Origin of the sequence: Paenibacillus vandeheii (assembly GCF_030433635.1) — a bacterium.
Lineage (GTDB): Bacteria > Bacillota > Bacilli > Paenibacillales > Paenibacillaceae > Paenibacillus > Paenibacillus vandeheii.
In genome coordinates this window covers 1-383,421 of record NZ_JAROCD010000008.1, presented here as the reverse complement: position 1 = coordinate 383,421, position 383,421 = coordinate 1, and the positions used below count along the sequence as shown (strand labels likewise).

The following is a 383,421-nucleotide window of genomic DNA, read 5'->3' as shown; positions in this document are numbered from 1 at the left end:
CTGACGCCGGTAGAGTACCGACGCCAGTTTGCAGCCTAGGGTCTTTTTATAATGTCTACAAAATGGGGTCTTGACCACTCTAGCGCTGAGGTTTTTTTTTTTTTTTTTTTTTGTGGGGGAGGATATTAAAAAAAGCCAGGTAGAATTTAGTCTACCTAGCTTTATATCTGTAGGATCTCAGTCCTTAATTTCTGATAAATAGTACTCGTATAACTCATCAATAGAAGAACTAGAAAGTAAGTGAGTGGCTGCTGCAATCAATTCTTTCTTCCAATCAAACCAACAAGTATCTTTTGGTGGTGGTTGCATTAATGACACGTTGGCTCATATGACTTCACATTATCTTCCGTTTGGCGGCGTAGGAGAAAGTGGAATGGGTTCCTACCATGGTCAACAGAGTTTTGATGTGTTTTCTCATCATAAGAGCATTCTTAAACGCAGTGAATAGTCGGCTAACGTTGAACAATATAAGCGACATGCAGAAAAAGAGGTTGTCCCGTTTATCGGGACAACCTCTTTAAGTATCTTATTGTGAAACATCTGAACAACATCAATACATATTAATGAATATCACGGAAAAGGCCAATGACTTTGCCCAGAATGCTAACGTGTTTCAAACGCAAAGGTTCAAAAGTCGAATTTTCCGGTTGAAGACGAATATGATCTTTCTCTTTGTAGAACGTTTTTACCGTTGCTTCATCGTCTTCAGTCATGGCTACTACGATATCGCCGTTATCTGCAGTTTGCTGCTGACGTACGATAACATAATCTCCGTTAACAATGCCTGCTTCAACCATACTGTCTCCCACGACCGAAAGCATAAATACTTTCTGTTCGCCCACATAATGCGTAGGAAGAGGGAAATAATCTTCGATATTTTCTGTTGCTGTGATTGGAACCCCTGCAGTAACTTTACCCACGACAGGAATGCGAGCAACGCTGTGAGCAAACTGATGTGAATGCTCTGACTCTTCCTGGCTGAGAAGCTCAATGGCTCTTGGTTTGGTTGGGTCACGTCTAATTAGACCTTTCTTCTCCAACCGATCCAGATGTCCATGAACTGTAGAGCTGGAAGCCAATCCAACGGCTTCACCAATTTCGCGTACGGAAGGAGGATACCCCTTCAACCGGACTTCATTGCGTATAAACTCCAGAATAGCCTGTTGCCTGCTGGATATCTTCGACATACCGTATCAACCCCATTTTAGTAACGTTTGGGAAAATTATAACATAGAACCTCCGTTCGTACAAACATAAGTTCTAAATAAAATGCCATAAAATCAATGTTTTTTTGCAAATTTATATGAAAATTAATTTTCATATAAGTAAATACTGCAAATGATAATGCCTACTATAGAAGAAAGATAGTAGAAGAAAGATGAGTGATAGAACTCAATAAAAAAAAGCGAACAATTGTTCTAAAAAGTTATTGTACAAAACAAGTGTTCGTGTTATATTAATTTTAACAGATAGGAACAAACGTTTGGAGGTCGATATTTAATGAGATATTCTACTTATCAAAGCATTTACGAACCGGTGCATTCAGAAGTGGTTGAAACTAACATAAGAAATTTTAAGAAGGTTTTTGCAAAAGGTAATATCCCAACCTGGGTGTTGAAATTTATAATTGTATCATTAATTATATTGGTTGGTTGCAGTACAGTGCTAACCGTATTTGCAGGCAATGAGAACGATTTGTTGCCTGGAGGAAAGATGGCAGTTTCACAAGGAGATACGCTGTGGAGTATATCATTGGATCATAAACCGGAAACGATGGATACACGTGTATATATAGAAGCAATTAAGAAAGTGAATCAACTTCAGTCAACTTCAATAAAGGTGGGGCAAGTTTTAATACTGCCACAATTCACAGAATAAAACTGAGTATCCACACGCTCTAATGCGTGTCAGCTTGACAAGCTGCCTTTATCATGTCAAAGTTAATATGACTTTGTATTTTTGGAGGGGACAAGCTTGGATATAGATAGTCTGGTAGCACGTATTAATGAATTGGCCCGTAAGCAAAAATCCACTGGATTGACAGAGGAAGAGCTCACAGAACGTGCCAAGCTTAGAGAAATCTATTTGAATAACATTCGAAGCAATTTCAGACAACAACTGGATACGATTGAAATTGTAGATGATGAGAACGATCAAGGCCACCAAGGCAAACTCAAACATTAAGGAAACCTAATGATATCATTAATGATATTTAGGTTTCTTCCTGTTATCTGGAGGTTGCAAACTATAGGGGGAAATGTTGGTCTGCAGTTATGTAAGCCGATACAAAGAACATCTAAGGGGGATTCTCATGTCGCGTTCGTTCGAGAGAACGGTTCGGAAAAATTCTAAGCAGTTGAATCAGCAACGTAAAAAAAGCGGTCAACCGGTTTCCGGTACACCAGGTGAGGACGTATTCAAAGGACGCAGCCTTCTGTTTCCTATTTTTCTGATCGGACTAGCATTCCTGTACCTCTTTATGAGTACGTTTCTTGTTAAAGCTCCGATGACCACCTGGGACTGGGTGACCATGTTGCTGTATGTATTTTTGGCAGTCATCTTCATGCTCCGTCGTCCTTATGTCAAAATAGGAACTAACCGGATTTTGACGACAAAGGGCAATCGCGAGCGTTCAATTGGAGTTGACGATATCGTGAAATTCAGAATTGAGCCAGGCACAGTTGTGATTGAGCATAATGCACGAGGTAAGAGATGGGTGTTTACCAAACTACTCAATCGTTATGATACCGATGCAATTACTGAACGTCTTCTAAAATTCGCCAAAGCACATCAGATCACCGTGGAAACTTACGAGAAAAAGTAATTATTGCATAAAGGGGAAGATGACCGAAATGGCGTTAAAAGCGATTTTGTTCGACCTGGATGATACTTTGCTGTGGGATGAGCGCAGTGTTCGAGAGGCCTTTCATGAGACTTGCCTGATCGCAGCGCAAGAGACTGGAGTTAAACCGGAAGACCTTGAAGAAGCTGTTCGTAATGAGGCACGTAATTTATATGAGTCCTATGAAACTTTTTCGTTTACCAAAATGATTGGGATCAACCCGTTCGAAGGTCTTTGGGCTAACTTCACGGGTGGGGATCAGCCGGAGTTTCGCCAGCTGGAGCAGCTTGCACCTGCATATCGTAAAGAGTCATGGCGTCGTGGCTTGTTAAAGCTTGGTGTTGATCGTGAAGATCTGGCGGAAAGACTTGCCTCACAATTTGGAGCAGAGCGGAGATCGAGACCCCATGTCTATGAAGAAACGCTGGAAACATTAAGTCATCTACAAGGGAAGTTCAAGCTTTTGCTTCTAACCAACGGCTGTCCTGCGTTGCAACAAGAGAAACTTGATGGTGTTCCTGAATTAGCTCCTTTTTTTGACGAAATTATTATTTCGGGTTCGTTCGGTAAAGGGAAACCTGACCCTTCGATTTTCGAGCACGCATTGAGTAAGCTGGGAGTACAGCCTGAGGAGAGCATGATGGTTGGAGATAAGCTTACGACTGATATTCGTGGAGCATTGTCTGCAGGCATTCAGTCTGTATGGATTAACCGTGAGAATAAAGTGAATACCGAATCGTATGTGCCTGACCATGAAATCAAGCATTTATCCGAATTGGAACGCATTATTGCTGAATTCTCTATTAGTGCATCATAAATCGGATCTTTTTGTGTTCTGTCCAAACATTGTAAGGTTTCATGAGATGTAACTTCATCCATGAAACCTTACAATGTTTTTTTGTTTTGCGACAGTTAAAACTATACCGTATTAACGTAATTTAAAATTTTTTACTAAAAGTTATTGAAATTATAGAACTGCTGATTTAGAATGTAACTAACATACTAGTATGACTAGTATGCGAATGAAAGCAGCGAATATCTGTTGACTTACTTGAATGAAGGGAAGCGGGGGTTATTCGCTATTATTTTCATATTCGTTGTAAGCGCTTTACATAGTTGAGGGAAACCTATTAAATCTGGAAATAAAACGGACAACATGAAGTACCAAATGACAGTAAGCATCTTAAACAATGGATACCTCTAGGGATTCCCAAAATTGATATCGCTTACATTATCTCTTTAATTTATTCTGCTTTGGGGGTGAAGAAGTTCATCTGATTACTTGTCTTCTACGAAAAGAAGAGATGATGTGAAATGATCGAAAACGCTTTTAGTTTATCAAGCTAAGGATCGGAGTGAAATAACATATGGAGTCGGAAACCGCTAAAACCACACTAACGATGACTTCTTTACGTAAAGAAAGCAGGTTAAGAACGGCTGCAGCTCTGCTTCGTAAAGATTGGCAATTATACTCACTGTTAATTCTTCCAATTATCTATCTTATCATTTTCAAATATGGGCCAATGCTCGGAAATGTAATCGCCTTTAGACGATTTGTACCGGGAGGCAGTATTTTTGGAGAGACGTGGGTTGGATTCAGGTATTTTCAAATGTTTATCCAAGACCCAACGTTTTGGAAGGTATTTGGAAATACACTCATGCTCGGTGGACTCGCGCTACTGTTCACCTTCCCAGTTCCGATCATTTTTGCATTGCTGCTGAATGAGGTAAAAAGCAAACGTTTCAAAAAGTTTGTGCAGACCGCTTCTTATCTTCCGCACTTCCTGTCCATCGTTATCGTTGCCGGAATGATTCTGCAATTAACGGCAGTCAATGGCTCGATTAACGGAATGGTTTCTTTTTTCACCGGAGACAGTATTCCTTTCATGCAGCGAGCGGAATGGTTTAGAACGATTTATATCACCTCTGAGGTTTGGCAAGGTATGGGGTGGGGAGCGATTCTTTATTTGGCTGCATTGACGACAATTGATGATTCTTTGTATGAGGCAGCACGGATCGATGGGGCGAACCGATGGAAGCAAACCATCCACATAACCATACCGGGCATTTTGCCAACGATCGTTACATTGCTGATTTTGAACATGGGAAATTTCCTTGCGGTTGGATTTGAGAAAATTTTGCTCCTTTACAATCCGCTGATCTACGAGACATCTGACGTGATTTCCACTTATTTGTACCGGGTAGGTTTGCAGTCCAGCAATTTCAGTTATGCTACCGCCATTGGTTTGTTCGAATCCATTATTGGACTGATCCTGGTATTCTCGGTTAATGCAATTTCACGCAGACTGACACAACGAAGCTTGTGGTAAAGGAGGAGCAATATGCTGGAATCAAAATCATACAAAGTATTCAAAGTATTCAACGCCATCTTTTTGCTGCTTGTGGTGTTCATCACGCTCTATCCGTTTTTGAATGTCGTGGCCCAATCCTTCAGTAGCGAGGCTTATATCAATTCAGGCAAGGTAAGCATTATCCCAAGAGGGTTTAATGTAGAAACCTACAAGACCATATCTCGAGACAGCATGTTCTGGACCAACTATAAAAATACAATTATATATACCGTTGTAGGTACGTTAATTTCCATGTTCATGACGACCATTTTCGCTTATGCCTTATCCAAAAAGAGATTAATGGGACGAAAGTTTTTGACCATGTTCGCGGTCTTCACGATGTTTTTCAGTGGCGGCCTGATTCCTAACTACGTCCTGATTAACTCCCTAGGCTTCAATAATACGATGTGGGCATTGGTTGTGCCTGGCGCAATCAGCATTTATAACATGTTAATTATGAAATCATTTTTCGAAAATATGCCTGAGGAGCTTGAAGAAGCGGCAGCTATCGACGGTCTGAATACGTATGGCATTTTGTTACGGATCATTCTACCGTTGAGTAAAGCTGTCATGGCTACGATGGTTCTGTTCTACGCTGTGGGACACTGGAACTCCTGGTTTCCAGCCTTCTTGTATCTCGACAAAAAGGAACTGTTCCCGGTTACGATCTACTTGCGCAACATGATTGCAGGTGCAACCGGTGGGGCTTCGGCTGGTGCTTCAGCGGATAATCTGACTCAAATTTCTGCAAATATCAAATCGGTCACCATGGTACTCACCATTTTGCCTATCTTAACGATTTATCCATTTGTTCAACGGTACTTTGTAACCGGTATCATGTTGGGATCTGTTAAGCAGTAATCCTGACCTAATATAGTTCAACATCTTGATTGCAAGGCCAATCTAAACCACATTCAGGGGGAGAATTGAATGAAACAGAGACCACGTAAAATGGTAGGCAAGTTGGTATGGGCAACAATGATGAGTGTCGTTCTGGCTGCATGTAGCAGCGGAGCTGGTGGTGAAAAAGTTGAACCAGAATCCAAGGGGGCCATGGAATCCTATGGTGTAGGAGAAACCTTTAAAGCCACTGAACCATTTAATCTGTCTATTCTTTACAGTGACCAGCCTGCATACCCGTACAAGAAGGATTGGCTTCTCTTCCAAAAAATCACGGAAAAAACCGGAGTCACGCTGGAGCCTACCATCGTTCCAATGAGTGACTATTCCCAGAAAAGATCCCTTTTGATTAGCTCAGGAGATGCCCCGCTGGTTATTCCGAAAACCTATCCGGGTGAAGAATCTGCTTTTGTATCCTCGGGTGCGATTTTACCAGTCAGTGACTATGTTGATTTGATGCCCAATTTCAAGGACAAAGTAGAGAAATGGGGACTTCAGGATGAGCTTGAGGGCCTTCGACAAGAAGATGGGAAATATTACGTCCTTCCAGGTCTGCATGAAGAGGTATGGCCTGATTACTCACTCGTCGTGAGAACGGATATTTTCGAGAAAAACAACATTGCCATTCCGAAGACATGGGATGAATTGTATGATGCAGCCAAGAAGCTGAAAGAAATCTATCCAGATTCCATCCCATTCTCGGATCGATTCAAGTTCAATAGTACATTGAATATTGCTGCTACGGGATTTGGAACGAAAGCTGGATGGGGATTTGGCAATGGTTTAACGTATAAAGAAGATCTGGATGAATTTGTATACACATCGACCACCCCGGAATACAAGGAAATGTTAACTTACTTTAATAAGCTTGTATCAGAGGGGTTGCTTGATAAGGAAAGTTTCACTCAGGATGATGATCAGGCTACACAAAAATTCGTTTCTGGTAAATCCTTTATTATTAATGGTAACTCCCAAACGGTTGTTCTTCACCGCAATGACATGAACAAAACATTAGGTGAAGGGAATTTCTCCATCGCTAAAATTACTGTTCCTGGTGGTCCAAAAGGACAGTTAATGTCTGGCTCCAGACTTGAAAACGGTGTCATGATTTCCGGGAAAGTTAAGGATAACGAAAATTTTAAAGCAATCCTGCAATTTATCGACTGGCTGTACTACAGTGATGAAGGTCAGGAATTTGCCAAGTGGGGGGTAGAAGGAGAAACCTTCACGAAACAGGATGGCGTCCGTAAACTGGCGGAAGATGTGAACTTTAACGGATTGAACCCAAAAGGTACGAAGGATTTACGTATTGATTACGGTTTCTCCGGTGGTGTATTTGCCTATGGCGGAACGACTGATTTATTGCAATCCATGTTTAGCGAGGAAGAACTGAAATTCCAGCAGGATATGAAAGATACCAAAGAAGTGGTTCCTGCTGAGCCGCCCATTCCTTACTCGGATATCGATCGGGAACAAGTGACGCTGCTTAGCACACCACTTAAGGATTTCTCAGATCAAAATACGCTTAAATTTATTTTAGGTGAACGTAAACTTACCGAGTTTGATGCGTTCGTAAAGGAATTAGAAAGCCAAGGCTTGTCTCAGTACATGCAGATTTCGAATGACACGTACAAGAAGTACAAAGAAAACAAGCAACAATAGTTGTAAACTGAAGTCCGCCCCAATTGCCGTTTCACTAAGGGAATTTTAGTGGGGCGGCAAGTTGTGCTAAGATGGATGAATACGGCTGAGAGGAAGAGGTTAAGGAATGTCACTTAATCAAAAGATTAGAGGTTCAACCCGGGCTTATTCATACAATCTGATAAAGGAACGAATTCTGCACCTTGAACTTGAGCCTGGTACCAAGATTTCCGAGAAGGAAATTGCAGATGAATTGCAAGTAAGCAGAACGCCAGTACGTGAAGCATTCATGAAGCTTGCCGAAGAGGAATTACTGGATATCATTCCACAGAGCGGGACCATTGTGTCCCATATTAATCTGGAGCACGTTGAAGAAGGCCGATTTATGAGAGAGAAGATGGAGAAGGAAATTGTCACACTGGCGTGTACAGCTTTTCCTGAAGAATTCAGATTCCGACTTGAAACCAATATCGCCATGCAGGAAGTATGCATAGGAAAGAATAATTTCTATCGGCTTTTTGAACTGGATGAAGAGTTTCATCAGATATTGTTTCAGGGCACAGGAAAAATGAGAACATGGAAAATGCTGCAGCAGCTCAATATTCCTTTTAATCGTCTTCGTTTATTACGCTTGTCTGAAGATTCCGATGCAGAGGTTATTATTTCACAACACAAAGAAATATACCGGCTTATCACGGAACGTGAGACCGATCGAGCTGTTAAGGTTATGGAAGCTCATCTCAGACTTGTTGTTGTGGAACAAGAGAAGATGAAAGCAAAATATCCGCATTATTTTATATAGAGCTCGGATGTTGTATACTATCTCCATATGCAGAAACCCCTGTTCGAAATGAACAGGGGTTTGTTGAGCAAAGGATAGAATTCGCTTTATTATGCTTGTTTGATAAACGTTGGATCCGGGTAAGGATCTGCAATCCAGCCATCTTTTTCAATGAACAGACGCACGGCAATGATTTGTTTGTTCTCCATTAATGTGAAGAAGTGTGGTGTGTTCTCAGGAACCGAGATTACGTCTCCAGGAGACAATTCTACATTAAAGTAGCCTATATCATCTGTAGCTTTGATGACAAAAATTCCTTTGCCAGCTACAATGGCACGGATTTCATCTTCCGCATGAGTGTGAATTTCTTCGAACTTGGCAAGCTTTTCTTCAATATCTGGTGTTTGTTCAGACAACGTAATTACGTCCCAGATTTGGTAGCCGCGACGTGCAGCCAAATCTCTGATTTCATAGTCATATGTTTTGAGTACTTCTTCTTTTTGTTCATCCGTGAGTCCAAAGTTGTTTTGCAGATCCGTATTTAATTTGGAAGCGTCCCAGTTTTCATATAATACATCATATTTGTTTAAGAAATTTCGAACATTTTCGTCTCCAGTGATACGTTCGTTCGTATTTCGGATTACAATCTCAGCCATGTTCTTTCCCTCTTTTCCACTTGGTTTAATTGCTATTATATCGGATTCCTCTGTTTTTGTCGATTTGCAAATTCGTCCCGCCTTCACTTAAACCCGCTATGGGACTGATCAATCCCGATCTTTCACATTAAGTTAGTTTCTGTTAAACTAGGATTTAACGTTTTGCGGGGGTGACGATATGGATAAGCTTAGCTTACATGATGCATTAAAACAACGAATATTAATCCTCGACGGTGCAATGGGGACCATGATTCAACAAGTTGATCTCACAGGCGCAGATTTTGGCGGAGAAGACCTGGACGGATGTAATGAAATGCTTGTACTTACACGTCCAGAGCTGATCCAGCGCATTCATGAGGAATATCTTGAAGCCGGTGCTGATTTAATTGAAACGAATACGTTTGGTGCAACGTCTGTTGTACTTGCTGAATACGACATTCAGGACCGTGCACGTGAAATCAACCTCGAAGCAGCAAGGATTGCAAGAGCTGCTGTGGATCGATTCTCAACACCGGAGTCTCCGCGTTATGTGGTAGGTGCCATGGGACCTACAACCAAAACACTGTCTGTAACAGGTGGGGTAACGTTTCAGGAGCTCATCGACAGTTATTTCGAGCAAGCGCTTGCTTTAATTGAGGGAGGCGTTGATGCGCTGCTGCTTGAAACCTCACAAGATACGCTTAATGTAAAAGCAGGCAGCATTGGGATTCAGCAAGCATTCGAGCAAAGTGGTATCAAGCTTCCTTTGATGATTTCAGGAACGATTGAACCGATGGGTACTACCCTCGCTGGTCAAAATATTGAGTCTTTTTATATATCCTTAGAACACCTTAACCCAATTTCAGTGGGACTAAACTGTGCTACAGGTCCGGAATTTATGCGTGACCATATTCGCTCGCTTTCCGGGATGGCTTCAGTTGCGGTAAGTTGTTATCCCAACGCAGGTCTTCCAGATGAGAACGGTAATTATCATGAATCTCCTGATTCGCTAGCACAGAAGATCGGTGCTTTTGCCGAGCAGGGCTGGTTGAACATCGCGGGTGGTTGTTGTGGAACAACACCTGCACATATTCGAGCCATGCGTGATACGCTTGCCAAGTACCCTCCAAGAGAAATGAACGGAACACATCCACCAGCATTGTCCGGTATCGATCCAGTCTATGTTGAACAGGACAATCGTCCCTACATGGTTGGTGAGCGAACGAATGTTCTTGGATCGCGGAAATTCAAGCGCCTTATTGTTGAAGGTAAATATGAAGAAGCGTCGGAAATTGCCCGGGCTCAGGTGAAAAATGGGGCACATGTTGTCGACGTTTGTGTTCAGGATCCCGACCGTGAAGAAGCTGAAGACATGGAGAAGTTCCTTGAGCTTGTTGTCAAAAAAGTAAAAGTGCCGCTCATGATCGATACGACAGATGCAGCCGTCATTGATCTTGCACTTCAATACTCTCAAGGTAAAGCAATAATTAACTCCATTAACCTTGAGGATGGCGAGGAAAAGTTCGAGCTGGTCACTCCGTTGTTGCATAAATATGGCGGTGCTGTCGTTGTCGGAACGATTGATGAACGCGGTCAGGCCATTAGTCGTGAGGACAAGCTGGAGGTAGCGAAGCGATCTTACAATCTGCTGGTGAACAAATATGGATTAAAAGCCGAAGACCTGATTTTTGACACCCTGGTGTTTCCGGTAGGTACGGGTGATGAACAATATATAGGTTCGGCTAAAGAAACCATTGAAGGTATTCGTGTCATTAAAGAAGCGATGCCTGAATGTCATACGATACTAGGGATCAGTAACATTTCATTTGGATTGCCTGAAGCAGGACGTGAAGTGCTAAACTCTGTATTTTTGTATGAGTGTACCAAAGCAGGTCTCGATTATGCCATCGTTAACACAGAGAAGCTGGAGCGTTATGCGTCCATTCCGGAGGAAGAGCGCAGACTTTCGGAAGAGCTGTTATATAATACGAATGACGAAACACTGGCTGCTTTTGTAGCCGCGTTCCGTAACAAAAAGGTTGAGAAAAAAGAAAAAATTTCGAACCTGTCGTTGGAAGAACGCCTCGCATCGTATGTTGTTGAAGGTAGCAAAGAAGGCTTGCTGCCCGATCTGGAGCAGGCACTTACCAAATATACAGCCCTTGAAGTAATCAATGGCCCGCTGATGCGGGGAATGGAAGAAGTAGGGCGACTGTTTAACAACAATGAGCTGATCGTAGCAGAGGTGCTGCAGAGCGCGGAAGTCATGAAGGCTTCGGTAGCTTATTTGGAACAGTTCATGGAGAAGAACGAGACGTCAGTTAAAGGAAAGATTATTCTAGCCACGGTCAAGGGCGATGTACACGACATCGGCAAAAACCTGGTGGAGATCATCCTTTCCAATAACGGTTACCGGATCATTAATTTGGGTATAAAAGTACCACCAGAGCGAATTATCGAGGCGTACAGAGAAGAAAAAGTCGATGCGATCGGTCTGTCCGGTCTGTTGGTAAAATCGGCGCAACAGATGATTCTTACAGCTCAGGACTTGCGCACAGCAGGTATTGATGTACCTATTATGGTTGGTGGAGCGGCATTGACACGCAAATTCACCAAAAACCGTATACGCCCGGAATATAACGGAATGGTTGTATATGCAAAAGATGCGATGGATGGCCTGGATTTGGCCAACAAGCTGATGAACCCTAGCACGCGTCAAGTGATGCAGCTGGAGATGGACGCTGAAAAAGAGGCGGACGCAGCTGGTACAGAAACCGTCACATCACTTCCCGAGCTTACTCGGGTAGAGCGTTCGGATATTGCAATAGACAATCCGGTTCTCGTTCCACCGGATCTGGAACGACATGTCATGCGAAACTACCCATTGTCACACATATTACCCTATGTGAACATGCAGATGATGCTCGGACACCATCTGGGTTTGCGTGGCTCGGTTGAGCAGCTGCTGGCTTCAGGTGATCAGAAAGCTACTGACCTGAAAGCAGTCGTGGATGATATTATGCAGGAGGCTGTGCGTGACGGGATTATTCAGGCGCATGCGATGTATCGTTTCTTTCCGGCTCAGTCCAGTGGTAACAGTGTCATCATCTATGACCCTGAGAATACCAATAATATCTTGCACACATTCACGTTCCCGCGTCAAAAAGTCGAACCTTTCCTGTGCCTGTCCGACTTCTTGAAGCCGGTGGAATCCGGACAAATGGATTACGTGGGTTTCATGGTCGTAACTGCCGGGCATGGTGTACGAGAATTATCGACGGCCTGGAAGGAGAAGGGTGATTATCTCCGTTCACATGCTCTACAATCCGTAGCGCTTGAAGTAGCAGAGGGATTAGCGGAGCGGGTCCATCATATGATGAGAGATATCTGGGGATTCCCGGACCCAGCACAGATGACTATGAAGCAACGTCATGGAGCACGATATCAGGGAATAAGGGTATCATTTGGATATCCGGCATGTCCCGATTTGGAAGACCAAGGGCCACTGTTTAAACTATTACAGCCTGAGGATATTGGTGTGGAACTGACTGAAGGTTTCATGATGGAACCGGAAGCTTCCGTATCGGCGATGGTGTTCAGCCATCCGCAAGCGAAGTATTTTAACGTGGATAAGGCATAAAAGTAAAAGGTCAGGCAAAGCCCTCCGCATTGTCGGAGGCTTTTTGCTGGCAGCAGAAAGAGGTGCGATCCAGAGTGGAACTATATTTCCTGGGAACTAACGCTGGTGTACCTACGCTTCAGCGGAATGTAACTTCCATAGGACTGCGCATGTTGGATGAGCGCAGAGCATTGTGGTTGTTTGACTGCGGGGAAGGAACCCAGCATCAGATTTTAAGTTCTCCGCTTAAATTGAGCAAACTGGAGAAAATATTTATAACCCATTTACATGGAGATCATGTATTCGGACTTCCAGGTCTGCTCTCCAGCAGAGCATATCAAGGCGGCACTACGCCGTTAACGGTGTATGGTCCACCAGGAACTGAACGAATGATTATGACAACCATGGAGCTAAGCCAGTCACGTCTCAACTATGATCTAAGCATTGTGGAACATACAGGCGGAGTGCTTTTTGAAGATGAGAGCTTTATTGTGGAATCGGCATTGCTGGAGCACCGTATTGACAGTTATGGGTATCGGATTACCGAGAAAGATCGTCCAGGCAGTCTGGACCCAGCGAAAATGGCTGAGTACGGTTTGAAGCCAGGTCCGCTATTTGGTCGCTTGAAGAGGGGAGAAACCATTACCCTCGACAACGGGGACTCGCTTCGGCCAGAAGATGTGCTGGGAGCACCAAAGCGTGGGATGGTCATTACCATTTTGGGAGATACACGTCCGTGTGAGAATGTACAGCCCCTTGCCCTCAATGCCGATGTGCTTGTACACGAAGCTACGTTTTTGCATGATTTGGCTGATACGGCTCATGAGTACTATCATAGTACTTCGAAGCAAGCGGCTGAGGCGGCGAGAGCGGCACATGCAGGACAGCTGATCATGACCCACTTTAGCTCTCGCTACAAAGATGAAGATCAGTTGCAGCCCCTGCTGGAGGAGGCACAGTCGATATTCCCGAATACGAAACTTGCGATCGAACATGAACTGATTCCAGTAGTTCACTGCAAGGATGAGTCTCATTAGTGGATGTGCGAAGCAAAACAGCAAAACACGACCGGAGAAGAAGCTCTTAATTGCACGGGACTGAGGGGAAGTTATTCCCGAGGTCCCTTTTGCAATCTGGCCGGAAAGCGTGTAGGATGGGCAATATAAACAGGGAAATGATTCATATTATTTTCCGGGAAAGCGCAGGAAATGACAAGCTTGTACAGAAGGCGCGCGAGGCCAGACGTCCGTATTCGATTTGGTTCGACGTGTTGCGTGCATGTGCGAGCATTCCATCTTTGCACTACTGTATACATAGGTTAGCATTGAAGTTCGAGACAAATAGTTAAGGGCATGAAATGTTAATGGAATAAAGAAAGGAAGTGCTGTATATGATCAAGGCCTATCTGATTGACCTGGATGGTACGCTCTATCATGGCAGACATCGTATTGAAGGAGCCGATAAGCTTATTCGGACATTGAATGAACAAGGCATGCCTTATTTGTTTGTGACTAATAATTCTTCACGTACACCGCAAGGCGTGGCAGATCATCTCAACGGGATGGGTATCCCCGCCGATGCGTCGCAAGTATGTACTTCTGCGGTGGCGGCTGCGGAATACGTGGCTAAAGAGACTCCAGGTGCGAAAGTGGCTTGTATCGGAGAAGAAGGGCTGCTGCAAGCGATTGAAGCTGCAGGGCTTAAACGAACGGATGATGAACCTGAATACGTTATCCAAGGAATTGATCGTGAATTTTCCTATCAGAAATTGACCAATGCGCTTCGCTGGATCAACGGCGGCTCTAAATTTGTCATGACCAATCCGGATTTGCAGTTACCTTCTGATGATGGACTTACACCGGGAGCAGGAACGATCGGGGCAGCGATAGAAGCTGCAACCGGAGTTCATCCTACTGTCATTGGCAAACCGTCAAGTATTATTATGAAGTCGGCCATTAGCCGATTGAACTTAAAGTCTGATGAAGTTGCTGTAATCGGAGACAATATGCGTACAGATATTGCGGCAGGAGCAGCAGCAGGATGCGAGACCTTACTGGTTCTTACCGGAATAACGACACGGGACAATATGGATAGCCACATCCAGGCGACCAAGGTTCGTCCTGATCATGTGTTTGAAGATTTGCATAAACTGATTGAGTGGCTGTCGCAGACGACAGGCCAAGCATCCAAGAAGGGGTAGATGTACGATGCCGGAATTACCGGAAATGGAAAACTACCGGACCTTGCTGTCCGAGAAAATACTTGATTTGCCCATTACAGGTGTGGTGGTTAACCGTGAAAAGTCGATTAATACTGATCCTGATGTGTTCACCCGTGAACTGACAGGGAATCGTATCATCTTTGTAGAGCGCCGGGCCAAACATCTGATCTTTCATCTGGCTAATGGTAAGCGGCTTGTCCTGCACCTGATGCTGGGCGGAATGATTTTCTGGGGCACGGAAGCTGAACGTCCTGATCGTTCCACTCAAGTGGAGATTCAGTTTGGGGAATATACGTTGTTCTTTATTGGGCTTCGTTTAGGCTATCTGCACCTGCTTACTTCCAAAGAGACGGAAGAGGCCATGTCTGACCTTGGACCTGAACCGCTTGATCGGCGCATGAATGCAGAACGTTTTGCTGCCCTGTTGAAAGGACGCCGGGGTACACTCAAAACTACGCTGGTCAACCAGCACATTATTGCAGGCATCGGAAATTGTTATTCGGATGAGATTGCATTTGCAGCAGGTTTGAGACCAAGCTCCAAAACGCAAAATATTGCTGCTTCACCTGAGCTCACAGCACGTTTGTTCCATTCTGTACAATCCGTGTTGCGGGAAGCTGCATCGGAAGGCGGTTATATGGAAATGCCGTTGATGCAGGGAGATACCAAGACAGGAAGTTTTGATGAGCAGTGCCGGGTATATGATCGTGAAGGGGAAACTTGCCCTCGCTGTGGGGGAACGATAGCGCGTGTGGAAATTACGGGCAAGAAGGCTTTCTTCTGTCCGGATTGCCAGCATGAGGCCTAACAGCGGAATCGGGGCACATGTCAGCACCAAAGGCGGATTTCTTCAGGCAGCCAAGCGGGCATATGATATCGGGGCTACGGCATTTCAGTATTTTCCGAAGAACCCGCGAAGCCTTGGTCTAAAAGATCTGGATCTCAAGGATGCTGAACAGTGCAGGGATTGGTGTGAGAAGCAGGGGATGGCTTCCATTGCCCACTCACCCTATCCCACGAATCCGGCTTTGGGCAAAACCCGGGGAGAGGCGGGTTTTCATGCAACCATTGCATCAATACAAAATGATCTGCATATTGCGGATGCCTGCGGTTCAGTAGGAACTGTAGTTCACTTTGGTCATATCAAGAGCAATGAACCACTTGAAGGATATCAGAATCTCATAACCTGTCTGGATACCGCATTAGCAGATTGGGATGGACAGGCTAAGGTTCTGCTTGAAAATCAGGCTGGAGATCATGGCCCGATGGGAACGACGATGGAAGAATTGATACAGATTCGCAAGTTAAGCCGGTTTCCCGAGCATATTGCTTTTTGCTTTGACACGTGTCATGCTTTTGCTTCAGGCATGTGGACGACTGGCAATGAGGCATCGATGCTGGAGAAAGGCAGACTGCTGGGATACTGGGATGCTCTTGCAGCTGTTCACTTTAATGATTCGAAATATCCTTCCGGTTCATGCAAGGACAGACATGCACGGATTGGACAGGCTTATATAGGAACAAAAGCGATGCAGGAACTGTTATGTGCGCCTGAATTTCAGCAAGCTGTAGTTGTGCTGGAGACCGAATCAGGCGAAGATGGAACACACCGTGGTGACATTGAGCTCATGCGTTCCTGGCTTTAATTGGGGAGAGGAGCGATTGTAATGCATGTTTTTTTGGATGATTACCGGGCATGTCCGAAAGGGTTTGTTCTGGCTACCAATGCAGAAGAATGCCTGATGCTGCTTAGAGAAGGTGACGTGGATATTTTATCCTTGGATTATGAACTGGGTCCGGATTCGCCGAATGGCGGTGAAGTTGCTGCTTCAATCGTTCGGGAAGGTTTATTTCCGCGCCAGATCTATTTGCACACGTCCAGCATGTATGGCAAACGTCAAATGTACGAATTGTTGTACAGTAATAAACCAGACTCTGTCACCATTCATAATGGTCCGATGTCGGGTGAGGTTATGCTTCGTGTTGCTGAGGGAGAACAAAGCTGATGAAGCCGATTACGACCAAAATGTTGATGCGCGGCGTATGGGAAGGCATGCCTCAGGCTGTATTTATCTATACCCCGTTATGCGGAACTTGCGCGGCGGCACGTCGAATGCTTGAAATCGCCGAACATTTGCTGCCCGAAGGGATTTTGACCGAGATGAATATTCACGATATCCCGGAACTAGTGCAGCAATTTCAGATTTCGAGCGTCCCTGCGGTTATGCTGTTTAATGGAGAACATGATGTGCCAAAAATGGTCTATCGGATGAACTCTGTCGAGCATCTGTTAGGAGAAATCCGGAAGGCGGTGCTAAAATGAGTGTAATCTCAATGGAGCATGTCTCTCTTAGACGAGAAGACAATCAGATTCTGGATGACGTCCATCTGCATGTTAAAGAAGGCGAGCATTGGGTGATTCTCGGGCGCAATGGTTCAGGTAAAACCACGCTGCTGGAAATGATGAATGGGTATATGTTTCCGAGTCAGGGGCGCATTGAGGTACTGGGCAACCTGTATGGACAATGTGATGTTCGGGAGGTTCGGAAAGAAATTGGTTATATCAGCCAAACATTGATTGAGAAACTTACACTTCGGGATCCGGTGTGGGAAGTTGTTGCAACAGGCGCTTATGCCTTTTTGCGTTTCTATCAAACGATTCCGGATGATGTGAAGGCCAAAGCGATGAACCTGCTTGATGAAATGGGCTTTGCCAAGCTGGCTAATCATCCACTCGGCTGCCTTTCTCAAGGAGAGCGCAAAAAAGTAATGCTGGCTCGTTCACTGATGGCAGATCCCAAATTGCTGATTATGGACGAGCCTTGTGCCGGACTTGATTTATACGAACGCGAGAAAATGTTGGCCGAAATTGATCGACTACGTAAGCGTAATATTACTGTCGTTTATGTGACGCATCACGTCGAGGAGATCGTACCATTATTCACACATGTGGCCTTGATCCGTGATGGACGTATTGCTGCGGCAGGTCTCAAGCATGAAGTTTTAACACAAGATACAATTAAGTATACGTACGATGTTCCGGTTGATATCCAGTGGCATGATGGACGTCCCTGGATCCGCGTACGTTCTGGAGGGTAACACATTTTGAGTACACAGTCATCTTGGGGTGAAGGAGACTTTTCCCGTTTTATTTGCACAGCTAACCATGGTTTTGCGCCATATGCTCAAGAGGAATTGCGCCGCACGTTTGGTGCAGTCAAGAGCACGGTACTCGTACCGGGTGAAATTCTGCTGGCCGGTCTTCCGATCGCGGAAGAAGAGGTAGCAATTAAGCTGTTGCAAGAGAACCCGACGTTTTTACGTCATATTCAACCTGTTCAATTTCAGGAAAATACCGAAGATTCAGCGCAAGCGATGGAAAAATTGATTTCATTTGTACTGAATCATACCGAGTTAACAGGTACTAAAGTTACATTACAAGTTCGTAAAACCGAAGGGTCCTTCTGGCAGGAGAACGCTGTTTCTTTGAAACAACTGTTGACCGAGAAGCTGGATGACCTTGGCTGTGAGTGGGTTGTCCGTGATGCGGATCATGTTATATCTGTCTTCGTTGCAAATGACATGTTATATGCCGGCGTCTCCAGACCTGATCAAAATCTGTCGGACTGGAGTGGTGGAGCCGTTCGTTTTCAGAAGGAAGAGGGGCAAATTTCGCGGGCCAAATTCAAATTGCTTGAAGCGGAGCAGACGTTTGGTATCGACTTTACTTCTTTCCACAAAGCACTGGATATTGGTGCTGCACCTGGTGGTTGGACCTCTTTCCTGCTTGAGCGCGGGCTCGAAGTTACAGCTGTTGATCCGGCCAAGATGGATGCGACTCTGTTGGAATCGCCCAAGCTGACCTTTTTGAAAAAAAATGCAGGTGATGTACGCTTCCGCGAAGGGGAATTTGATCTGCTCGTATGTGACATGAGCTGGAGTCCCAAGCTAATGAGCCGTCTGATATCGGACCTGTTATACAGCCTCCAGTCGGGAGGAACAGCGGTTGTGACAGTGAAGTTACTGCATAAAAAGCCGCTTGCGTTGATTAAAGAAGTCATCGACACATTTGAGCGCTCACGGATGCAGATTCAACGCTCCAAACAGTTGTTTCACAACCGTGAAGAAATCACGTTATATATGATTAAGTATTAAGTCATTAATGGCATTAAATTTTATGCTTTACAATACCTAATTGCCTATACTATAATGATACCAATATTAACCATAACAAGTTGAGGGAAAGCATCCCGAAGTGAACGAGTCCGGATATCCGGTCTGTTCCGCTTCGGTGAAGCTTTCCCTTTTTTGTTATGCATAACAAGGAGGAGTCTATATGAGACATCCGGCCAGGCTCGAGCGTGGAAGCCTGCTGGGAGCAAGATACCGTATCGTGTCCATTCTCGGTTCGGGTGGAATGAGCCATGTATATGAAGCAGAGGATTTGAAGTTGCCAGGCAAAACCTGGGCGATCAAAGAAAGCGTGACGGCATTGCCATACGAGGGCAGTATGGAGTCGGAAGCTGCTCTCCTGACCTCTCTGCGGCATCCCAGATTGCCGCAAATTGTAGATTTTTTTGTCCCGGATGAGCACGGGTATACGTATCTTGTGATGGAATACATTGAGGGATTGACTCTCAGTGACTATTTCAAGCAATGTCGCGGGAAGATTCCGCTTGAACATATGACGGAGTTTGTGCTTCAGCTGCTGGATGTACTAAGTTATTTGCACAGTCTGGACCCACCCGTCATCTATCGGGATTTAAAACCATCCAACATTATGATTACACCGGAACATGAGGTCAGACTGATTGATTTTGGGATAGCACGGAGTTATAAAGCACAAAGCGTCGATGATACGGTTAAATTGGGGACGGCCGGCTTCGCTGCACCGGAGCAATATGGTTCGGGACAGACGGACGCGCGTTCTGATCTGTATGGGCTTGGAGCATTGTTGCTCTATCTCATGACATGTGGAGCTTATACGGAATGGATTCAGGGAGTAGAAAGTTCCATTCGCAGTGATGTTCCACGTACCTATATTCCTGTTGCGAGAAGGTTGCTGCGACTGAATCCGAATGAGCGCTTTCAATCTGCTGATGAAGTTCGTAAAGAACTGCTGCGCAGACCGGGAATAGCGGCTGGTGGTTCAGAAACGACGGTGACGATAAGCGGAGGGACAAGAGTAATTGCTTTGACGGGCGCATCATCCGGAGTTGGGGTTACGCATACGGCCATAGCCATCAGTCACTATCTGGAGCGGCAGAACTTCAAAGTGGCCATAATCGAGATGTCGCCACGTTCTCAATCGTTTGCACGAATTCAACAAGTGGCGCATGCCGGTAAACCCGTGCCAGCAGGCAGACAGTTTGCAGTGGATGGTGTGCACTACTGGAAACAATCAGGACGCGCAGACATCCTGTCTTTGCTAGGTGGTAGCTATCAGTTCATTATAATGGATTTGGGCAGTGGTCAGGACCAGAACCGTCTCGAAGAGTTTCTCAGAGCCGATCTGCCCATTGTTATAGGTTCCGGTGCTGAATGGAGACAGGCTGAGATTGGATCTTTTGTCCGTACTCACAACCGGTACCCAAGAGACAAATGGATCTACTGCCTGCCGCTTGCATCTACTGATGCCGTTCAGCGCATACGCAAAACATTGGACACTTCCAGTGTCTACGGTCTGCCCTTACATATTGATCCCTTTGATCGCGAACCGCAGATGGATAAGGTTTTTGCTCATATTCTGACTCATATGATGGGGCAGCTTCCCAAGAAACGTTCATTTTTTGCAAGAAAAAGAGTACATGATTAGAAGAGATTGCGAAAGGAGAGCCTCTTTTGTCTAAAATAAGAAAACAAAGCCGTCAACTGATCTATGCTGGACTGACGGGAGCGGGAGCGATTGGTCTATTGTTTGGGGCATATGTCATTTACAATGTCAAAACCATGAGTGATACGAGGTCTGAAGTGGAGGCCCGTTACTCGTCAGCTTATGAACAAAAAGAAGCTGAATTGATGCAACAGTGGAACTCAGGGGCACAGGGATGGGTGACCGTACGGGATGTTGAAGCAGGGGAGCCGATATTGCCTGAGGATATCAAACTCATTGCAGTTCCGGATGCACAGGCACCAAGGAATTTGTGGTCCAGCTCCAAGCAGATGGAAGGTCAAGTGGCAAAAATAGAATTAAAAAAAGGAACAGCCATTACGACTGAAATGGTGTACGAGGATAGCCCGGCACCGCCGGATTTAAGAAACCGTGAACTACAGGTCGTTTTATTGCCATCTTCACTCGTCAAAGGAGATAACATTGATATTCGTATTCAGTTTCCAACGGGTCAAGACTACATTCTCCTGTCCAAAAAGAAAGTCGAAAGATTAAATGCAGCTACCCTATGGATTACGATGACAGAGGAGGAAATCCTGTCCCTTTCAAGTGCAATTGTAGATGCCTATTTACATAAAGCTTCAATCTATGCCTTAACCTATGTAGAACCACAGTTCCAGACTCCAGCAATCCCGACATACCCTGCCAACAATGAAGTGTTAAAACTGTTGGAGAGTGATCCTAATCTTGTGCGTCGGGCTGAAGTGGAGTTAGCTCGGCAAGTAAGGAGTTCGCTAGAAAGCTCACTCGCCGCATCCATGTCAGCGCCATCCCAAGGCGTGGAGCAGGATGTTGCACAATCCTCTGTCTCTTACAATAACCGTCCTGGAGCGAATAACTCTTCGTCTGCGGATGGTGTCATCTGGAATGATGGTTCGGGCAACGCAGGAACGACAGGCAATGGGAGCGAAAATGGTTCAGCGTCAGCTTCGAGTGCGGATGAGCAGAAGAGCTTGCTGACGGGCGGGGAGTAAAATGTGCAGGGAAATCGATTAATAATTCATATAACAGTGAGTATTGGAACTTTAAGGAGGCTTTGATAGCTATGCAAACATGGATTTTTGCCGGGCTATGTGAGAAGAATGATCTGATGCTGTACCTTTGCAAAATACTGGCAGCCTCCGGTAAACGTGTCTTGCTCGTTGACGGAACATTACAGCAGAAATATGGATACGGCGTTGGGGAAAGCCAGCAATCTCTGCGCATTACAGAGTTTGAAGGTTTTGATATCGCCTGTCAATTCGTAACTTCAACAGCGGTTGAGAGCCATCTTGAAGCGAGTGGCGAGAAATTGGAGACCTATGATTACGTCCTTTACGACATGGAAACATCCCATTTTGCATCACGTGATCTATGGCTCACGGCAGATATCCGTGTCTGGGTCAGCGATTATGAACGCTACAATCTGGAACGGGGCAAAGGCTGGCTTAAGCGGTTACTTGAAGAACAGTCTCTGCCAGCAGAACTTCCGTTTCAGCGCATCTTGATTAATGCTGTTGATTGCAAACTGGAAGCTCGATATTTGTGGGCATATCTGGAAGGTAGTCCGTTTGTATGGACAGGTGAATCGCTAATGTTGCCTTGGGATGAACTGACTGCGGCAGTCAAACTGGAAAACGAGCACCATCGTCGAATTCGCCTGGGGCCATTGTCACGGAACTATAAAAAATCGCTATGCAGATTAGTGGAGCAGTTGACCGGATGGGAAAATGTCCAGAGTCGCCGGGCCATGAAAGAAGCAGAGAGGATGAGAGCATGAGCACCATTACGTTTTGGAGTCCTTATGCAGGAACAGGCAGCACCTCAAGTACGTTAATCGGCGCCTATGCAATGGCACTTCAATATAGGACAAGAATTCTGCTTGTAAATACTGGTCCTGTCGGGAGCAGCACAGAAGCCGCCCTTCCACCCCAAGAAATAGAGGACATGGGTTCAGTATTCACATTTGAGGAGGGGGGATGGGATGCTGTGGAACGGCTGCATATAAGCGGGAGCCTGAACAAGCATAATTTGAGGGATTATACGAAGCCACTCCTTAAAGACCGTCTGGATTTGTTGACTGGCAGAATTAACAGGATGGAGCGTACCTCACAAGAGCATGTGGAGACATTAAAAAGGCTGCTGGATGTAGCCAATGAATACTATGATCTCGTTCTGCTGGATGCAGACCGCGCAGGCACAAGTGCCCATATTCTGCTGGATCAAGCTGACTATGTTGTGGTAAACCTGAATCAAAATATGAGGGACCTGGAGCACTTTTTTGAAAAAATCAGACCTGAGAGTATGAGTGATCAGAAGCTGCATGTCGTACTGAATAAGTATGATCCACATTCACGCGCAACCATTACCAATATTCGTCGGCGTTTTCGATACAAGGGTTCGATATCGGTGTTGCCGTATACCACCGGATTTCTGGATGCCTTCAATCGTCGTGATGCGGCCGCGTACTTGCAATTGGAAGGTCTTAGCAACCATAAAGACATTCGTAAAGGGAGCTTTGCCGCAAGTATGGCTGAACTCGCTCGCCTCATTATGGACGGCGCAGGAATGCGTACCGTACTAAAGAGGTTGGAAAGGGGAGCCTGAACCTCCGATGCTCTGGAATTCCCTATGGTTAATATTAATTTTGCTGTTATGTCTTGCATATGTTTGGTTCAAATATAGTGCTTCCCATCGTGAAAAGAATAACCGTGCTCCTGAGCGAGAATCCTTCACGATTGAAGTGCTGACAGAGAAAGTAAAGAACTCGCTTCATGAGCTTAGTCATAGTCAACTTGCAGATGCAGGGTTGCATGAAGAAGAATATCGCCGAAGAATCAATCAGCGTGCCGAGATGCGCAAGGCTCTTAAAGGTTGTGTATCAGGAAGCATCAGTGACAAAACGTATGTCAAAAATTTGATCGGTGATCTGCTTACTCGCAGCATCGGACTGAATAAGTCAAATATTGATGAGGTCATTTATTTTGGAGACACGGAGTTGCTGACGATTCAGGATCAATTCGAAATCGTGTTTTATCTATACCGGCAGCAATTCGGTGTCGATGCCTTGTCGCGCATGATTGATACATATGACCTTGGCAGACTGAGGCTGGATGAAAATGCAGATGACGGAGGGAGTTATTATATCTCCGAAGAGGACATCCGATATGTGTTTGAGTGTGAGTATAGAGAGCTTGGATTCAGAGAAAAAACGGATATCATCGTTCAGCGCATCTACCAGCACTACAAAGGCTTCTCGGTTGTTGATGAAATAAGGGATCAACGGATTGACGGCGTTAGTGGTGGTGTTAGCGGCATGCTGGATGCGGTTCAGGATATGGGGCTACGACAGCCAGCTTCGTGGAACGATCTGTTGGAGGATGGACTTGAAGACGCTCCCCTCCAAGAACCACTTAGCGGAATGGAAAGTGTCTGGATCTTCTATAAAGGTAAGTCTATTCATCTGTCCTTCCTGTCATTTGGCAGTATCCGTGAACTGAAGAGGGTATGTCAAAATATTTATAAATACAACTATCCGGGACAGCTTTCGGAAGCGAATGGGTACAAAGTGAACGAGATGAAGGACGGATCACGTGTCGTTGTTGTCCGGCCTCCCTTTGCCGAATCATGGGCATTCTTTGTCCGGAAATTCGATATTCCCAATGCTTCACTGGAGCAGCTGATTACCGGAAACAACGCAGATCTGCCAATTACTTTGCTGCAATATTTGATGAAAGGCAGTCGAATAACAGCTGTAACTGGAGCGCAAGGGTCGGGTAAAACGACGCTGCTTATGGCAATGGTGAAGCATATTTATGCTTCCTATACGCTGCGTGTACAGGAGATGGCTTTCGAGCTGCAGCTACGGCGTATCTACAGTCGGCGTAACATTCTAAGCTTCCGAGAGACGGAGCACATTTCAGGTCAACAGGGACTGGATTTACAGAAAAAGACGGATGGTACTGTTAACATTCTAGGTGAGGTTGCAAGTGACGAAGTAGCCGCCTGGATGATTCAGATGTCCCAGGTTGCCAGTCTGTTCACCCTGTTTACCCATCATGCCAAAACGTTTCGTGATCTGGTCTTCTCCCTCCGCAATTCACTGCTCAAAACAGGTATGTTCCAGCATGAACATATTGCTGAGGAGCAAGTAGTTAGTGTCATTAATTTCGATGTACATATGAAGAAGGATGCTGAGGGACGAAGATATATAGAACGAATCACAGAATGTCTGCCACGTGCGAATAAAGGAGACAGTGTGGAAGAACGGGCGGGTTTTACGTTTCGCAATGTAGTCGAGTACAGGGATGGCAATTACGTAGTCACAGCTCCAATCTCAATGGGCAGTATCACAGATATGCGGGATCAGATGACACTACAGGACGCTGCGCTGTTCGAACAGTTCATCAAGCAACATTGGGGTGATATCTATGACCGTTAAGTTAGTTCTTCTTTTGGTGCTGGCGATATGTGCAGGTGGTCTGGTAATCACGCTACTTGTACTGAAACTGTTACGTCATAGAGGAGGTGATACTGCTAGTAAATCCATAGGGATCGCTACACTGAACGGAAATCGTACGCTGCGGTGGGGATCGTTCCTGCTACAGTCTTATCGCTGGGGTATGAAAGTGCCGCTGCTCTCTGCTTATATTTTACTAGTACAGAAACGAATCTCATTCCGCCACGTTGGCGACGAACCATCATTAAGACGAATAACCATGAGTGTGGTTCTAATCATTTTCGGAGGATACGGGAGCATCAGTGTAATCCTGTTCCTTATGCAGCCGGGTATCGCTTTTGTCATATTGTCTGTACTCTGCGCTGTAGTTCTGAACAGTCTTGTACTGGATATGTGTCTGAATCGTATGGAGAAACGACTGTTGGTACAGATGCTGGATCTGTTTGCCGACGTGAGGCATCGGTATCATCAGCATGGAATGGTAGAGGAAGCACTGTATGAAGCAGCGGAAGCAGGTAAAGGAGAGGCTGCGGAGCAAGTGCTGTTGATCTATGAAGCATTGACTTCGCCGGACCCGAACGAAGCTTTGGAACGTTACTATGAGATTGCACCTAATCGTTTTCTTAAAGGTTTTGCCGGTATTTCATATATGGTGATGGAGTTCGGGGATAAAGACAGAGCACAGGGTTCGATTTACTTGAAAGGTCTGGGGAATCTGACGCAGGAAATTCATCTGGAGATTTTACGGCGGGACAAATTGGACTATCTGTTAAAAGGGTTAAATATCATTGCCCTCGCCCCCGTTCTATTCACCGCTCCAATCGAACGCTGGGCCAGAGGAAGTTTTCCAACTATGGATGAATTCTATCGCAGCAAAATCGGGTTTGTAACCAAAATTTCAATCTATGTTATTATTATCCTTTCCTACCTTCTTTTGCAAAGACTGCAGCAATATGATGAAACCCGATATCGGACTGGGCGCAAACACTCCAGGATCGATCAGTTCTTATACAAGCAGACATTCATCCGTAAAGTCGCGATGTTGTTCGCGGCCAAACCTGGTAGTACCAACTACAGTCAAACCGTAAGACTAATGCGGGAAAGCAGTTCGGAACTGAAATATGAATGGCTTGCAATACGAAGGCTGATGTTATTTGCAAGCTGTTTTGTCCTGACCATTGGCTGCGTCTTTCTGCTGCATCAGGTTGAACGAAATCATATCTTACATGATCCTGTGAGAGATGACCGGATGTTTGGCGCGATGGGAGAGGCGGAATTGAAGCAGGCTACGGAAAAGACAAACTTGGATCAAGCGGTACTTGAAAAAATCGAAATGAAGCGTGGAGCAACTTTTGATGAAGTCTCCATTGCATTGCAGTCTATGAATCCCGTGCAACTGGAACATGATGCTCAGACGGAAACCGTTGCGCGCATCCTGCAGAAGCTGGAGGTATACAACAAGCAGTACCTCCACTGGTGGGAGCTAATTATTGCGATGATGATAGGTATAGCGGGTTATCACATGCCGATCTGGCTCATGCTGTTCCAGCGCAAGATGCGCAGTATGGACATGAAACATGAAATCTATCAATTTCAGACGGTGATCTCGATCTTGCGGGAAATGGACCGTATGTCTGTCGAGGAGATGTTGGAATGGCTCAATCGCTTTGCAGTCATTTTCAAAAGGCCACTGCAAAAATGTTTGTTGCATTTTGAACATGGGCCCGAGCATGCACTTGAACAATTAAAAGAGGATGCAGGTTTGCCTGAATTTCAGCGTCTGGTGGAGAAACTGCAACTTGCACTTGGGAAAATTTCAATTCGGGAAGCTTTTGACGATTTGGATAGCATGATGGCCTTTTATTTTGAACAACGCAAGCAGGAATATACCAAGATGATTGATGTCAAAGCATCCTGGGGAAGAATGATCGGATTTACACCGATGTATGCCCTGATCTTCCTCTATCTGGTCATTCCGTTGGTAGGTATGAGTTTCCTGCAAATGAACATTTATTATGAACAGATTCAGAAACTGTAACGATCATGTACGTCACAGTCTGAAATAAATTAAAAACAATATATTTAGGAGGATTTATCATGAACAATGCATCAAGCGCTTTAAAGGTGGCAGCAGGCATCTTTTTGACCATCGCCCTGATTACGATTGTGGTTCTGTTGTTTATTTCGGCTCAGGAGGCGACCAAAACGGCACAAAACAATTTTGCGGATATTCAGACCGAGTTATCCCAAGCTGCATTTACGGTTTATGACGGAACTACCATTAGCGGATCACAGGTTACGAACGCGTTGCGTAAATATGCGGACAAGGATCAGTTCGGTATTCAAGTTATTACAGGTAAAAATAAAGGAGGACAATGGTACGGTAATCAGTTAAACATTTCCCAGGATCTCAATAATGCGGATTATGGTTCAGTGATTTCTCCAGATGATAAAGTCGGCATTATTAATCAAACCATGAGTGAAAAAGATAATCAGTATGTCAATCCAAGCGGTAAATTCAAAGCAATTATTGTAAAAGATAGATCCAATGTGGTAAGAGGGCTTATTTTCCAGCAATCCTGACAGGAGTTGGTCTAAGATGTCCCAGAATACACAGCAGCTCATGTTGTTCTGTACGGCGGTTGTCCTTTTTGTGACAGCCTGCCTGTACGGGCAGCAAAATGTTAGGGTTCTATCAGACGCTCTGAGTCACATGGTGCAGGCGACAACAGAGATGGAAGGGCGGCTGACTACTACTTTACGCATCAGTGAACCAACCCGTTATAGTGGTGCTGAGGTCTTACACACTGTGAGGCAAATGACAGGGACAACGGTCAGCGTAGAGGTAGATGGGAATGCATACGTCATTGATCCCCTTGTAAACAGAAAAGCAACCATACCTGTCCTGATTAGTGCTTCGTATAGACCTGAGTTCATAAGAAGTGAGGCTGGTGAACTGCTGAAGATTGCATTTTGGAAGGAGGCCAGTACACCTTGATTAATGCCGCATCCAAGCTGCTAGCAGTTTTGCTGGCAGTGATTTTGCTTTATGTATACCCGGCAGCAGAGACTGCGGATCGACAGGATGACATGGCACGAATGACCGTTGTTCAGACGGTTACACGTTTTGTTGATGCGGTCAGAACAAAGGGATATATTTCGCCCGGCATGTATGCAGAGTTCGAAGAGCAGATGGCTCGAACGGGTAACGCCTATGAAATTGCCATGGAGCACTTGCATAAAAAGTATGTACCTCATTACTCAGATCCGATGGATCAGAGCACATTCTCAGGAACCTATGAAACTGTGCAGGATGGCTATTATTCAGCTCAGATTAAAGCAAAGCTGTTTCCTTCTTCTGATTTGCTGGCTTCAGACGATCCAGGGCGTAGATATACACTGGCAATGGGGGATTTCTTCACAGTAACCGTCAAAAATACCAATCGTACACCTGCCATGCTGATTCGTGAGTGGTTGAACAGGTCTGCGCAGGCTGCAGCGGTGTTTACCACATATGGAGGTATGGTGCTCAATGAAGATTACTGATCTTTCCATTGTGTTTGTGCTTATCTTTTTACCTATATTTTGGGTTATATCTCACAATACAAACAATGCCCAAGAGGCTCAATATTTAAGCAATCGATATAAGATGGCACTTCAGACTGCTGTACTGGATGCAGGGGCGGTGATGCATCAAAATGAGAAGCAAAACGATGAAGCAGGGTATGATTCAACCAAATTTGTTAAAGCGGACAAAGAGCTTGCTTTGACTACATTTACCCAAACCATGGCACTAAATATGGGGATTCAGGATGACCCTGCTGCTATACGAACCATGTTTAATTACATTCCTGCATTGGTCGTGCTGGATTATGATGGTTACTATATTTTGGCGAACGAAACAGAAATGACCGGTAACCTTGAAGATACATTCCGACAGGTTTGGAGTCCCAAAAAGCCCTATACATATTCGGATTCAGATGGTAGCAGTATTAACTTCACACTCGATGGGTATGTCTATGCCTATGATGCAGGCTTGGGCAAGTGGGTGGAGGGTTTCCAGAAAGAATTGGCCTCCAGCACGCAAATCCCTCTGCTTCAGAATTCCGAGACGTTTGAGCAGGTCAGACGAAGCCGGATCGTGACAAGTGTGCAGGAAGATTTGGCAGATGTTATTAACAGGCATAATGAGTTTGCAAGAAGGAATGGTGTTTCCTACACCTTTACCATGCCTTTGATTTCTCAGGAAGATTGGTACAACTCGATTAATGACACGGGGCTTATGGCTTTTATCCAAGGAATACCTGTAGGTAACCAAAAGATTAACAATTATGCCATTGGTGGTGGCAGACTGGTGAAGAAAACAGCGATTGTTGGCGGAGTTGATCCGTTGAGTGGAATCAAATATTATTACCCTTCCACATGTAGCAATGGTTACAGAGCCGAAGAAGTATTTATAAATGCCAAACAAGCGGCAGCGCAAGGTTATTTTGAGTATAACTGTTCCACAAATTAAAGGCAGTTTGTTTAGAATATAAAAGCGAGGTTGCATGCGATGTTTACATTACTTTCAGAAAAGGCAACACCTGTGCTAAAATAGGGTTTCGGAACGATAGTAATGTCTAATAGATAGGAGCAACCTCATCTTATGAGTTTATTGTCAGTAGAGAACGTGAGTCACAATTTTGGAGACCGCACGTTATTTAAAAATGTATCTTTTCGTTTACTTGCCGGAGAGCGTGTAGGCCTTGTTGGTGCAAATGGTGTGGGCAAGTCCACACTGATGAACATCCTTACCGGGAAATTGTTAAAGGACGAAGGGAAGGTCGAATGGACCCCCAAAGTTCGTTATGGATATCTGGATCAGCATACCAAGCTCACGCCTGGAAAAACGATTCGTGACGTGTTAAAGGATGCGTTCCTGCCCTTGCTTGAGTTAGAGAAAGAAATGATGTCCATCACGGATCAGATGGCAGACGCCGATCCGGACAAGCTCGAATTGTTGCTGGAAGAAATGGGTGACATTCAGGAGCAATTGGAGCAAGGTGATTTTTATCTGATTGATGTGAAAGTGGAAGAGATGGCGAATGGACTTGGCTTGTCCGCCATCGGTCTGGATCGTGACGTGGCTGCGCTTAGTGGTGGTCAGCGTACAAAGGTATTGCTTGCCAAGCTTTTACTCGAGAAACCCACTGCTCTTCTTCTGGATGAGCCGACGAACTATCTCGATGTGGAACACATTGAATGGCTGACGCGCTACCTGAAGGATTACCCGTACGCGTTTATTCTGATCTCTCATGATACGGAGTTTATGAATGAGGTCGTTAACGTTATTTATCATTTGGAATTTGCCAAGTTGACGCGTTATGCAGCCAACTATAACAAATTCCTTGAAATGGCTGACATGAATAAGGCCCAACATATTGATGCTTATGAGAAACAGCAGGAGTATATCAAGAAGCAGGAAGATTTCATTCAGCGGAACAAAGCCCGCGCTTCCACTTCCGGTCGTGCCAAGAGCCGTGAGAAGCAGCTCGGCAAGATTGAACGGATTGATCGTCCAGACGAAGCAGCCAAACCCACGTTTAATTTCAAGGATGCCCGAGCGAGCAGTAAAACGGTCTTTGAGGGTATTGATTTTGAGATTGGATATTCGTATGCATTATTGCCCAAAATGACGATGACGATTGAGCGTGGCGAGAAAATTGCCATTGTTGGATGTAACGGTGTAGGTAAATCAACACTGCTCAAGACTATTTTGGGGAAAATTCCACCCCTCAGTGGTAAGACTTTCTTGGGTGATTATCTGGAAACCGCTTATTTTGAACAGGAAGTACGTGCAGGTAATATTACCCCGATCGAAGATGTTTGGAATGAATTCTCTCATCTGACACAGAATGAAGTCCGGGGCCATCTTGCACGTTGTGGATTGAAAAATGAGCATATCACCCGTCCGCTTAACGCGCTTAGTGGTGGAGAGCAAGCGAAGGTTCGTTTGTGTAAGCTTCTGATGCGTGAAAGCAACTGGATTTTGTTCGATGAGCCTACGAACCATTTGGATGTGACGGCCAAAGCAGAGTTGAAACGTGCCCTGCAAGAATTCAAGGGTACCGTGCTGCTTGTATCCCATGAACCTGAATTTTATGAAGGCTGGGTAACCAAAACGTGGGATGTTGAGGCGTGGTCCGAGAAACAATAGTTTCTTCATACCAGATAAGCTATTTCGTACATTGTCTTCAGCAATGGATAAAGAACGTAATAAATGGAAAATGTACGGTGACAAAAAAAGATGTCTATGGTAACATAGGCTACAGCTTCATATGAACACTAGGGGGGCCGCACGATGCGGCTGAGATGGAAGAATGCGATTCCGGACCCTTTGCACCTGATCTGGATCATACCAGCGTAGGGAAGTGGCGCGTTTCAGCTAATGACAAAGGGCGTTATCTTTGACTTTGCGATATTGCCTGCAAGATGAATCATGCGGTTTCTAGGTATACTACGTTGCGACTATGGATGGTTTTTATAGTTGGCTATGCGTTATGTATAGAGTAATTGCATGCGACAGTCATTCAGTTGATCATGAATTCTAAATTCGTGGCCACTCCCCTACGGGAGTGGCTTTTTTGTTGTTTTATATCAGCCTAAAGCACGTAAGAGGAGGGCGAACAGGACGTCAATTTTCCATGAACATGTAGCAGCACGATCATTTGAACTGCATGTTATTTCGCCAGGTAAGGGAGACATTTACTCTTTTCTAGATACGGCTAAGAAAGTATGGCGATGGATCGATTTTATCCATATTCGGGAAAAAAAGCTGACCCTAGAGCAGCAGATGTATTGGGCGCAAAGTCTAAAAACACAAGGTGTTCCATCTAAACGAATCGTTATGAACGGCTTAGATCAGCTGGCTCAACATGCGTGGTTGGGTGGTGTGCATTGGGGTCAAGCAGCTATTCAAGGCTATGATCTGGCTGAGTTAAATCGACTGAACCGGCTTCGTGTAGGCATGTCGGTTCATTCTCTGAAAGAAGCGAAAGTTGCAGAAGAACGTGGAGCGGATTATCTCTTTTACGGGCATGTATACGAATCCAATTGTAAACCGAATTGCGAACCTAGAGGACTTATTGCGTTGGCTGAAGTATGCTCCAATGTTTCGATTCCAGTGATTGCGATTGGCGGGATTAGACCGGAGAATATCGGGGCTATTCGTACTGCAGGTGCCAAAGGCGCTGCGGTAATCTCAACCATTTGGATGAACAGTAAGCCAGAGCTGGCTGCCGCTTCATTGCGGCAGGCAATCAAGGATTCAGAGAACGCCGAACCAAGGAGATGAGAACATGAGAGAGGAAGCAAGAAGCCGGAGCAGGAATCGTTCAGGTTATCATCCAGGAACAGTATTCAGGAGTAAAGGTGGAACAGAGATTCGAGGCAAGCTTCATGCGGAAACGATTATTGTTGGTGGAGGAGTTATCGGTAGTGCCATTGCATGTGAACTCGCCACCCGCGGTCACGACGTTTTTCTGGTTGAGCGTGCAAGAATAGGCGGGGGAACTTCCTGTGCAGCTGCCGGGATGCTTGCTGCGGAGAGTGAGGAATTCACGCATGCTGTGATGGCGAAGCTTGCGCGGCAGAGCAGAGCATTACTTCACGAGCAGAAGGAGCGAATCCGTTCGCTTAGCGGAGTGGAAATGGGTTTGCAACAGCATGGATTTATTACTCCTTTTCGTTCATACAGTGAGGTCAGCAGTTACAAGTATAACCGATCGTCTTCCTTACCTACAGAACATATCTGGTGGGATCGAGTGGCTGTCCAACAAGAAGCATCATGGTTAAACAGGGATACGTATGGCGCATATTACAGACCTTCCGAGAGCGAGGTTCTTCCTGTCAATCTAACGCAGGCTTATGTCAGATCGGCTCAGGCCCTGGGTGCCAGAGTGATGGAAGGTGTACAGAATGTCTGTTTGCATACGGACATGAATGGAGTGCAAGGTATTGAGACTTCAATTGGAACAATGACATCGAGAAATGTCATTATCGCTACAGGGTTACAAGGCGAAGAATTGATGAGACAAGTGGGCCTTGGTTCACCTGTTTTGCCTGTGAAGGGTGAAATTGCAGCGGTGCAGTTCTCTCCCCACCATGTCGGTTACAGACCTGACAAAACGGTGTATGCAGAGGATATATATATTGTTCCCAAAGCAAATGGGGAAGTGTGGATTGGTGCGACAAGTCTTCCTGGAAGAACAGATATGAAGGTCTCCGTTCAAGGCATTCAGAAGCTGCTTTCAGCCGCGACAAATTGGGTGCCTGGTATGAAGGAAGCGCATTTTATCCGAGCGTGGGCGGGAGTACGTCCTTCGACTCCGGATGGGTTGCCTTATGTGGGTGCTTGTGAAAGTGTTCCGGGTTTATTCGCTGCTTTTGGACACTATCGTAATGGCATACTGCTTAGTGCGATCACGGGCAGCTTAATAGCTGACTTAATTAATGGTAAAACCTCGGAAGAGCTGGGAATTCAGGACTTAAGTCCTGAACGGTTAAACCGAAAGGAGATATTGCAGTGAATATCATTGTCAACGGACAAAGCATGCATATAGAAGATCGTTTAAATCGTGTGGACAAATTACTCCATTCGTTTAATCTGCAAGTGAAAACTGTGGTGGTTGAATTGAATCGGCAAATTTTAACACGTGAATATCATGAAACGACAACGTTAAGGGACGGAGATCGAATTGAAATTGTACATTTTGTGGGAGGCGGTTGAACCATGTTGAGGATTGGAAATTATACGTTTGAGTCCAGGTTACTTCTGGGTACAGGCAAATTTTCGGATTTGGAAGTGCAGAGCCAGGCAGTTGAAGCCTCGGGTACGGAAGTATTAACGTTTGCAGTTCGGCGTTTGAATCTGGAAGATCGCAAAAAACAGCATTTTCTGGATACACTGGATTTGATAAAGTATACCCTGCTTCCTAATACAGCGGGTGCTTCAACGGCAGAGGAGGCGGTGCGAATCGCTGAATTAGCTCGGGCTTCAGGACTTTGTGATATGATAAAAGTGGAAGTCATCGGCGATGGAATCACATTGCTTCCTGACCCGATTGAAACCTATAAAGCTTGCGAGATCTTGCTTGAAAAGGGCTTTACGGTACTGCCTTATATCTCGGATGATGTTATTCTGGCCAAACGATTGCAACTACTCGGCGTACATGCCGTTATGCCTGGGGCTTCGCCCATAGGGGCGGGGAGAGGAATTATTAATCCCTATAATCTGGAGATTATTATTGAACAAGCCGTCGTTCCTGTCATTGTGGATGCAGGACTTCGTGCACCAAAAGACGCTGCTCATGCGATGGAGCTGGGAGCTGACGGTGTATTGTTGAATACGGCAGTCTCCGGATCTGGGGACCCGGTAAAGATGGCAAAAGCAATGCGAATGGGGGTTGAAGCAGGCAGACTGGCTTATGAGGCAGGCATGATTCCCGTCAAGCGCTATGCAGCGGCGAGTAGTCCGGCGGAAGGAATGGTTCATACATGACTAATCAGACACAATCCTCTGAGCAGGGTGACCGCTATTCCAGACAGGAACGGTACACACCTATCGGTAAGGAAGGTCAGCATCGATTGAGTAACAGCAGAGTATTGATTGTTGGAGCTGGTGCGCTTGGCACGGGGATTGCAGAAACACTGGTGCGTTCGGGAATTGGCCATATTACCATCGCAGATCGTGATTATGTGGAGTGGAGCAACCTGCAGCGACAACAGTTATATACAGAGCAAGACGCCACTGAGCGAATGCCTAAAGCGATGGCAGCGAAGAAGCGCCTATCGGAGATTAACTCTACTGTTGATGTTGTAGGTAGAGTGATGGACGTTAGAGTGGATGAACTGGAAGAATTGGTTCAGAATGCAGACTTAATCATGGATGCAACAGATAATTTTGATACCAGGCTTTTAATAAATGACATGTCTCAGAAGTATCGCATTCCCTGGATTTATGGCGGATGTGTGGGCAGTTATGGAATCACTTACACATTTCTTCCTGGAGAAACCCCTTGTCTAAACTGTTTGTTGGGTGAGGTTCCGTTAGGTGGGGACACCTGTGATACGTCAGGCATTATCCCTCAGGCGGTGCAGATGGTTACGGCGAACCAGACTGCTGAAGCGATGAAGTTTCTTAGTGGGAATTCAGATGCGCTTAGACGAAAATTGCTATCTTTCGATGTGTGGAGAAATGAATATATATCCATTAACGTTGACGGTGCCAGAAAAGAAGATTGTCCTTCCTGCGGAGTAAAGGCAAATTATCCGTACCTCTCAGCCTCAAACCTGGAGAAAACAGATGTATTATGTGGCAGGGATACAGTACAGATTCGTCCTTCCCGGCGAATGAAACTGGATTTGAAGCATACGGCTGATCGCCTCGGCAAGCTGGATGAGGGCAAAGTGGAGGCCAATCCATTTTTGGTTTCTTTCACAACTGGAGCGTACAGGATGGTCATTTTTCAGGATGGGCGCGTCCTTGTTCATGGAACAAAAGACACGGCAGAGGCGCGTACGCTGGTTCACCGGTACTTTGGTTAAAGATAAAAACAAATGAATTCTTCGAGTCCGTTCCTTCTGGGAATGGACTTTTTCATTTTACGGCATGATAAACATACAAGAATGCTGCGATGCACAGTGGTCACAAGTATGTGGAGACCAGGTTAGTTGAAACTAACCAAGGTAGCAGCGTATAAGACAGGCCGGGTGAAAACATGAAAACATCCATATTACTGGTTGGCAGGGGCGATCTGGTTTCTTTTATTCAAGGCATATTGGGTGCTGAAGGATACCAAGTCGAGCAAATGGAATGGACAGAACTGCACGATCTATCTGAACTGACACTAACGAATCTCAATATGATCATATTAATAAATGAAGGCTGTCATGAAGATAACCTGAAGAGTGGACTGGAATCTTTGGTACACATGGGTGTCACCTCTCCATTACTTGTGATTACTCCCAAGATATCGCCTGAATTAATTGTGGAATTACTCGATTACGGCGCTAATGATGTGATCGAAGCACCTATTCATGGTAATGTGATGATGGCCAGAATACGAAATCTTTTACGTGTGTTCTCACATGCTGCACAGGAAGATGAAGAAGTCATCGTTGTCCATGATCTCAAGATCAATCTGCGTTCACGTCGTGTAAGTCGTGCAGGTGAATATCTGGTATTGACTCCGAAAGAATACGAATTGCTGGAGTTTCTGGCCCGTCATGTGAACGAGGCATGTGCCCGGAGCGTTATTTTAAGGGAAGTGTGGGGGTATGATTTTGCAATGGATACCAATGTGGTGGATGTGTATATCAAACATTTGCGGGTGAAAGTCGATAAGGGGAGGAGCGTCAAATTAATTCATACCGTTCGAGGGATCGGCTATATGCTTCATTCTCATTAAAAAAGGGTCGTAGCGGCGAACTCAATTTCTGTTTTCCACATTACTCCTGTTTGAACAGAGAACTTTATCGGGTAAATATAAAAGGACCGGATCATCAGATCCGGCTCCAATCGCTCGTTTTTTCTGAAATGTGAACTACAGTACGCGGCGAGCTTTAATATATGTTTTTTTCCAGTTTCCCGAGTTTAAGTCGGAAAGAGTAACACCTGGCGATCCGTACGTGTGCAGAACTTTTCCGTCTCCTGCATATACACCTACGTGAGTAATATTGGACCCTGTGGAACGACTGCCGCTGGAGAAGAAGACCAGATCTCCCACTTGCAGATTAGCTTTGGATACAGCTACGCCTTCTTGGGATTGCTTAACGGATGTACGCGGCAAATCAACACCATACTTTTTAAAGATGTATTTCATAAAAGAAGAGCAGTCAAAATTTTTGGTTGTAGAAGTTGACGCCCCAAATTTATATGGAGTTCCTGTAAAGGTTTTACCATAGTTCACGATTTGTTGTCCTGTAGATACAGAAGCGCTTGCTGCTTGTGCAACAGGTGCATTAGTCATTAATACAGCTCCAAAACCTAGTGTAGCGCACAACCCGACGGTTACGGCCTTTTGGACAAAGATGTTTGTTTTCATGTGAGTACCTCCAAAATTCGTTTTCGTTTAGTTGCTAGAGCGAGTATAACAGCTTTGTAACAGCCTAGAAATTGGATGGAACCTGTTCGTCCTTAGAGCCGCAACGGTTTGGGTTTGTTTATTAAAATACCATTAAAAATGTCAAAAAATTAATCATTGACGAATCTTGAACGTTATAAACATAGAAAATACCCTTGATATATCAAGGGTATTTGTTGTTTTATGCGATTATTTTTGATCTAAATCACAGGTTACAAAAACGTAATAAGTCTGCGCTAAAGCTTAATCTTTGCTCTGAATAATGAGTAACAACCCACTATCGATCGAGACGGTGCCAGATTTTCCGAGCAGTTTGTTGCTAATCCCCAAAGATTGCCCCATACGTATGGTGGCTTGCTCCAGCGGGTACATGAAACCTTCCAGCGTAATACCTGTAACTTCATTGGTGAGAGGGAGCAGGGAGACGTACTCATATCCACGGTCCTCCACGAAAGCTTCGGAGGTCGTTAGCATCATATAATTGTGTTCATCCTGCAGAGTACAGGAAATATGATGCTGCATAGCGCGGACCATAATATGTACGTTAGCCAGTGTATGATCCATGCGTGTACCCGTTGCGCCCAACAAGAGAATGTCAGTAGGCTCAAAATCCAGTGCTGTTTCGAATGCCATCTCGGTATCCGTCAAATCCTTATGCACAGGATCACAGGTGATTATCCGTTCGCTGTTATCTCGTACACTCTCCCGTTCCTGTTCGGTAATGGAATCAAAATCTCCTACAGAAATATGCGGCTGAATCCCATGTTCTATTAAAAATAAAGCTCCACGGTCGGCCGCAATAATGATGTCATCCTTACCGATTTCTTTCAGAAATTGAGGAGATAGGGTTCCACCCGTAAAAATAACAACTCGTTTCTTAGTCATTCTATTTCATCCTTCCTGATCAATGAAGAAACTAAATCACTTCTAATAATGTGATGAATTGATGTAAATATGATTCACAAAACCAGTATAATCCACAAAATGTGGTTGCACAATTTCAGCCTGCGCGGATACAATGGGTAGAGCAACATGGAGATGACTTGAAAAGTGAGGTTTGGACGGGTTGGACTTGCATATTTTTGAAGTATTCAGCATTATAGGTACCATTGCATTTGCAATGTCTGGTGCTTTCGTGGCAATGGAAGAGGAATATGATATTTTGGGCGTTCTGGTGTTGGGACTCGTGACTGCATTTGGAGGCGGAGTTATTCGTAATGTTCTCATTGGCGTACCTGTAACCATGCTGTGGAGCCAGGGAGCGCTGATTATGCTTGCCTTAGTATCTGTAGCGATCGCGTTTGTATTACCTCTTAAGTGGATTGGTCACTGGAAGCGAACAGAAGCGCTGTTCGATGCGATCGGACTTGCAGCATTTGCGATTCAAGGGGCGTTATATGCGGCAAATATGGGACATCCCATTAGTGCGGTGATTGTTGCCGCAATGATGACTGGTATAGGCGGAGGGATCATTCGTGATTTGTTGGCAGGCAGGAAGCCACTGGTACTGCGGGATGAAATCTATGCCGTTTGGGCAATAATCGCTGGTTTTGCCGTAGGCATGGGCTGGTTCACAACGAACGTTGGACTGTTAATATGTTTCGCTGCAGTTGTGTTTTTCCGGATGTGCTCTGTTCATTATAAATGGAAGCTGCCCCGTCGTTCTCTGGTACAAACGGAGAGTGTGAAACCTAAGACAGCAACAGCGCCACTTAACCGCACCTTGAGTAAGGGGGAATAACATGATTAACGTTTTGTTTGTATGTTTGGGCAATATTTGCCGATCTCCGATGGCTGAGGCTGTCCTCCGCCACAAAGTGAATGAAAGAGGACTGGCTCAGCAGATTCGAGTGGACTCGGCAGGTACAGGCGACTGGCATGTCGGTAAACCTCCGCATGAAGGGACTCGGAAATTGCTTGATTCACGTCAAATTTCTTATGCTGATATGGCTGCAAGACAATTTGAGAGTGAAGATTTCGTACAGTTTAATTACATTATATGCATGGACGATTCCAACGCTGCTAACGTAAGAAGTGTTACCGGTGGTGAAGAAGCAGAAATTATCAAGATGATGGATATGCTGCCGGACGAGACACTTCGTGAAGTTCCAGACCCGTATTATACGGGGAATTTTGAAGAAGTGTACAGGCTGCTTGATGCGGGCTGCGACGTGTTGCTGGATCGGATTGCGAAAGAGCATTCACTGGTATAACCAATGTGATATTTGCTGAACATTGACACATGTAATACAGAAGAAGAGGCTGGACGAACAAGCAGGAGAGCCTGCTTCTTTTTTGAATATTTATGTAAGCGATATCATTTGGTTGCAAAACAAAAGCGGCATTTCAGCCGCCTGTTAAGTGATCGAGTTAGTTTTCCTGAAGAAAGTAAAGCAAAGCTTCCGGCAGTTCATTTTGCCAGAATCCCCATTGGTGATGCCCGTCTTTCTCCTGATAGGAGACGAGTGCACCTCGTTTTTCCAGCAAATCCCGGGTATCCCGGTTTAATTGAACAAAGTTATACGTGCCGGTGTCGGCTTCAAAGGCCGTCTCCTGCAAACCAACAATCATCCAGATTGATAACCAGGACAAGTCTTCAGCTGCAGCATAAATTTCCTGAGAAGCAGAGTAGTAGGCTCCAGACATGCTGATGACACGTGTGAACAGGTCTGGATAGAGTAGAGCAAGATGAAGTGAAACGCTGCCACCTAATGAATCACCGGCAAGAACGCGTTCCTGCGGAGAGCGGCGCACAGGATATTTCTCTTCTACATAGGGAATAATCTCTTCAGCGAAGCATGAGGTATATGCCTTGAACCGATCGCCAAAAGGGGCATATTCCTGAGTTCTTACAGACACGTCGACCTGAACACCTACTATAATGAAAGGTTCGGCCCCCTCGTCGAGAATAATCCGGTTGGCAGTGGTGGCGATACGTCCAAAGTTGAAAAATTCTTCACCGTCCTGACAATATACGACAGGGTAGCTTAGCAGCTCGTTATAGCCAGGGGGAAGATAAATTCGAAGTGTGCGCTTCTCTCCGAGATAGCGGCTCTCGATCTCTTCCTTTACAATCGTGCGTTTCAAATAGCGGGAATCCGTCATAAAACGTCACCTTTCTCGGTTTATTTTTGCATTCGACCGCGCAATACGGTAAGATTAACCTTGTGCGGGGATGGGTCAAACACGCAAACATGTATTATGCTGTTATACCAATATTAAGCCCCTGTTATACATACAATCCGGAAGGAAACATAAAAAAATTACGGATATCTTTGACGTATGCAGTGAAACAGGTGTATAATAATATTATAACAGCGGAACTTGATATTCAAATTTTTTGTTGAGGTGAAGAAAAAAATGAGCAAGGTTCCTTATGAAGTATATACAGAGGATGTAGAAGCTCTGTCCGTGCTGTCTCCTGACGGTGAAATCGTTAACAAAGACATGATGCCTACACTTTCCGATGATCAATTAAAAGAAATTATGTACCGTATGGTCTTTACCCGTACTTGGGATGACCGTGCAGTAAACCTGGGCCGTCAAGGTCGTCTTGGTTTCTATGCTCCAGTATCTGGTCAAGAAGCTACAATGGTTGGTAGTGAATTTGCAATTGAAAAAGAAGACTTTGTATGTCCTGGCTATCGTGACATTCCGCAACTCGTATGGCATGGACTTCCTCTTTATCAAGCATTCCTGTACTCCCGTGGACACCAACATGGTGGACAAATTCCGGATGGCGTTAATGTATTGATGCCGCAAATCATCATTGGTGCACAAATTCTGCACGCAATGGGTATTGCTATGGGTTACAAATTGAAGAAACAAAAACAAGTAGTTATTACGTACACAGGTGATGGCGGTTCTTCTGAAGGTGACTTCTATGAAGGTCTGAACTATGCTGGTGTTTACAAACTGCCTGTTATTTTCTTCGTACAAAACAATGGTTATGCCATCACAACTCCTTTTGCCAAACAAACGGCAGCTCTGTCCATCGCTCACAAAGCGGTAGCAGCAGGTATCAAAGGTGTTAAAGTTGACGGTATGGACATCTTCGCAGTTATCAAAGCGGTTCAGGAAGCTGCTGAACGCGGTCGCAACGGCGAAGGCGCAACATTGATCGAGGCTGTAACTTACCGTTTCCGTCCTCACTCCCTTTCTGATGATGCTTCCAAGTATCGTACAAAAGAAGAAGAGGCAGAATGGAACACTAAAGATCCAATCGCACGTTTCGCTAAATATCTGGAGAAAAAAGGTCTTTGGACTGAAGAAGATACAGCACGTGTGAAAGAAGAAGCAAAAGCTAAAGTAAACGAAGAGATCAAAAAAGCGGAAAAAACCGAGAAAATGACGATTTCAGGCTTGATCGACAGCATGTTCGAACAAACGCCTAAGCACTTGGAAGAGCAAAAAGCTGATTTCCAATAAGTTTTTTCCGATAAAGCATAAACATCCGGGACGGGTTCCGGTGTCCCGGTATACATGTATGAATTCAAATGTGAACTGTCAATGTTTAAGGAGGAAATGAAGCAAATGGCACAAATGAACATGAAAGAAGCAATCCGTGATGCGCTTCGCGTGGAGTTGAAACGTGATCCTAACGTTCTGCTTTTCGGTGAAGACGTTGGTAATGTAGGCGGCGTTTTCCGTGTAACGGAAGGTCTGCAAAAAGAGTTTGGCGAAGAGCGTGTATTTGATACTCCACTAGCTGAGTCCGCTATTGGCGGTCTGGCTGTAGGTTTGGGTGTTCAAGGTTTCCGTCCGGTTGCCGAGATCCAGTTCGTTGGTTTTATCTTCGAAGCACTTGACCAAATGGTAGTTCAAGCAGCGCGTATGCGTTTCCGCTCTGGCGGTAAATACAATTCTCCAATCGTATTCCGTACACCATTCGGTGGCGGTGTAAAAGCGGCAGAATTGCACACAGATTCCCTGGAAGGTCTGCTTACGCAAACTCCGGGTATCAAAGTGGTTGTTCCTTCTAACCCTTACGATGCAAAAGGTCTAATGATCGCTTCCATTCGCGATAACGACCCTGTATTCTTCATGGAGCACTTGAACTTGTACCATGCATTCCGTGCAGAAGTACCTGAAGAAGATTACATTGTTGAGTTGGGCAAAGCGAACGTTGTTCGTGAAGGTTCTGATGTAACTATCATTACTTACGGTATGATGGTTCACACTTCTGTGAAAGCAGCAGATGAGCTCGAAAAACAAGGGATCAAAGTTGAAGTTATCGACCTTCGTACGGTTAGCCCGATTGATATCGATACGATCGTTGCTTCCATTAAGAAAACAAACCGTGCAATTGTTGTACAGGAAGCTCAAAAGAGCGCAGGTGTTGCAGCTGAAGTCATTGCCCAAATCAATGAAAAAGCAATCCTGCACCTGGAAGCACCGGTTCTGCGTGTAGCTGGTCCGGATACTGTATATCCATTTGCGCAAATCGAAGATACATGGCTTCCTAACCCAGCACGTATCGTTGCTGCGGTTAATAAAGTCGTAAATTTCTAATTTAATCATCTGACATGCCGCAAGGCGCAGTATGGTGATCCACACCGCAGCGCAAGCTGCACTGTAAACAGCCATTAGCCCCTTGAGTAACAGTTTATTGCATTAGCAGTAACGGTTGTTTCTTGGAGTTAAGGGTTGTTTTCAGGATTGAGACATAATCAAGGAGGTTTTTCAGTTGGCTAAATTTGAATATAAATTCCCTGAACTGGGCGAAGGCCTTCACGAAGGCGAAATCATCAAGATGCACATCAAAGTCGGTGACAAAGTAACTGACGACGACATCATCATGGAAGTACAGAATGACAAAGCGGTTGTTGAAGTACCTTGTCCGGTTAACGGCACAGTAACAGAAGTGTTCGCTAAAGATGGTCAAGTTTGCCACGTAGGCGAAGTTGTTGCTATTATCGATGCTGAAGGCGAGATTCCTGAGCAAGACGATGCTCCTGCAGGCGAGCAAGAAAAAGATGCAGCTCAAGGCGGAGCTGACACAAGCGGTTCTTCCGCAGCAGCATCCAGTTCTGATGCAGCTAAAGAAGGCGGCAACAACAGCGTTCCGGCAGTACCTGCCAAAGACGTTCTGGCAACACCAAGCGTGCGTAAATTTGCTCGCGAACAAGGCGTAGACATCGCTCAGGTTAACGGTACTGGCAACAACGGTAAAGTTACCAAAGAAGATGTTGAATCCTTCAAAAATGGTGGCGGTTCTTCCGCAGCGGCATCTTCCGAAGCTCCGGCTCAAGAAGAGAAAAAATCCGCAGCACCAGCAGCTGCAGCAGCTGATCAACGCCTTGAAGAAGAGCGCGTACCATTCAAAGGTATCCGTAAAGCGATCTCTAACGCAATGGTTAAATCGGCTTACACAGCACCTCACGTTACCATCATGGACGAAGTGGACGTAACTGAACTGGTTGCTTTCCGTACTCGCATGAAACCTATCGCTGAGAAAAAAGGTACAAAAGTTACTTATCTGCCATTCATCGTTAAAGCATTGGTTGCGGCTTCCCGCCAATTCCCGGCTCTGAACGCGATGATTGATGAAGAAGCTAACGAAATTGTTTACAAAAAATACTACAACATCGGTATCGCTACAGATACAGACAACGGTCTGATCGTTCCTGTTATCAAAGATGCTGATCGTAAATCCATCTGGATGATTGCTGATTCTATCCGTGATCTGGCAGCTCGTGGCCGCGACGGCAAATTGAGCGCGAATGAAATGAGAGGAAGCACAATCTCCATCAGTAACATTGGTTCTGCTGGCGGTATGTTCTTCACACCAATCATCAACTTCCCTGAAGTTGCTATTCTGGGAACAGGACGCATCAGCGAAAAAGCAGTTATCAAAAACGGCGAAGTAGTTGCTGCACCTGTAATGGCTCTTTCCCTGAGCTTCGACCACCGTATCATCGATGGCGCAACAGCACAAAACTTTATGAATTACATTAAACAGCTGCTCGCTAACCCTGAGCTGCTTGTTATGGAGGTGTAAGATATGGTAGTAGGCGACGCTTCTCTCAATATCGACACATTAGTAATTGGTGCAGGACCTGGCGGCTATGTAGCTGCCATCCGTGCTGCTCAATTGGGCCAAAGCGTATTGATCGTAGACAAATCGGAACTGGGCGGCGTTTGTTTGAACCGCGGATGTATTCCATCCAAAGCTTTGATCTCTGCTGCACACCAATACGAGTCTGCACTTCACGGTGAAGCATTTGGTATCTCTGCTGAGAACGTAAAAGTGGACTTCAGCAAAACTCAAGAATTCAAAAACGGCGTTGTTAAGAAAATGACTGGCGGCGTAGCTGGTTTGCTCAAAGGCAACAAAGTTGAAGTTTTCAACGGTGAATGCATGTTCATCAACGAAAACGAAGCTCGTGTATTTAACGATCACGAGTCACCGCGTTACAAATTCAAAAATGCAATCATTGCAACAGGTTCCCGTCCAATCGAACTGAAACCTTTCCCGTTTGGCGGACGCATTCTGTCTTCGACAGAAGCTCTGAACTTGCCTGAAGTACCAAAAAGCATGATCGTTATCGGTGGCGGTTATATCGGTGCTGAGCTTGGTCAAATGTACTCCAAATTCGGTGCAAAAGTAACAATCATCGAAGGTTTGGATACAGTACTGCCAGGTTTCGATAAAGACATGACTAGCCTCGTAGCTAAAAACATGAAGAAAACAGGCATCGAAATCGTAACGGGTGCAAAAGCTGAAAGTGCTGAGCAAACGGATAAAGATGTAACTGTTAAATATTCCGTAAATGGTGAGTCCAAAGAAGTAACTGCAGATTACCTGCTCGTTACGGTCGGACGTCGTCCAAATACAGACGGAGAGCTTGGTCTTGACCTGATTGGCGTAGACGTTGACGAGCGTGGATTCGTTAAAGTTGATCACCAAGGCCGTACCAGCATTCCTCACATCTTTGCAATCGGTGATATCGTATCTGGTCTGGCACTTGCCCACAAAGCTTCTTATGAAGGTAAAGTGGCAGCTGAAGCAATCGCAGGACAACCATCTGTAGTTGACTACAAATGTATGCCAGCAGTTGTGTTCACAGATCCTGAGTGCTCCAGCGTAGGTTACACGGAGAAAGAAGCTAAAGAAAAAGGCTACAAAGTAAAAGCTGGCAAATTCCCTTATGCGGGTAATGGCCGTGCAGTATCTTTGAACCATGCTGAAGGTTTCGTGAAAATCGTAGCTGACGAAGAAAGCGGCCTCGTATTGGGTTGCCAAATCGTTGGTCTGGAAGCTTCCAACCTGATTGCAGAGCTTGGCCTTGCAATCGAAATGGGCGCTACTCTGGAAGATTTGGCGCTGACTATTCATGCTCACCCTACTTTGGGCGAAATCGTGATGGAAGCTGCGGAATTGGTTATGGGTCACCCGATCCACATCATTTCCCGCTAATATCGTCTAAGCTTCGGATTCGTCCGGCATTATACGTAAATCAAGAAGGGATGGATAACGTGTTACAGCGTTGTCTGTCCCTTTTTTTATATAAATACCTAAAGTGAATGAGTCTGTTAAGACTCAAAATTACCGGTTTTACGTATAGCTTGTTATCGATGAAGCATCATGCAATCTGATTCTTAATGTGGTACACTGAAACAACGAATATGACGGCATCGACCTTAGCTCTGTGCTGTTTTCAATAAGGCAAATTGGGGCAAACACAACCTCTGTGAATGTTCTCGTTTGTTTTTATTGCTGTGAAATAAGAAGTGCGAGGGGATTATAATTTGAAGAACTATCTTGATTTATTACAGGATATCCTGGATAACGGCGTGCACAAGGGTGACCGCACCGGAACTGGAACCCAATCCGTTTTTGGCAGACAGCTCCGATATGATCTATCCGAAGGGTTCCCGCTTGTAACAACCAAGCGAATCCATCTGAAGTCAGTCATTCATGAGTTGTTATGGTTTTTGAGCGGGGATACGAATATATCCTATCTGAAGGAAAACGGTGTGAAGATCTGGGATGACTGGGCTGACGAAAATGGTGATTTGGGTCCGGTATACGGATCACAATGGCGCACTTGGGAAGCACCCAATGGAGAGAAGATTGATCAGATTGCAGCTGTTATTGATTCAATTAAAAACAATCCGGATTCACGACGTCACCTCGTTAGTGCCTGGAATGTGGCGGAGATTAACAACATGAAATTGCCGCCTTGCCACTTCGCGTTTCAGTTTTACGTGGCGGAGGGTAAACTATCGTGTATGCTCACAATGCGTTCCGTGGATACGTTCCTCGGGTTGCCATTTAACATTGCCAGCTATGCATTGCTGACACATATGATTGCCCAGCAGTGTGATCTTGAAGTGGGAGAGTTCATCTGGTCTGGTGGCGATGTACACATCTACTCGAACCATGTGGAACAAGTGAAAACCCAGTTGGAGCGTGAGCCTTACGCGTTGCCTAAACTGGTCATCAAGCGTAAACCGGATTCCATTTTTGATTATACGTTTGAAGATTTTGAGTTTGAGAACTATCAGCACCATCCGGGTATTAAAGCCCCGATTGCAGTATAAGTACATGTTTAAATAGTCTGGTTTTCAGTGCATCATTCGTAATCAAAAGTGGAGTTTTTGAACAACCTCTAAATAGACGGAAGGAGTGGGTAGTCTTTGAGCATTGAACTGGTATGGGCGATGGGCGAGAACGGCGTCATTGGATTGAATAATTCCATTCCGTGGCGTTTGCCTAAAGATATGGCTTTTTTCAAGCAGCGTACGTTGAACAAAACGATTATTATGGGACGCAATACATGGGAATCCTTTGGGGCCAAGCCACTTCCACAACGTCGGAATATTGTAATAACAAGAGATTTGAACTACAAAGCGGATCAGGCTGAAGTGGTGCATACGATTGAAGAAGGTCTGGAAGTGACAAAAGGCGAAGAGGAGCTTTGCGTCATTGGTGGTTCCCAGGTTTATCGTGAGTTTTTGCCGCTTGCAGATCGTCTGGTAGTGACCAAAATCCATGAGGATTTTGAGGGGGATACCTTTTTCCCGGAAGTGAATTGGTCGGAATGGGAGCTAAAGGAACAGATTGAAGGCGAGCAAGACGAAAAAAATGTTTATGCGTATACGTTTGAGTTCTATGAACGAAAACGGTAACAGGGGCATAAGATGAAGTAGAAGAGCCCAAACATATGCTGTAAACGAAATATAAGGGCGCTGATTTACGAAATATTCGTGAACAGCGTCTTTTTTTGAAAATAAAATAAAATATATGTAGAATAACATATAAATAACACAAATATGACGTTGAAATAACGAACAATATAAATTTAATACATAACAATAATCACGAAGTGGTAAAAAAGTATAAAAGTTATAGGGTTTCACCGTTGTAAAGCCCTAAAATGGAATGATATTCGGAATTGATAACGCAAATCAACAAAATTTGTGTATTATATGACAAATTACCTCACATTTAAATGACATTTTGTCGGTTTCTCCATTAATTAAAGACTTAATTTTGTGTATCCATACCTGATAAATAACCAATTTAAGGGTATTGACCATGGGTAGACTTGGACGATATGATGTATAAAATACAAATAATTATGCGGATAATCCATTTAATATTCAGCAAGCAAAGTGCTACTATAATTGAAATATCTTCGAGAAGCTTTTGTGATACAATATACAAAAAAACTCAAACATGAGTAATCCATTTCATATAGAACCATGCAGATGAAGGGATTAAGACAAGAACGGATGGGGGAAAACGTAAGATGTCTACACCTACTGGATTTATGGAATACAAACGGCAGCTGCCTGCGGACCGTGAGCCGGCGGAGCGGGTCAAGGATTGGGAAGAGTTTCATAAACATATGGCTGAAGAAGAGCTCAGAACACAAGGTGCACGATGCATGGATTGTGGTACCCCGTATTGCCATACTGGTATAGATATGACTGGCGGAACGTCGGGCTGTCCTGTGCACAACCTGATTCCAGAATGGAATAATCTGGTGTATCGGGGTTTGTGGAGAGAAGCGCTTGATCGTCTGCATAAAACGAATAATTTCCCTGAGTTTACAGGTCGTGTCTGTCCTGCTCCTTGTGAAGGATCATGTACAGTGGGTCTTATCGGTGAACCTGTAACCATCAAAACGATTGAAGAAGCGATTATTGAGAAGGGTTTTGAAGAAGGCTGGGTTGTTCCCCAACCTCCGGAGAAACGTACGGGTAAACGTGTAGCAGTTGTAGGTTCAGGTCCTGCGGGACTGGCTACGGCAGCTCAATTGAATAAAGCAGGTCATTCAGTAACGGTATACGAGCGCTCCGATCGTGTAGGCGGTTTGCTGATGTACGGTATTCCTACGATGAAATTGGATAAAAACGTCGTTCAGCGTCGTGTTGATTTGCTTGAAGCAGAAGGCATTCAATTTGTAACCAACACGGAGATCGGTAAAGATATTGCTGCGCAGCAGCTGGTAGATGATTATGATGCGGTTGTCCTGTGCGGCGGTGCAACCAAACCACGTGAGTTCAATATTGAAGGCAGTGATCTGAAAGGCGTACACTACGCCATGGATTTCCTGAATGGCAGCATCAAAAGTTACCTGGACTCCAACCTGGAGGATGGTAACTACCTGTCAGCACAGGACAAGGATGTTATCGTAATTGGTGGCGGGGATACAGGTTCCGACTGTGTAGCTACATCGCTTCGTCACGGTTGTCGGAGCATTACACAATTTGGCACACATACTCAAGCTCCTATGGAACGTGATCGCATTAACAACCCTTGGCCGCAATTCCCGAACGTATATACTCTTGATTATGCACAAGAAGAGGCAAAAGCGCTGTTCGGTGATGATCCACGTGAGTTCTCCATCATGACGACCAAATTCGTGGGTGACGATGAGGGTAATCTCAAAGAACTTCACACCGTTCAAATCGAGCGTATTGTAGATGAGACAGGTCGTAAAATCTATCAGCCGATTCCGGGTACAGAGCGTGTGTTCCCAGCCCAAATGGCAATGATTGCAATTGGCTTCGACGGACCGGAACAGACTCTGGTGGAGCAACTTGGACTTGCAACAGACCGTCGTACCAACGTTAAGGCACGTTATGGCAAATACAATACCAATGTGGATAAAGTATTTGCAGCAGGTGACATGCGCCGTGGTCAAAGTTTGGTGGTATGGGCCATTAATGAAGGCCGTGAAGCTGCCCGCGAAGTGGACAAATACTTGATGGGTGCTACAGTTCTCGTATAACGAGTTGATAAGCCGCAAATGAAAATGAATTTGCAATATTTTATCTAAAATATATAATCCATAAAGTGAAAGTCCTCGCAGTTTGCGGGGGCTTTTTTGTTATTGGTATGAGATTCAGAAGCGGATCATCTAACATTTATTTTAGGCAAGTGTGCGGTATAGCATTGCTTTTTAGCTCATAAAGATTTATTATTAGATTATAATTATTATAAATAAGAAACGCCATGACACTTAATGAAAACTACACGAATTGTGAAATTATAATATCCGGAGGTGCAATCCTTATGGAAAGAAACCGGGGCAAATCTATTTCAGAACAGATTATTGACATTAAAAAACAGTTGGTTGCAAAAGGTTATAAGCTGACACAGCAGCGAGAAGTTACGGTACGTGTATTGCTTGAACATGAAAAGGATCATTTTAGTGCAGAGGAAGTATTTCTGCTCGTCAAGGAACAATTTCCCGAAATTGGTTTGGCTACGGTATATCGTACGCTTGAACTGCTTAGTGACCTCCAGGTCGTAGAAAAGATTAACTTTGGGGACGGTGCTGCGCGCTTCGATCTGAGAAGTACGGATGGCTCACATCACCATCATCATCTGATTTGCACGGAGTGCGGCACTGTGGAAGAGATTATGGAGGATGGCTTGCTTCGTCTGGAACAACAAATCGAGCGTCAATACGGCTTTGCCGTTACAGACCACCGGCTTGATTTTCAGGGCGTATGCAAGGAGTGCAGAGCGAAGCAAGCTTTGAATGAACAGGCAGCTGGGTAAATCCAAAGGGGAGGATGCTCCCGCAACCAAAATCTGATATAATAAGTTTCAGAAGCAAGGGGCTTCCGTGGGCGGAAGGCCCCTTTTTGCCGTCATACGGGCGGTGAAGGAGGAGAGATGGACGGATGAAGACACTGGTTATAGCGGAAAAGCCCGACATGGGCCGAACCATTGCCGCCGTCATAGAACCAAGAGCCAAGAACAATCGCAATTATTTGGAAGGTGAGCATTACATTATCACCTGGGCGATTGGTCATCTATTGGGACTTGCTGAACCGGATGCCTATGATTCAAAGTATAAGCGCTGGAATATCGGCGATCTGCCGATCATTCCGGATCAGTTCAAGATTGTGCCCAACCCCAGAACGAAAGATCAACTGAAAATGATCGGAGAACTTGCAAAAAGGGCATCGGCCATCGTTAACGCTTGTGATGCAGGGCGAGAGGGACAGTATATTTTCGCCTTAATTCAACAACAGTTGAAGCTGCGTCAGCCTGTAAAGCGTCTATGGATATCGGATCTGACCGCAGAGAGTATTAAACGTGGTTTTGACGGTTTGAAAGATGCCTCAGAATTTGAAAATTTGACTCAGGCTGCCCGGGCGCGTAGTGAAGCGGATTGGCTGATTGGCATGAATGCATCCCGGGCTTTTACGACTCGACATAATGCCTTGCTCTCTGTAGGCCGAGTGCAGACTCCCGTGCTGGCTTTGATCTATGATCGGGAAATTGAGATTGAAGCGTTCCAGTCCCAGACCTTTTATGAAGTGGCCGCATGGTTTCGTCAAGAAGGAGTGGAGTACAGGGGATTACGTCAAGGGGACAAGCTGACCGACCCCGCCGTTGCTGAATCGATTGCTACCAGTGTGAAGGGGAAGACGGGACAGATTACCAAGTACGAAGCAAAACAGACCAAGGAGTATCCATTCCGATTATATGATCTGACCCTTTTGCAGCGTGAAGCTAATGCCAAGTATGGTTACGGGGCGAAGAAAACGCTGGATATTGCGCAGGCGCTTTATGAGAAACATAAGGTGATCTCTTATCCGCGGACCAATTCCAACTATGTTACAGAACAGAATATTGAAGGTATGCACAAAACGCTGAATTTACTTAAAAATGGATCTTACAGTGAATTGGCGCTAGGAGCAAAACCTGAACTCGTTCATAAAAATAACAAGGGTGTATGTAACCCGTCCAGAGTTGAAGATCACCATGCGATATTGCCTACTTTGAAACGACCAGGTACGTTATCCAAGGATGAACAAAATATCTATGACCTGATCGTAAGGCGTTTCTTATCCCATTTTTATCCACCAGCAGAGTATAAGCAGCATACCGTGCTCACGGAAGTGGAGAAGCACCAGTTCAAGACATCTGTGAAAGAACTGCTCTCGCTGGGTTGGAAAGTAGTACTGGGATCTGCGGATCAGGAGCAGACAGGCAAGAAAAAGACGAAGAAAAACAGCAACGAAGAAGAGGAAGCAGAAGAATGGACGGACAAGGCGTTTGCCGTTCAACCTGAATTGCCTGTTCACTGTACCAAAAGTGAATTCAAGGAGAAGGCGACACAGCCTCCCAAGAGTTACACCGAGGGAACATTGCTGAAAGCGATGGAAAGTGCAGGTAAGCAGATCGAAAATGAAGAACTGCGTGATGCGATGAAAGACAGTGGACTGGGTACACCAGCGACTCGTGCGGCAACGATTGAAAGACTTAAAAACGTGGGTTACATTACGATGCAGGGTAAAAAGATGCAACTGACGCTGAAGGGCCGGACGGCCATTGAATTGATCCGCAAGGCAGGCGTAGATTTGTTAACTTCGCCTGAGATGACGGGCCAATGGGAAAGAAGATTGTACCAAATTTCCAAAGGTGAAGCAGGCCAGGATAAGTTCATGGAGAACGTCAAGAAATTTACCATGTCCATCATTGATAAAGTACGTGTGCAGGCACCGGCACCAGCGGATGCTTTTGGGGAAGATACGCGTGGGGGGCGGGGTAAAGGCAAAGGACCCGGAGCCCAGAGAACCAGCACCAGAACATCTTCCAAGACATCAGGTACCGGGGCGGGCACAAGTGTAGGTGCGAAGACTACACGTCAAACGTCGAAAGCATCATCCAAGACTGACAGTGTCGCGAACTCGACAGCACAAACACGTTCTTCGACTTCTAGCCAACCGGGTGTTCGTGAAACGTTGGCATCCTGTCCATCACCGGGTTGCACCGGTCAGATTATTGAGGGCAAGAAAGGTTATGGCTGTACACGTTTCAAGGAAGGCTGCGGGTTTGTTATTTGGAAAGAGTACGTCGGCAAGAAAATCACCAGTACGATGTTGAAAGCGTTGATTGAAAAGGGGAGTACTCAGGTACTGGCTTTTAAACGAAAAGACGGAAGTACTGTGAAGGCGCGTATTATTTTGCAAGATAAGGTAACAGGCAAACTATCCGCGGAGAAGCAAGATGCATAAGTTTTTAGATTCAAAGGCAGAAGCAGATCATGGAGCCTGATGTACCTGCGCCAAAATCTTATTAAAGTATAGCAGCACAAAAAAAGGACCTTTATCCAAGGGTCCTTTTTTGTTGCTGCTGTTGTATATTTTCATGGATGACCTTCGGTACCTCTTCCAGAGCAGTGATGGTATACATCGATGTCTCGGGATTAGGTTGAAGCTCGACCATGTTGTATTGCCACTCGTTCGGCTGTTTAATATAGATGCTATGGATGCCGGCAGTCACGGCTGGCATAATATCCGTACGCAGTGAATTCCCAATCATCCACGTTGCACGACGCTCAAACGGGCCAGTAGAGAGAATACCTTCAAGTGCCTCAATGTTCTTATGTTGCCGAATGTAGATTCGGTCATCAAAGTAAGCCGATAGCTTCATCTGATCAATCTTCCGCTGCTGAATGACAGTTTCTCCCCCCGTGTACAGGTAGAGGGCATGTCCAGCTGATTTAAGATTCTCTAGTGTTTCCACCATATGAGGATAAGGCTCAACCTCTTGGTCATATACACTCATTCCTAATTTGGTGAGGTAAGATTCCTCTTGGGGAGAGGTGGGTTTTCCGAACTTCTGGGAGAAGTAACGGTAGGTATCAATAAGGGATTGCGGGAAATGGTGACTTGCAAATCCCAATTTATTGACCCCGGTTACATCGATCTCAAGCTGTTTCTCCCTAATTTGTTGAACCGTCAGTGCATGTCCGTCAAACCACTCTTGCATGTTCTCGAAGAATTCACCAAGCACCAGATTGAAATATTTATTGCAGTACACGAGTGTATCATCGAGATCAAACAAAATATGTTGTTTTATTATTTTCATATCCAATTCACTCCTTGCAGCCAGCAGCACAGTTGTTCATATTTTATATGCGAATATAAGATTCCAGGAACATATTCAATTCAGATACGCCATCTGGTCGAATACTGTATTTCTCTTTGCGATTACTGCCGAGCAAATGGGTTCGCAGCAGTCCGGCGATACGAAGTGCCATAACCTGATCTTTAACCGTATCCTCGTCCTTGCCCAGCTCTTCACACATCTCAGCGAGCGACTTCGGTTCACCTGACACGTAACGGAGCAGACGAAGTCTTTCCGGATCGGCCAGGGCATGTGTGAAACGAAGCAAACAGGTTGGTGGTTGGTCTTCATCCTCTTCAGGTGCATCCACAGGATACTGCATAATCATCATGCCCTCATAGAAGCAATACATATTAATGGGACGGTTGTGAACGGTTGGAAACAGGATTACTTCATCCAGTCCAGGCATCGGTTCAACCAGAACACCCGCAGTAGCGTATTCAATAAGTAATTCAGGTCCCATTTTATCCAGCAGTATGCGTTTCTCTTCAGCATCTTCCTCCAGCCAGATACGATAATCCTCACTCATATGCTGGCAGTAATGCTGATCCCAGAGTCGCAAAAGTGGCACATAGCTGTCCCGAATACGTGTAGATTCTTCTATTGTAAGATGGGGTAGCAGAGCAGAAACACGTGCGAACAGCTCTTCTGCTGTCTGTCCAGCAAGCATATCCAGAAAATCAATGTTTTCATTGGAATCGTTCCGATAGGCCGCCCATGCAAACAAAACGTCAAAGTCATCAAAGGGCCAGGTGGCAGCCGGTGCGAGCGCAGCTCGGACATTGGAACTTAGTTTGCCTTCCACCTCAATGATCCATTCAGGGCCAACATCCAGATGTTGAATCCACTTCTTCGTTACATATACCAAAAAGCTGTTGAGCATTTCATATATCGGTGAAACATCGATTTTAACATGATAAGCCATATGATGCAGAATCCTCCCGTCACATCTAAATGTACGCAGCGACTTAAGTACTATTATGGCTTGTTTTGCAGGGCGTTGTCCACTATAATGTTCAAGTCCAGGGCAAAACCCCTGGCGTAACCATGCATGATCATCAGAATAGTTATAACATGCGAAAGGTCGTCAGAGATGGCGATTTTTCTTTGTATGCTTGCAGGAGGAATGATTCTTGTGTCATTGATAACCACCCCAAAATTGTCACATTCAACATCTAACTATCTTATCCTGATAACCGTTATAGTTGTTGCGGGAATCAGCCAGGGGCTTTTATTGCCTGTGCTATCCATATTTTTGGAGCAAAAAGGAGTCTCACCGGGTTTAAACGGATTGAATGCTGCCGCATTGTATGTTGGGTCCTTTGCGATGACCTTGGTGGCCGAACGACTGCTGGGAGCTATCGGTTTCAAAAAGCTGATTATTGGCGGACTGTTATTTGTCATGATTCCCCTAATCCTGTTTCCTTATTTTCCGGATATCAAAATTTGGTTCATTTTGCGTCTCGTGGTCGGGATTGGTGATAGTGCACTCCATTATTCTGCCCAGTTGTGGGTACTTCTGGTGACCGCACCCGAAAAACGAGGACGATACATTTCTTTATATGGCATGTCCTATGGTTTGGGATTCAGTATCGGGCCGCTGGGAATCAAGCTGCTCGGGTTTGGTGATGCTGTTCCATTCTGGGTATTGTTTGTTTGTATGGCTGCAGTGCTGGTCCTTGTATTATTGAAGCTTCCCGATACGAAGCCGGAGAAGGCAGAACATGGACAACTGCCTGAACGCCGTTTCCGTCGCAGTCTGGCCTGGGCATGGTATGCACTGTTGCCTGCATTATTGTACGGGTACATGGAAGCCGGAATGAACAGTAACTTTCCGGTATACGGATTGCGTATTGGATTAGATGCGAATCAGATATCGTCTTTGCTGCCGTTTGTCGGAATCGGTGGTCTGTTCCTGCAATTACCTCTAGGCATGTTGAGTGACCGTTATGGTCGAAAGCAAACGTTGATGTTTGCCGGTATTACTGGAGGTATCATCTTCATGCTCGTTCCTGTGGCTGGCACACATTTCTGGTGGACGCTTGTGCTGTTGACCATAGCCGGAGGCCTGGTAGGTTCATTTTTCTCGCTTGGTCTGGCCTATGCCGCAGATATTTTGCCCAAAGCGCTGCTGCCCGCAGCGAACGTAGTGGCCTCATTTCATTTTACAATTGGAAGCATGATTGGACCGAATCTGGGTGGGCAAGTGATCAACTGGATTTCACCCGGAAGCATGTTTATGTTGCTTGGATTCATGTATCTTCTTTTTGGTGCAGCAGGTGTATTATTTCGTCGTAAACCTATGCTTGAATCTGTGTTAAAATAGAAGCTGGTGTTCGCATGGAAATTGATGTCCATTTCCGAGTACACTAGTAATAGGGAAAAACATGGACAAGAGGAGACATCGCGATGATCAGAGTTGAGGGTTTAAGCAAATCCGTTGGAGCGGACCGGGTTCCAGTTCTGCGGGATATACGATTCGATATGCAACAGGGAGAAATGATCGGTGTAGTAGGCTCAAGTGGGAGCGGAAAAAGCATGCTGCTTAAATGCCTTGCTATGATGGAAAAATGGGACAGTGGTCGATTTACGGTGGATGGAGCCGAGATTATAAAAGAAGGTTGGTCCGGAAAACGGAAAATTAAACGGGAATGGGCATACTTGGAGCAGAATCCGCAATTGTATCCGAGACGTACAGCTTTGAAAAATGTATTGATCGGTCGGTCTGGTCAAACCCCTTTATGGAGAATGGTAACAGGTATGGTTCGTTCCGATGATTATATGGGCGCGATGGATTATCTGGAAGGGCTGGGGTTGCTGGATAAAGCCCATCAGACGGCTGAGAAGCTCAGTGGTGGCGAGAAGCAGCGTGTTGCGATTGCCAGAGCGCTTGCACATGGTGCAAAAGTTGTTTTGGCGGATGAACCTGTCATTGGGCTTGATCCTCATACAGCAGATACGGTCCTTGAAACGCTGCGCAAATTGTGCGAAGAGGAACGTGCTACCGTGATTGCGGTATTGCCAATTGAAATGGCAGAGAAACATGCAACCCGCATCTGGGGTCTTGCGGAAGGCAAGATTGCTTTTGATATACGGGGACGTCGGTTGACACAGCAAGAAAAAAATATGATTTAAACTATTGAAAAGAGTGATGAATTTGCTTAATTCACGGTGGGGGCGCCTGTTAGCAGGGGGGGCATTAACGATCCTGCTCGGTTCAGTCCTTAGCGGATGTACTGTCATAAGCGATCCTAAAGGTTTGATGAGAAAACCAATGATGTCTACAGACAAGGAAAAATTATTAAATGTGGTTCAGCGAGAACAGCCACCAGAAAGCAAATTAATTCGTCCCAAAGACATGAATAATACCAGTATGATTCGTGTTGAAGATCTAAACGGGGATGGTACTCGGGAAGCCATCGTTTTCTATGAAACCCCGAATGAGAATGTGCGAATCCATGGCATGTTATTGGAAGAGCAGAGGGATTCTTGGGTAAAGAAGTTGACATTTGATGTTCCGGGCAATGAACTGCAATCGTTCAAAGTTTTGGACATTACCAATGATGGGAATCCAGATATTATCCTCGGTGTAAGTTTACAAGAACAGAAAGCGTTAACTGCTTATTCTTATAAAGCTGGGGCACTTGAACAAGTATTGGGTGGTGTTCCGTACAATCAATATATTATAGATGATGTTCAAGGGAATACCCTAGATCTAAATGGAGACAAGAAAAATGATTTCGCAATCGTATCTCTGAATAATAGCGGATTTGCATCTATTGCGTTGTATCAGTACGACGAAGGCAGCTTCAAGGAAGTTGACAGAATGCAGACGGACTACACTGTGAAAGAGATATATAATGCTCTCGGTGGTCAGATTGCCAAAGATAAAGTGGGTATCGTACTGGATTCTGAGCTGGATGACCGAAGTACATTCTCACAGATCATATACGTTAAAGATAACAAGTTAGTGAATGCTTTTAAATCGCCCGATCAAACCTACAGAGATGACAAAATTTTAAGCGGTGATGTCGACAATGATGGTATTATTGAGTTTGGATTGAAGGAAACGCCTAAAGGGTGGGAGCATTACGTATTTGATTCCCGGATGTGGTTTTATACCTTTTATCAATGGGACGGCAAGGAAGATAAGAAATTTGTCTCATTCCAATACCGGGATGATGCTGACTTATTCCACTTAAATCTGAAGCCGGAGTGGTATGGGAAGATAACCATTGATACCAAATCGGAAAAAGATAAATACATCCGTTTTAAAATGATTGATACCGATGAAACCGTAGGTGAAATTAAATATTTCACACTTTCCCAGTGGGAACAGGAAAAAGGCAAAGGTTGGAAGGAAATTACTCGGACAAATGATCGGGTTATTGCTTCGCGCGGTGCACAACTGGATGCCAACGATGGATTGCTTGACAATATACCGCAACTGAATAGAAAGGAAGAACTTAATGAGTAAAGTACTTATTCTTGAGGATGAAGAATCCATCCGCAGTTTTATTGTTATTAATTTGAAGAGAAACGGGTTTGAAGTGCTCGAAGCAGGAGACGGACACGAAGCACTTCGTATTCTGCAAACCGTTCCAGATATTGATTTAGCCTTGCTGGATGTGATGGTTCCTGGCATTGACGGATTTGAAGTGTGTCGTCGTATTCGTGAAACGAATGAGCGTCTGGGAATTATTTTTTTGACAGCCAAAGTGCAGGAGCAGGACAAGGTATACGCACTCTCGGTTGGAGCGGACGATCATGTAAGTAAGCCGTTTAGTCCAACAGAGCTAATTGCACGCATCCAGTCCTTGTTGCGCAGGGTGAATGTTCACCGGGAGACGGCTGCCAAGGTTACATTCCAATCTGGCCCATTTTCTCTGGATCTAATCTCCAAGCAATTCAAGAAACAGAATGAATTAATCGAGTTAACACCAACCGAATTTTCCTTGATTCAATTCTTCCTGGAAAAAGAAAACACACCGCTTAGTCGAGATGTACTGCTGGATCATGTATGGGGCAAAGAGTATATGGGTGATCCCAAAATCGTGGACGTAAACATTCGCCGCTTGCGCCAGAAAATTGAAAACAATCCTTCCGAACCTGAATACCTGCAGACTGTATGGGGCCACGGTTATAAATGGAAGGGCCGGGATCAATGATCAAAAAAGGCATCACACGGCAGATCGTACTACATTACTTTATTGTAGTTTTTCTAGCTCTGCTGTTGGTCGAATTCGTATTTATGCTGGCGGTGCAAAGATATTATTATGAAAGTATTTACAATACAATCAGTACACATATCTCCAATTCAAAGGATTTTTTTGAGCCTCTAGCCCGTGAGAGTAATTCGGAAGATGGGAATAATCTGTCCAGACTACTCGTTAATTTGGAATTATCTAACACAGAACTTGAGATTCTGGATCTGAACGGTCATGTGTTAGCGAGTTCAACTGCTTTTGAATCTGACCGTGCCGTTCTGCAAACGAGTGATATTCAACAAGCTTTAAATGGCGGTATGGGACGTTGGGTAGGCAGACAACCAGCCACAGGAGAACAGGTCATGGCGGTTTCCCACAAGTTCGATCTTGGCGGCGAAAATACGTACGTTGTTCGATACCTAACATCGCTTGAAAATGTGAATTCCAAGTTATGGGTTATGGGAATGCTTGCGATTGCAGTAGGTGTTGGTGTACTCGCAATTGTTTTGATCATTAGTATTGGTATGGCAAATTCTATTGTACGTCCGATCAACAACATTACGGCGGTGTCCGCTCAAATGGCTCGAGGTCGTCTGGATGTCAGAGTTAAGGGCAACTACAAACATGAATTAGGCGAACTGGCATCCACTCTGAATTTTATGGCACATGAAATTGTGCGCAGTAATCAGATCAAGGATGATTTTATCTCTTCCATCTCTCATGAATTGCGGACACCTCTAACCAGCATTAAAGGATGGAGTGAGACGCTCGATTCTGGCGGATACGATCCGGATGAGACGAGAATCGGGATGAGTATTATTTCTAAAGAAACGGAGCGTCTGATTGGTCTCGTAGAAGAGATGCTCGACTTCTCCAAATTGCAGCAAAATCAGATGAAGTTGGTGAAAGGGACAGTCAGCATTCGTGAAATTGTTCAGGAAACGATGTTGAATGTTTGGGCCAAAGCTGAACAAAAACAGATACACCTCAAGTTGGAAAGTGATGAAAATCGTGCTTTCAATGTTTTTGGGGATGGCAACAGGTTGAAACAAGTATTCCTAAATTTGGTGGATAATGCAATCAAGTTTTCACATGAAAATTCCTGGATATTCTTAACCGTCAAAGAAGAAGATGGACAAATTATAGCTTCTGTTCAAGATACGGGGATCGGGATCAGTGAAGAGCATCTAATTAAAGTGCGTGATCGTTTCTTTCAGGTAAACCACCAAAATGGGGGGACTGGATTGGGACTTGCGATTACGCAGGAACTGGTCGAATTGCATGAGGGAACCATCACAATGCAAAGTGAACTCGGGACGGGTACAACTGTCACGGTATCGTTACCAGCTTTACCGGAGTATGAGACAGTGCAGGATTCCATTTTGCAGAAGGATGAAGCCGAAGTGACTCTCGATCCGAAGTTAACTCAAGCAGAGTCTGGTCAGAAAAAGCTTTGATTTCTTCATAAAGATTGTTTTTGAACCAAAAAGGCGAGCCATTATGGCTCGCCTTTTCTTTATGTTATGAAGAAAGTTCACCTGTGCGCAGGCGTCCGCTTTTTTCATAAACATCTTTTAGCATACGTACCGGTTGTGTGCGTACAGCCGGTTTGGCGGAAACAATCTCATTAGGTCCGACAACCATAATTTCATCCGCTGTACCTTTGACAATGGCGCCGTCTTTGATAATGGCACCTTCACCAATGATGGCGCGTTCGATATGAACACCGCGACCTACCCGTGCATTTGGCATGATCACACTGTCTTTCACCTCAGAACCTTTACCAACTTCGGCTCCGCAGAAAATAACAGAGCGTTCAGCACGGCCATCCATGGCGCAGGATTCATGTATCATGGATTGCAAAAGCTCAGCACGTGTATGACGCGCTTTATATGCACTCGGTTTGGTTCTCCAGTCACGAGTATACATCGGCCAGTCTTCTTTTTGCAGGCTCCAGCCTTCATCATTGTGAAGCAGATCCATGTGCGCATCCCATAAACTTTTCACGGTACCCACGTCTTTCCAATAACCATTGAAGTTATATACGAAGAGAGGGGTGTTTTCATTCAGCATTTGAGGAATTACATCTTTACCGAAGTCATGGCTGGATTCCGGATTAGCGGCATCTTCGAGCAGGTGTCGCTTCAGGTATTCCCATTTGAACATGTAAATTCCCATAGATGCCAGGTTGCTTTTCGGTTCGGCCGGTTTCTCGGCAAACTCCGTTACTCTCAGATTTTCATCAGCTGCCATAATGCCGAAGCGGTGAGCTTCTTCCCAAGGAACTTCCATAACGGAAATGGTTGCTACCGCTTCATTAGCTGTATGAGCTTCCAGCATTTCACGATAATTCATATGATAAATATGGTCACCCGACAAAATTAGAACATTTTCGGGGTTTTGTTGGTCTATATAGTCGATATTTTTATAAATAGCATCCGCGGTTCCCAAGTATTCGTCATTTCCTGTATGATAAGATGGAAGTAAGGAAATTCCTGCCTCACTTGAAGTCCCATGTCCCCAAGGTTCTCCGCCACCAATGTGATCATGCAATGAATCAGCTTGGTACTGCGTCAAAACACCTACAGTATCGATGCCTGAGTTTACGCAGTTACTGAGGGGAAAATCGATAATTCGGTAGTGCCCGCCAAACGGTACAGCGGGTTTTGCGATACTTGAGGTTAAAGGATTTAATCTTTTCCCTTCTCCTCCCGCCAACAGCATAGCGATGCAATCTTTCTTAAACATAATCGTTTCCCTCCCAAAATATTTGTGCAGTGTAGTACATACTTAACGCAATGCGGGGCTATTGAAACGATGTATATTGTAAAAAACCTGAAAAATTACAACATTTTTTTACACACCGCATTTTTCTTTTCAACTTGGCTAGAATGGGGTAATGGTTACTGTTATATCTATTTTCTGGAGAAGAAGGTGATCTCTTGGCCATTCAACCGTTAGCAAATCCGGAAATTTCGCCGGAGCACATTTATTTATTTCATGAAGGAAACCTTCATCACAGTTATCGAATAATGGGCGCACAGCCTGCGTTCGAAGATGATCGTCAGGGGTACCGTTTTACTGTGTGGGCTCCGAATGCCACAGAAGTAGGCCTGGCTTTAGATCGAAATGGATGGAAAGGTGAACAGGAACCTTTATATAAGATACCCGATTCTGGCTTTTGGAGTCGTTTTATTCCGGAAATCGGTGAAGGAACTTTATACAAATTCCGTATATTAACGGAAGATGGTACAGAATTGCTGAAAGCTGATCCTTATGCTTTTCAGGCAGAAGTTCGCCCACGTACGGCATCTGTCACCAGTTCCATTGAGGGTTACAAATGGAATGATGGAGCATGGAGACGCAAACAACGAGGCGTGTATAACAAACCTCTACATATTTATGAAATGCATGCTGGAACCTGGAAAAGGAAAGAAGACGGTTCTCTTTATAGCTATCGTGAAATTGCGGACTTGCTTGTTCCTTATTTATTGGAGATGAAATATACCCATGTTGAGATGATGCCCCTGAGTGAACATCCTTACGACCTTTCGTGGGGATATCAGAACACAGGTTTTTATGCACCAACAAGCCGTTACGGGCAGCCTAAAGATCTGATGTATCTGGTGGATACTCTACATCAGGCGGGAATAGGCGTATTGCTCGATTGGGTCCCTGCACATTTTGCCAAGGATGCTCATGGCTTGCGTCTGTTTGATGGAACCCCTTTGTATGAATATGCTGATCCACTGTTAGCAGAGAGACCAGGCTGGGGCACCCTCAGCTTTGACTACTCTAAACCCGAGATACGTTCGTTCTTAATTTCCAATGCGCTATACTGGATGGAAATGTACCATTTCGACGGACTCCGGGTCGATGCAGTAACCAGTATGCTCAAATTGGATTTCGAAAAGCAGCCAGGACAATACCGGACGAATAACGAAGGTGGCCTGGAAAACAAGGAAGCTGTTGCTTTTTTGCAGCAGTTGAATGAAACAGTCTTCAAGTACTTTCCATATGCACTGATGATGGCAGAAGAATCCAGTGCATGGCCGATGGTTACGTCGCCAGTAGATCAGGGCGGGCTGGGTTTCAACTACAAATGGAACATGGGTTGGATGAATGACACGCTCGATTACATGGAATCGGATTTTCACGAGCGTCCCTCCAAACATCATTTGCTGACATTCCCGGTCGTATACTCCTTTGCTGAAAATTACGTGCTTCCTCTGTCTCATGACGAGGTCGTTCATGGCAAAAAGTCACTCCTAGACAAGATGCCAGGAACATACGAGCAGAAATTTGCCGGCATGCGTGCCTTTATGGGGTACTTTATGACATTCCCAGGCAAAAAACTGCTGTTTATGGGTGGAGAATTCGGCCAGTTTATCGAATGGAAAGATGAAGATCAACTGGACTGGTTTTTGCTGAACTATGACAGTCACCGTAAACTCCACAAGTTTGAACGGGATCTGTCTGAGCTATACTTGGGCGAAAAAGCTTTGTGGGAGCTTGATCATTCCTTTGACGGTTATGAATGGATCACTCCGGATGATCAGGACCAAAGTGTCATTTCATATGTGCGCAAAGGAAAAAAACCTGCGGATACACTCCTTGTGCTCATTAACTTTCAGCCGGTCAAGCGGGAGCGTTACCGGATTGGTGTCATGCGTCCCGGTATGTATACCGAAGTTCTGAACAGTGATCATTCCGATTACGGTGGATCAGGCATTATCAATGATATGCAGCTCACTACAGAAAAGATTCCTTTTCATGGGCAACCAAATAGTCTGGAAGTTGTTTTGCCACCGCTAAGCGTAGTTATTTTAAAAAAGAACACACGTCGGAAAACGGATGCATTACCCCTTGAAGTTCAATCCGTCAGATCAAAATCCAGTACAACTAAAACCAGTGAAACAAAGGATAGCACTGCAGTTAAACCCAAAAGGAGGACGAAGGCATGAATATTCTATTTGCTGCTGCTGAAGTACATCCATTTATTAAAACCGGAGGTCTTGCTGACGTCATTGGTGCGTTGCCACAGGCACTAAAGAAGAGTGGAGCAGATGTTCGTGTCATTTTACCCAAGTACAAGAGCATTCCAGAGGAATACAAAGAAGCCATGGAGCCTGTCATTACAACGGATGTGCCGCTTGGCTGGCGCAGACCTTATTGTGGAATAGAGATGCTGGTCCATGACGGCATTCCTGTTTATTTTGTGGACAATGAATACTATTTTGGACGGGATGGCGTGTACGGATATATGGATGATGGCGAGCGTTTCGCCTTCTTTAATCGTGCTGTACTGGACGTGTTGCCGCAAATCGAATTCAAGCCGGATGTGCTGCACAGTCACGATTGGCACGCAGGAATGATTCCTTTACTGCTGAAGGCTCACTATGCACATGATCCGTTTTACAGTGAGATGAGAACCGTTTATACGATACATAACCTGTTATATCAAGGTGTGTTTCCACATGATTTATTCAGTGATCTGCTTGAGCTGGACGATCGCTATTTCACGGCAGATGGCGCAGAATATTACGGTAACGTCAATTTTCTGAAAGCTGGAGTCGTTTTCGCGGACCATGTAACGACCGTCAGCCCTACCTACGCCAAGGAAGTACAAACCTCCTATTATGGCTATGGTCTGGATGGATTGCTCAGTTCTCTTGGGGATCGTTTCACTGGGATTGTCAACGGTATTGATACCAAGAGTTACAACCCGGCAGCGGATAACAAAATTGCAGTTAAATACAGAACGAGCCTGTCCAAGAAAATCGAGAACAAGATCGAACTGCAGAAGGAGTTAGGTCTGCCTGTACGTCCGGATGCTCCACTTATGGTGATGGTTACAAGGCTGGTCGATTCCAAAGGACTGGATCTGGTCTGTCGTGTATTGGATGAGTTATTATATTATGATGACATTCAATTCGCAGTATTGGGTACGGGAGATCCGGCTTATGAGCACTGGTTCCTTGAAGCAGCTAATCGTTATCCACTGAAAATGTCTGCCCAGATCACATTTAACGATGGGTTATCCCGCCGTTTCTACGCAGGCAGTGATCTCTTCCTGATGCCATCAAGATTCGAGCCATGCGGTATCAGTCAGTTGCTTGCACTCCGTTATGGCAGCGTACCACTTGTCCGGGAAACAGGGGGTCTGAACGATACAGTGCAGGCATACAATGAATTCAGCGGTGAGGGGAATGGATTCTCTTTCACCAGCTTTAACGCCCATGACATGATGAACACCATTCGCCGTGCCGAGGCATTTTACCGTCAGCCGGAGCATTGGAAAAAGATCGTGAAAAACGCAATGAGCGGAGACTATAGCTGGAACGTCTCAGCTGAAGAGTATATGGATATTTATCGCCGCATAACGCTTGAATCTGTGAAATAGTTTGGGACAAATGAGCCGCAGTATATTCGTACTGCGGCTTTTTTGTACGATCATAAGAGGAGGCGAAAAATGAACAATTACATTAATTTTACCTCTACTTACAATCCTAATTTGCAGGCTTTAAGCAGTGCCGACGGATATGATGCCGTCAAAATGAATAATATGTTTAGTCAGATCATGGGCAATATCGCCGCTGTACAATCCACGCTGACAGGCAGCCTTATTGATGTCAGGAATTTTGCTCCAGGAGATGGAAGTGATCAGACAGCCCAGATCAAGGCTTTTTTTGATTCGGCCCAGGAGGGTGATGTTTTATTATTTACGCCAGGGCACTACAAAGTCGTCAAGACGGGATGGTTTTATACGTTTAGTGGGCGATCCGTCATCATTAAGGCACTGCCAGGCGCAATATTGGAGGTCTCGGATCAGGGAATCCGAATTGAAGGTAGCAATCATGTAGAGATAAACGGTTTAACCTTGGTACGTACGACTCAAGCAGCTTGGAGTAAAAACAAGACAGGACTACACCTCGAAAATTCGAGCAATGTACTATTGCAACATAATGATATTAGCAAGTTTACAGATGGAATCGGAGTCAATGGTTCAAGCAGTCAAGACAATCCCGCACGAAATGTCGTTATACGAAACAACAAGCTGCATCACTTGGGAGAAGAGCCGATCGCTGTTCGAAGTCATTTGGTTTTTGTGGTAATCCGTGAAAATGATTGTTACAGATATCTTGGGGATGGCATATTGGTCAAGGGAACATGGCATGTTTCGATTACTGACAACTTTCTGCACACTCCTGTATTATCCAGTGATCCAGATTATGCTGCTTTTGCAGGCGGACAACAGGCGAATAATATGCCTACAGTCGGAGGTGGGATTACCTGTAACAATGAGGGAGAAGAGACGGGAGCCAAAAACCTGCATATACATGGCAATAGCCTGATTGGAACAGCATTTGGTGTGGGTCTTATCGGATTCGAAGGCGCGTTTGTGACGTCCAATTATTTCTATGATATCAAAATAACCTCTGTCATCTCCGTGTCTTTCTCCTCATCGATATACAATCCAAATAACGTAAGCAACCATCTGTTTGTAATCCAGGGCAACCTGATTGATACCATCTCCAGACCAAATGCTACTGCTGCCATTGAAGCAAAAACGAGTACAGGTGCAGAAGGTATGGACATCGGAATGATATCAGATAACATCATCATTCCGAGAGGGAAACACTGGGGAATTGTCGCGGATGGACATATTATCGTAAAAGGCAATTATATTGCCGAAGCGGGCATAGCCATGGATATTGCCAATGGAGTGATTGCATCGAGCAACATCATTGAGCCTGGTTTTGAAACGACCAATCCTGACCGAATGGTGAGTTTGCATAATGATTGTACATTTTCTCATAATTCAATAACAGGAAAAGGTACGTGTCTTCAATTACGAGGCTCCAACAATATCATTATTGGAAATCGCTTGAAATATGAAGGGACATGGTGGGCGGTGCATCTGGACATTGCGAATAACACGGTGGAAGGCAACCTCATTAGAGACAACATACTGATGGTGACCGCAAGTGCGGCGGGACGTTATCTCTTTGGCGCAACTTCTTCGAATAATGGGAGAAACGTAGTGGTTGATCTAGTTACGGATACTAACGGGACGTTTTATCAGCTCGTCAATGAAATTGTTATGATGGGTGCGAATTCTACGCGATGGAGAATAACCGTGGATGCAAAAGGTGATTTGAAAACGACAAAGTTCTAGCTAAGTTCAGTTCTTTGCCAGAAAACTCCTGAAGTATCCGAAGATCATTGAAGGTTGTTTTCAATATTTCAGGAGTTTTAGACATATGATCAGCTCGGTTCCAATTGTCTATACAAAATGCGGTATCCGTACGGATCAAGTTTAATATTCATGATTCCATTGGTCGGAACAACAGCCTCTTCAGTTAATGCATCCTTCCAGTCCTTGGTTTCCATCGGATGTGACAGGGTACGCTCTTGCGGAGTATTGTTCATCCACACCGTAAAGTGGAGAGTGTCATCCATACGTTCGTAAATGATGCATGGATCATTGTGATCGGCCTTCAGGAAACGAAAGCGACCTTTGCGCAACGCTTCATTACTTTTCCGTAAATCAATCATCAGGCGGTAGAAGTCATAAAGCTCCTGATCTTGCTTGGCAGGGTCCCACTGCATACATTTGCGGCAATCCGGATCACCTTCTCCACGTAGACCCACCTCATCCCCATAGAATATACAGGGCGTACCAATATAGGTGAAAAGAAACACAACCGACAATTTCAATCTACGTTTGTCTTCTCCAGCCCGAGTTAGTAGACGTGGGGTGTCATGACTGCACAGCATGTTAAAGATGACTTCATTCGTTTGTTGCGGGTAACGCATAATGAGTGATCCCATCTCGTTCGCGAAGTTATAACCATCCATAGAACCGCAGAAGAATTCCAGTACTTTGTCGGCAAAAGGGTAGTTCATCACGGAATCAAATTGATCCCCCATGAGCCAGGTCAGGGAATCACTCCATACTTCGCCTACAATGTAGGCTTCCGGATTAGCGGTTTTGACCACTTTGCGGAAATCGCGCCAGAAGTGATTATCCACTTCATTGGCTACATCCAGACGCCAGCCGTCGAGTTTAATTTCTTTGATCCAGTATTCAGCGACATCGAGCAGGTACGCTTTGACCTCGGGGTTGGCGGTGTTAAACTTGGGCATATTGCCATAAAATCCAAATGTATCGTAGGTAGGAATACCATCTTTAATCTGCACTGGATATTCATTGATATGAAACCAGTCTGCATATTTGGAGTTTTTTCCGTTCTTCAGTACATCCTGAAAAGGAGGGAAGTCTTCGCTGCAGTGGTTAAAAACCGCGTCCAGCATGACACGGATTCCACGGCGATGACATTGTTCCGCTACTTTTTTGAGCATATCATTGTCCCCGAAATGCGGGTCTACTTTTTTATAATCAATGGTATCGTATTTGTGGTAGGAGTTTGCTTGAAATAGCGGGGTGAAGTAAATCGCATTGACACCTAGTTTAGTCAGATCGTCCAAGTGATTGAGCACACCTTGCAGGTCTCCGCCGAAGTAGTTATCCAGTTCAGGTCGGCCACCCCATTCCTGGGTTCCTTCCGGGTTCAGATCGGGATTGCCATTGGCAAACCTTTCCGTCATGATCTGATAGAACACGGCTCCCTTGGCCCATTCGGGCACTTTAAATACATCAATTTCATGAATGTAGGAAAATTCATAATATCCTCCGGTAGCATATGGGAGAGCATAATGAATTCCGTTGTCAGCGAGATAAATATTCTCGGTACCGGCGGTAATGCGGAAGATGTAAGTCAGACGTTTGAATTTGGGCTTAACTGCAGTTTCCCAGTAATCAAACATACTGTCGGAAGCAGCTTTCTCCAATTGAATTTCCTTATAGGTTCCATTCCAATCGTATTTATCACCAGTCAGTGCAGTCACATATTGTACATCGTCTCTCTTCGTTCGTACACGCAGGTGGATTGTCGAGGGATTATAAGCATAAGCCCATTTATCGCGGGGAACGTGATACATCGCTTCGAGCAGCATGACAACACCTCCTGATTTTAAGATAAAGTTATAGCTATAAATAACCAAGTTAGACAGCATTTGAACCATATAAACAGCGTGGAATGCAAAAATTTCAACATTTTTCAACGCTTTCTTTTCACAGCATTTCCAGCTGGTGTCCGTATATACGTGTTTATTATAAACAAAAAGGGTGCTCCTTAAGACCTGAAATGCAGGTCCTTCGAACACCCTAGGTTAATATACAGCAGTTTGCGAAAAACTTAGCGACTTGCTTGTTTAAACTCTGTTTGAATGGTTTGCAGCAGCTCAGGCTGTGTAAGAACATCATAAGCAGTTGCAGCAATTGCCTTGGCTCCAAGAATCATGCCATCCAAGGCCCGTTCCTGTAGTGCCAAATCACGGAATTCAATGGAATGGAGGGTATGAACTTCGTCCACAACACGTATATAAGGGTGAATTGCAGGACAGCGCAAGGATACGTTGCCGATATCCATGGAACCATGATCGTTACCCGTTACGATTTCCTCTTGAGAAATACCGAGCTCTAGCAGATTAGTACTGAAAGCGGCAGATAACGTTTCATTTGTAACCATTTCATCATAGGAAGTCTCGTAATTGGATGTAACCAGCCGGCACCCGGTTTGGAGAGCAGAGCCTTCGGCAATCTGAATCACACGTTGGGTCAGGATATTTAATTCTTTTCTGGTCGAAGCACGTACATAGAACTGGGCCGAAGCATAATCAGGAATGATGTTGGCTGCCTGTCCTCCGCTATTAATAACCCCGTGGATTCGAACCGTACTCTTCACTTGTTGGCGGAATGCATTAATCCCATTAAACGTCTGGATGACCGCATCCAGTGCATTGATGCCTTCATGTGGACTTGCAGCAGCATGTGAAGATTTCCCATGGAATTCAAATTGTACGGCATCAATAGCCAGGGAACTGCCCGATTTCTCATAGGCATAATAAGGATGAGCCATAAGCGCAACATCACAGTCATCAAATAACCCTGCCTCAGCCATAGGCACTTTGGCGCCCCGGGTTTCTTCCGCTGGTGTACCGAATACTTTCAATGTTCCGCCTACTTCATCGAGTATGGACTTCAGACCAACCGCAGCTCCGAGGCTCATCATGCAGATTAGATGATGGCCACAGGCATGACCGATTTCAGGCAGTGCATCATACTCACAGAGAAGGGCAATTGTCGGACCTGGCTTGGATGCAGCATACGTACCAATAAATGCAGTGTGCAAGCCAAGAACAGGAGCTTCTACGGAAAAACCATGGAAGGCAAGTTCTTCCTTTAACCGAGCAGAGGCGAGATATTCTTCATTACCAAGTTCGGGATTGGCACCAATATATGATGAAATCTCCTTAAAACGGGAAGCATATTGATCAATTACAGTTAGAATTTGAGTTTTGGTATGTGTCATGGTGGACTCCTTAAGCAAAAATGAAAATAATTTAATAATTATATCATAGATGCAGTTATTTTTCAGAAACTAGTCAAGATTTATAATGTCGAAATGCATTGCATAATCATGCATTCTACTTTATAATGACTCAGGCATCAACAACAGAAAGCATACAAAGTATTATAAGGGGAGAACAGGGTTGAAATTGATTAGTCGTTACACCATGATGCTGATAGCTCTTGTGGTTTTGCTCACTACGGTTACACCGGTTGCGTCGGCAACGGGAACTACAGGCGATTCAGGCAGTAAAAAGCTGGTGCTCGGTACAAGCGCCGATTTTGCACCATATGAATTCCATAAAGTCATTGATGGTAAAGATCAAATTGTCGGCTTTGATATTTCGATTGCCAAAGAAATTGCTGCCGATCTTGGGGCAGAACTTGTAATAGAGGATATGGGTTTTGACGGACTTCTTCCTGCATTGCAGAGTGGTCGTGTAGATATGGTCATCTCGGGAATGACGCCAACGGATGAGCGTAAAAAAAGCATCGACTTCTCCGATACCTATTATAAATCGAAACAAGTTATCATGATTCGCAATGAGGATAAAGACAAATATTCAACCATGGCCGATCTGGAAAATGAAAAAATTGGAGTCCAAAAAGGTTCCATTCAGGAAACGATTGGTCAGGGAATCCCAGGCGCCAAATTGACAGCACTTGATAAAATATCTGATATCGTACTGCAATTACAGACCAATCGTGTGAATGCTGCGATCGTCGAAGATACAGTAGCTGCCGGCTATCTGGATGATGTTATTGGACTATCTGCTGCGATCCCGGATGAAGAGCAGGTCGAAGCGGCGATCGGGATTCGCAAGGGCAATACGGAATTGCTGAATGCAGTCAACGGAACGCTCGAACGTCTGAAAAGCGAAAATAAAATTGATCAGATGGTTACAGAAGCAAGCCAGTTGATGGCAGACAAGGTGAATAAAAGCCAAAATATTTTTGAAGTGTTCTGGCAGTACAAAAGCTTCTATGCGACAGGTGTGGGCTATACGCTCTTACTGTCTGCTCTCGGTGTAATATTCGGGGTCATTATTGGTTTGATCATCTGTCTGTTCCGTCTGCATGACGTCGCAATTCTGCGCTGGCTCGGAACAGCTTACGTTGAGGTTATTCGTGGTACGCCTATGCTGGTTCAGTTAATGATTATCTATTATGGACTTGCTTTGACCCTTGGAATTAATTTTACGCCGCTTCAGGCGGGTATTATCACCCTTTCCATTAATAGTGGTGCCTATCTTGCCGAGATTTTCCGTGCAGGTATCCAGGGGGTGGATCGCGGTCAACTGGAAGCAGCTCGTTCCCTGGGGATGGGAAGAGGTGCCGCAATGCGCTTCATCATCCTTCCCCAAGCGTTCAAAGCAGTGCTGCCGGCGATTGGTAATGAGTTCGTGACAATTATCAAGGAATCCTCCATTATCTCGGTTATCGGTATGGTGGACATTATGTACCAGGCAAGTGTGGTCAAAAACATTACGTACCAAGGAATGAACCCATTCCTGATTGCAGCAGCCATTTACTTTGTGCTGACGTTCATTTTGTCCAAGCTGCTGGGTCGACTGGAAAGGAAGTTGAGTGCAAGTGATAGACGTTAGACAATTACACAAATCATATGGAAGCAACGATGTGCTTAAGGGCATCAACGTAACAATAGGCAAAGGTGAGGTTGTCGTGGTCATCGGTCCGTCCGGATCGGGGAAAAGTACCTTCTTACGTTGTCTGAACCTACTGGAGCAGCCAACTTCCGGGGAGATTGATTTTGAGGGAGTATCGATCACGGATCCCAAACATAACATTAATGCGACTCGTGAAAAAATGGGGATGGTATTCCAGCATTTCAATCTGTTCCCGCACAAAACGGTCCAGCAGAACATTACGATTGCTCCCATCAAAGTGAAAAAACAGTCTGCACACGAAGCGGAACAAATTTGCGCAGATTTGCTCAAGACGGTCGGCCTGTCCGACAAAAAAGACGCCTATCCAAACCAGCTGTCCGGTGGACAGAAACAACGGATAGCCATTGCAAGAGCTCTCGCAATGCAGCCGCATGTCATGCTGTTTGACGAGCCAACTTCTGCACTAGACCCTGAAATGGTCGGTGAGGTGCTGGATGTCATGAAGCGCCTTGCTGAAGGTGGTATGACCATGGTCATTGTAACGCATGAGATGGGCTTTGCTCGCGAAGTGGGTGACCGCATTCTGTTTATGGATGGCGGGGTTATTGTAGAAGAAGGAACGCCGGATGAAGTGTTTGGTCAACCCAAGCATGCACGTACACGTGACTTCCTCGCTAAAGTGCTCTAATACATCCAAATCCTTAAGTTCTTAAGGATGATGAGCAAGATGCAAAACAAAAATTTATCCAGTGGGTGAAAGTTTCATCCGCTCCATACATCCCTGTCGACGCCCAGTCGGCAGGGATGTTTTGTTATGTGAGGATACGAACAGATTTACATAAAAAGTAACGTTTCTGTCATCAATGATTGAAGTCCAAATAGACAATTTATTGAAAAAAGTCGCTTGAATTCAGCATAGAAGTTGAAGTGGTTTAGCCAGATGGTAACATTTACTACGACTCTTGGTTACAAAATTGTGATATATTTGTTCCTGCCGAAACTTCCGGAGGTGGGAGTGTGGGGGATGTAACGATGCAGAGTGTGCTTGGGGAAGAATCATTTGCACACGGCTTGGGGTGAATTAGGGCTACATAAATTATTCATGTAATTGAACCTATAGGGTGGTTTCCTCCATCCGAATCCGACAACTAACTTCGCAGGCATAATGAGGGAGGAAGACCATGATTAACAAGAAACGTATAGCCAAAACAGCAACAGCTTTGCTGACAGCAGCAATGCTCATTCAAGCCGTTCCGGCTCATGCTGATTCAGTTCATGTGGCCAAAGAGGGGGATACCTTCTACACCTTATCCAAACAATATGGAGTTGGACTTAACGCACTTATTAAAGCTAACAATGACATTTCAGCCTACAACATTTATGGGGGATTGAAAATTACGATCCCTGGTAACACAACGAACACAGCTTCTGCTGCAGCAGCAAAAACAGAGGCCAAAACGGTGACTGCCGCAAGTCTTGACGTAAATTCGGATAGCAAGGTGGTACAGGCCTGGGGGAAAACGTTTGATTACAGCAAAACTGTTGACGTAAAAGCAACAGCATACTCCGCGGATGCTTCCGAAAATGGAGGATGGGGTGCAGTAGATTACTTCGGTAATCCGCTCGAACTGGGCACGATCGCAGTAGACCCTAGTATCATTCCACTGGGTACAAAAGTACTGGTAACGGGTCATACACATCCAGGACTACCTAAACAGGCATTTGTTGCTACAGCCCGTGATGTGGGTGGTGCCATCAAAGGCCATAAAATTGATATCTTTATTCCTGGCAGCAAGCAATCCGTGAACACATTTGGTATTCAGGATGTTGAACTTTACATTTTGAAATAAAATCAAAAGAGTAGCTGCACATGAGCATGTGAGACTACAACTGAACCTACATTAAACCGAAAAGGGTGTCCTTCAATCAAAATATTGTGATTGAAGGACACCCTTTTGCATATCCGATTCCGGTGATCATGACCCTACTTGCCCTTGGGCAGTTCCAACAGTTCATCCAAAGTTACCAGCTCATACCCGCGGTTTCGCAGCTCCTCGATGACTTCAGGCAGTGCCTCAATAGTACCATTTAATATCGATCCGACCCCGCCTCCTGCATGCTGCAGAACAATGGAACCAGGTTTGACGGCAGACAGGATATTTTGTTTGACTTCCTTTTTGGAGAGGCCCTTCCAGTCCAGGGAATCGACGTTCCAGTTCACAATGCTGTAATGTTGTTTGGCCGCCCATTGCAGCTGCTGCTCGTTAATGTCGCCATAGGGTGGACGAATCATTTTGGGTGTGTAACCTACCAGATTTCGAATAATATCCCCGGTATGTAAGATTTGTTTGCGAAATGCATTCATGGATAGCTTACTGAACTGGGGGTGATTGTAGCTGTGATTGCCAACAATATGCCCTTCCTTCACCATGCGTTTCACCAAATCCGGATGTTTCTCAGCGCGATGTCCCACGATGAAAAAGGTAGCCCGTACCTTGTATTTTTTTAAAATATCCAGCACTTGAGGGGTGAACCGCGGATCAGGTACATCATCAAAAGTCAGTGCGACCTTTTTTGTTGAAGGGCCGTTGGTTTTGAACGTATCCGCATATTTCTGTCTGAGCTGTCCCAGTGTCAGCTGTTCCTCTTCGGAAGAATCAGACTTCGAAGCAGGTTCGGTTTGCGGGCTTGTAGATGCCCATATCTGAGCAGGGGCGTAACTTCCTCCCAGAAGAATGACCATGATGGATAACATGATGAGGCGTATGCGCATGTTAGTGCCTCCTTTTCCCAAATTGCGTTCTCTTTGGTATGCCCGGGGGATCCGTATTTATGCATGATGTGAGATGTTTCATTGTTGATTCATTAAATTGTAGCCATAATTCCACCATATATATTACATATAGAAAAGGACAGGTGGAGCAGGATGAATACATACGATTTAAATTCCGTTCGTTTACAGGTGATTGAGGCAGGGGAAGACAAAGTGTTTATGGTAACTGGAGGAAGATCACATATTGGGGCGGTAGCAACATTTTATCCGGACCGGGAACGGGTGAACGGGGCTACGGTGCATATCCCTGGGCATAAAGAACAAGAGCTGTGCGAGAGACTTGCACGTAGAGCTTCTCTGCATTTAAAGGTAACCGTGACTGTGATTATGGGCATTCACTTTGATGCTATTACGCGAATGCAGATTGATGAGATTGTGCAGACTGCAGAGAAGCTGCTGGATGAAGAGCTGTTGAGCCAAACCGGTCCACTGATCCAATAGCTACAGGTAGGCTAAGTAGCTAAAATCGTTTTTTAAGATTTTTTTTGTTAAAATTGAAACGAGTAGAACATTGCCACGTATGTATGATTATATACAAGGATGAACTATCGACTAGGAGGAATACCATAATGTCCATTTTCAAACGATTGCGCGATTTAACGATGTCTAACATTAATTCCATTATTGACAAGGCAGAAGATCCAATCAAGATGACAGATCAATATATCCGGGATATGCAGGAAGATCTGGAAGATGCGGAGAAAGCTGTTGCCGCACAGATTGCCATTGAGAAGAAATTCAAGCAACTGTTCGAAGAACAGGAAGCTCTCGTGAAGAAACGTGAAGAGCAAGCACATACAGCTGCGCGTGCACAGAATATGGATCTGGCCCGTCGGGCACTGGAAGAGAAAAAAGTCGCTGAAGAAAAGATGGCTGAATACAAAACAAGCTATGATCAAAATAAAGCGTCTGCCGATAACCTTCGTGGCAAGCTGGACGAAATGCGCAAACAATTGACACAGATGAAAAATAAACGCGAAACATTGGTTGCGCGCTACAATGCAGCAAAAGCTCAAACCGAAATCAACAAGGCACTGAACGGATTTGGTTCAGATACTGCTAGTGCCGGCATGAAGCGTATGGAAGAAAAAATGATGCAGATGGAAGCTCAGGCTGAAGCCAGCAATGAAATGTCGTCCAAAGGAAAATCGCTGGATGATGAGTTTGAGAAGCTGGGCAAGGATCAGGCTGTTGAGGATGAACTGGCAGCGTTGATGAAGCAATACGAAAATAAGAACTAAACCTTGTATGTAAGCAGGGCACCAGCGAAGGAGAGACCAGCGTTTCTCCTTCGCTTTTAATTGCGGTTCATGTTGATATGTGGGGGCTATGGTAATGGATTTGAACATTTTGGCAATGCTGGTCTGGACGTTATCGGGTTCGGTTTTGCTGTTTGTCTTGATGTATGTGGATTCGTTGTTCACGAAGTATAAGGATTTTGCCGAAGTAAAGGCGGGCAATATGGCTGTTACGACACGTATGGTAATGAAGCTGTTTGCTCAGGGTTATGTACTTGCTACCTCCATTTCGACAGCGGGTCACCTTGGAGAAGCGTTGTTGGTATCCGTAGTTTCATTTATTATTTTGCTTATTCTGGAGAGTGTGGTTCACTATATGATTCGGAAATGGGCGAACCTGGATCTGGATACGGGAATACAGCAGGGCAAGACAGGTTATGGCTTGTTCTCGGGTGCACTTCATATCGTGGGCGCATTAATTATTGCAGCTTGTTTATAAGATAAAGAACAGGAGTAATGGGCATGAGTGTGTGGAAACGGATTAAAGGAATACTAGCCAAACCTGAACCGCCCCAGGCAGAGAAAACAATGCTTCAGCTGGCACCTGGTGATATCTGTGAGGTTTCGCTGGTTACTTATGAAGTGGTTGGGCGGGTACATCATCGAGCACGGAATGCGGCAGTCCTCACGTTGCAGGATGGTACGTCTATCCGACATTTGCATATAGAAGAACGGGAAATGACCCGATATGCCCTCTATACACCAATTGATGGTCGTCTTGATGCACCGGATGAGGTGCCTACGTTGCTGGATCTGGATGGACGTGCGTATCATCTGGAGGAAGAATACGGAGGAATGGTAACCACTACTGGCAGGACACCCTATGGTCAGGCTGGCGAACAATTAGTATGGCAATATCAGTCTGATGATAACATGCTTTTGCGTGTGGAGTGGCAAGACAGAAGATTTACGCTGTATGAGGGTGAGTCCATTCTTCCTGCGGATATCAAAGTGATTCGTTCGAGCTAGGAGAGGTTCCAATGAAAAAGCGCTTGGCACATGGATTAAAATTAATGCTGGTCCTCAGCCTTGTGATGTCGCTGCTGTCCGCGTGCGGAGCACCTTCCGTTCAGGACACATACCCGCTGGAGTCGGTCAGCGGCAGTGGTAACACGACATCCTATGTGTACCGAGCTGCCGATCGTACCGTTCCAGAGGTCGCGCAGGAATTATCTGAACAGCGGAAGCCGGATCAGATCTCGGCGGAAAATACAGAGCGGATGTTCCTGGTATATCAGGACCAGTATTATCATTTGCAGCAAGACCCGAATAAAGCGGAAGACACCTTGGTTGAGGTGGATTCCAAGGAATATGTTCGGCAGAATTATGATTCGTTCTTTTTGCAAGGGTACTTAACCGCAACATTAATCGGTAGCTTGTTTGATTCTTTTGGGGGCAGCGGGTCCGGTAAGTATCGCGGATATACGAATAAGGACACGTACAAACCGAGTGCAGGTTCCTATCGAACACCGACGAGCAGCGATAAAAAGGTTGCCCCACCAATTACAGTTGACCGTAAAGGGTCGATTACCCGGCGAGGCAGTGACAAGGATTCGAGCGTAGGCTCCGGTGGTGGATTATTCAGCCGAAATAAGGAGCAGAGCAAAGGCACAATTGATCGCAATAAAAGCAGTGGTGGCCTTGGCGGATTGTTTGATTCACCGAAGAGCTCTTATAAAAAGCCCAAAACGAGGGTTGGGGGCGGCCGAATTATGAGGCGTAGGTAGTACTACTCATAAGTGGCGGTCCGCAATATTAATTATTCGCAGAAGAACAGTGAACAGGTAAAGTGGAGCGAGCTCTGCCACTGCAATATTACCTTGGCAGCTGTTCTTTTTGTTTTACGATTTGCGGACATGATGGGACTTTCGCACACGAGGTATGGTTGTAGCCGGTTGTTTGCGAATCCAGCGGATATAAGGAGCGATGCGCTCATCTTGCCTCAGTGCCTGCACGTCAGTTAACCCGTAGGTTATTATATCGCGATTGGTATAAAGAGAATGAATTTGTTTATGGCAAGGGATACAAAGATTAGCCGTAGGCATGTGCGTTCCGCCCATTTCTTTGGGTGTCAGGTGATGGATTGTTGTCTCGACAGGTTCCCTGCCACATAATTCGCATCGTTGGTTCATAAAGGGTCAGCTCCTTTTCTCGTACATATTATGGGCTGTCGATTTGTCTTTCATGTGGAACGTAATGGGAGAGTACTTGTCACAACCTGGCTTTCGGGCTACACTTTCTAAAACGATCAAATGTCCCAGGGGGTTCGAACACCATTGAAAATAAATTCTCATTCAACGGATATGACAAATGCGAAATTTAACCGCACAGCTATACAAGTCCCGGATGCGCAGGCTAAAGTTGCTGCTCATGTCAGTTCAGGTTCAATAGAAAAGGTAACACTTGAGCAAGCTCATGGTCGAACGCTTGCGGAGTCGATTTATGCTCCCCATCCTTATCCATTCTTTCGTCGTTCCGGAATGGATGGCTTCGCAATTCTAAGCTCGGATACGATTGGAGCATCCAGCGAGCAGCAGATTTGGCTTCGTATCATTGATGAAATTCCATGCGGGTATACATCGGATCAACGGATTACATCCGGTACAGCTGCCCGGATTATGACAGGAGCTCAGGTACCGGAAGGTGCAGATGCTGTTGTTATGATGGAAATGACTGAAAGTAAAGAAGAGCACGGGGAACAATGGATTTCCCTAAAACGTCATATTCAGCCGGATGCCAATATTACACCAATAGGATTGGAAGTTGTTGAGGGACAGTTGCTGCTTGAAGCAGGAGTGATCATTCAGGCAGGTGAACAATCCGTGCTGGCAACATTCGGTGTAGGTCAAGTGCCTGTATACAAACGACCGAAGGTAGCCATTTTTGCAACAGGTACAGAATTGTTGGAAGTGGACGAGCCCTTGCAGCCAGGACGTATTCGGAACAGTAACAGTTATATGCTTCGTTCTCTGGTGGTTGAAGCGGGGGGTGAACCAGTTATGTATGGTTCAATCGCTGATGATGTGCATACTGCACGTACGAAGCTTGCGGAAGCACTTGAACATAATGATATGGTGGTCACAACAGGCGGAGTATCCGTAGGAGATTATGATATTATGGGAGACCTGGTTCGGGAAGGGAACATGGAGATGTTGTTTAACAAAGTAACCATGCGTCCCGGCAGTGTTACAACGGCTGCTGTGGTCAATGACAAGCTGCTCTTTGCGCTTTCGGGCAATCCTGGTGCTTGTTTTGTGGGCTTTGAGTTGTTTGTTCGGCCATCGATTCGTACGATGCAGGCCGATGCTCATCCATATTTGGAGGAATGGATAGCCATATTGGATGATGACTACACCAAGGTCAACAATTTCACACGATTTGTCCGGGGACGGACAGAGATACGTAACGGCATGGTGTATGCTAAACCTTCTGCCTCGCGTGTGGACGAATCCAGTGTCATGATTACCATTAAAGATAGTGATTGCCTGATCGTTGTTCCGCCCGAGAAAAAAGGGATTCCTGCTGGTGAACAGGTTCGAATTCTCAGACTTCCCACAGGCCATGTCAGGTAGGCATACATGATTGAAATAAGCAGCAAGCCGTATATCATGCAGATTGTTGGATATAAGAACACAGGCAAAAGCACTTTAATTGCTGCACTTACCCGGGACCTTACCTCTACTGGACGAAGTGTAGCTGTAATTAAACATGATGGTCATGATCATTTTGAGATGGACCACGAAGGAACCGATTCCTATAGCTTTGCTCAGGCAGGGGCCGATGCTGTCGTTGTCATGTCGGAGAAACGCACAGCACTGATTGAACGACGAGCGACTCCGCTGGAAGATATGCTGAATTATCTGTCAGCGTACGACTGGATTCTTATTGAGGGATACAAGCAAGCCCCTTACCCCAAATTGGTCATGGTCCGTGAAGAGAAAGACCTCTCTCTGGTCGAAACGTTACAGGGTGTAATCGGGATCATCTCATGGCTAACGCATGACAAGATAGAATATACGGGGCCAAAGGAGAACTGCGTTTGGCATTCTGTTCATGAGACAGAACATGTAGCAAGATGGCTGATCTCACTTGAACATGATGAAGAGAAAAGGAAATTGTGACGAATGAAATATTATGTAAACTAAAATCAAAAGAGTTGGAATGTAACGAAACAAAACGACAGTATTTACTTTTATTTTGCGAATGAATGAAAATAAAGAAGCGATCCTTGCCAGGACATTTTCCTGGAAGAATCGCTTTTTTAAGTTACCTTGGAAGGAATCCAATCCATGCTTGAGCTGTTAAAGTAAATTAGGTTACATGCCCTCATCAGTGCGACGTTCAATTGCTTCAGACATCGTTTTATCCGTGAGATGCGCGTAAATTTCAGTCGTTTCCGTAGAGGCGTGTCCAAGCTGTTCTTTCGTTTTATAAATATCATTTTGCAAATAATAGTCAGTCGCAAAAGAATGGCGCAATTTATGCACAGTCAGGTACGGCTTGCCGAATTGCTTGGCATACTTCATGATCATAGCCTGTATTGCCCGTTTGGTCATTCGACTTCCCTCGGATTCTCCATTGCGAAGAGCGATAAACAACCCTTTTTCCCGTTTGGGTGTACGGTAACGTGACTGGCGCAGATGGATATAGGTTGCAAGCTCATCCTTGGCTTGTTCTCTAAAATACACGGGCGTTTTAAATGTCTCATCATTATTACCTTTACGATATACATACAGCAGCTTATTATTCAGATCCAGATCATCTACGTTCAGGTTCACCACTTCAGACACGCGCAGCCCCGAATTCAGAATAAGGCTGGCAATGCAGGCATCCCGTTCTTTGTTTAGCTCATGCGAGTAAAGAGCCTGTTTATTCTTTTCCATATCTACGGCATATCCCTCAAGAATATATCCAATAAACTCCAATAGCTCTTCTTCTTCCAGAAGCTTACCCTTTAATTTGGCTGCTGTATCTTTGGGTTTATGAGTACGTTTGATCTCAATCTTCGCCATAATGTTTCGTTTCAGCAGTGGGTAGAAATCTTCATCTTCCGCAATCTGACTTAAATAATGAAAGAGGGAACGAAGGGAAGAAAGCTTACGGGAAACCGTAATTCTGGAGTTCGCTCCTTCACGCTTGGTGGTCAGAAACAAACGATAAGACGTCACTGATTCCATTCGAAGTACTTCCAGCTCAGTCAATGTTACTTCCTTGTTGGAGCTGGCCACGGATAATCCTTCTGCGCGTAACCAGCCAAAGAAGGCTTCATAATCTCTTAAATATTCAAGCAGAGTAGAAGGAGATAAATCGGGTAATTTATAGTCAATGAATTGCTGAACGAACCAGGGCATGGAAGGTAGTTTGTCATCCAGCTTTCGTCGGTCAATCTCTTTTTGCACATTGGTCAAGTTCGGCACCCCCATGTTAAAATATTTTCTAAAATATGCTATATCTCAGTGTACCATATTTATATCGTAACAGCCTGTTCACGGAACAGGCATAATGCAGATTCATGCTTCCTTGCCCTTGTGGCTGTAAAGCTTTAAAGTATGAATTATAAGTAGAGCAGAGGAGGTGAACCGGATGAATATAAAAATAGAGCTGGTTCCCCGGGAACGCAGTCAGGTGATTCGGCATTTAATGCAATTTTATTTGTATGATTTTACCAAATATTTGAATATTGACGTGGATAGCAATGGTATTTTTCCGGAATATCCTGGATTGGACGCGTTCTGGTCAGAGGAAGACCGCAAGTTTCCTTTTTTGATTACAAGTGATGATGCGCCAGCTGGGTTTGCATTGGTAGAGCGTTGTGAACCAGGCAGCAAAGATAATGACTACTATTTGACGGAGTTTTTTGTAATGCAGAAATACCGACGTAGTGGAGTGGGTACCCGGGCAGCGTATGAGCTGTTTGAACGGTTTCCGGGAAGGTGGAAAGTAACTCAAGTTCGCAACAATGTCATTGCACAGGCATTCTGGCGAAAAATCATAGGGGAATATACGGGAGGCCGTTTTCGCGAGAAATTTCATCCGGAACTGGGGAACCCGAGTCAGTTTTTCGTAACCTGATTCAACAGATCAATCCCGCGTTCGAGGAAATAAGTAAGTTGAAAGAGTGGGTGTAATATCCAGCATAAGGGTAATACATACCGAAGGGGATTTGTACTATATATACTTTCATTATCTGTACCCAATTCACGAAGCTCGGAGGAGATTATCCATGGAACTGCGTAATTACGGAAACACTGGCATGAAAGTAAGTACACTTGGGTTTGGTGGAGCTGAGATCGGCAAGAACGTATCCAAAGCAGATGTAGAAACATTGCTTAACAGTGCGTTGGATGCAGGGTTAAACGTCATTGATACGGCTGAATGTTATGGGGATAGCGAAGAGTTAATCGGAGATGTGCTCTCCCATCGCAGAGACGATTATTATTTATTTACCAAATGTGGACACGCCGCTGGGGTAGAAGGCCCCGATTGGGATGCCAAAGTATTAGAGCAAACGATTGACCGTAGTCTTAGAAGACTAAAAACGGAATACGTTGATGTGATTCACCTTCATAGTTGCTCCGAAGAAGTACTTCGGCAAGGAGCGGTCATTGAAGTGCTGCAGAAAGCCAAGGAGGCTGGGAAAACAAGGTTTATTGGATATAGCGGCGATACGACGGATGCTCTTTATGCGATACAGACAGGCGTGTTTGACAGCTTGGAAACATCGCTGAACATTGCCGATCAGGAAGCCATTGATCTGACGTTGCCTGAGGCGAGAAAGAGAAATATGGGTGTCATTGCCAAACGCCCTATTGCCAATGCGGCATGGACGTATGACTCGCTTCCCGAAGAAGCATATGCATTTGTATACTGGAAACGCTTAAACGAACTTGGCTATAATTTTCTGAGCGAAGATGCACAAGCAGCAGTTGAAACGGCATTACGTTTTACGCTCAGTACAGACGGTGTAGACACGGCTATTGTGGGTACAGCCAAGCCCAACCGCTGGCAGCAAAATGCCGATCTTGTCGCCAAAGGTGCGCTGACTAAGGAGTTATATGATGAGATCAGGGAACGCTGGAAAGAAATTGCGGGAGCGGATTGGACTGGACGAACTTAATCCATTTGGTTGGGAAATAGCTTGAGTTTTTGTCAAAGTCGCCACGGAGGCGGCTTTTTTCTTTGCAACAACCTTATATTTTCATTATATGAAAAATTCACAACAACAAAATGCACTGGTTATGTCCACTTGGAGCGTATTCTTCCTTCAGATTTTGCCGCACGAATGAAGGGGAATTTACTTATGCAGCTTCAAATGTCAACTCGTTGTCTTTAAACACTATATTATTATTTCATTATATGAAAAATTCATAATAGAAAATCAATTTACTCTCCCTAGATCATACCTACAATTCCACTACGTCATCTCACCAACACGTTACAACGAACTGCCTTATCCTCGGCTTCATGTCAACACTGATTTTTAATTTATCAATTTGTCTTGATCGAATCAAAGGGGAAAAATTGTACAAAACGAAGGAGAGGACCTGATCCGAGAAAGTTGCCAGAAAATCGCTTGAAATCCGCCCTAAATGGCGGTTTATCAGTTGCTAAAAGCCTTGTTGTAAGTGTAATATCACAGGTTTTTATCCCTTGACATAAAATGTCATTATAAAGATAATAATTGTAACTTTGGAAGAGGGAGGAGAAAAAAGCCGAAATCAGGTTTGATTTGAATGGCATCTGTAAGCGTAATAATTTCGGTTGTACCCTCACACAATTATCACTTTAAAGGAGTGTAGTCATGTACGATCAAATTGTAGATATTTTGTGCGCTATTAAAGAAGACCAACCGGAACTACGCCAATCCCTGTCCCCAGCAACGGAACTGAATAACGATATTGGTCTCGATTCTCTGCAAATGATCCAGTTTATGCTCAAAGTTGAGGATCAATTAAACGTAATTATTGACTATGACGAATTTGATTATGAACACCTCCAGTCGATCGACACATTTATGACATTTCTGAAAAGCTGCCAGCCTCAAGAGCAATCATTGTACGAAGATGTCCAGAAGTGAAGCCGGGGTGACTCCAACGATTGTTATGGGGACATTTGATCCGGAAACGCGATGGAGGGATCCGAATTTAGCAAAGTTACCCGCTATGCCTGATAAGGATCGGGAATGCATTGTTTTATGTATGGACGAGCTGTTATTTCCATTTTGCGGACCAGACGATATTCTCTACAGCCGCTGCAAAATCGATCCAGGACTGTATGAATATCTGAACGGGTTAGGTTTTTATTTTCGTAGCCGTCATCACTTTGATTTGAGCGATGAGGAGAGGTCCCTACCCGAACCGGACCTTTTCAAGCAGTGTATGTTCAGTCTTGCATTAGACGGTCAACAGCGTGAAGAGATATTATTTCACAACGTAAAACATCTCTCACCTTATGCGATTACGGCTGATACGGAGGAGTACCTGCATGCAGCCGGATCGTTGGGTTCTTTGCCGGATCATGAGACGGTTAAACGTGTAAACTCCAAATTCTATTCCAACCGACTCCTCTCCAGGATCGGAGAGAAGTGCTATGGCACGGAAGTGAACAGCGCACTAGAAGTGCAGGCTGTCGGAAATACGCTGCTGAAGCGAGGTGCATATTTACTTAAAGATCCATTCGGTGTTTCCGGCAAGGGCAACATGCTCATTGAAAATGAAGCTATGCAACGAAGGATAGCAGAGCACCTGGAAAAGCAGGAGAGAAGAGGATTGCGCTCGCAATTCCTGCTGGAACCTCTTCTGAGGAAAGAGACTGATTTCAGCTCACACTGGTTCATTCGAGAGAGTGGTGAGACCGATTTCATATCCGTTCAGCGCATGCTGAACCAACAGCAGAATTACGGCGGGTCTATCAGAGCGGATGAGGCTATGATCCTTTTACTGAGGAACGCGGGTTATTTTGACACGATGGAAAAGGCACTTCGGATATTGTCCAAGGACGGATATCACGGTTTCGTTTGCTTTGACTCCATGATTTTGGAGGGCGGGGATGTCGTACCCATTGTTGAGATTAACGCCCGCAAGTCGATGGGGCTCATTAATGCTTATCTCGATAAAGGCTGGGAGACGTACGACCATACCGGCCTGCTTACCTTCTTGTCTCTTGGTCTACCTGAAGGCTTTGCGTTCGAAAGGCTGCTGGACGCTCTGCATATATCCGGTCTTCTATTCACAGGTCAAGGTGCGTACGGAATTGTTCCTATTTCATCTAACACCGTAATGGTGAACGAAATCCTGACCTCTAGACGTATAACCGAAGGAGTTCAGAGTAAGCGGGGCATGCCAAAGGGACGTCTGTATTTCTCGGTGGTGGGCCGTAATGACGAACATCGCAGTGAGCTGATTGTGAGCCTGAGGCAGGTACTCGCCGACTTGTCTATTAAAGTGTACAACTAAATCTGGAATGCGGAGGCTGCGCATGAATCCATCTTCGGTTACCCTGCTTGCGTCGGGCAATTCGCTTGGCGCATACATTCCGGCTATGCATCTGCACACGTACCTGCAAGGTAGAGGTGTCAGGACAGACGTTCACGTTCTGGAGAACCTGTATCATGAAGAAGTCAGGCGCAAGATTCATGCCACCAAAAAAGCATTTCATGCCGATTTTTCTGTTGCCCTTATGGGTCATAAATTGGCTAAGCCTGTTGACGCCTCATTGAACCAGGCGGAAGTCCAGCTACTGTTGAACACCTGGATACGCGACGGTGTATGCCGCTTTGCTGTGTTTACCGGTTTTTGGTTGCCGATCCTGGAGCGTTACAAAACCATGGCGCAGACGCCTCTGGATATTCAACTGATCCGCTTGGATGCGTGCGATACACCATCGTTTAAGGTACACAAGTCCTTGTATCCTGACTACAATAACGTCTGGCTTTACGAAGCTTCGAAGCTATCTCCAGACGGCTATATTGCTTCAGATGATATGGAACTCCTGCCTTATGCACAGCGAGCGGGACGTATTTTAATCCATGGCGGCGGCTGGGGGATCGGGACGTACACAGCAACGATCTCAGAGCTTCGTCAACTCGGTTACCCATTGGATGTGATCGTGTATGAACCTTCTGAGGTGGAAGAGGACGATGGGAGCACACGCTACTTCGGAACAGATGTTTCATGGAACCCGTGGAGCAGAGATGCTCAGGGAAAGCATTCGTTTCCGCCAATGAACCGATATGTGCGTGAAGATGGCATTCTCCGGGCCATTCCACTCCGAGATTACTCTGTTTACACGGACCTACTGCGCAATTGCGCTGCAATAATCAGCAAGCCGGGAGGAGCGTCACTGAACGACTCGCTGTCTTACGGAATCCCTTTTGTCATGTTGGAGCCGTTTGGCGAGCATGAGCTTCAGAATTCAAACTATTGGGAGTCCTGCGGTTTTGGTATCCGATTTGCAGAATGGAAAGCCCGAGATTACTCGGGACAACATCTGGAGGAAATGTACAGACGTTTGTTGGAACAGCGATCAAAAATCATCCATTTGGGGAGGAAAACGCATGCAGCCGAAAACAGCAGTTACGTTTGACCAGCAGACATTCCAAAATATGAAAAGAACCCTCGTTCCCTTAGCAGAAACGGGAAGGAAGCGCCGGGAAGACCCGACGTATGCCGCACCTGTGCCTTATGAGATCGGAATCAAGCTTAATAACGGTTGTAACCTGCGCTGCAAGCATTGTTTTGAATGGAACCCGGATGGTTTCCATCACGGCTTTGCCAGTGAAGTGAAGAGAGACGAGATTGAAATTCCCGTCGTGGAGAAACTATTGGCCGAAACGAGAGAACGCAAATCACGTGTATTCCTGTGGGGCGGAGAACCGCTATTCTACTCCAAGTTCGATGAACTGGCAGAACTGCTGGCTAAGGAAGATCGGCACACGACCATTTGTACGAACGCAATTCTTATTGAACAAAAGCTGGATTCTATTTTGAAAATGTCAAAGAATTTGGTCATGCTCGTCAGCCTGGAAGGCTTCGAGAAGGAGAATGACGCGATCCGGGGCAAAGGCACGTTCAAGAAAGTGATTCACGCCATACAGCTGCTGTTGGATCTGCAAAAGCAGGGCTTGTACAAAGGAAAAGTGTCCGTAGCTCTGACTGTAAATGACCAGATGGTCGACCAGCTGTATAACTTGATGGAATTCTTTGAAGAGATGGGCGTGGATTCCGTTTACTTCTGCTTCCCATGGTACATCCCTTCGGATACGGCGGAAAAAATGGACACCTACTTTGATGCCCACTTCCCGCATCTTGCCTCCCGCTTTGCAAGCGACCACAAGAACAGCTGGCACTCTTTCACGTTTCACATCTCGCCTGACCGTTTCGACACGTTAATCGAGGAATTTAAACGAGTCAATTCACGTGTGTGGAATGTACGTATCCGCTATCAGCCTGCGCTGGAGCCCGAAGAGGTAGAAGGATTTATTCGCGGTAGTGAAAAGCCGGCCATGAATCGAACCAAGTGTTTCTCGATTTCGAACCGGATGGATGTAATGCCGGACGGTAAAGTCAATCCATGCAAATTTTTTCCGGAATTCAGTGTCGGTAATTTGTACGAAGAAAGTGTGGCCGATATTTTCCACGGTGAGGATTTGCGAAAACAGCGGGAAATTCTGGCCTGTGGTCTGACACCGATTTGTTCGAAATGCGTGCTTCTGTATAACAACGGAGTTTAATCGCTTTAACTTTCAGCCGCCCAATAAGGGAAAACATGCAATCATTCAGGAGGAGCGGGGATGGACTTTATCCGTGTGCGGGAACTGCACAAATCGTTCGTATATTACCGGAAAGAAGCTGGACTCAAACATTCACTGAAAAACTTGTTTGCTCGCAAATCACTTGTGAAGGAAGCGGTTAAATCCGTTTCCTTCGATATCGGCCCTGGAGAGTGTGTTGGATTTCTGGGTCCAAACGGAGCAGGAAAAACCACGACGCTCAAAATGTTGTCGGGCATTCTATATCCCACAAGCGGAAAGGCTGACGTACTTGGCTATGTACCTTGGGAGCGAAAGAACGAATTCAAACGGCTTTTCTCCATTGTGATGGGCCAAAAAAATCAGCTTTGGTGGGACCTTCCCGCCAGTGACTCGATTTATTTGAACAAATGTATATATGACGTGGAGGATGAACTCTACCGTCGAAGTCTTGCCGAACTGTCGGAAATGCTTGATGTGCAGGACCTCCTGGATGTGCAGGTACGCAGGCTGTCCTTGGGTGAACGGATGAAAATGGAGCTGATCGCCGCTCTGATCCACCGACCGAAGCTGCTGTATCTCGACGAGCCGACGATCGGCCTGGATTTTCCCTCGCAGAAGAGGGTGCGGGAGTTTCTGAAATACTATAATGAGCAGTTTGGCGCGACAATCCTGTTGACAAGCCACTACATGAAGGATGTGGAGGACCTGTGCAAGCGGACGATTATCATTAACGAAGGCAGTCTTCTGTATGACGGAGATCTTCACAAGATTAATGATCTGTTTGGTGAGCACAAAATTGTGAAATTGCGATTCTCGGAGCCAGTTGCCGAGCAGCGATTGGTCAAATTCGGGAAAGTAATCAGCGCAGACGACTATAGCGTTGTTCTGGAGCTGCCCAAACACCGCTTAAAAGAAGTATCACGAGCTGTGCTCGATTCGTTTCCGATCGTTGACTGGACGATTGAGGACGTGCCAATCGAGGAGAGTATCTCGATGCTCTACCAAAAGGAATCTGTCGGATGAGTGGACGCAAATTGTATACAGCTGTTTTTTCGATGGGTGTGCAGCAATCGATGGAATACCGATTTCACTTCTTTCTCGGTCTTCTCGGAGCCGCGTTTCCGATTCTTGTTCAGTATTTTATATGGACAGCGGTGTACCAACATTCTGGCGAAGCAGCGCTGTTCTCGTATTCATACAATCAAATCATATTGTATACCATCTTGGCGGGTTTGGTATCCAAGCTGATCGCTACCCAGTTCGAGCACCAGATTGTCGATGATATCAAAAACGGCGGCCTCAACAAGTATTTGATCAAACCAGTCAGCTACTTCGGGTATCGGCTAGTATCCTTTTTCGGACAGAAGGCGATCTATTACGGAGTTACAGCTGTGCTGCTCGTCGGAATTATCTGGCTCGCATCTGCCGGGGGCGTGCTTGAGTTCCAGGTCATACGGCTGATCCTCTTCGTCGTCACACTGTCGGGGGCACTTTTGCTCAATTTCTTAATCTCCTACTGCATCTGTGCGAGTGCTTTTTATCTGAATGAAATCTCTTACTTTTTCGTCATTACGAGTCTGCTCATCAATATTTTGAGTGGAGGCATGTTTCCGTTGGAAATTTTCGGGGATTCGATTGTGGAGGCGCTTCAGTACACGCCATTTCCATATACCATTTATTTTCCAGTTAATGTCCTCAGCGGTAAGACGGAAATGGCGGCCATGTATCAGGGATTGCTCATCCAGTGCGGGTGGATACTCCTGTTCTTATGGCTATCCCGTCTAACGTGGCGGATATCCATGAAGAAATATTCGGCGGTTGGGGGGTAGCGGGCATTCCATATGTTTAGAGCCATGAGAAAATACGCACATTTGTACGGCATGTTCATCAAAAATTGTCTCATTGCCCAGATGGAGTTCCGGGGCAATTTCATGATGAGCCTGCTAGTGGAATCCGTTTACCTGCTCGCCAAACTGTTATATGTGCTCGTCGTGTTCCGCACCGATCTTCACGTAGACGGCATACCGCCTGAAGGGCTGCTTCTATTTATAGGCATGCACACCGTGGTGACAGGAATTTACGTGGGGCTGTTTTTCACAAATTTCACGAAAATCCCGGAATATATTAAGGACGGCTCGCTTGATCTAATGCTAACGAAGCCGGTTTCTCTTCAATTTATGGCTTCCTTGCGTTATGTCGATCTGGCGCTGCCGATCCCTGATATTTTGGTTGGTTTCGTTATGATTGGCATTGGCTGGCATGCCATGGACATACCCCTGACATTTCTCCAGCTTGCCGGGTTTATGCTGCTGTTATTCGTCTCCGTTATCATCACATACTGTCTAATGATTATCCCTGCGTTGCTGTCATTTCGGTTCGTTCAGACGGGTTCTGCATCGGAGATCGCCCATTCCGCGTGGGATGCCAACAACTTTCCGATGGCGATATACCCGACTTGGGTCCGGCGGATCGGTACCTTCATCATACCGCTGTTCCTGATTACCAATTTCGGACCGATGTTCCTGCTGGGACAGCTCAGCTGGCTCTATACAGGACTGGCGCTGGTCGGTTCACTTATACTTTTCACAGCTGTACGATTGCTCTGGAAACAGGCCGTGAAGGGATATAGTAGTGCAAGCAGTTAAGCGGATTCTCGACATGAGGTAGAGTAGCCGGGTAAAGTCTCAGAACTCAGAAGGGGGAGAAAGAATGGATGCTGTTCAGCTACCCGTGTTAAACCCGCCGCTTAAAGGATTTCTGCGGTGGGCTTACACACTTTCAATTACCAGTGCACATGAGGAAACGATTCCTTGGTATTACAGCAATTTCATTCAGTTATCCTGCAAGAAAACCTTTCTGGAGGATGGCAGACAGTTTTATATCGATTTCTTCCGGGGCAAGCCCAACGAATTGAATTTCAACAATCCATTTCTACTGACATGCTCTGTCAATTATACGATTCTGGAGCATTTGGCGCTGGACGCTTGGCCTCAATTTTTCGCGGATCAGATTCGCAGCGGTTATTATTGCGTCGTGTTTTTGGATGAAGCTCAGCTACCGCCAGCGGCGGCCTATCAGAAAGAACCGTTTCCTCATCATCTCTTTCTATACGGTTTTGATTGGGACAAACGTGTTTTTGATGCTTCCATGTTCGATCATACAGGAGTTTACCGCAATTTGCAGATTTCGTTCACAGACTTCCAGGATGCTATCCATTCCATGAGACATCTGCTGAGAGAGGGACTCACGGCAGATCACCACACGTATTTTTACAAATACGAGCCGCATTCCCCTTATCCTTTTGATCGAATCGTAGCACTCGACCAGCTGCATGATTATCTGAACGGAGAGACCCATCTGAACCGCATTAATTACAATCCTGACGAAGAACAGGCTTTTGGCCTTGATGTCTATGACTATTTGCAGATGTATTATGATGCCGTAGAGAGCAATGATCCCCGGCTTGGTGAACGTAACGATGTGAGACATCTTCATGTACTCTGGGAGCACAAAAAAATGATGAGCGAGCGGATTGGCTACTTGGTCGATGAGGGGATCATCCCCTACGACGAACAACTTGTGAATGGTTATCAGGATATAACTACAAGGGCAATGAAGTTAAGGGATCAATACATTCGACATGAAATACGTAAAGACAATGAAATATTTGCAAAGGTAAGGGTCCGATTGGAGCAATTTCGAAAGGAAGAGCCTGTTCTCCTGCAAAGACTGATTTCATTTCTCGAAGATTAAATAAAGAAGGCTATTCCTCTGTGCGGAATAGCCTTCTTTATTTATATTCATTGGCTACACGTAGTCATTGTAATCATGTAATGGCTTATTCGAACTTGAAATCATCATCCGTCAGGGGTTCCACATTCAGTGTGCGAATATACCCGTTGCCTTTTTTAGAGAAAAAGTCATGCTGTTTGGTATGGGTACTGATTCCATTTAACACAATCGGGTTGACTTCCTCGTCTTCAAATAATGGCTCAAAACCGAGGTTCATCATCGCTTTATTAGCGTTATAACGAAGGAATGTTTCGACCTCCTCGGTCAAATGAATAGGGGTATATAATTCCTGCGTATATTGCAACTCATTCTGATGAAGAAGCTGTATTAAGTCAACCAAACTTTGGTACACATCATTCCGCTGCGTTTCATCAAAGCTTGCATATATTTCCTGGGCCAACACACCCACATATACACCATGAATACTTTCATCCCGCAGAATCAGATCAATGATCTCACCACTGCAGGTGAGTTTACCTTGTCCAGCTAAATAGAGTGGGTAGAAGAATCCGCTGTAAAACAAATAACTTTCCAAAAGTACGGAAGCGGCCATCGCCATATATAAATCTTTTGAAGTTTCAATGTTCATATAATACTGACGTATAACCGTCGCTTTGGTTTGCAGATATGGATTTTCTTCCACCCATTTAAATACACTGTCAATTTCTTCGGTTGATGCCAATGTGGTAAAAATACTGCTGTAGGATTTCGCATGAATCTGTTCCATCATCGCCATAAAGCTCAGTACAGCCTTGCGTTGCAGTCCATCCACATGCTCCATAATCTGCGGCATACCTACACCGCCCTGAATGGTATCCAGAAGGGTTAGGCCTCCCAAAACTTTCATATAAGCGTCTTTTTCTGTATCACTGAGCATGCCCCAGGTCTTTTTATCATCGGATAAAGGAATCTCGTCATCGGTCCAAAATTGCATAATATTCTGATTCCAGAACATGAGCGTGAAATCATCATCTGCTCGATTCCAGTTCACAGCTTGAATTGCCGGCATGGTATATCAAACTCCAATCGTAATACCCAAAAGGGGATTTGTTTATATTGAGCAAGCAATGCATTCTTCCATCGTTAGCTTGTTGGTTCTTGTATAATACAGAGATTTCAACCCTTTATGAGCAGCATACAGGTAGCAGCGAGCCAATTCTCGAGTGGATACATCACTGTTTACATGAAGAATCGTGGAGATTCCTTGGTCCACATGCGGCTGAATCTCCGCAATCAAATCGATCACTTTGAATTGATCCATTTGATACGCTGATTTGTAATAGAAGACGTTATCCTTTTGCAAATAGGGCATCGGATAATACGTGGTTGAATTGGCATAGGTCCGTGTCTCAATTTGTTCTACAATGGGCATTACACTGGATGTTGCATTTTGGATATAAGAGATGCTCGCTGTTGGAGCAATAGCCATCCGATAAGCATGATAGAGGCCATTTTCCATCACTTTAGATTTAAGCTGTTTCCAATCATCGGGCGAAGGAACATCAATTCCGTTAAACAATTGTTGTACTTTCGATGTGTTGGGACGGTAATCCGTGGTCACATAACGATCAAAATATACACCAGTCGCATAGTCGGACTCATCAAATCCATGGAACCGTTGGCCGGTTTGCATTGCAAACTCCATACTTTTCTCCAGAGAATGATAATTCATGGTCATAAAGAAGGTACGTACAAAATCCTTGGCTTCCGAGCTCTCATAAGCAATCCTGTTTTTGGCTAAATAACCATGCAGATTCATGGCACCCAAACCAACGGAATGCATTTCGGAGTTGGCTTTGGCTACACCTGGAGCATTGGCAACATGCGTCATGTCGCTAACGGAGGTCAGTGCGATCATTCCCTCATGAACGGATTCCTTGATCTTGCCGCTCTCCATAACATTAACAATATTGAGGGAGGCCAGGTTGCAGCTAATATCTTTGCGGATAATATCCGGTTGACCATAGTCTGTAATTTCAGAAGTCTCCTGAAGTTGGAAGATCTCTGTGCAGAGGTTGGACATTTTGACTTGTCCTACGTTTTTTAAGGCATGTGCTTGATTAGCATTGGTTTTATTAATGATATAGGGATAGCCGGATTCAAGTTGAATCATCGCTATTTTGGTCAGCATATCCCGTGCACTCAACGATTTTTTCTTCTTCACACGGTCGTCAGCGAGCAACGTATCATACATCACATCCAAATCCATATCATCCAAATGTGTTCCATACGCCTTATAGACACTATAAGGTGCGAAGAGATACAAGGGCTCATTATCTTGAGCCAGCTTATAAAAACGATTAGGAACGATAAGTCCGATAGAGAGAGTTTTCAGACGGATTTTCTCGTCCGCATTGATCTTTTTACTGTCCAGCAGTTCCATAACGTCCCAACCGAAAATATTATAGTATGCTGCGCCAGAACCCTTCCGTTGACCCATCTGATCGGCGTAGGAGAAACCATCCTCCATCAGCTTGAGAACAGGCGTAATGCCTTTAGCAGCACCTTCGACACCTTTAATGACTTCTCCGCGAGCACGCAACTTCGACAGGTTGACAGCCACTCCACCACCGATTTTGGATAACTGCATACAAGTGTTCAGTACATAGTTTATGGAGTTCAGTGAATCATCCATTTCAAGCAGGAAGCAAGAAACCAGTTCACCGCGCCGACTTTTTCCGGCATTCAGAAAAGTGGGGGTCGCGGGTTGAAGACGCTGCTCCATCATAGAACGAGACAGCAAACAAGCCGTATCAAAGTGTCCTTGACCCAGATGAAGTGCTACGGCTGCGACTCGATCCGCATATTGCTCAAGGTATGTTTTTCGGTCATATGTTCTCAACGCATAATCGGTGTAGAACTTGGACGCTGCCATATAGGAAGGAAACTTATACTGATAGCCGCGTGTAATTTCGAATACGGTTCTAACTTGGTCGGTTGTATAGGAAGCATAGAAATCCTCGTAATAATCATGTTCAATCATGAATTGGACTTGTTCATCAATGTTGGCGAATGCCATACTTTTATCTTTGATTTCTTTCATAAACGCCTCTACAGCCTCTTGATCCTTATGTAACTGGAAGAAGCCATCAGAGTCGCGCTTTAACAGCATGTTATTCAATTCAATATGACGCAATGCGGCTCACCTCCTGTTCAAAATACTCCACATCTCTTTTGGATCCAGATAATTCAAATTTACTGATAACCGGGACGTTGTAAGAAGCAGATATCAAATCTGCACTTTTGGCAAAACGCTCACCCCAGTTACGGTTACCGCTGGCGGCCACGCCAATCAGGTATTCAGAGTTTTTTTGCAAAAAAGAAGACACCTTATCAGGTATCTGTCCAAAACCTGTTGTATATGTCACAAGTACGTACGGTTCATCAATCGTCATTTGATTCTGAATCTGAACAGCCGGCAGTTGAAGCTTGGAAATAAACCTCTTAACATTCCCGGTTATCGAATCATACACAATTAGCACTATCATATCCTCCTTGACAAATGAAAGGTGATCAAAAACAAACACTATATATAGATTATATTCTTAATTTTATATCAATATATAGCTTTGTCAAATGCATTTCGGTATCAATTTTGTGAAAAACCTGAGGAATGGGCTCTATTACTAGGTTTAAAAAATTTGGGGCTTAGTAGATATCCATATTCGAAGCCATGATAATTGGTGCATGTGAGAATTGGGATTGACATTGGGAATGGTTAAGGTTACCGACGATGTCGTAACAGGTGTCTTACAGCAAGAAATAGCCTGAACATAATCGTTCATACATTGTCTACAATTCGAAAGTAGATTATCAAAAGGCATGGCTCTATGGAGTCATGCCTTTTAAGTTTGATGAAGGTATGCTGATTACATATCACAAAGAAGTGGAGGTAAAACATGAACAGGACCCTGCCGCAACATAGAATATTAATTGTAGATGATGATGAACGGGTCCGAAGACTTCTTCGAATGTATTTGGAGAAAGAACAATTTATCATCGAAGAGGCTTCGTTGGGCTGGCAAGCCTTAAGTAAGCTTCATCAGGAGTCGTATGCCATGATCATTCTGGATTGGATTCTTCCCGATGTTAAGGGAATTGAAATATGCCATTACCTGCGGACAAACTTCAGCATACCCGTCATGTTTCTGACAGCCAAGTCAGAAGAAGGGAATCGGCTTGAAGCTTTCAAAGCAGGGGCAGATGACTTTGTGATGAAACCATTCAGTCCGAGGGAAGTGGTGCTCCGTATCAAAACCATGATGGCTCGTTATAACGGATTGGTCGAGCCTGCGCCAAAAGATCATTCAGCGAGCGAGGTGCTGATTTCCTCCATTTTAATCAATCCAGCTTCCCGAAGGGTCACAATAGAAGATGAGGAAATTCATATGACGCCCAAAGAATTTGATTTGCTTTATCATCTGGCGACACACTCGGAAATAGCTTTCTCCAGGCAGGACCTGCTGAGAATTGTTTGGAAAGTGGAGCATGAGGAAGATCTGGATTATCGAACTGTAGATACTCATGTGAAACGGTTGCGTGACAAACTATCCGAGCATGTGCCGAATCGGGAAGAGTTGATTCAAACCCTGTGGGGATTTGGTTATATTCTTCGTTTGCCTCACTGATTCTTATCTTGATATGTAGGAGGAGAATATGTCTTACAAACAAATCAAGTGGATGATTCTGCTCATTCCTACCTTGACCGTTGGACTCTGGGAATATGTACGACATCAGTTTTTGCTCCCCTATATATCAATGGATCTGGGCAACTGGCTGACGCCTGTCATTGTATATGTTGTGAGCATAACGTTGTTAACTCGGCTGTTTCTCATGTTGGAACGTATCCAAAAAGAGCTGGAGCATGAGCGTGAAGTCAAAGCCGCATTTGAATCTCGGGAAAAGATGGCCAAAGAACTTCATGATGGAATTGCGCAATCCCTTTTTCTATTATCGGTGAAAGTCGGACGTCTGGAGGAGCAAGCCAAGCAGGATCAACAGCTGGACGATGTGTATTCGATCAAAAAAACGGTTCATGAAGTCAATCGTTATGTGCGTCAAGCCATTGCAGATTTGCGTTATGATCCTAACGATGATCAAGCCTTGACTATGAACGAATCGGTCACATGGATTGGTCAAATTCGAAGGATTTCCAAAGATATCCCTGTCCGAATTGAACTGGAGTGGAGCATCCCGGAGGATTCATTTACTGACAAAGAGAGAGTAGAACTGCTCGCTTGTATTCGTGAGGCTCTTTTTAATATTCAAAAGCATGCATCCGCATCCCAAGCATGGATTCAGGGAAATGGGCACAAGCAGTGCTGGAATATCACGATTCGAGATAATGGAAAAGGGTTTGAGATGAATCCTTTTGAACGAAAGGATCGATATGGATTAAAAATCATGCGAGAGCGGATGAATGAACTGAACTTTAATATGCAATTCCGAAGGGAAGAGGAGCATACCGTTGTCGAATTTTCAAAGGATGGTGAGATGCAATGAGCCATACTCGCGTACTTGTTGTGGACGATCACGCTCATGCGAGAGAAGCCATATGTGAAATTTTATCCATGGATACCAGCTTCGAAGTGATTGGCGTCGTATCGGACGGTCAACAGGCGATTGATTATACAGAACAGTGGCTTCCCGATCTGATCCTTATGGACATTCAGATGCCGATCCTGAACGGTCTTGAAGCAACACAACGGATCAAATTGGCCTTTCCTTATGTGAAGATTGTCATGATTACCGTCTCGGATGATGTACTCCACCTTTTGGAGGCGTTGAAGCGGGGAGCTCAGGGCTATCTTCTCAAAAACCTTGAACCATCCATGTGGCTGGAATATCTTCATTCCATCGTTACAGAAGAAGCTCCTTTGAGCCGCGAGGTGGCTTATCAAATCCTGAAGGATGTCTCACTCACAGAGAAAAAAGAACCTGATGTTCCATTAACCACAAGAGAAAAGGATATTCTATATGGTGTAGCTGCAGGATGGACCAACAAAGAAATCGCTGCAAATTATACAATTTCAGAGTATACCGTCAAGAATCACTTGAAAAACATTTTGCAAAAACTGCAGGTTCAAAATCGTGTTCAATTGACACGGTATGCATTGGAGCAAGGGCTTATTACAGACCATAATCGTCTGTAATAAGCTTTTTTATTATATCCGGGCGTTCTTTCTGTGTAGTGGAATGTCATTCTTTTTGCTTTTAACTCCAACGACCTCACAAATTGGACACAAAAAGTACAGTTCTATAGCCAGAATGAGCTATATGGTAGAAATTTGTTTTTATGTACACTATGGGCAGTGTGTTTCATGAAGGAGGTTATGATGTTGAACAAACGGATTGTCCTAGGAATATTACTCATTATGGGTATACTGGCGATCCTATTACCTTATCCGCTTGATGCTGCAAACGCTGCTTCTGGAACAAAAGACGCTATTCCACTCCAGCCACTCATTGATGGTTCTAAACCTGGTGAAGTGCTTGTACTTGAGCCTGGTACTTATGCTGGTCCCGTAAGTATAAACAAGAGTATATCCATTCGAGGGGACTCATCCGTAACAGTATTGAATACAGAAGCTGAGTCCACGATCACCATTCGTTCAGATGGAGTGACATTACAAGGGTTCACGATTCAGCACTTAACGAATGAACCCACTGCGGCGATTCAGGTTGAAGGAGATCGTGCAGAGATCAGGGACCTTGATATTCAGAGTCAAAGTTTCGGAATTGTGCTGCGGGGTTCCCGCGATGGGCTCATACATAGCAATAACATTTCATGGGCTGGATCAGAATCGGCTTCCAGTGGTCAAAAAGGGAATGGCATTGACTTGTACAATTCCCATCGTAACACCATCGAGGAGAACCAAATTACGGGCATGCGGGACGGAATCTACTTGGAGAACAGTCGCAATCTTACGGTCAAAGGTAACACGCTTCTGCATACCAGGTACGGCATTCATTGTATGTATATCGATGGTTCTTCTGTTGTGGACAATGTGGGAGAGAACAACAGTACAGGGGCCATGGTGATGGGCGTCAAGAATACGGTTGTATCCGGAAATTCCTTTCGTAAACAGAGCGAAAATGTGCATTCACAAGGGATTTTATTGTATGACGTACAGCGATCCTCAATTCATAACAATGTTGTGGAAGGTAATCGTGTGGGCATGAACATTGCCGAATCCTCAGGAAATGAAATTCGCAGCAATGCGGTGCTTCGCAATTTCATTGGTATCCAGCTTGTTCTGGCAGAGGACAACCAGTTTACTAGAAACCAATTTGTTTCGAATGTGATTGAAGCTTCAGCGATGGACAGCCGGAACAATGAGATGAAGGAGAATTACTGGGATTCCTTTCAGGGTCTTGACCTGAACGAGGATGGAATCAGTGAACTTTCCTATGAGATTAATCCTTTTTATGAGCAAGTGGTCAACCGGAATTCGGCTTATCAGCTTTTCTTTCAATCTCCAGGCATGATCTTTATGAGCAGCTTGTTTACGGAAGGCAAGGGAGAATGGACAACCGACAGATCACCGTTAATGAGCATGAAAGCGGAAACACTGACAACGAAAACAGGCGCACAAGCGGTTAATGCGATAATTGAGGTTTGGATCATCGGATGTATTCTGCTGGGCATGGCAACTTTTATTATGATCTATATGGGGGTATTACGAAAATGAAAATGAGAACAAGTTTGAAAACAGTCATGGTGCTTCTCTTTGGGGTGCTGTTATTAACAGCCTGCGGAAAAAAATACGAGGCGCTGCCTATTAATGAAGACGTGGACATCTGTGCCATTTGCAAAATGCAGGTGAAGGATGATGCCTATGCCACGCAGCTTACCACGAAAGACGGTAAAAATTATAAATTTGATGATATCGGTTGCATGCACCAGTGGAAAGAAGAGAACGGAACAGATAACATCGGGATGGATTTTGTTCGTGACTATAATGACAAGGAATGGATTGAATACAGCAAAGCTACTTATGTATACGATGCTTCACTGCGTACACCCATGGCCTATGGCATCCTGAATTTTAAGGATAAACAATCTGCCGAAGCTTTTGTTACTGAGCAGGGTGTGGGAACGATCATGACCGCCGAAGACCTTGCCTCCCACGACTGGAAACAAAACACAGAGATGATGGATATGATGGGTGAGCATGGCCATTCCGAAGAAGGAATGGGTGAAGGCATGCATGAAGGAACACATGAGGAGAGCGAATCCACGGAAGATTCAGGCCACAAGTAATGGCCAATAAAGATGGTGATCCATGATGGGAGATATGTTGCAAGTCGTTCGACGAGAAATGAAAATGGGGTTTCGCAATCCTTGGGCCTATTCATTTTTGATTCTTTTCTGCGTATTTAGTCTGAGTTTGCTGATTATAAATTCTCAGAATTTTGTAGCAGGATACTCTGGCACGACAGGTTCCATGTTAAATCTTATTCTTTATCTTTTGCCGCTGATGACTCTCTTTCTGGGTTCGTTCTCGTTGACTTCTGAAAAGGAAGAGGGCAGCTGGCAGCTGTTGTCCACATACCCCATCGGCACAATGTCTTTTATTATTGGGAAATATTTAGGTCTCTCGGTTGTATTAATGACTATAGTTACATTCGGATATGGATTGATGGGACTTCTTAGCGGATGGATGGGTAGCCCTTTAGATGTGATGACATACCTTTTGTTTCTGGTATTCTCCTGCGGACTGGTACTGCTATTTCTGACGATTGCACTGTTCATCGGTTCGTTATCCAAAAATCGGTGGCAAGCGTTAACGATATCCGTCTCCGTTTGGTTTTTCGCTGTGATCGGATGGCCGACACTTCTAATCTCCGTACTGGGACTCATGCCTTATCAGTGGGTAAAACCCTTACTCACCGTTCTAACCTTTATCAATCCGGCTGAGCTGGTACGTTTGTTTGTTGTGATCAAACTTGGCGGGGGCTCCATACTGGGTCCTGAATATTATCAGTGGGTTGATTGGGTACAACCATCCAGCGGAAGCTGGATTTTTACGGGGATATGCCTACTGTGGATTGCATGTTCTATTGTGGCAGTCTACGGGATCTGGGAGAGGGGGCGTTCTCATGGATAACGTGGAAGCAGAGATTGTTGGACTGTGCAAATCCATCAAAAAACAACAGATTGTTGAAGATATATCCTTTCGCGTTTCTTCTGGCCATGTGCTTGCCTTATGTGGAGGAAATGGGGCAGGAAAGAGTACTGTGCTGCGTATGATGGCAGGTATTCTTCAACCTACCTCGGGTGAAATCATTGTAAACAAAATGCGCTGGTCCAAAGAACGAAAGCGGTATTCGGAACAGATCGGATATATGCCGGATGATTATCATTTCAATCAGGGTCTGACAGCAGAGGAAGTGCTCCAGTTCTGGGCGGCGCTAAGGAAGGTCCCCAAAGCGCGAGTATCGGAAGTGCTAACCCTGGTAGGCTTGGCCGAGCAAAAAAACAAGCGGGTCACGACCTTTTCCAAGGGCATGCGGCAGCGTGTGTTATTTGCCCAGGCTCTGTTGGCCAAGCCCCCGCTGCTAATCATGGATGAGCCGACGAATGGACTGGACCCCTTCTGGATGCAGGAATTTGCAAATCTCATCAAACAAATCAAGGAGGAGGGACATATGGTTGTGTTCTCCACCCACCAACTTGAGATTGCAGATGATGTTGCAGATCACATTGTTTTTATGAACAAAGGACGTAATGTAGGAGATGGCTCAACAGAGGACTTTCGTCAACAGTTTGGGTCGCTTCATGCCGCTTTTCATCATAGTCTCGGCTTGAAATGAAGGTGAATCAATTGGGAAAAAAAAGTGCAATAAAGAGCGCGAGAATGAGACGTTTAATCACAATCCTGATTGGAATGGCTGCTTTGCTGACAGCCGCGTGGGCAATTTACCAGGGGAATTTCTCATCAGATACCCAAAGAATCGGTGTTATTGAAATCGGTGCAATTGCTCCTGAATTCACTGCCGTTAATTCAGCCGGAGAACAGGTGAAGCTCTCCGATTATCGGGGCAAAGTTGTGATGATTAACTTTTGGGCTTCCTGGTGTACCCCTTGTGTGAGGGAGATGCCGATGATTAATCAGATCGCTCAGACATATCAAGAAGACGTGCAGACCCTGTTTGTCAACGTAGGGGAAGCGAAGGGGACCATTCGTGAATTTATGAATAAACAGCAATTCGATTTCCCTGTAATCATTGATGTGACCGGAAAGGTCTCCGGCCTGTATCGCATCACCGGTCTGCCAGCGACGATGGTCATAGATCAGGAAGGCATGTTCAGTCACATTTTGCTCGGTGAGTTGACCAAGGATATTCCCTTGCAGCAATGGCTGGAGGACACCGTCCAACAAAAGAATTGAAACCTTGTAAGATTTAAGAACAAAAGAAGCCGCTATATGAGCGGTTTCTTTTGTTTTTTTTGTAAGCTACAAGAGCCAGAACAACTGCAAACGGTTGGGTTTCGAAAACACCTTTCACCCATAGTGGAAATGAAATGCAATACCACGGTTGTGCCCAATGAATCAATAGCCCCTTCGGGTACTTTTTACGCTTTTCACCGAGTTGTCAGAAAGAGTTGATCCTTTCTTGAACATTTAGGGACGAAGACGTGTCAGTGATTGAATTGCTCATTCACAAAGATATAATAATTTTAACTATTAGGTCTCGTTCTGAACTTTGGCTTTGTATTCTCAGGCAAACCAGGCTCGCTAACGGATGCTTAGCCAGTAATTAAGCTAATGATGGTTGGGCAAAGACTCCCTCGTCTCTGACTTTGTGAAAAAATTCTCTTTGTACATACAACATCGGAGGAGCGCTTTATAAACCAAATCTGAACCAATGGCGTAGCTGCCCAATCCTGATATTGAAAGTAGTTCAAGGGCTGACTGACCTAATGATTAAATGCATCAAATCATTGCAAAAATCGAACAGAGTTTGAAAGGAGGCAGTAAAGAATGGCAATTGATACGGTGATGTGGAGCAAGCTGGTGACAGGCATGACGCTAGGGTTCCACGTTATTTTTGCGACACTTGGAGTCGGTGTGCCCCTAATGATCGCTATTGCAGAGTTCATGGGGATCCGCAAAAAAGATCCTCACTACACACTAATGGCTAAGAGGTGGTCACGAGGGTTTGTCATTTCTGTGGCGGTAGGTGTTGTGACCGGCACAGCGATATCACTGCAACTGGCCCTGGTATGGCCGAATTTCATGAAATTGGCGGGGAATGTCATTGCACTTCCGCTATTTATGGAAGTGTTCGCGTTCTTTTTTGAAGCCATCTTCCTGGGCATTTATTTGTATACGTGGGATCGATTCAAAAATCCGTACATTCACTGGCTGCTGACGATTCCGATTGTTGCCGGGGCAGGTATGTCTGCCGTCTTTATTACGACGGTGAACGGCTTCATGAACCAGCCTGGGGGCTTTGTCATGGAGGCAGGCCAATTCACAGCGGTTGACCCGATACAGGCGATGCTGAATACGGCGACGTTCTCCAAGGTGTTCCATGTATTAAGCTCGGCCTATCTGACAGGAGCTGCCCTGTTAGCCGGAATTGCAGCCTTTGCAATGCTGAGAACAGGGGTATCCGCATACCACAAAAAAGCCTTGAACCTTATGATGGCGGTGGTGCTGCTGTTTGGCTTGCTGAACACGTTAGCGGGAGATGTGTCCGCCAAGTTCCTGGCAGAGCATCAGCCGGAGAAGCTAGCAGCGGCAGAATGGCATTTTGAGACGGAAAGCGGCGCGGATTTGATTTTATTAGGCTGGCTGAATGCAGAGCATGAAATAATAGGAGCTCTTCACATGCCGAAATTGCTCAGCTTCCTGGCCTTTAGTGACTTTAATGCCGAGGTAACCGGACTGGAGGAGTTTCCGAAGGACGAATGGCCGCCGCTGCTCGTTCACTACCTGTTTGATTTGATGGCTGGAATCGGATTTACTCTGCTGGCGATCTCGGTTCTGTATTTCCTGTTTGTGTTCTGGAAAAAGCGCAATGAACTGAACAAGTGGCTGCTTGGAATCATTGCCCTGGGAGCGCCAATGGCATTTCTCGGGGTTGAGCTGGGCTGGTTCTATGCAGAACTTGGACGACAGCCGTGGATTATCCGGGGATATATGCGTGTAGAGGAAGCCGCCACTTCATCACCCAACATAAGAATAATCTTTTTCTTCTTCCTGCTTCTATATATCGTTCTGGGAGTCATGTGTGTTCTCGTGCTAAGACGTTTGTTCAACAATAATCCGGCAGAAGTCGAGATGGAGAAATGGATGAAGGAAAAGGAGAAGAGCAATCCGACTACAGAAAAGGGTGAAAAGGCATGATGAGTTACGAGCTGATTGGCATCTCGGTGCTCTGGCTGTTCTTGTATGGCTATCTAATTGTAGCCTCCATTGATTTCGGGGCGGGCTTCTTTGCCTTTTATGCACGCTTGACGAAACAGGATCACCTGATTAATCGTCTGATCTCCCGTTATTTATCCCCGGTATGGGAGATTACGAATGTATTTTTTGTTTTTTTCTATATTGGCATCGTTGGATTCTTTCCGGACACGGCTTATTATTACGGATCAGCACTGCTCGTACCGGGAAGCATTGCGGTCATTTTGCTCGCCATTCGTGGTTCGTTTTATGCCTTTGAGAACTATGGCTCCAAAACTAATATCGTGTATCTGTTTCTATACGGGGCGTCAGGTCTGCTTATTCCTGCTTCGTTGTCAGTGGCGCTAACACTGTCTGAAGGCGGCTTTATCGTGAAGGAGGGTTCGACAGTTTCTCTGGATTACTGGACGCTGTTTACCAATCCGTTATCATGGAGCATCGTTGGACTGGCGATAGTGTCCGTTTTGTTCATAAGCAGCTCATTTTTGGCCTTTTATGCATCTCGGGCAGAGGATCACTCTGCGTTGAAGCTGGTGCGGAACTATGCCCTGTTCTGGAGTACACCGACGATTATTATCGCACTGACTGCATTTATATATTTGGGACAGCACAATGAGCGACATTTTCAAAATATGATGGATTTATGGTGGCTGCTTGCGCTTTCCGTTGCATTTTTCATGATTGCGATGTGGCTGTTATACAACGGACGCCGTTACGGATTAGCGTTTATATGTATCATGCTGCAATTTTTCTGTGCCTTTTTCGCTTACGGAATTGGTCAATATCCTTATATCCTTGATCCGTACATTACGATTCAAAACAGCGTCACCTCACCAGCGATGGGCTTTGCACTGGTTGTTGTGTTTATCGGTGGCATGTGTATGTTGATTCCTTCTCTGCTCCTGGTCTTCAGACTTTTTCTGTTTGATGCGGACTATGTAAAGGGAAAAAAATAGAGTGAATTTATTTATGCAAAGTGAGAGAGTAGCCTGCCTCATAAGCATTCATAGAAAGGAGGAGCGTTTGCATGAAGAGGAAAACAAGTCTGCTTGCTCAACAAATGTCTGGCCAGCGAAAACGTCTCGTGCTTATGGCTGTTATTTCACTCGCACTCGGTATAGCCATTGTGAGTCAGGCAGCACTGCTTGCTGAAGCAGTTCAACGTATTTTCGTGGAGAAAGCTTCCCTCTCGTCGGTCGTCATGCTGCTCGGGTTGCTTCTAGCTGCCATGGTCGTACGCACAGGGTTGTCTTATGGGAACGGGAAGGTTGGTTTGCATATGGCTGCCAGTGCCAAAACGAATATGCGGGCAGCCGTGCTGCAAAATTTGACCCATGCGTCGATGCCATCAACCCTTCGTGGACAAACAGGGGGAAAGGTCAGTGTTGCTCTAGATGCTGTGGATGAGGCTGACAGTTATTTCAGTCTGTATATGCCGCGTATGATGGAGGCTGCCATCATTCCGATTCTGATTTTGGTGGTAACGTTTATGCAGCATGCCAACTCAGGTTTCATTATGCTGTTTACGGCCCCGTTTATTCCCTTGTTCATGATTTTGGTGGGACTAAAAACGAAAAACAAATCAGAGGAAAAATATGCGCAGCTGGCCGAGTTCTCCGGTACATTCCTGGATTCTCTTCAAGGGTTAGTTACGTTGAAGATATTCGGACGGGCACATCGCCAGCAGAAGAAAATTGAACGCAGCAGTTTGGATTATCGTGATGCTACGATGGGCATTTTGCGGATTGCGTTTACAAATACCTTTATGCTGGAATCGATCGTCATGCTAAGTATCGGTATCGTTGCTCTCGAACTGGCAATCCAGCTGCTTGTATTCAAATCGATGTCGTTCCACACCGCGTTTCTCGTGTTGCTGCTCGTTCCCGAATTTTACAGTTTGTTGAAAAATACGGGAACCGCCTTTCATAGCGGGCGAACAAGTATGGGAGCGGTTCGTAAGGTAGAGCAGATGCTCGAGACAACGGCTGGAGTGAGCAAATCGGTAGATGGCAAAGAAGGATTAGGTACATCCGATGGAATCGACGAGGTCGAAAGCATGGATCGGATGGAAAGGGAGAACGGGATAGGGACATTGCAAATGGACGTTTCCAATGACAGTTCCATGCCACCATCCATGATATTAAACCATCTCCGATTCCGATACGCGCCTGAGTCATTCGAACTGGAAACTGGCCGGGTCCAGCTTGAGCCGGGAGAACATATTGCCATTGTCGGCAAAAGCGGCTCAGGAAAAACAACGTTACTTCATCTCATTGCGGGTTTGCTGAAACCAGCATCAGGGGAGGTTCTGGTCAATGGACAACCGCTATCCAATTATAATGAGACTGCATGGTTCGAACAGGTCAGCTACATTACACAGCATCCGTATATTTTTGCAGGTACATTTGCGGAGAACATTGCGATTGGTGCGGGTCGGAACGTGTCCAGGACTGAAATCGAGCAGGCGGCAGAGGATGCGGGGCTTGCCGCAGTGGCTGCACAATTGGAGCAGGGTTTTGACACTTTGGTTGGTGAAGGTGGCCGAGGTCTGTCTGGTGGGGAAAAACAGCGGCTTGCCTTGGCACGTGCTTTTTTGAAGCGGCCTTCCATCATATTGTTTGATGAACCCACGGTGGGTCTGGATCTGCACACAGAGCAGATCCTGCAACGCTCCATTGGCGCATTGGCAAAAAGGGCGACGATGATTACGGTGGCTCATCGGCTATATACCATTCAACATGCCGATCGCATATTGTTTATGGATCAGGGTGTGTTAGTGGATACAGGAAGCCATGAAGAGCTTCTGAAGCGCCTGCCTCCGTATGCCGAGATGATTGATGTTCAACGAAAAGGGGGCTTAGCATGAACGAGCTAGCGATTTTATCCAAAGCACTGATTCAGGAGCGAAAGGATATTATCTTTTCGATTGTAGCTGGGTTTATTGCCGGTATAGCAGGAGTGGCCCTCTTTTCCGCGAGTGGGTATCTGATTTCGCAAACGGTCTTTGCTCCACCGCTCTACACCTTAATTGTACTCACCTCAATGGTCAAGCTGCTTGGCCTGCTTCGGGCGGCGAGTCGTTACGGGGAGCGCTTGTATTCCCACAGGGCAACGTTCTCCATGCTTAGCCGTTTGCGTACATCCTTCTTTGCCCGACTCATCCCTTTAACGCCGGGTATATTGAACAAAAAGCGAAGCGGGGATCTGCTTGCCCGAATCGTTGGGGATGTGGAGAGTCTACAGCATTATTTTTTGCGTGTTGCTTATCCACCGATCATTGTGGTCATGGTCTTTTTGGCTACGGTGTTGTTTACTTCAGCCTTTTCATTCTGGATTGCGGGTCTGTTTGTATTAGGCATGCTCACAACGGCATTGGTTGTACCGGGAGTGGTTTTGCTTGGGCAGCGGAAAATACATGGACGTGTTCGCGAGCAACGGGCGCTGCTTTCCACGGAAGTCACTGAAGTATTGTATGGATTTCGGGATTTGAAAGTGTACGGACAACTGGCACAGCGGGAGCAACAGCTTCAGCAGGCTTCTGCTGCGTTGACGGTTCAGCAGCAACGGGCTGCCGGACACTTGCTGCGCGGGCAATCCATGCACGCATTGGTTACGTTTCTTATTTCTTGGGGTGTGCTGACGCTTGGAGCCTATCTTATTATTGACGGAGCGCTAGCTGGCGTGTTTCTTGCAATGCTGGTTATGGCCTCACTAACCGTTTTCGAAGAAGCTGCAGCAATGGCTACATTACCCTATTATAAGCAGGATAGCGAACACGCTGCGAAAAGACTGACGGAAACCATACAGACCTCTGATGTACAGTCTGAGTCTGCGCAGCCCGACGGCGCGTTATCTGGTAATCAGGCGGTATCGCTTGAGCTCTCCAGTGTTACGTTTCAATATGAAGGGGAGTGGAGACCGGCACTAAAGGACATTTCGCTGCATATTTTACCGGGCTCCAAAACGGCAATTGTCGGACCAAGTGGGTCAGGAAAATCAACGATTATTGAATTACTGCTTAAACTGCGAACACCCACGACTGGGGAGATCCGATTAAACAACATTTCGGTGGAGGAACTGGATGAGACGAGCATTTGGCAATCGGCTAATGTCGTGTTGCAGCAAAGTCATTTCTTCCGGGGAACGATCCGGGATAACCTGCTGTTGAATGATGAGGAACATTCGGACGAACAATTGTTGGATGTGCTGGCTCAAGTGCAGCTGCCAAGCTCATCTTTGACCGATGTAGTCTATGAAAAAGGGGAAAACCTGTCGGACGGCGAGAAGCAGAGGCTGGCTCTGGCACGGGCCATGCTTCGCAAGGGACGGTTATGGCTTCTCGACGAACCTACTTCCTCACTGGATTATGTTACAGAAGAACGTGTGATGAAACACCTTTATGCACAAGCGGCAGAGGATACGCTTCTAATGATCTGTCATCGCCTTACGGGTCTGGAAGAGATGGATCGGATTGTGGTCATGGAACAGGGAAGGGTAGTGGAGGCAGGCCCCTATGCGGAGTTAATGGAGCGAAAAGGCTATTTTTATGAAATGAAGATGATTGAGTGGCAAATGATCGGAGTATCTGGAGTGTAAAGAGCAAGATATGCACTGATGCAAATGAAAGAGTGTACTTCATCGCAGATTTAACATTCGCCATACAAAAAAATACACTTGCACACGTTTACACTGTTATCACATCGTACGTGTGCGGTTATCCCAGAGCTGCCGGTCGCCGTAGACGTTGTATAGCAGAGAAAACCTGTTGTGGGATACGAGTGGAACGCGAGTTCCAAAATGATGAAATAAATAATTTTTAGTGATCCCTTGATTTTTTTCAATGTATCTGATATCGTAAGACCTGTGATTTTGGAAAGCAGATATATCAACATAAATCAGGTCTTTCCAGCAGATAATTTTTGACCACTCCCCGAAAAAGGAAGTTAAGGCCATACGGACAGCCGGGTCAAACGCCGATTGGCAACTTATGTTGCCTTATTGATTGAGTTAAAAGCTCAAATTTTATAAGTTGGTTACTTTACAACCAGTGCACCTGCACATCAACTTGTGAAACGGTCAATAAGAGTGGTAAAGGCGAATTATTTGCTATATAGACTCTGATCTGATATTGATATACATGAAGAAGCTTTCCGCTGGAGGAGTTCTTTTGAACTTTTTTAGTTATGGAGACTTTGCGTCTTTTTTATGATGTATATCGACAAGCAAGTGTGATGATGCGCGATTGTGGCATTTTTCACCTTGCTTTTTTTGTTGGTTCAAAACGGGCGAAAAGTGAAAAATGAGAAAAATAATAAAGTTAATTTTAAAAAAAATTCATATTGGGTTAGGAGAATGGAAAATGGGAAAAGCACTAATCATCGGCGCCGGCGGCGTAGCTTCAGTAGCAGTTCATAAATGCGTTCAAAACAGCGAAGTATTCGAGGAAATCTGCATCGCAAGTCGCACGAAATCCAAATGTGACGACCTTAAAGCCAAGCTGGACGGCGGTAAAACAAAAATTACAACAGCTCAAGTGGATGCTGACAACGTTGACGAACTGATTGCCCTCATCAACGAAGTTAAACCGGATATCGTCATGAACCTGGCATTGCCTTACCAAGACCTGACAATCATGGATGCTTGCCTTGCAACGAAAACAAATTACATGGATACAGCTAACTATGAGCCGGAAGATACGGCGAAATTTGAATACAAATGGCAATGGGATTACAAAGAGCGTTTTGAAAAAGCCGGAATTACAGCTCTGCTCGGCAGTGGATTTGACCCAGGTGTTACGGGTGTATTCTCTGCGTATGCCCTGAAGCATTACTTTGACGAAATTGAGTATATTGACATTTTGGACTGCAACGGCGGGGATCACGGCTATCCGTTCGCAACCAACTTCAACCCTGAAATCAACATCCGCGAAGTTTCGGCTAACGGAAGATATTGGGAAAAAGGCGAATGGATCGAAACTCAACCAATGGAAATTAAACGTGTCTATGACTTCAAAGAAGTTGGCGAGAAAGACATGTACCTGCTTTATCATGAAGAACTGGAGTCCTTGGCTAAAAACATGCCTGGTCTGAAACGTATCCGTTTCTTCATGACATTTGGTCAAAGCTACCTTACACACTTGAAAGCACTTGAAAATGTGGGCATGACATCAATCGAACCGATCGAGTACGAAGGCAAACAAATCATTCCGCTGCAATTCCTGAAGGCGGTACTGCCAGATCCGGCGTCCCTTGGACCGCGTACTGTGGGCAAAACGAACATCGGCTGCATTTTCAAAGGTAAAAAAGACGGCCAAGACAAAACGTACTACGTGTACAACATCTGTGATCACCAAGAATGCTTCAAAGAAGTCGGTTCCCAAGCTATTTCTTACACAACAGGCGTTCCAGCTATGATTGGTGCAGCGATGGTGATGACTGGCAAATGGAACAAACCAGGCGTATACAACGTTGAAGAGTTCAACCCAGATCCATTCATGGAAGAGTTGAACAAATGGGGACTCCCATGGGTTGAAGATTTCAACCCGGTACTCGTTGACGAACTGCCAGAAGAAGCCAAAGAATCGGAGCTCGTACGTTAAGATGCGGTTTGAGCAATTACCGACGCCATGCTTTGTTGTTGACGAAGGCCTTATCGAGAGAAATCTCAAAATTCTGAACGGTGTCATGCAACGTACAGGAGCCAAAATCGTTCTGGCTCAGAAAGCATTTTCGATGACCACGATGTATCCGCTCATTGGAGAATACCTGAGCGGTGCAACGGCAAGCGGGCTGTATGAAGCCCGCTTGGGTCATGAAGAGATGGGCAAAGAGAACCATGTCTTTGCCCCAGCCTATCGTGAAGATGAGATCGATGAAATTCTTTCGATTTCCGATCATATTATTTTCAATTCATTCTCCCAACTGGAGAAATTTAAAGGCAAGGCACTTCAGGCTGGGCGCAAAGTGGGCCTGCGTATTAACCCTGAATGCTCGACCCAGGAGGGGCATGAGATTTATGACCCATGTGCTCCTGGTTCCCGTTTTGGTGCCAAACAAGAGGATTTCCGCGCAGAGCTGCTGGAAGGTGTCTCTGGACTGCATTTCCATACATTGTGTCAGCAAAATTCAGACGATCTGGAAACGACGCTGAATGCGGTAGAAGAGAAGTTTGGACAATGGCTGCCACAAATGGAATGGATCAACTTCGGCGGTGGGCATCACATCACACGCGAAGATTACGACATCCCAAGACTGGAAGCTTGCATCAAACGCATGCAGGAGAAATATGGTTTGGAAGTATATCTGGAGCCGGGCGAAGCAGTTGCTCTAAACGCTGGCTTCCTGGTTACTTCTGTGCTCGATTTCCACAAGAACGGTATGGACATTGCCATTCTGGATACCTCGGCCACATGTCACATGCCGGACGTGCTGGAAATGCCGTATCGCCCGCCGCTTATCGGTTCGGGAGAAGCGGGGGAGAAACCTCACCTGTATCGTTTGGGTGGGCAAACTTGCCTGTCGGGTGATGTAATCGGCGATTATTCATTTGACCAACCACTCAAAACGGGTGACAGATTGGTATTTGAAGACATGGCGATCTACTCCATGGTCAAAACCAATACATTTAACGGCATGCCGTTGCCAGCCATTGCCGTGAAAAGAAAAGATGGCGATTGCGAAGTTGTTCGCGAGTTCGGCTATCAGGATTTCAAAATGAGATTGGCATAAATAATTAATATCTTACTTCATATTGTGTTTCTCCGATAGTACTGTTTCACCTATCAGGCGCTTCTGTCAGGAAACAATAGAATACACAAACCGGATTCCGCTTTATGAGGAATCCGGTTTTTTTGTTGCAAAGTTTCTTCTCGACTTTCTTGGTAAATAAGGTGAAAGAAGCTTTCGAAATGTAAAACAGCATGATATAAACCGAATTAAACAAAACTTTAAGGCAGCAGCCTAATCCTGCGTGAGGGTTTCTCCCCAAAGCGCATTTGTTGTGTTGAATTTAAAATACCCAAGCATATTAATTTGCCAAAATAGTGATAATTATTATAGACTATTTTCTATCGGTTAATTGTCCAAGGGGGAAAAGGAATGAATCAAAGGAACGTGCAAAAATCAAACAAATTGAAAATCATCTCCAAAGTATTGCTGATTATGATCGGGGCTTTTATTACCTCATATGGTCTGGAAGCCATATTAATTCCAAATAATGTATCAGACGGTGGTGTGACAGGTCTGAGTATCGTAGGCTCACAACTGTTTGGTTTACCGTTAGGGATGCTGATTGGTATCATCAACATTCCATTTGTCTGGTTAGGCTATAAACAGATCGGTAAAAGCTTTGCTATTTATTCCATCATCGGCATTGCCTCGTTAGCCGTGGGTACAAGCCTTATGCACCATGTACCAACGATTATTCAAGGGGATACATTGTTAATTACCGTCGTGGGTGGTATTATCATCGGTTTTGGTATGGGTTTGGCGTTGCGTAATGGCGGGGCATTGGATGGAATCGATATGTTGGCTGTCCTGCTTTCACGAAAAGTACCTTTTGGAACCAGTGATCTAATCTTATTCCTGAACATGTTTGTCTTTATTGTCGTTTCAACCGTATTTGGTCTTCAAGGGGCTATTCTGTCCGCACTTGCTTATTACATTGCTTCCAAAGTGATTCATATTGTTGAAGAAGGTTTGAGCGGATCCAAAACCTTTAAAATTATTACCAACCAACCTGAGATCATGGTCGAAACGATTCGCGACCGTTTAGGTCGTGGAGCAACCTATACCGATGCTTACGGGGGTTACTCCAATGAACAATTCAAAGAAATCACTTGTGTAATCAACCGTATGGAAGAAAGCAAGATCAAGGATATCATTCACGAAATTGATCCCAATGCTTTTGTTGTAGTTTATGATGTAGCCGAAGTTAAGGGTGGAAATTTCAAAAAGAAAGATATTCATTAATTCCTAAATATACATAGAAGTCGCTAATATAGCGGCTTTTTTGTTTTGGGAATAGAAGCTATTGTCTCAAGCCGAATCAATAACTTCTATTCCCTGTGGAGTTCTTATTCCTTGGCAATCCGTAACTGTATTTCAGTCAGAAATTGCTCGGTAATGATCGTATCCCGATTATCAATTTCATAAATTTCAAACGGATCACCCTTTAAAAGGAACCCATTTTCGTTGGCATATGCAACGACCTCAAGCATTTTTTCATGACTTTGACGGTAGTTACCCCGATAAAATAATGACAGGTAATCGCCAGCTGGCAGGAAATAATCATATTCAATTTTGCTGGAATCGTCAGGACTAAAGATAAAGAAAACGGAGTTGAAAACATCCCGTACACCATGCTTTAATTCCTCAAGTGACACGGATGCACCGTACAATTGGTTGCCGAAGTCTGGAATGTGACTATTATGCTTTTGATGCAGTTTTTTAATGGCATAATCCATCTCCTCTTCCCGCGTTATACGTGTATTGAGCTGCAGACAAGGCCGATCAGGATACGTTTTGATAGAGTAACCCCCCGTCTGAATGCTGCTTGCGTCAGTCAACACCTTGATTCTGCCCTGGATAATACGCTGCGTAGTTTCGAGCTTGGCGATTTGTTCCTTAATCAGCTCCTGTTCGGTGAATAACAATTCAAGCGTATTTTCGACACTTTGCTGATCCAAATACGCTTTGATCTGTTGCATAGTGAAATCCAACTGACGCAGGTCCCGGATGATATTCAGTTTATACATATCCTGAAGGCTGTAAAGCCGATACCCATTTCCGTCTCGCCGGGGCTGCAGCAGCCCTAATTTTTCGTAATAACGAAGTGCGTCAACACCTATTCCGTAAAGCTTCGAAATCTCATTGATTTTATAATCATTTTTCATCGTTTTATCCTCATTTGCACTTAGCTATTATATGCATGCGCGTAAGTTGGAGGCGCGCCATACACTTCCTTATACAGCAATTTTCTCACCATTTCAAATTGTGTCGAGGTCAACTTTGCTGGATAACTCATGATCTGTAATGACAAGTTTTGCTGCCTTACAGCACGAAGAGGCGGTTGCACATAAGAATGATCTCCCAAGTAGAATCCCAGGCGCTCATAAAATCCGATCCTTCTCTGCTTCAGCTCATCTACTGGCAATTCGACTTCCAATATAACCGGCTTGGCGGACTTCTTCATGAAACGCTCCATTAAGCGCTTGCCTATGCCGCCTCCACGAATGTTCGGGGAAACAGCGACATGCTCGACGTATCTGAACGACTCGAACTCCCAGCCTGCGAGAAAGCCAATCACTTCATTATGCTCATTCTCTTCTGTGAGAAGGTGATAGCATGAATTGGACAGCAGCTTCTTCTGTTCTGAATATTCCCGATATTCAGCTTCGGGAAACGACTTCTTCATAATTTCAAACACTTGGTCAAACTGTTTTTGCAACATCAACTGAACCACTCCTAATTTGTAAAAGCCATATTTGCGCTACATTCACGATAAACCCTGGTACGATACCAGAGTCAAGCAATATGGCAGAGATCACAATTCCTGAAGTAAGTTTACTTATTACAACTTTTTTTGGCCGGGGTCAAACTCTTTCGTTGTACAGACATTGTTTTACTTGGTTCAAAACGTTTCTCTAGACCCACACAATATCGTGATGATACCATCGTAAAGTGCTAGAAAACAGTTGGAATCAGGGGGATTATGTTAGTGGAGCAAATAAAGTACGACAACTTAAAACTGGGAGAAAAGGGAGCAATCATCAGTATTATTGCTTATATTTGTCTGACTGCAATTAAAATGGTCATCGGTTATATGTCTAATTCCGAAGCTTTGAAAGCGGATGGGTTAAACAATGCTACCGATATTATAGCTTCAATCGCGGTTCTTATCGGTCTGAGACTTGCTCAACGTCCGGCTGATAAAGATCATACATATGGACATTGGAAAGCGGAGACCGTTGCCTCACTGGTTGCTTCTTTTATCATGATGGTAGTAGGTTTACAAGTGTTATACGAAGCTATCACATCCGTATTCCAGGGGAAAAGCGAATCTCCGGACATCTTCGCAGCATGGACAGGCATTTTCTGTGCCGGAGTGATGTATCTGGTTTACCGATATAATAAAAGACTTGCTTTAAAGATCAAGAGCCAAGCGGTTATGGCAGCTGCAAAAGACAATATTTCGGATGCCTGGGTTAGTATAGGAACAGTTATCGGCATCATCGGTTCCCAATTTGGCCTGCCATGGCTCGACCCATTAACAGCTGTAGCGGTGGGCTTTTTAATATGTAAAACTGCTTGGGACATTTTTCGGGAAGCTACACACCATCTTACGGATGGGTTTGACGAAGAACTCATCAAGGTATACAGAAAAACGATTGCCAATATTGACGGGGTAGAGGCAGTTAAAGATTTAAGAGCTCGTAGTTACGGTAATAATGCTGTTGTAGATGTTGTCATTCTTGTACGATCGGATCTGGATCTTCAGAAGGCTCATGATATTTCAACAAATGTAGAAGACGAATTGTTAAGAGAACATGATGTGTACACTGTTCATGTTCACGTTGAACCAGACGAAGCTCCTAACGAAGCGCTTTTATTATAAAACATGAGCGACAACTACAAGGACTTTCCAGTAAACAGGAATATCGTCTTCTCTTCTAAATGTAAGACAGGACAGGTAGCCCAATGGCTACCTGTTTTTTTAGTTGAAAGGGTCTCCGAACATGTCCTTTTGATTTTTCTTGCGGAAACTTCTCGGAGACTCACCAACCGTTTTGGTAAAAAGAATCGTAAAGTAGTTTGGGTTCTCGTACCCGACCAACTTGGAGATTTCCCATATTTTTTTCTTGGTAGAAACCAACAATCGGGTCGCTTCTCCCATTCTTCGTTGAATGAGGTAATGATAGGGGGAGGTACCGTAGCAGCTCTTATACATATGAATTAAATAGTAGAAATCGATATGGAATTGATCAGCCAAGTCCTTCAGCTTAATATGCTGCCGGTAGTTCGTATCCAGATAGTCTTTGATGCTTTCGGCGAGGGTATTGCTCGGCACGATCTCACTTGCTGTGCGCTGATGGTGCGACATCCGATCGATAATCAACAGAACGGCATGCAGCAGATGATGGGAAATAGAGACGTATCCGTCTTCCCGGATTGAAAATTCATTGAACATGGTCTGCATTAACGAACGGATCTCTTCCGAATAACGGTTGGCACGAACAACTGGTTCACTGCCGGGAGGAACAACCCAATCGCTGTTGGCGCGAGTACCCTCTTTGAAACGAAAGCCGCAATAGAAGGTGGATAAAGGGAATTCGGGATCCGATTTTTCCTCGTGAAGTGTTCCTTTGTTATATACAAGAAGATCTCCCTTTTGGGCTGAGTGCTTGATGCCATCAATCGTGAACGAGCCACGGCCGTCATTCACGTAAATAATCTCATGCACATCGTCATGCTTATGGGTTGGAAAACTCCAATGGGGGTTGTCTGCCAACTTCCCAACATAAATAATAATGCAATCTTGATCTTCATACATTAGTTCGGATTCATGGCGTGTATTCATTAATGTCTTCCCTTCAAGATTCAGTGGTGAAATGACAACATACATAATGTTTTGGAAGAAGACCACAACAACCTTTATTGTCGCTTGGCATGTCTGACAGTACAATTTCACTATTAATAATATGTACTATATATCGATCGGAAGGGATGTGGAAGCAAAATTTGATAGGAATGGATTCTAGTTTAAGAAAATGAAACGCTTGCAACATTAGAGAGAATTGTGAGGGCTTATGCATGACTAGAAAAAGAGAAAATTTACTTATTTTAACACTTACATTAGTTAGCTTTGTATTGGGAACCACCGAATACGTGATTGTGGGCGTATTGAAGGAAATCGAAACCTATATGAAAGTATCGCTGGCTGCCGCAGGTGCGCTCGTATCCGGCTTCGCTATTGCCTATGCGATTGGAACACCGTTTGCCGTTGCATTCTTGGCCAAAATTCCTCGAAGAAACTCCATTTTAATTGGATTTGCAGTCGTGCTTGCCTTAAACGTATTAACCATCTTCTCAACAACATTCTTTTCCCTGATGATTATTCGGATCGTCTCGGCTGTTGCTTGCGGACTTACGATATCGCTTTCGATTTCAATTGCAAGCGACGCAGTCAACCGGGAACGAAGAGGGGAAGCAATTGCTTGGATACTGGGTGGATTTTCCATCGCCAATGTGCTTGGCGTCCCGCTCGGCACCTTCATCGGACAGCATCTGAACTGGTCCATGACGTTTGTTGTTACGGCCTGCATCGGTGTGATGCCATTCATATTCATGTTCCGTATTCTTCCACGACAAACGATGACCATTGCCGGTTCATTCAGTGACCAGATGGCTCTATTTATGAAGCCTCGCATACTACTGGCCTGTTTGATTCCGGTCCTTGGAAACAGTTGTATTTTTGTGATCTTTACGTATATCACTCCGTTGCTGGGACAGTCCATGGGCATACCCGCAGGTTGGATTAGTGCTGTACTCCTTATCTATGGTGCCTGCAGCATACTGAGTAACTGGATTGGGGCCAAAATAGCAAAGGGAGATTTCTTACCCAAGCTCAAATGGCTTTTCGTTATTCAAGCCGCTATCTTTTTGGGGCTGAGTTTCACCGTATCTCATCTATGGCTGGGCTTGGCGTTTCTGTTCCTGATCGGTTGCCTGTCATCCTCCATGAGCGCGGCTTCTCAACTCTATTTGTTCGATGTCTCCGGAGCGATAGCGCCAAATTCTAGACCGTTTGCTTCCACCTTGCTGCCCGTAGCGGCAAACGTGGGTATCGCGCTTGGCTCTGGAGTCGGGGGTCTTGCCGTCGATTTGGGTGGTGTAGAGTGGGTGCCTCCTGTAGCTGTGGTGCTCGCTTTATCAGCCTTTGTTATTACAGTGGTGTGCCAACGATCCATTCAATTGAAGCCGGAAGAAGCAGTTTCTCCTAAACTGGATTACAGTATTCCAAGTACACATTAGTAGATCCTGAAGTCTGCTCTTTGATCCACGATTGTGTCTTTTCATTGAGTGAACCCAACATAATCATACATGTTCAGTATGAAAGTCGCTATTCTAGCGGCTTTTTTGTTTTTACGGATCAATTGTTTACCCGGAAATTACGGTAAGAATGAGCTGAGCAAATAGCGTTTCCTAAAGCACACTCTCTGTTCAAAACAGGAAGTGGAAAGATGGAATTAAAGAAAACGGTTGACGAAGGAAGTGATCCAGTATAAAATGAAGCCGTGATTTAGTAAATTAGTAAATTAGTAATTTAGTAATTTAGTAAATTAGTAAATCTAAAGTTTGTGGATAGGAGGGGATCATTATTCAGTTCTGGCCTTGCAGAATGATGAAATAAATAGGGAGCGGCTGCACACGGTAGTAGTAAAAATCTTAAAGGATAAGGGGTATTGAAAATGTTTGCGAATCGATATGTCCGAACCATTATCCTTTCCAGGGTGCTGCTACAACTGGGAATATGGATTCGGAATTATGCTGTACTTCTTTATGTTTCCGAATTGACACATAACAATCCGGTTGATATATCACTGATTTCGGTTGCGGAATTTGCACCGATCTTTATATTTGGCCTGATTGGCGGGACCTTTGCCGACCGATGGAGGCCGAAGAGAACCATGGTCTGGAGCGATGTGTTATCCGGCTTGTCTGTCGGGGCTGTACTGCTTGCAGTTATGAATGGCGGATGGATTGCACTTCTGATCGGATCATTTGTTTCTGCCAGCTTATCGCAATTTTCTCAGCCTTCGGCGATGAAACTGTATAAACAGCATGTACCAGCCGAACAATTGCAGGGTGTTATGGCGATGTCCCAAACGCTTGTCGCTGTCTTCATGGTGCTTGGACCGGTGATTGGTACCTTTATTTTTATTAAGTTTGGCATTAACGTATCCCTGATCCTGACGGCAGCTATGTTTCTGGGATCCTCGCTTGTATTATCCTCTCTTCCCCGGGATGTAGAGGAAGCTAGGTCAGGGAATACTGGCAACTTCGTCAAAGAGATGACCGACGGACTGCGCTATATTGGGGCCAATAAATCCTTGAGAACACTGGGATTAACCTTCTCGGCAGTCGGATTAGCATCAGGATTGACTCAGCCGCTTCAAATTTTCCTTGTCATTGAGAATTTGGGACGGGATAAACCTTTCTTGCAATGGCTGGTGATGGCTAATGGGGGGGCCATGTTGGTTGGTGGTGCTGCAATCATCGCAATCTCTAAAAAAGTAAAGCCACAATTATTGCTTTTGGTTGGTTTACTGGTTAATGCTGTCTGTACTGTCGGAATGGGTGCGTCTAAGCAAGTTTGGCTGACTATTGTTCTGCTCGTGATCAGTGGTCTGTTCTTTCCTTGTATCCAAGGTGGAATTCAGACGCTTCTTGTACGAAACACGGAGGGGGCATTTATGGGCCGGGTATCCGGAGCGATCATGCCGATTTTTATGGGAATGATGGTAATTGGCATGTTTATCTCCGGATATATCAAGGACACCTTCTCCCTGTTTAGTGTATTTATGACGAGTGGAGTTTTTGTGGTTATCGGAGCACTGTTACTGCTCCCTATTGTCAAGGAAAAGGAGAGAGCGACATGGATATGAATAAGCGCAAAGAGCTGCTGGAGGAATACAAGCAGATCAAGACTTATATGGGCGTAGCCCAAATCAAAAACAAAATAAACGGTAAAATCTATATTGACAGCTATCCCAACTTGAAAAACAAATGGTTTACTCTGCAAATGCAGCTGGATCAAGGGAGATTTGCAAATCCCCAGCTGCAAAAAGAATGGAGAGAATTTGGAGAAGATGCATTCACTTATGAGGTTCTGGAGCAGAAAGATATCGATAAAGTGACGGATATACGCTGGGAACAAAAGCAGCTCCTGAAGTCTTGGCTCCAGAAGTTACAGCCCTATGGAGACAAAGGCTATAATAGACCTCCTAAGGATTAAAGGATGATGCAGTTAATGAGGTTTGACTAACGGTGAAAATCAAGATAAGATGAAACCGTCGTTTAGTAAATTAGTAAATAAGTAGACGGAATGAGGGAATAAATTTGAAAATACCTACAACGTTAAAACATAAACCGGTTATCGTGTCGGATAATTATGAGAAGGTTGACGGCCGAATGGCTGGGAATACCGACGCAAAGGGTCTTTCCCTGGGATTGGCTCAATGGAACGACAGAGGAAAGGTTGATATTTCAGCCAAGGTATGGAGGTATACCGGAGAAAAATGGTCAAGACAATCCGAGGAACTGCCTCTCCATCGCGTGCTTGATTTGTCCATCCTCATTTGTCGGTCCCTGGAACATTTTCGCGAGGCCTATAGATATGAGCATTTGTATGACCCAGAGCAGCCTGTCATTGATCGGGTTGGCCTGCAAGGAGATGCGATGTCTGTGGAGATCTGTACGGACAATGAGAGAATTAATGAAGACATTAAGCTGTTCAGCCAAGCGCTTAGTGATGACGATGAAATGATTGGTGAGCGTTTACGCACATTATCCAAAATATTAAAGGATATGGGTTATTAAAAAGAAAACGTACACAGAAGTGGATTGATCAATAAAGAGCCTAAACGCCTGAAGACGTTTAGGTTTCTTTATTATGTTGAGCATAATTCAATCAATTGGCGATGAAGTTTCCCATTCTATGATTTTTATGAATCTCTTCCGTTCCAGCATTAAGGGCAGTCCTGTAGTAATCACGCTTATGTTCAATCACTTCCATCGTCTTTCTAAGCTCTTCCATTTGTGCTTCAACACTAGCCTTGCGTTCTGTGAACATGTCATATCGCTCCTGTAAGGTGGAGTCTCCCTCGGAGCACCATGCTATAAAATCCTTGATATCCTTAATCGGCATTCCGGTAGATTTCAGACATTGAATGATCTTTAAGAAATCGATGTCGGATTCTTTAAAGTTTCGTGCTCCGCCAGGGGTTCGTTCAACAAAAGGCATGAGTCCTTCCTTGTCGTAGTAACGCAAGGTATATACGGTTAGATTCAATTCTTTAGCAACTTCGCTAATCGAATATGACATTCATTTTCCCCTTTTCTTACTAGTATACACTTCGATCTAACTCTAGGATCTTTCGGAGATTCTATCATGCTGTATGTGGGATGTCAAAGTTTCTAATGACATTTGACCTAGAGTTAACTAGAGGGATTAAGATTGTATTGCAGGAGAAAAAGCAGGGCTGAATTCAATGGAATTCAAAAGCTAAGTCATGACTTGTACCCTATGAGCGTGACTCTCTTGGAAGAATGAATATGACAATCTTAGGAGGATTTAATGATGATAACTGCTAAAGCACGAGCTGTTGACGGTCCGGACCAATTGTTCCGAGCAGCCGAGATTAAACGACGTGATCTTGATTTGCACGATGTCCTGATCGAAATTAAATATGCAGGCATATGCCACTCTGACATTCATACTGCTCACGGCGAATGGGGACCCGTAAACTATCCGCTCGTTCCTGGACATGAGATCGCAGGATTTGTCACAGACGTAGGGGCCGAAGTTTCAAAGTATAAGGTTGGTGACCGAGTAGGGGTCGGATGTATGGTTGACTCTTGTGGAGAATGTGAAAACTGCCGCCAGGGTGAAGAGCAGTACTGTCTCAAAGGAAATATTCCTACCTACGCGGGCGTTGACAAGTATGGCGAACCCACACAAGGTGGGTACTCCACTCACATTGTCGTAACAGAGGACTTCATCGTCCGGATTCCTGACAATATCGAGCTTGATGTCGCTGCACCACTGCTTTGCGCAGGTATTACAACATACTCGCCGCTAAATCGTTGGGGAGCTGGACCAGGTAAAAAAGTAGCGATTGTGGGTATGGGCGGTCTTGGTCATATGGCTGTCAAAATTGCACATGCCATGGGTGCAGAAGTAACTGTACTGTCACAATCTTTGAAGAAAAAGGATGATGGCTTGCAATTCGGGGCAGATCATTATTTCGCGACAAACGAACCGGAAACTTTCGAAAAACTTGCCGGGTATTTTGACCTGATTATTAACACTGTAAGTGCGAATATCGACATCAATGCTTACTTCTCACTGCTTACTCTGGATGGTACTCTGGTGAACGTGGGTGCTCCTGGGGAGCCGTTGTCTGTAAACGTGATGTCCCTCATCGGACACCGTCGTTCGTTCGCAGGCTCATTGATCGGGGGCATTCGTGAGACTCAGGAAATGCTGGATTTCTGTGCAGAACACAGTATCGTTCCTATGATCGAAGTCATCTCAGCCGACCAAATTGATGAAGCTTACAAGCGAGTGTTGGTATCAGATGTGAAATACAGATTCGTAATTGACACGAGCACAATTTAAGCTGTTTAAGCTAAAAAAAGAGAAGAAAATCCAATCGCTCATAACATGGCGATTGGATTTTCTTCTTTTATGGTGAAACAGACTGAAAGAAAGAGCTAAAGGAACGAGCAATTTTATTAATCTGAAACGACGAATCCATCAAAGTTCTCAGGACCTACACGGACCGTACCCAACAAGTTGGAGCTTACGAATGCAGAGTATGTCAATTGAGGGGTAATTGGCGGATTGAAATCATCCGCAGAGAACGTGATAACTTGAGGCGCCAAAATACTCAAACTAAATGTGGAAGTTGCTGAGTATATGACAGGGTCAGTAGACAAGGTACCTCTTACAATAGTAATCGTTACGCCGACAAGAGCTAATGGCAATTGTACAGAAACCGTTCCCTTAAATTGAACTCTGGGGTTAGCACCTGCACCTGCTGTCTGAAGACCAATTTGGCCGAACAATTGCGGCGTGTTAATTACGAGGATCGGAATAGCAATCGAGTTAGCCAAACTTGCGTTTTGCGATGTTCTCGCATCAAGAAATGTTGTCATTGAATCTACCTCCTAATCAATGGAATAGAATAGTATATTCGAGGGTTATTAGTATGCTTGGACTTCTGGATATAATCAAAAAAAAGGCATTTTACTAAACGAATAGGCAAAATTTCAGCTAAATACAGATCGATGAAAATCAGAGAACATGAACAAAAACGCTTTAGGGAATGAACCCAAAAGCGTCTCTAATGTTATTTCTATATAAATAAATATTCACCCTTTGACTGCTCCTGCCGTAAGTCCGCTAACGATATATTTCTGTCCAAACAGGTAGAGGATAAAAACAGGCAGTGAAGTCAGGACAAGGTTAGCAAAAATCAAATTCCAGTCTCGGCTGTATTTACCGTAGAAATTGTAGATCGAAAGCGGCATCGTCCACGTTGAACTGTTCGTAAGGAAGTATACCGGAATCGTGATATCATTCCATACCGACATAAACACCATGATCGCAACTGTTGCGTTTACGGGCAGGATAAGCGGTGTAACGATACGGAAGAACACCCCAAATACACTGGCGCCTTCCAGAAACGCGACCTCGTCCAGCGCTTTCGGGATGGTTTTGATAAATCCACTATATAAAAATACGCTGAAAGCGGTATTTAGTGCTGCGTAAATTAGAATGACACTTGATATGCTGCCGTAAAAGCCCAATCCCTGCACGACTCGAATCGTTGTAATGATGGACATCGGTGCAATCAGTCCCATGAAAAAGTACATATATATTGTGTTTGAGACTCTGGTGTCTCGGCGTGCCAAAATGAAAGAAGCTGCAGATGAAGCGACTATGTTGATGATGGAAGAAATGCCCGTAATCCAGATGCTGTTCAGGAATGCCCTGGACAGACCACCCTCTTCAAATACCCGGACATAGTTTGAAAACTGCCATTTATCCGGCAAGCTCAAGGAGAAGCTGAGTACTTCAGCGCTCGTTTTGAACGAACCCAGAATCAGAATCACCAGAGGCAGCAGAATGAGTAAAGAGGCGAGGAGCAGAAATCCTTCAACAATATAGTTGCGAATAGCGAGTTTGCGTGTATATCCCATGTTATTCCGTAACCTCCTTACGCCGCATGAAAATCAGTAGCGGTATAGCAATAATCGTGACAACCACAAACAGAAGGGTATTGACTGCGGTACCAAGTCCCCAATTTCCTTCCCCGAAGGAGCGGAGAATAATCGTGCCCACAACCTGTGAAGCGTTGCCTGGACCTCCGCCGGTCATGACATAGACTTCCGAGAATACTTTGAGTCCGCCAATCAGTGTCAACATCAGATTAATATTGATGGCTGGCAGCAATAGGGGCAGCGTAATTTTGAAAAAACTTTTCCAGGAGCTTGCGCCGTCAATCGTCGCCGCTTCATAATATTCCTGCGAAATAGATTGCAAACCAGCCAGATAGATGGCCATTTGGAATCCGGCGCTTTGCCAGATGGACACGATGGCAATCGTCCAGATGACAAGGGAAGGATTGGTCAACCAGGCCTGACTCAGTGAATGTAATCCAACCGCCTCCAACACGCGATTGATCGTACCCTCCGTGCGCAGCATGGGTGTGAACAAGATGCTGATGACAAGAATGCTCAGTATGGAAGGGGAGTAGAAAATCGCGCGCAGCAGGTTCTTCGTTTTTAATCTCATATTTAGGGCCACGGCCAGCAGCAGGCCAATAATATTTTTGCCAGCAACTGTAACAACGGCAAAAATCGCCGTATTTTTAAGCGCAAGGATAAGCGTTTTGTCCGAGAAAATTTTCTCGAAATTGTCCCATCCGATAAACTTCAGATCAATTCGATCCAGACGCCAATCCGTGAAGGAGTAGTAGAAAGCAGCAATAGCCGGGATAACAAAAAAGATGGAGTAAATAAGTAGTGCCGGAAATACCATGTAATACGAATATAAATTTTTTGCCCTTTTCATGTCTCACGCTCCGTTATGGCTAGGCAGCACATCATTCAGGAATGACCTGCTGCCCCTGTATTTCACTTCTTAGAAACCGGAAACGCCTTTATCCTGCATCAGTTGACTGAACTTCTCATCCCAGGATTTCAATACTTCCTCCGGTGTCAAACCGCCAGCGAATTGATCCTGCAGTAACCTGTATAACTCGCTGCGATCTACCAGCATGTAAGCATCCGTGGTCAACACGGTTTTCTTCGGGAGGATGTAATTGTCGACGATATCCTGTTTGTATGCAGGTAACTCTGGTGTCGTGACGTCGCTAAAATTGGATACATAACCTTTGGAATCGACGATTTGTTGTGCGATCTCTTTGGAGGCGATAAAGTCCAGAAACTGTTTGGCTTCCTGCAAATGCTTCGCTTTCTTTGGAATGAACAGCTGTCCTCCAAGCGGACTTGCACCCAGTTTGGCATCATCGGAGGACGGAATTGGGAATACGCCGAGTTCCATGCTTGGATCCTGCTGTGCTACGCCTTCGATTAGCCAGTCTCCCATAAACATCATCGCAACTTCTTTGTTCAGGAATTTGCCAACGGCCATGTCATAGCTGTCGCTAAGCACATCCGTGTTGGTATACCCCTTGGTGTACACTTCGTATTGCTGCTCCAAAAACGTTTTAAACTCGGGAATATCGGACCATTTCTTCTTGTTGCTGTTGAGCTCCTCAAAAAAAGTCGGATCATTTTTGGCTACAAAATCGGCAAATGCTGCTGCAGGCCAGATGTTCGCAGCCCAAGCATCTTTGTAGGGCATGAATACTGGAGTGATGCCGCTGGCTTTGATTTTTTCACAAATGGCCAGAAACTGTTCATAGCTTGTCGGAATGGACAGACCCAGGTCGGCAAAAATCTGTTTGTTGTACACGACTCCTTGCATGCCCGTGTCCTGACTGACATGGAAGCTGTAGATATGGCCGGCAGCGGAGAGCACATCCTTGTTTACAATTCTGCTGGCCCAGGACTCGTTATCCAGAATTTCGAAATTGCGTTCAAGATTCAGGTCCGTAATCGCGCTGGCCAAATTGTATTGAATGATATCGGGCGTTTCGTCTACAGCCAGCTTGGTTTGCAGCACGGTCGTTGTTTGCTCAGCCGGAATGAGCTGCAGATTGACAGATATGTTGGTCTGTTTTTCAAACTCATCGAGAACATCCTGCTGAATAAACGCGGAATCCTGAGAGCTCTTGGAAATAGCCAGTTCGAGTGTGACCTTGGCGTTCTTGCTGCCATTGCTCGTAGACGTACCAGAATCCGTACCTCCTGATCCGCAAGCGGTCAGCGAAATGGACAACAGGCTGGCCAGAACAATGGATGCTGCTTTTTTTCTTTTATGCAGTTTCAATGCAAATCCCCCTCTGAGACATTTAATGAATCCGTTTACAAGTCCAATTATAAAATCCAATTCTACTCCGGTACATGTCTGTGCTTGAATGTTTATGTGTAAAATCCTGAACTTGAAATCGCTATCATTTCATTCAAACGCATGCTACAGTTAGACATGATGCAGACGAGTTACACAGCATGACAGGACAGGAGGCTACACGAAGAATGATTAAACTTATACATAAAGCAACGCAATTCAGTTTGCAGACCAAAGTATTTTTGACATTTCTGGCTCTGCTTTTGTTCGTGTTAGGCTGCTTCATCGTATATGTGAACCTTGTTGTTATCCGCCCACTTACACAAAAAACGGAGGAGGACACACGTATCACTGCCACAAAGGTACGTGAACAGGTTGACTTGTACGTAGAGCAGCAAAACCAGATGTCCCAGCGTATATTGTCCAATAAGGACATCTTTGCAACGATGGACAAGAGTTCCTTGGCTCCAAGTAATTATGAAAGACTGAAACAAATCAGGAAACTAAAAGATATCATGTTCCAGGCGATCGGGCCCAGCATGAACATCAAGGACATGTCCATTTATGATAAACAAGGTGCGCTGCTCACATCGTATATTGGTTCAGGACATGCTCCAACGATCCTGAGTACCATGCTGGAAAAAAGCAGGAGTGGACGAGAGTGGAACGGGAATGGTTTTATCCTGCTCCGACAGGCAGACGTCATCTCATTTGTCCGAACAATAAACGATCAGAATGGGAAGCTGTACGGATACCTTAGTATTCAAATGGATCAGGCTTACATTCAAAAACTTACGGAAGGAATTACAGCAGGGGATGTTTTTATTCTAAACAAGCAAGGGGAGCAGATGACCGGCTCCGAAGTGAGAAAGCATGCCTTAGAGTGGACGGAGCCATTATCCGACGAGGGACTGGCAGTTGATGAACAAAATAATTATGTGACACATGCCACATCTCACGAAACGGGTTGGATTACTTTTATCGTAACACCGAAAAATTCAGTGTTAGGCTCGATTCATTCTGTACAAAGCATGTCCATTCTGCTGATTACAGCACTTATGCTCATTTCTTTTGTGTACATTTTCTTCTCCACGCGCAACCTGCTGCTTCCGATTCGCAAGCTTCGCAGCCAGATTTGGCGCATCAATTACAGCAATATGAAGCTGAAAGTAGAAGATCGGCCCAAAAATAACGACCTGCTCCTGCTGAATGAAGCTTTTCAGGATTTGATGGAGCGATTACAGGAGTCCATTGACCGCGAGAAAAAGGCATTGCATGAAGAAGTCACCGCCAGGAATTCCGCTCTGCAAGCTCAGATTGCTCCTCATTTCCTTCATAACGTCCTTTATTTGATCAGCATAGCTGCTCAAGAGGGGAAAACCCGGGCCGTGTCAGACATGTGTAAACATCTATCAGACAGTTTGCGTTATATTGTTTCATCCCCTTATGCACATGTGACAATGGCGGATGAGCTTGAGCATACGAGACATTATTTGTCGTTGGTACAGCAGAAGTATGAAGAAGATTTGGAGTGGAACATCGATGCTGATGAACTGGCGAGTGAGGTCCGGCTGCCTCGGCTGGTGATTCAGCCTTTTGTGGAAAACTGCATTGAGCATGCATTTTTTAATATTACACCGCCTTGGCGTATTCAAATTACCGTGAAGCAGTATAACGGATTATGGGCTTTGGAGATCAAAGATAACGGAGAAGGCTTCCCGCCAAACAAAATAGAAGAGATTTTATCCAATATCCAGAAGTCCGGCACCGGAATGAATCAATCCCCCGATCGCCATACCGCACTTGGCAGCATGGGAATCATCAATAGCGTTAACCGGCTTAAACTGATGTACAGCAATCGACTAATTTTTAACATGTACAACAATCATACTGACGAGGAAAAAGGGGCAACCATTCAAATCATCGGCTCAATGACGAAGGATTTTTACTGATCACAGGAGGAGCAGATTATGTATAACATCATGATTGTTGAGGATAGCAAACCCATATTACGCAATATTAAAATGCTTTTGAGTAAGCTGAATTTTCCAATTCACGTGGCGGTTACGGCTACGAATGGGAAAGAGGCGCTGGCAGTGCTCCAGAAGGAGACAATCGATCTTCTGTTGACAGACATTCGCATGCCCAAGATGGATGGTTTATCCCTCATTGAGCAAGCGAAGCTCGCCCAGCCGGAGTTGAAGGTCATACTAATCAGTGGATATAGTGATTTTGAATATACGCGAAAAGCATTGAATTTGCAGGTGTTCGACTATTTGCTGAAACCTGTTGAGCCAGAGGCTCTGGAGGAAGTCATGGGCAGAGTTATTAAGGAGCTCGATCAATTGAGGTCAAGGAACGTTCATCAGTTGCAGGAGATCGTTGATTCTCATAGTTATGCTGAACTCAAGCCAGGAGAGAATTTTACTTTTTATGCCCAAATGATGATCATTGTACGAAGACAGCCCTTCACCCGGGAACGATGGGGACAAAGGACGTTACAGGCTTCTTTGGAGGATTTTTTTACTCCACGTTCCTGTAAAGTATTTCAGAGCCAAACTCCGCATCAATTCATCGTTTTTGTGAATAAAGGGATTGTTGATTTGTATTCTTCTGTACATGAATGTCTCGAATCGTTAAGACGCCATTTGGTTGTACAAGGTATGGATACAATCATCGGGGGACAAGGGGTAGGGTCTGAAACCGTTAATTTGCCGGAGCTTTACCACCAAATTTCGTCCATTTTATCGACGCATCAGCGACTGAACCATGGAATGGTGCTGGACAGCGGAAATCCTGTGTCTATGGCAAGATCTGAGGCAGGCTCCCTGAATTCCATATTGGAATTGGATTTTGTCCACATGATACAGGCTCACCAGAAGGAACGGTTTGCCCTTAAGCTGTCTGAGCTGATGAATCGATGGACAGAGGAAAACGTTCATGTAAAAGAAGTGGAACGATTTATCAATTTAGTCGTGGATACGTTCGCACATTTGAATGAAGAGCAGGGGGCGGGAATTAGGCTTGGTCTGGATCTTAGAGCAAAAAAACTATTTGATGAAGAAACATATGGCGATTTCTGCCGTGAATTAACGGAATGGATCGGTCAATGTTTTGAAATGCTTCAATCCCATGATCGGAAGAGCAGAGAAGTTCTGTTTGAGCAAATGGATGAGTACATCAAACGAAACAAGTATACCCCAATATCCATCAATGACATTGCCATGAAGTTTCACGTCAGCCCCTCTTACGTTAGCAGAGTGATTAAAAACGTAACGCAAGTCACGTTTGTTCAGTACTATACCAACCTTAGAATTAAGGAAGCATGCAGACTGATGGAGTGTCAGCCGGAGATGAAGTTTAAGGAGTTATCAGATCTGTTATCGTTCAGTGATCAGCATTATTTCTCCAAAGTGTTTAAGGAATATACGGGACTTAGTCCGACAGAATATAAAGAAAGACTGCTTAAATAGTCCGTTCAAGGAAAAACGTATAAAAATTCCGAAAACGTTTGCCAACTATTTCAATCTGCCTGATTTCATTATTTTATGTTGCAAACTATACAAAATTAACGTAAATTAAGGATATAATAATTGTTGTATTTGCAACAAAAATTCCAAACAAGCTATTGATTCATAGAAGGAGCGATACATCATAATGACAGTGGAAATAAGAGCGTGCAGTCGCGAGGATTTACAAAAACTACAAGAGATTAGTATAGAAACATTTAGCGATACATTTAAAGATCAGAATTCTCCTGACAATATGAGAGCCTATCTGGAAAGAGCATTTAACGCTAAACAGTTGGAGGCTGAATTATCCAATAGCTGTTCAGACATCTTTTTCGTCTACTATAATGATGAACTTGCGGGATATTTGAAGCTGAACAGGGATGAAGCTCAATCCGAAAAAATGAGTGATGCATCACTTGAAATTGAGAGAATCTATATCAAGAAAAAATTCCAAAAGCATGGACTGGGTAAATATCTGTTAAATCAAGCCATAGAAACCGCATTGGAACACAATAAGAAGAACATCTGGCTCGGGGTATGGGAAAGAAATGACAATGCCATAGCTTTTTATAATAAGATGGGGTTTGTTCAAACCGGCTCACACTCTTTTTATATGGGGGATGAGGAACAAATAGATTTCATTCTGGTCAAAACACTCTAGTCATCGTACCGATTCTAAAAAATGTAGTGATCGTTTAAGTTGCTTTCTATTAGGTAGTGGTCAATGCACGCAAATGGTCGTATATTAAATATAAGTGGGTCATGTGGATGAACACAGATCCACTTTGTGCATTGATATACGATTCTACATAGAAGGACGGGGAAATATGGACTTTAAACCGCTTGCTTCATTTATTGACCGTATCACAGCATGGAGAATTCCATGGGCAGAGGTGCTTGTGATGCATCAAAATGATACCGTTTTCCGTTACCGTAATGGTTACGCCAACCTGGAGGAGCAAACGCCCATCGGCGAAGATGCGATCATTAATCTCTACTCCATGTCAAAAATCATGACCTGTGTGGCAGCGCTTCAGCTCGTTGAGAGAGGGCAAATGCTGCTGAACGATCCAGTGTCCGATTTTCTGCCCGAATATGCCGAAATGACGGTAAAGAAAACATTACCGAACGGCGAGATTAGACTGGAAAAAGCGACAAGAGCGATTATGGTACGCGACTTGTTTACGATGACTGCCGGATTCTCCTATGACATTGGCTCACCAAGCATTCAGGAAGCTGTGCAGAGCACCAATGGCAAACTACCGACACGCGATTTCGCGAAAGCGCTCGCCAATGAACCGCTTCTGTTTGAACCAGGTACGCAGTGGAACTACAGCATGTGTCATGATGTCCTCGGAGCTTTGGTGGAGGTTGTAAGTGGCAGACGCTTTGGTACGTATCTGCAAGAAGAAATTACAGGACCGCTCGGCATGAATGATACGGCATTCGACCTGAACGCTGAGCAGCAAGACCGCCTGATCCCGCAGTACGCATACAATGATGAGCTTGAGAAAGCCGTTCGGATGGATGGAAACGGATTCCGGGTAGGGACTGAATTGGAGAGCGGCGGTGCCGGGCTATTGTCTACCGTTAGCGATTATGCACTGTTCCTGAACGCACTGACTGGACGTGGGACCAGTCCGGAAGGCGTGCGCATTCTGTCACAGGCTTCAGTGGAACTGATGCGCACGGACCATCTGAATGATCTGACCCGTGGCGATTACTCCTGGGATCAAATGGGCGGGTATGGTTATGGGCTGGGTGTACGTACACATGTCTCCAAGTCGCGCAGCGGCTCGTTAAGCCCACTTGGCGAATTTGGATGGAGCGGGGCTGCCGGTTGTATGGCCATCATTGATCCGGACTCCGAGCTCACCGTCATGTATGCGCAGCACCTGCTGAACAGTCAGGAGCCTTACGTTCAGCCACGGTTGCGAAATGTCGTTTACTCTTGTTTGTAATGCGGAAAATTGAAGTCGTAATACACAAAAAAGTCGCTATCTTAGCGACTTTTTTTGTGTTTAGGGAGTTAGTTCTTGTCCAAATCAAAGGGGGTAATCTCCATTCGTTTGCACAGAAAAACATTATTTTGATGAGGTTACTCGATTGACCATATAAATACCGATCGACACGAACAGCAATGCGATCAGATTTTTGAATTCCATAATCGTTTCTCCCAGAAATAACGCCGATAGCAGAGTGCCGAACACAGGGATAAGAAAGTTATACACCGATACTTTCCCCACTTTGTTGTATTTCAGAAGCAGATTCCACAAGCAAAATGCCGCTGATGAAAGTAAAACTAAATAAATCAGGATTCCCGTTGATTCAAATGTAAAATGTGTAACCCTGCCGCCAAGCAGGAGGCCCAGTAGGGTGAGTGCCAGCCCGCCGACAAACAGGCTAACTCCGGTAATAACCAGAACGTCGATGGAGCCGGTTAAATGTTTTGCATATATGGCTGTAATGGAAAAAATAAGAGCCGCAATAATAACGAAACCTTCACCTGTGAGAGAGAAGGAGAATTCCAACAGATCGGAGTGAAAATTAACAATAATTACGCCAATAAATCCTAGCAAACAGCCGAGTATTTTATTTTTGCTCAGTTTATCATTTTTATATAGAAAATGAGCTAGAACAACACTGAAAAAGGTCGTTGTCGCATTCATAATCGATCCTTTAACACCTGTTATATTGGCTACACCCACATAAAAAAACATATACTGCAGCCCCGTTTGGAACACACCCAGCAATAGTAAGCTTGAAAATTGTCGTCCAGACAGTTCAAATTTTCGTTTACTAATGACCCGAAACAAGAATAGGAGCAGTAGTCCCGCTAAAATAAATCGATAACCCGCAAATACAAATTTTGATGGAATATCTTCTGACAGGATGTCAAAAGCAATATATCCAAGCTTAATAAACGGGTAGGCACTTCCCCATAACAAGCAACATATACTCGCAACTAGCGTTACAAATAATGGGTCGCTAAATTTGATCGGTTTCTCCATTGCTTTTATCTCATTCACTTTCAATCTTCTCCTCGCATGATATGTAAATGTGTAAGGGCTCATCGCACCTCACTGACCATATCATAAACTGCCAGTAGCTGTAACAAAAAAATGAAATTCCATTTCATAACAAGACTAAAAGGCTTATTCCTTCGGAGAACCCTCTTTCTCCAGCAATGGTACCTAAAGCAAAATAGATTTGTCGCGGTTTCTCATTTTCTATGCTAACAGCGTTACTGAAACAGAGCCTAAACGCATTGATGAACAAGCGCTTAAGTTTGCTCAACCTGTTTAGGTTCTGTTAATGTGAGTATGCTACGATGAAATGGGTGAAAACGATGACCAATCAAAATGATATTAAAATTGCAATTGTCGACGACGAGGCCTCGATTGTCACCATGCTTCAAATGGTGCTTCGCAGGGCAGGGTTCCATCAGCTGTACGATGCTTCCACCTGTGCGGAAGCTCTCCATCTAGTACAGCGCATTGCCCCGGATATCGTCCTGCTCGACATTACGCTCCCAGACGGGAGCGGACTGGAGCTCGTCTCCAAGCTCCGTGAATACGGAAATCCGCATATTTTGTTTCTGACAGCTAAGGCATCCGATCTAGATGTGCTGAGGGGATTCGCCATGGGCGGGGACGATTATATTACCAAGCCCTTCAATCCATTGGAGGTAGCTGCAAGAATACAGGCACGCATACGCCGTTTGGAGTCAGAAGCTCCAACTGCAAATCAGGTGAAACGTCCTGAACCGGGGATATACCGATTCGGTCGCTTCATCGTCAACGAGGCGGAAGGGGAATTACTCGTGGAGGGACAGCCGGTTCCTTGCCCTGCACAAGTCTTTCATCTGCTGCTGCACTTCTGCAAGTTTCCGGGGGTCGTATTTTCCAAAACACAGCTCTACGATCAGGTGTGGGGGATCAACGGACAGGGAGATGACTCGACGGTAATGGTACACATTCGGCGCATACGAGAGAAGATCGAGATCGATCCAGGAAATCCAAAGCTGCTGCTGACTGTACGTGGGCTCGGCTACAAGCTGTCAAAGGAGTTTCAGGAGCAATGAAAATACAACAGCGCATATCCTTCCACTTCACGTATCAATTGATCTTTTATGCCCTGATTATTCTGGCCATTACTCTCGTTGCTTGCATTATATTTTTTCAAAACACAACAAATAGTGAGCTGCGTCGGAACTTTCCGGTTGGCGCCTTGCAACTGATTGCTCAGGAAGCTTCTTCAAAGGACGGGACGATTCAGATTTCCCCCAAGTGGAATAAGCTCATTGAGGAAAAAGGAATGTGGATGCAGGTTGTAAATGCCGAAGGAGAGGTCATTTACAAAGTAAATACAAACTCGCATGATGGACTGTCGGCTTCGTATTCTGTTGCCCAACTTCTTGATATGCAGGAGACGAGGACACTAGGAACGTATGCTGTTCAAACTCATCTGAATTTTGCTTTTAATGTGCCGGTTCTGTACATCCTTGGCTACCAAAGTCCTGACCTTGACCAACTCATGACCTGGTTTGACGCTTACGGGCAGCAGGGGATGGTATCTGGCGAAAAGGCTCCCATTCTGGATCAGCAGCTGCGTGAAACCGGCAGCTATCTGCAAGTAATCAACTCTGCGGGGCATACCGAGCAAGCCATCGGTGATGAAACGTACTTGCAGAAGGGGTACCGTCCACTGGACATTCTGGCGATCCAGCAATCGCCCAGAAACTATGATACGAATATTGTCGCCCATCGTGATGAGCTCAGCGGAATGACCTGGGTCCTTTATACGCCCAATCCAACGGGAGATCCTTTGAAACATCCCGCGATGGATACGGCAACCCGCGGACTCATGTGGTTTGCAGGCCTAGCACTGCTCTTGGCAGTACCCTTATCGATCTGGCATGGCTACCGTTACGGTCAGCCGCTGGTTTTATTCGCAGGCTGGTTCGAACGGATGGGACGTGGGCAGTATGATCAGGTTCTCACTGCCAAAGACAAGCGCAAGATTTTCCGCCCCAATGGTACGATGCGAAACCGCTACAGACTCTATAAGGAAGTCATGGAATCCTTCTATCGAATGGCTGATCAATTGGCCCAAACCGAGAAGGAGCGTGAGAGGCTGGAGAAAGAGCAAAGGGAGTGGATGTCAGGAATTTCGCATGATCTGCGCACGCCACTGTCCACCATACAAGGTTATGGATATATGCTGGAGAGCTTACCGGAACAATGGAGCCAAGAGGAGATGCGAACCATGGGAACGACGATCCGGGAAAAGGGGGATTATATGCTTGAGCTGATCTCTGACTTTTCCATGATCCATCAACTCAAGCAAGGCGACTCAATGATGCAGCTTCGGAAGATCGATTTGGTTGAGCTGGTGCGCTGCTCCGTACTGAAGTACGTTAATGACGTTACCCTGTCTGAGTACCAGTTTCATTACGTCGGGGAGGAGCGTCCTCTATGGGTACAGGCTGATGAAACCTGGCTGCTGCGGTTAATGGATAACTTGCTTTCCAACGCAGTGAAGCATAACCCGTCAGGCGTGAATGTTACCGTCTCCATCGGCAGAATGAACGATAAGGCATGCATACGTGTATTGGATAATGGCAAAGGCATGGACGAGGAGACGCTGCAGCATTTGTTCAATCGCTATTATCGGGGAACGAATACAGAAGAATCAACGGCTGGCTCTGGACTCGGCATGAGCATCGCCAAAACGATCGTGGAAGCGCACGGCGGAGAAATTCATGTACAGTCCAAAGTGTGGCAAGGTACCAAAATTGAGATTTTATTGCCCTGCTGAAATGTTTACCTGCCTTGGGAAAATGCCGTTACTGAAAAAGCAGCCTACCTCATTCGAGGACAGGCTGCTTTTTCTATTGGCTTCAACATCTGTGATACATAACATGCTGCACGACAGTAATCTGGTTGAGGAGAACCATGTTTCTATAGGATTAATATTATTTGAAATCAAAAAAGAACCCGGATAATTATCCCAGTTTCTTCGATATTGTATACGAACAAATACAATGATATAATCAGATTACATTTATTTTAATGTAAAAGTCAAAAGTATCGCATCTTGTATTTAAATCTTATCATGGCAGCAAACGCTTTGTCAAATGTTTTTTTCTCAATTTATTGGTTAGGGGAGATACGAATGAGTTCTTTGGTTATCGGATTTCAGGAAATGGAAAAATTGCAACTTGCACTCGTTGGCGGAAAAGGGTTAAATCTAGCGAAGTTATCAAAGATTGAAGGCGTACTGGTCCCCGAAGGATTTTGTGTGACAACCGTTGGATATCAAAAAGCCATTGAACAAAACGAAACGTATCATTCTTTGCTGGATCAATTAGCCATGATGAAAGGTGATGAACGAGAGCAAATTGGTGAAATCAGCAGAAAGATCAGGGAACTTATTATGGGCGTAGACATTCCTGTCGATGTTGAAAAAGAAGTTGCTCACTATCTCTCCAAGTTTGGAGAAGGGCATGCGTATGCAGTGCGTTCCAGTGCGACCGCTGAAGATTTACCACATGCCTCTTTTGCTGGTCAACAAGACACGTACTTAAATATCATCGGGAAAGAAGCAATCATGCAGCATATTAGCAAATGCTGGGCTTCCTTGTTTACGGATCGCGCGGTAATCTATCGTATGCAACGTGGATTTGATCATGGTCAGGTGCATTTATCCGTTATCATTCAAAAGATGGTTTTACCAACGGCCTCAGGAATTTTATTTACAGCTGATCCGGTTACGTCCAACCGGAAAGTGCTATCCATTGACGCCAGTTTTGGACTGGGTGAGGCGCTGGTGTCTGGTTTGGTATCTGCCGATTGTTATAAAGTACGGGATGGTGAAATTGTCGATAAGAGGATAGCCACCAAAACGTTGGCGATCTATGGACGGAAAGATGGTGGGACGTATACACATCAGGTTGATCCCGTTCTGCAGCAGACGCAAACACTTACTGAACAACAAATTTTAGAACTGGCAAGCATGGGAAGACAGATTGAAGCACATTTTGGTTTTCCACAGGATATCGAATGGTGTTTGGCGGATGATACGTTTTACATTGTTCAGAGTCGTCCAATCACTACTTTGTACCCGATTCCTGAAGCGAGTGACCAGGAAAATCATGTGTACCTATCTGTCGGGCATCAACAAATGATGACTGATCCCATGAAACCTCTGGGCTTATCTTTCTTTCTATTAACGACTCCGGCACCCATGCGTATTGCTGGTGGAAGATTGTTTGTTGATATTACGCCTAGGCTGGCTTCGCCTGTCATGAGAGAAAACTTCATAAATACCATGGGACAATCCGATCCGCTCCTTAAGGACGCACTTACAACTGTAATCGAGCGCGGGAATTTCATCAAAACGTTACCTGCTGATAAACCAGCACCGAATGCTCATAATAACAATAAACTGAGCACGTCTGACGCTTTTCAAGCAGATATTGAAAATGAATCGACCATTGTCTCTGATTTGATTAAGAGCAATCAAGCCTCAATAAATGAGCTAAAACGTAGCATCCAAAATAAATCTGGATTGGAATTGTTTGATTTTATCCTTGAAGATCTCCAAGAATTGAAGAAATTTCTATCTGACCCACGAAGTTCAAATGTGTTCATGACTGCCATGAAGGCTTCAGCATGGATCAATGAAAACATAAAAGAGTGGTTGGGAGAGAAAAATGCAGCAGATACGCTCTCTCAATCTGTACCTAATAATATCACTTCGGAAATGGGTCTGGCCTTACTCGATGTTGCAGATGTGATTCGTCCGTATCCGGAAGTCATCGCTTATTTGCAGGATGTGAAAGAGGATAACTTTTTGGATGAGCTGGTTAAGGTGGAGGGCGGACAGGAAACCCGAGACGCCATACAGGAATATCTGGACAAATACGGAATGCGATGTGCCGGAGAGATTGATCTCACCAGAACCCGTTGGAGTGAAAAACCCACTACGCTTGTGCCAATGATACTGGGTAACATCAAGAACTTTGAACCTAATGCAAGCAAACGGAAATTTGAGCAAGGGCGACAGGAAGCGTTGCAGAAAGAACAGGAAGTATTGGATCGATTGAAGCTATTGCCTGACGGTGAACACAAAGCCCAGGAAACGAAACGAATGATCGACCTGGTTCGCAACTTCATCGGTTATCGGGAATATCCCAAATATGGCATGATTAATCGCTACTTCGTATACAAACAGGCTTTATTGAAGGAAGCCGAACGACTTGTAAAAGCAGGCGTTATTGTTGAAAAAGAGGATATTTTCTATCTCAATTTTGAAGAACTTCGTGAGGTCGTACGAACTAATAAATTGGATGAAAAGATCATCAGCCAGCGGAGAGACGATTACCAATACTATATAAAATTAACTCCACCTCGTGTGCTCACGTCTGATGGCGAAATCATCTCAGGTCAGTACGAACATGAAAATCTGCCAGCCAATGCTATTGTAGGGCTGCCTGTTTCTGCCGGAGTCGTAGAGGGGCGCGCGCGCGTCATCTTCAATATTGAAAATGCTGATCTGGAAGATGGAGATATACTCGTCACCCCCTATACGGATCCCAGCTGGACACCCTTATTTGTATCTATAAAAGGTCTGGTCACTGAAGTGGGAGGCGTGATGACCCATGGTGCAGTGATTGCACGTGAATATGGCTTGCCAGCCATTGTCGGAGTGGAGAATGCGACCCAACGCATAAAAGATGGGCAGCAAATTCGGGTGCATGGAACAGAAGGATATATCGAAATTTTGTAATGGTGCATGAACTAAAATTTATAGCAGACAACCGCGCATCAGACCTGATGTGCGGTCGTTTTTTTATTTTCAAACTTAGCCATGTAAACGTATCGTTCAAATTCAATTACTAATCAGAGCGCTTAATTCTGCCTGAAAGACCTTCTCATTATGTTGATTAAAAGTAGTGAGCAATACGGTAACCATTCCACCATAATTCCTTTTTGGAGCCAATGCAATCACTTCGGACAGAACACTGATTTTATCATCTGGGAACACAGGTTTGATAAACTTTACGTTATTCATGCCGGTTCCTGCTACAATGTCTTCTCCGTAATTCCCGAGTTCAACCCATAGTTTGAAGGATACACTCATCGTCTGCATACCTGAAGCAATGAGGCTGCCGAAGCGGCCTTCTTTGGCTTTTGCTTCGTCTAGATGCATATATTGTGGATCATAAATTTTCGCAAAATCAATAATATCCTGCTTTGACAATTGAATAGAATCTGTTCTGTAGCACTCACCTATAACATACTCGTTAAATTTCAATGATATACACCTCCATTACACACTCTAACGGATAAGCCAAATTCTAAGCAAGTCGTGTCACCGAAAACATGTATCTTAAAGTTCTATTAAAATCATTCAAGTGTATACATAGACCCGTTTAGTAAGATGCTATGCCTTGTTGATGAAGCTTGAATTCAGGTCTATTTCGGACAACTTGGATAAATTTCCAGTAATAAAAGCATTGTCAAAATAAAAAAAATATGATATTTTCATATCTGTAACCGGTTACACATAGGAGTGAACGTTCATGACAACCATTAAAGATGTAGCTAATTTGGCTGGCGTTTCGGTAGCCACTGTATCAAGGGTCATTAATGAAAGAGGTTATGTTCATGCGGACACTCGCAAGAAAGTGGAAGAAGCGGTTAAGCAGCTTAACTTCTCTCCTAATGAAGTGGCCCGCTCTTTATACAAGCGTAAGTCTAAGCTGATTGGCCTGCTGCTGCCGGATATTGCAAACCCTTACTTTCCGCAGCTTGCACGCGGTGTAGAGGACCGGATGCAGGAGCAGGAATTCAGATTGATTTTTGGAAATAGTGATGAGGACGAACAGAAAGAAAAGGATTACATCCAGACTTTTATCCAGAATAATGTGGTGGGCGTAATTTCTTCAACGAATTACCCTCATTCTTCAATATATGAAAACTTGAAGATCCCCGTGGTGTTTCTGGACAGGACGCCGCTGGACAGTCCCTCCGTATATGCGGACGGCAGAGAGGGCGGACGCCTGGCTGCGAGAGAGATCATCAAGCGTGGAAGCCGCCGAATCACGGTCATGCAGGGACCGACACATATCAAACCTGCGCAGGATCGTTTTGAAGGCGCAATTGAGAGCATACGTGAGGCCGGTCTAGATTACCGCGTCATCCAAACGACATCCTTTTCCTTTAACGATGTTGGGTTATGGGCGGATGAACTTTTTAGCAAGTACGGTGATACGGATGGAGTGATTGCCAGTAATGACATCGCGGCAATGGCGGTGCTACATGAGGCATTGCGAATCGGGAAAAAAGTTCCGGAGGATATGCAGATTATCGGCTTCGACGATATCCCGATGAGCAGCCTGTTATCTCCCGCGTTGTCGACCATTCACCAACCGGCATACGAGATGGGAAGGGAAGCCGCCGGTTTGCTTATCAAACTTGTGGAACAAGCTCCAATCGAAAATAAACACATACAGCTGCCGGTCAGTTTCATTGAACGGGGCACAACAAGAAAGGTGAATTCAGATGGCTAAAATATGCGTAATTGGCAGCAGCTCCATGGATCTGGTTGTCACTTCATCAAGACGGCCGGGGGCGGGTGAAACCGTCCTTGGCGATAGCTTCAAAACAGTGCCGGGGGGCAAAGGAGCAAATCAGGCAGTCGCTGCGGCAAGGCTGGGGGCCGAAGTTACGATGATCGGCCGGGTAGGCGATGATGCTTTCGGTACGGACATTTTAAATAACTTCAAAGCAAACGACGTAAATACGCAGAATGTGAAACCGGTTACACATATGGAAAGCGGCACGGCTCATATCGTGCTGGCAGAAGGTGATAATAGTATCGTAGTCGTTGAAGCGGCAAATCGTGAAGTTACACCAGCCTATGTTGATGAAGCGGCAGATGTGATCCAGCGTGCCGATATCGTGCTAATTCAGCAAGAGATTCCGCAGGAAACGGTAGTTCGTGTCAGCGAGATTTGTGCTGAAAGCGGAACCCCCCTGTTATTGAATCCGGCTCCGGCCAGAACAGTGCCAGATGAGGTCATCGACAAAGTTGCTTATATCACGCCGAACGAGCATGAGGCGGAGATATTGTTTCAGGGCATGACTCCGGCAGAGGCGCTGCGCAAATATCCAAACAAGTTGTTTATTACAGAGGGCAGCAACGGAGTTCGTTACTTTGACGGGGAGCGGGAAATCGTTGTACCTACTTACAAGGTGGAACCCGTGGATACAACAGGAGCGGGGGATACGTTTAACGCCGCATTCGCTGTCGCTTTGGCAGAAGGTAAACCGCTGCAAGACAGTATTCGATTCGCTAACCGGGCTGCTTCGCTATCGGTGACCAAGTTCGGGGCGCAAGGCGGCATGCCGATGCGGAGTGAAGTGGAGGAAAGTCTGAAATGAAGAAGCAGGGAATATTGAACAGTCATATCTCCAAGGTGCTGTCCGATCTGGGGCATACGGACATGATAGTCATCGCGGATGCTGGTCTGCCCGTTCCGGATGGCGTACTCAAAATCGATTTGTCCCTGAAACTGGGGACACCAAGTTTTCAAGACATCGTGGAGCTTATTGCGGAGGATATGGTCGTTGAGAGAGTGATTTTGGCAGCAGAGATCAAGGCAGGTAATCCAGAGGCTTTGCAATTCATTATCGAGAAATTTGGCGATGAAGCCGTTGACGTTTCCATCCGTCATGAACAATTCAAGGCGATGACCCGGAATGCCAAAGTGGTCATTCGTACGGGCGAAGCTACGCCATATGCCAATTGCATTTTACAATCGGGCGTCATTTTCGGTTAAAAGGGGGACGGCATCATGCATATTCAGATGCAAGACATATATAAAGCTTTTGGCACCAACCAAGTACTGAGCGGAGTGGATTTCGAACTGAAGGAAGGCGAGGTTCATGCCCTGATGGGTGAGAACGGGGCCGGCAAATCCACGCTTATGAACATTTTGATCGGTCTTCATGGACGGGATCAGGGAACCATCTCCATTGACGGCAAAGAAACCTATTTTGTCAATCCGAAGGAAGCTGAAAAGATGGGGCTTGCGTTTATCCACCAGGAATTGAACGTCTGGCCGGAAATGACAGTGCTTGATAATCTCTTTATAGGCAAGGAAATAACTTCGTCATTTGGGTTGCTGAACACAAAACAAATGAAAGCGTTTGCCGCGGAGCAGTTTGCCAAGCTATCCGTACAGATTCCACTGGATCGTCCTGCTGGGGAATGCTCTGTCGGACAGCAGCAAATGATTGAAATAGCCAAAGCACTGATGACCGACGCCAAAGTCATCATTATGGATGAGCCGACAGCAGCGCTTACGGAGCGGGAGATACAGAAATTGTTCGGCGTAATCACTTCGCTTAAGAAAAATGGTGTTTCCATCGTATATATCTCGCACCGGATGGAGGAAATTTTCACCATTTGTGATCGCATTACGATCATGCGTGACGGCAAAACAGTAGATACGAAGTCGATCCCGGAGACGAGTTTTGATGAAGTGGTACGGAAGATGGTTGGACGGGAGCTTACGGAGCGATATCCGGCACGAAATCCTTCGTATGGTGAAGTAGTCCTGGAGGTACGGGACGCCAGCAGCAAAGGGTTGTTCCAGAATATTAGCTTTACGGTGAGAGCAGGCGAAATCCTCGGGTTCTCCGGGTTGATGGGTTCTGGACGTACTGAGATCATGCGGGCCATCTTCGGTATGGAACCCTTGGACGGTGGCGAAATTATGATTCGAGGCAAAAAGGTTCACATTCGGAAACCTGCCGATGCGGTTAAACATGGAATTGGATTTATTACCGAAGACCGGAAGGATGAGGGTTTGGTATTGGATTTCTCCATTCGTGAGAATATGGCATTACCGAATCTGTTCAGCTTCTCAAATAAAGGGTTTATTTCGACGCAGAAAGAACAGGAATTCGTCGATACGCTCATCAAACGTTTGCAAATCAAGACGCAATCATCCGAAACGGCGGTACGAAACCTGTCAGGAGGCAACCAACAGAAAGTAGTAATCGCCAAATGGGTCGGCATTGGCCCGAGTGTGCTTATCCTGGATGAGCCGACACGCGGCGTGGATGTTGGAGCCAAACGGGAGATCTATCAGTTGATGAACGAGCTGACGGACCGCGGAGTTGCAATCATTATGGTATCTTCCGAGCTGCCTGAAGTGCTCGGCATGAGTGATCGAATCGCGGTTGTGCATGAGGGACGCATTAGCGGTGAACTGGCAAAAGAAGAAGCAACACAGGAAAACATTATGACAATGGCTACAGGGGGACAATGATATGACAACTTTGCAGGAAAACCAACCCGCCAAAAGCGGCTTCCGCTTGACGAATCTGACACAGAAATTAGGTCCGCTGCTCGGGCTGATCATTCTGATTATCATCGTATCGGTATTAAATCCAAGCTTTTTGGAACCGCTTAACATTCTGAATTTATTGCGTCAGGTTTCAATTAATGCGCTGATTGCTTTTGGTATGACGTTTGTCATTCTGACTGGAGGCATCGACTTGTCGGTGGGCTCTATACTGGCTCTATCCAGCGCCTTTGTAGCCAATATGATGCTGTCCGGCCTAGATCCGATTCTGTCGATCATTATCGGGGTTGCGCTCGGCGGTGTCATGGGTATGGTGAACGGATTGATGATTACGAAGGGCAAGATGGCTCCGTTTATTGCTACATTGGCAACGATGACGGTGTTCCGGGGATTGACGCTGGTGTATACGAACGGTAACCCGATTACAGGGTTGGGCGACAGCCTGCTGTTCCAACTGTTCGGTCGTGGTTATATGCTTGGCATCCCGGTGCCAGCGATCACAATGCTGATTACCTTTGTAATTCTGTGGACGATACTGCACAAAACGTCCTTCGGTCGTAAAACGTACGCGCTTGGTGGCAATGAGAAAGCATCCATTATCTCAGGTATTAAAGTTCACCGCGTAAAAATCATGATTTACTCCCTGGTAGGTATGCTGTCAGCGCTGGCAGGCGCAATCCTGACCTCCCGCCTGAATTCCGCGCAGCCAACAGCAGGTACTTCATATGAGCTGGACGCCATTGCTGCTGTAGTTCTGGGCGGAACAAGCCTATCAGGTGGTAGAGGACGGATCGTTGGTACATTGATTGGGGTCCTGATTATTGGCGTGTTGAACAATGGTTTGAACCTGCTCGGAGTGAACTCATTTTATCAAATGGTTGTCAAAGGCGTCGTTATTGCCATCGCTGTCCTGTTGGACCGCAAGAAAACGGCTTAAGGAGAGAAGCGAACATGAAAAAACTAACCATATTGCTTGTAAGCGTAATGATGATCGTTCTGGCTGGCTGCTCTCTGGAGCCTCCAGGCTGGGCCAAGCCCGACTCTGCCGGAAGCAATGGACAGAAGAAAATCGGCCTGTCGGTTTCCACGTTGAATAATCCCTTCTTTGTTTCCCTCAAAGACGGAGTAGTTGCAGAAGCCAAAAAACAAGGAATTCAGGTCATCGTGGTTGACGCGCAAAATGATTCGGCCAAACAAACGAATGATGTGGACGACCTGATTCAACAAGGTGTGGATGCCCTGCTGATTAACCCGGCGGATTCCGCGGCAATCTCTACGGCTGTTCAGTCTGCCAATAGCGTGGGCATTCCCGTGATTACACTGGACCGTTCAGCAGACAAAGGCGACGTGGCTGCTTTGGTGGCGTCTGATAACATCAAGGGTGGACAAATGGCAGCGGAATATTTCGTAGAACACCTTGGCGAGGGAGCGAAAGTAATCGAACTTGAGGGTGTACCTGGAGCTTCCGCAACAAGAGAGCGGGGGAAAGGTTTCCATGAGGTTGCTGATCAAAAACTAAATGTAGTTGCCAAGCAGTCTGCCGATTTCGATCGCTCCAAAGGTTTGAATGTAATGGAGAACTTGCTGCAAGGCAACCCTGACGTGCAGGCGGTATTTGCCCATAACGATGAAATGGCACTGGGTGCAATCGAAGCGATTCAAAGCTCTGGTAAAGACATTCCCGTAATTGGATTTGATGGTAACGATGATGCGATCAAATCCATTCAGGACGGAAAGCTGACAGCCACCGTCGCTCAGCAGCCGGTACTGATTGGCCAGCTCGCGGTACAAGCTGCTCTGGATGTGCTGGACGGCAAGCAGGTAGAGAAATCAATCCCAGCGGAATTGAAGCTGGTGACCAAGGAAAACGCAAACAAGTAAATGATGATATGCATCCCGTTCTGGACAAATGTCTAGGACGGGATTTTCCTTTTTATTCGTCTGGTATGGTGGAGACGATAGTTATCCATTGAAACCTGTGGTAGTTTTGGCTCATTATAATATTGATCCCATCACGTTGGGCATGTAAATTAGTTGTATGCATGAGAAAAGGAGAGACAGCACCACATGGAAAATGTATCAGATGAAGAAAAATTGGAATCCATCCAAGCCTTCCAATCGACAATTCGTAAATCGGAAAATGCCTTGACTAATTTGACCCAGAAAGGTAATAACACGACTCTTTTAAAGAAACGTCTCAACGCTTTATACATCGGCTTAGCGATGCTGGAAACGACTTGGAACCAAACACCTCATCAGTATACAAAGGAAGAGATAGCAGAAGCTCGCGATGTTTTGACTGGTTTATTCCCATCCCTTGAGAACATGTACGGTAAGTCAAAAGAGGGAAGCCCTCAAAAGACGCTATTAAAAAGAAGAATTAAAGCATTCGAACGAGCTGTTCGAGCGATGGATGATGTTGCAACTCAATAAACCTTTCTTGATTCATGCCTTACCTGTAATCTATCCCTTGTTCATTTCCAGTTTGCCGATTGTTGACTTCAATGTATAATGTGTATTCGAGGTGATGACGATGGCAAGATCCAAAGAATTTGAAGTAAATGAAGTATTAGATAAAGCCATACATTTGTTCTGGACACAAGGATATGAGAAAACTTCAATGCAGGATTTGGTTGAGTTTATGGGCATCCACCGAAGAAGCATCTATGATACGTTTGGGGATAAGCATGCTCTATTTATGAAAGCTCTTGAACGATATGAAGCAAAGCAGACCAATAAAATGAGCTTTTTGATTGACACACATAAACCAGTTAAAGAGATCATTCGGGCTTTGTTTGAGTCGACAATAAGAAATGAAGGACAACCTTTAGGATGTTTTCTTGTAAACTCAGGAGTGGAACTCGGGGTGTTGGATCCTGAAGTTGCCTCTTTGGTTAATGAGAGTAATTTGCGAACAGAGGAATTCTTAAGAAACCTTGTTCGGGAAGGCCAACAAACGGGAGAAATCAAGGCTGACCTTGACCCTGTAGTTATTTCTCACTATTTAATGAATGCATGGGTGGGGATACGTACGTTGGTTAAGACCACTACGGATCAGCAAAAATTAAAAAATATTATGGATATGACATTATCCGTCTTAGACTAATAGAGGTTTACAGCATGAGAAGCAAAAGGAATTGCCTTCATGAAGGTGGCTTTGTTTTAGTGATACAGGTTCTTGTCCTCTTAACCTTATGGAGAACTTGTATCGCATGTCTGGAAATACTCAAAGTTCCCGATCCAACAACATGAAATATGAAGCAGAAAATAATTCTTTACTGTTCGTTCTAGAAATGCTATTCTAAATAGCAAGTTAGATCTAACTGTTTTTTTTGCGCTATTAAGAACGATCGTTCTAAATTAATTTTGAAAGCTTATCTACACTAAAATACATGTTGAGAAGGAGAAAACAGGATGAAATATACAGTTATTACGGGGGCAAGTTCAGGGATTGGATATGAGACAGCATTGGCGTTTGCGGCACGAGGCAAAAACTTAATCTTGGTCGCTAGAAGATTGGACAAATTAGAAGAACTCAAATCAGCAATTCATCATATTGATTCGTCTGTAAATGTTATTGTTCATACAAGTGATCTATCGGATACAAGTCAAGCATACACACTGTATAACACGCTTAAGGAATACCAAATTGAGACTTGGATTAACAATGCCGGGCTGGGGGAAGGATCTTTTGTAGCAGAACAGAATCTGGAAAAAGTTGAAACAATGCTGCGTGTGAACATTGAATCCTTGACGATCCTTTCTACACTATATGTGCGAGATTACGCAGATGTAGAAGGAACTCAGTTAATTAACGTTGCATCCGCACTCGGATATGCCATTGCTGTTGGAAGTGTTGCTTATTCGGCATCGAAATATTACGTGAGTGCCTTTACAGAAGGGCTGGCTAAAGAGCTTGAAATCAAAGGTGCAAAACTTAAAGCAAAGGTCCTGGCTCCAGCTATAACGGAAACGGAATTCGTGAAGAAATCTTTAGATACAGAAGAATTTGATTACAAAGCAAACATGTCTAAATACCACACCGCCAAGGAAATGGCTGGCTTCATGTTAGATTTATATGATAGCAGTGAAACAGTAGGGATTGTAGACCTGAACTACAATTTCAATCTGAGAGGTCCAATCTATCCAATCATATCTGAATTGAATTAATATCTCATAAACATGGCGTACAATTCAACATTGTGCGCCATGTTTTTAATTTTTAAATAACCCACAGAAAACAACTATTATTGATTAGTTTTTCCCAGCGATGTGTACCATTCGTTCTCCTCTTCAGTTATCTTATCACCGCCCAGCTCATGCCATCTAGCGACAACGAGATCGAAGCTTGACAGGGGCTCCTGTCCGTACACGATTTTGAGCATCGCATCATGCAGTAACTCGTCAAGGGCGTCACCGATTTTTTCCATCGTCGGCGTCGGCGCTCCGGTGAAGGCGTCTGTCTTGTATACAGAGGGATTGCTTTCGACGATTTGCCAACCCTTCAGCTCCTGTGGCGTACGCAGCAGCTTGTTTTTGATGTCATATGACGTCTGATTGGATGCACCGCTGTTGATGCGAGCAATGGATTGACTAAGCAAGTTAGGGACCGAGGGGAGCGACAGGCTTAGGAGATACTTTTGGGGGTCCGCAAATCCGCCTGGAACCTGGCTTTCCAGGAATGTCACCTTGCCCTCTTCATAGCCGTAGTCGTAGCCTTCAGCGATACCCCAACGATAGGGCGAGCCAGAGGGAGGATCGACGAAGTTGTCATAAACAAAGTTCATATAATTGAAAAAAAATTCAGGATTCTCCATATCTGCGTTGATGGCAATTGCACCATACTCCGGCGGCGTGCCGCGCGTACCGGATAAGCCGCTTGGCCCGACGGGAATCGGGTATGCCTCGAACCGGGCCTCCGGCACATTTGCAGTCACATCCCCTAGCGGCCATCCTGCTGCCCACAGCGGCGCCACAATCATGCCTGCCTTGCCCAGCTTCCATGATTCCGTCGCTTGAACCTCATCGAGAATCTCAGCATCCTTTGGCACGTAGCCTCGCTCCATCCAGCGCTTCAACGTCGTTAGACCTTGCCGAATACTTGGCTGGACCGATCCGTAAGACAGAATTCCTTCATCGTCTGTGCTCCAAATGTCTGGCATCTCCCCGTAAGCACCAAACACGAAGCCCGCATCCGACATCCAGGTGAAAAACGAATTTTTGAGGCTAATGCTAAGTCCATAGGTGTCGTCTTTACCATTGCCGTCCGGGTCAAGATGAACGAATGCATCCATGACATTCTCCATCTCTTCAATGGTGGAGGGGGCCGACAAACCAAGTTTGTCGAGCCAATCCTGACGGATGTACAATACCTCGTTCGAGTTCATGTTGCCGTCGAGGATCGGTATTGCCATTTTTTTGCCGTTGATCATATACCGGTCCCACGACTCGGGCGCCTGTGCCATGGCTGCTTTCCACTTGGGTGAGGCATACTGCTCGAACAGCTGTCCTACGTCGCGGAAAGCACCGGAGCGCAGCAGCGGATACATATTTTGTCCACCCTTGAATGTGACGATGTCGGGAAGCGACTGACCAGTCGCGATCAAGGTGTTCAGTTTATTGATGTAGACGTCCTCGTCACCCGTCGTCGTCCAGAGGTAATTGACCTTGATGCCAAGCTTGTCCTCAAACAATCGGCTCAGTACGTTGTTCTGAAGATCTTCACCGTTTTTGAAATCGATGTCCGGGTAGAGATGCCCAACGGTCGTCAAGACCACCGGAGACTCATATTTCCCGCCGATGAACGAAGGGGCAGGTCCTGTAGGCGTGTTCTTTTTTTCCTGAAGTTGGGAGGGTACTGTTGGATCTTCCCAAAAGATGAACGAAAAAATCATGACGACGAGGAACAAGATGATCGCGAGGCCAAACAGCCCTGTTTGCTTCAACCATTTCCAGATTAACATATCTCGGTCACCTCCTGTTCACGGACAACTTTCCAGCGCAACGTCACCTGAAGTCCGCCCAATTCTCCATTAGCCAGCTCCATATCGGCCTCTGAGCCGAGCACCGCTCTCATCCGCTCATATACATTGTGGAGCGCCCACGCAGTATTGGCGTCCGCGCCATAGTAGATTGCATTACGGAGCGTGCCGATGCGACCAGGCTCGACACCACAGCCGTTATCCGCCACAATCAGCTCACAGTATTCTCCGTCGGAATGACCTGTAATCTGGATGTCTCCGACCGTGCGAAGCGACTCAATGCCATGCAGAATGGCATTTTCCGCGAGCGGTTGCAGCAGAAGCCGCGGTACCTGTAAATCGAGAAGATGCTCCTCGACGTCAATGGTGAAAACGAAGCGGTCCATCTGAAGACTCTGGATCGTGAGGTATAACCGGACAAGCTCAAGCTCGTCCCGCACCGTTGTATATGTGTTCTCGAACTTGATCGTTTGCCGGAAATAACGGCTTAAGCTTATGGACATGTCAATGACTGCCTGCTTCTCGTCAAGTTCGGTCATACTTTTGATAAACGCAAGCGAGTTGTACAGGAAGTGCGGCTGGATCTGAGAGTGGAGCTGTCGCAGTTTTGCCTCCTTCGAGCGAATTTGTTCCATGTAAACCCTTTCAATTAACTCTTTGATTTCTTTTGACATCTCGTTGAAGCGGTCAAACAAATACATGAATTCGTCATTACTCTCCTGGCGAAGTGTGATGGAATATTGACCGGATGTGATTTTCCTGACGCCCCAGAGCAGTTTTCGTATCGGGATCTGCACGTCCCGGTACAACAACAGGGCGAGCAGGATGCTGAACAGAAGTAGGAAAACGCTTGAGAAATAGTAGAGACGCTGATTGGCATAGATCGGATTGAGCACCTCACTGATCGGAGTATAATCCACGATGTACCAATCTTTGAAGTTACTCAGAGCAGAGAAGTTAACGAGGTATTGCTCACCGTCCAGTTTAATAAGTCGGTTACCACTCATCTCTTGGCCAACCTCAAGCCGCCTTGTCAATTCATGGATGAAAGGAAGCTTCTCTGTGTCGCTTGCCAGCACATCCCCAGCTGCAGACAACAAAATTGCGCTGTTGTCGTTCGTACCCTTAGCACGGTCCAAGTAAGCAAGTACATTTTTGGTATCGATCTTAGCCCTGACGACATAAGACACTTCCTTCGGATCAAACCGGAAAGTGTACGGATGCGCCAAATAATACGTCAAATACCCGCCGTCGCCCGTCTGCTCATACTGCCAGAACGGGCGGAAGTGTGTCTCCAGGTACAGTTCGCTTAGCTTCGACGAAGAGGACGTTGAAGAGAAAGCTGAGCTGTCCTCATCGTAGATCACCATAAATTCGGCGTTCCAGTTGTTCAGGGCATGCAACAAGTTCAACTTGTCCGACACCCGCAGCTTCAACTTGTTCAGTTCAAAATCTCCTTCCAGAAAGGAAGGAGTCGCAAGCAGTCGAACATCTTTGTCGAGTACGAGAAAATCGCTAAAGGACGATACTTTGGACAGATTATTGTCGATGTCTCCGGCTAGGAAAGTGAGCTCATTCAGCTTCACGCGTTGAATTTCCTGCTTGATGAGCCGCACACTGGAGCGGTTGGTCAGGTAGTACAGAAGCAGGGTAGAGACAAGGAGTAGAAAGATGACAAGCACAATTTTTGTGAAAATGGTTAGTTTCATTAAAGTGTCCCCGTTCGGTCAGGAGGATTGGTGACGGAAGTCTTGCGGTGTCAGCCCAAAATGCTCTTTGAACAACTTGATGAAGTACTGCGGCTTATGGTAGCCGATCGCCGTCGCAACGTCGCTAACCTTGAGCTCTGGCTGCTCGATAAGTATTTCCCGCGCCCGCTGCATGCGCACTTTGTACAAGTACTCGCTAATATTCTCGCTTGCCTTGCTTTTAAATAGAGCAGACAGGTAGGCGGGGTGCAGGCCGACGTGGTCCGCTGCCGTCTGCAGCGTGGCATCCGCGAGATGCGCGGTGATGAATTGCTGGACCTTACGGATGAGCGCCACTTGCTCGTTGTTCCATTCACTTTTGGTCATCTCCCGCAATTGCTCCAGCGTGGACATTATCCAATGCTGAAGCTGGTGCATATGGCGAAACCGGTTGGTTTCAGCGGCCTTGTCCAGCTCCGGGGGGAGAATCTCAAGCAGGCTGAGTCCGTTTTTGTGGGCAAAAAAGCTGAAGGCGCCCATCGCGTGATAATAGAGCTCAAGCAGTGTCTCCCGTGAATCCATTCGCTTGTTTGTCACCTCAAGGAAAATGGCGTCCCACTTGGCAGCGATCGCCTCCCACTGGTAAATTTCGAACAACTGGATCATCGTAGGCGATTCGTATAGGCTATGGACGCGGTAGGGCTTTTCGGGCACTAAGGCGTCCTGCAGGCGGATTAAGAGGTCCGTCTCACCGCCAAGATGGCGAGTAAGTATAGCCAGTGAATCCTGGTAAGTCTCACGCAGGCCGTGAGCCATTACCTGCCAGTGGCTCACGACGATTGAGATGCTGCTTTTGAGAAAATGTCTGACGTGTTGCTGCAGTCTGGCAGCCAAATGTTCGAGGGAACGCTGTCGATGAACCTCCGGTTCCGTCTCCCGCGCTAGCCATGACTCTTCCCGCACCTTAAGAACGAAGACTTCATGCTCGTACGCATCACGTCCATGCCACACATGGAATAACTCGGAGAATGTTTCCTCAGCGATATTGGCGACGGCTGAGGAGAGCAGGGACTGGTCCATCCAGTTCGACTCCTCTGCAGACGATTCAATGCGGAGGAGGCATATTGCAGTTTCGTCGCTCGGACAGAACGGCAACCGGTAATAAGCCATTTTTTCTTCGAGCAGCTTGGGAGGCAGCTTTCTTCCTTGAAGCAGATCAATGAGCAGCTTCTCTCGAAACAAAGGCATATGTTCGCTGAGCATGCTCATGGCCTTCTCCTGCTTGCCACGTTCGTCCCATTCAAGGCGGAGCACTTCCGTGAGTTGGCGCAGCATGTCGGCCAGCTCCCTTTGGTCGACCGGTTTGAGCAGGTAACCATCCACCTGCTGTCTGATGGCCTCCTGCGCGTAGTCCCATTCGCTGTAGCCGGATAGCAGAATGCTTTTGAAGTGCTTGTCGTATTTTTTTATATGCTCAATCAGCTCCAAGCCGGAGATTCCGGGCATTCGAATATCGGTGATGATAATATCGACGGGATAGCTCTTGCAATGTTCAAGTGCCTCTTCGCCAGAGAAAGCCTTATGAACCTTGCCGATGCCGAGCGCTTCCCACGGCATGGTGCGTTCGAGACTGTCCACGAGATGAGCATGATCATCAACGATTAATAGCTCATACATGCTTAGATCCCCCAGTCAGTTTTCGGTTGTTACGGTTGGCGTATCTTCAATCTTTTTATTATCTGAGCTTAACTGTTCCTTTGTCAATTGAAGTTCGAAGAGTGTAGCAAGCGGTTCTCGCCTCCTATTGAATTTTGCGATACCAGGGCAGACGTGAGAGGGGAGCATCAACTTGCAATTCGGTAGGCCCATTGACGACGTTTCCATCATCGCCTTGCCATTGGCCCTCAGGGAAAACTACGGTTCTGGACGTCAGTCCCTTAACGACGACTGGCGCAACGAGCAGATTCTGACCGAGGAGAAACTGATCATTTACGAGCTCATAGCCGCAGTCAGGATATTCAAACTCCAGGCTGCGCAATATAGGCAGGCCGTCTGAAGCGGCTTGGCGAGCAAGGGCGAGCAGTTCGGGGCCAAGCTCAGATCTTAGCCTTACGGCGTCAAGGCACCAGGTTAGCTCCTCACCGTTCAACACGCGCCAGGGTGCCATGGAAAACTGCATAACAGGGAACAGTGCGGCACACTGGGTATACCTTACGAACAACTCGCTGTCAAAGTGAAACTCCGGGGAGTTGATGTCGCCGTCCATACCGCCACCGATCATATCGGGGCAGTTAAATGCATAGCCAAGCAGTCCCTGAGCAATTGCGTTCGGAATGAGTCCGCTGAGCCCCGTAGCGTCCCACGTATGTGTCTTGTCCCGCTGGCGCTGGATGAGTCCCTGTCCACCGAGCTTCCAACACATCCGCAGCTCAACCAGCGAGTAGCCAACTCCGAGGTTGGCGTAAGCTTCGCAGTCCTCAAGCAGGCGCAGGGGACGAGTCCATGCAACGGGCTGGGTCGTGTCCGCTCCGCCCGGCAAGATCGGCTCGCCAGCGTCAAGCTTGAAACCATCAACGCCGTAATCCGTGATCAGACGATCCATCTGCCGCTTGAACCAAGCCGCACCTTCCTCTTTCGTATAATCCACAACTGCGCTGTAACCATTCCACCAATGTCGGATTAATGGTGCGGTGTCCACACCTTTTAGAAGCAGATCTGCCGCCCGCAATTCCTTAAACATCGTGCAGTCCGGACTCACGTATGGGCACATCCAGAGCATCACCTTGAAGCCCATGCCGTGAAGCGTATCGATCATCTCCCGGGGATTCGGGAACCTGTGCTTGTCAAAGTCCCACATGCCATAATCCATCATCCAATTGTCGTCGATAATAAGGACGCCGGGCGGTAGCCCGTTCGCAAGAATGGATTCGGCATAACGGATGATTTTCTCCTGTGTGGGGTTATAGAACATCTCGACCCAGGTACAGTACTGCGGAGCTGTGAATACCAGGGCGTCGGGTACCTGCTGTGACGGCGGGAAATGTGTGCCGGCAGCATGACGGTATGCGCCCTGTAGTGTGTTGAGCTCCTCCTCCACGACGACCTCACCAGCAATATCAAAAACGGAAAGCCCATTCTCGTCCACATGGAAAGCAAATGGCTCCTCGCTCCAAATATATCTGCCCTTATTGGAGAGCAGCAAAGGCGAGGCCTGATTGTCGTCTGTCATGCGCAAATCCCTCGTATACGCAGTCTTGCCAAACGGCATGGAGCTGCCATCGTTGATTACACCGCCCCACCAGTATTCACCGGGCAGACGTTTGATTAAGATATTATTCATGGGAGGATTCTCCTTTGGAATTGCGGACAAAATCTTGTGGAATATTTGCCCCAATCGCTTGAATTTTGATACGGCTTTTATTATGCAGAGATCCTCTGCCCTTTGGAAGGGGATCTTAAAAATGTGGTTTGAATCTTAAAATTTGGGCATTTAAACCGGATTTTCCCTGATTTATGATGAGAACGTCAAGAGCTCACGACGATCGACTGGCGGAAAAAAGCGCAATTTTTCCGTCCTCCAGCTTTTTGAACACGACTGCTGAAGTAAAGGGACAATCTTCATTTTTCAAGAAAAGTCGAGGGGAGTATTACGATGAACATAAGAAAAAAATGGGCCGCAGGGCTCGCCAGCTTACTGCTCGTCTCGTTGATGGCCGGCTGCAATAATTCTAACGACGGAGGCGGGGCTGCCGACAGTGGTGCCCAGAAGAAGGTTACGATCTCTTATACGATCTGGGACAAAAACCAGCAGCCGGCAATGGAGGCAATCGCTGATGCATTCACAGAGCAGCACCCGAACATCGAGGTGAAGGTTGATGCTATTCCGTGGGGCGAATATTGGACGAAGATGTCCGCCGCAGCACCAGCAGGAATGCTGCCCGATGTATTCTGGATGCATGGTGGTCAGTTTATGAAGTACGCAGAAGGTCAGTTCCTCGAGCCGATCACGGACAAGGTGCAGGCGGGAGAAATCGATCTGGACAACTACGCGTCCAACCTCACCTCTATCTATACGGTGGATGGGCAAAACTACGGTATTCCAAAGGACTTCGATACCATTGGACTCGCCTACAACAAGGAGCTGTTCGATCAGGCGAACATTGCGTACCCGGACGACACGTGGGATTATGCCAAGCTTGCCGAAGTTGCCAAACAGCTCAGCCAGCCAGACAAGGGCATTTACGGTTTTGGTGCAAAGCTGGACACCCAAGCGGGTTACTGGAACGACATGTTAGCGAACGGTGGTTTCATTTTAAATGACGATATGACGAAATCCGGTTACGACGAACAGGCATCGATTGAGGCACTAAAGGCTCGTTATCAGATGATTCTTGATAAGGCTTCGCCGACGCACCAGCAGATGACCGACACGGACTCGGTCGAAATGTTCAAGTCCGGCAAGCTCGCAATGATTTTCGACGGATCTTGGGACAACGGCAATTTGGCAAGTAGTGAAATTATCAAAGGAAAGTACGATTGGGCACCTCTGCCGAAGGGCAAGGTCAAACGCGGCAATATCATTAATGGCATCGGCAACGTCATGTCTACTAAAGGTAAGCACAAGGATGAAGCATGGCAGTTCCTGAAATTCCTCGGCTCCAAGGAGGCCGCTGAGATCACGGCCGAGATGGGTGCCGCGATTCCGGCGTTCAATAACACGCAAGACGCATGGGTGAAGAACAATCCTGATTTGAACCTGCAGGTATTCATTGATCAGGCGGCGGACGCGACTCCGTACCCGAGTGGTTCAAAATCATACCCAGTCTGGTTCTCGAAAGAAGCAGAGATCATGTCACAGGCATGGGGCGGCGCGATATCAATCGAAGAAGGCGCCAAGAAAGTGGCGGAAATGATGAATCAGGCGATTGAGGACGCAAAGTAAGCTCCCTACGCCAGGCAAAATTGTCGATGGTATTCCGGTTAACGGAATACCTATGGCACAAATGAGGTGAAGGCAATGCATTCGAAAAGCAGATATATATGGGCTTATATGATGATCGCTCCGACGCTGATCGGAACGCTCGTTTTTTGGAGTTGGCCAGCCGTTTATTCCATTTATCTGAGCTTCCTGAAGTCCGAAAACTTCGGCCTTGTCAACCACTGGGTTGGTTGGGCCAACTACGAGAGATTATTTATGGACGAGGAGTTCTGGCAAAACCTACGTAATACGATACTTTATGTCGTGCTGTTTGTGCCTACAACGATTATACTTTCCACGTTTTTTGCCGTACTGCTAAACGCGAAGATCAAGGGCCAGTCTGTCTACCGGGTCATTTATTTTCTACCGCAGGTTACGATGGCGGCCGCGGCTGCTATGGTGTGGGTCATTATTTTTGCGCAGGATTACGGACTACTAAACTCCGTACTCGGCACCCACATTGCGTGGATATCTGACAAGCGCTTCGCCATGTATGCTCTTGTCATGGTCGGTGTTTGGGGCGCGATCGGCTTTAACATGCTGCTGATTCTGGCCGGGCTTCAAGGAATTCCACGCATTCTTTATGAGGCTGCTGAGATTGATGGCGCTGTCGGCTTTCGCAAGTTTCGATCCATTACGCTTCCGCTATTAACACCGACATTATTTTTTACGTCGATCGTACTCGTGATCGGTGCTACACAAATTTTTGACAGTATCTATCTGATTATCGGTAAAACGAATGTTGCACTACCCGCGGTGCGTTCTCTCGTATACGCGTATTACCAAAATTCGTTTATCTACTACGATCAGAACTATGGAGCTGCCATCGTCAACATCTTACTAGTGATCAACCTGGTTTTGACGGGTATCCAGTTCATGCTGCAAAAAAAATGGGTGATTTACGATTGAGGAGGTTCGAAAGTGAGCAGAGTTGTCTCTTTGAAGCATAGAAACAACCTTATTATTCATTTGGTTCTGATCGCTGGGGCAGCCGTCATGGTGCTTCCATTTCTCTGGATGATCCTTACGTCGCTCAAGACGACGACGGAGGCGACCCAGATTCCAATCACCATACTCCCTGCGGAGCCAAGCTTCAGAGGCTATGTGGACGCCCTCAAGCAATCAGCCTTCCTGCATTACTATGCGAACACGCTGATGGCTGCGTTCATGAAGACGTTGTTCCCTGTCGTCTTCAGCGCGATGGCGGCCTTTGCGTTTGCACGCATTCGTTTTCCGGGTAGAGGACTGTGTTTTTTTCTGATCATTTCGGTCATGATGATTCCCAACCCGGTGTTCTATACACCGCAATATTTGATGATGAGCAAACTTGGATTGGTGAATACGACGACTGCACTTTGGATTACCTCGCTCGTCAGCCCATTTGCGACATTTTTGCTGCGTCAATTTTTCCTCGGCATCTCCAAAGAGTTGGAGGAAGCAGCAGTGCTCGACGGGTGCAATCCGTTCCAAATCTTTCGCTATATCATGCTGCCGCTTGTCAAGTCAGCGCTGGTTGCAGTCGTCATCATCCAACTGCTCTGGTCATGGAATGAACTACAGTGGCCACTAATCATCAACAGTTCACCGGAAAAATTGACGCTGTCAGCAGGCCTCGCGACACTTGTCTCCATGTTCGGTACGGATTATCCTGTATTGATGGCTGGTGCGTTCATGGCTGTCGTTCCGATGCTCATACTGTTTTTCATTTTCCAACGGAGATTCATCGAGGGTGTCGCTTTTAGTGCCAGTAAGGGATGACCCGATGACCTTTTGGATCATGTCCATGCAATCTGAGAAAATTGGCTGGGCGCGTACCACCACGTTTACTAGCTATTTGCAACAAGTAGAAACGAGATGTGTGCTCACTAATGCGTAGAATTCCGAGCTGGAGAGGGGGTGAGTATGGCTGGGGAGTAAGTACATTGCCCTTTTTAATAGATAATCCCATACGAATAGGAGTGAACGATGCAATGTCGAATGCAAGACTTGCAAGGCTAGGATTGATGATGGCCGTCTTTTGTCTACTAGGCTCGATCGTGTTTATGAACTTCAAGCCTACACATGCTTATGCGTCCGGAGAGTGGCAGGCCCAAACCTATGATCCGAACAAAGCGGGGCTGGAGCTAAATCCACTGAAGGGCTTTTTACCCTTCTCCAAGCTCCCTTCGGAAAGTGTTGATCCGAACAACAGTTTCCCGCACAGCATGGAATGGTTCTACGTTTCGCTTCGCGACCTGATGACGGACTGGAACACGTACAACTGGGCACCGCTGGATGCCTATCTGAATGACATCGCTAGTCGGGGTAACCAAGCGGCTTTCCGCGTCTACGTCGACTATCCGGGTCGTACGAGTGGTATTCCGCAATTTCTAATCAACGGGGGGCTTATGACCCGGGATTATGACCAGAATGGCAACCACGATACATCTACGCACAGTTTGGCCCCCGATTGGAACGACGCTAATCTGAATCAGGCAATGCGACAGTTCGTCGCCGCACTTGGGGCTCGCTACGATGGCGATCCGCGGATCGGCTTCTTGACGACAGGATTATACGGCTTCTGGGGAGAGTGGCATACATGGCCCTACAATACCGATCCAACAAATTGGGAGATGAACCAGAGTAACCGTGACGGGCTGCTTTCCGCATTCAAGGGTGCGTTTCAGAAGACCCAGGTCCTGGCCAGGTACCCTTATTCGGCGAGTACAGCAGATGTGAAAAACGCTTTTGGCTACCATGATGATTCTTTTTCGTACGAAACGCTGTTCGAAAATGATTGGGGATTCTGGAATTTGATTACGCAAAACGGCCTGCAGAACATCTGGAAGACTCATCCGATTGGCGGCGAACTCTATCCACCGCTCCAGCAGGATGAGAGTTTTTGGCAGCATTGGCCCAACCAAAACGGTGAGGACTTCCAGACCTCAGTCGAAACGACTCACGCTTCTTGGCTAATGTACGATCGTGTGTACAAAAATTCTCTACCGGATGAGACGGCTAAGCTTAATGCGCTGCGAGCTCATAAAATGCTTGGCTACACGCTGTACAATTCCTCTGTACAGTTGAGCGATTCATCGGCGTCTTCACTGCAAGTCAACGTCAAACTTCAGAATAAGGGTGTCGCCCCCTTTTACTATAATTGGAAGGTTGAGTTTGGTGTACTGAATGCTGCTGACACATGGGTTAAGTCACTCGGCACGGAATCGTGGAATCTGAAAAGCGTCTTGCCTGGAGCCACGGACTATTCCTTCTCGTATAGTGCGAATCACAACCTTCCAGCCGGGGACTACAGGCTGGTCATGCGAGTTGTCAACCCACTTTCCGGCGGCAAAACCCTTCGCTTTGCGAACACCCGTCAGGATGCAAATCGAGATGGCTGGCTGACACTGTCCGGTTTCCATGTTTCTGCGAGTGCTACGACTTCTACAATACTGACTGATCCACCCGTGACGCCGGTTACACCTCCGACTTCTGGTGTTAACAGCTATGAGGCAGAGGCAGTAGGGAACACATTGGGGGGTTCTGCAGTCATTGCGGACTGCACGACTTGTTCAGGCGGTGGAAAGGTGGGCTATCTAGGCAACGGTAGTGGCACGCTGAAGTTCAATGGTGTAACAGTGCCTTCCGCTGGCAACTACAAATTGACCATCCAGTATCTGAATGGCGAGGCTTCCCGAGCCGCCATATTAAGTGTGAATGGAGCGGCGGGTACGACGCTCAATTTCCCAAGCTCCGGCGGCTGGACAACAGTTGCTTCTCAGGAGACGACCGTTCATCTGCAAGCGGGGTCCAATACGCTGCTATTTTCCCAGCCGACGGGGTATGCGCCGGATATCGACCGCATCTTAGTGAGTGTTACGGGTACGGGAGGGTAAAAAGAGGATCCACATTCTCCTTCCAGTTAGACCGCTTTTGGAGTGAATGGAGCTGACCTCCACATGCTGACTATCGGAGAAAAATAATTATCTAAATATGAAATATTAAGAAAATATCATTAATTAAATTCTATAAGTAAAAGGGAAAAAGACAAAGAATGGAGGACAAGATTCTCCTTCTTTGTCTTTAAATTAAATCTAACTAATCAACTGTTTAATCCAACTTGATCCCCACATAATGAAAAGAATGAATATGTGTTTTTGACAGTTCGATCACGTTTTTGATAAACATATCACGTGATTCGCGAAAATCGCTTAATATCCAATTGTTTAATATCCCAAAAAAGCCGTAAGCCGTGTAGTACTTAAAATACTCCATGTTCACAGGGGAATCGTTGATCGTCTCGAAGATAAACTGCTCTTCATATATTTTCAGAATTGTTTGAGGAAAACCTGTATGCAAACCAGGTAATGTGTCATCATATCGAATCAGTTCGAAGAAGTCTCGGTTTTCATAGATATAATTAACGATTTGAAAGGATTCCAAATTAAGCTTGTTGGTGTAGACCTTTTGACCGTGCGAGTATGGCTTGCCTACGGCGAGTCTCAGACCTTCGAGCTTCGTATCCAACAAGTCTTCGGCGAGCACAAATTTATCTTGGTAGTGTAAGTAAAAAGTACTGCGATTATAACCCGCCTGATCAACGATGTCTTTGACAGAGATGGCATGATAGCCTTTTTTCTTAATGAGCTGAATCAGAGCGCTTTTAAGATGCTCCTCGGTTCGATTGCGCTGTTGAGATTTCATAATTTGTTCATCATTCATACATAAAAACTCCTATAAAAATAGACATTGTTTCACCAAGTGTCTATGTAGTAGACATATCAACGTATCTTAATGATTGGATTGTTACAATTTTAAGCATACAATTATATTTGTAAACGTCATATAGCACATATGTGAATAGGTGCTATTCAAAATAGTATACTGGAGGATTTAATCATGGGCAAACTTCAAGACAAAGTGGCAATTATTACGGGAGGGGCATCCGGAATCGGCGCAGCGACAGCACGTTTATTCGTTTCAGAAGGAGCCAAAGTGGTCTTGGTGGACCTAAATGAAGAAAAAGGTAAGGCGTTTGAGCAAGAACTGAAAGCGCTTAAAGCTGACGCCCTTTTTATTAAAGCGAACATCACAAGTGAACAAGAGGTTGCTGAGATTTTCAAAAAAACCGTAGAGGTTTTCGGTAAAGTGGATATCGTATTTAATAATGCAGGAATCGGGCGTGTTCATCCATCGCATGAGCTTGACTATGCTGAGTGGCGCAATACGGTGAATGTAGATCTGGACGGCGTATTCTTGGTCGCACGTGAAGCGATCCGAGAAATGCTCAAAATTGGCGGAGGGACTATCGTCAACACGGCTTCCATGTACGGATGGGTTGGTTCACCTGGTTCTGCTGCCTACAATGCAGCAAAAGGTGGCGTCGTGAATCTTACTCGTTCACTCGCACTCGAATATGCTGAGAAAAACATTCGGGTGAACGCACTTTGCCCAGGCTTCATTGATACACCGATTATTCCAGAAGAGAGTAAGCAGGCTCTTTCCGCGGCAACACCAATGAAGCGGCTCGGTCAAGCAGATGAAATGGCCAAAGCTGTACTGTTCCTAGCTAGCGACGATTCATCCTATATGACAGGAAATAGCCTGATCGTTGATGGAGGATATACTGCCCAATAAGAGGATTAAATTTGCCGGAAATGAGAGGATTAACATTTTGAAAGCCGCGATTTTGCGGCTTTTTTATCGTTACAAGATCTTTTTCTGTTACGAGTACTTTTATAGAGTTGATATGAAACACCTGCAGTGGAATATAGCTGCTAAATGAACTTCATTTGCATGATAAAGCACTAAAATTCCCGTCCATATATTTGCAAAAATTGATACATATGCTATGTTTACAATGAAAGCGCCATCATGAGTGAACAGAGGAATCATTCTTTATCATATTTTAAAATGGGAAGGAAGATGATAATGAAGATTTTGCTCAAAAAGACAGGCGTATTAATGCTGGCATTGACTCTGCTTCTTGGATTGATGACCGTACCCGTTCATGCAGACTCACCACTTTTTACGATCGAAAGCGAAAACGCTTTACTTTCCTCCGATCTTCAAGTGACGACAGAAATTTACGGACAACCCAAGCCCGGATTTTCGGGGAGTGGATTTGTCTGGATGCAGAATTCCGGCACGATAACCTTCACAGTGACTGTCCCGGAAACGGGCATGTATGCGATCTCCACCCGATACATGCAGGAGTTAAGCGCTGACGGCAGACTACAATATTTATCCGTTAATGGCGTTACCAAGGGCTCATATATGCTGCCTTACACAACCACATGGTCTGATTTCAATTTTGGATACCACAAGCTGAACCAGGGAAGTAACACAATTCAGCTGAAGGCTGGTTGGGGATTCGCTTATTTCGACACCTTCACTGTGGATTATGCCAATCTGGATCCGCTGGAGGTTCAGCCTGTCCTCACCGATTCTCAAGCCACACCCGAAACACAACTTCTAATGAATTATTTAACCGAGGTTTATGGCAATCACATTATCGCCGGTCAGCAGGAGATTTACGGAGGTGGGAATGATGGCAATACGGAGTTGGAGTTTGATTGGATTCATAATTTAACCGGGAAATATCCGGCTATCCGCGGATTTGATTTTATGAACTATAATCCACTCTACGGATGGGAAGACGGTACAACGGATCGAATGATCGATTGGGTGAATAACCGGAATGGAATTGCGACCGCATCATGGCATATCAATGTGCCCCGAAATTTCACGACCTACCAGCTTGGGGATTATGTGGATTGGAAGGAGGCCACCTACAAGCCAACAGAAACCAATTTTAATACAGCCAACGCGGTGATTCCAGGTACGAAAGAATATCAATACGTAATGAGTACTATTGAGGATCTGGCGGAGCAGCTGTTGATTCTGCAAGATAATAATGTGCCGGTTCTTTTCCGGCCATATCATGAGGCAGAGGGCAACGGTGGGTTAAATGGGGAAGGCGCGTGGTTCTGGTGGGCTTCCGCAGGTGCGGATGTGTACAAACAACTATGGGATCTGCTCTATACTGAACTTACAGAGACATACGGACTACACAACTTGATTTGGACTTACAACAGCTACGTGTATAATACCTCTCCTGCATGGTACCCTGGTGACGATCAGGTAGATATTGTCGGTTATGATAAATACAATACGATCTACAACCGGAATGACGGTCTGTCGGGTGTACCGAATGAGGATGCTATTACCTCGATCTTCTATCAGCTGGTTGATTTAACTAACGGCAAAAAAATGGTGGCCATGACGGAGAACGACACCGTCCCAAGTGTACAGAATCTGACGGAGGAAAAATCGGGATGGCTTTACTTCTGCCCATGGTATGGAGAGCATCTCATGAGTTCCGCCTTTAATTATCCGGCCACTCTGAAAACGCTTTATCAAAGCGATTATGTGATTACGCTGGATGAACTGCCTAATTTGAAGGTTAACAATCCATCAACAAATGCGTCCCTCACACCTACAACCGTTGAATTTGACAAAAACACGCCCAATCCAAGCGACAAAGCCATAACCGTGAATTTTAACGGTAATACGTTAGCCGCTCTCCAGGTAGGTACAACTACATTGACTGCAAATCAGGATTATACGTTAAGCGGTAGTACGTTGCTGCTGAAAAAAGAATTCTTAGCCGGACTGCCAGTTGGCGACCATTCCATCGTTTTTGATTTTAATCAAGGGCAAGATCCTGTATTAAAAGTTAAAATTGTTGATTCAACACCAGGCGCAAACGCTGTAATTTCGCCCGTGAATGCAACATTTGATAAAGCAGCGAATCTAGCGCAGGATGTTTCCTTGTCCCTTACCTTAAATGGAAAACAGCTTACGAGCATAACGAATGGAAATTATACACTTGTATCGGGCCAGGATTATACGGCATCAAGTACGGCTATCGTTTTGCGCAAATCTTATCTTTCCACACTGCCGCTAAGTCAGCATGCGATAACCTTTCATTTTAGCGGAGGAAATAACGCTGTTCTTACAGTAAACGTAGCGGACAGCAGCGTTTCAGTACCCTCTGGGGACTTGACGATCCAAGCCTTTAATGGTAATACAAGTGAGTCCACCAACGGAATCTCACCTAAATTCAAAGTAGTCAACAACGGTAATTCGGCGATTCAATTGAGTGATGTGAAAATAAGGTATTATTATACGATTGACGGGGAAGAAGCACAGAGCTTCTGGTCTGACTGGGCAAGTATTGGGAGTGCAAATGTAACCAGCAAATTCGTTAAATTGGCAACGCCAGTTACCGGAGCGGATTATGTTTTGGAAGTTGGTTTTTCGAGTTCTGCTGGAACACTTCATCCCGGACAAAGCGCAGAAATTCAAGCACGGTTCTCCAAAAACAACTGGTCCAATTACAACCAGGCTAACGATTATTCGTTTAAGGCATCCAGTACTCAATTCGCAAACCATGAACAGGTTACCGGGTATATCAACGGTCAACTGGTTTGGGGGATCGAGCCGTAAGCAGGCAAGAATAATATAGGTTGGAGCGGGGTATTCCTGCTCCAGCCTTTTATTTTGGGGATAGCTAAAAGTCCGAGAAAAGAATATAAAGAGGAGTCTACGAAAGGAACATGTTATGATGGGGAGGATGCTAATTTTTCAGAAGGAGATCAAAATCAATGTTTGTAAAAAAATGGTTAGGTGCTTTGCTTATTATTCTGGCGACCATCCTGTTCACAGGCTGCTCATTCGAAACGGTTTCATTAAATGGCTCATCTCAAGAGAATGCCGCTCTTACGCAGTTTGATGAAGTAGCCAAGTATATTTCGGAGCATAATGAACTTCCGGAAAATTATATAACCAAGAAAGAGGCTAGAGAATTAGGATGGGAGCCTAGCAAAGGCAATTTGGAAAAAGTGGCCCCAGGCAAAAGCATAGGCGGTGACGTATTTCAAAATCGGGAAGGGCTGTTGCCCAAGAAAAAAGGAAGAACCTGGTACGAAGCAGACATTAACTATTCGGGAGGAACGCGGGGGAGCGATCGAATTTTATACTCCAATGATGGTTTGATCTATAAAACAACTGATCATTACCGTACGTTCGAACAAATCGAATAGGGAAAGGGTGATATTATGAAAACCGTAGTCATCAATGGAAAGGATATTCATGGTAAAGAAGAATTACATGACGTGCTTCAGACCAGACTCGAATTAGGTCAAACGTATGGCCGAAATTTGGATGCATTATGGGATTGCTTAACTGGCTTCATGCCCATGCCACTTACCATTCAGTGGATTGATTTTGATGCAAGCCGCAAGTCCCTGGGAGAATATGCAGATCATTTGTTGGACCTGATGCGTGAAGCTGAAGAAGAGTTGGAAGGATTTACATTTGAGACTTTTGAAAGCTAGTACCTGCAAAAGAACGAACGTAAAAAAGGTTAATGCCAGCATTATTCTCAAGCAATTGGTAAATAATATAATTTAAAACTAAGGGAGAATAACTGGCATGCACCGTAAGCAAAATTTAAAAATGAAAAAAGTGGATTTATCCCATTTAGAGCAATACAGTCAGCTGTTACGTTATGTATTTCAGGTCACTCATAATGATCTTCACAAACATGGATGGAAAGAAAGCGAAATCCTCCATGAGAAGTCACCTGTTTTACAACAAGCGGATGTACTTGGATGGTTTGACGGAGAAAAATTGATTTCTCAGGTATCCATATATCCATTTGAGGTTCGGATATTTAACCAAACTTACGCTATGGGGGGCGTAACAGGTGTAGGTACTTTTCCTGAATATTCCGGTCAAGGCTTAATGAACAAACTGCTGCTGCAAGCTCTCACCAATATGCGTGAAAAGAAACAATCCATTTCTTACTTGTATCCGTATTCCATACCGTATTATCGACGTAAAGGATGGGAAATCATTTCTGATAAAATCGTATTCGAGGTTCAAGACTTCCAATTACCCAAAAATAAACCCGTTCCAGGTGATGTGGCACGTGTAGAACCCGAAAGCGAAGATGTGAGGACGGCTTATGAACGTTTCTCCATGCAAACCCATGGGGCCATGCTGCGAAAAGAACTTGCGTGGAGTGAGTACTGGCGCTGGGATTCAGATGACTTAACTGCAGCTGTCTATTATGGAGAAGACGGTCAACCTGATGGCTACATATTATATTGGATTGAAGAAGAAGTATTTCACGTCAAAGATATGATTTTCATTCATGAAGAGGCACGAAGTGGGCTGTGGAATTTCATTAGTGCGCATTTTTCAATGATTTCCAAGGTAGTTGGCAATATTCATACGGATGAACAGCTTGCCTTTCTGCTGGAAGATGCTGATATTAAGGAAACGATTTCCCCATACTTTATGGCACGGATCGTGGACATAGAGCAATTTATTTCAAAATATCCGTTCAAACCCGCAGCGATGGAGAGAGAATGGACCTTTACATTGCAGGACCCTTTGCTGTTCTGGAATCAAGGCACATTTACACTACAAATTGAACCGAATGGAAGCGGAAGAGTGACTCGAAGTCAAAGCCGACGTAGTGGAGATAGCATAAATATCCAAACGATGACGACCATGTTGTTAGGCTATAAGCGTCCGGAGTACTTGCATAAGATTGGCCGCATTAAATGTGATCCAGAAACGCTTGATTTGTTAGAAGATGCTATCGAGCAGCAGGCGCCTTACTTTTCTGATTACTTTTAAAATTCAAAGTAGTGAACAGCATTCATTCCCTTATGAATGGTGGATTAACATGATCTCGTTCTCCGTCTTGAGATCTGTAGTTAAAGTTAAAACAACCCGTATTGAGTTTTATCAATACGGGTTGTTTTTTATTTCCAAACCAATCTGACTCACTATATCAGACTGAATGTATTCATAGGTCTTAGTAAGATATGCTTTTGTTTAAGTAGGTACGACCATATTTGCGAGTGTATCCGACAGCCTTTGTTTTGCTTTCTCGGATGCGCCAGTCAGCGGCAGACGCAATTTTGCAGAGGCGATCAGCTGTTGCTGAGCAAGCCACCATTTGATCGAGGCTGGAGCAGGTTCTGCAAATACATCACTAATCAGCGGTTGCAGTTGCTTAAAGCTGTCTCTAGACGCATTCACGTCACCAGATGCAAAACGCTGATATACCTCCACATACCGTTGGGTATGAATATTGGCAGAGGCCACCATCCCGCCTGCGGCGCCTTGACACAGCATCGCATGGAAATACGCATCCTCGCCGCATAGTACAGGTTTCGTTTCATATTGGGTTAGAGCCAGCAGCAGATCCAAACCGCCAGTGCTGTCCTTCAGGCCAATAACCCCGTCCAGATCCAAGACTTTCCTCATCGTATCCAAGGTCATTCGACTTCCGGTTCGAGCCGGAATCTCATAGACCAGAATCGGCAGTCCTGTCCGGGACGCGCTGGAGAAATGCTCCAGAATACCTTCTTGCGTGGGCCTGTTGTAATAGGGAGTGACCACCAGAGCTGCATCTGCTCCTAATTCTGCGGCCATTTCGGTCCGATGGACCGTCGAATAGGTATCATTTGTTCCTGTCCCCACAACGATGGGGATGGTTTTGTTCAGACTTATCAAAATTTCTTTGGTTACCTCAACCATCTGCTTTACTTCATCCCAAGAGACGGTCGGAGATTCTCCTGTCGTGCCGTTTACGACCAAACCCTGAATGTCATGTTCCACAAGATGGGTAACATACTTCCGATACGATTCAATATCCAACTTGTTGTCATCCGAAAAAGGGGCAATTACCGGTATATAAATTCCTTGAACATGTTGTTCGTTCATCATAATCAACGACCTCTTCCCGTTATATTGAAACTAATGTATCATAGGAACCAGCATCACAGTTACCTATAACAAATGATGGTTGTCATCAATATTTTCGATGAGGTGAGCAAGTTGGACTTAATCTATCTTCAGACGTTCAGAGAAGTCGCCATTCGCGAGAGCTTCACCAGAGCCGCAGAAGTGCTGGGTTATGCACAATCCAGTGTTACTACGCAGATTCAAAAGCTGGAAAAAGCATATCAAGTCAAACTGTTTGAACGCTACAGCAATAACAAGATTCGATTAACTTCTGCCGGGGAAGAGCTGTTCAAGCTTGCTGGACAGATGTTGGAATTGTTTGAGCAGTCCAAGGAAAAAATGGCGAAGCAGGGCGGTGGCTCTTTGACGATCGGTACGATGGATTCCATCGCTTCTTACTTTTTACCTCCATATATGCAAGCTGCCCGTAAGGAATACCCGGATCTCAACATACGATTGCATACGAATCGTGAGGGATTGATTTTGCATCAGGTCAGGGAGGGTGAAGCGGATATAGGGCTTATTCTCGCAGATGATTCGAGTGATCCGGCTTTGCAGTGGATTACCATTCGTCAAGAACCGCTATTGCTGATCGTGCATCCGCAACATCCGCTGATCGCCAAAGCGCAGATTGAATTGAATGATTTAAAGGACATGGAATGGATCATGCCTGAAGATACCTGTAATTACAGGCAGCTGCTAGAACGGGTGCTTCGTGCAAATTCAATCCCCTATCGGATTGGTCTGGAACTTGGCAATCCGGAAGCAATCAAAAGAAGTATTAAGTCAGGAGAGGGTATCTCAATTCTGCCGCAAATGGCTGTAATGGAGGAAATCGAGCGGGGGGAACTGAAAGTGTTGCCCCTTGAACATGCAGAACTTCAACTCGAAATTCAGCTCGTTCTTCATCCAAAGAAGTGGGTATCCAACGCACTGCACTATTTTATGGAAAGCTTGAAAGAATAAAGCACTATAAGCTTGGTTGAATCATTTTTTAAAAGCGGGAAGATAAACAAAACAAAAGCCCATTGACCGAACTGGTCAACGGGCTTTTTTGTACTATCATCAAATACTTGACGATCAAGACTTAGAGTTGGAATGATCTTTAGCATGAAGTGTAGCAATCAGCTTCTCGCCCTCAACGTCCAGATTCGGTAGAATGCGATCCAGCCATTTTGGAAGCGACCAAGCCTTGTCACCGAAAATAGCCATGATGGCAGGAACCAATCCCATCCGAATAATGAAAGCATCAATCAGAATTCCTACAGCTAATGTGAAACCAATCTGTTTGATCATGACGTCATCTGTGAAGATGAACCCAGCAAATACCGAGACCATGATCACCGCTGCGGCAACAACCACGCGACTTACCTGGTTATAACCATGAACAACAGACTCTGTCCCTCTGTGACCGTGTACGTATGATTCACGCATCGAGCTGACAAGGAAGACCTGATAGTCCATTGCCAAACCATACAGGATACCTGTCACGATGATCGGCATAAAGCTCAGCAGCGGGCCGCCAGTGTCGAAACCAAAGAGCGAATGGAGCCAGCCCCACTGGAATACAGCAGTAGTGATCCCGAATGTAGCCAGAATACTAAGAAGGAAGCCGATCGTTGCTTTAATTGGAACGATAATCGAACGAAATACCAAGAGAAGAATGATAAGCGACAGCAGGATAATAATTCCTACATAGATCGGGAATACCTGCGCCAATTTGGCTGACATATCAATGTTAACGGCAGTGAAGCCGGTAACACCAATCTTAACGTCATTCGTCTGTGCAACGCTCGATTCAGTAGATCGCAGCTCATTCACCAGATCTTTGGTGATTTTATCGTTGGGACCCGTTTCGGGAATAAGACTAAAGATAGCCAGATCTTCTGTCATGCCTAGCGGTGTAACCTGTGCAACGTTATTTTGGCTTTGGAGTTCCTGCATAAGACTGCCCAAGAGTTCCGGAGTCACCTGAGCGGAAGAATTGTTAGGCTCTGCGACCAGAATAAGGGGTCCGTTAAATCCTTCTCCGAAGCCTTCGGATATGGCGTCATAGCCTTGTCTTGCTGTCGTGTCCAGATTCGCTGAAGAAGCTCCCGGGATACCCATTTCCATTTTTGTTATAGGAGTGGCCGCAGCCCCAAGAAGCACGACGATGGCAATAATGGTGATCCAGCGATACTTGATAACGAAATTCACCCATCTGTGTGCGATCCCTCGGCCAGCTGTTTTAGGATGTTTAGTGCTTTTCTCGCGTGCTTTAGGGGAACAGATGCGTTCGCCCACCAGTCCAAGTAAAGCGGGCAATAGCGTAAGGGCAACAAATACGTTAATAAGAACGGTAGCCGCCGCAACTAAAGCCATCGTAGATAAGAAGGTGAGACCGATGACAAGCATACCGCACAGTGCAATGATGACGGTTAATCCGGCAAAAAATACAGCGCTGCCCGATGTGCCAATGGCTCTTGCTGTCGCCTCTTGTGCGCTCAAGCGTTGATCAATAATCATTCGCCGCTGGCGATTGACAATGAAGAGCGCATAATCGATTCCGACGGCCAGACCAACCATGAGAGCCAGGACGGAAGTAACACTTGGCATTTCTATAAATTTGGAGATCGAGAAGGCGCCACCTACTCCAATGGCAACGCCGAGGAGTGCAGTGACAAGAGGCAGACCTGCCGCAACGACGGAACCCAGGGTGATTAGCAAAACAATGATAGCAATGATCAGTCCGATAATCTCTGCCGATCCCACACCGATCGCTACCGTTTTGAGTGTTTCGCCCGGTAACACGGTGATGTTGGTTCCTTGCTGGGCAGTCATAACGGAGTCAATTACAGAATCAAAACCATCTTGAGTAATTGCAGACTGCTCAATGGTAAACTGAAATTGAAACAGGGCAACCTTTCCGTCAGAAGAGAGAAGGACACCAGGTACAGGAACACCATCCACCATTAGAGGACCATAGGGAGGAGGAGAGGCTGCAGCTGATTGCTGCTGCATATTCGAAGCCTGAGCCATGTCTGCGGTTGCTCCCGAACTGCTAGCTTCAGCTGCATAATCCGCAGGATTAATCACATCCTTCAATGCGTAAACTTCACTAACAGCTTTCGTTATTGCAGCTAAACGCTCAGGTGTATCCAAACGCTCGTTGTCAGGTGCTTTGAACACAACACTTCCTTGCCCGCCGGAGGCGGCAGGTAATTCTTTAGCTAATTGATCCAAGACCTTCTGTGATTCCGTCCCTTCAATTTTCATTTCAGAACTGATATGAATACCATTGATACTGATCATAGAAATGACAATACCCAGAATCAATACCCAACCAATGATGAAATACCCCGGTTTACGAAAAGCCGTTTTCCCCAATCTATACAATAATGTAGACATATATCTATTTTACACTCCCTCTATGGTGAATATGGGTTGCTGGCGCATCAGAATCCTTTGCGCAAATAACTAAACATGGTTTCTAAAAACTCATCAAACGGTACAGCTTCAGTGGTTGGATAGTCATTTTTCTTTTGTCCAGGGAGCAGCACATTAAGCCGTCCGTCAATTAAAGGAAGAATGATCCCGTAAACTGCGTTTATAAGAAGATAAGTATATACCTCGTCATCATTTCCGTTAGACAAGTCTAACAATGTTTCTTGCGCAGTCGTCTGCATCTGGTGCAATACTCCAAGGAAATGCGGCTCTAACACCGGATATTTTTTTGAAAGTACCAAAAGCTCACGCAATCTTCCTATGAGATCGGCTGTAAGCTGCATCTGGATGAGCTGATACAGAACGTCAAGCAAGGAGGTATTTGGGGGAATCTGGGTGAGCAAATTCTCGAACTCAGTAGTGTTATGAACAGCTGTAGCTCCCATCGCAACAGCTTCTTCCTTACATGTGAAATAGTTTGCGAAAGTTCTTCTGGAGTAACCGGCTTTTTGCACGATATCTTCAACAACGAAGCCGTCCAGACCATGTTCAAGTGCAAGTTCAAATGCAGCAATCGCCAGCGATTGCTCTGTCGCTTCTTTTTTTAAATGCCGCAAAGTTGGTTTGGTCATCATTTTCCGCTTATGCGTACACCTCCAACTTGGCTGTTTCTGTGGGGAAGCAATCGTAAGTTGTTGACTTCATTTGGGGTTCACACGACTCCTTTCTCAGGATCATCTTAACTTAAGTTTGCCCTTTAGGCAAATTTGCTCAAAGGGAAAGTTTATACCTGTGCGATAAACGTAAAGCTTCGTCCTTTGTCGGTTTCCGACATCTGACTACGAACAGGTTGAAGGCCCTTGTTTCGAACTGTATTATGGAATGGCAGAGCATTAAATCAGCGAGCCACATCAAACAGGCTCGCTGATTTATATTAGAGCACCAAATAGAGGAGGTTCCATATGAGTTCCATTCTAAACGTTATAGAAAAGCTAAAGTTGAACGTCTTAAATATTGAAGATGTTCCGGAATCATTTAGTTCGGATGTATATAAACTTACTCTTGCTAATGGAGAAGACGTTTATGTAAAGATTCCATTTAACAAGGATAAGCTTTTTCGTGAATTTCAGATGCTTGAAACATTGAAGGGCGTATTACCTGTTCCTAAGGTATTGGACATTTGGTATGGGGATGAAATGACTACGGGTGCGTTGCTTCTCTCAGCAATTCAAGGTGTACCTTGTACAGAAAATATTGATGAAAAGCTATCTTTTCAAATGGGGGTGTATCATGCAATGCTCCATGAGGTGAAAACGTCAGGATATGGTTATCATTCAGCCGACGGCTTTCATTTTTTTCACCAAAATAATTGGCGTCTACACATCAAAAGTAATTTTGAAAAGTGGAAAGAGCCCTGTAAAGAGCTCCTCGATCCAGCATTGTATGAACGTTGCATTCTTCATTTTGATGGTGATTTCTCTGCTTTACCAGATCCTGACGGACCATGTTTTGTACATATGGATTTTAGACCAGGCAATATACTGGTGAATGGTAACAAGGTTGCTGGTATTATTGATTTTGAGAGTGCTCGCAGTGGCTCCTCTGAAATAGATTTCACTAAAATCAATAGATATATTTGGGAAGTGAACCCGAGAACAAAATCCCCGTACATTGAAGGTTATGAAACGATTCGTACGATGTTAAATCTCGAAATCGTATTGCCATTTTATAATTTTTACGATGCTTTTAGCGCCGTTGCTTGGTGTAAAAACAGAGGAGTTGAAAAAAATCAATCGTTCCTTCAGGAAAGTATAGAAGTTTTGAAGAAATCAGTAGGTTATTGAATTGAATAAACGTTCAACAGGTTTGGCTGGTTTTCCTAAATGGAAAGAATCCAGTTGGAAATATCATTTATCACTTTCTTATCAACATGCTGCGCAACTTTATACTCTTTTTTCATTTTTAATATCTCTCCGTAAACAGCTGGCATAAATAAATGATTTAAGTTGGGGTAAAGTTTAAACGTTACATTCGGCCTTTCACCCAATAAGTCTTTGAAAGCCTTAAAATCTTTGTCTACGGATACATGGAAATCTTGATCTCCCTGCAAAATGAGTACGGGTTTATCTAATACGTTGAGGTAATGAATGGATGGATGTTCTCCCATCTCTTTGAAGTAGTAGGCTCTAGAATATTTCCCCAAAACTACAGTTGATTTTGCTTCTTCATCACTTAACGTATAGATTTTATCGAACTTGGATGATAGTGCTGCGATTTGTTTCTTAGCAATCATTTTCAAAAACATATTCAACGACGCTAAAACATCGTTATTTTGTTCCATCAAAATTTCTTCTAATTTTCGTGGAGACCCACCCATAATAATGATACCAGCAAAATGTCCACCTTCTGCATCAATTCGTGGAGCTAACATCCCGCCTAAGCTATGACCGATAATAAATATTTGCTTTGAATCAATCCGTGAGTCTTTGCGTAATAAATCAGCTGCGAGGATAGCATCTTCCATGGTTTCTTCTTTAACGGATAATCCGGTTTCGTTTTTCATTTCTTTTCCATAGACGAATGTTCTTTTATCATACCGCAGCACGGCAATTCCTTTTTCCGACAACCCTTCGGCAAGGTCTTTAAAAGGGTAGTTATTGCCGACTTTTTCATCCATATCCGTAGGGCCAGAGCCATGCACCAATACCACGGCTGGAACTTTGGATGAGCAATTCTCTGGCAATGACAAAATGCCATTCAAAGGATATTTCGTTTCTTGGCCAATGATTAGCTTCTCATTCATACCCATAACCTCCAATCAACTTTTTTCTTGCAAAAAATGATTCATTTTTTGAATTAGTCCTTGATACTCGGGTACTTCACGTAACGAATTGAACGCTGGATTCATCAGAATATCCCTCATCATGCTATTCTTGATAACCTGCTCGCTGCGGGGAGCGGTGACGTCGAAATCTTTCAGCCACGGATCAATCAGATCAAAAAATGAATCTCCACGAAGCTCAAAAGGAAAGAAGCCTTCCACGCAGGTATCCACATATTTTTCAAGGAGTTCAATCGATTTCTCAGGAAATTTGTTCACACAATATAGATGAGCGCCTAGTGCGTAAAGCAGGACGACATTGTTTGGATTTAGCCGTTTCATATCAAAAATCCGTGCAAAATCCGACGCTTTCTTAAAAGCTTCTTCGGCTTTTTCGATATGATCCATATTGAATTGGAGGACGTTCAGCAGCCCTTGAAAAACTGCCATTACGTGCTGATACAGTTCAGCCTGCAAGGTTTCTTTGGCTTTGCTGATATTGCCCATATGCTGATATGCCTGTGAAATTAACGCGCCCTTTGGCATCATGGGCCGGACGGTCTCCCCCAGTAAATCTAAGACCCGCTGCGGACTCCTTAGCGATAGAAAACAAACGGATTGATACAAAACCGCATCGCTCGAAAGCTGCATATCGCCACTTTCGGTTTGAATCCGTTCACATAGCGTCACGGCTTCGTTAAGAAGCACCTCTTTTTGCTCTTGTGTTCTCGCCAGCGTGAAGTGATTTGTGTACAGCCTGACCATCTGCAATAAGAGTGGAAAGCAGGCGTAATATTTTTTGATGATCGCCGTACATTCTGCAATCACCTCATCAAAAGGGAGAGAAGCAAAATCATTAGCGAGTCGGGTGTAGAGATTCGCGATGTCCGACTGCTCCATTTGCGGGGAATAGCCCATCAATTCGTCAATGCTGATGTTAAAATAGGCCGCAAGGCGTGGAAGAAATGTGATATCAGGATAGCTTTGTCCCGTTTCCCACTTGGAAACAGACGCTTTGGAAACACCGATAAATGCAGCAACCGCATCCTGTGTTAATCCTTTTTCTCTGCGTTTTGCTACAAGAATCGATGATAAATTAATTTCGTTCATTCAACATCACCTCTGATTATGATTATACGGTTTATAAAATCAACTCCCAAGCGACTTGTCGTTGACTTATGTTAAAAAAATCAACCATTGAGAAACTTAATGGGGAAAGAAACTGGTCGATTAGGGATACTAAGGAAGAAGGAGTGGAGGACATGAGAAAAGTATTAATTATAGTTGTTAGTTGTATTCTAACGCTAAGCCTAAGCGCATCAGCATATGCAGAGCATGGTACAGTGAATGAGGAGGAGTATAAGTCTTTATCGTTAACTTTACTTAATCCATCCATACAGCTGGCGATTAATCAGTATTATCAAAAAATTCACAAGCCGCAGCCAAGTTATGGTTTATATGAAATGAAGGTTCTAGAACTAAAAAGGAGATTCCCTGGAGCTTATGCCTTTCGAGTGATTGTTGAAGTCAACACGTACTACGGTCCACACAATCCTCCAAATGCAAAGGAGTTTATTACATTCGATATCGATACCAGTAAAGTGAAGTTAATTAAATATATCCATAGGAACGACTAACTTTTAATCTTGAGATGGTCCGAAGTGATTATATACTTTGCATGGGGGTAAATCTTTTCTAACGCTAAATAAGCTTTTCTAATGTATTGGTTTTGCACCTTATTTTCTAAAATAAGGAGTGAAGCAGAGTGAAATATACAAACGCTAAAAAAATATTGCCTGAAAAGCTAATTATAATGATTCAAGAGTACGTCCAGGGAGAGACGATTTACATTTGAAAACAACTTGCCTTTGACGGTGTCTTAATCGAATTGCAAGTACTCCCTGGATATCATCATTTGGCTCCAATGTGTCCGAATGCACATTTTTCTCAAATAGGTGCCACCTCTAGTGAGTACGCTTTGTTGAAAGCTCTGGAGTTACTTTGATTATAAGACTGATTTAGAGATGGAATCGAACCGAGACAACTGGGGAGCAAACAGTATAGATGACACAAGTTAGAGCATTAAAAGATACAAGCCGCGTTAATGCGGCTTTTTTCGTGTCTTTAAAGATAAACAAGAACTTGACCTTTTGCCACTCAACCAAAGTTTAGATAATTGTGCATATCGGATTTGTAACTTGTGTATTCAAATTTGATTAAATCCTTGCTAAACTTTGTTTTGATAATGAGAATCATTATTATTATTAAATAGAGGCTGGATTTGACCGGAGGGCTTTCTAGGAGCAAATCAATGATAAGAAAGGTTGGTAGAAATGACTTCTAACAGACAACTCTGTATTGGATTGTCCTTAAATGCAACGTGGAATAAAGGTGACGGGTGGCGACACCGGGATAGCGGAGTGGAGCAAACGGGATCCATTGACTATTATATTCATTGGGCGAAAATGGCGGAGAACTCAAAGCTCGATTTTCTTTTCAGAGCGGATTATCTATATATTAGCCCGCAGATGTTAGGCGATTCTTCTAATTTCGGCAGCCCGGACCCTACTTTGTTTTTTGCAGCTATAGCTCGTGAAACCGATCGGATCGGACTGGTTACGACCATTTCTACGACGTTTAATCCACCGTATATTGTTGCTCGGCAGCTTCAATCCTTGAACTGGCTAAGCAATGGACGTGCCGGCTGGAATATTGTCACTTCTATTGAGGGCGCCGATAATTTCGGCAACTCTCCAATGCCATCCCCGGAAGAACGGTATGCGAAGGCAATAGAATTTACGGATGTGGTATGCAAACTTTGGGATAGTTTTCCGAGTGAGGCTATCGTTATTGACCGTGAGTCAGGCATGTTTTCTGATAAGGAAAAAGTGAATGCTATTCATCATTCCGGTGAATTTTTCAGCGTAAAAGGGCCGTTAACTCTACCTTCTCATCCATCGGGAAGCATTCCTTTGTTTCAAGCGGGAGCTTCGGATATTGGACGGAATTTTGCCTCTTCCGTAGCGGATGCTATTTTTGCGGCAATGCCGGATCTGGAATCAGGCGTGGAATTGCGAAGTGATTTGAGAAAAAGAGCTGTAGAACATGGGCGCGATCCGAACACGATTAAAATTTTGCCGGGGTTATATTTTTTCCTTGCCGATACGCACGAAGAAGCGCTTGAATTACATAAGGCTGCTCATGCCCATTTAAGTCTTGAGCGCAGACATGCCTCTCTCCAATCGTTAATGGGCCTGGATTTAAGTGGTTTTTCCTTGGATCAACGCGTAACCGAAGATATGCTTCCAGATCCTGATCATGCTGTCCGCAGCCGTACACATGCTGAGCTGTTGCGTCGATATATTACAAAATATCAGCCTACAGTGAAGGAGATTCTGGTTCGGCCGGAGGTTGTCGGATCTGCCCATTGGGTATCTGTGGGGACAGTCGAGACGGTAATGAATGATATTATTGAGCGGGTTGAGGCAGGTGCTATTGATGGGTTCATCGCCCTGCCAGGCGGTTCAGAAAAATCGATGAAGATATTCTTTGAAAAGCTGATTCCAAAGTTGGTTGAAAGAGGTCTGTTCAGAAGTGAATATACCGGGGAAACGTTGCGTGATCATTTGGAGGGTTCATAGGTCATCACTGTTTTTTTATTTTTAGAGCGAGAGCATGGGTACACACAATATGGATAACGTATCGTAGGGGAGAACATATGAAAAGACTAACAGGATTGATTTTATCTGTTATTGTATTTGCAGGGGGGATACTGGCTGGATGTTCCGAAACGCCCGTTGCAGTTACTCCTGAACCCAGCAAGATCGATGGTGAAGGATGGCCAAGAACCATTAAGGATGCCAGCGACAATGGAGTGGTGCTTGAGAAACGACCAGAGCGTATAGCGGTGCTTCATCCCTTATACTTGGATTACTTTTTTGCTTTGGATACTCCTCCAATCGCATCAATCAGCGCGGGGGAAGCATTGGAAAAGTTTGCTACGTTACAGCCTTACGCCAAATCTGCTGATATTATTGATTTGGGAAGCGACTCAGCGAATTTGGAAAAGATTATTGCCGCTCAGCCTGATGTAATTGTAACCTTCAAGGGGTCTGTGGATACCATTTATGATGAGTTGAACAAAATTGCTCCAGTCATCTTAATCGACTACACGGATATCTGGGACAAAACGACGATGCTTCTTGCTGAAGTTGTTGAAAAAGAGAAGTTGGCGAAAGAACTGATTAAGGAAACCCAAGAAATGATAGCAAATACGAAAAAGCATTTAGGTACTCTTGAGGATAAGACCTTTGCCTTGTTGCGGGTTGATGGAAAAGCAAATTTTTATGCTCAAGGATCTAAAAATACAATGTACTATAATCAAACTGCGGGCTTTGGGTTGTTGGCACCGAAGGGGTATCCTGAGGGTGGTGAGTCGCTTACGCTGGAAGGGCTATACGACATGAATCCCGATTATATTATTATCCAGCATGATATTGACGTTGCAAAGGCAGCAGTGAAGGAAAAGGAATCTTCGAAGGTATGGAATTCACTGAAGGCTGTAAAAAACAACCATGTTGTTATATTTGATAATTCCCTCAATAGTGCGAGTATCCTGGCTGTCCGTTTGGCCTCAGAGTATTTTCTGAAATTGGCTGAACAATAATTATTACACTAAAAGATCCGATTGCTGATTCTGAGCGCAATCGGATCTTTTAGTGTAGGAAGACAAGAACATTATCGTATTGATGTATCCTTAATATTGGGATTAAAGGAAATTATAGAGTGACAAAAAGTGGTGAACGGCCGCACCGCCCGGAGTAACCAGGCAAGCGAAGACGATGACACTTGCGTCAACGATCCACAGCAGCTCCGATGAACTCGGATGCAGCCCGCTGACCGAGAGCATTGGAACCGCCAGATTGATGGCGGCAACAAGGCCAACGACCAGGATGATACACACGCAAACGCAGGCCAGAATCAGCCCCCGTTGTCGTGACGTTTTCACGGCAACTGGAGAAACTATCTTTGGGGCACTTATGGTTTTCCGACATGCTTGTACGCACCAGCCATGATGTCATCCATCAGAGTTGGCGAAGCTGGCGTCCATCCGAGAAGTTCGCGAGTATGTGCGCTGGAGCCGGTCATGGATAGTTTAAAGAAGCTGCCGACCAACCCGAAGTGCGCATCGGCGTCTTCTGCTGCAATCGAGGCTACCGGGATGTCGAGGGTGCGCCCGATTGCTTCGGCGATCGCTCGAGTGGTGATGGCTTCCTCTGCGATCGCATGTAGACGTGATCCTGCCGGCGCCTTTTCGAGTCCCAGCCGGAGGAGCCGGGCTGCGTCGGAACGGTGCACTGCAGACCAAGCGTTGGAACCGTCACCGATGTACCCGGACACGCCCTGCTTGCGGGCTGCGGACATTAGGAAATTAATGAATCCCCAATCTCCAGTCCCGTGGACGGTTGGAGCGAACCGGGTGATAATGGTCCGCACTCCGCGACCAACGTAGTCGAGAACAAGATTCTCGGAGCCGCCCCTGTCAGAGCCCGGGCCCACAGCTGGGGACGGGTCAGCCTCCAACACCGGACGCCCTTGAACCAGACCGGAGATGGCATTAGCGACTATGAAAGGCCGGTCAGTACCGATCAGTGTCTCGGCGAGAGTTTCGACTGCAGCCCGTTCAGCACGATCCGACTCCGTAGGATTCGCCCAGTCATGCTTGTTCGCCAGGTGGATGACAGCCTCAGCTTCGGACGCCCCCCGGCGGAGGGCGTCGAGGTCATCGAGATCCCCGCGCAGTGCAGTCGCGCCTTTCTCTTCAAGCGAAGCCGCAGAGACGTCCGACCGAGCCAGTCCGACGACCTTGTAGCCTGCTCTCAGCAACTCATCTACGGTGGCCGATCCAATCCATCCCGTTGCTCCAGTAATAAATACATTCATCTGTGTTACCTCCTTGTAGCCCTTCCACAGGCTACACTTCATATTTTTTTACGGTTACTCGCATTGTCAGGATTCACGACAATGTCCGCTTCTGACAATTACGAGACACTGTGTAACTTAATATAACAGTTACAATACAATGTGTCTAGTAATTATTTTGGAGTAGGGACAAGACGCGTGGGAAGACCTATGGATGCATGACGTGAGCGAATGTCGGCTTAGTGACGAGCGGGTTTGGAGCATCATCAATCAGTGTTGCGTGATCGCCAATGGGCAAGTTTGTTTTAGAAGGCATTCCCACCATAGTCCGTTTTCTTGTCGCGCCACACAGCGTGTGGATGTGGGTCTGAAAGGATTATACCGCTGTGCATAGAAAACTCGATCCACACCGAAGGACCGTCGATACGGATATAGTCCTTCGGTTTACTCACGGAGGTTGAGCCCGAATAAGCGACGTACGTGAAATCGAGCTCGTCCTCATAGCCAGCGAGGATTCTCGCAGCGTTCTCGTCGTCGATGCTGCTGACATAGGTTTCAATCGCTGCTAGCAGCAGGGCTCTCTGGTCTTCGCGTAATTCGGAGCCCCGAATGCCCTCAGCTGTCGTAGGGAACGCCCAATCCTTGCCTGGGCCCAGCAAGAGATCCCGGTACTTGTCGCGGAGTCTGGATAAGGCTAACTGGTCATTGTCAAATGAGGCAAGTAGAGCTACGAATGTTCTCTGTGCCTGCTGCTGGGGTTGATTGCTTATGCCGTTGTACTCGAAGGTCGAGAACGGTTCAATACCACGGAACGAGGGGGTTGCTCCAACGAGGTTACCATCTGTGTAAGTGTTGGCGACTGCGAGGTGGTGTCCGCCGAATTGCAGCTCCCATGTCCCCGAATCGGATGGCGTACCAAGGAAGGCAACGTAGAAGTTCTCCCGCCCGTAGTCCCGGGTCACACCGTAATCACGAAGATAGTCGTCGGCATTAAGGATCTGTTGGATCTCGTCATAGCCCTTGTTCTTGCCTGAACCGGTAGCTGCCGCGAGTAAGACGTTCAGCGATGTCCATTGTTCTTCCGAGAGCGTGCCTATCCGGAGACCGCTTCGGCCGCGGTGACCCATCGTTGCCTGGGGATAGTTCGACCAGTTCACTACATTCCTCAGCGAATAGTCCTGGTTCAAATCGCGGAGCTGGTCATAGGAGAGCGTAGCCGCGAACGACTTCGCGAGCTCGACGACTTTGCCGTTCAAGGTTGTTGGGCAGTTGTACGTATGTGCCACTCTAGCCGTAGATATGCGCATAATAATTGTTATCTCCTTCGTAGCCCTCTTCGGGCATCAATTGAAATGATCGACACAGTTTCGAGTCACCGTGCACCGAAAATATATCATATAAGAGACACTGTGTCCACATATGTGGTTTGGAATTGGACAAAGAGGACTGTCTCCGTGTATAGTTGAGACATGAAAAAAGAACATTATCATGGCGGTCGTCCCCGAAGTGAGCAAGCGAGGGCGGCTATTTTGGATGCGGTTGATGACCTCTTGGTCGAGGTCGGATATGCGGCAATGACGATGAAGGGCATCTCCGAAAGAGCAGGAGTGTCCCGGCAGACTTTGTATCGTTGGTGGTCACACAAAGCGGAAATCCTCTTCGAGGCCAGTGTAGCCGATGCCGAGGAAGAATTGGAGATTAGTCCCACAGGGACTCCGTTGGATGATCTAAGAGCGTACCTGGAAGCACTCGTTCGCTTCCTTACGCACTCGCCGGCAGGCGCCGCTTATCGGGCTCTCCTGGGTGAAGCACAGCACGACTCTGCCGTGGGGGAACTGCTCTCTGCGAAGGACCTGCTCGGCGACAGCGCCCGGGTCGTGATTGAGCGCGCGCTCGGGAAGGACACACTTCCAATTCCAATCGATCAGGCCACAGCCTTGTTGATTGGACCGACATTCTTCTGGATTCTGAGCGGACGCAATCCCGAACAACTTGTCCCACTTAAACTTGCCGAAGACTTCATGAGCGACCTTCGTGCAAGACAATTGCGCTGAAGAGGCGCTTAAATGTAATGACCGCCTGCTTGAACGACTGGACAAGTTGAAGAATAGAATCCACATACTCATGGCTCACGTGGTTATACTGCATAGAGAGCTTAGAGTAAACGAGGTACTATTAATAGCAAGATAGCGACTTGAAGGTCGGTATCTTGCTAATTAATAACTTGATCGTTGGAGATTGACAGTCGCGCTTTTCAGCAGATGGATACTCAATTCCTTTTTAACATTTTCTTATTGTGTAAAATGCTGGGGGTCAAAAGGGCGGCGGTACACAAGTACAAGTTCTTGTTTCACCGTCAACAGATTCGTAAAAAAGTCGCTAATTTAGCGGCTTTTTTTATTTTAGCCTTTACTTCATCTAAGTCAAAGCCCTTAATTAGCCATGGGCTTTTTTCATGATGTAGGTGCAAGAGATAAATGGGATAAGGCCTCTCCCCTGGTGGGGAAATGGATCAGGCGAGAGTTATACCCAGATCATGAATTTGGCGGATTCAGTGCTATGTTAAAAGAACATGGAGTATTCCTCTGTTTTGAATAATTGATGATTTCATGATTACGGGTACCACTTTTCTTTCCAAAATCAAAACTCAATTGCCAGAGGTCTCCGATACGACGAAAATGGTACTTTCTAAGTATACAGATGCGGATCAGGCAGGAATCTGGTCCAAGGAAGCATTAGCGATTTGCATTGAGCTTGGTCTCATTCAAGGAACACCGGATCATAAACTAAATCCGAAACGTAATCTGACGCAAGCTGAGGCAGCTGTTTTATTTAGCAGATTATTAATGTATTGCTCAACGGACAAATCTGATTTACCTGGTTGAAAAATATTCAAAAAGGCAGACTGACTTCCGGTTTGCCTTTTGGCTATGCAAACGTATAATGAGAGCTTGAAGGGAGAGGATCGTCATGACCATCGAAGCCAGCTTTCGTCGGGCCAATCACATATGCAATCGTTATATTACAAAAGTGGAGCAGACGGGGCTTTCCTTATCCATTTTGTACTGGGGATTCATGCCCGATCATTTCGACAATGCCTTCCATCGGCATTCCTTTTTCGAGGCCTGTTATGTGGTGGACGGTGAAGGAAGCTACATAGAACAGAATCAGCATTACGCTTTAACTAAAGGAACAGCTTTTCTATCTCTTCCAGGCACATGGCATCAAATCCGCAGCCAGACTGGGTTGACGCTTTGTTATGTTGCTTTTGAACTGGATGAAGCACACACCGATGCTTATTATATCGAATCCTTCCGTCGTCTTGCCGAGCTTGGGCAAAGCGTAGCCCAGCAAGCGGACCTTACGCCGACTGGGCATTTATGGCAAGCGCTCATCGCTTCTTTCGACATACCTGTGGCAACTCTTCCTCTTGCAGTAAAGCAAATTTCCGCTTCTCTTCTGTTGTCCATAGCGGATTTGCACGTTCCTGCCAGAACAGACTCGGCCGATACAGGAGAGCAACCCGTGGAACCCAATACGTTGTTTCGCCAGGCTAAACGGTATATTGATGATAATTTGATCAATGAGCTTACACTTATGACGGTGTCGAGACACCTCCACATTTCGTCGCGTCACCTAACCCGATTGTTTCAGGAAAATCTGGGGCAGTCCTTCGTCCACTACATTCAGGAACGACGTGTGCAGAATGCCGCTTGGCTCCTGTTAAATGAACAGACACCAATCAAAGATATCGCCATCCAGTGCGGGTTCCAATCCGTGCATTATTTTACCCGAATCTTCACCCGCGAACTTGGCGTTTCCCCGGCTAAATTCCGCCGCATTCAGTTTGCCGAAGGCCGTTCTGGCAAAATGTATTACCCACCCCAAATGTCCTGATTGTACAAAAACACAGCTTGATCGTTTAAAGACACCATCTCCAACTCCCTATAGAATGATGACATAAATCGATAGAGAGTTGGAGGTTTAAACATGCCCCGAATAGCCCCCTTGCCCTTTCATGCCAATCCAGTCAATTTCATTCGGCTTCAGCCCGACCAAGAGACAGAACCCGGGATCTGGAATGGGTATGAAGAATGGCTTGGTCAAATTTGGCCTGACTGTGTACAGAGTGATTCGCTTCCCTTTTATATGGTCATTGATGGTACACACGGCACTGCATTCAGCGAATGTCTGGAAAAGCTCCGATCGCGCTGCCGTCAGGAGAACAGGATAATCATTGAAATAGATAGCGCTGATTATTTAAAACCTTCAGCAGATTTGCTACAGCAGTTTCACCCTTACCTAACGGATAACCGGGCTTTTGGCGTTGTGGCCTCAGACGTTAGCGTCGAGGATTATTTCCAGCCAGATGCTCAGTCGGTTTGGCTCAGTGATGTAGAACATCAACTGCGGCTTTATGATTCTGCTGAAAATGTGGAGGCCCAGTCACCCAAGGCAGATCAGTTGGCCCCCATCGTTGTAACCTTTGGACCAGGCTCTGACTTCCTTTCTGGAGTATCAGGTCCGGCCAACGTTTCTCTTTTTTGTGACTTATCCAGAGAGGCTCAGCAGTACCTGCATCGGCAGGGGATGGGTTCCCTAGGATTAGGCCCATGTCGGGATACGGTTGAAACCTACAAACAGGCGTTGTTTTTGGAGTGGCCCGTTTGGGAGGAATATCGGAGACGTCGCTTGTACGATTTTGACTACTATGTGGATACGAACAACCAGGAACGGCCCGTTCTGGTCACCGTTCCCATGCTGCGCCGACTGTTGGCTTCAGTAGCCCGGCAGCCTTTTCGAGTAAAACCATTCTTTGCACCGGGAATTTGGGGTGGACAGTATTTGAAAGAGCTGTGCGGCCTGCCCGGGGAATGGAATAACTGCGCCTGGGGTTTTGAACCGATCGCACCGGAGAACACACTTTTAATCGGCTATCTGGATTTTATATTGGAGGTTCCGTTTCCGCTGCTTCTGTCCGCTCATCCTGAAGCAATTATGGGGGAGCGTAATGTACGGCTGTTCGGTGATTATTTTCCGATCCGGTTTGATTATCTCGATACGATAGACGGGGACCATTTGTCTTTGCAAGTCCATCCTCAGCAAGCTTACATTGAGCAGACCTTCAATGAAACGATGACACAGCAGGAATCCTATTACATTATGGAGCAGAAGGAAGGCGCCAAACCTTTTGTGGGGCTGGGGTTCACGGAGGGAACAACCGGGGAGGAGCTGCTTCAGGCGGTTGAATCCGCCCATTCCTCGGGAACACCGCTAAAGGTCGAAGAATATGTGAACATCCTGGATGCGAATAAGGGCGATCTGTTCCTGATCCCGCCTGGAGCCGTACATTTTTCGGGCAAAAACAATCTGGTGCTGGAGATCTCTTCGACAACCTGGTGGTTTACCTTCAAAATTTACGACCATTTGCGCTTCGACAGAGACGGCCGGCCGCGACCGATCAACAGCGATCATGCCAGACCCAACATGAAGGAACAATTTGACACCCAATACGTTCAGGAGCATTTGATAGCGGTTCCAAGGGAGTGCCGGGTACAGGGAGCCAGCTGTGAAGAGCTGCTGGGTGAACGGGAGGATCTGCTTTTTCAGGTCAAAAGATTAAAGCTGGACGGAGAGTGGATTGACGATACGGCTGGAGAGTTTGTCATGTTCAATCTCGTAGAAGGCGACCGCGTGAGGCTCACTCCGCTTGATGATGAGGCAGCGGCCGTGGAATGGGGGTACGCAGAAGCGTATATCGTTCCCGCCTCGGTTGGAGGCTTCCGAATGGAGTCTTTGGGTGACCGATCGTGCACCCTGATCCGTGCACAAGTTTCGCCAGAGTGGAACATGCCTCTGCTTCCGCATCACTGGAAATCTGGTGGGCACTTATGAATCCTGACGTCACGATCGCCATTGATGCAGGCGGGACTTTCTTGAAGGGTGGCGTACTGTGTGACGGGGATCTTTTGCCTCAATTTTATGTCAAAAGGTCGTCCCGCTCCAACAGCAGTGCGTATGAAATTGCCGCCAACCTGGCCGATGTGATTCACGAGCTCGCCGCCGGATACGTCGCCTACATGGAGCAGCTTAGCTCCGATAAAGAGACCGCGGTCGGATTTCCCAACTTTCATATCGGCTTTGCTTTCCCTGGGCCTTTTGAATACGAAACAGGTGTTTCCCGTATTCAGGGATTGAATAAATACGAGCAGCTCTATGAACGCAATTTAAAAACGCTGCTGCGGCGCAAATTAACGGCACTTGCAGCGGAACACTCTGCTCCTACATGGATGACCCGGCTTGCCGCCGCAAATATTTGTTTTGGCAATGATGCTGCTATGTTCGCCCTAGGGGTCAGTCGGCTTTTTCCACAGGACAGGTTGCTGTGCCTTACCCTTGGAACGGGCCTAGGCTCCGGCTTTGTTGAGAACGGCTCTATGGTTAGCGGGAAATGGGGAATTCCTGACTCAGGCATGTTATATGCAGAGAAGTACAAGGGAGAAACCGTGGATGATCTGTTCGGAAGCCGAGGGATTTTAGCTTTGGCGGACAGCCATGATGCTCGAAAGGAGGGCGAAGACGTGTACGATCTGGCCATAGCGGCAAGACAGGGGGTTTCCTCCGCCACCCTTGTATGGCAGCTTTACGGCCAGCGGCTAGGAGAAATGCTTCGTCCGTATGTGGAAGAGTTTCGCCCCGCCGGTCTGATCCTGGGCGGACAGATTGCGGGCACCTATGATTTGTTTGGCGAGGCGCTTTCAGAAGCGCTCTTGCCCGAGGTGATTCCTCTGTATCATGAGAAGCAAATGCAGGAGCACGTGTTTCACGGGATTTTCCAGCTCGTAAAAAACACCTATTCAACCAACAAAGGAGAAAATAAATATGACGCTCGAACAACAAATCAAGCAAGCCGCCATCCCGACGCTTGAACGAAAATGGAAAATATACGTCATTCACCATTCTCATACAGACCTTGGTTATACCGACAGGCAGGAAAAGATTGAACAATATCATGTCGACTTTATCCGTCAGGCGCTGCGTATTGTTAATAATGCTCATAACGGCGTAAAGCCCGAGTGGAAAGGGTTCCGCTGGACCTGTGAGACCTTCTGGGCCGTGGAACAATTCCTGAAGCAGGCCGGGGACGAGGAAAAAGCTGCATTTGCCGATGCCGTGCGGCGCGGTGATATCGAGCTGTCCGGCACGTATCTGAATATGACTGAGCTTCCCGACCTGCAGTTGCTGAACAAAATACACAGCAAGGCTCAGACATATGCCGGCTCGATCGGTCACCAAATAGACAGCGCGATGACAGCGGATATCAATGGCTACAGCTGGGGATATGCCGACAGCCTGCTGGATAACGGAATCCAGCATTTATTCAGCTGTATACATACCCATCACGGCATGTATGCGCTGGGCCGCAAGCAATCTCCGTTCTGGTGGGAGGCCCCAAGCGGGGAACGCCTGCTGGTCTGGAATGGAGATCACTACATGCTTGGCAACGAACTCGGCTTCTGCCCTGGTGCGCTGGGCAAATACATGATTCGTGATGAATTCAACCATAGACTTGTTGAACCGGCAAATATTCACGATCAAATCGCCAATACTCGCATCCATCGATATTTAGCCCAGCTTGAGGCCGAGCAGTATCCGTATGATTTTGTGCCGGTGATGCTGTCCGGACTGCCTACAGACAATGGATCGCCCAACAGCGCAATCATAGAATGGATCGAAGCGTGGAATCAGCAAAACGGTGAGAGAATTATCGTAGAGATGAGCACATTGAGCGGCTTTTTTGCCCGGCTGAAGGAGGAAGGAACAGATAGCTTACCGGTGCATAAAGGGGATTGGCCGGACTGGTGGTCGGATGGCGTAAGCTCCACACCGATGCACACCCAGATTTACCGGGACGCACAGCGGACACTCCGCAAGGTGGAAAAGCTCGATCCCGAACAAAACAGTGTCAGTCTCCAGGAAATTGAGGCTGTGGAGCAGGCGCTGGCTCTCTATGCCGAACACACATGGGGTTATCATTCTTCTATTTTTGAACCGTGGCACAAAAATGTTCAGCTGCTCGAGGTCCGCAAGACGGCGAACGCTGCAGAGGCAAGCAGACTTGCTTACCGGGCGCTGGATCAGGCGCTGCTGGCTGATAACGCTGCTACCTTGTACCCGGGGCGTCCTTACCGCTTCAAGGTCACGAACCTGTCCGAGCGAGAGGTTACCGAGTTGGTTGAGCTGAAGCTCGAAGGCTGGGAACCGGATGAACTGTTGAACGGAGTGGAGGTGATCCGGGAGGACACGGGAGAGGTGCTGATTAAGCAGTCCACCCACGCGCAGACGATTATTACGGAGCTTAAACTTCAAGGGATGGAGAGCTGCATACTGATCCTGCGCCCGCTTCAGGCAGCACAGCAGGGGTCTTCTTCCTTAACATCAACTTCTAATTCGAAGCTGATTGGCGCTGATCAGGTGTACGACATGGAGGATATGTACACCTTAACACCGGGCGGGCTGCAAGGGCCGATCTCTGTTTTTCAAAACGGGCTGGAGTCGCCTTTTGTACGCTTGACTTGGTCCAAAGAACGCGGCATCGTGTCGTGGATTGATAAGGAGACAGGCCGCGATCTGCTGCAAGCGGGTGATCTGTATGGGGCGTTCACACCCATCTATGAGGTGACAAATCCGTCGAACCCTTTGGATGCTTCTCAGGTATGGAGTGTCCGTTCAAAAATGGGACGCAACCGTAAGGGTATAAACGTGGAGCGTTCGGTCGGTCAGCTCATCTCTGTCCGCGCGGTAGATAACGGACCGCTGTATGCTACTGTTGAGCTTGGTTATCAGCTAAAAGGCATCGCCTATTTTTCACTGTTCCTGCGGATATATACCCGTCAAAACAGAATGGACATTTCGGCACGGTTCCATAAAGAAAGTGTTTGGAATCCGGAGAACGTATATCTGGCTCTGCCGTTCACCCCGGGAGGAAGTGGGCCGGTTACCCTGTTTGCCGATAAGCCTGGAGGCCTCGTTCGCCCCTGGAAGGATCAGATTCCGGGAACCTGCCTGGATTATTCCTCCGTGCAGGCGGGCATCGCCTGGCAGGATAACGAGCGCAGCTTGCTGCTTGCCGTACCGGACACGCCGCTTGTTCAATGGGGAACACTGGATTACGGGCCTAGAAAGGTCCACACCCAGCAAGCATCTGATGCCCAACCAGAAGCGTATGCCTGGCTGATGACGAATTACTGGGAAACGAATTTCAAAGCGACCTTGGGCGGATTCTATGAGTTTCAATATCATATATCGGCTGGCGGCAGACTTTCGGCTGAAGACATGGCAACAGCTTTACAAGCACTGAACGAGCCGTTTGTAGTTGCCCGGGTTAATGAACAATAAATTGAATAGTAAAGGCTCTTCTTATAGTCAATAAACCAACAACCAGCAGGCCTCCACATGGAGGCTTGCTGGTTGTTGGCGTCCGGTCATTCTGTAGCGTATGGAGATTTTCAGCTTTGCTTACTGATGTAGGAGACGGGAAATGTATCTCTATGTTTACTCTTGATTAGCTTCCAGTTCGACAATTTGTTCCTTGTATTGCTTCAACAGCTCGGCAAGAGAAGTCTTGATTGCGGCTGAATCCTTGGCAGATACAGCATTATTCAAGTTAGTCTGAGCTTTGAAGAATGCACTGGCAGTAGGATCAATACTGCTGATTTGAAACGTTTCTGCATCAGCGATTACCGCGCTTGTTACTCCGGTTGTTTTTTCGTCAAGTTCCACGGTGCTGATGGCTACTGCCTCTCCAGGTTTGGCGTTTTCCACTAATTTGTTCAGATCAGCACTACTTGTGGTGATCGAAAAAGAAAGGGTGTTCTTGCTTTCGGAATGAGGCATTTGTTCGGCTTTTACGGCCTTTACTCCCTCAATTGAGGTAAGTTTGCCTCCCTCAATCTTCAAAGTCTGCATTTCTTTCATCTCATCTGGTTTGGCGTTCTCGGAAGTTCCCTTCCATTGGTCAGAGTCTATGTCAACAGCAACCAAACTGGCCAATCCAGCGAACATAGAAGTTTGTGAAAGAAGCTTATTGTAATTGGCCAACGTTTTTTCCCATTCGCTTACGGTATCTGGTGCGTATTTTTTAGCCAGTTCCACTGGATTAGCCATTGTGAAGGCTGCAATGGAGAATTTCGCTTCTTTCAAAGTAGCTGTTCCGTTTGTGGCAGCATTGGCGTTAGCGTCACTGTCGGCATTCGCGACAACCGGTGCAGAGATCGCAGTGAGCAGCAGGGCGGACAGGGCAACATTTCTGAATTTGAAACTGTAGTTCATTTCGTAACACTCCTTGTGGTTGGTTTGTCTTACAGTTATCAATTTACCGAAGGAGTGTGGCACAATATTGGTGTAATTGTGGAAAAACAATGGCAAAGCTCTTTCCTTCCATCTACCTTTGGTATACTCACTATAGAGAAAAGTACTGGAGGTCCGTTCATGAATAACGATTACCTCATCGCGGTTGTAGACGATGACGAGAATATACGCACACTGATTCAAGCTTATTTGCACAAAGAGAACTATCGGACGATAGGCCTTGCGAATGCGGAGGATGCCTGGTCCTTATATAGAATAAGTCCACCGAGCATGTGGGTGATGGACATTATGCTTCCTGGCATGGATGGTTATGAATTATGCAAACGCATCCGAGGTTCCCATAATTATGATCTCGGCAAAGGATAACGAGGTGGACAAGATCCTTGGCCTCGAGCTGGGCAGTGATGATTATCTGGTGAAACCTTTCAGCCCCCGTGAGCTGGTAGCCCGCATCAAGCGGCAGCTGGAACGCTGGATTAGAATTACCGGAGCGGGAGAAAAAGCGGTTGTAAGCGACGCTGCGACGCCACGAATTGATGCCGGAGAGCTTCAATTAATGTTGGAAGAGAGGCGCGCCATATGGCGCGGGGAAGAAGTGGACCTGACCAGTAAAGAGTTCACCATGCTCAAGGTACTGGCTGAACATCCGAATCGTGCGTTTACTAGGGACGAGCTGCTCAGCTCTGTCTGGGGGGAAGATTATTTTGGCAGTGACCGTGCCGTAGATCATTTAATTAAGCGGATTCGCAAAAAGATGGAGGAACTTCCCGTCGAGTCCGTGTGGGGACACGGGTATCGTATGCGAACAGATCGGAGTGAAGCTTAATATGAAACTCGTTCATCAAATCAACCTTGCGTTTGGCCTGTCACTGGTTCTGATTCTCTCCGTCACGGCCGTTCTACTCCATTATGTGCTGTTGGATCATTTCATTGGAACAGAGAAAAGTGATCTTAAGACGTTAAGTGCCGCGATGTCTGCTTCTATAACTGAAGCGGGTGATTTTGCAATGAGTCCTGTTCTTTCCAATGGAAATGTCACTCTTCCTAATTCGAATATTACGGGTATGCAGTCCGTCCAATTGGTAACAGGGGAGGTTGCGAGTGCAACACTCATTCCTGCCGATGTTGAAGCTTTTGTCACCGATTTTAACGGCAATGTGCTGTCGGGTACGACTTTGTCTGTGAATGGAATAACCGGAAAGGCAAGTAGCGATAGATTGATTGAAGCAGTTCCTGCCAACTTGCAGCAGTATACAGCGGTCACTTCCTCCAGCATCAAGGAACTGTGGACGGGAACGGACGGGCGTTATGTCATGGATGTCAGTCCCATACCTCAAGGGACCCTGACCCTGTTGACTCCCATGAGCAAGATCAAAGCCATTGAACAGGCTCTTCTGGGCCGGCTCATCCTGGTAATCGTTATCGTTGGAGCGATGATGTTCCTGCTGAGTCTATTTATTACGAAAAGGCTGATTCAGCCATTGATGAATCTGAAACAGGAACTAAAAAAGGTCAAAGAACGTCATTTCACGGATGTGCAGCTGGTCAGGGGTGGCGGTGAGATTGGCGCTGTCGCACAGACGGTATATGAGATGGCAGGCGAACTGAACAGGTTTAACGAGGTACAGAAGCAGTTTTTCCAGAATGCGTCTCATGAGCTGAAGACGCCTCTGATGTCCATTGCAGGCTATGCGGAGGGCATCCGGGATGGGATTTTTGAAGGTGATAATGTTCGTAAAGGGCTGGACGTGATCCTGGGGGAAAGCAGCAGATTAGGGAAGATTGTCACCGAAATGACGCTGCTCGCAAAGCTGGATAGTGAAGAGGATATTTTCAAGTCTTCCGAGGTCAGCCTGAACGAATTGCTGACGGAAACGTCAGAGCGTGTTAATCCACTACTTGTTAAGAAAGGACTTACCCTTCATATCACCTGCCCGGAGAATCAAGAGCTGTTCATTATGGCTGATCAGGATAAACTGCTGCAGGCACTCCTTAACGTCGTGACGAATGCCGCAAGATACGCAAAAAAAGAAATTCGCATCAATGCAAGCTTGGAAAAAGGAAAGATCGCGCTATCCGTCTCGGATGACGGTCCCGGATTTCCACAGGAGCTGCTGCCCACCTTATTCCACCGCTTCGTCAAAGGAAAAGACGGGGAGTCCGGACTGGGACTGGCGATTGCCCGAGCTATTGTGGAACGCTGCGGCGGACTGATTCAGGCCACCAACCGTAAGGAGGGAGGAGCTGTAATCTCGTTCGGCTTTCCTGCTGCCCAACGTTTCTAAAAGAAAAGGACGGCCATATGCCCTTAGATATGCTGCTCTCCCTGAGGGCTAATCAGATTATCAATGCGTATCCTGCCAATGACGTGTTTATCAACAAAAATGCAAAAAATCTCGATTCCATTTTTGCTTTTGTTGCTTTTGCATATTTATGTGGTGGTAAGGACATTAAATAAATGTGAATCAAGAATTAGAGGGGAGAGAGTGATGCCATATTTCTCGGCATTATCTAATAAATAGGTGCAGCGTATGCATTTCAGTGCTAGACTACCAGTAAGATTAATTGTACTAGAGGAGAGGAAAAAATGATTAAAAGTTTAGATCGCATTAATCAATTGGCGAAAAAACAGCGTGAAGAGGGTCTGACAAATGCGGAACGAGTTGAACAACAAGTTTTACGAGAAGACTATTTACGGGAAATTCGAGGGCAGGTCTTAAACACTTTTTCAGCGCTTACAGTACTCGATCCAGATGGAAATGATGTAACACCGGACAAAGTACGAAATGAAAAGGGAATCGATTTATAGGGAAGGATTAAGCTTGTTCAAAAACGAAAAACCCACGATTATTCATTGACAGAAATGGATTGTATAAATACACTTTTTTCTAATTGATAACGTGGGGTTTTCTTATACACTTTATAAATCATCTTTATAAACATGGTGAATAAAAAGTGTGCTTAATTGGTGCGAATTCCGGATTTCGGTCAATGAGTATTAAATCACTGGAAGGAAATAGATTTATATGATAAAATCAAGTATGTATAATTGATTTAAGTAACTTAATTCAATTGAGGAGACATAAAATGGAGGATAAACAATTTAAGATAGGTCTTTCTAAGAAAGACGGTCAGCTCGGTTTTGTTTTTACTCGTGGAGGGCCGCGTGAAGGTGCAGGAAGAAAGGGAATTGGTGTGACAAAGAAGGTTTCCTTGACTTTAACTGAAGATCTCTGGGAAGAAGTTGATCGTGAGTGTAAAGATTTAGACATCTCTCGGTCTTCATTTTTAAGACATTTGATTGAATCTTATTACGAAGCTAATTGAAAGGCAGGTGAATAAGTTGTTAGTGCACATATCAAGAGATTTACTAATTAAGTCTATTCAACATGTCTTTAAGGCTTTATCGAACAATAGTCATGGGATATTGTCCGGGCTATACATATATGCAGGAAATGAAGAGGTCATTTTTAGGGGGAGTAATGTAAGCTTAACGGTTCAATATAAGGCTTGTATTACTGATAGTAAGATTCATATTTTTAACGAGGGGAGCATTGTCTGTCCAGCAAAATATTTATATGAAATCATTCGTAAATTGAATGATGGCAATGTGATCTTGGAGGTGAATGAGCAACTCATATTGAGTATAACTTCTGGGAACACGCGCGTTTGCCTGAGCGGAATGTCGCCTATTGACTACCCATTTATCCCAACTCAAGATCATCAACAGACAGGCAATGGCATAGATGTATCGTGCAACTCATTAAAGTATTTGATTAAACAGGTTGCGGGGGCATGTTCAACATCTGAGGGGAAACCAATTTTGACGGGTGTATCGCTGGAGGTTCAAGGGAATCAGCTCACTATGACTGCTACCGACGGGGTTATTCGAATGGCTACAGGGTCAATCTGTATCAAGAACGGAATGGGATTCTCGGGAAGTGCAGTAATTCCTGGTGTTAATTTAATAGAGATAGTCAAACTATTGGATGACGACCATGGAATGGTAACTATACAATTTAGCCCACATGAAATTAGGTTTATAACGCAAAATCAGCTTATTGAATCGGTCTTAATCGAAGGTCTTTACCCTCCAACCAGAAATCTTGTCCCAACTTCTCATGTCTCCGAGATTATTCTTAATATCAAATCATTTAGACAAATGATTGACCGCGTATTTGTTTTGGCTGACTATCATTTAATTACAATGCATGTATCAGAGAAAAAGTTGGAGCTTATATCCAGTACGGCCGAAATTGGTGATGTAAGGGATACGCTATTTTTAGAAGATAAGAACGGAGTGAATTTTAGCATTTCGATTAATGGAAAGTATCTTCTGAGTACATTACGGTGCATTGAATCAGATAGCATCCGAATACGGTTTACTGGCACAATGAGTCCCCTTGTTCTGCTTCCAGTGTTGGAAGACAGCACATGGCTATTCTTATTGAATCCTGTTATGAGAAGGATAAACGTATAGATTTTAAATTATTTATTTAAAAATGATAAATCCAGCAGAAGTTACCCTACATATGAAAATTCTCGTAATATACTTATAAATTCAAACTTACGATTTTTGCTACACGAGAGCGCTGCTTAAGAAAAGTGCTGGTTTTCTCCAAAATTTAAAATTTGAAACCTCTTTGCGATGTTGTGCATCTAACATTTGTCTAAACGGAAGGAGGGGAAACTTATTGGACGTACTCAAAGAGGTGAAAAAAGCTCAAAAAGGCAACGTTCACGCCTTTGAGAACTTGATTCAAGCTCATAAAGTTGTCATGTACCAAGTGGCAAAAACCATACTTACAAACGATGTAGATTGCAGGGACGCCATGCAAGAATCGATTCTGAAAGCTTTCGAGAAGATAAAGACATTAAGGGAACCTGCGTTTTTCAAAACATGGCTGTTGCGAATTGTAATTAATGAATGTAATCAAATCCATCGTCAAAATAAAAAGATTACTGAGCTAGGGAATTTTACGTCTCTCTCCACACATGAGGATGGATTTGAACAGGTTGAACTGGAGCAATTATTAGAAATATTGCCTAAGGAAGATAGACAACTCCTTGAGCTTTATCACATTAATGATATATCCATTAAGGATTTAGCAGAAATATACCAGAAGCCGGAGAACACAATTAAGACAAGGTTACGCCGCGCACGTGAAAATGCACGTCATATTTTTAGGGAGCAGGAGGGATTTTCATGGAGAAATGGGAGCAGCAATTAAAGAAACAAGTGAATCGTTCGTTACCAGAAGCTGTTGATAAGCACATTGAGCAAACTCTTGACGAACTAACAAGAAGACACAAAAAATCGTCTAAGACAATATTTTATATTATAAGTGTTATAGCTGCTTCCTTATCCATTACAGTGGGTATGACGTCTTTGTCTCCAGCTTTTGCCGAGGCGATGAAGTCTATTCCCATAATCGGATCTGCATTTGAGCTAGTTGGGGGGGCAGGGGTGAAAAGAGGAAGTCAACTGGGATTATCCCAACAACTCAATCAGCAAGTTCAAATCGGCGTTCATGAGGTCACTTTTACGGAGAGTCTATATGACGGTTCAAATATCAATCTTGGCTGGGTTGCATCAGCGGATGACAAGGATCCGTTTGAGTTTGTTGATAATGTTATTTTTACGGTGGATGGTAACAGGTTGTATAACTTTAGCATGGATGCTCCTGCGCTAAAATTGGAGAATGGAACGTATGCTGGAACACTTCGAATTGATCCAAAAGAGCAACTGTCCGACAAGTTTATTCTCGACATTATGTCCCGAGATGAGACAACCACCTACGCTAAGATACCCATAGAGCTTCAAGGGGGATTCCAATCGATCCCTATTACCAAATCCGGAATTTGGAACGAGATAGAAATGAATTATGATGCTCTTGTCCTTTATCCAACTACGACAGAGCTCTCCGTTCGTCTAAAAAATACGGACGATAACATAGCCAGAATATTGAAGTTCAAGGTGAGCGATGATCAAGGTCATGTTTTGGGTAGTACCGGTTATCATGTGTCCGACTTCTTGAAGGACAGTGGAGAATATAAGTTCTTTTTCGAGCCCTTTGAGATTCTTCCCAAAAAAGTAATGATTGTACCTTATATAAGCAGTGCTTATACTACGGTAAAAGTAAATGGGGATTGGAACGGAACCCCGATCACTATCCCCCAAGGGAAAGTGGGATCCATCATCATGGTAGATCAGAAATTAGAGAAAAATAATTTAACTTTTACTTTCGAAATTACAGGAGAACGAATTTATGATCAAGTGAGTGAAATCTGGCTTTATGATCATAAGGGAAATCCGTTGCCAAGAGTCAGTCCACCGGTTCGTATAGCAGGGAGCAATAAGTATGAAATCACTTTTGCTAACGTCAAGAGCTCGGACTCTATCCAGATAACCACACCTGTATTTAATCCTACAAACTATCTCCGTGATCTCAGTGTCACCTTGGATTTAAAATGATGGAATAGAAAACATTGAAACCAAAAAAGCATGAGAGCAGGGATACCACTCTCATGCTTTTGCATACAGCCCTCAACATGCACCTTGCTGTCTTGTGAATTATTTATCTTCTAATGTACTAGATTTTCCAATTCAGGCTGCAATTTGTTTCGCAGAATATACAGCATAATAGCTCCAACAAGGAACGCGACGACATCTGCAATGACGAGGGACCAAACGACTCCGTGGAAGCCGTTCAGTCGGTTGGCGATATAGAGCACAGGAATGAGAGTAATTCCTTGAATGACTGACATAATGAAGGCGGCGGTACCTTGCGCTGTTGCCTGGAAGATCCCCACAAACAATGAGGTCATTCCTGTAATAAATAAGGATAAGAACGTGACATGCAGAATGTAGCTGCCCATTTCAATTAATTGCGGGTCATTTGTAAATAAACCAATCAAGTGGTCGGATATCAGATAGACGACAACGCCGAACACAACAGCTAACGCTACAATGGCTTTGATCGTAAATCCAATGGTATGCTTCATGCGTAATTTATTCGCTGTAAAAGAGAAGGCAATCAACGGCACAACTCCCTCGCATAAGCCCATCAGAATAAACTCAGGAAATTGCAACAAACGTGATGAAATTCCGTACCCCGCTACGGCCTGATCCCCATACTCGACAAGAAAATGGTTCAAAATGAGCGACATTGCACCCAAGAAGATACTCATTATAAAAACGGGAACTCCGATTTTGAAAACATTGCTCATAATTTCCTTGGAAGCCCTGAACCATTTTACGGAGATGGTCAAAAACTGGCTCTTATATCCCATATGAAATGCGTAAAAAACACTTGCAATCAAGTTAGAGATGACCGTAGCAGAAGCAACGCCAATCACACCCCAATGGAAGATGAAGACGGCTATCGCATCAAGAATAATATTTACAACCACACTGAGAATCATACCGACCATCGACGTGATCGCTGAACCCTCGGAGCGCACAATATTCTCCAGCGTGAAGAATAAGATGACGAATGGTGAACCAATAAGCATAATCGTGACATAGTCCTTCGTAAATCCGAAGGATTCAGGCGTTGCTCCCAAGCCCTGAACGATTGGATCGATCAGTGGGAGGCCAACGGCTATAACGATAAGTCCAAGAACTAAACTGCTGTAAAAGGCGAATGAAGACACATGTTTCAGATCATCATATCTTTTTTCGCCCAGCAAACGGGAGATGAATGTACCGCTACCCATACCAATCAAGTTACCGAGCGCCATAATCACCGCGAATAAAGGCAAGGTTAGAGCGAGTGCGGTTAACATGGCCGTATTGCCCAGTGTACCAAGGAAATAGGCATTTAAGATGGAATAGATGACACTCATCGACGTGCCTAACATCATGGGTACGGCGAAGTGAGCTACGGCTTTTGCAATCGGTGCTTTTTCAAAATAATGGAGGTTTTCTGCATCCATGGGTTTCACTACTTTCTTCATTTATTTTTTTGAAATGGTGTGGAATTCGAACAATATATTCAACTCCCAATCTAACAGTGTTAGTTTGTGCCTTACAGTGTTAGATGGTATCATGAACTTATGAACCTGTAAAGTATAATCTTACACTGTTAGATAAAAGGGCGGATATCCATGAAAAAACAACAGCCTCAAATTTCGGAGGATAAGATTTTGGAAGCTTCGTGGGAGCTTCTGGGAGAGGAGGGTATCGAGAAATTCAGTTTGAGGCGATTGGCCGATCGGCTGGGGATTCAGGCACCCTCCTTGTATTGGTACTTCAAAAGCAAGCAGCATCTCTATCAGCGTCTGGCCAACCAGGTTTCGAAAATAATTTTGGAGGAGTTCCACTCCGAGGGAGACTGGAAGGAGCAGCTAACGGGTCTTGCGGAAACGGTACGTAGTGTGCTCAGCCGGTATCCCTGCTCCACACAGCTCATGATGATGACGCTGCCCCACGAACCGGACATTATTCGGTTCACCAACCGCATGCTGCTCTGCGTTGAATCGACCCCGCTTGAGCAAGATCAGAAAATGCAAGTGGTTACTACACTTGTGAACTATGTCTTCTACTTCGTTCTGGATGATTATCAGCATCAGCGCAATGTCGCCGCAATCTTTAAGGACCAAGCAGCACTTCCTGGCGAAGAGATGATTCGCCTTTTGGACTCCATGGGCGAAGCGGAAGCAGGATTGTTCAGAAGAATGTTCACGAACGGCTTGTTTCAACTGATGGGAACCGACGGAGCGTTTGAATTCGGCTTGAAGCTGATCCTTTTGGGAATTGAGCAGGTAATTAAGGAACAAGAGAATTAGAATGTAAAAAAATCGCACATCCGGATAATCGGATGTGCGATTTTTGATAAGGCTTATTGTTAATTCTATATTGCACGTTACCGTCAAAATCGACTTGATGATGCAGGATTATTCAGCAGCAATCACGATGAGAAAAACGTTTATAAACACATTCTTTTAAATTTTATGATTAGGATCAACAGAGAATGAACAGAAGGAATTTGCACATGAAGTTGCTCTGAAATCGGTTACATGATATGTATTGAATGAAACATATTTAAGGAGGATAGCTAACGTACATGAGTTTATATCTGGAAATCCCGGAACTTGACAAACGACTCCCATTTCGGAGCTTTATTCACAAAGGGGATGTGCTCTGTTATCCTCACTGGCATAGGGAAATTGAAATTATTTATGTTACCCAAGGAAGCTTGGATTTGGGATTGAATGATAAGGTGATTCGTCTGAAGCAGGGGGAAGTCCAATTTATTAATGGCGGTGACGTCCACTTTTTTCTGTCATCCCCAGATAGTGAGCGAATTGTTATTCAATTTGATCTGAGCCTGTTTCAAGACGTATCCACACTAATTTACGATGATCGGTCGCTTCGTGATATTTTTACTCAAATAGAGCAATCCAGCAGGAACTGGCCTCATGAAACGGCAACCAGGCTTCTTCCTCTTCTTCAAAGCATAAGCACAGAAGATGACGAGCGCAAAGAGGGCTATGCATATATGATCAAGGCTAAGCTTTACGAAATGTTGGCTTTTATTCTAAGAGAAGTACCAAGGGGGAACGAGACACATCGACCCCAAATTTCGGAACATATCTTGACTCCGACCAAAGAAATGCTTTTAAAGCTGGAACGAATTTTCGAATATGTAGAAAGCCATTACCAGGAATCAATTATACTAAAGGACGTTGCCGACTATATAGGGTTCAGTCCGTATTATTTCACTAAGTTTTTCAAGAAAAATACAGGAATGACCTTTATAACCTTTCTAAATGAATATCGACTTAATAAAGCGAAATGGATTTTGCTCAATGAAAATTATTCAATCACCGAAATAGCTGAGCAGGCCGGATTCAATAGCGTTAAGACGTTTCATCACTTCTTCAAGGAAGCAACGGGGACATCGCCTTTAAAGTATCGCATGACAATATCCGGGAATAAAACAGCAAGAAAATAGGAAGATAGTCTTTGATCAGACTTGTATGATAAGGGTATTAAACAAGTTGAGGTGCTAAACATCTTGCATAGAATCAAGGTCGCAGCCACTCATCTTTTTTTACATAAAGTTTGCTGTGAGAAGTCTATGTAGGCATAGTCAAAAAGGGAAAGGACGATGAAGATGAATAACCGAATTTATAATATAGCAATTGTTGGCTTTGGGGGGATGGGCGGCTATCATTGCCAGTTAATTGAGCCTGTATCACAGATTTCCGTAATCGGTGTATACGATACGGTTGAATATCGGATGGAATTGGGCAAGGAAGCCGGCTATAAAACATATGCAAGTCTGGATGCTGTTCTAACAGATGAGCTGGTGGATATCGTTTTGATTGCTACACCTAATGATGTTCACAAAGATATAGCAATTCAAGCTCTGCGGGCTGGTAAACATGTAATTTGCGAAAAACCGGTTACAATAACTAGCAGGGACTTTAATGATATCGTCGAGGTAGCGAACCAAGAGAAACGCGTGTTTACGGTCCATCAAAATCGTCGCTGGGATGAAGATTTCCGGACTGCCAAGGACATCATCGAGAAAAAGACTTTGGGCGAGTTGTTCCATTTGGAATCCCGGGTTCAAGGAGCCAACGGCATACCTGGCGACTGGCGCCAGCTGAAGGATTACGGTGGAGGTATGTTGCTGGATTGGGGCGTGCATTTGCTGGACCAACTGCTGCAGATTACAGATAGCCAAATTGAAAGCGTTGCGGCTAATTTAAGTTATATTTTGGGAACCGAAGTGGATGATGGTTTTACGAGTTATATAACATTTAAAGATGGCCTGACGGCACTGATTGAAGTGGGAACGACCAATTATGTGAAGCTACCGAGATGGTATCTCAAAGGAACGGAAGGTACTGCAGTGATTCGGGACTGGGATTTAAGTGGAGAGATTATCACTCGAAATCCGGATGTTGCTCATATAGAGCCGAAACCTATTCAAGCGGGGCAGGGATTGACCAAAACGATGGCGCCGCCGTCCGAACAGTCCACGCTAAAGTTTGCAATACAAAAGCCGGACTTGGAGGAGCAAAGCTTCTATGAAAATTTTGTCTCTGTACTCGAAGGGAAATCCGAAATTGCAATTAAGAATGATGAAGTTCACAGAGTACTTGTACTAATTGAGACTATTTTTGAGGCAGCCGAGACTAAATCTGTGATCCATAGAAGTATTTAACACGCTTTCTGTTATTGCTGTAACTACCAGATATGCATTAAATCGTGTAAGCCGTCAATAAAGACGGCTTTTTGCCTGTCTAGATTTAAATTTACAACAAAATTGACCAAATGCCGTCCTTGAGAATTTTAGAGATATAAAGGAGGGAAGCCCACGAATTGCTCCAACTTGAGCAGCACGTGGGCTTCGATTTGCATTACTGTTGATTAGAAATCACTCTATCCAGAAATGTATCAGCGTCGCTATTAAACTTCCAAACGATACCAAATTTATCAACCAACATTCCGAAGCAGGAAGACCAAGGCATTTCTGATAAAGGCATGATCACATAGCCACCTACAGACAAATTAGAAAAGTATTTTTCACTTGCCTGTTTATCATCAATAATGATACTAATGATTACATTGTTGCCTTTAACCAGCTCACCTGTTACGTTCTTCATTGAAGGAAGAAGATCCGACATCATTATTTTTCCACCAGCGAATTCTAACGATGACTCCATAATCATATTCAACTCATTTTCTGGTAAAGGGTAGTTTGGATCTTGTGAAAAATCCTTGAATTTCACTTTTTTTACATCACTTGCGTTTAAAGCTTCTGAATAAAACGCGATGACTTGCTCAGTGTTCCCATCAAAATTTAAATATGCAATAACTGACATGATAAAACCTCCTTCTTGTAATACATGAAGTGTAAGCTATAATAGGTGACAGCTACATTGTCACCTATTATAGCTTTGTTCAAATTTATTTACTTAAAGAGGACTATCTTGAACAAAATTGAAAGATTAATATCTATCATAATGATCTTGCTGCAAAAGAATGTGGTTTCAGCCACCGAATTCGCCAAATTATTCAATGTATCCAAAAGAACGATTCTTCGCGATATGGAAACACTCGGATTATCTAACATTCCCATTTATTCTATTAATGGAGTGAACGGTGGATACGGGATTATGGATGAATACAAAATAGACAAACGACTTTTAAGTAGCAAAGACTTAGAGAATATACTAACTGCACTCGGTGGATTAGGAAAAATTCTATTTAGTGACGAAGTAGAATCAACGCTTAAAAAGATTGAATCGATGATAGGTTCAACGACTTCGGGAGGTACAATTCAACTGTCATTCTATAATTGGGATGGTCGTCCTGAAATTGTGCAAATCTTAAAGACTTGCCAGGAAGCAATAGTGCAGGGAAGGTTACTTACATTCGATTATATAGATCAAAGTGGAGTCAAGTCGCAGAGACGGGTCGAGCCATACCAGCTTCATTTTAGTGAAATGAGTTGGTATTTGAAGGGGTTTTGTTTAGATCGAATGGAATATCGAACTTTTAAATTGTCCAGAACGGATAATCTGAATATCGATATTAAAACATTTGTTGCTAGAGATTATATGACTGAACAGAAATCAGAGCAATATTATCAACCGAAACTAATTACAATTAAAGTATTGATCTCACATCGGATAAAAGATCAATTTATTGAAAGATACGGTCAAAAAAGGATTGAAGCTTACAATTCTGAACTCCTTATAGCCGAAATAGATATGCCACAAAACCACTTTGGATTTCGGTTTTTAGCTAGTTTCGGGACGGATTTGGAAATCATAGAACCTAAAGCATATGTTGTAGAATTTCGAGAGTTTCTAAATGCCATGATAAATAAATATGTCTAAGAACCCATGTTGAATGTTTCTTCTTTGTATAGGCTTGTCTCTGTTTATGATAAGAAGGAGGTACTAAGTTATGGAAAAAGCGATCTACTTAATTACAGGCGTAATGGCTTCTGGTAAGTCAACAGTGTCGGAGCTGCTGGCTTCCAAGCTGGGAAAAGCCGTACATCTGCGTGGTGATATATTCCGTCGCATGATTGTATCCGGCCGTGAAGACATGTCCGCTGAACCGTCGGAAGAAGCAGTCCGTCAATTATATTTGCGTTATCAGCTAGCCGCAAATGCCGCAAAAACCTATTATGAGAATGGTTTTTCTGTAGTTTTGCAGGATAATTACTACGGTGCGGAATTAGTCTATATGATGGAGCAGTTAAAGGATTACCCGGTTCAGTTAGTTGTGCTGTGTCCTAAGGTAGAGGTGGTAAAAGAGCGTGAAAAATCAAGAGGAAAGGTCGGGTACACTGGTTTTACGGTAGAGAATTTGTACTCGGAATTTTTGAAAGAAACGCCTCAAATCGGATTTTGGCTGGATAGTTCGGCGCAGTCACCTGAGCAATCAGTGAATGATATTTTATTGCACTTTAGATGAAATCAAATTACTGAACTCAAGTCGCCAAAAAGTCACAAAAAGCTCCGAATATGTAGTTTTTCAAACTTTGTACAATGCATAATGATCATTAAAATATGCAATGATAAAGTCCCGGAAACTTCTGGCCGAAGAAGATAAATGTCTATCCTTCACCCAAGATAGTCCCACTGGATAGGTAGGATTAATATCCGCGATTCTGACGTAAATCAAATCCAATTTTCTACAGACTGAAATAGGGAGCAGTGCGATACCCTGATTAACCTTAATAATTTCCGCCAGTAAATGAGAATCTACCTCGAATATATTCTTAGGAGTGAAACCTGCCTTTTTACAAAGCTCGGTTGTAAAGAAGCTATATTCCTCATTATTAGCAAGGGAAATAAAAGATTCATCAGCCACATTGCTTAGCGAAATTTCAGATTTTGTCGCAAACTTGTGAGTGGATGGTAAAACTAGCACGATATCTTCATTAATAAGGACACAACTTTCAATCTCATCGTCCGCTATAGGTGGACCTGCGATCCCCAAATCAATATCCCCTTTTTTTAAGCTTGCAAGGATATCATTTCTAGCTCCAAGTCCCTGTTGTATATTGGTATCCGGCCACTGGGTAATGTACCTGCTGATCAATCCAGATAGGAATCTGGGATTTGAAATCGATATTTTGATGGTATGGTCAACTGCCATATCCTTCGTCTGTATTTCCATTCTTGCATTTTCAATTTCGGTGAAGATCCTGTTGACATGCTTCAAGAGGATTTTTCCAGACGCATTCAATTGAATATTTCTCCCTTTCCGATCAAATAAGGTTGTACCCAACTCCTCCTCAAGTCTCTTTATCGTCAGGCTTAAAGAAGGCTGAGCAATATTTAATTGTTCGGCAGCCTTAGAAATATGTTCTGTATAAGCGACTGTCTGAAAGTATCTCAATTGAAGCAGCTCCACTATTGTGCACCTCTTATATTTATTATAATAAATGAGTTTATATATTATCATGTATTAGATTAAATGTAAATTGAGATGTAAAATGGGTTTTGTAATCATCATTTCGATAAAGAAATCAGACAACAGAATGAAGAAATTAGAGATCGGAAGGTGTCTTTCAGATGAGAAAGGAAGAAGTGGTTAAGCAATTTACAACTCCTCTGGATGCAGGGGCATTTTCTTTGGGGCCATATCGTTTTTATAATCGCGAATACCTGAACATTTTATATAGAACTGATCTGGAACGCTTAAGAAAAATCGTTCCGGAGCCATTGGAGGTTACCTCTCCGCTTGTAAGGTTTGAGATTATGAAAATGCCGGATGTAACAGGCCTTGGTTCCTATACAGAATGTGGTCAGGTGATACCTGTTAACTTTGAAGGGGAGGAAGGAGACTATCTCCACGCAATGTACGTAGACAGTTTTCCTGCAATCGCATCAGGCAGGGAAATAGGTGCCTATCCTAAAAAAATGGGCAAACCTAGTTTGTATGTAGATTCCGACACATTGGTTGGACTTATGGATTATGGCTCTTTGAGAGTAGCTACCGCGACCATGGGATATAAGCATGTTCCGCTTGATCACTCGGAGGCGCTACAAGAAATTGTTAAACCAAATTATATGCTGAAAAAGATGCCCGGTTATGACGGATATCCAAGAATCTGTGAATTGGTACGGAGCCAAATTACGGATATTAAAATACAAGGTGCCTGGTCAGGCCCCGCAAGACTGGAGCTATTCGCTCATGCTCTTGCGCCGATGGCAGATTTGCCTGTACTTGAGGTTGTTTCGGCTTCCCATATCATAACAGAGCTTTCGCTGCCTTCTCCAACAGTGATATATGATTATTTAGCTGATGAATAATAAATGGAATTAAATAGAAAATCAAAAAGAAATCAAAAAGCTGATTGTGATTTTGATTTTTATAATAAGTCTGAAAAGGTAGGGAAAATCCAAATGAGAATCGCAGTTTTAGGAGCAGGTTCCTTAGGAACCATTGCTGGTGCATATATTGCTGCCGGCGGACAAGATGTAGAGTTAATTGATGTCTATCAAGCACATGTTGACGCATTAAACCAGACAGGGGCCAAAATTACTGGCACTACGGATTTTCAGGCAAAGGTGAAGGCCATAACTCCTGACGATATGTCAGGAACATATGATTTAATTTTGCTTTTAACCAAGCAGCTATATAACGAATCTGTCTTGCAAGATCTGTTGCCGTTTTTAGATGAGCAAAGTGTTGTGCTCTCTCTGCAAAACGGTATCCCTGAAGAAAAGGTGGCTTCCATAGTTGGACGAGAACGTGTAGTTGCCGGATCTGTTGAATTTGGTGCTACGTTTATTGAACCGGGAGTATCAAGACTCACAACAGAGTTTAATCGATTTAAGCAGTACGCTTTTCAAATTGGCGAATTAAATGGTGAGACAACCGATCGAATTCAACAGATCAAATCTATATTAGACCTAGTAGGTGGAACTCATATTTCCGATAACCTGGTGGGCACGAAGTGGTCCAAATTGCTTATTAACAATGCATTTAGCGGTTTATCTGCAGCACTGAATGTGGAGTATGGCGCCGTGCTTGATCATGATATTAGTATTGTTAGTGCCGTTCGTATTGCCGATGAGACGATCAAAGTTGGACACGCAAATGATGTGAAATTTGCCATGATGAGTGGCTTTGATATTGAATCTTTGGAAATACAAAGTGATAAGGATATCCCGGAACGTATGGGCACACTTCGAATTCTCATGGAGTCCTCCCGACTGTTAAAAGCAAGTATGCTGCAGGATCTAGAAAAGAAACGGAAGACCGAAATTGACTATATCAATGGAGTCGTTCCGCAGTCAGCTTCGGGCAAAAATATCTTAACACCTTATAATGATATGGTTGTAAAATTAGTTAAACAAGCTGAGGAATCTCAATCCGTGCCCGATTTCAATACTAATATTAAGTTTTTCGAAGAGCTTAACAATAACAGATGATGTAAGCGAGCTATAGATCACCAGAAAACGTGTTGAGGAGATAGTCCTCAATACGTTTTTATTTTATGAATCGCTAAATGTTACCTTAGGCTTCTTCTTCCGATGGATAATTGGGATAATGTCCCATAGTAGATCTCGGTAAAAACAGCAGATAATAAAAGCACGGTCAAGCTCCAAATGATTAGGGATGAAACTGCAAACTGTCCACTGGCTTAGGAGCAATATAAGCTAAATCTCTCTTGTACACCTGCAAAGACTTCTTCGGGCATCTCCCTGACCTTGATATCTCCTCCCAGGAAAAGCAACCAATTGGTTATTTCGGTTAATTCTTCTGGATGATGAACGTTGATAGACGCCTTTATAACGGCTGTGGTTTGGTAAGGATTCGTATAAGAAAGGGAAAACTTTAAAGGGTGATACTTCTTGAACTGTGCAATTGCCTTTGGACCAAGCTCTAGGACAAGATTGATAACCTCTTCCTGCTTGTTTAGTTGTTCTAAAATCTTTTTCTTACTGACCCTTTTCTTCGGTGGGTATGGTTCTACATGGGTGAGATTGTCAACAGATAAAATTCGCCTCTTTTCTGCATCTAAGTCAAAGCCTTCAATGAGCCATAGACTTTTTTCACGATAAAGGTGCAAGAGATAAATGGGATAAGACTTTATTTCCCTGTCTTCTTTGACGGTAACCAATAAATAGCTCTCTAAAAGAAGAATCTGGATGATTTTTTCCAACATAGGGTGGGGCAGGTCTGATAAATCAAGCAAGTCGGGATTATGAGGGTTGGTTCCTTCAAATAACAATATTTGATTTAAAAGAACCAGGTCGTCTTGCTGATTTTTGGAGATGAGACCCAGTAATTTTTCGGTTAAAGACTGACGACTCTTCAGATAAGGAAGTTGTTGATTTCTAGTGGCCATAAAGGCAATAAACAGAGCTTTGATCTCATTATCAGTAAAGCGGACCGTGGGAAGGACAGAGTTGTTCATAACAAAATAACCCCCATCCCTCCCTACTTCAGCGACAAGTGGCATGCCCATGGCTTCAATTTCCCTGATATCTCGAATAGCGGTCGAACGTGAGATGTTAAATTCCCGCATGATTTCAGAAATGGTAAAGTGAGCGCGGTTGTTGATATACCTCATGATGATATTAATCCGTTCAACTTTTTTCATCGGGCCTCCCTAAACAGTATCATAATTTGACATGATTTAAGGTTATTATAAACCCATCAAGTGAAAAGACAAACCACTGATAAATTTAAAGAGGACGGTGTTCATGATGAGTAATTATCAATTTGAAGAAAAAGACAGCTTTGTCGTTTTGGGTATTGGAACTGAGCTTAAGAGCCACTACACAGATTTTGCTGGCATTAACAAAGAAAAAGCGGATTTTTGGTCGGCTGTGAAACAAGATGGAAGTCTGGATGCTTTAAAAGCTGTAGCGACAAATGACTACATTTTTGCTGTGAACGAAGCGGTGAATAACAAAATGATGCATTATGCTGGCGTCATGACCGAAGCAACATTGCCAGAAGCAACTAGAGTAATTCAATTCCCTAAGGGAGAATATCTGGTGATTAAGGGGGAAGGGACAACGGCTGAAGAGTTGAGTAATAACCTTACTGGCGTTGCTTTTGGACAAGTTCTGCCACAAGAAAAGAATTACGCTTATGTAGGTGGGCCAAATACAACGGTTGAGATGGGGGAGCGAAACGGCTTGCTGTTTGGTGAAATGTGGATTCCTGTAGTTAGGAAATAACAAGAAGGAGAGATCGTGATGTCTTATAGCGTTGATTTCAAAAATGTGTCTACGGTTGGTTTAGAGTCATCACCAGTAGCTGAAGCACTGGCTGGTTTGCGTGCACATGAAGCCCGTTATTTTATGAACAAATATAAACATGAATTCACGGTTGTACCCGCTAGTGAAAGTCAGGATACTCTTGAATATGTAAACCGAATATTGAAGGAAGAACGAGATATTGAGTTTGCGGCCAAGCCTTTGGAGACATCGGCTTTTCAAGTGGAAAACATTCGATTTTCCTACGTCTTTTATGAAGATGGACTTGCTCTCAATGTCATGTATACGGTTGATGACCCTAAGAAGCGGGCTGTTGGTTTTAAGCTCTCTGAGGGGATGGAGATACCAAAAGAGTTAGAAGAAAAGTTCAAGTTTGCCAGACAGAAATCGAAGTTAGCTGGAACCATTCGGGGTTCGTTTTTCGTAATAAAGAAAGAGTATTAAAGTAAGCAAAAAGCACATGTGGGGGATTTCATCCATTGAAAGTCGCTGTAATAGCGGCTTTTTTTGTTCTATCTGATTTACGGATTATACATGATGGGTAAACTCGATGTAAACTGAAGAAGAACCCAATCCAATGAATGAGGAGAACATATCGATGTCTATTCAATTAAACAGCAAGCTCTGTGAAAGCTTCAATATTCGTTATCCCATCGTTCTTGCGGGCATGGCGGGTATCGCCAACATGGCACCCTTAGTCGCTGCGGTTTCCAATGCAGGTGGGTTAGGTACGCTAGGCGCTGCGTATATGAGCCCTGAAGAGCTAAGAGATGCCATACACGAGATTAAAAAACGAACTCAAGCACCGTTTGCCGTGAATATTTTTGCTCATGTTGGACCAGATCAATATACGAATTTTGATGCAGTAAACGAAGAACTGACCTCGATTCGAGAGTCCTTAGGTGTGAAGCGGCGGACTAAAGATGAAATCCATTCACCTAATCATTTTGAGGAACAGTTAGGTATCTTGTTGGACGAAAAAGTTCCGATTATTAGTACAACGTTTGGATTGCTTTCTGAGCATCATATACAGAGGGCAAAATCGTTAGGGATCAAAATCATGAGTAAGGTCACCACGGTAGAGGAAGCTATTCAAGCGGAGAAGCGCGGATGTGACGTCATTGTTGCACAAGGTAGTGAAGCAGGAGGACATCGAGGAACTTTTGATGTGTCATCTCAGCCCGGCGGAGCGAACATCGGAACCATGGCACTTGTTCCACAAATTGTAGATCATGTCCATATTCCAGTCGTTGCTGCGGGTGGAATTATGGATGGCCGAGGGCTGGTGGCTTCACTTGCTTTGGGAGCACAAGGTGTACAGATGGGGACCCGTTTCTTGACATCCGCTGAGTCTGGCGCACATGAGGTATATAAACGTGCGTTACTTGATAGCACAGAGGAAAGTACCGTAATAACAAATGCATTTTCTGGACGGCCAGCGCGTGGTATAAAGAATGATTTTATACAACATTGGGAAGCATCCCGTACTAAACCGCTGCCCTTCCCTACCCAAAATACATTAACTCGAGAGATCAGAAATGCTTCTGCTCGCCAAAATAATTCAGAGTATATGGCCCTTTGGGCAGGGCAGGGAACGAGAATGTTAACAGATAACCAATCTGCAGGCGATATCATTAATCAAATTGTAGAAGAGGCCAGAACTATTATTTAGTTGTGATTATAAGTTCACATCCAGCGAATAGCGATCGCGAAGTACTGACAGATGGTGGAGCTCATGTCCAACCAAAATACAGGCTATCGATCTAGCGGAAGCAGGATTATCACTAACGATCCCTCTGCAGAGCCAAGCTTCCGGCGTGAGGCGACGGAGCATAAGTATGGTTGAGCGGCGTGTAACGGCATATTCTTCGTTCAAATCGGATACTGTATACGCATTGAAGGGATGGCTCTGCATTAGCACGTCCTGATCATAGCCGGGATGATTCGCTTTGTCGCCTCTGGCGATGCGAAGCAATCGACTGCTCATGATGCGTTCATTATCCAAAAGGTGACCGATGACCTCCTTCACGCTCCATTTGCCTTCGGCGTAACGATGATTTGCTTGCTCCTCTGTCAATGAAGAAAGCAACATTTGTACGATGTTGGCCTGTTTCTCCAACAGTTCGATGATGTTCCCTTCTGGAACAAGCTGCATGTACCCTTCATAAAAAGCTGCATACTCCTCTGTAGTTGGTCTTTCAATCATGAAAATGCCTCCTTTGAGATTCATATATTTGGATTATATACTAGCATATATCTTGCGTGCAGCATGAAATTGGCTCTTCCGCTTTATGGACGGAAGGGCCTTTTCATGTGAGTTCACAGTTTTATAATTTGATTGTTCCATTTTCAATCCGTACGTCGTATCCCCTTTTTTTGAACAAACTTCTCCAAAACCGAAAAATCCTCTGTTACTTTTTTGAACGGTAATGTTTCCAGCACCGGTTTCCGGTAACTCTTTTTTGCCCCTGCGCTAAGTCGGGAGTCCAGTATGCTGAGTATGCCAAGGTCCGTTTCACTGCGAATCAGACGACCGGTTCCTTGCCGTAACCGGAGCAGCATGTCCGGTACAAACACCTCCATAAACGGATTCTCCGTTACAGATGCCTTATATTCATAAATGGGATCCGAAGGAACAGGGAAGGGCAGACGGAAAATAACGACCTGCGACAGGTCGGGACCCTCGATATTCACGCCTTCCCAGAATACACCGGTACTTAGGAGTACACCTTTGCTTTCCCTGAATTCGGCGATGACACCGTCCTGGGAAGATCCCTCTTTTTGAACATGGACTGTCCATGTATACTCATTAGTTCTTGAAACCAACTGCTTATGAATGTACTTCATGTCCTCCTTTGCTGAAAAAAGGACGATTGTTCTTCCTTGTGTTAAATTACAGAGTTGAACCAATTCTTTGTAGGCTGCTTCAAGATAGTTTTCGCGCTGTTCATGGTGGTAATAAGGAACTTTGTTTGAGATGTACATCATGGCATGGTTGGTGTAGTCAAAAGGGGAGGATTTGCGATCCAAAAAATCACCCTTATAACCGAGGGATTGCGTCATATAAGAGTACTGTTCCTCCAGCGTTTCCCCGCCTTGGCACAGTGTTGCCGACGTTAGGATAACAGGCGCCTTGCCATTAAATAAAGCGTACTTCAGAAATTGGCTTATATCTTTGGGACAAATACTGATGATGGCTACTCCAAGAGGACTGCTTGCCCATATGAGATAGTTGTCCTCTATTTCAGCCAAGACATTTATGAGGGTAATAAGCCCGTTTATGGCTTCAAAAGCGTCATCAATCTCCCGCTCGTGGCGGGAGGTCAAAATGGAAAGGCGAAGACTGAGATCTTTCAAATCGTTCGAGACTTGGTTTAACGGTATACCTTTGATCTCGGATACTTTTATACGGTCGCTATCCTGTTTGGCATGGTGGAGCAGGTCCGTGTTTATCTGTTTAAAGATACGCTGGGCGCAGTTTTTTATGAACTTGGATTGGGAAAAGAGACTTTTATCCCCGGACTGCTTCGTGAGAAGCTGCACAGTGGTATCGAGAGTGCGGCAGACGCCCCGATAAGTGAACTCGAGCGTTCTGGCATCTCGAACTTTTGCTTCCAGATTATGCGCTTCATCAATGACGATGAGAGCAGGCTGTTCCGAGATGATGCTTCTGGTTCCTTCTTTTTTCTTCATCAAATCCCGTATGAGCAAGTCCTGGTTCACGATAATAAAATCAATCTCGTGAGCCTTTGCATTCAATTTGGCTCTCATATCGTAAAACAAGCAGCCATTTTTATGATGACAACGTTCATATTGGCAATCATTTACGGAAACATTGGACCACTCGGCATCGGGAATCCCCCCTTTAATATCCGCTCGTTCATCAATTTCAAAAGCTAAAACGCGCTGGGCAAGGGTAGACAATGAGGAGTTCGGATCATCTGGCCTGTACAATTCCGCCGCCCTGCTTCGACAGGCATACTGGGCCATGCCTTTTCCCACGACGGAGCGAACCGTTGAGAATCCCAACCGGCTGCCAATGACCCTTAAATCTTTATGTATCTGTTCCGACAGCTGAATGGAGGATGTAGCTATAATGACCGGTTGATGGGACATTTGATTCGTGAGCAGGCTTGGTATCAGGTACCCAAAAGACTTGCCGATTCCGACACCGGCTTCGATCATGGCGTTACGTCCATGGATATAAGCATCGGCTATATCGAGAGACATTTCTTGCTGTCCGATTCGCTCTCTAAGTCCAATTCGTGGAAAGCGGTCATACACCCGAAAGATGGCATCAACCAAAGAACGTTCGAGGTCCTTTTTCGACTCACGTTTCTGTGATGTATAGAGTTCATTCAACCAATTCATAATGATCACCTCACTCCCAAATGTAAAATGAACCTGTATGGATATTTTTAGTGAAACCTTAATTATCTTTGAAGCTGCCATGACAGTCAAGTATTCATAAGGAGGCTACAGGAAATAAAATGTATATACGCAACAAAATGTATATCGAAAGCGTCTAATTATCTTACATAAAACAGCAGCAGGAGTGAGATAGATGCAACTGAAAATGATAACAATATGTGGTGCCGTTCTCGGCTCTTTGCTCGTATGGGCAGGAAGTGCAGCTGCGGAAGAACGTTTTAATGATCTGCAGCATTCAAAGTGGGCAGAAAATGGCATAGAGTATATGGCCAAACGGGGAACAGTCGCAGGATACGGCAATGGGAAATTTAAGCCCGAAGGGTTGGTAACAAGAGCACAAGCCGTCACTTTTCTGGTACGTGAGCTTTATCCAGAACAGTTAGAGAAACCGGTGGAGGGCACGGCATATTCGGATGTTCCAACAACACACCCCTTCTATCGAGAAATAACTATAGCTGCAAAAAACGGGCTAGCTAGCGGGTTGCCAGGTGGCACCTTCCTTCCAGATAAATCGCTTAGTCGCGCTGAGACCGCGGCATTCCTTACTCGCGCGTACTCACTTTCGGAAGGCAAACAATCCGCCCATTGGTCAGATACAGAAAAACATTGGGCAGCAGCACCTATTCTCATCATGAGCTCGAACGGTTTGGTCGGCGGATATTCGGATGGCACCTATCGTCCGAATCAGACGGTCACGCGGGCCGAATATGCCGTATTTATGTCACGAGTGATTCGGTTCGAACGCCAAGCTGCGATACAGTCCCAAGATTGGGATAAGCTAATTTCATATATGACGGTTAGCGAGCAAGTCGGCCAAATGCTCATGCCTGATATTAGGCAATGGAATGGTAAAGCGACCACGACTGTTCATGATGGGCTGAAAGATATCATCCACGATCAAGATTTGGGCGGACTTATTCTTTTTGACAAAAATATTTTAGACACTAGGCAAGTCACGACATTCACGAACGCTCTGCAAACAGAAGCAGGGGACATACCTATGTTTCTTGGCATTGATCAAGAAGGAGGCGTTATTCAGCGAATCCCAGGTGGAACCAATTTGCCGGGTCAAATGGCTCTTGGTGCAGCCGGAGACACAACGCTGGCCGAAGCGGCTGGAAAACTGACGGGGGAGGAGCTGAAAGCACTTGGACTGAACATTAATTTTGCGCCAGTGCTCGACATTAACAGCAATCCGGACAATCCGATCATCGGTATGCGGTCGTTCGGCTCGAATGCGGATTTGGTAACGCGGATGGGTCTCGCAACCATAAAAGGACTACGACAATCAAACGTAATCGCGGCGGTCAAGCATTTCCCAGGGCATGGGGACACGATGGTAGACTCCCATCTCGGAATGCCGGTGCTGACACATAACCTTGAGCGGCTGAATTCGGTAGAGTTAAAACCATTTCGGGCTGCGATCGAGAACGGTGTGGAGATGATCATGACCGCGCACATTGCTTTCCCTGCCATAGATAACGAACAAGTCATTTCGCTCAAAGACGGTAGCAGCGTGCCGATACCTGCTACGTTATCCCATAAAGTATTGAATGGACTGCTTCGTGAAGAGATGGGATATGAAGGTCTCATCATTTCCGATGCGTTCACCATGAAGGCGATTGCGGAGCATTTCGGTGAAAATAAAACGGTGGAACGTGCAGTCTCGGCAGGTGTGGATATTGTACTTATGCCGCAAGATTCGGCTGCCGTACATCAAACCCTAGTGAATGCCGTGGAGGGTGGGACGATCCCGATCGAAACTGTGCATGCGTCCGTGAAGCGTATTTTGGAGTTGAAATCGAAATATGGTTTATTTGAACGCAGCGAAAGTCTTTCACGTAAGTTAGCCAAGCTTAACACGGTCATTGGATCTGAGGAGCATCGCACGGTGGAGAGCAACATTGCAGAACGATCGGTCACATTATTGTCCAGCCGTGACGGCGTGCAACCAGATCAACTTCATCAGGGAGACCGGGTGGTTATTGTAGCAGCCGAGGAAGAACAGGCGAAGCAGCTCGAGAAGCAACTGAAGCAAGCCTCAAATAGCCTGTCGTTAAAGACGGAGATTTCCGTTATCGGACAAGGCAAAACGAATGAGGCGGTTGCGAAGGCGGATTACGTTATCCTGGCCTCCTATCAGTTCCGTAACGTGGCAAGTCAGTTCGGATGGAACGCATATCAAACCTTGATCGATGCGATGAATAGTCGTAATCAGAGGTACACGCTTTTATCGCTCGGTAACCCGTACGAGATGATTTATTTGCAGGACGTGCGCTCTGCACTGGCCGTTTATGGCAAGCAGGAGCCCAATACAACAGCCGGGATTAACGTGCTGGTTGGCAAAAAGGAAGCTGGAGGAATCTTGCCCGTGAAAATGGAGTAAGCAAAGTTAGTAATGATCAAAAAGAAGACGGATTCCAACTTAGGGAATCCGTCTTTTTAGTCTTTTGATTTTGATCTCTGGTTTAATCGGTTGGAATAGATTAATTGGAATTTTTGTAATAGACTAAATGGTCTGTCCACTCTTCATTTTCGTGTATAAACCCTTTACGAACACACTCAAATTCCATACCCACACTTTCTGCAAGTTTCACAGAAGGTGTATTATCCAAATTAATATGGGCTTCTATACGGTGGAATTTCAAATGTTCAAATGCAATATGAAGAGCTTCATTTACGGCTTCTTTGCCAAAACCTTTTCTCCAATACTGATTATGGATAGTATATCCGAAGCTTGCCCATTGAAAATCAGCTCTTGCTAAGGTTGCAATATCAATCATACCCAGATGTGTACCATCTTCCTTTCTAAACACACCAAACACATAAATAGCATCTGAACATGCTAACTCTCGATGTCGATCTACCAGATGGTTAAACCATTCCAGTGTACATTCAGTCATATCCATTTTCCCTTGATCGTGGCGGTGTTGGGAGGGGAAACGGTTTTCAAATTCATGTAACCAATTTTCATAGTCGTCTTTCTTTAAAGGTCTTATTATTAATCGTTCTGTCTCTGAAATATAATCAAATTTTTCTTCGTTTAATTTCAACGTGACATCTCCTCTGGATTAATATGGAATTGTAGGATAACATATAACTATCTGAACAAAAAGGAGCGAATTTCAATGACTAACAAGGTGATTGTGCTTTAGGTTCACAGAAGGATATTTGCGTAACAGGGATTCCTTTTGTGGACATTGCAGTGCGGGAAACCGTCCCATCAATGTTTACTGGAGGAGATCATTATTAACTTTAACGAAGCTGTTAACATTAGCAACACGCATGTACTGGCTAGAGTATCCGAATTGTTCGAATTGGAAGGCTACGAGATTCAGCTTGTTCCTCCTCATGAGGGAGGACGCAATATCGTTTACACCTGTGAGCAAGAGGGGTGTGAATCGCTTATTCTCCGAATTTCATTCTTGCCTGACAGAAACCGGGAAGATTACATTGCCGAACTGGAATATGTCCAGTATCTGTTTGATCATGGAGCAAGCGTTTCGAATGTAGTGAGTTCCAAGAAGGGCAATCTGCTGGAAGAGATTACTTATGATCATTATACCTTTTTTGTCAGCCTGTTTAACAAGGCCAAGGGCAAGATGCTAGTAGAGAACAATTATCAGTACCGGGAAGGCGCTCCAATTACCGAGCACTATTATAATTGCGGTAAAGTACTGGGGAAAATGCATCAAATATCAAAAGGGTATGCTCCCGTCCATCGCCGGCATCATTTTTTTGATAATTACAAGGGTGAATATATCGATAACATGATACCTGAATCATTCTCTCCGCTTAAGGAGAAGATGGTCGAGCTCCTGAATACCTTAAAAGGGTTGGATACAAACCAGGAAACATTCGGGATGATCCATTTCGATTATAACGATGGGAATTACTCAATCGATTTTGATACCGGTCAAATCACGATATATGATTTCGATAATTCATGCTTTGGCTGGTATATGTATGATCTGGCAGATCTATGGACACACGGTGTGGGCTGGACACAATTTGAACCTGACGCCGGTAAACGCAAAACGTTCATGGATCATTATTTTGAAACCGCCCTCGCGGGTTATACTTCCGAAACCAAGATCAAGGATTCGATGATGGAGAAGCTGCCTTTATTTATTCAAGTGACCCTCTTGGAGAATATCCTAGGACAATTTGAGGAAATGCAGCATACTGGCGAAGAACCGGAGGATGACGACGAACTGTTGTATCTCATTAAATGCCTGGAAGAGGATATACCGTACAAGGGATTTTTCCATGATATGTATTCGAGTGAAGCACCCTTTACGTTAATGAGGAACGCTGAAGAGACATACACCTGAAACGTGAATAACCCATGACTAAACAAATGTGGAGGCAGCCGGCATAGACCGGTTGCCTCCATGTTTGTCTACGACACGCTATTCAAATTTGGATGGAGGCACGTTGTAAAATTTTTTGAATGCTTTGGAGAAGGTGAAGGGATCGGGATAGCCCAGAAATCCGGCAATCTGCTGGATCGTATATTTTTTCTCATACAGATAATCACGTGCCCGGTTCATCTTGATTTGATTGATGTACTGTCCCGGCGTAATACCCAGAATTTTCTTGAACAAAGAAATGAAATATTTCTCAGAGACACCGGCAATGGCTGCTAGCTCGTTAACTCGGATGACACGATGCAGATTCGCATCCACGTATGGGAATACGTTCTGCAGAACCTCCAGACTTCCTTCCGTCTTCCTCGGTTTTCGGTCTTTTAGAAATTCACCGTTATACAGACCTTGCCCGTGAAGCTCCAAAATTTTTGCAATAACGAGAAGCAGAGAAGCCTTCAAGTAGAGCGGACTTCCGGAAGCGCCGCTGTCCTGTTTGAGCCTTCTATAGGACGAGGTGAACAGCGTGGATTCCTCCCGAACCAGGTTGCCTGGTACGATGCCTGGCAGTTGAAATTCGCCTAGAATTCGCTTTTGCTCAGCGATGCTGAAATCAAAGTGCATGTATACGAATCGGCACAGCTCTCCGGTTGTGGAAGCAATATAGGGCATGTCCGGATAAAAAAACACGACGTCACCCGGGGCCGCCATATGTTCAATCTTATCGATGGTAATCTTGACGGAGCCTGCTGTAATGAACCACAGATCATAATCGGAATGAGACTTGTGCTCCATCCAATTGCTGTCGTGAGTTTGTTCCAAATAAGAGCTCATGCGAAGTGTGATATACTCCGAAAGTTCGTCGATTATACTCATATTCACGGTCCCTGCATGCATATGATTCAACTCATTCCTCTCCACTTTGTGACATCTTTCGATTTTCATCTAATATAATTAAGAGTTTATCTCTTATTAATGATCGTACTATATGACATGTTCTCAAAACTATCACACATTCAGATCTCAGGCCACTCACCTATAATGAACTTATATCGTTAAGAGGAGGGGTTTGTAATGAATGGTATCAACATACAGCACCCAAAGGTAGTCGTTATTGGAGCGGGCAGCCTGTTTTTCGGCCGTCAATCCATCTGGCAGATGGTTCACTCACCATACTTGAACCAGGGAACTTTGGCTTTAGTGGATACGGATGAAGAGCGGCTCTCAAAAATGGTAACCCTGGCAGAGATGGTCGCGCGGGAGAACAATGTATCCTTAAAGATTGAGGGCTCGGTGGACCGGAGACAAGTGCTGCCGGGAGCTGACTTCGTTGTGCTTAGCTTTGCAGAGCAATCCGTCAAATACCGGGGAATGGACTGCCAAATCTCTCTAAAGTACGGCATTCGCATGTGCTCCGGCGATACAATTGGCCCGGGTGGAATCTTTAGGGCTATGAGAGAGCTCCCGGTCATTATGGAATGTGCCAGAGACATTGAAGAGCTATGCCCTGATGCCTGGGTGATTAATTATATTAACCCGTCTACCGTTCATGGCATTGCGTTACATCGTTATGCACCGAAGCTAAAATCGTTTGCGCTGTGCGATAGTCATCATATGCCGCATAAGAAAGCCTATTACGCTGTACGAGCAGGCATCATCCAAGAGACAGGTGAGTTCACCCATGAGATCGACCGGAAATTTGATTTCCGTATCGCAGGCGTCAATCATTTCACTTGGCTGCTCAAAGCGGATTTCGAAGGGGAAAATGTGATGCCCCTAATCGCGGAAGCCATGCGCAAAATGGCTGGTGATGAGAACAACGGCGGTGATCGCGGTGCAAAAGCTATTTTTAACGATGCCATTACCTATGAGTTGTATGACATTTTCGGAATCATTCCCACTTGCACGGCGCATACGAAGGAATACGTTCGGTATTGGCAAGGTCTCGGCAAAACTACAGACCCGATCCCGCCACTATCCATCTGGGAGACAGAAGACAGGTACCAGCGTCACGACGAAATGTGGCGTCAAGTGGATGACTTTCTTGCCGGAAATGTCCCGATTGCCGATTACATGAGCACCTTTGGCCCGGATCATGCGACTGATATCATAGAGAACATGGTAGGGAATTTGGGGAAGAAGTTTTTTATCAATACACTTAATCAAGGTGCGGTAACGAATATGAATTCCGATTCGTTCCTGGAGCTGCTGTGCGACGTGGACATGGATGGAGTGAAGCCAGTTCATGTAGGCGAGATGCCGCGCGGAATAAGAGGCATGCAAGAACTTGTATTGGATACGCATGAGCTTACGGTCGAAGCTGTTATGGAACAGAGCTACGAGAAGCTGAGAAGGGCGATGCTTACCGATCCGCTTGTGAATTCCATCAGTGACGCGGACAAGATCATTCATGAATTGTTGGAATTGGAGCGCGATATGATTCCAGACGCCTGGTACAAGGACAGACTGCAGTATAACTAAGGAATAGGTAACGATCCAAAGACCACGTTGTTTCCTTGCCAAAGGGTAACGTGGTCTTTGATTTTATTATGAGTCCTTAGTCCACACCTTTGCTGGCCAAATATGCGTTCGGTGTGTACATTAGCTAATGTTCAGTTTGGAAAGACGAGAGAGGCGAGGTACCTCATAATGGAGCTGTGACAGCATTTTTTAATTTGGATACGCCATTCTGTAACTGAACTTCTGATAAATGTGCAAATGATAAATATATACCATACTTCGTACCTTCAGGTGTTGAACTGCTGACTTCTGAATATACAACCCCTTCTGATCTGGCTGATGCGCGAAAGGTTTCATAAGTGGAAGCATCACCTCGCCACCAGCCAAACACGTGAAGACCCGCTTCATTTTCCACCCAATCAAACCATGTCGAGAGCTGCTGGTTCAAAAGTGTGAGTAAAAGATGAAATTTGCGACTGTATAGACGATTCATTCTGCGCAGATGACGCTCATATTGACCGCTTGTCATGAATTCAGCTAATGCCCGTTGCTCGATCAGATTGACGGGTCTTGGCTCGTATAATGCTTGTGCCTTTCTAAAAGTGTCTGCCAAGGTGGGGGGAAGGACCACATAACCAAGTCGTACTTCAAGAGGCAAGGTTTTCGTGAAGCTGCCAAGGTAGATTACACGCCCCCCTTTATCGAGTGTTTTCAGAGGTTCAACATGCATCCCGCGATATCGGAATTCACTATCATAATCATCTTCGACAATCATAGCATCATGACGATGTGCCCAGTCCAGCAAGGTTTGTCTGCGTTCCAGACTAAGCATTTCGCCAGTAGGAAATTGTCTTGAGGGTGTCACAAACAACATACGCGCTTCCCAGTTTTGGGGTACAAGTCCCTGACCATCAAGATTGGCTTCAATCAACTTTGCGCCCGCAGCCGTAATCGCTTGAGAAATCCCGACATAACAAGGACTTTCCGTAACCACATGATCCCCGGGATCTGCAAGTAATTGAGTGAGTAGAGCTATAGCTTGCATAGAGCCTGCAGTCACTGCGATATGACCTGCATCGACTTGAATGCCCCGCATCCTTCGAAGGTAGGCAGCAATCGCTTCTCTCAATTTCGGCTCCCCTGTTGAACTAACAAAAGCAGCGGTTGTATTCATGTGATGCTCACGATGCCGTATCTCAGCATACAGCCGATTGTTCCATTCATCATAAGGAAATTTGGATAAATCAGGCTGATATTTGCTGAAATCTATAACTGCGTCGCTCTCTATTGTGGTATCAATTGTTTGAGCATTTCTTTGAGTCGTCTGCTGTTCAAACTGCTGAATACGATTTCCCCAGGCGGATAAGTGATGGGTAAAAGCTTTCTCTGTGGAAGAATCCTTGCTCAAATCTAACTGATAAGCAACAAAGGTTCCTCTTCCATGCTCTGAATGAAGGTAACCTTGAGCAGTCAACGTATCATATACCTGATTCGCTGTTCCTCGGGAAATGTGATACGTCGCAGCTAATTCTCTTGTAGAGGGTAACTTCTCGCCATATGCGAGATTACCTTCATGAATAGCATCACGAATCGCATGATAAAGAGCCTTCATCTTGGTATATGGTCGGTTCAAATATGAACTGTAAGCTACATGAAATTGCATAGGTCCTCCTATGGTCGTTTGAAGTGGTACAATAAAAACCGAAAATATTGGATCTTTTTAGTTGTCCATTCTCATTTTATACTAAATCATAGATTGAAGTGAAACAAAAAAGTAATTAGGAGGAATACAAATATGCAAACAGGTACAGATCGTGTAAAAAGAGGAATGGCTGAGATGCAAAAAGGCGGCGTCATCATGGACGTCATGAATGCAGAACAAGCTAAAATTGCTGAAGCATCAGGAGCAACAGCTGTTATGGCTCTAGAGCGGGTACCCTCTGATATTCGCGCAGCCGGCGGTGTAGCTCGCATGGCAGATCCAACCATCGTTGAAGAGGTTATGAAGGTTGTGTCTATTCCGGTTATGGCCAAGGCTCGTATCGGTCATTACGTAGAAGCCAAAGTGCTTGAATCTCTAGGGGTAGACTATCTTGACGAAAGTGAAGTTCTGACGCCTGCAGACGAAGTGTTCCATATTGATAAGCATGAGTTCACCGTACCATTTGTATGTGGAGCCAAAGATTTGGGAGAGGCTATTCGTCGTATTGGCGAAGGTGCTTCGATGATTCGTACAAAAGGCGAGCCTGGAACGGGCAACATTGTTGAGGCCGTTCGTCATATGCGTCTGATTAACAGCCAGATTCGCAAAGTGCAAAACATGTCCAAGGACGAGTTATACGCTGAAGCCAAAAATCTGGGCGTAGCTTACGAACTACTGCGCGAAGTTCATGAAAATGGAAAGCTTCCAGTCGTTAACTTTGCAGCAGGCGGTGTAGCTACTCCAGCAGACGCAGCACTAATGATGCATTTGGGAGCTGACGGCGTGTTTGTAGGATCCGGTATTTTCAAATCAGATAACCCTGAGAAATTCGCTCGTGCAATCGTTGAAGCTACAACACATTACACAGATTACAAACTGATTGCCGAAGTATCCAAAAACTTGGGCGCTCCTATGAAAGGGATTGAAATTTCCAAATTAGCTCCAGAAGAGCGTATGTCCAACCGGGGTTGGTAAGAGTGAATAGAACAGCTTTTTAAAGTAGTGTTTGAATAAATATCAAGAAAAGCCGATCAATGGACAATATTGATCGGCTTTATTGTTATCCTTTACGGGAGACTGTTGGAACTTATGTTGAAGTGAAGCGTTTGTTCATCACTTGAGAATGATTATAATTCTCATTTACACAGTTCGACACTTGTTGTATACTGACCATAACTTTTATACATAATTCACAAAAAGAAAAGGGAGAGGTTTGAATGTCTGCACGGTTTAAAAAAGGAATGTTATTTTGTTTAATTACTGCACTGGTTTTGGTGCTTGCTGCTTGCGCTAGCGATAATGCTAACAATAGCTCACAGCAAGAATCGAAGACTAGCGCTTCGGAGACTCCAGCAGAAGGAACAGAAACGGATGCGAGTGCTTCAGATAAAGCTCAAACAACGTACCCATTAACCGTTTCTAACTATACAAGTGAAAATGGTACATGGGTAGCAAAGGAACAAACCTTTGATAAGGCACCTGAACGAGTAGTAGCCAATACACAAGGTGCAGCTGAGTTACTGGTTCGTCTTGGTTTGACGGACAAGATTGTTGGCGTTGCAGCGCTGTTCGGTAATGTGTCTGCTGATATTGCTGATGAATTCAAAAAAATTCCTGTGCTGGCTGAGGGCTATGTAGGCAAGGAAGTGACCATAGGCGCTTCGCCTGACCTAGTTATGGGACGGGGTGGGTTGTTCGAGGATGCTGACTGGGGTGTCGGGACAGTAAACAGTTTGAATGATATGAGTATCAAAACGTATGTGCAAAATACGAGTGTTACGGGTGCATCGTTAGATAGTCTATATAAGGATATTACCGAGCTAGGTGAGATATTTAACGTACAAGCGAAAGCCGCAGCATATGTGGAGCAGCTTAAAGTTCGCGAGGAAGCATTAAAGGCTCGTGCAAGTTCTGAAACGATCAACTATGCATCCTTCTCTGATAACGGTGATGGAACAATTGGAATTTACAACGGCAATGGAGATACGTTTATTGAAAGTGCAATGTCATTAATCAATATGCATAATATGCTGATCGATGAGACAGGCACGCTTAGTCTGGAAAAGCTAATTGAAGTCAATCCGGATGTCATGATTATTTCCAGATATGCTGGCGGTATTGATCCAGAGGAGACGATTAAAAAGCTGCTTGCCAACAAGCAGGTTCAAAACATTAACGCAGTTAAAAACAAGAAAATCTTCATTATTGATTTCAATAACTTCTGGGGCTACGGGGATTCCATCTTCACAGGTGTTGAAGCACTTGCTGATGATATGGGCTTGTAATGGCTTTGTTTGTTTAAGGAAAGCAATTATCGTAAGGCATAATCCATAACCGTTAAACCGTTGATCTAATCAGATCAGCGGTTTTTTGTGCATTTTAGGGTCTGAATCATGCATTTCATCCGAATTCTGTCCTGAAACCTATGATAAAATAGTATATTTGAGAGTGAAATTCAGAGTCGATGTCATTGAAAGGCGGATGTTCAAATATGTTCAATGTTGCAATCTGTGACGACGAGGAGAAACAAAGAGAACTTGTGAAAACGATGCTGATCTCCTTATCTCTAAAAACGAATATTGATTTCCAAGTTACCTTATTTACATCCGGTGAACAGTTGGTCTCACACTATAAAAACGTGGGGGACACGTTTCATATTCTCATCATGGATGTGGAGATGAGCGGAATGAACGGAGTTCAGACAGCCAAAGAAATCAGGAATATGAAGTATCTGGATGTACAAATCATGTTTCTGACCAGCTACCCCGAGTATATGGTAGAGAGCTTTGATGTGGTGACGTTTCAATACCTGATCAAACCGATCAAGCCACAGATCTTCGAGGAGAAAATGATTAAGCTGTGCCAATATTTTAAAGCGTTGGACAAAAAGTATGTACTCATCAAGTCAGACTATGAAGAACTTCTGTTGAAATACGATGATATTCTCTGGATTGAGGTCATGAAGAGTTTAACGGTCAAGAACAAATTGAAATTTGTGACCCAGGAAAACTCACATGAGAGCAAAGGCATCCTATCCAGTTATGCCGCCGCCCTGAAAGACCATGGTTTCTTGCAAATTCATCGCTCAATTATGATTAACCTGCTGCATGTTCAGAAGTTTGTGGGCACCCAGGTCGTCATGTTGAATGGAACCGAATTGCCCATAGGCCGCTCCAAAGTGAAGGAAGTCAAGGATGCCTATACGAAATATATGATTATGAGGATTCAATGATATGGATATATATGTGATCTTGTCTTTCATCGTCGTTCCCTTACTTATGGCATTCCAGGTGAATTTTTATTTTGATTCAGTTCTGGGTAAGTCCAAACGAAAGCCACACAGGGCAATCTATTTCATTGTATTTGTCGTAGTGGGGTATTTCTATTTGGCATCTTCATTTTCACCTGTCGTTTCCTCCGCCGTTGCTTTGTTATTTATCTTCAGCCTGGCGCAATCCTATGAGGTGGAATTTATACTTAAACTTGCTTTTACCATCCTGTATGCCGTACTACTCACAACGGTAAATTACATTGCTATATATATTATAGGGGTACTGGACTCCACAGATTACAGCATATGGGATCATTTCAATGTGGAGCATCATTGGGAACTCTTCAAAGTGATGCTGCTTGGTTGCAGTATCATGTTCATTGTCACCCTGATTGTGCGTTTGATTGCCAAACGCAGAAGTTTTGCTGTGCACTATCGTTATTATCTCTTGTTTCTAATCGTACCTACCATTACGATATATCAGATCAATGTGGCCTCAGCATATAGTGAAAAAAATATCTATTATGTCGTTTCCGTGCTAGGCTCCCTTTTTCTTAATGTGTTCATTGTATATGTAATCGATAATATGGTAGAAAAGGTACAGCTCGCCCATGAAAATGCCCAGTTTCAGCGTCAGATGGATTATCAGGATGCCAACTATGAGAAGACGGTACACAGTTTCAAAAACATTAAAAGCATCATCCATGATATCAACCAGCAGTTTCTGTACATTGATGAATGTATCAAACGCAACGAACTGGCAGCAGCAGGTGATCATATCAAACTCACGTTGAATAAGATTGAAGGAGCATACCAGCGGGTGAACTCCGGCAATCTCGTTATCGATGCTCTTGTTACGAATATCATTGCAATAGGGCAGGCAAACGGAATCAAGATCGATACACGGATTGGGCTTCACTCGCAACATGTCCACATTGATCGTTATGATCTGTGCGTTGTGCTTGGTAACATGCTGGATAATGCCATTGAGGCTTCCAAGAAAGTCAGACTTGCCGAAGACAGGTATATGCTGATCGCGATTCATTCCACGGCGTCTGCGCTCGTCATCCAGATTATGAATCATGTGGAACAAAAACTGACTCACTTCAAGAGTGAGAAGCCCAATCCGGAGTATCACGGGATCGGCCTAACCAACATATCCAGAATGTGCGAAAAGTATGGTGGACATATGAGTATCGAGAATCATCAACGGTCATTCAATAACATGGTCGTGCTTCCTTTTGACATGAACAGTCGCTGAACATACCGTTCGGGGATTGTTTTTTTCCATTCAGGGTCTTTTATCGTTCCATTTATTTCTTCTCCGATATGATGAATGCAATCAGATGAGCATCATCATAAGGGAGGAAGTTATTAGATGAAAAAACTGATCAGTATGTTATGCACGGCTGTGCTTGTGGTCACACCGATGACACATGCGATGGCAGAGTCGAACAAGGGCTCAACAATTGAAGTTCAGGCCAACAAGATCGCCACAGAGATGGTGCAGAATTATGGTGTCACAGGTTTGCAATATGCCATTATGGATGAAGGAAAGATTATTTTGTCCGACAGTGTTGGATTCCACGACAAGGCATCCCAGACACCCATAGACAAGGATACGATGTTCGGAATTGGTTCAGTTAGCAAAATGGTTGTGACGGCTGCCACCATGATACTGGTTGATGCTGGGAAGGTGGACTTGGATCAGCCCCTCACTTCGTATATTAAAGATTTTGAAATGGCGGATGCCCGATATACCCAAATAACGCCACGCATGCTTATGAACCATTCTTCTGGACTCTATGGTACCCATTATGGAAACAGTATGTTATTTGACGATACCGATACCCGTAATCATGACGAATTACTGCTCAAATTAAAGTCAGAGCAGCTGAAATCGAACCCGGGAGCCTTTTCTGTATATTGCAATGATGGTTTCCAGCTTCTTGAAATATTGGTTGAACGCGTAAGTGGACTAAGCTACAGCCAATTTATTGCCGAGTTCATCAGCGATCCATTAGAGTTGGAAGGAACCAAGACACCCCTTGATTCTTTTGATAGAAAACAATTATCCGAAACCTATTGGCCTACAATTGAAACGAAACTGCCTGTCGAAAATGCCAACATCTTTGGTGCAGGTGGAATCTACTCGACCGCAGAAGACTTAAGCCGATTCGCTGAGGTATTGATAGGAAACAGACCGGATATACTGTCCACATCCTCGGCAGAGTCCATGCAAAATGATGAGTATCGTCGGGGAATATGGGTGCCTGAAGAGAGAAATACCTTCAACTATGGCCTTGGATGGGATGCCGTTTCGCTTGCACCGTTTAGCGATTACGGCATTACTGCACTTTCCAAAGGTGGAGACACCATGTTATATCATGCATCGTTAATAACTATACCTGAGCATGATATTTCGATGGCTGTTCTTTCTTCGGGTGGGTCTTCCATCTACAATCAGATGTTTGCCAGTAAAGTTCTGCTGGAGGTTCTTGAGGATCAAGGCATCATCGACGAGATAGAGCCCGATCAGACATTCACACCACCTGTCAAAGTGAAGATGCCCACGGATCTGGCGGCATACTCCGGCCTCTATGGGACGGTAGGCACAACCCTGGATATAGAGGTTAAGGATGGTGAGATCACACTTCCGGCGATGCAGGGAGGACTTATCCCGGGGCAGAATTACGTGTACACTGGTGAAGGACAATTTACGAGTAGTGACGGAAGTGTGAAATTCAGCTTTGAGAAAGAAAGTAACGACAAGATATATATTAAAGTTCTGGCGAACATAACGTTGCCTGGATTAGGCCAAACGGTGATGAACACATATGATTATCAAAAATTGGATCATCATTCGCTAGATCCGGCAACGAAAGAGAAATGGAAGGCTCGAAACGGCTCGAAATATTACGCGCTGGATGAAAAAATAACGTCGATCTTCTATCTGGTTCCAACCATGCTGATCAAAAATCTGTCGGTAGATGCAGAGAACGGGTATGCGAATGGCACCCGAGTTGTTGACCCGGACAATGCAGTGAATGTTGCCCAGATTCCTGTGATGAACGGAAGAGATGCGTTCGATCTGCACTTCCGTACGAAGAATGAAATGGAGTACTTAATTCAGGATGGACAGGAGTACATTGCGGAGAATGCGATTACACCCATCTTCGGTGGGAAAAAAGGAATCACCACCATCCCGTCAAACGGTCAAGCACGCTGGTATGCCATCGACGCCCGCTCAGCGAATAAATCGTTAAAAGTGGATTCCCCGGAGAGCGGAGGTTATGCGGTATATAACGACAAAGGTGAAGTGGTTCAATTTTCGAAAGCAACCAATCAACAATCAACGCTGCTTCCCAAAGGTGGTTTTATCGTATTTGGCGGTGAAGCCGGAGATATCTTCAAGATCCAACTAAAGTAAATGGTTTGGCAAAAGTGATTTCATTTGAAAATATCGGATCACGAGCTTACGTTGCTCGTGATCCGATATTTTCTTTTTTTTATACGCCCAAACTCATTATGATTCTCCTACATAGGTTATATGGAATCAGCCTAATTTGTTAATGAAAAGTATGTGTTTTCATTACTAAGGAGTTGGATAGAAGCGTGATTTCAAAAGTTAAGCTTACAGGGCGAGTGGTGTTTAGAGGTGATCCTGGTTATGAAGTAGCTCGGAAGAACTGGGATCCGCATACGGACAGATTTCCTAAGGTTTTTGTGTTCGCTCAAAAAACACAGGATGTTGCAAATGCCATAAGATGGGCACGCCAAAATAAGGTCCCTATTCGGCCGAGAAGTGGCAGGCATGCCCTAGAGCCCAACCTTTCACAAGTCAATGGAGGCATTGTCATCGACGTTAGCGAAATGAAGAGAATCAAGTTGAACAAAAAAAGCGGAACGGCCGTCGTTGAGACAGGTAATCGGGTAGGAAGACTCGTGGATACGCTGGCTCGACAAGGATTTATGGCCCCGTTTGGTGACAGTCCAACGGTTGGGATTGGTGGAATAACACCTGGTGGAGGGATTGGTCCACTGCAACGGACAACGGGTCTCATCTGCGATAATCTAATCGAACTCGAAATGGTTGACGCTAAAGGGCGGATCATTCGGGCAAACAAAAAACAAAATTCTGATCTTCTGTGGGCTACACGTGGCGGTGGCGGTGGTAACTTCGGCGTATATACCAAATATAAATTCAAAGTGCGGCGCTCTCCAGCCAAAGCTACTGTATTTAGTATCACTTGGCCATGGGAACAGTTCGAAAAAGTCGTGAAGAAATGGCAAGTGTGGGCGCCTAAGGCCAGCACCAAGCTGGGCAGTGAATTAAGTGTTGGTCCCAAAAAAGGCGGTAATGTTAGCATGTTAGGGGTATACCTCGGATCAAAGAGTGAAGCTCTCCGTCAGTTGGAGCCCATTCTTAGCGTAGGAACGCCTACTAAAAAAAGCATTCTGTATCTGCCATACAGGGCAGCCACGAAGTTTTTACTAGCCCCAGATCCTGTGCTCACCCAAAGGTACAGCAACCAGTTTTCCAGTGGCTTCGGCAGACGCCCGTTCCCGGATAAAGCCTTCAAAGTCATGCGCGAGTTTCTGGAAAAAGCAGAGGAAGACACACCAGCCGGCTTCTATTTCCTTAACTGGGGCGGTGCTGTAAGTCGAGTCGCTCCTCAAGCCACTGCGTTCTATTGGCGAAAAGCTGAATTTTATGTTGAATGGAACAGCTCATGGGTGAAGCCATCCCATGCCGCTAAAAATATTGCCTTAGCTCGGAACACCAGAAAGAAACTACAGCCTTATATTGTAGGGTCCTACATTAACGTACCAGACCAAGGTATTAAAAATCCAGGGCCAACCTATTATGGTAAGAACTACCCGAGACTGCGGAAAGTAAAAGCGAAATATGATCCGAAAAATGTATTTAATAACCCGCAAAGCATTCCACCGGCTAAATAAAAAAAGGCAACGAATTCAAAATCAAAAGGGATAGCGGGCTAAAGGATTGTAATAAACTAAAATTTTCAAACCGTTAATTCTAAAAAAAAGGGTTAACGGTTTTTTTGTTGTAAGAGGAAACGAGGACTCATGTGTTTCGTTCGGAAAAGCTAGTGACTAACATGCGCCAAAACAGGCTTAAAGCTGGAGTAACCAGTTTATTGCGATGTCTTACCGCATAGATCGTTCTGACTGGAGTCCAGTCGGGAATGGGAATGGCTTTTAACTCTCCCTTTTGCAGTTCCTGAATAATCGAGGCTTCAGAAACCATACCGATGCCGAGATTAAGGCGTACAATGGATTTCAGTGCCTCGGAACCGGATATTTCAATAGCATGGGTGAACTGCACTTCATGTTCATCTGCCCATTGATCTATTAACTTACGACTACTTGAGCCCTCTTCATGGGCAACGAGCGGATATGACTGCAAATCCTTGGGCTGAACTAGAGTTTGATGAGCCAGCGGATGATCGGGATGAAAAATGATGACGAGATCATCTTTCATCAGCGGCTCAAAGATCAGATCAGCGTCATCCGGGGAAGTATGGGAGACGACACCCACATCCAATTCGAAATACTTTATTTTCTCCATGATGTAGCGTGCCGGTTTTACATCAAGACTCAGCAGCAGATTATGCTGCTGTTTGAATTCGGATAATAATACTGGAAGCATATATGTGGCCGGTGTGTGAGTGCTTCCGATCAGCAATCGACCAGCCGCGGAGCCCCTGTGGTCATCCAGAGTACGGAGCATTTCCTCATTCAGGGCTACAATCTGGGTGGCATAGTGATACAGAGCTTTGCCCGCTTCCGTCAATTTGATGACGTGATAGGTTTTGGTATGGAATAGAGCAACCCCTGCATCCTCCTGCAGCTTGTTCAGATGGAATGTCACTGTCGGTTGTGTGATATTCAACTTATGAGCGACTAAGTACAGCTTTTGCAATTCAACCACGTAGACAAACACCTTCAATTGCTGCAAATTCATCCTCTAACGACTCCTTTACGTCTTAAACATTGATATCATCTATCATATCATACAATACATTAATATCATTTAAATTAGCGTTTACTTTCCCCTAATATGAATCTCCAATAATAGCTTTAGGATAAAGAGAGGTTGAACAAGCAACATATTGAGGGGGAGAATTATGAAGAACATTTGGGGAAAAAGTTTAGGTTCAATGAGTTTGCTGCTTGTATTAATCACGGCAGGGTGCGGAGGAGGAACGGTAACAACGGGAAGTGGATCGTCTAATGGCGAAACTGCTGCACCTGTCTCGTCTACAGCTGTAAACAGCAGCACAGTTGAACGAGAAGAGGACACAGGAGAGAGCATCTATCTGTATGGAAATGACTTTGTTGATATTGTTGCACCCGAATTTGCCAAACAGACCGGATACAAAATTGAGGCTGTACATTACGGCGGCGGAGAGGCCTTGGCCAAAATTGAAGCCGAGCAAGGCAATCCGCAGTGGGATGTCGTCATGATGGATGGTCACGGATCGATTCGCAATCTGGCTGACAGGGGATTTCTGATGACGGATTGGACGCCTGAGAATATTGGCAATCTGACCGAATACGGCTCCTCCCTGGTTCCAGAGGATCACGCTTATACTCCAATCAGTATCCATGCATCAGCAGTTATCGCCTACAACACCAATCGTCTTACCAAGGAACAGGCGCCTAAGACCTGGGATGAGTTTTTTGAATACAAGGGCACAGCGGGTCAGGCTGATCCGGCTGTTGCGGCACCTGCATATCCGCTCGTTTCCGCACTGTTTTACAAGTGGGGCATCGATCAGGGCGAGCAAAAGTATGCACAAATGATGGGGAATGGTCTTAGAGTTTATCCCAAAAATGGTCCTCTGGGCAGTGCCCTTGTTTCAGGAGAAATCGATATTGCAGCATTGCAGGAGAGCAATGCATATGACCTGAAGTTGTCGGGGGAGCCCGTCGATCTGATCTGGCCGGAAGATGGTGCGCCGGGAAGTCTGCGTGTTGCTGCCATCAGTAGATATACCAAAAATCCTGCTGCTGCAAAGGCTTTTGTAGAGTTCATGCTCAAACCGGAAACACAGCAGATGTTAGCGTCCCTCGATTCATCTGACAGCTTCTTTACACCATTGGTTGAGGGAGTAGAAGCGAGGAAGGAACGGGAAACCAATGCAGAATTCATTCTTCCGCCAGCTGAATGGGCCGCCGAGCATGAGGTACAGATCAAAACCTGGTTTGCTGACCAGAATGTAAAATAAGAGGAATAACCTATGAAAAATTCCGGAACTCGTTGGGGAGTCGGCTCAGCTCTTCTGTTATTCATCATGATTTTTCTGCCGCTGCTTGCGGTTCTGTTGAACGCGGTTTTGCCAGGATTGTTTTTTGGCAACATACAATTTCAGGGCTTCGGATTGCTCGGGGAGATTTTACACCGTCCCTTGTGGCGCCAGTCGTTGTTTAACTCCTTGTGGCTTGGCATAGGAACAGCACTGCTGGGCACGTTGATTGGAGCTTCGTTAGCTATGGTAAGAGCACGCTGGAACTTTGCATCTGGACGTCTATTGGATGCCGGAGTTTGGCTGCTGCTCATCGCGCCCTCATTCATGCTGGCGCAAGGGTGGGTGCTATTTGCTGGTGCCGACGGACTTGCCAGCCGATTACTGGGTATGAACTGGGTAACAGCTGCTCTGTTTCAACCATACGGGCTTATGGTCATCATGGCCCTGAGCAAATTTCCTCTGGCTTATCTGACGGTTCTTGCCGCAACCGAATGGAATGTCAGCCAGTATGGACATGCTGCCCGTTTGAATGGCGCACACCCATGGACCGTATGGCGCACTGTGGAGCTGCCACTTGCAGCTCCTTCCATTGTAGCGGGAGCTACGCTGGTATTTATAGATACTGTCGGTGATTTTGGATTGCCGGCAGCATTGTCCACCGTCTACCGTTTTCCTACACTGACGTATTCAATCTATTCTGCTATCTATCAATCTCCTGTTCGATTTGACATGGCTGGGGTACTTGCTTTTTATTTGGTCGTACTACTGGCAATCGCCATGGCGGTACTCCTGTTGTCCTTGCGCAGGTCCAGGTTTGATTTTTTGAATGCCAGAGCGGTCAGAATGCTTAAAGTCAGACCGAAGAGAACAATCCTTTTAAATGCAGTAACCATTATATTTTTAATGATGAGTATCGGTATTCCGGTGGGCAGCAGTCTGTGCGTTTCCCTGATGAAAAAAGCAGGTAACGGATTGGTTCTGCAAAATTTGACCTTTGAGCATTATTTTTCTCTGTTTGCAGGGTCGTCCATGGATCACAAACAGCTCAGTTTTTTGGAAGGGATGCTTCATTCATTAACGATTGCTGCAATCGCGGCAGGTATTAGTATCATCATTGGATTTATCGTAGCTTATGTTCTTACATTTACGGAATTTAAAATGAAGATCTGGCTGCAGTTATTTTCAATCATATCGCTGGCTGTACCGGGGATTGTAATGGGTATTGGCTACATTTTCATTTGGAATCAAAAATGGCTGGAGGCAGTCAATCTGCATCTCTATGGGACTCCCTCGCTACTAGTGATCGCAGTTATTGCAGGCGCCATTCCATATGCCGTACGTGTTCAGTTGGGATCTTTCGGCACAATCTCGTCCTCGATCCTGAATGCTGCAGCCGTGCAGGGAGCAGGAACAATGGCCCGAATGCTCCACATTGTTCTTCCCTTGGTACGCAGATCATTGCTGCTTGCCGTCCTGACAGCTTTTGGCACAAGTGTATTTGATCTTGCTCTGACTTCAATGCTGCAGCCAGCCAATTATGTGCTGATGCCGCTTGTGATTGATCAAGCCTTTGAGTTTGGCCGTTACGGTTATGCAACCGCAGCAACTCTTCTCAGCGGAGGTATGGTTCTCCTAATCATTGTACTCACTCAATTGGCAGGAGAGGCCATATTTAGATGGAGTGATCGCCGAGAGGGTAAAAGAAGCAACTTACAGGAAAGGCATACCCATACGGGATAACAAGGAGGCTTAACCATATGAATTCAATTCTTAAACTGGATGGGGTGCACAAATCCTTCGATAAACAGGTCGTGCTCAGGCCGCTGTCTTTTACCATGAATCACGGGGAGAGGATCTGCATTCTCGGCCCTTCGGGATGTGGAAAATCCACCTTGCTGCAACTGATTGCTGGACTGCTGAGGGTGGATGGAGGAAGCATTGAAATGGACGGAAAACGAGTGGACAGCCGCCAGCAGTATATCCCTCCTGAAAAGCGTCCCGTAAACATGGTGTTCCAGGATTATGCCCTGTGGCCTCATATGACGATTCGTCAGAATATCGAGTATGGCATGAAGCGGGGAAAAATCGACTCCATTACTCGTAATCAGCGACTGGATCGCCTGCAAGCGATGCTGCAGCTGGACGGGCTGCTGGACCGTCTGCCCTCCCAATGCTCGGGTGGGCAGCAGCAGCGCGCCGGAATGGCGCGAGCACTGGCAACGGAACCATCCATACTACTGATGGACGAGCCGTTATCCAATCTTGATGTGAAGCTGAGGACCGAAATGAGAAGTGAACTGGGCCATCTTTTGTCGGACCTGGAGACCACCGTGCTGTATGTTACCCATGACATGCTGGAGGCTTTTACTTTGGCTGACCGGATTTTGGTGCTGCGTGAAGGGAAAATCGATCAATATGCCGAACCTCAGCAATTATTTACCCGTCCGGCAACACCCTGGGTTGCCCGATTAATGGGTTACCATAACCGGCTTAACGGGATCTATACAATAGGAGCATCATCCGTAATGATTGCAGGCCAGTGTATAGGCGGGAAAATGATGGATCAAGGAGTGGGCGGACATCAAGCGGTAATTATGCTTCATCCGGATCAATTAGCGCTTCGTGCAACAGAAGAGGAAGGAAATCATAATGAGATCAGGGGAACGGTTACACAAACTATTTTTGAAGGCATACATTGGAGAGTAATTATCGTTACAGAGGATAATCAACGTATCCATGCTTTTCATGTTGAACCTCTGGAACCGGGCTCGGCATGCTGGGTTCAATTTTCCCCCGAGCAAACCATGATCTACCGGGGAGGAGCACACACGGAAGATGAGTAGACTACTGGCCGTGTCTGATATACACGGACATGGACATCTTCTGGAGCAGCTGTTGGTTGCTTCAGGTTATAATTCTGAAAGGGACCGCCTCGTTCTTTTGGGAGATTACGTAAATAAGGGGCCGGATTCCTGGGGAACGCTCCAGTTGGTGCATGAGCTGACTAGAAAAGGGGCTGTTGCCTTACAGGGGAATAATGAACGCAAGTGGCTGCGTTCCATGCCGGATTCAATCCCAGCAAGCAACGATGAGATCACATCTGTTCGCCAATTTCTGGATCAAATGCCGTTATGGCATACATGTGATTCTTATTTGTTTGTACACGCTGGCATTCGTCCTGGAATCCCACTGGACCTTCAAACTGCTGAAGATCTGACGGAGATTAGACAACCATTTTTTGAAAGCCCGGTTAATCCTGAGTATACGATTGTATTCGGTCATACCTCGACGTACCGTTTTCTTGTTCCTCCATGGCAAATATGGGTTGGAGCAGGAAAGATGGGAATTGATACAGGTGCGGGTCACGGATATTATGTCAGTCTGATTGATCTTACACATCGGTTACAATGGTACGTTTCTGTCCATTCCCCCTCCATAATCAGATGTACTGTCATCCCCGGCTCTTCCGACCTGGAAGACAAGAGTGTATATTCATAGCTTTCAACTTAAAGCCGTCCGAAACGTATTCCATGGATCTTGCAACTTGATCCATGGAATGTTTTATTTAAATTCAAATCCGAGAAATTATGTAGCCGTGTTTACTTCGCTTCTAGGCTCCATCAACATGATATGACATTCCTTTTCGGAGGAAGGCTTGATTTCGAGTCCTTTTGGGACAATAAACATCTCATCCTTGGAAATTCTCACTTGACCATCACGAAGATCAATGATCATCTCACCTTCGATCACAAAAAATAACTTATCGGTTTCGTGATGAACGTGCCATTCATATTCCCCAGTAATCTTAACGATTTTAAATTGGTAGTCATTCATTTCACCAATTAATTTCGGTGACCAATGATCGTTTAATTTAGATAGTTCTTCACTTAGTTTAATCGCTTGGTAATGGATAGTAATCCCTCCTTGTTTGGTTGACTACAACATCCAGTATGTTGTTTTATTTGGCCTGCCGTAAGTATACTCATTTAATGATTTGTTTAAAATGGATGCCTGTTGAAGTTAGCATGGATTATTGATGAACTTCTGTCGATATTCAGTAGGAGAAAAACCAAAATGTTTCTTGAACACTTTACTAAAATAAAAGGGGTCAGTAATGCCAACAGTTTGTGCAATTTGCTGTACGGGCACATCACTTGTAAATAGCATTTTTTGCGCCATGTTGATGCGGTATTTTAATATATATTCTGCTGGCCCCATGCCTGAATACTTTCTAAATACGTAAGAAAGCCGATTTCGATTAACGTTATATTGTTCTGCGAGCGATGCTATTGTAAGGCCTTGATAATAGTATTCATGAATATAATTAGATACCCGTTCGAATAAACCATGTGATTCACTGCTAATTTGCCTATTCACAACACATATTAAGGCTTCGTTCAGTACATCGCGAAACAGCATCTCGGTCTGAAACATCGAAATGCCTCCACGCTGATTATACACATGCCAAAGTCGCATAATTAATTCGAGAAGACGAGGAGATTGTCCGGTTAATAATTCAAAATGCTGATGAGAAAAACTCGACTCTTCTAGTTCTGAGTTACAGATCCGATATTGAACAAGGATATACTCCCAGTTGGTGTTATCAAACATTTTTTTATCCAGTTTCATTTTCGCTCCCCCGTGCACAACTTTTCCTGGCGAAAGAACATAAGGCATTCCATTAAAGTGAAATTGGATCTTCCCTGTAAGTGGAAAAACAAACCCGGGAAAAGAGCTTGTATAGTCTGCGTGAGGCACCCCTGGATTGGTAGCATATCGATATATTCCTTCTACTTGAAAAGGAATGTGTGCAAAATGCCCTGCTAATTGATTCACATCTATTTTCACATTGCGTACCTCATTTCGATAGTAGTAAGCCGATAAATCTGAAATTAGTCGTTGTACATCCTATGTCCACATTATTGATAACGATTATCACTGTCAACATATCAAAAAACAAAAGGCAGTTGATCAACGTGATCGACTGCCTTTTGTTTGTTCAACGTCTGGTTTATGCTAATGCTTAAATTAATAATTTTCACCACGATAATAGCGCTCCAGTTTGTTATCCAAATGAACAAGCTGTGCCTTTTTCTCCTCAATATCGTCCAGCAGCTTCTGCCTTTGATCCTGAATGAGTTTGGTTCTTTCCGGCAGGGTAGAGGTTCCTTCATTTACTTTATCATGATAGGTTTTGATGTCCTCCACACTCATTCCGGTTTCGCGGAGACATTTGATAAAAACGAGCCAGTTCACATCATCTTCCGAGTACAGACGGTTATTCTGCTCGCTTCGCGCAGCTGGTTTCAACAGTCCCTTTCTCTCGTAAAAGCGGATCGCTCCGATCGCGATCTCGACTTTTTTAGCCACTTCTCCAATCGTTAACATGCTAACCCTCTTTTATCAAAATTTATTGTTGACCTACACTAAGTGTAGCATAGTAACTTAAACATTGTTAAAGATGAAATCAAATCAGAGAAAGAAGGATTCGCATGAAAAAGACCGCTTTTGTAACAGGAGCAAATAAAGGAATAGGATTCGAAGTTGTTAAGCAGTTAGGACAAGCAGGCTGGAAAGTCGTTCTTGGTGCACGCAGTGCCGAACGGGGGGAAGCGGCTGTTTCCGAGTTAACTTCCAAAGGGCTAGACATCGAATTTGTACAAATTGACATGGCTGACTTGAAAAGCATTGAACGGGCAGCCGATAGGATCACCAACAATTATCAGGACTTTACGCTTCTGATTAATAATGCAGGTATGCCAGGTGCTTTCTCCCATTCTTTTACGGATACTAAAGAGGAGAATCTGCGGAACGCCTTCGAAGTCAACTTTTTCGGAACCTTCCGTCTGAATCAGCGTTTGTTCCCGTTAATTAAAGATAATGAAGGCACAATTATCAATGTATCAACCGACATGGCTTCTCTGGATCATATGCAAAACGCTGGATTTGCTTTAAACGCATTCGATTATAATTCATCCAAAACGGCCAACAATGCCATGACCGTTTCGATGGCTTATGAACTCAAAAGCAGCAGGGCTCAAGTATTTGCGGTAACGCCTGGATTCACATCAACAGATCTTAATGGTAATGCTGAAGGCGGCAAAACAAAAGAAGCAGCCGCTGCGATTATCGTGGGGTATGCGACAGATGGCAAACATCATAACGGTGAATTTTTGGATGAGAAGGGCGTATACGCCTGGTAATTCATAGCTTCATAAGCGCGCTATAATCATTGAGAAACAGACGTACTAAGCCGGAGAATCCGCTTAGTACGTCTGTATTTTTTAGAAAGATGAATAGTAAATAATATGATTTTATCCAGTGTCATTTGTGCTTTTCAACAACCTGTACTGATGATTACCACGTTAAAGAGATCAAGTGTCCATTTAATGGAACGACATGCTCTAATTTAAATTATGCTGGTGCTCCTTCGTGCTCTCCTTTTTGAGATGGGGCATGAAAGCAGTGGCTAAAATGACGGCCATACCCGCAAGTCCGATCCAAATCAGAACGGATAACGGTGTATTCCAGGTCAATCCATGACCGAAGAAGAATAACTCCCGTAAACCGTCTACCATATAACGCATTGGAAGCCAAGAGTATACCCAATCTCGGTAAAAGGGGGACAACATCTCTGGAGCTAGAGCAAGCAGCGGCCCGCCAAAGAATAGAAGTAGCGCAAAAATGGAAATTCCGCCAAATCCAACTAGGGAAACCACAGCCGAAATCAAGAGGAAAAAGCTGAAGAAAGATATGGACAGGAACCAGGCCGTATCTGTAAATTGTGGAATTTGCAGCCCGATCATTCCATCAGCGATCCAGGCAAAGCCGAATCCCACCACAACGGCGATGACCGCTCCTGTTACAATCTGTCCTATTTTTAAAGTAAGACGATCTCTTCTTGAACGGGACGGCACTTTTTTTATCGCCATAAAAATAATGGCTGCACTCGCCAGGCTGGACATCCACAGAGGCTGGAACAAAGAAATCGGCGCGTTACCATTAGCGCTGTGTGTACCAATTTCGTTCACATTGGTGACTTTCTTGGTGATAGGATTCACCAAAAGAGATGCCTGTTCTACGGTTAGTGTCGCTCCTTGAGCTTTGAATCCCTCCATCAATTGGGAACGAACCGTGTTATTCATATTATCGACGACTCCGTTTAACATCTGTCCTGCCAATGTGGAGGCCGCCGTGTTCATGCCTTGGTTGATCATAATTTGCACCTCAGGCGAAGAAGGGGCTGTTGTCATGAGGGATGCCTGCTTAGAGCTAAAATCCGCAGGAATAACGAATGCTGCATAATACTCCTTTTGGTCCAGCCCTTTTTGAACTTCCGCCAGGCTGTTTACGTTAACCCATTTTACTACTGGTTCTTCATCCTTCCCTGAGTCTGCTGTTTTTTGTATCATTTCCACGATGTTCTGTCCCATATTCATTTTAGGTTGATTAGGGATCTCAGCTCCCTCATCTTCGTTTACGATTGCAATGGGCAAGTTCTTGGGCTGGGGATGAACCGACGGAAACAACGTCAACGAAAAGACAAAGATGATGACCAAAGCAAGAATGGGCGATATCAGCACCATCTTATTTTTGAAAAGATTCAACAAACTTCACTCCTTATAATGATCATTATGTTGATTAACATTCACATTGTTGATTATAATAACTGCACCAAGAAATACAATAATCACATTTTTATAAAATGGGCATTAATCAACACCATTCAAAAAGGTGTTCAATAAGGAGTGGAGCGAAGTGGATCATCAGGAAGATAAGATGGATCGACGCAAGATCCGAACGAAGAAATTGATTCGTCAGGCCTTGTTGGAATTGACGATGGAAAAGGGGCTTAACAAGATCAGTGTGATGGATCTGGCTGAACGAGCAGAGATTAACAGAGGCACATTTTATCTGCATTATCGTGACGTAGCTGATCTGGTAGACCAATTGAAGCAGGAGATTTTTGAAGGAATCCAGTTGCTGGCGATTGATCTTAATCCGATGGAAGTACGGCCATATGCGGAGCGCGGAGAACCCTATCCTTCTATTCTTAAAATATTGGAATATCTATTGTCGCACGCAGATTACCTGCGCGTCATGCTAGATCCCAAGGGTGATTTGCAGCTCCCCATTCAGCTTAAAGAACTGATGGCGAAGCGCATGATTCAAAAATTCGAATCCCACCTTCCAAGAGAATCGGTTATTCCATGGGATTACTTCTTAGCTTTTACCGCCTCGGCCAATATCGGACTATTAACGCATTGGATGGCCCAAGGCAATGATCTATCGACTCGGGAGGTTGCCTTGATTATGACTCAAATTACAAGCCAGGGACCTTTGGAAACACTGATAAGAGGAATAGGAAGTACAAAGTAGACGGTTTTTCGCTGGATTTTTGCAATCAATTGTTCAGTCCAGCCGCTGTAAAAGGGCCTTTCACGGTAATCGTAGCAAGGATACGGGCCATCTCAGCCGGAGATTCTGTTCCGTCACTATTCAACCATTGCTCAATGACGCCGATATGGGCAGAGGCCAAATAAGCAATTAAATACTCACTCGGAACAAGCAAATTTTCTTGCTTAATTAGAGGAAATTCTTTTCTTACAAACAGTGTATTCCACAAAAAGTCTTTCATCTTGGTTTGGAAAGACTGACCGCCATTGGGACCGGATACCGCTCTCATGAACCTTCTGTTTTGGTCCAGATACTCAAACATGGAAACCATGACATTAAAAGGAACCGTAGCGGGAACGTTTGACTTAAAATCCCCATTCGTATCGGTAACGTTTTGTTTAACAATTTCCCTCATATTGCTCATAAACTCTTCTTGACTTCGTGCCATCAGATCAAATTTGTCCTGATAATGCGAATAAAAGGTTCCGCGATTAATTCTGGCCTTTGTCGTAATGTCCTTCACCGTGATGGCTTCGAATCCTTTTTCCTCAATTAAATCGATTAATGCTTCCCGAATGAGCTCCCTGGTTCGAATAATTCGTAAGTCGTTGCTTGGCTCTCGCATCAATAATTCAGCTCCTTTATGAATAAAATATACACAATCGCAAAAAGTGTTGGATATCCGGCACATCGCATGATTCTGATTATTGTTGATCAGTTACATAGCCATTATAATTAAAAACATCAAGATAAACAACACGTTGTCCGTTTAAAACGTGAATTAGAGAAAGGGTGGATCTGAACATGCCCGTCATTGAGATTGAGCATTTAACAAAGGATTACGGCCATCAGCGCGGGATTTTCGACGTTTCCTTTAGCATTGAAAAAGGGGAAGTGTATGGATTTTTAGGACCAAACGGAGCCGGTAAAACGACGACGATTCGACATATTATGGGCTTTTCCCGTCCGCAGCAGGGAAAAACTCTTGTGAACGGCCTGAACAGTTGGGAACGTGCGGCTGACATTCAAAAGCAACTGGGATATTTACCGGGTGAAATCGCTTTGCCCGAATCTCTTACGGGGACACAGTTCATTCACATGATGGCAGGCTTGCGAGGAATTACGGATATGTCACATACGCAGGCTTTAATGGAGAAGTTCGAGCTGAATCCTGCGGGGAGCTTAAAGCGGATGTCTCTTGGCATGAAAAGAAAGCTGGCCATCGTCACCGCATTCATGCATGATCCAGACGTACTGGTACTGGATGAGCCAACAAGCGGATTAGATCCGATTATGCAAAATTTGTTTATTGAGTTCATTAAGGAACAGAAGGAAAAAGGTAAAACCATTTTGATCTCAAGCCATATTTTTTCCGAAATAGATGCGACTTGTGACAAAATTTCCATCATTAAGGAGGGACGTTTAATCTCGTCCTTTGTAGCGGATGATTTGCGTCGTAGCGAAATCAAGACATTCAAGATGGAATTGCTGACCGCAGAAACATTCAATCGCTTTGAGGATGAGGTAAAAGCACAACAAAACATAGAAGTTGTTTCCTTAACGCCTCACAAACTACAAGTGATATTGCGTATCCATGATCAGAATATCAACACCTTTATTTCCTTCATTTCCGATTATGAAGTGAAGTTTTTCTCCGAAATCAAATTCACCTTAGAGGATTATTTCATGAAGTTTTATGACCGCAACTCGACGGTTACAGGGGAGGCCACACCTAATGTCTTACATCGAAATTAAACATTTGACTAAAAATTATGGAAACGGACAGGGCGTATTTGACCTCAACCTGACGATCGATAAAGGCGAGGTATTTGGCTTTGTTGGTACAAATGGAGCTGGTAAAACAACGACCATTCGGCACATCATGGGCTTTTTGAAGCCTCATAACGGGATTGTAACTATCAATGGAATGAATAGCTGGACGGAATCTGCCGAGATTAAGAAATTAATCGGTTATATTCCTGGTGAGATTGCTTTCCCGGATGCACCGACAGGCACAGAGTTTCTAAGAAGGCAAGCCGAAGTCTTGGGATTAACGGACATGTCTTACGCTGAACGTATCATCAAAAAATTGCAGCTTGATCCAACAGCCAATCTGAAAAGAATGTCTAAGGGAATGAAACAGAAAACGGCGATTGTTGCTGCTTTGATGGCCGATCCTGAAATTTTGATACTAGATGAGCCAACGACAGGGTTAGATCCTCTGATGAGGGCTGAATTCGTAGATATTTTGAAAGAGGAAAAGAAAAAGGGCAAAACGATATTTATGTCCAGCCACATGTTTGAGGAAGTCGAGGATACATGTGACAAAGTAGCTCTAATCAAAGGAGGAAAGCTGATTGCGGTCAAGCGCACCTCCGAGGTAAAGCATAATGAAAACAAAGAGTATAAAATCGAATTTTTAGCCCGTGAAGATTACCAGCACTTTTTATCGGAGCCGTTTCATTTCGTTAAGAAGCGCGATGAACATAATCAAGTGGTGATTCAAATCAACGATGCGGAGATCAACGTGTTATTTGGAACCTTGAAGAGGTACCCGATCAAATTTATGAAAGAGATAAAGTATACGCTTGAAGATTACTTCAAAGGGATTTACGAGGAGGAAAACATCAATGCTTAGCAAACCGATTTTCAAACAAACGCTAAAAGCCAATATCAAATTATGGCTCATTTTTACAATCATTATGACGGCATTACATGTCATTCTCATAGCGGTGTTTGATGCAAGCACCATCTCTGATATGTCGGGCATGGTCAAAGACACCCCACTAGCCAGCCTGTTAGGAGAGGCTACATTTCTGGGCATGATGTCCAAAACCTTCTATGGGATTCAGGGTGTACTTTTGCCCATCGTATTTATTATCATGACCGCTAACAGTCTCATCGCATCACAGGTTGATAGAGGGTCTATGGCCTATCTGCTCTCGACTCCGACCAAGCGGAGTACGGTGGTTCTAACTCAGGCCGTGTACTTGATCACATCACTCATCGTGATGATCCTGATTATCACTTTGGCGGGATATACATCAATCCATGTATTCCAGGGTGATGTGGATATCAATATGACGAATTATTTCATGCTGAACCTCGGTTTGTTCCTTTTAATGTTTGCAACCAGCAGTATTTCATTCTTTTTCTCCTGCGTATTCAATCTCACGAAAAATTCCTTGGCGTGGGGAGCGGGCATTCCAATGGCATTTTTCCTTCTTAAATTGATGGGAGATGTGGATAGCAGTTTGGAAAAATTAAAGTATCTATCGATGAACTCGCTTTTCGACACACATGCCATTTTAAACGGAGGCAATTATACGATTCAGTTTGTCTCACTGGTCGTGGTTGGCATTGTACTTTATTTCCTAGGCATTCGCATCTTTAAAAACAAGGATTTACCATTATAATTATTACTCTCTGACAAACACAGATGTCCTATTCGCACAGGCAAGAAGTCCACTTATCGCGTAAACTGAAGTAAATCAGTGGAGTGAGGTGAAATTCCATGGCTAAAACCAACGAGATACGTCTAAAGGCAAAACGGTATAAGACCCGTCCCGTCTACGTGACTCTTCATAGTGGTGAAACGTACATCGGTTACATCTCTGACGTGAATAACGGAGGCCTGGTGCTTACCGGGGGAGGAACAATATCGCCCAAGGTAACCAAAGAGGGCAGTTCCCGTGCTTCCAAACGAAAGGTCGTTTCACGAAACAAGAGTGGTCGTTCCCAGGACCGGAAACGGGTGAATGGCACACGCAAGCCGTCTACTCGTTCACGCACAGTGTCGCGCGCGCAGGTTTCATCCTTTCTGCCTATGATGGGTTCGCTGTTTGGCGGGCTTGGAGGGGCTTCGGCTGGAGGCATGCTTGGCGGCGGTTTGCGGATGTTCGGTATGATCCAGCAATTCATGCCGGTTGTGAAAATGGGCTACGGCATGATTAAATCCATCCATCCGTTTATGGGTGCCGTCAAAGGTTTGATGGCTCCGCCTAGTCAGGCCGAAGAGCAAGAGAATTAATCCGATATTGCAAAGACAATGGTACAATATGAAAAGCAGTCCATCATCAAAGATGAACTGCTTTTTATATTGTGCAAGTTAACGCATGATTTATTTACTTAATATCTTCAACGAGCAGAAGAACTTTTCCGCGCATTTGCCCCATTTTTTCATGAACGGAAGTCAGGCTGCTTAACGGATGTCTTTCTGTAATATACGGTTTGATGTCACCATCATTTACAAGCTTGGCAATTTGAGACAATTGCTCTGCATTACGTTGCACAGCCATTCTTACTGCTTGAACTCCCAATTCTTTCGCCACGTCTTCATCGGCTGGATTCAGAGCAGTAACAAGGGTGCCGCCTTCTTTGAGTATGTTTAGCAATTTCGTAACTTCCTCGGAAGAAAGGGGGGCGAGATTGAAAATCAGATCCACTTTCTCTGTCACTTTCTCTTCTACAGATTCGTTCTTGTAATCGATGATTTCATCGATACCCAGTTGTTGAAGATCAGAGAAACTGCTCTCCGAAGCTGTACCAATGACGTAAGCACCGCTCCATGTAGCTAACTGAACTGCAAAGGAACCGACACCTCCAGCAGCTGCTGTAATCAATACACGCTGTCCGGATTGCAAATGTCCATTGTGGAATAAACCTTGCCATGCTGTCATCGCTCCACCTGGAATAGCAGCAGCATCCTGAAGACTAATGTTTTTAGGCGCAAGAGCAACATCAACCGCTTTGCTGACTACATATTCTGCGGCAGCACCATTTCTGGACATATCGAGAAAAGCATATACCTCATCGCCTACATTCAGCCCTGTAACCGTTTCGCCAACTTTCTCAATGACACCGGACACGTCCACGTTTGGAGTGAAGGGCAGCTCTAGTGGCAGAAAATCTTTCAACGCACCCATTCGAATCATGGCATCAGCCGGATTGAAGGCTGTTGCTGCTACTTTGATCAACACTTCATCTGCCTGTACTACTGGAATTGGTGCTTCTTCATACTTCAGAACGTCTGCTGCTCCATATTGATGATATCTGACTGCCTTCATTTTAAATGCACCTCTGATTCTATATTGTAATATCCAATGAACAACGTGTTGATCGTCATTCGATCTGATTCTATCTTAAAATACAGGTTGTTCATATTCAATCAACAGTATAATCGCCTGTGTTGAGTGTTTGTTATTCCGGTATAGGGCGATAATGAACATGATCTTTCATCGTGTTGGATTACCATCACAATAGCGGTTTCTGATTGTTGTAGGGTTTATTTTCTAGCTATATAATTTATATGCAGAAAACAAACAACGCGTTGTTTGTTTTCTTGTTAAGTGAGTTCCTGAAGAATGTTAAACATACCTTTGGAAAGAAAAAGGTCAAGTAAAGCTTCACTATTTCATGGTTCACAACTTTTACTCGACTCATTGATGAGGAGGATACAAATGAATAATTTAAGTTGGTTTGATATCGCTTGGCCATTCATTGGAGGCGCTGGAGCACTATTTTTGCTGTTTTTGTTATTTCAGACGAATCGTTTACGCAGTGATATGGCCAAATCGCGTTGGTACGATATCGTTTGGTTATCTTGGCTCGGCGCGGTAGCTTATTTGATTCATAATTTTGAGGAATACGGCATCGATATCTACGGCCAGCTACATGAATTTCCGGAAACGTTTGCTACCATTCTTAACACGGCCAATTCTGTTGGAGGGACGCCACCGAACGCCTTCTTTACAGCCATCAATCTTTCAATTGTATGGGTCGCGGCAGCAATAGCTGCATTATTGAGTCGACTTATCGGTTTAGCTATGTATGGCATTATGTTTGTAAATGCCTTGTCTCATATTGTCCCTGTGCTAACGGGTATAGGTTATACACCTGGGCTTCTGACCTCGATCGTTATCTTCCTGCCGCTTTCAGGATGGTGTGCTTATGCTTGTTTCGGAAGACACAAATTGAGCTATGCAGCAATGTTCACCGTGATTTTCGTATCCATTATTGCGCATATAGTCTTACTTGGATCCGCCATGTTATTTATTAACGGTGTAATCAGTAGCGATGTTGTCGTATTTATTCAAGTGATAAACGGGGGATTGATGTTGTTGATCTCATGGCTTGCAGAAAAGTGGCGCCATGGCAAACTCATTCAAACAAGGGCATAAATGCAAAAAGTGGATTTCCCGAACTGCATTAGCAAAAAAAGCTTAGTGAACAAAAGATGAATCCAAGCTTCATTGCCATTTCAGAGCTCAAACAACAGGTAAGTTAGCGTAATTGACAACGCTTTAAATATTCTCTTATACTGGTACCAACGAAACAGAATATCCACAAGCCTCTATGGGTTATGGCTTTTCTCAAAAAACCACTATTAACGCTACACGATAGCCTTGCTGGCTGTCGTGTGTTTTTTTTGCAATAAGTAGCGATAACTCAGACCAGAAAGGATTTGCTGTATGTATCAAGGGAAGTCACGGAGAATCGTCGTTGTTCTGTTGGGGTTATACACGATATTAACCTTATTCTTTTTATTTGTAGGTTTTAATAGGTCCTCTTTTAATTATGACCAAGGTCTAAGATACCATTTAACATTTGAAGGTGTTCCTTTGCATTTTCCTATGGGAAGAGACTTTCAAATTTGGTTCTTTGATTTAGGAAATTTTCTTGCCTTTATCCCATTTGGGATGGTCATCCCGCTTCTGTATCGTTGCAGTTTTACCCGATTTATCTGCTTTTTTATGATGGGCATCACGGTTATAGAGTTGATTCAAATGTTCTCCCGCTTGGGGGCGTTCGATATCAACGATATCATCATAAATACATTAGGAGCAGCAGTAGGGTATTGGTCGCAGCGAATCATAATACAGCATAGAGATACATTTAAGGGAATGCTTAAAATCGCCCTGACAGCGGTAGTCATTTCTACCGGAATGATTCTTGTTGTAGGAGGCATCAATCATTATTTAGATAACGTGGACGGAGAAGTCGTGGTTCTGAATGAACTTGCGGTCAACGAAGGGACTGTGAAATGGGATGCAAATCTAACCACCTTTGCTGCGGGAACGACCCAGGTTGAACCTCAACTCAATCTGTACAGCCTGGAAAACAGAAAAAACAATGCGTTTTCATATCTATTAAACGGCAATTATGCAAAGATGGAGGGCTATGTCGCCATAACAGGAAATGCTGACGACACTGCAAGCAGCGATAGAAACGAAATCATCTTTATCGCAGACGGAGCAGAAATCTATTCCATCAGTTTGGGAGGAGAGCGTGAGCCGAACTCTTTTCACTTTACTGTGAAGGGTACCAAAGAACTGATCATCAAAGTTCTCGACAATGGTACAACTCCGAACACCAATATCGTGATGTGGGATGTTACTCTAACCGAGGTGAACACAGGCCAAAGAATGATAAACATGATTACTGATCCGATTAAAGAAGTATTCAAGTGAAACTGAATGCCCTTTGTATGCAGTGCGAAAACAATTTAGCGATCAAAAGATAAGATGACCAATCTTCTTTTAATAGAAGATCGGTCTTTTTTGTATTTACAGAACATTAACATGATGCAGATACGGGTCTAATTTTTTTCCCGTAACATAAGTGATAGATGTGGGAACGGTCCCACACTCATCCAACTTTGCATCACGAAAGCCGTGCGAAGACAACGAAAAGATGAAAGGCGGTGCGGCGTAATGGAGCTGCTGGATCTACAAGGATATGCGTCTCCTGAGGATTCAAAGACACATATCCGCATTCCTTTTGAGTTAAACGAGGGCTGTGGGAAGCTGAACCTGCGATTACAATATGCGCCGAAGATGCTCGAGAATCGGGAGAAGGCGCTGCAGCTACTTAAGAATAGTTATGACTTATACATTTTGCCGGAAAATCGGGAATTCGCAATGGAGAATGCCGACAGGCACCTCCCCCTGAAAAATTTGATCACACTTTCGCTGGACGACGCGCGGGGATATCGCGGAGCGTGCCATCGTCAGGATGAAGTGCAGGAGTTGTTCGTATCGGAGCGAGATGCTTCACCCGGCCTCATGCCGGGTGAGCTGGTTCCCGGCTCCTGGAGCGTCACACTCAGCCTGCACTGTATCGTGACAGATATCTGTGATTACCGGCTGCAAATCTGGACGACGGAGGAGGACATCGTATGAAATGGCTCGCCTGCGAACTGCATACACATACACTGCACAGCGACGGCAGCCAGACGCTGGAGGAGCTGGCGGCAGGGGCGGCCAATCTGGGCTTCGACGCCATCGCGCTGACCGACCATAATACGATGTCCGGCCTGATCGGCAAAGAAGAACTGGAGCGGAAATACGGACTTCGAATTATTCCCGGCATGGAGTGGACGACCTTTTACGGTCATATGGTGACGATAGGATTAAGCGCTTTTGCCGACTGGCGTCAAGTAGATCGGGACAGGATCGATGAGGGGATTGAAGCCGTACATCGGCTCGGCGGAATTGCCGGGCTTGCCCATCCGTTTCGCATCGGCAGTCCGGCCTGTACCGGGTGCTTCTGGGAATACGAGATCGGAAATTGGTCCGTCGTGGATTATATCGAAGTCTGGTCCGGAACGTTCCCTTCCATCCAAACGAACAATCGGCGGGCATTTGATCTGTGGACACAAAAGTTGAATGAAGGGTATCGGATCGCCGCCACTTCGGGCCGGGACTGGCATGCGCAGGTCGAAACGGAAGAGCCGATATCGGTCACATACCTCGGTATCGAGGACAACGCAGTTGAGGAGAGTGGTGGTTCGGTATCTCTACCCTTACATGAAGAAACCCTGATTCAGGCGCTGCGGGAAGGGCGCGCTTCCGTAACCATAGGTCCTCTGCTGACCTTGAAGCTAAACGCTGGTGGTTCTGACTATCCAATCGGCTCTACGGTTCCATCGGTAGTCGAGAGACCGGAAGCCGCAGCGCAGCCGATCCAGGTGAACTTGACGCTGGACTTCTCGGTCCGCGCCGGACTGTGGTCGCTGCCGACGCAGGTCTGCAGATTGAAGCTGTGCTCCAATCTGGGCGAGGAACTAATTCTGGAAGTACCCTTTTCATCAGACGGACAGATGATGCAGTTCGAAGCCCAACTGACGGAATGCGCTCCTGATATTCCCCGCAGGTGGATTCGCTCCGAGTTGTGGGGAACCGTGCAAGGCGCTTATGTTCGAATCGCTTTTACCAATGCGATCTATTTCGAAGAAGGAGGATACCCGCGATGAACAAATTTCCGCTGGTCACGGCCCACACCGGCTGCATGGGGCATCCCGATCATTCTTATGAGTCGCTTCAGGCAGCTCTGACAGTTGGCGCGGATATTTACGAAGATGATATCCGGTCGACTCGGGACGGCGTACCGGTGCTCGCACATGATGACGATATTGCCTTGGCGGATGGAAGCCGCGGCAGCCTAGCAGAATTAACGTTGAAAGAGTTGAATGCCAGCTTGTCGGTGCCAATTCCGACCCTTCAGGATGTGCTTGGGCAGATCCGGGAAGCCGGTAAAATCATGAATCTCGATATCAAAACGGACAGCGCCCTCGAGCCCGTGTCCATCCTGGTCGAACGGATGGGTATGACCGAAATGGTGTTTCTCAGCGGCTGCAATTATGGGACGGCGGTCAAAGTCGGTCGCTACGCTCCGCACATCCGCAGGCTGCTTAATGTGAACATGCAAAGCTTCGGAAGTCTGCCTTACGACGAGGCCATGCTCCAGGCCTGCGCAGAAGGCCGCGAAGCCGGCTGCTTCGGGCTTAACGTACCGTATCAGGCAGTGCGGCCAGAACTAATGGAAGCGGTAAGGGGGAATGGTCTGGATCTCTACGTCTGGACAGTTACGGAGGCGGACGACATGCGGCGACTTGCGCAGTGGGGCGTCAATTCGATAACAACCCGCGATCCGGCGAAGTTGATCGCCGTCCGGGGAGAAATGGAATGTGCAGAGGAGAATAGGGATTGGACAATAAACTGAATCATAGTCTGCGGGAGCTGGCACAGTTGGCCGGCGTATCGAAATCTACCGCATCTCGGGTCATCTCCGGAAATGGATACGCGAGTCCGGAAGTCAGGGAACGCGTGCTTAAGGCGGTCGAGCAGCTTCGTTACAAGCCGAGCGCCGTCGCCCGAGCGATGGTCGCGAAGCGGACTCACAACATCGGAGTCATCGTTTTTCGCGACAGGCTGCCGATCGTATCCCACACATTGTACGGCAGAATCATCGACGAGATTCTGATGGCTGCTGAAGCACTGGGCTACTCGATCTTCCTGAAGACCGACCGGGAGATGTCGCTGCGCTCCACCGATTATATGCTGGAGCAGCGGGTCGATGGACTCATTCTGGTCAGCAGGTTGCAGAAAAATGTCATCGATTACGTCAAGAACTTCAATATCCCTTACCTGATGGTGAACGGATCGACCGAGGATCCGGATGTGGTGCATCTTGTGAGCAACGACGAAGCCGGCGGAGAACGGGCGGCAGAACATCTGTATGCATGTGGACACCGCAAATTCTTCATCATCGCCGGACCGGGTGAGCATCGGAGCCACTCATTGCGACTGGCGGGCTTCCGCAAGCGACTCGAATCCCTTGGCGTTTGTTCCGGCCAAGAAGGGTTTACCGTCGCTCAGTCTTCGGAATCCAGTTTCGATTCAGGCCGGAAGCTGATGGAGGAGCACTATGCGGCATTCCTGGAGGGAGGATATAGCGCTCTGTTTAGCACCAATGACATGCTGGCACTGGGCGCCATGAAAGTGCTGATGGAGCGCGGCGTCCGCATCCCGGAGGAAGTGTCCGTAATGGGTTACGATAATACCGAAGTGGCGGGGATGTATCACCCGTCGCTGACGACTGTCAGTGTGGATGCGTCCGGTATAGGCCGAGACGCGGTATCCATTCTGGACCGCCTGATCAGCGGCGAGGGGAGCGTGCCGCGCCTGATTGAATACGAAAGCGAAGTGATCGTTCGTCAATCGACAAATGGAAAGGAGGATGGGACATGTTGTGGTACTGGAAACACGTAGGCCCAAGAAGAATTATCGAATTTGTGCTACTGACCGTGTTCGCCGTTTTTTTCGCGGGTCCGCTGGTCAACCTGCTTGTACTTGCTTTTAGCGAAAAGTGGAATTATCCGGACATTCTGCCCCAGGTATGGGGTTTCAAATGGTGGGAGTTCGTACTGGCGAAGGACGATATCGTCTCGTCGATATCACTGTCATTCCTCATTGCCACCCTGGTGACTCTGCTGTCTATCGTCGTTTGCATCCCAGCAGCGTACGCCTTCGCAAGACTCCAGTTTCCGCTGAAGCGGATGTTCCTGTTTTCGTTCCTGCTGACACACGCCTTTCCGAAAATGGGGTTGTACGTCTCCATCGCAGTCCTTTTCTACCGGATTGGCCTGATGAATACGCTGCTCGGCGTTGTACTGATCCATATGATCAACGTGTTGATGTTCATGACCTGGATTCCAACGTCTGCTTTCCGCAACGTGCACCGTGCACAGGAGGAATCGGCACGAGACGTTGGGGCGAGCCCGTTCAAAGTTTTTCGCAGCATCACACTGCCAATGGCAATGCCGGGCATCGTGGTCGCTTCGATCTTCACGTTCCTGAATTCGCTAGACGAAGCGCAGGGGACCTTCCTGGTCGGCATTCCTGATTACAAAACAATGCCAATCGTCATGTATTCCATCATTTCCGATTTTCCGAGCAGTGCCGGGGCCGTATTCTCGATCATCCTGACGCTGCCGACCATTATCTTGCTGGTAGCAGCCCAGCGGCTGGTGAGCGCGGACGTGCTGGCGAGCGGTTTTCAAATGAAATAGAAATGTTTCGGTCACTATACCGGGGCAAAAGGAGGCAGAAGCATGCAGTTGTCTGTACGAGAGTTAGCCAAACGCTACAAAACCGGTGACGGGGTCAGCGGCATCAACATTGATATCGAAAAAGGCGAGCTAGTCACTCTTCTGGGTCCTTCGGGGTGCGGCAAAACCACCGTGCTACGGAGCATCGGGGGGTTTCTGGAGCCGGACTCCGGTGACATCTTGATCGAGGGCAAGAGTGTCATTCAGCTTCCACCGGAGAAACGGCCGACCTCGATGGTGTTCCAGAGCTATAATCTGTGGTCACATATGTCGGTATACGACAATCTGGCGTTCGGCCTGAAGATCCGCAAAATGCCGAAGGCAGAGATCCGCACGGCGGTCGAGGATGCGCTCAAGCTGGTCCGGCTGTCGGGCTTCGGGAAAAAGTATCCGGCCGAGCTTTCGGGCGGACAGCAGCAGCGGGTTGCGCTGGCTCGATCCCTGCTGCTCAACCCGGCGGTACTGCTGTTGGACGAGCCTTTCTCGGCACTGGACGCCAAGCTGCGGCACGAAATGCGCGAAGAACTGCGCGAGATCCAAATGAAGACGGGTCTCACGATGGTCTTTGTCACGCATGATCAGGAAGAAGCACTATCGTTATCTGACCGCATTATCGTCATGAATCATGGGCACATCGAGCAGATTGCTCAGCCGCAGAAGATTTACGATGAGCCGGCTTCCTTGTATGTCGCCGGTTTTATCGGCAAAATGAATTTCTTGAAGGGGGTGGCTGAAGGGGAGAGTATACACATTGGAAGTCTTAGCCTACCGAACGAGAAGGGGCTAAGCGGACAGGTGACGGCGGCGGTCCGGCCAGAAGATGTTCAGGTGAGCAGTACCACAATGGGTGAAGGTATTTTGGCAGGCAAGGTCAAGCAGGTGATGATTCTGGGACATTACGCGGAAGTTACCGTGGAACTGATGGAATTCGGCATCATACGTGCTTTTCTGAACAAGGAATTCGTTGAGCAGCTGCAGGTAGGAAAAGACGTTGGGATCTCGATATCGAAAATGACCGGATTCCCGGTCGCTGAATCGAACTGAGGAGGATGAATGATATGCGTTTGAAGAAGCCATTTGTATCATTGTTGACTGTTGTGGGATTGTCCATGTCACTGCTGGCCGGGTGTGGAAGCGGAAGTGAGAATACAAGCAGTTCCACCGATGGAAATGCTGCGGCATCGGGTAATCCGGTATCTTTTAACTTCTATTTTACTGGCTCACAAAACGTCAAGGACCTGTGGGATTCGCTGGAGCCGATGTTCGAGAAAGAGCATCCGGATATCGATGTGAATCTGGTCTACATCCCGTCTGGTACCGGCGCTGAGCCGACCTACGACCGGATCGTGGCCGCTAAGAAGGCTGGCAAGGGCTCAGGAGATATCGACCTGTACGAGGACGGCATCAACTACGTCGCGCAGGGCACAAAGGACGGGATTTGGACACAGCTGAACGAGAAAGACATTCCGAACCTGAGCAAAGTCAACGCAGACACGATGAAGGATGTGGACAACTTCGCAGTGCCGTATCGTTCTTCAGCCGTTGTTCTGGCCTATGACAGCAGTAAAATCTCCAATCCGCCAACTACACTGGACGAGCTGCTGGAATGGATCAAAGCCAATCCCGAGCAGTTCGCGTATAACGACCCGTCAACGGGCGGTTCAGGCAGCTCTTTCGTCCAGACGATCGTCTATAAGGATCTGCCAGAAGAAGACATTCACAACTCTGATCCGGCAATAATGGAGAAGTGGAACGGCGGCTTTGATACCCTCAAAGAGATCGGACCGTATGTTTACGGGAAGGGCATCTATCCGAAGAAAAACCAGGGCACACTGGATCTGTTGATGAATGGTGAAGTATCCTTAATTCCAGCTTGGTCGGACATGGTGCTGCAGCAGCTGAACGAAGGCTTGTTGCCAGATACGATCAAGATGCAGCAGATAACACCGGGATTCAACGGTGGGCCGACTTACCTGATGGTCAACCAGGAGTCAGACAAGAAGGAAGAAATCAACGAGTTCCTGAATTTCGTCCTGTCCCCCGAAGCACAGGAGGTCATCGTGGACAAAATGAACGGCTTCCCGGGTATTGAGCTCTCCAACATGTCGCAGGAAATGCAAGATAAGTTCGACGGTGTGGCCGAAGGCTTCCGCACGTTCAACATCGGGGATCTGGGCACGGAGATTAACAAACGCTGGCAGAGCGACGTTGCCGCGAAATGAGTAAGGAAGCCAGACAGTCGATTACGGGCCTGGCGATGGTGCTCCCCTCCTTCGCCATCCTGCTGATCGTCGTTATTATCCCGATCGTGCAATCCTTTATCATGAGCCTGAGTAACGGTTCGGGTGGATACGATCTGAGCCGCTATACGTATCTGTTCACGGATAAGGGGATGCGGAGCAATATCGTTTTTACGCTTCGGGTGACCGCCATTACGTGTGTTGCCGTGATATTGGTAAGCTACACGCTGGCGATTTACATGCGCTTCAACCAGGGGCCAATTGTCAATTTGATTCGTAAAACGTACATGATCCCGCTGTTTATCCCTGGTGTCATCGCCACCTACGGCCTGATCAACCTGCTTGGTAACCACGGCTGGCTTGCCCGTATGCTTGAGGTGGTCGGGATTACGCTGCCGCGCATCATTTTTGACGAAAAAGGAATCATCATCGCAAACTTATGGTTTAACATTCCATTTACGACGATGCTGCTCAGTTCCGCGCTCTCGGGCATTCCTTCGTCGGTTATTGAGAGTGCTAAGGATGTGGGCGTAGGCAAACTGACGCTGTTTACACGGTTCATTTTCCCGCTGTCGTACAAGACATTTCTTGTCGCCCTGACCTTTGTCTTCATGGGAGTGATTGGCTCGTTCACCGCGCCCTACCTCATCGGAGCCAATTCTCCGCAGATGCTGGGTGTCTCCATGCAGCAGGTGTTCAGCGTCTTTCAGGAGCGCGAACAAGCCGCGGCGATCGCGTTCTTCTCATTCCTGCTTTGTTCGGTGCTGGGTGCTTTCTACATCCGGTCGATGGCAGAGGAGGAGAAGGCGAAGATATAAACGGGGTGCAGAAGAGCATGATTACCGTATCACTTTGCAGAATCATTAATAACTAGAGATCTGTAGATGAGCAACTGTTATGTTAGTAGAAAGCCGCTAAGTGCAAAGCATTTAGCGGCTTATTTTTTGAAACGATGATCGTGCCAATAGATAACCTGAAATTAACAACCCGTTTACATAAAGATGATACATCACGAATATTTACGCTTTAACATTTAAGATGACAAACGAGGGAATGAGGACAGACTCATGAAGAATTATCCGATCATAGCCTCCATCACGGTAGATGAACAGATTTCACAAGCTATAGCAAGTGATGTGAAACGAGTTATTTTGATGACAGGGAACATAACCAATCTTGGTTCGATCATAGACAGTCTGCATCAAAGCGGTAAACAGGTATATGTGCATACGGAGATGGTATCCGGGATTGGACGAGATGCCTCTGCCATTCAATATCTTGCTGATGTGTTTAAAGTGGACGGAATCGTAACGACGAAGAGCAACGCGGTTTCTGCCGCAAAGCAAGCGGGCATCTTAAGCATTCAGCGCATATTCGCCATTGATACAGCAGCCATAACGACAGCGGTTCGTATGATTATGAGTTACAAGCCGGATGAGGTTGAACTGATGCCAGGGCTTATGCCTCGAGTCATTCAAGAACTGACAGAACGCATCACACAGCCTTTGATTGTGGGAGGCCTTATCCGGCACGAGGAAGAAATACAACAAGCATTAAAGAGCGGAGCAGATTTTGTTTCCGTAGGACACGAGAAATTCTGGAATTAATTTCATACATTTATCCTTGGGTGGAGACGACGAGAAAACCCGGTGGTAAGTAAATCAATACAACCTTGATGTTGAAGGAGGGTGATTTGCTGCTGGGTTTTTTGTGTTGTCCAAAAAATACAAACAGGAGGTAACAAAACATGATAATTCAAGGAGTTGCTCATCGCGGTTATCCAAAAAAGTATCCTGAAAATACGATTTCCTCCTTTTTAAAGGCGGTAGAGCTTGGGTTCACACATCTGGAACTCGATGTACATCTCAGCAAGGATGGAATTCCGGTTGTCATTCATGACCATACACTTGACCGTATGACCAATGGAACGGGTAGGGTGGTCGATTACACAGCTTCGGAGCTGCAATCTTTAGAAATGGAGCAAGCGGAGCATATTCCATCCCTGGAAGAGGTACTTCGAACTTTAAAGGGTAAGATTCAACTTAACATTGAGCTGAAGCAGATGGGAAACTATTACCCTCAGCTGGAGGAAAGGGTTCTTGAAGTGATTGAGGAATTCGACATGCTGAATCAGGTGGTTATTACGTCATTTGATTTTGATGCTCTGGAGAAAATCAGGCAACGTTCAGGCGATGTACGCATCGGTCTCATCACCTTTGGCTGTTCGAAGGCTATTCTTGACTGGTCTCAAGAAATGGGGGCGACATTCTTGTCCATACACCATGCCTTTGTGACCGAGCATTACATTCAACAATGTAAAGAATTGGGAATTCAACTGATGGCTTGGACAATTAATGAGACTTCCGTCATGAAGAAATTTCAGGAGTATCCGTCCGTATGGGTCTGTACAGACGAACTGGAATGCTTCATCGATGTATTGGAGTTGTCCAGCTCATTGTGAGCGGGCAGGCGTACGGTTATGGAGGATTTATATGCTTACGATGCTTATTGCTTTGATTTGGACGGAACAATCTATATTGGCCAGATGAGACTGCCTGGCGTAAATCGCTTTATAAGCAGCTTGCGGTCACGAGGCAAACGTCTGTTGTTCCTTACCAATACTCCTGTTCTTACCAAGGAGGATTGCTACAAGCGGCTGCTGAGTTTGGGCATTTCGTGCCAGCCTGATGAAATTCTGACCGCCGGCTATGTGTCGGGAATGTATTTTGCAGAGCATGCGCCGGACGCCAAGGTGCTGATTGTAGGGGAGGAGGCTTTGCGAAGAGAACTTCGGGCAATCGGGATAGCAATTACCGAGGATCCCAATCAATCCACGCATGTGTTGGTCGGAATGGATCGGGAATTTCATTATGATAAGCTTCATCGGGCGGCAAAAGCAGTACGCCATGGAGCAGCTCTGCTCGCAACTAATCCGGACAATTGCTGCCCCGTTCCAGGGGATATCATCCCGGACACCGGAGCGATTCTAAGCTCGATCGAGGCGGCTAGCCAGCAGAAAGCATCGGTCGTGATTGGCAAGCCCTCTCGCTATTATGCAGAGAAGGCGCTCCAGCTTTTGGATGTGGATCGCAGCAGATGCCTCATGATAGGCGATCGGCTGGAAACAGACATTTTATTTGGACAACAGAATGGGATGAAGACTGCGCTCGTGCTTACGGGTATCTCATCAAGAGAGGATATCGCAAAGACAGATATCGTTCCGGATTATATATGGCCTTCCCTCAACGAATGCATCATGGAGCAGCAGGTCCATTCAAAGACTTTAAATGTGTTGCAGGTAGAGAAGGCTTAAGCGGCAAGGTGACCAAAAAAATATGGAGGTGGCGTTTATGCGTCTGGCGTTACTTGGCGATCTTCACTATTCAAGCATGAGTCACGGGACAGAAGAAGTGAAGGCTGCAAGAGTCCGGGCATACGAGCATATGCTCAAAGCTTTTCTGAAGGAGGAGGCGGACTTTCATATCTCTATTGGGGATTTAACGCATGAAGGAACGGCTCAGGAACTCCGATCGATTTACTCTATTCTTGCGAAAAGTGAACGGAGCTTCATTCATGTGCTCGGCAATCATGATACGTATTCATTGCCCAAGCATGAAATTTCCACGCTTACAGGTCAGCCATGCTATCGAGCCGTAGATACGCCTCACGCCAAACTGATTTTTTTGGATACGACCAAGGAAATGAACCGTTCGGATTGGGGAGGAGAGTTGAACGAAGAGCAGCTGACATGGCTTAAAGCTCAGCTTACCGATTCTCATCAGAAGCAAGTTCTCCTTTTTGGGCATCATCCGGTATTTGATACCACTGCCCGCTCGACGCTCGATAAGCTGTACATTCGTCCTCAGGATGAACTAAAAGACATGATCAATAGTCTGCCACAAGGAGGCATCTATTTTTGCGGGCATAATCACATGAACTCAATCGTGAAGCAAGGAAATTGGCATTATGTACAGACGGCAGCTTGTCTCGATGTGCCAGCATACCGCGTTATTGAAGTTCATGAGAACGAGGTAACCATAACTCACCGGCTTATACAGGATGCTGATCTTAATCATGATATTCAGAGCTTTTGTCGTGATACGCCTGGGTTTGGCCCTGTTGCGGATGCACTGGGAGAAGAGCGCGACCTTCTGTTGACCGTTCAATTAACGTCGGCCGCACAATAATGAAGAAGGAGTGAGTGATTGGCATGGCACAAATTGTACTGAAGCAGATTGAAAAAAGCTTCAAGCAGGATAAAGTCATCGAAGGTCTCAATCTGACCATTGAGGATGGGTCATTTACGGTATTGGTTGGCCCGTCCGGCTGTGGAAAATCGACGACACTCCGCATGATCGCAGGACTTGATAAGGAGTCGGGCGGTGAAATTTGGATCGGAGACCATTGTGTCAATGGAGTGGAGCCGGGCAAGCGAAATATTGCCATGGTATTTCAAAACTATGCACTATATCCAATGATGACAGTCAAGGAAAACATCGAATTTGGATTAGTGAACCGCAAGGTGCCTCGGCCTGAACGAGAACGTCTCGTTAAGGAGATCACCGAGGTCGTCGGCCTAGCCGAGTATTTGCACAAGAAGCCGCAGGCTCTGTCTGGAGGTCAGCGTCAGCGGGTTGCCCTAGCTCGGGCCATGGTTAAGAATCCAGGGGTTTTTCTGATGGACGAGCCATTGTCCAATCTGGATGCCAAGCTTCGCCATCAGATGCGAACGGAGTTAATTCAGCTTCACAAACGACTCGGTGCAACCTTTGTCTTTGTTACTCATGACCAGGTTGAGGCCATGTCGATGGGAGACCGTATCGTCATTATGAATAAAGGACGTATTCAACAAGCGGATAGTCCAATGAAAATCTACGATGATCCGGATAATGTTTTCACAGCCCAGTTTATCGGCACACCACCGATGAATGTGATTGATCGTGAACGTATCCTGCCTTTGCTACATGGGCAGCTTCATGACGAAATTGGGCAGCTTGGCTTCCGTCCGGAGAAGGCAACGATGACGACTGAGAACAGGCCGCAGCCCGGACAATTGCAGTTCCCGGCTCGCATCCTGACACGCGAGACACTGGGAGCAGAAATCATCTATCAACTGGATTCCGCGCTTGGTCTTGTCTCGGTGAAGAGCTTTTTGAAGCCGTTGGAGTCAGCCTCCGAGGTGTACATCTCCGTGCCTATGCAGGACCTGTACTATTTTGACCGGGGTGGTGTGCGCGCCCGCCAGCATGAGCGGGCCGAAGTCGGAGAGCTTATTGTCCTGGGAGGGAACTATTCATGACCGTTTGGTCCAGGCTTCGTCCCTATGCCATGGTGGCTCCCTCCATCGTAGTGTTCTCCATTTTTTTCATCTATCCGATCTTCTATATGATCTTCTTGAGCTTTTACAACTGGGATTTCATTAATCCGGTCAAGGAGTTTGTGGGCTTTAACAACTTTATCGAGCTGTTTAAGGATAATGAATTTCTTCAGGTGCTGAGCAATTCCTTGAACTATACGCTTCTATCCGTATCCTTATCCATTGTGATTTCGCTTCTGCTTGCGATATGGCTGAATCGGGAAGGGGCATGGTACGGGTTTGTGCAGGGAGCACTTTTCAGTCCACATATTGTTTCACTTGTCTCTGTTTCACTAGTGTGGATGTGGCTGATGGATCCCAAATTCGGTCTGCTTAACGGTTTGCTTGATATGGTTGGATTACCAAAGTTGGCATGGTTGAGCAGTCCCGACAGTTCATTGCTGTCTCTTGTGCTTGTTTCGGTCTGGAAAGGTGTGGGCTACAACGCGCTCATCTTCATCGCTGGTCTCCAAAGTATTCCTAAGGATGTGTATGAGGCTTCAGCTCTGGACGAGGCCAATTGGTGGCGGAAGTTCTACAAGATTACGCTGCCCATGCTTTCGCCGACCCTGTTTTTCTTAATTATCATTAATTTGATCAGTTCATTCCAAGTGTTTGAGACGATTGCCATTATGACCAACGGGGGTCCGATCAATTCAACCAACACGCTCGTCTTCTACATCTACGAGTATGGATTCCGCTACTTCAAGATTGGTTACGCTTCGGCAGCGGGAGCGATCCTGCTCGTTGTCGTCGGTTTGCTTACGCTGGTCTACTTCAAGTTGCTGAGCCGCAAGGTTCACTACCAATAGAGAGGAGAAGGGAAATGTCATGGCAAGGAAGTCATTGCTGCGTATCCTGAATATTACTGCCACGATCGCATTGGTTGCGATTTTTGCAATCCCTTTTCTATGGATGATTTCAACATCATTGAAGTCTTACCCGGAGACGGTGATCTTTCCACCCAAATGGATTCCCTCCAAGGTGATGTGGAGTAATTTCCAAGCGGCGTGGGAATCGGGGCCTTTTTTGAAATATCTAATGAACAGCGTTGTGGTATCGGTCAGTATACTCATTCTTCAATTCACGACCATTATATTGGCAGCCTATGCGTTTGCAAGATACTCCTTCAAAGGAGACAAGCTGTTATTCGGGATAACGATGGTGACCTTGATGATCCCGGGTCAGCTCATTTTCCTGCCTGTGTATTTGCTGATGAGCAAGTGGGGACTCATTAATAATCTGCTGGCACTCATTCTGCCCTTCTCTTCCAGTGCCTTTGGCATATTCATGCTCAGGCAGTCATTCAAGCAAGTACAGGAAGAGCTTATTGAAGCGGCACGGCTTGACCAAACGCCAGAATGGAAAATCATTCTCAAAATTATGGTGCCGATGGCCCGTCCTACGCTGGTCACCTTTGCATTGTTCAGCTTTATTGCACACTGGAATGATTACTTCTGGCCGCTCGTGATGACAACCTCCGATGCAGCAAGAACACTTCCGATTGGGATCTCTAAGCTGCGCGAGGTGGACGGAGGAGCTGCCTGGCACATTTTGATGGCTGGAAACATGATTTTGGTCGTTCCAATTCTTATTGTTTTCTTATTTGGACAACGTCAAATTATTAAAGCATTTGTCTATTCGGGTGTAAAATAATTAATTTAACAGGAGGATTTATCCATGAAAAAATTTGGTTCTATTTTGTTAGCGGCAACGCTTGCGCTTTCTGTAACTGCTTGCGGTGATTCCAACTCCGCTGGTTCAACCGATAATGCTGCTTCTGGTAGTTCGAATGGCGCGGCCAACAAACCCATAGAGATTACATATTGGTACTCATGGGGGGACAAGATCGCCGAGAACAATGAAAACTTGGTTAAAATGTTTAACGAATCCCAAGATGAAGTCATTGTGAAGGCTGAATATCAGGGGACGTATGCAGATCAGCACTCTAAAGCACAGGCTGCTTTTGCAGCAGGCAATGCTCCCGAAGTATGGCAAAATGAAATCTCTTCAGTCGGTGTGTTTGCCGAATCGGGCATGACGCAGGAGTTGACTTCTTTTGTTGAGAAGGATCAGCTAGATATGGAGGATTTCATTCCAGGGCTCATGGGTAATTCCTATGTGAATGATAAACTGTATGCTCTCCCTTATTTACGCAGCACACCGATCCTGTACTTTAATCGTACGATGCTGAAGGAGGCGGGACTTGATCCAGCTGGACCCAAGAATTGGGCGGAATTTGAAGATTATGCTCGCAAGCTAACGATTAAGGATCAGCGCTACGGCATCTCCATGCCTGTCGATATTTGGTTCTATGAGGCTTTTGTGAGACAGAGTGGAGGAACGATGATCAGTGAAGATGGAAAAAGCGCGGCGTTCAATAATGAAACCGGAATTGAGCCTGTGAAGCTGTGGCTGAAAATGAAGGAAGAAGGCATTATGAGCATTGGTACGACTGATGATGCCGGTACGCAAGCGAAAACGGATTTCCACAATCAACGTTCAGCGATGCTGTTCTCCTCAACTGCGGACCTGACCAATAATATGAAGGTTGCAGAAGATCAAGGCTTTGAATTGGGAACGACATTTATGCCTGCGAATGAAACGTACGGTGTGCCGACAGGCGGTGCCAATCTGGTTATGACTTCTGGCCTGTCTCCAGAAAAACAGGAGGCAGCATGGAAGTTCATCAAGTGGATGACTTCCAAAGAGCAAACGATTTATGCAAGCTCCTTCACAGGATATTTGCCTAGCCGCATCAGTGCAGTGGAAAGCGATGAAATGAAGAAGCTTTATGAGGAAAAGCCGCTGTTCAAGGTGGCGGTTGACCAACTGGAATATGCAGGTCCACGTCCGATGCAGAAGGTTTATCCAGAGATTGGTGAGATGATCAAAAATGAGATTCTTCGCGCGGTTGTTGATTCTTCCGTGTCGGCTGAGGCAGCTGTAGCTGAAGCGGCGAAGAAGGCTAATGCCTTGCTAAGTAAATAGAGTTACGATGTAAAAAGACCAAAGAGCTAGGCGGCATATGTGCCGCCTGGCTCTTTGGTTTTGGTCGTAAAACTACGAAATGTGTTAGTGGGAATTGAGCACGACGATTTAAAAAAAGTTGCGAAGCTTTGCCCCTTTAGATATGATTATCTAATGTGTGTTTCAGCTTATACAGTTAATTGACGATTAAAGATAGTGAGGTAGGAAAAATGATTGCAAAAACAGAAGAAGACTTTAATGGTTTGAAGGAAATTGGCAGAATTGTTGCCTTAATTCGAGATGAGTTGGTGCAAAGAACCATTCCTGGCATAACGACGAAGGAGCTTGATGATATAGCTGGGGAGCTTTTTGAGAAAGAAGGCGCAGTTTCAGCTCCAAAAAGTGAATATGATTTTCCTGGCTTTACATGTATTAGTGTTAATGAAGAAGTCGCACATGGTATTCCGGGGCAACGGGTTATTCATGAAGGGGATCTCGTAAATATAGATGTTTCTGGCTCAAAGAACGGTTATTTCGCAGATACAGGAATTTCGTTTGTAGTAGGCGAAGGAGAAGAAGTGTTAACGAAAATATGTGAAGTCGTTAAAGAAGCATTTGAAGCCGGCCTTAAAAAAGCAAAACCCGGTTCCAAAAAAAGTGGAATTGGGAAAGCCGTATTCCAAACAGCTAGACAGCATGAATTAACGGTTATTAAAAACCTTACAGGACATGGTGTTGGACGTAATATACACGAAGCACCTAACCATATTTATAATTATAACGATACTTCGGATGATGAATTATTAAAGGAAGGTATGGTTATTGCATTCGAACCATTTATCTCAACCTTAGAAGAAGAAGTATTCCAAAAAGAAGACAATTGGACATTTGCTACAGAAAAAAGCTATGTAGCTCAATTGGAGCATACGATTATCCTGACTAAAAATGGTCCGATTATTGTCACACTTTAATGAAATGAATTGAATGAGCGCTTCTCTTTTTAGGTCGATTTCCCAACTGGGAAATCGGCTTTTTTGATTCCGCTTAACCAATTAATTGCTTCATAACTTTAAGGTACAATAATAATATTGAGGAACAAAAACTACAGTTGTTAAATTGTGATGAGGAGCGGATGGGGCTTGAACAGAACAGTCATACTGGAGCGTCTTCAATCAGAGCTGCGCGAGGGTAATCACATCATCGGTGTCTCGACAGGCACAGGGATTACAGCCAAGTATGCAGCTCAGAGCGGAGCGGATTTTATATTAATGCTGAACTCCGGCAGGTTTCGCCAGATGGGGAGAAGCTCTCTGGCGGGCTTTTTACCGTTTTGCAACAGTAATGATATGGTGATGGATTTTGCGTCAAGAGAAATTGTGCCGCTGGTGAGGCATTCTCCCGTACTCTTTGGACTGAATGCGAATGATCCAACTATAGAAGTGGCTGAATACATGAAGGAAATCAAAGAAAGAGGCTTTTCGGGGGTCAACAACTACCCTACAGTCGGCTTAATGGACGGGCTGTTCAGGGAGGCTCTGGAGGAGGACGGGATCAGCTATGACATAGAGGTTGAGGCCATACGCCTGGCTCATCGACAGGAGTTGTTTACGGTGGCGTTTGTATTTGATGAACTTCAGGCGGCCAAAATGATTGAGGCGGGGGCAGATGTAATCTGTGCTCATCTCGGCCTGACTGAAGGTGGATTATTGGGCGCACGGAAGGTTGTATCCTTAGAGGCGGCCAAATCAAAGGCGTTGCGTATTTTTGATACCTGCAACCAGCTTAATCCGGATGTGATCAAGATGATTTACGGAGGTCCGGTCAAGACGCCAGTTGATGTCCAGTACATGTATAGCAACAATACAGACATTATGGGCTATATTGGCGGGTCTGCTTTTGAACGAATTCCTTCGGAGAAGTCCATCATGTCAATTACTCGCGATTTTAAACGACTGGGTAATCTGGATGAGGACGATTTTATGGTTAAAATGCTGAAAGGCATCACCAAGCATTATGATTACGTTGAGTTTGTCAAAGAATATGTAGCACAAAACTACAACAGTGAAATTGTTTTTTCGGATCTGGCCAAAGTGGCTCATGTTTCCCGAAGCTATTTGAGCAGTTTGTTTAAAAAGGAAGTTGGCTGCAGCTTTCAGACCTATCTGGTGAGCTTTCGCATAAATAAAGCCGTTACGCTTCTTCATGCACCGCAGCTTCAATTATCCGAGGTGGCCGGCATGGTAGGGTATCCTAATTATGCTCAATTCAGCAAAATGTTTAAAAAGCTTAAGGGCTGTTCTCCCAAGCAGTACAGATCTAACCTAAACACAAAAACATAGAACATAAAAGCGTTTTCATAACTAAACAGGACCAGTATGATGAAGCTATAGCGATCGTACTGGTTTTTCTGTTAGAGAAAAATCAGACTGCTGCCTGCGATCGAGCTTTTGTTCTATATGAGTCATACGAGGAGGCCATGGAATGAAGACCGTCGCAATCATTGGTACGTTTGATACGAAGGGTGATGAATACCTGTACATCAAGAGCATTGCAGAGGAACTTGGGTTGGGGACCTTGATGATCCATACAGGCGTATTCGAGCCGTCCTTTGTTCCGGATGTGTCCAATCGGGAAGTGGCACACGCCGCAGGCATGGTCATAGAGGAACTTGCGGCAAAGAAGGATCGGGCTTTGGCTACAGAGGTTTTGTCCATAGGATTAAAAAAGCTGGTACCACAGTTATACAAGCAGGGTAAATTTGACGGAATCATTTCCTTTGGTGGCACTGGCGGAACCTCACTGGTTACACCAGCCATGAGAGCTCTGCCAATTGGTGTTCCGAAGGTGATGGTATCGACCGTTGCATCTGGCAACACTGCTCCATACGTAGGCACGAGTGATATTGTCATGATTCCATCCGTGGTGGATGTAGCAGGATTGAATTCGATTTCTACGAAAATATTTACAAATGCGTTATTTGCGATGGCGGGTATGCTCAAGTTTGAGCATACGCACAAACCGGATAAGAAACCGCTGGTTGCAGCCACGATGTTCGGAGTGACAACGCCATGTGTCACAGCGGCAAGAAAATATTTGGAGGAGCGGGGCTACGAGGTGCTCGTGTTCCACGCCACGGGCATCGGAGGGCAGTCGATGGAGGCGTTGATTGAAGCAGGCTTCATTGAAGGGGTATTGGACTTGACGACGACGGAGTGGGCGGATGAAATCATCGGCGGTGTCTTGAATGCGGGGCCGAATCGCTTGGAGGCTGCAGGACACCATCGCATTCCGCAGGTGATCTCGGTGGGCGCCTTGGACATGTGCAATTTTGGGCCGACAGATACTGTGCCGGAGAAATTCAAGGATCATAAATTTTATCAGCATAATCCGACGGTAACCCTGATGAGAACCACGGTGGAAGAGAATGAACAGATTGGCAGGAAGATTGCGGAGAAGCTGAATCTGGCAAAAGAAAGCACCGTGCTCATGCTGCCGCTTAGAGGTATTTCCGCAATTGATGTGGAGGGGCAGCCTTTCTACGGACCGGAAGAAGACCGGATGTTGTTTGATACCCTGCGCCAGCATGTCGACCGCTCGATTGTTGAAGTGATTGAAATGGACTGCACCATCAACGATCCAGCCTTTGCAGAGGCTGCAGCACAAAAGCTGATCACTCTCATGCATGCAATTCCTAATGAATCCAATAAGGAGGATATACGAAATGAATAAGCTGAACAGATCAGAAATTATGGACAAATTCAGGAAAGAGGTAAAGCAGGGTAAAATTCTACTGGGTGTCGGTGCAGGTACAGGCATAACGGCCAAAAGCAGTGAAGCGGGCGGAGCAGATATGCTAATCGTATACAATTCCGGTCGGTACAGAATGGCGGGTCGCGGCTCGTTGGCGGGCTTGCTCTCCTATGGAGATGCCAATCAAATTGTCGTTGAGATGGGAGCCGAGGTACTGCCCGTCGTCAAGCATACGCCTGTTCTGGCAGGGGTATGTGGCACCGACCCTTTTCGAATAATGGAGGTATATCTGAAGCAACTGAAGGAGCAGGGCTTCAGCGGTGTTCAGAACTTCCCAACCGTTGGTTTAATTGACGGGGTGTTCAGACAAAACCTGGAGGAAACCGGTATGGGGTACGATCTGGAGGTAGAAATGATCCGCATCGCCCATGAATTGGATCTGTTGACCACTCCGTATGTTTTTGATCCTGCTCAGGCAAAGGCCATGGCGGAGGCAGGGGCTGACATTTTGGTTGCGCATATGGGCTTGACGACCAAGGGCTCCATTGGTGCAAAAACAGCGCTGACACTGGACGACTGTGTAGAACGAATCGAGGCAATTATTGAAGCCGGTCGGGCTGTGAACCCGGAAATCATGATTATTTGCCACGGTGGACCCATTGCAGAGCCGGAGGATGCGGCTTATGTCATTGAGAGAACGAAGGGAATCGATGGATTCTTTGGCGCGTCCAGCATCGAGCGCTTTGCGGCGGAGAAGGGCATTACACAGCAGACAGAGTCCTTCAAGTCGATTCGGAAATAGCTTCTCTCTGGTTGCAACCTGAATAATTAAAGTTTGTTTAAAATAATAAAAAGGCAACCGAACAGAAATGTTGCGGTTGCCTTTTTTTACGTACCAAAGTATTTGAGCTAAATAAACAAATACAGTGAGCTTAACAGCAAAGAACCATATTTGTTTTATTGATATTCTTAATCCATAAGGTGCGTTTCCCCGAGGGGAAAATACAATTTTATAAAGGAAGAAGCTGATTATTTTGAAGCGTTGGATTAAAGAAATATTGATCTTAAGACTAATTACATTACTAGAGTTTGAAGAGTGTGAATCTATCCAACAAATATATCGTAATTCTATAGATAGAATCTCAGGTAAACGTTAAGGAACTGAACATGACCCATTGAAGTCGCTATTATGAGACTCCTCATCGTCTATTCGCTTGCATGACGTTCCAACAATTGTCTCAGGTTGTCGTCAATGAATTGATTATCGACGCGGTTGATTCCACGACCAGCAAAGTGTCCCCAGATCGAATGAATTGGACTAAATATCGCATTAGGCATTCGCTCTGCTTCGTATTGGTTATCATCGGGTGTGCAGAAGAGGTCAGTGCTCCCTGGCATGATGCAAGCTAAAGCTTTAATACTCCTTAGAGCTCCTTCAAAATCTCCGTTATACGTGGGGTTAGCGCTAATATCTGCAGATTGGCCTGTACTTAACATCGCTAAGACGTTGTGCGGATCCATCTGCATGAAGGCATCTTCCCAGAAACCAGTCACGAAATCTGCTACGGAGTCAAATCCAAACTCCCGATAGAGCTCTTCTCTATAAAACGCCTGCGAAAATCCCCATCCCGCATAGGCACGCCCAACGGCGCGCAAATCAGCAGAAGTCAAATCATTCAGTTTACTTGCATCGAAGTGGGCGGTAGCCAGAAGCGGAGCGCTTACCCCATTCAGGACGACAAACGTCTGAGGCCAAGTCTTGGCAACGCCGGCAATGGGTGCAATTCGTTCTACCATGTCTGGATAACTTGCCCCCCATTGGAATGCCTGAATACCTCCCATGGACCATCCAACGACAAGGGCAATCTTCTGAATGCCAAATTTTTCGATGACCAGCCGATGTTGAAATTGAACGTTGTCATAGATGCTGACCCGAGGAAATTGAGCTCGGTCGAATGGAGGTGGCGTGTTGCTGGGAGACGAGGATAATCCGTTGCCCAGTAGATTCGGAACGATAATAAAGTATTTTTTCGGGTCTAGTGCCATGCCGTTGCCAATTAGCCATTCATTCTGAACATGCTGGTCCCCAAAAGCTGTAGGATAGAGGATGACATTATCTTTCTTCTCATTCAATTCTCCATACGTTTTATAAGCGAGGAATGCATTGGGTAATGTTACGCCAGATTGTAAAACTACATCACCCAAATTAAAAATTTCATAATCCATCCTATCTCTCTCCCTTCAAAATGAAACTACATATACGAAATGTAATTTCTTGTTGTCAGTATAAACTCGTGGTATCCTCAGTAAAAGTGAATAGAATTCAATGCAGTCTTCAATAAAATTGAAAGTAAAAGGGAGATCGCAAAATGGAATTGCGCCAACTCAACACATTTTGCACAGTTGCAGCCACGTTGAATTTTACACGGGCCGCGGAAGTGCTGAATTATGTTCCTTCGAACGTTACGATGCAAATCAAAGGATTGGAAGAAGAACTGGGTGTTCGTCTCTTTGATCGTCTTGGTAAACAACTCGTGCTTACAACCGCGGGTAAACGATTTTTAACTCATGCCCAAGCTGTACTTAACCGGTTGGATGAAGCCCGCAGCATGGTTCATGACGAAGAAAATCTAAGCGGCACCCTGACAATCAGTGCCAACGAGGTTCTCTGCGCCTATCGGCTCCCGGTTGTCTTTCATTTGTTTCGTTCCCGATTTCCGGGAGTACGACTCATTTTTCGCTCCGTTCCCAATCAGCAACTTAAGCAAACACTCTTTGAGGGCACTGCGGATGTCGTTTTTATGTTGGATGAATCCATTCGGTCAAGTGGATTGACCGTTGAACCGTTGTTAGAAGAGACGTTTCGTTTTTATGTTGCTCCAGACCATCCACTTACGAAACGCAGTTCATTACAGTTGAAAGATTTTCATGACGAGGTATTCCTGACGAATGAAAAGGGCTGTACCTACCGAACGATGTTTGACCGGGGATTTGAGAAAGAGGGCATTGATAGCATTACGTATTTGGAGTTTCAAAATGCCGAGGCTATAAAACAATGTGCCATTACGGGAATCGGCATAGCCTTTCTTCCTGAAATGACAGTCAAAGCCGAAGTCGAACGGGGCGAACTTGTGGTACTTCCTTGGGAGATCCCGGACTTGCATGTGTATACTCAGATGCTGTGGCATAAAGACAAATGGATGTCACCCATCATCTCGTCGTTTATAGAGGCTGCTAGAGAAGTGATTGCCGATAACTGAAGGGGCACATTATCTCCTAAGTTCATGTTCAAGCCATAGACAGTAAGGGACTGTAGACTCGTCCGGTATAGTATTGAGGGAGAACACTGTCCGACTATTAGTCGCTAATATAGCGACTTTTTTGCTTTAAGGGGGCAAGTTTTTATCCAAATATTGAGGAGCCCAACGAATGTACTCCACCATAAATTTAATGCTTACTTAATAAAGTCCTTATAGATGCTTAATTTCAATTCCGTTAAGGGCAATCTATACTTTGTACATAAGCAAAGCAATGCACAATGGAGTGATTATATGAAAAAGTTTTTATCCACAGGAATTTCATTGATGGTGGCTACAGTAGTTATGGCAGGGGAATATTAAGCGGAGACGGAAAAGAAATCTCCGAAGGCAAGGTGGAGATTAAAGATGGGAAGATAATGCTCAGTGACTTTAAAACGTCAAAAGGGCCGGATCTGCACATTTACCTGACAAAAGGGAAAGATGTAACAATGGGCAAAATCTTGGGCAAAATCGACCTGGAGCAATCAGAGTAAAGTTTTGATCTTACAGGAGTAGATAGCTACGCTCTTCTTTTTGACGTTCCAGACTATATTCAGAAGCTGTATCAAAACTTTGGCATAAACCTTGCAGAGTACAACGCTGCTGCCCATTGGAAATTACCGGTGCCTGCCACCTTCATGATTGACGAGCATGCAATCATTCGATCAGCATATGTTAATTCTGACTTCATGAAGCGGATGGAGCCCAACGAAATTCTCGCCGAATTGGCCAAACTCTGATTTCTTGAACAGGAAATCCTGAGCAGATGGCGTACTGCAATTATATACGCTTGGTTAAACAAAGCTATCGCATAAGCGATAGCTTGTTTTTTGGAATACAGAGAGAATCCAGCAATAGGAGCTTTATTACGATGTGGGATTATAAAGTTGACATATCCTTATCCATGCTGGTCAGATCTTTCCCAGAAATGCTATTTTTCAGCAACGATCGCAAACATCGGTCTGTGTCGATTCAGAGTTTGTTCACCTGTATGATACAATTCCGCATCGAATCCTTGATGAATTTGGATTTGGGCAAAGCCGATTGAACGGAGCATTTCACTGTCCCATTCAGGTCTTCTTACATAGCTCAATGGCAACGTAAGTGCCAGTTGGTCTCCTTCTTTGACATCCTTCTCTGGGCGGTACGGCACGTACCCTTTTGCGGCAGCCTCCTCTTTGTCTTTTTGAAAAAGCTCTGCCTCCTTTGGATCCGTTAAAAATAAATTCCAATTCGCATCAAAAATAATAACCTGGCCTCCGTCATTAAGCATTCCATGCCAATTTTGATATGCAGCCACAGGATTGTACAGGAACCAGGTCACATTTCGTGAAATGATGATATCATATTTTTCTTCTGTCTTATATTCCATAATATCTGTTTCAACAACCTCGATACTGCAATTATATTTATGGGCGTTTTGATTAGCTCTAGCCACCATCTCCGGGGAAGAATCAATAGCAGTAACCTGATGCCCCATCTGGCTGAGCAGAACCGCGAAGAAACCAGGCCCCGTACCTACATCGAGCACTTTTAAATTACTTTTCCCGGACAAAAAATGACTCAGAATTTCCTTCCATTGATCATATCGGTTGGACGTAAATTCGGTATCCACAATTTCATCATAGACAGCTGCTCCTTTGTCCCAATAATCCCGATATTGTTGTACAAGTTTATGCTCACTCACTAACATCGTCTCCTTGTTATATAAAAAATTCCTTGCTAAACGTAATGATTACGATTAATAATATACAAAGATTGTTCATCTAGCAAGTATTCATGAGAATAACAGCTATGCAATCATAAACAGCTTAGAAGAGGAATAGGAGGAGTAGGGATGTTTGGAAGATCTGGATTTGGAGTAATTGCTGTTGTCTTATTGTTGTTCATTATGGGGTGTTCACAACATGTGAGCTCACCCTCTGCAGCAGAGGAGGACAAGAACATTGTGGTCGCAGTCACGCAGGATACTGAAGCAGACAAGCTTGACGCCTCGACTTACAATGGTTCCAGACATACGCATGCGGCTATATATGATGCCCTTGTAGACTATAAAGGAAAAGGTGAATTTACGCCCAGCCTGGCGGAATCCTGGGAGATATCCGATGATGGCAGGACTTACATTTTACATCTGCAAAATCAGGTCCTTTTCTCGGATGGCAGTCCACTGAATTCAGCAGCCGTGAAGTTTTCTTTGGAAAGAGCGGTAAGCAGGGAAGAGAATGCTTCGCTTGAAATATCCCGTTTACTGCAAAAAGTGGAAGCACCTGATGATCAAACGGTCGTACTTTCCTTTAAGGAGACAGCAACGCAAGTGTTGTACGAGCTTAGTCAGGCAAGACCATTTCGAATTATGAGTCCAAACTCGGTAACCCCTGAGGGAGATGTGAATGGTACTTTTCAAAAAGCGATTGGAACGGGTGCCTGGAAAATAGGAGAGTATCAACAGGGGATTCAGACTGTTCTAATCCCGAATGATCATTATTGGTTAGAACAACCATCCGACTATTCACTTGTTTTCAAAGTCATTACAGATCCTCAGGCAAGGGTATTGGCATTGCAATCCGGAGAGGTGGATCTTGCGGGCGGGGAACTTGGGAATATCCCCATGGAAAGTCTACCTGTATTTCAGAACAACGACAACTACGTAATCGAAACCGGAAGCAGTACAATGTCCTACTTTATGGTCATCAACCAACACAATACTTCTCTAGCTGATAAGAATATCCGCCAAGCTATCAATTATGGCAATGATACGAGCAAGTATGCGGGTGGTAGCGGGGACCCTGTCAGAGGATTGTTCCAGGAAAAGGTTGCATTTATATCCGAAAGTAATCAGCCTTCCTATCCGTATAATCCCGAAAAAGCCAAACAGCTGATTGAAGCCTCGGGCTACCAATGGAATAACAACAAGCAGCTCTATGAAAAAGATGGACAAGTTTTGCAGCTTCGTCTGGTCATCCAAACGGAAGAATATCCGGAATGGAAAGAAATGGCTGAAATTTTTCAAGACAACATGAAGCAGATCGGCATTCAAATCCATATTGTGAATCAGGAGCGGGCAGCTTACTACGATACCCTGTGGAGCACGAAAGAATATGATCTGCTTATGTATCGGACATATACAGATGCTCAATTACCTTATCGATTCCTGTCCTCCTTATTCTATGATTCGCCATCCTCACCGGGAGTTGCGTATCAGGACAAGCCTTTATCCGATTTGCTGGATCAAATCGCGGCTACAGTTTCCACTGAGCAGCAGCAAAAGCTGTTCAATCAGGTGTTCCTCCGCATGCATGAGGAAGCCATGTCTGTTCCGATATACTACGCGAAGCAAACCTTTGTTCATTCAAGCCAAGTGGTTGATTTTAGATTCAATGCTATTGAGGACGATCCGTTGAAGTGGCATTACCTGAAGAAAGAAGCGAAGTAATGCTCCGCTCCATGATTCGTCGCCTGTTCATGTTGATAGTCACGTTTGTTTTATTTTCCTTGTTTGTTTTTACATTAATGCGTTTGGCGCCGGGTGATCCGGCGTCGATGCTGCTGCTGGAAATCGGAGCCGTACCGGAACAATCCATCGTAGCTGATTTACAGAAGCAATGGGGATTGGATCAATCGTTCATTCAGCAATATTTAGCATGGGCCCATCATGTATTTCAAGGAGAGCTCGGACATTCCTTTTCATCCGGAGAACCCGTATTAAGTGAAATGATGGAGCGTTTAGGCTCAACGGCGAAACTCATTGCAAGCTCTTTTTTATTAACCCTCTTCATATCCATACCGATTGGAATCTGGATGGGATTGAATGAAGGCACAATGGCAGATCGAGTGGTTTATTCAATGACCATTTTGGGGTTGTCGATCCCTTTATATTGGCTTGCTATTCTTCTAATGTATGCCTTTGGCGTGATATGGCCCGTCCTGCCTGTTGTAGGCAGCTCGACCACACGACATTATATTTTGCCGGTAACTGCCATGACGCTGGTGCAAAGTGTTTACTTTATTCGGATGGTTCGATCCTATACGATTCAGTACAGCAAGTTCTCGTATATTGAGGCTGCAAAAGCCAGGGGATTGCGGCCGAGCATCTTTTATCCGTCTTACTTACTGCGTTCCATGTTCATCCCGATTTTGACATTGATCACAACGAGTCTACCCGGCTTTTTTGGGGCTTCGATTATCACCGAGACGATTTTCAGTTTTCCGGGATTCAGCAAATACATGCTTGAAGCTATTTTTCGCCGTGATTTTCCAGTCATTCAAGGGAGCGCACTATTCGTGGCAGCATTTATTTTTGTTTTTAATTTTATGACCGACCTGTTGTACTTCCTTACGGACCCGCGTGTTCATCTTGACAAACAGAGGTGGGAAGGTTGATCAGTATCATCCGAGCGAATAAACTGCCAACGGCAGCGTTGTTATATATCATCCTACTTATTATTACAGGGCTTGCGGCCCCGTGGATTTCACCTTATGATCCATTCCATACCAACCATCAACAGAAGCTCCTTCCTCCCAGCGTTGCTCATCCATTTGGAACGGATTATTTGGGGAGAGACCTGTTAAGCCGGGTCATACACGGGATTAGTGAATCGGTATTTCCTGTTTTTATTGTACTTAGTGTTGTGATGTTGATTGGTCTTCTGGTGGGGACATGGAGTGCCTTTTTGGGGAACAAGCTGGACATGCTTATGATGAGCTTAACCGACATTTTCACAGCATTACCGAGTATGCTGCTTACCATTGTAGTCGTTGGCTTCCTTGGCTTTGGCATGGAAAATGTATATTTTGCGGTGATTCTCTCCTGGTGGGCCAAGTATGTACGAATTATTAGAGGACTAATTCATGATGTGAAAAAGGAACCTTATATTACCGCCAGCAGGGTAAGCGGAGCATTTGGAATTAGAATAATAACCAAACATATGATTCCGAATATTACACCTCAGATTGGAACGATGCTCATTCTGGACGTGAGTAAGGTGATTCTGACTTTATCCGGTTTATCCTTTTTGGGTATTGGTGCTCAGCCTCCTTCTCCCGAATGGGGTGTCATGCTATTGGACGGAAAAAATTATTTGCAGGTCGCCCCATGGATGGGCTTCTTTCCAGGCTTTATGATATTTCTGACTGCCGCCTCGTTCCAAATTATAGGCGAGCGACTGAGGAGGGAACGCTAAATGACGACCTTGCTCGAAGTTAAAAATCTAAATATCAGAAACGCGGAAGGTCAATCGCTTGTGCATGATAGCAGCTTTTCTCTGGAGTCAGGGAAAACATATAGCTTGATTGGTGAAAGCGGCAGCGGTAAAACGCTGACAAGTAAGGCTATCTTGGATATGCTGCCTGCTCATCTGCACATGTCAGGTGACATCGTATTACAGGGTGAACATCTGCAGCAATTATCCAGGAAGCGCTGGCGCAGCATCAGAGGGAGCCAGATCGGCGCCATCTTCCAGCATCCGGAACAGGCCTTGCATCCGTCGATTCCGATTGGCCGGCAATTCGTTGATCTGATGCGCAGTCACTTGCCTGTTTCAAGATATGAGGCTGAGAAGCAAGCCAAAAAAATGTTGTCCCAAGTTCTCTTAAAGGACACGTCCCGTGTGATGAGCAGTTATGCCCATGAGTTAAGCGGTGGAATGAATCAACGTGTCATGATTGCGATGGCGCTTCTGTTAAAGCCGAAAATTCTGATAGCCGACGAGCCAACGAGTGCACTGGATGTCAGTACACAGGCTGAGATCATATTCCTTCTGAAAGAGCTCATTCTGGACACGGACATGAGCATGTTGTTTATTACCCATGACTTACTTATATCCAGCTATCTTGCGGACACGATTGGTGTGATGCGTGAGGGGAGAATAATAGAGCAGGGCAGTAAGGACAACATTTTAAGCGCACCGGAACATGAATATACCCAACAATTGTGCAGGCATTGCTCTCAAAGATTTCTTGGCAAAGGAGAGATAGCTTATGCTTGAAATTCAGCGGTTGTATAAGGAAATAAACGGAAGACCCATTCTGGAAGATATTCATTTTGGAATAGAAGATGGAGAAGCACTGGCCATTGTAGGGGAGAGTGGCAGTGGCAAATCCACGCTTGCCCAGCTTATCATGGCTTTAAAACAACCAACCTCCGGCCACATTTTTTTTGACGGACGACCCTTGCCCAGCAAAGGAATATCATCGTTTAAGGATTGGTATCGCGATATCCAGATTGTTTTTCAGAACACGGGCTCTACATTAAATCCCGCCATGAGCTTGTTTCAGTGCCTGGAAGAGCCTTTAATAAATTTCACCCGGTACAACAGAGCCGAGCGCAAGCACAGAGTCCTTGAATATTGGGGAAAGGTGGGCCTGAATGAGAAGCTTCTTCGAAATCGCCCCGGAAAACTGAGCGGAGGTCAGTATCAAAGAGCTTGTCTCGCCAAAGCTTTGTTAACGCATCCCAAACTGTTAATCTGTGACGAAATGGTCTCCAACCTCGACGTCGTATTACAACAGCAGATGATTGAACTGCTCATGTCCATTCAGAAGGAACAGGGCTTGTCTCTTCTGTTTATTACGCATGACCTCACGCTGTTACCGGGTCTATGTTCAAAAATTATGGTTTTGAAAGAGGGAAAACAGGTTGAGCTTTTCAGTACTACTGCCCTCTATGACGAAGCAGAGAGGGACCCCTATACCATTACGTTACTGCACTCAAGTAAGATGTTTGAAGCAGCATGGAAACCATTTTTGTAATTAACGAAATGCATAAGGAATAACAACATGTAAAGACCTTGCACCCGCATAAACAACGGTGAGCTAAGGTCTTTTACAGATTAGATGCTCTTCATTCGGATAAACCATTCAGGAATAACTAGCAGTAATGCAATAGATCCATATATGCCTATCGTGTAGCTGGTAGCATAAATCATTCCGAATCCCTGATGAAGGAGGGAAGTGATGAGATGAATCAACATGTTTGTGAAGCAGAAGGCATAACTTCGGACCATCCAGTTCCGGTGCGGAATCATACGTTTTTGTTTAATCTGAATGAGAGCCGTAATAGTAATGAACAGCCAGATGATATTAAGGACATTGAAGCCCATACTGCTTATTTTCCCGCCAGTGGCGTAAGGAGCCATATAACCGGAAGTCAGCACCACAAGCACTACGGACACAATATATACATAACCGTTTATACGGTGGAACCTGCGGCTCTTTTCAAAGATCCGATTAGAGAAATTCACCAGTCCGGACGCCATAGCCAAACATGCAAATGCAACATGAACGTACATGACATTTAACCAAATTGGAAGATGAAGCTCACGCTTCAAACCCGTCTTGTGGCTCAAAAAGCTTGAGGCTTCTGGGTCTATCCAATAGTTCTTCACCAACGCATATACAATAACTAAACCACTGACACAGACCAGCCATCCGTATAATGTTCCTCGTTTCTTCATATCTGCTGCAATCCCCGAGACCTCTTTTTGTGCACATAGATAACCAGGCTAATTTATTCGTCTTCCTGATAATTTTGAAGCGGGAAGAAGGCCAGCCTTAGCGAATCCGCTCATCTGATCTCCATCCACGGTAACTTCGAATTTCAGATTCAGACGCATGGGTTTGGTAATCGGCAGGGACCAGGTTAACTTGTTGTCGTGGCATACGGGATTTAAAAATCGGATTGTTTCATCACCTTGTATTGCTGTCCCCTGGATCACATTGAAACTTGTCGTTATGTAAAGCTTAACCTCCAGCTTACCGACAGGTGTAACGATTGTGGTATCCCAATTCCCGTCGAAGACGGATGTCTCTGTTTTCTCGTTCTGTAACATGACAGAGCTTACGGCCGTTTGATTCATTACAGTACTCTGTTTGTTATTCGTTAACGACTTGTGAGTGCTGGGTGCAATGCCTGTTTCTTTCCAAACGGTTCCTCTTCGTTCATATTCGAACAGCTGCTCTATCTCGTGTGCGATACGCGGTCCCAGTTCACGTTCGACCAAATACAGCGCTACATCAAGTCCCGAGGTCACACCGCCCCCGGTAACCAGGTTACCATCATCCACTACGCGAGCCGGAACTGGAATCGCTCCGGTTGCACCAAGTAAATCCATCCCCAAGCGATGTGTTACCGCATGTCTGCCTTCCATGAGACCTCCCATGGCTAATAACAAGGAACCGCCGCAGACCGTGGCAACAACGATGTCCTTATGGTCGAGAGCTTCCCTGATCATAGGGGTCAATTTCGTATTCATGGCCCTGTCGAGAATAGCCGGAATTGAATCGGGACCATCTCCTTCAACATCACCGGATGCGCCAGGCACCACGATAATGCCCATACGTTTCGGATCAAGCCTGCTGCTGGCTTCCAATTTTAATCCATTGGTACCGCTGATCACAGTTCTCGGCCCTTCAGCCGTGACGAGCTCTACCCTTAACACATTTTCGGCATGCATGGTAGCGGCATGAAATACTTCATAAGGTGCAATGGCATCCATTAGGTCGAAGCCATCAAATAGCACGATTTGAACAGTTAACATGAATAAATCCCCCTCACTTTAAGTTCCTCGGGAAGAATCATAACAAACGAATATCTCAAAGGAAGTGTTGTAAGAGTCACAAAACGATAAACAAAACATCACAAAATATAACCTCGTCTTGGTAATAGAGGAATAAATGATAAACTAGATGACAGAGGTGGGATAAGCATGAGTAAATATCATACGATACTTGTTGTAGATGATGATTTGAGTATCGTCGAGCTGTTAAGAGATTTTCTGGAGAATGACCAATTTCACGTTAAAACGGCTTGTGATGCGGAACAAGCATGGACCATACTTCAACAAAACTCCATTGATTGCATTGTTCTCGACATCATGATGCCTGGACAAGGCGGATTTGAATTATGTCGCCGGATTCGAGGGGAAAGTGATGTTCCAATCCTTTTTTTGAGTGCACGCAGTGATGATGTGGATAAGATTCGGGGGCTGACGCTCGGCGGCGATGATTATATCGTCAAAACGGCTTCGCCTGGTGAAATTGTGGCCCGAGTGAAAGCTGTTTTGCGGCGCACCGCTTCCAGACAGCCCGTGCAGGGGAAAGTCTTGGATTATGGACGCATCCGGTTGAATCTGTCTGCAAGAGAAGTCCTGATCGAAGGGATAAAAGTCGAGCTTACGCCTAAGGAATATGAGTTATTCCGATTATTTGCGGAACATCCGCGACATGTTTTTACCTATGAACAATTGCTTGCAAAGTTTTGGGATGGTGTGGGTGACAGGCATACTATACGAGTCCATCTGAGCCGGCTTCGCGAAAAAATTGAAACCGATCCAAACGATCCACAATTCCTGGTCAACGTATGGGGAGTCGGATACCGATTTGAGGGAGCATAACATGAGAAAACTTCGCATTCGTACATTCACATTGCTTTGCTTATTCGTCTTGCTGACGTTGCCGTGGCTCTTTTTTGTCACGGCTCACTTTATGTACACACAAACATTTCATATCTCTAAAAGCCAACAGCCAAATGAAACATTGCAAAGACATCTCAGTAAGGTGATTCACACGATAGAAGTGGGTACAGATCATTGGACCGAACCAAGCTGGCAACATCAGTTGTACACCGAATTGAGTAGAGCAAAGATGGATGTGGTCATTGAATCTGCGACCCATTCGGAAATTTATCGTTCCAGTTCAAAGCGCCACAGTTCATTAGCGTCGACTGAACAGTTCTCTGTCATTGAAGACGGACAACTCCTGGGGAGGGTTGTGCTATATCTGCCTAAATCCAATGGAGTTCCGCTGCTTGCGGCTTTTTTCGGACTGCTGCTTGCTTTCTTTGTGGTTGGAGTTGAAATGAGGAGATTCCTTCTTAAGCCCCTGGAGAAGATGAGCAGTGCAGCTAGGCAAATGGCGTCAGGGCAGTGGGAAGTACGTTTGCCTGATTCCAGAATCACGGAAATCGCCGAAGTTCGCGACGGATTCGAGGTTATGGTGGAAGGACTTGAGGAATCCTACAGGAAACAAGTCGAGCTGGAGGAAGAACGAAGATTTGTCATCGCTGCCGTCGCGCATGATTTACGTACACCATTATTTGCCTTGCGGGGATATTTGGATGGATTGGAGCAAGGAGTAGCGCAGTCACCAGAGAAAATAACCCGATATATAGCCGTATGCAAAGAGAAATCCGCCCAATTGGATCGATTGGTGGAGGACCTGTTCACTTTTACAAAAATGGAGTACTTGGAAAGTGAACTTAACACCAAAACTTTGGATTTATCGCAAATCCTCCGAAAGTCAATTGAGAGTTTGAGTCCTCAGGCTGAGCAAAAACATATTTCTATCTTAGCCCATTTAGCAGAAGGTTGTTTCATTAACGGAGATTCGCATGTACTAGAGCGCGCAATGAACAATGTGTTGGAAAATGCCGTTAGATACACGCCCTCAGGTGGCAAAATAACCGTTCAATGCTGCAACCACGGAAAGAAAATTAAGTTTACGATACGCGATACCGGGTCTGGTTTCTCTTCGGAAGAACTGGAACGTGTTTTTGAACCCCTCTATCGTGGCGAAGCCTCACGGAGTCGTGCAACTGGGGGGAGTGGATTAGGATTAACAATCTCACAACGTATGATGAAGCAGCACGGGGGAGAACTTGCTGTAAGCAATCACCCTGAGGGTGGGGCGGTGCTAACAGGATGGATACCTCTAAGTCAGAGATGGTAAAGTACGAATGCTGCTGAAATATGATATGCCGCTTATTTTAGGAAATGATTTTTCAGGAGTGATTGTCCAAGTTGGAAAGAAGGTTAACCAATTTAAGCTGGGAGATGAGATTGACGGCCGACCAAGAAAGAGCAGAATTGGAACCTTTGCTGAGTTTATATCCGTACATGAAGACGATATAGCTCTAAAACCTAAAAATCTCTCCTTTGAAGAAGCAGCATCAATACCATTAGTTGGACTTACCTCATACCAGGCATTACATGATGTATTACAACTTTCGGCTGGGCAGAAGGTATTGATCCAAGCGGGTTCGGGCGGCGTAGGGACCTTTGCGATCCAACTCACCAAAGCAATGGGGATATACGTTGCAACAACGACAAGTGAAGCGGGAATTCCTTTGGTCAAATCGCTTGGAGCCGATCAGATCATCAATTGAATCCTATTGTAACCGTAGTCCGCATTGTTGCACTCCTGTTTCACGAACTTGCCGGGAGAAATACCAACAATTCGGGTAAAACTGCGAATGAAATTCGCATAATCCCTGAAACCAGACTGAAAGCAAGTTTCCGTTATGCTCAGACCATCAGACAAGCAGTATTTTGCGAGTTCAATACGACGCCCCAAAATATATGAGCGAAGGGTCAATCCCGTATGTTTTTTGAATTGGCGACTAATATGTGTGCTGTTGATATAAAACATCTCTGCAAGTTTGCTAAGCGTGATCTCCTGGGCCAGATGTTCTTCGATATAATCCATTGTTTTACACACCAGTTCGGGCATGATGTCGGTTGGAATGGAAGTTGTATTATGGAATGAAACGTTTATTGCAACCATCAGCTGTGCAACGACTGCATTGATTTTAACATCCGCTCCATACGCATCTGAAGCCAACAAATTCTCCAGTTCGCCAGCTAATTGAAGAAGCTGCTTCAACTGCTCCTGGTCCAGATGTACGATATTTCCTTTTCCCTTAGGACGATAGTCAAAACAAGCGGATAGACTGGTTGACGAAGTAGACATTCTGCGAAGATACGATTTTTTGAGATTGATCGTAATTCGTTCGTATTCGGATTCATCCATAATATAAGAACGGTGCATTTCCTCTGGAGAAATGACAAGCAAATCACCGGGCTCCAAATGATAGCAGTGATTTTCAATGTAAAAATTGACATTGCCACGAAGAAAAAGGTACACCTCATAGGCATCATGTCGATGATAAGAGCTTTCCAATGGATAGGTGGTCACCCGGTGCAGATATAAGAGTTCAGGTTGGATGGGATCATACAAATAGTTACCATTCACAAGGCATCTCATCCTTTCACGCAATAAATAGACCGTAACACGCAATGAAAATGTGATTGGTTTACCTTAAAATGTAATCATCCTATCATAGCCTGCTCATTTTTGTAAATGTTTTCTTTTATTGTATGCACGTGTCAGAATTGGGGACTGCTTAGGATGCTCATAGACATCCAATATATTTTATCAATGGAGGGAACCTGCCCATGAAATTCGATTCATCTTCAAGTACCAGTGAACAAACGGAAGTGCGCCCACAAGTTGCTTCAACGTTAAGTATCCAAGCAGCGATTGGAAAAACACCTCCGAACGGAAATCCGCTCACTGCACACAAATTTGGAAGTTGTAATTACAGATATGGGAATGGGCAGCTGGATTGCTCTGTCGAAGGTTGATTTTGGTCATGAAGGGGCAGCCAGCTTCTCGGTAACGATGTCCAATGGCGGGTGTGAGGGCGGAAAGCCGAACATCAGTATCAGTCAATGGAGCTTTGAACCCAATAGAGTTTAGTTTGACCCTACTGCGCCGGAGAAGAGCCCCTGCGCATTAATTTTGATGTAAAAGAATACTCTTGTGCAAGGGCATCAGGACGGAGAAGTGACGGATTTACGATAAGCACGCGGTGTACAGCCGACCATTTGTCTGAATTGCCGGGAGAAGTGCTCCACATTCCGATAACCGCAAAGTTCACTGATGTCTGAGATTCTGGCCTGTCCATGGATCAGTCTTTCTTTGGCGAGACGAATTCTGGATTGGATCACATCTTCCATACACGAGATGCCAAATGTGGTTTTGTATAACGATTGCAGATAGCCTGGACTAAGATGAACAGCATCAGCCATGACAGCAACATTCCATTCTTGGCCCGGATTATGGTTAATGCTCTTGCGCAAATTCAGAAGATCCTGATAATGAGGCGTATTGACTGCTGACTGAGAGGCTTCAAGGAGCTTGTTAAACATAATTCGAAACAAATAATCAATAGAGAGCTCACGGTAATCACACGAAAGAAAATTTTCGGTCGCCAGCAATTGAAATAACTGATGACAATAGCCGGGGTCCGGAAGAGGTATGGGCGTGCCCAGCGGAAGAGCTGTCTCCAGTATATACGACTCATCCGAGAGAAATCGTACCCAATCATTTACATATTGATCCGAGCACGCACGATACATGATTTTCTGATGAGGAGGGTAAAGGACGGCACAATTGGCCGGATAGGCTTTTATCTCGCCATTCACCCAGAATTCGGCCGGAGTCTGTGTAAGAATGAGGAGCCAGAAATCATGCCCTTCCGGTATGTCATATATGAAATCATCCGGGTGAGCGGCATCGTAACCGACATAGAAAATCGTATTCATATCATTCTCCAATCTTGGAATAGATCAATTTTGCGATAGCATATATCATTCTTTGGGATGCACTTCTATTTTATAATTTTAAGGGAAAACCGTTGGGAAATCATTAAATGTTTATTGCTCTATCGTTAGGTGTGTCTTTGAAATGATCAATAAAGGGGAGAAAGAGCATGATGTACGCAAACCCGATTATTTGGGCCGATTATCCGGATCTGGATGTGATTCGTGTTGATGACATCTATTATATGGTCAGTACAACAATGCATATGATGCCGGGCTGTGTCATCCTGCGATCTTATGACTTGATTCAGTGGGAAACCGCTGCTCATGTGTTTGATAGACTTGATGACACAACCGCCCAGTGTTTGGAAGAAGGCAAGTATATTTACGGCAAAGGCATGTGGGCTGCCTCGCTTCGACATCACAAGGATACGTTCTACGTCATCTTTGTTGCCAATGATACCCATAAGACTTACCTATACACCGCTGAAACTATAACCGGACCCTGGACCAAGCGTGATGTGGAAGGCTTTTATCATGATTGCTCGCTGTTTTTTGACGATGATGATCGAGTTTACCTGATTCATGGCAATGCGGAGATTTATTTGACAGAGCTGAGTTCCGATCTATCCGGTCCCGAACCCGGCGGAGTACAGCGCATGATCGCAAAAGACAGGCAGCCTTATTTCCTTGGATATGAAGGTGCCCACTTCTACAAAATCAACGGCCAATATTACGTGTTTCTAATCCATATTTCCAAATCTTCTGGCAGAAGAACACAGGCCTGCTATATGGCCGATTCGTTGGAAAATGAGTTTGTTGGCGGTGAAGTATTTAATGACGACATGAGCTACTTCAATGCAGGGGTAGCCCAGGGAGGAATCGTGGATACACCGCATGGAGACTGGTATGCCATGCTGTTTCAGGATCATGGTGCCATCGGGCGCATTCCTGTGCTTGTCCCGCTGCACTTCGAGAACAATATTCCGGTGTTTGCCAAGCAAGCGCCGAAGCAAATCCTGATTCCGAGCACAAGACCAGATTATGTATATAAACCTCTGGTTGGGAGCGACTCTTTTCATTATGAAACCGGCGATGACGGACAGGTACGCCTGAACGATTTTTGGCAATGGAATCATACCCCAAACGACGACCTCTGGTCTGTAACTGACAAACCGGGAGTATATCGAATTCAATCCGGCGATATTCGTCCCAACCTGACGTTTGCCGTGAATACACTGACGCAGCGCGCCATGGGACCCGTATGTGAAGCGATTGTTACACTGGATGGAAGCAGGCTGAAGGACGGTGATTTTGCAGGTCTGTGTTTTTTAATTGGCACCTATGGTTTGATTGCACTTACGAGGAATGAAGGTCGTTTATACCTGGTCATGCAGGCAAGAAGAAGTGAAGATTCAACCATCTTCGGTAATCTGATTGATGCGGAGCCAGCAACCGAATATGCAAGAATCCCCATAGGGGACACAGAAGTTAAGCTCAAGGCCATTGGGAATTTCGTGGACAATCAGGACGAGTGCACCTTCTTCTATCTGGAAGGAGCGGAGTGGAAGCCGCTTGGGATCACTCACAAGATGATTTATAAATTGGATCATTTTATGGGATGCAGGATCGGATTGTTCCTATATTCGACGAAAATGATCGGGGGGACAGCTGATTTTTCGAATTTTGAATATCAGGTGATGCTCCAGGATGAACAGAATTAAATGGAAATGGAAGTCGCCCAACTGGCGGCTTCTTTACTAATATATTATTTGTTTCTGCTTCAGCTGAGGCTATTTCATGTACAATGAGAACAAGTTCCAACATCAGGAAATTAAAACATTTATTTTTAGCCGAATGGGGGTGCATCCATCATATGCGTATCACTGTGTTAACCAAAACAAAATTGGTCGTGATTCTATTGCTCAGCGCATGCATACCAACAGGACATACACGTGGATATTCGGAACAGGGCATGATTGAAATGGACACACAGGTTGCCATAAATAATACGAATTTGAGAAAATACAGTTCTCCGATACAGGTATCCTTTGTCAGAGAAGCAGGGGACGATCTGGACCGAATGATCAGCCAGCTGCCCGGAGAGACATTGTTGGACAATCGCTGGACCCGTTTGTATGAACAGAAGCTCGGGATTAAGTTGCAATATGATTGGATCGCCAGAGGAGACGTATACGGACAGAAGCTGGGTGTCTCTCTTGCTGCCGGTCGTATTCCTGACATCGTAAGAGTGAATCCGTACCAGTTAAGACAGTTGAGCAATGCAGGGCTGATTCAGGATCTGTCCGAGGTATACCAAACCTATGCCTCTCCGCTTACGAAGAGCATATTGGAGGCAGAAGGAAGCGGGCCATTTGACGTGGCAACCATTGAAGGCAAGCTGATGGCCATACCTGAGACAGCATCATCCATTGAAACAGCCCAGTACTTGTGGATCAGAACGGATTGGCTTGAACGCCTGCAGCTTCATCCTCCTGAAACTATGGAAGACGTGCTTCATATTTCGAAAGCGTTTACAGAGAAAGACCCCGACGGTAACGGCCAACAGGATACGTACGGACTTGCCTTAACGAATCATTTGTGGGACCCGGTCATGGGAGCTGCCGGCTTGATGGCCGGGTATGATGCATATCCGAATATTTGGATTAAGGATGCGGATGGCAAGCTCGTTTACGGCGGTATACAACCCGAAGTCCGCAAAGCGCTGCAAGTCCTGCAAAACATGTACCTGGAGGGCCAGCTTGACCCCGACTTCAGCTATAAAAAAGGAACGAATGAAGCACGCCTGATCCAGAACGGAAATATTGGCATGCTTTATGGAGAACAATGGACTCCTTTTATGATTCAGTCGAGTCGGGAGAATGATCCAACAGCCGAATGGCAGGCTTTTCCCATCACAGCGGAATCCGGAAAAATGGCCAAAGTACCCCTTCGCCCCAATGCATGGCAGTATTTCGCCGTTAGAAAAGATTATGCTCATCCAGAGGTCATTATGGAGCTCATGAATTTGCATTTGGAGACGAACTGGGGCGAGCAGGCACAGTACGAAACATACTACAATGACGATTCCAAAGCCGTGTGGATGCTCTCCCCGGTCACCCCGTTTCCGGGAACCAAAAACCTGGATGCCTATCGTCAAATTCAGGAAGCAAGCCGCTCCGGAGATTTGTCGGTTTTACAGGAAGAAGCATTTGCCATTCAGAAGAGAATTGAAGCTTATATAAAAGAAGACGTGGAGAGCGGTTGGGGATGGAATCAGACCTACGGACCTTCTGGAGCGTTCAGCATAGCGGATGGCTATGAAAGGAACGGACAGCTTCTGTACGATCAGTTCACGGGTGGAATTACAGATACGATGGTCGACCGGCAAATGATACTGAATGATCTCCAGCTTGAAGCCTACCTGAATATTATTCTTGGCAGACCCATTGAGGAGTTCGATCAGTTTGTGGACAATTGGCGCAAGTTAGGTGGAGATCAGATCACGACGGAGGTTAATGCGTGGTACATTTCAAAAACGTCACGGGAGCAATGAATCGTTTCTCTGGGGTTCCATCATGCAAACAGGTAATTCAAACGCTGGAGGGGATGAGTTGATTAAATTCCCCGCCCAATCATGGCGCAGCAGCATCTTCGCCCGGCTGATCTTGACGTATCTGATGTTTGTTCTTCCACTTATTCTCCTGGGAATGTATTTGTACAACTGGAGTTATGACAATGCCAGCCAGGAAATATCGTCGTCAACGGAAAGGCGACTTGTCCGTTATCTCGAAGAATTGAATCGGGAGATAGAATGGATGGAGCTGCAGCAGTTTGACATTGTGGAAGACAGGAAGCTTAACAGGCTTGCCATTCTATGGGAGATGATGGATCAGGTAGATCGCCGAGATACATTGAATTATCTGTCCGAACGCCTTGCCACGTTTAAGAATAGCAGTGTTTACATCAAGAACGTTCATGTGCATATTCGCGCGATTGGTAAAAGCATCTCCGCCACGCATGGAATTGATGATTACAACAGTGATTCCTATAACTATTTCAGCTCAGGCGTGCAGGGAAAAGGAACTCGTTTTATGGTAAAAGAAGGTGAAATGAACCTGAGTGCCGCAAGGTTGAGCGGTAAAAAAGGAGAGGCTCCGCTATTCGTAGTCCAGGTCGAGTTAGACACGGAACAATTTCAAAATGCACTGACCCAGCTTAACCTGTATCCGGAGAGCGGTTCGTTTCTGATGGAGGAGAAAACGGGACATATCATTACAGACCTTTCGCAGCGTGATTTTATTCTTACTGCTTATCGTGACCACATCATTAAAGGCGACCATGGTGCATTTCAGGTGAGGGTGGAAGGCACACGCTATTATGTCAGTCAGAGCCGGTTGGAACCTCTTGGCTTGTCTGTAGCGACGTATTTGCCGGAAGAGAGTGTGAAAAGACCATTAAGCAAGTTCTATCACTGGGCATGGCTGTTTGCGATTACATCGTTTGTGGCGATAACGGCCTTCCTCTATTCAGGCTATAGGCTCATCCACATTCCTCTGCTTCTGCTGGTCAAGAGATTTAAGAAAATGGAGACCGGGGTTCTGGACATCCCTATTGTGCATAAGCGTAAGGATGAGTTTGGCTTCCTGTATATCCGGTTTAATCAGATGCTCGAAAAGCTTCAGTTGCTAATTGATCGGGATTTCAAAAAAACAATGATGATGCAGCGTGCCGAATTGAAGCAGCTCCAGTCCCAGATTAATCCCCATTTTTTATATAACAGCTTTTTTATTCTCAATTCACTTGCAAGAACAGGAGATACGGAGCGCATCGAACAATTCACCAACATGCTTGGCGAATATTTCAGATTTATTACCCGAAACGAAACCGATCAGGTCAGGCTGGAAGAAGAGGCAGCTCATTCACGTACATACACCGAAATCCAGAAGCTGCGGTTTTCCAGACGTATACAGGCAGACTTCGGAGATATGCCATCGGCGATGGAGCGCATTTGTGTTCCCCGATTGATCATACAGCCCATTATCGAGAATGCTTATGAGCACAGTCTGGAAAAAATGACTTCTCAGGGCATGCTTCGAGTCCGCTTTGACATCAAGGATAATATCGCTGAGATTAGTGTGGAAGACAATGCGCATGAATTGGAGGACCACCAAATTGAGGCGCTTCAACACCGTTTGCTTGAAAAAAGTGACTCGGATGAAGTGACGGGTTTGATGAATATTCATCGACGCCTGGTGCTGACATACGGGGAAGAAAGCGGCCTGTTTTTGACGAGAAGTGAACTATCGGGATTAAAGGTCACAATCCGAATTCATATGGAAGGAAGGGAAGGCGGATGTATCGACTTTTGATTGTGGATGATGAGGAAATTATTACGGACGCTCTTTATGAGACCTTTGCAAGACATATGCCGGATCGTCTTGACGTATGCAGAGCCTACTCAGCGAGTGAGGCATTAGCCTGGATGGAACGCTCAAGAATTGATATCGTTTTAACTGACATTCGCATGCCGGGCATGAACGGTCTTGAGCTAACAGAGCAGGTTCAGGCCTATTGGTCACACTGCCGCGTTATTTTCCTAACGGGTTACAGCGACTTTAACTATGCTTACCAGGCTTTTCAGATGCAGAATGTCCGTTATTTGCTCAAAACGGAAGGTTATGACAAGGTTTTGGCTGTAGTGGAAGAGGTGGTGGAGGAGATTCGGCAGAGCCAGCACATGCACGAGCTATTGGAGAAATCATACGAGGCTACTTATCAGCTGGCAGTGTTCCAGCAGGAAGAATATCTGCGGAATCTATTGCAGAATGGCACTGCATATGCAGGCCCAACAATTGAAATCCAGAATCAATTGGATCAGTGGGGTATTGGGCTGCATGCTGCTTCTCCCGTTTATATTGTGCTTGGCCGAATGAATTACAGGGATAAACTCTCGCATGCCGAACGCGCTCGGATTCAGACATCTGCCCGAATGATTGGTTCCTCCCTGATGGAGGAGCAGACGATTCATATTAGCGTACTGGACCATTACGGGGATATGGTGTGGCTTATACAGCCCAAGCAGACGGAAATCGAACCAGGCAGTTCCCTTGTCCGGTATCTGGAGGGTACATTGGAATGGGCGCAGGAGGCATGCATGACTTCACTTGGCATATCCATGGCCTTTGCATTGGCTGGAAATAGCTGTCACTGGTCCGAAATTCCCCGACAATACGAGAGGTTGAGACAACTACACTGGATGAAGATTGGCGATGGCATATCCATGGTGCTTCGGGATTACGATGAGGTTCTTCCGCATCAGGGACAGAGGGAGCTCACGCGAGTCAGCAACAGAATCGAAGTGATGTCAGGGTATTTGGAGACAGGGAGAATCCAGCAATTTTACGAAGTATTTGAGGCGTTGGCCAATGAACTGATTCATCAGGATGTCACCATGGAGAGGGCCATGGAAACCTACTATAATCTGGCGCTGCATCTGTATTCAACCATCAATCGCTGGGGTCTGCATCAGGATATACCTGATCAGCGCAGGCTTTTACATCTCAACGAGTATACTTGTATGAAGGATGCAGTGCAGTTTCTGTATCAGGCAGCCGACCAACTGGTGCGTTTCAAGAGCTCGAATGAACAGGAGCGGGCAAATGCCGTAATTCATTCCCTGTGTACTTACGTTACGGACCATCTGGAAGAAGACCTTTCCCTTGTAAGACTGGCCGAACTCTATCATTTCAATCCATCGTATCTGTCCCGTTTCTTCAAACAGGAAATGGGAATCAACCTCTCCGAATTCATTGATGAGCTGCGAATTCGGCGGGCAAAGGATCTGCTTCGAAATGCCGATCTCATGGTTCGGGAGGTTGCGCTGCAGGTCGGCTATGAGTCAGCTCATTCCTTCACTCGCTTTTTCAAAAAGGGCACAGGTATGACACCTCAGGAATTCAGAGAATCTTTATTGGTGCGTTAAAGAGAAGAGAATATGAAGAGGAGTAAGACCGCCGGTTCGATTGACCTGTGGCCTTACTCCTCTTTTTTTTGGTTTATTTGATGTTCAAGGCAAAGCTTCAAAACTACGCGGTGAATGTTTGTTGTTTCCGGTAGGCATTGGGACTCACACCTGAGTACGCTCTGAATTTTTTATAAAACCAGTCCGTATCTGTATACCCTACCTCCGATGCAATTTCATAAATCCGCAAATCGGTGGTCGTCAGCAGTAATTTGGCTTTTTCCATTCGTTGCTGAAGCAGGTAATCATTGAAGGATATGCTCTCTTCCAATTTGAATTTCTGCCCAAGGTATGCGCAGTTAAAATGAACCATATCGGAGATTTTCTTCAATGTGATGTCACCACTGAGATGATCGAGGACATAAGCTTTGATCTTCTGGATCACCTGAGCGGAATGCACCGGTTTACCCTCAAGTTGAATGATCGACCTTAAGGAGTACAGATTTTGCTTGGGTTGTGCCGGCTCAAGCCTGGCCTGGAGCCTGTTAAGACTCTGGAGTAGGGCTGATCGGTTGAGTTGGCCAGGCAGATAATCGCTTACTTGATAGGCTAACGCTTTGCGGACAAGCTTGAAATGATCATTGCCTCCCATAATAAGAATGGGAATCTCGCTTATCTTTCGAATATGGTGACATACCCATAAACCTGCAGCAGCGTATCCTCCAGTGCTCACGAGCACCACATCAAATTGCTGGTCGGACAATGCCGATAACGCAGTACGGGCACAAACAACTCGTTCTCCAATAACATATTCGGAGTTGCTGCGACGCAGCAGCTGATGCAATTCCCCGAACACATAACGACTGAAATCCACAAGCAGAATGTTATGCAAGAGCAATCCCTCGCTTTCAATTGATATAAACCGACTCCCCAGCACCTCGAAAGCTGAATGACAGATGTCTTAATTTCATTATGGGAAACAAAGAAAGCGCATACAATGTGCATTTGTTTGCTGAGGGAGCATTTATTTACCAATTACATATGGAATGGCTTCCATTTGGATTCAAATTGCCAAAACCTATAGTTTGACAGGGTAAACACCTTTATTTTCACGGGTTGTTTGCGCTTTCAATTGAAGGCTACACTTTGATGGCAAACCGAAAAACCACATTCAGGGGGGACAACAATGAAAAGAAAAATGCTCATGCTGATGAGTCTGGTTCTCACAGCCATGCTGGTGATGAGTGCATGCAATTCCGGCTCCACCGCTCAGACCGAACCGGAAACAAAGGTGCCGCAGGAGGAGCAGGCCACAACTGAAACAGAACCAAAGAATGAGAATTCTACACCAGAAATGGATTTTGACATGGGGGGAAGAACGATCAAGGTCGTTGCCTGGTGGGATATGGAAATGACCGATAGCAATCCGGACAACATTCAGCGAATGGAGAACCTGGAGGCGCTGAAGAAAAAGCATAACTTTGATATCGAATACATTTCGATTGATTTTGGTGAGTACCAGGAAAAGGTTGTAGCTTCCCTGATGGCGGGAGAACCGCTTGGTGATATTGTACGGCTGGGCAAAAGCTACGCAATTCCCGCACTGACGAAGCAAGACTTGTTATGGCCAGTGGATGAGTATACCAAAAACGATAAAGTGTTTAACCAGAAAACAACGAACGAATACATGCAGTATGAAGGTCGGGGATATGGCTTCACGGAGGACCAATCTTCATTCATAAGTGGCATTTTCTATAATCGCACACTCATGCAGGAACTGGGCATGAAGCCGCTACAGGAATATGTAGATGAAGATCAATGGAGCTGGGATACGTTCATTGAAGTAGCCAAAAAGGCGAATAAGGATCGCAATAACGATGGCAAACTTGATACCTGGGGATTGGCACAAAGAGGGCTTCTTGAGCCCGTGCTGTACTCCAACGAAGCCTCGCTGACCAAAGGTGACAAGCAAAATCTGGAAGATCCAAAAACAATAGAAGCTTTGAAATTCGTGTCCAGAATGGCCACGGAGCAAGTTGGAAGAGCCTCCGAAGGCGGCGACTGGACGGAACCGGCTACCTTCTTCCGCCAAGGCAATACATTGATGTATTCCGGGGCCATGTACGAGATTGAAGGAATCAAGACGGATATGCAGGATTATGATATCGGCTTCCTCCCATTCCCGAAAGGGCCAAGTGCAACCGCCTACCACTCTGGGGAATCGCAATATCAAGCACTTACGATTCCGAAAGCGGTCGAAAATCCGGAACAATTGATGTACATCTGGGAAAAAATCAACGAGATTGACTCCATTTACGATTACCCTAGTCAGTCCACCCTGGAGACTCACCTGACGGACGAAGCCGATATTGAAAATGCCAAAACCGTGGCCGAGGGGATGCTGGTGCTGGATCATAATACGTTCCCATCTCTGCCGTTCTGGGATTTTAATGGTGAGCTGGTCGATGGTGTTTCCGTTTCGACCGTTATTGAAAAATATAAGGCACCCTTCCAGGCAGCTATCAAAGAGGTATACAAATGAGTCATTTGCATAAACCAATGAGCGTCTTTCATTAGCAAGATGTGGAAAGGAAGGGGGATATATTGGAACATGCGGTCACGAAAGAAAAAAGGACTGATCCTACTGCTCGCCTTTGCCATGATCTTCTCCTTATTGAGCATGTACCCTACGCGAGATCACAATCGTGGCATCGTTCAGGCAAGCGAAGATTTTGAGGCGGTGTCGGGTACAGCCGATTCCCGCAGCTATGAGCATTACATCTCAACTCACTCCAACGCAGATGAACCTGAGCAGATCATACGAATCGAAGCGGAATCTTTCATTCAGGCTGCGGATGGGAATTTCGAGATTATCGATGGATATGCCGGACTGGATGGAAAGGCAGTAATCACCCCTGAATCCGGCACCATCAGTTGGGAAGCCCCCGTTCAAGCCAGTGGACTATACCATGTTCGCATTCATTATTATCCAGTGGCAGGCAAAAGCTCCGCGATTGAACGGAAACTGGAACTGAACGGGGAGGTTCCTTTCAGGGGAGCGGATGTGCTGCTTTTTGACAGAGTGTGGGGAAATCGCGAGGACACGGTACGAAGGGACGATCGTGGTAATGATCTCAGACCGAGGCAGGTCGAAACACCAGCATGGCAGCTTGCCTCCTTCAAAGACAGCGCCGGTTATTTCGAGGAGCCTTATCAGTTTTATTTTGAAAAGGGCAATCAGAAGCTGTCGCTTACCTCGCTGCGCGAAAGCATGGCGATCGATTATATCGAACTATATCAGGAAGAGAGCATTCCAACGTACGCTGAGCTTCAGGCCACATATGAAACATCAGGCTTGAAGCCAGCCGATTCTGTTCTGCTCAAGGTACAGGGAGAGCATGCGGTGAATAAATCCTCACCAACCCTTGCTCCGATATCGGATCGCTCAAGTCCGTCTCTCGAACCCTATGATGTATCCAAAATTCGTGTTAACGCCATTGGAGGCCTCAACTGGAAGCTTCCTGGGGAATGGATCGAATGGGAAATAGACGTACCTGAGGATGGCCTGTACCAGATTGCACTCAAAGTGAAGCAGGACCAGCTTCGCGGTGTGTATGCCACACGAAATTTGATGATTGACGGTAAAGTCCCATTCAAGGAAATGGAGCGTATTCGGTTCAACTACAGCCCTGATTGGCAGACACGGATTCTGGGCACGAGTGAAAGTGAACCTTATCTGTTTCCTTTGAAAAAAGGAACGCACCATTTGCGAATGACCGTTACGCTGGGTGATATTGCTCCACTACTGCGCACGGTGGAATCCAGCGTGCTGGAGCTAAATGAGATGTATCGCAAAATACTGATGATTACATCCAACAAGCCTGATCCGCTCAGGGATTATCAGTTGGAACAGCGCATTCCTGAGATGACGGAGGTTTTCAAGCGGCAGGCCGACATTCTACATTCAGTTGCGGATTACTTGGAGAAGGCCACCGGTGAACAGAGTGACAAGGTAGCCGTATTACACGCCATGGTCGTTCAACTGGAGGATATGGCGGCAAGGCCGGAAACGGTTCCGAAACGTCTGGATACCTTCAAGATCAATGTGGGTGGACTGGGAACATGGATTTTGTCTGTCCGTGAACAGCCTATAGCGCTGGATTACCTTCTGGTGTCCTCACCAAATCATGAGCTGCCGGATGCCGAAGCTAACCTTTTGCAGCAGATGAAGCATGAAGTGGGTGCTTACGTCGCTTCCTATACAGAGGATTACGACAGCATCGGCAACATTGAGCAGAATAAGGATTCCATTACGGTGTGGATTACTACCGGACGCGATCAGGCTCAGGTTCTAAAGGGCTTGATTGATGATTCCTTTACTCCTGAAACTGATATTTCAGTCCAGCTGCGTCTCGTTCCACCCAATATTCTGCTGCCTGCAACACTCGCTGGGGAAGGGCCCGATGTAGCCATGCAGATGGGTGAAGATATTCCCGTCAATTATGCCATGCGAAATGCAGCGGCTGATCTGAGCGACTTCCCGGACTTTGAGGAGGTTGCGGAAAGGTTCCGTGAAAGCGGAATGACGCCTTACCGATTCAACAACGGGGTGTATGCGCTACCGGAGCAGCAGCATTTTCCAATGTTGTTCTATCGGAAGGATATTTTGAGTGAACTCGGCCTGGAGCCACCCAAGACATGGCAGGACGTTTATAATGCCATCTCGGTATTGCAAAAACACAATATGGAGTTTTACCTGCCCATTGAAGATGCTACGAACAATGCCAACATGATACCGAACGCAACCTTCGCCATGCTGCTATATCAGAACGATGGCAAATTTTATTCGAAAGATCAGAAGGCAAGTGAGCTGGATTCAGAGACTTCCATGGACGCTTTCAAGCGGTGGACCCAATTCTATACCAATTACAAATTCCCGCTTAAAGCCGATTTCCCCAACCGCTTCCGCACCGGAGAGATGCCGATTGGAATTGCGGATTACACGACCTACAACATGCTGACTGTTATGGCGCCCGAAATCCGCAATTTGTGGGATTTCACAATTGTACCTGGCACGGAATTGGAGGACGGGTCCGTAAGGCATGAGGTGGCAAGTGCCACGAGTGCGGTCATGATGCTGGAGAATGCCCAAAACAAGGAGGCTGCCTGGATGTTCATGAAATGGTGGACTGACAAGCAGACTCAGATTGAATACGGCAGGGAAATGGAGGGCCTTATGGGCGCGGCGGCTCGTTACCCGACCGCCAATATCGAAGCACTGGAGCAGCTGCCTTGGCCTGTTAAGGATTACCAAAACCTGGAGAAGCAATGGGAGTGGGTGCAAGGCATTCCTCAAGTTCCCGGTGGATATTTTACAGGCCGACACCTGGACAATGCGTTCCGCAAAGTGGTCAACGCGAATGAGAACCCGCGCGAGGCCTTGTCAGACTATGTTCTGTATATCAACGATGAGATCGAACTCAAGCGAAAGGAATTCAATCTGAAGTAGAGGAAGGGAGGGTAACGGTTGCACGCAGAAACCACCAAGGCATCGACTGCTCCTGCCATCCACGCAAGACAGGACAGTCGGTGGTCCCTTATGAAACGGGATTTGTATCGAAGCAGACACTATTACGTTCTAATGGCACCGTTTATGCTGATCTTTTTCATGTTTACTGTCATTCCGGTGGGCATCTCGCTGGGACTCAGTTTTTTCCACTTCAACATGCTGGAGCTCCCTCGATTTGTCGGCTGGCAAAATTACTCGCGCCTGTTTCTGAACGACGACGTATTTTTGATTGCTCTCAAAAATACGCTGCTGTTTGCCGTTATTACCGGGCCTGTCAGCTACATTGCCTGCTTTTTGTTTGCATGGATTATCAATGAGCTGTCCCCGAAAATCCGTGCAGTCATGACACTTGTATTCTATGCACCTTCCATTTCAGGAAACGTTTTTTTCATCTGGTTAATCGTGTTCTCTGGCGACAGCTATGGATATATGAACGGATTTCTGATGCGCCTCGGCGTTATTCTCGAACCGATTCAATGGCTTTCAAATGAGAAGTACGTGCTGGCGATCGTCATCATCGTACAGCTGTGGCTCAGTCTCGGCACGAGCTTCCTAGCCTTCATTGCTGGACTGCAAACCATCGACCGTTCTCTGGTCGAAGCGGGTACGGTGGACGGAATTAAAAACCGCTGGCAGGAGCTTTGGTATATTACGTTGCCTTCGATGAGACCACAGCTCATGTTTGGTGCGGTCATGCAGATTACAGCCTCGTTCGCCGTGGCCGAAATCTCCATCGCGCTGGCAGGTTTTCCAAGTGTCAATTATGCGGCACACACTGTGGTCACACATCTGATGGACTTTGGCACTATTCGGTTTGAGATGGGCTATGCATCCGCCATCGCAACCGTTTTGTTCGCCCTGATGCTGGGAACGAACATTCTGACACAAAAAATGCTGAGAAAGATAGGTGAATGACAATGACCAGCAAGGTACGGGCCGTTTTCGGCATGTCCAGAAAACTTAATCGGTCATTTACCGTCAGCCTGATGCTGTTTGCGCTGCTGGCACTGTTCGGGTCATTCATGGTATTGCCACTGATCTACACGGTTAACAATGCCTTCAAACCGCTTGATGAGCTGTTTATATTTCCGCCTCGCTTTTGGGTAAACAATCCGACGATGGAAAATTTCTCGGATCTGATCAATCTGATGGGCAACTCCTGGGTTCCTTTATCCCGCTATATTGCCAATACACTGTTGATTACGCTGCTCGGAACGGCGGGTCATATCCTGTTGGCATCCGCGGCAGCATACCCGCTGGCTAAATATCGGTTTCCCGGCTCGAATGTGCTGTTTACCATCGTCATCCTGTCGCTGATGTTCTCACCACACGTCACAGCGATTCCGAACTACATGGTGATGTCCTGGCTTGGATGGATCAACACACATGCGTCCATTATTGTGCCTTCTCTTGCATTTTCCCTGGGCCTGTTCCTGATGAAGCAGTTCATGGAGCAGATTCCCGATGCGCTGCTGGAGGCCGCCAAAATCGACGGAGCGAACGAATACCGTATATTCTGGAGCATCGTCATGCCCAACGTGAAGCCAGCCTGGCTGACGCTTATGATTTTGCAATTTCCAGCCCTATGGGGAACAGACGGTGGAAGTTTTATTTACAGTGAAAATCTGAAAACACTGCATTATGCGCTTAGTCAGATTATCCAGGGTGGTATTGCCCGAGCGGGTGTCGGTGCTGCGGTAGCATTACTGCTCATGATCGTGCCCATCACGCTGTTTATCATCTCCCAGAGCAGTGTCATGCAGACCATGGCAACTTCCGGTATGAAAGAGTAGAAGGGGGGCAGCAACATATTGAAAAGCATGTGGAAAAAATGCGGATGGCTCACCATGGGTCTTGCCTGCCTCCTGTATTTGGGGAACGCAGCATCAACGGCCTTCGCCGACGGACAGACGAATGCTTACAATTATTCGTACTGGGGAGAGGCGGTTCGTTCTCCTGCCGCATATGAAGCGACAACAATAATTTCAGGCACGGAGCTGAAGATTGAAGCATTCAAAGAACCGACCGACATGCACGTTACGGCTGATGAGCGAATTTACGTGCTGGATTCGGGCAACAACCGAATCGTTGAGCTGGATCGGGAGTTTAAACTGACACGGATTATTGATTCATTTGATCACGATGGACAGAAGGATCATTTCAAACATCCGCAAGGTTTATACGTTTCGGACAACGGCCAGCTGCTCATCGCCGATTCGGATAATCAACGGATTGTTCATCTGAATGAGCAGGGGCAGTTGATCAAAATCGTGGACCAACCACAATCTGATCTGCTAAAGAAGGATTTCCAATTCAAACCCCTGCGGGTTGTTATGGATAAGGGAGAACGGATCTATGTTATGGCTGAGGGTGTCTTCGACGGCTTCATGGAGTTTAATTCGGATGGTTCATTTGCCTCGTTTATCGGTGCCAACAGAGTTTCGGTCGATCCGGTGGAATATCTATGGAAAAGATTCGCCACTCGTCAGCAGCGAAGTCAAATGGTCATGTTCACACCAACCGAGTTCACTAATATGGACATTGACGAAGAAGGCTTCATTTATGCAACCAGCGGTGACCAGACCGGACTCCCCATCAAGAAACTGAATGCACAGGGCGCGGATATTCTAAGAAGGGAAGGATACTACCCACCCCAGGGTGACTTGTTGTACAGCAACGAGAAAGGGCCTTCCCGGATGATCGATGTCGATGTCGGGGACAGCGATATGTATTCCGTGCTTGATGCCAATATGGGGCGGGTTTTCACCTATAACGGGGACGGATATTTGCTTCATATGTTCGGAGGTATCGGCAATCGGCTGGGACAATTTAATACCCCTGTCTCTCTGGAGCGTGCCGGGGATCGTATGCTCGTGCTGGACAAAGCACTTGGAGAAATCACCGTTTTTCAAACCACTGAATACGGCCGTACGCTCCATGAGGCAGTACGAAGTTATTTCAATGGGGACGAGGAAAATTCTGCGAAGCAGTTTGCCAAAGCTGCAGACATGAATGCCAATCTCGAATATGCTTACGCAGGCATCGGAAAAGCGCTGTTGCGGCAGAAGGATTATGCGAAATCCACCCAATACTTTAAGCGAAGCATGGAACGAGAAGGGTATTCCAAAGCGTTTCTTCTATATCGAAAAGACCTGCTCCGCGAGCATTTCTCTTGGATTATGTCCGGGCTGATTCTGGTTGTTGCCGGGCTGGTAGCCATAACCATCATTCGCAGACAGAGAAAGGGGACAACGAATGCAGGCATCAAGTAGACAATGGGTTGGATATCCACTGCATCTTATTTTTCACCCGTTTGACGGCTATTGGGAGCTGAAATACGAGCGGAATCAGAAAACAACGCTGATGATTGCGTTGGTCATTCTGGGACTACTGGCGGTAACGACGATCCTACAGGCTCAATATAGCGGGTTCCTGGTCAATTATAACAATCCGAAACGGTTGAACAGTCTGCTGGAAATGGTCTATGTCATTGTTCCGGTGTTGTTCTGGTGTACAGCAAATTGGTCGTTAACCACACTGATGGACGGTGAAGGCAAATTTTCGGAAATCTTCATGTCCACCTGTTTCGCATTGGTTCCGCTGATTCTGATTCAGTTTCCGTGGATTTGGCTCAGCCTAATGATTTCCGGGCAGGAAACAGCCTTTTATTATTTTTTCAACCTGGTTGCAACGGCTTGGACGGTATATCTATTATTTGTGGGCAATATGACTGTGCATCAGTATTCGCCGGGCAAAACAGTGCTTACCATGCTTTTGACGCTGGTAGCCATGGCCTTCATGGCATTTCTCTGCCTGCTGTTCTTCAGTCTGGTGCAGCAGATTGTGTCCTTTGCAGCCACCATCTATCAGGAACTCGTACTCCGGGGCTAAGGAAGGAGAATGGAGATGATTTTGTACGTGGGCAAAAAAATGATCGTGATCCTGCTTGTATTCGTCCTGTTTCTTGGCGGATGTCAGCCCGACTCTACGCCTGTAACTAGGATGTCAGCAAATACAGATGAACAAGCAGAAGCGCCTGTGCTGCCGCCTGGTGAGAAGCTGGCCTCTTCGTTCAGCGATGCCCGTCTGCCAGATATGCTCGGGCTTGCCCAGAATGATGAGCTGCAGCTGCTCATCCAGGAGGATACAGCCGAGATTGCGGTGATTCACAAGCAAAGCGGGCAGGTCTGGCGCAGCAATCCGGAAGAGCGGAAGATCGATTCGCTTGCGTCGGGAATCAATAAGGATCTGCTGTCCGCGCAATCCAAGCTAAGCTTCTATAACAGTCTGGGTCAGAGCAGCTCGGTTAATTCCTATACGGATAGCGTGGCTCACCAGCAGATAAGCTACGAAGCATTGCCAAATGGCGTCCGGGTGAACTACCAGTTCGGAACCAATGAGAGTTCTGTGGAAGATCTGCCTGTAAAAATCAGCAAAGAGCGCTTTGAACAGAAGTTGCTTGCCATGCTCGACAAGGCAGGACAACGTGCCTTAAAGATTGGATATGCAGAGGATAAGGAAGGGGGAGTATACGTTCGGAATGACAAAGCGCTGCAGGGTCTTCAGTTAACGCGGGCTCTGAAGGCTTTTGAGACAGCAGGCTACACGTCTGAGGACCTTGAACTGGACAATGCCGAGCATGGCATCGAACAGGAAAAAAGCGGCCCCCGAATGTTTATGCTATCCATCGAATATGAGCTGGATCAGGAATCATTGGTTGTACGTGTACCTGCCTCCGGCATCCATTTTCCGGAGCAATACCCGATCAACAGTATATCCGTGCTGGATTATTTCGGGGCCGGCGCAGCGGATGAGGAAGGTTCCCTGTTTGTACCTGACGGGTCGGGAGCGCTCATTCATTTTAATAATGGAAAGGTTCAATATCCTGCCTATCAGCAGGATGTATACGGACCGGATCTGACGATGAAGCTTCGTGAAGCAGATTCCTCTGAGGAAAGAGCAAGATTGCCGGTATTCGGTCTCATTCGTGAGGGCGGCGCATTTCTTGGCATCATTGAGGAAGGAGCAGCGGTGGCCGTTGTAAATGCAGATATCAGCGGAAAGCTGAATAGCTACAACAATGTGTATCCGAGCTTTTACGTTGTAAACAAGAGTGATGTAACACTCCAGGCCAGCGACATGGTACGGACACTTCCCAAGTTCCAGAAGAAGCCAACCACATCGGATTTTGTCATCCGCTATGCCTTTGCCGGGGCAGAGAAAGCCTCATACTCCGGTCTGGCTTCCTTATATCGTGACTACTTAATCCAGACGAACGGCCTTCCTGCGAAGCAAATCGCTGAGGGAGAAAAGGATATTCCTTTTTACCTGAAGCTTATCGGCGGAATGACGACCAGGAAACATATCCTGGGCATCCCTTACGACTCTACCGAAGCGTTGACCACCTTTGATGAAGCCCGGCAGATCCTGTCGATTCTTAAGAAAAATGAAGTATCCAACATTCAGGTTCGGTATGCAGGATGGTTTAACGGAGGGCTTCAACATCAGATACCGGATTCCATCAAAGTGGATGGAGCAATTGGAGGACGAAAAGGCATGCAAGAATTCAGCGACTATGCTCGTAAGGAGGGGATTGGATTTTATCCCGATGTCGCTGTACTGAATGTGCATTCCAAGACAGGATTCAGTCCTTCCAAGGAAGCTTCACGCACACTGACGCAGGAACCTGCACTTCTATATCCGATGGACCCGGCAAGACTGCGGCGTGACCGGGATCGACTTCCGTCCTATATTCTTTCTCCGCATTTGCTGGGTGATGTGACTCAAGACATGCTGAAAGCACTCCAGCCCTATGAGCCAGGGGGGTTGTCACTGCGTGATCTGGCTGATCAAGTGAACAGTGACATGAATCCGAAGAAACTGCTGGATCGTACAGGAGCCCAAGCAGCCGTTACCGAGAGCTTGAAGCAGATTGCACAGCAAGGAATACCTGTTGTTGCCGAAGGCGGGAATGCCTATGCGCTGCCCTATGTGACAGGTCTCACGGATGCACCGATGTCCAGCAGTCGCTTCAAGCTGGAGGATGAGGAAATTCCATTCTTCCAACTGGCTGTACATGGTGGCATTAGCTATACAGGAGCTGCTTACAATCTGTCAACCTATACGGATGCGAGACAGTACGTATTAAAGCTCGTGGAGTATGGAGCAAGCCCATATTTCACCTGGTTTAATGCACCGAATCATGTTGTTAAGGAAACGGATTATGACCATCTGTACGCTGCTCATTATGAACAATGGATCGATCTGGCAGCCGAGATGTATAAAGAGGTCAATCAAGCGAATCGCCCTTTTGCAGGGCTTCACATGGTAGCACACGAGAAGCTGGCTGAAGGGGTATTTCAAACGACATACGAAAATGGAAGCTTCACTCTGGTGAATTATAACGACTTCCCGGTGCAGGCAGCGGGTCAAAACGTGGAAGCCAAAAGTTATGTGACAGGTGGTGAGCAACTCTGAAAGCGCTACTGAAAGGGAAGTGGGGACGCCGAACCTACGCTCAGCAGAAAGCGGCCTGGGGAGTAATCTATGTGCTTCCCTGGCTTGTCGGTTTTGTCCTGTTCTTTTTGGTTCCACTGCTGGCTTCGTTCCGCTACAGCCTGAGTTCGATCCAGGCGAATGCGCAGGGGATATCGATCCAGTTTACTGGTTTCGCCAACTATATCCAGGCGATGACGGTAAATACCAGCTTCAACCGGGCACTGATTGAATCCATAACAGATGTGCTCGTCAATGTGCCCCTGATCGTTATATTTAGCCTGTTCCTCGCGGTTATTCTGAATCAGAAGTTCCCGGGTCGGGCGATTGCGCGGTCCATCTTTTTCCTTCCGGTTATTCTGGCATCGGGGGTCATTATGTCACTGGAAAGCACCAGCCTGATCGAGGCTGTAAATCAGAGCAGTACCGGCGGCAGCGCTTTGGGAACCTTTGAGATTGAAAAGCTGATGCTGGATGCGGGGTTGAGCGAATGGGTCGTGACATATCTGAGCGGTGCGGTAGACCGAATATATCAGATTGTCAGTCAATCCGGTGTACAGATTCTCATATTTTTGGCAGGTATCCAAACGATATCGCCCCAGCTATATGAAGCATCCAAAATGGAAGGGGCCACTGGCTATGAAGCCTTCTGGAAAATCACGTTTCCAATGGTCAGCCCGCTCATTTTTGTGAACGTCATCTATACCATCGTCGATTCTTTTGCAAACAACGCCATGACCAAGCTTATTCGCGATACAGGCTTTGTTAAATTTGATTTTGGATTAAGCTCAGCCATGGCATGGGTTTACTTCCTGGCTATCGCCGTCATTCTGGTGATCGTTTCACTTATTTTCTCCAAACGTGTCTTCTATCAAGATTAGAAAAGGGGGTATGCGCGTTGATAATATCAAGGCTGTTGTCGCTGGAGCAGTGGAAAAGCTGGCTGTGGTCGGTTGTGAGGCTCACACTGATTGCTGGACTATCCTTCGTTATTTTGTTTCCTATCTTTCAGAAAATATCAACGTCCATCAAGGATAAAAGTGATTTGTATTCGGCTGTTGTCGTCTGGATCCCACAGAATTTCTCCATTGACAATTTCCGAGAGGCTATCCGTGTCATGGATTACTGGGCAACGCTGTTCAATACGTTTGCGTTGTCCGCAACAACGACTATTTTGACCACGCTTTCCTGTGCACTCGCTGGATACGGATTTGCCCGTTTGAAGTTTAAGGGAAGTAATCTGTTGTTTGCGGGAGTCATTCTGACCATATTGGTTCCACCCACCACGATCCTGATCCCGGTGTATCTGAATCTAAAGAGCTTCGATCTCATGGGACTGATGTCGCTGATTGCAGGCAAACCCGTCAATCTGCTGAATACGTACTGGCCGTTTATTCTGACTGCCATAACAGCCAATTCGCTCAAAGCAGGTTTGTATATATTTATCTTTCGCCAATTTTTCAGGGGCATTCCCAAAGAGGTGGAGGAAGCGGCTTACGTCGATGGTGCTGGCATCAGCCGAACCTTTGCACGCATCATGCTGCCAAACGCAATTCCGTCCATTGTTACCGTGCTGCTCTTTTCCTTCGTGTGGCAATGGAATGACAGCTTCTACACGACAACCTATCTGACGTCCAGTAAAGTGATGTCAACACAACTGTCCTCTCTTCCGTACAATCTGGCCCAGCAGGTAAGCGATGGTGCATCCAAGGCGGATCCATTCTATCTAAGCATGATTCAGGATACAGGCATTTTGCTGGCCATCCTGCCTTTAATCATCATTTACCTGTTTGTACAGCGTTATTTCGTTGAGAGTGTTGAACGTACAGGCATCGTTGGATGAAGTCCAACTAGAGGATATTTACACTGGCACTCGGTTGACAGAATAACCTTCCGATCGCTGTTATCCCCAGATTTTTTTGATTCCCTTCTCCTAAGGGGAAAATCCGGGGATAGCGTATGCTTCCGATGCAGCTTTCTTTCAGAAAGCTTTTAGGTGAACGCTTCGCTTCTCCAGGTTTTTTCTGTCCTCTCCGTTATTGTGTAAAAGTTTAGTTGAACAGATATAGGAGAGGAGGTGTTGCCGTCCGTTTCATCGCTTCAAAACTTAAAAACAGGAGGGATTATATTGAAAAAATTGTTGATGTCATTGAAATTCATGCTCGTTCTTGCTCTGCTGTTGTCCATTACACCACTTGGATCGGACCGTGCGGAGGCATGGGTCGGTATGCCAATGGGCAAACTGCACGTGAATGGAAAGAATTTGGTTAACAGCAATAATCAGCCCGTCTTACTAAGTGGTTGGCATCAGCCTTCAGGTGCTTATTGGACTTACCAGAACAGCAATTATTATCTGAATCTTCATGGCAACAACCGCCATGCTGCCACATTGGCTTATCTGAAAGACATTACGGATACGTTCACAAGTACAAGTCCAAAATACGGAAGCAGCCACGGCTGGAATATGAATCAGATTCGTCTGTTCATTGACCGTGAGGACATGGGTGATGTGGCAGCAGGTACTTACAATTTTGCAGGTGTACAAACGGTAACGCAGAATGTCATTATCCCTTATATCCAATACGCTAAAACGAAAGGCGTCTATGTTACGCTCGGTCTTGATTTCACATTAAAGGATGATCAGGCTACCACTTCAGCCAATCTGCAAAAATTCAACGAAATCTGGGGTTATCTCGCTTCCCGGCCGGAAATCAAAAGTGCAGACAACGTACATTTCGAGCTGATCAATGAGCCGGTTAAATCGTATGCTAACGGCCATTGGGGTGGCTATAATGGCGAGAACGACTTTGTGGACCACTGGAACGATTTGCGCAATTTCCAGAATTCCATCATCTCGACCATCCGGAGCCAAGGCGCGGATAATGTTATCTGGGCCGCTGGTCTGGGATATAACCAATTCTACAGTTTGACAGCAAGCCATCCGTTGACAGACCCGCTCAACAATTACGGTTATGCGGTTCACTGGTATCCAGGGTATGGAGCGCATGACAACATGTCCATTCTTCAAGATCAATGGAATACCAATGTAAAGGCAGCGGCCGATAAATATCCGATCAACATTACCGAAGTAACATGGTTTAAAACGAAAGCAGGCGACTCCGAATACTGGAATCTGTTCAATGGCAGCAATGAGGGCTTTGGTAACAATACGAAGACCATTTTCAACGCGGCAGGCAATGTCAGTATTGCAGCTCACATGAACGGTTTTATTCTCGATGCTGGACAACGAAGCTCCTTTGCCGATCCTACGGCTGGCCTGAAATGGGACGGCGATGCTTCACGGAGCGCGATGGGCAGATTCCTCTTCAATTGGTTTTATGAACGTGCTCAGACCTATCCAAACGGCGGCACTCCATCAACTGGCCTGATTCCTGGGGCGACATACAAGATTGTGGCCAGACATTCAGGCAAAGTAATTGATGTACCGGGTGGCGTAAACGAGAACAATTTGCAGCTTCAGCAATGGTCCGATCTGGGAGGCAATCCTCAAAAGTGGGTCCTGAATCAAATAGCTAGCGGAATTTACAGTTTGACGAGTGTGAATTCGCCCGATAAGGTCATCGACATTCGGAATGGAACCAGCAACAACGGAGAAGCGGTTCAGCTTATGAGCAATTTGAATACCACAGCGCAGCATTTCAAAATCAATGATCTGGGCAATGGATACTGGAGTATTATAAATGTGAATAGCAATAAAGCCGTTGAAGTAGCAGGTTCTGCGACGACAGATGGTGCAAAATTGCAGCAAAACGATTACACAGGCGCAACCAACCAGCAATGGAAGTTTGTAGCTGTTAATTAAAAAACATGTACAAGCAGGACCTCCCAAGCCATAATATGGCCGTGGAGGTCCTTATTTGTATTCAGGGTGGAAATCAGCAAAAACATTAAAAACGAGCATACGGATCAGACGTAGCGGGTTCTCTTCTATTTAACGATATGGGGTCTTGTCATGGGATTTTAAGGATTTGTACCCAAAAGCAGAAGTTGTACCTTCACCTTGTGCAAATGAAAGGTGTATCATTAACAAAAAAGATTTGTAAACGCTTACGAAAGAAGGAGGTACATATGCAGCGCTTATGGTTCAAATTCTCGCCGTTGTTCCGCAGATTCATGATTTCTTATCTTATTATTCTCATGATTCCTCAAATTGCCGGATATGCCTCCTATAGAGCATCCATTGAAGCAGCGAGGACAAGTTCTATTGAGAACAGCTTAAAATCACTCAATCTTGGCAAAGAAATTATTGAACGAAATCTCATGCAGGTCGAGGATTTCACGAGACAGTTGGCCATTAACCAGGATTTATACCGTTTAATAGCCGATCCCAAGCCGCACGACGCTAATAATGTCTACGGTTTGAGCCGTATGCAGCGCAGTCTGTCCATGTACAGCAGCACCAATGATTATTTGTCTCATTTCTTCATCTATATCCCGAACTATAATGTCATTATTACGCCTACAACGGTTTACTACCGACCTGAACATTATTTTGCTGCCAATCGCCTGGAAGGCATGACGTTCGAAGAGTGGAAAGAGAACGTATTAAAAAAGCCTCATTTAAACGAAATCATTCCCCTACAAAACTATAAAAAGGAGATTCGCAGTAATGTGCTTGTGGACGCTCCTGCCATTACGTTTCTTCAATCGCTTCCATTAAATAGCTTTAACAAACCACAGGCTACAATCGGCGTAATGATTGATGAGAATAAAATGGCGAGCCTGACTCACCATATTGTGGAGCAATATGGAGGATGGACACTGGTGACAGACTCCAATGGAAATATCATTTTTTCGAGCGGCTTGAATAAAGACGAGGCGAAAAAATTAAAGGGTATGACGGCCAGCAAGGACGATGAAGCGAAGCCTATGGGCGACGGACGTCTGCTGATTTCCATTCACTCCAATCAAAACGGCTGGAATTACATGGCTGGCATCCCCGAACGTGCGCTTATGGTCAAAGCAGACCAAATCAAGCAGGTTACCTTTACCTTTACGCTAGCAACGCTTGGTTTCGGATTGTTGATCGGGCTTCTGCTGGCTTATCGAAACAGCGCTCCGATTCATCGGCTTCTGTCCGTGTTCCGGGAGCAGGATATTGGGCTGCCTGGAAAAACAAACAACGAATACGACTTTTTGGCCAGCAACATTACGAGTCTCATTACGAACAACCATCTTCTCAAGAACGCATTGAATGAGCAGCTCCCGATGCTGCGGGACGGGTTCATTAAACGTCTGCTTACCGGAGAGTTTTACACAACGCGCGAGCTGGAGGCCATCTCTTCCCAGACAGGTATTTCGCTTCAAACCAGCTGGGGCTTTGTGGGGATCCTGAAGGTAGACGGTTATGGCAGTCCGGATAGCGAAGAAATTATTCAAGAACTAAGCGTTGCGAGGCTCATCGTGCGCGAAGCCATGACGGCGTGGAATTCCGAAGTGCTGATAACAGACTGGGGAACGGATCAGATTGCTTTTGTGTATCCCCTAAGCGGAGATTCTTCGGATAAAGCCCTGCATCCATGTGAAGCTGAACTGGAAAAACTGACGCATGCGGTGTACCGGGACTACCGGGTATCGACCACAATTGGAACGGGCTCTTCTTATGATGTATGGAATGACGTTGGCCGTTCGTTCAATGAGGCAAGACACGCGCTGGAATATGCCCTTCACACTGGAAAGGACCATATGATGAAATTCGAGGATGCGGTGAAGGAAACGGAACTGTACTATTATCCGATTGAGTCTGAACAACGGCTGCTAAATACGCTCAAGGTCGGAGAACTGGAAGAATCGAACCGTATTTTGGATCAGTTGTTCAGCCGAAACTTCACAGAGCGAGAGCTGTCGTATGACATGACACAGCAGTTCATCATGGAATTGAAGGGAACATTTCTGAAGCTGGAACCAAAGATTATGATGGAAGAATCGCTTGTGGAGGAGCTTAAAGATCGAATTTCGGCGATTCAGGTGACGGATAAGGTTGCCATACTTCAGAGTAAGTTCCATCATCTGGCGAAAGACGTATGCCAAGACGTTCAACGTCGAAAATCCAACATGCATGCCGGATTTGTTAACGAAACGATTGTATATATCAAGGAGCGTTATGCTGATGCCAACTTGACGGTGTACCGGATTGCGGAACATATGGGCAAACCGGAAAAGTATATATCTCAGTTATTCAAGGAACATACCGGGGAGAACCTTTCCGATTATGTGGAAGTGGTGCGAATCAACAAAGCCGCTGAGCTGCTACGGGAGAGTCAGCAGACCATTGATGAAATCGCATTAGCAACCGGATATAACAGCGCGCATTCGTTCCGAAGAGCCTTCAAACGGGTTCGAGGTGTCTTGCCTAGTGCATTTCGACAGATGCATGATCCCATTTAAATCAAGCAGGAGGTATCCATCTTGATAAAACAAAGCGGAAACCACAGGAAAACCCTGGTGTAATCCAAGGGAATATCAGGCCTCCCAGCCTTCTTGACTGGAATCGTACCTCATTTTGTAAAGTGTACCTTTACGCAACCGGGTATGCACTTTTATGATTACGAGCAAGAAAGCGCTATCAAATTGGGAAAGGCTTATTTCCGATAGGCCACCTACTGGGGGGGATGACTCTGAGAACGACAATTTCGAATGGCAAAACGGTTGTTAAAGAAGGCAGGCGATCCGCATTGAAGCTGGCCTTGTCCAAGAGCTGGAGGAGGCACTGGCAGCTTTACTTGCTGATTATTCCTCCTGTCGCATATTTTATCATTTTCAAGTACGTGCCTATGGTTAACGCAGTGCTCGCTTTCAAGGATTACAACGTGATCAAGGGAATTTGGGGAAGTCCGTGGGTAGGTACCAAATATTTTGAGTTACTTTTCCAAAACCCCGCATTCGCTACCTTGATCAAAAACACGCTGTACATTTCGTTCTACAGTTTAATTGTCGGTTTTCCGGTTCCTATATTGCTGGCACTGGCACTGAACGAAGTGAAGAACGCCAAATTCAAGAAAACGGTACAGATGGTTACTTACGCCCCTTACTTTATTTCTACGGTTGTGATGGTATCCATTATCATGATGTTTCTTTCGCCGCGGCTTGGCATTGTTAACACCATCGCAGGTGCGCTGGGTTTGGAGGCCATCAATTTTCTTGGAGAGCCGGGCATGTTCCGATCCATCTATGTATTTTCTGATGTTTGGCAGAGCATGGGATATTCGGCGGTCATCTATTTGGCAGCCCTGTCGGGCATAGATCCTTCATTGTACGAGGCTGCCAAGGTTGACGGTGCTAACCGATTTCAGAAAATGGTGAATATCGATCTGCCCGGCCTGCTGCCAGCGGCGGTTATTATCCTGATCCTGAGCGTTGGAAACATCATGGCAGTCGGGTTCGAGAAAATCTATTTGTTGCAAAACCCGCTGAACCTGTCCGCTTCGGAAATCATCTCTACCTATGTGTACAAAATGGGATTGCTTAACGCCAATTACAGCTTCGCTACCGCTGTTGGCCTCTTCAATTCGCTTATTAACCTGATTCTGTTGTTAACAGTCAATGCAGCCGCCAAGCGTCTGTCCAATACAAGCTTGTGGTAATGCGGAAAAAGGGAGGAGTTCCACACGATGAGCAAGTTGCTATCTCAAGCCAACCGTTCGGCGGTTAAGCAGGGGAGTACGATCAGAGAATCTTTAGGAGACCGAGTGTTCATGGCTATCATCTACATTGTTCTGACGGTGGTCTTGATTGCTGTACTCTATCCGTTGATCTATATCGTAAGCTCTTCTTTGAGCAGTCCCGCAGCGGTTTCCTCCGGAAAAGTCTGGCTGTGGCCCATTGATTTGACACTGGACGGCTATAAGTCGGTTATGCGCAACGATCAGGTTATTATGGGTTACGCCAATTCGTTATTTTATACCGCAATCGGAACACTGATTAGTGTAGCGTTGACCATTATGATTGCTTATCCACTTTCCAAAAAAACCTTTGTTGGGCGCAGCCCTCTCATGATGTTTGTTACGTTCACCATGCTATTCTCCGGCGGCTTGATCCCAACTTATCTGGTGGTCAAATCGATGGGACTGATCGATACTCGCTGGGCCCTGCTGATTCCTAATGCCATTTGGGTGTGGCAAGTGATCATCGCACGTACCTTTTTTCAAAATTCAATCCCTGAAGAGCTGTCCGAGGCAGCTGATATTGACGGGTGCAGCGATATCCGTTTCATCTTCAGCGTCATTCTACCTCTTGCCAAACCCATCATTGCCGTTCTGTCGTTGATGTATGCCGTTGGACAGTGGAACGCATATTTTGATGCCCTAATCTATTTAAAAACGCAATCGCTCTATCCGCTTCAGTTGATTCTCCGCAGCATTCTGATTCTGAGCAACGGCACGAGTAACATGAATTTGGGGGAGATGGTGAAACAGCAGCAAATGGCCGAGTTGATGAAGTTTTCACTAATTGTTATGGCCAGCTTGCCCGTACTTGTTATTTATCCGTTTGTTCAGCGATATTTCGTTCAGGGCATGTTGATTGGCTCCGTTAAGGGCTAGTTCATTCCAATCATTCATAAGGGAGAGGGTCTTTTTGAGAAAAACAGGGTCATTTGTACTTGCATGTTTGTTGTTTCTGTCTGCGGTACTTGCGGGATGTTCAACTCTAGGCAGCGGGGAAAAGGGGGACGGCGCTTCATCCGGGGACAATGTGTCCATTAACGTGTTCGCTCACCAAGGTTCGGATACCAACCTTCAGACGAACAAGTTTACAGAGAAAATGGAAGAGAAGTTCAACATCAAGATAAACTGGACGACCGTTCCTTTTGATGGTGCAGCTGAAAAAAGACAGATTTCACTAGCTTCGGGCGACTACCCGGACCTGTATTTGCTCATTCCATGGGTGGACCGTTTTTCTCAAACAGACTTGTTGAAATTTGGCCAGCAAGGTGTCATTGTGCCGCTCAACGATCTGATTGACCAATATGCGCCGAATATCAAAAAGGTACTGGACAGCAGTGAGTACTATAAAGCGATGAATACGGCGCCCGACGGCAATATTTACGGTCTGACGGGCTTGAATGAATGTTTCCACTGTTCCTATCCGAACAAGATGTGGATGAATACCAAGTGGCTAAAACAGCTCGGATTATCCGAGCCCACAACGACAGAGGAATTTAAGGAAGTGCTGAAAGCATTCAAAACAAAGGACCCGAACGGCAACGGTAAAGCCGATGAAGTCCCGCTTAGCGGCTCCATTGAAAATTTCGGCGTGCACATCATTCCGTACTTGATGAATGGGTTTATCTACGATGATGACAGAACCTATCTGATTGTAAAGGATGGCCGGGTTGAGACGGTTGCAAGCAAACCGGAGTGGAAGGAAGGACTTGCCTATATCAAGTCGCTGTACGATGAAGGTTTGATCGACCCGGGTGCCTTCACGCAAAATGTCGGGGCCTTCAAAAAGATCGGAGATAACGCGGATGCGCAGCTTCTTGGCGCAGGTGCGGCCATGCACCCGTCTCTTTTTGTTAACACTGCCGAGGACTCTCCTTATGGGAAAGATTATAATCCGATCCCTCCGTTGAAAGGGCCGCATGCCAATTATGCGACCTACAACTATCCGATCGATCCCGGTGCTTCTTTTGTACTGACAAACAAAGCTAGCGAAGAAACACAGATTGCAGCCATAAAAATGCTGGATTATCTCTACACAGAGGAAGGAGCCATGAGCGCATATCTGGGTGAGGAGGGCACAAGCTGGCGCAAGCCACAAGAAGGTGAGGTTGCCCTCAATGAACAGGTGCAGCCGCTCTACAAAGCCATTCCACTGCCAACAGGAGCGGAGCCACGCAATGACAGCTGGGCTGCGCTGAGTCAGTACAATCACCATCGGGCATACCGTGATGCCGAAGTGCAGGGCAAGGACATCTATGCAGGTGACGGATATGAACGCCGACTTTATGAGGCAACACTGCTGATGGAAGGCAAAGAACCCGATGAAGTTTTCCCACATTGGGCATTGTGGGTGGACCCGGCAAACGCCGATGAAACAAGCATGATGCAGACGAATCTCAAGGATTATATTGACCAGAATGCCCTGCAATTCATTACAGGTGCGAAGAGTCTGGATAAGGATTGGGACGATTACGTGAAAGGGCTGGAGGGCCTGAACATTAAGCGTTATCTGGAAATTATGCAGTCCTCGTATGATTCTTCATCCATTTCCAAATAAGAAGAACTGGTCTGAATTTAGTTGTACCCTTCTCATGTATCTTTATGGACAGGAGGTAATCCAATATTGTTTGAAAACTTTGGCCTGAATGAAGTGCAGCTGAATGGAGAAGACTTCACTACCCGAAGGCAGCTTGTCAAATCGTACATGACTTCATTTGATATTAACCGGCTTATGCACACATTCAGAATTAATGCGGGGACTGCTTCTCATGCCGAGCCGTTGGGTGGCTGGGAAGCTGAGGATTGTGCCCTGAGAGGACACTTTGTGGGACATTTTCTGTCGGCTTGCGCCAAGTTTGCCTTTGCTGATCAGGATCAGGCACTTCACAACAAAGCCAGCGAGATTGTTGACATTATGGAATTCTGTGCTCGGCCTAACGGATATGTGAGCGCATTTGGGGAAGATCAGCTCGATCTGTTGGAGAACGAGGAGAACCGGAAAGTATGGGCTCCATATTATACTTTGCACAAAATCATGCAGGGACTTATAGATTGCCATGTGTACCTGAATAACTCGAATGCACTGAAGGTTGCCGTGAACCTGGCCCATTATATTCATGGGCGGTTCGCGAAACTTTCCTTCTGGAAGATTGACGGTATTCTGCGCTGTACCAGATTGAACCCGATGAATGAGTTTGGAGGCATGGGAGACGCGCTGTATTCCCTGTACGACCTCACACTTGATGCTAAATTGCTTGAGCTGGCGCGTCTGTTCGACAGGGATTATTTCATCGGTTCGCTTGCAAAGGGTCAGGACGTGCTTGAGAATCTGCATGCTAATACCCATCTGCCGATGGTTATCACAGCCTTGCATCGTTATGAGATTACCGGCGAGGAACAATATAAAACAGCCTCGCTACATTTCTACGAGTATGTGCAAGGGAGAACGTTTGTGAACGGTAATAGCAGCTCGAAGGCGACCGCCTATATAGAAGGTGGCGTTTCCGAAAAATCGGAGCATTGGGGCGAGGATGGGAGACTTGAGGATGCATTGACAGGCGGTGAAAGTGAGAGCTGCTGCGCGCATAATACAGAGCGAATACTGGAAAGAATGGTAAGACTGTCCGGGACGGTAAAATATCTGGATCATATGGAGCAGTTGAAATACAATGCCATTTTGAACAGTGCGAGCTGCAAAACAGGACTATCACAATACCATCAGCCAATGGGAAGAGGCGCATCCAAAAGCTTCAGCACCCCGTACAGCGATTTTTGGTGTTGTACCGGGAGCGGGGTGGAAGCTATGAGCGAGTTGCAAAAGAACATCTGGTTCAAAAGTGGAAATATGCTGCTGCTGAATGCATTCATATCATCTACGGTGGTATGGGATGAACAGCAAGCCCGAATTACACAGTATACCGATTTTCCTGACGGACTTGCGTCTACACTTCTGATTGAGCTAGATGAGCTAGCCCAGCCTGTGATCTTTACATTGATGTTAAAGGAAAAGGCTGTCAAATCGGTGAAGATTAACTCTGTTCCGGTTCATGTCCAAAAGGAAAACGGATATATCATTATTCAGCGTGAGTTCCAACATGGAGATATGCTCGACATCGAAATCAATGCGTATTTGCATTTGGTTCCACTCCAAGGCTCAAAGAACATGGCAGCAGTGATGTATGGTAGCATTCTGCTGGCGCAGTTGGGGCAGGCTGAACTGCCAAAGGGAATATCCAAAGATGATTTTTGCGAGAGAATGAGCAGACTTCCCCAGCATGAATTAGCCTTCAGTATAGAGGATGAAGAGGGGGTCTCAGTGAAATTTATCCCGCTGTTTCGCGTGGAGGAAGAAACGTATTCCGTCTATCTCAATTTGGATAATCGTTCTTCTGAAGCCAAACGGTTCTCGCTTGCCGAGGTGGGCAGAGGTGACATTCAACTGCAAGGGATGTAATAACCAAACGTTCCCGGTTCGCAAGAAGGGCATGCGACCGGGAACGAGGTATTTAGGAATGGAATAGGTGGAAAGATGGGCATTCACTACATTTAATAGATGCGATAATTGCCACTCAAAGCCAGCAGACTGAAGAAATAAAGACAGTTGTCATAGTATCGGCGCTCACCTTGGCGCAGCGGCGTTTTCCAAAACTGGTGCACAAACTGGCTGGCATGTGGGCCGTCCGCGGCCAAAGAAGCCATGGCATTGGTGGCTAGAAGTCCAACAGGATGCAGTGATGGTTCGTCGAAAGGTTCACCCTCGATGGTGTAACGACGATAATCGGATACTTCAATATCACTGAAAAATGCCTGTATCCGATTGGACTGCTGCACTTGCCAACGATCTTTGGCAAACCATTCCCAGTCAAGGGCTATGTTGGCTGCAACCCGGTAAGCGTCACTGTAAAAATGTCTGAAATCTCCATGACGCTGCGGCGGTGCGGGTGTGCCGTCAAAATTGGCGTACTCGGGCGAAAGTCCGGTCACCGGGTGACACGCTTTGTGCAGATACGCCCGGCTGGCTGATGCAGCCTCTCTCCAAAAAGCTTGATCGCACTCATCTGCGTATTTCGCGAACAGTTCATAAAAATGGGGTAGATGATAGGACGGGTCACTAAACGGTGATTCCGGTATGAATTTGATTAATTTCGTTTCCGGGTCCCACATCGGATCGCCTTCGCCATGTTCTCCTTGATGCAGGCATGCATGTAATATTGTTCTCGCTTGCTCTGCATAATCATATGGCGCAGGTCCATCTCCCCAGCGGTTGGAGGCAAAGAAAAGGGCCATCGCAAAAAATTCTTCACCGTCCGGTGCGGGCCCTTGCGATATCCGCGTGCCATCAGGTTTGCAATGCCATGCAAAATAATTCTTGTATCGACCTTCCGCATGCTGCATGAATGTTTTCGAGAAATTCCAGAGTCGATCGAACTCTTCTTTTTTGTTCATTTGCACAGCCATCATCATGCCGTAAGACATGCCTTCGGAACGCACATCAAGATTGCCAGTGTCAAGCATGTATCCTTTGTCCTCACCCATGGGGTGATAGATGCGCGTATCCGGGTCACCGTAGAACAGTTCGTTCCAAGTGTCCTCGATTCTTGCCTTGATTTCCTCATCCATATAACCGAGTTCCAAAAACATATTTCTGTATTCAGAGGTAGTGTAAGCGCCTTCAATAGTGTGAGTCAAATTCGTTTCCTCCTTATAGTCAATCATACTTGCTAAAGTATATCATGCGAGCTACTTATCAAATTAAAGCATTCACTTATAAAATTACAGTATTTTGGCCCGAGCTATTGGCATGAAGAAAAATATACATATCATGAAAGAGTACTGATTGGTCGGATTACGTCATTTTCTTTCCATATTTGAATGTTAAAATGAATTATAGACCTAAAAGTTGTTTCGAATATGAATATGGGAGGAACACAATGACAGAAGCAAATCAGAATCATCAACGCATGTGGTACAGCGAACCTGCCAAGGTGTGGAACGAAGCTCTGCCAATTGGAAATGGTCGCCTTGGTGCAATGATATTTGGAGGTGTAGCCGAGGAACGATTGCAGTTGAATGAGGATTCCATGTGGTACGGTGGAGCTCGTGATCGTAACAATGAAGATGCACTCCCTAATCTGCCTCGTATCCGCAAGTTCATTATGGAAGGGAAACTTCGGGAGGCTGAAGAGATTGCTTCCATGACGATGGCGGGACTTCCAGAAGCGCAGCGACATTATGTGCCACTTGGGGAGCTGCAGTTATCGTTAAGCCATCATGATGGTCCTGTCGAGGATTATGTACGGGAGCTTGATTTGGACCGGGGCGTTTCAAGGGTAAGCTATCGGGTCAACAACATCCGTTATTCACGTGAGCTGTTTGCCAGCCACCCGGATCAGGCCATCATACTTCGAATCTCCGCAGATACAAAGAATGCAGTATCGATAAAAGCCCGATTCAACCGACAGAACTGGAGGTACATGGAGAAAACAAAGAAGTGGGACCAGAGCGGCCTGATCATGCTTGGTGAATGCGGTGGTAAAGAGGGTAGTTCTTTTGCTGCTGTTATGAAAGCGGTACCAAATGAGGGTTCCTGCCGCCTTCTGGGCGAGTACCTGCTGGTGGAGGGCGCGACCTCGGTCACACTGATGCTTGCTGCGGGAACGACTTTCCGTCAGGAAGATCCGGAGTCACACTGTAAACTTCTCCTGGAAGAGCTTGGCCGGATTCCTTATGAAACGCTGCTTGAAAGGCACACAACGGATTATGGTGAACTCTACAACAGAGTAGCATTGGATCTGACAAAGAGCTCTGAACGTAATGAACTTCCAACTGACAAAAGATTAGAAGAATTCCAAAAGGGATCAGAGGACCCGGGATTGATCGAGACCTATTTTCAGTATGGCCGTTATCTGTTCATTTCCTCCAGCCGACCAGGCTCTTTGCCTGCAAATCTTCAAGGGATATGGAATGACAGTTTTACACCGCCATGGGATAGTAAATTTACGATCAACATTAACGCACAAATGAATTACTGGCTGGCCGAAAACTGCAATCTCGCAGAGTGTCACGAGCCATTGTTCGATCTGATTGAGAGAATGCGGGAGCCGGGCCGAATCACGGCACGGGTTATGTATGATTGCCGGGGGTTTACGGCACATCACAATACGGATATTTGGGCAGACACAGCGCCTCAGGATACCTATCTTCCAGCTTCGTTCTGGCCGATGGGGGCTGCTTGGTTATGCTTGCATTTGTGGGAGCATTATCGCTATAATCAGAATCTCGTTTTTTTGGAACAGGCCTATGAAACCATGAAGGAATCGGCCGAATTTCTCCTGGACTATCTGATCGAGGATGCAGAAGGCCGTCTGATTACTTGTCCATCCGTCTCTCCTGAGAACAGCTATAAGCTGCCTAGTGGCGAGATCGGTGTGCTTTGCGCTGGGGCTTCAATGGATTTTCAGATCATCGAAGCACTGTTCAACGCTTGTATTCGCAGTGCCGAGTTGATTGGAAGAGACCTTTCATTCAGAAAAGAACTCGCTGATGCCCTGAAGCGAATCCCGAAGCCGCAGATCGGCAAGAACGGCCAAATTCAGGAGTGGATGGAGGATTATGAAGAAGTGGAACCAGGCCATCGGCACATCTCGCATCTATTCGGGCTGTATCCTGGAGAATGTTTCTCTCCAGCACATACGCCGGAATTGGCGAAGGCTGCACGGATCACGCTGGAGCGCAGGTTGGAAAATGGCGGTGGACACACGGGCTGGAGCCGGGCCTGGATCATTCATTTCTGGGCACGCCTTGAGGATGGAGAGATGGCTTACGAAAATGTCAGGGCTCTATTGGAGCACTCAACGTTGCCTAATCTTTTTGACAATCACCCGCCATTTCAGATTGACGGCAACTTTGGTGGAGCATCGGGAATTGCCGAGATGTTACTGCAGAGTCACACTGACGTGATTCGGCTTCTGCCTGCTGTACCTGTCCAGTGGCATGAAGGGAGTGTTAGAGGCCTCAGAGCCCGAGGCGGATATACACTCGATTTCTCCTGGAAGATGGGGGAGGTGACTACAGTAACCGTAAAAAGTACAAACACTGGTGTTTGTCAGTTGCAAGGCCCTGGTCTCAAGCCTATTTCCTTTAATGCAGAGGCTGGACAGTCCTATATTTTCACCTGACGGATTGACATTCAAAATTGGCTGCCAGAAGGCTGGGTATTGGAATACAAACTATACTTTGTCAGGTAAAGACATAGCATTTAACAGGTTGTCTGCTTTACATGCGAGCGTTAGACTTTAAGTTAATAAAGTATAAAAGACATCTGTTAGCATACGATGTTACTCTCATTTATCCGGGAAGGGATGATTTTTCATGCAGGACATGAGTGAGACATCCTTGAACTTCGAATCGCAAGCTTATCGTGATCTGATTGCAAAATCACTGCTGCATAAAGGTCATAATGCCAGACTGAAGAAGGCTATTGAGAAAACAAAACGCGGTGAGCCTGTAACGATTGCATACATCGGTGGCTCGATTACTCAAGGTGCCGGGGCTGAACCGATTCATATGAATTGTTATGCATATCAATCCTTTCACCTTTTCAAGAAAATGTTCGCTCCAACAAGTAACAGCTCACTACGTTTTATTAAGGCCGGGTTAGGCGGAACACCTTCCGAGCTTGGTGTAATCCGCTATCATCGAGATGTACTTAGAGAGGGGAAAGTCAAGCCAGATATAGTCATTGTGGAGTTCGCCGTGAACGATGCCGATGATGAAACCGAAGGAACATGTTATGAAAGCCTTGTGCTGCAAGCGTTAAGAGCTGACAATGATCCTGCTGTCATTCTGCTATTCAGCGTATTTAAGAACGACTGGAATCTGCAGGATCGGCTGGCTCCTATAGGTTGGCACTACAACCTCCCGATGGTAAGTGTGAAAGATGCTGTTGTAGAACAGTTTCAACTTCCCCCTGAGGAAGGAAGACTCATCTCCAAAGAGCAATACTTCCATGACATCTATCATCCAACCAATGCCGGGCATCTTGTCATGGCCGATTGTCTGGGCTGGCTGTTTGAGGTAACGGATCGTTCTGACCTGGATCAAGGAAAGGATACGATTAATAAACCACCACTAATCGGAAATGCATTTGTGGATGTGAAGCTGCTGGACCGACTGAATGGCGAGAGCGTCGCCCGCATCGAAGTGGGGGGGTTTGGAGAAACGGATACGGATCTGCAAATGGCTGAGATGGATGATGATCCATACGGCACGCCTCATTTTCCTAATAACTGGATGTATTCCAGAGAGAGCGGGAGTCAAGCTGGCAGCTTCAAGATGATTCTGCGGAGCAAGCGGCTCATTCTGATTTTCAAGGATTCTGCAAGTGATGAGTTTGGTACCGCAAATATATGTGTGGACGGGGAGCTGGTCCATAAAGCTGATCCGCATCAAATCAATTGGACGCATTGTCATGTGCTGCTCCTGTTCGATGAGAAGCAGTCCAGCGAGCACATCATTGAGATTGGAATGGCCGAAGGTCATGAAGACAAATCGTTTACGATATTGGGCTTTGGTTATGTCGATTAACAACGGCATCTGGCTCAATAGAAGCTTGAGATGCAAGTGTAGGAGAGGAGAATGAGGATGATCGCAGCACCAAAAGGATATGATCAGTATAGGGAGGGCATACCGCGCGGGATCATTGAGACGGTAGAATATCCCTCGACAACGGTGGGGAATTCGCGCAAAGCAATGGTGTATACGCCTCCCGGATTTTCTTCGGATAATACGTATAATGTCCTGTATCTTTTACATGGCATAGGCGGGGATGAAACCGAGTGGTACAATCATGGCACTCCTCAGGTCATTCTCGATAATCTGTACGACGATGGCAAGCTTGAGCCGATGATTGTCGTTTTCCCCAATGGCCGCGCGATGCCGAATGATCGAGCAGAGGGGGATCTGTTTGATCCGGATAAAATTCAAGCGTTCGAGAGATTTGAATCCGACCTGTTTGACGATTTAATTCCTTATATTGAAGAGAATTACCCGGTGTGGATCAATCGGGACAACCGCGGGATTGCCGGTTTATCGATGGGCGGTGGTCAATCCTTAAATATCGGATGGAGTAATCTCGATCGATTTGCATGGATTGGAGCCTTTTCCGCTGCCCCAAACACACGTGCCCCGGAAGTGCTCATCCCTAATCCGAGTGAGATTACTGGGCTTGTGAGAAACCTTTGGCTGTCCTGTGGAGATCAGGATAACCTCAAACATATCAGTGATCAAATGCATGCTTATTTGGCACAACACGGCATTTCTCATATTTGGAATGAGGAACAAGGTGGGCATGATTGGCCAGTGTGGAAGAATGGACTGTATCAATTTTCCCAATTGCTTTTTAAAATTTGATTTGGATCTCTTGGATCACTTAACTTAGTGAAACTTGATTTAAACGGTTAGACTCTATCCTGTCAAACCGTTTTTTTTGTTGTCTGACCATTCGGGAATCAGGTGATCCGAATCCTGATTAGGTTTGCCATTTGACATCTACATCACTATATCGTAATATTGTAATATAACGTTTTAGGAGGAATGAGTTTGAATACACCTGCCTTTGATAGTAGTGATCTTAAGCAGTTCGACGAACCTGCTAATCTGCTAAAAGCTTTATCTCATCCCATTCGTTTGTGCATTGTACGTGGGCTGATGCGCAAAAAGAAATGTAACGTTTCATATATGCAGGAGTGTCTTGATCTGCCGCAATCAACCGTATCTCAGCATTTGCAGAAGCTGCGCAGTGCAGGTATTGTCGCCACTGAGCGCAATGGCCTTGAAGTGAATTACGTGCTTGCGGATCAACGGATTGAACAGATTATACCTATTCTTTTTGGAGAGGACGATTGTGAATCATGAGCAAAAAAGTATTGATTGTTGGTGGCGTAGCAGGGGGAGCATCTGCTGCTGCTCGCCTGCGCCGCCTGGATGAACACGCCGAAATCATTATATTTGAGAAAGGACCCTATATTTCATTTGCCAATTGTGGGTTACCTTATTATATTGGAGGCACGATCGCTGAGCGCGATCGTCTGCTGGTACAAACACCCAAAGGAATGGCCGATCGTTTTCGAATCGATGTACGTACGAAGAGTGAAGTCATCGCGATTAATCCGCACAATCGAACGGTTCAGGTACAGAGCCATGAGCGCGGACGATATGAAGAAAGCTACGACGAGCTAATTTTGTCACCAGGTGCACGGCCTATTATTCCTGATCTGCCGGGGAAGGACAACCCGCTTATTTTCACCGTTCGCAGCATACCGGATATTGACCGCATCAAAGAGCAGATGAATTCAGATAACAACGCTTCTGCAATCGTTATTGGTGGTGGATTTATCGGTGTTGAAATGGCAGAAAATTTAAAAGAAGCAGGACTGGACGTCACACTGGTCGAGGGTAACGGACAGCTGCTCACCCCATTTGATCCCGAGCTGGCAGCGGCACTGGCACAGGAAATGGAGCAGCATGGCGTTAAGCTGCTATTTTCACAGCGTGTTCAAGGTTTCCAATCACGTGAACAAGGGATTGGTGTGGAGCTTGCCGATGGTCGGGTTCTTGCCGCAGATCTGGTCATTCTGGCAATAGGCGTAGCTCCGGACACTGCTTTTCTGCAACATAGCGGTGTTTCCCTGGGTGCACGTGGACATATCATGGTCAACGAAGCGCTGGAGAGCAGTGTGCCGCATATCTATGCAGTTGGTGATGCCATTGAAGTAAATGATTATATTCATGGAACGAAGACTGCGATTCCGCTGGCTGGACCTGCCAATAAGCAGGGACGAATTGTTGCCGATCGGATTGCGGGATTACATTCAACGTACAAAGGAACACAAGGGACGTCCATTATTAAAGTATTTGGAATGACCGGTGCTTCAACCGGCAGTAATGAAAAAACACTAAAACGTCTCGGAATTAATTATCGCACGGTTATCGTACACCCTGGCTCTCACGCCTCGTATTATCCAGGTTCCAGCGCGATCACTCTCAAGCTGCTGTTTGCACCGGATGGTAAAATTCTTGGCGCTCAGGCCGTCGGCTATGACGGAGTGGATAAACGAATAGATGACATTGCGGTAGCCATACATTTTGGCGGTCACATCAGCGATCTGGCTGAGCTTGAGCTGAGTTATGCACCGCCATATTCCTCTGCGAAAGATCCGGTAAACATGGCTGGATATGCAGCAGAAAATATCATGACTGGGCGGGTAGACACGTTCACCTATGATCAGTTGTCTGCACGCGAACCCGAACAGTCTATATTGCTCGATGTGCGCAGCGAACTGGAGTATCGTAATGGGAACATTCCGGGGTCATTAAATATTTCAGTGGATGAGCTTCGTCAGCGTATCCATGAATTGGATTCCTCCAAAGAAATCTGGGTTTACTGCCAAGTCGGCTTGCGCGGATATACGGCTTCGCAAATTTTACGACAGCATGGCTTTAAAGTGAAAAACCTGAGTGGAGGCTATAAAACATACCGTCAGGCGCAATTTATGCCCACACCATTTTTTACAGAAAGTCATAATAATACAAACGGTCAGCGTTCTGTCGAACAACTGCCAGCTACCAAAGAAACTGCATTGGAGCCGACCCAGCCGTCGTTAATGCAACCTTTGCATATTGATAACGAACTGAACGTATGCGGCTTAAGTTGTCCCGGTCCGCTAATCCAGGTCAAGCAAAAAATGGATCAACTGACAGACGGACAGACCCTGCGCGTAAAAGCTTCCGATCCGGGATTTTATGAAGACGTCAAGGCATGGGCAACCATGTCAGGCTCCACACTTCTACAGTTGGAACGTGGGAAGGGGAGCATTATTGAGGCGGTACTTGCCAAGAACACAGCGCAATCCGTATCCTCAACTAAGCAAACTCCTGAAGCTGAGCCTGCCAGTACGTTAGTTGTTTTCAGCGGCGATCTGGATAAAGCCATTGCGTCATTTATTATTGCGAATGGGGCAGCGGCAAGCGGACGAAAAGTAACGATGTTTTTTACCTTCTGGGGATTGAATATCATCCGCAAGCATCAGCCACAACCTGTATCCAAAACAGGGATAGGCCGTATGTTTAACATGATGCTGCCAAGCAGCAGCCGCAAGCTGGGTATGTCCAAAATGAACATGCTGGGAATCGGGCCAAAAATGATCCGCGGTCTGATGAAAAATAACAATGTTGCTTCTCTGGAGGAGCTGATACAGACCGCAGCAGAGCAAGGCGTTGAGATGGTGGCTTGCCAGATGTCCATGGATTTAATGGGCATTCAACGTGAAGAAATAATGGATCAGGTTACCATTGGTGGCGTGGGTTATTATTTGGGACAAGCGGCTCAGGCAAATCATAACCTGTTTATATAAAATTCGATATTAATCTGATCTCTGTTACAATCTGAACATCCTAATCTTATAAAAAAATCATCTATTTGAGTCTGTACGTTTTCCAATGAAAGCCACTAATGTAGTGGCTTTTTCTTTATAAACTTTTTCTTTACAAACCAAGCTTCGCTCTTGTTGTTTATAAATGAACCTTCTTGTCCTTTCACGCAATAAACGGAACGGAATATGCAATGAAAATGTTCCTTAATTGCCTTATTATGTAATAAACCTGCCATGATTCAGTTCATATAGAAAGCGCTTTCCAATTAGTTTCTCATGGGTTAGTACAATGTACAGGATTCATTATTTGAAGAGGAGGATGAGGTTAATGAGTGTACGTTTCAAAAAAACGATTAGCGTAATACTTGCCTGCTTGACTGCTCTGCCCGTTATGATCACGGCACAAACTCCAGCGAAGGTGTCCGCAGCGAGTGATGTAACAATTAACCTATCGGCAGAAAAACAGATTATACGGGGCTTTGGAGGGATCAATCATCCTGCCTGGATCGGAGATCTTACAGCGGCGCAACGGGAAACCGCTTTTGGTAACGGTCAGAATCAACTCGGCTTCTCTATACTGCGAATTTATGTCGACCCGGATCGGAATAACTGGTATCGCGAAGTCCCCACAGCCAAACGTGCCATTGAGCAGGGCGCTCTCGTATTTGCTTCACCATGGAATCCGCCCAGTGACATGATTGAAACCTTTAATCGCAACGGGGATACAAATGCCAAACGACTCAAATACGACAAATATGCCGCATATGCGCAGCACCTGAATGATTTTGTTACCTATATGAAAAATAATGGTGTAAATCTGTATGCGATTTCCGTACAAAACGAGCCGGATTATGCGCATGATTGGACTTGGTGGACGCCTGAAGAGATGCTTCGGTTTATGAAAGAAAATGCCGGATCAATTAATAACACCAAAGTGATGGCACCCGAATCGTTCCAATATTTAAAAAACATGTCTGATCCGATATTGAATGACCCGCAGGCTCTTGCCAATATGGATATTCTCGGTGCCCATACGTATGGAACACAGTTCAGCAACTTCCCTTATCCGTTGTTCAAACAGAAAGGCGCAGGGAAAGAACTTTGGATGACTGAAGTTTATTATCCAAACAGCAACAATAATTCGGCTGACCTCTGGCCAGAAGCGCTCGACGTCTCCTATCATATGCACCATGCTATGGTAGAAGCAGATTTTCAGGCTTATGTCTGGTGGTATATCCGCAGGCAGTACGGTCCCATGAAAGAGGACGGCACGATTAGCAAACGCGGTTACAATATGGCTCATTTCTCCAAATTCATTCGTCCAGGTTATGTCAGAGTTGACGCAACCAAAAATCCGGATACGAACACATATACCTCAGCTTACAAAGGAGATAACAAGGTCGTTATCGTTGCAATCAACAGAGGTACCTCGGCAGCAAGTCAAAGGTTTGTTTTGCAAAACGGTAATGCTTCGACAGTTTCCTCCTGGGTCACGGACGTCAGCAGAAACCTGCAGGCAGGATCACCCATTAATGTATCCAGTGGTGCTTTTACAGCCACGCTGCCACCACAAAGTGTTACAACCTTCGTTGCCAGTCTGACAGGTGTTTCGAGTGTTTCCAATACGGATAGTACCTATGAAGTCGAGACGGTTCCTAATCAGGCAGCGGGCAATTGAAATCATTCAACGTTAAAGGAACAGCCTGCTGCATTTAAGGCCAATTCATTCAAGAAAAAGAGACGTTCCTGGATTACCGGGAGCGTCTTTTTTTCGTATGACTGGTGTAACTTATAACGGGGAGGTGACTGTTCCTTCTATAATAATCCAGCCCATTTCAGACCATGCCAAATCCCGTCTTGCTCTGCATGGGTCGTCACATGGGAAGCTATTTGTTGCAGAGGATACGGGGCGTTGCCCATGGCAATGCTACAGCCTGCATAGCGAAACATCTCCATATCATTGAAGTTGTCACCGAAGGCATACACATTTTCAGGGGAAAATCCGATTCGGGCAGCAAGTTTGGAAACACCTTCCGCTTTGGAGCCCCCCGCAGGCAGAACATCCATGGAGAATGGATGCCAGCGGACAAAGTGGAGATCACGAAACCTTTCGCGATAGGATGATTCTTCTTCTGGTGAACAGAACAGCATCGTCTGATAGATAAGTCTGTTTTTGCAGAATTGCTGATTAACCCCAGGGTGGGTCACTCCAAGCGAAGTTAGGCAAAGGTCTACATGGGGGTGATAATCCTGACTGCAGCTCATTTGCGAATGATCAAGATAGACGAGTGGATGTCCGGATAAGCCAGCGAATACAGACAGTTGATTCAAAGCATCCGAGCGGATGGGATTGCTGTGAATGAGTTCCCCTTGATGAATCATATATTGTCCATTGAAGCTAACATAAGACGACAGTCCAAGTTCAAGGCGAACCTGTTCCAACATGAACGGAGATCGTCCTGAGGCCAAAGCTACCGTATGACCGGCTTCTTTTAACGTCTGAACGGCTTGCTTCGCGGAAGCGGGAATCCGATTATGACGATCCAGAAGAGTACCATCGATGTCAAAGAAAATCAGCTTCTTGGTTTGAATCAAAACGTCACACCCCTTCGCCGCTGACGGAAGAAAGACTCAGACTCACTTGGTCGTTCAGGGAGAATGGAAGGGGAGAGATGACTTCCCAACGTGTATCATCGCTGCGGATGTCATAATGAAATTCTTTCCCTTGAAACTGGACATTGACAATCTCACCCGATATCCCCGCTTTGCCTGAAGGCTGCAGCTGGAACTGATCCGGCCTGACGGGATATAAGCCGTGTGATTTGAAATAGTTCGCAACCTGCTTGCCAGGCCAGGAAATATTCGTACCGCCCTTAGGCATAAAGACATCTGCATCCCAGTGACCTGTGACCAAGTTGGATTTTGAAACGAATCTCGCTACGAATTCGGTCTCCGGCCGCAAATAAATTTCCTGCGGCGTTCCAGCCTGCTCAATCCGTCCATCTTTCATAACGATGATGCGGTCAGCCATAGCTAGGGCTTCGCCTTGATCATGCGTAACGTAGACTACAGCCGATTCGGTATTTCGGTGTACCTGTTGAATCTCACGTCGCATATCCATGCGAAGCATGGCATCCAGACTGCTGAGAGGTTCATCCATCAGCAGCAGTGATGGTTGGGGAGCGATGGCCCGTGCGATAGCGACGCGTTGTTTTTGTCCCCCGGACAGCTCATGCGGCATGCGGTCTGCCAGATGTGAAAGTCCCGACATATTCAGAACTTCATGTATCCGGTTCTGTTCGTTATTTTTAATATGAGAAGGTGTTGATTTGTGTGTCCGTATGGGGAAGCGGATGTGCTCAGCCACATTCATATGCGGCCACAGTGCAAAGGACTGGAATACCATGCCGATTCTTCGTTTTTCCGGGGGAAGCAATGTCCCTGAGCCTGCAACCACCAGGTCATCCATGAGAACCTCGCCGCTGCTCGGCTGCTCGAATCCGGCAAGAATGCGCAGTAATGTAGTTTTCCCACAACCTGACGGTCCAAGGATCGCTACGAATTCTCCATCCTTAATCGTTAAGTCAATGGAATGAAGTGCCTGGAAACTGCCGAAGGATTTGCTAACCTGTTTGATCTGGATACTCATGACTTCACTCCCTTACGTGCAGCCCATCGCTGAACGATGAGCAATATTACTCCTCCTGCCGCAATAAGTGCGACAATCAGACTGGACAATGCGGTTGAATAGAGGGTATCCCCTGCCTGCTCAAAACTAAATATGGTGACACCAATAGTCTGTGAACCCGAAGAATATAACAGTGCCGATACGGTAAGCTCGGTCAGGGCAGTCAGGAAGACCAACATGCCTCCTGTCAGAATACCCGGCAGCAATAATGGCAGCAAAACTGAGGTCCACTTGCGCCAGAAACCTGCCCCGGAGATCCGTGCAGCCTCCTCCATCGATGAATCCAGCTGCATGAATGAAGTGACACTTGAACGAATCTGAAGAATAAGAAATCGACAGATATATGCGATAAACAAAATGGTCATCGTCCCATAGATGCCAGGGTTCCAGCCAGGGATCGGCTCCATCCATACCAGAATCATGGACAGGGCGAACACGATACCAGGTAAGGTGTAAGGAACAGCAGTGGCCAGCTCGGCCATTTTATTGAATCGATTAGGCTTACGTACCCGTATATATGCAAATCCTGAGCCTATAATCAGACAAGCGAGCATCGTGACGAGGGCGAGGACAAGACTGTTCTGGATCGCCTGCCACACACGCTCATTTTCAAAAAGAATATATCTGTAATTGTCTAATGTCATATTGGCACGTGTAAGACCGAGCCCATAGGCTCTTTTGAAAGACATCGAGAACATGGAAGACAATGGAACAATAGTAATCAGCAAGAGACCAGACCATATAGCCAATGTTAATGGCTTCCGCATGCGACCCAAAGCATATCTGGGGGCCAGATCGGGCTGCATCGTGTCGGAGGCATGATTTTTGCGCAAAAGGATCCATTGCAACAGACTTCCGACTATCGCAGCTGCACCGAGCAGCACAGATAAGGATGCACCACGGGCGAAAGCTGAAGGTCCAAACCCGATAATTTCTTCATATATAAGCGTGCTGAGAACTGAAATGTTCACAGGTGTGCCGAGAAAGGCCGGTATGCCGAAATTGTCCAGCGAAGCCAGAAATACAAGCAATCCTCCAGCCGTCAGGCCCGGCAGGGCAAGTGGCAATGTAATGCGACGGAAAACTTCCATCCTTCCGGCACCTCCAGCTCTTGCCGCCCATTCCAGATCACGCGGGATTTTGCGCAGTACATCCAGTGTGAACATGTACACCAGCGGAAAATGATGAATACCCATAACAAATACAATTCCACCTAAACTGTACATACTCCATGGGGCGAGTCCGGGATGAATCCATTGCAGTACACCCGCAAGCCATCCCTGCGATCCGGTAAAAGAAGACCAGGACAACGTAAGAACATAGGAGGGTAGAATAAAACAAAGTAAAATCCCCATATGCAGGGCGGACTTATTTCGGATATCCGTGTAGGCAACGATCCAGGCCAGTGTTGTTCCGAGCACCAGAGAGAGCACAGTAGAACCGGTAACGATAAATACGGTATTGCGCAATGTGGACCAAAAACGGTCCTGTTGCAGTAATTCGCTATAGTGAGATAGCGTTAAACCTTGCTCGCCCTGAAAACTGAGAAGAACCAGCTTCAGGATGGGGTATACAAAAAATATCAGTACGGCTGCTGCACCCAACAGGGCTGCCAGTCGATTCCAACGTAACAGACCGGAGAGGGAGGAAAAGGGCTTGCGCCCTTCTGCTTGTCCCCGCAGAACCATTCTATTTGTTTTCACTTTCTCCATAAGAACAGCTCCAATCCTTACTCGCCAAACACATTAATGAATTGCTGTTTGTCTGTTTCGCGATCAACTGCAAGTTTGGCTGCATCGCCAGGCAAAATCTTCATTTCCGATACACCTTTAAGTCCTTCAGGTGGAGCAACGCCTTCACGAATAGGGGAGTATCCGATCTCGGCTGACAGCTTCTGGCCATCTTCAGAGAGAACGAAATCCACAAAAGCCTGGGCAGCAGGAACATTGGCAGCTTCTTTCATGATCCCAATCGGTTCAGTGATGATCGGAACACCTTCTTCCGGATAGATCAGTTCAACCGGAGAACCTTTTGCTTTTTCTCGGGCCACGAGGTAATCAACAACGACCCCATACGATTTTTCACCGCTGGCTACAGCTTTTATTACGGCACCGTTACCTTTAATGACGGACATACCATTCATCTTGGACTCCTGCAGAAAATCCCATCCGAATCCATCTGTACGGCTGAAGACACCAATGTTGTAAGCGGCCGCGCCAGAGTATAGAGGACTCGGCATGATACTTGCATTTTTGCTCTCAGGCATGGTCAGCACTTGCCAGGAAGTTGGTTGGGCTGTGACTTTTTGGGTATTGGTAGCCAGTACCGTTGCCATCACCTTCGTACCAGCGTACATGCCATCGGGATCAACAAGATCTGTCGGAATCTGACTTAATTCTGGTGACTTGTAAGCGAGCAGAAGATCATCGCTTTTCAGATTTTCAAAGGTAACTGCATCCGCCAGCAGGAGTACATCCGCCTGAGTTTTGCCTGCCTGGCGCTCTGCCTGAATTTTGGCTGTGACTTCCTCCGTTCCAGAACGGAAGATGCTAACCTGAACATCGGGATATTTTTGGTTAAAAGCATTGACCAGTTTGCCTGCATCCTCTTCAGGCTGGGAGGTATAGAAGGATAGCTTGCCCGATACCGAATTTGAAGCTGCGCCTGAATTGCCTTGATCTGGTGTGGCTTGTCCTTGAGCGGAACAACCACTGAACACAATCATGCCTGCCAGCAGGGGCAGTAGTAACGTCTTTTTAAATGGAATCACAGATAATCTCTCCTTTGGGTGTCTATCTTATCGTTCAGTAAGTCATACTATTTCAGAAATGAGAATCGATTAGAGCAAGTAATTGTGGATGGCCTGTGCCACCCCGTCTTCGATGTTGCTACCCGTAACTATATCCGCGATTTCCTTCACATGAGATTCGGCATTGCCCATGGCAATACCGATTCCTGCCCATTGCAACATATCCAGATCATTATCATAATCCCCGGCAGCCGCAACCTGCTGAGGTTTGATATCGTGTGCGAGGCACAATCTCTCCAGGGCTTCACGTTTACTAATTCCAGCGGAGTTGACATCGAATCGCAAACTTCCAGTTCGCGTGCATTCAAACAATCCTAACCCGCCAAGGGTATGAAACAGTTTCTCGCGTGAGGCATGGTCCTTACAGATGACAGCTGCTTTGTAGAGCGTGTTCGGCATATTGCGTACAAAGGTTCTGAAATCCTGTCCGACCTCGACCAATTGAATAAGATCAGCCTGATCCTTGTACCGTTCTTCCGGTCCTTCTAATTCGGGTCGGATGACGACATTGTTCAAGGCCCAATTCTTGTTGATATCATTGATTTCCTGAACATAGAGCACATTGTACCCATAGAAATGAATGTAGGCTCCTTCTTGCTGGATGACATCCAACATAAGCAGAATATCTTCCGTTTTCAGTGGAACACCTTCAAGCATTTCACCTGTCACCGGATCTACGGTCACCGCTCCATTAAGTGCAACCAGTGGGAAAGTCATGGAGACTTCCCGGGCATGAAGCCATACGGAAGCGGGAAATCGGCCGGATGCAATGGTGACATTCACATTCCCTGACATGAGTTGCTTGATGGAGCTTCGTGTCATGGGGGTTATTACTTTGTCTGGATTCAGCATCGTGCCGTCCAGATCAAGGGCCAACAATTTGTACATGAGAAGATCCCCCCGATTAAATAGCTTACACGGTATACATTCGCAGTGGCTCGGGTATATCCACAAGTCCCCCATAGGAACGACTTGCTTCATGGCGCATCAACTCGAGATTGCCATCCCCGGGAAGATGAACCAGGACGAGCTGTTTTACATTGGCTTGTCCAGCAATCATGCCTGCCTGAAGTGCATCCATATGTCCCTGGCCGGTGGTATGCACACTGCCTTCACAGATGGTAGCCTCGCATAAAAAAATGTCAGCATCCCGTGCAAGTTCGATAAGAGAATCACAATAGGAGGTATCGCCCGAATACACCAGCACCTTGCCTTTATATGTGATCTTGACGGCATAACACGTAATGGTATGCTGCACTTGTACAAATTCAATCTCTGCACCTGCTAGTCGAATCGTGGTTGAAGGGTCAATGGTAATGACCTCGGTATGCTCACCACGCAGACCACTCAGGAGCTCAACTGGATTATCCGGAGCATACAGCTTCAGTTTATGCGACATACGTCCATTGCGAATGGCGCCAGCAGCAGCATATTGGAGCACACCAAGATCTGCGATATGATCATGGTGTAAGTGAGACAGAATAACACCAGATAGTGCCTCGACACCTGTCTCGGAGGGAAGCTTGCTCATGACGCCACTGCCACAGTCCAGCAAAATTTGTCCTTCATCTGTGGTTACAAGGTAACCCGCAGTGGCTCCTCCTGCGGCGGGATATCCCCCCCAGTAACCTAAAATTTTCACATTCATCTTTTGCACCTCAGTCTGTCTTGTTCTGCATCCTTTACAAATGTTCCGTACAGTTACAATTGTAAGAAGGCTTTATTACTTACGTGTCAAACGAATGTCAATCTTGTGTAAAATGCCATTGGGCATATCTTCCTTGCTTGACTCGACTGTGAGTGCCATTCTATAGTGGGACATATGTACGGATGGAACTATAAAATTAAAAGGCGGACTTGTATGTGAACATAGACGAACGCAAAAATATGGTAAGAGTCTGTAAAATGTATTACTACGAATCCTGGACACAGGAGAAGATTGCCGAGAAGTTGGGTGTATCCAGGCCAGTCATATCCAAGATGCTCCAGCGTGCCCGGGAAGAGGGTATTATTGAAATTGTCATTCACGATGATGATCATGAAGTCTCCAAATTGGAGAACGAGCTGGAAGGTCTGTTCAATCTGAAGCAGGCGTTAGTTGTTCCAACCAAGGATCTCAACAAAGAATTGTTATCGAGTGCCGTGGGTAAGGCAGCAGCACAATTTGTTCTGAAATTAATCAAAAACGGAGATCGTGTAGGTGTTTCCTGGGGCAATACGCTGTATCATATGGTTCGGGAATTTCCTCTGGAGAAAAAAGAGAATGTCAAAATCATTCCACTCGTTGGCGGAACAGGAAATTATCGAAATGAAATGCATTCAAACCAAATAGCCTATGAGTTGTCCAAAAAGTTGGGCGTGACCTGTGATACATTGTATGCTCCTGCAGTCGTTGAAACAGAAGAGCTGCGAGAGCAAATTATCGGCATGCCCAATATCTCGGCCGTGCTTCAAGAGGGAGAGAATATCGACCTCGCACTGGTGGGGATCGGGAATCCGTATTCGATGTCAACAATGGAACGCTCCGGTTATCTCAACGAGCAAGTATTAGCTGAGTTAGAAGAATTGAATACGGTTGCGGATATTAATTCAGTTTTTATCACCCGTGAAGGCACGGTTACGGAACACCCCATCAATCACAAAGTGATTGGTCTTGGACTTGAGCAGTTAAAGAAGACAAAAACAGTGGTGGGTATGGCATTTGGTCTTCACAAAATTGATTGCATCCTGGCAGCTGTACGCGGAGAGTACATCAATATGCTGATTACGGATGAATCTACAGCAAGTCATATTATTAAGCTCACCAATGCAAAAAAATGAAGTGCAATAAGAGCCTAACGACAGTCCATTATTTGGCTGTCGTTTGTGCCGAATTATCCAACATGGAGAACTGGTTTTGAACGAGCATTAAAATAAAAAAAGTTTGTTTTTAAAAGGGTAACATGGACTGATGACGATCAGCATCAAACCAACATTTACGGCGTTTCATAGTAAAGTGGACGATGCTGGTGAATGAGGGTTTTTAATTATTTTGGATAATAATGACATTGACAACGAAAGGTTTTTCGAAAATAATGGGATGTAATTGAATACTGGTACCTTTAATTCAGTCCAGAGAGGCTGGCAAGGGCAGCGGATTTTTGTAATCACGCGTGAATCAGGGCATATTCCGTCAGGGATGCTCTGTGTCTTCGCGCGGGTTATGATGTAAAAAAGAGGCTACTTGTCAGTTTAAGACTTGACGAGTAGCCTCTTTTTTCTGCTTTTTTTGGTATCAGGACACTTTAAGTTGGAGGTATTCTGATGAGCAAACAAGATCAAGAGTTTTCGTGGCAAGAGGTGCCGAAAGCACAGAGAAACCATTTTTGGAAGACGTTATCCGTGATGATGGGATTCACTTTCTTCTCGGCAAGCATGCTGGCAGGGGGGACGCTTGGAGTCAGCTTGACGTTCATGGAGTTCATTGGCATCGTGCTTGCGGGAAATCTGGTGCTTGGTATCTATACAGGAGCGCTGGCACATATCGCCGCCAAAATGGGGCTGTCCACACACTTGCTGGCCAAATACGCGTTCGGTGAGAAAGGATCATACCTGCCTTCGTTCCTGCTCGGCTTCACACAGGTAGGATGGTTCGGGGTAGGTGTGGCCATGTTCGCGATTCCGGTCGCTAAAGCGATGGATTGGAACGTGTACCTGTTGATCTTACTGTTCGGTCTAGCCATGACGGCATCAGCCATCTTCGGCATGAAGTCACTCGTCATCTTGGGTTATATCGCGGTTCCGGCGATTGCCATTCTCGGCGGTTACTCCATGTTTGAAGGTGCAGATACATTGGGCGGTCTGGAAGGCATGCTCGATTACACCCCGTCACAGTCGCTCACTGCGGCAGCAGCATTGACCATTTGTATCGGCTCATTCATTAGTGGCGGAACGCTGACGCCAGATTTTGCCAGATTCTCCCGGACGTCCCGGCAGGCGGTTACCGCAACGGTCATTGCATTCTTTCTGGGGAACTCCCTTATGTTCCTGTTCGGCGCAGTCGGTGCAATGGCTTATAACCTGGCAGATATCTCGGAGGTCATGTTCCTGCAAGGCTTGCTCATTCCCGCGATCATCGTGCTTGGACTCAATATCTGGACGACCAACGATAATGCCTTATACGCTTCCGGGTTGGGCTTTGCCAATATCACTAAAATTTCGAAAAAATTCTTCGTTATCGTTAATGGCATCGTGGGTACCGTATTTGCCATGTGGATGTACAACAATTTCGTGAGTTTCCTGAATGTGCTGGGTGCGGCAATACCGTCGATCGGCGCCATCATCATCGCGGACTATTTCTTCGTGAAGCGCAGAAACTATAAACCGTTTGCCGACATGACTTTTAAAACGGTAAACTGGGTAGCGATGGTAGCTTGGGCAATCGGTGTTGCGTTTGCCCAGCTGGCCCCAGGAGTAACACCTTTAAATGCACTGATCGGTACGGCGGTGGTCTACATCGTGCTGATGCTGATCATTCCTTCGAAAGAATCCAACAAAGAAAAGGGGAATATGAATGATTATACAGAACGCAAAATTGCGGGGTAAAGAAGGTCTATGGAATATCGTCGTGAAGGACGGAAAGTTCATACAAATTACGCAGGAGCTGATAGCAACGGCAAATGAGGAAGTACTTGACGTCAACGGTTCACTTGTACTGCCGCCGTTCATTGAACCTCATATTCATCTGGATACCACGTTAACGGCAGGCGAACCGGAATGGAATTTGAGTGGAACGCTGTTCGAAGGCATCCAGCGCTGGTCAGAACGGAAGGCTTCCCTGACGCATGAAGACGTCAAAATACGTTCCAAAACGGCACTGAAATGGCAAATGGCCCAGGGCATCCAGCACGTACGGACGCATGTGGATGTCACCGATCCAAGCCTTACCGCTGTTAAAGCGATGCTTGAAGTAAAAGAAGAAATGGCACCCTATATTGATATCCAGCTTGTCGCTTTCCCGCAGGAAGGCATTCACTCTTATCCGAACGGTGTGGAGTTGTTGGAAGAATCTCTGAAAATGGGCGTTGACGTGGTGGGCGGTATTCCGCACTTCGAATTTACAAGGGAATACGGCGTCGATTCGATGAAGGTCGCGTTTGATCTCGCCGAAAAATACGACCGTCTTATCGACATCCATTGCGACGAAATCGATGACGAGCAATCCCGTTTCGTGGAAGTCGTTGCCAAAGAAGCCTATGAACGCGGACTGGGCTCCCGCACGACGGCAAGCCATACAACGGCGATGGGGTCATACAATGATGCCTATACGTACAAATTATTCAGATTGCTGAAGATGGCTGACCTGAATTTCGTCTCCAATCCGCTCGTCAACATCCACCTGCAGGGACGCTTCGACACGTATCCGAAAAGAAGAGGGCTGACTCGTGTCAAAGAATTGCAGGAAGCCGGCCTTAACGTGTGCTTCGGTCACGATGACATCTTCGATCCATGGTATCCGCTAGGTACGGGCAACATGCTTCAGGTGCTGCACATGGGCATCCATGCTTCACAGCTGCTCGGTTACGACCAAATCGTAAACTCGATCGATCTTATTACGAAAAATAGCGCAAGAACGCTGCATATCGAAGATGTGTACGGCATTGAAGAAGGTAAGCCTGCCAACTTCATCGTTCTTGAAGCAGAGAACGAATATGAGGCTATTCGCAAACAGGCCGGCGTACTTTATTCGTACAGAGGCGGCCGTAAAATCGCGGAAACGAAGCCGCGGGACACGTCTATTATTCTTGAGGGCGGTTCGGAGAATGTCACGTTCAATAAATGATTCAATGTTTTGATTGAGACAAATCAAAATCAAAGCACCTTCAAGAAAATGAAGCCTTGTCGAAAGATAGGGAGATCTTCTTGGAGGTGTTTTTGCTTAATCTGCTTTAAAATTTATGATTTGACTTACAGTTAACTCTATGCCTTATACTCCGAATATGAAAGAAAAAATAAGTGGCTTTTCTGGAGTGGGGCAGTTACAATTTGTAAGGTTCAAACTAATTCTATGAAAAACGTAGATAGATCAAACTCATTTGATTCTTTGTTTTTAACCTAATGGAGGTGTGAACAGGGTAAGGAGGATAATTCACACAAAATGTATTGTAGTAATGACGATTCAAATAAAATAAATGATGTAATGAATTGGAGATTTAATCAACAATGATGAAGAGCACTAATTGGAATGTATTTGGCCTGGCAATGCTGCTGGGTTTATTTTCAACATTAGGTCCATTTACGATTGATATGTATTTACCGGCATTTCCTGAGATTGCAAAGAATTTCAATACAAGTGCATCACTTGTCCAGTTTAGTCTTACAGCTTGTTTATTAGGGCTAGGTATGGGACAACTCGTTATGGGTCCTTTGAGTGATGCTCACGGTAGACGTAAACCGTTGTTAATCTCCATGGCGGCCTATATTATTTGTTCTTTGGCATGCGCGTATGCTCCTAATATCGGACTATTAATTTTGTTTCGTTTCACTCAAGGTTTCGCGGCTTCAGCAGGAATTGTTATTTCTCGTGCGATAGCTAGGGACCTTTACAGTGGGCATGAACTCACTAAATTCTTCTCTTTGCTTTTGCTAGTAGGAAATTTGGGGCCATTGGCAGCACCGATCGCCGGAAGCGGCATTCTTTCATTCACGACATGGATTGGTGTGTTTATCTCACTCTCATTTTTGGGCGTTTTCTTATTAATCATGACCAAATGGGGTTTAAAGGAGTCAAACCCTCCCGAACGACGTATGGCTGCAAACTTCAAACAACAGCTGGGAAATTACAAAACGCTTCTACGAGATCGCAAGTTTGTGGGCTATATGCTGGCACAAGGAATCATGACGGCCGGGGTCTTTGCATATGTAGCCGGAACACCATTTATTTACCAAAATATTTATGGAGTGACACCCACTGTATTTGCGATATTGTTTGCTTCAAACGGGATCAGCTTGATCATTGGTTCCCAAATTGTAGGTCGGTTGGCACAACGTATACCTGAGCAGACTCTCCTATTATCTGGACTGTGGCTTGCTTTAGCGGCAAGTGTTGCAGCTTTGGTGGTAACCTTAGTTCATGGCCCGCTGTTCGCTTTGGTTATTCCGTTGTTCTTCTTTGTTTGCTCCATAGGTATTACGTCTACAGCGGCATTTCCGCTTGCGATGGAGAGTCAAGCCAAGATGGCTGGAAGTGCAGCTGCACTTCTCGGAGTTGTTCCTTTTCTTTTAGGCGCCTTAGTTGCTCCTCTGGTTGGTATCGCAGGTGAAGACACTGCCGTTCCGCTTGGACTCACTTTATTAATGACCAGTCTCGTTGCGATTGTTACGTACTTCCTATTAGTTAAAAAAGTCTCGCATCACACGCCTCAACATACGCAGTCTGATCCTGATTTTAATTGAGAATATATTGATCCTAGATGAATTTAAAACCGTTGAACTTTAATTCAAAGATTCAACGGTTTTTTTATTGTGTGTAATCAAGGGAAAAAGGGGGGATTTCCGCGGACTAGCCTTTTGGAATCTTCCGATAGCTGGAAGGGGAGAATCCCGATATCTTCTTGAAAAGCCGGGAGAAATAATAGGGATCACTAATGCCCACTGCGGAGCTGACTTGGAAGTAAATCAATCATTCAATCAATATTATTTGATCCTGAGTCCAAGGATAATAGAAGGTGGAAGAGCGTGATGAAATGTAATTACAATCATGGCATGGGAGGTTGATTATACGCATCTGTCGGCCAATGGCTGACTGATACTTATTTTATTTGGATAACAGCCGATCCATTTGTCGTGTTCGTGCGGCATTTTGGATAGAAATGAAGGAACCTTCAGTCGGTGCATGTTGACCAACCGGTGCGGATCCGGATCACGCCTGGGCGATCGCCTGGGTTGACTGCGTGCAGCCGGCGTCCTGGATGCAGCTGCAGGAGACCAGGCGTAGTGCTTCAGTTAGCCTTCTGAAACAGTTCGTGCCCGTTATTGTATTGAATCGATTATGAAAACTCACATAACAATATATGATCTGCGAGCTGCCCGGGTCCACACTGCGCCGGCAATCTATCCACGATGACCGTCGCGTCCAGGTAGCCGATCAACATTATGTGGATCATTAGACGAATTGATGGATATTTCCAGGGGATCACGGTTATTTAATGGATGTTTAATCTCTCGAAATAAGAGCCAAGTGTTCTTTTGTAATTGGTTTGACAGCTAACCGTTGAGTTGGCCAGGCAACACTGCCGCTGCTCTGCATCTTGCATACGGGGAGTAGATAAATAAAGCATAGATATATTAGTCGTTTTTTTTCTTGTGTAACTATTTGATGTTCAGGACCGTTTAAATAATAAGTGCAAATATTATCTGGGAGGGGAACGGATGAAGAGAAAATGGAAGATTATTTTATTTAGCTTTATTGGGTTTATTATTCTTTTAGTTGTATTTGGAGCAACATACGTCAACAACATTGGTTATAACAATTTAAAACTTATGTATAAGTTAAATACAACGGATGTATCAATTGTTCAGATGGATGAAGAGGGGCAGTACCTTGGACTAAAAATGAACAGTAATCAAATTCTTAAAGATCGAATGGAGAGGGAAGGCTGGCAGTTCAAGCAGCAGGAAGGGGCTGCATTTTTCTTTAAGAAAGACAATAAAGAAGCTATTATTTCTACGGAAATATGGAATAGTAATTATGTCCTTTATCGTGTAGATGATAATGTCGTCAATATTGCAGACAAATAAGGAAAAAAAACCAGCCTGTCCACTTATATGTGGAGGCTGGTTTTTATTTAATTAGTGGCTTTGTCTATTTCATAGCCATACACGCCATAACCTTCGCTGAACATATCGGCAAGTGTTCTTTCTTCCTTATGATCCCAAGAATGCTGTGTTATATACTTGTTGGCACTACTATTACCTGTGTTTTTCGTGATGATAACTGTATGATCGATGTCAGCATCAGTGTCAGTATTCAAGCTTACTGCATCTCCGGTTTGCAAATCAGAGACAGTAGAAGCTACTCCTGCTCGGGTTTTCCAATGTTTATAAAAATTATGGGCACCGCCCCATGTATGCGAGGGGATAAGCGAACCAAAATTCCAGGATTCATCGCTCGTAAAACTAGCTCCGTATTTAAATTTCATTCCTCCAGCATATAGTGCTTGTGATACAAAGTTGGCACAATCGTTCCATTTATTCCAACAAGTTTGGCCATCAGAGACGTTACAACCACCGACTTTTTCAGCGTAATAGGTCGAATAAACAGTGTTTCTTCCATTCCACCAATTGTAAGCATAATCACGGGCTGCAATGTTATTATACCCATTTGCTGATACAGCGAAGGTAGACGCAGTTTCTTCTTCAGGTGATGATGTTGTGGATATAAGCCCATCATCAACAGTAGTCGGTGCATTGTCTTGTATCGGAAGGAGTCCGTCTAAATCAATTATTTCTTCAGTTGAAAGCTGTGCTCTCTGGCTAAGCTTTTTTTCATAATCTTTAATCTTTTCATTTTTTCCGTAATTCTCGTACCAATCCATAAACTTGGCAAAATTTACAACTTTTTTATTGTCTTCATCATTAAAATCAAAGGCAAATGCCAAAGAAATAACATACTTTTGGTAATCAACATTATCAAAATCTACTTCTATTAAACTATCATGCTTCTTCATATGTTGAGTTACCAGTTCGATAGCTTCTTTATGCTCAAGTAGACCTTTTTTCTTTTCTTCTTCAGGCGAATCAGATAAGGTTTCGTAATAACGAATGTCACTTTGCTGTACTTGTAAGTCCATTGTCGTCTCTGGATTAGTTTCAGCAGACGCACTTCCCATTAAACTAAAACTTAGAGCAAGTGTACCAAAAATTAGCCAAGTTTTTTTGAAATTCAATAAATTCACACTCCCTATATCGTTTTTGAGGTTTTCCCTCACAAATATAAACGCTAGAAAAGGAAAAAGGTTACAAAATAATTCTATAATTTGTAATAAACAATAAAATAATGGTTTTTTAGCTACGCCTGAAGATGTGAGGGAGTTGTTGCTTCCAAATTACAGCAGAAATAAAGACCTTCATTATAGAAGGTCTTTATTTCTGCTGTAATGCACGAAGAATTGCCAGTTGGCTTCGTTTTCCTAGTCTTCGCGTGCATTCGATTTGAAAAATGGTTAGATCAAGAAGCTGGTGGATGTAGTAACAATTTCGCGCGAGCAGTGCATTAATTACTCTTACGTATACAGGATCGGTATATGTTCCAAAAAAGTCCGAGACATGTAGACTCTTAGTATTAAGTGGTAAATCAATGAATTTCTTTAGAGGTAATTCTTCGTTTTGGGGATTAAAAAACCATTCAAACTCTAAACATTCATTTTCTTTTTTTCTAAGGCATGGAATCTTCAATGATTCTGTATGCTTGCTCACCGATATATGTCATGGATTTTTTTGGTAGACAGGACATTATGTATTCCAAGTGTGAGAGATCTAAAATAACTTTGGCCATAACTCATCTCGCTTTTTTTCTTATTATTGTACCACAGAATATTAGTCAGATCTCAAGCCATAAGCTGAGCACAATGCAGCTCACTTTTGTACATCTCAATGCAATTTTCAAATATTACGCCAAACTGGGTCTCATACCTGATAATCCAGTGGGGCCGATTAAGAAACCACCGGCAGCGAGACGTACTCCAAAGTGGCTTACGAGGAATGAACAGAATGCTTTGCTTAGGGAAGTTCGAGAATCAAGGAACAAGAAAGAATATGCCTTGATTGTGCTGATGCTTCGAGCTGGGTTACGCGTGCATGAAGCATGCCAGCTCCTTGAAACAGAATTAAAGATTAATCCGCGTTCAGGATCGGTTTATGTACGAGGAAAAGGGTTTAAGGATCGAGAAGTTCCACTTAACTCTGAAGTTCGTTCTGCACTACAAAGTTATCTTAGTGGTCGAGGGGAAGAAGTTGGACCATATGTATTTAATTCCGAACGTTCAAGGGTCATGTCCGTACGCGGGGTGCAACACATTATTGAAAAATATCGCCAGCAGATAGGAATTGAACATTTAACTTGCCATGCCCTTAGACACACCTTGGGTCACGATCTGATTGCAGCCGGTAATGATTTGCAAAAAGTCGCTTTGTTAATGGGGCATTTTAAGGAAAACGGAGAACCGAATATTGCTATGACGATGATTTATACGACTCCTGGTGTTGAGGATCTGGAGGCAGCTGTGGAGTCGATCAGCTGGACTTGAAGTAATTTATATCAATTAATAGGCGGTGTATCAATGAAAATCACTAGAAATGAGAAGGGGAAATATCCTGAACTAGCTGTCTTGCACTCTTTCGATCTAACGGGGGTTGATTCGGAAACGTATGGTGATCTGGCTAATGCTTTGCGTCACGCAATAGAATTGTACGAGATTAGGGAGTGGAACAAGAAAAGCGATAGCCCGTATTCAGCTGATCATATTGAAATTTATAATCGATTTAAAAGGTTGTCTGAACAAATAAATGATTATAAAAACCATGAACGCACCTTAAATGGAAAGAAAATTGCATCCTATTCGCAAGTAGTAAAAAGCAATATAGCATCGGCTCCTTTGAGCAAACAGCAAATAAGAAATGAATTTTCGAAAAATCCTGATCAAGCCTTTGCTGTAGCTTTCAATTTAGTTCAAAAGGCTGCGGAATACGAGAACCCAGGAGAATATATCCAGCTCATCAGTGAAGTAGCCGATGAGTTTGGCATTGATATAAATGATTGCAACTGGACTTAGCATATAGCATCATTGGATAACAGATCGTGGTAAATCCTTAATGCTCAGCTCGGTAAGATCGAGAAGATGACCAAACGCGAAGGAAGCCAAGCGCTGTTTCAATAAACTGATTGATTATGCTGAAAAGCATATGTTTGATGACATCAAAATGGATTACTTTGCCGTATCCTTGCCAGACTTTCTGGTATTTGAAGATGACCTGAACCGTCGCAATGTAATCCATTGCCGGTACATGAGAGGCTTGGGACTTCTGGGGCTTGGCCGTGATGAAGAAGCCGAAACCGAACTTGAGTTGGTTCTCGAAATGGAGCCTAATCATCAAGGGGCGATGGTCCATAGAAGGTATCCTCATGCGCATTTGCTAGAATTGTTCAGACAGGCCAAGGCCCATGGTTGTTATATCATGTTATCTTCGTGGGAATATCAACAGAGCCCCAGCTTCCTGGCCTTTCCCGCACTGCGCGACGAGCTGGCTTCCATCGCTCCGGAGAACCGGTTTATGGCTATTGCCAAATCCCTGGATCAGCTTATCCGGTATTTAAAAGCGGAAGGATACGATGAACAGATTATCTATGCGGAGTTGCATAATGAGGTGGAGTTCGGGCAATTGACTGCCATAGGAATCATTCAAGGTATTGTCCCATCCAATGTACCAGCTCTTGTGGAAGCCATGCAGCCATATATTGAAGAGGCCGTCGGATATCTCAGAAGGGCCCATCCGGATATCCTGATGACAGCAAGCTATACATTAAACGAAGCATATCCCAAATGTTATGTAGCGGGAAATTTACAGGTTGCACATTTCCATCTGTATATCAAAGGGGTATTGAATGAATTAACCGAAGCAGCCGGACTGGATGATGAGCAGGCGCCTTTTCCGGGCTTGCTCGTCCAATCGATCCTGCGGGAGGATGCGCCTCTATTCGAAGAGTATACGCTGCCGCGCGGCCAGGAATGGAGGATGGAAGGCAATCCGGTAGGGCTAAAACTGCTCTATCTGCATGACTGGGTGGAGCCGGATCAATGGGATCTTTTTTTATACGACAATTATAGTAAACATAAGCTGGCTATGCTGCAAAAGGCAGATATGCGCTTGGAAGAAGCTCACGAATGGGCCGTTCATTCCGGATTACCGGTCGTTATTGGAGAAGGTTATGTCGGTTATACGCCGCTGTTAGCCGGATTTGAGGAAGGGCCTGTCGGGAAATTTATTGCAGAGTACGCAGTACGAAAAGGAATGACTCTTGGTTTTTGGGGAATGACTCTGTGCTCTAACTGTGCGCCGCATCATCCCTTCTGGGACGATATAGCCTGGCAGCAGAAATGGAATCGATACATTCTTGAATCGAAATAGATGAGAATAGATGTAGCATTTTTAATGAGATATTTAAGGAATAACAAAATCTAAAAGACCTTGGCGCCCGTATAAATTACAGCGAGCTAAGGTCTTTTGCGTTTCTAGGTAGAATCCATCCACCAATCAAGATAGGGATCACAAAACCTATTCAAAACCGATTTCTTGGTTTCCAATTGAATAACGTGGTACTAGATGATAATGTAAAATAAGGATTTGGCTTTGGGCTTGCGAAGAATATACGATTTGAATCGAGGTTCTGAAAATGAGGGTAAAACGAATTGTCGCTAATATTAATACGCAGAACATTCCAGCAGCAAAAAGCTTTTACCAGGACGTGCTTGAACTTGATTTATTGATGAATCATGGCTGGATTGAAACATACGGTTTACTCGGAAAGGAGAACGTTCAAATAAGTATCGCCACTCAAGGGGGCTCCAATACACCTACACCTGATCTTTCGATTGAAGTCGATGATGTTGATGTAGTGTATGAACGCATGAAAAGTGCTGGTTACACAATAGAATATGATCTTACGGATGAGCCCTGGGGTGTTCGTCGATTCTATGTCCGCGATCCATTTGGTAAGCTGATCAACATCCTTGCTCACAGACATTAGATCAGTTGTCAGGGCGTGCATACAAGCTGGGTTACTCTTCAAATTAAAGCATTTTCTTTAAAAATTATGGTGAATTGGTTTGAAGTATTGGTTTTCTTTTCGCGGATGTTATGCTTATATAAAAGTCGCTAATTGAGGTGTACAATGACAGAATTGAACCTGAATAATCTTCGAATGGGTACATAAAGCTACAGATAAACATTCCAGTGTGCAATGATCCATGTTTGTGTCCAAGGTAAAAGCAGATTATTCATCACTATTAACGGGGGGAAACAAGAATGATGAATGTTGTGTTGGTGGATGATGAGCCATGGGTACTGGAAGGTCTGCGAACAATGGTAGATTGGAACAAATACGGTTTTCAAATTTGTGGAGAAGCCGAGAACGGAAACGCTGCTTGGGCCATTATTGAGGATCTTCAGCCAGACCTGGTGTTTACAGATATTCATATGCCTTCGGTGAGCGGACTTGAACTGATTGATCGTTCTATACAAAAATTAGCCAAACCGCCGCGATTTGTCATATTAAGCGGATACGAACGCTTCGATTATGCGAAAACAGCGCTGGAACAGCGTGTAGAGGATTATTTGCTCAAACCCATTGATGAGGTTGAGATTGAAAACGTATTAGAACAGATGAGTCGTAAAATTCAGAACGAGCTTGCCTCAGAGAAATTGCATCAACACGAGCGCACTTTATATGTAAACTGTTTGTTCAACCGCCTGTTTCGGGGTGAGGAGAGCAGTGAACTGCAAGCTGAAGTGAAAAGTATTATGCAAATGGAAGGTCATGAGAACATGGCCTGCCTTTTAATTGAAACAGATGCTTGCCATGAGGACATCAAGTCACAGATACAGCGTATTGCTAGCGTTCAGCACTACGAACTTTATATGGATGTTGAAGGAAGAATTGGGGTCTTTGCTGCTGAAATGGATGATTCTCTGAGTTGGCTTGAGAGGTTAGGGAGCACCCTGTTTGAGATGTACTCCAGTCAAGCAACAATTATTGTGGCATTTGCATATCATTCAGGTGGAGTAGTTGCTATGCGGACGGCCTATGAAAAAGCATTTTCTGCGCTAAAATGGAAGCGTTATCAGATAGGAAGCGGCATTATTTACGATCAAGATCTGCCAAGGGATGGCAGCATGGCGACTGTGAACCAAAAAGCTTTGACTAACCTGTTTAAAATCATTTTAACGGGTCAAGAGGATGGACTGGAGAAAGAGGTACATGAACTGCTGGTGAATCCAGACTCAGGGCTGCCTGCGTCGGATATAGAATATGTTCGGGTGCAATTGCTTGCCCTTGAAATGGGAGTTCTCAAGCAACTGAAGGAGCTGGATGGAGATGTGGAGAGGTTTGTTTTGCAGTTACAACATACGTTGGGCGTCTTAACCGACATTGACTCCTTTCCTGCATTTCGGGAATATGCACTTATATTAAGTCTCAACGCTTTGAGAGCTTTGCAGGAGCAGCGGAAAGAAAAGGAATGCTGCACCATTTTTCGTGTGGTGCAGTATGTTAACCAAGAGTTTCGGGAGAAGCTTCAGCTTCAAGAACTTGCACAGAAATTTCATATGAATGCCAATTATTTGGGGCAAGCCTTCAAGCAGCAGACTGGCAAGTCTTTTCGGGAATATCTGAATGATAAACGGATCGAGGAGGCCAAGAGACTGCTGCGTCAGAGCTGTTCCAGCATAGCCGAAGTTGCGGTCAACTCAGGGTACCCCAATGCTGACTATTTTGTAAGTCAGTTCAAGCGCATGACGGGCATGGCTCCTTCTGCATATCGGAAACAACCATAGATCCACTCGACAAGTAACGAATGAAGGATGGCGATTGAAAACATGTTTAAGAAATTCCGATTGCGCGGCATCGTGAACGATATACCTTTGAACTACAAGTTTACGCTGATATATGTTATCGGTATTTTGCTTCCGATTATTGCAAGCAATTATTTGTTCATGGATCGTATGTCAGGGCTGATCAAGGAACGGGAAGAGCAGAATTTGCAAATATCGCTGGAGCGGGCTAGAAAGGACATTCACACCATGATTGACGGGGGTATCGCTGTCAGTCACGCCTTAATCACGGACAAGCTGTTGTCCGAATCCATGGATCGTGTGTACAATGGTCAACTGGATTTCTACAATACGTTCGATGAACAGCTTCGCCATAGGGTGACATCTTATATCCCCGTGAACAACCAGATCCAGCGGATCGGCATCTACACGAATAACCCAACCATCGTGTCTGGAGGAGATTATTATTATTTGGACAGCTCAATGTACGCCAGTGCCTGGTTCAGACAATGGGAAAAGGCAGGGGAATCACTGAGTGTGCTCGCTTATCGCGATCAGGCGGCGAACGATCGCGCGGCGACCTCATCATATTTTAGTGTGATTGAAAAAATGGACTATTACAACGTAGACAATTCTTACGAGAAGCTGGTGCGGATTGATTTTTACCTTAATCGATTCTATGACGTTATTGCGAGAGAGAAAAGTTCGCTGGACCTGTATCTGGTCAACGCCAAGAATCAGATTATTGTGTCTGCAGATGACAAGTATCAGGGCGAGGTAGACAGTGATTATGCGTTGTTCGATATGAGCAAGGTAGCGGAAAAGGATCTACATATCGTTCCGATTGGTAATGCCAGCTATGTGAAAGGTTGGAAGCTCATCGGCGTGCCTCAGGAAACACGTGTCAAACAAGCGATGTTCTCCATGAAGCTTTATTTCGGCATGTTGGCCGGTATCATTACTTTGGTTACCTCCATCTTCATCTATGTCATGCTGCGTTCATACAATTATCGAGTAAAGCGTCTGTCCAGACATATGCAAAAGGTGGGGAACGAGAAATTTGATCTGATCAACATTGATGGTGGACAGGATGAGATAGGTCATTTAATTCGTAATTTCAATATGATGACCGCGCAGATCCATTCCCTGATCAATAATGTGTACAAGCTTGAAATTCAGCAGCGGAGTCAGGAGGCCGAGCGCATTCGCGCTGAGCTAAATTTGTTGCAAAGCCAGATGAATCCTCATTTTTTATTCAATACACTTAATGCGCTACTGGTGGTCAGCACCAAAAACAATTATGCGGATGTCAAAGATATTATTAAGGACCTCTCCAAGTTGCTTCGCCGCCTGTTGAATTGGAAGGATGATGTGGTCACTCTGGAAGAGGAAATGAGTTTTACGGTCATGTATATGGGAATTGAAAAATTCCGTTTTCGAGATAAGTTTGAATATTACATTGATATTAGCGATGAGGCGAGGCAGTATAGAATTCCAAAAATGAGTATCCAGCAGTTGGCCGAGAATGCTTGTAAACATGGAATTCAAGCCATTGAAGGACTTGGCTATGTGAAGATTAAAGCAGAAGTTGTAAGCGAGCGCTTGCGTGTTGTTGTATCCGATAATGGCAAAGGCATGGATAAGGAACGGCTACAAGAGGTTCTGTATCATATGCGGAGCAAAGAGGAGAGTGGAGGAAGTAATATTGGCATACGCAACGTATATCGTCGTCTTGAATTGTATTATGACGATAAAGTGAGCTTTAACCTGGTGAGCAGAATAGGTGAGGGAACAGAGGTATCCTTCGAAATTCCATTACAACTGCTGGAGTATCAGGGAGCAAAAGGAGGTAGGGACAATGGCATTTAAAGTGCTGCTGATTGATGACGAGCCATGGGCGCTAGAGGGCTTGGAGCTGTGGATTCCATGGGAAAGTCTTGGCTTTGAGGTATGCGCTTTATGCGGCAACGGGGTGGAAGGGTTGCAACGAATGGAAGAGCTTAAGCCGGATCTTGTTATGGTTGATATTCATATGCCAGTGATGAATGGACTAGAAATGATTGAAGAATGGCGACATCGAGGGAATTGGTCGACCAAGTTCATTATTCTTACGGGGTACAGCGATTTTGAGTTTGCGCGAAAAGCGCTTAAATTCAAAGTTTCCGGTTATCTGTTAAAACCATTGGATGAGGAACAGGCGAAGTCCGAGGTTCGCATGATGAGCATCGAACTAATGAAGGAGCAAGAGCAGCTTTATATTGGACAGATTGCATTGAGAGAGCAGGAAATGTTGACGATGAAGGAGGCTTTGATGGGCAAAGTGCTGTCTACAGAAGGTACTCAACTCATGGAGTCCCTGTCCCGGTCAGCTGAATCCTGGAATGTGTGCCTGGTTCAGGTGTCCGAGAAAGAGGTTGGCCGCTTGATTAGTATTGCTTCAGAGGTTCTGAGCGGACAACATGTCATTTATATCATTCGTCTGCGAAATGATCTCTTGTCCATTGTGTTCGGCGATGTTTCCTCCGAACCTCAGAGAACGAGCGGGAATTTAAGAAAACAATTAGAAGCACTGGCTCGCCGTCTGGCGGGCTTTCGTACATATATGGCGATTGGCACAACCGAATCCTCTCTTCATCTTATCAGCAACTCCCGAATAACAGCCGAGAAGGCGCTGCTGCACGCCTTTTATGAAGTGCAAGGGAACAGCATAATGGATTATGCCGATCTCCAGCACCACGATTTTCAAAGGCATAACAAACAGGTCGAACTGGTCGAGCGAGTACTGGGAGCACTTCAGCTCATTGATTACGCCAACTTCCAATCCGCTGTGGAGTTTATTGAGCAATCCTTTCGACAGATGCGGGTTCACCCGGATGAAGCCCGAAAATTTGTGATTTACCTTCTTCATGAAATTCGGGCTTATATGAGGGCGCAAATGGCAGAAGATTCAGAGAATTACCGTTTGTTCGAAATACCGGATCTGGATGAAGCACTGTTAACCTTTGATGATTTAGTTGGCATGTTGCATGCGTGTGGAAGAGTCTGCTTTGAGTTTTTGCTTAAAGAGAGCGTCTTCGAAGCACAGGGTATTGTACAGGATATCAACGATTATATTCATGTACATTTCCGGGAGGGATTGACCATTAAGATGCTGGCGGAACGTTTCTTCCTGCATCCGGCCTATTTAGGGCAACTGTTGATTCGCAAAAATGGAATCGGATTCAATGAACTGCTTCATAACCTGAGGGTAGAGGAGGCGTGTCGGTTGCTGCAGAAGAATCAGTACAAAAATAGCGAGGTCTCGGAACAGGTTGGATACGCCAATTACCATCATTTTTTAAAACAATTTGAGAAACGCATGGGCATGTCTCCTAATGAATACAAGAAAACCTGAGCTTTTCTCGGAAAGAGCTATAATTCGAATATAGTTTCCATAGTGATGTAAATTTATAATTAAATTATTCAAATGAAAGGGCTTTCATGCAGTGAGATCAAACTTTGGAGGTGCTTTATGGGGGACAGTAAAAAATCAATTTTCCGTATGGGGGCAACACTGTTATTGTCGTTGAGCGTTGTGCTAGCAGGTTGCTCAAGTGGCAATTCAGGCAGCGGAGAGGAAAGCAGTAAAGGTAGTGAGGTTGGTGCTGATAATCCGTTAGAAATCTCGGTATTCCTGAACGAGGCCGGACAACAGCCAACTGCTGACAACAAAATCTACAAAAAAATCAAGGAAGAGCTTGGCGTAACATTCAAATTTGAATTTTTGGCCGGCGACAAAAACCAAAAGCTCGGCGTCATGATTGCCGGAGGAGATTATCCCGATTTGATCTCTGCGGATACCAAGCTGACAGCAGCAGGGTCGGTCATTCCTCTAGAGGACCTGATCGAGGAACATGCGCCTAATCTGAAGAAGCATTACGAGAAATACTGGAACCAGATGAAGGACCCTAACGATGGACATATCTATTATTTGCCTAACTACGGTGCTTACAACGGTGAGGTGTCAGATACCTACTACAGCGGACCTGCCTTCTGGATTCAAAAAGCCGTGTTGAAAGAGTTTGGCTATCCAACACCAAAAACACTGGACGAATACTTTGATCTGATCGCGAAATACAAGGAGAAGTATCCTACTATCGACGGCAAGCCGACCATTGGCTTTGAAGTGCTGAACTATGACTGGAAAAACTGGGGGCTGCTGAACCCGCCACAGCATTTGATCGGTCATCCGAATGATGGGGGTGTCGTTGTAAACGACGGCAAGGCAGAGATCTTTGCAGACAAGGATTATGCCAAAACATACTATGAAAAGCTTAATGAAATTAACGGACAAGGCTTGCTCGACAAGGAGGCTTTTGCCCAGAACTACGATCAGTACATGGCCAAATTGTCCAGCGGCGCGGTGCTCGGCATGTTCGACCAGCATTGGAACTTTGGCAGTGCGGAAGATTCTTTGATAACGCAGGACAAAATCGAACGCACATACGTTGGCTTCCCACTGGTATACGACAGCAGCACAAAGGACTACTATCGCGATCGCGCAGCGCTTAACCTGAACAATGGTTACGGCATTACGGTAAGTGCCAAGGACCCTGTGAAAATTATTAAAGCGCTCGACAAGCTTATGGAAGAAGATTGGCAAAAGACGCTCACTTGGGGCATTCAGGATCAAGACTATTACGTCAATGACGAAGGTCGTTTCATGAAAACCCAAGAACAGCGCGACAATGCTGCGGATGCGGCCTGGAAGCTGGCCAACAAAGCAGACGCTTTCTATGGAACCGCACCGAAGATGGAAGGTTATTTCAGCGATGGCAACGCCACTTCGGCAAGCAATCAGCCGGAAGAATATCAGGCCAGCCTGAAACCGTTTGATAAGGAAGTTCTGGATGCATATGGATTAAACAGCTTTATAGAGTTCTTCAGTGATCCGCCGGAAAACCCAATCTATTACCCGGCTTGGTCCGTCGATCTGGTTGAGGGTTCTCCAGCTAAAATCGCCAATACAAAGCTGAACGAATTATCAACCAAATATTTGCCGAAAGCGATTTTGGCCAACACATCCGAATTCAGCAGTGTGTGGAGCGAATACGTTTCCGAAATTCAAAAGCTGGATATCAAGGCATTCGAAGGCCGCATCAATGAAGTATTGCAGTGGAGAATCGATAACTGGTCTGTGAAATAAGAAGTTGCTGTCAGGAAGGAAGGTTACCTTCCTTCCTGATTTTTCAAAGAAACATGTCACTGGGCGCGGATTGTCATAGTGGGAAATGTGTCGCTAGACGTTTTTCCTTACAATATAAAGATGGATAGGGAGCTTGATATTATGGAGGAAATTGTAGTGGGCAACAAGCCGCTCAGCCCAAAGAAAAAACCGAAAATTAGACGGCTGACCTGGCAGAACATCAAAGCGCAGAGACAACTGATCTGGATGTCTGTTCCTTTGCTCGCGTATATTATCACCTTTTCTTATGTGCCTGTCTGGGGCTGGACAATGGCTTTTCAGGATTATAAGCCTGCGAGAAGCTTCTCCCAGCAAACCTGGGTAGGATTCAAGCATTTTCAATTTTTATTCACCGATGACAATTTCCTGCGTGTGCTGCGTAATACGCTGGCCATGAGTGTTATCAATCTAATTTTGGGATTTGTAACCGCTATTATTCTGGCCCTTCTGCTTAATGAGATCAAAAAGGTCATGTGGAAGCGGACAGTGCAAACGATCTCTTATCTGCCCCATTTTTTATCATGGATTATCGTTACTGGCATCGTAGCGACCTCTCTTGCTTCCGATGGTATTATTAATGATATTTTAATGAGGCTGCATCTCATCAATGAGCCTATTCTCTGGCTGACCGAAGGGAAATATTTCTGGGGAGTTGTTGCGGGGTCCCATGTCTGGAAGGAAGTCGGCTGGAACACGATTATTTATTTGGCAGCCATAGCCTCTATTGATCCGGCGTTGTACGAAGCTTCTGACATTGATGGAGCGAATCGCTATCAAAAAATGTGGAACATCACCTTGCCGGGAATCAAGCCTACCATTGTCATCCTGCTGATTATGTCTATCGGACATATTCTGGAAGCAGGTTTTGAGGTTCAATATTTGCTGGGCAACGGACTGGTTGTTGACTGGTCGGAGACCATTGATATCTTTGTACTCAAATACGGGATCGCCCAGGGCAACTATTCGCTCGCTACTGCCGGCGGTATATTCAAAACGGTAGTCAGCATTACCATGTTGCTCATCGCGAATTGGACCGCCAAGCGGCTTGGGGAAGAGAGGCTCTTATAATGATGAAAAAAACACCATTGTCTGGTTCTGGAAATACAGCGGCACTTTCTGTTCGCCGCCCGGGTGGCAGAGGCATCGAACCACTTCTGTTCAACACCTTCAATTCGATTTTCATGATTTTGCTGGTCATTGTAACGTTGTACCCGTTTCTGAACACGATTGTCGTTTCGTTCAATGCAGGGAACGACACCATTCGAGGGGGGCTTTATTTATGGCCCCGCGATTTCACGATGCAAAATTACAAAGCCGTATTTGCGTCAGGCACGATCTATAACGCGTTTTTGGTGTCCGTGGCGCGTACGGTTCTGTCCACTGTCCTGAATATATTCCTGACCACGATGCTTGCCTACACGCTGAGCCGGCGGGATTATATTTTCCGTAAACTGATTACGACCATTTTTGTACTTACGATGTATTTCAATGCAGGGCTTATTCCGGGGTACTTCCTGATGAAGGACCTTCACTTAATCAATACGTTCTGGGTGTATGTTTTACCATCGCTGATCAGTGCGTTCAACCTGATCGTCATTCGTACTTATATTTACACGATTCCCGAGAGCCTGATCGAATCAGCAAAAATCGACGGTGCGGGAGATTTCAGAATTTTCTGGAAAATCATTTTTCCACTGTGTAAGCCTGTGCTGGCAACCATCGCGCTTTTCGTTGCGGTCGGTGCGTGGAACTCCTGGTTCGATGCTTTCCTGTACACATCTTCGCGTCAAGAGCTGAGCACGCTGCAATATGAATTGATGAAGCTGTTGTCTTCCAGTATGAATGCCAATAGCAATCCATCGGTAGCCAATGGTGTGGGTATGGAACATTCCACCCAGGTTACACCGATTTCAATCCGAGCCGCGATTACAATTGTTGCTTCGGTACCGATCCTGCTGGTGTATCCGTTTATGCAAAAATACTTTGTTGTGGGACTAAATGTAGGGAGCGTGAAGGAATAGATGAAACAACTCGAAACGAATACCATCTGTTATGCCAACCCAATCCTTCCCGGATTCTATCCGGATCCCAGCATCGTAAAGGCGGAACAATATTTTTACCTCATTTGCAGCTCGTTTGAATATTTTCCCGGAGTGCCGATCTTTCGGAGCCGGGATCTCATTCATTGGGAGCAGATTGGCAATGTGTTGAATCGGGTCAGTCAGCTTGATTTGACCGGGCGGAAAAGCTCAGACGGCATTTATGCTCCTGTACTGCGTTACCATGAAGGAACATTTTATATGATTACGACAGATGTGAGAGGCATTGGCAATTTCTACGTTACGGCAACCAACCCTGCTGGCCCTTGGTCTGATCCGATTCGCATCCCATATGGGGGAATCGACCCATCGCTGTTTTTTGATGATGATGGCAAAGTATACGTGACCGCTCAACAAGGAGCCGATTACGATTCTCATGCCATCCAGTACGAGATCGACATCGCCACGGGTGAGGCGCTCTCTGAACCACAAGTTGTCTGGCATGGGGATGGCGGGCCGTGGACCGAAGGACCGCATCTGTATAAAATTAATGGCTTGTATTATATGATGTCCGCTTCTGGCGGAACGGCTAAGGAGCATCGTGAGATCATCGGCCGAAGCGATCGACCTTATGGTCCGTTTGAACGCTATCCTGATCCCATTCTGACCCATCGCCATCTGGATCATCCGATTCAGTATTTGGGTCATGCCGATCTGGTGGAGGATCACAATGGAGACTGGTGGGCCGTTTTCCTTGGCGTACGTTTGACAGCGGATGGATATAGCGTGCTTGGACGTGAAACCTTCCTCGCACCGGTTGTTTGGAACGAGGGGTGGCCGCACATTGACAACAATGAAGGACTAGTGAGTTTGGATATGAAGGTCCAACGTTTGCCAGTGGCATCGCCTTCCTTGCCCGAGAGCCATACAGCCATCATTGTCGGCCGGGAAGAATTCGACGGTGAGCTTGGTTTGCAATGGATGTATGTGCGCAACCCGACAGAAGGAGTATGCTTGCTTACGGAAAAACCAGGTTACCTGACGTTGTATGGCCAGGCGGGAAGTCTTGATGACATCGGTCAGATCACGTTTGTAGGCCGCAGGCAGCAGCATATTCACGCCAGTTTTACGACCTGTCTTTCATTCATGCCAGCTGCCGATGGAGAAGAAGCGGGATTGTGCGTTCGACGGGATGAGGACGCACATTATGAGATTGGAATAAGGCGGTTGGAAGGACGAAACGTTCTCTTTGCTCGCTTGACGGTGCGGGGAGAGTCGAACACGGTTCATGAGAGCGAGACTGTAACGGAGCGGCTATCGCTCCGAATTGAATCAACAGAGAAGGAATATAGGCTGGCTTGTTCGGAGGACGGACAGAACTGGACAGTATTGGGTTCAGGCTCGGCACAAGCCATTTCCCCGGAGGATTTTGTGCGCAAAATGTGCTTTACCGGGGCGGTGGTCGGACTATATGCTACCGGCAATGGTCAGGCAAGCAGTGCACCTGCCCGATTCGACTGGTTCGAATACTCGATCTAATCCGCCAATAACAAGAGCTAAGCTGCTAGTCAATTAGAAATATTAGAGGAGGGAAATCATGGGTTCATTTCGAGAAGAGGTTCCACTGAAGGAACTGTACAAGGATGGCTTCCACATTGGAGCAGCAGTGAATCCAAAGACGATCCAAAGTCAGCGTTCATTGCTTGCATATCACTTCAACAGCCTAACAGCAGAAAATGAAATGAAATTCTCCAGTGTGCATCCGCAGCAGGGACTGTATACGTTTGAGGATGCGGATGTGATCGCTTCCTTTGCCAAAGAGCAAGGCATGGCGCTGCGCGGTCACACACTGGTCTGGCATAACCAGACTCCGGATTGGCTGTTCGAGAATGAAACTGGCGGACTGGTGGAGCGCGATGTATTGCTTGAGCGATTGAAGGAGCACATTCAGACCGTTGTTGGCAGATATAAGGACGTTATCTATGCATGGGACGTCGTGAACGAGGTTATTACCGATGATGCAGATGACGAAAGCGCGCTCCTGCGTCCATCCAAATGGTTGGATATCGCCGGGGAGGATTTTATTGCCAAAGCGTTCGAATTCGCCCATGAGGCAGATCCACAGGCGCTTTTGTTCTATAACGATTATAACGAATCCAATCCGCAGAAGCGGGAACGCATCTTTCGGCTTGTTCGTTCGTTACTCGATCAAGGCGTGCCAATTCATGGTGTTGGCCTGCAGGCACACTGGAATCTGTATGATCCTTCCCTGGATGATATGCGCGCCGCGATTGAACGGTATGCGCAGCTTGGCCTGCAGCTTCAGCTCACCGAACTGGATGTATCGGTATTTCGCTTTGAAGACAGGCGGACGGATCTAGTTCAGCCTTCGCAAGAGATGCTAGAATTGCAGGCCGAGCGATATGAATCCATCTTCCGCCTACTTCACGAATATAAGGAACATATTAGCGCTGTAACATTCTGGGGGGCTGCCGACGATTACACCTGGCTGGACCATTTCCCGGTTCGAGGGCGGAAAAATTGGCCATTCCTGTTCGATGAATTGCATCGCCCCAAGGAAGCCTATCAGCGTGTTGCGCGAATCACTGTACCCAAGTGACATGGAGCGGAAATATCGTTTCGTTTAATCCATAGCAGTCTCGAAGAGATACTCGGGAGTGCATATCTTTTGGAAGGAGACATTTGTATGTCCGAATTACCCAAACCGCATCAACCTATAGTTACGCATATATTCACTGCTGATCCTTCAGCGCATGTGTTCGAGGGTCGCATTTATATTTACCCATCCCATGATCTGGATCACGACGGTCCGGTAAATGACAACGGAGATCAGTACAAGATGGAGGATTATCATGTGCTATCTATGGCGGACACGGATTCATCCGTGACGGATCATGGCGAGGTGCTGCATGTGAGGGATGTCCCTTGGGCGTCCAGTCAGATGTGGGCACCGGATGCCGCATACAGAAAAGGTACCTACTATTTGTTTTTCCCGGCACGGGACCATGATGGCATTTTCCGCATCGGCGTGGCTACATCGTCGTCTCCAGCAGGACCGTTCAAGCCAGAGGAGCAATATATTCAGGGCAGCTTCAGCATTGATCCCGCTGTGTTCGTGGACGATGATGAGCAGGCTTATATGCTCTTTGGTGGGCTGTGGGGGGGACAGTTGGAAAAATGGCAGACTGGAAGCTATGTGGAACATGCAGAGGGTCCTGCTCCGGATGCATCGGCGATCGGCCCAAGAGTTGCAAAGCTGAGTGAAGATATGCTCTCAATGGCTTCGGAGGCGCTGGAGATATCCATCGTAGATCAGGAAGGAAACCCGCTGACCGCAGGGGACGAGAATCGCAGATATTTTGAAGGGCCATGGATGCACAAATATAATGGAAAATACTATTTGTCCTATTCCACAGGAACGACGCACAAGTTGGTGTACGCCATCGGTGACAATCCCATGGGTCCGTTTACGTTCCAAGGTACCATTTTGCCGCCAGTCATGGGCTGGACAACGCATCATTCGATTGTACAATTCCAGGAAAAGTGGTATTTGTTCTATCACGATTGTTCCCTTTCCGGCGGAGTTGATTACAAGCGCTGCGTAAAATTTGCCGAGTTGACGTACAAACCGGACGGCACGATTCGCATGATTGATCCATATCCAGAGAAATAAGATGCATCATTAAAACTTTAAAACTCCGTGCTTTGGCACGGAGTTTTAGTTTTTTAGTTTTAATTGTACAGGCAGATTGAGTCTGATTAACCTACTTGGTGCGATCCATTGAACCATACGGATTTGATCGACAAGGTATCCGAAATAGTTGTTGTCGGATCACCGTCAACGAGTATGAGATCTGCCCGCGCACCTTCGGTAATGCGGCCGCGATCATGAAGACCAAAGCAACGGGCCGGTTTCGAAGTAGCCGACTGCAGAGCTTCGATCGGAGTGAATCCGGCCTTCACCAGCAGCTGCAATTCGTGGTGGACACTTGCCCCATGAGCAAGACCGCCCAGATTTGGTACGGGAACCGGCGCGACATCCGTCCCGACCAAAATATCAACTCCGGCACGGTGAAGGTCCATCACATTCTTAAAGCTGTTCTCCATATTGCCTTGAGGGAACGTATTGAAGCTTGAGTTCAAAATATCAATCCAATCAGGACTTAATTTGGAATGCACACGCGGATCATTCGCCAATTCGGTTGCCGTATTTCCAATAATCGATGAATTCAACACCAAGCACGGAGTAACAAATGCGCCTGAACCTGCTATGGATTTCACTAACTCGGAGGTGTACTCGGGTCTGTCGATGAACAAGTGGCCCAAACCGTCGACTCCAAAATCGATGGCTTGTTGAGATGAAAGAGCCGTCAAGACGTGGGCGATGACCAGCTTATCGAACTTGTGGGCTTCTGTCACGGCTGTTTTTAGAATCTCGTCGCTTAATACAGGCAGGCCAGGTGCACCCATGACCGTTCCTTCTTCAATCATGATCTTAATATAGTCGGCCCCATTCTCCACTTGGGTATGCACATGTTTAATCGCTTCTTCCACCGTTGTCACTTGCGGTATTTCTTCATGATCGTGAGCGTAAGCGGCTAACATGGCTTCCCGGTCTGCCTCCGATAACTTCGCTAATTCCTTTAATACGAATTCAGGTATTTCATCTCCATCCGGTAGTAATTCATCCGGATGTCCGCCTGGAGCGGTGATCGCTGTGCCAGCAGAACGCACATCTGCGATGTCATTCACGTTTTTTAACTGAATTTCGCGCCCTCTTTGAGTAAAATCGCCGTTCATTTCGAGTTCAGTGGTAACGCCGAATTTTAGGGCATCTCGTAATCCGCCGATCGAGGTGTGAACGTGTGCATCAATCAGACCAGGCATTAAAGTCGCATTTTCTCCATCGATAATCTTTGCATTGGCTGGAAAGTCGCCACCGACTGAAATAATAGACTCCCCTTTAATAACTACATGTCTGGGCGCAATAATTTGCTCTCCATCAAAGATTCGTACATTTGTAATCGCCGTAACTTGTTCTAACGCAGCAGTTTGAGTTAACTTCTCCATCTGAATTCCTCCTGAATGTTGTATATGAACAATTTGAATGTTAACTGTTAGTTTTCTAACTGTCAATAGACTAATGTTTTTTTTGACAAGCGAGTAGGATCGCTGTATAGTTTATTTACTTACAATTAGATAACTAACAATCAAAGGGGGGACGATGATGAAATCCCGAAAGGAAACACCTTATCTGGATTTATTTCAGATTATCGGTCTTAAGTTAAAGAAAAGAGCAGACGAGAGTATAAAAGAGCTGGGGTTAAACGCTCAACAAGGAAAAGTAATTGACTATCTTTACGAGAACCAAAATAAAAATATTATCCAAATGGATCTTGCTGATCGGTTTCATTTAAGTCGGGCCAGCATTACAAGTATGCTTCAAGGTCTAGAGCAAAAAGGGTTCATCGAACGTAAAATCCCGGCCAATAATGAACGGCAAAAAAATATATACGTATTGCCAAAAGCGGTTGAACTGATTGAAGACTTTCAAGACTCTTTTCAAAAGGTGGAGGAGGAAATTGTTCAAGTCCTTACCAACGAGGAGAAGCAAGTATTAAAGAAATTGTTGATCAAAATCAATGAGACTATATAAATCCTCTGGGGTGAAAAACAAATCATTTGACCCCAGCATAACGAGTGCAGGAGAGGAGATTTTACGTAATGCCTGCTCGAAGTTGTACCGATCGACGGGATTATCGCTAATGTCTCCACTTATTCCTGTACGTAATCTCCTTGTTACCTGAAATTTTTCTGAAGGAAGACTTGAGAGAGGGCAGGCTAGTTGCCTTACCCTGGGATCTATCGGAGTTATCCTTTTCCGCACAGCTGCTCTGGCATCGAGAGAAATGGATTTCTCCATCAATGGGAGCCTTCATTCATACAGCAAAGAGTGAGTTGAAAACGAAGAAATACCTGGCTCATAAAAGGCTGAATGCCAAAGGCGACGCGCATAAAGGAATGGTTGGCGGGACAGAACTGAACCTTAAATCGTGCTGTTAAAAAGTCAGCTGTAAGTAGGTTTAATTCTCCGTTTTACTTAAGCCATTTATACCGCTTTTTCGATATGCTAGCGGAACTAATCCTATTTGTTTGCGAAAAAGGGATGAGAAGTAGCTCACACTTTGAAAGCCGCAGGCCAGTGCGATTTCACTCACCGATCTTTTGGTCTCTCGCAACATCTCACAACTTTTATGAAGGCGGTATCGAATGAGATAGTTGTTGGGAGTTTGACCTACGAATTTATTAAATAAAGTACAGCAGCTGCTCCTACAAACGGCTCCTGCGGATGCGATGTCTTGAAGAGTTATTTTTTGCTCGTAGTTTTGATGAATGAATCGAGTCATTTTCTGAATATTCGTCCATAATTGCACATCTTGAATCCCCCCCACCTTCTGTTGCAAATGATCTCCCACACCAGCACATAGAGATAAAGCCTGTGAAGTTAAACGGAACGGATTTGGAGCAAAGCTATTGTGCATTTCCTCATAGATCGCTTGGATAGATGACAATATGTTTTGCTGCCAGGCGATCTCATCTGTTAGTACTAGAAAATCATCCATGTTTGGACCGAACTTCTCTTCCCAGTATGCTTGCATCAACGAAGCACCTTCCCCGATAAGAGAGGAATGAATGACTACAACTATAAATGAACAATTACTATGAATGTGAGAAAAACCAAAATGCAAACGATGACTGTTCACAAAAATCCCAGTTCCTTGGTCTAAGCAAACGGTTTGTCCGTTAACAGAATACTCCATAGAACCTTCAAGAATGTAAATGAATTCCACATCCGAATGCCAATGAGCTGCAGCTTCAAAATTATCAAATTGATTCAAGCTCCCCTTCCGGACATACAAGGGCAACTCAGGTAGATTATAATTTAATCGCTCCGATAAATCAGAAAATACTTCTAAATTTTTCATAAAACAAAATGCCTCCGACGAATATACGATTTTGACAAAATTATAGTCAATATTTATGGAAAGGACAATGATTTTATCCTATCTTGATAATATGGAAATCAACAGAGAGGGGTGGATAGGTGAAAAAACGTGTACCGTTAACTGCTCCTATGACTCGGAATTTTAATAAGGAATTAATCACTCTTGTCATTCCGATTGCATTACAGAATCTAATATCAGCCACAGTCATATCAGCTGATGTAGTTATGCTGGGAATGATTAGCCAATCTACAATGTCGGCCGTATCGCTAGCCGGACAAATTACCTTTGCATTGACCTTGTTTTACATGGGGATGTCTACGGGGGCAGGGGTTCTAACCGCACAATATTGGGGGAAGAAAGATGTACAAACCATACAGCGTATTCTTAGCACTGCCTGCATGTTCTCCTTTGGCATCTCCATTTTGTTTTTCATAGTATCTTTTGTATATCCTGAATCGTTAATGCGATTTTTCACAAATGATGTTGAGTTAATTCAGTATGGTTCAATATTTCTAAAGATGAATTCGTTTTCTTATCTTGCAATGGGCATTTCACAAATGTATCTCAGCGTGATTCGAAGTATGGAAAATGCAAGATTAAGTGCTTGGATTAGTTCATTATGTTTAATTTTAAACATTTTGTTTAATGCGTTATGCATCTTTGTCCTTTTTCCAGACAGACCTATAATGGCGATTGCGGCGGTAGCTCTTTGTACAGTTTTAGCTCGATTTATTGAATTGGCCTGCTGTGTTATTTATTCCGTGACAAGAGGATCGATTCGGTTTCGTTTCCCGATACGTGATGGCATTCAACGCAATCTCCTCAAGGATTTCCTGAAATACACCATGCCTGTACAGGGCAATTATATTGTTTGGGGAGGTGCACTAACGGCGACTGCTGCAATCATTGGACATGTAAGTGCTGATATGGTGGCAGCGAATTCAGTTGCATCCGTAGTTAAGAATTTAACCATTGTACTGTGTGGAGGTATTGCTAGTGGAGGTTCTATACTGGTTGGAAAATATCTAGGGAAAGGGGAGATCGAGAAAGCCAAACAGGTGGGAAACAGAATGAATCTATATGCTTTACTATTTGGAATAATAGCAGGGGTCACAATTATCCTGATAAAACCGCTTGTTTTTACCGTAGTAAATCTAAATGCCATTTCTCAAAGCTACCTGGATGGAATGTTATATATTAGTGCTTTTTATTGTATTGCTAAATCCGTTAATGCAACCAATATATCGGGAATATTCACTGCAGGAGGTGACTCTAAATTTGGCTTTTGGTGTGATTCAATTGTAATGTGGGGTATTATTTTGCCGCTTGGCTATTTCTGTGCTTTTGTATGGAACGTATCCCCCCTTGTGTTATATATCGTTATCAGTTTGGATGAGTTCATTAAGTTACCCTTGGCTTTCATTCGTTATCGACAATACAAATGGCTAAATAACATTACAAGGACTTTTTCACCAGTAGCTTAAGAAATATACATTCAAAGAATGTACGGTCAACTAAAAGAAATAGATTAAAGGCAGAGGGGACAAAGGCATGAATATTATAGAACGAATGGCAAATCGGCAACTGTTTACGGATCATGATGCGAATTATCCAAAGGAAGCATCGGATCTGGCTCGTGCGCGTCAACGAGGAAAGGCACTATGTTATGAGATCAATCGTTTACATCCCGATGATATTGAAATGCGCAAGACGCTGATGGCACAGCTTTTCGGTAGTATTGGTGAACATGTTTGGATGGAGCCTCCTATTCGGATGTCATACGGATCAAATACTACAGTAGGCAATAATGTCTATATCAACTTTAATTTAACTGTTGTCGATGACTATAAAGTGACGATAGGAAATGATGTTATGTTTGGTCCAAATGTTACGATTGCGGTAACCAATCATCCCGTACACCCAGAAAAACGTAAAGAAGGTGGGATGTTTGCTTTGCCCGTAGTTATCGAGGATGGCGTATGGATCGGTAGCTGTGTTGTGATTGTACCAGGAGTCACTATCGGTGCTGGAAGTGTGATCGGAGCAGGAAGCGTGGTAACCAAGGATATTCCTAGCAACGTAATTGCTGTTGGAAATCCTTGCAGGGTCCTTCGTGAAATCACGGATCATGACAGGGAGTATTACTATAAAAACATGCGTTTCGACCAAGTGGAATGGTAATGGATAACCAAGCAAATCATGAAATTCAACTTGGCCGACTAGACGCTACCTGGCAAGGAGAGAATATGGGAGAATGATGCCACACATGGTTGAAATCATTATATCAGTATGTATTTTGATTGGATTATATTTTGTAATAGGTAGGTTACTGGAATCCCCACGTGTTGTCCGTTACGCAGAGCATCTAGAAGAACAATTTGAAAAAAATCTTTATGAAGACAACCCAAATTGAATAATAAGGTATAGGAACTATAGGATTAAATTGCTGTTATCCCCTTTTCGTAGACAAGAGAAAAAAGACATCTGTTAAGATGGACTTAATCTTGCTGAGCGGAGGGGGTTTTTTCATGGCTAAAAAAGGAAAAACCTATAAATGGTGCCGAAAGGGTCGGCTCGTATATGGATTGAACAAACACGATGACATTCAAAATAAGTAGAATAGGGTGGGAACATGGATAAAGGATTTACATTAGCTAGTCAACTACTAACACTGCTGGATACGGAACAAAGATGGTTTACATTAGCCGAAGTTGAAAAAAGTTTAGGGGTCTCAGATAAAACAATACGTAAGATGGTTGAGGAAATCAGCAAGCAATTGCCCCCGGCTGTAACTATAGAAGTTTCTAGAGGAAAGGGAATCATTCTTCTGCGTGATGGGCGAAGTGAGACGATGAGTGAAGTGATTTCTTCGATGTTCAGACAAACCATTTTTTATCGACTGATGAATGTTCTGTTCACGAATGTGGACCGACTGTCCGTAGAGGAGCTTGCCGGAGTCATGTTTATGAGCACCTCATCTTTGAAGAAACTGATTGTGCAATTAAATAATAATGATCTAAAAGCCTATAAGTTACGCATTACGTATTCAACCCCGATGATCAAAGGGAATGAAATGAATATTCGATATTTTTATTGGAAGTTGTATTGCGATGCGTATGAGTTTACAGGATGGCCTTTTGCGAATGTCGATTATGATTACATCAATCAGTTGATCACAAGTATAGAGAATGAGAAAAACATTGTATATTTTATCAATTCCAAAAGGAGACTTTCCTTTTTGCTGGCCATTGTTATAGAAAGAGTCTTTCAAGGGAAATTCGTAAACATTGACGAAAGTGCTTACCCCTGGGAAAAGGGGATGTTTTATATGCCTGTGAAGACCCTTGCCCAAAGTCTTGAAGAGAAGCATTCCATTGATTTTCCCAAAAGTGAAATCTACTTTATGCAATCCCTGGTTAGTCTCAGCCAATATCATTATTATGAAGGATCAGAAATAACGCCCAGGAAAGAAGTCGAATTACATAAAGATAAAGAGGAATATCAAATGGGTAATCTACTCCTAAGTCTATTGGCAAAAGTATACCCCAATTTGGAGATGGAAGAACGATTTATATTGGAGATATACGCGTTCTTTGACAAGTTATTAATCGATAATGCAATTTCTGAATGGATGATGATTTCCAAAAGTAATTTAACGGCATATGTTCAAAAGGAATGCCAGCAGCTGTATCAGGAACTGCAAACCTGCATGCAAACATGGGGCAAAGCTTACCCCAACGTCATGTACAATCACTTTCATTTAACCAAGCTAACCTTAATGGTTCGTTCAAGTTTACGTTATAAGAGGAAAAGAGCCTTCCTAGTAATCGGAGAAGAATTTTCAATTCGTCATTACATAGCGGATTTGATCAAGAAGGAAATTGGGGATCAGCTGGTCATCAATACGTCCATAATGAAAGGGCTCTCTGACGAAATGATGCAGCAACATCAGATTGATTTTGTCATTAGTAATATTCCGGTTTCATTGCAGACCGTGCCTGTTGTTATTATCTCTACGATCCCGTCCAAAAGAGATCTGGACAATATTCGTAAAGAGTTGCTTTTATAATTTGACCAATTATTTCCCTTACCCTCCGTAAGATTTTGGTCTAGTTTGTTATGACAAAAAATCTTATGCTCAATGTACTATCCGAACTGATTTTCTAGGCATGCGGAAGAGATGTCGGTAAGGCTGAGTTCAATATTGAGAGTAGGGGGCAGAAATATGAGTAGGCATTTAGGCGCGAAAAAAGGAGAAATAGCAGACATCGTTTTGCTTCCGGGAGATCCTTTGCGTGCAAAATTCGTAGCAGAACACTTTTTAGATGAGACGAATTGTTATAACGAAGTAAGAGGCATGTATGGGTACACCGGATTGTACAAGGGCATACCGGTGTCGGTTCAGGGGACAGGAATGGGAAATCCATCGATGAGTATCTATGCAACGGAATTGATCGTCGATTATGAAGTTAAGACATTGATTCGTATCGGTACATGTGGCGCGATGCAGAAAGAAATTAATATCCGCGATATTGTAATCGCCCAAGCCGTGTCTTCAGATAGTAATATGACGGATAAGATCTTCCATGGCTGTAATTATGCACCTACGGCAGATTTCTCATTGTTAATGAAAGCGTATCAACAAGCACAAGCTAAACAAATAAGTGTCTTTGTGGGTAACATCTATAATTCCGATGAATTCTATCGTGAGAACTTAGATCGTCTTCACAAGTTTATGGATTTTGGTGTATTAGCGGTCGAAATGGAAAGCACAGCCCTCTATACTACAGCCGCTAAATATGGTGTAAAAGCACTATCCATTTTGACAGTAGGCAGTCAACTGTTAACACAGGAGCACTTAACTCATCAAGACAGTGAGCAATCCTTTTATGAAATGGTCGAAATAGCACTTAACACAGCCATTGAGAGCTAATTTATCCAATGAAGATTCCAAAAAAATGTACCGATAATTTGGAGGGTTAAACATGCATTATCTAATTTCTGTTGTCGGTCTGATTATGGTTCTGTTGCTGGCATGGCTTGCGAGTAATAATAAGCGGAAAATTAAATATCGTCCTATCATTATTATGATTGTTATTCAGATAGGTTTGGGATTAATTATACTAAAAACGAGTATAGGCGAATTTTTAATTAAAGGTTTTGCTGATAGTTTTTCGAAATTACTTGGATATGCCAACGATGGAACGAACTTTGTTTTTGGCGGGATGGCGAATGAAGGAGCCCATACATTTTTCCTGTATGTTTTGATGCCTATCGTTTTTATGTCAGCATTAATAGGGATTCTGCAACATTACAAAATACTGCCATTCATTATAAAGTATATTGGTCTGGTGTTAAGTAAATTAAATGGCATGGGAAAATTGGAATCTTATAATGCGGTTGCAGCCGCAATTGTAGGACAAAATGAAGTGTTTATTTCGGTGAAAAATCAACTTGGTTTATTACCAAAGCATCGCTTGTATACATTATGTGCTTCTGCAATGTCGACAGTATCGATGTCCATTGTTGGCTCATATATGACGATGCTCGAACCTAGGTATGTAGTGGCTGCATTAATATTAAACCTATTTGGCGGCTTTATCATTGCATCCATCATTAATCCGTATGAAGTTACAGCTGAAGAAGATATTGTTGAAGTTCAGGAAGAGGAGAAACAAACGTTTTTTGAGATGCTGGGCGAATATATAATGGACGGCTTTAAAGTAGCCATCGTGGTTGGGGTCATGTTAGTTGGTTTTGTCGGGATCATTGCCTTGATTAACGGGGTCTTCAGTGGCATATTTGGCATCTCGTTCCAAGGAGTTCTAGGGTATGTCTTTGCACCCATTGCTTTTATGATCGGTGTGCCATGGCATGAAGCAGTTCATGCCGGTAGTATCATGGCAACGAAACTGGTTGCGAATGAATTTGTAGCTATGCTTGACTTTATTAAGATCCAAGACGGTTTAAGTGGCCGTACTACAGCCATTGTTTCCGTTTTTCTAATCTCATTTGCTAACTTTGGGTCCATTGGTACAATCGTAGGTGCAGTGAAAGGACTGAATGAGAAACAGGGGAATATTGTTGCCCGGTTTGGATTGAAGCTGTTATATGGGGCTACTCTTGTAAGCGTTTTATCGGCCATAATTATCGGTATTATATTTTAAGTGAACCAACTCGAAATGGAGCTGTTGTTCAAAGAATCAAGTTCTTGCCCCAAACTGAGGACAAGAACTTGTTCCTAATCATTATACTCAACAAATACACACGGGAAAAATAGCATCAAATGATAGCCTCTCCATATCCTACAGGTTGGTCCTCAGAAGTCCTTGAAGGATGCCGCTTGCGAAATTCTTTCGCGAATGGCTTCTTCAGTTCGTGGGACAAGAAAATCTACCATCATTTCCGCGTTTGCTTGCACTTCCTCAATGAAAGGACGGAAACTCTTATTATATTGTTGGAACGCAAGCTCAAAATTCCCATCGTTTTTTTGAAAAGCATCAGCCAAGGCTGCCGCCCCATCTATCGCCAGTGATCCACCCATGCCAGCAGCCGGAGAGGCGCAGTATCCAGCATCACCGACTAGCGCTACCCTGCCTTTTGTCCACGACGGCATTTTCATTTGGCACAGTTTGTCAAAGTAAAAAGTTTTCGAGTTCTTCACTTCTTCCAGCAATTCCGGCGTTCGCCAGCCTAGTCCGGAAAATTGATTCAAAATGATATCCCGTTGCTGTTCTTCATTTCGGTAGTCGTAGGGGAGTTCCTTCTCTGATGAAAAGCAGAGGACAATATCGGTTTTATTGTTATAGGTGTTCAGCATGATCGCCTTGCCCGGCTCGTTGTACATCTGTGTCGTATTCTCCCGGATCAACAACTTATCCACGATCGTGATAGAGAAATACGTTTTAAGAAAATGCGAAAATTCCGCCTCCTCGCCGAAGCACAATTTTCTGACGGCCGAATGAATACCATCACAGCCGAATACCAGGTCATACGAGCGCTTTTGTCCTCCTTTGAAAGCTACCTCAACGCCATTATTTTCTTCCTTCAATGATGTAATGCTATCTCCGAAAATAAACTCAACGTCATCTTTGACAGCCTCGAACATGATATCCAGCAATACATCTCGCTCGATTTCATATTCATCTTCTGCGAGCTGCTCACGGATTTCGAATCTTTCAGTGACATCATCGGCATTTTTGAATTCCATCAATTCCATGTCTATTTTGTTCGACAGGATTTGGCCTAGCAGCCCCATACGTTTCACGATGTCGACCGTATGTTCACGAATATTTACAGGTGTGCCGCCTTTTTTAAGACCTTCAGCAATCTCAACAACGGTCACGTTGTAGCCAAGCTGATTCATCCAGTAGGCTGTTGAGATGCCGGCAAAGCTCGCCCCGCTGACTAGAATGTTTTTTTTCATATTCGTTCCTCCCGTGATCCATAATATTTCTAATGATTTTGTATAGAATAAAATAGCTCTATGAACTGAATATGAACAGCTTGTGCAGAATCAGGCGTTGACCTTTTCCTCACGAAAAGCTTTAGAAATGAATATCTATCTTTAAAGATTGTTATAGTTATTCCATTTACATCCATATAGAATGAAAACACCAAACATGTAAGCGTTTTATATTTTTGCTGCCGCAAGAGGATCTACTCTTTTTTGGGGGATCGCTTGCCCAAACTTCGACATGTTTGAAATCATTCATGGAGGTGTGTGATGAAGAGGAAGTCTTGGTACACGTTGGTAGTGGCAGGTGTGGTATCGTTGTTTATTTCGGTAAGTGCTTTTGCAAGTTATGTTTTTTGGGAACCATTAACTTATTTTAACCCGGAAACATGGCAAAAGGCAGATGGCTACTCCAACGGAGATATGTTCAACTGCACGTGGCGCGCCAACAATGTCAATTTTACGAATGATGGAAAGCTCAAGCTGGGTTTGACAAGTTCTGCATACAACAAGTTTGATTGCGGGGAGTACCGTTCGACTAATAATTACGGATATGGGCTTTATGAAGTCAGCATGAAACCTGCCAAAAATACAGGCATAGTTTCCTCCTTTTTTACGTACACAGGACCTGCTCATGGCACGCAATGGGACGAGATTGATATTGAATTTTTAGGAAAAGACACGACCAAAGTGCAATTTAATTATTTTACAAATGGGGTGGGTGGTCATGAGAAGGTTATTAACCTTGGCTTTGATGCATCACAGGGGTTTCATACCTATGCTTTCGACTGGCAACCAGGGTATATCAAGTGGTATGTTGATGGCGTATTAAAGCATACCGCAACCAGCAATATCCCCGTAACACCCGGTAAAATTATGATGAATATATGGAATGGAACCGGGGTTGATAGCTGGTTAGGTCCTTATAACGGTGCCAATCCATTGTACGCAGAGTACGACTGGGTTAAATATACGAGTAATTAGCTATATAGAGGCAGCCGCTCGCCGGCTGCTTTTGTTTTGATCAATTTCATCTCTACATATCTACTAAATAGAAATTTCGATTAGGGAGTGTTAACGAAATGTTCTGTAATTCCGATAAAGAAACCTGTGGGAATTATAGAATCTTGCTCTGGGCAGCCTACGTGAAAAGTGAAAAGCGATTCATATTCAGTTCACAAATGCATTTTACAATAAGATTAATTCTTGTTGTTAGGAACCTATTTTCACGAAAAGCTGCTTATTGCAGATCAATATGGAGGTAAGATTCGTTTGGAATTGTTTGAGTTTATTTTACTAATGCTTGCGGCAGTTTCATTATCTAATTTAGTAAACCGGTTTATCCCTTCGATCTCGGTGCCTATTATTCAAATCGCGCTGGGTATGTTAATTACTTTGCTGCCTTTGCACTATGAATTGAAATTAAATCCGGAGCTTTTTTTGCTACTATTCATTGCCCCGTTGCTGTTCAATGATGGCAGACATGCGGATAAAGAAGCGCTGTGGAAGCTGAAGAAACCTATCCTTTTGCTTGCACTGGGTTTGGTATTTGTAACTGTCGCCGTGATGGGTTATTTCCTAAATTGGCTGCTTCCGGTCATCCCGCTGGCGGCAGCCTTTGCATTGGCGGCTGCACTAGCACCTACCGATGCTGTGGCCGTGGGTGCATTGGAGCAGAAAGTGAAGATTCCCCATCAGACGATGCAAATTCTTGAGGGAGAATCTTTAATAAATGACGCATCGGGGCTGGTCTCATTTCAATTTGCCGTAGCCGCAATGGTCACTGGTGTGTTCTCACTCCAATCTGCCAGTATCAGCTTTATTTCCATTTCACTTGGGGGTGTTGTACTGGGCCTTCTGCTTACCTTTGTAAAATATGGTGTGGTGAAGTGGTTACGAAAACTGGGGATGGAGAATGTCACGCTCCACATGCTGATTGAGATTTTGACTCCCTTTTTGATTTTCATGGCAGCGGAGGAATTAGGGGTCAACGGTATCCTCGCCGTCGTCGCCGCAGGGATTGCACATTCTCTGGGTTACAAGAAAATGAATCCCGAGGTAGCCAAGCTGAGTGTTGTATCCAAAAGCACCTGGTCGGTCATTATCTTTGTGTTGAACGGACTGGTCTTCCTGCTGCTTGGAACACAGCTTCCTGATATTATCCAGACGATTTGGAGTAACCCCGAAATAGGGAATTTTAAAGTCATTATGTATACACTGGTATTGACTTTGGCTGTACTTGGGCTGCGTCTCATCTGGGCCATTCTGATGGATATTTCTAAAGGGCCCAAACAGAGCGAACCTTGGAAGCTTAGATTGAAGAATGCGCTTATCCTGAGCCTATCGGGAGTCCGGGGAACGATCACACTGGCGAGTACGTTGTCATTGCCGTTTTTTCTTAATGATGGCACTGCATTTCCGGCCAGGGATCTGATCATTTTCCTTGCGGCTGGCGTTATCCTGTGGACGCTTCTGGCATCCAACTATCTGTTGCCGCTTATATTAGGTAAAGAAACACAAACGGAGCAGGAAGAGGATGAGATTCAGGCCAAAATTGAGATTCTGAGGAATGTGGTTGCCGGATTAAATGAACTGACCACGGACCAGAACCGGCTTGCGACCGCTCAGATCATCAATACGTATACTTCCAGAATCCGAACGCTCAAGAAAGATGAAAATAAAAATAAGGCACAGCGATCCTTGGGCTTGTCCGTTCTGAAATGGGAAAGAGAGAATACGCTGCTTGCACTTGAAAAGAAAGAAGTGAATCCGTACACAGCGTACCGTTACCTTAACCGAATTAACCAACTGTTGTTTATGCATACAAGAGATGCGCGTTATAAAAAAGAGCTGTTCCCCTTAAAACATTGGGACGAAGTGCTCGGAGTGCTGCAGCAATTCCGGTTAAGTTTCCGAGAAAGAAGGGCGGAATTGAACAGACTTAGAATTCAAAATGTTACTTATGTCATTAAGCAGCTAAATGATCTGCTCGCAGAAGGCGAGCGGGATATGGAGATGGTCAGCTCGCTGATTCTGCAATATGAACGTATGCTGCTGGGTCTGACCAAAAATGAACGGGATGCCGACACCCGAAAAGACTTCGGCACAGCGATGCAGGAGCTGGCACGGGTCGGAATTCAGCTGGAGAGAGACAACATCCAGTCCATGTTCGAGACTGGCCGGATTTCAAGACAGGGCATGAAGGAAATGAAACGCGACATTCTCTTCATGGAGCATGATTTGCGAGAAGAGACAAGTTGAGATTGATCCGGATTAATGTTCTTGTTGAAAACCTAGAAGAAGTGCACACATCGTTCCTGGTAACGCATTGAGAGTCGCTATTTTAGCGGCTTTTTTGCTTTCCGGAACAAGTTTCTTCCCAAGTCCAGGGCAGTTCTCGTCCCGATTAACTATAGGCAATTTTTTAGAGAAGGAGTTGTCTGGGGGAAATAAGTGTGTTAAAGTACCTATTAACCAAACATCCTACGTTTAAATAAAATAGATGAAATGAGGGCTTACGTATGCTTAAGAAAACAAATCGGCTGACGCTGGTCGAGCAAGTCGCATTGCAAATGGAAAGACAGATCGAATCGGGCAAGTGGGCTGTCGGAATGCGTATTCCGGCCGAGCCGGAGTTGATGGTCGAGTTGAATGTTAGTCGTAATACATTAAGGGAAGCCATTCGGGCGTTGGTCCACGCAGGACTCTTGAAGACGAAGCAAGGGGACGGGACGTACGTCTGCTCTTCAAGCGTGCTGGGAGTTGTGCTACATAAACGAATCATGCGCTCCGACACGATGCAGACATTGGAAGTCCGGCATGCGCTTGAGCGCGAGGGAGCCCATCTTGCCGCACAGCGCAGAACGGACGATGAGGCGCGCGAACTTCTTCTCCAATTGGAACGCTGGGAGGGGGCGGCAGCACGCGGTGACATGGATGGAATGGTAACGGAGGATATCCGTCTACACCAAGGCATCATCGCGGCGTCTCATAATGAGATCTTGATCGAATTATACAACCATATCGCGGACGCATCACAAGATACGATTATCAGCTTGACTCGTTATGAAATCGACGCGAGTTTCAAGGAGATGCACCGGCAGCTGGTTGAAGCGATTGTTGATCAAGATGCCGATCGTGCCGTGGCAGCGGTTCACCGTCATATTGCAGAATCGAAAGCTGTTCTTGAGGTCAAAGGAGACGAGCAGCCATGAGTGTTTTAAGCGATACAAAGTCAACGATCAGGAAGAAGCCATTGTCATTGGGTTGGCCGATCATCCTTGGCATCGTCCTAATTGCAATGATTATGCGGTCGCCGTTAACATCGGTAGGCCCATTGATTGGCTCGATTCGTGAATCCCTCGGACTGTCGAATGCTACAGCAGGTCTTCTCACCACACTGCCGTTACTTGCTTTTGCACTGCTCTCACCGTTCGCGCCCCTTCTGGCACGCCGTTTTGGGGTAGAACGGACCCTGCTTTTTGCACTTGTTTTACTCATGGTGGGTATTGCGATCCGTTCGTTGGCTGCAACCGCGTCTTTGTTTGCAGGAACTGCTTTGATTGGGCTGGCGATTGCGGTATGCAACGTGCTCATTCCAAGTCTGGTCAAACGTAATTTTGCTCATCAAGTCGGCCTCATGACCGGTGTGTACTCCGTGTCGATGAATTTATCCGGGGCGATTGCATCCGGTGTCAGTATTCCGGTCGCCCGCGATCTCGGTTTTGGCTGGAATGGCGCGCTCGGTATTTGGGGCGTACTCGTTCTGTTGGCCGCGCTATTCTGGTTGCCTCAAGCTCGGGCGAGTGGAGGGTCTGCCGTAGCGGCAACAAGTGGTGCGCTCAAGCGGCGAAGTCTGTGGCGTTCGCCTCTGGCATGGATGGTTACGATTTTTATGGGGATGCAATCTCTCTTATTCTATGTTTTGGTTGCTTGGTTGCCTGAAATGATGACAAGCCGGGGCTTGAGTGAAGACAGCGCCGGTTGGATGTTATCACTATTTCAAACAGCTGCGCTGCCCGTAGCGTTCATCGTGCCGATCGTTGCGGGACGCATGAAGAACCAACGTTTATTGGTCATCATAATGACTATCCTGTTGTTTGTCTCATTGGGAGGCTTTTACTTCGGGGGAAATGCTCTCATTTCATTATGGACAGTTTTACTTGGAATTGCTGGGGGATGTGCGTTCAGCTTGGCCATGATCTTTTTAAGCTTACGGACGAAAGATGCCCAAGATACAGTTTCTTTGTCCGGCATGTCGCAATCCGTTGGATATTTGCTGGCGGCAACCGGACCGATCTTGTTCGGTTTGCTTCATGACATCACAGCAAGCTGGAACCCTCCGCTATTGCTGCTGCTTGTCGTTAGCGCTCTGCTGCTCCTGTCCGGCCTGGGCGCCTCCAGAAATCGCACGGTATAAGAGGCACAAGTAAAGCAGAGTAAGCAAGCAGAGCTTGCGAAAAAGCATCGAATGGCTTGGCAGAGGCGGAATAAGATTTGTAGCATAAAAGTCTATCAGCTCAGCAGGAATACCTCACAAAAGGTTACCTGAGGGAGACAAAACATAGTCCGAATGAAAGTCGCTATTTAAGCGACTTTTTATTTTATTATGTGAAAAGAAATAATAGATAGGGTACATAGGTTGTGAGCGGATAGTGGAATGACCCTATATATGGAAGGTTTTTAATATATCAATTGCGAAATTGATTGGCTATAATGCAAAAGGATATAGAAGGAGATGTGAAATTTAACAAAAAGGCGGAATGTTTGTGGTTTACTTTTTATGGACGATGTATCTAGGACTGCTGGGAACAGCATCTCTCGCGTTTTTATTTAAAGGGAAGTATAAATCAAAACTTAGCAAAATAGATTTCATCGTATCTGTCATTACATGGATTGGGTTGTTAGGGTTCGTTACAGAAACCACTATTCTAACTCCTGCTTTCTGGAAAATTGTTACCGTGATAGCTTTTCTGTGGGATATATCGTTTACGATGCTTCTAAAGGATTATGAAGATAAAGAAATTCTAGAGGAATTACCGATTGCGGTGAGGAGAGTTTGGATGTTAATAACATTAGTTGTCATGATCGGACCCCTTTACTATGGGCTTTTCAAATATTCTTTTTCATGAATATGCATTGAAAGGTCTCGTTCTAACGAAATAAAGTGTAAAACCAGTGGGATTTAAATTCATTCACTGGTTTTTTGTTTATCATAGAATGCAGTTTGAGAAATTACAAAGGAATCATAGAGCTTCCACAATTCAAACTACAACTAGAATAAAGTTTACTAGTTATTACTTTCTTTTTTACGACACACATAAACATAAGCTGCAGGAATATTCAGAGGTACAAACACAATTTTTTCGATAATAAATTTTTCGGATAGTTGTTTTTTCATTTGTAGAGAATATTGAAAAGCAATAAACTGTCCTCCAGGTTTGAGAGCTTGGTGAATCTGTTCGATTAAAGTGGTCCTTAATGTACGTTCAAAATTAAAAAAAGGCAAACCGCTAAAGATATAATCCAGTTCATCTATGCCTTCATTCCTCATTGTGTTCATTAAAGTAGCCGCGTTCGGGTAAGTAGTGAAATTTGGATATCCATTTTGTAAAATGGTCCGCATCGTCTGATCCATTTCAAATAATAAAACTTTGGTGCTTTTATGTGCACTTTTTTGAATGTATCGGGTAATGGCTCCAGTCCCTGCCCCAAGCTCTGCAACTGTCATATTTTCTTGCCAACTTGCTTGTTTAACCATCGTATTGGCCAAAAAACGAGAACTTGGAATAATACTCCCCACTTTTTTGGGGCTCTTCACAAAACTCTTTAAAAATAGCAGACTATCATTTGATTTCATTTTATATCCTCCAGCATGGATAAGATTGGGATTCCAAAGAAACTTCCTAATGCAAAAAAAATGATCGTCCAGAGTAGGGCGCTTGAGTACGTTATAAATGCAAATTTTTGATAATTAATACCGCTCAATCCAATGAGCAAAGGCATGAAATAACGCACAATCGGGATAAACATTCCGATACACATTGCTACATGGCCTCTTTTTCTTAAAATGGATTCGGCTATGAGATAGTGCTTATTGTGTGAAAATTTATGTTTGAATTTGTGGCCGAATAATTTGCCTGTAAAATAAGCAACGGTGATGGCTGTTAGCAGGCCAATCAGGATACTGATATAAGCAACCCAGTGATTGATAAAACCTGAGCGACTTAGAATAGCACTGGTAAGAATCGTTACTTCATTTGGAATGGGGATTCCGAACGGGCCTAAAGAGAAGGCCAGAAAAAAGAAAAGATAGCCATATTGATGGATAAGATTTAATACTGTATTAACAATCATTTTTTTCACCCTCTCATGTTGATAGCTGTATCTTAACGAGAGAAATTAAGGAATTGATTAGCGAATTTCTAAAGAAAATCTAAAGAATTTGCAGTTAGTAGGAAAGAAACTACAATGTTTAAAACTTCAGAAATTCCTTCGTTTTTATACCAAAGATTTTTCATTTAAATCGTGTATGATGTTCTGGTGAAACGAAAATGGAAAAATGTATTCGCTTTACGTAACTGGTGCCTCTGCAGAAAGTATTGTAGAGTTGTAGGAGCAATTACGCGATGAAGGTGAGAAATATGGAGATAAATAATATTCTTGTTGTAGACGATGAACCGGAAATTCGAGAAGCTCTCGTTATTTACTTAAAAAGCAATGATGTAGATGTATTTACGGCCTCCAACGGTTTGGAGGCGCTGGAAATCCTTGAACAGGAAACGATTCATCTGATTATCATGGACAACATGATGCCACAGCTGGATGGAACTAAAACGACATTTAAAATTCGTGAAAGCAAAAATATACCGATCATTATGCTTTCGGCCAAATCGGAAGATAGCGACAAAATTTTGGGACTCAACGTTGGAGCCGATGACTATATCACGAAGCCGTTCAATCCTCTGGAGCTAATTGCCAGAGTCCAATCTCAGCTACGCCGGTTTACGAATTTAGGTTCCTTCCAGTCAAGCTGGGATGAAATCATCCAAGTCAGAGGACTCATGTTGAACAAAAGCTCGAAGACTATCGAGGTAGATGGAGAGGACGTAAGACTGACAGCGAAGGAATACAAAATTTTGGAGTTACTTATGGAGAACAAGGGCAGAGTTTTTTCAATTGAGGAAATTTATGAGCGCGTGTGGAATGAACCGATCTTTGCTTCAGAGAATACGGTTGCCGTTCATGTGAGAAATATTCGAGAAAAAATTGAAATCAATCCCAAAGACCCAAAATATTTAAAGGTGGTATGGGGAATTGGATACAAAATCGAGAAAAAGTAAAGCAGATCGAAAGGTTGGAATTGACCTGCTTGTCATCATTGTCGCCGTTATTTTATGGATCTATATACTTATAAACGAATATTCATATCTGGGATTGAGTCTGAGGTTTTCAACCTCAATTTTTATTTTGGAATTGCTGTCCATTATAATCCTTGGGGTGTTGGCAGCTCGACTGTATCTTTATTTTAAGGAACCTCAGAGTAGACGTTCCTTCTGGCATGGCAGTGTACTGATGGATTATTTTCATAATTGGAGAACGGGCCTTAGAGCCAGCTTACAAAACGGGAGACTAACGTTTGGCCTCATCATTATGCTTCTGCTGACTGCATTAGCCGGCATTTGTTTTTGGGAGGCAGTCACATATTACGGACAGGGATGGCTCATCCTTTATTTGTTGCTATTTGTGTTGTTTCTGGTTCCATATGTACTTTCCAAGCTTAGACGTTTCATCGCCATCATCAATGGAAGTAAAGAGATTGCCGAAGGGAATATTCAGAATTCCATTCAAGATAACGGAAACGACTCCCTATCTGAACTTGCTGGCTATATTAACAATATGAAGGCCGGATATCAAAGTGCATTGGAACATCAAATGAAAAGCGAGCGTTTAAAAACGGAACTGATTACCAACGTATCGCATGATTTGAAAACCCCGCTTACTTCTATTATCAACTATGTTGATTTATTGAAAAAAGAAAATCATTCTGAGGAGACATCCCGAGCCTATATTGAAACGCTGGAACGTAAGGCACTGCGGCTGAAGCTGTTGATTGAAGATCTGTTCGATATCTCAAAGATGGCCAGCGGCACAGTAGATCTGGATATGGAGTTCGTCGATGTGGCAACTTTGTTGACCCAGGCGATTGCAGAATCAAACACGCATAAGGGACAAGCGTCGCTTGAAATTCGGGAGAGGATTGCGAAGTTCCCAATTCATGCATATTTGGACGGCAATAAAATGTGGCGTGTATTTGAAAATTTAATTAACAATGCCCAGAAATATTCGCTTCCAGGAACCCGAATCTATATTTATTTGGACGAGTCTGATAATCAGGTAACCTTCAAAATTCAAAACACCTCTGCCTATGAAATTGATTTTGCTGCGGAAGAATTGTTCGAGCGTTTCAAAAGAGCTGACGAATCCCGCCAGACAGAGGGGTCGGGACTAGGGCTAGCCATTGTGAAAAGCATCGTTGAGTTACATGGAGGGCAGATTAAAATCGAGATTCATGGTGATCAATTCAACGTAATTTTACTTTTACCTAAAAAGCACTAAATGAAATAAAAGATCATCAACATGGACACAAGTTGGTGATCTTTTATTTTTAACGAATTTAATTCAAACACAATGTACTAACTCAATAAACCCCAACGGAAAGCAGAGGCAACGACCTGTGTCCGATTTTTGGCACGCAGCTTGATCATCAAGCTGCTAACGTAATCTCTCACTGTATACTCACTTAGGAACAACAAGGAAGCGATTTTCTTGTTATCGTATCCTTCTGCCAGAAGTTTGAGAACAGTAGACTCCCTTTCTGTTAACAGAATGGCCATCGTTTTCGCGGTGTTTTCCTTTTCTTTTCTGGATAAAAACAACCCAATTCGCTTTCCCACTTCTTCAAGCAACTCCAGTTCACCCTTCGTGCAGTCAAATGAATCTCCCATTTGGTCAAAAGTAACCCAGCCATACAATTGATGCTCATGAGCAATCGGTACAAATATGATGGAAGACAAGTGAAATAACTCGATATGTTCGTCCCTTAGATAAGGCTTTGGATTTTTCAAATAGATCGGTCTTTTGGAGTTGAAGATTAGATTTTGCTCAGTCAATTGTCCCTTCATACTCTGAACCTTTGGAAGCTCTTCGCCGATGACCCCATAGAACTGGTTGGACCAAGGTACATAGGCATAGAAAACACAACGTTTATAATTGAAATACTTCTCACATTTTTTAAGAATAAAGGCTAGATCGGAAACTCCGGAAGAACTGACTAGGAGTTTGTTTAATTGGTCCAGCAGACGGAGCTTCTTCAATTCGTCATTTTCATCCGTATCATGAGTTACAGGCTCCGTATCTGCCCACTTATGAAAGCTATGCATCAGATAAGAAGAAACAGATAGCATAAACATGACTGGTTCCATCATTCGCTGATGTTTCAATTGAATCAATAGTGTCAGCAAAGCTTTTTCAAAGATAATTTGAAGCCAATTTAAGCTTGCCATATTTAACATGGATAGCTGAGATTGTACCCAGGTGTCCAAATAAGAAGAGTAGTGAAGATCCATATTTTCAATATCTGAATAAGTAAATATGCGAAAGAAGGATTTCATCAGTGCTTCCGTTTCGATCCGATGTGTTTCAGAGATGTTAATTTCCGAGATTAAGTAAATGTTTGTATTTTCTTCGAGCTGTTTGCTATGCGTTCTGAAAAACAAAACAAATTCCTGAAAAGTCATTTCAGCATATGGGTGAAAAGATTGTGTCATAATACGCCGTTCCCTTCAAAATAAAATACCCTACAAACGGGGGGTATACAATCCATTATTACACAGAACTTTATAGGATAGTATTTCAAAATTAAAGGAGTAAGATTGAAGAGTACAAGGTCTTGAATCTTTTGAGTCCGATTAGGATTTAGAAGATGGTAATGAATGGACAAAATATGTATATAAACTTAACAAATGATGAATGGAGCAGTTGAATCGTATGAAATTAAAAGATAAAGTTGCTATTGTCACAGGTGGGGCCAGTGGAATTGGTGAAGCCACCGTTCGTCTTTTCGTACAAGAAGGAGCAAGAGTCGTTATTGCTGACTTTTCCGATCATGGTAAGGAACTAGCTGCCGAACTCAATGGGGAAGGTCATGATACAGTATTCATCAAAACAGACGTTACTAAAGAAGAAGATATTAAGCACATGATTAATGAAACTGTTGAGAAATACGGTAAACTGGATATTATGTATGCAAATGCGGGGGTTGCAGATGACGATACCGCTGATGCATTATCATATGATAAATGGAAACGTACGATTGATATTAACTTGTCAGGTGTATTTCTTTCCGATAAGTATGCAATCGAACAGTTCCTTAAGCAAGGAAATGGCGGAGTTATTGTGAATGCTGGTTCAATTCACAGCTTTGTTGCGTTGCCTAAAACAACGGCATATGCCTCGGCAAAAGGTGGCGTTAAGCTGTTAACTCAGAATTTATGTACTGCTTATGCAAAAGAGGGAATCCGTGTCAACGCGGTATGCCCTGGATACATTGAAACTCCTTTGTTGAAGAACGTAGATGAACAAAGTAAACAATATTTAACTTCACTTCATCCACAGGGCAGACTTGGACGTCCGGAAGAAGTAGCAAAAGCTGTGTTATTCCTGGCCAGCGATGATGCTAGTTTCGTGAATGGTACGACCTTGCTTGTTGATGGAGGTTATACTGCACATTAATTTGGGTGAGAAAAAGATAATTTGATCTAAAACAGATTTTCGAACCGAAATAAACCTCTGAATGTTGAAGACATCTTCAATGATTTAGAGGTTTTTTTACATACAAAGCTCAGGGATTTATTTAAGATCAACTAGAAAAATCGACTTTTTAGATACGCTTAAACATCTATATAAATTGAACTAAACATTTACACGATAACGGAGAGGACAGAAATAACGTGAAGAAGCGAAGTGTTCGCCTTTATCCCCGGATTTCCCCTTTGTAAGGGATTAAAAAAAATCTGGGGATAACAGCGATCGGAAGGTTGTTCTGTCATCGGAGTGGCGAGTGTAAATATTCTTTAGTTCAATTTATATAGAAGAACAATTTGAGAAAAATCGAAATGAAGACAAAAGCGAATGAATACTTAATTTCATTTCTATATAGTTCGTAAATAACTGTGAACAATACGTTAATTCGTTGACAAGGAGTGTTGTTTTTATTAAAATTCGAAAGGGACATCAGGTTAAAGCAGATATGAGTATCTTTTCATTGGTTTAGAATCTTAGCTTTTTAATCCTAATGACGAATATAGGATCGGTAATATTACAATCCTATTACGATGATTAGGATTTTTTTGTTTTTGGCTTTGGAGAATAATTTGAAAGTTGGAGGCTGGCTTTATCATGGACAACTGGTTCAAACTAAAAGAAAGAGGCACGACCGTTTCAACTGAGATCATCGCAGGAATCACGACATTCTTCACGATGGTGTACATAGTTATCGTAAACCCAGGAATACTCAGCAGCACGGGGATGGACTTTAACGGAGTATTCATTGCTACGGTGTTGGCGAGTATCGTGGCGACGCTGATTATGGGAATAGGGTCCAATTACCCGATTGTTATAGCGCCTGGTATGGGTTTGAATGCATTTTTCGCCTATAGTGTAGTTGCCGGATATGGCGTGTCTTGGCAGGTTGCACTAGGTGCGGTATTTATAGCAGGGCTTTTGTTTATTATTTTATCGCTTACCTCATTTCGTTACATGCTGCTTGATGCCATTCCTGCGAGCCTTAAACACGCGATAACAGCAGGAATCGGATTGTTTATTACAACGGTAGGCCTGCAAAATTCAGGGATTATTGCTGATTCAGAATCTAATTTGATTACGATTGGGAACTTGGCAGAGCCAATGACTTACCTGACCATTATTGGATTGATTATTACTGTTGTGCTTATGGCGTACAATGTAAAAGGTTATCTGTTTATCGGAATGGTGGTCACAGCGATACTTGCCTGGATCTTGGGACTGTTTCAAATGCCGGAATCGATTGTATCCATGCCGCAAGGGCTCACGACAACGGCTTTTCAGCTGGATTTGGCGGGTGTGTTCTCTAATGGTTTGTATACCATCATATTTACCTTCCTGTTAATCACGCTGTTTGATACAACGGGGACGATGCTCGGAGTTGCTGAACAAGCAGGTCTGCTGAAGGAAGGTAAATTTCCGCGCTCACGCGGCGCCCTCTTAGCTGATGCCGTAGGGACTACCACTGGCGCTTTGCTTGGAACGAGCCCAACATCGGCCTACATCGAGTCCAGCACAGGGGTGGCTGCAGGGGGAAGAACAGGACTTACGGCAGTAACGGTAAGTGTTCTGCTTGCTCTTACTTTGTTCTTTACACCTATTGTAAGTGTGATATCAGGTATCCCGGCGATTACTTCTCCGGCTCTGATTATTGTTGGCTACTTTATGATTAGTGTTATCAGCAAAATCAATTGGAAGGACCTCGAAGAAACATTTCCTGCTTTCCTGATTATCATTCTTACTCCATTGACGCACAGCATTGCGACAGGCATTGGCGTAGGCTTCATTTTCTATCCGGTACTCAAGCTGCTTCGCGGAAAGGGCAAGGATGTTCATCCGATATTCTACATTTTTGCCGTATTGTTCTTCATTCAGCTTGTATTCCTGGATCACTAAGAAACGGTTAAGAAACTGTCTAATCAATGGGGCTTTTGAGAAGCCCCTTTTCAAACTCATTCCAAAAGGTAGAGGAAGAAATCGTTATTAACAGGTCAGCCAGTGTTTAGTGGTTGGCCTTTTTTGTGGTTGTTTTACGATGAGGCGCGAGAGTTTCGTAGGTTCGGGAAACAAAGCATGAATGGAGTGACTGAATATGAATATAAGTGATGATACTAGGAGCATGGTCAACTCCTCTGGACTGGTCAGATCATGTTTATGGCGGAACGAATTGGTTAATGTAATTTTGAACATATCAGTCAATGCAGACAGGAGGTAATCAGGATGTATACGGATCTTCAAGGACAGACAGTTGTCATTACCGGAGCTGCTACCGGCCTGGGAGAAGCGATGGCACTGCGTTTTGGTAAGGAAAAAGCAAATGTTTTGATCAATTACTACAGTAGTAATCAGAACATACAGCCCCTCATTGAAGAAATCAAATCGTACGGTGGGCAGGCCATTGGTGTAAAGGGAGATGTCTCCAAAGAAGAGGACGTAAAGGAGCTGGTGCAGGCGGCGCATGATCATTTTGGCTCCCTGGATATTATGATCAACAATGCTGGCATTGAGAACGAGGTTCCGTCAGAGGAGCTGAGTTTGAAAGACTGGAAACGGGTCATTGATGTGAATCTAACCGGAGCGTTCCTCGGTTCAAAGGAAGCCGTGAATTACATGCTGGAGCATGATATCAAAGGCCGAATCATCAATATTTCCAGTGTACATGAAGTTATCCCATGGCCGCATTTCCTTCATTATGCCGCGAGCAAGGGCGGGGTCAAGATGATGACTGAGACGCTAGCTCTGGAGTTTGCGCCAAAGGGCATTCGTGTGAACAGCATCGCTCCGGGTGCAATTAACACGCCCATTAACGCAGTTAAATTCGCCAATCCCAAACTGCGAACATCGGTTGAGGATCTGGTGCCGCTCGGTTATATCGGAAAGCCGGAAGAAATTGCAGCGGCTGCCGCATGGCTCTCTTCTTCGGAATCCAGCTATGTGACAGGTATTACCCTGTTCGTTGATGGAGGCATGACAAAATATCCTTCCTTTCAGGGCGGACGTGGGTAATCGACAGACTCAAATGAAGCATAGCAGACCGAGCAGCTTTCTTTAACGAAATGCCTAACGAATATCAAAATGTAAAAGACCCTGGCGCCGCATAAACAACGGCAAACTATGGTCTTTTACAGTTCTAAGTCCTACTCATGGAATCATGAGCTTAGATGTTGCAATACAAAGATATGTCTGGCATGGGCAACATCATATTGCACAAATAAATCAACCGGAACGAGTTTACGACTTTATCGAAAACAAAAGAGTGATGCCACCCAAAATTGCCATATCGATTGCCGATTCCGTCGGTTTTTATATGGGAAATACCAAAAGATCATTCACTAGTGAGGAGATCTTTTGGTGTGCAACAACTTTTTAAGAAAATCACATTACATCATAATAACGGATGAGAGCTTGAATCCACTTGCAAGGCCTGTTTATGGTGTCTAATGTCCACCTGTATTGGAAGCCCAGACAGGATACCAGCCCAAGGCCGGATTTTCATTGTTGTACAGTACCAGATTGCCGTCAGTTTGCATGATCAACACATTACCTCTAAAATTGGCTGGCACATTGTCTGCTCCATACCATGCCTTAGCCCACGCCAAGTTATCCGATGTCCAGTAAGGTGTGTTTTGCGGATCTGATATGACCAACTTACCGCTGAAATAATTAATCTGGAGTTTATGTATTCTCGTGTCTTTAGTCTTGGAGTTCCATATCATCGTGCGTGTCTTGACGTCCCAGATTTGCGCATCGCCCCAGTTATCAAATTGAAACGAAAATCTGTTATTGTTTGACACCAACCCTCCACCAGCGACATTATACATTGTGTCATAAATCAGCCGATCTCCACTCGCAGCGGAAGTCACAGGGGAAAATGGAATCAAAAACATGAGTATGGCAAGACAAGATAAAAAGACTTTTTTCATATAACATCCTCTTTTCCCGAATCTGTTTTAGTTGCTTGTCAAATATATCATATATTTTTCTTTTATGGATAAAAATTCAATAAGCACAAGGACTCATACTGGATCAAGAAGAAGAAGGGGATTGTTCAATCCTTTAGAGAAGAATTCGTATTGAATACCTCAAATGCTTCTTTTAAAAAATCCATGGTATGCTTAGGCACTAATGGTATTATCCCCTTTAAGTAGACACTTGAAAAAACCTTCATGTTATCATGAGGGTTCAAGTGACACTTGGAGGGG

General features: G+C 45.2%; 336 protein-coding genes, 3 pseudogenes and 2 riboswitches. Of the genes and pseudogenes, 260 read left to right on the top strand and 79 right to left on the bottom strand.

Annotation, left to right across the window (positions count from 1 at the left end):
• The first annotated feature begins 244 nt into the window (after positions 1–244).
• Positions 245–448 (top strand): aldehyde dehydrogenase family protein, encoded by a 204-nt coding sequence (locus P5G61_RS18345; protein WP_301247805.1) that lies wholly within the window; start codon positions 245–247, stop codon positions 446–448.
• Between the two features lie 112 nt (positions 449–560).
• On the opposite strand, the gene lexA is transcribed toward P5G61_RS18345, so the two are convergent.
• The gene (lexA, locus tag P5G61_RS18340) at positions 561–1,187 is read right to left on the bottom strand and encodes a transcriptional repressor LexA (RefSeq protein WP_024630400.1); all 627 of its coding nucleotides are present in this window, start codon (positions 1,185–1,187) and stop codon (positions 561–563) included.
• 313 nt (positions 1,188–1,500) lie between these two features.
• Between lexA and P5G61_RS18335 the strand changes: the two genes are divergently transcribed.
• The 8 genes from P5G61_RS18335 to P5G61_RS18300 all read left to right on the top strand — a co-directional run bounded on the left by P5G61_RS18335 (position 1,501) and on the right by P5G61_RS18300 (position 8,536).
• A complete protein-coding gene (locus P5G61_RS18335) occupies positions 1,501–1,878 on the top strand; it encodes a LysM peptidoglycan-binding domain-containing protein (protein ID WP_024630399.1) in 378 nt (125 codons plus the stop codon).
• 96 nt (positions 1,879–1,974) lie between these two features.
• Positions 1,975–2,184, top strand: a complete 210-nt coding sequence (locus tag P5G61_RS18330; protein WP_301247804.1) for a DUF896 domain-containing protein — start codon at positions 1,975–1,977, stop codon at positions 2,182–2,184.
• Positions 2,185–2,311: 127 nt separating this feature from the next.
• Positions 2,312–2,824, top strand: coding sequence for a hypothetical protein (locus tag P5G61_RS18325; protein WP_024630397.1), 513 nt, complete (start codon positions 2,312–2,314; stop codon positions 2,822–2,824).
• A gap of 28 nt (positions 2,825–2,852) precedes the next feature.
• Positions 2,853–3,659 carry an HAD family hydrolase gene (locus P5G61_RS18320; protein WP_024630396.1) on the top strand — a complete coding sequence of 269 codons (807 nt, stop codon included), beginning with the start codon at positions 2,853–2,855 and terminating at the stop codon, positions 3,657–3,659.
• Between the two features lie 583 nt (positions 3,660–4,242).
• On the top strand, positions 4,243–5,172 hold the full coding sequence (locus tag P5G61_RS18315; protein WP_373456214.1) for an ABC transporter permease: 930 nt from the start codon (positions 4,243–4,245) through the stop codon (positions 5,170–5,172).
• A gap of 12 nt (positions 5,173–5,184) precedes the next feature.
• The gene (locus P5G61_RS18310; RefSeq protein WP_024630394.1) at positions 5,185–6,054 is read left to right on the top strand and encodes a carbohydrate ABC transporter permease; all 870 of its coding nucleotides are present in this window, start codon (positions 5,185–5,187) and stop codon (positions 6,052–6,054) included.
• A gap of 69 nt (positions 6,055–6,123) precedes the next feature.
• Complete coding sequence (locus P5G61_RS18305; protein ID WP_301247803.1) at positions 6,124–7,755, top strand: ABC transporter substrate-binding protein; 1,632 nt, start codon at positions 6,124–6,126, stop codon at positions 7,753–7,755.
• Between the two features lie 106 nt (positions 7,756–7,861).
• A complete protein-coding gene (locus tag P5G61_RS18300) occupies positions 7,862–8,536 on the top strand; it encodes a GntR family transcriptional regulator (protein WP_079349253.1) in 675 nt (224 codons plus the stop codon).
• Positions 8,537–8,625: 89 nt separating this feature from the next.
• Here the strand turns inward: P5G61_RS18300 and P5G61_RS18295 are convergent, their stop codons facing one another.
• Positions 8,626–9,171 carry a cupin domain-containing protein gene (locus P5G61_RS18295; protein WP_079349252.1) on the bottom strand — a complete coding sequence of 182 codons (546 nt, stop codon included), beginning with the start codon at positions 9,169–9,171 and terminating at the stop codon, positions 8,626–8,628.
• A gap of 178 nt (positions 9,172–9,349) precedes the next feature.
• On the opposite strand from P5G61_RS18295, the gene metH reads away from it, so the two are divergent.
• From metH to P5G61_RS18165, 26 genes are all read left to right on the top strand, one after another.
• Positions 9,350–12,790: a methionine synthase gene (metH, locus tag P5G61_RS18290; RefSeq protein ID WP_301247802.1), complete on the top strand. Its 3,441-nt coding sequence runs from the start codon at positions 9,350–9,352 to the stop codon at positions 12,788–12,790.
• Between the two features lie 74 nt (positions 12,791–12,864).
• On the top strand, positions 12,865–13,806 hold the full coding sequence (gene rnz / locus P5G61_RS18285) for a ribonuclease Z (RefSeq protein WP_079349250.1): 942 nt from the start codon (positions 12,865–12,867) through the stop codon (positions 13,804–13,806).
• 353 nt (positions 13,807–14,159) lie between these two features.
• Positions 14,160–14,969, top strand: a complete 810-nt coding sequence (locus P5G61_RS18280) for a TIGR01457 family HAD-type hydrolase (protein WP_079349249.1) — start codon at positions 14,160–14,162, stop codon at positions 14,967–14,969.
• 7 nt (positions 14,970–14,976) lie between these two features.
• On the top strand, positions 14,977–15,798 hold the full coding sequence (locus tag P5G61_RS18275) for an Fpg/Nei family DNA glycosylase (protein ID WP_079349248.1): 822 nt from the start codon (positions 14,977–14,979) through the stop codon (positions 15,796–15,798).
• The gene (locus P5G61_RS18270; RefSeq protein WP_301247801.1) at positions 15,788–16,636 is read left to right on the top strand and encodes a deoxyribonuclease IV; all 849 of its coding nucleotides are present in this window, start codon (positions 15,788–15,790) and stop codon (positions 16,634–16,636) included. The genes P5G61_RS18275 and P5G61_RS18270 overlap by 11 nt, the downstream gene beginning before the upstream one ends.
• A gap of 21 nt (positions 16,637–16,657) precedes the next feature.
• Positions 16,658–16,996, top strand: coding sequence for a cyclic-phosphate processing receiver domain-containing protein (locus P5G61_RS18265; RefSeq protein WP_301247800.1), 339 nt, complete (start codon positions 16,658–16,660; stop codon positions 16,994–16,996).
• Entirely contained in the window at positions 16,996–17,313 is a 318-nt protein-coding gene (locus P5G61_RS18260) for a thioredoxin family protein (protein ID WP_024630384.1), read from the top strand. The genes P5G61_RS18265 and P5G61_RS18260 overlap by 1 nt, the downstream gene beginning before the upstream one ends.
• On the top strand, positions 17,310–18,089 hold the full coding sequence (locus P5G61_RS18255) for an ABC transporter ATP-binding protein (protein ID WP_301247799.1): 780 nt from the start codon (positions 17,310–17,312) through the stop codon (positions 18,087–18,089). Before P5G61_RS18260 ends, P5G61_RS18255 begins: the two co-directional genes overlap by 4 nt.
• A 6-nt stretch (positions 18,090–18,095) precedes the next feature.
• Positions 18,096–19,145 (top strand): SAM-dependent methyltransferase, encoded by a 1,050-nt coding sequence (locus P5G61_RS18250; RefSeq protein ID WP_024630382.1) that lies wholly within the window; start codon positions 18,096–18,098, stop codon positions 19,143–19,145.
• A 181-nt stretch (positions 19,146–19,326) separates the two neighbouring features.
• Positions 19,327–20,805 (top strand): serine/threonine protein kinase, encoded by a 1,479-nt coding sequence (locus P5G61_RS18245; protein WP_301247798.1) that lies wholly within the window; start codon positions 19,327–19,329, stop codon positions 20,803–20,805.
• 26 nt (positions 20,806–20,831) lie between these two features.
• Positions 20,832–21,854 (top strand): SAF domain-containing protein, encoded by a 1,023-nt coding sequence (locus P5G61_RS18240; protein WP_301247797.1) that lies wholly within the window; start codon positions 20,832–20,834, stop codon positions 21,852–21,854.
• A gap of 71 nt (positions 21,855–21,925) precedes the next feature.
• Entirely contained in the window at positions 21,926–22,639 is a 714-nt protein-coding gene (locus P5G61_RS18235; RefSeq protein WP_285080094.1) for a hypothetical protein, read from the top strand.
• The gene (locus tag P5G61_RS18230; protein WP_301247796.1) at positions 22,636–23,466 is read left to right on the top strand and encodes a CpaE/TadZ family protein; all 831 of its coding nucleotides are present in this window, start codon (positions 22,636–22,638) and stop codon (positions 23,464–23,466) included. Before P5G61_RS18235 ends, P5G61_RS18230 begins: the two co-directional genes overlap by 4 nt.
• Positions 23,467–23,473: 7 nt before the next feature.
• Positions 23,474–25,300, top strand: a complete 1,827-nt coding sequence (locus tag P5G61_RS18225; RefSeq protein WP_301247795.1) for an ATPase, T2SS/T4P/T4SS family — start codon at positions 23,474–23,476, stop codon at positions 25,298–25,300.
• Positions 25,290–27,356, top strand: coding sequence for a hypothetical protein (locus P5G61_RS18220; RefSeq protein ID WP_301247794.1), 2,067 nt, complete (start codon positions 25,290–25,292; stop codon positions 27,354–27,356). The genes P5G61_RS18225 and P5G61_RS18220 overlap by 11 nt, the downstream gene beginning before the upstream one ends.
• Positions 27,357–27,415: 59 nt before the next feature.
• Positions 27,416–27,901 carry a hypothetical protein gene (locus tag P5G61_RS18215; RefSeq protein WP_063562843.1) on the top strand — a complete coding sequence of 162 codons (486 nt, stop codon included), beginning with the start codon at positions 27,416–27,418 and terminating at the stop codon, positions 27,899–27,901.
• A gap of 16 nt (positions 27,902–27,917) precedes the next feature.
• The gene (locus P5G61_RS18210) at positions 27,918–28,316 is read left to right on the top strand and encodes a hypothetical protein (RefSeq protein ID WP_301247793.1); all 399 of its coding nucleotides are present in this window, start codon (positions 27,918–27,920) and stop codon (positions 28,314–28,316) included.
• Positions 28,313–28,864: a hypothetical protein gene (locus P5G61_RS18205; RefSeq protein ID WP_301247792.1), complete on the top strand. Its 552-nt coding sequence runs from the start codon at positions 28,313–28,315 to the stop codon at positions 28,862–28,864. Before P5G61_RS18210 ends, P5G61_RS18205 begins: the two co-directional genes overlap by 4 nt.
• Positions 28,851–29,834 carry a hypothetical protein gene (locus tag P5G61_RS18200; RefSeq protein ID WP_301247791.1) on the top strand — a complete coding sequence of 328 codons (984 nt, stop codon included), beginning with the start codon at positions 28,851–28,853 and terminating at the stop codon, positions 29,832–29,834. The genes P5G61_RS18205 and P5G61_RS18200 overlap by 14 nt, the downstream gene beginning before the upstream one ends.
• A 132-nt stretch (positions 29,835–29,966) precedes the next feature.
• Positions 29,967–31,517: an ABC-F family ATP-binding cassette domain-containing protein gene (locus P5G61_RS18195; RefSeq protein ID WP_024630371.1), complete on the top strand. Its 1,551-nt coding sequence runs from the start codon at positions 29,967–29,969 to the stop codon at positions 31,515–31,517.
• A 120-nt stretch (positions 31,518–31,637) separates the two neighbouring features.
• Positions 31,638–31,747: riboswitch (TPP riboswitch) on the top strand.
• A gap of 157 nt (positions 31,748–31,904) precedes the next feature.
• On the top strand, positions 31,905–32,654 hold the full coding sequence (locus tag P5G61_RS18190) for a thiamine phosphate synthase (protein WP_363325752.1): 750 nt from the start codon (positions 31,905–31,907) through the stop codon (positions 32,652–32,654).
• 4 nt (positions 32,655–32,658) lie between these two features.
• Positions 32,659–33,888, top strand: a complete 1,230-nt coding sequence (thiO, locus tag P5G61_RS18185; RefSeq protein WP_301247790.1) for a glycine oxidase ThiO — start codon at positions 32,659–32,661, stop codon at positions 33,886–33,888.
• On the top strand, positions 33,885–34,088 hold the full coding sequence (thiS, locus tag P5G61_RS18180) for a sulfur carrier protein ThiS (RefSeq protein WP_079349231.1): 204 nt from the start codon (positions 33,885–33,887) through the stop codon (positions 34,086–34,088). The genes thiO and thiS overlap by 4 nt, the downstream gene beginning before the upstream one ends.
• Positions 34,089–34,091: 3 nt before the next feature.
• Positions 34,092–34,859 (top strand): thiazole synthase, encoded by a 768-nt coding sequence (locus tag P5G61_RS18175; protein ID WP_301247789.1) that lies wholly within the window; start codon positions 34,092–34,094, stop codon positions 34,857–34,859.
• Positions 34,856–35,905 carry a MoeB/ThiF family adenylyltransferase gene (locus P5G61_RS18170; protein ID WP_301247788.1) on the top strand — a complete coding sequence of 350 codons (1,050 nt, stop codon included), beginning with the start codon at positions 34,856–34,858 and terminating at the stop codon, positions 35,903–35,905. The genes P5G61_RS18175 and P5G61_RS18170 overlap by 4 nt, the downstream gene beginning before the upstream one ends.
• Before the next feature lie 173 nt (positions 35,906–36,078).
• Entirely contained in the window at positions 36,079–36,768 is a 690-nt protein-coding gene (locus P5G61_RS18165; protein ID WP_301247787.1) for a response regulator transcription factor, read from the top strand.
• A 135-nt stretch (positions 36,769–36,903) separates the two neighbouring features.
• Here the strand turns inward: P5G61_RS18165 and P5G61_RS18160 are convergent, their stop codons facing one another.
• Positions 36,904–37,404, bottom strand: coding sequence for a C40 family peptidase (locus tag P5G61_RS18160; protein ID WP_053780904.1), 501 nt, complete (start codon positions 37,402–37,404; stop codon positions 36,904–36,906).
• Positions 37,405–37,686: 282 nt separating this feature from the next.
• Entirely contained in the window at positions 37,687–38,328 is a 642-nt protein-coding gene (locus P5G61_RS18155) for a thiamine diphosphokinase (protein ID WP_301247786.1), read from the bottom strand.
• A 187-nt stretch (positions 38,329–38,515) separates the two neighbouring features.
• Between P5G61_RS18155 and P5G61_RS18150 the strand changes: the two genes are divergently transcribed.
• Positions 38,516–39,184, top strand: coding sequence for a trimeric intracellular cation channel family protein (locus tag P5G61_RS18150; RefSeq protein ID WP_024630362.1), 669 nt, complete (start codon positions 38,516–38,518; stop codon positions 39,182–39,184).
• Position 39,185: 1 nt separating this feature from the next.
• Positions 39,186–39,656, top strand: coding sequence for a low molecular weight protein-tyrosine-phosphatase (locus P5G61_RS18145; RefSeq protein ID WP_024630361.1), 471 nt, complete (start codon positions 39,186–39,188; stop codon positions 39,654–39,656).
• 157 nt (positions 39,657–39,813) lie between these two features.
• On the opposite strand, the gene P5G61_RS18140 is transcribed toward P5G61_RS18145, so the two are convergent.
• On the bottom strand, positions 39,814–40,548 hold the full coding sequence (locus P5G61_RS18140; RefSeq protein ID WP_301247785.1) for an alpha/beta hydrolase: 735 nt from the start codon (positions 40,546–40,548) through the stop codon (positions 39,814–39,816).
• 255 nt (positions 40,549–40,803) lie between these two features.
• Here P5G61_RS18140 and pdhA point away from each other — a divergent pair, with 255 nt between their 5' ends.
• The 9 genes from pdhA (at position 40,804) to P5G61_RS18095 (ending at position 52,935) form a co-directional block, all read left to right on the top strand.
• On the top strand, positions 40,804–41,871 hold the full coding sequence (gene pdhA, locus P5G61_RS18135; RefSeq protein WP_301247784.1) for a pyruvate dehydrogenase (acetyl-transferring) E1 component subunit alpha: 1,068 nt from the start codon (positions 40,804–40,806) through the stop codon (positions 41,869–41,871).
• Positions 41,872–41,976: 105 nt separating this feature from the next.
• Positions 41,977–42,954, top strand: coding sequence for an alpha-ketoacid dehydrogenase subunit beta (locus P5G61_RS18130; protein WP_301247783.1), 978 nt, complete (start codon positions 41,977–41,979; stop codon positions 42,952–42,954).
• A 175-nt stretch (positions 42,955–43,129) separates the two neighbouring features.
• Complete coding sequence (locus tag P5G61_RS18125) at positions 43,130–44,443, top strand: dihydrolipoamide acetyltransferase family protein (protein WP_301247782.1); 1,314 nt, start codon at positions 43,130–43,132, stop codon at positions 44,441–44,443.
• A 3-nt stretch (positions 44,444–44,446) separates the two neighbouring features.
• Positions 44,447–45,862 carry a dihydrolipoyl dehydrogenase gene (lpdA, locus tag P5G61_RS18120; RefSeq protein WP_024630356.1) on the top strand — a complete coding sequence of 472 codons (1,416 nt, stop codon included), beginning with the start codon at positions 44,447–44,449 and terminating at the stop codon, positions 45,860–45,862.
• A gap of 332 nt (positions 45,863–46,194) precedes the next feature.
• On the top strand, positions 46,195–46,989 hold the full coding sequence (thyA, locus tag P5G61_RS18115) for a thymidylate synthase (protein WP_024630355.1): 795 nt from the start codon (positions 46,195–46,197) through the stop codon (positions 46,987–46,989).
• Positions 46,990–47,085: 96 nt separating this feature from the next.
• Positions 47,086–47,577, top strand: coding sequence for a dihydrofolate reductase (locus P5G61_RS18110; RefSeq protein ID WP_301247781.1), 492 nt, complete (start codon positions 47,086–47,088; stop codon positions 47,575–47,577).
• A gap of 623 nt (positions 47,578–48,200) precedes the next feature.
• Positions 48,201–49,688, top strand: a complete 1,488-nt coding sequence (locus P5G61_RS18105) for a glutamate synthase subunit beta (protein ID WP_301247780.1) — start codon at positions 48,201–48,203, stop codon at positions 49,686–49,688.
• A gap of 308 nt (positions 49,689–49,996) precedes the next feature.
• The gene (gene fur / locus P5G61_RS18100; protein WP_435874222.1) at positions 49,997–50,464 is read left to right on the top strand and encodes a ferric iron uptake transcriptional regulator; all 468 of its coding nucleotides are present in this window, start codon (positions 49,997–49,999) and stop codon (positions 50,462–50,464) included.
• Between the two features lie 125 nt (positions 50,465–50,589).
• Positions 50,590–52,935 (top strand): type IA DNA topoisomerase, encoded by a 2,346-nt coding sequence (locus P5G61_RS18095; protein WP_301247778.1) that lies wholly within the window; start codon positions 50,590–50,592, stop codon positions 52,933–52,935.
• A 91-nt stretch (positions 52,936–53,026) separates the two neighbouring features.
• Here P5G61_RS18095 and P5G61_RS18090 read toward each other — a convergent pair whose 3' ends face one another.
• Positions 53,027–53,791 carry an HAD family hydrolase gene (locus P5G61_RS18090; RefSeq protein ID WP_301247777.1) on the bottom strand — a complete coding sequence of 255 codons (765 nt, stop codon included), beginning with the start codon at positions 53,789–53,791 and terminating at the stop codon, positions 53,027–53,029.
• Between the two features lie 43 nt (positions 53,792–53,834).
• Complete coding sequence (locus P5G61_RS18085) at positions 53,835–54,755, bottom strand: ArsR/SmtB family transcription factor (RefSeq protein WP_301247776.1); 921 nt, start codon at positions 54,753–54,755, stop codon at positions 53,835–53,837.
• Between the two features lie 201 nt (positions 54,756–54,956).
• Here P5G61_RS18085 and P5G61_RS18080 point away from each other — a divergent pair, with 201 nt between their 5' ends.
• From P5G61_RS18080 to P5G61_RS18060, 5 genes are all read left to right on the top strand, one after another.
• A complete protein-coding gene (locus P5G61_RS18080; RefSeq protein ID WP_301247775.1) occupies positions 54,957–56,156 on the top strand; it encodes an MFS transporter in 1,200 nt (399 codons plus the stop codon).
• Positions 56,157–56,239: 83 nt separating this feature from the next.
• A complete protein-coding gene (locus tag P5G61_RS18075) occupies positions 56,240–56,965 on the top strand; it encodes a phosphonate ABC transporter ATP-binding protein (RefSeq protein WP_024634002.1) in 726 nt (241 codons plus the stop codon).
• 127 nt (positions 56,966–57,092) lie between these two features.
• Entirely contained in the window at positions 57,093–58,307 is a 1,215-nt protein-coding gene (locus P5G61_RS18070) for a hypothetical protein (protein ID WP_301247774.1), read from the top strand.
• Complete coding sequence (locus P5G61_RS18065) at positions 58,300–58,998, top strand: response regulator transcription factor (RefSeq protein ID WP_024634004.1); 699 nt, start codon at positions 58,300–58,302, stop codon at positions 58,996–58,998. The genes P5G61_RS18070 and P5G61_RS18065 overlap by 8 nt, the downstream gene beginning before the upstream one ends.
• On the top strand, positions 58,995–60,494 hold the full coding sequence (locus tag P5G61_RS18060; RefSeq protein WP_301247773.1) for a sensor histidine kinase: 1,500 nt from the start codon (positions 58,995–58,997) through the stop codon (positions 60,492–60,494). The genes P5G61_RS18065 and P5G61_RS18060 overlap by 4 nt, the downstream gene beginning before the upstream one ends.
• Positions 60,495–60,558: 64 nt before the next feature.
• Here the strand turns inward: P5G61_RS18060 and P5G61_RS18055 are convergent, their stop codons facing one another.
• Positions 60,559–61,785: a glucose-1-phosphate adenylyltransferase gene (locus P5G61_RS18055; protein WP_301247772.1), complete on the bottom strand. Its 1,227-nt coding sequence runs from the start codon at positions 61,783–61,785 to the stop codon at positions 60,559–60,561.
• A 194-nt stretch (positions 61,786–61,979) separates the two neighbouring features.
• Here P5G61_RS18055 and glgB point away from each other — a divergent pair, with 194 nt between their 5' ends.
• The 3 genes from glgB to P5G61_RS18040 all read left to right on the top strand — a co-directional run bounded on the left by glgB (position 61,980) and on the right by P5G61_RS18040 (position 67,216).
• Positions 61,980–64,001, top strand: coding sequence for a 1,4-alpha-glucan branching protein GlgB (gene glgB / locus P5G61_RS18050; protein ID WP_301247771.1), 2,022 nt, complete (start codon positions 61,980–61,982; stop codon positions 63,999–64,001).
• On the top strand, positions 63,998–65,440 hold the full coding sequence (gene glgA / locus P5G61_RS18045) for a glycogen synthase GlgA (RefSeq protein ID WP_301247770.1): 1,443 nt from the start codon (positions 63,998–64,000) through the stop codon (positions 65,438–65,440). The genes glgB and glgA overlap by 4 nt, the downstream gene beginning before the upstream one ends.
• Before the next feature lie 69 nt (positions 65,441–65,509).
• On the top strand, positions 65,510–67,216 hold the full coding sequence (locus P5G61_RS18040) for a right-handed parallel beta-helix repeat-containing protein (RefSeq protein ID WP_301247769.1): 1,707 nt from the start codon (positions 65,510–65,512) through the stop codon (positions 67,214–67,216).
• 89 nt (positions 67,217–67,305) lie between these two features.
• On the opposite strand, the gene P5G61_RS18035 is transcribed toward P5G61_RS18040, so the two are convergent.
• The gene (locus tag P5G61_RS18035; protein WP_301247768.1) at positions 67,306–69,057 is read right to left on the bottom strand and encodes an alpha-glycosidase; all 1,752 of its coding nucleotides are present in this window, start codon (positions 69,055–69,057) and stop codon (positions 67,306–67,308) included.
• A gap of 242 nt (positions 69,058–69,299) precedes the next feature.
• A complete protein-coding gene (locus tag P5G61_RS18030) occupies positions 69,300–70,475 on the bottom strand; it encodes a M20 family metallopeptidase (RefSeq protein ID WP_301247767.1) in 1,176 nt (391 codons plus the stop codon).
• A 181-nt stretch (positions 70,476–70,656) separates the two neighbouring features.
• Between P5G61_RS18030 and P5G61_RS18025 the strand changes: the two genes are divergently transcribed.
• The 3 genes from P5G61_RS18025 to P5G61_RS18015 all read left to right on the top strand — a co-directional run bounded on the left by P5G61_RS18025 (position 70,657) and on the right by P5G61_RS18015 (position 73,991).
• Positions 70,657–72,120, top strand: a complete 1,464-nt coding sequence (locus P5G61_RS18025; RefSeq protein WP_301247766.1) for an ABC transporter substrate-binding protein/permease — start codon at positions 70,657–70,659, stop codon at positions 72,118–72,120.
• Positions 72,107–72,829 carry an amino acid ABC transporter ATP-binding protein gene (locus P5G61_RS18020; protein WP_301247765.1) on the top strand — a complete coding sequence of 241 codons (723 nt, stop codon included), beginning with the start codon at positions 72,107–72,109 and terminating at the stop codon, positions 72,827–72,829. Before P5G61_RS18025 ends, P5G61_RS18020 begins: the two co-directional genes overlap by 14 nt.
• 294 nt (positions 72,830–73,123) lie before the next feature.
• Positions 73,124–73,320: riboswitch (cyclic di-AMP (ydaO/yuaA leader) on the top strand.
• Between the two features lie 2 nt (positions 73,321–73,322).
• Entirely contained in the window at positions 73,323–73,991 is a 669-nt protein-coding gene (locus P5G61_RS18015; protein WP_079349208.1) for a 3D domain-containing protein, read from the top strand.
• A gap of 134 nt (positions 73,992–74,125) precedes the next feature.
• Here P5G61_RS18015 and P5G61_RS18010 read toward each other — a convergent pair whose 3' ends face one another.
• Positions 74,126–74,914 carry a polysaccharide deacetylase family protein gene (locus P5G61_RS18010; protein WP_024634015.1) on the bottom strand — a complete coding sequence of 263 codons (789 nt, stop codon included), beginning with the start codon at positions 74,912–74,914 and terminating at the stop codon, positions 74,126–74,128.
• 153 nt (positions 74,915–75,067) lie between these two features.
• On the opposite strand from P5G61_RS18010, the gene lpdD reads away from it, so the two are divergent.
• The 5 genes from lpdD to P5G61_RS17985 all read left to right on the top strand — a co-directional run bounded on the left by lpdD (position 75,068) and on the right by P5G61_RS17985 (position 77,999).
• Positions 75,068–75,415: a prenylated flavin chaperone LpdD gene (gene lpdD, locus P5G61_RS18005; protein ID WP_079349206.1), complete on the top strand. Its 348-nt coding sequence runs from the start codon at positions 75,068–75,070 to the stop codon at positions 75,413–75,415.
• Positions 75,416–75,543: 128 nt separating this feature from the next.
• Entirely contained in the window at positions 75,544–76,215 is a 672-nt protein-coding gene (locus P5G61_RS18000; RefSeq protein ID WP_024634017.1) for a PspA/IM30 family protein, read from the top strand.
• 94 nt (positions 76,216–76,309) lie between these two features.
• The gene (locus tag P5G61_RS17995) at positions 76,310–76,711 is read left to right on the top strand and encodes a DUF350 domain-containing protein (protein WP_301247764.1); all 402 of its coding nucleotides are present in this window, start codon (positions 76,310–76,312) and stop codon (positions 76,709–76,711) included.
• A gap of 23 nt (positions 76,712–76,734) precedes the next feature.
• The gene (locus tag P5G61_RS17990; RefSeq protein ID WP_079349204.1) at positions 76,735–77,241 is read left to right on the top strand and encodes a DUF4178 domain-containing protein; all 507 of its coding nucleotides are present in this window, start codon (positions 76,735–76,737) and stop codon (positions 77,239–77,241) included.
• A gap of 11 nt (positions 77,242–77,252) precedes the next feature.
• The gene (locus tag P5G61_RS17985) at positions 77,253–77,999 is read left to right on the top strand and encodes a DUF4247 domain-containing protein (protein ID WP_301247763.1); all 747 of its coding nucleotides are present in this window, start codon (positions 77,253–77,255) and stop codon (positions 77,997–77,999) included.
• A gap of 114 nt (positions 78,000–78,113) precedes the next feature.
• Here the strand turns inward: P5G61_RS17985 and P5G61_RS17980 are convergent, their stop codons facing one another.
• The gene (locus P5G61_RS17980; protein ID WP_081718258.1) at positions 78,114–78,404 is read right to left on the bottom strand and encodes an HNH endonuclease; all 291 of its coding nucleotides are present in this window, start codon (positions 78,402–78,404) and stop codon (positions 78,114–78,116) included.
• A 120-nt stretch (positions 78,405–78,524) separates the two neighbouring features.
• Between P5G61_RS17980 and P5G61_RS17975 the strand changes: the two genes are divergently transcribed.
• Together P5G61_RS17975 and mobB are read left to right on the top strand one after the other, a co-directional pair.
• The gene (locus P5G61_RS17975; RefSeq protein WP_435874215.1) at positions 78,525–79,844 is read left to right on the top strand and encodes a molybdopterin molybdotransferase MoeA; all 1,320 of its coding nucleotides are present in this window, start codon (positions 78,525–78,527) and stop codon (positions 79,842–79,844) included.
• 6 nt (positions 79,845–79,850) lie between these two features.
• On the top strand, positions 79,851–80,393 hold the full coding sequence (gene mobB, locus P5G61_RS17970) for a molybdopterin-guanine dinucleotide biosynthesis protein B (RefSeq protein ID WP_301247762.1): 543 nt from the start codon (positions 79,851–79,853) through the stop codon (positions 80,391–80,393).
• A 195-nt stretch (positions 80,394–80,588) separates the two neighbouring features.
• On the opposite strand, the gene xerS is transcribed toward mobB, so the two are convergent.
• Positions 80,589–81,695: a tyrosine recombinase XerS gene (xerS, locus tag P5G61_RS17965; RefSeq protein ID WP_079349200.1), complete on the bottom strand. Its 1,107-nt coding sequence runs from the start codon at positions 81,693–81,695 to the stop codon at positions 80,589–80,591.
• A 160-nt stretch (positions 81,696–81,855) separates the two neighbouring features.
• Here xerS and P5G61_RS17960 point away from each other — a divergent pair, with 160 nt between their 5' ends.
• The 10 genes from P5G61_RS17960 to P5G61_RS17915 all read left to right on the top strand — a co-directional run bounded on the left by P5G61_RS17960 (position 81,856) and on the right by P5G61_RS17915 (position 91,777).
• Positions 81,856–82,344, top strand: a complete 489-nt coding sequence (locus P5G61_RS17960; RefSeq protein WP_301247761.1) for a GNAT family N-acetyltransferase — start codon at positions 81,856–81,858, stop codon at positions 82,342–82,344.
• A 151-nt stretch (positions 82,345–82,495) separates the two neighbouring features.
• A complete protein-coding gene (locus tag P5G61_RS17955; protein WP_301247760.1) occupies positions 82,496–83,389 on the top strand; it encodes an aldo/keto reductase in 894 nt (297 codons plus the stop codon).
• Between the two features lie 684 nt (positions 83,390–84,073).
• Entirely contained in the window at positions 84,074–84,349 is a 276-nt protein-coding gene (locus tag P5G61_RS17950) for a phosphopantetheine-binding protein (RefSeq protein WP_079349196.1), read from the top strand.
• The gene (locus P5G61_RS17945; protein ID WP_301247759.1) at positions 84,336–85,727 is read left to right on the top strand and encodes a hypothetical protein; all 1,392 of its coding nucleotides are present in this window, start codon (positions 84,336–84,338) and stop codon (positions 85,725–85,727) included. The genes P5G61_RS17950 and P5G61_RS17945 overlap by 14 nt, the downstream gene beginning before the upstream one ends.
• 22 nt (positions 85,728–85,749) lie before the next feature.
• A complete protein-coding gene (locus P5G61_RS17940) occupies positions 85,750–86,856 on the top strand; it encodes a glycosyltransferase family protein (protein ID WP_301247758.1) in 1,107 nt (368 codons plus the stop codon).
• Complete coding sequence (locus P5G61_RS17935) at positions 86,828–88,003, top strand: radical SAM protein (RefSeq protein ID WP_024634099.1); 1,176 nt, start codon at positions 86,828–86,830, stop codon at positions 88,001–88,003. Before P5G61_RS17940 ends, P5G61_RS17935 begins: the two co-directional genes overlap by 29 nt.
• A gap of 60 nt (positions 88,004–88,063) precedes the next feature.
• Positions 88,064–89,047: an ABC transporter ATP-binding protein gene (locus P5G61_RS17930; protein ID WP_301247757.1), complete on the top strand. Its 984-nt coding sequence runs from the start codon at positions 88,064–88,066 to the stop codon at positions 89,045–89,047.
• Positions 89,044–89,853, top strand: a complete 810-nt coding sequence (locus P5G61_RS17925; protein WP_301247756.1) for an ABC transporter permease — start codon at positions 89,044–89,046, stop codon at positions 89,851–89,853. Before P5G61_RS17930 ends, P5G61_RS17925 begins: the two co-directional genes overlap by 4 nt.
• A gap of 24 nt (positions 89,854–89,877) precedes the next feature.
• Positions 89,878–90,669 carry an ABC transporter permease gene (locus P5G61_RS17920; RefSeq protein WP_301247755.1) on the top strand — a complete coding sequence of 264 codons (792 nt, stop codon included), beginning with the start codon at positions 89,878–89,880 and terminating at the stop codon, positions 90,667–90,669.
• A gap of 64 nt (positions 90,670–90,733) precedes the next feature.
• Entirely contained in the window at positions 90,734–91,777 is a 1,044-nt protein-coding gene (locus tag P5G61_RS17915) for a hypothetical protein (RefSeq protein ID WP_301247754.1), read from the top strand.
• 85 nt (positions 91,778–91,862) lie between these two features.
• Here the strand turns inward: P5G61_RS17915 and nrdF are convergent, their stop codons facing one another.
• The 3 genes from nrdF to nrdI are packed head-to-tail and all read right to left on the bottom strand — an operon-like array spanning position 91,863 to position 95,298.
• A complete protein-coding gene (gene nrdF / locus P5G61_RS17910) occupies positions 91,863–92,825 on the bottom strand; it encodes a class 1b ribonucleoside-diphosphate reductase subunit beta (RefSeq protein ID WP_301247753.1) in 963 nt (320 codons plus the stop codon).
• Between the two features lie 42 nt (positions 92,826–92,867).
• Entirely contained in the window at positions 92,868–94,952 is a 2,085-nt protein-coding gene (gene nrdE, locus P5G61_RS17905; protein ID WP_301247752.1) for a class 1b ribonucleoside-diphosphate reductase subunit alpha, read from the bottom strand.
• Positions 94,939–95,298 (bottom strand): class Ib ribonucleoside-diphosphate reductase assembly flavoprotein NrdI, encoded by a 360-nt coding sequence (nrdI, locus tag P5G61_RS17900; RefSeq protein ID WP_024634092.1) that lies wholly within the window; start codon positions 95,296–95,298, stop codon positions 94,939–94,941. Before nrdI ends, nrdE begins: the two co-directional genes overlap by 14 nt.
• A 417-nt stretch (positions 95,299–95,715) precedes the next feature.
• Between nrdI and P5G61_RS17895 the strand changes: the two genes are divergently transcribed.
• The 15 genes from P5G61_RS17895 (at position 95,716) to P5G61_RS17825 (ending at position 113,201) form a co-directional block, all read left to right on the top strand.
• Positions 95,716–96,444 carry a response regulator transcription factor gene (locus tag P5G61_RS17895; RefSeq protein ID WP_301247751.1) on the top strand — a complete coding sequence of 243 codons (729 nt, stop codon included), beginning with the start codon at positions 95,716–95,718 and terminating at the stop codon, positions 96,442–96,444.
• A 28-nt stretch (positions 96,445–96,472) separates the two neighbouring features.
• A complete protein-coding gene (locus P5G61_RS17890) occupies positions 96,473–97,318 on the top strand; it encodes a sensor histidine kinase (RefSeq protein WP_301247750.1) in 846 nt (281 codons plus the stop codon).
• Positions 97,315–97,968: a response regulator gene (locus P5G61_RS17885; protein ID WP_301247749.1), complete on the top strand. Its 654-nt coding sequence runs from the start codon at positions 97,315–97,317 to the stop codon at positions 97,966–97,968. The genes P5G61_RS17890 and P5G61_RS17885 overlap by 4 nt, the downstream gene beginning before the upstream one ends.
• A gap of 186 nt (positions 97,969–98,154) precedes the next feature.
• Positions 98,155–99,507 (top strand): right-handed parallel beta-helix repeat-containing protein, encoded by a 1,353-nt coding sequence (locus P5G61_RS17880; RefSeq protein ID WP_301247748.1) that lies wholly within the window; start codon positions 98,155–98,157, stop codon positions 99,505–99,507.
• Positions 99,504–100,079, top strand: coding sequence for a nitrous oxide reductase accessory protein NosL (locus tag P5G61_RS17875; RefSeq protein WP_301247747.1), 576 nt, complete (start codon positions 99,504–99,506; stop codon positions 100,077–100,079). The genes P5G61_RS17880 and P5G61_RS17875 overlap by 4 nt, the downstream gene beginning before the upstream one ends.
• A 25-nt stretch (positions 100,080–100,104) precedes the next feature.
• Positions 100,105–100,926 carry an ABC transporter permease gene (locus P5G61_RS17870; protein WP_301247816.1) on the top strand — a complete coding sequence of 274 codons (822 nt, stop codon included), beginning with the start codon at positions 100,105–100,107 and terminating at the stop codon, positions 100,924–100,926.
• Entirely contained in the window at positions 100,919–101,632 is a 714-nt protein-coding gene (gene ccmA / locus P5G61_RS17865) for a heme ABC exporter ATP-binding protein CcmA (protein WP_301247746.1), read from the top strand. Before P5G61_RS17870 ends, ccmA begins: the two co-directional genes overlap by 8 nt.
• Positions 101,633–101,676: 44 nt before the next feature.
• Positions 101,677–102,210 carry a TlpA family protein disulfide reductase gene (locus tag P5G61_RS17860; protein WP_301247745.1) on the top strand — a complete coding sequence of 178 codons (534 nt, stop codon included), beginning with the start codon at positions 101,677–101,679 and terminating at the stop codon, positions 102,208–102,210.
• Positions 102,211–102,804: 594 nt separating this feature from the next.
• Positions 102,805–104,175, top strand: a complete 1,371-nt coding sequence (locus P5G61_RS17855) for a cytochrome ubiquinol oxidase subunit I (RefSeq protein WP_301247744.1) — start codon at positions 102,805–102,807, stop codon at positions 104,173–104,175.
• A complete protein-coding gene (locus tag P5G61_RS17850) occupies positions 104,172–105,188 on the top strand; it encodes a cytochrome d ubiquinol oxidase subunit II (RefSeq protein WP_079349178.1) in 1,017 nt (338 codons plus the stop codon). The genes P5G61_RS17855 and P5G61_RS17850 overlap by 4 nt, the downstream gene beginning before the upstream one ends.
• A gap of 71 nt (positions 105,189–105,259) precedes the next feature.
• Positions 105,260–107,098, top strand: coding sequence for a thiol reductant ABC exporter subunit CydD (gene cydD, locus P5G61_RS17845; protein ID WP_301247743.1), 1,839 nt, complete (start codon positions 105,260–105,262; stop codon positions 107,096–107,098).
• Positions 107,095–108,828, top strand: a complete 1,734-nt coding sequence (cydC, locus tag P5G61_RS17840; protein WP_301247742.1) for a thiol reductant ABC exporter subunit CydC — start codon at positions 107,095–107,097, stop codon at positions 108,826–108,828. The genes cydD and cydC overlap by 4 nt, the downstream gene beginning before the upstream one ends.
• 763 nt (positions 108,829–109,591) lie before the next feature.
• The gene (locus tag P5G61_RS17835) at positions 109,592–110,830 is read left to right on the top strand and encodes a saccharopine dehydrogenase family protein (RefSeq protein ID WP_301247741.1); all 1,239 of its coding nucleotides are present in this window, start codon (positions 109,592–109,594) and stop codon (positions 110,828–110,830) included.
• A gap of 1 nt (position 110,831) precedes the next feature.
• Positions 110,832–111,959 carry a carboxynorspermidine decarboxylase gene (gene nspC, locus P5G61_RS17830; RefSeq protein WP_024634076.1) on the top strand — a complete coding sequence of 376 codons (1,128 nt, stop codon included), beginning with the start codon at positions 110,832–110,834 and terminating at the stop codon, positions 111,957–111,959.
• 369 nt (positions 111,960–112,328) lie between these two features.
• Positions 112,329–113,201: a YitT family protein gene (locus P5G61_RS17825; RefSeq protein ID WP_301247740.1), complete on the top strand. Its 873-nt coding sequence runs from the start codon at positions 112,329–112,331 to the stop codon at positions 113,199–113,201.
• Positions 113,202–113,305: 104 nt separating this feature from the next.
• Here P5G61_RS17825 and P5G61_RS17820 read toward each other — a convergent pair whose 3' ends face one another.
• Together P5G61_RS17820 and P5G61_RS17815 are read right to left on the bottom strand one after the other, a co-directional pair.
• Positions 113,306–114,124: a MerR family transcriptional regulator gene (locus P5G61_RS17820; RefSeq protein ID WP_301247739.1), complete on the bottom strand. Its 819-nt coding sequence runs from the start codon at positions 114,122–114,124 to the stop codon at positions 113,306–113,308.
• A 20-nt stretch (positions 114,125–114,144) separates the two neighbouring features.
• Positions 114,145–114,681 (bottom strand): GNAT family N-acetyltransferase, encoded by a 537-nt coding sequence (locus P5G61_RS17815; protein WP_301247738.1) that lies wholly within the window; start codon positions 114,679–114,681, stop codon positions 114,145–114,147.
• Between the two features lie 267 nt (positions 114,682–114,948).
• On the opposite strand from P5G61_RS17815, the gene P5G61_RS17810 reads away from it, so the two are divergent.
• Positions 114,949–115,845, top strand: coding sequence for a cation diffusion facilitator family transporter (locus P5G61_RS17810; RefSeq protein ID WP_301247815.1), 897 nt, complete (start codon positions 114,949–114,951; stop codon positions 115,843–115,845).
• Positions 115,846–115,944: 99 nt separating this feature from the next.
• On the opposite strand, the gene P5G61_RS17805 is transcribed toward P5G61_RS17810, so the two are convergent.
• Positions 115,945–116,808 carry a helix-turn-helix domain-containing protein gene (locus P5G61_RS17805; RefSeq protein ID WP_301247737.1) on the bottom strand — a complete coding sequence of 288 codons (864 nt, stop codon included), beginning with the start codon at positions 116,806–116,808 and terminating at the stop codon, positions 115,945–115,947.
• 233 nt (positions 116,809–117,041) lie between these two features.
• Here P5G61_RS17805 and P5G61_RS17800 point away from each other — a divergent pair, with 233 nt between their 5' ends.
• The 4 genes from P5G61_RS17800 (at position 117,042) to P5G61_RS17785 (ending at position 120,830) form a co-directional block, all read left to right on the top strand.
• Entirely contained in the window at positions 117,042–118,262 is a 1,221-nt protein-coding gene (locus tag P5G61_RS17800; RefSeq protein ID WP_301247736.1) for an MFS transporter, read from the top strand.
• 437 nt (positions 118,263–118,699) lie between these two features.
• Entirely contained in the window at positions 118,700–119,896 is a 1,197-nt protein-coding gene (locus P5G61_RS17795) for an MFS transporter (RefSeq protein WP_301247735.1), read from the top strand.
• Complete coding sequence (locus tag P5G61_RS17790; RefSeq protein WP_285075279.1) at positions 119,887–120,246, top strand: GIY-YIG nuclease family protein; 360 nt, start codon at positions 119,887–119,889, stop codon at positions 120,244–120,246. The genes P5G61_RS17795 and P5G61_RS17790 overlap by 10 nt, the downstream gene beginning before the upstream one ends.
• A gap of 104 nt (positions 120,247–120,350) precedes the next feature.
• On the top strand, positions 120,351–120,830 hold the full coding sequence (locus P5G61_RS17785; protein WP_024634065.1) for a DUF6530 family protein: 480 nt from the start codon (positions 120,351–120,353) through the stop codon (positions 120,828–120,830).
• A 91-nt stretch (positions 120,831–120,921) separates the two neighbouring features.
• Here the strand turns inward: P5G61_RS17785 and P5G61_RS17780 are convergent, their stop codons facing one another.
• The gene (locus P5G61_RS17780) at positions 120,922–121,335 is read right to left on the bottom strand and encodes a MerR family transcriptional regulator (protein WP_024634064.1); all 414 of its coding nucleotides are present in this window, start codon (positions 121,333–121,335) and stop codon (positions 120,922–120,924) included.
• Positions 121,336–121,590: 255 nt separating this feature from the next.
• Between P5G61_RS17780 and P5G61_RS17775 the strand changes: the two genes are divergently transcribed.
• Positions 121,591–122,631, top strand: a complete 1,041-nt coding sequence (locus P5G61_RS17775; RefSeq protein WP_301247734.1) for an NAD(P)-dependent alcohol dehydrogenase — start codon at positions 121,591–121,593, stop codon at positions 122,629–122,631.
• 116 nt (positions 122,632–122,747) lie between these two features.
• Here P5G61_RS17775 and P5G61_RS17770 read toward each other — a convergent pair whose 3' ends face one another.
• The 4 genes from P5G61_RS17770 to P5G61_RS17755 form a co-directional block, all read right to left on the bottom strand.
• Positions 122,748–123,170 carry a hypothetical protein gene (locus P5G61_RS17770; protein ID WP_301247733.1) on the bottom strand — a complete coding sequence of 141 codons (423 nt, stop codon included), beginning with the start codon at positions 123,168–123,170 and terminating at the stop codon, positions 122,748–122,750.
• 216 nt (positions 123,171–123,386) lie between these two features.
• The gene (locus P5G61_RS17765; RefSeq protein ID WP_079349160.1) at positions 123,387–124,217 is read right to left on the bottom strand and encodes a carbohydrate ABC transporter permease; all 831 of its coding nucleotides are present in this window, start codon (positions 124,215–124,217) and stop codon (positions 123,387–123,389) included.
• Between the two features lies 1 nt (position 124,218).
• The gene (locus P5G61_RS17760) at positions 124,219–125,091 is read right to left on the bottom strand and encodes a carbohydrate ABC transporter permease (RefSeq protein ID WP_024633185.1); all 873 of its coding nucleotides are present in this window, start codon (positions 125,089–125,091) and stop codon (positions 124,219–124,221) included.
• A 69-nt stretch (positions 125,092–125,160) separates the two neighbouring features.
• Positions 125,161–126,474: an ABC transporter substrate-binding protein gene (locus P5G61_RS17755; RefSeq protein ID WP_079349158.1), complete on the bottom strand. Its 1,314-nt coding sequence runs from the start codon at positions 126,472–126,474 to the stop codon at positions 125,161–125,163.
• A gap of 206 nt (positions 126,475–126,680) precedes the next feature.
• Here P5G61_RS17755 and P5G61_RS17750 point away from each other — a divergent pair, with 206 nt between their 5' ends.
• The 4 genes from P5G61_RS17750 to P5G61_RS17735 all read left to right on the top strand — a co-directional run bounded on the left by P5G61_RS17750 (position 126,681) and on the right by P5G61_RS17735 (position 131,965).
• Positions 126,681–128,444, top strand: a complete 1,764-nt coding sequence (locus P5G61_RS17750; RefSeq protein WP_301247732.1) for a cache domain-containing sensor histidine kinase — start codon at positions 126,681–126,683, stop codon at positions 128,442–128,444.
• Positions 128,445–128,462: 18 nt separating this feature from the next.
• On the top strand, positions 128,463–129,965 hold the full coding sequence (locus P5G61_RS17745; protein ID WP_301247731.1) for a response regulator: 1,503 nt from the start codon (positions 128,463–128,465) through the stop codon (positions 129,963–129,965).
• A gap of 184 nt (positions 129,966–130,149) precedes the next feature.
• A complete protein-coding gene (gene paiA / locus P5G61_RS17740) occupies positions 130,150–130,665 on the top strand; it encodes a spermidine/spermine N(1)-acetyltransferase (protein ID WP_301247730.1) in 516 nt (171 codons plus the stop codon).
• Positions 130,666–130,831: 166 nt separating this feature from the next.
• On the top strand, positions 130,832–131,965 hold the full coding sequence (locus P5G61_RS17735; RefSeq protein ID WP_301247729.1) for a serine hydrolase domain-containing protein: 1,134 nt from the start codon (positions 130,832–130,834) through the stop codon (positions 131,963–131,965).
• A gap of 123 nt (positions 131,966–132,088) precedes the next feature.
• On the opposite strand, the gene P5G61_RS17730 is transcribed toward P5G61_RS17735, so the two are convergent.
• Positions 132,089–133,033, bottom strand: coding sequence for a DMT family transporter (locus P5G61_RS17730; RefSeq protein ID WP_301247728.1), 945 nt, complete (start codon positions 133,031–133,033; stop codon positions 132,089–132,091).
• Between the two features lie 302 nt (positions 133,034–133,335).
• On the opposite strand from P5G61_RS17730, the gene P5G61_RS17725 reads away from it, so the two are divergent.
• From P5G61_RS17725 to ppsA, 3 genes are all read left to right on the top strand, one after another.
• On the top strand, positions 133,336–134,088 hold the full coding sequence (locus P5G61_RS17725) for a response regulator transcription factor (RefSeq protein WP_301247727.1): 753 nt from the start codon (positions 133,336–133,338) through the stop codon (positions 134,086–134,088).
• Entirely contained in the window at positions 134,085–135,824 is a 1,740-nt protein-coding gene (locus P5G61_RS17720) for a HAMP domain-containing sensor histidine kinase (protein WP_301247726.1), read from the top strand. The genes P5G61_RS17725 and P5G61_RS17720 overlap by 4 nt, the downstream gene beginning before the upstream one ends.
• Positions 135,825–136,181: 357 nt before the next feature.
• Complete coding sequence (ppsA, locus tag P5G61_RS17715) at positions 136,182–138,797, top strand: phosphoenolpyruvate synthase (RefSeq protein ID WP_301247725.1); 2,616 nt, start codon at positions 136,182–136,184, stop codon at positions 138,795–138,797.
• Between the two features lie 102 nt (positions 138,798–138,899).
• Here ppsA and P5G61_RS17710 read toward each other — a convergent pair whose 3' ends face one another.
• On the bottom strand, positions 138,900–139,325 hold the full coding sequence (locus P5G61_RS17710) for a MaoC family dehydratase (protein WP_301247724.1): 426 nt from the start codon (positions 139,323–139,325) through the stop codon (positions 138,900–138,902).
• Between the two features lie 268 nt (positions 139,326–139,593).
• On the opposite strand from P5G61_RS17710, the gene P5G61_RS17705 reads away from it, so the two are divergent.
• The 9 genes from P5G61_RS17705 (at position 139,594) to P5G61_RS17665 (ending at position 147,558) form a co-directional block, all read left to right on the top strand.
• On the top strand, positions 139,594–140,583 hold the full coding sequence (locus P5G61_RS17705; RefSeq protein ID WP_285075291.1) for a LacI family DNA-binding transcriptional regulator: 990 nt from the start codon (positions 139,594–139,596) through the stop codon (positions 140,581–140,583).
• Positions 140,576–141,457: a ribokinase gene (gene rbsK, locus P5G61_RS17700; RefSeq protein WP_301247723.1), complete on the top strand. Its 882-nt coding sequence runs from the start codon at positions 140,576–140,578 to the stop codon at positions 141,455–141,457. The genes P5G61_RS17705 and rbsK overlap by 8 nt, the downstream gene beginning before the upstream one ends.
• A complete protein-coding gene (rbsD, locus tag P5G61_RS17695) occupies positions 141,454–141,855 on the top strand; it encodes a D-ribose pyranase (RefSeq protein WP_301247722.1) in 402 nt (133 codons plus the stop codon). Before rbsK ends, rbsD begins: the two co-directional genes overlap by 4 nt.
• 15 nt (positions 141,856–141,870) lie before the next feature.
• Entirely contained in the window at positions 141,871–143,352 is a 1,482-nt protein-coding gene (locus P5G61_RS17690; protein ID WP_301247721.1) for a sugar ABC transporter ATP-binding protein, read from the top strand.
• A 1-nt stretch (position 143,353) separates the two neighbouring features.
• Positions 143,354–144,325, top strand: coding sequence for an ABC transporter permease subunit (locus P5G61_RS17685; protein ID WP_063562749.1), 972 nt, complete (start codon positions 143,354–143,356; stop codon positions 144,323–144,325).
• Positions 144,326–144,339: 14 nt separating this feature from the next.
• A complete protein-coding gene (rbsB, locus tag P5G61_RS17680; RefSeq protein WP_301247720.1) occupies positions 144,340–145,269 on the top strand; it encodes a ribose ABC transporter substrate-binding protein RbsB in 930 nt (309 codons plus the stop codon).
• A 186-nt stretch (positions 145,270–145,455) separates the two neighbouring features.
• Entirely contained in the window at positions 145,456–145,821 is a 366-nt protein-coding gene (locus P5G61_RS17675; RefSeq protein ID WP_301247719.1) for a hypothetical protein, read from the top strand.
• A 100-nt stretch (positions 145,822–145,921) separates the two neighbouring features.
• Positions 145,922–146,494 carry a TetR/AcrR family transcriptional regulator gene (locus tag P5G61_RS17670; protein WP_301247718.1) on the top strand — a complete coding sequence of 191 codons (573 nt, stop codon included), beginning with the start codon at positions 145,922–145,924 and terminating at the stop codon, positions 146,492–146,494.
• 308 nt (positions 146,495–146,802) lie between these two features.
• Positions 146,803–147,558 (top strand): SDR family NAD(P)-dependent oxidoreductase, encoded by a 756-nt coding sequence (locus P5G61_RS17665; protein WP_301247717.1) that lies wholly within the window; start codon positions 146,803–146,805, stop codon positions 147,556–147,558.
• A 77-nt stretch (positions 147,559–147,635) separates the two neighbouring features.
• Here P5G61_RS17665 and P5G61_RS17660 read toward each other — a convergent pair whose 3' ends face one another.
• The 4 genes from P5G61_RS17660 to P5G61_RS17645 form a co-directional block, all read right to left on the bottom strand.
• On the bottom strand, positions 147,636–149,351 hold the full coding sequence (locus tag P5G61_RS17660) for an extracellular solute-binding protein (RefSeq protein WP_301247716.1): 1,716 nt from the start codon (positions 149,349–149,351) through the stop codon (positions 147,636–147,638).
• Positions 149,345–151,078 (bottom strand): sensor histidine kinase, encoded by a 1,734-nt coding sequence (locus P5G61_RS17655; RefSeq protein ID WP_301247715.1) that lies wholly within the window; start codon positions 151,076–151,078, stop codon positions 149,345–149,347. Before P5G61_RS17655 ends, P5G61_RS17660 begins: the two co-directional genes overlap by 7 nt.
• Before the next feature lie 18 nt (positions 151,079–151,096).
• A complete protein-coding gene (locus P5G61_RS17650) occupies positions 151,097–152,734 on the bottom strand; it encodes a response regulator (RefSeq protein WP_301247714.1) in 1,638 nt (545 codons plus the stop codon).
• Positions 152,735–152,858: 124 nt separating this feature from the next.
• Positions 152,859–154,397: a glycoside hydrolase family 31 protein gene (locus P5G61_RS17645; RefSeq protein ID WP_301247713.1), complete on the bottom strand. Its 1,539-nt coding sequence runs from the start codon at positions 154,395–154,397 to the stop codon at positions 152,859–152,861.
• Positions 154,398–154,709: 312 nt separating this feature from the next.
• Here P5G61_RS17645 and P5G61_RS17640 point away from each other — a divergent pair, with 312 nt between their 5' ends.
• From P5G61_RS17640 to P5G61_RS17625, 4 genes are all read left to right on the top strand, one after another.
• Positions 154,710–155,999: an ABC transporter substrate-binding protein gene (locus tag P5G61_RS17640; protein WP_079349139.1), complete on the top strand. Its 1,290-nt coding sequence runs from the start codon at positions 154,710–154,712 to the stop codon at positions 155,997–155,999.
• Positions 156,000–156,074: 75 nt separating this feature from the next.
• Positions 156,075–156,944 (top strand): carbohydrate ABC transporter permease, encoded by an 870-nt coding sequence (locus P5G61_RS17635; RefSeq protein WP_053781005.1) that lies wholly within the window; start codon positions 156,075–156,077, stop codon positions 156,942–156,944.
• A gap of 12 nt (positions 156,945–156,956) precedes the next feature.
• Positions 156,957–157,793, top strand: a complete 837-nt coding sequence (locus P5G61_RS17630; RefSeq protein WP_301247712.1) for a carbohydrate ABC transporter permease — start codon at positions 156,957–156,959, stop codon at positions 157,791–157,793.
• 212 nt (positions 157,794–158,005) lie between these two features.
• Complete coding sequence (locus P5G61_RS17625) at positions 158,006–159,910, top strand: DUF4832 domain-containing protein (RefSeq protein WP_301247711.1); 1,905 nt, start codon at positions 158,006–158,008, stop codon at positions 159,908–159,910.
• Positions 159,911–160,124: 214 nt separating this feature from the next.
• Here the strand turns inward: P5G61_RS17625 and P5G61_RS17620 are convergent, their stop codons facing one another.
• Positions 160,125–160,736 (bottom strand): TetR/AcrR family transcriptional regulator, encoded by a 612-nt coding sequence (locus P5G61_RS17620; RefSeq protein WP_301247710.1) that lies wholly within the window; start codon positions 160,734–160,736, stop codon positions 160,125–160,127.
• Between the two features lie 177 nt (positions 160,737–160,913).
• Here P5G61_RS17620 and P5G61_RS17615 point away from each other — a divergent pair, with 177 nt between their 5' ends.
• The 5 genes from P5G61_RS17615 (at position 160,914) to P5G61_RS17595 (ending at position 166,727) form a co-directional block, all read left to right on the top strand.
• Positions 160,914–161,651, top strand: coding sequence for an SDR family NAD(P)-dependent oxidoreductase (locus P5G61_RS17615; RefSeq protein WP_285075304.1), 738 nt, complete (start codon positions 160,914–160,916; stop codon positions 161,649–161,651).
• Positions 161,652–161,945: 294 nt separating this feature from the next.
• On the top strand, positions 161,946–164,525 hold the full coding sequence (locus P5G61_RS17610; RefSeq protein ID WP_301247709.1) for a glycosyl hydrolase: 2,580 nt from the start codon (positions 161,946–161,948) through the stop codon (positions 164,523–164,525).
• A 158-nt stretch (positions 164,526–164,683) separates the two neighbouring features.
• A complete protein-coding gene (locus tag P5G61_RS17605; RefSeq protein ID WP_301247708.1) occupies positions 164,684–165,121 on the top strand; it encodes a ribonuclease in 438 nt (145 codons plus the stop codon).
• 15 nt (positions 165,122–165,136) lie between these two features.
• A complete protein-coding gene (locus P5G61_RS17600; RefSeq protein ID WP_301247707.1) occupies positions 165,137–165,415 on the top strand; it encodes a barstar family protein in 279 nt (92 codons plus the stop codon).
• Positions 165,416–165,512: 97 nt separating this feature from the next.
• Positions 165,513–166,727: a GNAT family N-acetyltransferase gene (locus P5G61_RS17595; RefSeq protein WP_301247706.1), complete on the top strand. Its 1,215-nt coding sequence runs from the start codon at positions 165,513–165,515 to the stop codon at positions 166,725–166,727.
• 201 nt (positions 166,728–166,928) lie between these two features.
• Here P5G61_RS17595 and dapA read toward each other — a convergent pair whose 3' ends face one another.
• Positions 166,929–167,825 carry a 4-hydroxy-tetrahydrodipicolinate synthase gene (gene dapA, locus P5G61_RS17590; RefSeq protein WP_301247705.1) on the bottom strand — a complete coding sequence of 299 codons (897 nt, stop codon included), beginning with the start codon at positions 167,823–167,825 and terminating at the stop codon, positions 166,929–166,931.
• Between the two features lie 111 nt (positions 167,826–167,936).
• On the opposite strand from dapA, the gene P5G61_RS17585 reads away from it, so the two are divergent.
• Positions 167,937–168,809 carry a LysR family transcriptional regulator gene (locus P5G61_RS17585; protein ID WP_301247704.1) on the top strand — a complete coding sequence of 291 codons (873 nt, stop codon included), beginning with the start codon at positions 167,937–167,939 and terminating at the stop codon, positions 168,807–168,809.
• A gap of 114 nt (positions 168,810–168,923) precedes the next feature.
• On the opposite strand, the gene P5G61_RS17580 is transcribed toward P5G61_RS17585, so the two are convergent.
• Both P5G61_RS17580 and P5G61_RS17575 read right to left on the bottom strand, forming a co-directional pair.
• A complete protein-coding gene (locus P5G61_RS17580; protein ID WP_301247703.1) occupies positions 168,924–171,233 on the bottom strand; it encodes an MMPL family transporter in 2,310 nt (769 codons plus the stop codon).
• A 47-nt stretch (positions 171,234–171,280) separates the two neighbouring features.
• On the bottom strand, positions 171,281–171,904 hold the full coding sequence (locus tag P5G61_RS17575) for a TetR/AcrR family transcriptional regulator (protein WP_079349129.1): 624 nt from the start codon (positions 171,902–171,904) through the stop codon (positions 171,281–171,283).
• 327 nt (positions 171,905–172,231) lie between these two features.
• Between P5G61_RS17575 and P5G61_RS17570 the strand changes: the two genes are divergently transcribed.
• The gene (locus P5G61_RS17570; protein WP_301247702.1) at positions 172,232–173,113 is read left to right on the top strand and encodes a phosphotransferase family protein; all 882 of its coding nucleotides are present in this window, start codon (positions 172,232–172,234) and stop codon (positions 173,111–173,113) included.
• Positions 173,114–173,148: 35 nt separating this feature from the next.
• Here P5G61_RS17570 and P5G61_RS17565 read toward each other — a convergent pair whose 3' ends face one another.
• Both P5G61_RS17565 and P5G61_RS17560 read right to left on the bottom strand, forming a co-directional pair.
• Positions 173,149–174,072: an alpha/beta hydrolase family protein gene (locus P5G61_RS17565; protein ID WP_301247701.1), complete on the bottom strand. Its 924-nt coding sequence runs from the start codon at positions 174,070–174,072 to the stop codon at positions 173,149–173,151.
• A 15-nt stretch (positions 174,073–174,087) separates the two neighbouring features.
• Positions 174,088–175,200, bottom strand: coding sequence for a helix-turn-helix domain-containing protein (locus tag P5G61_RS17560; protein ID WP_301247700.1), 1,113 nt, complete (start codon positions 175,198–175,200; stop codon positions 174,088–174,090).
• Positions 175,201–175,352: 152 nt separating this feature from the next.
• Here P5G61_RS17560 and P5G61_RS17555 point away from each other — a divergent pair, with 152 nt between their 5' ends.
• The 3 genes from P5G61_RS17555 (at position 175,353) to P5G61_RS17545 (ending at position 178,756) form a co-directional block, all read left to right on the top strand.
• Positions 175,353–175,727: a DUF3888 domain-containing protein gene (locus P5G61_RS17555; protein ID WP_301247699.1), complete on the top strand. Its 375-nt coding sequence runs from the start codon at positions 175,353–175,355 to the stop codon at positions 175,725–175,727.
• A 696-nt stretch (positions 175,728–176,423) separates the two neighbouring features.
• A complete protein-coding gene (locus P5G61_RS17550; protein ID WP_301247698.1) occupies positions 176,424–177,731 on the top strand; it encodes an NtaA/DmoA family FMN-dependent monooxygenase in 1,308 nt (435 codons plus the stop codon).
• Between the two features lie 77 nt (positions 177,732–177,808).
• Entirely contained in the window at positions 177,809–178,756 is a 948-nt protein-coding gene (locus P5G61_RS17545; RefSeq protein WP_301247697.1) for an ABC transporter substrate-binding protein, read from the top strand.
• 187 nt (positions 178,757–178,943) lie between these two features.
• Here the strand turns inward: P5G61_RS17545 and P5G61_RS17540 are convergent, their stop codons facing one another.
• The 3 genes from P5G61_RS17540 to P5G61_RS17530 form a co-directional block, all read right to left on the bottom strand.
• Positions 178,944–179,144, bottom strand: a complete 201-nt coding sequence (locus tag P5G61_RS17540) for a hypothetical protein (protein WP_301247696.1) — start codon at positions 179,142–179,144, stop codon at positions 178,944–178,946.
• Positions 179,128–180,033 carry an SDR family oxidoreductase gene (locus P5G61_RS17535; protein WP_301247695.1) on the bottom strand — a complete coding sequence of 302 codons (906 nt, stop codon included), beginning with the start codon at positions 180,031–180,033 and terminating at the stop codon, positions 179,128–179,130. Before P5G61_RS17535 ends, P5G61_RS17540 begins: the two co-directional genes overlap by 17 nt.
• A gap of 284 nt (positions 180,034–180,317) precedes the next feature.
• Positions 180,318–181,268: a DUF3500 domain-containing protein gene (locus tag P5G61_RS17530; protein WP_301247694.1), complete on the bottom strand. Its 951-nt coding sequence runs from the start codon at positions 181,266–181,268 to the stop codon at positions 180,318–180,320.
• Between the two features lie 213 nt (positions 181,269–181,481).
• Between P5G61_RS17530 and P5G61_RS17525 the strand changes: the two genes are divergently transcribed.
• From P5G61_RS17525 to P5G61_RS17500, 6 genes are all read left to right on the top strand, one after another.
• Positions 181,482–182,066, top strand: coding sequence for a TetR/AcrR family transcriptional regulator (locus tag P5G61_RS17525; protein WP_301247693.1), 585 nt, complete (start codon positions 181,482–181,484; stop codon positions 182,064–182,066).
• 555 nt (positions 182,067–182,621) lie between these two features.
• Positions 182,622–182,897, top strand: coding sequence for an S-layer homology domain-containing protein (locus P5G61_RS17520; protein ID WP_301247692.1), 276 nt, complete (start codon positions 182,622–182,624; stop codon positions 182,895–182,897).
• Between the two features lie 85 nt (positions 182,898–182,982).
• Positions 182,983–183,909, top strand: a complete 927-nt coding sequence (locus P5G61_RS17515) for a helix-turn-helix transcriptional regulator (RefSeq protein ID WP_301247691.1) — start codon at positions 182,983–182,985, stop codon at positions 183,907–183,909.
• A gap of 93 nt (positions 183,910–184,002) precedes the next feature.
• A complete protein-coding gene (locus P5G61_RS17510) occupies positions 184,003–185,907 on the top strand; it encodes a class I mannose-6-phosphate isomerase (RefSeq protein ID WP_301247690.1) in 1,905 nt (634 codons plus the stop codon).
• On the top strand, positions 185,904–186,941 hold the full coding sequence (locus P5G61_RS17505; protein ID WP_301247689.1) for an ROK family protein: 1,038 nt from the start codon (positions 185,904–185,906) through the stop codon (positions 186,939–186,941). The genes P5G61_RS17510 and P5G61_RS17505 overlap by 4 nt, the downstream gene beginning before the upstream one ends.
• A complete protein-coding gene (locus P5G61_RS17500) occupies positions 186,895–189,411 on the top strand; it encodes a glycoside hydrolase family 38 N-terminal domain-containing protein (RefSeq protein WP_301247688.1) in 2,517 nt (838 codons plus the stop codon). The genes P5G61_RS17505 and P5G61_RS17500 overlap by 47 nt, the downstream gene beginning before the upstream one ends.
• Before the next feature lie 156 nt (positions 189,412–189,567).
• Here P5G61_RS17500 and P5G61_RS17495 read toward each other — a convergent pair whose 3' ends face one another.
• Positions 189,568–190,344, bottom strand: coding sequence for a hypothetical protein (locus P5G61_RS17495; RefSeq protein ID WP_301247687.1), 777 nt, complete (start codon positions 190,342–190,344; stop codon positions 189,568–189,570).
• Between the two features lie 159 nt (positions 190,345–190,503).
• On the opposite strand from P5G61_RS17495, the pseudogene P5G61_RS17490 reads away from it, so the two are divergent.
• The 7 genes and pseudogenes from P5G61_RS17490 to P5G61_RS17460 all read left to right on the top strand — a co-directional run bounded on the left by P5G61_RS17490 (position 190,504) and on the right by P5G61_RS17460 (position 196,858).
• Positions 190,504–191,209: pseudogene (locus tag P5G61_RS17490) on the top strand (response regulator transcription factor).
• Between the two features lies 1 nt (position 191,210).
• The gene (locus P5G61_RS17485; RefSeq protein WP_301247686.1) at positions 191,211–192,668 is read left to right on the top strand and encodes a sensor histidine kinase; all 1,458 of its coding nucleotides are present in this window, start codon (positions 191,211–191,213) and stop codon (positions 192,666–192,668) included.
• Between the two features lie 302 nt (positions 192,669–192,970).
• Positions 192,971–193,192, top strand: a complete 222-nt coding sequence (locus P5G61_RS17480; RefSeq protein WP_301247685.1) for a DUF896 domain-containing protein — start codon at positions 192,971–192,973, stop codon at positions 193,190–193,192.
• 278 nt (positions 193,193–193,470) lie between these two features.
• Positions 193,471–193,710, top strand: a complete 240-nt coding sequence (locus P5G61_RS17475) for a ribbon-helix-helix domain-containing protein (RefSeq protein ID WP_024633241.1) — start codon at positions 193,471–193,473, stop codon at positions 193,708–193,710.
• A gap of 22 nt (positions 193,711–193,732) precedes the next feature.
• A complete protein-coding gene (gene dnaN / locus P5G61_RS17470) occupies positions 193,733–194,863 on the top strand; it encodes a DNA polymerase III subunit beta (RefSeq protein WP_301247814.1) in 1,131 nt (376 codons plus the stop codon).
• Positions 194,864–195,077: 214 nt separating this feature from the next.
• Positions 195,078–195,614 carry a sigma-70 family RNA polymerase sigma factor gene (locus P5G61_RS17465; RefSeq protein WP_079349112.1) on the top strand — a complete coding sequence of 179 codons (537 nt, stop codon included), beginning with the start codon at positions 195,078–195,080 and terminating at the stop codon, positions 195,612–195,614.
• On the top strand, positions 195,590–196,858 hold the full coding sequence (locus P5G61_RS17460) for a DUF4179 domain-containing protein (protein ID WP_301247684.1): 1,269 nt from the start codon (positions 195,590–195,592) through the stop codon (positions 196,856–196,858). The genes P5G61_RS17465 and P5G61_RS17460 overlap by 25 nt, the downstream gene beginning before the upstream one ends.
• A gap of 110 nt (positions 196,859–196,968) precedes the next feature.
• On the opposite strand, the gene P5G61_RS17455 is transcribed toward P5G61_RS17460, so the two are convergent.
• A complete protein-coding gene (locus P5G61_RS17455; protein WP_301247813.1) occupies positions 196,969–198,321 on the bottom strand; it encodes an MATE family efflux transporter in 1,353 nt (450 codons plus the stop codon).
• Between the two features lie 171 nt (positions 198,322–198,492).
• Between P5G61_RS17455 and P5G61_RS17450 the strand changes: the two genes are divergently transcribed.
• The 3 genes from P5G61_RS17450 to P5G61_RS17440 all read left to right on the top strand — a co-directional run bounded on the left by P5G61_RS17450 (position 198,493) and on the right by P5G61_RS17440 (position 201,563).
• On the top strand, positions 198,493–199,173 hold the full coding sequence (locus tag P5G61_RS17450; RefSeq protein ID WP_285075338.1) for a TetR/AcrR family transcriptional regulator: 681 nt from the start codon (positions 198,493–198,495) through the stop codon (positions 199,171–199,173).
• Between the two features lie 278 nt (positions 199,174–199,451).
• Positions 199,452–200,342, top strand: a complete 891-nt coding sequence (locus tag P5G61_RS17445) for an AraC family transcriptional regulator (RefSeq protein ID WP_301247683.1) — start codon at positions 199,452–199,454, stop codon at positions 200,340–200,342.
• Between the two features lie 156 nt (positions 200,343–200,498).
• Entirely contained in the window at positions 200,499–201,563 is a 1,065-nt protein-coding gene (locus P5G61_RS17440; RefSeq protein ID WP_301247682.1) for a Gfo/Idh/MocA family protein, read from the top strand.
• 196 nt (positions 201,564–201,759) lie between these two features.
• On the opposite strand, the gene P5G61_RS17435 is transcribed toward P5G61_RS17440, so the two are convergent.
• On the bottom strand, positions 201,760–202,224 hold the full coding sequence (locus tag P5G61_RS17435; RefSeq protein WP_301247681.1) for a VOC family protein: 465 nt from the start codon (positions 202,222–202,224) through the stop codon (positions 201,760–201,762).
• A 108-nt stretch (positions 202,225–202,332) separates the two neighbouring features.
• Between P5G61_RS17435 and P5G61_RS17430 the strand changes: the two genes are divergently transcribed.
• Entirely contained in the window at positions 202,333–203,244 is a 912-nt protein-coding gene (locus P5G61_RS17430; protein ID WP_079349740.1) for a helix-turn-helix transcriptional regulator, read from the top strand.
• Between the two features lie 70 nt (positions 203,245–203,314).
• Positions 203,315–203,830 (top strand): AAA family ATPase, encoded by a 516-nt coding sequence (locus P5G61_RS17425; protein ID WP_301247680.1) that lies wholly within the window; start codon positions 203,315–203,317, stop codon positions 203,828–203,830.
• A 60-nt stretch (positions 203,831–203,890) separates the two neighbouring features.
• Here the strand turns inward: P5G61_RS17425 and P5G61_RS17420 are convergent, their stop codons facing one another.
• Entirely contained in the window at positions 203,891–204,775 is an 885-nt protein-coding gene (locus tag P5G61_RS17420) for a LysR family transcriptional regulator (RefSeq protein WP_301247679.1), read from the bottom strand.
• 161 nt (positions 204,776–204,936) lie between these two features.
• On the opposite strand from P5G61_RS17420, the gene P5G61_RS17415 reads away from it, so the two are divergent.
• Positions 204,937–205,677, top strand: a complete 741-nt coding sequence (locus tag P5G61_RS17415; protein WP_301247678.1) for an acetoacetate decarboxylase — start codon at positions 204,937–204,939, stop codon at positions 205,675–205,677.
• 93 nt (positions 205,678–205,770) lie between these two features.
• Positions 205,771–206,802, top strand: coding sequence for a ketopantoate reductase family protein (locus tag P5G61_RS17410; protein WP_301247812.1), 1,032 nt, complete (start codon positions 205,771–205,773; stop codon positions 206,800–206,802).
• Positions 206,803–207,014: 212 nt separating this feature from the next.
• On the opposite strand, the gene P5G61_RS17405 is transcribed toward P5G61_RS17410, so the two are convergent.
• Positions 207,015–207,977, bottom strand: coding sequence for a helix-turn-helix transcriptional regulator (locus P5G61_RS17405; protein ID WP_301247677.1), 963 nt, complete (start codon positions 207,975–207,977; stop codon positions 207,015–207,017).
• Between the two features lie 106 nt (positions 207,978–208,083).
• On the opposite strand from P5G61_RS17405, the gene P5G61_RS17400 reads away from it, so the two are divergent.
• From P5G61_RS17400 to P5G61_RS17390, 3 genes are all read left to right on the top strand, one after another.
• Positions 208,084–208,563: a GyrI-like domain-containing protein gene (locus P5G61_RS17400; protein WP_079349739.1), complete on the top strand. Its 480-nt coding sequence runs from the start codon at positions 208,084–208,086 to the stop codon at positions 208,561–208,563.
• Between the two features lie 18 nt (positions 208,564–208,581).
• Positions 208,582–209,046: a phage tail protein gene (locus P5G61_RS17395; RefSeq protein ID WP_301247676.1), complete on the top strand. Its 465-nt coding sequence runs from the start codon at positions 208,582–208,584 to the stop codon at positions 209,044–209,046.
• A 133-nt stretch (positions 209,047–209,179) separates the two neighbouring features.
• Positions 209,180–210,274, top strand: coding sequence for an NAD(P)H-dependent flavin oxidoreductase (locus P5G61_RS17390; RefSeq protein WP_079349100.1), 1,095 nt, complete (start codon positions 209,180–209,182; stop codon positions 210,272–210,274).
• 6 nt (positions 210,275–210,280) lie between these two features.
• On the opposite strand, the gene P5G61_RS17385 is transcribed toward P5G61_RS17390, so the two are convergent.
• Both P5G61_RS17385 and P5G61_RS17380 read right to left on the bottom strand, forming a co-directional pair.
• A complete protein-coding gene (locus P5G61_RS17385; RefSeq protein WP_301247675.1) occupies positions 210,281–210,808 on the bottom strand; it encodes a DinB family protein in 528 nt (175 codons plus the stop codon).
• Between the two features lie 143 nt (positions 210,809–210,951).
• The gene (locus P5G61_RS17380; RefSeq protein ID WP_301247674.1) at positions 210,952–212,973 is read right to left on the bottom strand and encodes an ATP-dependent DNA helicase; all 2,022 of its coding nucleotides are present in this window, start codon (positions 212,971–212,973) and stop codon (positions 210,952–210,954) included.
• A gap of 193 nt (positions 212,974–213,166) precedes the next feature.
• Here P5G61_RS17380 and P5G61_RS17375 point away from each other — a divergent pair, with 193 nt between their 5' ends.
• Entirely contained in the window at positions 213,167–215,419 is a 2,253-nt protein-coding gene (locus P5G61_RS17375; protein ID WP_301247673.1) for a glycoside hydrolase family 3 N-terminal domain-containing protein, read from the top strand.
• Positions 215,420–215,519: 100 nt separating this feature from the next.
• Here the strand turns inward: P5G61_RS17375 and P5G61_RS17370 are convergent, their stop codons facing one another.
• On the bottom strand, positions 215,520–216,086 hold the full coding sequence (locus P5G61_RS17370; RefSeq protein WP_301247672.1) for a GNAT family N-acetyltransferase: 567 nt from the start codon (positions 216,084–216,086) through the stop codon (positions 215,520–215,522).
• A gap of 138 nt (positions 216,087–216,224) precedes the next feature.
• Here P5G61_RS17370 and P5G61_RS17365 point away from each other — a divergent pair, with 138 nt between their 5' ends.
• Positions 216,225–217,367 carry a phosphotransferase enzyme family protein gene (locus P5G61_RS17365; RefSeq protein ID WP_301247671.1) on the top strand — a complete coding sequence of 381 codons (1,143 nt, stop codon included), beginning with the start codon at positions 216,225–216,227 and terminating at the stop codon, positions 217,365–217,367.
• Between the two features lie 78 nt (positions 217,368–217,445).
• On the opposite strand, the gene P5G61_RS17360 is transcribed toward P5G61_RS17365, so the two are convergent.
• Positions 217,446–218,297, bottom strand: a complete 852-nt coding sequence (locus P5G61_RS17360) for an AraC family transcriptional regulator (protein ID WP_363325751.1) — start codon at positions 218,295–218,297, stop codon at positions 217,446–217,448.
• Between the two features lie 177 nt (positions 218,298–218,474).
• Here P5G61_RS17360 and P5G61_RS17355 point away from each other — a divergent pair, with 177 nt between their 5' ends.
• On the top strand, positions 218,475–219,881 hold the full coding sequence (locus P5G61_RS17355; protein ID WP_301247669.1) for a family 4 glycosyl hydrolase: 1,407 nt from the start codon (positions 218,475–218,477) through the stop codon (positions 219,879–219,881).
• A 163-nt stretch (positions 219,882–220,044) separates the two neighbouring features.
• On the opposite strand, the gene pdxR is transcribed toward P5G61_RS17355, so the two are convergent.
• The gene (gene pdxR, locus P5G61_RS17350; RefSeq protein WP_079349095.1) at positions 220,045–221,523 is read right to left on the bottom strand and encodes a MocR-like pyridoxine biosynthesis transcription factor PdxR; all 1,479 of its coding nucleotides are present in this window, start codon (positions 221,521–221,523) and stop codon (positions 220,045–220,047) included.
• A 132-nt stretch (positions 221,524–221,655) separates the two neighbouring features.
• Between pdxR and pdxS the strand changes: the two genes are divergently transcribed.
• The 6 genes from pdxS to P5G61_RS17320 all read left to right on the top strand — a co-directional run bounded on the left by pdxS (position 221,656) and on the right by P5G61_RS17320 (position 229,795).
• Complete coding sequence (gene pdxS / locus P5G61_RS17345; RefSeq protein ID WP_024633266.1) at positions 221,656–222,537, top strand: pyridoxal 5'-phosphate synthase lyase subunit PdxS; 882 nt, start codon at positions 221,656–221,658, stop codon at positions 222,535–222,537.
• Positions 222,538–222,779: 242 nt separating this feature from the next.
• A complete protein-coding gene (locus P5G61_RS17340; protein WP_301247668.1) occupies positions 222,780–223,847 on the top strand; it encodes an ABC transporter substrate-binding protein in 1,068 nt (355 codons plus the stop codon).
• A 206-nt stretch (positions 223,848–224,053) separates the two neighbouring features.
• Positions 224,054–224,794 (top strand): LytR/AlgR family response regulator transcription factor, encoded by a 741-nt coding sequence (locus P5G61_RS17335; RefSeq protein ID WP_301247667.1) that lies wholly within the window; start codon positions 224,054–224,056, stop codon positions 224,792–224,794.
• A gap of 1 nt (position 224,795) precedes the next feature.
• The gene (locus P5G61_RS17330; RefSeq protein WP_301247666.1) at positions 224,796–226,094 is read left to right on the top strand and encodes an ATP-binding protein; all 1,299 of its coding nucleotides are present in this window, start codon (positions 224,796–224,798) and stop codon (positions 226,092–226,094) included.
• A gap of 117 nt (positions 226,095–226,211) precedes the next feature.
• Entirely contained in the window at positions 226,212–228,263 is a 2,052-nt protein-coding gene (locus P5G61_RS17325; protein WP_301247665.1) for a serine hydrolase domain-containing protein, read from the top strand.
• Positions 228,264–228,448: 185 nt separating this feature from the next.
• Positions 228,449–229,795 carry an FAD-binding oxidoreductase gene (locus P5G61_RS17320; protein ID WP_301247664.1) on the top strand — a complete coding sequence of 449 codons (1,347 nt, stop codon included), beginning with the start codon at positions 228,449–228,451 and terminating at the stop codon, positions 229,793–229,795.
• A 127-nt stretch (positions 229,796–229,922) separates the two neighbouring features.
• On the opposite strand, the gene P5G61_RS17315 is transcribed toward P5G61_RS17320, so the two are convergent.
• Positions 229,923–230,822, bottom strand: a complete 900-nt coding sequence (locus P5G61_RS17315; RefSeq protein ID WP_079349088.1) for a LysR family transcriptional regulator — start codon at positions 230,820–230,822, stop codon at positions 229,923–229,925.
• 163 nt (positions 230,823–230,985) lie between these two features.
• Between P5G61_RS17315 and P5G61_RS17310 the strand changes: the two genes are divergently transcribed.
• The 4 genes from P5G61_RS17310 to P5G61_RS17295 are packed head-to-tail and all read left to right on the top strand — an operon-like array spanning position 230,986 to position 235,608.
• Entirely contained in the window at positions 230,986–232,089 is a 1,104-nt protein-coding gene (locus P5G61_RS17310) for an ABC transporter substrate-binding protein (RefSeq protein ID WP_301247663.1), read from the top strand.
• Between the two features lie 12 nt (positions 232,090–232,101).
• Positions 232,102–233,850, top strand: a complete 1,749-nt coding sequence (locus P5G61_RS17305) for an ABC transporter permease (RefSeq protein WP_301247662.1) — start codon at positions 232,102–232,104, stop codon at positions 233,848–233,850.
• A 17-nt stretch (positions 233,851–233,867) separates the two neighbouring features.
• Positions 233,868–234,953: an ABC transporter ATP-binding protein gene (locus tag P5G61_RS17300; RefSeq protein WP_301247661.1), complete on the top strand. Its 1,086-nt coding sequence runs from the start codon at positions 233,868–233,870 to the stop codon at positions 234,951–234,953.
• Positions 234,946–235,608, top strand: a complete 663-nt coding sequence (locus tag P5G61_RS17295) for a metallophosphoesterase (RefSeq protein WP_301247660.1) — start codon at positions 234,946–234,948, stop codon at positions 235,606–235,608. Before P5G61_RS17300 ends, P5G61_RS17295 begins: the two co-directional genes overlap by 8 nt.
• An 87-nt stretch (positions 235,609–235,695) precedes the next feature.
• Here the strand turns inward: P5G61_RS17295 and P5G61_RS17290 are convergent, their stop codons facing one another.
• From P5G61_RS17290 to P5G61_RS17280, 3 genes are all read right to left on the bottom strand, one after another.
• Positions 235,696–236,022, bottom strand: coding sequence for a cupin domain-containing protein (locus P5G61_RS17290; protein ID WP_079349083.1), 327 nt, complete (start codon positions 236,020–236,022; stop codon positions 235,696–235,698).
• Positions 236,023–236,130: 108 nt separating this feature from the next.
• Positions 236,131–236,958, bottom strand: coding sequence for a helix-turn-helix transcriptional regulator (locus P5G61_RS17285; RefSeq protein WP_301247659.1), 828 nt, complete (start codon positions 236,956–236,958; stop codon positions 236,131–236,133).
• Positions 236,959–237,138: 180 nt separating this feature from the next.
• Complete coding sequence (locus tag P5G61_RS17280) at positions 237,139–237,498, bottom strand: MerR family transcriptional regulator (RefSeq protein WP_301247658.1); 360 nt, start codon at positions 237,496–237,498, stop codon at positions 237,139–237,141.
• Positions 237,499–237,602: 104 nt separating this feature from the next.
• On the opposite strand from P5G61_RS17280, the gene P5G61_RS17275 reads away from it, so the two are divergent.
• The gene (locus P5G61_RS17275) at positions 237,603–238,313 is read left to right on the top strand and encodes an SDR family NAD(P)-dependent oxidoreductase (RefSeq protein ID WP_301247657.1); all 711 of its coding nucleotides are present in this window, start codon (positions 237,603–237,605) and stop codon (positions 238,311–238,313) included.
• Between the two features lie 201 nt (positions 238,314–238,514).
• On the opposite strand, the gene P5G61_RS17270 is transcribed toward P5G61_RS17275, so the two are convergent.
• Positions 238,515–239,696, bottom strand: coding sequence for a YhgE/Pip domain-containing protein (locus P5G61_RS17270; protein ID WP_301247811.1), 1,182 nt, complete (start codon positions 239,694–239,696; stop codon positions 238,515–238,517).
• A 172-nt stretch (positions 239,697–239,868) separates the two neighbouring features.
• On the opposite strand from P5G61_RS17270, the gene P5G61_RS17265 reads away from it, so the two are divergent.
• Positions 239,869–240,489: a TetR/AcrR family transcriptional regulator gene (locus P5G61_RS17265; RefSeq protein ID WP_301247656.1), complete on the top strand. Its 621-nt coding sequence runs from the start codon at positions 239,869–239,871 to the stop codon at positions 240,487–240,489.
• Between the two features lie 25 nt (positions 240,490–240,514).
• On the opposite strand, the gene P5G61_RS17260 is transcribed toward P5G61_RS17265, so the two are convergent.
• Positions 240,515–241,132 (bottom strand): TetR/AcrR family transcriptional regulator, encoded by a 618-nt coding sequence (locus P5G61_RS17260; RefSeq protein ID WP_024633288.1) that lies wholly within the window; start codon positions 241,130–241,132, stop codon positions 240,515–240,517.
• A 179-nt stretch (positions 241,133–241,311) separates the two neighbouring features.
• On the opposite strand from P5G61_RS17260, the gene P5G61_RS17255 reads away from it, so the two are divergent.
• The 4 genes from P5G61_RS17255 (at position 241,312) to P5G61_RS17240 (ending at position 244,537) form a co-directional block, all read left to right on the top strand.
• Positions 241,312–242,262: an ABC transporter ATP-binding protein gene (locus tag P5G61_RS17255; protein ID WP_301247655.1), complete on the top strand. Its 951-nt coding sequence runs from the start codon at positions 241,312–241,314 to the stop codon at positions 242,260–242,262.
• Positions 242,243–243,145: an ABC transporter ATP-binding protein gene (locus P5G61_RS17250; RefSeq protein ID WP_301247654.1), complete on the top strand. Its 903-nt coding sequence runs from the start codon at positions 242,243–242,245 to the stop codon at positions 243,143–243,145. The genes P5G61_RS17255 and P5G61_RS17250 overlap by 20 nt, the downstream gene beginning before the upstream one ends.
• Entirely contained in the window at positions 243,138–243,923 is a 786-nt protein-coding gene (locus P5G61_RS17245) for an ABC transporter permease (RefSeq protein WP_301247653.1), read from the top strand. The genes P5G61_RS17250 and P5G61_RS17245 overlap by 8 nt, the downstream gene beginning before the upstream one ends.
• 98 nt (positions 243,924–244,021) lie before the next feature.
• Positions 244,022–244,537 carry a hypothetical protein gene (locus P5G61_RS17240; protein WP_285075391.1) on the top strand — a complete coding sequence of 172 codons (516 nt, stop codon included), beginning with the start codon at positions 244,022–244,024 and terminating at the stop codon, positions 244,535–244,537.
• 94 nt (positions 244,538–244,631) lie between these two features.
• Here the strand turns inward: P5G61_RS17240 and P5G61_RS17235 are convergent, their stop codons facing one another.
• Positions 244,632–245,573: an NADP-dependent oxidoreductase gene (locus tag P5G61_RS17235; protein WP_301247652.1), complete on the bottom strand. Its 942-nt coding sequence runs from the start codon at positions 245,571–245,573 to the stop codon at positions 244,632–244,634.
• A 393-nt stretch (positions 245,574–245,966) separates the two neighbouring features.
• On the opposite strand from P5G61_RS17235, the gene P5G61_RS17230 reads away from it, so the two are divergent.
• The 22 genes from P5G61_RS17230 (at position 245,967) to P5G61_RS17125 (ending at position 267,515) form a co-directional block, all read left to right on the top strand.
• The gene (locus P5G61_RS17230; protein ID WP_301247651.1) at positions 245,967–246,686 is read left to right on the top strand and encodes an HXXEE domain-containing protein; all 720 of its coding nucleotides are present in this window, start codon (positions 245,967–245,969) and stop codon (positions 246,684–246,686) included.
• Positions 246,687–246,977: 291 nt separating this feature from the next.
• Entirely contained in the window at positions 246,978–247,976 is a 999-nt protein-coding gene (locus P5G61_RS17225; RefSeq protein WP_301247650.1) for a VanZ family protein, read from the top strand.
• Positions 247,977–248,180: 204 nt separating this feature from the next.
• Positions 248,181–248,687 carry a hypothetical protein gene (locus P5G61_RS17220; RefSeq protein WP_301247649.1) on the top strand — a complete coding sequence of 169 codons (507 nt, stop codon included), beginning with the start codon at positions 248,181–248,183 and terminating at the stop codon, positions 248,685–248,687.
• Positions 248,684–249,760 (top strand): CehA/McbA family metallohydrolase, encoded by a 1,077-nt coding sequence (locus tag P5G61_RS17215; protein ID WP_301247648.1) that lies wholly within the window; start codon positions 248,684–248,686, stop codon positions 249,758–249,760. The genes P5G61_RS17220 and P5G61_RS17215 overlap by 4 nt, the downstream gene beginning before the upstream one ends.
• Complete coding sequence (locus P5G61_RS17210; RefSeq protein ID WP_301247647.1) at positions 249,757–250,509, top strand: glycerophosphodiester phosphodiesterase; 753 nt, start codon at positions 249,757–249,759, stop codon at positions 250,507–250,509. Before P5G61_RS17215 ends, P5G61_RS17210 begins: the two co-directional genes overlap by 4 nt.
• On the top strand, positions 250,494–251,558 hold the full coding sequence (locus P5G61_RS17205) for a LacI family DNA-binding transcriptional regulator (protein ID WP_301247646.1): 1,065 nt from the start codon (positions 250,494–250,496) through the stop codon (positions 251,556–251,558). Before P5G61_RS17210 ends, P5G61_RS17205 begins: the two co-directional genes overlap by 16 nt.
• Positions 251,534–252,358 (top strand): ABC transporter permease, encoded by an 825-nt coding sequence (locus P5G61_RS17200; protein ID WP_024633298.1) that lies wholly within the window; start codon positions 251,534–251,536, stop codon positions 252,356–252,358. Before P5G61_RS17205 ends, P5G61_RS17200 begins: the two co-directional genes overlap by 25 nt.
• Positions 252,359–252,400: 42 nt before the next feature.
• A complete protein-coding gene (locus P5G61_RS17195) occupies positions 252,401–253,441 on the top strand; it encodes an ABC transporter ATP-binding protein (RefSeq protein WP_024633299.1) in 1,041 nt (346 codons plus the stop codon).
• Between the two features lie 14 nt (positions 253,442–253,455).
• The gene (locus P5G61_RS17190) at positions 253,456–254,619 is read left to right on the top strand and encodes an extracellular solute-binding protein (RefSeq protein ID WP_301247645.1); all 1,164 of its coding nucleotides are present in this window, start codon (positions 253,456–253,458) and stop codon (positions 254,617–254,619) included.
• On the top strand, positions 254,616–255,455 hold the full coding sequence (locus P5G61_RS17185; protein ID WP_024633301.1) for an ABC transporter permease: 840 nt from the start codon (positions 254,616–254,618) through the stop codon (positions 255,453–255,455). Before P5G61_RS17190 ends, P5G61_RS17185 begins: the two co-directional genes overlap by 4 nt.
• A gap of 249 nt (positions 255,456–255,704) precedes the next feature.
• A complete protein-coding gene (locus P5G61_RS17180) occupies positions 255,705–256,244 on the top strand; it encodes a glycerol-3-phosphate responsive antiterminator (protein WP_301247644.1) in 540 nt (179 codons plus the stop codon).
• 140 nt (positions 256,245–256,384) lie between these two features.
• Positions 256,385–257,098 carry a glycerophosphodiester phosphodiesterase gene (locus P5G61_RS17175; RefSeq protein ID WP_301247643.1) on the top strand — a complete coding sequence of 238 codons (714 nt, stop codon included), beginning with the start codon at positions 256,385–256,387 and terminating at the stop codon, positions 257,096–257,098.
• A gap of 18 nt (positions 257,099–257,116) precedes the next feature.
• Positions 257,117–257,950 (top strand): HAD-IIA family hydrolase, encoded by an 834-nt coding sequence (locus tag P5G61_RS17170; protein ID WP_301247642.1) that lies wholly within the window; start codon positions 257,117–257,119, stop codon positions 257,948–257,950.
• 22 nt (positions 257,951–257,972) lie between these two features.
• On the top strand, positions 257,973–258,824 hold the full coding sequence (locus P5G61_RS17165; RefSeq protein ID WP_301247641.1) for a metallophosphoesterase family protein: 852 nt from the start codon (positions 257,973–257,975) through the stop codon (positions 258,822–258,824).
• Between the two features lie 23 nt (positions 258,825–258,847).
• On the top strand, positions 258,848–259,936 hold the full coding sequence (locus tag P5G61_RS17160) for an ABC transporter ATP-binding protein (RefSeq protein ID WP_301247640.1): 1,089 nt from the start codon (positions 258,848–258,850) through the stop codon (positions 259,934–259,936).
• Positions 259,933–260,805 (top strand): carbohydrate ABC transporter permease, encoded by an 873-nt coding sequence (locus tag P5G61_RS17155; RefSeq protein WP_301247639.1) that lies wholly within the window; start codon positions 259,933–259,935, stop codon positions 260,803–260,805. Before P5G61_RS17160 ends, P5G61_RS17155 begins: the two co-directional genes overlap by 4 nt.
• Before the next feature lie 19 nt (positions 260,806–260,824).
• Complete coding sequence (locus P5G61_RS17150) at positions 260,825–261,649, top strand: carbohydrate ABC transporter permease (protein ID WP_301247638.1); 825 nt, start codon at positions 260,825–260,827, stop codon at positions 261,647–261,649.
• A gap of 24 nt (positions 261,650–261,673) precedes the next feature.
• Positions 261,674–262,984, top strand: a complete 1,311-nt coding sequence (locus P5G61_RS17145; protein ID WP_301247637.1) for an ABC transporter substrate-binding protein — start codon at positions 261,674–261,676, stop codon at positions 262,982–262,984.
• Between the two features lie 209 nt (positions 262,985–263,193).
• On the top strand, positions 263,194–263,934 hold the full coding sequence (map, locus tag P5G61_RS17140; RefSeq protein ID WP_301247636.1) for a type I methionyl aminopeptidase: 741 nt from the start codon (positions 263,194–263,196) through the stop codon (positions 263,932–263,934).
• A 168-nt stretch (positions 263,935–264,102) separates the two neighbouring features.
• Positions 264,103–265,302 (top strand): phosphoenolpyruvate hydrolase family protein, encoded by a 1,200-nt coding sequence (locus tag P5G61_RS17135; protein WP_301247635.1) that lies wholly within the window; start codon positions 264,103–264,105, stop codon positions 265,300–265,302.
• Positions 265,303–265,444: 142 nt separating this feature from the next.
• Positions 265,445–266,692 (top strand): Tm-1-like ATP-binding domain-containing protein, encoded by a 1,248-nt coding sequence (locus P5G61_RS17130; RefSeq protein ID WP_301247634.1) that lies wholly within the window; start codon positions 265,445–265,447, stop codon positions 266,690–266,692.
• Positions 266,685–267,515: a phosphoenolpyruvate hydrolase family protein gene (locus P5G61_RS17125; RefSeq protein ID WP_024633315.1), complete on the top strand. Its 831-nt coding sequence runs from the start codon at positions 266,685–266,687 to the stop codon at positions 267,513–267,515. The genes P5G61_RS17130 and P5G61_RS17125 overlap by 8 nt, the downstream gene beginning before the upstream one ends.
• 404 nt (positions 267,516–267,919) lie before the next feature.
• On the opposite strand, the gene P5G61_RS17120 is transcribed toward P5G61_RS17125, so the two are convergent.
• On the bottom strand, positions 267,920–268,939 hold the full coding sequence (locus P5G61_RS17120; RefSeq protein ID WP_301247633.1) for an alpha/beta fold hydrolase: 1,020 nt from the start codon (positions 268,937–268,939) through the stop codon (positions 267,920–267,922).
• A gap of 143 nt (positions 268,940–269,082) precedes the next feature.
• Here P5G61_RS17120 and P5G61_RS17115 point away from each other — a divergent pair, with 143 nt between their 5' ends.
• Positions 269,083–269,973 carry a LysR family transcriptional regulator gene (locus P5G61_RS17115; protein ID WP_301247632.1) on the top strand — a complete coding sequence of 297 codons (891 nt, stop codon included), beginning with the start codon at positions 269,083–269,085 and terminating at the stop codon, positions 269,971–269,973.
• A 970-nt stretch (positions 269,974–270,943) separates the two neighbouring features.
• On the opposite strand, the gene P5G61_RS17110 is transcribed toward P5G61_RS17115, so the two are convergent.
• Positions 270,944–271,699, bottom strand: coding sequence for a class I SAM-dependent methyltransferase (locus tag P5G61_RS17110; RefSeq protein WP_301247631.1), 756 nt, complete (start codon positions 271,697–271,699; stop codon positions 270,944–270,946).
• 150 nt (positions 271,700–271,849) lie between these two features.
• Here P5G61_RS17110 and P5G61_RS17105 point away from each other — a divergent pair, with 150 nt between their 5' ends.
• The 5 genes from P5G61_RS17105 to P5G61_RS17085 are packed head-to-tail and all read left to right on the top strand — an operon-like array spanning position 271,850 to position 276,759.
• Entirely contained in the window at positions 271,850–273,445 is a 1,596-nt protein-coding gene (locus tag P5G61_RS17105; RefSeq protein WP_301247630.1) for an ABC transporter substrate-binding protein, read from the top strand.
• Entirely contained in the window at positions 273,415–274,392 is a 978-nt protein-coding gene (locus P5G61_RS17100; protein ID WP_301247629.1) for an ABC transporter permease, read from the top strand. Before P5G61_RS17105 ends, P5G61_RS17100 begins: the two co-directional genes overlap by 31 nt.
• Positions 274,389–275,192 carry an ABC transporter permease gene (locus tag P5G61_RS17095; RefSeq protein ID WP_301247628.1) on the top strand — a complete coding sequence of 268 codons (804 nt, stop codon included), beginning with the start codon at positions 274,389–274,391 and terminating at the stop codon, positions 275,190–275,192. The genes P5G61_RS17100 and P5G61_RS17095 overlap by 4 nt, the downstream gene beginning before the upstream one ends.
• On the top strand, positions 275,193–275,996 hold the full coding sequence (locus P5G61_RS17090; RefSeq protein ID WP_301247627.1) for an ABC transporter ATP-binding protein: 804 nt from the start codon (positions 275,193–275,195) through the stop codon (positions 275,994–275,996).
• A complete protein-coding gene (locus tag P5G61_RS17085; protein ID WP_301247626.1) occupies positions 275,989–276,759 on the top strand; it encodes an ABC transporter ATP-binding protein in 771 nt (256 codons plus the stop codon). Before P5G61_RS17090 ends, P5G61_RS17085 begins: the two co-directional genes overlap by 8 nt.
• 80 nt (positions 276,760–276,839) lie before the next feature.
• On the opposite strand, the gene P5G61_RS17080 is transcribed toward P5G61_RS17085, so the two are convergent.
• Both P5G61_RS17080 and P5G61_RS17075 read right to left on the bottom strand, forming a co-directional pair.
• A complete protein-coding gene (locus P5G61_RS17080; RefSeq protein WP_301247625.1) occupies positions 276,840–277,463 on the bottom strand; it encodes a DUF2306 domain-containing protein in 624 nt (207 codons plus the stop codon).
• Positions 277,464–277,511: 48 nt separating this feature from the next.
• Entirely contained in the window at positions 277,512–278,546 is a 1,035-nt protein-coding gene (locus P5G61_RS17075; protein WP_301247624.1) for a DJ-1/PfpI family protein, read from the bottom strand.
• A 168-nt stretch (positions 278,547–278,714) separates the two neighbouring features.
• Here P5G61_RS17075 and P5G61_RS17070 point away from each other — a divergent pair, with 168 nt between their 5' ends.
• From P5G61_RS17070 to P5G61_RS17060, 3 genes and pseudogenes are all read left to right on the top strand, one after another.
• Positions 278,715–279,401, top strand: a complete 687-nt coding sequence (locus P5G61_RS17070) for a response regulator transcription factor (RefSeq protein WP_079349042.1) — start codon at positions 278,715–278,717, stop codon at positions 279,399–279,401.
• A 1-nt stretch (position 279,402) separates the two neighbouring features.
• On the top strand, positions 279,403–280,734 hold the full coding sequence (locus P5G61_RS17065; protein WP_301247623.1) for a sensor histidine kinase: 1,332 nt from the start codon (positions 279,403–279,405) through the stop codon (positions 280,732–280,734).
• Positions 280,721–281,167: pseudogene (locus tag P5G61_RS17060) on the top strand (NADP-dependent oxidoreductase); the annotation flags it as partial. The gene P5G61_RS17065 and the pseudogene P5G61_RS17060, both read left to right, overlap by 14 nt.
• Here P5G61_RS17060 and P5G61_RS17055 read toward each other — a convergent pair.
• On the bottom strand, positions 281,155–282,036 hold the full coding sequence (locus tag P5G61_RS17055) for an AraC family transcriptional regulator (protein ID WP_301247622.1): 882 nt from the start codon (positions 282,034–282,036) through the stop codon (positions 281,155–281,157). The pseudogene P5G61_RS17060 and the gene P5G61_RS17055 sit on opposite strands and share 13 nt — an antisense overlap.
• Positions 282,037–282,324: 288 nt before the next feature.
• Here P5G61_RS17055 and P5G61_RS17050 point away from each other — a divergent pair, with 288 nt between their 5' ends.
• On the top strand, positions 282,325–282,543 hold the full coding sequence (locus P5G61_RS17050; protein WP_301247621.1) for a carbohydrate-binding protein: 219 nt from the start codon (positions 282,325–282,327) through the stop codon (positions 282,541–282,543).
• A 74-nt stretch (positions 282,544–282,617) separates the two neighbouring features.
• Here the strand turns inward: P5G61_RS17050 and P5G61_RS17045 are convergent, their stop codons facing one another.
• Positions 282,618–283,391 (bottom strand): helix-turn-helix transcriptional regulator, encoded by a 774-nt coding sequence (locus tag P5G61_RS17045; protein ID WP_301247620.1) that lies wholly within the window; start codon positions 283,389–283,391, stop codon positions 282,618–282,620.
• A gap of 167 nt (positions 283,392–283,558) precedes the next feature.
• Between P5G61_RS17045 and P5G61_RS17040 the strand changes: the two genes are divergently transcribed.
• The 4 genes from P5G61_RS17040 (at position 283,559) to P5G61_RS17025 (ending at position 290,373) form a co-directional block, all read left to right on the top strand.
• Positions 283,559–285,112, top strand: a complete 1,554-nt coding sequence (locus P5G61_RS17040; RefSeq protein WP_301247619.1) for a glycoside hydrolase family 43 protein — start codon at positions 283,559–283,561, stop codon at positions 285,110–285,112.
• Between the two features lie 152 nt (positions 285,113–285,264).
• The gene (locus P5G61_RS17035) at positions 285,265–286,944 is read left to right on the top strand and encodes an extracellular solute-binding protein (RefSeq protein ID WP_301247618.1); all 1,680 of its coding nucleotides are present in this window, start codon (positions 285,265–285,267) and stop codon (positions 286,942–286,944) included.
• 58 nt (positions 286,945–287,002) lie between these two features.
• The gene (locus tag P5G61_RS17030; protein WP_301247617.1) at positions 287,003–288,760 is read left to right on the top strand and encodes a sensor histidine kinase; all 1,758 of its coding nucleotides are present in this window, start codon (positions 287,003–287,005) and stop codon (positions 288,758–288,760) included.
• The gene (locus P5G61_RS17025) at positions 288,745–290,373 is read left to right on the top strand and encodes a response regulator (protein ID WP_301247616.1); all 1,629 of its coding nucleotides are present in this window, start codon (positions 288,745–288,747) and stop codon (positions 290,371–290,373) included. Before P5G61_RS17030 ends, P5G61_RS17025 begins: the two co-directional genes overlap by 16 nt.
• Positions 290,374–290,476: 103 nt before the next feature.
• Here P5G61_RS17025 and P5G61_RS17020 read toward each other — a convergent pair whose 3' ends face one another.
• A complete protein-coding gene (locus P5G61_RS17020) occupies positions 290,477–291,244 on the bottom strand; it encodes a response regulator (RefSeq protein ID WP_301247615.1) in 768 nt (255 codons plus the stop codon).
• A gap of 294 nt (positions 291,245–291,538) precedes the next feature.
• On the opposite strand from P5G61_RS17020, the gene P5G61_RS17015 reads away from it, so the two are divergent.
• The 15 genes from P5G61_RS17015 (at position 291,539) to P5G61_RS16945 (ending at position 314,551) form a co-directional block, all read left to right on the top strand.
• A complete protein-coding gene (locus P5G61_RS17015) occupies positions 291,539–292,894 on the top strand; it encodes an extracellular solute-binding protein (protein WP_301247614.1) in 1,356 nt (451 codons plus the stop codon).
• Between the two features lie 69 nt (positions 292,895–292,963).
• Entirely contained in the window at positions 292,964–295,861 is a 2,898-nt protein-coding gene (locus P5G61_RS17010) for an extracellular solute-binding protein (RefSeq protein ID WP_301247613.1), read from the top strand.
• Between the two features lie 57 nt (positions 295,862–295,918).
• A complete protein-coding gene (locus P5G61_RS17005; protein WP_435874221.1) occupies positions 295,919–296,836 on the top strand; it encodes a carbohydrate ABC transporter permease in 918 nt (305 codons plus the stop codon).
• 2 nt (positions 296,837–296,838) lie between these two features.
• Entirely contained in the window at positions 296,839–297,714 is an 876-nt protein-coding gene (locus P5G61_RS17000; protein ID WP_301247611.1) for a carbohydrate ABC transporter permease, read from the top strand.
• 27 nt (positions 297,715–297,741) lie between these two features.
• Positions 297,742–299,193 (top strand): hypothetical protein, encoded by a 1,452-nt coding sequence (locus P5G61_RS16995; protein WP_435874206.1) that lies wholly within the window; start codon positions 297,742–297,744, stop codon positions 299,191–299,193.
• Complete coding sequence (locus P5G61_RS16990; protein ID WP_301247610.1) at positions 299,177–299,812, top strand: Yip1 family protein; 636 nt, start codon at positions 299,177–299,179, stop codon at positions 299,810–299,812. The genes P5G61_RS16995 and P5G61_RS16990 overlap by 17 nt, the downstream gene beginning before the upstream one ends.
• 15 nt (positions 299,813–299,827) lie before the next feature.
• The gene (locus P5G61_RS16985) at positions 299,828–302,398 is read left to right on the top strand and encodes a DUF5696 domain-containing protein (RefSeq protein WP_301247609.1); all 2,571 of its coding nucleotides are present in this window, start codon (positions 299,828–299,830) and stop codon (positions 302,396–302,398) included.
• Complete coding sequence (locus tag P5G61_RS16980) at positions 302,395–303,297, top strand: carbohydrate ABC transporter permease (protein ID WP_301247809.1); 903 nt, start codon at positions 302,395–302,397, stop codon at positions 303,295–303,297. Before P5G61_RS16985 ends, P5G61_RS16980 begins: the two co-directional genes overlap by 4 nt.
• Positions 303,298–303,314: 17 nt before the next feature.
• Positions 303,315–304,259 carry a carbohydrate ABC transporter permease gene (locus tag P5G61_RS16975; protein WP_301247608.1) on the top strand — a complete coding sequence of 315 codons (945 nt, stop codon included), beginning with the start codon at positions 303,315–303,317 and terminating at the stop codon, positions 304,257–304,259.
• A gap of 285 nt (positions 304,260–304,544) precedes the next feature.
• A complete protein-coding gene (locus P5G61_RS16970; RefSeq protein WP_301247607.1) occupies positions 304,545–306,239 on the top strand; it encodes an RICIN domain-containing protein in 1,695 nt (564 codons plus the stop codon).
• Between the two features lie 266 nt (positions 306,240–306,505).
• Positions 306,506–308,824 (top strand): helix-turn-helix domain-containing protein, encoded by a 2,319-nt coding sequence (locus P5G61_RS16965; protein ID WP_301247606.1) that lies wholly within the window; start codon positions 306,506–306,508, stop codon positions 308,822–308,824.
• A 341-nt stretch (positions 308,825–309,165) separates the two neighbouring features.
• Positions 309,166–310,020, top strand: coding sequence for an ABC transporter permease (locus tag P5G61_RS16960; RefSeq protein ID WP_435874219.1), 855 nt, complete (start codon positions 309,166–309,168; stop codon positions 310,018–310,020).
• A 27-nt stretch (positions 310,021–310,047) separates the two neighbouring features.
• Positions 310,048–310,977 carry a carbohydrate ABC transporter permease gene (locus P5G61_RS16955; RefSeq protein WP_301247604.1) on the top strand — a complete coding sequence of 310 codons (930 nt, stop codon included), beginning with the start codon at positions 310,048–310,050 and terminating at the stop codon, positions 310,975–310,977.
• Positions 310,978–311,011: 34 nt separating this feature from the next.
• On the top strand, positions 311,012–312,655 hold the full coding sequence (locus tag P5G61_RS16950) for an ABC transporter substrate-binding protein (RefSeq protein ID WP_301247603.1): 1,644 nt from the start codon (positions 311,012–311,014) through the stop codon (positions 312,653–312,655).
• 66 nt (positions 312,656–312,721) lie between these two features.
• Positions 312,722–314,551, top strand: coding sequence for a beta-L-arabinofuranosidase domain-containing protein (locus P5G61_RS16945; RefSeq protein WP_301247602.1), 1,830 nt, complete (start codon positions 312,722–312,724; stop codon positions 314,549–314,551).
• A gap of 92 nt (positions 314,552–314,643) precedes the next feature.
• Here the strand turns inward: P5G61_RS16945 and P5G61_RS16940 are convergent, their stop codons facing one another.
• Positions 314,644–315,738, bottom strand: a complete 1,095-nt coding sequence (locus P5G61_RS16940; protein ID WP_435874218.1) for a family 8 glycosyl hydrolase — start codon at positions 315,736–315,738, stop codon at positions 314,644–314,646.
• Between the two features lie 290 nt (positions 315,739–316,028).
• Here P5G61_RS16940 and P5G61_RS16935 point away from each other — a divergent pair, with 290 nt between their 5' ends.
• The 6 genes from P5G61_RS16935 (at position 316,029) to xynC (ending at position 325,206) form a co-directional block, all read left to right on the top strand.
• Positions 316,029–318,275, top strand: coding sequence for a glycoside hydrolase family 95 protein (locus tag P5G61_RS16935; RefSeq protein WP_301247600.1), 2,247 nt, complete (start codon positions 316,029–316,031; stop codon positions 318,273–318,275).
• A gap of 202 nt (positions 318,276–318,477) precedes the next feature.
• Positions 318,478–319,683: an SGNH/GDSL hydrolase family protein gene (locus P5G61_RS16930; protein ID WP_301247599.1), complete on the top strand. Its 1,206-nt coding sequence runs from the start codon at positions 318,478–318,480 to the stop codon at positions 319,681–319,683.
• A gap of 57 nt (positions 319,684–319,740) precedes the next feature.
• A complete protein-coding gene (locus P5G61_RS16925) occupies positions 319,741–320,508 on the top strand; it encodes an alpha/beta hydrolase (RefSeq protein ID WP_301247598.1) in 768 nt (255 codons plus the stop codon).
• Between the two features lie 189 nt (positions 320,509–320,697).
• Positions 320,698–321,012, top strand: a complete 315-nt coding sequence (locus P5G61_RS16920) for an ArsR/SmtB family transcription factor (protein WP_024633364.1) — start codon at positions 320,698–320,700, stop codon at positions 321,010–321,012.
• Complete coding sequence (locus tag P5G61_RS16915) at positions 321,009–323,510, top strand: FAD-dependent oxidoreductase (RefSeq protein WP_301247597.1); 2,502 nt, start codon at positions 321,009–321,011, stop codon at positions 323,508–323,510. Before P5G61_RS16920 ends, P5G61_RS16915 begins: the two co-directional genes overlap by 4 nt.
• A 346-nt stretch (positions 323,511–323,856) precedes the next feature.
• Positions 323,857–325,206 (top strand): glucuronoarabinoxylan endo-1,4-beta-xylanase XynC, encoded by a 1,350-nt coding sequence (gene xynC / locus P5G61_RS16910; protein ID WP_301247596.1) that lies wholly within the window; start codon positions 323,857–323,859, stop codon positions 325,204–325,206.
• 137 nt (positions 325,207–325,343) lie between these two features.
• On the opposite strand, the gene P5G61_RS16905 is transcribed toward xynC, so the two are convergent.
• From P5G61_RS16905 to P5G61_RS16880, 6 genes are all read right to left on the bottom strand, one after another.
• Entirely contained in the window at positions 325,344–326,120 is a 777-nt protein-coding gene (locus tag P5G61_RS16905; RefSeq protein WP_301247808.1) for a Cof-type HAD-IIB family hydrolase, read from the bottom strand.
• 7 nt (positions 326,121–326,127) lie between these two features.
• Positions 326,128–327,177, bottom strand: coding sequence for an ABC transporter ATP-binding protein (locus P5G61_RS16900; RefSeq protein WP_079349014.1), 1,050 nt, complete (start codon positions 327,175–327,177; stop codon positions 326,128–326,130).
• Entirely contained in the window at positions 327,174–328,928 is a 1,755-nt protein-coding gene (locus P5G61_RS16895; RefSeq protein ID WP_301247595.1) for an ABC transporter permease, read from the bottom strand. Before P5G61_RS16895 ends, P5G61_RS16900 begins: the two co-directional genes overlap by 4 nt.
• Before the next feature lie 17 nt (positions 328,929–328,945).
• Positions 328,946–329,986, bottom strand: coding sequence for an ABC transporter substrate-binding protein (locus tag P5G61_RS16890; protein ID WP_094936295.1), 1,041 nt, complete (start codon positions 329,984–329,986; stop codon positions 328,946–328,948).
• A gap of 69 nt (positions 329,987–330,055) precedes the next feature.
• Positions 330,056–330,913, bottom strand: a complete 858-nt coding sequence (locus P5G61_RS16885) for an HAD family hydrolase (protein ID WP_301247594.1) — start codon at positions 330,911–330,913, stop codon at positions 330,056–330,058.
• Positions 330,914–330,938: 25 nt separating this feature from the next.
• On the bottom strand, positions 330,939–331,673 hold the full coding sequence (locus tag P5G61_RS16880; protein ID WP_301247593.1) for an MBL fold metallo-hydrolase: 735 nt from the start codon (positions 331,671–331,673) through the stop codon (positions 330,939–330,941).
• 215 nt (positions 331,674–331,888) lie between these two features.
• Between P5G61_RS16880 and P5G61_RS16875 the strand changes: the two genes are divergently transcribed.
• The 4 genes from P5G61_RS16875 (at position 331,889) to P5G61_RS16860 (ending at position 337,459) form a co-directional block, all read left to right on the top strand.
• The gene (locus P5G61_RS16875) at positions 331,889–332,845 is read left to right on the top strand and encodes a sugar-binding transcriptional regulator (RefSeq protein WP_301247592.1); all 957 of its coding nucleotides are present in this window, start codon (positions 331,889–331,891) and stop codon (positions 332,843–332,845) included.
• A gap of 483 nt (positions 332,846–333,328) precedes the next feature.
• Complete coding sequence (gene codB, locus P5G61_RS16870; RefSeq protein WP_301247591.1) at positions 333,329–334,609, top strand: cytosine permease; 1,281 nt, start codon at positions 333,329–333,331, stop codon at positions 334,607–334,609.
• A complete protein-coding gene (locus P5G61_RS16865) occupies positions 334,578–335,846 on the top strand; it encodes a cytosine deaminase (RefSeq protein ID WP_301247590.1) in 1,269 nt (422 codons plus the stop codon). The genes codB and P5G61_RS16865 overlap by 32 nt, the downstream gene beginning before the upstream one ends.
• Positions 335,847–336,226: 380 nt before the next feature.
• Positions 336,227–337,459 carry a multidrug effflux MFS transporter gene (locus P5G61_RS16860; protein ID WP_301247589.1) on the top strand — a complete coding sequence of 411 codons (1,233 nt, stop codon included), beginning with the start codon at positions 336,227–336,229 and terminating at the stop codon, positions 337,457–337,459.
• 106 nt (positions 337,460–337,565) lie between these two features.
• On the opposite strand, the pseudogene P5G61_RS16855 reads toward P5G61_RS16860, so the two are convergent.
• Positions 337,566–337,670, bottom strand: a pseudogene (locus tag P5G61_RS16855) (helix-turn-helix domain-containing protein); the annotation flags it as partial.
• A gap of 764 nt (positions 337,671–338,434) precedes the next feature.
• Here P5G61_RS16855 and P5G61_RS16850 point away from each other — a divergent pair.
• On the top strand, positions 338,435–338,803 hold the full coding sequence (locus P5G61_RS16850) for a hypothetical protein (RefSeq protein WP_301247588.1): 369 nt from the start codon (positions 338,435–338,437) through the stop codon (positions 338,801–338,803).
• A 47-nt stretch (positions 338,804–338,850) separates the two neighbouring features.
• Here P5G61_RS16850 and P5G61_RS16845 read toward each other — a convergent pair whose 3' ends face one another.
• Positions 338,851–339,951: an amidase domain-containing protein gene (locus tag P5G61_RS16845; protein WP_301247587.1), complete on the bottom strand. Its 1,101-nt coding sequence runs from the start codon at positions 339,949–339,951 to the stop codon at positions 338,851–338,853.
• A 495-nt stretch (positions 339,952–340,446) separates the two neighbouring features.
• On the opposite strand from P5G61_RS16845, the gene P5G61_RS16840 reads away from it, so the two are divergent.
• The 13 genes from P5G61_RS16840 to P5G61_RS16780 all read left to right on the top strand — a co-directional run bounded on the left by P5G61_RS16840 (position 340,447) and on the right by P5G61_RS16780 (position 356,567).
• Positions 340,447–341,310: a tyrosine-type recombinase/integrase gene (locus P5G61_RS16840; RefSeq protein ID WP_301247586.1), complete on the top strand. Its 864-nt coding sequence runs from the start codon at positions 340,447–340,449 to the stop codon at positions 341,308–341,310.
• Between the two features lie 33 nt (positions 341,311–341,343).
• Positions 341,344–341,835 (top strand): hypothetical protein, encoded by a 492-nt coding sequence (locus tag P5G61_RS16835; RefSeq protein ID WP_301247585.1) that lies wholly within the window; start codon positions 341,344–341,346, stop codon positions 341,833–341,835.
• Positions 341,836–341,965: 130 nt separating this feature from the next.
• Positions 341,966–343,189 carry a cellulase-like family protein gene (locus P5G61_RS16830; protein ID WP_301247584.1) on the top strand — a complete coding sequence of 408 codons (1,224 nt, stop codon included), beginning with the start codon at positions 341,966–341,968 and terminating at the stop codon, positions 343,187–343,189.
• Positions 343,190–343,454: 265 nt separating this feature from the next.
• Entirely contained in the window at positions 343,455–343,808 is a 354-nt protein-coding gene (locus tag P5G61_RS16825) for a VOC family protein (protein WP_301247583.1), read from the top strand.
• Between the two features lie 278 nt (positions 343,809–344,086).
• A complete protein-coding gene (locus P5G61_RS16820; RefSeq protein WP_301247582.1) occupies positions 344,087–345,613 on the top strand; it encodes a response regulator transcription factor in 1,527 nt (508 codons plus the stop codon).
• A gap of 42 nt (positions 345,614–345,655) precedes the next feature.
• Positions 345,656–347,479, top strand: coding sequence for a sensor histidine kinase (locus tag P5G61_RS16815; RefSeq protein WP_079348999.1), 1,824 nt, complete (start codon positions 345,656–345,658; stop codon positions 347,477–347,479).
• Positions 347,469–349,004, top strand: a complete 1,536-nt coding sequence (locus P5G61_RS16810; RefSeq protein WP_301247581.1) for a response regulator transcription factor — start codon at positions 347,469–347,471, stop codon at positions 349,002–349,004. Before P5G61_RS16815 ends, P5G61_RS16810 begins: the two co-directional genes overlap by 11 nt.
• 117 nt (positions 349,005–349,121) lie before the next feature.
• Positions 349,122–350,795 carry an ABC transporter substrate-binding protein gene (locus P5G61_RS16805; RefSeq protein WP_301247580.1) on the top strand — a complete coding sequence of 558 codons (1,674 nt, stop codon included), beginning with the start codon at positions 349,122–349,124 and terminating at the stop codon, positions 350,793–350,795.
• A 141-nt stretch (positions 350,796–350,936) separates the two neighbouring features.
• Positions 350,937–351,902, top strand: coding sequence for an ABC transporter permease (locus tag P5G61_RS16800; protein ID WP_079348997.1), 966 nt, complete (start codon positions 350,937–350,939; stop codon positions 351,900–351,902).
• Positions 351,902–352,855, top strand: coding sequence for a carbohydrate ABC transporter permease (locus tag P5G61_RS16795; protein ID WP_143805489.1), 954 nt, complete (start codon positions 351,902–351,904; stop codon positions 352,853–352,855). The genes P5G61_RS16800 and P5G61_RS16795 overlap by 1 nt, the downstream gene beginning before the upstream one ends.
• Positions 352,856–354,412 (top strand): glycoside hydrolase family 43 protein, encoded by a 1,557-nt coding sequence (locus P5G61_RS16790; RefSeq protein ID WP_301247579.1) that lies wholly within the window; start codon positions 352,856–352,858, stop codon positions 354,410–354,412. It abuts the gene before it with no gap.
• A gap of 58 nt (positions 354,413–354,470) precedes the next feature.
• A complete protein-coding gene (locus tag P5G61_RS16785; protein ID WP_301247578.1) occupies positions 354,471–355,493 on the top strand; it encodes an endo-1,4-beta-xylanase in 1,023 nt (340 codons plus the stop codon).
• An 87-nt stretch (positions 355,494–355,580) separates the two neighbouring features.
• Positions 355,581–356,567, top strand: a complete 987-nt coding sequence (locus P5G61_RS16780) for a glycoside hydrolase family 43 protein (RefSeq protein ID WP_301247577.1) — start codon at positions 355,581–355,583, stop codon at positions 356,565–356,567.
• Between the two features lie 86 nt (positions 356,568–356,653).
• Here P5G61_RS16780 and P5G61_RS16775 read toward each other — a convergent pair whose 3' ends face one another.
• Positions 356,654–357,964 (bottom strand): amidohydrolase family protein, encoded by a 1,311-nt coding sequence (locus P5G61_RS16775; RefSeq protein ID WP_301247576.1) that lies wholly within the window; start codon positions 357,962–357,964, stop codon positions 356,654–356,656.
• A gap of 157 nt (positions 357,965–358,121) precedes the next feature.
• On the opposite strand from P5G61_RS16775, the gene P5G61_RS16770 reads away from it, so the two are divergent.
• Complete coding sequence (locus tag P5G61_RS16770; RefSeq protein ID WP_301247575.1) at positions 358,122–358,550, top strand: MarR family winged helix-turn-helix transcriptional regulator; 429 nt, start codon at positions 358,122–358,124, stop codon at positions 358,548–358,550.
• Positions 358,551–358,690: 140 nt separating this feature from the next.
• Positions 358,691–358,957 (top strand): LysR substrate-binding domain-containing protein, encoded by a 267-nt coding sequence (locus tag P5G61_RS16765; protein WP_363325749.1) that lies wholly within the window; start codon positions 358,691–358,693, stop codon positions 358,955–358,957.
• A gap of 20 nt (positions 358,958–358,977) precedes the next feature.
• Here P5G61_RS16765 and P5G61_RS16760 read toward each other — a convergent pair whose 3' ends face one another.
• A complete protein-coding gene (locus tag P5G61_RS16760; protein WP_301247573.1) occupies positions 358,978–359,880 on the bottom strand; it encodes an AraC family transcriptional regulator in 903 nt (300 codons plus the stop codon).
• Positions 359,881–359,999: 119 nt separating this feature from the next.
• Here P5G61_RS16760 and P5G61_RS16755 point away from each other — a divergent pair, with 119 nt between their 5' ends.
• The 6 genes from P5G61_RS16755 to P5G61_RS16730 all read left to right on the top strand — a co-directional run bounded on the left by P5G61_RS16755 (position 360,000) and on the right by P5G61_RS16730 (position 366,068).
• Positions 360,000–361,385, top strand: coding sequence for an MATE family efflux transporter (locus P5G61_RS16755; RefSeq protein WP_301247572.1), 1,386 nt, complete (start codon positions 360,000–360,002; stop codon positions 361,383–361,385).
• A gap of 85 nt (positions 361,386–361,470) precedes the next feature.
• Positions 361,471–362,082: a DapH/DapD/GlmU-related protein gene (locus P5G61_RS16750; RefSeq protein WP_301247571.1), complete on the top strand. Its 612-nt coding sequence runs from the start codon at positions 361,471–361,473 to the stop codon at positions 362,080–362,082.
• An 85-nt stretch (positions 362,083–362,167) separates the two neighbouring features.
• A complete protein-coding gene (locus tag P5G61_RS16745; RefSeq protein ID WP_301247570.1) occupies positions 362,168–362,314 on the top strand; it encodes a hypothetical protein in 147 nt (48 codons plus the stop codon).
• Positions 362,315–362,533: 219 nt separating this feature from the next.
• A complete protein-coding gene (locus tag P5G61_RS16740) occupies positions 362,534–363,970 on the top strand; it encodes an AcpB/EbpR/MafR family transcriptional regulator (protein WP_301247569.1) in 1,437 nt (478 codons plus the stop codon).
• A 156-nt stretch (positions 363,971–364,126) separates the two neighbouring features.
• Positions 364,127–364,834: a purine-nucleoside phosphorylase gene (gene deoD, locus P5G61_RS16735; RefSeq protein WP_301247568.1), complete on the top strand. Its 708-nt coding sequence runs from the start codon at positions 364,127–364,129 to the stop codon at positions 364,832–364,834.
• Positions 364,835–364,886: 52 nt separating this feature from the next.
• Positions 364,887–366,068 (top strand): NupC/NupG family nucleoside CNT transporter, encoded by a 1,182-nt coding sequence (locus P5G61_RS16730; protein ID WP_301247567.1) that lies wholly within the window; start codon positions 364,887–364,889, stop codon positions 366,066–366,068.
• A gap of 152 nt (positions 366,069–366,220) precedes the next feature.
• Here P5G61_RS16730 and P5G61_RS16725 read toward each other — a convergent pair whose 3' ends face one another.
• Positions 366,221–367,327, bottom strand: coding sequence for an FAD-dependent monooxygenase (locus tag P5G61_RS16725; RefSeq protein ID WP_301247566.1), 1,107 nt, complete (start codon positions 367,325–367,327; stop codon positions 366,221–366,223).
• A 300-nt stretch (positions 367,328–367,627) separates the two neighbouring features.
• On the opposite strand from P5G61_RS16725, the gene bglS reads away from it, so the two are divergent.
• From bglS to P5G61_RS16700, 5 genes are all read left to right on the top strand, one after another.
• Entirely contained in the window at positions 367,628–368,341 is a 714-nt protein-coding gene (gene bglS, locus P5G61_RS16720) for a beta-glucanase (protein ID WP_024633405.1), read from the top strand.
• 288 nt (positions 368,342–368,629) lie between these two features.
• On the top strand, positions 368,630–370,618 hold the full coding sequence (locus tag P5G61_RS16715; RefSeq protein ID WP_301247565.1) for a Na+/H+ antiporter: 1,989 nt from the start codon (positions 368,630–368,632) through the stop codon (positions 370,616–370,618).
• Between the two features lie 260 nt (positions 370,619–370,878).
• A complete protein-coding gene (locus P5G61_RS16710; RefSeq protein WP_301247564.1) occupies positions 370,879–371,571 on the top strand; it encodes a FadR/GntR family transcriptional regulator in 693 nt (230 codons plus the stop codon).
• A complete protein-coding gene (locus P5G61_RS16705) occupies positions 371,568–372,776 on the top strand; it encodes a CynX/NimT family MFS transporter (RefSeq protein ID WP_301247563.1) in 1,209 nt (402 codons plus the stop codon). The genes P5G61_RS16710 and P5G61_RS16705 overlap by 4 nt, the downstream gene beginning before the upstream one ends.
• Before the next feature lie 370 nt (positions 372,777–373,146).
• Positions 373,147–373,488: a hypothetical protein gene (locus P5G61_RS16700; RefSeq protein ID WP_301247562.1), complete on the top strand. Its 342-nt coding sequence runs from the start codon at positions 373,147–373,149 to the stop codon at positions 373,486–373,488.
• A gap of 158 nt (positions 373,489–373,646) precedes the next feature.
• Here P5G61_RS16700 and P5G61_RS16695 read toward each other — a convergent pair whose 3' ends face one another.
• Together P5G61_RS16695 and P5G61_RS16690 are read right to left on the bottom strand one after the other, a co-directional pair.
• A complete protein-coding gene (locus P5G61_RS16695) occupies positions 373,647–374,216 on the bottom strand; it encodes a class I SAM-dependent methyltransferase (RefSeq protein ID WP_301247561.1) in 570 nt (189 codons plus the stop codon).
• Positions 374,213–374,713 (bottom strand): DedA family protein, encoded by a 501-nt coding sequence (locus P5G61_RS16690; RefSeq protein ID WP_301247560.1) that lies wholly within the window; start codon positions 374,711–374,713, stop codon positions 374,213–374,215. Before P5G61_RS16690 ends, P5G61_RS16695 begins: the two co-directional genes overlap by 4 nt.
• Positions 374,714–375,000: 287 nt before the next feature.
• On the opposite strand from P5G61_RS16690, the gene P5G61_RS16685 reads away from it, so the two are divergent.
• Positions 375,001–375,699 (top strand): response regulator transcription factor, encoded by a 699-nt coding sequence (locus P5G61_RS16685; RefSeq protein ID WP_301247807.1) that lies wholly within the window; start codon positions 375,001–375,003, stop codon positions 375,697–375,699.
• The gene (locus P5G61_RS16680) at positions 375,674–376,975 is read left to right on the top strand and encodes a sensor histidine kinase (protein WP_301247559.1); all 1,302 of its coding nucleotides are present in this window, start codon (positions 375,674–375,676) and stop codon (positions 376,973–376,975) included. Before P5G61_RS16685 ends, P5G61_RS16680 begins: the two co-directional genes overlap by 26 nt.
• A 77-nt stretch (positions 376,976–377,052) precedes the next feature.
• Here P5G61_RS16680 and P5G61_RS16675 read toward each other — a convergent pair whose 3' ends face one another.
• Positions 377,053–378,156, bottom strand: coding sequence for a LuxR C-terminal-related transcriptional regulator (locus P5G61_RS16675; RefSeq protein WP_301247558.1), 1,104 nt, complete (start codon positions 378,154–378,156; stop codon positions 377,053–377,055).
• Positions 378,157–378,406: 250 nt separating this feature from the next.
• Between P5G61_RS16675 and P5G61_RS16670 the strand changes: the two genes are divergently transcribed.
• From P5G61_RS16670 to P5G61_RS16660, 3 genes are all read left to right on the top strand, one after another.
• The gene (locus tag P5G61_RS16670; protein WP_301247806.1) at positions 378,407–379,150 is read left to right on the top strand and encodes an SDR family NAD(P)-dependent oxidoreductase; all 744 of its coding nucleotides are present in this window, start codon (positions 378,407–378,409) and stop codon (positions 379,148–379,150) included.
• A 666-nt stretch (positions 379,151–379,816) separates the two neighbouring features.
• Positions 379,817–381,115 carry an NCS2 family permease gene (locus tag P5G61_RS16665; RefSeq protein ID WP_301247557.1) on the top strand — a complete coding sequence of 433 codons (1,299 nt, stop codon included), beginning with the start codon at positions 379,817–379,819 and terminating at the stop codon, positions 381,113–381,115.
• Between the two features lie 324 nt (positions 381,116–381,439).
• A complete protein-coding gene (locus tag P5G61_RS16660) occupies positions 381,440–382,225 on the top strand; it encodes a glucose-1-dehydrogenase (protein ID WP_301247556.1) in 786 nt (261 codons plus the stop codon).
• Positions 382,226–382,656: 431 nt separating this feature from the next.
• Here P5G61_RS16660 and P5G61_RS16655 read toward each other — a convergent pair whose 3' ends face one another.
• Positions 382,657–383,142, bottom strand: coding sequence for a hypothetical protein (locus P5G61_RS16655; protein WP_301247555.1), 486 nt, complete (start codon positions 383,140–383,142; stop codon positions 382,657–382,659).
• Between the last annotated feature and the right edge of the window lie 279 nt (positions 383,143–383,421).

Bases quoted from the DNA above. Each gene is read 5' to 3' on its own strand.
- P5G61_RS17335 (WP_301247667.1), top strand. From the start codon at position 224,054: ATGTTCAATGTTGCAATCTGTGACGACGAGGAGAAACAAAGAGAACTT.
- P5G61_RS18335 (WP_024630399.1), top strand. From the start codon at position 1,501: ATGAGATATTCTACTTATCAAAGCATTTACGAACCGGTGCATTCAGAA.
- P5G61_RS17560 (WP_301247700.1), bottom strand. From the start codon at position 175,200: ATGAACGAAATTAATTTATCATCGATTCTTGTAGCAAAACGCAGAGAA.
- P5G61_RS16990 (WP_301247610.1), top strand. From the start codon at position 299,177: ATGCAGGCATCAAGTAGACAATGGGTTGGATATCCACTGCATCTTATT.
- P5G61_RS16925 (WP_301247598.1), top strand. From the start codon at position 319,741: ATGATCGCAGCACCAAAAGGATATGATCAGTATAGGGAGGGCATACCG.
- P5G61_RS17120 (WP_301247633.1), bottom strand. From the start codon at position 268,939: ATGGATTATGAAATTTTTAATTTGGGTGATGTAGTTTTACAATCTGGC.
- P5G61_RS17275 (WP_301247657.1), top strand. From the start codon at position 237,603: ATGAAAAAGACCGCTTTTGTAACAGGAGCAAATAAAGGAATAGGATTC.
- P5G61_RS18055 (WP_301247772.1), bottom strand. From the start codon at position 61,785: ATGTTTAAGAAAGATTGCATCGCTATGCTGTTGGCGGGAGGAGAAGGG.
- P5G61_RS18215 (WP_063562843.1), top strand. From the start codon at position 27,416: ATGAACAATGCATCAAGCGCTTTAAAGGTGGCAGCAGGCATCTTTTTG.
- P5G61_RS17985 (WP_301247763.1), top strand. From the start codon at position 77,253: ATGAAAAAGCGCTTGGCACATGGATTAAAATTAATGCTGGTCCTCAGC.
- P5G61_RS16860 (WP_301247589.1), top strand. From the start codon at position 336,227: ATGATGAAGAGCACTAATTGGAATGTATTTGGCCTGGCAATGCTGCTG.
- P5G61_RS18160 (WP_053780904.1), bottom strand. From the start codon at position 37,404: ATGAAAACAAACATCTTTGTCCAAAAGGCCGTAACCGTCGGGTTGTGC.
- rbsB (WP_301247720.1), top strand. From the start codon at position 144,340: ATGAAAAAACTAACCATATTGCTTGTAAGCGTAATGATGATCGTTCTG.
- P5G61_RS17615 (WP_285075304.1), top strand. From the start codon at position 160,914: ATGGGCAAACTTCAAGACAAAGTGGCAATTATTACGGGAGGGGCATCC.
- P5G61_RS17215 (WP_301247648.1), top strand. From the start codon at position 248,684: ATGAAATGGCTCGCCTGCGAACTGCATACACATACACTGCACAGCGAC.
- P5G61_RS16770 (WP_301247575.1), top strand. From the start codon at position 358,122: ATGAAATCCCGAAAGGAAACACCTTATCTGGATTTATTTCAGATTATC.
- cydC (WP_301247742.1), top strand. From the start codon at position 107,095: ATGAACGAGCTAGCGATTTTATCCAAAGCACTGATTCAGGAGCGAAAG.
- P5G61_RS17535 (WP_301247695.1), bottom strand. From the start codon at position 180,033: ATGAATGTATTTATTACTGGAGCAACGGGATGGATTGGATCGGCCACC.
- P5G61_RS17280 (WP_301247658.1), bottom strand. From the start codon at position 237,498: ATGTTAACGATTGGAGAAGTGGCTAAAAAAGTCGAGATCGCGATCGGA.
- pdxR (WP_079349095.1), bottom strand. From the start codon at position 221,523: ATGCAATTTCATGTAGCTTACAGTTCATATTTGAACCGACCATATACC.
- P5G61_RS17625 (WP_301247711.1), top strand. From the start codon at position 158,006: ATGTCGAATGCAAGACTTGCAAGGCTAGGATTGATGATGGCCGTCTTT.
- P5G61_RS17935 (WP_024634099.1), top strand. From the start codon at position 86,828: ATGCAGCCGAAAACAGCAGTTACGTTTGACCAGCAGACATTCCAAAAT.
- P5G61_RS16880 (WP_301247593.1), bottom strand. From the start codon at position 331,673: ATGAATGTGAAAATTTTAGGTTACTGGGGGGGATATCCCGCCGCAGGA.
- P5G61_RS17025 (WP_301247616.1), top strand. From the start codon at position 288,745: ATGTATCGACTTTTGATTGTGGATGATGAGGAAATTATTACGGACGCT.
- P5G61_RS17890 (WP_301247750.1), top strand. From the start codon at position 96,473: ATGTCTTACAAACAAATCAAGTGGATGATTCTGCTCATTCCTACCTTG.
- P5G61_RS18085 (WP_301247776.1), bottom strand. From the start codon at position 54,755: ATGGCTTATCATGTTAAAATCGATGTTTCACCGATATATGAAATGCTC.
- P5G61_RS16785 (WP_301247578.1), top strand. From the start codon at position 354,471: ATGGGTTCATTTCGAGAAGAGGTTCCACTGAAGGAACTGTACAAGGAT.
- bglS (WP_024633405.1), top strand. From the start codon at position 367,628: ATGAAGAGGAAGTCTTGGTACACGTTGGTAGTGGCAGGTGTGGTATCG.
- P5G61_RS18130 (WP_301247783.1), top strand. From the start codon at position 41,977: ATGGCACAAATGAACATGAAAGAAGCAATCCGTGATGCGCTTCGCGTG.
- P5G61_RS17115 (WP_301247632.1), top strand. From the start codon at position 269,083: ATGGAATTGCGCCAACTCAACACATTTTGCACAGTTGCAGCCACGTTG.
- P5G61_RS17565 (WP_301247701.1), bottom strand. From the start codon at position 174,072: ATGAATGAGAAGCTAATCATTGGCCAAGAAACGAAATATCCTTTGAAT.
- P5G61_RS17850 (WP_079349178.1), top strand. From the start codon at position 104,172: ATGATGAGTTACGAGCTGATTGGCATCTCGGTGCTCTGGCTGTTCTTG.
- P5G61_RS17125 (WP_024633315.1), top strand. From the start codon at position 266,685: ATGAATAAGCTGAACAGATCAGAAATTATGGACAAATTCAGGAAAGAG.
- P5G61_RS16985 (WP_301247609.1), top strand. From the start codon at position 299,828: ATGATTTTGTACGTGGGCAAAAAAATGATCGTGATCCTGCTTGTATTC.
- P5G61_RS16780 (WP_301247577.1), top strand. From the start codon at position 355,581: ATGTCCGAATTACCCAAACCGCATCAACCTATAGTTACGCATATATTC.
- P5G61_RS17820 (WP_301247739.1), bottom strand. From the start codon at position 114,124: ATGAAAAATGATTATAAAATCAATGAGATTTCGAAGCTTTACGGAATA.
- P5G61_RS16935 (WP_301247600.1), top strand. From the start codon at position 316,029: ATGACAGAAGCAAATCAGAATCATCAACGCATGTGGTACAGCGAACCT.
- P5G61_RS17765 (WP_079349160.1), bottom strand. From the start codon at position 124,217: ATGGGATATACACGCAAACTCGCTATTCGCAACTATATTGTTGAAGGA.
- P5G61_RS17555 (WP_301247699.1), top strand. From the start codon at position 175,353: ATGAGAAAAGTATTAATTATAGTTGTTAGTTGTATTCTAACGCTAAGC.
- P5G61_RS18220 (WP_301247794.1), top strand. From the start codon at position 25,290: ATGACCGTTAAGTTAGTTCTTCTTTTGGTGCTGGCGATATGTGCAGGT.
- P5G61_RS17620 (WP_301247710.1), bottom strand. From the start codon at position 160,736: ATGAATGATGAACAAATTATGAAATCTCAACAGCGCAATCGAACCGAG.
- P5G61_RS17945 (WP_301247759.1), top strand. From the start codon at position 84,336: ATGTCCAGAAGTGAAGCCGGGGTGACTCCAACGATTGTTATGGGGACA.
- P5G61_RS18075 (WP_024634002.1), top strand. From the start codon at position 56,240: ATGATCAGAGTTGAGGGTTTAAGCAAATCCGTTGGAGCGGACCGGGTT.
- P5G61_RS16760 (WP_301247573.1), bottom strand. From the start codon at position 359,880: ATGAAAAATTTAGAAGTATTTTCTGATTTATCGGAGCGATTAAATTAT.
- P5G61_RS18155 (WP_301247786.1), bottom strand. From the start codon at position 38,328: ATGACTAAGAAACGAGTTGTTATTTTTACGGGTGGAACCCTATCTCCT.
- P5G61_RS17360 (WP_363325751.1), bottom strand. From the start codon at position 218,297: ATGCATGCAGGGACCGTGAATATGAGTATAATCGACGAACTTTCGGAG.
- nrdF (WP_301247753.1), bottom strand. From the start codon at position 92,825: ATGCCGGCAATTCAAGCTGTGAACTGGAATCGAGCAGATGATGATTTC.
- P5G61_RS17545 (WP_301247697.1), top strand. From the start codon at position 177,809: ATGAAAAGACTAACAGGATTGATTTTATCTGTTATTGTATTTGCAGGG.
- P5G61_RS18010 (WP_024634015.1), bottom strand. From the start codon at position 74,914: ATGCGCATACGCCTCATCATGTTATCCATCATGGTCATTCTTCTGGGA.
- P5G61_RS17655 (WP_301247715.1), bottom strand. From the start codon at position 151,078: ATGAAACTAACCATTTTCACAAAAATTGTGCTTGTCATCTTTCTACTC.
- P5G61_RS17195 (WP_024633299.1), top strand. From the start codon at position 252,401: ATGCAGTTGTCTGTACGAGAGTTAGCCAAACGCTACAAAACCGGTGAC.
- P5G61_RS17525 (WP_301247693.1), top strand. From the start codon at position 181,482: ATGAAAAAAGAACATTATCATGGCGGTCGTCCCCGAAGTGAGCAAGCG.
- P5G61_RS17240 (WP_285075391.1), top strand. From the start codon at position 244,022: ATGGCTAAAACCAACGAGATACGTCTAAAGGCAAAACGGTATAAGACC.
- P5G61_RS17130 (WP_301247634.1), top strand. From the start codon at position 265,445: ATGAAGACCGTCGCAATCATTGGTACGTTTGATACGAAGGGTGATGAA.
- P5G61_RS16660 (WP_301247556.1), top strand. From the start codon at position 381,440: ATGTATACGGATCTTCAAGGACAGACAGTTGTCATTACCGGAGCTGCT.
- P5G61_RS16730 (WP_301247567.1), top strand. From the start codon at position 364,887: ATGCATTATCTAATTTCTGTTGTCGGTCTGATTATGGTTCTGTTGCTG.
- P5G61_RS17380 (WP_301247674.1), bottom strand. From the start codon at position 212,973: ATGAATTGGTTGAATGAACTCTATACATCACAGAAACGTGAGTCGAAA.
- P5G61_RS17230 (WP_301247651.1), top strand. From the start codon at position 245,967: ATGAATAATTTAAGTTGGTTTGATATCGCTTGGCCATTCATTGGAGGC.
- P5G61_RS17270 (WP_301247811.1), bottom strand. From the start codon at position 239,696: ATGGTGCTGATATCGCCCATTCTTGCTTTGGTCATCATCTTTGTCTTT.
- P5G61_RS18245 (WP_301247798.1), top strand. From the start codon at position 19,327: ATGAGACATCCGGCCAGGCTCGAGCGTGGAAGCCTGCTGGGAGCAAGA.
- P5G61_RS17660 (WP_301247716.1), bottom strand. From the start codon at position 149,351: ATGTTAATCTGGAAATGGTTGAAGCAAACAGGGCTGTTTGGCCTCGCG.
- P5G61_RS17010 (WP_301247613.1), top strand. From the start codon at position 292,964: ATGCGGTCACGAAAGAAAAAAGGACTGATCCTACTGCTCGCCTTTGCC.
- P5G61_RS17150 (WP_301247638.1), top strand. From the start codon at position 260,825: ATGGCAAGGAAGTCATTGCTGCGTATCCTGAATATTACTGCCACGATC.
- P5G61_RS16995 (WP_435874206.1), top strand. From the start codon at position 297,742: ATGTGGAAAAAATGCGGATGGCTCACCATGGGTCTTGCCTGCCTCCTG.
- P5G61_RS18140 (WP_301247785.1), bottom strand. From the start codon at position 40,548: ATGACGGATTCCCGCTATTTGAAACGCACGATTGTAAAGGAAGAGATC.
- P5G61_RS17015 (WP_301247614.1), top strand. From the start codon at position 291,539: ATGAAAAGAAAAATGCTCATGCTGATGAGTCTGGTTCTCACAGCCATG.
- P5G61_RS18105 (WP_301247780.1), top strand. From the start codon at position 48,201: ATGTCTACACCTACTGGATTTATGGAATACAAACGGCAGCTGCCTGCG.
- P5G61_RS17895 (WP_301247751.1), top strand. From the start codon at position 95,716: ATGAACAGGACCCTGCCGCAACATAGAATATTAATTGTAGATGATGAT.
- P5G61_RS17670 (WP_301247718.1), top strand. From the start codon at position 145,922: ATGGCAAGATCCAAAGAATTTGAAGTAAATGAAGTATTAGATAAAGCC.
- lpdA (WP_024630356.1), top strand. From the start codon at position 44,447: ATGGTAGTAGGCGACGCTTCTCTCAATATCGACACATTAGTAATTGGT.
- P5G61_RS18295 (WP_079349252.1), bottom strand. From the start codon at position 9,171: ATGGCTGAGATTGTAATCCGAAATACGAACGAACGTATCACTGGAGAC.
- P5G61_RS18060 (WP_301247773.1), top strand. From the start codon at position 58,995: ATGATCAAAAAAGGCATCACACGGCAGATCGTACTACATTACTTTATT.
- P5G61_RS17495 (WP_301247687.1), bottom strand. From the start codon at position 190,344: ATGAACTACAGTTTCAAATTCAGAAATGTTGCCCTGTCCGCCCTGCTG.
- P5G61_RS18210 (WP_301247793.1), top strand. From the start codon at position 27,918: ATGTCCCAGAATACACAGCAGCTCATGTTGTTCTGTACGGCGGTTGTC.
- map (WP_301247636.1), top strand. From the start codon at position 263,194: ATGATTGCAAAAACAGAAGAAGACTTTAATGGTTTGAAGGAAATTGGC.
- P5G61_RS16675 (WP_301247558.1), bottom strand. From the start codon at position 378,156: ATGACTTTTCAGGAATTTGTTTTGTTTTTCAGAACGCATAGCAAACAG.
- P5G61_RS16850 (WP_301247588.1), top strand. From the start codon at position 338,435: ATGAAGAGAAAATGGAAGATTATTTTATTTAGCTTTATTGGGTTTATT.
- P5G61_RS16940 (WP_435874218.1), bottom strand. From the start codon at position 315,738: ATGTTTTTGGAACTCGGTTATATGGATGAGGAAATCAAGGCAAGAATC.
- P5G61_RS16965 (WP_301247606.1), top strand. From the start codon at position 306,506: ATGCAGCGCTTATGGTTCAAATTCTCGCCGTTGTTCCGCAGATTCATG.
- P5G61_RS16655 (WP_301247555.1), bottom strand. From the start codon at position 383,142: ATGAAAAAAGTCTTTTTATCTTGTCTTGCCATACTCATGTTTTTGATT.
- P5G61_RS17450 (WP_285075338.1), top strand. From the start codon at position 198,493: ATGAAAAAACAACAGCCTCAAATTTCGGAGGATAAGATTTTGGAAGCT.
- P5G61_RS18195 (WP_024630371.1), top strand. From the start codon at position 29,967: ATGAGTTTATTGTCAGTAGAGAACGTGAGTCACAATTTTGGAGACCGC.
- P5G61_RS17800 (WP_301247736.1), top strand. From the start codon at position 117,042: ATGACTAGAAAAAGAGAAAATTTACTTATTTTAACACTTACATTAGTT.
- P5G61_RS18175 (WP_301247789.1), top strand. From the start codon at position 34,092: ATGTTGAGGATTGGAAATTATACGTTTGAGTCCAGGTTACTTCTGGGT.
- thiO (WP_301247790.1), top strand. From the start codon at position 32,659: ATGAGAGAGGAAGCAAGAAGCCGGAGCAGGAATCGTTCAGGTTATCAT.
- P5G61_RS17925 (WP_301247756.1), top strand. From the start codon at position 89,044: ATGAGTGGACGCAAATTGTATACAGCTGTTTTTTCGATGGGTGTGCAG.
- rbsK (WP_301247723.1), top strand. From the start codon at position 140,576: ATGGCTAAAATATGCGTAATTGGCAGCAGCTCCATGGATCTGGTTGTC.
- P5G61_RS17835 (WP_301247741.1), top strand. From the start codon at position 109,592: ATGGGAAAAGCACTAATCATCGGCGCCGGCGGCGTAGCTTCAGTAGCA.
- P5G61_RS18090 (WP_301247777.1), bottom strand. From the start codon at position 53,791: ATGAAAATAATAAAACAACATATTTTGTTTGATCTCGATGATACACTC.
- xynC (WP_301247596.1), top strand. From the start codon at position 323,857: ATGAGTGTACGTTTCAAAAAAACGATTAGCGTAATACTTGCCTGCTTG.
- P5G61_RS18200 (WP_301247791.1), top strand. From the start codon at position 28,851: ATGAAGATTACTGATCTTTCCATTGTGTTTGTGCTTATCTTTTTACCT.
- P5G61_RS17455 (WP_301247813.1), bottom strand. From the start codon at position 198,321: ATGGATGCAGAAAACCTCCATTATTTTGAAAAAGCACCGATTGCAAAA.
- P5G61_RS17155 (WP_301247639.1), top strand. From the start codon at position 259,933: ATGACCGTTTGGTCCAGGCTTCGTCCCTATGCCATGGTGGCTCCCTCC.
- P5G61_RS17725 (WP_301247727.1), top strand. From the start codon at position 133,336: ATGAAATGGGTGAAAACGATGACCAATCAAAATGATATTAAAATTGCA.
- P5G61_RS18040 (WP_301247769.1), top strand. From the start codon at position 65,510: ATGAACAATTACATTAATTTTACCTCTACTTACAATCCTAATTTGCAG.
- P5G61_RS17690 (WP_301247721.1), top strand. From the start codon at position 141,871: ATGCATATTCAGATGCAAGACATATATAAAGCTTTTGGCACCAACCAA.
- P5G61_RS17940 (WP_301247758.1), top strand. From the start codon at position 85,750: ATGAATCCATCTTCGGTTACCCTGCTTGCGTCGGGCAATTCGCTTGGC.
- P5G61_RS17385 (WP_301247675.1), bottom strand. From the start codon at position 210,808: ATGATTGAAAGACCAACTACAGAGGAGTATGCAGCTTTTTATGAAGGG.
- P5G61_RS17995 (WP_301247764.1), top strand. From the start codon at position 76,310: ATGGATTTGAACATTTTGGCAATGCTGGTCTGGACGTTATCGGGTTCG.
- P5G61_RS16840 (WP_301247586.1), top strand. From the start codon at position 340,447: ATGGAATCTTCAATGATTCTGTATGCTTGCTCACCGATATATGTCATG.
- P5G61_RS18305 (WP_301247803.1), top strand. From the start codon at position 6,124: ATGAAACAGAGACCACGTAAAATGGTAGGCAAGTTGGTATGGGCAACA.
- P5G61_RS17575 (WP_079349129.1), bottom strand. From the start codon at position 171,904: ATGATGACCAAACCAACTTTGCGGCATTTAAAAAAAGAAGCGACAGAG.
- P5G61_RS17105 (WP_301247630.1), top strand. From the start codon at position 271,850: ATGTTTGGAAGATCTGGATTTGGAGTAATTGCTGTTGTCTTATTGTTG.
- lexA (WP_024630400.1), bottom strand. From the start codon at position 1,187: ATGTCGAAGATATCCAGCAGGCAACAGGCTATTCTGGAGTTTATACGC.
- P5G61_RS17500 (WP_301247688.1), top strand. From the start codon at position 186,895: ATGACGCTCGAACAACAAATCAAGCAAGCCGCCATCCCGACGCTTGAA.
- P5G61_RS17065 (WP_301247623.1), top strand. From the start codon at position 279,403: ATGAGAAAACTTCGCATTCGTACATTCACATTGCTTTGCTTATTCGTC.
- P5G61_RS17260 (WP_024633288.1), bottom strand. From the start codon at position 241,132: ATGCGAGAGCCAAGCAACGACTTACGAATTATTCGAACCAGGGAGCTC.
- P5G61_RS16725 (WP_301247566.1), bottom strand. From the start codon at position 367,327: ATGAAAAAAAACATTCTAGTCAGCGGGGCGAGCTTTGCCGGCATCTCA.
- P5G61_RS16835 (WP_301247585.1), top strand. From the start codon at position 341,344: ATGAAAATCACTAGAAATGAGAAGGGGAAATATCCTGAACTAGCTGTC.
- P5G61_RS17550 (WP_301247698.1), top strand. From the start codon at position 176,424: ATGACTTCTAACAGACAACTCTGTATTGGATTGTCCTTAAATGCAACG.
- P5G61_RS17165 (WP_301247641.1), top strand. From the start codon at position 257,973: ATGGAGGTGGCGTTTATGCGTCTGGCGTTACTTGGCGATCTTCACTAT.
- P5G61_RS17300 (WP_301247661.1), top strand. From the start codon at position 233,868: ATGAATTCAATTCTTAAACTGGATGGGGTGCACAAATCCTTCGATAAA.
- P5G61_RS17960 (WP_301247761.1), top strand. From the start codon at position 81,856: ATGAATATAAAAATAGAGCTGGTTCCCCGGGAACGCAGTCAGGTGATT.
- P5G61_RS17175 (WP_301247643.1), top strand. From the start codon at position 256,385: ATGATAATTCAAGGAGTTGCTCATCGCGGTTATCCAAAAAAGTATCCT.
- P5G61_RS17795 (WP_301247735.1), top strand. From the start codon at position 118,700: ATGTTTGCGAATCGATATGTCCGAACCATTATCCTTTCCAGGGTGCTG.
- P5G61_RS16795 (WP_143805489.1), top strand. From the start codon at position 351,902: ATGATGAAAAAAACACCATTGTCTGGTTCTGGAAATACAGCGGCACTT.
- P5G61_RS16685 (WP_301247807.1), top strand. From the start codon at position 375,001: ATGGAGATAAATAATATTCTTGTTGTAGACGATGAACCGGAAATTCGA.
- P5G61_RS16955 (WP_301247604.1), top strand. From the start codon at position 310,048: ATGAGCAAGTTGCTATCTCAAGCCAACCGTTCGGCGGTTAAGCAGGGG.
- P5G61_RS17775 (WP_301247734.1), top strand. From the start codon at position 121,591: ATGATAACTGCTAAAGCACGAGCTGTTGACGGTCCGGACCAATTGTTC.
- P5G61_RS17705 (WP_285075291.1), top strand. From the start codon at position 139,594: ATGACAACCATTAAAGATGTAGCTAATTTGGCTGGCGTTTCGGTAGCC.
- P5G61_RS17340 (WP_301247668.1), top strand. From the start codon at position 222,780: ATGTCTGCACGGTTTAAAAAAGGAATGTTATTTTGTTTAATTACTGCA.
- P5G61_RS17745 (WP_301247731.1), top strand. From the start codon at position 128,463: ATGTATAACATCATGATTGTTGAGGATAGCAAACCCATATTACGCAAT.
- P5G61_RS17325 (WP_301247665.1), top strand. From the start codon at position 226,212: ATGAAAAAACTGATCAGTATGTTATGCACGGCTGTGCTTGTGGTCACA.
- P5G61_RS17515 (WP_301247691.1), top strand. From the start codon at position 182,983: ATGACCATCGAAGCCAGCTTTCGTCGGGCCAATCACATATGCAATCGT.
- P5G61_RS17040 (WP_301247619.1), top strand. From the start codon at position 283,559: ATGATGTACGCAAACCCGATTATTTGGGCCGATTATCCGGATCTGGAT.
- P5G61_RS17645 (WP_301247713.1), bottom strand. From the start codon at position 154,397: ATGAATAATATCTTAATCAAACGTCTGCCCGGTGAATACTGGTGGGGC.
- P5G61_RS17425 (WP_301247680.1), top strand. From the start codon at position 203,315: ATGGAAAAAGCGATCTACTTAATTACAGGCGTAATGGCTTCTGGTAAG.
- P5G61_RS18145 (WP_024630361.1), top strand. From the start codon at position 39,186: ATGATTAACGTTTTGTTTGTATGTTTGGGCAATATTTGCCGATCTCCG.
- P5G61_RS18225 (WP_301247795.1), top strand. From the start codon at position 23,474: ATGCTCTGGAATTCCCTATGGTTAATATTAATTTTGCTGTTATGTCTT.
- P5G61_RS18280 (WP_079349249.1), top strand. From the start codon at position 14,160: ATGATCAAGGCCTATCTGATTGACCTGGATGGTACGCTCTATCATGGC.
- P5G61_RS17520 (WP_301247692.1), top strand. From the start codon at position 182,622: ATGATTACGGGTACCACTTTTCTTTCCAAAATCAAAACTCAATTGCCA.
- P5G61_RS17460 (WP_301247684.1), top strand. From the start codon at position 195,590: ATGGAGAAATGGGAGCAGCAATTAAAGAAACAAGTGAATCGTTCGTTA.
- ccmA (WP_301247746.1), top strand. From the start codon at position 100,919: ATGGATAACGTGGAAGCAGAGATTGTTGGACTGTGCAAATCCATCAAA.
- P5G61_RS17685 (WP_063562749.1), top strand. From the start codon at position 143,354: ATGACAACTTTGCAGGAAAACCAACCCGCCAAAAGCGGCTTCCGCTTG.
- P5G61_RS17405 (WP_301247677.1), bottom strand. From the start codon at position 207,977: ATGAAAAAAGTTGAACGGATTAATATCATCATGAGGTATATCAACAAC.
- P5G61_RS17200 (WP_024633298.1), top strand. From the start codon at position 251,534: ATGTTGTGGTACTGGAAACACGTAGGCCCAAGAAGAATTATCGAATTT.
- P5G61_RS17180 (WP_301247644.1), top strand. From the start codon at position 255,705: ATGAAGAATTATCCGATCATAGCCTCCATCACGGTAGATGAACAGATT.
- P5G61_RS17330 (WP_301247666.1), top strand. From the start codon at position 224,796: ATGGATATATATGTGATCTTGTCTTTCATCGTCGTTCCCTTACTTATG.
- P5G61_RS17860 (WP_301247745.1), top strand. From the start codon at position 101,677: ATGAGACGTTTAATCACAATCCTGATTGGAATGGCTGCTTTGCTGACA.
- P5G61_RS17090 (WP_301247627.1), top strand. From the start codon at position 275,193: ATGACGACCTTGCTCGAAGTTAAAAATCTAAATATCAGAAACGCGGAA.
- P5G61_RS17080 (WP_301247625.1), bottom strand. From the start codon at position 277,463: ATGAAGAAACGAGGAACATTATACGGATGGCTGGTCTGTGTCAGTGGT.
- P5G61_RS17415 (WP_301247678.1), top strand. From the start codon at position 204,937: ATGAGAAAGGAAGAAGTGGTTAAGCAATTTACAACTCCTCTGGATGCA.
- cydD (WP_301247743.1), top strand. From the start codon at position 105,260: ATGAAGAGGAAAACAAGTCTGCTTGCTCAACAAATGTCTGGCCAGCGA.
- P5G61_RS16820 (WP_301247582.1), top strand. From the start codon at position 344,087: ATGATGAATGTTGTGTTGGTGGATGATGAGCCATGGGTACTGGAAGGT.
- P5G61_RS16775 (WP_301247576.1), bottom strand. From the start codon at position 357,964: ATGGAGAAGTTAACTCAAACTGCTGCGTTAGAACAAGTTACGGCGATT.
- P5G61_RS17445 (WP_301247683.1), top strand. From the start codon at position 199,452: ATGAGTTTATATCTGGAAATCCCGGAACTTGACAAACGACTCCCATTT.
- P5G61_RS18265 (WP_301247800.1), top strand. From the start codon at position 16,658: ATGCATGTTTTTTTGGATGATTACCGGGCATGTCCGAAAGGGTTTGTT.
- P5G61_RS17510 (WP_301247690.1), top strand. From the start codon at position 184,003: ATGCCCCGAATAGCCCCCTTGCCCTTTCATGCCAATCCAGTCAATTTC.
- P5G61_RS17440 (WP_301247682.1), top strand. From the start codon at position 200,499: ATGAAGATGAATAACCGAATTTATAATATAGCAATTGTTGGCTTTGGG.
- P5G61_RS17875 (WP_301247747.1), top strand. From the start codon at position 99,504: ATGAAAATGAGAACAAGTTTGAAAACAGTCATGGTGCTTCTCTTTGGG.
- P5G61_RS17885 (WP_301247749.1), top strand. From the start codon at position 97,315: ATGAGCCATACTCGCGTACTTGTTGTGGACGATCACGCTCATGCGAGA.
- P5G61_RS18070 (WP_301247774.1), top strand. From the start codon at position 57,093: ATGAGAAAACCAATGATGTCTACAGACAAGGAAAAATTATTAAATGTG.
- P5G61_RS17770 (WP_301247733.1), bottom strand. From the start codon at position 123,170: ATGACAACATTTCTTGATGCGAGAACATCGCAAAACGCAAGTTTGGCT.
- P5G61_RS17070 (WP_079349042.1), top strand. From the start codon at position 278,715: ATGAGTAAATATCATACGATACTTGTTGTAGATGATGATTTGAGTATC.
- P5G61_RS18095 (WP_301247778.1), top strand. From the start codon at position 50,590: ATGAAGACACTGGTTATAGCGGAAAAGCCCGACATGGGCCGAACCATT.
- P5G61_RS17640 (WP_079349139.1), top strand. From the start codon at position 154,710: ATGAACATAAGAAAAAAATGGGCCGCAGGGCTCGCCAGCTTACTGCTC.
- P5G61_RS16900 (WP_079349014.1), bottom strand. From the start codon at position 327,177: ATGAGTATCCAGATCAAACAGGTTAGCAAATCCTTCGGCAGTTTCCAG.
- P5G61_RS16915 (WP_301247597.1), top strand. From the start codon at position 321,009: ATGAGCAAAAAAGTATTGATTGTTGGTGGCGTAGCAGGGGGAGCATCT.
- P5G61_RS17990 (WP_079349204.1), top strand. From the start codon at position 76,735: ATGAGTGTGTGGAAACGGATTAAAGGAATACTAGCCAAACCTGAACCG.
- P5G61_RS17855 (WP_301247744.1), top strand. From the start codon at position 102,805: ATGGCAATTGATACGGTGATGTGGAGCAAGCTGGTGACAGGCATGACG.
- P5G61_RS18230 (WP_301247796.1), top strand. From the start codon at position 22,636: ATGAGCACCATTACGTTTTGGAGTCCTTATGCAGGAACAGGCAGCACC.
- P5G61_RS17950 (WP_079349196.1), top strand. From the start codon at position 84,074: ATGTACGATCAAATTGTAGATATTTTGTGCGCTATTAAAGAAGACCAA.
- P5G61_RS16750 (WP_301247571.1), top strand. From the start codon at position 361,471: ATGGCAAATCGGCAACTGTTTACGGATCATGATGCGAATTATCCAAAG.
- P5G61_RS18165 (WP_301247787.1), top strand. From the start codon at position 36,079: ATGAAAACATCCATATTACTGGTTGGCAGGGGCGATCTGGTTTCTTTT.
- P5G61_RS17395 (WP_301247676.1), top strand. From the start codon at position 208,582: ATGTCTTATAGCGTTGATTTCAAAAATGTGTCTACGGTTGGTTTAGAG.
- mobB (WP_301247762.1), top strand. From the start codon at position 79,851: ATGATTGAAATAAGCAGCAAGCCGTATATCATGCAGATTGTTGGATAT.
- P5G61_RS17000 (WP_301247611.1), top strand. From the start codon at position 296,839: ATGACCAGCAAGGTACGGGCCGTTTTCGGCATGTCCAGAAAACTTAAT.
- P5G61_RS17045 (WP_301247620.1), bottom strand. From the start codon at position 283,391: ATGAATACGATTTTCTATGTCGGTTACGATGCCGCTCACCCGGATGAT.
- P5G61_RS17480 (WP_301247685.1), top strand. From the start codon at position 192,971: ATGATTAAAAGTTTAGATCGCATTAATCAATTGGCGAAAAAACAGCGT.
- P5G61_RS18065 (WP_024634004.1), top strand. From the start codon at position 58,300: ATGAGTAAAGTACTTATTCTTGAGGATGAAGAATCCATCCGCAGTTTT.
- P5G61_RS17750 (WP_301247732.1), top strand. From the start codon at position 126,681: ATGATTAAACTTATACATAAAGCAACGCAATTCAGTTTGCAGACCAAA.
- codB (WP_301247591.1), top strand. From the start codon at position 333,329: ATGAGCAAACAAGATCAAGAGTTTTCGTGGCAAGAGGTGCCGAAAGCA.
- P5G61_RS17805 (WP_301247737.1), bottom strand. From the start codon at position 116,808: ATGAATACACGCCATGAATCCGAACTAATGTATGAAGATCAAGATTGC.
- P5G61_RS16670 (WP_301247806.1), top strand. From the start codon at position 378,407: ATGAAATTAAAAGATAAAGTTGCTATTGTCACAGGTGGGGCCAGTGGA.
- P5G61_RS16815 (WP_079348999.1), top strand. From the start codon at position 345,656: ATGTTTAAGAAATTCCGATTGCGCGGCATCGTGAACGATATACCTTTG.
- P5G61_RS17915 (WP_301247754.1), top strand. From the start codon at position 90,734: ATGGATGCTGTTCAGCTACCCGTGTTAAACCCGCCGCTTAAAGGATTT.
- P5G61_RS17540 (WP_301247696.1), bottom strand. From the start codon at position 179,144: ATGTCGGAAAACCATAAGTGCCCCAAAGATAGTTTCTCCAGTTGCCGT.
- P5G61_RS18300 (WP_079349253.1), top strand. From the start codon at position 7,862: ATGTCACTTAATCAAAAGATTAGAGGTTCAACCCGGGCTTATTCATAC.
- P5G61_RS16810 (WP_301247581.1), top strand. From the start codon at position 347,469: ATGGCATTTAAAGTGCTGCTGATTGATGACGAGCCATGGGCGCTAGAG.
- P5G61_RS17650 (WP_301247714.1), bottom strand. From the start codon at position 152,734: ATGTATGAGCTATTAATCGTTGATGATCATGCTCATCTCGTGGACAGT.
- paiA (WP_301247730.1), top strand. From the start codon at position 130,150: ATGACAGTGGAAATAAGAGCGTGCAGTCGCGAGGATTTACAAAAACTA.
- P5G61_RS17225 (WP_301247650.1), top strand. From the start codon at position 246,978: ATGTATCAAGGGAAGTCACGGAGAATCGTCGTTGTTCTGTTGGGGTTA.
- P5G61_RS18030 (WP_301247767.1), bottom strand. From the start codon at position 70,475: ATGACACATACCAAAACTCAAATTCTAACTGTAATTGATCAATATGCT.
- P5G61_RS17825 (WP_301247740.1), top strand. From the start codon at position 112,329: ATGAATCAAAGGAACGTGCAAAAATCAAACAAATTGAAAATCATCTCC.
- P5G61_RS17605 (WP_301247708.1), top strand. From the start codon at position 164,684: ATGTTTGTAAAAAAATGGTTAGGTGCTTTGCTTATTATTCTGGCGACC.
- P5G61_RS16885 (WP_301247594.1), bottom strand. From the start codon at position 330,913: ATGTACAAATTGTTGGCCCTTGATCTGGACGGCACGATGCTGAATCCA.
- deoD (WP_301247568.1), top strand. From the start codon at position 364,127: ATGAGTAGGCATTTAGGCGCGAAAAAAGGAGAAATAGCAGACATCGTT.
- P5G61_RS18015 (WP_079349208.1), top strand. From the start codon at position 73,323: ATGATTAACAAGAAACGTATAGCCAAAACAGCAACAGCTTTGCTGACA.
- P5G61_RS17980 (WP_081718258.1), bottom strand. From the start codon at position 78,404: ATGAACCAACGATGCGAATTATGTGGCAGGGAACCTGTCGAGACAACA.
- P5G61_RS17435 (WP_301247681.1), bottom strand. From the start codon at position 202,224: ATGTCAGTTATTGCATATTTAAATTTTGATGGGAACACTGAGCAAGTC.
- P5G61_RS17145 (WP_301247637.1), top strand. From the start codon at position 261,674: ATGAAAAAATTTGGTTCTATTTTGTTAGCGGCAACGCTTGCGCTTTCT.
- P5G61_RS18255 (WP_301247799.1), top strand. From the start codon at position 17,310: ATGAGTGTAATCTCAATGGAGCATGTCTCTCTTAGACGAGAAGACAAT.
- P5G61_RS17075 (WP_301247624.1), bottom strand. From the start codon at position 278,546: ATGTTAACTGTTCAAATCGTGCTATTTGATGGCTTCGACCTAATGGAT.
- P5G61_RS17930 (WP_301247757.1), top strand. From the start codon at position 88,064: ATGGACTTTATCCGTGTGCGGGAACTGCACAAATCGTTCGTATATTAC.
- P5G61_RS18310 (WP_024630394.1), top strand. From the start codon at position 5,185: ATGCTGGAATCAAAATCATACAAAGTATTCAAAGTATTCAACGCCATC.
- P5G61_RS17235 (WP_301247652.1), bottom strand. From the start codon at position 245,573: ATGAAGGCAGTCAGATATCATCAATATGGAGCAGCAGACGTTCTGAAG.
- P5G61_RS16710 (WP_301247564.1), top strand. From the start codon at position 370,879: ATGCTTAAGAAAACAAATCGGCTGACGCTGGTCGAGCAAGTCGCATTG.
- xerS (WP_079349200.1), bottom strand. From the start codon at position 81,695: ATGGGGGTGCCGAACTTGACCAATGTGCAAAAAGAGATTGACCGACGA.
- P5G61_RS16745 (WP_301247570.1), top strand. From the start codon at position 362,168: ATGGTTGAAATCATTATATCAGTATGTATTTTGATTGGATTATATTTT.
- P5G61_RS17210 (WP_301247647.1), top strand. From the start codon at position 249,757: ATGAACAAATTTCCGCTGGTCACGGCCCACACCGGCTGCATGGGGCAT.
- P5G61_RS18325 (WP_024630397.1), top strand. From the start codon at position 2,312: ATGTCGCGTTCGTTCGAGAGAACGGTTCGGAAAAATTCTAAGCAGTTG.
- P5G61_RS17870 (WP_301247816.1), top strand. From the start codon at position 100,105: ATGGGAGATATGTTGCAAGTCGTTCGACGAGAAATGAAAATGGGGTTT.
- pdxS (WP_024633266.1), top strand. From the start codon at position 221,656: ATGCAAACAGGTACAGATCGTGTAAAAAGAGGAATGGCTGAGATGCAA.
- P5G61_RS17595 (WP_301247706.1), top strand. From the start codon at position 165,513: ATGCACCGTAAGCAAAATTTAAAAATGAAAAAAGTGGATTTATCCCAT.
- P5G61_RS18235 (WP_285080094.1), top strand. From the start codon at position 21,926: ATGCAAACATGGATTTTTGCCGGGCTATGTGAGAAGAATGATCTGATG.
- P5G61_RS18260 (WP_024630384.1), top strand. From the start codon at position 16,996: ATGAAGCCGATTACGACCAAAATGTTGATGCGCGGCGTATGGGAAGGC.
- P5G61_RS17375 (WP_301247673.1), top strand. From the start codon at position 213,167: ATGCAACTGAAAATGATAACAATATGTGGTGCCGTTCTCGGCTCTTTG.
- P5G61_RS17780 (WP_024634064.1), bottom strand. From the start codon at position 121,335: ATGTCATATTCGATTAGCGAAGTTGCTAAAGAATTGAATCTAACCGTA.
- P5G61_RS17410 (WP_301247812.1), top strand. From the start codon at position 205,771: ATGAGAATCGCAGTTTTAGGAGCAGGTTCCTTAGGAACCATTGCTGGT.
- P5G61_RS18080 (WP_301247775.1), top strand. From the start codon at position 54,957: ATGATTCTTGTGTCATTGATAACCACCCCAAAATTGTCACATTCAACA.
- P5G61_RS16690 (WP_301247560.1), bottom strand. From the start codon at position 374,713: ATGATTGTTAATACAGTATTAAATCTTATCCATCAATATGGCTATCTT.
- P5G61_RS16790 (WP_301247579.1), top strand. From the start codon at position 352,856: ATGAAACAACTCGAAACGAATACCATCTGTTATGCCAACCCAATCCTT.
- P5G61_RS16700 (WP_301247562.1), top strand. From the start codon at position 373,147: ATGTATCTAGGACTGCTGGGAACAGCATCTCTCGCGTTTTTATTTAAA.
- P5G61_RS17400 (WP_079349739.1), top strand. From the start codon at position 208,084: ATGAGTAATTATCAATTTGAAGAAAAAGACAGCTTTGTCGTTTTGGGT.
- P5G61_RS16895 (WP_301247595.1), bottom strand. From the start codon at position 328,928: ATGGAGAAAGTGAAAACAAATAGAATGGTTCTGCGGGGACAAGCAGAA.
- P5G61_RS17735 (WP_301247729.1), top strand. From the start codon at position 130,832: ATGGACTTTAAACCGCTTGCTTCATTTATTGACCGTATCACAGCATGG.
- P5G61_RS16865 (WP_301247590.1), top strand. From the start codon at position 334,578: ATGATTATACAGAACGCAAAATTGCGGGGTAAAGAAGGTCTATGGAAT.
- P5G61_RS17295 (WP_301247660.1), top strand. From the start codon at position 234,946: ATGAGTAGACTACTGGCCGTGTCTGATATACACGGACATGGACATCTT.
- P5G61_RS18315 (WP_373456214.1), top strand. From the start codon at position 4,243: ATGACTTCTTTACGTAAAGAAAGCAGGTTAAGAACGGCTGCAGCTCTG.
- P5G61_RS17760 (WP_024633185.1), bottom strand. From the start codon at position 125,091: ATGAAAAGGGCAAAAAATTTATATTCGTATTACATGGTATTTCCGGCA.
- P5G61_RS17600 (WP_301247707.1), top strand. From the start codon at position 165,137: ATGAAAACCGTAGTCATCAATGGAAAGGATATTCATGGTAAAGAAGAA.
- P5G61_RS17675 (WP_301247719.1), top strand. From the start codon at position 145,456: ATGGAAAATGTATCAGATGAAGAAAAATTGGAATCCATCCAAGCCTTC.
- P5G61_RS17390 (WP_079349100.1), top strand. From the start codon at position 209,180: ATGAATGAGGAGAACATATCGATGTCTATTCAATTAAACAGCAAGCTC.
- P5G61_RS17610 (WP_301247709.1), top strand. From the start codon at position 161,946: ATGAAGATTTTGCTCAAAAAGACAGGCGTATTAATGCTGGCATTGACT.
- nspC (WP_024634076.1), top strand. From the start codon at position 110,832: ATGCGGTTTGAGCAATTACCGACGCCATGCTTTGTTGTTGACGAAGGC.
- P5G61_RS17250 (WP_301247654.1), top strand. From the start codon at position 242,243: ATGTCTTACATCGAAATTAAACATTTGACTAAAAATTATGGAAACGGA.
- dapA (WP_301247705.1), bottom strand. From the start codon at position 167,825: ATGATGAACGAACAACATGTTCAAGGAATTTATATACCGGTAATTGCC.
- P5G61_RS18035 (WP_301247768.1), bottom strand. From the start codon at position 69,057: ATGCTGCTCGAAGCGATGTATCACGTTCCCCGCGATAAATGGGCTTAT.
- P5G61_RS17570 (WP_301247702.1), top strand. From the start codon at position 172,232: ATGAGTTCCATTCTAAACGTTATAGAAAAGCTAAAGTTGAACGTCTTA.
- P5G61_RS16930 (WP_301247599.1), top strand. From the start codon at position 318,478: ATGAGTGAGACATCCTTGAACTTCGAATCGCAAGCTTATCGTGATCTG.
- P5G61_RS17815 (WP_301247738.1), bottom strand. From the start codon at position 114,681: ATGTTGCAAAAACAGTTTGACCAAGTGTTTGAAATTATGAAGAAGTCG.
- P5G61_RS16740 (WP_301247569.1), top strand. From the start codon at position 362,534: ATGGATAAAGGATTTACATTAGCTAGTCAACTACTAACACTGCTGGAT.
- P5G61_RS18170 (WP_301247788.1), top strand. From the start codon at position 34,856: ATGACTAATCAGACACAATCCTCTGAGCAGGGTGACCGCTATTCCAGA.
- P5G61_RS17505 (WP_301247689.1), top strand. From the start codon at position 185,904: ATGAATCCTGACGTCACGATCGCCATTGATGCAGGCGGGACTTTCTTG.
- P5G61_RS17185 (WP_024633301.1), top strand. From the start codon at position 254,616: ATGAGTAAGGAAGCCAGACAGTCGATTACGGGCCTGGCGATGGTGCTC.
- P5G61_RS16825 (WP_301247583.1), top strand. From the start codon at position 343,455: ATGAGGGTAAAACGAATTGTCGCTAATATTAATACGCAGAACATTCCA.
- P5G61_RS18000 (WP_024634017.1), top strand. From the start codon at position 75,544: ATGTCCATTTTCAAACGATTGCGCGATTTAACGATGTCTAACATTAAT.
- P5G61_RS17920 (WP_301247755.1), top strand. From the start codon at position 89,878: ATGAGAAAATACGCACATTTGTACGGCATGTTCATCAAAAATTGTCTC.
- rbsD (WP_301247722.1), top strand. From the start codon at position 141,454: ATGAAGAAGCAGGGAATATTGAACAGTCATATCTCCAAGGTGCTGTCC.
- P5G61_RS16800 (WP_079348997.1), top strand. From the start codon at position 350,937: ATGGAGGAAATTGTAGTGGGCAACAAGCCGCTCAGCCCAAAGAAAAAA.
- P5G61_RS17315 (WP_079349088.1), bottom strand. From the start codon at position 230,822: ATGAATTTGCAGCAATTGAAGGTGTTTGTCTACGTGGTTGAATTGCAA.
- P5G61_RS17245 (WP_301247653.1), top strand. From the start codon at position 243,138: ATGCTTAGCAAACCGATTTTCAAACAAACGCTAAAAGCCAATATCAAA.
- P5G61_RS17035 (WP_301247618.1), top strand. From the start codon at position 285,265: ATGCGTATCACTGTGTTAACCAAAACAAAATTGGTCGTGATTCTATTG.
- metH (WP_301247802.1), top strand. From the start codon at position 9,350: ATGGATAAGCTTAGCTTACATGATGCATTAAAACAACGAATATTAATC.
- P5G61_RS17580 (WP_301247703.1), bottom strand. From the start codon at position 171,233: ATGTCTACATTATTGTATAGATTGGGGAAAACGGCTTTTCGTAAACCG.
- P5G61_RS17160 (WP_301247640.1), top strand. From the start codon at position 258,848: ATGGCACAAATTGTACTGAAGCAGATTGAAAAAAGCTTCAAGCAGGAT.
- P5G61_RS17085 (WP_301247626.1), top strand. From the start codon at position 275,989: ATGCTTGAAATTCAGCGGTTGTATAAGGAAATAAACGGAAGACCCATT.
- P5G61_RS17305 (WP_301247662.1), top strand. From the start codon at position 232,102: ATGAAAAATTCCGGAACTCGTTGGGGAGTCGGCTCAGCTCTTCTGTTA.
- P5G61_RS17170 (WP_301247642.1), top strand. From the start codon at position 257,117: ATGGAGGATTTATATGCTTACGATGCTTATTGCTTTGATTTGGACGGA.
- P5G61_RS18275 (WP_079349248.1), top strand. From the start codon at position 14,977: ATGCCGGAATTACCGGAAATGGAAAACTACCGGACCTTGCTGTCCGAG.
- P5G61_RS17790 (WP_285075279.1), top strand. From the start codon at position 119,887: ATGGATATGAATAAGCGCAAAGAGCTGCTGGAGGAATACAAGCAGATC.
- P5G61_RS17190 (WP_301247645.1), top strand. From the start codon at position 253,456: ATGCGTTTGAAGAAGCCATTTGTATCATTGTTGACTGTTGTGGGATTG.
- pdhA (WP_301247784.1), top strand. From the start codon at position 40,804: ATGAGCAAGGTTCCTTATGAAGTATATACAGAGGATGTAGAAGCTCTG.
- P5G61_RS16665 (WP_301247557.1), top strand. From the start codon at position 379,817: ATGGACAACTGGTTCAAACTAAAAGAAAGAGGCACGACCGTTTCAACT.
- P5G61_RS16805 (WP_301247580.1), top strand. From the start codon at position 349,122: ATGGGGGACAGTAAAAAATCAATTTTCCGTATGGGGGCAACACTGTTA.
- P5G61_RS18270 (WP_301247801.1), top strand. From the start codon at position 15,788: ATGAGGCCTAACAGCGGAATCGGGGCACATGTCAGCACCAAAGGCGGA.
- P5G61_RS17475 (WP_024633241.1), top strand. From the start codon at position 193,471: ATGGAGGATAAACAATTTAAGATAGGTCTTTCTAAGAAAGACGGTCAG.
- P5G61_RS16830 (WP_301247584.1), top strand. From the start codon at position 341,966: ATGTTTGATGACATCAAAATGGATTACTTTGCCGTATCCTTGCCAGAC.
- P5G61_RS17485 (WP_301247686.1), top strand. From the start codon at position 191,211: ATGAAACTCGTTCATCAAATCAACCTTGCGTTTGGCCTGTCACTGGTT.
- P5G61_RS17255 (WP_301247655.1), top strand. From the start codon at position 241,312: ATGCCCGTCATTGAGATTGAGCATTTAACAAAGGATTACGGCCATCAG.
- P5G61_RS17665 (WP_301247717.1), top strand. From the start codon at position 146,803: ATGAAATATACAGTTATTACGGGGGCAAGTTCAGGGATTGGATATGAG.
- P5G61_RS16695 (WP_301247561.1), bottom strand. From the start codon at position 374,216: ATGAAATCAAATGATAGTCTGCTATTTTTAAAGAGTTTTGTGAAGAGC.
- P5G61_RS17310 (WP_301247663.1), top strand. From the start codon at position 230,986: ATGAAGAACATTTGGGGAAAAAGTTTAGGTTCAATGAGTTTGCTGCTT.
- P5G61_RS17355 (WP_301247669.1), top strand. From the start codon at position 218,475: ATGAATGGTATCAACATACAGCACCCAAAGGTAGTCGTTATTGGAGCG.
- P5G61_RS17635 (WP_053781005.1), top strand. From the start codon at position 156,075: ATGCATTCGAAAAGCAGATATATATGGGCTTATATGATGATCGCTCCG.
- P5G61_RS17955 (WP_301247760.1), top strand. From the start codon at position 82,496: ATGGAACTGCGTAATTACGGAAACACTGGCATGAAAGTAAGTACACTT.
- P5G61_RS18320 (WP_024630396.1), top strand. From the start codon at position 2,853: ATGGCGTTAAAAGCGATTTTGTTCGACCTGGATGATACTTTGCTGTGG.
- P5G61_RS17975 (WP_435874215.1), top strand. From the start codon at position 78,525: ATGTCCCAGGGGGTTCGAACACCATTGAAAATAAATTCTCATTCAACG.
- lpdD (WP_079349206.1), top strand. From the start codon at position 75,068: ATGAATACATACGATTTAAATTCCGTTCGTTTACAGGTGATTGAGGCA.
- P5G61_RS17720 (WP_301247726.1), top strand. From the start codon at position 134,085: ATGAAAATACAACAGCGCATATCCTTCCACTTCACGTATCAATTGATC.
- P5G61_RS16705 (WP_301247563.1), top strand. From the start codon at position 371,568: ATGAGTGTTTTAAGCGATACAAAGTCAACGATCAGGAAGAAGCCATTG.
- ppsA (WP_301247725.1), top strand. From the start codon at position 136,182: ATGAGTTCTTTGGTTATCGGATTTCAGGAAATGGAAAAATTGCAACTT.
- glgA (WP_301247770.1), top strand. From the start codon at position 63,998: ATGAATATTCTATTTGCTGCTGCTGAAGTACATCCATTTATTAAAACC.